Source organism: Peribacillus phoenicis (genome assembly GCF_047238085.1).
Lineage (GTDB): Bacteria > Bacillota > Bacilli > Bacillales > DSM-1321 > Peribacillus.
On sequence record NZ_JBDFMF010000001.1, the window covers coordinates 2,777,907 to 3,239,279 of the forward strand.

General features: G+C 40.0%; 442 protein-coding genes, 1 other RNA gene, 12 pseudogenes and 5 riboswitches (2 of these 460 running past the window's edge). Of the genes and pseudogenes, 84 read left to right on the forward strand and 371 right to left on the reverse strand.

Going from position 1 to position 461,373, the window contains the following annotated elements; genetic code table 11:
* Positions 1-422, reverse strand: the 5' end (the start) of a protein-coding gene (locus ABC374_RS13560; RefSeq protein ID WP_098187397.1) for an SDR family oxidoreductase. It extends 442 nt beyond the left edge of the window; 422 of the gene's 864 nt are visible here — the first part of the coding sequence; the start codon lies at positions 420-422; the stop codon falls past the left edge of the window.
* A gap of 226 nt (positions 423-648) precedes the next feature.
* Here ABC374_RS13560 and ABC374_RS13565 point away from each other — a divergent pair, with 226 nt between their 5' ends.
* Both ABC374_RS13565 and ABC374_RS13570 read left to right on the forward strand, forming a co-directional pair.
* Positions 649-1,089, forward strand: coding sequence for an Rrf2 family transcriptional regulator (locus ABC374_RS13565; protein ID WP_048686151.1), 441 nt, complete (start codon positions 649-651; stop codon positions 1,087-1,089).
* Between the two features lie 349 nt (positions 1,090-1,438).
* The gene (locus ABC374_RS13570; protein WP_413018327.1) at positions 1,439-1,573 is read left to right on the forward strand and encodes a hypothetical protein; all 135 of its coding nucleotides are present in this window, start codon (positions 1,439-1,441) and stop codon (positions 1,571-1,573) included.
* Positions 1,574-1,894: 321 nt separating this feature from the next.
* Here ABC374_RS13570 and ABC374_RS13575 read toward each other — a convergent pair whose 3' ends face one another.
* The 9 genes and pseudogenes from ABC374_RS13575 to ABC374_RS13615 all read right to left on the reverse strand — a co-directional run bounded on the left by ABC374_RS13575 (position 1,895) and on the right by ABC374_RS13615 (position 9,211).
* Positions 1,895-2,176 carry a colicin immunity domain-containing protein gene (locus ABC374_RS13575; protein WP_397330042.1) on the reverse strand — a complete coding sequence of 94 codons (282 nt, stop codon included), beginning with the start codon at positions 2,174-2,176 and terminating at the stop codon, positions 1,895-1,897.
* Between the two features lie 217 nt (positions 2,177-2,393).
* Complete coding sequence (locus ABC374_RS13580) at positions 2,394-3,110, reverse strand: SDR family oxidoreductase (protein WP_190269754.1); 717 nt, start codon at positions 3,108-3,110, stop codon at positions 2,394-2,396.
* A gap of 91 nt (positions 3,111-3,201) precedes the next feature.
* A pseudogene (locus tag ABC374_RS13585) lies at positions 3,202-3,713 on the reverse strand (type 1 glutamine amidotransferase domain-containing protein).
* Between the two features lie 141 nt (positions 3,714-3,854).
* The gene (locus ABC374_RS13590) at positions 3,855-4,160 is read right to left on the reverse strand and encodes an iron-sulfur cluster assembly accessory protein (protein WP_413018330.1); all 306 of its coding nucleotides are present in this window, start codon (positions 4,158-4,160) and stop codon (positions 3,855-3,857) included.
* Between the two features lie 139 nt (positions 4,161-4,299).
* Positions 4,300-5,322: an LLM class flavin-dependent oxidoreductase gene (locus ABC374_RS13595; RefSeq protein WP_413018332.1), complete on the reverse strand. Its 1,023-nt coding sequence runs from the start codon at positions 5,320-5,322 to the stop codon at positions 4,300-4,302.
* Between the two features lie 37 nt (positions 5,323-5,359).
* Entirely contained in the window at positions 5,360-6,325 is a 966-nt protein-coding gene (locus ABC374_RS13600) for a TIGR03571 family LLM class oxidoreductase (RefSeq protein ID WP_413018334.1), read from the reverse strand.
* Between the two features lie 11 nt (positions 6,326-6,336).
* Positions 6,337-6,684 (reverse strand): ArsR/SmtB family transcription factor, encoded by a 348-nt coding sequence (locus tag ABC374_RS13605; RefSeq protein ID WP_413020354.1) that lies wholly within the window; start codon positions 6,682-6,684, stop codon positions 6,337-6,339.
* Positions 6,685-6,918: 234 nt separating this feature from the next.
* Positions 6,919-7,203: a putative quinol monooxygenase gene (locus ABC374_RS13610; protein ID WP_413018336.1), complete on the reverse strand. Its 285-nt coding sequence runs from the start codon at positions 7,201-7,203 to the stop codon at positions 6,919-6,921.
* Positions 7,204-8,230: 1,027 nt separating this feature from the next.
* Positions 8,231-9,211 carry an SDR family oxidoreductase gene (locus ABC374_RS13615; RefSeq protein WP_249596218.1) on the reverse strand — a complete coding sequence of 327 codons (981 nt, stop codon included), beginning with the start codon at positions 9,209-9,211 and terminating at the stop codon, positions 8,231-8,233.
* A gap of 357 nt (positions 9,212-9,568) precedes the next feature.
* Here ABC374_RS13615 and ABC374_RS13620 point away from each other — a divergent pair, with 357 nt between their 5' ends.
* Positions 9,569-10,348, forward strand: coding sequence for an SDR family NAD(P)-dependent oxidoreductase (locus tag ABC374_RS13620; RefSeq protein ID WP_413018338.1), 780 nt, complete (start codon positions 9,569-9,571; stop codon positions 10,346-10,348).
* 223 nt (positions 10,349-10,571) lie between these two features.
* Here ABC374_RS13620 and ABC374_RS13625 read toward each other — a convergent pair whose 3' ends face one another.
* From ABC374_RS13625 to ABC374_RS13670, 10 genes and pseudogenes are all read right to left on the reverse strand, one after another.
* Positions 10,572-10,835 carry a hypothetical protein gene (locus ABC374_RS13625; RefSeq protein ID WP_413018340.1) on the reverse strand — a complete coding sequence of 88 codons (264 nt, stop codon included), beginning with the start codon at positions 10,833-10,835 and terminating at the stop codon, positions 10,572-10,574.
* 410 nt (positions 10,836-11,245) lie between these two features.
* Positions 11,246-12,127: a Ger(x)C family spore germination protein gene (locus ABC374_RS13630; protein ID WP_459564387.1), complete on the reverse strand. Its 882-nt coding sequence runs from the start codon at positions 12,125-12,127 to the stop codon at positions 11,246-11,248.
* The gene (locus ABC374_RS13635) at positions 12,100-12,318 is read right to left on the reverse strand and encodes a hypothetical protein (protein ID WP_413018344.1); all 219 of its coding nucleotides are present in this window, start codon (positions 12,316-12,318) and stop codon (positions 12,100-12,102) included. The genes ABC374_RS13630 and ABC374_RS13635 overlap by 28 nt, the downstream gene beginning before the upstream one ends.
* Positions 12,315-13,438 (reverse strand): annotated as a pseudogene (locus ABC374_RS13640) (GerAB/ArcD/ProY family transporter). Before ABC374_RS13640 ends, ABC374_RS13635 begins: the two are co-directional and overlap by 4 nt.
* Positions 13,439-14,932, reverse strand: coding sequence for a spore germination protein (locus tag ABC374_RS13645; protein ID WP_413018346.1), 1,494 nt, complete (start codon positions 14,930-14,932; stop codon positions 13,439-13,441). It lies immediately after the preceding pseudogene.
* 246 nt (positions 14,933-15,178) lie between these two features.
* Positions 15,179-15,307 (reverse strand): annotated as a pseudogene (locus ABC374_RS13650) (L-dopachrome tautomerase-related protein); the annotation flags it as partial.
* 81 nt (positions 15,308-15,388) lie between these two features.
* Positions 15,389-15,556 (reverse strand): hypothetical protein, encoded by a 168-nt coding sequence (locus tag ABC374_RS13655; RefSeq protein WP_413018348.1) that lies wholly within the window; start codon positions 15,554-15,556, stop codon positions 15,389-15,391.
* A 38-nt stretch (positions 15,557-15,594) separates the two neighbouring features.
* Positions 15,595-15,837, reverse strand: coding sequence for a barstar family protein (locus tag ABC374_RS13660; protein ID WP_413018350.1), 243 nt, complete (start codon positions 15,835-15,837; stop codon positions 15,595-15,597).
* Positions 15,838-16,046: 209 nt separating this feature from the next.
* Positions 16,047-16,229 carry a hypothetical protein gene (locus ABC374_RS13665; protein ID WP_413018352.1) on the reverse strand — a complete coding sequence of 61 codons (183 nt, stop codon included), beginning with the start codon at positions 16,227-16,229 and terminating at the stop codon, positions 16,047-16,049.
* 22 nt (positions 16,230-16,251) lie between these two features.
* Positions 16,252-17,109: a hypothetical protein gene (locus ABC374_RS13670; RefSeq protein ID WP_413018354.1), complete on the reverse strand. Its 858-nt coding sequence runs from the start codon at positions 17,107-17,109 to the stop codon at positions 16,252-16,254.
* 574 nt (positions 17,110-17,683) lie between these two features.
* Here ABC374_RS13670 and ABC374_RS13675 point away from each other — a divergent pair.
* The 3 genes from ABC374_RS13675 (at position 17,684) to ABC374_RS13685 (ending at position 19,240) form a co-directional block, all read left to right on the forward strand.
* Positions 17,684-17,992 (forward strand): tyrosine-type recombinase/integrase, encoded by a 309-nt coding sequence (locus ABC374_RS13675; RefSeq protein WP_286177231.1) that lies wholly within the window; start codon positions 17,684-17,686, stop codon positions 17,990-17,992.
* Between the two features lie 53 nt (positions 17,993-18,045).
* Positions 18,046-18,294: a site-specific integrase gene (locus ABC374_RS13680; protein ID WP_255264103.1), complete on the forward strand. Its 249-nt coding sequence runs from the start codon at positions 18,046-18,048 to the stop codon at positions 18,292-18,294.
* 514 nt (positions 18,295-18,808) lie between these two features.
* Positions 18,809-19,240, forward strand: a complete 432-nt coding sequence (locus ABC374_RS13685; protein WP_063577328.1) for an ASCH domain-containing protein — start codon at positions 18,809-18,811, stop codon at positions 19,238-19,240.
* Between the two features lie 373 nt (positions 19,241-19,613).
* On the opposite strand, the gene ABC374_RS13690 is transcribed toward ABC374_RS13685, so the two are convergent.
* From ABC374_RS13690 to ABC374_RS13710, 5 genes and pseudogenes are all read right to left on the reverse strand, one after another.
* Entirely contained in the window at positions 19,614-19,958 is a 345-nt protein-coding gene (locus ABC374_RS13690) for a YolD-like family protein (protein ID WP_413018357.1), read from the reverse strand.
* 497 nt (positions 19,959-20,455) lie between these two features.
* A complete protein-coding gene (locus tag ABC374_RS13695; protein WP_413018359.1) occupies positions 20,456-21,658 on the reverse strand; it encodes an IS110 family RNA-guided transposase in 1,203 nt (400 codons plus the stop codon).
* A 418-nt stretch (positions 21,659-22,076) separates the two neighbouring features.
* Positions 22,077-22,229, reverse strand: coding sequence for a hypothetical protein (locus ABC374_RS13700; protein WP_413020446.1), 153 nt, complete (start codon positions 22,227-22,229; stop codon positions 22,077-22,079).
* An 828-nt stretch (positions 22,230-23,057) separates the two neighbouring features.
* Positions 23,058-23,384: a DUF5661 family protein gene (locus tag ABC374_RS13705; protein ID WP_413020357.1), complete on the reverse strand. Its 327-nt coding sequence runs from the start codon at positions 23,382-23,384 to the stop codon at positions 23,058-23,060.
* Between the two features lie 18 nt (positions 23,385-23,402).
* A pseudogene (locus tag ABC374_RS13710) lies at positions 23,403-23,963 on the reverse strand (cupin domain-containing protein); the annotation flags it as partial.
* Between the two features lie 379 nt (positions 23,964-24,342).
* Here ABC374_RS13710 and ABC374_RS13715 point away from each other — a divergent pair.
* Positions 24,343-25,164: an STAS domain-containing protein gene (locus tag ABC374_RS13715; RefSeq protein WP_413018361.1), complete on the forward strand. Its 822-nt coding sequence runs from the start codon at positions 24,343-24,345 to the stop codon at positions 25,162-25,164.
* A gap of 1,097 nt (positions 25,165-26,261) precedes the next feature.
* Here ABC374_RS13715 and ABC374_RS13720 read toward each other — a convergent pair.
* From ABC374_RS13720 to ABC374_RS13740, 5 genes are all read right to left on the reverse strand, one after another.
* Positions 26,262-27,350 (reverse strand): GerAB/ArcD/ProY family transporter, encoded by a 1,089-nt coding sequence (locus tag ABC374_RS13720; protein WP_413018363.1) that lies wholly within the window; start codon positions 27,348-27,350, stop codon positions 26,262-26,264.
* Positions 27,351-27,376: 26 nt separating this feature from the next.
* The gene (locus tag ABC374_RS13725) at positions 27,377-28,456 is read right to left on the reverse strand and encodes a Ger(x)C family spore germination protein (RefSeq protein WP_413018366.1); all 1,080 of its coding nucleotides are present in this window, start codon (positions 28,454-28,456) and stop codon (positions 27,377-27,379) included.
* Positions 28,457-28,484: 28 nt separating this feature from the next.
* On the reverse strand, positions 28,485-30,020 hold the full coding sequence (locus ABC374_RS13730) for a spore germination protein (protein ID WP_413018368.1): 1,536 nt from the start codon (positions 30,018-30,020) through the stop codon (positions 28,485-28,487).
* Between the two features lie 2,171 nt (positions 30,021-32,191).
* Positions 32,192-33,724 carry a flotillin lipid rafts scaffold protein FloT gene (gene floT, locus ABC374_RS13735; protein WP_413018370.1) on the reverse strand — a complete coding sequence of 511 codons (1,533 nt, stop codon included), beginning with the start codon at positions 33,722-33,724 and terminating at the stop codon, positions 32,192-32,194.
* 10 nt (positions 33,725-33,734) lie between these two features.
* Positions 33,735-34,265, reverse strand: coding sequence for an NfeD family protein (locus ABC374_RS13740; RefSeq protein WP_413018372.1), 531 nt, complete (start codon positions 34,263-34,265; stop codon positions 33,735-33,737).
* 315 nt (positions 34,266-34,580) lie between these two features.
* Between ABC374_RS13740 and ABC374_RS13745 the strand changes: the two genes are divergently transcribed.
* Positions 34,581-35,153: a biotin transporter BioY gene (locus ABC374_RS13745; protein WP_413018374.1), complete on the forward strand. Its 573-nt coding sequence runs from the start codon at positions 34,581-34,583 to the stop codon at positions 35,151-35,153.
* A gap of 281 nt (positions 35,154-35,434) precedes the next feature.
* On the opposite strand, the gene ABC374_RS13750 is transcribed toward ABC374_RS13745, so the two are convergent.
* Together ABC374_RS13750 and trhA are read right to left on the reverse strand one after the other, a co-directional pair.
* A complete protein-coding gene (locus ABC374_RS13750) occupies positions 35,435-35,920 on the reverse strand; it encodes a YusW family protein (protein WP_413018376.1) in 486 nt (161 codons plus the stop codon).
* Positions 35,921-36,019: 99 nt separating this feature from the next.
* Complete coding sequence (trhA, locus tag ABC374_RS13755; protein WP_101225198.1) at positions 36,020-36,664, reverse strand: PAQR family membrane homeostasis protein TrhA; 645 nt, start codon at positions 36,662-36,664, stop codon at positions 36,020-36,022.
* Between the two features lie 161 nt (positions 36,665-36,825).
* Here trhA and ABC374_RS13760 point away from each other — a divergent pair, with 161 nt between their 5' ends.
* Entirely contained in the window at positions 36,826-37,413 is a 588-nt protein-coding gene (locus ABC374_RS13760) for a DUF2087 domain-containing protein (protein WP_413018379.1), read from the forward strand.
* Positions 37,414-37,476: 63 nt separating this feature from the next.
* Here the strand turns inward: ABC374_RS13760 and ABC374_RS13765 are convergent, their stop codons facing one another.
* The 3 genes from ABC374_RS13765 to ABC374_RS13775 form a co-directional block, all read right to left on the reverse strand.
* Positions 37,477-38,076 carry a cell wall hydrolase gene (locus ABC374_RS13765; protein ID WP_350299109.1) on the reverse strand — a complete coding sequence of 200 codons (600 nt, stop codon included), beginning with the start codon at positions 38,074-38,076 and terminating at the stop codon, positions 37,477-37,479.
* A 105-nt stretch (positions 38,077-38,181) separates the two neighbouring features.
* A complete protein-coding gene (locus tag ABC374_RS13770) occupies positions 38,182-38,757 on the reverse strand; it encodes a GNAT family N-acetyltransferase (RefSeq protein WP_413018381.1) in 576 nt (191 codons plus the stop codon).
* A gap of 39 nt (positions 38,758-38,796) precedes the next feature.
* Positions 38,797-39,201 carry a secondary thiamine-phosphate synthase enzyme YjbQ gene (locus tag ABC374_RS13775; RefSeq protein ID WP_350299111.1) on the reverse strand — a complete coding sequence of 135 codons (405 nt, stop codon included), beginning with the start codon at positions 39,199-39,201 and terminating at the stop codon, positions 38,797-38,799.
* A gap of 187 nt (positions 39,202-39,388) precedes the next feature.
* Between ABC374_RS13775 and ABC374_RS13780 the strand changes: the two genes are divergently transcribed.
* Positions 39,389-39,757 (forward strand): VOC family protein, encoded by a 369-nt coding sequence (locus ABC374_RS13780; protein ID WP_413018384.1) that lies wholly within the window; start codon positions 39,389-39,391, stop codon positions 39,755-39,757.
* A gap of 44 nt (positions 39,758-39,801) precedes the next feature.
* Here the strand turns inward: ABC374_RS13780 and ABC374_RS13785 are convergent, their stop codons facing one another.
* The 11 genes from ABC374_RS13785 to ku all read right to left on the reverse strand — a co-directional run bounded on the left by ABC374_RS13785 (position 39,802) and on the right by ku (position 57,404).
* Entirely contained in the window at positions 39,802-41,685 is a 1,884-nt protein-coding gene (locus ABC374_RS13785; RefSeq protein WP_413018386.1) for a PTS fructose transporter subunit IIABC, read from the reverse strand.
* A 4-nt stretch (positions 41,686-41,689) separates the two neighbouring features.
* The gene (pfkB, locus tag ABC374_RS13790) at positions 41,690-42,610 is read right to left on the reverse strand and encodes a 1-phosphofructokinase (protein WP_413018388.1); all 921 of its coding nucleotides are present in this window, start codon (positions 42,608-42,610) and stop codon (positions 41,690-41,692) included.
* Positions 42,610-43,362: a DeoR/GlpR family DNA-binding transcription regulator gene (locus tag ABC374_RS13795; RefSeq protein WP_402905028.1), complete on the reverse strand. Its 753-nt coding sequence runs from the start codon at positions 43,360-43,362 to the stop codon at positions 42,610-42,612. Before ABC374_RS13795 ends, pfkB begins: the two co-directional genes overlap by 1 nt.
* 229 nt (positions 43,363-43,591) lie before the next feature.
* Positions 43,592-44,869: a 2-oxoglutarate dehydrogenase complex dihydrolipoyllysine-residue succinyltransferase gene (gene odhB, locus ABC374_RS13800; RefSeq protein ID WP_054400414.1), complete on the reverse strand. Its 1,278-nt coding sequence runs from the start codon at positions 44,867-44,869 to the stop codon at positions 43,592-43,594.
* Position 44,870: 1 nt separating this feature from the next.
* On the reverse strand, positions 44,871-47,723 hold the full coding sequence (locus ABC374_RS13805) for a 2-oxoglutarate dehydrogenase E1 component (RefSeq protein WP_350299117.1): 2,853 nt from the start codon (positions 47,721-47,723) through the stop codon (positions 44,871-44,873).
* A 376-nt stretch (positions 47,724-48,099) separates the two neighbouring features.
* A complete protein-coding gene (locus ABC374_RS13810) occupies positions 48,100-48,891 on the reverse strand; it encodes a dioxygenase family protein (protein ID WP_413018391.1) in 792 nt (263 codons plus the stop codon).
* Positions 48,892-48,944: 53 nt separating this feature from the next.
* A complete protein-coding gene (locus ABC374_RS13815; RefSeq protein ID WP_413018393.1) occupies positions 48,945-49,712 on the reverse strand; it encodes a polysaccharide deacetylase family protein in 768 nt (255 codons plus the stop codon).
* A 102-nt stretch (positions 49,713-49,814) separates the two neighbouring features.
* Positions 49,815-53,264, reverse strand: a complete 3,450-nt coding sequence (gene metH / locus ABC374_RS13820; RefSeq protein ID WP_413018395.1) for a methionine synthase — start codon at positions 53,262-53,264, stop codon at positions 49,815-49,817.
* The gene (locus tag ABC374_RS13825) at positions 53,257-55,104 is read right to left on the reverse strand and encodes a bifunctional homocysteine S-methyltransferase/methylenetetrahydrofolate reductase (protein WP_413020359.1); all 1,848 of its coding nucleotides are present in this window, start codon (positions 55,102-55,104) and stop codon (positions 53,257-53,259) included. Before ABC374_RS13825 ends, metH begins: the two co-directional genes overlap by 8 nt.
* A 103-nt stretch (positions 55,105-55,207) precedes the next feature.
* Positions 55,208-55,306: riboswitch (SAM riboswitch) on the reverse strand.
* Positions 55,307-55,417: 111 nt separating this feature from the next.
* The gene (locus tag ABC374_RS13830) at positions 55,418-56,068 is read right to left on the reverse strand and encodes an MOSC domain-containing protein (RefSeq protein WP_413018397.1); all 651 of its coding nucleotides are present in this window, start codon (positions 56,066-56,068) and stop codon (positions 55,418-55,420) included.
* A 493-nt stretch (positions 56,069-56,561) separates the two neighbouring features.
* On the reverse strand, positions 56,562-57,404 hold the full coding sequence (gene ku / locus ABC374_RS13835) for a non-homologous end joining protein Ku (RefSeq protein ID WP_309077882.1): 843 nt from the start codon (positions 57,402-57,404) through the stop codon (positions 56,562-56,564).
* A gap of 150 nt (positions 57,405-57,554) precedes the next feature.
* On the opposite strand from ku, the gene ligD reads away from it, so the two are divergent.
* Complete coding sequence (ligD, locus tag ABC374_RS13840) at positions 57,555-59,414, forward strand: DNA ligase D (protein WP_413018400.1); 1,860 nt, start codon at positions 57,555-57,557, stop codon at positions 59,412-59,414.
* A gap of 466 nt (positions 59,415-59,880) precedes the next feature.
* Here the strand turns inward: ligD and dapF are convergent, their stop codons facing one another.
* The 4 genes from dapF to ABC374_RS13860 all read right to left on the reverse strand — a co-directional run bounded on the left by dapF (position 59,881) and on the right by ABC374_RS13860 (position 63,965).
* Complete coding sequence (gene dapF, locus ABC374_RS13845; RefSeq protein ID WP_413018402.1) at positions 59,881-60,867, reverse strand: diaminopimelate epimerase; 987 nt, start codon at positions 60,865-60,867, stop codon at positions 59,881-59,883.
* A 183-nt stretch (positions 60,868-61,050) separates the two neighbouring features.
* Positions 61,051-62,352 carry an NCS2 family permease gene (locus ABC374_RS13850; RefSeq protein ID WP_413018404.1) on the reverse strand — a complete coding sequence of 434 codons (1,302 nt, stop codon included), beginning with the start codon at positions 62,350-62,352 and terminating at the stop codon, positions 61,051-61,053.
* A 156-nt stretch (positions 62,353-62,508) separates the two neighbouring features.
* Positions 62,509-63,081 carry a beta-class carbonic anhydrase gene (locus ABC374_RS13855; protein ID WP_350299125.1) on the reverse strand — a complete coding sequence of 191 codons (573 nt, stop codon included), beginning with the start codon at positions 63,079-63,081 and terminating at the stop codon, positions 62,509-62,511.
* An 89-nt stretch (positions 63,082-63,170) separates the two neighbouring features.
* Complete coding sequence (locus tag ABC374_RS13860; protein ID WP_413018406.1) at positions 63,171-63,965, reverse strand: hypothetical protein; 795 nt, start codon at positions 63,963-63,965, stop codon at positions 63,171-63,173.
* A 274-nt stretch (positions 63,966-64,239) separates the two neighbouring features.
* Between ABC374_RS13860 and ABC374_RS13865 the strand changes: the two genes are divergently transcribed.
* A complete protein-coding gene (locus ABC374_RS13865) occupies positions 64,240-64,374 on the forward strand; it encodes a hypothetical protein (RefSeq protein WP_413018408.1) in 135 nt (44 codons plus the stop codon).
* A 103-nt stretch (positions 64,375-64,477) separates the two neighbouring features.
* On the opposite strand, the gene ABC374_RS13870 is transcribed toward ABC374_RS13865, so the two are convergent.
* Positions 64,478-64,798 carry a DUF4870 domain-containing protein gene (locus tag ABC374_RS13870; RefSeq protein ID WP_034311189.1) on the reverse strand — a complete coding sequence of 107 codons (321 nt, stop codon included), beginning with the start codon at positions 64,796-64,798 and terminating at the stop codon, positions 64,478-64,480.
* A gap of 208 nt (positions 64,799-65,006) precedes the next feature.
* Between ABC374_RS13870 and ABC374_RS13875 the strand changes: the two genes are divergently transcribed.
* The 4 genes from ABC374_RS13875 to ABC374_RS13890 all read left to right on the forward strand — a co-directional run bounded on the left by ABC374_RS13875 (position 65,007) and on the right by ABC374_RS13890 (position 67,930).
* Positions 65,007-65,786, forward strand: coding sequence for an undecaprenyl-diphosphate phosphatase (locus ABC374_RS13875; RefSeq protein ID WP_352920876.1), 780 nt, complete (start codon positions 65,007-65,009; stop codon positions 65,784-65,786).
* A gap of 333 nt (positions 65,787-66,119) precedes the next feature.
* Positions 66,120-66,674, forward strand: a complete 555-nt coding sequence (locus ABC374_RS13880) for a GNAT family N-acetyltransferase (RefSeq protein WP_034307447.1) — start codon at positions 66,120-66,122, stop codon at positions 66,672-66,674.
* Between the two features lie 205 nt (positions 66,675-66,879).
* A complete protein-coding gene (locus ABC374_RS13885) occupies positions 66,880-67,272 on the forward strand; it encodes a CidA/LrgA family protein (RefSeq protein ID WP_101225222.1) in 393 nt (130 codons plus the stop codon).
* A complete protein-coding gene (locus tag ABC374_RS13890) occupies positions 67,247-67,930 on the forward strand; it encodes an LrgB family protein (protein WP_413018411.1) in 684 nt (227 codons plus the stop codon). The genes ABC374_RS13885 and ABC374_RS13890 overlap by 26 nt, the downstream gene beginning before the upstream one ends.
* 44 nt (positions 67,931-67,974) lie before the next feature.
* On the opposite strand, the gene ABC374_RS13895 is transcribed toward ABC374_RS13890, so the two are convergent.
* The gene (locus tag ABC374_RS13895; protein ID WP_101225224.1) at positions 67,975-68,118 is read right to left on the reverse strand and encodes a DUF2639 domain-containing protein; all 144 of its coding nucleotides are present in this window, start codon (positions 68,116-68,118) and stop codon (positions 67,975-67,977) included.
* Between the two features lie 52 nt (positions 68,119-68,170).
* Positions 68,171-69,259, reverse strand: a complete 1,089-nt coding sequence (gene murG / locus ABC374_RS13900) for an undecaprenyldiphospho-muramoylpentapeptide beta-N-acetylglucosaminyltransferase (protein WP_413018413.1) — start codon at positions 69,257-69,259, stop codon at positions 68,171-68,173.
* A 193-nt stretch (positions 69,260-69,452) separates the two neighbouring features.
* Between murG and ABC374_RS13905 the strand changes: the two genes are divergently transcribed.
* Positions 69,453-70,565 (forward strand): mechanosensitive ion channel family protein, encoded by a 1,113-nt coding sequence (locus ABC374_RS13905; RefSeq protein ID WP_350299129.1) that lies wholly within the window; start codon positions 69,453-69,455, stop codon positions 70,563-70,565.
* 129 nt (positions 70,566-70,694) lie between these two features.
* Complete coding sequence (locus ABC374_RS13910) at positions 70,695-72,050, forward strand: MATE family efflux transporter (protein WP_413018415.1); 1,356 nt, start codon at positions 70,695-70,697, stop codon at positions 72,048-72,050.
* Positions 72,051-72,113: 63 nt separating this feature from the next.
* Here ABC374_RS13910 and ABC374_RS13915 read toward each other — a convergent pair whose 3' ends face one another.
* Positions 72,114-72,887 carry an SDR family oxidoreductase gene (locus ABC374_RS13915; RefSeq protein ID WP_413018417.1) on the reverse strand — a complete coding sequence of 258 codons (774 nt, stop codon included), beginning with the start codon at positions 72,885-72,887 and terminating at the stop codon, positions 72,114-72,116.
* Positions 72,888-73,045: 158 nt separating this feature from the next.
* Here ABC374_RS13915 and ABC374_RS13920 point away from each other — a divergent pair, with 158 nt between their 5' ends.
* Positions 73,046-73,513: an Hsp20/alpha crystallin family protein gene (locus ABC374_RS13920; protein ID WP_413018419.1), complete on the forward strand. Its 468-nt coding sequence runs from the start codon at positions 73,046-73,048 to the stop codon at positions 73,511-73,513.
* Positions 73,514-73,705: 192 nt separating this feature from the next.
* Here ABC374_RS13920 and ABC374_RS13925 read toward each other — a convergent pair whose 3' ends face one another.
* The 6 genes from ABC374_RS13925 to ABC374_RS13950 form a co-directional block, all read right to left on the reverse strand.
* Complete coding sequence (locus ABC374_RS13925; RefSeq protein ID WP_350299133.1) at positions 73,706-74,443, reverse strand: CAP domain-containing protein; 738 nt, start codon at positions 74,441-74,443, stop codon at positions 73,706-73,708.
* 474 nt (positions 74,444-74,917) lie between these two features.
* Positions 74,918-75,355, reverse strand: a complete 438-nt coding sequence (locus tag ABC374_RS13930) for a FixH family protein (RefSeq protein ID WP_413018421.1) — start codon at positions 75,353-75,355, stop codon at positions 74,918-74,920.
* Positions 75,356-75,374: 19 nt separating this feature from the next.
* Positions 75,375-76,790 (reverse strand): sensor histidine kinase, encoded by a 1,416-nt coding sequence (locus ABC374_RS13935; RefSeq protein WP_413018423.1) that lies wholly within the window; start codon positions 76,788-76,790, stop codon positions 75,375-75,377.
* Positions 76,787-77,473 (reverse strand): response regulator transcription factor, encoded by a 687-nt coding sequence (locus tag ABC374_RS13940; protein ID WP_350299136.1) that lies wholly within the window; start codon positions 77,471-77,473, stop codon positions 76,787-76,789. Before ABC374_RS13940 ends, ABC374_RS13935 begins: the two co-directional genes overlap by 4 nt.
* A 5-nt stretch (positions 77,474-77,478) precedes the next feature.
* The gene (locus ABC374_RS13945; RefSeq protein WP_350299137.1) at positions 77,479-78,441 is read right to left on the reverse strand and encodes a YncE family protein; all 963 of its coding nucleotides are present in this window, start codon (positions 78,439-78,441) and stop codon (positions 77,479-77,481) included.
* 118 nt (positions 78,442-78,559) lie between these two features.
* A complete protein-coding gene (locus ABC374_RS13950; protein ID WP_413018426.1) occupies positions 78,560-78,826 on the reverse strand; it encodes a hypothetical protein in 267 nt (88 codons plus the stop codon).
* Between the two features lie 110 nt (positions 78,827-78,936).
* Between ABC374_RS13950 and ABC374_RS13955 the strand changes: the two genes are divergently transcribed.
* Positions 78,937-79,179, forward strand: a complete 243-nt coding sequence (locus ABC374_RS13955; RefSeq protein ID WP_101225235.1) for a DNA alkylation repair protein — start codon at positions 78,937-78,939, stop codon at positions 79,177-79,179.
* 57 nt (positions 79,180-79,236) lie between these two features.
* Here ABC374_RS13955 and ABC374_RS13960 read toward each other — a convergent pair.
* From ABC374_RS13960 to ABC374_RS13990, 7 genes and pseudogenes are all read right to left on the reverse strand, one after another.
* Positions 79,237-79,383 (reverse strand): annotated as a pseudogene (locus tag ABC374_RS13960) (DUF2188 domain-containing protein); the annotation flags it as partial.
* Positions 79,384-79,448: 65 nt separating this feature from the next.
* The gene (locus ABC374_RS13965) at positions 79,449-80,375 is read right to left on the reverse strand and encodes a CobW family GTP-binding protein (protein WP_413018428.1); all 927 of its coding nucleotides are present in this window, start codon (positions 80,373-80,375) and stop codon (positions 79,449-79,451) included.
* Between the two features lie 1,059 nt (positions 80,376-81,434).
* Positions 81,435-81,968, reverse strand: coding sequence for a cupin domain-containing protein (locus ABC374_RS13970; RefSeq protein ID WP_137023436.1), 534 nt, complete (start codon positions 81,966-81,968; stop codon positions 81,435-81,437).
* Positions 81,969-81,992: 24 nt separating this feature from the next.
* The gene (locus ABC374_RS13975) at positions 81,993-82,622 is read right to left on the reverse strand and encodes a methylthioribulose 1-phosphate dehydratase (protein WP_413018430.1); all 630 of its coding nucleotides are present in this window, start codon (positions 82,620-82,622) and stop codon (positions 81,993-81,995) included.
* Positions 82,619-83,278, reverse strand: coding sequence for a 2-hydroxy-3-keto-5-methylthiopentenyl-1-phosphate phosphatase (locus ABC374_RS13980; RefSeq protein ID WP_413018432.1), 660 nt, complete (start codon positions 83,276-83,278; stop codon positions 82,619-82,621). The genes ABC374_RS13975 and ABC374_RS13980 overlap by 4 nt, the downstream gene beginning before the upstream one ends.
* A gap of 6 nt (positions 83,279-83,284) precedes the next feature.
* Positions 83,285-84,517: a 2,3-diketo-5-methylthiopentyl-1-phosphate enolase gene (gene mtnW / locus ABC374_RS13985; protein ID WP_413018434.1), complete on the reverse strand. Its 1,233-nt coding sequence runs from the start codon at positions 84,515-84,517 to the stop codon at positions 83,285-83,287.
* 105 nt (positions 84,518-84,622) lie between these two features.
* Positions 84,623-84,776: riboswitch (SAM riboswitch) on the reverse strand.
* Between the two features lie 131 nt (positions 84,777-84,907).
* Positions 84,908-86,080: a pyridoxal phosphate-dependent aminotransferase gene (locus tag ABC374_RS13990; protein WP_413018436.1), complete on the reverse strand. Its 1,173-nt coding sequence runs from the start codon at positions 86,078-86,080 to the stop codon at positions 84,908-84,910.
* A 99-nt stretch (positions 86,081-86,179) separates the two neighbouring features.
* On the opposite strand from ABC374_RS13990, the gene ABC374_RS13995 reads away from it, so the two are divergent.
* From ABC374_RS13995 to mtnA, 3 genes are all read left to right on the forward strand, one after another.
* Positions 86,180-86,962, forward strand: a complete 783-nt coding sequence (locus tag ABC374_RS13995) for a carbon-nitrogen family hydrolase (RefSeq protein WP_413018438.1) — start codon at positions 86,180-86,182, stop codon at positions 86,960-86,962.
* 71 nt (positions 86,963-87,033) lie between these two features.
* Positions 87,034-87,187: riboswitch (SAM riboswitch) on the forward strand.
* Positions 87,188-87,265: 78 nt separating this feature from the next.
* Positions 87,266-88,468 carry an S-methyl-5-thioribose kinase gene (gene mtnK, locus ABC374_RS14000; RefSeq protein WP_413018440.1) on the forward strand — a complete coding sequence of 401 codons (1,203 nt, stop codon included), beginning with the start codon at positions 87,266-87,268 and terminating at the stop codon, positions 88,466-88,468.
* Between the two features lie 14 nt (positions 88,469-88,482).
* A complete protein-coding gene (gene mtnA, locus ABC374_RS14005; protein WP_413018442.1) occupies positions 88,483-89,529 on the forward strand; it encodes an S-methyl-5-thioribose-1-phosphate isomerase in 1,047 nt (348 codons plus the stop codon).
* A 91-nt stretch (positions 89,530-89,620) separates the two neighbouring features.
* Here mtnA and ABC374_RS14010 read toward each other — a convergent pair whose 3' ends face one another.
* The 18 genes from ABC374_RS14010 to ABC374_RS14095 all read right to left on the reverse strand — a co-directional run bounded on the left by ABC374_RS14010 (position 89,621) and on the right by ABC374_RS14095 (position 107,292).
* Complete coding sequence (locus ABC374_RS14010; protein WP_413018444.1) at positions 89,621-90,511, reverse strand: LCP family protein; 891 nt, start codon at positions 90,509-90,511, stop codon at positions 89,621-89,623.
* Between the two features lie 114 nt (positions 90,512-90,625).
* Positions 90,626-92,086 (reverse strand): lmo1851 family serine protease, encoded by a 1,461-nt coding sequence (locus tag ABC374_RS14015; protein WP_459564386.1) that lies wholly within the window; start codon positions 92,084-92,086, stop codon positions 90,626-90,628.
* A 286-nt stretch (positions 92,087-92,372) separates the two neighbouring features.
* Positions 92,373-93,077 (reverse strand): purine-nucleoside phosphorylase, encoded by a 705-nt coding sequence (gene deoD / locus ABC374_RS14020; RefSeq protein ID WP_230175687.1) that lies wholly within the window; start codon positions 93,075-93,077, stop codon positions 92,373-92,375.
* 240 nt (positions 93,078-93,317) lie between these two features.
* On the reverse strand, positions 93,318-93,488 hold the full coding sequence (locus ABC374_RS14025; RefSeq protein ID WP_064505166.1) for a YozD family protein: 171 nt from the start codon (positions 93,486-93,488) through the stop codon (positions 93,318-93,320).
* A 180-nt stretch (positions 93,489-93,668) separates the two neighbouring features.
* The gene (locus tag ABC374_RS14030; protein WP_214750321.1) at positions 93,669-94,376 is read right to left on the reverse strand and encodes a hypothetical protein; all 708 of its coding nucleotides are present in this window, start codon (positions 94,374-94,376) and stop codon (positions 93,669-93,671) included.
* Between the two features lie 145 nt (positions 94,377-94,521).
* Positions 94,522-96,288 (reverse strand): ATP-binding protein, encoded by a 1,767-nt coding sequence (locus ABC374_RS14035; RefSeq protein ID WP_413018449.1) that lies wholly within the window; start codon positions 96,286-96,288, stop codon positions 94,522-94,524.
* Between the two features lie 14 nt (positions 96,289-96,302).
* A complete protein-coding gene (locus tag ABC374_RS14040) occupies positions 96,303-96,545 on the reverse strand; it encodes a YozE family protein (RefSeq protein WP_101225334.1) in 243 nt (80 codons plus the stop codon).
* Between the two features lie 422 nt (positions 96,546-96,967).
* Positions 96,968-97,243, reverse strand: a complete 276-nt coding sequence (locus ABC374_RS14045) for a YokU family protein (RefSeq protein WP_350299151.1) — start codon at positions 97,241-97,243, stop codon at positions 96,968-96,970.
* A gap of 1 nt (position 97,244) precedes the next feature.
* Positions 97,245-98,648 (reverse strand): lysine 2,3-aminomutase, encoded by a 1,404-nt coding sequence (kamA, locus tag ABC374_RS14050; RefSeq protein ID WP_350299152.1) that lies wholly within the window; start codon positions 98,646-98,648, stop codon positions 97,245-97,247.
* 119 nt (positions 98,649-98,767) lie between these two features.
* A complete protein-coding gene (locus ABC374_RS14055; protein WP_413018452.1) occupies positions 98,768-100,147 on the reverse strand; it encodes a sigma-54 interaction domain-containing protein in 1,380 nt (459 codons plus the stop codon).
* 82 nt (positions 100,148-100,229) lie between these two features.
* Positions 100,230-101,078 (reverse strand): putative beta-lysine N-acetyltransferase, encoded by an 849-nt coding sequence (gene ablB, locus ABC374_RS14060; protein WP_413018454.1) that lies wholly within the window; start codon positions 101,076-101,078, stop codon positions 100,230-100,232.
* 78 nt (positions 101,079-101,156) lie between these two features.
* Entirely contained in the window at positions 101,157-102,428 is a 1,272-nt protein-coding gene (locus tag ABC374_RS14065) for a peptidase (protein WP_413018456.1), read from the reverse strand.
* 9 nt (positions 102,429-102,437) lie between these two features.
* Positions 102,438-103,103: a 3-oxoacid CoA-transferase subunit B gene (locus ABC374_RS14070; RefSeq protein WP_413018458.1), complete on the reverse strand. Its 666-nt coding sequence runs from the start codon at positions 103,101-103,103 to the stop codon at positions 102,438-102,440.
* The gene (locus ABC374_RS14075; protein ID WP_413020361.1) at positions 103,070-103,708 is read right to left on the reverse strand and encodes a CoA transferase subunit A; all 639 of its coding nucleotides are present in this window, start codon (positions 103,706-103,708) and stop codon (positions 103,070-103,072) included. The genes ABC374_RS14070 and ABC374_RS14075 overlap by 34 nt, the downstream gene beginning before the upstream one ends.
* Before the next feature lie 74 nt (positions 103,709-103,782).
* Positions 103,783-105,147 carry an aspartate aminotransferase family protein gene (locus ABC374_RS14080; RefSeq protein ID WP_413018460.1) on the reverse strand — a complete coding sequence of 455 codons (1,365 nt, stop codon included), beginning with the start codon at positions 105,145-105,147 and terminating at the stop codon, positions 103,783-103,785.
* Between the two features lie 181 nt (positions 105,148-105,328).
* The gene (locus ABC374_RS14085) at positions 105,329-105,658 is read right to left on the reverse strand and encodes a hypothetical protein (RefSeq protein WP_413018462.1); all 330 of its coding nucleotides are present in this window, start codon (positions 105,656-105,658) and stop codon (positions 105,329-105,331) included.
* Between the two features lie 221 nt (positions 105,659-105,879).
* On the reverse strand, positions 105,880-106,854 hold the full coding sequence (locus ABC374_RS14090) for a S66 family peptidase (RefSeq protein WP_350299158.1): 975 nt from the start codon (positions 106,852-106,854) through the stop codon (positions 105,880-105,882).
* A gap of 282 nt (positions 106,855-107,136) precedes the next feature.
* A complete protein-coding gene (locus ABC374_RS14095) occupies positions 107,137-107,292 on the reverse strand; it encodes a YjcZ family sporulation protein (protein ID WP_137017678.1) in 156 nt (51 codons plus the stop codon).
* A gap of 305 nt (positions 107,293-107,597) precedes the next feature.
* Between ABC374_RS14095 and ABC374_RS14100 the strand changes: the two genes are divergently transcribed.
* Positions 107,598-108,686 carry an SGNH/GDSL hydrolase family protein gene (locus ABC374_RS14100; RefSeq protein WP_413018465.1) on the forward strand — a complete coding sequence of 363 codons (1,089 nt, stop codon included), beginning with the start codon at positions 107,598-107,600 and terminating at the stop codon, positions 108,684-108,686.
* A 51-nt stretch (positions 108,687-108,737) separates the two neighbouring features.
* Here ABC374_RS14100 and msrB read toward each other — a convergent pair whose 3' ends face one another.
* A complete protein-coding gene (gene msrB, locus ABC374_RS14105) occupies positions 108,738-109,166 on the reverse strand; it encodes a peptide-methionine (R)-S-oxide reductase MsrB (protein ID WP_101225279.1) in 429 nt (142 codons plus the stop codon).
* Positions 109,156-109,698 (reverse strand): peptide-methionine (S)-S-oxide reductase MsrA, encoded by a 543-nt coding sequence (msrA, locus tag ABC374_RS14110; protein ID WP_350299160.1) that lies wholly within the window; start codon positions 109,696-109,698, stop codon positions 109,156-109,158. The genes msrB and msrA overlap by 11 nt, the downstream gene beginning before the upstream one ends.
* A 183-nt stretch (positions 109,699-109,881) precedes the next feature.
* Here msrA and ABC374_RS14115 point away from each other — a divergent pair, with 183 nt between their 5' ends.
* Entirely contained in the window at positions 109,882-110,631 is a 750-nt protein-coding gene (locus tag ABC374_RS14115) for a DUF4397 domain-containing protein (RefSeq protein WP_413018468.1), read from the forward strand.
* Between the two features lie 54 nt (positions 110,632-110,685).
* Here ABC374_RS14115 and ABC374_RS14120 read toward each other — a convergent pair whose 3' ends face one another.
* From ABC374_RS14120 to ABC374_RS14170, 11 genes are all read right to left on the reverse strand, one after another.
* The gene (locus ABC374_RS14120) at positions 110,686-111,270 is read right to left on the reverse strand and encodes a YpmS family protein (protein WP_350299162.1); all 585 of its coding nucleotides are present in this window, start codon (positions 111,268-111,270) and stop codon (positions 110,686-110,688) included.
* A complete protein-coding gene (locus tag ABC374_RS14125) occupies positions 111,267-112,109 on the reverse strand; it encodes an SGNH/GDSL hydrolase family protein (RefSeq protein ID WP_413018470.1) in 843 nt (280 codons plus the stop codon). The genes ABC374_RS14120 and ABC374_RS14125 overlap by 4 nt, the downstream gene beginning before the upstream one ends.
* A gap of 278 nt (positions 112,110-112,387) precedes the next feature.
* Positions 112,388-112,978, reverse strand: a complete 591-nt coding sequence (locus ABC374_RS14130; RefSeq protein WP_413018472.1) for an SCO family protein — start codon at positions 112,976-112,978, stop codon at positions 112,388-112,390.
* Between the two features lie 143 nt (positions 112,979-113,121).
* Positions 113,122-113,964, reverse strand: a complete 843-nt coding sequence (locus ABC374_RS14135) for a DegV family protein (protein ID WP_413020362.1) — start codon at positions 113,962-113,964, stop codon at positions 113,122-113,124.
* Between the two features lie 229 nt (positions 113,965-114,193).
* The gene (locus ABC374_RS14140) at positions 114,194-114,457 is read right to left on the reverse strand and encodes a DUF2535 family protein (RefSeq protein WP_306804680.1); all 264 of its coding nucleotides are present in this window, start codon (positions 114,455-114,457) and stop codon (positions 114,194-114,196) included.
* Positions 114,458-114,594: 137 nt separating this feature from the next.
* Positions 114,595-115,341 carry a twin-arginine translocase subunit TatC gene (gene tatC, locus ABC374_RS14145; protein ID WP_101225286.1) on the reverse strand — a complete coding sequence of 249 codons (747 nt, stop codon included), beginning with the start codon at positions 115,339-115,341 and terminating at the stop codon, positions 114,595-114,597.
* An 84-nt stretch (positions 115,342-115,425) separates the two neighbouring features.
* On the reverse strand, positions 115,426-115,617 hold the full coding sequence (gene tatA / locus ABC374_RS14150; RefSeq protein WP_034307557.1) for a twin-arginine translocase TatA/TatE family subunit: 192 nt from the start codon (positions 115,615-115,617) through the stop codon (positions 115,426-115,428).
* A gap of 194 nt (positions 115,618-115,811) precedes the next feature.
* Positions 115,812-117,080, reverse strand: coding sequence for a threonine ammonia-lyase IlvA (gene ilvA, locus ABC374_RS14155; protein ID WP_413018475.1), 1,269 nt, complete (start codon positions 117,078-117,080; stop codon positions 115,812-115,814).
* Positions 117,081-117,229: 149 nt separating this feature from the next.
* Positions 117,230-117,715, reverse strand: a complete 486-nt coding sequence (locus ABC374_RS14160) for a dihydrofolate reductase (RefSeq protein WP_413018477.1) — start codon at positions 117,713-117,715, stop codon at positions 117,230-117,232.
* Positions 117,712-118,506 (reverse strand): thymidylate synthase, encoded by a 795-nt coding sequence (locus ABC374_RS14165; protein ID WP_413018479.1) that lies wholly within the window; start codon positions 118,504-118,506, stop codon positions 117,712-117,714. The genes ABC374_RS14160 and ABC374_RS14165 overlap by 4 nt, the downstream gene beginning before the upstream one ends.
* Positions 118,507-118,563: 57 nt before the next feature.
* Positions 118,564-119,274 (reverse strand): anthrax toxin lethal factor-related metalloendopeptidase, encoded by a 711-nt coding sequence (locus tag ABC374_RS14170; RefSeq protein WP_350299168.1) that lies wholly within the window; start codon positions 119,272-119,274, stop codon positions 118,564-118,566.
* Positions 119,275-119,501: 227 nt separating this feature from the next.
* On the opposite strand from ABC374_RS14170, the gene ABC374_RS14175 reads away from it, so the two are divergent.
* Positions 119,502-119,744: a hypothetical protein gene (locus tag ABC374_RS14175; RefSeq protein ID WP_413018481.1), complete on the forward strand. Its 243-nt coding sequence runs from the start codon at positions 119,502-119,504 to the stop codon at positions 119,742-119,744.
* Positions 119,745-120,134: 390 nt separating this feature from the next.
* Here the strand turns inward: ABC374_RS14175 and ABC374_RS14180 are convergent, their stop codons facing one another.
* Together ABC374_RS14180 and ABC374_RS14185 are read right to left on the reverse strand one after the other, a co-directional pair.
* On the reverse strand, positions 120,135-120,899 hold the full coding sequence (locus ABC374_RS14180) for a TerC family protein (RefSeq protein ID WP_413018483.1): 765 nt from the start codon (positions 120,897-120,899) through the stop codon (positions 120,135-120,137).
* Between the two features lie 201 nt (positions 120,900-121,100).
* Complete coding sequence (locus ABC374_RS14185; protein ID WP_413018485.1) at positions 121,101-121,718, reverse strand: YpjP family protein; 618 nt, start codon at positions 121,716-121,718, stop codon at positions 121,101-121,103.
* 447 nt (positions 121,719-122,165) lie between these two features.
* Here ABC374_RS14185 and ggt point away from each other — a divergent pair, with 447 nt between their 5' ends.
* On the forward strand, positions 122,166-123,854 hold the full coding sequence (gene ggt, locus ABC374_RS14190) for a gamma-glutamyltransferase (protein WP_413018487.1): 1,689 nt from the start codon (positions 122,166-122,168) through the stop codon (positions 123,852-123,854).
* On the opposite strand, the gene ABC374_RS14195 is transcribed toward ggt, so the two are convergent.
* The 9 genes from ABC374_RS14195 to ABC374_RS14235 all read right to left on the reverse strand — a co-directional run bounded on the left by ABC374_RS14195 (position 123,855) and on the right by ABC374_RS14235 (position 133,197).
* Positions 123,855-124,634: a class I SAM-dependent methyltransferase gene (locus ABC374_RS14195; RefSeq protein ID WP_413018489.1), complete on the reverse strand. Its 780-nt coding sequence runs from the start codon at positions 124,632-124,634 to the stop codon at positions 123,855-123,857.
* 71 nt (positions 124,635-124,705) lie between these two features.
* Positions 124,706-125,140 carry a BrxA/BrxB family bacilliredoxin gene (locus ABC374_RS14200; RefSeq protein WP_350299174.1) on the reverse strand — a complete coding sequence of 145 codons (435 nt, stop codon included), beginning with the start codon at positions 125,138-125,140 and terminating at the stop codon, positions 124,706-124,708.
* Between the two features lie 170 nt (positions 125,141-125,310).
* The gene (gene ilvD / locus ABC374_RS14205) at positions 125,311-126,981 is read right to left on the reverse strand and encodes a dihydroxy-acid dehydratase (protein WP_034311212.1); all 1,671 of its coding nucleotides are present in this window, start codon (positions 126,979-126,981) and stop codon (positions 125,311-125,313) included.
* 303 nt (positions 126,982-127,284) lie between these two features.
* The gene (locus tag ABC374_RS14210) at positions 127,285-128,421 is read right to left on the reverse strand and encodes a conserved virulence factor C family protein (RefSeq protein WP_350299175.1); all 1,137 of its coding nucleotides are present in this window, start codon (positions 128,419-128,421) and stop codon (positions 127,285-127,287) included.
* 130 nt (positions 128,422-128,551) lie between these two features.
* Positions 128,552-130,429 carry an ABC-F family ATP-binding cassette domain-containing protein gene (locus ABC374_RS14215; protein ID WP_350299176.1) on the reverse strand — a complete coding sequence of 626 codons (1,878 nt, stop codon included), beginning with the start codon at positions 130,427-130,429 and terminating at the stop codon, positions 128,552-128,554.
* Positions 130,426-131,070, reverse strand: coding sequence for an HD domain-containing protein (locus tag ABC374_RS14220; protein ID WP_413018492.1), 645 nt, complete (start codon positions 131,068-131,070; stop codon positions 130,426-130,428). The genes ABC374_RS14215 and ABC374_RS14220 overlap by 4 nt, the downstream gene beginning before the upstream one ends.
* A 53-nt stretch (positions 131,071-131,123) precedes the next feature.
* Positions 131,124-131,969, reverse strand: coding sequence for a DegV family protein (locus ABC374_RS14225; protein ID WP_350299178.1), 846 nt, complete (start codon positions 131,967-131,969; stop codon positions 131,124-131,126).
* 139 nt (positions 131,970-132,108) lie between these two features.
* The gene (locus ABC374_RS14230; RefSeq protein ID WP_350299179.1) at positions 132,109-132,585 is read right to left on the reverse strand and encodes a glutathione peroxidase; all 477 of its coding nucleotides are present in this window, start codon (positions 132,583-132,585) and stop codon (positions 132,109-132,111) included.
* A gap of 78 nt (positions 132,586-132,663) precedes the next feature.
* The gene (locus ABC374_RS14235; protein ID WP_350299180.1) at positions 132,664-133,197 is read right to left on the reverse strand and encodes a hypothetical protein; all 534 of its coding nucleotides are present in this window, start codon (positions 133,195-133,197) and stop codon (positions 132,664-132,666) included.
* Positions 133,198-133,365: 168 nt separating this feature from the next.
* Here ABC374_RS14235 and metA point away from each other — a divergent pair, with 168 nt between their 5' ends.
* Positions 133,366-134,274, forward strand: coding sequence for a homoserine O-acetyltransferase MetA (gene metA, locus ABC374_RS14240; RefSeq protein WP_137017655.1), 909 nt, complete (start codon positions 133,366-133,368; stop codon positions 134,272-134,274).
* Positions 134,275-134,381: 107 nt separating this feature from the next.
* Here the strand turns inward: metA and ABC374_RS14245 are convergent, their stop codons facing one another.
* From ABC374_RS14245 to ABC374_RS14265, 5 genes and pseudogenes are all read right to left on the reverse strand, one after another.
* A complete protein-coding gene (locus ABC374_RS14245) occupies positions 134,382-135,077 on the reverse strand; it encodes an AIM24 family protein (protein WP_350299181.1) in 696 nt (231 codons plus the stop codon).
* Positions 135,077-135,772, reverse strand: coding sequence for a class I SAM-dependent methyltransferase (locus tag ABC374_RS14250; protein WP_413018496.1), 696 nt, complete (start codon positions 135,770-135,772; stop codon positions 135,077-135,079). The genes ABC374_RS14245 and ABC374_RS14250 overlap by 1 nt, the downstream gene beginning before the upstream one ends.
* Positions 135,773-135,946: 174 nt before the next feature.
* Entirely contained in the window at positions 135,947-136,375 is a 429-nt protein-coding gene (gene mntR / locus ABC374_RS14255; protein WP_063234342.1) for a transcriptional regulator MntR, read from the reverse strand.
* A gap of 100 nt (positions 136,376-136,475) precedes the next feature.
* The gene (locus ABC374_RS14260; protein WP_413018498.1) at positions 136,476-138,650 is read right to left on the reverse strand and encodes a DNA topoisomerase III; all 2,175 of its coding nucleotides are present in this window, start codon (positions 138,648-138,650) and stop codon (positions 136,476-136,478) included.
* Between the two features lie 1,170 nt (positions 138,651-139,820).
* Positions 139,821-140,658: pseudogene (locus ABC374_RS14265) on the reverse strand (IS110 family RNA-guided transposase); the annotation flags it as partial.
* Between the two features lie 309 nt (positions 140,659-140,967).
* On the opposite strand from ABC374_RS14265, the gene ABC374_RS14270 reads away from it, so the two are divergent.
* Positions 140,968-142,401 carry a flavin monoamine oxidase family protein gene (locus ABC374_RS14270; protein WP_413020364.1) on the forward strand — a complete coding sequence of 478 codons (1,434 nt, stop codon included), beginning with the start codon at positions 140,968-140,970 and terminating at the stop codon, positions 142,399-142,401.
* 242 nt (positions 142,402-142,643) lie between these two features.
* On the opposite strand, the pseudogene ABC374_RS14275 reads toward ABC374_RS14270, so the two are convergent.
* The 4 genes and pseudogenes from ABC374_RS14275 to yeiL all read right to left on the reverse strand — a co-directional run bounded on the left by ABC374_RS14275 (position 142,644) and on the right by yeiL (position 146,451).
* A pseudogene (locus tag ABC374_RS14275) lies at positions 142,644-143,846 on the reverse strand (IS110 family RNA-guided transposase).
* A gap of 367 nt (positions 143,847-144,213) precedes the next feature.
* The gene (locus ABC374_RS14280; protein ID WP_413018500.1) at positions 144,214-144,699 is read right to left on the reverse strand and encodes an HIT family protein; all 486 of its coding nucleotides are present in this window, start codon (positions 144,697-144,699) and stop codon (positions 144,214-144,216) included.
* A gap of 96 nt (positions 144,700-144,795) precedes the next feature.
* A complete protein-coding gene (locus ABC374_RS14285) occupies positions 144,796-145,365 on the reverse strand; it encodes a nucleotidyltransferase domain-containing protein (RefSeq protein ID WP_413018502.1) in 570 nt (189 codons plus the stop codon).
* Positions 145,366-145,779: 414 nt separating this feature from the next.
* Positions 145,780-146,451 carry a transcriptional regulator YeiL gene (yeiL, locus tag ABC374_RS14290; protein ID WP_318292986.1) on the reverse strand — a complete coding sequence of 224 codons (672 nt, stop codon included), beginning with the start codon at positions 146,449-146,451 and terminating at the stop codon, positions 145,780-145,782.
* Between the two features lie 77 nt (positions 146,452-146,528).
* On the opposite strand from yeiL, the gene ABC374_RS14295 reads away from it, so the two are divergent.
* The gene (locus tag ABC374_RS14295) at positions 146,529-147,224 is read left to right on the forward strand and encodes a YjjG family noncanonical pyrimidine nucleotidase (protein WP_413018504.1); all 696 of its coding nucleotides are present in this window, start codon (positions 146,529-146,531) and stop codon (positions 147,222-147,224) included.
* A 2-nt stretch (positions 147,225-147,226) separates the two neighbouring features.
* Complete coding sequence (locus ABC374_RS14300) at positions 147,227-147,856, forward strand: YczE/YyaS/YitT family protein (RefSeq protein ID WP_095679950.1); 630 nt, start codon at positions 147,227-147,229, stop codon at positions 147,854-147,856.
* An 836-nt stretch (positions 147,857-148,692) separates the two neighbouring features.
* On the opposite strand, the gene ABC374_RS14305 is transcribed toward ABC374_RS14300, so the two are convergent.
* The 6 genes from ABC374_RS14305 to ABC374_RS14330 all read right to left on the reverse strand — a co-directional run bounded on the left by ABC374_RS14305 (position 148,693) and on the right by ABC374_RS14330 (position 154,692).
* Positions 148,693-149,973 (reverse strand): M20 family metallopeptidase, encoded by a 1,281-nt coding sequence (locus ABC374_RS14305; RefSeq protein WP_413018506.1) that lies wholly within the window; start codon positions 149,971-149,973, stop codon positions 148,693-148,695.
* A 277-nt stretch (positions 149,974-150,250) separates the two neighbouring features.
* Positions 150,251-150,712: an NUDIX domain-containing protein gene (locus ABC374_RS14310; RefSeq protein WP_413018508.1), complete on the reverse strand. Its 462-nt coding sequence runs from the start codon at positions 150,710-150,712 to the stop codon at positions 150,251-150,253.
* A gap of 211 nt (positions 150,713-150,923) precedes the next feature.
* Positions 150,924-151,340, reverse strand: a complete 417-nt coding sequence (locus tag ABC374_RS14315; protein WP_413018510.1) for an NUDIX hydrolase — start codon at positions 151,338-151,340, stop codon at positions 150,924-150,926.
* Positions 151,341-151,643: 303 nt separating this feature from the next.
* Positions 151,644-152,141, reverse strand: coding sequence for an LURP-one-related/scramblase family protein (locus ABC374_RS14320; RefSeq protein WP_305160887.1), 498 nt, complete (start codon positions 152,139-152,141; stop codon positions 151,644-151,646).
* A gap of 317 nt (positions 152,142-152,458) precedes the next feature.
* Positions 152,459-152,911: a GrpB family protein gene (locus ABC374_RS14325; RefSeq protein ID WP_413018513.1), complete on the reverse strand. Its 453-nt coding sequence runs from the start codon at positions 152,909-152,911 to the stop codon at positions 152,459-152,461.
* Positions 152,912-153,303: 392 nt separating this feature from the next.
* On the reverse strand, positions 153,304-154,692 hold the full coding sequence (locus ABC374_RS14330; protein WP_350299197.1) for a M28 family peptidase: 1,389 nt from the start codon (positions 154,690-154,692) through the stop codon (positions 153,304-153,306).
* A gap of 530 nt (positions 154,693-155,222) precedes the next feature.
* Between ABC374_RS14330 and ABC374_RS14335 the strand changes: the two genes are divergently transcribed.
* Positions 155,223-155,840: a cell wall hydrolase gene (locus ABC374_RS14335; RefSeq protein ID WP_350299198.1), complete on the forward strand. Its 618-nt coding sequence runs from the start codon at positions 155,223-155,225 to the stop codon at positions 155,838-155,840.
* A 572-nt stretch (positions 155,841-156,412) separates the two neighbouring features.
* Here the strand turns inward: ABC374_RS14335 and ABC374_RS14340 are convergent.
* The 6 genes from ABC374_RS14340 to ABC374_RS14365 form a co-directional block, all read right to left on the reverse strand.
* Entirely contained in the window at positions 156,413-156,718 is a 306-nt protein-coding gene (locus ABC374_RS14340) for a YczI family protein (protein WP_413018514.1), read from the reverse strand.
* A gap of 274 nt (positions 156,719-156,992) precedes the next feature.
* Entirely contained in the window at positions 156,993-157,730 is a 738-nt protein-coding gene (locus tag ABC374_RS14345; protein ID WP_350299200.1) for a polysaccharide deacetylase family protein, read from the reverse strand.
* 146 nt (positions 157,731-157,876) lie between these two features.
* Positions 157,877-158,227 (reverse strand): hypothetical protein, encoded by a 351-nt coding sequence (locus ABC374_RS14350; RefSeq protein ID WP_413018515.1) that lies wholly within the window; start codon positions 158,225-158,227, stop codon positions 157,877-157,879.
* Positions 158,228-158,631: 404 nt separating this feature from the next.
* Positions 158,632-159,024 carry a sigma-70 family RNA polymerase sigma factor gene (locus tag ABC374_RS14355; RefSeq protein WP_350299202.1) on the reverse strand — a complete coding sequence of 131 codons (393 nt, stop codon included), beginning with the start codon at positions 159,022-159,024 and terminating at the stop codon, positions 158,632-158,634.
* 342 nt (positions 159,025-159,366) lie between these two features.
* Entirely contained in the window at positions 159,367-159,645 is a 279-nt protein-coding gene (locus ABC374_RS14360; RefSeq protein WP_350299203.1) for a YesK family protein, read from the reverse strand.
* 436 nt (positions 159,646-160,081) lie between these two features.
* Positions 160,082-160,516 carry an SMI1/KNR4 family protein gene (locus ABC374_RS14365; RefSeq protein WP_350299204.1) on the reverse strand — a complete coding sequence of 145 codons (435 nt, stop codon included), beginning with the start codon at positions 160,514-160,516 and terminating at the stop codon, positions 160,082-160,084.
* 208 nt (positions 160,517-160,724) lie between these two features.
* Here ABC374_RS14365 and ABC374_RS14370 point away from each other — a divergent pair, with 208 nt between their 5' ends.
* Positions 160,725-162,182, forward strand: coding sequence for a S8 family serine peptidase (locus tag ABC374_RS14370; RefSeq protein WP_413018517.1), 1,458 nt, complete (start codon positions 160,725-160,727; stop codon positions 162,180-162,182).
* A 364-nt stretch (positions 162,183-162,546) separates the two neighbouring features.
* On the opposite strand, the gene ABC374_RS14375 is transcribed toward ABC374_RS14370, so the two are convergent.
* The 3 genes from ABC374_RS14375 to ABC374_RS14385 all read right to left on the reverse strand — a co-directional run bounded on the left by ABC374_RS14375 (position 162,547) and on the right by ABC374_RS14385 (position 164,437).
* A complete protein-coding gene (locus ABC374_RS14375) occupies positions 162,547-163,032 on the reverse strand; it encodes a hypothetical protein (protein ID WP_413018519.1) in 486 nt (161 codons plus the stop codon).
* 201 nt (positions 163,033-163,233) lie between these two features.
* On the reverse strand, positions 163,234-163,674 hold the full coding sequence (locus tag ABC374_RS14380) for an SRPBCC family protein (RefSeq protein ID WP_413018521.1): 441 nt from the start codon (positions 163,672-163,674) through the stop codon (positions 163,234-163,236).
* A gap of 217 nt (positions 163,675-163,891) precedes the next feature.
* The gene (locus ABC374_RS14385; protein ID WP_413018523.1) at positions 163,892-164,437 is read right to left on the reverse strand and encodes a TetR/AcrR family transcriptional regulator C-terminal domain-containing protein; all 546 of its coding nucleotides are present in this window, start codon (positions 164,435-164,437) and stop codon (positions 163,892-163,894) included.
* Between the two features lie 188 nt (positions 164,438-164,625).
* On the opposite strand from ABC374_RS14385, the gene ABC374_RS14390 reads away from it, so the two are divergent.
* From ABC374_RS14390 to ABC374_RS14400, 3 genes are all read left to right on the forward strand, one after another.
* The gene (locus tag ABC374_RS14390) at positions 164,626-165,372 is read left to right on the forward strand and encodes an SDR family oxidoreductase (RefSeq protein WP_413018525.1); all 747 of its coding nucleotides are present in this window, start codon (positions 164,626-164,628) and stop codon (positions 165,370-165,372) included.
* Positions 165,373-165,666: 294 nt separating this feature from the next.
* Entirely contained in the window at positions 165,667-166,839 is a 1,173-nt protein-coding gene (locus ABC374_RS14395) for an MFS transporter (protein ID WP_413018527.1), read from the forward strand.
* 44 nt (positions 166,840-166,883) lie between these two features.
* Positions 166,884-167,354, forward strand: a complete 471-nt coding sequence (locus ABC374_RS14400; protein WP_413020365.1) for an SDR family NAD(P)-dependent oxidoreductase — start codon at positions 166,884-166,886, stop codon at positions 167,352-167,354.
* 394 nt (positions 167,355-167,748) lie between these two features.
* Here the strand turns inward: ABC374_RS14400 and ABC374_RS14405 are convergent, their stop codons facing one another.
* The 5 genes from ABC374_RS14405 to ABC374_RS14425 all read right to left on the reverse strand — a co-directional run bounded on the left by ABC374_RS14405 (position 167,749) and on the right by ABC374_RS14425 (position 173,788).
* Complete coding sequence (locus ABC374_RS14405; protein WP_413018529.1) at positions 167,749-167,976, reverse strand: hypothetical protein; 228 nt, start codon at positions 167,974-167,976, stop codon at positions 167,749-167,751.
* A gap of 238 nt (positions 167,977-168,214) precedes the next feature.
* A complete protein-coding gene (locus tag ABC374_RS14410; protein ID WP_413018531.1) occupies positions 168,215-169,633 on the reverse strand; it encodes an aspartate ammonia-lyase in 1,419 nt (472 codons plus the stop codon).
* 107 nt (positions 169,634-169,740) lie between these two features.
* A complete protein-coding gene (locus tag ABC374_RS14415) occupies positions 169,741-170,943 on the reverse strand; it encodes a Zn-dependent alcohol dehydrogenase (protein WP_413018533.1) in 1,203 nt (400 codons plus the stop codon).
* Positions 170,885-172,405 carry an aldehyde dehydrogenase family protein gene (locus ABC374_RS14420; protein ID WP_350299218.1) on the reverse strand — a complete coding sequence of 507 codons (1,521 nt, stop codon included), beginning with the start codon at positions 172,403-172,405 and terminating at the stop codon, positions 170,885-170,887. Before ABC374_RS14420 ends, ABC374_RS14415 begins: the two co-directional genes overlap by 59 nt.
* Positions 172,406-172,420: 15 nt before the next feature.
* Positions 172,421-173,788, reverse strand: a complete 1,368-nt coding sequence (locus ABC374_RS14425) for a lyase family protein (RefSeq protein ID WP_413020366.1) — start codon at positions 173,786-173,788, stop codon at positions 172,421-172,423.
* A 223-nt stretch (positions 173,789-174,011) separates the two neighbouring features.
* Between ABC374_RS14425 and ABC374_RS14430 the strand changes: the two genes are divergently transcribed.
* Both ABC374_RS14430 and ABC374_RS14435 read left to right on the forward strand, forming a co-directional pair.
* Positions 174,012-174,806, forward strand: coding sequence for an IclR family transcriptional regulator (locus ABC374_RS14430; protein ID WP_101222278.1), 795 nt, complete (start codon positions 174,012-174,014; stop codon positions 174,804-174,806).
* 333 nt (positions 174,807-175,139) lie between these two features.
* On the forward strand, positions 175,140-176,489 hold the full coding sequence (locus ABC374_RS14435; RefSeq protein ID WP_350299220.1) for an MFS transporter: 1,350 nt from the start codon (positions 175,140-175,142) through the stop codon (positions 176,487-176,489).
* Positions 176,490-176,851: 362 nt separating this feature from the next.
* Here ABC374_RS14435 and ABC374_RS14440 read toward each other — a convergent pair whose 3' ends face one another.
* From ABC374_RS14440 to ABC374_RS14460, 5 genes and pseudogenes are all read right to left on the reverse strand, one after another.
* Complete coding sequence (locus ABC374_RS14440) at positions 176,852-177,280, reverse strand: MarR family winged helix-turn-helix transcriptional regulator (protein WP_413018536.1); 429 nt, start codon at positions 177,278-177,280, stop codon at positions 176,852-176,854.
* Positions 177,281-177,577: 297 nt separating this feature from the next.
* Positions 177,578-178,595, reverse strand: a pseudogene (locus ABC374_RS14445) (IS1182 family transposase); the annotation flags it as partial.
* Positions 178,596-178,863: 268 nt separating this feature from the next.
* Complete coding sequence (locus tag ABC374_RS14450) at positions 178,864-179,490, reverse strand: fumarylacetoacetate hydrolase family protein (RefSeq protein WP_413020367.1); 627 nt, start codon at positions 179,488-179,490, stop codon at positions 178,864-178,866.
* A 174-nt stretch (positions 179,491-179,664) separates the two neighbouring features.
* Positions 179,665-179,768: pseudogene (locus ABC374_RS14455) on the reverse strand (Lrp/AsnC family transcriptional regulator); the annotation flags it as partial.
* 141 nt (positions 179,769-179,909) lie between these two features.
* Positions 179,910-180,545 (reverse strand): FMN-dependent NADH-azoreductase, encoded by a 636-nt coding sequence (locus ABC374_RS14460; protein ID WP_413018538.1) that lies wholly within the window; start codon positions 180,543-180,545, stop codon positions 179,910-179,912.
* A 259-nt stretch (positions 180,546-180,804) separates the two neighbouring features.
* On the opposite strand from ABC374_RS14460, the gene ABC374_RS14465 reads away from it, so the two are divergent.
* The 4 genes from ABC374_RS14465 to ABC374_RS14480 all read left to right on the forward strand — a co-directional run bounded on the left by ABC374_RS14465 (position 180,805) and on the right by ABC374_RS14480 (position 183,846).
* Positions 180,805-181,623 (forward strand): histidinol-phosphatase, encoded by an 819-nt coding sequence (locus ABC374_RS14465; protein WP_413018540.1) that lies wholly within the window; start codon positions 180,805-180,807, stop codon positions 181,621-181,623.
* Positions 181,624-182,001: 378 nt separating this feature from the next.
* Entirely contained in the window at positions 182,002-182,169 is a 168-nt protein-coding gene (locus tag ABC374_RS14470; RefSeq protein WP_413018542.1) for a hypothetical protein, read from the forward strand.
* 661 nt (positions 182,170-182,830) lie between these two features.
* Positions 182,831-182,995, forward strand: coding sequence for a hypothetical protein (locus tag ABC374_RS14475; protein WP_413018544.1), 165 nt, complete (start codon positions 182,831-182,833; stop codon positions 182,993-182,995).
* A 230-nt stretch (positions 182,996-183,225) separates the two neighbouring features.
* On the forward strand, positions 183,226-183,846 hold the full coding sequence (locus ABC374_RS14480) for an NAD(P)-dependent oxidoreductase (protein WP_413018546.1): 621 nt from the start codon (positions 183,226-183,228) through the stop codon (positions 183,844-183,846).
* Between the two features lie 154 nt (positions 183,847-184,000).
* Here the strand turns inward: ABC374_RS14480 and ABC374_RS14485 are convergent, their stop codons facing one another.
* A complete protein-coding gene (locus ABC374_RS14485; RefSeq protein WP_413020369.1) occupies positions 184,001-184,768 on the reverse strand; it encodes a VCBS repeat-containing protein in 768 nt (255 codons plus the stop codon).
* Between the two features lie 399 nt (positions 184,769-185,167).
* Here ABC374_RS14485 and ABC374_RS14490 point away from each other — a divergent pair, with 399 nt between their 5' ends.
* On the forward strand, positions 185,168-185,758 hold the full coding sequence (locus ABC374_RS14490; RefSeq protein WP_413018548.1) for a TetR/AcrR family transcriptional regulator: 591 nt from the start codon (positions 185,168-185,170) through the stop codon (positions 185,756-185,758).
* A gap of 25 nt (positions 185,759-185,783) precedes the next feature.
* Positions 185,784-186,986 (forward strand): MFS transporter, encoded by a 1,203-nt coding sequence (locus tag ABC374_RS14495; protein WP_413018550.1) that lies wholly within the window; start codon positions 185,784-185,786, stop codon positions 186,984-186,986.
* 185 nt (positions 186,987-187,171) lie between these two features.
* Here the strand turns inward: ABC374_RS14495 and ABC374_RS14500 are convergent.
* From ABC374_RS14500 to ABC374_RS14550, 11 genes and pseudogenes are all read right to left on the reverse strand, one after another.
* A pseudogene (locus ABC374_RS14500) lies at positions 187,172-187,560 on the reverse strand (GntR family transcriptional regulator).
* A 113-nt stretch (positions 187,561-187,673) separates the two neighbouring features.
* Positions 187,674-189,113 carry an NAD-dependent succinate-semialdehyde dehydrogenase gene (locus tag ABC374_RS14505; protein WP_413018552.1) on the reverse strand — a complete coding sequence of 480 codons (1,440 nt, stop codon included), beginning with the start codon at positions 189,111-189,113 and terminating at the stop codon, positions 187,674-187,676.
* Positions 189,110-190,498 carry a hypothetical protein gene (locus ABC374_RS14510; protein ID WP_413018554.1) on the reverse strand — a complete coding sequence of 463 codons (1,389 nt, stop codon included), beginning with the start codon at positions 190,496-190,498 and terminating at the stop codon, positions 189,110-189,112. Before ABC374_RS14510 ends, ABC374_RS14505 begins: the two co-directional genes overlap by 4 nt.
* Positions 190,499-190,512: 14 nt before the next feature.
* Entirely contained in the window at positions 190,513-191,664 is a 1,152-nt protein-coding gene (locus ABC374_RS14515; RefSeq protein WP_413018556.1) for an iron-containing alcohol dehydrogenase, read from the reverse strand.
* A 133-nt stretch (positions 191,665-191,797) separates the two neighbouring features.
* Positions 191,798-193,402, reverse strand: a complete 1,605-nt coding sequence (locus tag ABC374_RS14520; RefSeq protein WP_413018558.1) for a sigma-54 interaction domain-containing protein — start codon at positions 193,400-193,402, stop codon at positions 191,798-191,800.
* 1,209 nt (positions 193,403-194,611) lie between these two features.
* Positions 194,612-196,105 (reverse strand): aldehyde dehydrogenase family protein, encoded by a 1,494-nt coding sequence (locus ABC374_RS14525; RefSeq protein ID WP_413018560.1) that lies wholly within the window; start codon positions 196,103-196,105, stop codon positions 194,612-194,614.
* 51 nt (positions 196,106-196,156) lie between these two features.
* Positions 196,157-197,122 (reverse strand): PDR/VanB family oxidoreductase, encoded by a 966-nt coding sequence (locus ABC374_RS14530; RefSeq protein ID WP_413018562.1) that lies wholly within the window; start codon positions 197,120-197,122, stop codon positions 196,157-196,159.
* 5 nt (positions 197,123-197,127) lie between these two features.
* On the reverse strand, positions 197,128-197,646 hold the full coding sequence (locus ABC374_RS14535) for a hypothetical protein (protein WP_413018564.1): 519 nt from the start codon (positions 197,644-197,646) through the stop codon (positions 197,128-197,130).
* Positions 197,647-197,662: 16 nt separating this feature from the next.
* Entirely contained in the window at positions 197,663-198,649 is a 987-nt protein-coding gene (locus tag ABC374_RS14540) for a heme-dependent oxidative N-demethylase family protein (protein WP_413018566.1), read from the reverse strand.
* Positions 198,650-198,696: 47 nt separating this feature from the next.
* A complete protein-coding gene (locus ABC374_RS14545; protein ID WP_350299261.1) occupies positions 198,697-200,109 on the reverse strand; it encodes a purine-cytosine permease family protein in 1,413 nt (470 codons plus the stop codon).
* Positions 200,110-200,191: 82 nt separating this feature from the next.
* Positions 200,192-200,422 carry a hypothetical protein gene (locus tag ABC374_RS14550; protein ID WP_413018568.1) on the reverse strand — a complete coding sequence of 77 codons (231 nt, stop codon included), beginning with the start codon at positions 200,420-200,422 and terminating at the stop codon, positions 200,192-200,194.
* A 168-nt stretch (positions 200,423-200,590) separates the two neighbouring features.
* Between ABC374_RS14550 and ABC374_RS14555 the strand changes: the two genes are divergently transcribed.
* The gene (locus ABC374_RS14555) at positions 200,591-202,426 is read left to right on the forward strand and encodes a sigma-54 interaction domain-containing protein (RefSeq protein WP_350299263.1); all 1,836 of its coding nucleotides are present in this window, start codon (positions 200,591-200,593) and stop codon (positions 202,424-202,426) included.
* A gap of 383 nt (positions 202,427-202,809) precedes the next feature.
* Here the strand turns inward: ABC374_RS14555 and ABC374_RS14560 are convergent, their stop codons facing one another.
* From ABC374_RS14560 to ABC374_RS14600, 9 genes are all read right to left on the reverse strand, one after another.
* The gene (locus ABC374_RS14560) at positions 202,810-203,586 is read right to left on the reverse strand and encodes a YibE/F family protein (RefSeq protein ID WP_413018570.1); all 777 of its coding nucleotides are present in this window, start codon (positions 203,584-203,586) and stop codon (positions 202,810-202,812) included.
* Positions 203,586-204,722 carry a YibE/F family protein gene (locus tag ABC374_RS14565; RefSeq protein ID WP_413018572.1) on the reverse strand — a complete coding sequence of 379 codons (1,137 nt, stop codon included), beginning with the start codon at positions 204,720-204,722 and terminating at the stop codon, positions 203,586-203,588. The genes ABC374_RS14560 and ABC374_RS14565 overlap by 1 nt, the downstream gene beginning before the upstream one ends.
* Before the next feature lie 608 nt (positions 204,723-205,330).
* Positions 205,331-205,669, reverse strand: a complete 339-nt coding sequence (locus ABC374_RS14570; RefSeq protein ID WP_350299265.1) for a VOC family protein — start codon at positions 205,667-205,669, stop codon at positions 205,331-205,333.
* 255 nt (positions 205,670-205,924) lie between these two features.
* The gene (locus ABC374_RS14575; RefSeq protein WP_413018575.1) at positions 205,925-207,340 is read right to left on the reverse strand and encodes an amino acid permease; all 1,416 of its coding nucleotides are present in this window, start codon (positions 207,338-207,340) and stop codon (positions 205,925-205,927) included.
* Between the two features lie 51 nt (positions 207,341-207,391).
* Entirely contained in the window at positions 207,392-208,153 is a 762-nt protein-coding gene (locus ABC374_RS14580) for a dimethylarginine dimethylaminohydrolase family protein (protein WP_413018577.1), read from the reverse strand.
* A 194-nt stretch (positions 208,154-208,347) separates the two neighbouring features.
* On the reverse strand, positions 208,348-209,535 hold the full coding sequence (locus tag ABC374_RS14585) for an amidohydrolase (protein WP_413020370.1): 1,188 nt from the start codon (positions 209,533-209,535) through the stop codon (positions 208,348-208,350).
* Positions 209,536-209,580: 45 nt separating this feature from the next.
* On the reverse strand, positions 209,581-210,924 hold the full coding sequence (locus ABC374_RS14590) for a YfcC family protein (RefSeq protein ID WP_413020371.1): 1,344 nt from the start codon (positions 210,922-210,924) through the stop codon (positions 209,581-209,583).
* A gap of 163 nt (positions 210,925-211,087) precedes the next feature.
* Positions 211,088-212,704 carry a M20/M25/M40 family metallo-hydrolase gene (locus ABC374_RS14595; protein ID WP_413018579.1) on the reverse strand — a complete coding sequence of 539 codons (1,617 nt, stop codon included), beginning with the start codon at positions 212,702-212,704 and terminating at the stop codon, positions 211,088-211,090.
* 332 nt (positions 212,705-213,036) lie between these two features.
* The gene (locus ABC374_RS14600; protein ID WP_413020372.1) at positions 213,037-213,900 is read right to left on the reverse strand and encodes a dimethylarginine dimethylaminohydrolase family protein; all 864 of its coding nucleotides are present in this window, start codon (positions 213,898-213,900) and stop codon (positions 213,037-213,039) included.
* Between the two features lie 175 nt (positions 213,901-214,075).
* Here ABC374_RS14600 and ABC374_RS14605 point away from each other — a divergent pair, with 175 nt between their 5' ends.
* On the forward strand, positions 214,076-214,816 hold the full coding sequence (locus tag ABC374_RS14605) for an IclR family transcriptional regulator (RefSeq protein WP_413018581.1): 741 nt from the start codon (positions 214,076-214,078) through the stop codon (positions 214,814-214,816).
* A gap of 75 nt (positions 214,817-214,891) precedes the next feature.
* On the opposite strand, the gene ABC374_RS14610 is transcribed toward ABC374_RS14605, so the two are convergent.
* The 4 genes from ABC374_RS14610 to ABC374_RS14625 form a co-directional block, all read right to left on the reverse strand.
* Entirely contained in the window at positions 214,892-215,140 is a 249-nt protein-coding gene (locus ABC374_RS14610) for a biotin/lipoyl attachment domain-containing protein (protein WP_413018583.1), read from the reverse strand.
* A 17-nt stretch (positions 215,141-215,157) separates the two neighbouring features.
* Positions 215,158-215,448 carry an SAV0927 family protein gene (locus ABC374_RS14615; RefSeq protein WP_413018585.1) on the reverse strand — a complete coding sequence of 97 codons (291 nt, stop codon included), beginning with the start codon at positions 215,446-215,448 and terminating at the stop codon, positions 215,158-215,160.
* Between the two features lie 34 nt (positions 215,449-215,482).
* The gene (locus ABC374_RS14620) at positions 215,483-216,760 is read right to left on the reverse strand and encodes a Glu/Leu/Phe/Val family dehydrogenase (RefSeq protein ID WP_413018587.1); all 1,278 of its coding nucleotides are present in this window, start codon (positions 216,758-216,760) and stop codon (positions 215,483-215,485) included.
* A 712-nt stretch (positions 216,761-217,472) separates the two neighbouring features.
* On the reverse strand, positions 217,473-218,819 hold the full coding sequence (locus ABC374_RS14625) for an APC family permease (protein WP_350299273.1): 1,347 nt from the start codon (positions 218,817-218,819) through the stop codon (positions 217,473-217,475).
* 432 nt (positions 218,820-219,251) lie between these two features.
* On the opposite strand from ABC374_RS14625, the gene speB reads away from it, so the two are divergent.
* On the forward strand, positions 219,252-220,220 hold the full coding sequence (gene speB / locus ABC374_RS14630; protein ID WP_413018589.1) for an agmatinase: 969 nt from the start codon (positions 219,252-219,254) through the stop codon (positions 220,218-220,220).
* Between the two features lie 688 nt (positions 220,221-220,908).
* Here speB and ABC374_RS14635 read toward each other — a convergent pair.
* Both ABC374_RS14635 and ABC374_RS14640 read right to left on the reverse strand, forming a co-directional pair.
* Complete coding sequence (locus ABC374_RS14635; protein WP_413018591.1) at positions 220,909-221,973, reverse strand: M14 family zinc carboxypeptidase; 1,065 nt, start codon at positions 221,971-221,973, stop codon at positions 220,909-220,911.
* Positions 221,974-222,223: 250 nt separating this feature from the next.
* Complete coding sequence (locus ABC374_RS14640) at positions 222,224-223,363, reverse strand: M14 family zinc carboxypeptidase (RefSeq protein WP_413020373.1); 1,140 nt, start codon at positions 223,361-223,363, stop codon at positions 222,224-222,226.
* 294 nt (positions 223,364-223,657) lie between these two features.
* Between ABC374_RS14640 and ABC374_RS14645 the strand changes: the two genes are divergently transcribed.
* On the forward strand, positions 223,658-224,416 hold the full coding sequence (locus ABC374_RS14645; protein ID WP_413018593.1) for a GntR family transcriptional regulator: 759 nt from the start codon (positions 223,658-223,660) through the stop codon (positions 224,414-224,416).
* A gap of 38 nt (positions 224,417-224,454) precedes the next feature.
* Here ABC374_RS14645 and ABC374_RS14650 read toward each other — a convergent pair whose 3' ends face one another.
* The 10 genes from ABC374_RS14650 to ABC374_RS14695 all read right to left on the reverse strand — a co-directional run bounded on the left by ABC374_RS14650 (position 224,455) and on the right by ABC374_RS14695 (position 235,049).
* Positions 224,455-225,291: a PfkB family carbohydrate kinase gene (locus ABC374_RS14650; RefSeq protein WP_413018595.1), complete on the reverse strand. Its 837-nt coding sequence runs from the start codon at positions 225,289-225,291 to the stop codon at positions 224,455-224,457.
* 17 nt (positions 225,292-225,308) lie between these two features.
* Positions 225,309-226,115, reverse strand: coding sequence for a carbohydrate ABC transporter permease (locus ABC374_RS14655; protein WP_241590391.1), 807 nt, complete (start codon positions 226,113-226,115; stop codon positions 225,309-225,311).
* Between the two features lie 86 nt (positions 226,116-226,201).
* A complete protein-coding gene (locus ABC374_RS14660) occupies positions 226,202-227,080 on the reverse strand; it encodes a carbohydrate ABC transporter permease (protein ID WP_350299279.1) in 879 nt (292 codons plus the stop codon).
* A gap of 41 nt (positions 227,081-227,121) precedes the next feature.
* Positions 227,122-228,408: an ABC transporter substrate-binding protein gene (locus ABC374_RS14665; protein ID WP_350299280.1), complete on the reverse strand. Its 1,287-nt coding sequence runs from the start codon at positions 228,406-228,408 to the stop codon at positions 227,122-227,124.
* Positions 228,409-228,522: 114 nt separating this feature from the next.
* Entirely contained in the window at positions 228,523-229,509 is a 987-nt protein-coding gene (locus ABC374_RS14670; protein WP_413018598.1) for an SIS domain-containing protein, read from the reverse strand.
* A gap of 221 nt (positions 229,510-229,730) precedes the next feature.
* The gene (locus tag ABC374_RS14675) at positions 229,731-230,816 is read right to left on the reverse strand and encodes a GerAB/ArcD/ProY family transporter (RefSeq protein WP_413018600.1); all 1,086 of its coding nucleotides are present in this window, start codon (positions 230,814-230,816) and stop codon (positions 229,731-229,733) included.
* Between the two features lie 13 nt (positions 230,817-230,829).
* Positions 230,830-231,063 carry a hypothetical protein gene (locus ABC374_RS14680; RefSeq protein WP_053535516.1) on the reverse strand — a complete coding sequence of 78 codons (234 nt, stop codon included), beginning with the start codon at positions 231,061-231,063 and terminating at the stop codon, positions 230,830-230,832.
* Between the two features lie 6 nt (positions 231,064-231,069).
* The gene (locus tag ABC374_RS14685; protein WP_413018602.1) at positions 231,070-232,257 is read right to left on the reverse strand and encodes a Ger(x)C family spore germination protein; all 1,188 of its coding nucleotides are present in this window, start codon (positions 232,255-232,257) and stop codon (positions 231,070-231,072) included.
* 25 nt (positions 232,258-232,282) lie between these two features.
* Positions 232,283-233,773, reverse strand: a complete 1,491-nt coding sequence (locus tag ABC374_RS14690; RefSeq protein WP_413020375.1) for a spore germination protein — start codon at positions 233,771-233,773, stop codon at positions 232,283-232,285.
* Positions 233,774-234,695: 922 nt separating this feature from the next.
* Positions 234,696-235,049, reverse strand: coding sequence for a GNAT family N-acetyltransferase (locus tag ABC374_RS14695; RefSeq protein WP_413018604.1), 354 nt, complete (start codon positions 235,047-235,049; stop codon positions 234,696-234,698).
* 799 nt (positions 235,050-235,848) lie between these two features.
* Here ABC374_RS14695 and ABC374_RS14700 point away from each other — a divergent pair.
* From ABC374_RS14700 to ABC374_RS14715, 4 genes are all read left to right on the forward strand, one after another.
* The gene (locus ABC374_RS14700) at positions 235,849-236,256 is read left to right on the forward strand and encodes a GerAB/ArcD/ProY family transporter (protein WP_413018606.1); all 408 of its coding nucleotides are present in this window, start codon (positions 235,849-235,851) and stop codon (positions 236,254-236,256) included.
* 17 nt (positions 236,257-236,273) lie between these two features.
* Entirely contained in the window at positions 236,274-236,651 is a 378-nt protein-coding gene (locus ABC374_RS14705) for a GerAB/ArcD/ProY family transporter (RefSeq protein ID WP_413018608.1), read from the forward strand.
* Between the two features lie 332 nt (positions 236,652-236,983).
* A complete protein-coding gene (locus ABC374_RS14710; RefSeq protein ID WP_413018610.1) occupies positions 236,984-237,559 on the forward strand; it encodes a DUF2238 domain-containing protein in 576 nt (191 codons plus the stop codon).
* Between the two features lie 17 nt (positions 237,560-237,576).
* Positions 237,577-238,152 (forward strand): DUF2238 domain-containing protein, encoded by a 576-nt coding sequence (locus ABC374_RS14715; RefSeq protein ID WP_413018612.1) that lies wholly within the window; start codon positions 237,577-237,579, stop codon positions 238,150-238,152.
* Between the two features lie 464 nt (positions 238,153-238,616).
* Here ABC374_RS14715 and ABC374_RS14720 read toward each other — a convergent pair whose 3' ends face one another.
* Together ABC374_RS14720 and ABC374_RS14725 are read right to left on the reverse strand one after the other, a co-directional pair.
* Entirely contained in the window at positions 238,617-239,087 is a 471-nt protein-coding gene (locus ABC374_RS14720; protein ID WP_350299288.1) for a hypothetical protein, read from the reverse strand.
* Positions 239,077-239,457, reverse strand: coding sequence for a hypothetical protein (locus tag ABC374_RS14725; RefSeq protein WP_350299289.1), 381 nt, complete (start codon positions 239,455-239,457; stop codon positions 239,077-239,079). The genes ABC374_RS14720 and ABC374_RS14725 overlap by 11 nt, the downstream gene beginning before the upstream one ends.
* A gap of 460 nt (positions 239,458-239,917) precedes the next feature.
* Between ABC374_RS14725 and ABC374_RS14730 the strand changes: the two genes are divergently transcribed.
* Positions 239,918-240,364, forward strand: a complete 447-nt coding sequence (locus tag ABC374_RS14730; RefSeq protein ID WP_413018615.1) for a DUF5392 family protein — start codon at positions 239,918-239,920, stop codon at positions 240,362-240,364.
* A 164-nt stretch (positions 240,365-240,528) separates the two neighbouring features.
* On the opposite strand, the gene ABC374_RS14735 is transcribed toward ABC374_RS14730, so the two are convergent.
* The 13 genes from ABC374_RS14735 to hmpA form a co-directional block, all read right to left on the reverse strand.
* Positions 240,529-241,560 (reverse strand): aromatic ring-hydroxylating oxygenase subunit alpha, encoded by a 1,032-nt coding sequence (locus tag ABC374_RS14735; RefSeq protein WP_350299291.1) that lies wholly within the window; start codon positions 241,558-241,560, stop codon positions 240,529-240,531.
* Positions 241,561-241,624: 64 nt separating this feature from the next.
* Complete coding sequence (locus ABC374_RS14740; RefSeq protein WP_413018617.1) at positions 241,625-243,067, reverse strand: aldehyde dehydrogenase family protein; 1,443 nt, start codon at positions 243,065-243,067, stop codon at positions 241,625-241,627.
* 134 nt (positions 243,068-243,201) lie between these two features.
* A complete protein-coding gene (locus tag ABC374_RS14745) occupies positions 243,202-244,632 on the reverse strand; it encodes an amino acid permease (protein ID WP_350299293.1) in 1,431 nt (476 codons plus the stop codon).
* 70 nt (positions 244,633-244,702) lie between these two features.
* Positions 244,703-245,872: a Glu/Leu/Phe/Val family dehydrogenase gene (locus tag ABC374_RS14750; protein ID WP_413018620.1), complete on the reverse strand. Its 1,170-nt coding sequence runs from the start codon at positions 245,870-245,872 to the stop codon at positions 244,703-244,705.
* A gap of 55 nt (positions 245,873-245,927) precedes the next feature.
* A complete protein-coding gene (locus ABC374_RS14755) occupies positions 245,928-247,592 on the reverse strand; it encodes a thiamine pyrophosphate-dependent enzyme (RefSeq protein WP_413018622.1) in 1,665 nt (554 codons plus the stop codon).
* Between the two features lie 79 nt (positions 247,593-247,671).
* Positions 247,672-249,165: a sodium:solute symporter family protein gene (locus ABC374_RS14760; RefSeq protein ID WP_413018624.1), complete on the reverse strand. Its 1,494-nt coding sequence runs from the start codon at positions 249,163-249,165 to the stop codon at positions 247,672-247,674.
* Positions 249,165-249,356, reverse strand: a complete 192-nt coding sequence (locus tag ABC374_RS14765) for a DUF3311 domain-containing protein (protein ID WP_034307824.1) — start codon at positions 249,354-249,356, stop codon at positions 249,165-249,167. The genes ABC374_RS14760 and ABC374_RS14765 overlap by 1 nt, the downstream gene beginning before the upstream one ends.
* A gap of 86 nt (positions 249,357-249,442) precedes the next feature.
* Positions 249,443-250,417, reverse strand: coding sequence for a hydroxyacid dehydrogenase (locus tag ABC374_RS14770; protein WP_413018626.1), 975 nt, complete (start codon positions 250,415-250,417; stop codon positions 249,443-249,445).
* A 186-nt stretch (positions 250,418-250,603) separates the two neighbouring features.
* Positions 250,604-252,538: a sigma 54-interacting transcriptional regulator gene (locus tag ABC374_RS14775; protein ID WP_413018630.1), complete on the reverse strand. Its 1,935-nt coding sequence runs from the start codon at positions 252,536-252,538 to the stop codon at positions 250,604-250,606.
* Positions 252,539-253,208: 670 nt separating this feature from the next.
* Complete coding sequence (locus tag ABC374_RS14780) at positions 253,209-253,643, reverse strand: general stress protein (protein WP_350299299.1); 435 nt, start codon at positions 253,641-253,643, stop codon at positions 253,209-253,211.
* A gap of 80 nt (positions 253,644-253,723) precedes the next feature.
* On the reverse strand, positions 253,724-254,971 hold the full coding sequence (locus ABC374_RS14785; protein ID WP_413018632.1) for a glutamate-5-semialdehyde dehydrogenase: 1,248 nt from the start codon (positions 254,969-254,971) through the stop codon (positions 253,724-253,726).
* Positions 254,972-255,006: 35 nt separating this feature from the next.
* Positions 255,007-256,095: a glutamate 5-kinase gene (gene proB / locus ABC374_RS14790; protein WP_413018634.1), complete on the reverse strand. Its 1,089-nt coding sequence runs from the start codon at positions 256,093-256,095 to the stop codon at positions 255,007-255,009.
* Between the two features lie 334 nt (positions 256,096-256,429).
* Positions 256,430-257,638 carry an NO-inducible flavohemoprotein gene (gene hmpA / locus ABC374_RS14795; RefSeq protein WP_413018636.1) on the reverse strand — a complete coding sequence of 403 codons (1,209 nt, stop codon included), beginning with the start codon at positions 257,636-257,638 and terminating at the stop codon, positions 256,430-256,432.
* A gap of 170 nt (positions 257,639-257,808) precedes the next feature.
* Between hmpA and ABC374_RS14800 the strand changes: the two genes are divergently transcribed.
* Positions 257,809-258,273 (forward strand): RrF2 family transcriptional regulator, encoded by a 465-nt coding sequence (locus ABC374_RS14800; RefSeq protein WP_350299303.1) that lies wholly within the window; start codon positions 257,809-257,811, stop codon positions 258,271-258,273.
* A 12-nt stretch (positions 258,274-258,285) separates the two neighbouring features.
* Here the strand turns inward: ABC374_RS14800 and ABC374_RS14805 are convergent, their stop codons facing one another.
* From ABC374_RS14805 to ABC374_RS14815, 3 genes are all read right to left on the reverse strand, one after another.
* Positions 258,286-259,263: an HD-GYP domain-containing protein gene (locus ABC374_RS14805; RefSeq protein WP_413018638.1), complete on the reverse strand. Its 978-nt coding sequence runs from the start codon at positions 259,261-259,263 to the stop codon at positions 258,286-258,288.
* Between the two features lie 83 nt (positions 259,264-259,346).
* The gene (locus ABC374_RS14810; RefSeq protein ID WP_101222353.1) at positions 259,347-259,532 is read right to left on the reverse strand and encodes a zinc-finger domain-containing protein; all 186 of its coding nucleotides are present in this window, start codon (positions 259,530-259,532) and stop codon (positions 259,347-259,349) included.
* A 5-nt stretch (positions 259,533-259,537) separates the two neighbouring features.
* Entirely contained in the window at positions 259,538-260,209 is a 672-nt protein-coding gene (locus ABC374_RS14815; RefSeq protein ID WP_350299305.1) for a ribonuclease H family protein, read from the reverse strand.
* A 220-nt stretch (positions 260,210-260,429) separates the two neighbouring features.
* Between ABC374_RS14815 and ABC374_RS14820 the strand changes: the two genes are divergently transcribed.
* Together ABC374_RS14820 and ABC374_RS14825 are read left to right on the forward strand one after the other, a co-directional pair.
* Positions 260,430-260,843 carry a reverse transcriptase-like protein gene (locus tag ABC374_RS14820; protein WP_413018641.1) on the forward strand — a complete coding sequence of 138 codons (414 nt, stop codon included), beginning with the start codon at positions 260,430-260,432 and terminating at the stop codon, positions 260,841-260,843.
* On the forward strand, positions 260,827-261,735 hold the full coding sequence (locus ABC374_RS14825; protein ID WP_413018643.1) for a DMT family transporter: 909 nt from the start codon (positions 260,827-260,829) through the stop codon (positions 261,733-261,735). The genes ABC374_RS14820 and ABC374_RS14825 overlap by 17 nt, the downstream gene beginning before the upstream one ends.
* A 46-nt stretch (positions 261,736-261,781) precedes the next feature.
* On the opposite strand, the gene ABC374_RS14830 is transcribed toward ABC374_RS14825, so the two are convergent.
* Positions 261,782-262,075: a DUF6123 family protein gene (locus ABC374_RS14830; protein WP_048688421.1), complete on the reverse strand. Its 294-nt coding sequence runs from the start codon at positions 262,073-262,075 to the stop codon at positions 261,782-261,784.
* Between the two features lie 363 nt (positions 262,076-262,438).
* Between ABC374_RS14830 and ABC374_RS14835 the strand changes: the two are divergent.
* Positions 262,439-262,629, forward strand: a pseudogene (locus tag ABC374_RS14835) (transposase); the annotation flags it as partial.
* Between the two features lie 98 nt (positions 262,630-262,727).
* On the opposite strand, the gene ABC374_RS14840 reads toward ABC374_RS14835, so the two are convergent.
* The 7 genes from ABC374_RS14840 to ABC374_RS14870 form a co-directional block, all read right to left on the reverse strand.
* Entirely contained in the window at positions 262,728-263,603 is an 876-nt protein-coding gene (locus ABC374_RS14840) for a 5'-3' exonuclease (protein ID WP_350302903.1), read from the reverse strand.
* Between the two features lie 85 nt (positions 263,604-263,688).
* Positions 263,689-264,516, reverse strand: a complete 828-nt coding sequence (locus tag ABC374_RS14845) for a sulfurtransferase (protein ID WP_413018645.1) — start codon at positions 264,514-264,516, stop codon at positions 263,689-263,691.
* 12 nt (positions 264,517-264,528) lie between these two features.
* On the reverse strand, positions 264,529-265,290 hold the full coding sequence (locus ABC374_RS14850) for a nucleotidyltransferase domain-containing protein (RefSeq protein ID WP_413018647.1): 762 nt from the start codon (positions 265,288-265,290) through the stop codon (positions 264,529-264,531).
* Positions 265,291-265,305: 15 nt separating this feature from the next.
* Positions 265,306-269,019, reverse strand: coding sequence for a dynamin family protein (locus ABC374_RS14855; RefSeq protein ID WP_413018649.1), 3,714 nt, complete (start codon positions 269,017-269,019; stop codon positions 265,306-265,308).
* A gap of 191 nt (positions 269,020-269,210) precedes the next feature.
* A complete protein-coding gene (locus tag ABC374_RS14860; protein WP_413018651.1) occupies positions 269,211-269,369 on the reverse strand; it encodes a hypothetical protein in 159 nt (52 codons plus the stop codon).
* Positions 269,370-269,534: 165 nt separating this feature from the next.
* The gene (locus tag ABC374_RS14865; RefSeq protein WP_413018653.1) at positions 269,535-270,065 is read right to left on the reverse strand and encodes an isoprenylcysteine carboxyl methyltransferase family protein; all 531 of its coding nucleotides are present in this window, start codon (positions 270,063-270,065) and stop codon (positions 269,535-269,537) included.
* Positions 270,065-271,153: a type III polyketide synthase gene (locus ABC374_RS14870; RefSeq protein ID WP_350299313.1), complete on the reverse strand. Its 1,089-nt coding sequence runs from the start codon at positions 271,151-271,153 to the stop codon at positions 270,065-270,067. Before ABC374_RS14870 ends, ABC374_RS14865 begins: the two co-directional genes overlap by 1 nt.
* A gap of 396 nt (positions 271,154-271,549) precedes the next feature.
* Here ABC374_RS14870 and ABC374_RS14875 point away from each other — a divergent pair.
* Together ABC374_RS14875 and ABC374_RS14880 are read left to right on the forward strand one after the other, a co-directional pair.
* Positions 271,550-272,061, forward strand: a pseudogene (locus tag ABC374_RS14875) (transposase); the annotation flags it as partial.
* A gap of 131 nt (positions 272,062-272,192) precedes the next feature.
* The gene (locus tag ABC374_RS14880) at positions 272,193-272,645 is read left to right on the forward strand and encodes a chemotaxis protein CheX (RefSeq protein WP_413018655.1); all 453 of its coding nucleotides are present in this window, start codon (positions 272,193-272,195) and stop codon (positions 272,643-272,645) included.
* Between the two features lie 374 nt (positions 272,646-273,019).
* Here the strand turns inward: ABC374_RS14880 and ABC374_RS14885 are convergent, their stop codons facing one another.
* The 13 genes from ABC374_RS14885 to ABC374_RS14945 form a co-directional block, all read right to left on the reverse strand.
* Positions 273,020-274,333 (reverse strand): nucleobase:cation symporter-2 family protein, encoded by a 1,314-nt coding sequence (locus ABC374_RS14885; RefSeq protein ID WP_350299315.1) that lies wholly within the window; start codon positions 274,331-274,333, stop codon positions 273,020-273,022.
* Positions 274,326-274,925: a xanthine phosphoribosyltransferase gene (locus ABC374_RS14890; protein WP_413018657.1), complete on the reverse strand. Its 600-nt coding sequence runs from the start codon at positions 274,923-274,925 to the stop codon at positions 274,326-274,328. The genes ABC374_RS14885 and ABC374_RS14890 overlap by 8 nt, the downstream gene beginning before the upstream one ends.
* A gap of 162 nt (positions 274,926-275,087) precedes the next feature.
* Positions 275,088-275,189, reverse strand: a riboswitch (purine riboswitch).
* A gap of 248 nt (positions 275,190-275,437) precedes the next feature.
* The gene (locus ABC374_RS14895) at positions 275,438-276,955 is read right to left on the reverse strand and encodes a carboxypeptidase M32 (protein ID WP_413018659.1); all 1,518 of its coding nucleotides are present in this window, start codon (positions 276,953-276,955) and stop codon (positions 275,438-275,440) included.
* A 132-nt stretch (positions 276,956-277,087) separates the two neighbouring features.
* Complete coding sequence (locus ABC374_RS14900; protein ID WP_413018661.1) at positions 277,088-279,004, reverse strand: ATP-dependent DNA helicase; 1,917 nt, start codon at positions 279,002-279,004, stop codon at positions 277,088-277,090.
* A gap of 215 nt (positions 279,005-279,219) precedes the next feature.
* Positions 279,220-279,420 (reverse strand): cold-shock protein, encoded by a 201-nt coding sequence (locus ABC374_RS14905; protein WP_034307871.1) that lies wholly within the window; start codon positions 279,418-279,420, stop codon positions 279,220-279,222.
* 194 nt (positions 279,421-279,614) lie between these two features.
* The gene (locus ABC374_RS14910; protein ID WP_350299318.1) at positions 279,615-280,763 is read right to left on the reverse strand and encodes a THUMP domain-containing class I SAM-dependent RNA methyltransferase; all 1,149 of its coding nucleotides are present in this window, start codon (positions 280,761-280,763) and stop codon (positions 279,615-279,617) included.
* 589 nt (positions 280,764-281,352) lie between these two features.
* Positions 281,353-281,742: RNase P RNA component class B (gene rnpB / locus ABC374_RS14915), an RNA gene on the reverse strand.
* An 80-nt stretch (positions 281,743-281,822) separates the two neighbouring features.
* Positions 281,823-282,134 (reverse strand): cell division regulator GpsB, encoded by a 312-nt coding sequence (gene gpsB / locus ABC374_RS14920; RefSeq protein ID WP_061463822.1) that lies wholly within the window; start codon positions 282,132-282,134, stop codon positions 281,823-281,825.
* A 203-nt stretch (positions 282,135-282,337) separates the two neighbouring features.
* Positions 282,338-282,889 (reverse strand): SLOG family protein, encoded by a 552-nt coding sequence (locus ABC374_RS14925; RefSeq protein ID WP_101222367.1) that lies wholly within the window; start codon positions 282,887-282,889, stop codon positions 282,338-282,340.
* 65 nt (positions 282,890-282,954) lie between these two features.
* The gene (locus tag ABC374_RS14930) at positions 282,955-283,515 is read right to left on the reverse strand and encodes a CotD family spore coat protein (RefSeq protein WP_350299319.1); all 561 of its coding nucleotides are present in this window, start codon (positions 283,513-283,515) and stop codon (positions 282,955-282,957) included.
* A 456-nt stretch (positions 283,516-283,971) separates the two neighbouring features.
* Positions 283,972-285,228, reverse strand: coding sequence for a ribonuclease H-like domain-containing protein (locus ABC374_RS14935; RefSeq protein WP_413018665.1), 1,257 nt, complete (start codon positions 285,226-285,228; stop codon positions 283,972-283,974).
* 36 nt (positions 285,229-285,264) lie between these two features.
* Positions 285,265-287,541, reverse strand: a complete 2,277-nt coding sequence (locus tag ABC374_RS14940) for a DEAD/DEAH box helicase (protein WP_350299321.1) — start codon at positions 287,539-287,541, stop codon at positions 285,265-285,267.
* Positions 287,542-287,665: 124 nt separating this feature from the next.
* A complete protein-coding gene (locus ABC374_RS14945) occupies positions 287,666-288,430 on the reverse strand; it encodes an alpha/beta fold hydrolase (RefSeq protein ID WP_350299322.1) in 765 nt (254 codons plus the stop codon).
* A gap of 141 nt (positions 288,431-288,571) precedes the next feature.
* On the opposite strand from ABC374_RS14945, the gene ABC374_RS14950 reads away from it, so the two are divergent.
* Positions 288,572-289,021, forward strand: coding sequence for an Hsp20/alpha crystallin family protein (locus ABC374_RS14950; protein ID WP_413018667.1), 450 nt, complete (start codon positions 288,572-288,574; stop codon positions 289,019-289,021).
* A 69-nt stretch (positions 289,022-289,090) separates the two neighbouring features.
* On the opposite strand, the gene ABC374_RS14955 is transcribed toward ABC374_RS14950, so the two are convergent.
* From ABC374_RS14955 to ABC374_RS14970, 4 genes are all read right to left on the reverse strand, one after another.
* Positions 289,091-289,693 (reverse strand): YppG family protein, encoded by a 603-nt coding sequence (locus tag ABC374_RS14955; protein ID WP_413018669.1) that lies wholly within the window; start codon positions 289,691-289,693, stop codon positions 289,091-289,093.
* Positions 289,694-289,770: 77 nt separating this feature from the next.
* Positions 289,771-290,139, reverse strand: coding sequence for a YppE family protein (locus ABC374_RS14960; RefSeq protein WP_350299325.1), 369 nt, complete (start codon positions 290,137-290,139; stop codon positions 289,771-289,773).
* Positions 290,140-290,208: 69 nt separating this feature from the next.
* Positions 290,209-290,484 (reverse strand): hypothetical protein, encoded by a 276-nt coding sequence (locus ABC374_RS14965; RefSeq protein ID WP_350299326.1) that lies wholly within the window; start codon positions 290,482-290,484, stop codon positions 290,209-290,211.
* Between the two features lie 355 nt (positions 290,485-290,839).
* A complete protein-coding gene (locus tag ABC374_RS14970) occupies positions 290,840-291,787 on the reverse strand; it encodes a DUF2515 family protein (RefSeq protein WP_413018672.1) in 948 nt (315 codons plus the stop codon).
* A 142-nt stretch (positions 291,788-291,929) separates the two neighbouring features.
* Between ABC374_RS14970 and recU the strand changes: the two genes are divergently transcribed.
* Positions 291,930-292,541, forward strand: coding sequence for a Holliday junction resolvase RecU (gene recU / locus ABC374_RS14975; protein WP_350299328.1), 612 nt, complete (start codon positions 291,930-291,932; stop codon positions 292,539-292,541).
* 27 nt (positions 292,542-292,568) lie between these two features.
* The gene (locus ABC374_RS14980) at positions 292,569-295,301 is read left to right on the forward strand and encodes a PBP1A family penicillin-binding protein (protein ID WP_413018674.1); all 2,733 of its coding nucleotides are present in this window, start codon (positions 292,569-292,571) and stop codon (positions 295,299-295,301) included.
* Between the two features lie 42 nt (positions 295,302-295,343).
* Here the strand turns inward: ABC374_RS14980 and ABC374_RS14985 are convergent, their stop codons facing one another.
* The 4 genes from ABC374_RS14985 to asnS form a co-directional block, all read right to left on the reverse strand.
* Positions 295,344-295,883, reverse strand: a complete 540-nt coding sequence (locus ABC374_RS14985) for a YpoC family protein (RefSeq protein WP_413018676.1) — start codon at positions 295,881-295,883, stop codon at positions 295,344-295,346.
* On the reverse strand, positions 295,880-296,536 hold the full coding sequence (nth, locus tag ABC374_RS14990; RefSeq protein WP_350299331.1) for an endonuclease III: 657 nt from the start codon (positions 296,534-296,536) through the stop codon (positions 295,880-295,882). Before nth ends, ABC374_RS14985 begins: the two co-directional genes overlap by 4 nt.
* A 22-nt stretch (positions 296,537-296,558) precedes the next feature.
* Entirely contained in the window at positions 296,559-297,254 is a 696-nt protein-coding gene (locus tag ABC374_RS14995) for a DnaD domain-containing protein (RefSeq protein ID WP_350299332.1), read from the reverse strand.
* Positions 297,255-297,370: 116 nt separating this feature from the next.
* Positions 297,371-298,663 (reverse strand): asparagine--tRNA ligase, encoded by a 1,293-nt coding sequence (asnS, locus tag ABC374_RS15000; protein ID WP_350299333.1) that lies wholly within the window; start codon positions 298,661-298,663, stop codon positions 297,371-297,373.
* A 435-nt stretch (positions 298,664-299,098) separates the two neighbouring features.
* Here asnS and ABC374_RS15005 point away from each other — a divergent pair, with 435 nt between their 5' ends.
* From ABC374_RS15005 to ABC374_RS15015, 3 genes are read left to right on the forward strand one after another with little or no spacing between them, the layout of a single operon-like run.
* Positions 299,099-299,887: a fumarylacetoacetate hydrolase family protein gene (locus tag ABC374_RS15005; protein ID WP_413018679.1), complete on the forward strand. Its 789-nt coding sequence runs from the start codon at positions 299,099-299,101 to the stop codon at positions 299,885-299,887.
* A complete protein-coding gene (locus ABC374_RS15010) occupies positions 299,884-300,672 on the forward strand; it encodes a fumarylacetoacetate hydrolase family protein (protein ID WP_413018681.1) in 789 nt (262 codons plus the stop codon). The genes ABC374_RS15005 and ABC374_RS15010 overlap by 4 nt, the downstream gene beginning before the upstream one ends.
* Before the next feature lie 17 nt (positions 300,673-300,689).
* Positions 300,690-301,076: a 5-carboxymethyl-2-hydroxymuconate Delta-isomerase gene (locus ABC374_RS15015; protein ID WP_350299336.1), complete on the forward strand. Its 387-nt coding sequence runs from the start codon at positions 300,690-300,692 to the stop codon at positions 301,074-301,076.
* 78 nt (positions 301,077-301,154) lie between these two features.
* Here the strand turns inward: ABC374_RS15015 and hpaB are convergent, their stop codons facing one another.
* Positions 301,155-302,627: a 4-hydroxyphenylacetate 3-monooxygenase, oxygenase component gene (hpaB, locus tag ABC374_RS15020; RefSeq protein ID WP_413018683.1), complete on the reverse strand. Its 1,473-nt coding sequence runs from the start codon at positions 302,625-302,627 to the stop codon at positions 301,155-301,157.
* A 165-nt stretch (positions 302,628-302,792) separates the two neighbouring features.
* On the opposite strand from hpaB, the gene ABC374_RS15025 reads away from it, so the two are divergent.
* Entirely contained in the window at positions 302,793-303,662 is an 870-nt protein-coding gene (locus ABC374_RS15025; RefSeq protein ID WP_413018685.1) for a LysR family transcriptional regulator, read from the forward strand.
* Between the two features lie 167 nt (positions 303,663-303,829).
* On the opposite strand, the gene ABC374_RS15030 is transcribed toward ABC374_RS15025, so the two are convergent.
* The 20 genes from ABC374_RS15030 to ABC374_RS15125 all read right to left on the reverse strand — a co-directional run bounded on the left by ABC374_RS15030 (position 303,830) and on the right by ABC374_RS15125 (position 323,753).
* Complete coding sequence (locus tag ABC374_RS15030) at positions 303,830-305,395, reverse strand: solute symporter family protein (RefSeq protein WP_413018687.1); 1,566 nt, start codon at positions 305,393-305,395, stop codon at positions 303,830-303,832.
* A gap of 3 nt (positions 305,396-305,398) precedes the next feature.
* Entirely contained in the window at positions 305,399-305,737 is a 339-nt protein-coding gene (locus tag ABC374_RS15035) for a DUF485 domain-containing protein (protein ID WP_413018689.1), read from the reverse strand.
* A 426-nt stretch (positions 305,738-306,163) separates the two neighbouring features.
* A complete protein-coding gene (hpaD, locus tag ABC374_RS15040; RefSeq protein ID WP_350299341.1) occupies positions 306,164-307,147 on the reverse strand; it encodes a 3,4-dihydroxyphenylacetate 2,3-dioxygenase in 984 nt (327 codons plus the stop codon).
* 29 nt (positions 307,148-307,176) lie between these two features.
* Positions 307,177-308,691 (reverse strand): 5-carboxymethyl-2-hydroxymuconate semialdehyde dehydrogenase, encoded by a 1,515-nt coding sequence (gene hpaE, locus ABC374_RS15045; RefSeq protein WP_413018692.1) that lies wholly within the window; start codon positions 308,689-308,691, stop codon positions 307,177-307,179.
* 78 nt (positions 308,692-308,769) lie between these two features.
* Positions 308,770-309,690, reverse strand: coding sequence for a 2,4-dihydroxyhept-2-ene-1,7-dioic acid aldolase (gene hpaI / locus ABC374_RS15050; protein WP_413020376.1), 921 nt, complete (start codon positions 309,688-309,690; stop codon positions 308,770-308,772).
* Between the two features lie 106 nt (positions 309,691-309,796).
* Positions 309,797-310,474, reverse strand: a complete 678-nt coding sequence (locus tag ABC374_RS15055; protein WP_350299343.1) for a GntR family transcriptional regulator — start codon at positions 310,472-310,474, stop codon at positions 309,797-309,799.
* A gap of 283 nt (positions 310,475-310,757) precedes the next feature.
* Entirely contained in the window at positions 310,758-311,942 is a 1,185-nt protein-coding gene (locus ABC374_RS15060; RefSeq protein ID WP_350299344.1) for a pyridoxal phosphate-dependent aminotransferase, read from the reverse strand.
* Positions 311,943-311,961: 19 nt separating this feature from the next.
* Complete coding sequence (locus ABC374_RS15065) at positions 311,962-312,438, reverse strand: cell wall elongation regulator TseB-like domain-containing protein (RefSeq protein ID WP_413018694.1); 477 nt, start codon at positions 312,436-312,438, stop codon at positions 311,962-311,964.
* 18 nt (positions 312,439-312,456) lie between these two features.
* Entirely contained in the window at positions 312,457-312,627 is a 171-nt protein-coding gene (locus ABC374_RS15070) for a YpmA family protein (protein ID WP_064505144.1), read from the reverse strand.
* Between the two features lie 151 nt (positions 312,628-312,778).
* A complete protein-coding gene (gene dinG, locus ABC374_RS15075; RefSeq protein ID WP_413018696.1) occupies positions 312,779-315,559 on the reverse strand; it encodes an ATP-dependent DNA helicase DinG in 2,781 nt (926 codons plus the stop codon).
* 160 nt (positions 315,560-315,719) lie between these two features.
* A complete protein-coding gene (panD, locus tag ABC374_RS15080; RefSeq protein ID WP_413018698.1) occupies positions 315,720-316,103 on the reverse strand; it encodes an aspartate 1-decarboxylase in 384 nt (127 codons plus the stop codon).
* A gap of 25 nt (positions 316,104-316,128) precedes the next feature.
* A complete protein-coding gene (gene panC / locus ABC374_RS15085; protein ID WP_350299346.1) occupies positions 316,129-316,977 on the reverse strand; it encodes a pantoate--beta-alanine ligase in 849 nt (282 codons plus the stop codon).
* Positions 316,974-317,810: a 3-methyl-2-oxobutanoate hydroxymethyltransferase gene (panB, locus tag ABC374_RS15090; protein ID WP_350299347.1), complete on the reverse strand. Its 837-nt coding sequence runs from the start codon at positions 317,808-317,810 to the stop codon at positions 316,974-316,976. Before panB ends, panC begins: the two co-directional genes overlap by 4 nt.
* Before the next feature lie 342 nt (positions 317,811-318,152).
* On the reverse strand, positions 318,153-319,133 hold the full coding sequence (locus tag ABC374_RS15095) for a biotin--[acetyl-CoA-carboxylase] ligase (RefSeq protein ID WP_413018701.1): 981 nt from the start codon (positions 319,131-319,133) through the stop codon (positions 318,153-318,155).
* Positions 319,118-320,302: a CCA tRNA nucleotidyltransferase gene (locus ABC374_RS15100; protein WP_413018703.1), complete on the reverse strand. Its 1,185-nt coding sequence runs from the start codon at positions 320,300-320,302 to the stop codon at positions 319,118-319,120. Before ABC374_RS15100 ends, ABC374_RS15095 begins: the two co-directional genes overlap by 16 nt.
* A 13-nt stretch (positions 320,303-320,315) precedes the next feature.
* A complete protein-coding gene (gene bshA, locus ABC374_RS15105) occupies positions 320,316-321,455 on the reverse strand; it encodes an N-acetyl-alpha-D-glucosaminyl L-malate synthase BshA (RefSeq protein ID WP_137015988.1) in 1,140 nt (379 codons plus the stop codon).
* A 4-nt stretch (positions 321,456-321,459) separates the two neighbouring features.
* Positions 321,460-322,173: a bacillithiol biosynthesis deacetylase BshB1 gene (bshB1, locus tag ABC374_RS15110; RefSeq protein ID WP_413018705.1), complete on the reverse strand. Its 714-nt coding sequence runs from the start codon at positions 322,171-322,173 to the stop codon at positions 321,460-321,462.
* On the reverse strand, positions 322,157-322,582 hold the full coding sequence (locus ABC374_RS15115; RefSeq protein WP_137015992.1) for a methylglyoxal synthase: 426 nt from the start codon (positions 322,580-322,582) through the stop codon (positions 322,157-322,159). The genes bshB1 and ABC374_RS15115 overlap by 17 nt, the downstream gene beginning before the upstream one ends.
* 18 nt (positions 322,583-322,600) lie before the next feature.
* Entirely contained in the window at positions 322,601-323,401 is an 801-nt protein-coding gene (gene dapB, locus ABC374_RS15120; protein ID WP_137015994.1) for a 4-hydroxy-tetrahydrodipicolinate reductase, read from the reverse strand.
* Positions 323,394-323,753 carry a nucleotide pyrophosphohydrolase gene (locus tag ABC374_RS15125; protein WP_413018707.1) on the reverse strand — a complete coding sequence of 120 codons (360 nt, stop codon included), beginning with the start codon at positions 323,751-323,753 and terminating at the stop codon, positions 323,394-323,396. Before ABC374_RS15125 ends, dapB begins: the two co-directional genes overlap by 8 nt.
* 166 nt (positions 323,754-323,919) lie before the next feature.
* On the opposite strand from ABC374_RS15125, the gene ABC374_RS15130 reads away from it, so the two are divergent.
* Positions 323,920-324,792: a YitT family protein gene (locus ABC374_RS15130; RefSeq protein ID WP_413018709.1), complete on the forward strand. Its 873-nt coding sequence runs from the start codon at positions 323,920-323,922 to the stop codon at positions 324,790-324,792.
* 107 nt (positions 324,793-324,899) lie between these two features.
* Here the strand turns inward: ABC374_RS15130 and ABC374_RS15135 are convergent, their stop codons facing one another.
* The 32 genes from ABC374_RS15135 to ABC374_RS15290 form a co-directional block, all read right to left on the reverse strand.
* Entirely contained in the window at positions 324,900-325,574 is a 675-nt protein-coding gene (locus ABC374_RS15135; RefSeq protein ID WP_413018711.1) for a zinc metallopeptidase, read from the reverse strand.
* 85 nt (positions 325,575-325,659) lie between these two features.
* Entirely contained in the window at positions 325,660-326,445 is a 786-nt protein-coding gene (gene ypjB / locus ABC374_RS15140) for a sporulation protein YpjB (protein ID WP_101222408.1), read from the reverse strand.
* A gap of 119 nt (positions 326,446-326,564) precedes the next feature.
* On the reverse strand, positions 326,565-327,161 hold the full coding sequence (gene lhaT / locus ABC374_RS15145; RefSeq protein ID WP_350299354.1) for a lipoprotein heptaprenylglyceryl N-acetyltransferase LhaT: 597 nt from the start codon (positions 327,159-327,161) through the stop codon (positions 326,565-326,567).
* A 177-nt stretch (positions 327,162-327,338) separates the two neighbouring features.
* Positions 327,339-328,106, reverse strand: coding sequence for a menaquinol-cytochrome c reductase cytochrome b/c subunit (locus tag ABC374_RS15150; protein ID WP_137016001.1), 768 nt, complete (start codon positions 328,104-328,106; stop codon positions 327,339-327,341).
* 56 nt (positions 328,107-328,162) lie between these two features.
* The gene (qcrB, locus tag ABC374_RS15155) at positions 328,163-328,837 is read right to left on the reverse strand and encodes a menaquinol-cytochrome c reductase cytochrome b subunit (protein ID WP_034307974.1); all 675 of its coding nucleotides are present in this window, start codon (positions 328,835-328,837) and stop codon (positions 328,163-328,165) included.
* Between the two features lie 3 nt (positions 328,838-328,840).
* Positions 328,841-329,347 carry a Rieske (2Fe-2S) protein gene (locus tag ABC374_RS15160; RefSeq protein WP_034307977.1) on the reverse strand — a complete coding sequence of 169 codons (507 nt, stop codon included), beginning with the start codon at positions 329,345-329,347 and terminating at the stop codon, positions 328,841-328,843.
* Between the two features lie 160 nt (positions 329,348-329,507).
* Positions 329,508-329,969 (reverse strand): YpiF family protein, encoded by a 462-nt coding sequence (locus tag ABC374_RS15165; protein ID WP_413018714.1) that lies wholly within the window; start codon positions 329,967-329,969, stop codon positions 329,508-329,510.
* A gap of 162 nt (positions 329,970-330,131) precedes the next feature.
* The gene (locus ABC374_RS15170) at positions 330,132-330,683 is read right to left on the reverse strand and encodes a ReoY family proteolytic degradation factor (protein ID WP_241590168.1); all 552 of its coding nucleotides are present in this window, start codon (positions 330,681-330,683) and stop codon (positions 330,132-330,134) included.
* Positions 330,684-330,724: 41 nt separating this feature from the next.
* On the reverse strand, positions 330,725-331,996 hold the full coding sequence (locus tag ABC374_RS15175; protein WP_413018717.1) for a tetratricopeptide repeat protein: 1,272 nt from the start codon (positions 331,994-331,996) through the stop codon (positions 330,725-330,727).
* A 368-nt stretch (positions 331,997-332,364) separates the two neighbouring features.
* Positions 332,365-333,651: a 3-phosphoshikimate 1-carboxyvinyltransferase gene (gene aroA, locus ABC374_RS15180; RefSeq protein WP_413018719.1), complete on the reverse strand. Its 1,287-nt coding sequence runs from the start codon at positions 333,649-333,651 to the stop codon at positions 332,365-332,367.
* Positions 333,652-333,674: 23 nt separating this feature from the next.
* Positions 333,675-334,778 (reverse strand): prephenate dehydrogenase, encoded by a 1,104-nt coding sequence (locus tag ABC374_RS15185; RefSeq protein ID WP_402897402.1) that lies wholly within the window; start codon positions 334,776-334,778, stop codon positions 333,675-333,677.
* A gap of 47 nt (positions 334,779-334,825) precedes the next feature.
* Positions 334,826-335,938: a histidinol-phosphate transaminase gene (hisC, locus tag ABC374_RS15190; protein WP_413018721.1), complete on the reverse strand. Its 1,113-nt coding sequence runs from the start codon at positions 335,936-335,938 to the stop codon at positions 334,826-334,828.
* A gap of 81 nt (positions 335,939-336,019) precedes the next feature.
* Positions 336,020-336,388, reverse strand: a complete 369-nt coding sequence (aroH, locus tag ABC374_RS15195; RefSeq protein ID WP_101222417.1) for a chorismate mutase — start codon at positions 336,386-336,388, stop codon at positions 336,020-336,022.
* Between the two features lie 25 nt (positions 336,389-336,413).
* Positions 336,414-337,493 carry a 3-dehydroquinate synthase gene (aroB, locus tag ABC374_RS15200; RefSeq protein ID WP_350299361.1) on the reverse strand — a complete coding sequence of 360 codons (1,080 nt, stop codon included), beginning with the start codon at positions 337,491-337,493 and terminating at the stop codon, positions 336,414-336,416.
* A gap of 3 nt (positions 337,494-337,496) precedes the next feature.
* The gene (gene aroC, locus ABC374_RS15205; protein ID WP_350299362.1) at positions 337,497-338,669 is read right to left on the reverse strand and encodes a chorismate synthase; all 1,173 of its coding nucleotides are present in this window, start codon (positions 338,667-338,669) and stop codon (positions 337,497-337,499) included.
* Positions 338,670-338,923: 254 nt separating this feature from the next.
* The gene (locus ABC374_RS15210) at positions 338,924-339,697 is read right to left on the reverse strand and encodes a CheR family methyltransferase (RefSeq protein ID WP_350299363.1); all 774 of its coding nucleotides are present in this window, start codon (positions 339,695-339,697) and stop codon (positions 338,924-338,926) included.
* A gap of 190 nt (positions 339,698-339,887) precedes the next feature.
* Positions 339,888-340,334: a nucleoside-diphosphate kinase gene (gene ndk / locus ABC374_RS15215; protein WP_034308008.1), complete on the reverse strand. Its 447-nt coding sequence runs from the start codon at positions 340,332-340,334 to the stop codon at positions 339,888-339,890.
* 96 nt (positions 340,335-340,430) lie between these two features.
* Positions 340,431-341,393, reverse strand: coding sequence for a heptaprenyl diphosphate synthase component II (gene hepT / locus ABC374_RS15220; RefSeq protein ID WP_350299364.1), 963 nt, complete (start codon positions 341,391-341,393; stop codon positions 340,431-340,433).
* 34 nt (positions 341,394-341,427) lie between these two features.
* Complete coding sequence (locus ABC374_RS15225) at positions 341,428-342,138, reverse strand: demethylmenaquinone methyltransferase (protein ID WP_350299365.1); 711 nt, start codon at positions 342,136-342,138, stop codon at positions 341,428-341,430.
* 3 nt (positions 342,139-342,141) lie between these two features.
* On the reverse strand, positions 342,142-342,972 hold the full coding sequence (locus ABC374_RS15230) for a heptaprenyl diphosphate synthase component 1 (RefSeq protein WP_350299366.1): 831 nt from the start codon (positions 342,970-342,972) through the stop codon (positions 342,142-342,144).
* A gap of 247 nt (positions 342,973-343,219) precedes the next feature.
* Positions 343,220-343,468, reverse strand: a complete 249-nt coding sequence (gene mtrB / locus ABC374_RS15235) for a trp RNA-binding attenuation protein MtrB (RefSeq protein ID WP_137016024.1) — start codon at positions 343,466-343,468, stop codon at positions 343,220-343,222.
* A 20-nt stretch (positions 343,469-343,488) separates the two neighbouring features.
* Positions 343,489-344,055 (reverse strand): GTP cyclohydrolase I FolE, encoded by a 567-nt coding sequence (gene folE / locus ABC374_RS15240; protein ID WP_063233209.1) that lies wholly within the window; start codon positions 344,053-344,055, stop codon positions 343,489-343,491.
* A gap of 299 nt (positions 344,056-344,354) precedes the next feature.
* Entirely contained in the window at positions 344,355-344,627 is a 273-nt protein-coding gene (locus ABC374_RS15245; protein ID WP_034308023.1) for an HU family DNA-binding protein, read from the reverse strand.
* 503 nt (positions 344,628-345,130) lie between these two features.
* Positions 345,131-346,609, reverse strand: coding sequence for a stage IV sporulation protein A (gene spoIVA, locus ABC374_RS15250; RefSeq protein ID WP_101222423.1), 1,479 nt, complete (start codon positions 346,607-346,609; stop codon positions 345,131-345,133).
* Between the two features lie 232 nt (positions 346,610-346,841).
* On the reverse strand, positions 346,842-347,564 hold the full coding sequence (locus ABC374_RS15255; protein ID WP_413020377.1) for a hypothetical protein: 723 nt from the start codon (positions 347,562-347,564) through the stop codon (positions 346,842-346,844).
* A gap of 16 nt (positions 347,565-347,580) precedes the next feature.
* The gene (locus ABC374_RS15260) at positions 347,581-347,778 is read right to left on the reverse strand and encodes a DUF2768 domain-containing protein (RefSeq protein ID WP_101222425.1); all 198 of its coding nucleotides are present in this window, start codon (positions 347,776-347,778) and stop codon (positions 347,581-347,583) included.
* A 212-nt stretch (positions 347,779-347,990) separates the two neighbouring features.
* Positions 347,991-349,364 (reverse strand): putrescine aminotransferase, encoded by a 1,374-nt coding sequence (locus ABC374_RS15265; RefSeq protein ID WP_350299368.1) that lies wholly within the window; start codon positions 349,362-349,364, stop codon positions 347,991-347,993.
* Positions 349,365-349,668: 304 nt separating this feature from the next.
* Positions 349,669-351,774 (reverse strand): sigma 54-interacting transcriptional regulator, encoded by a 2,106-nt coding sequence (locus tag ABC374_RS15270; protein ID WP_350299369.1) that lies wholly within the window; start codon positions 351,772-351,774, stop codon positions 349,669-349,671.
* A 711-nt stretch (positions 351,775-352,485) separates the two neighbouring features.
* Positions 352,486-353,823, reverse strand: coding sequence for an APC family permease (locus ABC374_RS15275; protein WP_413018728.1), 1,338 nt, complete (start codon positions 353,821-353,823; stop codon positions 352,486-352,488).
* 379 nt (positions 353,824-354,202) lie between these two features.
* Positions 354,203-355,255, reverse strand: a complete 1,053-nt coding sequence (locus ABC374_RS15280; protein ID WP_413018730.1) for an NAD(P)H-dependent glycerol-3-phosphate dehydrogenase — start codon at positions 355,253-355,255, stop codon at positions 354,203-354,205.
* Between the two features lie 16 nt (positions 355,256-355,271).
* Complete coding sequence (gene der, locus ABC374_RS15285) at positions 355,272-356,582, reverse strand: ribosome biogenesis GTPase Der (RefSeq protein WP_137016033.1); 1,311 nt, start codon at positions 356,580-356,582, stop codon at positions 355,272-355,274.
* Between the two features lie 464 nt (positions 356,583-357,046).
* Complete coding sequence (locus ABC374_RS15290; RefSeq protein ID WP_350299372.1) at positions 357,047-357,667, reverse strand: YphA family membrane protein; 621 nt, start codon at positions 357,665-357,667, stop codon at positions 357,047-357,049.
* 112 nt (positions 357,668-357,779) lie between these two features.
* Between ABC374_RS15290 and ABC374_RS15295 the strand changes: the two genes are divergently transcribed.
* On the forward strand, positions 357,780-357,911 hold the full coding sequence (locus tag ABC374_RS15295; RefSeq protein ID WP_101222431.1) for a YpzI family protein: 132 nt from the start codon (positions 357,780-357,782) through the stop codon (positions 357,909-357,911).
* Between the two features lie 66 nt (positions 357,912-357,977).
* Here ABC374_RS15295 and fni read toward each other — a convergent pair whose 3' ends face one another.
* The 20 genes from fni to ABC374_RS15395 all read right to left on the reverse strand — a co-directional run bounded on the left by fni (position 357,978) and on the right by ABC374_RS15395 (position 376,974).
* On the reverse strand, positions 357,978-359,024 hold the full coding sequence (fni, locus tag ABC374_RS15300; protein ID WP_413018733.1) for a type 2 isopentenyl-diphosphate Delta-isomerase: 1,047 nt from the start codon (positions 359,022-359,024) through the stop codon (positions 357,978-357,980).
* Between the two features lie 19 nt (positions 359,025-359,043).
* Positions 359,044-360,183, reverse strand: a complete 1,140-nt coding sequence (rpsA, locus tag ABC374_RS15305; RefSeq protein WP_413018735.1) for a 30S ribosomal protein S1 — start codon at positions 360,181-360,183, stop codon at positions 359,044-359,046.
* Between the two features lie 214 nt (positions 360,184-360,397).
* Positions 360,398-360,985 (reverse strand): lysophospholipid acyltransferase family protein, encoded by a 588-nt coding sequence (locus ABC374_RS15310; RefSeq protein WP_350299375.1) that lies wholly within the window; start codon positions 360,983-360,985, stop codon positions 360,398-360,400.
* Positions 360,982-361,656: a (d)CMP kinase gene (gene cmk / locus ABC374_RS15315; RefSeq protein WP_350299376.1), complete on the reverse strand. Its 675-nt coding sequence runs from the start codon at positions 361,654-361,656 to the stop codon at positions 360,982-360,984. Before cmk ends, ABC374_RS15310 begins: the two co-directional genes overlap by 4 nt.
* A gap of 362 nt (positions 361,657-362,018) precedes the next feature.
* On the reverse strand, positions 362,019-362,204 hold the full coding sequence (locus tag ABC374_RS15320; protein WP_133347608.1) for a YpfB family protein: 186 nt from the start codon (positions 362,202-362,204) through the stop codon (positions 362,019-362,021).
* Positions 362,205-362,270: 66 nt separating this feature from the next.
* Positions 362,271-362,930 carry a flagellar brake protein gene (locus tag ABC374_RS15325; protein ID WP_413018738.1) on the reverse strand — a complete coding sequence of 220 codons (660 nt, stop codon included), beginning with the start codon at positions 362,928-362,930 and terminating at the stop codon, positions 362,271-362,273.
* A gap of 163 nt (positions 362,931-363,093) precedes the next feature.
* Positions 363,094-364,449, reverse strand: a complete 1,356-nt coding sequence (ypeB, locus tag ABC374_RS15330) for a germination protein YpeB (protein WP_413018740.1) — start codon at positions 364,447-364,449, stop codon at positions 363,094-363,096.
* A 14-nt stretch (positions 364,450-364,463) separates the two neighbouring features.
* On the reverse strand, positions 364,464-365,303 hold the full coding sequence (gene sleB, locus ABC374_RS15335) for a spore cortex-lytic enzyme (RefSeq protein WP_413018742.1): 840 nt from the start codon (positions 365,301-365,303) through the stop codon (positions 364,464-364,466).
* A 126-nt stretch (positions 365,304-365,429) separates the two neighbouring features.
* Positions 365,430-366,116 carry a glutamic-type intramembrane protease PrsW gene (prsW, locus tag ABC374_RS15340; RefSeq protein WP_350299380.1) on the reverse strand — a complete coding sequence of 229 codons (687 nt, stop codon included), beginning with the start codon at positions 366,114-366,116 and terminating at the stop codon, positions 365,430-365,432.
* A 97-nt stretch (positions 366,117-366,213) separates the two neighbouring features.
* Positions 366,214-367,179, reverse strand: a complete 966-nt coding sequence (locus ABC374_RS15345) for an asparaginase (RefSeq protein ID WP_413018745.1) — start codon at positions 367,177-367,179, stop codon at positions 366,214-366,216.
* Between the two features lie 27 nt (positions 367,180-367,206).
* Complete coding sequence (locus ABC374_RS15350) at positions 367,207-368,175, reverse strand: YpdA family putative bacillithiol disulfide reductase (protein ID WP_350299382.1); 969 nt, start codon at positions 368,173-368,175, stop codon at positions 367,207-367,209.
* Positions 368,176-368,327: 152 nt separating this feature from the next.
* Entirely contained in the window at positions 368,328-369,605 is a 1,278-nt protein-coding gene (locus ABC374_RS15355) for a Glu/Leu/Phe/Val family dehydrogenase (RefSeq protein ID WP_048681753.1), read from the reverse strand.
* Positions 369,606-369,874: 269 nt separating this feature from the next.
* On the reverse strand, positions 369,875-370,450 hold the full coding sequence (locus ABC374_RS15360) for a genetic competence negative regulator (protein ID WP_101222440.1): 576 nt from the start codon (positions 370,448-370,450) through the stop codon (positions 369,875-369,877).
* Between the two features lie 67 nt (positions 370,451-370,517).
* Entirely contained in the window at positions 370,518-371,411 is an 894-nt protein-coding gene (locus ABC374_RS15365) for a MerR family transcriptional regulator (RefSeq protein WP_350299383.1), read from the reverse strand.
* Positions 371,412-371,509: 98 nt separating this feature from the next.
* Positions 371,510-372,325 (reverse strand): metallophosphoesterase, encoded by an 816-nt coding sequence (locus ABC374_RS15370; RefSeq protein ID WP_350299384.1) that lies wholly within the window; start codon positions 372,323-372,325, stop codon positions 371,510-371,512.
* A gap of 95 nt (positions 372,326-372,420) precedes the next feature.
* Positions 372,421-372,879: a YpbF family protein gene (locus tag ABC374_RS15375; protein ID WP_350299385.1), complete on the reverse strand. Its 459-nt coding sequence runs from the start codon at positions 372,877-372,879 to the stop codon at positions 372,421-372,423.
* 143 nt (positions 372,880-373,022) lie between these two features.
* Complete coding sequence (locus ABC374_RS15380) at positions 373,023-373,811, reverse strand: LysM peptidoglycan-binding domain-containing protein (RefSeq protein WP_413018749.1); 789 nt, start codon at positions 373,809-373,811, stop codon at positions 373,023-373,025.
* Entirely contained in the window at positions 373,789-374,415 is a 627-nt protein-coding gene (locus ABC374_RS15385; protein ID WP_413018751.1) for a CPBP family glutamic-type intramembrane protease, read from the reverse strand. Before ABC374_RS15385 ends, ABC374_RS15380 begins: the two co-directional genes overlap by 23 nt.
* Positions 374,405-375,910, reverse strand: coding sequence for a RecQ family ATP-dependent DNA helicase (locus ABC374_RS15390; RefSeq protein ID WP_413018753.1), 1,506 nt, complete (start codon positions 375,908-375,910; stop codon positions 374,405-374,407). Before ABC374_RS15390 ends, ABC374_RS15385 begins: the two co-directional genes overlap by 11 nt.
* Positions 375,911-375,912: 2 nt before the next feature.
* On the reverse strand, positions 375,913-376,974 hold the full coding sequence (locus tag ABC374_RS15395) for a YpbB family protein (RefSeq protein ID WP_413018755.1): 1,062 nt from the start codon (positions 376,972-376,974) through the stop codon (positions 375,913-375,915).
* A 290-nt stretch (positions 376,975-377,264) separates the two neighbouring features.
* On the opposite strand from ABC374_RS15395, the gene ABC374_RS15400 reads away from it, so the two are divergent.
* Entirely contained in the window at positions 377,265-377,513 is a 249-nt protein-coding gene (locus tag ABC374_RS15400) for a ferredoxin (RefSeq protein ID WP_034308087.1), read from the forward strand.
* A 126-nt stretch (positions 377,514-377,639) separates the two neighbouring features.
* Here ABC374_RS15400 and ABC374_RS15405 read toward each other — a convergent pair whose 3' ends face one another.
* Positions 377,640-378,221, reverse strand: a complete 582-nt coding sequence (locus ABC374_RS15405) for an ECF transporter S component (RefSeq protein ID WP_101222448.1) — start codon at positions 378,219-378,221, stop codon at positions 377,640-377,642.
* 165 nt (positions 378,222-378,386) lie between these two features.
* A riboswitch (FMN riboswitch) is annotated at positions 378,387-378,523 on the reverse strand.
* A gap of 340 nt (positions 378,524-378,863) precedes the next feature.
* On the opposite strand from ABC374_RS15405, the gene serA reads away from it, so the two are divergent.
* On the forward strand, positions 378,864-380,438 hold the full coding sequence (serA, locus tag ABC374_RS15410; protein ID WP_413018757.1) for a phosphoglycerate dehydrogenase: 1,575 nt from the start codon (positions 378,864-378,866) through the stop codon (positions 380,436-380,438).
* Between the two features lie 107 nt (positions 380,439-380,545).
* Here the strand turns inward: serA and ABC374_RS15415 are convergent, their stop codons facing one another.
* The 18 genes from ABC374_RS15415 to ABC374_RS15500 form a co-directional block, all read right to left on the reverse strand.
* The gene (locus tag ABC374_RS15415) at positions 380,546-381,769 is read right to left on the reverse strand and encodes a hypothetical protein (RefSeq protein ID WP_413018759.1); all 1,224 of its coding nucleotides are present in this window, start codon (positions 381,767-381,769) and stop codon (positions 380,546-380,548) included.
* Positions 381,735-382,295, reverse strand: a complete 561-nt coding sequence (sigX, locus tag ABC374_RS15420) for an RNA polymerase sigma factor SigX (RefSeq protein ID WP_098370848.1) — start codon at positions 382,293-382,295, stop codon at positions 381,735-381,737. The genes ABC374_RS15415 and sigX overlap by 35 nt, the downstream gene beginning before the upstream one ends.
* A gap of 214 nt (positions 382,296-382,509) precedes the next feature.
* Positions 382,510-384,303, reverse strand: a complete 1,794-nt coding sequence (locus ABC374_RS15425) for an ATP-binding protein (RefSeq protein ID WP_350302907.1) — start codon at positions 384,301-384,303, stop codon at positions 382,510-382,512.
* Positions 384,300-385,016 carry a response regulator gene (locus ABC374_RS15430; RefSeq protein WP_101222452.1) on the reverse strand — a complete coding sequence of 239 codons (717 nt, stop codon included), beginning with the start codon at positions 385,014-385,016 and terminating at the stop codon, positions 384,300-384,302. Before ABC374_RS15430 ends, ABC374_RS15425 begins: the two co-directional genes overlap by 4 nt.
* A gap of 297 nt (positions 385,017-385,313) precedes the next feature.
* A complete protein-coding gene (gene ccsB, locus ABC374_RS15435; protein WP_413018761.1) occupies positions 385,314-386,492 on the reverse strand; it encodes a c-type cytochrome biogenesis protein CcsB in 1,179 nt (392 codons plus the stop codon).
* Positions 386,485-388,134, reverse strand: a complete 1,650-nt coding sequence (gene resB / locus ABC374_RS15440) for a cytochrome c biogenesis protein ResB (protein WP_413018763.1) — start codon at positions 388,132-388,134, stop codon at positions 386,485-386,487. Before resB ends, ccsB begins: the two co-directional genes overlap by 8 nt.
* 18 nt (positions 388,135-388,152) lie before the next feature.
* Complete coding sequence (gene resA / locus ABC374_RS15445) at positions 388,153-388,683, reverse strand: thiol-disulfide oxidoreductase ResA (RefSeq protein ID WP_144478468.1); 531 nt, start codon at positions 388,681-388,683, stop codon at positions 388,153-388,155.
* A gap of 208 nt (positions 388,684-388,891) precedes the next feature.
* Positions 388,892-389,632 carry a 23S rRNA pseudouridine(2605) synthase RluB gene (rluB, locus tag ABC374_RS15450; protein WP_034308106.1) on the reverse strand — a complete coding sequence of 247 codons (741 nt, stop codon included), beginning with the start codon at positions 389,630-389,632 and terminating at the stop codon, positions 388,892-388,894.
* A gap of 301 nt (positions 389,633-389,933) precedes the next feature.
* Positions 389,934-390,461 carry a spore maturation protein gene (locus tag ABC374_RS15455; protein ID WP_396020129.1) on the reverse strand — a complete coding sequence of 176 codons (528 nt, stop codon included), beginning with the start codon at positions 390,459-390,461 and terminating at the stop codon, positions 389,934-389,936.
* Between the two features lie 13 nt (positions 390,462-390,474).
* Positions 390,475-391,068 carry a nucleoside recognition domain-containing protein gene (locus tag ABC374_RS15460; protein WP_101222457.1) on the reverse strand — a complete coding sequence of 198 codons (594 nt, stop codon included), beginning with the start codon at positions 391,066-391,068 and terminating at the stop codon, positions 390,475-390,477.
* A complete protein-coding gene (locus tag ABC374_RS15465) occupies positions 391,061-392,221 on the reverse strand; it encodes a D-alanyl-D-alanine carboxypeptidase family protein (RefSeq protein ID WP_350299394.1) in 1,161 nt (386 codons plus the stop codon). The genes ABC374_RS15460 and ABC374_RS15465 overlap by 8 nt, the downstream gene beginning before the upstream one ends.
* A gap of 158 nt (positions 392,222-392,379) precedes the next feature.
* The gene (locus ABC374_RS15470; protein WP_413018766.1) at positions 392,380-394,026 is read right to left on the reverse strand and encodes an FAD-dependent oxidoreductase; all 1,647 of its coding nucleotides are present in this window, start codon (positions 394,024-394,026) and stop codon (positions 392,380-392,382) included.
* A gap of 179 nt (positions 394,027-394,205) precedes the next feature.
* A complete protein-coding gene (ahpC, locus tag ABC374_RS15475) occupies positions 394,206-394,769 on the reverse strand; it encodes an alkyl hydroperoxide reductase subunit C (protein ID WP_034308115.1) in 564 nt (187 codons plus the stop codon).
* A 1,094-nt stretch (positions 394,770-395,863) separates the two neighbouring features.
* Entirely contained in the window at positions 395,864-396,739 is an 876-nt protein-coding gene (locus tag ABC374_RS15480) for a superoxide dismutase (protein ID WP_413018768.1), read from the reverse strand.
* Positions 396,740-396,860: 121 nt separating this feature from the next.
* Positions 396,861-397,349 carry a YpuI family protein gene (locus tag ABC374_RS15485; protein ID WP_137016092.1) on the reverse strand — a complete coding sequence of 163 codons (489 nt, stop codon included), beginning with the start codon at positions 397,347-397,349 and terminating at the stop codon, positions 396,861-396,863.
* Positions 397,350-397,371: 22 nt separating this feature from the next.
* Positions 397,372-397,788, reverse strand: coding sequence for a hypothetical protein (locus tag ABC374_RS15490; RefSeq protein ID WP_413018770.1), 417 nt, complete (start codon positions 397,786-397,788; stop codon positions 397,372-397,374).
* A gap of 55 nt (positions 397,789-397,843) precedes the next feature.
* Positions 397,844-398,425, reverse strand: a complete 582-nt coding sequence (gene scpB / locus ABC374_RS15495) for an SMC-Scp complex subunit ScpB (RefSeq protein WP_076365560.1) — start codon at positions 398,423-398,425, stop codon at positions 397,844-397,846.
* Positions 398,412-399,179 (reverse strand): segregation/condensation protein A, encoded by a 768-nt coding sequence (locus ABC374_RS15500; protein WP_101222464.1) that lies wholly within the window; start codon positions 399,177-399,179, stop codon positions 398,412-398,414. The genes scpB and ABC374_RS15500 overlap by 14 nt, the downstream gene beginning before the upstream one ends.
* A 215-nt stretch (positions 399,180-399,394) precedes the next feature.
* Here ABC374_RS15500 and ABC374_RS15505 point away from each other — a divergent pair, with 215 nt between their 5' ends.
* Together ABC374_RS15505 and ABC374_RS15510 are read left to right on the forward strand one after the other, a co-directional pair.
* Positions 399,395-399,487, forward strand: a complete 93-nt coding sequence (locus tag ABC374_RS15505) for a YjcZ family sporulation protein (protein ID WP_283915101.1) — start codon at positions 399,395-399,397, stop codon at positions 399,485-399,487.
* Between the two features lie 166 nt (positions 399,488-399,653).
* Entirely contained in the window at positions 399,654-400,190 is a 537-nt protein-coding gene (locus ABC374_RS15510) for a DUF309 domain-containing protein (protein ID WP_350299398.1), read from the forward strand.
* Between the two features lie 28 nt (positions 400,191-400,218).
* On the opposite strand, the gene ABC374_RS15515 is transcribed toward ABC374_RS15510, so the two are convergent.
* Positions 400,219-400,563 carry a GNAT family N-acetyltransferase gene (locus tag ABC374_RS15515; RefSeq protein WP_101222466.1) on the reverse strand — a complete coding sequence of 115 codons (345 nt, stop codon included), beginning with the start codon at positions 400,561-400,563 and terminating at the stop codon, positions 400,219-400,221.
* A gap of 581 nt (positions 400,564-401,144) precedes the next feature.
* Between ABC374_RS15515 and ABC374_RS15520 the strand changes: the two genes are divergently transcribed.
* The gene (locus tag ABC374_RS15520; RefSeq protein WP_230176973.1) at positions 401,145-402,014 is read left to right on the forward strand and encodes a DUF1002 domain-containing protein; all 870 of its coding nucleotides are present in this window, start codon (positions 401,145-401,147) and stop codon (positions 402,012-402,014) included.
* A gap of 380 nt (positions 402,015-402,394) precedes the next feature.
* Here the strand turns inward: ABC374_RS15520 and lysA are convergent, their stop codons facing one another.
* The 17 genes from lysA to spoIIM all read right to left on the reverse strand — a co-directional run bounded on the left by lysA (position 402,395) and on the right by spoIIM (position 418,137).
* Entirely contained in the window at positions 402,395-403,723 is a 1,329-nt protein-coding gene (gene lysA / locus ABC374_RS15525; RefSeq protein WP_350299399.1) for a diaminopimelate decarboxylase, read from the reverse strand.
* Positions 403,724-403,998: 275 nt separating this feature from the next.
* Positions 403,999-405,465, reverse strand: a complete 1,467-nt coding sequence (locus ABC374_RS15530; RefSeq protein WP_413020378.1) for a spore germination protein — start codon at positions 405,463-405,465, stop codon at positions 403,999-404,001.
* A complete protein-coding gene (gene spoVAEA, locus ABC374_RS15535) occupies positions 405,446-406,051 on the reverse strand; it encodes a stage V sporulation protein SpoVABEA (protein WP_350299401.1) in 606 nt (201 codons plus the stop codon). Before spoVAEA ends, ABC374_RS15530 begins: the two co-directional genes overlap by 20 nt.
* Positions 406,052-406,094: 43 nt before the next feature.
* On the reverse strand, positions 406,095-406,517 hold the full coding sequence (locus ABC374_RS15540; protein WP_034308131.1) for a stage V sporulation protein AB: 423 nt from the start codon (positions 406,515-406,517) through the stop codon (positions 406,095-406,097).
* Positions 406,507-407,127, reverse strand: coding sequence for a stage V sporulation protein AA (locus ABC374_RS15545; RefSeq protein ID WP_241592409.1), 621 nt, complete (start codon positions 407,125-407,127; stop codon positions 406,507-406,509). The genes ABC374_RS15540 and ABC374_RS15545 overlap by 11 nt, the downstream gene beginning before the upstream one ends.
* Positions 407,128-407,282: 155 nt before the next feature.
* Positions 407,283-408,572: an NCS2 family permease gene (locus tag ABC374_RS15550; RefSeq protein WP_048680228.1), complete on the reverse strand. Its 1,290-nt coding sequence runs from the start codon at positions 408,570-408,572 to the stop codon at positions 407,283-407,285.
* A 291-nt stretch (positions 408,573-408,863) separates the two neighbouring features.
* A complete protein-coding gene (gene sigF, locus ABC374_RS15555) occupies positions 408,864-409,631 on the reverse strand; it encodes an RNA polymerase sporulation sigma factor SigF (protein WP_137016104.1) in 768 nt (255 codons plus the stop codon).
* A gap of 13 nt (positions 409,632-409,644) precedes the next feature.
* Positions 409,645-410,085 carry an anti-sigma F factor gene (gene spoIIAB / locus ABC374_RS15560; RefSeq protein WP_053346844.1) on the reverse strand — a complete coding sequence of 147 codons (441 nt, stop codon included), beginning with the start codon at positions 410,083-410,085 and terminating at the stop codon, positions 409,645-409,647.
* Between the two features lies 1 nt (position 410,086).
* Entirely contained in the window at positions 410,087-410,437 is a 351-nt protein-coding gene (gene spoIIAA, locus ABC374_RS15565; protein ID WP_034308142.1) for an anti-sigma F factor antagonist, read from the reverse strand.
* 131 nt (positions 410,438-410,568) lie between these two features.
* Entirely contained in the window at positions 410,569-411,735 is a 1,167-nt protein-coding gene (locus ABC374_RS15570; RefSeq protein WP_350299402.1) for a D-alanyl-D-alanine carboxypeptidase family protein, read from the reverse strand.
* A 206-nt stretch (positions 411,736-411,941) separates the two neighbouring features.
* Positions 411,942-413,246, reverse strand: coding sequence for a pyrimidine-nucleoside phosphorylase (locus tag ABC374_RS15575; RefSeq protein ID WP_413018776.1), 1,305 nt, complete (start codon positions 413,244-413,246; stop codon positions 411,942-411,944).
* A gap of 68 nt (positions 413,247-413,314) precedes the next feature.
* Positions 413,315-414,127: a purine-nucleoside phosphorylase gene (locus ABC374_RS15580; RefSeq protein ID WP_350299404.1), complete on the reverse strand. Its 813-nt coding sequence runs from the start codon at positions 414,125-414,127 to the stop codon at positions 413,315-413,317.
* Positions 414,128-415,330: a phosphopentomutase gene (gene deoB / locus ABC374_RS15585; protein WP_413018778.1), complete on the reverse strand. Its 1,203-nt coding sequence runs from the start codon at positions 415,328-415,330 to the stop codon at positions 414,128-414,130.
* 302 nt (positions 415,331-415,632) lie between these two features.
* On the reverse strand, positions 415,633-416,526 hold the full coding sequence (gene xerD, locus ABC374_RS15590) for a site-specific tyrosine recombinase XerD (RefSeq protein WP_413018780.1): 894 nt from the start codon (positions 416,524-416,526) through the stop codon (positions 415,633-415,635).
* Between the two features lie 5 nt (positions 416,527-416,531).
* Positions 416,532-416,759 (reverse strand): YqzK family protein, encoded by a 228-nt coding sequence (locus tag ABC374_RS15595; protein ID WP_101223458.1) that lies wholly within the window; start codon positions 416,757-416,759, stop codon positions 416,532-416,534.
* Between the two features lie 152 nt (positions 416,760-416,911).
* On the reverse strand, positions 416,912-417,370 hold the full coding sequence (fur, locus tag ABC374_RS15600) for a ferric iron uptake transcriptional regulator (RefSeq protein ID WP_413020379.1): 459 nt from the start codon (positions 417,368-417,370) through the stop codon (positions 416,912-416,914).
* Between the two features lie 119 nt (positions 417,371-417,489).
* Complete coding sequence (gene spoIIM / locus ABC374_RS15605; RefSeq protein ID WP_241592299.1) at positions 417,490-418,137, reverse strand: stage II sporulation protein M; 648 nt, start codon at positions 418,135-418,137, stop codon at positions 417,490-417,492.
* A 138-nt stretch (positions 418,138-418,275) separates the two neighbouring features.
* Between spoIIM and ABC374_RS15610 the strand changes: the two genes are divergently transcribed.
* Positions 418,276-418,839 (forward strand): GNAT family N-acetyltransferase, encoded by a 564-nt coding sequence (locus ABC374_RS15610; RefSeq protein WP_413018783.1) that lies wholly within the window; start codon positions 418,276-418,278, stop codon positions 418,837-418,839.
* Positions 418,840-418,877: 38 nt separating this feature from the next.
* Here ABC374_RS15610 and ABC374_RS15615 read toward each other — a convergent pair whose 3' ends face one another.
* On the reverse strand, positions 418,878-420,059 hold the full coding sequence (locus ABC374_RS15615) for an endonuclease Q family protein (protein WP_413018785.1): 1,182 nt from the start codon (positions 420,057-420,059) through the stop codon (positions 418,878-418,880).
* Positions 420,060-420,611 (reverse strand): NUDIX hydrolase, encoded by a 552-nt coding sequence (locus ABC374_RS15620; protein ID WP_413018787.1) that lies wholly within the window; start codon positions 420,609-420,611, stop codon positions 420,060-420,062.
* A 75-nt stretch (positions 420,612-420,686) separates the two neighbouring features.
* Here ABC374_RS15620 and mciZ point away from each other — a divergent pair, with 75 nt between their 5' ends.
* The 3 genes from mciZ to ABC374_RS15635 all read left to right on the forward strand — a co-directional run bounded on the left by mciZ (position 420,687) and on the right by ABC374_RS15635 (position 422,501).
* Entirely contained in the window at positions 420,687-420,848 is a 162-nt protein-coding gene (gene mciZ, locus ABC374_RS15625) for a Z-ring formation inhibitor MciZ (RefSeq protein ID WP_207439406.1), read from the forward strand.
* A 56-nt stretch (positions 420,849-420,904) separates the two neighbouring features.
* Positions 420,905-421,813, forward strand: coding sequence for an aldo/keto reductase (locus ABC374_RS15630; RefSeq protein ID WP_413018790.1), 909 nt, complete (start codon positions 420,905-420,907; stop codon positions 421,811-421,813).
* A 262-nt stretch (positions 421,814-422,075) separates the two neighbouring features.
* Complete coding sequence (locus ABC374_RS15635; RefSeq protein ID WP_098373678.1) at positions 422,076-422,501, forward strand: Ohr family peroxiredoxin; 426 nt, start codon at positions 422,076-422,078, stop codon at positions 422,499-422,501.
* A gap of 44 nt (positions 422,502-422,545) precedes the next feature.
* Here ABC374_RS15635 and ABC374_RS15640 read toward each other — a convergent pair whose 3' ends face one another.
* Both ABC374_RS15640 and ABC374_RS15645 read right to left on the reverse strand, forming a co-directional pair.
* Positions 422,546-422,983 (reverse strand): MarR family winged helix-turn-helix transcriptional regulator, encoded by a 438-nt coding sequence (locus tag ABC374_RS15640; RefSeq protein WP_350302908.1) that lies wholly within the window; start codon positions 422,981-422,983, stop codon positions 422,546-422,548.
* A gap of 163 nt (positions 422,984-423,146) precedes the next feature.
* Complete coding sequence (locus ABC374_RS15645) at positions 423,147-423,407, reverse strand: YqkE family protein (protein WP_413018792.1); 261 nt, start codon at positions 423,405-423,407, stop codon at positions 423,147-423,149.
* Positions 423,408-423,537: 130 nt separating this feature from the next.
* Between ABC374_RS15645 and ABC374_RS15650 the strand changes: the two genes are divergently transcribed.
* Positions 423,538-424,437: an alpha/beta hydrolase gene (locus tag ABC374_RS15650; RefSeq protein WP_350299410.1), complete on the forward strand. Its 900-nt coding sequence runs from the start codon at positions 423,538-423,540 to the stop codon at positions 424,435-424,437.
* A gap of 42 nt (positions 424,438-424,479) precedes the next feature.
* Here ABC374_RS15650 and ABC374_RS15655 read toward each other — a convergent pair whose 3' ends face one another.
* The 3 genes from ABC374_RS15655 to ABC374_RS15665 all read right to left on the reverse strand — a co-directional run bounded on the left by ABC374_RS15655 (position 424,480) and on the right by ABC374_RS15665 (position 426,635).
* Positions 424,480-424,803 carry an iron-sulfur cluster biosynthesis family protein gene (locus tag ABC374_RS15655; protein ID WP_350299411.1) on the reverse strand — a complete coding sequence of 108 codons (324 nt, stop codon included), beginning with the start codon at positions 424,801-424,803 and terminating at the stop codon, positions 424,480-424,482.
* A gap of 216 nt (positions 424,804-425,019) precedes the next feature.
* Complete coding sequence (locus ABC374_RS15660) at positions 425,020-425,352, reverse strand: YolD-like family protein (protein WP_101222486.1); 333 nt, start codon at positions 425,350-425,352, stop codon at positions 425,020-425,022.
* Between the two features lie 26 nt (positions 425,353-425,378).
* Complete coding sequence (locus tag ABC374_RS15665; protein WP_413018795.1) at positions 425,379-426,635, reverse strand: Y-family DNA polymerase; 1,257 nt, start codon at positions 426,633-426,635, stop codon at positions 425,379-425,381.
* A 416-nt stretch (positions 426,636-427,051) separates the two neighbouring features.
* Here ABC374_RS15665 and ABC374_RS15670 point away from each other — a divergent pair, with 416 nt between their 5' ends.
* Positions 427,052-427,711 carry a C40 family peptidase gene (locus ABC374_RS15670; RefSeq protein ID WP_350299413.1) on the forward strand — a complete coding sequence of 220 codons (660 nt, stop codon included), beginning with the start codon at positions 427,052-427,054 and terminating at the stop codon, positions 427,709-427,711.
* Positions 427,712-427,761: 50 nt separating this feature from the next.
* On the opposite strand, the gene ABC374_RS15675 is transcribed toward ABC374_RS15670, so the two are convergent.
* The 3 genes from ABC374_RS15675 to ABC374_RS15685 all read right to left on the reverse strand — a co-directional run bounded on the left by ABC374_RS15675 (position 427,762) and on the right by ABC374_RS15685 (position 430,221).
* The gene (locus ABC374_RS15675; protein ID WP_350299414.1) at positions 427,762-428,289 is read right to left on the reverse strand and encodes a DUF3221 domain-containing protein; all 528 of its coding nucleotides are present in this window, start codon (positions 428,287-428,289) and stop codon (positions 427,762-427,764) included.
* Positions 428,290-428,437: 148 nt separating this feature from the next.
* Complete coding sequence (locus ABC374_RS15680) at positions 428,438-429,229, reverse strand: SDR family NAD(P)-dependent oxidoreductase (protein WP_413018798.1); 792 nt, start codon at positions 429,227-429,229, stop codon at positions 428,438-428,440.
* Between the two features lie 23 nt (positions 429,230-429,252).
* Positions 429,253-430,221, reverse strand: coding sequence for an MBL fold metallo-hydrolase (locus tag ABC374_RS15685; RefSeq protein ID WP_350299416.1), 969 nt, complete (start codon positions 430,219-430,221; stop codon positions 429,253-429,255).
* Positions 430,222-430,734: 513 nt separating this feature from the next.
* Between ABC374_RS15685 and proC the strand changes: the two genes are divergently transcribed.
* Positions 430,735-431,580: a pyrroline-5-carboxylate reductase gene (gene proC, locus ABC374_RS15690; protein ID WP_133347699.1), complete on the forward strand. Its 846-nt coding sequence runs from the start codon at positions 430,735-430,737 to the stop codon at positions 431,578-431,580.
* A gap of 74 nt (positions 431,581-431,654) precedes the next feature.
* Here proC and ABC374_RS15695 read toward each other — a convergent pair whose 3' ends face one another.
* Positions 431,655-432,086 (reverse strand): VOC family protein, encoded by a 432-nt coding sequence (locus ABC374_RS15695; RefSeq protein ID WP_413018801.1) that lies wholly within the window; start codon positions 432,084-432,086, stop codon positions 431,655-431,657.
* A 287-nt stretch (positions 432,087-432,373) separates the two neighbouring features.
* On the opposite strand from ABC374_RS15695, the gene ABC374_RS15700 reads away from it, so the two are divergent.
* Complete coding sequence (locus tag ABC374_RS15700) at positions 432,374-432,925, forward strand: MerR family transcriptional regulator (RefSeq protein WP_350299418.1); 552 nt, start codon at positions 432,374-432,376, stop codon at positions 432,923-432,925.
* A gap of 153 nt (positions 432,926-433,078) precedes the next feature.
* Here the strand turns inward: ABC374_RS15700 and ABC374_RS15705 are convergent, their stop codons facing one another.
* The 5 genes from ABC374_RS15705 to rnz form a co-directional block, all read right to left on the reverse strand.
* Positions 433,079-433,873 (reverse strand): ABC transporter ATP-binding protein, encoded by a 795-nt coding sequence (locus ABC374_RS15705; RefSeq protein ID WP_413018803.1) that lies wholly within the window; start codon positions 433,871-433,873, stop codon positions 433,079-433,081.
* On the reverse strand, positions 433,848-434,879 hold the full coding sequence (locus tag ABC374_RS15710) for an ABC transporter permease (RefSeq protein ID WP_350299419.1): 1,032 nt from the start codon (positions 434,877-434,879) through the stop codon (positions 433,848-433,850). Before ABC374_RS15710 ends, ABC374_RS15705 begins: the two co-directional genes overlap by 26 nt.
* Before the next feature lie 32 nt (positions 434,880-434,911).
* Positions 434,912-435,907, reverse strand: a complete 996-nt coding sequence (locus ABC374_RS15715; RefSeq protein WP_413018806.1) for an ABC transporter substrate-binding protein — start codon at positions 435,905-435,907, stop codon at positions 434,912-434,914.
* 207 nt (positions 435,908-436,114) lie between these two features.
* Positions 436,115-436,930 (reverse strand): squalene/phytoene synthase family protein, encoded by an 816-nt coding sequence (locus ABC374_RS15720; protein ID WP_350299420.1) that lies wholly within the window; start codon positions 436,928-436,930, stop codon positions 436,115-436,117.
* Positions 436,931-436,993: 63 nt separating this feature from the next.
* Positions 436,994-437,935 (reverse strand): ribonuclease Z, encoded by a 942-nt coding sequence (gene rnz, locus ABC374_RS15725; protein WP_350299421.1) that lies wholly within the window; start codon positions 437,933-437,935, stop codon positions 436,994-436,996.
* Positions 437,936-438,166: 231 nt separating this feature from the next.
* On the opposite strand from rnz, the gene zwf reads away from it, so the two are divergent.
* Positions 438,167-439,657, forward strand: a complete 1,491-nt coding sequence (gene zwf / locus ABC374_RS15730) for a glucose-6-phosphate dehydrogenase (RefSeq protein ID WP_350299422.1) — start codon at positions 438,167-438,169, stop codon at positions 439,655-439,657.
* A 54-nt stretch (positions 439,658-439,711) separates the two neighbouring features.
* Here zwf and ABC374_RS15735 read toward each other — a convergent pair whose 3' ends face one another.
* Positions 439,712-439,873, reverse strand: a complete 162-nt coding sequence (locus tag ABC374_RS15735; protein WP_350299423.1) for a hypothetical protein — start codon at positions 439,871-439,873, stop codon at positions 439,712-439,714.
* Positions 439,874-440,178: 305 nt separating this feature from the next.
* Between ABC374_RS15735 and ABC374_RS15740 the strand changes: the two genes are divergently transcribed.
* The gene (locus ABC374_RS15740; RefSeq protein WP_034308217.1) at positions 440,179-440,352 is read left to right on the forward strand and encodes a hypothetical protein; all 174 of its coding nucleotides are present in this window, start codon (positions 440,179-440,181) and stop codon (positions 440,350-440,352) included.
* Between the two features lie 93 nt (positions 440,353-440,445).
* Here ABC374_RS15740 and gndA read toward each other — a convergent pair whose 3' ends face one another.
* From gndA to mce, 5 genes are all read right to left on the reverse strand, one after another.
* Positions 440,446-441,858 (reverse strand): NADP-dependent phosphogluconate dehydrogenase, encoded by a 1,413-nt coding sequence (gndA, locus tag ABC374_RS15745; protein ID WP_350299424.1) that lies wholly within the window; start codon positions 441,856-441,858, stop codon positions 440,446-440,448.
* Between the two features lie 42 nt (positions 441,859-441,900).
* Positions 441,901-443,175 carry a DNA polymerase IV gene (locus tag ABC374_RS15750; protein ID WP_413018809.1) on the reverse strand — a complete coding sequence of 425 codons (1,275 nt, stop codon included), beginning with the start codon at positions 443,173-443,175 and terminating at the stop codon, positions 441,901-441,903.
* 380 nt (positions 443,176-443,555) lie between these two features.
* Positions 443,556-444,677: a tripeptidase T gene (locus tag ABC374_RS15755; protein WP_101222503.1), complete on the reverse strand. Its 1,122-nt coding sequence runs from the start codon at positions 444,675-444,677 to the stop codon at positions 443,556-443,558.
* A 231-nt stretch (positions 444,678-444,908) separates the two neighbouring features.
* Positions 444,909-446,459, reverse strand: a complete 1,551-nt coding sequence (locus ABC374_RS15760) for an acyl-CoA carboxylase subunit beta (protein WP_413018811.1) — start codon at positions 446,457-446,459, stop codon at positions 444,909-444,911.
* Complete coding sequence (gene mce / locus ABC374_RS15765; RefSeq protein ID WP_034308227.1) at positions 446,456-446,881, reverse strand: methylmalonyl-CoA epimerase; 426 nt, start codon at positions 446,879-446,881, stop codon at positions 446,456-446,458. Before mce ends, ABC374_RS15760 begins: the two co-directional genes overlap by 4 nt.
* A 167-nt stretch (positions 446,882-447,048) precedes the next feature.
* Here mce and prli42 point away from each other — a divergent pair, with 167 nt between their 5' ends.
* On the forward strand, positions 447,049-447,144 hold the full coding sequence (gene prli42 / locus ABC374_RS15770) for a stressosome-associated protein Prli42 (protein WP_155726463.1): 96 nt from the start codon (positions 447,049-447,051) through the stop codon (positions 447,142-447,144).
* Positions 447,145-447,186: 42 nt separating this feature from the next.
* Here the strand turns inward: prli42 and ABC374_RS15775 are convergent, their stop codons facing one another.
* The 12 genes from ABC374_RS15775 to ABC374_RS15830 all read right to left on the reverse strand — a co-directional run.
* Positions 447,187-447,702, reverse strand: coding sequence for a L,D-transpeptidase (locus ABC374_RS15775; RefSeq protein WP_350299426.1), 516 nt, complete (start codon positions 447,700-447,702; stop codon positions 447,187-447,189).
* A 30-nt stretch (positions 447,703-447,732) separates the two neighbouring features.
* Positions 447,733-448,722, reverse strand: a complete 990-nt coding sequence (locus ABC374_RS15780) for an aromatic acid exporter family protein (RefSeq protein ID WP_413018814.1) — start codon at positions 448,720-448,722, stop codon at positions 447,733-447,735.
* Between the two features lie 190 nt (positions 448,723-448,912).
* The gene (locus ABC374_RS15785) at positions 448,913-449,635 is read right to left on the reverse strand and encodes an amino acid ABC transporter ATP-binding protein (RefSeq protein ID WP_350299428.1); all 723 of its coding nucleotides are present in this window, start codon (positions 449,633-449,635) and stop codon (positions 448,913-448,915) included.
* Positions 449,628-450,287 carry an amino acid ABC transporter permease gene (locus ABC374_RS15790; protein WP_034311315.1) on the reverse strand — a complete coding sequence of 220 codons (660 nt, stop codon included), beginning with the start codon at positions 450,285-450,287 and terminating at the stop codon, positions 449,628-449,630. The genes ABC374_RS15785 and ABC374_RS15790 overlap by 8 nt, the downstream gene beginning before the upstream one ends.
* Positions 450,288-450,407: 120 nt before the next feature.
* On the reverse strand, positions 450,408-451,211 hold the full coding sequence (locus ABC374_RS15795; RefSeq protein WP_413020380.1) for a transporter substrate-binding domain-containing protein: 804 nt from the start codon (positions 451,209-451,211) through the stop codon (positions 450,408-450,410).
* 834 nt (positions 451,212-452,045) lie between these two features.
* Entirely contained in the window at positions 452,046-452,483 is a 438-nt protein-coding gene (locus ABC374_RS15800; protein WP_034308239.1) for a BrxA/BrxB family bacilliredoxin, read from the reverse strand.
* A gap of 211 nt (positions 452,484-452,694) precedes the next feature.
* On the reverse strand, positions 452,695-453,822 hold the full coding sequence (gene meaB, locus ABC374_RS15805) for a methylmalonyl Co-A mutase-associated GTPase MeaB (RefSeq protein WP_413018816.1): 1,128 nt from the start codon (positions 453,820-453,822) through the stop codon (positions 452,695-452,697).
* On the reverse strand, positions 453,822-456,014 hold the full coding sequence (scpA, locus tag ABC374_RS15810; protein WP_413018818.1) for a methylmalonyl-CoA mutase: 2,193 nt from the start codon (positions 456,012-456,014) through the stop codon (positions 453,822-453,824). The genes meaB and scpA overlap by 1 nt, the downstream gene beginning before the upstream one ends.
* Before the next feature lies 1 nt (position 456,015).
* The gene (locus ABC374_RS15815; protein WP_413018820.1) at positions 456,016-457,926 is read right to left on the reverse strand and encodes a methylmalonyl-CoA mutase family protein; all 1,911 of its coding nucleotides are present in this window, start codon (positions 457,924-457,926) and stop codon (positions 456,016-456,018) included.
* 319 nt (positions 457,927-458,245) lie between these two features.
* On the reverse strand, positions 458,246-459,532 hold the full coding sequence (locus ABC374_RS15820; RefSeq protein WP_413018822.1) for a dihydrolipoamide acetyltransferase family protein: 1,287 nt from the start codon (positions 459,530-459,532) through the stop codon (positions 458,246-458,248).
* A gap of 26 nt (positions 459,533-459,558) precedes the next feature.
* Positions 459,559-460,542 carry an alpha-ketoacid dehydrogenase subunit beta gene (locus ABC374_RS15825; RefSeq protein WP_350299435.1) on the reverse strand — a complete coding sequence of 328 codons (984 nt, stop codon included), beginning with the start codon at positions 460,540-460,542 and terminating at the stop codon, positions 459,559-459,561.
* 12 nt (positions 460,543-460,554) lie between these two features.
* Positions 460,555-461,373, reverse strand: partial view of a thiamine pyrophosphate-dependent dehydrogenase E1 component subunit alpha gene (locus ABC374_RS15830; RefSeq protein ID WP_413020381.1) — the 3' portion only. Its footprint extends 177 nt past the window's final position; only the last 819 of its 996 coding nucleotides appear in the window; the start codon falls outside the window, past its right edge; the stop codon is at positions 460,555-460,557.

Genomic DNA, 461,373 nt, shown 5'->3' on the forward strand with positions numbered 1-461,373 from the left:
CAGTTGTTGCGTAAGAAGGAGTATGGAATGCCTGTTTTCAGAATGGATTCTTCTGTTGCCTGATGCGTTGGAGCAAGAAAATTTTTACTTTCCTTTGCATTGGCCAAGCTAGTATAAGCAATAAATTTAACTCCAGCACGCTCTGCCGCAACTACCGCATTTGAATGCTGACGTATCCTTGTTTCATTGTCTCCATCCGCAGAAATAATTAACAAGCGATCAATTCCTGCAAAAGCTGTATCCAATGTTTCTGGACGATCAAAATCTCCTTGACGTACGTCTACTCCGCGAGTTCTTAATTCTTCAGCTTTCTCTGGATTTCGCACACTTACAGCCAGTTGATTAGCTGGTACAGTTTTCAATAAGGTTTCTACAACTTTCGTTCCCAACTTTCCTGTTGCTCCTGTTACTAATATTTTCATTTGGTATTCCTCCAATAATTTTTTATATTCAAATTAAACATCCATTAACCTGTATCTATATCTAATACATGTATTTATAATAGATACATGCAGTTGTCTTGTCAACCAATTTATAAACCTTTTATATTTTCTTCAAATTTTAAGGTATAATACGTTGTAATCAAATTAAATACATGATTAATCTGTGTAATAAACTTTGCGATGAAGTAAAAGGTAGGTGAATGATATGTCCATCAGCAGCCGATTTACCGTTGGTGTTCATATATTAGCTCTTATTGAATTAAATAAAGAGGGAATAAGCTCATCAGAGTTCTTAGCGGGGAGCGTAAACACGAACCCAACCTTGATAAGAAAAATTATGGGTATGTTAAAAAAGGCAGGGTTAATTGAAGTACAACCTGGTATTGCAGGGGCAAAACTAGCCAAGGAACCTTCTTATATAACATTACTTAACGTTTATAAGGCGGTCGATGTTGTGCAGGAAAAAGAATTGTTTAGTGTGCATGAAAATCCGCACCCTGATTGCCTTGTGGGCAGGAACATTCAAGATTCGATCACTCCTGTGTTGTCAGCAGCTCAATTTGCTATGGAAAAGGTACTGGGAAATGTAACCATTGAAGATATTGCTAAGGATATTGTTGAAAAAGAAAAACTTAAAATACAATAATAAATTAATAAAAGACATTCTTGAAAACAGAATGTCTTTTATTCGTAGTCCAAATCCCTTCTTTAACCTGCCCTGCACCGTTTGTTGCATAACAAAAGGAGCTACTGATTCGCTTGGTAATGAAGTAAAGCACCCGTTAGTTTAAGTACAACATTTCACAATATCAATACAATTTAAAGAGGGGAAAGTTTATACATTGAATTGTATATCAACATTAGCTGACATCATTTACATATTAAACCCTATATGGATGTATTCACATCAAAAAAGGCCCTTCTCGTTTGGTGAATAAGTCGCCATCTATTAGTCCATCTTAACAAATGAAGCTACATGGAGGGAGGTTCTAAACATGAGCCAAAAGCGTGATAAAGACTATAGTCAGAAGGGAAAAGCTAATAGCAATACAGTAGATCCAGTGATCGCAGCAGAAGACTTGGAAAAAGCAATTTATCCAACTAATAAGCCCCCGCGCAATGCCAAATAAGTACAAACTCGTGATTTCTTTGCTTTTCCGAAAAGAAACTTGCAGGTGAACGAAAATGAAGAGTAAAGCAATCCACTAACATGAAGAATTACTTGACTCTTCATAGGTATAATAGACTTTTTTTAGTCCTGAAATTTCTTCTTTACATACTCCATAGCTTTGCAAGTACAGTCTTTTTTAGAAACATACTTATGTGGTAAAATCCCAATGTCTATCTTCATTAATCCCCCCAATTTAGTATAGCAATTCTTATTGGATTAACCTGCCCCTTTAGTTGCATAACAAAAAGAGCTGCCAAAGCACCCGTTAGTTGAAGAAGAGCTAACGACTATCTAACAATATATTTAATTTAATTAATGCTTCATTTATTTCATTTCTTAGTTGTTGTTCAGAAATTTCAGATGAAGTTTCTTGTCCAGGAAGACATTCGTGCCAGTAACAATCTGCCGACTCAAACACCCCATTCAGTATTTCAAAATGCGCCTCATCCAACTTATCATTCGCTTTTAAAAACTTTTCCATATAACGGGTTTGAAATTCATCTGCCGACATATTCCCCTCTAAAAAATCTACCATTATTTGCTTATATTTGTTTATGAACATTTTATCCCCTCTCACTAGAGAATCCAAAGATAAAATTAGTGATATTATAGCATTTCTTATGCAACTAACCTGCCCCGTTAGTTCCATAGGAAAAAGCTGCCTTAAAGACAGCTCCGATCTTCAGCTAACGCACCCGTTAGTTTAATTCTTAACTTATTTCTATTTTAGTTAGAACCCGCTGCTTGGTAGGGTGATAAGCTTCCGTTCCACAAGGCCATTATACTAAGTGGGCTCCACCATCAATAAGAACAGCCGTACCAGTAGTAAAACCATTTTTAGCAAGGTATACATAGGTTTCAGCTATGTCTTCCGGCTTTGCAATCCGTCCAACAGGGAGCTGTTGTGCAATACCGTTGAACAGTGCTTGCCTCTGATCATCTGGCATTCCAGCATAGATTGGAGTGTCTACAATTCCAGGTGAAACCACGTTTACCCTAATAGGGGCTAAGTCTACGGAAAGTCCTCGAACCAATCCTTCAATGGCTGAATTGATTGCCGCTAACGTAGTAGCGCCTTGAGGAGGACGAACGCCATATACACCAGAGGTTAAGGTGATTGAGCTCTCATTGTTTAAATATGGAAGTGCTGAACGGACTGTAATATATTGCCCCCAGAACTTACTATCAAACGCCTCTTTAGCACTTGCCACAGGCAATTCACTAAAGTGCCCCATTGCTCCTTCTCCTGCTGTTACCACAAGGTGGTCAAATTTTCCAACCTTGCTGAAAAATTCTGCTACTTTTTCTTCGCTTCGAAAATCGATTTCATTTCCTTCTACATAGCCACCAAGAACTTGTTTTGCTTCATTTAATTTGGAAACAGAACGGCTGGCAATGATCACTTGAGCTGATTGATCGAGAAACGCTTTGGCAGTTGCTAAACCAATACCAGAAGTACCCCCTAAAACAACTACTCGTTTACCATTTAATGACATAGTAAAAACCCTTCCTTCTTAAAACTTTTTTGTATTGAAATTCATTGTGAAATATTAATTCCTAAAACGATACTATTGAGTACTTACGCTATTATTCAGCTAATAATTTTAAGGATTCACGATTAAAGGCAGGAATGTCATTCGGAAAACGGCTTGTTACAATATTTTTGCTTACCACAACTTCTTCATCTTTGTAGTTAGCACCTGCATTTTTGAGATCGTTCCTTATTGATTTAAAACCTGTTATGTCCACGCCTTTTAATAGGTCTGTATCAATAAATACTTGAGGGCCATGGCAAATGGAAAAAACAGGTTTACCTTCTTGTATAAATGCTTTTGCGAATTCACCAAAACCTGTCGTCTTCACGTAATAAATCAGGAGAGAAGCCGCCAGGGATGAGTAAAGCATCAAAGTCTTGAGGATTAACTTCCCCAATTCCTTTATCTATTTTTACTGCTTCACCTTTTTTACCAGTAATATCTTTTCCAGCCTGTATGTCGATTATGATCCTTGATGACCGCATCTTTAAATGCTTGTGCTGGTTCTGTGAATTCTAGATCTTCAAATAAGTCTGTTATTAGTGAAGCGATTTTTTTGCTCATTATGATAAGCCTCCTTAAAATTGTATAAGCATCGTTGGTATTATTCTCATTTAACACAATAAATACAAGTAATCTACCGTGCTTAGTATACTGCTAGATATATGAGGGTATAAAAACATTTAGTATCGCTCTGTCACGTGTTTAATGATGGGGATGCCCTTTAGAAGAATTCGTGATGTCAAATCCTGCTTGTGCTTGAGGCACATAGAAATACCTGATCCAAACCCCATCTAAAAACGGTTCCCTTTTATCAAGCAAAACATCAATGCCTTTGTCTGTTTTCACAATTTCATCATGGTCCGTGGGCGTATCAAGTTTTACTTCATAATGGGCATGGTCCCCATGGTCCAATGTAACGTAGACACGAACCATTTTCCCTTCAGCCTCTTCAATTTCCAACATTTGTTTCAGCACTTTAGCAGCATTTCGGTTAATTTTGCAGTTCATATCATTGTCTCCTATTCTAACAACTTTTAACTTTTTAATTAAGGAATCCTAAACAAGCTCATAACATGATCTCACGGTTTCATCCATATTCAATGCCTTAGGAAAAATCAAAAAGGATTCCTTGCTGATGTCCTCCTTTTTACCTTTCACTTTTTGTGATTTCTGCCAGAAGCTCGTATGAATGCAGGCGAGCTTTGTGGTCGTAAACTTGGGCAATGGCCATGATTTCATCAGCCTGGCTCTCCTCCAAAAATATATGCAGCTTGTCCTTTACCGTCTGCTGGCTGCCAACGATTGATGAGCCTAATTGCTGCTCGAGAGCCTTTAATTGGTAGCTGCTGGCCACTTCGGATATGTCATCTACCGGTGGTTGAAGCGGTTTAAGGTTGCCACTCATCAGATTCAAAAATTGCTGCTGTATTGTTGTAAAAAGGCGCTTTGCCTCTTTATCCGTTTCTGCTGTAATGATATTCAATGCCAACATCGCATACGGCTTATCGAGAACATTCGAAGGCTTAAACGCCTTGCGATAGATCTGTAGAGCACCCAGAGTGTTAAGTGGCGAGAAATGGGCGGCAAACGCGAATGGCAAACCCAGTTCTCCGGCCAGCTTTGCACTGAAGCCGCTTGAACCCAGCAGCCAGATTGGAATATTCAAACCTTCACCTGGAATGGCTTTTATAGGGTTCCCTTGTGCCAGGGATGGATCAAAGTAACCGCGGAGTTCCGCTAATTGCTCAGGAAAGTCATCTCCGGTACTTCCCAAGTCGCGTCTCAATGCACGAGCGGTCCCCTGATCTGTACCGGGTGCCCGCCCCAGACCAAGGTCAATTCGCCCAGGATATAATGATTCAAGAGTGCCAAACTGCTCAGCGATGACGAGCGGTGCGTGGTTCGGCAGCATGATTCCTCCTGAACCAATCCTGATTTTTGATGTACCGGCTGCCACATGGGACATCACCACAGAAGTGGCGGAACTGGCGATAAACGGCATATTATGATGTTCAGCGAGCCAAAAACGGTTGTAACCAAGTTTTTCAGCAAGCTGTGCGAGTTCCAATGTATGGCGGAAAGAGTCAGCAGGAGTACTTCCGGCTGTTATCGGTGAAAGATCAAGCACCGAGAATGGAATTTCGTTTAGTTTATTTGCATGTTTAGACATAAATTCATCTTCTTCCCTTATCTAATTTTTTTAAAAACTAATCTAATACTGGAATTTCATGAGTCGGAAAGTAAGGCAACACAAACTCTCCAAGCTCCTGGATGACTTCCTCGGGAGGGCGCTTTGAAAAATACAATACAAATGCCAGGTGATTGACACCAATGGATTGAAATTGATATAGAATTTCTAATAACTGTTTGCGCCCTACACGAAATCCTAACGGAATCGGAACAGGAAACGAATCGGGATTTTCCGATAAATCGATAAATAAAGTCTGAGTGAAAGGTTTAAACACTCCTGGTGCGTGAATTTCCGACAACTCGCGATACTCGTTAATCAATTGAGTTTGTTGTGGGATAATCCTCGGGTACTGGATCCAGCCGTCCCCATTCTGGGCGATCCATTCAATCGATTGATTGCTGAATCCTGTCATCATGGTTGGAATCGAAGAATAAGGTTTGGGGATCATTCTCATATCCGTTCCATCGATGATGCCTAAATCGCTGTTGATTGTCGGATTGTCCTCCTTTAACAGCATTTCAAGGAATGCATAATTCTTTTTAAACAGCCTTCCACTTTCGAGCTTGGATATTCCCAAAGCTGTGAAATCTTTATCCCGGTCTCCTGAAGCCACTCCCATGATCAGGCGTTCGGGAAACAACCGGTCAATAGATGATGCTTCCTTTGCCACTCGGACAGGATGGCGCAGCGGGAGGACCACACTCGCCGTCCCAAGTGCAATATCCTTGGTATGGGCCGCAAGATAGGTCAAATAAATCCATACATCATACATTTGACCATTATCATCAATATTCAAATTCTGAATCATAACGTCCCGAAGCCACAATGCCGCGAAACCATGGTCTTCAATTTTGCGGGCAAGCGACAGCTGATTTTCCATAATCGGATATTTGGACATCCTTGCCGTCGGAATCGTGAAACCAAGCGTCATTTTATCCTTTTGGTACAACCTGTTAAATGCTCGATGCTGTAATAAACTCACTTCAATTCTCCTTAAATTTTTGTACCAATGTATTTTTCGAACTTTTTAATCGTCTCCTCATTACGGCGATAATACGTCCATTGTCCGATTCGCTTCATTTCAACCAGTCCGCTTTGCAGCAGAATCGATAAATACTGTGAAGTAGTGGATTGCGAAATCCCGGCCTTGCTTCGGATATCCCCTACGCAAACCCCGCCTTTAAATCCTTCATCAGTAATAATATGGGCTTGCGGTGAAAAATGACTGTCGGGATCTTTTAACATTTGAAGAATGCTCACCCTCGTCTGGTTCGACAATGCCTTAAAAATTTCAACGGCTTGTTCATCATTTAAGCGTTCCAATTCCTGCTTCAATGTCATTTGCCTCTTTCTATATCGATTATCACTATCCCAATGGAAGCTGGATAGATGATCTGAAAGCATCACGCCAAATCGGTAATTAGCGATATTAATATAATAGCCATCTGGTCCGTCCAAATCAAAAGATTTGTTTCGAAGGAGATACGGCGAAAAGCTCCCATCTTAAAAAAGACGACTAAAAAACCTGCATATAACAGGTTTTTCCGACGTTTCCGCCACTCCATCTTTGTGAACTTATTCCATTATTTTCAGCTTATACACTTCTCTAGTTGATACAAGGTCTGCAATATAGTTCCTGTATTCCTGATAATGAGCCGACTGAATATGGTGTTCCAGCGCTTCCTCATCCTTCCACATTTCATATAAAACAAAAGTTTGATCTTCAGATTGGTGCAAGTCATACTTTATACAACCCGCCTCTTCCCTTGATGCCGCTTGTACCTTTTTGAGTTCTGATAATAGTTGCCCCTGCAGGCCTTCTTTTGGTTTTAATACAGCAGTAATTACAATATGCTCCATTTTCATCCCCCTTAATAATGAGTAGTTTGTCTTTCTTTTAAAAGTTGGTGGCAGTGGAGTTTATGTCCCTCCCAGCATCGTGTAAAAAATATACCCTTTTTAATCTCTTATCCGCTTCAGTTATGTAAGCTTTTAATTTTTTCTCTTAACTTTTTTAGTTAGGCTTAAATTAGTAAAGGACTTGATACACATTGATAAAACCTCATAAGCAGCAACCCAATCTGTGCCTTAATAAATTATAAAAATAAGGACATACCAGGGGCTTCAGATTCTGAGGCTTCAAAACCTAATTTCTTATAAAAATCTTGTTTTCCTTTTGCGCTAAATAATTGAACCCACTTAATATCTTCTTCCTCATATTTTTTGTAATGATTTCATTACTTTTTTTCCAATGCCTTGTTTTTTGGTATTCGGCATCGACCATCACATCACAAATTAAAGTTTGATAAATCCCATCTGATATAATCCTGCCAAATCCTATTAAATTTTTATTATGATAAATAGAAATGGAATACCAGCTGTTACAAATTGCGGTATATAGCTGGTCATATGAATACAGCCTTTAGCATTCCATCCTGTTGTTTAATGTAATCTTATAAAGTCTTCCTTGGGGATTCAATTCACTAAATTCAACTTCCATATAGTTCTCCCCTCTTGGACTATATCTCTGGTGCTCCTCATTACAATGTATCCAATTAACTTTCCAACCCATAAACTTAATACCAATTCGTTTCCTAAAAACTATACTCTACTTATCAATATACAAAAAAAATATTTATATACACTTGACACTTACATTTTTTAATATCACCTCTAAAAAAATGCAAGTGTCAAGTGTTATTATTTAGATTATTGGATAATTCAGCTCGTAACTTGGGTAGCAATAGTATGGTGGTCTAAGTGCAATTTTAGACATTGGCCAGGAATCCTCCATATAGACCATCTTTACTTTTTCATTTGATTGGTTTACTAGCAATAGCTTTACTTCTGGATTAAATTCATATCTCAAAATGGTAACCCCCTTCCATTAGGAATGTGTGGATTCTCCCCCATCAACATGAAGAACTTGACCAGTAACAAAACGAGAATCATCAGAAGCAAGATAGACAAAGGTTGGTGCGAGTTCAAATGGATGGGCAACTCGTTCCATTGGATTAAATGCTCCATATACTGCGACTTGATCTGACGAGAAACTTGCTGAAATAAGCGGGGTCCAAATTCGGCCGGGGGCGACGGCATTGACACGGATCCCTTGTTTCACGACATTTTTAGCCAAGGCACGTGTCCAACCAACTATGGCGCCTTTTGTGGCCGTATAATCAATCATTTGCTGTTCACCTACATACGTCACCACTGAAGATGTGCCAATGATTGAGCTGCCCGGTTTTAAATGAGGAAGCGCTGCTCTTGTTGTGTAAAAATGAGAGTAAATATTAACTTTGAAGGTGTCATCGAATTGCTCATCTGTAATGTCAAGCAGACTTAGTTGTTGGAATTGGATACCAACGTGGTTACAAAGAATATCGAGACGTCCAAACGTATTTACTGTTTGTTCTACAATGGAGACACACTGTTGTTTGTCCCGCAAGTCACCAGGCATTAGAAAACAACGTTGTCCGAGTTGTTCAATCCTCGTTTTTGTTCTATTTGCATCCTCATGTTCATCTAAGTATGAAATAGCAACATCTGCGCCTTCTTTAGCAAACGCAATTGCTACTGCTGCACCAATACCACTGTCACCCCCTGTAATAAGTGCAACTTTTCCTGATAACTTTCCACTCCCTTTATAGTTCGGATTTTCGATAATTGGAAGGGGTACCATTAATTTTTCCACTCCGGGATGGCGCAGCTGGCGCTGTTCAGGTAAACTTATCGGAATTTCTTGGTAACGTGTGATTTTCCCATAGTTAGGGTACATGGGATAAGGTTGAGTTTTCATGTTCGCTTTAAACATTTGTTGCATTTGCTTTATTTGGTCTAATTGACGACTTTGATCCTTTTGATCCATGGAAACCTCCTATAGAAATAATTTTCTTCTTAAGAATGTATATGTAGTTCACTACAAATAAAGTAAAAAAGTGTGAAAAAATTTGTTTACTTTCAACACAGAAGCGTATTCTTCTTCAAAAGAGACACCTTTTTTCTTTATTGAACTGACCTTTAGGCGCCACCAGATAGTTAATTGTTCAGTGGTTGCTCGAAATCGTGATCCGCCTCGCTTAAAAATGGATTTTTTCCTACTCTGCCCCTTTGTTTCTGCGTCCGAAAACCCCCTAGCTTACTTTTTTGGCAAAGTATAAAAATGATGATTAGACAGAATACTGTATTAGTCAGTGGTCTAATAACATTTCGGAGGAAAAATGCAATGAATACAAAAGAGTTAAGAAATATCCATGCCCTCGTAACAGGTGCTTCAAGCGGCCTAGGATTTTCCATGGCGGAGGCGTTGCTTCACGCTGGAGCCACGGTGGCGTTAGCTTCTAGAGGCGGAATTAAATTGGATCAAGCAGTAGAGAAGTTAAAGAGCGAGGGTTATCCTGCTGTTGGAATTCCTTTGGATGTTCGATCAGAACAATCCGTCAATCAGGCGGTCGAATGGGTGAAAAGAGAATGGGGGAAGCTGGATGTTTTCGTCAATAATGCGGGAATTGGGATGAGGACAGTAAACCCCCGTTTTTTTGTCGAGCCTCAGCCATTTTTCAAAGTAACACCAGAGGGGTTTCGAGATTTAATTGATACCAATCTCACAGGATATTTTTTAGTAGCTCGAGGGTTTGCTCCTTTAATGATCGAACAAGGTCATGGGCGAATCATTAATATTTCTATGAATCATGAGACTATGAAAAGAAAGGGTTTTGTACCTTATGGACCATCGAGGGCAGCCACTGAATCACTCTCATATATAATGGCAGAAGATTTAAAGGAATATGGAATTATGATGAATATGCTTTTACCGGGTGGTGCCACTACTACCGGAATGATTCCGGACGAAATTCGAGAAGAGATTGAATCAAAATTTCAGCTATTAGATCCAAGGGTTATGGCCGAGCCGATCGTTTTTTTAGCCTCGGCTGCTGCAGAGGGAATCACAGGTGAAAGAATAGTTGCCACCGATTTTCAAGACTGGCTTCTCAAAAGAAAATAAGTTTTTAATCACAAGGACGGATTCTTTCCTCTTTGAAGAAGTAGAGCTGTCCCTGTGATTATTTAGGTGGATTTGGCAACCGAAAATTACTTTTATGAATGTAAAAAAGACCAAAAATATGCAATAATACATTATATATATTCATAGGTATGTTTGCTAAGTCTAGAATCTTCGTTGGTAAATGCCATAGTCTCCTCTTTATAAAAATCTGCTGCCACTAAATTCAAGACGGAGGAACAATTCCCATATTCCCTGCTTTTTCCGCATTTTTCACAAACTCATAACCATCTTTAGATTGCCTTCGAACCCTGCTTTCCCAAAGTTCTCCTGGTAAATCTTGATCTAGAAAATAATCATCATTTTCTAAACACTCGTAATTTACGTCCAAAGCACCATTAGCGATTTTTCCTCTACAATCTTGGCAATACATTCCTTCTTTGTATTCATATTTCATATAAACCAGAAAATCTTTTTCTTCGTCAACCATTTACAGTCATTCCTCATAATGATTCCTCCCCTCGAGATATTTTTTACTACTGAGTGGTGCAAAAACAATAACTACATAAACGCCAGCCCTTTTATTGTAAGTTGATATGTATAACATAAGATGATTATATATAGCGGAATTAATTTACAATATTTTGTCCTAAAGTAAATACGTTTCCCCTTTAAAGGATTTGCTACCCCCTTAGCCCCTGAACCCGGTGATGTCAATCGTTTAAAGGCCTCAGTACTTCCTGCTTCATACCATTTTTTGACCCAAGCTTTTACTTGTGAGGAATTTATAATACCGTAGGTATCCGCAATAGCTTGTTACTACCTTCACCGACAGCAGAATGATTGTCAAGGTATAAAAAAACAGGCTGCGAAATGTATCACAGCTACTTGTACTCTATATTAAATGGATAAAGGTTCAAGTTCGAAATAACAGTCAACTTTTATTTTTGCACTTTGCCAGAACTTTATCCAGTCTTCTTCTGACATGGGTTTTGAAGCGGGTCCCATCGTCTGTCCGCCAATTTCAAGGGGATCCACTTTCAATTCCTGAAATTTTTTTAGCAGTGAAACGGTGCCCTCTTCCATATATCCCTCGAGCTCGTCGACTAATTCGTAAATGCTGGCCTGCCTGTCCAGGTCTTTGTTGCCTCGATATTCATCGATTCTGCCTCTATAATGAATCTTAAATGAAACGGTATGGTCATGTAAATTTACATGTGTCGTAACACGTGAACGGACTTCCCCCAGAGAGACGTCCAATGGTGTAATGCTCATGTTATTAAGAAAATGATATTTGTTAAGAAGCTGAAAAAATTGGTCTTGATTCTTATCAGAACCACCTTTTAACTTTCCATTCCCAAAAAATCCAGTGCCCTCATAGCTAAAATTGTCTTTATCCACCTTAAATACCGGAATGAACGGATCTGAATAAGGAGAATACACTTTTTCCATAAACTCATGAATATTTGTAACTGTAATTTCTCCCTGTTTCCCCTTTTCGTAATGCTTAAACATCCTGTATAGATAGTAATCAATATCTTTTTGCTGCTCCATACGATTCTTGATAAATGTTTCGAAATCACCTTTCAATACAACGAGATAAAGCCGCGGAGATACATCTGGATCGGTTAATAGCGTGTTAATCAATGATACAATTCCATTTCTGGCAACCTTTTCATCAATAAACAGCATACGGAGCTGCCCGAGCTTAATTTCCCGGTAATATTTCAGATTAAAGCTCCTCCTTCCCTGATCTAATAATGTGACATTGGTGGAAAAAATTGTTTATCTTCCTGCATGACAGGAGGAACCAATGTAGAGACTTTTAATTTACCTTTTTCTCCTCCCGCTTCAACGGACAAAAAGGTAACAGGCGCAATTTCTTCAACTGTATTGTCATTTGTAAAAGGAGAACAGCCAGTTAAAAGACCTATACTGCTTAATATAAGCATATATGAAGTGAGTGCCCTCATAGACTGGAACGCCTCCCCTTTATTTTAGTGGCAGCCAGGAGGAGAGATGGAATTAGTAAATAAGTAAAGGCACCAGACCATAATTGCACGTTTGCCCAGCGGCTTAGTTCTTTTCCTTCTCTCCAATAGAACTGCTGAATTAAAAACGCACCTGCCAGGACAAGTAAGCACACAGCATAAAAACCTTTACGTGTAGTTTCTTTATACTGAGTTCCTGCAGAAATGCGTATGGCACCATATAAACAAAGCAGCAAAACGGATATAAAGAAAACATAGTGAAACATTTGCAGGGAAATCATGATAATTTCCACTCTCTCAAAAACAGGAGACTGAAGGTACCTGATCATATTTACTGCCGGAAAACCTATTTTCCCCAGGTAAGTGGTTCCGAAAAAGAACAGACATGCCATGAAAAGCAGCAAATACTCTAAAATAGAAATCGCATTTGCAACGATAAATATCTCAGCATCTTTTGCTTGGAATTTATCCAAGGCAGCACCAGAATTAAGTATTCGGGTCCTGATAAAGAGGACCAGACCATTAATATGCCTTTCCAGGGTTTATGTGACCAATCTGTTGGGATCAAAGGATATAGATCATGCAGCTCAGCTGCAGGAGGAAAGAAATACGGAATATAAAGCAGGATGATCCAAAAGGTACATAGAAAAGCAATAATGCCAAAGCGCAGTGTTTTTTCCATCCCCTGACTGGCAATATAGGTGCTTATCAGCAAAATAAACAGGATAATCCACGGTCGCTGCATAGCAGGAAAAATAAATTGATGGACGATTTCAGCATACCCCAGAATAATTTTACTCATCTTTATAAAAATGAACGCAATCCCGGCAAAGGCTATTATACGAAGCGTCCTCCGGCCTAAAAGATCAACGAATCCATGATACCCCTGCTGCGTATATTTAGAAGACAGGCACTTTGATAAAATAAACAGGTTAATCTGAGATAGGATTCCTACTGCCAGTATCCCTAATAATAAATCCGGCATCTCTAAAAACTTTGGCAAAAATAATATAAAATAAAGCATTTGTGAACGGTTTGCGAATGCAATAATATATCCTTTTCCAAGTTGAGCAGTCTTATCAAATAATATAAAATCCCCCATCTAGTGATCATCTCCTCGGTTATATCTCCATTTAAAGAGAGGATGTAAATGTGCTGGACGCTTTTTCATCCATGGAATAGGAGCCCGAATGAAGAAATCCATCCAATCTCTCCAATAGAAGGGCGCAACCGGGGCAAAATATGGCTGCTTCAAGCTTGTAAGTCCATTAAGGTGTGCGAGCATATAGATCATTCCAAACACAATTCCCGGAATGCCCAGTAACGATGCTAAAATTAAAAATACAAATTGAATGAGTGTGTTAGTCTTACTTAACAGATAATTCGGAACTAAAAAAGACGCAATTGCGGCTACACCCACTAAAACAATTAGCACCTTGCTTACAAACCCTGCTTCCACTGCTGCCTGGCCAATAACAATACCACCGATTGTACCCAGAGTTGTGCTTGTTTTTGATGGCATCCTCAAACTGGCTTCTTTAATAATTTCCAGAATCAAAAGCATGAATAGCGCTTCCCAGAAGGGGCTAAATGGCAGTTTACTCCTGGATTCTAATAAAACAAACATAATCTGCAGCGGAATGACCTGATAGTGATGGGTGGTTAACGCAACGTAAAAAGGGATTAATGTAATAGACGCCAAGTAGCTTACATACCGAAGACATCTCAGGAAACTGGCAACCATCCATTTGTGGATATAGTCCTCTGATGATTGAAAGAGATGAAAAAAGGTGATAGGAGCAATTAACGCAAACGGTGTATTTGCCACTAGAATGACGATTTTTCCAAGTCCAAGTGAATAGGCGCATTGATCGGGACGATCTGTCTGCTGAAACTGTGGAAAGACCGAATGGATGTGATCCTCCATAAACGCTGCCAGATTCGACTGTTCAATCACCATATCAAAATTTACTTTGGAAATTTTTTTGCGGGCGATATCTACAATATCTGGATTGGCAATTCCCTCTAAATACAGTAATACAACCTTCGCTTTAGTCAGGTACCCGGCAGAAAACTTCTCCGTTTTAAGTTCAGTCACCGGAAGCCTTCTTCGAAGCAAAGTGATATTTTGGTCAATCTGTTCGGTAAAGCTGTCCTTAGGACCGTATAAAATGGTTTCTGTTTCCGATGGTTCAATGCTTCTACCTAATGGATTTTCAAATGGAACAGCCCACAAGCGTCCCTTGCCGTCATCAAGGAGCACATGTCCCAACATCATCAGCTGCTGTGCTTCATCAAGGCTGGTCAGAGCAGCCGCTTTTACTGAGGCAATGCAGGTATGTATCATATCTTCAGAACAATTTTTTAACGGCTGAATGATGGATTCATTTAACCTCTCAACGTCAATCAATGTTCGGATGAAAATAAGAGTTATATTCCGGTCTTTATTAATCCTGTGTTCTATCAATTCTCCATCATCCATATTTGAAATCAGGTCCTTGACAGCAGCTATAGATAAATCATTATTCTTTTGAAAAAGCTGGTTGCCGTCCTTATTTTCATGACGGATTTGTTTGCTTTTCTTTTTCCCAAACATATATTTTCTCACCTGAAATCCTTAATAAGTTCTGTAAAAACTCCCGTTCTTTCCAGGATTATTATGCTCATTCCGCCTTTTCTTATCCATTTCCACATCGAAAAGCCGCCTCTGTCAATGCGGAGACGACCAGTGTCATTCATGCTATTTGTAAAGAATAAAAACTCATTTAAGAAAGAGAGTTAAACCTGGGTTTATGATCTTTCAGGGAAGCCGCAATCTATCCATGAATAAGGCTAGAAGTAGCACGACGATAATAGCTCCTGGTCCTCTTGAAGAAGAATCCGTTATATAGGCATAACCTTCTTTTCCAACACGAAAATCAAAACGGACATCATTCAGATAAGTGGTAGGCAGGACAACATCCAGTGAATAAGCTACCAATATATTAACGATTGTACGCTTATTTTTTAAAAAACCCTCCAATTATGGGAGGTATCTTATCTAGTATTCTTCTTAAAAATCTTCATCTTCGTTCATAAAAATAATATAACAATCTTCACAAACATTATCCTCGTTTAAAGTTGCTTCATCACCACAGGCTTCACATTCACCTTTATGATCGTCTTTAAATTCATACTCTTCTTTACCTGTCCACCAATAAACGATTTTCTTTGGATCCATTTTAAAATCTCTCCTTTTCTCTAAACCTCATAGAAAACTCAATAACCATAGAATCTACGTAGAATCTGATCCACCAACTGCAATATTCCTAAGTCTTTTCTTGATTTAGCAGTGTTTTTCCAAATAATTGCAAATTCTTCTTGACTATCTATATCTCCGAATCCCCCATCAAGGTTCCCATTCCATTGGTATTTCCCTGAAAGCACTTGATTTGAAAATGCCTTACAAAAACCTTTAAAATCGGAAAAGTTATTTCCATCCATAACGAAAAACATCTCCATAACAGCACTCCTAATACAAACTTTTATGCTAATTTTATCAAATGGTCTTATGAACTAAACTGCCCCGTTAGTTGAACATGTAAAAATGCACACTAGAGTCATTTAATGCTTTCATAACACAAAACCACAATTACACAATTGAAAGGTGAATAAAAAAAGAACCTCTAAAGAGATTCATTAAGGTGTATCTACTAATTTATCTATTTGAATTAAGGAAAAAAATCTGCCAAATTAATTGGAGGATGTTTAGGTATATCTTCTAATTTATCCACTAATATTCCATTTTCATCGAAAAGGTAAAGGGATGGTTTCCAAGTCATCCAATCTTCGGATGCCGGAATCAAAAAATAGGCACAGGCAAGAATCAAAGATAATTTAAGTAAATTTTTCATTTACATCCTCCCGGTTAGTGTATTAATAAAAATCCTTTATTTTATATTTCTTTTCCACGTTTTTCAGGTATTGAGTGGTATTCTTATTAAATACTTTTATAATCTTGTTACAATAACTCATCTGATTAACAAGAGTTTCATATCTATCAGGATCGCCGGGTTCCTCGATGAGCTGATCATATGCAACAGTGACCGAATGGATGGCACTTACGATTGTGAAGTATCTGGTTGTAAGGTCATAAGGAATATTTGCTCGCTCTTTTTCTAATAATGTATGTTGTTCTTCGAAAAAACCTTTGCTGTTTTTAAGAATTTTTAAAAGTCCTTCGTTTCTATAACCTTCTTTATCTATCATTTCTCTTAATACTTTCAATGTCAATTGTTCCCATTGAGATAGATAAACCAAATGATCATTAATAACTTTCATTGTGCCATAGCAACGAAAATTAAATTCCTTGTTCTTTTGCCAGTTGTTGTAAATCAATATGCCTACTGCTACCGAACCTGATATAAATGAACCGATTAATGAACCATAAAAACTGAATAAAAAAAAGCCCTCTAAATTCTTTGGTTTAAGGGTTGTCCAATCCAAAATATTAGTTGATTTTTTTAAAAAAGGTAAATCATCTTTTATTATAGGGCGTACTTTTCTTACTAAATCTGTAATGTCATTTTCTCCGTTGTAAACAACTCTAACAAGTTGAAAGTCGTCTGGATAGCGAACAGTGGTGTTTTTTATCTTTTGTATCCACTCATATGCTGATACAGCAGCAGTCCATTCCGGTTCTTTTCTAAAGTCAGTTGTTATTACTGAACAACTACCAGACTGTAAGAAATTAGCACCGTCCGCAAACAATTGAACCTCAATTTGAATCTTCATTTGTTACTCCTAAATCTCTGTGCCTTTTTTTGTGTATTCTTCATCCTTAAGTTCAATAATGTTATTTGAAACAGTTAAAGTTATATCAGCTAAATGAACTTTTGAGCCCTCAGGCATTTTATGAAGCCAACTAGAAAGATCTTCAAATTTTTCTAATTTAGCCAGTGTAGGTGCTTCAAATTTGGTGTCCTCATGATCATATCCAAAGAAATCAACATCAGTCTTTGTAGATGCAGGATGAATATATATAAATAGGTTGTCTTTATTCGTTACTCTTCTTCCTCCTTCTCATTGAACCCGAGTTCTTTAATTTCTTCCTCAGTTAATTCTACACTTACTACAAAATTACCTGTCTCATAGAAGGTGTAATGGTAAAAAATTCAAATTAAATCCCTTTTATTCCAGTATATCCTTTTTTTCTTATCTAATTCTCGAACCATTGAATCGAAGCGACATTCGTTATATGAAAAGCAAGAATTGTAAGACCGTAACTATTAACACGCGTTTAAGGGAGATAAGAGCTTTCTTTAATTTCCTCGTTAGAGAACGGCTAATAACGAAGAAACAAAATCCAATGAGTGAAATAAAGCTGTTAAAAGATAGGAAGTGCGCTGTTCCAACATATACAAATGATGAACTTGACCTTCTCTTTAAACAACCTAATCACAGGAAATTTACAGGCATCAGAGACTTAACAATTATGATGCTGCTTGAAACAGGTATAAGGGCATCTGAATGTATAGGAATCAATATAAAAGACATTGATTACTCGCGCTCAAGAATACTGATTCAAAACACAAAGGGTTACAAACAACGCTTCGTACCGATTCAAGACAGGATGAAAGAACAACTCCAACGATACCTCTCGATTAGAGAGTATTAGAACATGATTTTCTATTTGTAAATATCGACAATGATCCATTAACTAAAAGACAGATGCAATCGCAAATATCCAGATACGGTAAAGCGATAAATATCCAAGCTACTTGTCATAAATTCAGACATACTTTTGCTCGATTATCTGTAGAAGCATCTGCTGGTATCTTTGAACTTCAAGCAATTTTAGGACATACATCAATGGAAATGGTAAAGCACTATGTAAATTTGTTTTCTGATGACGTTATCAGAAAGCACAAAGAGTTTTCACCGATTGAAAATATAAATAAAAAAAGGGTACGAAATTAAGTCGAATGAAAAAAAGAGACAAGGTACTCGCAATACCCTGCCTCCAAACATTTTAAATCAATAATCCTATAAAACTAAATATCGAATTTCCTTACCCTTATAGTATGGAAAAAAATTCGATGTTGCAAGGTGTCTTTAGTATTGCCTTTTTTAGGGTATTCCCTTGTGAGCTGCCGTTAAGCACAAGTTAATAGACAAAACAAAGGAAAAAATAGCTGATTTTAAGCAGGAGAAAACTGTTCTACAATTCGATTTTTCTAGCTTTATCGACAGTGAAAAGTTAGAACCGTTTACTGTAGAACTGCCAAAATAATGCACTAGCATCTATTATGTCCACATGCACTTAGTGTTGCAACAAAATATAGTTAGGACCACGAGGACAGCGTACATTTTGGTTAGCTGTCTTTTTTATGGCAAAAGAGAACATTAATTCTAGATACAGTCTATATTATCCTTATTCAAGGGAACTATATAACCAATTAACTTAATGATGTCAGGAGCAGGGGGATTAATAATGAAAGTACTGTCGATGATTCAGCCTTGGGCAAGCTTATTTGTCCTTAGGGAAGCAGAATATGAAACAAGGACTTGGAGAACGCATTATCGGGGTCCTCTTGCTATTCATACGAGCAAAAAAGTAGATAAGCCCGCCTGTAGACTGGATGGAGTTGCCGAGCTGCTGGCTAAGCATGGGTATACAGAAGATAATCTGCCGACCGGAATGATAATTGGAGTCTGCAAGCTGAAAAACTGTTTGAAAATAGAAGAAAACAATGGAAACTGGGCGGTCTTAGAAGATAGTCGGGTTATTTCAGGGAACGACTTGTTTTTAGGGGATTACAGAGTTGGCGGCTATGCCTGGGAAATTGAGGACATGCGGATGCTCGATGAATATATTCCTGCAAAAGGGCAGCTTGGGCTGTGGGAGTTTAGCGGAAAGATATAAGTATCAAACCATAGTGGCACTGAATCTGGAAATTCTATGCTTGTGGTTCTCTTTGGGGTTGCATATTGATTAGGAATTTACTGTTTTTTTGGTGGTTTTTCATAGTTCTGAGACTAATTTTTGCTTGTTTCCCCATTGCGCGGTTCAAAAAGATGGAGAAATATGATGGTTTTTAAGGGATATCGGTTTCCGCAAATGGGGAATTTAACATTTTTTAGCCCGACTCAAAATCGTGTTCCTCTGGATTGCCGGTTCGACCCCGGCCACCGGTATCACCAATAGCGAAGAATCGCTATTACATCAAGCTTCACACTTAATTGTGTGAAGTTTTTTTGTGTTCATGACGCACTACAGAATATGTACAAATAATGTTCTAATCCTCAACAATTACATTAATAATTTCATTAAATTTAATTCTCTCAAAGAAACTATCTTTCTTCTGAATACTTAACTCTTTCGTGACAGGATCAATATACACACAGTATCCATGCAGTTCAATTGGATTTCCATCGTTATGCAATCTAAAACTTATCGGTAAATGATATTCCATCGCATAATGAATGTTGTTTTCAAATTCTTCAACCTGGTATTCATCTAGGACAGGTTTTTTATTTAGGAAGTAATCAACCTCACCCATTTTTTTATTTAAAGCTTTATGTTCTGGCATAATCAGCGCTGCTTGCCATTTAACGAGCCCTCTATCACGAATTGTACTCATCAGAAAGATCCCTCCTTTTTATTTATCATATACGAACTAACGTTCTTATGGAAGGCAGAAAACAATGCCTGTTCCAGAGAAGGGCTTTTCCAATTGTACGAAGACACAAAGATAATTACATTGGGGACATGAATTTGAGTACATAGAGTTATTAATCCACTCAAAACCGCACCAATTCAATCTCTAAACTGTTTTGAGATACAAAATCGAGTACATTATAAACAATACAGTCATACAAATTTATCTGTATACACAAAGGGGAAGGCAATATCTATACCCTCCCCTTTTTCGAACAACATATATTTTTAATCTTCTTGATTATTTTATAAAAAAGATAGATTATTTTTGTGATCCTTAATCAACTAAATCAGCTAATAGGATGTCAATATCTTTCTCTAAAATTTTCATTTCCCTTATGATATACTATTTTTGTTCATGACAAATAACCCTCCAAAACCCTTTTGGAAGGATTTTTCTCTGTTTCACAAAATCGTTAATCAGGCTAAATCTAGGAATGCTTCTTTTCTCTTTAATAAAGCGTAAATCCAATGAAGCAACTTATTCATACAGGCAACGATTGACACTTTGGCCGGTTTTCCTTCTGATTTTTTCTTATCATAGAAGGCTTTAAGCTTTTTGTTCCTTGAACTTCTTATGCCACATAGTACGGCAAGATACAGAGAATGACGTAGTCTGCTCGAACCTCTTTTAGTAATACGATTAATGGTTGCCGTAAACTTACCTGATGAGTGAACACTTGGATCTACTCCAGCGAAGGCAACTAGTTTTTTCGGGTGATTAAACCGATCGATTTCACCAATTTCAGAGATAATCGTGGCTGCGATTTTTTCTCCGATACCGGGAATCGATTGGATGATCTTATATTCTTCCAGTTCATTTGCCAGGGCCACTATACGATCTTCCAACTCAGAGAGGTGTCCCTGGTAATGAAAAAGCAACTCAATATACATACGAAGATTGATTACGTGACTTTGATACACGTTTATTTGAAATGGATTTCGAGACGCGGAGTCCATTATTTTTTTTGCTTTTTCCCATGCCCATTGACCCGATCGGCTAGGACAGAACTCTATAACACTCTCTGCTAGTTTACTTTCCCCGGCTGCTAATACCGCCTCTGAAGTGGGATATTCCTTTAATATCAATAAAGAAACCCTTGAATATAGATCCCCAAAAACCTTTCGGTATTCAGGAAACACTTGATCTAAAATGGTGTGAAACTGAAGTTTAGCTTCCACATACATATTCGTTACGATTTCCTGTTGTCTGGACAAATTCCGAAGGTCTAATAGCTGAATTCCTCTAATTTTATGAGGTTCTAAATCCTCTTTGTAATACAGCACACACAACTGGTACGCATCGATAGCGTCCGTTTTCACCTTCCGTAAGCTGGACTTCTTTGCCTGATAAGAAATAATCGGATTTAGTAAGATATATGGAATCCCTTGTTCCTCCAGGTATTGAATAACAGGAGAATGGTAATGCCCTGTAGATTCTAAAATGACCATAGGCATTTTCCCTGTCACCTCTTCAATTTCTTTTAGAAATTCTAAAAAATGATCTAACTCCTCTTTGATATGCTTCATTGAAAAGCTCTTCCCATACGGTTTAGATTGATCTAAAAATGCCTGAACTTGGCTCTCTCCTTTTGCCACATCCAGACCAACAACTGGATTCATTGTTTTTTCCTCCTCTACTTACTAACCAGTACCCCTAGTCCTCCATGTAGTGTCATAGCTTCGCTTGTTATTCGAGATCTGCGTCCCAACCAGCCTCAAACATGTTTCTACAAGTAGGGGGCGGACAGTTTAGTTCACGGGATCAAGTCCCACGCACCCGTACGTCCTACCCTGTCTACTGATATAATAGATTCTATTAAAAAAAGGTCAACCAGTAAAAACTGGCTAACCTTATAATACGAACGCACCCGTTAGTTTAAGTACAAACCTTCACAATCTGCTTCTTTTATCAACCCAAAAACATTGAAAAATTAGTGAAATCCTAATTTCTTAATAGTTAGATAAGTTTTCCAAAATTTCAACACTCATTGAAGTTGTAAAAATCTATTTTTCCAAATGAAAACAACAACAACCATCTTTATGGCTTAAGGACCACTTTAATACATCCATCTGTCCTTGTATCAAATACTTCATACCCATGCTTTGCTTGGTCAATTGGAAGTACATGGGTTACTATTTTTTCTCGTTTAATATCATTATCCCAGGTATAACAAACAATAAATTTCTTCAAATTAAATCCCCCGTTCGAGAACAACTTCTGATTTGTCTTAAGTAGGGAAACACGTCTACTTATTTGAAGCGAATAGTAAAATTTATATCCTGAATAAGAATGCAATTATCGACCAGCTTTGTCTTTCAAAGACGTTATACATGAAGCAAATACCCATGTTGATAAAATGATGGATGGCATTCCTACTATTTTTAAAAAATACCGTTGTGTATCATCTATAAATATTTCATGAATACCATAGATACAGCCTAAAAAGATCAAAGCGTGTATAGAAAATTTCATTTTTTTCAGTCCATTACACAGACCATTTATATTAATTCGAAAGGAACCTTAGTATTAAGGGGGCAAAAATATTTAATCCTCGATTCCCCCCTCTATATAAAGACCAAATCTGAACTTTATTCAATAAAAAAGCTGCCAAAAACGGCAGCTGGATTTTGTTCCCGTTTATAAGCACATACTCTTTTTCTATATATTATGTTTTTACGTAATAACCCGGATAACTTACCTATCTATATACCATAATAAGAATTATCCAAGAGACACCCTAAGGATCTTGGTGTTTGTCTGAATCCATCCTTGAAGCTTTTCAGGGATGGATTTTTTTTTTACTTTTCTAGCTGAATAATATGTCCCAAGAGCGCCTTAAAAGAGAGCTAGATTTTCAACCCGTCTTATTGCACTAACCTGCCCCGTTAGTGCCATAAGAAAAAGCTGCCCTAAAGACAGCTCTGATCTTCAGCTAACGCACCCGTTAGTTTAAGTAAAATATTTCACAAACTCGCTAAAAATATGAGTTGTTCTTAATCATTTAGACATTCTATTAATTCATATGTTCCAATAGGCTCTTGCTTCTTTCTCAAGCACCTTTAGTCTTTTGTAGTAATCAGGAAACTCGTGAAGATGAGCTAGGGCAATTTTCCCCGTTATAATAGGATCATCATCAGTTACATTTGTTTGGCTGGATATTTTCCCATGTTCCAGCTCAGTATTTACACCTATCCAAAACTCATCTAAATCAAACTTACTTTTATTAAAATCAATGCCTAAAAGTAAAGCTATAGCTGCTGCTTCCTCTTTAGAAAAGCTTGTTTTTACGTTGTTAAAATTATTTGTTTGAATCTTATTTGGATGCTTTGTTAAAGAATGGCGCATATCGCAGTCAGAACGGTGTTCTGCAGCCAAAGCATCTGCTTTAGTTATATGAACCGTGCCAAATGGATGTTGTGGAGGTGCGTATATAGAATAAATTTTCAACGGGATATTACCTGTATTGGTTACATTATGCCATGTTCCAGCAGGTATCATAATGGCAGAATCATTATAAACATTCCGTACAAAGTTTAAATTATCTTTTCTCTTGCCCATTTGAACAATCCCTTGACCTTGTTCAATGCGTAAAAATTGGTCAACGTTAGGGTGAATTTCTAACCCGATATCTTCTCCAGCTTTAAGACTCATCAATGTAACTTGAAAATGATTTCCTGTCCATAATGCGGTACGGTAGTTATTGTTTTGTTTCGTAGCTTCATTAATATTGATTACAAATGGTTTACGTCCATAATCTTTTAGTCCGATTTCATTCCTTCCAATTGATGATTGAAAAAGATCCAATCGGTTAGCAACATCATGTGTAGTCCAGTATTGGGGCTGTATTATATTGTTATTTATTGGTACGTTATAATAATAAGGATTTGGATATTGGTGGGGATACGAAAAAGGAGCATCGTACATTTTTCTCAACGCCTTCAAAGATTTTTTAAACTATCCTATTCACTATGTTAAGGATATGTTCTAATACTCAGGGTTACCGAATTTTAGGAATTGATTATCCGTTAACATTTGCTCAATCTAATGGAACAATTCAAAGAAGGAAATTCGCTTCTGCAAATATCCTGCCTCTTTAGTTGCATAAAGAAAAAGCTGCCTTAAAGACACCTCTGATCTACAGCTAACGACCGTTAGTTTAAGTAAAAAGCTTAACAAGATTAATTAACATAAATACATCCATTTTTCCTTTAAAGTAGAAGCTTATTATAGTGTAAACGGGTTTAGTAATTATAATTACAGGGTAATTAAAGTTTTGGTATATAAAAAATAGGGGGATTATATTATGAAGGAGTCACTAGATACATATAAATTACTGGAATTCATCCAAGAAAATAAAACGGATTTTGAAAATTCATTATTAAACGAAGCATCTAATGTGAAAGAAAAAATTGAAGAAATTTTAACGGTTGGTAATATTGACCTGATAAATAATGCCCATAGGCTGATTCAATACATTATTGAGGCTAAAGAACAGGAGCTTCAATCATTTGCTACCCAAGAAGGTATAGCTTGGGCGACACACGCAATTCCATTAACTTTCAAATTAGAGTGGGTGCAAGCAATTCGAAGGACCTTGTGGAGGTTCCTACAAGAATATAACAAGGTAAATAATAAGGTTATTACTGAAGAATTTTTTTCGGTAGAAAAACAATTTAATAATCAGGTAGACAGATTTTTAAATGTTTTTTTTATCACATATTCTCAATACAAAGATTCGTTGATAATGGCTCAAAAAGAATTGGTTGAAAATCTTTCGGTGCCTATAATCCCAATAACACCCACTATATGTATTTTACCTCTTATTGGTGCGGTTGATCTTTACCGAACGAATATTCTCGAGGAAAAAGTTTTAATGGAGATTGGAAAATTACGTATTCAAACATTGATTATGGACTTATCTGGAATTATGGAAATCGAAGCCGAAGTAATTGATCATTTAATGAAGATTATAGACGGCACTTCATTAATGGGATGTACCACTGTGATTACCGGGTTAAGAGCTGAAGTGGTTAGAAGTATGATAAACTTAGGAATAAGATTAAATGAAAAAGCACAAACATTAGGAACTTTACAACAAGCATTGAATAAATTCTTATTAAGTTAAACACGGAGAATTTTAGAGGAGAGTCGCTTTGCCGACTCTTTTTTCTTATTCAATATATTCTGACCAACTGGCTAAATATTTGTTCCTGCCCGGCAGTTACGCCTTGGTATAAGCTATAATTAGGGTATTTAGTAATTAATTCAACACTAATCAAATCATTTTTTTCTTCAACCAAAATGCCCGGTATACAAAGAATGTGCTGCCTTAAAAACAGCTCCTGTTTTCAGCTAACGACCCGTTACCATCTATGAAGCGCAAAAATCAGCGTTTCACCACAGAGAATGAAAATTGGTCTCTATGTCGATAATGTTTTAATGGCTGGCGAAGAAGGTCGTTGAACTATGGTGCCTTTGATCCCATAAGTTAGTCTGACTCCGACGACCACGGTGTACCATCGACTTTCGCGCCCTTTATGGGTAATACTTTTGGGAGATTAATCCTTTTTTGATCGTCGCGCTAGCCTTTACTTAATTTCCAATGATTGGAGGTTTTGTTTAACGATTTACCAAACTCAATCAGATCACTCATAAGGCTCAGCCTTTTTTTAAAAAGCGTTTTACTGGGTCTATTTTGTTGTGGTTTTTTCTGGATTTTGAGCTTTTTTAATTTTCATGGGAGCTCAATAAGAAAAACGATACCTCTTATTGAAGTATCGCACTCGTTAGTTTAAGAAGTACATCATTAATCAATCAAATGGTTAACTTCAATTTTCTTTTCTTATTTTAATCTGTAATTAATATTAAAACTAAGATTCTTAGGCTTATTCCAAGTATAATTGCACCTACCCTACTTACTCCCATTCCTACAAACCCCCTAATTAACTTCAAACCAACAAAATGCGTTATGATACCTAAATTTACAAGAACCAATGGAGAAATATATATAATGGTAAGCTTGATTTGTGTTAGAACATCAGTGTGACAAATCCCTGACGCAATAAGGCGAACTAAAAACCTCACTTAGTTTAGGATCATCCATTGTAATTTCTGTGATTTGGAATGGTTCACCTTGCCAAATGTAACTGCATACCCTTTCTGTTGAATCCTTACAAAACGATCTGCCCAGATTGTATTATAAGTTTCTAGAAGCTTTCTATCCTACTTAGTTATTTTATGCTTAATATGAATGTACAAAAAGAGAAAAGGGATATATAGATACACAAAGTAAAAAGCAATGTTTGAATACATTTCATTCAATCGCTCTATTTGACTCTTCTCTTTGAGCACATTAGCTAAAATAAAGAATAGGACCAGTACAATGAACAGACTTATACGTTGTTTCACATTTATTACTTTCTTAATAGCACGACAACCTGCCCATATTTTCACACTGATATTGGGTAATATGAGAAGTAACCAAATCGAAACAACGATAAATTCGACTCTTTCTATTAGAGGGAATTTCGCAATTTTCATTTGAGATAATGTTGGCCATATTGTATGGTTTAATTGTCCTTCACTAAAGAAAACAAATGTGATGAGTGCTACTATTAGATAAAGTAAGCTTGAGAACAAAAGTCCAAAATGGGCCCATTTTTGTGATCTGTTTGGATTTTTTATGAATGGGTAGAACATGAATAAGGTCTCAAAGCCAACATACTGAAACAACATAGCTTTAGAGGATGATACGATTTCCTTCAGAGAGTGGTTAAAGACGGGTAATAAATTGTGAAAATTGGCAAATTCCAACGAAAAAAAATTAAGGGGAAACAGGATAAAAAAAGGTATGATAGTTCCCCAGAAACACATTCCAGTAATCACGCGGAATCCACCGGATACAACGTAATAAATGAGGACTAGAAGAATGAGGCTTATTTGCCAGGTCTTCATTAAGGGAAACAGCCAAACTTGAACAACTTCAATATAAACACGGAAAACAATTAGCGCTAATATAAGAAAGTAGAAAATCAAGAAAATGTTGAACAGTCCGCCAATCCATTTTCCAAAGCAAAATTTGTGAACATGTATGACATCATTTTTAGCAATTCCAAGAATACGATAGATCATCCAAACTAGTACATGAATGCTTATACTTGATAAAATGATGGATATCCATGCATCATAACCTGCGTCCTTCGTTATATCTCGTTGAAAACTCATGATTCCTATGCCAATAATATTCGTGTAGATCAGAAAGAAAACGTAAAAGGAAGATACTAAATGTCGTTCGTCTAGTAATGATTTCACGTGGCTCCTCCTCTTATCATGCAGACTTACTCTTCAATACCTGTATTTAGGATGTCAATATTTGTGTGTACAGTGGTTTTTACTTCTGGGTATATGTCCATAAACCGTTGATAGTCCCAATTTCTTGTGTTGGCCCTAACCTTTTCTCCCAACCCAATGGGATCTACATTGTATCCTTGTGCCAGTGAAATTAAATGTTGGACCTCTTCCTTAAAGTGTTCATTTAAATTTCGTTCCAATTTTACAATATCTTTTTCTTTTTTCAAATCAAACCAGGATGATGCTTTTTCAATCTCTGCATGGATGGTTAAATCGATGAATATACTCGGAATGCCTTCACTTTTCTCAACCGTATATGTAGTTTTTGCATCCAGGTTTTTCAAGAGAATAAAACCTTCCTTTTTATTTTGCGTGATTTTGGTTTTATATTGTCCATTTTGAGACCCATCAATTAATGTTTTTAGAATTAAGGACTGTCTTAAATTAATATGATTTATGTACTTCCCGTTTTTTAATAAAGCTAACCCGTCAATTTTAATTTGATTATCCTCTAGGATAAGGTAAGGTAAAATTTGATCCCTCCCTTCTTGATGAAAATTATTCAAAAACATGTGCAGATTCATTTTTGGCAAATTACCACTTTCAATGTTTTGATTGATTTTTTCACTTAAATGGAATGAAAGATTCACATGTTTACTGGATTGAAGTATGTCTTCGGCTGTGTTTTCAGCAATGCCCAACTGCATTCGACTCGCCGTTCTTGGATTTCGGGCAAAATTAGTGATAACATCTTCTATCCCTTGTGTGGCGTATTCCTTGCCGAACAATAAAAAATCTAATTTTCCTGTCTCAATAGGATAGGCTGATTTTGCATTCATTCTCGGGAGTATGTCTTCATATGAATTTGACACCGTTTTATAAATCTTCAATTTGACATTTCCCTGCTCTGCGAAAGTAGGATAAATAGCAATTCCTTTAACTTTTCCTTCTTCCCGATCATATCCTAGAGCTTCAATTATCTGAACTTCATCAATGATCCTCTCATGTTTACCACACCCTGATAAAAAGAAAGTTAAGCTAAAAGTTAACAGAAAACATAATTTCATTTAATTCACCTTTATTATCCTTTCCTGATTATTCATCAAAATCACTTTTCTTTTTTTTGTGATTATGTGGGTGGTATCTCCAAATTGATTTAGGACGTAAATAATTTGGCCTTTTGGATGTTTTACTATAAGAGGAACGGATCAGGCTGTCCGTTAAATCCTCAGGCCTAAAAGGATAAAATGGAACGGTATAGGGCGTTCCTAAAGATTCTAACCGTGTAAGGTGAATGATTAAAAAGGCAATCCCGATAACGATGCCTAGTCCCCCCCAAATAGATGCGAAGAGAATTAAAGGAAAACGTAAAAAACGTATAGTGTTCGACATTTTATAAATTGGGGTAGTAAAGGAAGCTAAGGCAGATAAGGCGACTATAATGAGTAAGACATTACTTGTAAGGGACGCCTCAACTGACGCTTGGCCGATAACAATACCGCCCACTATTCCCAATGTTTGTCCTACCTTTGTAGGTAACCGGACTCCCGCTTCACGTAATAGTTCAATCGTGAATTCCAGAAAAATCACCTCTAATACCGGCGGAAACGGGACATTATAACGAGAAATACTAAGTGAACCGAATAAATCGTTTGGAATCATCTCGTAATGGTAAGTGATAACAGCTATATAAATAGATGTTCCAAAAATGGAGAAAAGGACACTGCATACCCGTATTAAACGAAAAAAAGATCCAAGAATCCATGGGAGAAAGTAATCTTCAGGTGACATAAAATAATCAATGATCGTAGAAGGACCTGTAATGACATATGGCGACCCACTACTTAAAACAGCTACTTGTCCGTTAATAAGAGCTTGAACCGCCCTATCCACACGTTCAGTTGGCAGAAGCAAAGGAAACGGTGTAAGGGAATTATCTTCTATAAATTGATGCAGCTGAGAAGTATCAAAAATGACATCAAAATCAATATCTTGAAGCCGTTGGGTCATAGTATTAACATGCTGCTCACTCGTAATCCCATCAATATGAGCAATAATAACTCGAGTATTTGAAGTAGAACCAATGTTTACTTCCTTCGTAATTAGATCAGTTGTATTTATTTGTTGTCTTAATAAATGTATATTTACATCAATATTCTCAAGAAACCCAATTTGTGGCCCCACCACACTAAACTCATTTTCAACGTTATTTTGTTCACGCAATCCAGCTTTATCATTAGATAAGAGAATTAAAGCAACCCTTTGATCATTTTCCTTCATTTGAAGTATTGCATACCCTTTAAGTAACTTTGATTCAGCTTCGTTCCGATTATCCGTTATTACAATATCTTCTATTGCGATGATTTTCTTTATGTCATCAATTTTCTCTAGCCTGTCTAGTTCAAAAGGGGTCTCTCGGAAAATCATTAAAATTTTCAGTTGCAGTTGTTGTTGATCGACCAGTGTATTGTAGTAAGAAATGATTAAATGTCCCGATTCATCCGTAAGTGGAAATTGTTTAAAATCACTGGATTTTTTAACCTTAGCAAACAGCTGGCCAATATCTTGTGAATTCTCAGTCACGGCCTGTTTGTCTTTATTATTTCTAATCTTTCGTTTTTTGAAGAACATCTAATCACCTCCCTATTACAAAAGAATTCATATCCTTCTATATTATGTAAAGGCATCCCCATATTTATGTAAATCCGTTTTATAATAAGCGAAAACTCATAATATAAATATTGCTTAGAGTAAGCAAAGGACTATGATCCTAATAGAAATAATCCCTGTAGGGGTAGGGTAGGACAGCAAAACACAAATTTACAAAGTTAAAACTTTTTCAAAATAAAAAGAGCCAAAAGGCTCTCTTTAATCATCGAATGGAGTTTAAACTCTAATGCTCCCCTCAATTTTATACCTAATTCAGGATACTCATTTAAACCGGTCCATACATTAACCAACCCTCATTTTGTTCAAACAGTTTGCTTATTAGTGTATCATCATTTTCTTTCAAACCTTTTTTAAACTTCATTGATTTATGCCCTCATTATCTACTATTTCAGTATAATCTTAATATCAGTTTCTTGATCATCCTATCTAAGCTGAATTAAATATGGAAATATTAATGTCATAAATTTTATACGAAGATCAAATTTGCTTTTTATTTACCTCAAGTGTACAACATTCAAAGTTCTTTAAAAAAACAATAAACTTGCCATTAGATTAGAGGTCACTTTGGAAATCTTAAAAATTTCTATTAAAAAAATTTTAATACAAACAAATATAGGAAATAATCTAAACATAATATAGGCTGATGAAATTTATGGAATTGTTGGTATGTTAAAGTTCAATGATGTTTCAAATCTAAAAAAAATTTATAATAATGGATTAATTACATTCCCTTTACAAAATAAGTAATAAATTCTTTTTTAAACTTATTAAAAAATGATTTATTTTTTATATGATAATATTTATCATTTATAGATGGAATTACGTTAACGTCAATTGACTAGTGCTGTAGTTGTAGCCCTTTTAGGGTTTAACTACTATTATATTTAGCCAATATAATGAAAGACAAATTATTAAATCAAATGATATATCAAGACAAATTAAAGAAGCAATAAAAGAAGTTACCACATCAGAACTAGCTATTCAAGAGTTGGTTAACCAACTGATTTACGTCCTTTCAAATCAAAATTTTTATAAAATGACATTAAGTTCTTTTTATAATATCTTATTTATCTGGTTTAACATGTCTATTGTCAGTAATTGGTTACATTTTATTATAAGATAAACTTAGTTCAGGTGATTTAATGTTATTTTGTTATCTCTAATAACTATAGTAATTACATTTTTTATTTTACCTATAATTTTGATTAAATTTAATAATAAACCCCCTATCGATATCGATACTTAAAACAAGGTTTCTATGGTGCGCTTATAAGTTATTTTAAATCTATCACTTCTATTTCTGCGGATCAATTAATTAAAAAATATATCAATTTAACTATAGAATTATCATTTAGTTACTCAAATAATTTAACGATAGCTTAAAACAACAATTCCCTCTTAATAATATTTACTATCTATTTAAATTTGTAGGTGTAGATAATCAAGCTCAAATTATATGTATTAACAACTTAACAAATGATGATTATGTTGAGTATTCAATATTTTCTAAGGATAAGAATGAAAATAGGTTTTATTGACTTTTAAATATGATTGGATACAGTACACACCAACAATTATTTGTTTTTTCAAATGATAAAGACTTTGATTGTAACAAATAAGGTGACATTGTCAAAATTTAAGTAAAAGCTTTTTTCTTTTAAAATTTATAACTCAATGCAATTAAGTTCAGGTGATCAAATAGATAAAGTTTTAAGTGCATCCAAATATAGGTTTCAAACATTTAGTAATAGCGAAACTAAAAACCAATTTATGCTTTATTAAAAAGCAAAAAATAAACAACCAATCATCCTTGGTTGTTTATTTTTATTTATGCTAACAAAGAATCCTATGGTTTTTGATACTCTAACATTCTCTACTTAACTCTCCAGCACTACTCTATTCGCTAATAAACCCATCAATTAAAGAGCCGTATTGTTATTCCAAATTTATTTAATAACTATACTTTCAAATCTTTGGTTCTATTTCAACTTGTCATTTCAGTATTACTGAATGAAAATGGCTCCTTGTTATTTTATTCTCTATAAGTAAGTCAAATAACCTATCTGTATTGGTAATACATCAGCTTTAATTTCGTGTTGAACAGTATGATTTACCATGTATTTTCTTAATCGTTACTCTTCCTTGCCTGCTGCCATATTCATGTTCGCTTCAATATTCTCCTGGCTGATGGTGGTGAATGGTAAATTTCGTTTTCCTGAGAAATTCTCAAGTAAGTCTTTGACATCAATTCCCGAAGATGCCTTTAATGACTCCTGCAAGGATGCCATTAAATCCGTAGCATACCCGGTCACTTTATTGGCCCCGCCATTCGCACCGCTACCGCCTGTATCCACTACAGTGATCTTGTCTATATTACTAAGCGGACTTGCCACTTGTTTGGCATACTCCGGCAGCATTTTCAAGATCATATCCATGACGGCTGCCTGACCGAACTGTTCAAAAGCTTCAGCGATCTTCTGCTTGGCTTCTGCCTCCGCTACCCCTTTTAACCGAATGATTTCCGCTTCAGTCGTACCTTGTGCCCTTTGTGCGTCCGCTTTAGCAAGACCGTCCATACGAACACGTTCCGCTTCCGCTTTCGCCATGGCTTCAATTTTATACTTATCGGCATCCGCTTCTGTAATCTGTTTCATTTTGTTTGCGGAGGCTGCCTGTTCAACCGCATAACGGTCGGCATCGGCCTTTTTCTTCACTTCTGAATCATATTGCTTTTCACGGCGAAGGATTTCTTTTTCCTCCAGCTCAATTTGCTTCTGACGTTCAATGATCCTGATTTGCATTTCCTGTTCTGTTACATCCTGTTTGGATCTGGCCGTTTCAAGATCGTAAGCTTGGTCAGCTCGTGCTTTGGCAATATCCTGCTCACGACGGAATTCCGCAACCTTTAGTTTGTTGATTTTTTCGGCTTCTGCTATTTCGGTTGCCCTTTCAAGTTCGGCACGCTGGGCTTCCTTCGAAGCTTCGGCTCGCTTGATTCGCGTTTCTTTCTCTGCATCGGCGGTAGCTATATCGGCATCCCTTTTCACCTGGGCAATCCTCGGCTTTCCGAGCGATTCAAGATATCCATTTTTATCACGAACATCTTTAATGGTGAACGATACGATAATGAGTCCCATTTTAGCTAGATCCTGCGAGGCTACCCTCTGTACTTCCTGGGAAAACTTTTCACGGTTTTTATAAATTTCCTCGACTGTCATCGAACCAAGGATGGAACGAAGATGTCCTTCCAAGACTTCCCGCGCTTCCTGTTCACGGTCATCTTTTGATTTACCAAGGAATTGCTCTGCCGCTGTGGCGATATCGGTGATTGAACTGCCGATCTTGATTATCGATACACCATCTGCCATGACAGGAACTCCCTGTTCCGTATATACTTCAGGAGTTGAGACCTCAAGCTTGCTTGATAACAAGCTTAGCGGTTCCGCTTGCTGGAACACCGGGAGAACGAATGCACCACCGCCGCGGACGATTTTAATTTTATTTCCTGATTCGTCGATGTGAACATTTTTGCTTCCTAAGTAGCTTCCGGTCACGATCAATGCCTCATCAGGCCCAGCCGTGCGGTATTTCGTAATAAAGACAGCAATAAGTGCGATTAGTAAAAATGCAACAATGGCGACAACAATCCAAATCAAATCAAACATAACTTACCTCCTACCCTTTTTTTAAATCCTGGTGGGGTATAACATAGACAACCCCATTTTTAACTTCGATGATCAAGACCTTTGTATCCGAAACAATACCTTCATTCTTATAACCTGTCGCAGTTTTCGCGATGCTTCCGCTGATGCTTTCAATCAGGACTTCCCCAAACCCGTCAACCGGGATTGATGTCAGAACCCTGCCGACCCTCCCTCTCAGGTCATTATCATGAAATGTCAAACTTTCTTCCGCTGATGAGATGGGAATCAAAACAAATACATTCAGTAAAGTGACGATAATAAATGAAATGATCAGGGAAATGCCGGCACTCAATCCAGAATTAAGTCCTGATAGCGATTCAAGCAAAAACCCACTAGCAAAAAACACGGTGAAAAAGCTAAAAATGAGAGTTGGATTAAATATATCCGGTAATTCAAGGCCGGAAAATATATCATTAAACAAGATAAATAAGAATGTTAGCCCCCCGAATATAATTAATCCATATAAATAGACTGTTTCTAACGGAACCCCAAATAACTCCATCTCTTTCATCCTTTAAATTCGATTTTTCCAAGCCGCTTACTACTTTAAGGACCTGGGATAAGCGTTTCTCCAACATTGGTAATCTATGGTTATAATCCCCTCCATTTACTTTGCTTACCATTCATACGAATGACGCATTCAAAAAGTTTCATTTATTTTCCAAGTTTTAAATTTTCTCCTCGGACAACCCCTGTCTTCTAAAAGTACATTATTGAAATAAAATTCATATTATCATTGACAGTGTTTACTTAACATATTAAAATTCTTTATATGTTAACTCTTTACATAACTAGGTTTACATTAGGGGGAAGCACGATGAAGGAACGTCATGAGAAGTTAAGAATGATGATGGTTACAGCTTTATTTGCAGCACTTATAGGAATACTTGCCCAAATTACAATTCCACTGCCCATAGTACCGATTACAGGACAGACTCTAGCTGTTGGATTGGCAGCTACGATACTGGGTTCACGTTATGGAACCTCTTCCGTTTTATTATACTTGTTCATAGGAGCAGCGGGAGTACCAGTATTCGCTGAAATGTCAGGAGGGCTAGCTAAGATATTCGGTCCGACTGGCGGTTATTTATTATCCTATATCCCGACAGTGTATATAACGGGTTTGATATTGGAAAAAACGCGTTTCTCAGTTGCGATGGCTTTCCTTGCAAATACAATCGGGATGATAATTACTTTGGTCATCGGTACGGTTTGGTTAAAATATATGAGTTCATTATCTTGGCCAGTGGCATTTGCCAGCGGTTTTGCTCCATTTATAATCGTAGGCGTTTTAAAGGCATTCCTTGCATCTTGGCTTGGCATTACAATCCGTTCAAGGTTAGCGTCGGCTAATATGCTGCCAAAAAAAAATGCACCACTTTCCCAATGATGGGTATATGAAAGAGAGGGTACCGCTTGTGGTACCCTCTCTTTCATATATATTCAAATTCCGGAACACTGCATAAAAAAAAGACTCTTAAAAAGAATCTTTTTTACAAGTATTTATTGCGGTCCTATCCCCATAAGTCCGAATATGAATAGCAAATGTATATTATCCCCTTTGCTAACCGTAATCATTTTACTATAGTAACAGTAATTTGACAACTATTGAGGACACAATGAACATGCTACCATTTTATTACATAAGGAAGAATATAGTAACGGATTTGGTTACTTATTATTCACTTGATATTCTTTTTTCGTACCATCATCGAAAACGACCTCTAGATCGAATTCTTGATAGTCATCTTTCAAATTAAAAGCTTTTGTCACTTCTTGAATGACTTCCTCATCTGACGAATCTTTGGTGAATGTCAATTTTTCTAAAATCGGGGTCAATTCTTTCATTGCCTCATCACCGTGAACTTCATGTTTGTTAAGTTTGTCCTCGATCGAAGCTTCTGTTTGAGCTCCCATGGTATCATATTCAGCTTCGTATTCGTTATCATTGCCTGTATAATCCACTTCTAATTGAAAATCCTTATAAGTGAAAGGCAGTTTTTCATTATTATCCGTTCCTGTTTGAGGATTATTTTCCGCTTGATTTTCATTTTCCTGAACCGGCGGGTTTTTCACTTCATCGTTTTCTTCGCCGCATCCAGCCAAAACAAGCATAGCCGCAAACGGAACCGATAATATTTTGATTAATCTTCTCATTAGTTTTTTCCTCCTTTAGTTTGTATACGTTATTTATTTCCTAATAGGGGACATTTAAAACCTCAAGAATCTCTCAGATATATCATATCAACCAAGTGATCATAGTGGAAGGATATAAAACAATACCGCAAAAAAGTGTGTGACAGACCCCCCAAGCACGAATACATGCCAAACCGCGTGATGAAACGGAAAACCGCGCCAAACATAAAAGATGGCTCCAAACGTATAAAGCAACCCCCCTGCAATCAATAACTGGATACCGGCTGAAGGCATCGTTGCTGTAAGCGGTCCCCAAACGATAACGATCATCCACCCCATTGCAATATAGAGAATCGTCGAAAGGAAGAGGAATCTTTTCACATAGAAAGCTTTGAAGACGACGCCAATGATTGCAACTCCCCAAATTATCCCTAGCAGTGTCCAGCCGAGTGACCCTTGGATCACAAGAAGCATGATGGGCGTGTATGTCCCTGCTATGAATATATATATGGCTGAATGATCAAAGATTTCAAATATATCCTTCGTTTTGCCCTCTGGAAAACTATGCACTAAAGTGGAAGAAACATATAAAAGTAGCATGGAAACACCATAAATGACTGAAATGACTACATGCCAAGGCGATCCTGTTTGGGCTGAGAATATGATTAAAAACACAAGGGCGGCAATACTTAACAAAACGCCGATACCATGGGTTATCGCATTGACCACTTCTTCTTTTTTTGTATAAACATGTGTATTAGCCATGTTACAGCTCCTTAATTCCGGCTTAATTTTTTTGTATTCACCTAAAGTATACACCAGATCTTCCAAGCAATATAGAAAAGTGAATATTAACTTGATTCATACCCACTAATTAGATTATCATCTAATTAGATGATAATCTAATTAAAGAATGGGGGATAAAAGTGCAATTAGAAAAATTGGTCGCTTTCCATAAAACGATTGGTGATGTAACCAGGATTAGGATTATATCCATCCTGGCAAATGGCCCAAAACACGGACAGGCACTTGCGGGAATATTAAAATTGACGGCCCCGACCATTTCACACCATTTAACGAAATTGAAGGACATTAATTTAGTGAAGGATCGCAGGGAAAAAAATACGGTATATTATTTTTTGAATGAAGATGTACTGAAGCATTATTCGTCAGCATTACCTAAAATGATTTCAACTAAGGGGGACTCTAATAAAATGGATAATCAAAAGCTGAATTTAGAACACAAAAAGATCCTTGAAAACTTCTATACGCCAGATGGCCGACTAAAAACAATACCAGCACAAAGGAAAAAGAAAATGATCATCCTTCATCATATTGGCAGCCTTCTGGAAAAGGGACGTAAATATCCAGAAAAAGAACTGAATGAATTCATCCAGTCATTCCATGATGATTATGCAACGATAAGGCGTGAACTCATTATCGGAAGCATCATGTACCGTGAAAACAGCATTTATGAACTGAATCCCCGCGAGATGTGGGCTGACATCGTTTAACGGAAGGATTCTAAAAATAAAAAACCGGCCTCCCATTTGGAAAGCCGGTTCTTGAGATGCAGTTTATATGGCAAAATGGTGACCGCCGATGATTTTGATTACCTCTAATTGTTTCATCCATTCGCTGTCCGAAATGCTAGGATTCCAAAAATACAATGCATCATTTGTGTAGCCATGAATCGCCAATGCTTCATTGACAGCTTTCTTGGCATCATCTCCTGCTGGTTTATTTATACTGCCATCACCAACAGGCGAGAATTGGTTTTTTTGATAGATGACTTCCCGTACAGTATCAGGAAATTCATCGCTATCAAGGCGATTCAAAACAACTCCTGCCACCTCGACCTTTCCTCTGTATGGCTCCCCTTTAGCTTCTGCATGCACAAGCCTTGCTAATAATTCTTTATCTTTTTCATTCATTGCATGTGGAATAATCAATGTTTTACCAGGCTCGGCAACATTATTTACATTATGATTGACTTCTTTCAACTTACCGATTGGAACACCGTGCTGCTTCGCAATATCCCATATCGATTCACCTTGTTTAATGACATGTTTGGTTGCTCCATCCGAAGCTTTACTGGTCGTTCCCTTAGGAAAAGCTATCCCAAGTATGATGACACTTAGAGTCATTATCACGGTTATTATAACTGATAATTTCATCTTGTAACCTCCTCGTTAAGCATCTTCCTAGGATAACAGACCATATGGGAGAAAACAGTGCTAAATTTTTTCCAAGGAAATGAAGGAAAATTTTTCACGGGTCTATTAACTTCGAAATTTTAATGATTCCCATTCTTCCCGTAGCATTCCCATTCTGATTGAATCATAATAATAACCTTCATGATAACGGCATTTTCTCATCCTTCCCTCCACTTGCATGCCTACCTTTTCTCCAACTGCGATCATACGTTCATTACCTGACCATGTCGTCAGCCCAACGCGCTCAATCTCCATTTTTTCGAATAAATAGCCTATGAACAACATTAACGCTTCTGTTCCGTAACCGCCGTTCCAATACTTGGGCTCAAAAATCGTAATTCCGATTTCAAGCCAGCGTGAAGGTTCATGTTCCCAGTAATATACAACAGAGCCTATTATTTGATCGTTTTTTTCCATTAATAACTCGGAGTAAGCCCCCATTTTCTCATCATAGGTTTTATGCTTCAGTTCTTTATCGATATACGTATGGAAATCAATGAGTTCTAGAGGATAATAAGGTGCATCCCATTTTTTCCATTCTGGATCGGCTTCTCCATATTTCAGGCTCCATAAACGTTTTAAATCGGCTTGTTTAACATTCCTCAATATTACTTTGCTTCCTTCAATCCAAACATCGTCCAATCCGCTTCCTCCCACTTCATCCTTGCTTTACCTTCCATTTTACCGGTCGACACATAATTTTATAAAATATTGCCTTTCTCTGGGACCATCGAATTCACAAAAATATATACCCTGCCATGTACCAAGGATTAAGCTCCCTTTATGGATGATCACCTGTTGTGAAGAACCAACCGTACTAGATTTCAAATGGGCTGCCGTGTTTCCCTCCATATGTAAATCCAATGTATGGTTCCATGGGTATTGCTCATCCAGTCTTCTTAGCATATCCTTTTTGACATCGGGATCTGCATTTTCATTAATCGTGATTCCTGCAGTCGTATGTGGACAATATATAAGAGCTATCCCCTCTTGAATCCCATTTTCATTAATGAAGGTCTGCACTTCTGTCGTAACATCAATCATATCATCCCTTTTCGTCGTTTTTAAGGTGTTTTTCTTCAGCATGTAAGTTCACTCCTTTGTCATTTTAATACTCCTTTACCCATAAACATTACATTCATGCTTTGCTTTTTAAACAATTCAAAATTAAAACATAAGAAAATCTTATCAATAGCAATTAAAAAAATAACCTATTCTTATTGCTCTTTTTATTTTAAAATTGGATATATAAGGAATTAGGAGGAGTGGTAAGATGAGTTTCATTTTTAAGTCAATCGACCATTACCAATTAGCACCTCCCAAAAATACCGAGGACCAATCAAGGAAGTTTTTCACTGAGATATTAATGTTTAAGGAAGTGAATAAGCCTCGATCATTAAGGTCCAATGGCGGGTTATGGTTTGAATCGGGATCGATCAAAATTCATATCGGAACGGAGGATAATTTCATCCCCGCGAGAAAAGCCCATCCAGCACTTGAAGTTGAAAATCTTAATGACTTTAAACAACATCTAATTACTAAGCATATTTCTTTTACAGTAGATGAGAGGTTGCCCGGGGCGAACCGCATATATTTAGCCGATCCCTTCGGCAACCGGATCGAAATTTTGGAATGGATATAATAAAAAGCGGGTCCATTTATCTCGGACCCGCTTTTGTAGTAAATTTATTTTTGTTTCTTTTTCCAGAATCCCAATATTAAAGCGGTAATGAGGGCTCCTATTAAAATCGCCAGCAAATAGCGGAAAGGATGGTTGACTAGAGGGATGACAAATATTCCCCCATGTGGCGCTGGCAAAGTTACACTAAAAGCCATTGACAGGGCTCCTGCCGTCGCTGCACCAACAACACTGCTGACGATAACGCGCAATGGATCGGCCGCCGCAAAAGGAATGGCACCCTCTGTGATGAATGAAGCACCCATGAAGTAATTAGTGAATCCGGACTTCCTTTCCATTTCACTGAATTTACTTTTAAAGAATGTAGTTGCAAATGCGATTCCCAGGGGGGGAACCATTCCGCCAGCCATTACTGCAGCATGCGGTCCGAAACTTGATGCCTCAATGGCTGCAATCCCAAAAGTGAATGCTGCTTTATTTAAAGGTCCGCCCATATCCACAGCCATCATACCCCCAAGAATCAAGCCTAGGAATATTGCGTTCGTTCCGGATAAGCCCTGCAGCCAATTGGTCAATCCCGTGTTAATTGCTGTTACTGGTTCATTTATAAGAAATATCATGATAAACCCTGTAATTAACATTCCGAATACAGGATAGAGTAAAACCGGTTTAATGCCATCGAGTGTTTGCGGTAACTTGGAAAACAATTTTCTTAAAAGTAAGACTACATAACCTGCAAGGAAACCGGCGATCAGTCCGCCAAGAAAACCGGCATTAGCCTGTGCTGCCAATAATCCCCCTACCATACCAGGAGCAAAACCTGGACGGTCGGCAATACTTGAAGCAATGAATCCAGCCAGGACAGGGATAAGTAAGAAGAAGGCACCATTTCCCCCTCCAATATCACTTAATGCTTTGGCAATGGGATTATACTCCGGATTTGCCGGATCTGCTGCCTCGATCCCGAAAAAGAAAGAAAGCGCAATCAGGATTCCGCCCCCGACGACAAATGGAAGCATATTACTTACGCCATTCATTAAGTGCTTGTAAATCCCCAATCCTCCTTTAGCTGAATCACCTTCATCACTTTTATCATTTCCAGTTCCTTTGTAAACAGGTGCATCCTGATTCACGGCTCTGGTTAACAGCTCCTCGGTCTTCCGGATTCCATGGGCAACAGGGACAATAATGACATGTTTTCCATTAAAACGATCCATTTCCACCTGCTTATCCGCTGCGACGATTATTGCATCCGCTTCATCAATCTCTGCGGCGGTTAAACCATTTTTGATTCCCGTGGAACCATTTGTTTCCACTTTGAAATCGATTCCCATTTCCTTCGCTTTGGCCTTTAACGCATCGGCAGCCATATAAGTATGGGCAATTCCTGTTGGACAAGCTGTAACGGCAAGGATTTTACCTCCTTTATTGTTACCACTGTCTCCATTACTTGATTGCTCCTCTTCTTCATAAGCCTCCATTTCTTTTTGATTGATTATCTCCAACACTTCCTCACCAGAAGAAGCAGAAATCAAGCGGGCTCTGAATTTATCATCCATCAGTAACGAAGAAAGCCGGGAAAGGGTTTCCAAGTGATCTGCATTCGCTCCCTCACTTGCTGCAATCATAAAGAACAAATGAGCTGGCTGCCCATCAAGCGATTCATAATCCACACCACTGACCGATTTGCCGAAACAGATGGCTGGTATCCTTACAGCATCTGTTTTTGCGTGCGGTATGGCTATCCCTTCACCAATCCCTGTTGTGCTTTGCTCTTCACGTTTTAAGATGGCAGCTTTGAAACCCTCCACATCGTTTAACCTGTCTGCCTCTGCTAACTTTCCTGATAGTTCATCAATGACTGCTTGCTTTGTAACACTTTGCAAATCTATTATGATTGTATCCAATTTTAACAAGTCTGTAATTTTCATAGAGTCAGCCTCCTGTTAGTTGATTGATGGCAATTTGCGGTAATAACTCTTCAATTTTATCCAGTGTACCTAGATCGGCTGAAAAGGCTGTGGCACTTCCAGCGGCAAGACTGAAGCGGAAAGCCGATAAAATATCCCCTGTCCTTTCATATGTCCCGATGAAACCTGCGACCATGGAATCACCGGCACCCACTGAGTTGATGACGTTCCCTTTTGGAACATTTGCGGAATATGAATTTCCACTGGTGCAAAGCACGGCCCCCTGTCCAGCCATTGAAACAATAACGTTTTGTGCTCCTTCTTCTACCAATTTAGTGCCATATTCTCTAGCATCATCAACCGTTCTTATTTCGGTGGAAAAAAGCTCACCCAGTTCATGGTGATTGGGCTTTATTAAAAATGGCCGGTGTGGAAGGACATTCAGTAATCCCTTGCCACTTGTATCCACCACCACTTTAATGCCGTTATCGGAACATGACCTTGCCATGGCTTCGTATACATCCGATGGAACGCTTGGAGGGATGCTTCCTGACAAAATGAGGATATCATTATTATTCAACTGTTCAATCTGACTAAATAATTGTTGATAATTCCCTTTTGAAATGACTGGCCCTTGGCTATTAATTTCGGTCTCCAGCCCTGTCTTCAATTTGATGTTTATTCTTGTATCTCCAGCTATCTCTGTAAAGTCCGTGAAAATCTCTTCCTGTCTTAAAAACCTTTTTACAAATTCACCTGTTTGTCCACCGATGAATCCTAAAGCTGTCGTATTATTTCCCAGCCTTTTAAGCACTCGGGAAACATTGATCCCTTTCCCTCCAGGGAATTTTGCATCATAACTGGTTCGATTCACCTTGCCCATTTGAAAACTTTCCACCTCGACAAGGTAATCGATGGATGGGTTGAGTGTCACTGTATAAATCATTAAATGGTCACGACCTTTACCTTTGGATTTTTATCGAGTTGTGCAACAGCCTCTTCATCATTGCTGTCAGTAAGAATTATGGCATCGCTTACATCTGCCACCTTAGCGAAAGTAGCTTCATTCAGTTTTGAACTGTCAGCAAGCACATAAGTTTCGTTAGAGAGGCGTAATGCCATCTTCTTCAGTAGAGCTTCTTCCGGGTCGGGTGTTGTGAAGCCCAGATCTTGATGGATGCCGTTCATTCCCAAAAAACATTTATCAAAACGGTATTCATTCAAAAACTGTACAGCATTACTTCCTATAACAGCATTTGTCGAAAATTTAATCGTTCCGCCAACTAACACTGTTTTAATTTCCAATTCGATGAGTTTTGGAATATGCATAAGACCATTTGTCAGCACCGTTATATTTTTATCCTTTAAATAAGGAATCATTTCCGCAGTTGTCGTGCCTGCATCAAGATATATACAATCATTTTTCTCTATGAATGAAGCCGCCAGCTTTGCTATAAGTTGCTTTTCAGCTCTTGCTTTGTTTTGCTTTTCCATAGTTGTTGGTTCAAGGCCTTTTCTTTGAAGTAAAGAGGCCCCTCCATGCACACGTTTCAAGAGCTTCATTTCTTCGAGTTGCACCAAATCTCTCCGAATGGTCGACTCCGAGGCTTGTAGCTGATCTACAAGCTCCTGCAGCTTTACCGTACCTTGTTCTTTAAGGATCGATAAAATGAACTGGTGCCTTTCAGTTGTCAACAATTCGCCCACCTCACTTTAATATCATCATCATATATGAAAATGAAGGAATAATCAATCACAAACGTTTAAAAATACTCAAATTCATTCAAAAACACCTTCAAAAACATTCAATTTTAATTGAGATAACCTTTCTTGAACACCATTATCTCTTTTTCTATGAAAATATCCTTTCAGTTCTTCACACAAAAAACCCCCATGTCATGATGACAGGGGGGGTGTTATTATTTTATTAGCCTTGAAGTAAAAGTTGTTCTGGATCTTCCAGCATATCTTTGATAGCAACTAAGAAACCAACAGCTTCTTTTCCGTCTACGATACGGTGATCATAAGATAATGCCAGGTACATCATTGGTCTGTTTTCGATTTGATCTCCAACAGCGATTGGACGAGTCTTGATTGTATGCATGCCCAAGATCCCAACTTGAGGGGCATTCAAGATTGGTGTTGATAATAGGGAACCGAAAGTCCCTCCATTTGTTATGGTAAAAGTACCACCTGATAAATCTGAAAGTCCCAATTTGTTGTTACGCGCTTTAACAGCTAAATCCGAAATGTTCTTCTCGATTTCAGCAAAGCTTTTGCGGTCAGCATCCCTTACTACCGGAACAACAAGACCTTCATCAGTGGATACAGCTACACCGATATCATAAAAGTTCTTTTTCAGGATATGGTCGCCTTGGATTTCAGCATTCAATAACGGATATTTTTTCAATGCGCCAATGACCGCTTTAGTGAAGAATGACATGAAACCAAGTTTAACGTCATTTGTTTTCACGAAAGAATCCTTATGGCGGTTACGCAATTCCATGACTGCAGAAAGATCGACTTCGTTAAAAGTAGTAAGCATGGCTGCTTCGGATTGTACTTGAACTAGACGTTTGGCAATGGTTTGACGACGGCGTGTCATCTTAACCACTTCAATGCGGTCATCATTCACTTCAACAGGAGCGGCTGCTTGTTTAGCTGCAGGAGCTTGTTTTGGAGCTGCCGCAGGTGCTGCAGGTGCTGCAGGAGCATTACTTGCTGCTTCTACATCTTGTACACGTACACGACCAAGTGGGTCGGCTACAGGCACTTGAGTCAAGTCAATTCCTTTTTCACGAGCCAATTTCCTTGCAGCTGGTGAAGCAATAACTTGTTGAGTGGATGATGCTTCTTTCGCTTCTGCTTTAGGAGCCTCTTTAGCAGGAGCCGCTTGTTCAGCCTTAACTGGTTCTGCTTTAGCTTCTTCAACCTTAGGAGCTTCCGCTTTTGGAGCTGCTGCAGCTGATCCATTTTCATCAACGATGGCGATAGCCTGTCCAACTTGGACAGTATCGCCTTCTTCCGCTAAATGTTCCGAAAGTGTACCAGTATAATCTGAAATGATTTCCACGTTCACTTTATCCGTTTCAAGTTCAAGGACATATTCTCCTTTTTCAACGTGATCACCAGGTTGTTTTAACCATTGCGCAATAGATCCTTCAGAAATTGATTCTGCTAATTCAGGTACTTTTACTTCAGCCATTTTATTTCTCCCCCTCATTATTGCGTGTAATTGCTTGAGTCATAATCCGTTGTTGTTCATTTTTATGGACAAGTGGATCTCCCTCAGCCGGGCTTGATCTGCGCTTCCTTCCTATATATGTTACTGAAAGATTGCCAGGAGCCGCTGCATTTAAGCGAGGTTCAACAAATGTCCAAGCACCCATGTTTTTAGGTTCTTCTTGAGCCCAGAAGATTTCTTTAAGATTTGTATATTTTTTAAGGGCTTCCTGAACTCCAGTGAATGGGAATGGATAAATTTCTTCGATACTGATGATTTGCAACCAATCCGTATTTTTTTCAGTTGCCGCTTTTTCACGAAGTTCAACCGCCAATTTACCTGTTGCAAAAACAATGCGTTCAACCGATTTAGGTTTTTTGCCCAAAGCTTTGGTTTCTACGAATGATTCAAATGCGCCTTCACTGAATTCTTCTGTTGTAGAAGCCATCACTTGATTACGAAGCATACTCTTCGGTGTCATGATGACAAGCGGACGTACTTGTTCTTGATCCAAAATCTTAGCTTGTCTTCTAAGGATATGGAAGTATTGAGCTGCCGAACTTAAGTTAGCAACTGTCCAGTTGTTTTCAGCTGCTAATTGAAGGAAGCGTTCCAGTCGTGCACTTGAGTGCTCTGGCCCTTGTCCTTCATAACCGTGTGGAAGCAGCATGACAAGACCTGATTTTTGACCCCATTTTGCACGGCCAGCCGCGATGAATTGGTCAAAGATCACTTGTGCTGTATTAGCGAAGTCACCGAATTGGCCTTCCCATAATACAAGTGTCTCAGGTGCAAAAACATTATAACCATATTCATAAGCCAGAACTGCCGTTTCCGTAAGCGGGCTGTTATGAACAGCGAATGAAGCTTTGGCAGTTTCAAGTGTGTGAAGTGGTGAATATGTTTTTCCATTAACACTATCATGTAACATGATATTACGTTGTGCGAATGTTCCACGCTCTGAATCTTGTCCTGTTAAACGGATTGGCGTGCCGTCACTTAAAATCGATGCAAAAGCCAATGTCTCGGCATGTGCCCAATCGATTTTTCCGTCAGGACCAAAGGAATCCAAGCGACGTGATAAAATCTTTCCTAATTTTTTATTAGGGGTGAATCCTTCCGGCCACTTAACAAGCTCTTCGTTAATTGTAACAAGTTCTTGTTTCGGAACTGCCGTTTCAATGGCTGGAAGTCCTTTTTCAATAATCCCAGGAGGATTACACTCTTTGGAAGCTTCCGGTTTATTTCCGGAAATTTTCGCATATGCATCTGCAAGCCTTGTATCCACTTGCTCAGCAATCGCTTTAACTTCAGCTTCAGTGAACTCGCCGGATTCAATAAGTTGTTTCCCATAAAGCTCTTTTACGGTTGGATGCTTATGGATTAATGCATACATTTCAGGTTGAGTCACCAATGGCTCATCCATTTCGTTATGGCCGAAACGTCTGTAACCGATCAGGTCAATCAAGAAATCCTTGTTGTATTTTTCACGATATAGGTTTGCAAGGTTCACAGCAGCCATACATGCTTCTGGATCATCTGCATTTACATGCACGATCGGCACTTCAAAGCCTTTTGCCAAATCACTAGCATATAAGGTTGAACGTGAATCTTCACTTTCCGTTGTAAAACCGATCATGTTATTGGCGATGATATGGATTGCGCCGCCAACTTGATAACCGCGTAAACGGCTTAAGTTAAACGTTTCAGGTACAATTCCTTCACCTGGGAATGCAGCATCACCATGAATGAGGATTGCAAGGGATTTGGAAATGTCCTGAACAGGGAATCCTTTTTCTGTACGGTCTTCTTGAGCCGCACGAGAATACCCTTCCACGATTGGACCGACTACTTCCAAGTGACTTGGGTTATTGGCAAGTGTAATCCTTGCTTTTTGTATATTAGCTTTAGTAATCTGTTTGTCCAGACCTAAATGATATTTAACATCACCCGTCCATCCATTGTTAATTCCTGTCGAACCTTCGGAAGGAACCAAATCTTTATTCGGTGAATGTTGGAATTCAGAGAAAATGACCTCATAAGGCTTTCCTAATACATGTGCAAGCACATTCAAACGTCCACGGTGAGCCATGGCAATATTCACATTACCCGTTCCGTTTTGGACAGTTTGTGAAATCATTTCATCTAAAATCGGAACCATAGCATCCAGTCCTTCAATTGAGAAACGTTTTTGCCCTACATATGTGCGGTGAAGGAATTTCTCGAAACCTTCTACTTCATTCAATCGTTTAAGTAATAGTTCTCTTTTCTCTTTTCCCACTTCCGGGAACATGTTTCCAGATTCGACCATATCAGTAAGCCATTGCTTTTCATCCAAGTCATTAACATGATGAAATTCAAAGGCTATCGTTTTTGTATAGAGTTGTTTTAGGTATTGTACGGCTTCGTATCCGTCTTTCACGTCTTCAGGTGATTCCGGACAAATAAAGTCAGCCGGTATTTTCCTTAAATCATCTGCAGTCAAGCCATATTTTTCAAAGTGAATTTGTTCAGTGTCCAGAGCTTCTTCTTTTAAAGGATAAATATTTGCAGCAAGATGCCCGTATGCACGGATATTTTCAGCTAACTTCACTGCAGACATAATTTTCTTCATTGGAAGAACTTCTCCAGTTTGTACAGTTGATGCACTTACAGTCGTTGTTTCTGCCGATACATCGAATGAAGGAGGACCTGCTACTTCAAAAAAGTTTTTCAGTTCCGGATCCACTTCTTCCGGGTTGGCTAGAAATAAATCGTATTGCTCCATGACATACCCAAGGTTTGGACCCGAAAAAGCTTTCCAGTGGTCTAATACCTTAGAATCATTGATGGTCATTTTGTAAACCCCCAAATTTTTCTCATAATTTTTTTCATTACGTTTTATCCATCCCCAAATTTCTTTCTTCTAAATTTTCCCCAAATATATGATATATATAAGATATATAATAAATAACTTTGGTTATTGAATAATAAAATTTTAAAGGATAAAACGTTTTCAGATGTTATATTAACATGTTTTTGTCGAAATATCCAAAGGATAAACCACTTTATACAACCTTTTTTCAACTATATTTCTGCTTAATTCGTCAAAAATCGCTTTTAACTGTCTTTTTTGCTCATTTAAGTCTTTTTTTCGCTAAAAAAAGATTTTTGTATTTTTGTATAATGATTATTTTTCAGGTAAATTTAACTAGTTTGAAAACCCTTTCACCTCAATCAAACTTCCAAGCTGTTAAACTCAGATTGCCATATTGAAAGCTTCTGTGCAGGAGAGCCGCTTTTTTATTGTCATCCCCTGTGCCCATTGCGATGACCAATGGAATGAAATGCTCTTTGGATGGCACAGCCTCTGTACTATAAGGGGCGATTTTTTCATAATTGAACAAAGATTGCAAATCCCATTTCATGATTTTCTCTTCGACCCAATTCTCAAACTCGATTGCCCATCCTTCTGCAACATGCATATCTTTCTGAATTTGGGTGAAATTATGGACAATTCCACCGCTTCCTATGATCAGGACATTACTTTCCTTTAATTTCCTCAATGCCTTCCCAATTTCATACTGCTTGTCCAATGGCAGCGCAGGACTGATGGACATGGATACGGTCGGGATGTCAGCTTCGGGATACATGATATGCAAAAGCCCCCATGCTCCATGATCCAGGGGGCGCCTTTCATCAAGTTCTCCCAATACACCTATCCTGGACAATAAGGTTAAAATTCGATCTGACAGCTCAAGGCAACCCCTTGCAGGATAAGTTATCTGAAATATTTCTTCAGGATATCCTACAAAATCATAAATGACTTCATGCTTCCCTACTGCAGAAATCATTTGATCTTCATTTTCCCAATGTGCTGACAAAATAACGATGGCAGCAGGTTTCTTCATAGCTTGCATATAATCCTTCAAAAAAGAAGTGTAACTATTCTTTTCCAAAGCTAATAGCGGTGTTCCATGTGATAAAAACAATGATGGCATCATAGAAACGATAAATCCTTTCACAATGTAATCTCTATACCTATACCTTAATTTACTATAGATAAACAATGTGTTCATCAATTAAATTGCATTTTGGGGGTTGTCTCATCAATAGTATCAAAGGTATACCCCTCTTTTTTTAGGAATTCAATTATATCAGGCAATGCTTTCACTGTATTTTTCATACTATTGATATCATGCAATAAGATATTAACATGCTTTTGATTTTTCGTCCCTTTTTGTACAGCAGAAATGATTTGTCGTTCACTTATTGACGGACTGAAGCCATCTGTCGAGTCAATGGACCAATCAAAATAAATATACCCTTTTTCCTTTAGTTGTTGAAGGATTCCATTGATGATTGGTTTCGTTGACGCCTGATGCCGCAGACGATTATTCGAGCCGCCAGGAAGGCGCACAATACGGCTTTTTATCCTATACTCCTCTTGCAGCATGGTTTCAAGCCTATTCAAATCTTGAAAGAAACTCTCAGTCGATCGATAAACGATGGAATAATCATGTGTATATGAATGAAGGGCAATCGAATGACCGCGGGAAATCATTTGCTGATAGCATTCCTTTGCGTATGGCTCTTCGTTGCCTTTAACGAAAAATGTGGCTTTAACCTGATAGCGGTCCAAAATATCCAATATATCCATGGTATTCAAAGATGGACCGTCATCGAATGTCAAATAGGCGATTTTCTGATTTTCCTTACTTTTTAGGAGCGGTGTCATCTCTTCAGGAACCATTGCATGAGCTTGAATGTTTTGCACAGCCACAAGAAACAAAATAATAATGAAAGAACCCGCCATGGAAAGAAATAATTTAAGCTTATTCTTCATAGGTGTTGCATCCCCTTCCTTTTGACCATTAAGATGTACCAATATAGCGGTTTAATGCGCAATAAGGCAGCGGTAAAAAATACCGCTGCCTTATAATATGAATTATCGATCGACATTAAAGTAACGAGCTTCAGGATGTGCAAAAACAATGGCCGAAACGGAAGCCTCTGGTTCCATCATGCATCCTTCAGTCAATTCCACGCCAATATCTTGAGGTTGTAACAGGCGGAATAGCTTCTCCTGGTCTTCCAGATTAGGACAGGCAGGATAACCAAAAGAAAACCTTTGTCCGGTGTACTTAGCGGCAAATCGCTCTTTCATGGACATTTCAATCGGATCGCTTATACCTAAATCATCCCGCATTAATTGATGAATTCTTTCCGCGAACCCTTCAGCTGTTTCGAGAGCAAGTGATTGAAGGGCGTGATTTTTCAAGAAATCACCTTCAAGCTTAAGTTTTTCTGCCCATTTTCTGATTCCTTTTCCGGCAGTGACCAGGAAGAATCCTACATAATCCATTTGCCCGGAGGAGACCGGTTTTGCGAAGTCCGCTAAACAAAGATGCGGATTCGTATCTTGCCTTGGGAATTCGAAAGTTTCCAAAACCTCTTGATGATTGTCCGGGTTGTAAACCAATAGCTTATCTCCTTCGCTCTGAGCAGGGAAAAATTGATAAACTGCATGCAAGCCATAATCCGGTTCCGTCTTTAGGAATTCGATCAATTCATCAACGAGATCATTGAGCTGCACTGCTTTTTCATTCCCTTGCTTAAGCAATTCGGAAACTTTCCCTTTTAACCCCAAATGATGACCAATCAGCATTTGCCTATTTATATATGGCTGGACGACATCCAATGGATAGTTCTTCAGGACGTGACGTTTGATGTCCCGCGGTTTTTGAACGGGAACATCGCTTAAAGGGGCAGCTGTTGACTGCTTACGAACAGGTTTTTCCAGCGTGGCGGCAATGGCGGCATTCGCTTTCGACCTTTCTCGTTTCTCGACTAACTCTTCCAAGTACACCACTTTTTTGTCAGAGTCATGTAAAATATTCGTTACAGCCAAACCATCCATCGCATCTTTGGAATATAAAACCGGTCCTTCATATTCAGGTGATATTTTAAAATCGGTGAATTTACGCGATAATGCTGCCCCTCCCACTAATATTGGGGTATTTATTCCCGCTTGCCTTAAATCCTGTGCGGTTAAAACCATTTGCTGTGCAGATTTGACAAGTAACCCAGATAGGCCAATGATGGTTGGCTCATGTTTTCGAACCTCTTCAATGATTTGTTGCGGTGCAACCTTGATCCCTAAATCAATGACTTCATAGCCATTATTGGATAGGATGATATCCACTAGGTTTTTCCCGATATCATGCACATCTCCCTTGACAGTCGCCAACAGGATTTTCCCTTTTTTAGCGCTATCTTCAGAGTTTTCCATAAGTGGTTCAAGGTGAGATACAGCCGCCTTCATCGCTTCAGCACTCTGAAGCACCTCTGCGACAATAAGTTGGTTGTCATTAAACAACCGACCCACCTCACTCATGCCATCCATCAACGGTCCATTGATGATTTCCAATGGGGTATCACCGCGCTCAATCGCTTCATTTAAATCATCAACCAATCCTTCTTTCGTTCCTTCGATAATATAGTTACCTAGACGTTCGTCCAATGGCAGGATCACACCATTATCCTTCTTCTCCGCTTTTTTTCCACGATAAAATTCGGTAAAAATCGCTAAGGTTTCCGTTGAAGTCTCAAACAGGAGTGCCTCAGCCAGTTTCACTTCCTCTTCCGGAATCAGAGCGAAACGTTCAAGTTTTTCTGTATTCACGATGGCATAATCGAGTCCCGCTTTTGTACAATGGTAAAGGAAAACTGCATTTAATATTTCCCTTCCCCTCGCTGGCAGACCGAAAGAAACGTTAGAAATGCCAAGTATCGTCAGGCATTCTGGAAACTTTTCTTTAATAGCCTTTATTCCATTCACCGTCTCTAAAGCAGATCCGATATATTGTTCATCACCTGTGCCTACAGGAAATACAAGCGGATCAAAGATGATGTCACTTTTGTTTAGACCGTATTTATTGACAAGCAGATCCACAGACCGTGTTGCCACTTCCAATTTCCGTTCAGCATCGACGGCCATCCCGATTTCATCAATGGTTCCTACGACAACGGCAGCACCATATTGATGGACTAAGGGTACTATTTTTTCAAAGCGCTCTTCACCATCTTCAAGGTTTATGGAATTAATGATCGATTTTCCTTGTGAATGTTTTAATGCTTGTTCAAGTACAACTTCATCTGTAGTATCGATGACCAATGGGACCTTCACTTTTTTGACGACCTCTTCTACGAATTCCTTCATATCGCCAAGCTCATCCCCATCAGGATCAGCAAGACAAATATCAATGACATGGGCGCCTTTTTTCACCTGGTTACGTGCAATTTCGGCTGCTGGCTCGTAATGCTTGCTGCGTATCAGCTCCTTGAATTTTCGGGAACCGATAACATTCGTCCTTTCACCTACGAATAAAGGACGCATTGAATCATCATAAATGAGCGGTTCTATGCCTGATACGGCATGACCATGGGCAGTTTCCGTAATTGTACGGGGCTTCATGCCTTCGAGGACCCTGGAAAGTTCTTTAATATGCTCTGGTGTCGTACCACAACATCCGCCAATGATATTGATCCATCCCTTTTCGGCAAATTGCTTCATTTTCTCTGCCAGGGAAGTAGGTGACTCATGATAGTGGCCTTCTTCATCAGGGAGCCCGGCATTCGGATAACAACTGATGGCACTATTCGATATATCTGCAAGTGTCCTGATATGGTCTATCATGAATTCCGGTCCTGTTGCACAATTAAGGCCGACAGCTACGGGCTTCATATGTTCAACAGATAAATAAAAAGCTTCTATGGACTGGCCGGCAAGTGTCGTGCCCATCGGTTCGATTGTTCCTGATATGATGACAGGCACATCTTTTCCCGTTTTTGCGAATGCTGCTTTGATTCCAGAAAAGGCAGCCTTGACATTAAGCATATCCTGACAGGTTTCCACCAACAGCAAATCTACACCGCCATCCAAGAGACCCAGTGCCTGTTCTTCATAAGAATCGGTTAAAATGTCAAAAGTCGTTCCGCCCGTTACGGATAGCGTTTTTGTAGTGGGGCCCATCGAGCCAGCTACATACCTTGGCCACTCCTCATTGGAATACTTTTCACAAGCTTTAACGGCAAGCTCAGCTGAAATTTTATTTAGCTTGTAGGCAATCGTGCTTATTTGGTATTCCTCAAGAACGATGCTGGTCGCTCCAAAGGTATTTGTTTCAATGATATCTGCGCCCGCTGCTAAATATTTTTCATGAATGGTTTGGATGATTTCCGGTTGCGTCAGTGATAAATATTCATTACAGCCCTCGAATTGTTCCCCGCCAAAATCGTCTGCTGTCAAATTCTCCGCTTGAAGCATGGTTCCCATCGCCCCATCAAGTAGGAGAATCTTAGAATTTAACTGATCTTGAATCGCTTTTTTATTCATGTACTGCCACCTCTGATGTCTGTTTACTATCGACTTTTCTAATATATTTCGTAAGTTCCGCCGTCATTTCATAGCGAAGGAACGGAGTGATTAAATATATGCCCTTGAATTTTTCCCTTGCCGCGTCCACCAGTTCCCGCGCGATATTAACCCCTTCCATCCTAGACTTTACAGGGTCATCCCCCGCTAAAGCCATGGCCCTTCTTACGTTATCGGGCAATTTAATGCCTGGGATCTCATTATGGATGAATTCTGCGTTCCGGGTGCTTGTCAAAGGCATGATACCGATGAAAATCGGGGTTTCTAAATGTTTTGTAGCTTCATGTACTTCTTCGATTTGCTCCACCGAATAAATTGGCTGTGTCAAAAAGGATTGAGCACCGCAGGAAATCTTCTTTTCCATTCTCAGTACGGCTTTATCCAGATATTTCACATTGGGATTAAACGCTGCCGCAATTTTAAAATTCGCCCGTTGACCCAAACTTTGACCGGAATAGGAAAGACCTTCATTAAATTGTTTGACCATGCTTATAAGGTCAAAGGAAGATAAATCATAAACCGAAGTGGCACCAGGGAAGTCCCCTATTTTTGAAGGATCTCCGGTGATGATCAATAATTCATTCAGCCCCACCGTCTGCAGACCCATTAAATGTGACTGCAGGCCAATCAAATTTCGATCACGGCATGTTATATGCACCATCGGATTAATATTCAATTGGTTCTTTAGTAAGTTAGCCAGTGCATCATTCGATATCCTTGGTGAGGCAAGTGAATTATCCGCTAATGTAATGGAATCGACCCCTGCTTTTTTCAAAACCTCAGCACCGGTCATGAAGCTCTCTATTCCCAGCTTTTTCGGTGGATCAAGTTCAACTAGGATCGTCCTTTCCGTCTTGGCCTTTTCGTACAGTGGAAGTTCCAATTCTCTTTCGTTCACTTCAATTATTTCTATTTCACGGGGTTTCGTAATTTTCTCTTTTACAGGAGCAAAACTTCCAATTGCATTCTTTACAGCTTGAATATGCAGTGGAGTCGTTCCACAGCACCCGCCTATGATAGCGGCACCTTGCTCACGAAGTTCCAGGGCACTTGAACCGAAATATTCCGGCACAGCTTTATAGACGAGCCTTCCATCCACATAATCCGGGAGGCTGGCATTAGGGTATATGGCAATCGATGCATCCTTCGGCAAGCTCACTTCTTCCAAGGCCCGGATCATATGATGTGGACCGAGACGGCAATTCACCCCAACAACATCGGCACCCAATTGCTCGAGTTTTTGAAAGGCTTCATTTAAATGGATTCCATTTTGAAGATTACCCAGTTCATGCATCGAAACATTTGCGATGATCGGCAATCCGGTTTCATTTTTTACGATTTGCAGGACGGTTTCCAGCTCTTCCAGGTCATAAAATGTTTCCAAGAGAATCCCATCAGGGTTTTCCATCAACAGACTGTATAGCTGTTCACGAAACCCCCGTTTAATCTCTTCCATGCTTAAATCCGATTTCCTGATACTCCGCTGTGCCCCTATGGTACCGAAGACATACGCATTTCCTTTTGCCGCTTTTTTAGCAAGAATGACTCCCTGGCGGTTGATTCTGCTAACTTCATCTTCAAGTCCATACCGTTTCAATTTGTTGAAATTGGCTCCGTATGTATTTGATTGAAGGATATCTGCACCAGCTTCGAGATAGGCACGGTGGATGGACTCTATTTGATTTGGATTCGTGCAGTTTAATTCCTCATAACATTGATCGATGCCATATGAGTACAATAAGGTCCCCATTGCCCCTTCCCCAACCAACATTCTTTCTTTCACTTCTTTACGAAAATTCATCATTACACCCTCTCTCAAAAACAGTCCTGTTTTTGTCGTATTTTATGAGTATGAGAGAAAAGGAAAAAAACCTTCTCAAAGAAGAAGGTTTTTTGAAACATTCTCCTCATCTATCAAGCTCTGCTTGCTGGATTTAGCACCTTTGCCTAAGCTGGTTGCTGAGGTTTCTTCGGGCCAGTCCCTCCACCTCTCTCGATAAGATCCATTTATATAATTTTCACAAGATTTCAAAATTAGATTATATTTAATTTACATTAATAATCTGTCAATTTCAATACCTGATCGACATTTTTTTCACTTTTGCAAAAATGATTCAATCTTTTGCGGCTTTAACCCTCTTCAATATTCTTTGTTTCCAGTCTTCCGCTAACGAGTCTAGAGTAAGTAAAGCCTTAGCGCCTTCCAGGCCATCTCGTTTATGAAGGATTACCTCTGCTGCATAATGAACTGAAATTTTTTCTTGCAAACGATCTATTAGCACGATTTCGTTTTGCTTATTTATCGTTCCTTCTTGAAGTACTCTTGCAAAATATCCAGTGAAACTCGTTTTCAGCACGAGTTCCAAAAACTTAGGTTCTTGATTGAAGTGGGAAATGGTCGAACAAGGTATCCTTCCCTGGTTAATTTGAACAATCACTTCGCCTATTTGATAAATATCGCCGATATACGTGGCTTCTTCCCTCATCCCCGCTACAGTTAAATTTTCACCGAATGCTGGGATATCCAGCTTTTTAGAGAATTTTTCATTCCATAATGAATAATGCTCAAAGGGGTAAAAGCACAAAGCCCGATCAGGACCTCCATGGAACTTTACATTACCTACCCCATCACCAATTATGCCTGATTTAGTCACTGTCACATTATCATGTGCTTGTTTATCCATGGCAGAAAAGATATCGACATTCGAAAAAATTTCCTGTTTCGGCTTTCCGGCATGAAGTGATTTGATTTTTCCATTTTCCATTTTGCATCTTCCATTCATATTTAATTTATATCATCCTATATGTATAAATTATACTAAAAATCCATTTATTCTGTAGCTTTTTATAAGTATATGAAGTGAAAAAGCCACATGAGCCGTTAAATGGGCGAAATATCATTGATTTCCAGAAAAATTCATAGGATAGTTTCAGTAATTTTGTTGCTATTTCAGAATTAAATATGGTAGAATATGAACACAATATATAGTCGAAAACTACAACCGTTCGCCTATATGTTGATTTTCACGATTGAATTCCTCATTGTCGCTCTTTAGGGAGCGAATTTTTTTTGCTTTCATTAATATCCACTAATTCCCTGTAATTCCATTCATTTTCTTGCATCGTGATCGACTTACCTATTTGTACTTTCCTTCCCTCCTTATCAAGTCCCTTTCATTTCCTTATTAGAAGCCTGATTCCTTGCAAAAACAAGCAGAAAGCCGAGCGACATCATGCGTCTTCCGCTCAGCTTCCTGTTTACGCTTGTTTCTTTTTTTTCGGTGCCGCTTTCTTTCGGGTCGTCTTTTTCTTTTCCGGTTCATCATGTTTTGTACGGTCTATGGATGCCTGTAATGCCTCCATTAAATCGGTTACATTGTTGGAAACTGGTTCTTTTGTTTTCGCTGTAATCGTCGTCTGTCCCGTTTTCTTTGATTCAATTAATTCTAGTAACGCGGTTCGATAGTCATCGGTGTATTTTGTCGGATCGAAAGTAGTCGTTAATTGATCTATCAATAATACGGCAGTATCGATTTCTTTTTTTACAATGGTATCATTGGCAGGGATATTCGGAACATCCGCTGTGGAGCGGACTTCATCCGGATAATGAATCGTTTCCATCACCAAGGTATTATCAACGACTCGGATAACCGCCATTTGTTCTTTAGAGCGAATGATGATTTTTGCCAACCCCACCTTATTCGATTCCTTGAGGGCCTGCCTCAAAAGGGAATAAGCTTTTATCCCCCCGTCATTAGGGGACATGTAATAACTCCGGTTAAAATAAATGGGATCTATTTCTTCAATTTTAACGAAATCCACGATTTCCACGGCTTTTTCTTCGTTTTGTTTTTTCAGTTGCTCCAGTTCATTGTCTTCCAATACAACAAACTTTCCCTTTGTATACTCAAAAGCGCGGACTATATCATCCTTCCCCACTTCTTTCTCGCATACCGGACAAACCTTTTCGTATTTAATCGGTGAATGACATTCCTTATGCAACGTCCTTAAAGATATATCCTTATCCTCCGTTGCAGCATGAAGTTTAATCGGAATGTTCACCAAACCGAATGATATGCTCCCCTTCCACATCGTATGCATATTCGTCACCTCATAACTTATTTTTAATGAGAAGAACAATTTTATTATTCCCCTTTGTTCAAAAAAAACCGAAAAAACAATTGCCAACTCTAACACTTCGTTTTTTTGGCAAAATAATGGTATCAATTATTTGCGGAGGTAAATACAAAAATGAAACCGATGCTGCCTACCTATTACCCTGAAGCCCCCAACTCCAAGGATTGGCGTTATGAAGTCAAATATGACGGCTTTAGGGCTATATTAACGATAGACTCCGATACCATAAGCATTTCGAGTCGGAATGAGAAGGAATTATCACCACAATTTCCAGAAATCATTGCTTACATCAAAGACCTGGGCCTGGAAGATTATCTCCCGCTTCAGTTAGATGGAGAATTGGTCTGGCTTACCAATCAGGCGAAAGCAGACTTTTTTCAAATACAGTGGCGAGGACGCCTTGGGAAACAATCCTTAATTTCAGAAAATGCCCGCTTTTCCCCATGTCGGTTTATAGCGTTTGACCTGCTTCGCATCAGCGGAAAAGACGTAGCAGCTAAACCTATGGTGGAACGAAGGGAATTGATGTTGAATATGGGGGGAAAACTCGGTCTTCCCATGCCTCCTAATCCCAACGATAAGGCTTTGATACAATTAATAGAGAGTTTTGACGTTTTGGATAATGCCTTGAATAAGGTCACCCTGTTAGATGGCGAAGGGGTTGTCGCCAAGGAAATTCGGGGTGCTTGGCAAGAAGGAAGACGTACAACAGCTTGGATTAAGGTGAAAAATTGGAAGACCGTTTCTTGTTTCATTACAGCATTGCACAAAGAAAATGGTTACGTTTCCCTCGCAGTTTTCAAAGAAGGTGCCGTAACGAAAATCGGAAGTGTCAAAAATGGACTGAGTGCTCGAGATAAAAGTATATTGCATCAATTGATCAAGCAAAATGCATCAGATGAAGATGCACAATTTTTTTATATCCATCCATCCATTTGCATCGAAGTTCAATTCTTACACGTATATGAGGAAAATGAACTGCGTGAACCTCAGTTTTCGCAATGGCTTTTGCAAACGACTCCCGATGAATGTACCTGGGAGAAATTTGTGCTAGGCCAATACACATTTCCAGATACGGTACAAATAACTTCCAGAGATAAACCGCTTTGGATAACAGAAGGTAAACAGGTGGTGAAAGTTGAATACCTTCATTATTTACGGGAGGTTTCAGCTTTCTTCTTACCATTCTTGAAGGATAAACTGCTTACGACGATCCGCTATCCACATGGCACTTTGGATAAAGAAAGATTTTTCCAGAAAAACAAACCTGATTATGCGCCGGCCTTTATTAAAACGTTCATGGATGAGGATATCGAATACATGCTGTGTAACGATATTGAAACGCTTCTTTGGTTTGGTAATCAGCTTGCATTGGAATTCCATGCCCCCTTTCAGAAAGCGGGTAAAACAAGACCCGACGAAATCGTCCTGGACTTAGATCCCCCTTCCATCGAATTTTTCTCCTTTGCGATAAAGGCCGCACAGGAAATTAAAAAAGTGATGGAATCATTAAGGATTAAAGCTTTTGTAAAAACTTCAGGTAACAAAGGACTGCAAATTCACATTCCATTGCCTGAAGACAGATTTACTTATCAGGAGACACGCATATTCACCGACTTTCTTGGTGACTACTTAACAAGTTCCAACCCAAATGATTTTACAACGGAAAGAATGAAAATAAATCGGCACAATCGACTTTACTTGGACTTTGTGCAGCATAGTGAAGGAAAAACCATCATCCAGCCTTATTCCCCACGGGGAAATTCTTTCGCGGGTGTGGCTACACCTTTGTTTTGGGAGGAAGTCGACGAAAATCTCCAGTTAAAGAACTATACGATTGAAACCATCCCAAACAGAATAAAAAGGGATGGATGTGCTTTTATGGATTACAGACTTGTCGATAATGGACCAGCCTTTTTGGAAGTTTTATCGTTCCTAAAACAAAAAAGACCAACAACTGAAGTAAACCCATAAATCGAATAAATTTGTGAACGGTCGAATAAAGTGCGGTGTAGGTCGAATGAAATCACGAACGGTCGAATAATTTGCGGTGAAGGTCGAATAAAATCGTCAACGGCCTGATAAAGTGCAGTGAAGGTCCTGATAATTTGCGGTGAAGGTCGGATAAAATCGTCATCGGCCTGATAAATGGCGGTGAAGGTCGAATGAAATCGTCAACGGCCTGATAAATGGCGGTGAAGGTCGAATAAAATCGTCAACGGCCTAATAAAATGCGGCGAAGGTCGGATAAAATCGTCAACGGCCTGATTATTTGCGGTGAAGGTAAAAATAACTGGGTGGATTATCGAGAAAAAGCTCCGGAAAGGTACGGCGAAGGACGAAAAAAGTGCTCCGGCTGAAATCAACTGCAACTTATTTAATAAGAAAACTGCAGGCAAACTCGCTTTTTTTCAAGTTCGCCTGCAGTTTAAAAATTTCATTATAATTTTGTATTCAAATAACTTTGCACTTCATCCTGAAGCTTGGCATATAAGCTTGTTTCCAATTCAAAATCCTCTTTTTCAAGCATTTCAAATTTTTCAGGCTGATCTAAGTCTATTTCAATCGATACCTTGAATTCATAGGTTGCATTCCCGATTAAATCAATTGAATACTTTTGGCTTTCTTCATCATGATGGACAACGCATTTAACTTTTCCGCCGTTATTGTAGACAGATATTTCACTTTCCAATGCGTTTAAACCAACAGAGCATGTTACAAGGCTTGAAGCAGACATCGCCGTTCCACATGCATTCGTGAAGCCTACTCCCCGTTCGAATGTCCGCACATAAATGCTCCCTGGTTCCAGCTCTTTCACAAAGCTGACATTGACACCATCAGGGAAAAGTTCATTCGGTTGATTGACCTTTGTTGAAAGTTCTTCCTGCAAATCACTTTGTAAAACGTCACTATCGACGAGAGTGATCAAATGTGGATTAGGAACCGCCAATGCCGAAAATAGCAGGGTATCATGAAGTTCCGGCATTGGTTCGTTTTGCAGCTGTTCTTTAGCCAATACAAGAGGTAGATCCTTCACATTAAAACTTACTGGTGAAATTTCCACCTTGAAAGTCGGAATGCCCTCATAAATATCTTCCGTTTTTTCCACGAGTAGATCCGCCTTCATGGTTTCCACGATCATTTTATCTAGCCCTAAAACGTCGTTCGCGTAACGTGCAACACAACGAAGTCCATTGCCGCACATCGAGGCTTCCGAACCATCCGCATTAAAGACACGCATCCGGCAATCAGCATGTTCACTTTTCATTACAAACAAAATACCATCCGCTCCAAGCTTCTCCCTATTGCATAGGGCCTTCGCGAAATTTTTCCGCTGTTCTTCAGTAAACGTCAGGGTTGTAGTCAATTCATCAATGATCAAGAAATCATTTCCTGAACCATGGCTTTTTAAACCTTCAATAATCATCCTGTCACATCCTCTAATATGCTGCTTGTCATTTATCATTTTTTTAATATTCTATATCATAGCATTTTAAAGATGGATGTGTCATCGCGTAAATCACAATAAATCCTTTTTTCGACGAAAAACCCAATAAGAAAAGCGGTTGGAATAAGAATTAACTCATACTCCAACCGCTCTTTTGAATTATTAACCGATCATACCGATGATGAAATAGACGATAAACATTCCGGCACTCACATACATCGGGGCTGACACTTCTCTCGCTTTTCCGGTTACAAGCTTCAAGAACGGGTACAGGATGAAACCGAATGCCATTCCATCGGCAATACTGTAAGTGAAAGGAATGATCGTGATGATCATGATTGCAGGTATGCTCTCGGTTAAATCGCTGAAATCCAGCTTTTTTATATTTCCGAGCATCAAAATGCCAATGATAATCAAGATGGGGGCAATGGCGCTATCAGGGATTACTTTAATCACCGGTATAAATAACAGTGATAAAATGAATAGCACGCCTGTCACCACTGAAGTAAAACCAGTCCTGCCTCCTGATGCGATTCCAGCTGCCGTTTCTACTGTTGCAACGGTAGGACTCGAACCGAATAAGCCTGATAATAGAACGGACACACTTGTCGCCTGGAGCGACTTTTTATAGGCATCCTGGCGGTTGATACTGTCTACATGCCCGTGTACAAGACCAATATTCTCAAAAACAAGAACCATCGTCATCGCAAATACACTTATCCAGAATTCAATCCGGTTTGCTTCCAGGAACGATAATGAAAAGAAAAGATCGCCGTAGGAAGCTGTGTCTATGCCTGAAAAATGGATATCCGATAGTTGAACCGTCCCGAAGCAATAGGCAATGAGGCTGCCTGCCAGGATGGTAATCATGAAATTACCGGGGACATTCTTGATGAACAGCGTGATTGCCAGTAAAAAGGTCAACACCGTTGCACACACCGCTGGATCGCTTAAATCTCCGAGTGCGACGATTGATGATGAACCTCCTGTGATTATCCCGCCCTTTTCAAGACCGATTAGCATCAAGAATAAGCCAAGACCGACAGATATGGCTTCTTTTATCGAACTTGGAATCGAATCACTGATTAACTTAGAGTATTTTGTAAAAGCGATGATTACAAAAATTACCCCTGAGATAAACACAGCACCAAGAGCCGATTGCCAAGATAGACCCATTCCTTGAACCATGGTATAAGCAAATAGGGCATTTACGCCCATTCCTGGAACGAGGAGGATTGGGACATTCGCCCAAAGTCCAATCATGACACAGCTTAAAGCAGATAAAAGAATCGTGGCAATCACTGCACCATTAATCGGTATGCCCGCTTCCGATAATATCAGGGAATTCACGATGAGAATATAGACTATCGTAAAATAGCCGACCACTCCAGCAAGGATTTCACGTTTTCCATTCGTTCCATAATCGGAAAAATGAAAAAACGTTTCCAAGTTTAATTTCTTCATGTTGTATCCTTATTAAATTTATCCCTCGCCCACCCGTTTGTATTAGTGACAAACTACACTTGGCGATTTTAACAAATAAAAGGATAAAAATAAATAGTAATGATAAAAATTTGAAAAAAACTGTCGGAAATGATCCCGACAGCCTCGATGAATATATTATTTTTGTTCTTGTGAATACCCATCGACTACCAATTCCAGCTTTCCTGTATCAGGCGAAATGATTAGACCATGTACAGGAATATTTTTAGGGATCAAAGGATGTCCTTTAATCACTTCGACGCTGTTCTTACAACTTTCATAAACATCATCAAATCCGCGAAGCCAACTGCGGATATCGATTCCTGCAGCTCCCAGTGTATCGATGGTGCTCTTTGGTATATCACGTTCGATCATCTTGTCCATTACAGACTCGGCATCGACTGATGCCATCCCGCAGTCATGGTGAGGTATGACCAATACTTCATCTGCCTTTAGCTCATAAATAGCAACAAGGATACTCCGCATGACACTTCCGAATGGATGGGAGACGATTGCCCCGGCAGTCTTCAGGATTTTGACATCGCCATTTTTGACATTCAAGGATTTTGGCAATAGTTCAACGAGCCGAGTGTCCATACAGCTTATGATGACCATACGTTTCTCAGGAAACTTATCCGTTCTATACTTAACATATTCACCTTTTTCTACAAACTGTTCATTATAATCCAGAATCTCATTAAGTAAACTCATAATTTACCACCTTTTTATTATGTATTTAATCTATGTATTCCCTATTATTATATCAAATATTTAAAAGATTTGCTAAAGGGTAACCATAGTCAATTTGAACGATGATTCAGTGTGGCTGCACAGAACCCAAAGACAATGATTTTAGGAATTTCAGCAACATTTGATGAAAAAGAAAGTATGGGTGTATTTGTCTTGAATCGTTTACCCCACTCCAAAGGCATCCAGCCTTCTTGGTATGAAGCGATCTTTTCCCCGTCTTTTGTGGCAATCTCGAAAGATTTCACACTTCCCGTCGTTTCAATTGGCATCCATTCCGTACCGTCTTCCTTATAGATCATTCCATTGATCTTCACGAATGACCGATTTTCTTGATACGATCCAATAATGCCGCCCTGATCATCCATGATCGTCATTTTATTGAAAAGGCCCCTTTTGATATGGTACTTAGCCAGCAAACGCCCCTCATGGTCCACCAGTTCATATCGCTTGGTCATGAGTATCGACAAGAAATTGGGAATCATCCACATGAACCACTTCATATTCAAATCCCGTATCTCGCCCATTTGTGACCCATCCGGCGCAAAGAGAAGCAAGCGCAATGTCGGTGCTGGCATAAAAGTCAATAAAACATGTTCATTTTTTAATAACCCGGCATTCGTCCCGATGTGTTCATCAGGCAATTCCTTCATTCTATTTTCATATATACGATGACTGACAAATTGGGCAATGCTAAAGAAAATAAAAGGAGACGTTATCAATAATATATTGCCCGGTATCATCGCAAAAATATGGCAAATGAAAAAGACGACGGCCAAAAGAAGAGATATCCAAGATGCATGAAAATTTGAATTGCTCGTTTTCTGATAATATTCACGTATATTCATATCCCGCTCTGCTCCTCACTCCTTACAAGAAAGATTACCGCCTTAAGGGCGGCCATTGATTAGCAGTACCACAATCCGCCCGGCATCCGCTTCCTAAAAGTGCATGGAAGTAGTTATCATAATACTTTATTCGCTTTAATGTGATCTATTCCCTTTTTAATGAAAGGCAATTCCCAACACGGTCCAAATAAAAAAGGCCTCCGAATTGAACGGAATCTTATTGTAGACAAAATGGGTTCCTACCCAATTTTAGAACAAGACTAGATTATTCTTAATGTTTTTCACTGTATTCCTTATTGGATTGAAGAAATTTGCGACACTCCTGCCGAATTACTGGCTAGCCGAGACACCGCAGCCGCTAGGCGAGGAGGCTTGGCAGGCAGTCGGTGGAAAGGGAGCGGATTTCTGAAATACGTCTTCTAAATAAAAAAACTGCAGTCAAACTCGCTTTTCTTCGAGTTTGTCTACAGTCTCAAAGGACTCCGAATTGAACGGAATCCTTTTACATCATTCTATAATATCCTGAAGATCAACGGGAACCTGTAATCCGTTCCTTCATAAGCCCTAACAGCAGCAATGATGGTGAATACGACTAAAGCTATCCCGATAACCGGCAATAGCAAGAATCCAACCAATACTATAGTGAGTATCCCTGCGACTATTGAATATACGGTGTAGGAAATGAAAAAATTCAAGTATTCCCTTCCGTGATAATCCACAAATTGTGACGAGTCCTTCTTCAATAACCAAATCACCAAAGGACCGATAAATGCTGTAAAAAAGCTGATCACATAAATAAGGGCAGCAAACACTCTTTCATCTTTAGTAGGCATAGTGTCTTCTCCTCCTTTCTCATATGAATAATTACGAATCAAATGAAAAATAGTTTCATTTTTCCTTTCATTTTATTCGAAACCAGGTAAAATTGGACTGCTTTTTCTTGATAAAGACAATAAAATCCGGACATGTTCATCCGTCTTGTGCATACAGTTTAAAAAATGGATTGTCCTATACCTTCTAGAATGGAGTGATGTTTTTTTGCTGAATGAATTTCAAGCCTTCATCCTTGGGATCATTCAAGGCTTGACTGAGTTTTTACCTATTTCAAGTACTGGACATTTATATTTAGGACGGCATATTTTCCATCTTGACGAGGCCGGCATTTTTCTGGATACCATGCTCCACATCGGAACATTGCTTGCGTTATTGGTCGTCTATAAGAATGACATCATCGCCATTTTGAAAAATCCTTTCTCCAAAATGACTCTGCTTCTCATTGCTGGGACGATTCCTGCAGTGATTGCCGGCATTTTACTCGGAGATTGGTTTGATGGCCTTTCAAAAACAGGTGTCACCATAGGCTGGGAATTTTTAGCGACCGGACTGATTTTATGGGTAGCGGACGGAGTGAAAAAAGGGGCCAAATCACTTAATGAAATTTCCATTAAAGATGCCCTGATTATCGGTACCTTCCAAGCTGCTGCCATCATGCCTGCTCTTTCGCGCTCCGGCTTAACGATAGCCGCCGGCCTCTTCTGCAGATTGGATAGGGCCACTGCAGCCTATTTTTCCTTTTTGCTTTCAATTCCTGCCATTACGGGGGGGATCGTATTTCAGATGAAACCGATTTTTACTGGAGATGTTGAACGGCTTCCACTCACTGCGCTTTTCGTCGGAACCCTGGCCGCAGCAATCTTTGGTTATATAGCCGTAGTATGGATGATCGATTTCTTAAAAAAGCGTTCACTGAAAATATTCTCCATTTATGTGTGGGCCCTCGGCGCAATCATTTTATTCATGCAATTCACAGGTAAATTTTAAAGAAAAAAGCGGGCGGAAAAACCAGTTTTTCAAGGAAAAATGCAGGCGTTTGCATTACGATTTCACCCTTCGAAAAAAAGTTGAAATTTGACGAAAAAAAAAGGCAAAAAACCTATTCCCAAACCGTTTTTTTTTTAGTATTATACCTTCGTAAGGTTCTTTAGATTTGCATATTTTCTGACAATAAAAATAGGGAAGGCAAATGGTGCGCCACCGGTTTCCGGTTCTAGTGGGTTCGATTCCCACCCCGAAATTTTTTGATGAACGACTTAAAAAATTTCGAGGGTGGGCAGCGACTACGCATAAGAACTGCCCTCAAACGGAGGGACGGAAATGTTAAAAAAGAGAGATTTCACAGATTGTTTTTCTCTTTATGAACAAATGACGCATCCAGATGTCTTCCCTTTCGTGCGCCATAAGGTAGATTCATATGAAGAATATGTTTTCATCACTAAGCAAACGATCGAAGCCGAAGATGCTGGGCAACTCATTTCACGAACAATCTTGGATGAATGGGAAAATCCCATCGGTTGTATTTCTTTATATGATATTGAAAATGGTGCAGGTTTCTTAGGCACATGGCTTGGCAAGCCTTATCATGGAAAAGGGTATAATGCCATTGCAAAAGACGCTTTCTTCAAAGAGCTTTTTTTCGAGCTCGGTTTGGAAACGGTCTTCATGCGTATTCGCAAAAAAAATATCCGCTCTATAAAAGCCGCAGAAAAGCTTCCTTATGCCGTCAATGCCAACGAAACAAGAAAATCCCTTTATGATCAGATCAATCATGAAGGAGATATCTACGATTTGTATGAAATTCCTAAAGATTTATACACGTTTCATATCCTTAGACAGCATGATGATGACGAACAGCAGTTACTTGAAGCATAAAGCGAAGAACATTTCAACATGGCTTTGTTTATCTTTTCATATAATGGCCGGAGCTTCCAAACCTGGAAAGCTCTTTTTTCCATTTACATAGGATGTTTAAGATAGATTGCTGCAAATCCCTATTCTTTTTAGGGATATTTTTTTATAATGAATATAATTGACCAATTCATCAATATATTCAAAGCGTCATTGAAAGGACTTAATCATGAAAAAAACATTTGCTTTTATCGTGCAGCTTATCTTCCTGCTCATCATTTGCAAGCTCGGCTATTATTTAGCCAATTTACTTCAATTACCCATACCAGGCAACGTCATCGGCATGATCCTGTTATTCGGTTTATTACAGACGAAGGTCATAAAAGTCGAATGGATTGAACTTACTTCAGGATTTTTGGTAAAGCACCTAGCCTTTTTCTTCATCCCCATTTCAATCAGTTTAATGACAATGGGATGGCTTTTCATTAAATTCGGTTTGCCATTGGCACTTACATTGGGAGTCAGCCTGATATTTGGATTCATCGTATCAGCTTGGACCGTTCAGAAACTATCCCATAGAGGAGAGGTTAAGCAGCATGACAGCGCTCATCACAACATATAGCATCTTGATAACCATCCTTGCCTATTTCATTGGAAGGAAAATATATGCTAAACATCCATCACCTTTTACGACGCCCGTATTTTTCAGTACGGTTACAATAATTCTCGTACTGCTGATCAGCGGTTTGGACTTCGAAGATTATTCACCGGGAAAAGACATCATCACCTATTTCCTGGGACCGGCTACCGTTGCCTTGGCCGTACCACTTTATAAAAATAGAAAGATAATCGTTAAATATGCAATGCCGGCAATTAGCGGCATGATATTTGGTCTTATGGTCACATTGATCATTGCCTTCGCCATCGCTAAAGCATTTTCTCTTCCGCAATTCATATTCCAAGGATTGGCGGTTAAATCCATTACAGTGCCCATCGCTGTTGAAATCACGGAACTTTATGGCGGAAATTCCAATATATCAGCAGCCTTCGTCATTTTGACTGGAGTGCTGGGTACGATGATCGCTCCAAAAATGATGGATAAACTAAACATCACGATGCCCTTCGCTCGCGGTATCGCTTATGGTACGATCGCTCATGGTCTCGGAACTGCTCAAGCTGCCCAGGAAAGTGAGTTCACCGGGGCTGTCGCAGGTGCGGCTATGGCTATCGCAGGTATCCTAATTTCCTGTTTTTTTCCTTTTATAAGTAATTTCCTATAAAAAGAACCGCAACGTCAACGACGTTGCGGTTTCTTTTTTATGATTTATCTTTTTTGCAGATCGTCGTATAAACGCCTAAGAATATAGGTTTTATACAGCTCCAACTTTTTTTTCTCAATTGGATGATAGCTTATCCCAGCAGCTTTTAACTGCTGAATGAACCATCCTTTGGAATATTCATAAGCCATTCTACCCCCTCCTCTGTTCGAAAAAGATATGCTGCATAGAGGGGATTGATACTTATTTTTTTGCAGCCATTACTTGAAGTAATAATTCATACATTTCAGCTGCCGTTTTAAATGGGCGTTTTTGACGCATTTTTTCCTGATATTCATTCGATTGTTCCAATAAATCCGCTAATGTAGCATTAAAAATCCGGTCATTTAACTCTTCTTCCTGAATGACTTTACAAAAGCCCTGTTTTTCAAAGCTTGACGCATTCAGGATTTGATCTCCGCGAGATGCATTGGCACTTAGAGGGATAAGCAGCATCGGCTTTTGCAAACCAAGGAATTCAAAGATTGAATTTGAACCTGCCCTTGACACAACGACATCAGCAGCCGCCAAAAGATCGAATAATTCTTCATGTACGAATTCAAAAGGAGCATATCCCCTTTGTTTCAATTCCAGTTTCACATTTCCCTTCCCGCAAATGTGTATAATCTGGTAATCCTTTAATAAAGCATCTAGGTTATCTGTAATCATATTATTGATTTTAACGGCCCCAAGGCTCCCGCCCATAACGAGTAACACCGGTTTGTTATTCGTGAATCCACAGAATGCCTTACCAGCAGAAGCGTTTCCCTTAAAAATCCCATCGCGCAATACAGCGCCTAGATACATGGCCTTTTCTTTCGGAAGATCTTTTTCCGTTTCCTGGAAAGTAGTGAAAATTTTCGATGCAAGTGGCATGGCAATCTTATTAGCCAGACCAGGCGTATAATCCGATTCATGTATTGCAATTGGTATTCTCAGCATCCTGCCTGCCAAAACGACTGGAACCGAAACGAATCCACCTTTAGAAAAAATGAAATCCGGCTTGGTCTTTTTTAATATTTTTCGTGCATCAAAAATCCCTTTTATGACCCGGAAAGGGTCTTTCATATTTTCAACAGATAGATAACGTCGGAATTTACCAACGGAAATCGTTTCATAACGGACCTCGGGAAATTCCGTTTCGATGATATTTTTTTCAATGCCTTTTTTTGAACCAATATAAGTAACATCCCAATCATGCTTTAAAAATTCCGGGATGATTGCTGCATTAACAGATACATGACCGGCAGAACCGCCTCCGGTAAATACTATTTTCTTAGTCAATATTTCCACCTTCCAAACTTAAAAAATCACTTTGCATCCATATTACCATATATCCTTGCCATTAATAACTTGAAAAAGTATTCAGTGAACCGCAAAATCCCCGTGAGGAAAGTAATCATCGATTATTTTTCCTTTTTCAGCATGAATATATTATAATCTTAGTATTCTACAATACTACAAGATACATTGGAGGAGTAATACATTGCAAGAAGTTTCTGAATCACTCAATCAATTTGATGGGATCGAAGCCTGGACCAAATTAGGAATTTCCATTGGCATTTTTCTAATCTTCCTTTTGCTTCGGAAAGTATTTACTACATATATATTCAAGTTCTTTCTACGAATTGCAGAAAAACGCAAAGTAGAATTTGCAGCCAACTTAATGCTCGCAATAGAACAGCCGGTAAGATGGCTTATCGTTTTAATTGGTGTTATCATTTCACTGCACTATTTTCCGATCGACTCACCTTTGGTTGAATTAAGATCGAAAATATACAGATCGTTTTTTGTCTTCTTATTCTTTTGGACGATTTTCAATATCAGTTCAATCTTAACCATTTTATTTCCGAAATTAGTAGGTAAATTCGGGCTTGAAGTCGATCAAATCGTCATGCCGTTCTTTACGAAAATCATAAACATAATCATCATTGCTTTTGGTGCCTCCATCATTGCGGAAGAATGGGGATTTAATGTCGATGGATTCGTTGCAGGGCTTGGTTTGGGTGGGTTGGCTTTCGCTCTTGCCGCTAAAGATACAGTCAGCAATTTCTTTGGAGGAATCGTCATCGTTACCGAAAAACCTTTTACCATAGGAGATTGGATCAAAACTCCAAGCGTGGAGGGAACCATTGAAGACATCACATTCAGAAGCACCAAAGTTCGGACTTTTGCCCAAGCTTTAGTTACAGTCCCAAATGCGACCCTTTCGAATGAACCGATCATCAACTGGTCCAAGATGGGAAAAAGACAGATTGCCTTCCATCTAGGTGTGAATGTCACGACACCAAAAGAAAAATTGGAAAATGTCATTAAAGACATAGAAAGAATGCTGATTGATCATCCTGAAGTCCATCCGGAAACAATTTTGGTTAAATTTGATGAGTTCAGTCATTCCGGTTTCAATCTTTACCTTTATTTCTTCACGAAAGCGACGGACTTTGGAGGATATTTATCAATCAAAGAAGATGTGAACTTTAAAATAATGGAGATATTGGAACAGGAAGATGTACAAATTGCCATTCCGTCCCAAGCCTTCATTCTTCAAAAAGACTCAAATATGGAAGCCATGAATGATTTTGAATCCATGCGCGACTGACAAAAGGACTTGCCCTAAACGGCAAGTCTTTTTTAGCTTCAAATAAAAACTCTTAAAACATCACATGCTTATGTGATATAATGCTTTCATTGTGTTGAAAATTCCAAATATTGATATTGAGGTACTTTAATGAATCAGACTTATACTAAATCACAAAAGATCCGCCTGTTATTTTATATATTGATACCTATCCTGATAACCCAAATCAGCATGTATGCCATGACCTTTTTTGATGTGATGATGTCGGGACAATACAGCACCCAGGACGTTGCTGGCGTCTCCATCGGCAGTTCGCTATGGACACCCGTGTACACGGGGCTGAGCGGGATATTGATTGCCTTAACGCCGGTGGTTTCACAGCTGGTCGGTTCCAGGCAGTCTAAATCCGTTTCCTATTCCGTGATGCAGGCCATTTATTTAGCTATCACTTTAGCCTTGTTCATATTAATCATTGGGGCGTTTTCTTTGAACCCCGTATTGAATGCCATGGACCTTGAAGATAGTGTCCACATGGTTGCTCATGATTATTTGATTGCACTTTCACTCGGTATCATTCCTTTATTCGTTTATAATGCGTTAAGGGCCTTCATTGATGCTCTGGGGCAGACCAGAATCTCCATGATCATCACCTTATGTGCACTTCCGGTAAATGTCCTTTTTAATTACCTGTTAATCTACGGGAAGTTTGGATTCCCCGAACTTGGCGGTGTCGGTTCCGGGTACGCCACTGCCATTACTTATTGGTTAATTGCCCTGGTGGCCATCCTTGTTGTAATAAAAATCAACCCGTTTTCGACATATAAGGTTTTCAATGAATTTTTCCGGGTTTCCTGGAAAGAATGGCGGGCTTTATTATTGATTGGGGTACCCATCGGGCTGGCTATCTTTTTTGAAACAAGCATTTTCTCGGCCGTCACCCTTTTGATGAGTAAGTATGATACCGTGACAATTGCATCGCATCAGATTGCCATGAATTTTGCGTCCCTGCTTTATATGATACCGCTAAGTATATCCATGGCTTTGACGATCGTCATTGGATTTGAAATTGGGGCAACCCGTTATAAAGATGCAAAAATGTATAGCTGGATTGGCATATCGATGGCCTTGACGATGTCGCTCGTTTTGTCGACCATCCTATTCCTCTTCCGTGAACCTGTGGCTTCTTTATACACTAAAGATCATGAGGTAATGATGCTGACATCACATTTTTTAATATATGCCATCTTCTTTCAGATATCGGATGCCCTCCAGGCACCCATTCAGGGTATATTGCGTGGATATAAAGATGTTAATGTCACATTTGCGATGTCACTGGTCTCCTACTGGATTCTCGGGCTTCCCATTGGCTATTTTTTTGCAAAGTATACCGATATGGGAGCCTTTGGGTATTGGATCGGCTTAATAACCGGCTTGGCTCTCGGAGCTATAGGCTTGGCGGCTCGCTTACGGTTCATACAGCAAGTGAAATATAAAAAAATGGCGTAAAAAAAGTGGGGCTGGATTACACCGGCCTCACTTTTTTTCATTCTGAATTCAAATTCTAAACCACTAGGCTTTATATATTTTCCCAAGAACATCCTTACCGCCTGTTACCGGTATGATGCTCCCGGTAATGAAATCTGATTTTTCATCACAAAGGAACGTGATGACCCTCGCTATATCTTCCCCCGTACCCGGTCTGCCAACTGGAACCGTATCATCCTTTTCTGCTCTCGCGACCCTAATTTCCTCCTCTTTCCAATCCCCTATGATATCACCAGGACAAACCATATTCACGGTGATTCCATGTGTAGCTTCTTCAGCAGCTAAAGTTCTTGTCAAGGAAGTCAAGCCGCTCTTTGCAGCGGCAAAAGCAGAACGATAGATCCAACCTGGTGCAGTTTCACACCGTTCAAACCCTAATGTAATGACTCTACCCCAGTTTCTACTGCGCATTTGTGGAATAAGTTCCTTCGCAAAAAAGAAAAAACCATTTAAATTCCCGTCCATGATGTACTTCCATTCATCGCTGCCATATTCAGTCATGGGTTTACGATCATGCATATATGGCCCTGCGTTATGAATGAATATATCAACATGGCCAAATGCCTCCAAAATCTTTTGCAAAATATTCCGGCAATCTTCCTCACTTGACGAGTCACCTTGAATCGCAATTGCCTTAACATGATACATTTCCTGTAATTCATCCACTAATGCTAAAGCTGCCTTTTTACTTTTTCGATAAGTAATGATAATGGACATTCCATTATCCGCGAGTGAAAATGCCATCCTTTTGCCGATACCCGTTGCTCCACCAGTAATAAAAGCTACTTTTTCATCCACAGGCTTACCCTCTTTATCTAATGGATTTTACTTAATTATACATAAGTTTATTCCATTTTCTATAATTTAGTAATTATAAAAAAGAACCTCTGGGCTTTAGCTGCATAAAATATAACAAATAAACCTGTCAGACCAAAAGCAGGAGAGAGGAATTCAATATGTTTCCCTGGAATTCACTTTTTTCTTTTAAGAATAACCCGAACCAAAAGGAATTCATGAAAAATATGCAGCAAAGTGACGTTCAATCGTTCATTGAAAAGGTATTTTCACAAGTGATCCCTGACAATATGCAAGGTATGATGAACCAAAATGATGGCGGCTCACAAAAAGAAAATGCCAGATCTGAACATCCATTACATGCTGAAGTATTTGAAACCCACTTATATGTCTTCGTAAGAATTCCAATAGACGATGAATCTTGGCTAAAGAAAATGAAACTTTACCATACATCTAACCAATCCATCATCGAGGGGATTCCTGAAGAGTCAGATCGGCATGTCATAACACTCCCCGCACCTGTAAAGAAAAAAGGGGCATCGGCCCAATATAAAGAATCAACATTGGAAATACGTCTTCAAAAAAGTTTCAATACACAGTATTCAGAAATCGATGTATCCGAGATTTAAGCGGTTTCACCGGGACCTCACTGATGTTAAGGTGCGGTTCCATTTATTTCTTGGTTCAATTCTTTTTAGATTTGGGTACATTATAGAGAACCAATCGATGTCACCATTGATTTTTTCCATGGAATGGAATGATCTATTCTCGCAAAAAAAAGCGCACCCCATGTAAATGGGATGCACTTTTCTATTAATCTATTATTTTCCGATGAATTGTTGAGTCCAGTAGTTACCAGATTCTACGTAACCTACTCCAATATGAGTAAAGCTAGAATTCATGATGTTTTCACGGTGTCCTTGGCTATTCATCCAAGCTTGTACCACTTCTTCAGGTGTTTGTTGACCTTGTGCGATGTTTTCGCCAGCTGTTTTATAGCTGATTCCGAATTGTTTCATCATATCGAATGGTGAGCCGTAAGTTGGGCTATTGTGATCAAAGTAGTTTTTATCTTTCATGTCCTGAGACTTGATACGTGCAACTTTGCTCAACTCAGTGTCGATTTTAAGAGCTGACAAACCTTGTTTTTCACGTTCTGCATTAGTTAATTTAACAACTTCTTGTTCAAAAGCACTTAATTCAGAGCTTGTCTCTTGTTTTTCATCAGTTGATTTATCAGGTGTCACTTCCGGTGCTTCAGGTTTTGCTTCAGCTTCAGGTTTTGCTTCAGGTTTTGCTTGGTTCGCTGCTCCAGCTTCTTGACCTGGTGTTTGAACTGGTTTTTGAACCGGTTTTTGTTGTGCCTGCGCTGCAGGTAAAGTGATATTGTATTTAGCTAGGTATTGGTCAAGGACTTTTTGCATATCCTCTTTATTCATAGATTTGTAAGTTACTTGTTTAACAGTATCACAGTTGGCTGCTTCAGCTTGGTTAGCTCCTACTCCTGTGAATATAATAGCTGCAGCCGCTGCTGCTGACATAAACATTTTCTTTTTCATTCGTATTTCCTCCTGTGATGTTCGTTTTGTGTTGTGCTTTGCTTCTGGAATTATCATAACATGCACTTTTTGTAATAAATGCACCATCAATTTCCATCGAATTTAACAGGATACGAAAGAGAAAATATTATTATCCTAGTTTCAGAGAAAGCTTGCAAGAATCCTTTACCTATCTATGTTTCTTTTAGTGGTATATATACTCATATTTTTCCAGCCCTTACTTGTCAATGGTAGTTACATAGAACCATTTCCATTGAATACTAATAACTTTTTGTTGACATATCGTATTTAACCAACATAATATGACTTTCTTTACTTTTATGTTACAAATTTTTCGATTCAACTTCAACACGCCGTCTTTTGTCCTGATTATTTCTACCCTATTGCCTTGACCATTTTTCAAATAAAAAAACAATCCGGATTCACTCCCGAATTGTTTTGGTTTTGATAGTCATTCATCATTTCATTTCTTCATCATTTTATTTCTTCATCATCCATTTCGTCCATTTCCTTTTTCCCACCATTTTGTTCAGGAGTGCTTGGTTTCCCTATGACGAATTCTTTCTTTGGCATGTTGTGCATATCCCTTGCCGTTACATGGGCGTATACATAATAGGTTCCTTCTTCATCAAAAGTCTTTTCCAATTCATATATGCCGTTTCTTTTATGTTTTACTGCAATTTTGTCATGGTCATCGCTATTCGCAAGCCAAATTTCAAAACTGACATCATCTGCATCTGTCACAACTTCGTCCCCATAAGTCACTTTTGCCTGAAATTTCACAGGCTCATTCACTTTACCCTGAATTGGATCGACAGCTAAATCGACATTTAACATTTTCGGAATTTCCTCTTCCTTGCCGCATCCGGCCAAAAAAATTAACGTCATGCAAAATAACACGATTTTTTTCATTTTTGAACGTATCCCCTTTTTATGAATTCCATTCTTCTTTTATAACCGGTAGGATGACCCTGACTTTTGTTCCCCTTTTTTCCTTGCTTTCTATTTCGATTTTACCATTTTGCAATTCCACCAATTTTTTGACAATGGACAGTCCAAGCCCTGAACCGCCATCAAAACGGCTTCGTGCTTTGTTCACTCGGTAAAAACGATTCATGATATGTGGCAGATCCGCTTCCGGGATCCCGTTACCCGTGTCAGTAATCAGCAGTTCGCAATCATCTTTATGCTGAATTAGGGTAATATGGATCGACCCTCCAGGATCAGTGTACTGAATGGCATTATCAAAAATGTTATGCAGGATCTGTTCCATCCTTCCTTCATCCCCAAAAATAATCGGATCTGGATCCAGATCCAGCTGCAAGTCCAATTGCTTTTCTTTTATTATCGGTTCATATTTCACAAGTACGTCTTCAATGAATTGGGCAAAGGCAATCGGGATTTTATTTAACAAGAATGGATCACTATCCATTTTTGTTAAGTCCATCAGATCTCCCACAAGCCGCTGCAGCCTAAGTGCCTCCCTTGAAATGAGATGAAGGTGTTTCCGTTGTTCTTCATCATTTTTCACGACACCATCCAATATGGCCTGTGTGTATCCCTTTACGTAACTAAGCGGGGTTCTGAGCTCGTGTGCTACATTTTCTAGAAATTCTTTTTTTCTTTCTTCTTCCAAATGGATGGAATTGGCCATATCATTAAAGGCTATTGCCAATTTACCTATTTCATCATGGCTCCTTACATGGACCTGTATGTCATAATTCCCCTCTGAAACACGATGGGCTGCAGTCTCTATTTCCTTAATCGGACTGATTAGCCTTTTCAACCATTTTGTAGTAAAAAATATCGCGACTATCAAGAATAATAGGACCGCTGCCAACCATTTTGCAGCAAATTCCTTAAGTAAGACCGTAATGGAATCTACTGGAATATATGTATAGATGATACCTTCGAGGCGATCTTCGTCAATCAGGGGTATGATCGCCGCTACAATGTTCTTTTCAAACCTTTTCTCATATCCCTCTTTTTCAACGGCTTTCCCATCTAAAAGCATTTGCCGTTCTTCTTCAGAAATAAGGGTATCATAATTGATTTCAAAAGGCAGACAGGCACTCAATTCCCTGGGATTGTTGACGACAAAGACCTCGCTGTCATTCTTACTGTTAAACCATTCAACTTTTTCCTTAAAGTCATCACTGATTTCACCGCCGGTATAATCCGCCCCTAGCAATGACGCTTCATTGACTAAATCTGTTTTTAGCTTCTCCACATATAGATTTTTATAATAATATTGAGAAAGTGAGTAAGCGAACAGTACGGAAAGGATGATGGCGGTGATGATGGTGAGCCATAATTTAAATGAGAGGGTTCGCCATTTATTGATCATTTCTTTTCCTCTATCTTATAACCGATTCCCCAGACGGTTTGAATGTAATCGGCCGCTCTTAATTTCATTCGTAACGTTTTGATATGGGTATCCACGGTACGTAAAGATCCTCCATATTCCCCGCTCCATACATTTTCAAGCAGTTGTTCACGGCTGAGTGCCTGGCTTTTATGCCGCATGAGAAATAACAGCAATTCGAATTCTTTCAAGGTTAAATTGATTGCCTTCCCTTCAACCAAAACCGTTCTGGATTGTAAGTTCAAGCTAATTTTACCGAATCGGACATGGTTTTGATTCTCTTCATTCAATGATAATTTCCCTGTCCTTCGCAATACAGCTTCCACTCTTGCGACCAATTCTCCTGGATTGAACGGCTTGACGATATAATCGTCGCCGCCAAGCTTCAGCCCTTTCACCTTATCCCATTCTTCACCTTTCGCACTGACAAAGATCACAGGGATCTCCCAATTTTCACGAATTTCTTCACAAACGGAGAAACCGTCCATACCTGGCATCATGATATCCAATAGGATTAAATCCACTTCCTCTGTTTCAACCATCCTTATAGCTTCTCTTCCATTCGCAGCTTGAAGGCATCGATAACCTGAGTTCAGCAAATACATTTCAACTAGATTTCGCATATCTTCTTCATCATCCACGACTAAAATGGTGTAAGCATGCATGTCATCTACTCCCTCAACATCAATTGGAACGGACCTTCGCCGACTTTTATCGTTTTTTTAACATCGACTGTTTCAGCATCCATTACATACACTTCATCACTATCATATCCCGCCACGACCACATCTTCATTGAAGTTCGCCATTTCAAAGGGGTTGACGCCGACCACTTTGCTTTTCACTTCCTCATATTGATCATTCAATTTATATAAGGAGCTTGTACCATGACTAAGGACAAATATGCCTTCAGCATTCTCCAGGAACTTTATCGGCATGGTGGGGGCCTTCAGCTTCTTCTTCAACTCTCCTGTTTTTGCCGAATAAATATATAGATCTTCTTCCACTTGGTCCCCATCACCGTGTCCTCCGATCCATATTTCATCCTTTTCTTCCCTTAATAATGTGCCAGTGCTGGAACTATGTACGGGAAATTCGAAATCGACCTTTTTCGTTTCAAGATTTATAACTGAACATTTGGTATCACCAAAATTAATAACATACAAACGATTCGCTTGCTCTCCTTGAAGAACGGTCAAGGGGCTTTTACCAACCTTGACAATATCCTGTTCCTCCCCATCAGCATTTAAAAAATAAATGGAATGATTCGCTTGATTGACCGCCACGATGCTTTTTCCATCACGTAACAACTGCATATTGACGATTCCTTTCCCAATTTCCCAACTGTTTATCAGTTTTCCTGCTGATAATGAGTAAACTTGGACTTTTTTCATCTCTTTTCCATAAAGCAGGATAGTATCTTTGTCTGCCAGGAGCAGGGCTCCGGTAAATGGTTCTGAAATATCCCATTTTGCAAATGGATGATAGTTTTCATCTATAAAAGTCAGAGAAGTATCCTTGATATTGACAGTTGCCAGGAAAGGTTCACTTTTATTGATTTTAGTAAATGCATTACCGCTATTACACCCAGTAAGCAGTACGATGGCAAGAAAAAGCCCAATGCCCCACTTCATATTTTAAGCTCCTTATTCATTAAATATCTATTTTTTAAAAATTTTAACAATGATTTGTGAAAAAAGTATGAAGCGGATAAGAATATTTGCTTACAAGCATCCGTATCACACTCGGAAATCATAATCTTTCCAATTCAGTGATATAGAGCATGACGATCGCATTTTTCCTATCTTCTGCAAGCGTAGATTCCATCACGCGTTTAATGCAGAGGTAAAATTTCTCCAATACTGGTTTTCGGGCACGGGGATGGGCATTTTCATCCAAAAGCTCACGGCGGATGAGTTCCGACAAAACTTCCCTTCCACCTCCATCGGTCACCTTACGATTGTTCCATATGCTTAAATAAGCCACCAGTAATTCTTCTTGCCTGATATTTTCTTTCATAGTATCCCTTCCATCCATTACTAATTCATACATATTATTGATCAAGTTCGTAAAGACTATCTTAATAATACGATCACGCTTTTTAAAATTCAAAAAAAGGAGTGAGTACAGTGTCTCAAGTATACCGCTGTCCGAATTGCCGGACAAATAAATCTCGCTTCAATCTCATTCAGCAAGTAGCAACCCCCGTTAAAAAGGATCCGCAATCCGGTGAGATTGTTGAACAATATTCGAACGATTCCCTTCAGCCGTTCCATCTAGCATATAATGGTCCTGAAGTTCGGGTGCAATGTGCTGCGTGCGGATTAATAGAAGACGAAAAGACATTTGCCGCCTTTGGAATGCAAGAATAAAAATGGTCAGACCCACATATGGGTCTGACCATTTTTTCAATCTTTTCCCACCGACATCTTAGCCCGGTCTATGGCAATTGGAATGGCTTTTCCATCCTCATATCCTTCATCCAATAATGCATTCGCGATTTCTATAGCCTTTTCCCTTACATCTTTATCTAGATTCTTCATCGAATTTGGGTAATCGTTCTTATTCCATGGCATTAATACCGCCTCCTTGATAAGAAAGTCTTCTTATATGTTTCCCTTCTTTTATGGGCGGTAAACGTTTATCGGGCCGCTCTCGCTTCCAAAGCTTGCAACTGACCGATCAACATTTCCTTATCCAACTTTTCCCCGATTATGACGATATTCAATGGCATTTTCATCATTTCATTCATATACATCGGCATTCCGTAGGAGTATTGAAATAAATGGGGGTATTGTGAATGTGTAAAGGAAATGTATCCTTTCATTCTATATACCGTTTCCGGCAGGGACCTAAGCCACTCTTCAAAGTCGGTTTGTGCCACGGCACCTTCAAATGTATGAACGATTGCAGTTAAATGCAAATGGTCATGTACATCAAGCTTTTGATGGCCATTTTGCCGATTTCTTTGCATCCCTTGCAATGATTTCAAGGAAACGTCCGCATACTCCGTCAATAAACATACAGCATCCCTATTCAGCGCCTGTATCGTATATATCAGCTGTGCGGCCTCCATCTCACTTACTAAATCCGCTTTATTCAATAATATGAAATCGGCATGGTGGATTTGCTCGGCAAGCAGCTGTCGAAGCTGCGGAGACAGTTCCTCGCGATCGCGCCACCTTAATAAATCGACCACAGTGATAATCCCTTTATACTCCAGCCTTTTGGCGAAAATCGGTGACATGATGCCGTCCAATACTTCAACTGGATGAGCAGCGCCCGTCGTTTCAATATAAACCGCATCCAGGTCATTTTCGGTTAGCAATTCATGAAGCTGAACCTCCAGTTTATCTTGAATTGTGCAGCAGATGCACCCGTCAAACAACTCCTTCAGAGGCACCCCATCACCAATGAGTCCGCTGTCAACCGATACACTGCCGAGCTCATTTAAAAGCACGGCCACTTTTCTGCCCGCGTCACTTTCCTGCTTTAATATATTTCGAAGAAGCGTCGTTTTCCCGCTGCCGAGAAAGCCGCCCAATATGTACACTTCGGTTGTTTTCATTCTTATCTGCTCCTATGATCCGGTTAAATTCGATTCGGTTAAATTTTATCATACTTATCTTACTAAAGCACTTGCCGGATTCACAAAAAAAAACAGCCCGTAAGCTGGTTTCAGACATAGACAAAGTCGAAGAAAAGCGAGTTCGACTGGGGTTTTTTATTTAAAAACGTCCAGTCGATTTCAGAAATCAGCTCCCTTTCCGCCGACTGTCTGCCGAGCCTCCTCGACGCAAGCGTCTGTGGGGTCTCGGCTAGCCAGTTATTCGGCAGGAGTGTCGCAAATTTCTTCAATCCAATGAGGATTAGAGTATAAAACTATTAAGACCGGAGTACTATATTCGAGCGTTCGCGAGATTTTTTGACCTTCATCTCACTATTCGGACTCCGAACACCATTTTGTTGCCAAACTGAAATCACGGAGTCCATCTTCGTGGTTACAGACTGTAGGCAAACTCTATGAAAACTCAGTTTGCCTACAGTGTTTTATTTAAAAAGTTCAGTTGATTTCAGAAATCTGCTCTCTTTCCGCCGACTGTCTGACACGCCTCATCGGCGCAAGCTCCTATGGTGTCTCGGCTAGCCAGTTATTCGGCAGGAGTGTCGCAAATTTCTTCAATCCAATGAAGATTAGAGGAAAAAACCATTAAGGATAATCTGGTCTTGTTTTAAAATCATGGTTCGAGATGAGACCATTCCGAACGCTTTTGACTGCAAAATGAAACAAGCCGGATGGCTTGTTTCAGAATGAAGATAAACTCGAAGAAAAGCGAGTTCGACTGCAGTTTTTTATTTAATAATGTCCAGTCGATTTCAGAAATCCGCTCCCTTTCCGCCGACTGTCTGCCAAGCCTCTTCGGCGCAAGCGCCTGTGGTGTCTCGGCTAGCCAGTTATTCGGCAGGAGTGTCGCAAATTTCTTCAATCCAATGAGGATTAGAGTATAAAACTATTAAGGATAATCTGGTCTTGTTTTTTAAAATCCTGGTTAGGGATGAGACCATTCCGACTTCCCTTTTGTCGACAAATTGAACCAAGCCCTTAAGCTGGTTTTTCAACATTGATTCATGCTTGAACTTCGTCTTTTTCGTAAATCGGCACCCATCCTGCCGCTGTAACGAAAATGCGGACAGCAACAGTTTTCCTATCTTCTGCAAGCGTAAAATAATGTCTTGTTGATTCTGGAACACTAATAAGATCACCTGGATTAAGGCGCACATCAAACCACTGTTTATCCTTGCCTTCGATGGCAAAGATACTCGTTCCGCCTGCTATGAAACGCACTTCATCATCTTCATGGTGATGTTCCTGCTTAAAGTTTTCAAGCATTTGATCCAAGTTCGGATTCGCATCGGATAATGTGATGATATCATGCGCTTTATAGCCTCTTCTTTCGGAGATTTCCGCTATCTCTGATTGGAATGCTACTAGGATTTCCTCCTTGTCAGCATCTGTTAGATCGTATTTTTCCACGAGATGGGCCGGTAATTTAGAAATGTCCCACTGCTCATAAATAACCCCTTGTGTTTCTAAAAATCCTTTTACCTGTTCACCGTTTTCAATAACCTCGTTTGTTTCATGGAATCTGATCGTCGCCATCATTCATTCCTCCTCTATGAGTGTTTATCTTAAAGAACCCGCAAACGCCTTTTGTTGATTAAGCAACAGTTGATATTGAAATAAAAATTCGCAAGCTTCAAGTATTCTCTTTGCTTCGAGTCCGCTTTTACCCCAAACCGTAATACCATGATTGCGGATCAGCACGGCGCCAGAGTCTTCTTCGACATGTGGCTCGAACTTATCTGATAACAGCGGAATGTCAGCATGATTATATATGATTGGAATCCGAAGTTCCGAATCTTCATCCCACCGACCGGTTGCTTTAATGATTTCATGATTACGAAAAGAAACTTGGCCTTCATCTCCGTACAATTCGGATATCACATTATTTTCAACTGTATGGACATGGAGTACACAGTTCGCATTCGTTTTCCGGTAAATGACTGTATGAAGTAAAGTTTCGGCCGATGGTCTTAGGTTCGTTTCTTCAACTGGCTTTCCATTTAAATCCACCAGTAAAAAGTCCGAATCCGATTGCTTCCTTTTATCCTTACCGCTTGCCGTAATATAAAAGAAAGGGCTTTTGGGCTCCCGAATAGACAAGTTCCCGCTAGTTCCCATAAACCAATCCCTTTCGGCCAGTTCAGCTTTAATGTCTGCCAGCTCCTGCCATTCTTTAGAATGATTGTTCACGCTTTAACCACCTTCTGCTGCTTTAAAATATCAATTACATCAAAAAACGTTTCAAATCCTTGATGTGGAATCCCTTCCCTATCGCATTTTTCAAGCAATATGTCACGGGCTATGACAAAATCGGCCTGTTTTGCAGCTTCAAAATCCGTTACCGAATCTCCAATAACGAATTTAAAATCTTCCGCACCCGTAATTTCCCTCATAATGGATGGCTTGCAGCAACCGCAATCATTATTACATTGATCATCACAAGCATGTGGCCACTCAATATAAATCTTTTCCTTATCAAAAAATGCATGGTTGCAATAAACGGACCCTGTTGGCAAGATATCATTTAAAAGCGGTGCAATGAAAAAATCCATGCCCCCGCTTACGATATATAAAGGGATGTTGGCTTGTTTCGTATACTCAACGAATTCATAAAACCCTGGACGAATGCCGGCCGTCTTTCTTACATATTGGATGATGTCATCCTTCAAGCCGCTATCAAGCAGGGAAAACATATCCCCTACTCCTGAAGATATACTGATTTTTTGCTGAAGGACACCGTCTTTCAACGCTTCCCATTCCGGAGGCGCAAATTTCTTCATGATGGAAATGATATTATCCGTGTTGGTGATCGTTCCGTCAAAATCACAAAAGATGATCGGTTTCATTATTTCTTATAGGCCTCCCCATAACACAAGAGCTTTTTTTAGTGTTTCATTCTCAAGCGCCGATTCAGATAGGTCCTTTCCTGCCAGTACGGCTTCTACAGCAGAACGGAAAGCCTTTGCCCCGCCCTCTGCTCCATCAGGATGCCCGTGAATTCCACCTCCGGCATTAATCACACTATCGATTCCAAAATCCTTGATTAGGTCCGGAACCATGCCCGGATGAATGCCAGCAGAAGGAACAGGGAAAGCTTTTTTCCATGAAAGTTCATCTTTTGTCAGAGCTTCAGCAATCGCCAAGGTTTCCTTTTTTTCAAGTGCGACACTTCCATAAGGGGATGGGAACAAGGATAAATCCGCACCTGATAACCTTACTAATTTACCAAGCAATAATGGATAGCCGACCCCATAAAATGATGAAGCTGCCAATGCCCCGCTATATGCGGGGTGCGCCATGATCGGCAGCTTGATACGATCATGTTCACTCAAGGCCTGCAATACATCCAAACCATATGTATGAACGTTGAACAACAAGGCATCTGCCCCTGCATCAGCCGCTTGCTCTGCTTTATCCAATAATTCAAATGTTTTCCCTGATAGATTGACAGCATATAAAGTTCGGTGGCCAGTGGTTTCATAAACTTCATTCAATATTCTTTTTCCCGTTTTTATTCTATCGAAAAATGGAGTCAGGTCCTGGTCGAAGAGGATCTCATCATCTTTAACTAGATCGACACCTCCTAATGCTTGTTGCCTCAGTTGCTCATTATGGAATGTTAGGTCTCTTCCTAATACACCTTTAAAGATGCTCATCACCAGGGGCCGGTTATAAACGCCAACCTTTTCCCTAATGCCTTCAATGCCAAATTCCGGCCCTGGAAAGGCTTTTTGAATATCACCGACAAAATCCAAGTCGATAAGTTTTATTTCTCCATCCAATGAAAGTTTGCCGAAGACCGTCGTGAGGATTGCAGGTAAATCATTGGTGAAATTCCTTGCCGGATAGGCAATTTTAATAAGCGAACGGTATACTTTACGATTAAAGTAGCTGTTTGCCCTCTCTTCTTCAGAAAGTGGTGTCACCGATACGACGCGTCCCTTATGTTTTTCCAGTTGTTTCTGGACCAAATGGGGCAGGTCCGTCCATGTTCCGACAGTCAATCCCAAGGCAATGCTCTCTGCTTTTTTCTCATGATTCCCCTTAGAATCATGAATTAAATAAGTAGCGACTAACTCGCTCATTTGATCACTCCTATATCACGTTAGTAAACTCTGGATGTCATTAACCTGAACTGGTCTCAAAATGGCAAAAGCCCCTTCATAAAGAAGAGGCTTTAAAAAGCCATCTTCTTATCTCCCAGCCATTGGCTGCAAGAATTAGCACCGTGCCTTGTGGATTTCAAGAAAAATCCGGCGAAGAATTCCGCCCCATTTTACAATGGAATTACGGTCGGTTGCTGGGCTTCATAGGGCTAGTCCCTCCACCTGCTCAAAATAAGAAAACGCTGATATATAAATTTGCATCCAAGTATCGAAAGATTAAGAATTTATTTTGTATTCTGACAGGTAATCCCTACTTTGTCAATAAGTTTTAACTATTTAAGGGTGAATTAATCGGATATATCATTGTGGTTAAAATAATTTTAATCTACTTATCCGTTCCACAGCCTCTTTCAGCCGATCTTCCGAAGTCAGCAGCCCTACCCTGACGTATCCTTCGCCAAATTCACCGAATCCATTTCCTGCGGCAACAGCAACGTGGGCATGCGTTAATAAATAGTCTGCAAAACGCTCGGACGTAAAACCTTTAGGTACTTTGAGCCAGGCAAAAAATGATGCCGCAGGAGCTTTGACATCCCAGCCGATTGCCCTCAATCCCTCAATGAAAACATTCCTTCGGCCCTCGTACATCTGCACTAACTGCTCTACACAGCTCTGCGAGTCAAGCAAAGCGCTTGCCGCAGCTTCTTGTATCGCCGGGAATAGACTCACATAAAGATGGTCTTGTAATAGTTCAAGAGCTTCTATGACACTCTTATTCCCCACTGCGAAGCCGACTCTCCACCCTGCCATATTGTATGTTTTCGATAGTGTGTATATTTCTATTCCTATTTCCTTCGCTCCCTCTGACTGGAGAAAGCTTACCGGTTTTTTACCGTCGAATCCTATCGCTCCATAAGCGAAGTCGTGGACCACACAAATTGAATGCTCTTTTGCAAAAGAGACGGTCTCATCAAAGAAACTTTCAGTTGCAGAAGCACCTGTGGGATTGTTCGGATAGTTCAAGAACATCATTTTCGCTTTATCAAGTACTTCTTTATGTATGTCACTGTATTTTGGAAGAAAATCATTTTCTTCTGTCAAGGGCATGAACTCGGTCTTTGCCTGGGCTAAAACAACACCGGAAAGATAATCCGGATAGCCGGGATCCGGAACAAGAATCGTATCACCCGGATTCAATAAACACTGCGGCAGTTCGACAAGACCTGCCTTTCCCCCGAAGAGAATCGCCACTTCACTTTTCGGATCCAGCTTGACACCGTATTCACGTTCATAAAAGACGGCAGCAGCATCTTTTAAATATTGATGCCCCCGGAATGGCGAATATTTATGATTAATCGTTTTTTCAGCGGCAGACTGCAAGCTTTTCACGATATGGTCTGGTGTTGGCTGATCAGGGTTTCCCTGACCTAAATTTATGACATCATGTCCTTGCTCCGTGATGGCATTGACTTTTGCGACTAGTGAGGCAAAAAACTGCTTAGGCAGGTCCTGAAGCTGTCTGGATTTTTCGAATTGCACCATTTATACACCTTCTCTGAAATTTCTTGAAATTCTAGTCACAAATGATATATGTTTATCATAGTCTTGTAAAGCATTTTTTACATATGGGGGTTTTAAACGATGAAGTGGAAAATAGCTTGTATTCAAATGGATATAGCATTCGGGCAACCGGATATCAATTTTCAGGTTGCGGAACAATGGTTGGAAAAAGCAGCACGGTCGGAACCCGATATCGTCATTTTACCAGAGCTTTGGACAACCGGATACGACTTAAGCAGGTTAAATGAGATTGCAGATCAAGAGGCCGAAAAAACGATTGAATTTCTTAAAACACAGGCAAGGAAACACGAGATTCACATCGTAGGCGGTTCCATTGCGAAAAAAACGAGCAAGGGAATCTATAACACCATGATCATCATCGATAAACAGGGAAATCTCATAAAAGAATATGATAAGCTTCACTTATTTCAGTTAATGGATGAACATCATTTCCTGAAGCCAGGAGAAAAGGATGGTTTATTTACTCTTGATGAAAAAATATGTGCTGGTTTCATTTGTTATGACATCCGTTTCCCTGAATGGCAGCGAGCCCATACCGCTAAAGGCGCCGAAGTTCTATTCGTTACGGCTGAATGGCCAAAGCCGAGACTCGATCACTGGAGAGCCTTATTGATTAGCCGTGCCATCGAGAACCAAGCCTATGTTGTAGCCGTTAATCGCTCAGGCTCTGATGTCAATAATATATTTGCCGGTCATTCCTTGATTATTGATCCTTGGGGAAATATCATAAGTGAAGCCGGAGAAGGAAACGAACTCCTGACAGGCACCTTGGACTTCAATAAAGTTTCGGATGCACGTAACAAAATACCTGTATTCGAAGATCGACGTCCTGATTTTTATTAATTTACCCATTGACAAACTATTTAAAAAGTTGATATTATTTTCCCGAAGATTAAAATTTCAGAAAACATTTACTCTTATCAAGAGCAGGCTGAGGGATAAAGGCCCTATGAAGCCCAGCAACCGACTGTAATACCATTGTGAAATGGGGCGGATTCACCGCCGGATTATAAAATCCACAGAGCACGGTGCTAATTCCACCAGAATTCATATTCTGGAAGATAAGAGGTCCGAAGCCAAAACTTCTGCCTCTTTCTATATGAAAGAGGCTTTTTTATTCTTATTTTGAATCCGGAGGGGAAAAGAATGACTCAAAACCATTCAAATTTTAAGAGATTGACAAACGAAACAGCTATAACCCTTGCAAAAAAACTTGGGTTGGTCAATGCGGATGCAAGTTTAACATGTAAAGAAATCGGCGATGGAAACTTAAATTATGTTTTTCATATTACAGACACAGTCACAAATAAAGGAATTATAATTAAACAAGCGGTCCCTTATGCCAAGGTACTTGGCGAAAGCTGGCCGCTGACATTGAAAAGAGCTGCGATTGAGGCGAATGCGTTGATTCATTTCAGAAGTTATTGCCCAGAATTCGTACCGCAAGTCTATTATTCTGATGAACAGCTTGCCATCACGGTCATGGAGGATTTATCGCACTTGAAAATCGTTAGAACAGGATTGATCGAAGGAGATTCATATCCATTGCTTTCTCAGCATATTGGTGAATATGTTGCGAAAACGGCATTTTATACATCCGATTATCATTTAGAACCCTCTGCGAAAAAGGAAGTGGCCCGACATTTCACGAATCCCGAACTCTGCAAAATCACTGAGGTCTTTATTTTCACGGATCCATTTTTTGAGGAACTCCCGGGAGATTTCGAGGTGGAATTGACAGATGCCGCCAAAAATATATGGAATGATAAAGAAGTGATCCTTGAGGTCGCTAAGCTGAAACAAAGCTTTGAAACCGAGCAGGAAGCCTTGCTTCATGGTGATTTACATACTGGAAGTATATTTGCAAGTAAAACTGAAACAAAGGTTATCGATCCGGAATTCGCTTTTTATGGTCCAGTTGGTTTTGACCTTGGTCAATACACCGCCAACCTTCTCTTTCAGGCAGTCACACGTAATAGCGCTGGAAAGGAAGAGATTTTCACACACCTTAATGAATTTTGGAATGCCTTTGAAGAAACTTATTCCGAATTATGGGAAGGCCAAAATAAAAGCCCATTTCGCCATGTGAAAGGTTATCTGCCTTATTTACTGACAAAATTTAAAAAAGATGCATTCGGCTTTGCCGGCTGTGAAATGATTCGGCGAACCATCGGACTTTCCCATGTTGCCGATTTAAATGTCATTGAAGATAAAGAAACAAGGATCGCTGCCAAAACGGCTACATTGGAAATTGGTGCTTTTTTAATTAAAAAACGAGAAGAATTGGATGTTCCAGCTGTAATTGAAGCGTTGAAGCAACGTACACTGCCATCTTATTCAACCATTTAAAAGGAGACCTGCACATGACAAAACTAGCACCATTACCTTATTCGGTACAATGGGCTGATTCCCATATTACATTATTAAATCAACAAGCCCTGCCTTCCATAACTGAATTTATTGAACTTCATTCTGTTGATGATGTATATGACAGCATTTTGACATTAAAAGTTCGCGGTGCCCCAGCAATTGGACTGACAGCAGCATTTGGTGTTGCACTTGGTGCCAAACAGGAAACAACCACTGAATTAGCCGAATTCAAGAAAAATGTAGCAAGGCATATTGAAAAACTCGCCTCGTCACGGCCAACTGCTGTCAACCTTTTTTGGGCGTTAAGGAGGATGGAAATTACCCTGCAAGCTGCGCAAAGCATTTCAACTGCCAAGGAAGCACTTGTATCGGAGGCTAAAGCCATCTTTGCTGAAGATGAAGAAATGTGCAGGAAAATCGGGGAACATGGTTTATCCTTATTCACTAGAGGAGATTCCATTCTAACGCATTGTAATGCTGGGGGAATTGCCACGGCTCGGTATGGCACAGCCTTGGCTCCCTTCCACCTGGCTAAAGAAAAGGACTTTCCGCTAAAAGTGTATGCATGTGAAACAAGGCCTGTCCTGCAAGGGGCGCGTTTGACTGCTTGGGAATTGATGCAAGCGGGGGTGGATGTCACATTAATTTCTGATAATATGGCTGCCCATACGATTCACCAGAAAGCAATAAATGGCATTATCGTCGGTGCCGACAGAATTGCGGCTAATGGAGATACAGCCAATAAAATCGGGACATTGGGATTGGCCATATTAGCCAAGCACTTTGGTATCCCTTTTTACGTGGCCGCTCCATCAACCACATTCGACCTTACTCTCGAGTCCGGCACTTCCATCCCGATCGAAGAACGGAATGAAGCGGAAATCACCTTCATTCAAGGTGTTAGGATCGCTCCCGAAAACGTGAAGACTTTCAATCCTGCCTTTGACGTTACACCGAATCATCTAATTACAAGCATCATTACCGAAAATGGCATCATAACACCGGATTTCATTAAAAACATCCCGCTTTTTGTTAAATGATCCAGGTTGCTTTATTGATGATAAAAAACGAGAAGGATTTCGTATCCCTCTCGTTTTTGTGATTATTCTTGCGAGGTCCACAATACAATTTTTATTTTTTGGAAAAGAACTCCTGAAGTGCCTTCTTATTTTTAGTGTAGTCCATCTCCAAAACGGCTCCGGACTGGGGATATATTTCATCTTTAAAGCTTCCTTCCACTGGAACCCTTAAGGTTTCGACGGTGTCCGGTGTATGGAAGACGGCTTTTGGACCCATTTCCATTATTGTTTTCAGTCCAATATCTGTATCCAAGTACGAGAGTCCTTGTTCGATTATACTAGGAAGGGCTGCCATCCCTTCGAAGGACGAGATTTGATTTATAAACGCTGTTTTTAATTGAACCATTACTTCTTGTTGACGCTCAACCCTTCCAAAATCACTTTCATCGTCATGTCTAAAACGGACATATTTCAATATTTCCTCCCCATGTAAAACATTTTTACCGACGCTTGCTTGAATGCTCATATCATCAATGATTTCCTGGTCCACATTCACCGCTACCCCCTCAGGTGCAAGTAAATCGACCATCTTCACGAATCCCTGAAAGTCAATTACCGCTACATGATCGACCTTGACACCAAAGTTTTCCTGTATGGTTTTCTTGAGAAGTTCCCTTCCACCATAATAATAAGCTGCATTTATTTTGTTATATCCTGATTTATTCCCGGGGATTTTCACATAACTATCACGCATAATCGAAGCCAGCTTCAGTTTTTCCTGCTCAGGAAAATATTTTGCCAGTATAATCGCATCTGATCGAGAATTTTCCTCTCCCCTTGTATCAACACCAATTAACAGAAATGTTTTCACGCTTTCCTGGTTCTCTTCTTTGGTTAGTTTTTTTTCCGTACCTGCATTTCCATTTTGTTTGGGTAAAGGGGCATAAGTGCAGCCTGCCAGAATCAAGATCAATAGATATATGAACAATACCTTTTCTTTCATTACCTCACCTCATCGGAAAATTACCCCTATTCTCTGCCTAATATTGGAATCCTATGCATTAAACGACAAAAATAGCCTGCCAACGATAATCGCTGACAGGCTATTCGGGCAAAATCATTTATTGATTTCTTTCTTTAATACTTCTACCGCCTTTTTCACTTGTGTGTCATTCTTAAGGATTTTCTCCTGGATGACCTGCATCAATTTCATGGTAGTATCATCTTTAATGGTGCCAGTTTCTTTAATTTTTTGTTCCCTTTGGAATGCTGTGACCGCATTCGTTGTTGCTTCATCAAAGAATCCATCTACCTTACCCGGATCATGTCCCGCTTCCTTCAGCATCTCTTCAGCAGCTTTCACTTCACTCGAAGAATCAGATGCTTTCAATTCCTTATCGGGCGAAATGTACGGAAGGCTGGCATAACCAGGAAGCTTCACAGTAATATCCGGCTTGATCCCTTTTTTATGAATCCAATTGCCTTCAGGAGTCAACCATTTAGCTGCCGTATATTTGAAGTTAGATCCATCTTCAAAGTCTTCGGCAGTCTGCACTGTCCCTTTCCCAAATGACTTGACACCAATCAATGGAATGTCCGCAGATTCACTGACAGCCGCTGCAACGATTTCAGAAGCACTGGCACTTCCGTCATCAATCAACACGACTACCGGGATTTTCAGTTCTCCATCATTCTCCGATTTATAGACTTGTTTTTTCCCGCTGCGCTCCTCAACTTGAAGGACCACTTCCCCATTAGGTATGAACAGGCTTGCCATTTCTATTGCTTGATCAAGCAGTCCCCCCGGGTTTCCCCGCAAATCCAATACGAGACCCTTCATATCCTTCTTGGACATTTCTTCAAGCGCCGTTTTCAGCTCTTGGACTGTATGTTCGGAAAAACTGGTGACTTGAATCTTGGCAACTCCATCATCAAGCATTTCCGCATAAACCGTCTCAATCGGAATTGTGTCCCGTTTAATGGTGAGCTCAATCGGTTCCGACTCACCAGCTCTTGAGATGGATAGATCCACTTTCGTACCCTTCTCGCCCCTGATTTTCAGGACAGCTTCAGAAGAGCTTAGCCCTTCAACGCTTTTACCGTCCACACTTAAAATGATATCATTCGGCTTTACCCCCGCTTTTTCTGCTGGGGACCCTTTTATAGGTGAGACGACCATGATTTGTCCATCCTGCTCCTGAATCTCGGCACCGATTCCTTCAAAAGATGAAGAGATGCTTTCATGGAAACTAGATGCTTCCTTTTTATCCATATAAGCAGAGTAGGGATCATCCAATGATTTGATCATTCCATTAATTGCGCCGTCAACCAGCTTTTCTTCATCAACCTCTTCATAATAGTTATCTTTTATCTTATCGTATGTAGTATACAGCTTTTCAAATTCCGCATGCTTATCCGGTGCTAATGACTCTACTTTTTCATCTCCAAAGGTCAAGGCTATTGTAGTAATCCCTGCAGTTAGAAATATGACTAAGAAAATCCCCATAATGAACGTAAACTTCTTTATTTTAATGAATTTCCCTGCCTCTTTTGGCTGTTCTTGATTTTCTTCTTCCACTGAAGCCTCACCACTTTCATTCTTCATGACGATATAAACGATTTCTTTCTATTTTAACAGCTTTCATGACAATCGAAAAATAATTGTTATCAAAAATAACAACTTATGACCATATGTATTTTTTTACGCTTCGCAAACGTTAAAGCATAGAGAAAACTCCCTGGACTACAGGCATCTATTGACATTACAAAAATGGGGCTACCAAGGAATAACTGAGCCTGTATCCAACTGTCATTATACAGCTTCACTTATTCCTGGTCACCCGCCTGTCATTTACATCCAATTATCAGTCCTGGATCGCTGCTTCCAATGCCACTTCAACCATTTCGTTAAAGGTTGACTGGCGCTCATCCGCCGACGTTTCCTCACCGGTTAAAATGTGATCGGAAATGGTTAATACAGATAATGCTTGGCGGCCAAATTTAGCAGCAAGCGTGTATAGCGCTGCTGATTCCATTTCGATTGCAAGGATTTGGTATTTTGCCCATTTTTCCAAATCACTATTATCGTTATAAAACTGATCGGCCGTAAAAACATTACCGACCTTCAATTGCAAGCCCTTAGCTGTGCCAGCGTCATAAGCTTTTCTTAGTAATTCGAAATCCGCCGTTGGGGCAAAGTCCACCCCGCCGAAAGTCATGCGGTTCATTTGGGAATCGGTGGAAGCACTCATTGCAAGGATCACATCCCTGACTTTTACATCCTTCTGAATCGCTCCTGCAGTTCCCACACGAATCAGCTTCTGGACATTATAGCTATTCATCAATTCATTCACGTAAATCGAAATGGATGGGACACCCATGCCTGTACCTTGTACAGAAATTCGTTTCCCTTTATATGTCCCTGTATATCCAAACATGTTACGAACTTCATTATAAAGTTTAGCATCCTCTAAAAATGTTTCAGCAATATATTTTGCACGCAACGGGTCCCCAGGAAGTAAGACCGTTTCCGCAATTTCATTTTCTTTTGCACCAATATGTACGCTCATACGACTATGTCCTCCTTAACTTGTGATTGAAATGATATTCAAAAACTACTATACCATATCAACCACAAGTTAGGAAAATCGAACCTTATCCTAGAACTTGAAAAAGATAAGGAAACTGGAAGTCATGAAAAGACTTTGACACCCTTCCTTTAAACCGCAACAAAACGGCGGAGGTCCGCCGTCTTTTTTTAAGGTTAATAAAATTAAGGGATAGGAAGCTGTTAACCGTCTTATGACAGGTTACTCATCGACTTCTTCATCAATTATGCACTTTTCAAGAAGATATTCGAATGTGATGTCAGCAAGATCTTCAACTTCAGCTTCTGTTGGAAGATAGCCCCGTCTTATCAATTCTTGAAAAAAGAATTCCGCTATCTCTTCTGTATCAATAAAAACCTCAATTTCTCGCAAATCATCGCCCCCTTATTTAAAGGTCTATGAATGTGTAGAGACAAATATACCAGTAAGGCATCCCATTATGGAAAATCATTTGAAGGGCTTATATTTATCATGATCCATCCATGTTCAATTTGAATGGAAGCTTCTATAGGGAATTTTGAAATTGCCCCTTTTAAAAATTCAGGATACCTTTCACTTCGTTTGCTTCTTTTTATGATCTGGATAAATTTCCTCTGCCGCCTTTTCAATTTTAGCAAGGGCGATCTTCATGATGTGACGATATTCATCATCGCCAAAATGTTCGTAGAGCTTACAATAATCATTATATAAATCCAACAGTCCATCAATCATTTCCTTTTTTTCATTTTTTGTCATTGTCATTTCTCGCTCACCTTTACCAGGGTTGTTTTGTTTAGCAATGATAGCAAGCTCATTTTTCTTTTTAGGAAGTAGCAGACCCAACTTTTTAATGATTCCATCTGCACGTTTAGCATCGGCTATCAAAGTCAGTTCTTCCTCATGCGCTTCAAGCCATTCACCATCAGAGATTCTGGATAACTCATAGATTACATCCTCCCAGGCATTTTCCTTATAGCGCCAAATTTCCGTTCGATAGCCGATAATCTTGAAATAATCCTGTTCATACCCATCCACCTGGACCAAGTCACCTAATAAATATTTATATTCAATATCGATTTGTTCTTTTTGATAAAGGATTTCACCTTCATATTCATTTATCGATTGCAATGTTTTTTCGATATAAAGACCTTCACTATAGTTCACTTCATACACATAAGCACCATCGAGAAATTTTACATCGGTTATATTCCCGACTGTCCCATACATTGTTATTACGACTGTATCGCCTAATTTAAATTTCGGCTGTTTTTTTTTGCCCATAAGAGACATCCCCCAATATGGTCCTTATCGTTTGATTAGTAAATTATATGCACAAACAAACATGGAGGTTAATGGAAAAGAGAGGGCATTTTGCTCATTTAGCTAAGTAACCGGCCCATTTACGGCACTACAACCAAAAACCGCCTCATTTAATGAGACGGTTCGTAGTGGGAATGATGAGCGTCACTTTCGTTCCTTCGTCGCGGACGCTTTCAATTTGGAATTTCCCTTTTAATTCCTCCATTATCTGAATGCACGTCGCCACACCTAATCCGTTTCCATCCGGTTTGGTGGTATAAAAGGGCATGCCGATATTTTTTAAATTCTCGGGACTGATGCCTTTCCCATCATCGCTGATCACTAATCTTACATAATGGGACTCGGAAGTATGATGCAATTCAATCTGCCCCCTTGCTTCGATGGCTTCACAAGAATTATTCAAGACATTCAAGAGAACCTGCCTTAACCGGTTCCTGTCTGAATAAACAACGACAGAGTGTGTCACTTCATTTATTAGTCTTACATGAGAACTCGGAATTGAAGGGATATAGGTATCTATTATTTCTTCAAGGAAATCCTTTAAATCGATTTTCTCCCATTCCAGTTGATGCGGTTTTGCCAAATCAAGAAGTTGTGTCACGAATACATTAACCCGATCCACTTCATGAAGCATGACATCACTATATTTTTCTATTAATGTTTTATCATGATCCTGGCTCTTCAATAATTGGAAAAAGCCCTTTATTGTCGTCAGCGGGTTCCTGATTTCATGTGCGACACCGGCAGCAAGCTGGCCGACATATTTCAATTTTTCCGTACGGACGATTTCCTTCTCACGATCTTCTATCGTTTCCATCATTCTTAGAAAGGCTAGGTTCAATTTTTCCATTTCCTCGAAGCTTCTTTTATCGGAAATGATGAATTCCTTTCCTCCAATGAAATCCTCTGTCGCTTCGACAAGTTCTTGAACTGGCCGCACAAGGGTCTTTGTTAGTAAATAGACAGCCAGAATGATAGAAACAAAAACGATGCTGTAGATTGTCAAATACCGTGTTAAAAGGTCATTCAAAGGCTGAAACACTTGTTTCTTATCTGCACCCACAACAACAAACCATTTATTCTCCGTTTTTGCAATCGTATGAACAGGCTGGATGGAATATATTTTTTCCCCGTTCTCTGCGCTGTACAATTCATCCGATAACGAAGCTTCCATCAGCTTACCTTTCGTTAATCCCATTTCTTTCAATGCAGATTCCTGCATGACTCCATGCGGGTCTTTTTTCGAAATCATGATGCCTTCTTGATTGATCATGAAAAAGTTCACTGGGTATTTATCGCTAATTTCATTAGCCTTTTTCTCCATCAGCTCCCAAAGTCCTTCCAATCGGAAAGCTGGAGATACGACACCGATCATTTTCCCTGCATTATCATAAACCGGCGCACTCAGAGCAATTATGGGTTCTGGGAAAGCACGGGTTTTATAAACGTCAGAAAGGAATTCACGACCTTCTATGGCCTCTTTGAACCATATTCTCTGCGCGAGGTTGTCCCCGATCATTTTATTGGATGTATCTGCAATGACATTGCCTTCCATATCCAAATGCAAGACACCGTAATAATATCCTTTTGCATCGATAAACTTTTTTAGTTCCTCTGACTTCTCTTCTTTTGAATGGCCAGGATTGATGATTACCGAATTTGCACTCATTAACCTCACATCACTGATCCGTTCGTTCAAATAGCTATATGTTTCATTTACAATATTCAGTGAACCTGCATTCAGGGCATTTTTTGCTTCCTTCTCAAGCAGGGACCGTTGTGATCCATAGGATATGATCCCCAATATCAGAAGAGGAACACTTGCAATAAGTAATGAATAAAGCAAAATTCGGGTTTGAAGGCTTTTAAGCATCCTTCCGATCCTCCCTATTCCTGATCTCCTAATAAGAGCCCTTCTTCTATTTGGACATACTGCTCCCATGCTTGATCGAATAGTGACATACTATCGAGATAGTCTGCATTCAATTCCAAATAACTGCTCAGTTCATTATAATCAGTCGATTGTTTTGGGAAGCCATGATCCTCATAGGCATGATTGGCAAATTTAGTGATTGCATCAATTTCCTTTGGTTGTCGAAATTTCATTAAATATAAATAAAATGGTCTCATGATGTTGAGCCCCCCCTAAAATAACTATGATTTCTGCTTTAATATATCGGAAACTTTCGCTTCCGTCCACTTTTTTAAAGATGAATTTGGTCTATTCTTCCTCACTTTATAGATTTCCACGATTTTTCATCAAAAAATGCTTTCATTTTCTTACGGAATTACACTTAAATATCGTACTCCCATCCTTTTAAGACGGAAAAACTTTTTTTATACGACTTGGTTCATGAATCGATAAAGGAATGAAGTGCTTCATTCTTGCTTAGCCCAATCTTTCAATCAAATGCACTTCAAAAACCTTATTATTTTCATTATCTGAAAAGGAAAATCCCCTACATCTAAGATGGAAATAGTGGTTTGCACTAATTCTGTCCAAATGGGGGGATTTATTCATTCATATATGGAAATGTAAATGCATCATGCAGCTAAAAGTCAAAGTAATTACGTTTCAACAGCCTTTTCATGTTCATTAGCTCACTGTACGTCGTTTGTTTTTCAAGCTGTTTCGTATCAATTAAAAACAGTTGATTTTCGATTTCCTTCACTATTTCATCACTTTGAAAAAGAGCATCGCAGCTCTCACATCGAGATGAAGGGGTCTCCGTAATTTCAACTGCCCTCGTACCATCCGGCAGTTCCCAATACACAGTCCCATTTACTGATGCAAGCTTCCCTTTCTCACACCATGGACACGTCTCCATGCTATTCATCTCCCTTAGGTGTGCTCTTTTTTTGCTGTGCCTGGAATTTCTTTTCTTTTAACAAATCCCGCTTTTCACGTTGGTTTTTCAATGAAGCATGCTCTGGGTTGGTCACGTAATTTTCCCGTCGATTCATTCGCTTCAGTCCTTCAGGCACTAAATTGAATTGCTTGTCGTTCATTAAACCAGATACACCTATATCTGATTGTCTTTCTTCCATATCAGGATATACCCCTTTGAAGTAATCATCTGCAAGTCCTGGTGTATATTGCTCAGGTTCCGGATATGTGGTTATCACACCTTCAAAATTGCGCAGCACCGTTTTTGTTGGAGATTGTGAAAGGATATAATTCGGCTGCAGCGTGATTTTCCCTCCCCCTCCAGGAGCATCGACGACAAAGGTAGGTACAGCATACCCGGATGTATGGCCTCGGAGCCCCTCAATGATTTCAATGCCTTTTGAAATGGGAGCCCTGAAGTGACCGATGCCTTCCGACAGATCGCACTGATAAATATAGTAAGGGCGGACACGAATCTTAACAAGGTCATGCATCAGCTTTTTCATGATTGCGACACTGTCATTGATCCCTGCTAAAATAACTGCCTGGTTGCCCACAGGTACACCTGCATCGGCAAGCATCTCACATGCTTTCTTTGATTCCTCGGTAATTTCTATCGAGGTATTGAAATGAGTATTCAGCCAAACCGGATGATATTTTTTTAAAATGGTGCATAAATTTTCAGTGATTCTTTGAGGAAAAACAACCGGAGCCCGCGTTCCTATCCTGATTATCTCAACATGAGGAATTTCCCTTAAGTTCTTGAGGATATATTCAAGGATCGTATCATTGATCAATAATCCGTCCCCACCTGAAATAAGGACATCCCGAACTGCCGGTGTGTCACGTATATAACCGATTGCAGCGTCCAATTGTTTTTTGGGCACGCCCATGCCAATTTGTCCTGAAAAGCGTCTTCTCGTACAATAACGGCAGTACATGGAGCACTGATTCGTCACCAAAAAAAGAACGCGATCCGGATATCTATGGGTCAGTCCCGGCACTGGGGAGTCCTCATCCTCATGAAGAGGGTCTTCCATGTCATATTTGGTTTTATGCATTTCTTCCGAGATTGGGACCGATTGCATTCTGATTGGACACCTTGGGTCATCTTTATTCATTAACGAAGCATAGTATGGGGTGATATTCAATGGAATGGTTTTTGTGGAAATCCTCACACCTTCCTCTTCATCCGGAGTCAGGTTTATCACTTTCTTCAAATCATCGACAGTTCGGATCGTATTCGTAAGCTGCCACAGCCAGTTGTTCCATTGTTCTTCGGTTACATCTTTCCATAGCTCTATATCTTTCCAATTGCGATCTGGCTTATATAAGTCAAATAACATGGTTATACCTCCTGAATTATGATAGTAGTATTAAATGCAAGAAGGGTGCCAAAATGACCCAATAATTCGAAGGCCCATAAAAAAAACCGGACTGCAGGCTGCATCCGGATTTTTTCCATTCAAATATGCTTTTTAATTTTATATTGCAAGGTCTGCCTTGGAATCTGCAATAGCTTCGATGCCTGGAAAACGTTACCGTTCGTTTGAAGAAGGGCCTCGGTAATCAATTTTGTTTCCATTTCAATCATGGCCTCACGAAGCGGAAGTATTTTTTCAGATGGGGTGCGCTTTTTTAAAGACTGGGGCAAATCTGCAAGGTTTAAAACATCATTCTCCGTATGGTTCATCATGAATTCTACGGTATGTTTAAGCTGCCTTACATTTCCAGGCCAATGATATTCCCGAAAAAAAACCTTTGTCTGCTCATCCATGCCTTTAATGGACAATCCTAATTTACTGTTAAATATTGATATGAAATGTTCAGTAAGAAGCTCTATATCATCAATCCGCTCCCTTAGCGGAGGCAGCTCGTAGCTCAATACGTTCAATCGGTAAAATAAATCGGGCCTTAGCCTGTTATCCGATACCGCCTTTTCCGGATCTATATTCATCGCTGCCATGATCCTCACATCCACCTGTACACTCTTTGTACCTCCTATCCTCCTTATGAACCCATCTTCGAGCACACGCAGAAGCTTTGCCTGCAAGTCAATCGGCATCGATTGCAATTCATCCAAAAACAAGGTTCCGCCATTGGCCAATTCAAACAGTCCCTGGCGTTCCACAGCACCAGTGTAGCTTCCTTTAGCCGTACCGAATAGAAGCGATTCCAATAAATTTTCCGGTAAGGCCGCACAATTTTGCGCGATGAATGGTTCTTTACTGCGGCTCGAACCCTGGTGTATGCTTTGAACAAAAAGCTCTTTTCCTACACCGCTTTCCCCATAAACCAACACCGATGAGGAGGAGCGGGCAGCCTTTTTCCCTTGTGAGATCAGACCTTTAAATCCAGCATCAATAGTCAGGATTTCAGTGAAAGAATATAATCCATCGGTTCCGGGCGTTTTCCTTTCAGGACTTTTGATCGTCTTGAGCGAGCTTTCCAGGTCTGCTAACCTTTCAGATAATTGCTTCAAGCTTGAATAATCCTTGGCAATCTCTATAGCGCCTATCATAAACCCATCTACATATATGGGGAGCGTCGTGTTTAACGTCTCAATGATTCGCCCATGTGCATTTACATACGATTGGCTATAGTTGTAGATTGGTTTTTCAGATTTAATGACCCGCAGCAATGTCGATGATTTGTGATTCAAAGAAGGGAAGGCTTCAAGCAACGGTTTCCCAAGCACCTCACTTCTTTTCATCCCATCATGATTGGCCGCCACTTCGTTATAAAAGATGGTCTGTCCTTTTGGATCTATCACATGAATGCCTTCATCAATGGTTTGTAATATTGCTTCCAATACTTCACTTGTATTAAAAAATTCACTTGGCAAGATATCCCTCCTCAAGACCTTCTTGCTAGATGTATATGAGGAAATGCCAAAAACTTGTCATGTACCGCCTAAAATTGAGCATTCAAGTGAAATTTTTCACCCAAAGGTTCATGTCTTCCAGTTTATCGAAAATGTAACAGTTATTGGCCAAACGTCCGCGGTACGAGTATCCATGCTGATGCAATGCAGCATTCATGCCGAATGAGAGCGACCTGGCAATCGAATAAATACAATAAATTCCATGTGAAATAAGATATTCTTCAAGCGCGGAAATCAAGTGTTTCATCAAGCCGTACTGCCGATGTTCCGGCAATGTCGCACAATCGGTGATTTCTGCGTTATGGTAAAAGGAATCAATTTCTGCTGAAGCAGCACTGACAATCCTGTCTTCATGGACATAAATATAAAAAACCGTTCCCTTTTCCATGCACTTTTTCACATATACCGGATCATTCATCGGTGTGGGATACACTTCGAAAACCTCCCCATACAATTGGGCCAGCTGAGGTGCATCGGTAACTTCCGCTTTACGGCCTTGATAGGCTGAAGGCGGATTATCTAATCCGGATTTTATCGGCAGCCTCTGTACATCGGTAAGGATTTGATCTTCAGTTTCCCATTCTGCACTGTTGCGCCTTGCATTCCGGTTATATTTAACAAGGAAGAAACAATCGCTTCCCAAAAAGAATTTATCGATGCTTCCTTCATATAGAAAACCCTGAGCAAGCAATGCCAGAACGTTTTCCTTGCGTGACTTGAAGATGATTTTTTCTGCTGAAATGTCTTTAGCCACCTTTAAAGATTCCTCCACGCATTCTTGAAAATGACCTAAATAATCATCAATCCTGATTCGCTTATTAAAATGGTCAATCGTAATATGTATGGTGCACCTTGGCTTTTGAATCCTTTTTCCAATGATTCCAGCCTCCATTTGTCCCGCTCCCTTCAAAACTTTGAAATTGTTGCGAAAGGCCTGACCCTTCCTGGAATCAGACCTCCGGAAAAATGATTATTCCTGGTCCACCCCACACCATTCTATCATGGTCAATGCAATGATTTCCGCAGCCTCCATCATTTTATCCACCTCTATATATTCGTTCGAATCATGGGCCATCTTCGTTTCCCCTGGTCCAAACACAACTACGGGGGTAGAGCCCACCGATGAAAGATACCCTCCGTCCGTCGCCCAAGGTGACGCTTCGACAAGCGGTTCCTCCCCTACCACTTTTTCATAATATGTGCCAATTGTCTTCATGAGCGGATGATCTATTTCGAGATTGCCAGGCATCCATCTGGCCCCAAACCATTCTAATTCAATCGGTTTTTCTTTAAACCATGCATCACTCTTATTTAAAGCATCTATTCGCTCCATCAGCGATTTTTGTGCTTCTTCCATGGTTTCTGTCGGGGCGATGCCGAATCTACCTTCCAGAACGGCTGTATCCGGCACGGAGGAAGGCCAATTCCCGCTTTGAATGCTACCTATGTTGATTGGAATGGGGATAGGGACATTTTTATAGAGTGAATGACGGAGTGACTCATTCCGTTCTTGTTCGAGCAACTTGATTTCTTTCATTACACTAACCGCTTTATCTATTGCACTGACCCCTTCATACCTCGTGCCCCCATGTGCAGACTTGCCTTTTATTTTCAGTCGAAACCACATCGAACCTTGCTGTAAAGGGAATAGTTTCATATTTGTAGGCTCCGGAATGATTGCACCATCAGCTTTGTACCCCCGTATGACTGCCGCAAGTGTGCCGGCACCACCGCTTTCCTCTTCAATCACACTCTGGAATATCACATCCCCCTTCAATTTGATTCCGGATTCGACGATCGCTTGAATGGCCAGCAATAAAGATACATTGCCGCCCTTCATGTCCGTCGTTCCCCGCCCGAAAACTTTCCCGTCCATTAGCTTGCCGCTATACGGTTCATCGTGCCATGCTGCAAGATCTCCTTCAGGAACTACATCAATATGTCCATTTAAAATAAGGGATTTCCCCTGCCCCGTTCCTCTTTTAATAGCCACAAGATTCGGATTTCCTTTAAAATCCCGGCGGTCACAATAAAAATGGGGATGTTTTCTTAATTGTTCATCCCCGATTTCCCAAAGATCTATTTCTAGACCAAGTTGTCTGCACTTCTCGACCACTATGGCTTGTGCACTTCCTTCTTGCCCCCTTTTGCTCGGTTCCTGAACCAGTTTTTGCAAAAGCTGAACCCCATTCATCCGATGTTCATTCAACCATGTTTTTATTTTTTCCTCATACATATCCATTCTCCTCTCTCATTCTTTTAAAATATGGATGTTTTCAGAGACGGTAAACGAGGCTTCGGTCCGATTCCTGATTTCCTGAATGCTGGACGTATCAAATACATCAGTTAATAGGAGGCCCTCCGAAGTTACGGAAAACACGCCTAATTCAGTGATGATCATATGTACGCATTTCTTGGCAGTTAACGGCAACGTACATTTTTTGACTAATTTAGACATGCCCGCTTTATCATTATGTTCCATCAAGACAATGACCTTTTTAGCTTTTGCCGCCAGCTCCATGGCACCGCCCATGCCTGGCACCCGCTTTCCCGGGACAATCCAATTAGCGAGATCCCCCGCTTGACTTACTTGAAGGGCTCCCAGAATCGTGATATCCACCCTGCCACGCCGTATCATCCCAAATGCAACAGTACTGTCGCAGTAGGAAGCCCCGGCTCTAATGGTGATCGGCAGTCCGCCTGCATTGCAAAGATGCGCATCTTCCTTCCCCGTTTCAGGAGTACTGCCAATTCCCACAAGGCCATTTTCCGCATGAAACATAACTTTATGGTCATTCAAAAGATGATTCGGTACAAGTGATGGAATGCCGATTCCCAAATTGACCAGCATCCCATCACTTATTTCTGCTGCTGCCCGTTTCGCTATTCTATTTCTATCTTCTGTTCCCAAACCCATTTCCAATCGACTCCTTTTGATGGAATGATATAATCCACAAAGGCACCCGGAACAATGATGTCCTCTGGATCCAAAGAGCCAAGCGGAACGATTTGCATGGCTTCGACTATAGTGATTTGTCCAGCGGCAGCAACGATTGGATTCGTGTTCCGGGCGCTTTTATCAAATATAAGATTTCCATAAGGATCTGCCATTTCTGCGTAAACAATGGCGATATCTGCAGTTAAAGCCGGTTCCACCAGATAATTTTTCTTCCCTAGCTTTACGGTTTGCTTGCCGTCCCGGACGATATCGGCCTCAATTCCAATATCAGTCAATATACCGCCTAGCCCCATTCCTCCGGCCCGGATGCGTTCGACAAGTGTCCCTTGCGGAGAGAACTCCACTTCGAGTTCTCCATTGTTCATTAATAGTCCTGCATTAGGATTGGAACCGATATGGGAAACGATGATCTTTTTCGCCCGGCGTTGCGTGACCAGTTTTCCGATTCCGATTTCGGGGAAACCTGTATCGTTCCCAATCAAGGTTAAATCCTTAATGCCTGATTCCAAAATCAGATTGATCAATCCCGGTGGCGTCCCTATGCCACCGAATCCCCCATACATGATGGACTGATGATCTTTAAAGTGATGGCGCACATCCTCCAAACGACAAATCTTCCGAAATGTATTTTCCACCACTATGACTCACTTCCTTGTTGTGATGAACGTTTACCTATCGATTCATTGAATTGCCTAAAAGTTATATCGACCCTCATTAACAATTCAGCACACTCCTCTTCCGATATCGTTAACGGCGGGGAGATGATGATGGCTGCCCCGGTTACACCGTCAAGGCCTGCGGCTGCGGGATAAAGAAGTATTCCATTTCTCATTCCCAATTCAATGATTTCATTGGTCACGTCTGCCTCCTTCGGAAATGGGGCCGATGTTGCTTTATCTTGGACAAACTCGATGCCAATCAATAAACCTTTCCCGCGTATATCACCGATAAAGGAATACTTCCCTGCCAAATTTTTCAGGCCCCTAATCAGGTAATTCCCTCTGTCGGCTGATTTTTCGACAAGTTCATTCCTTTCGACATATTCCAAAACGGCCAAAGATACCGCACACGATAACGGATTAGCACTAAGCGTATGACCTCCTATAATTGATTTCGAGCCTTTCATTATGGGCTCCATCACGTTTTTGGTCATTACTGCGGCTGCTATCGGGGTATACCCTCCACTCATGCCTTTACCAAATGTTACAATATCAGGTTCCACATCCCAATATTCGGAAGCAAGCATCTTTCCGGTACGTCCAAATCCGGTCATTACTTCATCCGCAATGAATAAAATATCATTCTCTTCGCATATTTTCTTGAGTTTTCGAAAATAACCATCAGGAGGAACGATGGCCCCTCCTGCAGCGCCGATAACAGGTTCAGCAATGAATGCAGCTATATTTTCACTGCCAATACGACGAATTGATGCTTCCAATTCCAAAGCGCAGGCCATTCCGCACGAATGTGAATCAAGTTGAAGTGGACATCGGTAACAATATGGAGGAGATACAGAAGGATATGATTCAAGCATAGGAGTAAATCGTTCCCGACGAATCGGATGTCCGGACATTGAAAGTGCTCCCATCGTGATGCCATGGTAGCTCATCCATCTCGATATGATTTTCTGTTTCTTTGGCTTCCCTTTTTCCTGCCAATGCTGAATGGCAATTTTCAATGCCGTTTCAGTCGCTTCGGAGCCGCTGTTTACAAAAAAGCTGTAGGTCAGTTCCCCTTTGGTCAATTCTGCAATTTTTCCGGCAAGTTTCTCTGCAGCATCGCTGGTAAATTGGGAACGATACACGAATGAAACCTGTTTAGCCTGTTTGACCATCGCCTCAATGACTTCCTGGACTCCATGGCCAATATTGGCTGTAACAGCACCGGAAGAAGCATCTAGGTAATCCTTTCCATCTTTATCGTACAAAAAAACTCCCTGACCATGACTGATAGTCGGGTAGGCTCCTCCCAGGACCGGTTTGATCAATGAAGACTGCTCCATAAGCCTGCACACTCCTTCTCTTTAAAAACAAAGCAATATAATAAAGTGTATGTCCAGGTGAAGGCAATCTTGCTAAGGAAATTGGCCTAGGCATGTAATCGGATAAGTTTCTTGGTTTCATGAGAGATTGTCAAAAAAATGGCGACAAAAAAAGTGTATCCGCAAGAGATACACTTTTTTCTTACAATACGGTATTTAGTTTTTCTTCACGAATTGACTCCAAAAAACTTTCATCCTTTAAAACAGCCAGCACATTTTTATAAAAAGCAGTTTTATCGATAACTGAAGTATGTACATATTCATACTCTTTTAAAGACGGATGACGCAAAACATTTTTCATGCAGGAATGACAAACTTTTTTAGTTCCTAACTTATAGTAGTTCAAGTTACTTGCATCCCCATTAGAAGTGTCTTCGTTACATACGAAACATGTATGGCTCACTCGGCCTTTTTTATTATACTCGGCCAAAGCCCCTTCTAAACGAATGGATGCTGGAATTGTTAATAACACATAATCACCTTTTCTATTTTAAATCTCTTAGTATTATATCAGAAAAATAAAGAATTTGAACTATTAGACTCATATTCCCTAATAATGCTTGTAAAATAGGACAATTTCCAGGGCTTACAAGAGGAAAGATTCCTAAAATACACCAGAATGCAAAATATATTCATACATATCCGAACAGATTAAGACACCGTCCACTTTTTGAACGGCGTCTTCATAATATGTCATGAAAGGATCTGGATCGTCGCTTTTCCGTTCTTCACCTTCATTACTGCTTTTGAACCAACCGGCACCGTTACAAATGGATGGACATGACCGAAGTTGGCATTTGCGATCACAGGTATGCCATTTATCTCCTTTTTGGAGGTGATGATTTCCTGCAAGGCATATTCAGTCATTCCTGAATCCTTTTGGAAACGGCCGATGACGATTCCTTTAATCCCACTTGCACCTGGCTGATGGAGCAAGGATTGTAAATCCCGGTCAAAACTGAATGGGTGGCTTTCTTCGTCATCTTCTATGAAAAGGATACTGTCCTTTAAAGATGGCATGAACTCTGTCCCTTGTAATAGATTGAGTGTACAAAGATTACCTCCAATGATTGTCCCAGCCGCTTCACCTTCCTGAATGACCATATATCCACCATTCGGGTGGAAAGTTCGGTCATCCTGTTCTAAATGCCAGGAATCATCACTCCACGTTTCACTTGGCTCAAGATAAAAGCCTGCACTTTCAATTACAGCCTTTTTAAAATATTCCATCGTATATTCCAGACCAGCCTTCATCCCGAACGTCGAGAAATGAGGACCTGAATATGTAGTTAAACCTGTTTTATTATAAATGGCCAATAAAATTGCGGTTATATCACTATAACCCATCAACACTTTTGGATTTTCCTTAATCAAATCATAGTCGATATACCGTAACAATTGGTTAGCGTTATACCCCCCGATGGCTGTAAAAATCCCCTTCACATTTGGATCCCTGAACGCCTCATGCAAATCCTCGATCCGGTCTTCGATCGAATTCGAGAAAAAGTCATCATGGAACAAAGCCGTTTCACCATATGTCACTTTAAAACCAAGGTCAGTCAACCTTTCTTCTGCCAATCTGCGTTGTTCCCCTTTGACAATCGCCAAGCTTCTTGAAGGAGCAATTACGCGAATTTCATCCCCTGCTTGTAAACGGGAAGGTTTCATATCTTTATCCCCCTAAATTAATTACATTCTGTCGTTATTTTAGCAGAAATGGTGAACAAAGAAAAACCCAGAACCTTTATGGTATGTCCTTCACACAAGTTATTTTCTTGCAAATTGGCCATGCCGGTATCAGGATTGGAAATAAGATTGGTTATGTATCGCCTGTCCAACTTGGATTTAACCTGCCTTTTCAGTCGACAACCATGGAATCTAAAAAGGTCCACCCACATTCCTTACATAAAGAAAAAACCAGCTTTATCAGCTGGTCTTTAGGTTATTGTATTAGCAGCAGAATGAAGCGCCGATGATAATCAAAAGAATGAACAAGACAACGATTAATGCGAAGCCTGATCCAAATCCGCAGCAACCGCCGCCGCCGTATCCACCGCCACCATAACCGAATCCTGGTCCTGCAACATTTCCACCATATCCGTACATTAAGTTTCACTCCTTTTAGAATTCTTATTTCTCTTTACACCTTACCATATGTCAATACGCCCGCCTTGGTCTGTGCATTTGCCTATTTTTCTGAATTTAAGAAAAAACTTCAAGCAACACCATCTTCACCGTTATTCATTCAATGGCTGTAATACCGCAAGTAACCATGAAAAATGTCAAAAAAAACGTTTCATATTTATTGTGTTACGTTAAAATTGGGATATAATAAGGAAAAACAATTCTTAGCCTCTTTAAGCTATCTCATACCTACATGGATACATAAAAGGCAATACGGGGGAACATAATTGAAAACGAACGCAAAATCCTTCATCCCTTTCGCTGCAATCGCCACGATCCTTCTAATCAGCTATATCCTTCAAAAAGTCCCTAAAACATATGGATCAGATGATTCGATAAATGTTTATCAAAAATTCCAATCAGGCCAGCCCATTCAATATCTCGTCATTGGTGACAGTATCGGAAGAGGGTCGGGAGCTGAAAAGCCTGATCTAACATGGTTCAACCAGTTAGAAAATAAGATGAATGAAGCCAATGATATTTCTTTACACGGTGACTACGTGGTCCAAAGCGGAGCCACTGCTTTTGAAGGCCTATTCAAGCTTTCCCAAAAAAGGGAGCATGATCACAAAGATCTGATTTTCTTCGTTTTTGGTGAGAATGATCGCAAATATATGAATGTCGATGATTTTACCATGACATATGAAGCATTAATGAGAAAGGCGAAACGGCTCCACCCTAATGCTGAATTATTCACAATAACAGAGAGTTCCTTGAAATATGATGAATTTGCGTCAGCCATCGGACTTTTATCCAAACATTACGGTGCAACCAATGTGGATATGCGACCTATATTCAAGGATTCAGGATATACGGAAAAACAGCTGACAAGAGATTTGATTCATCCAAATGGGCTGGGTTATAAATTATATGCTGATGCAATTTATGAACGGTTCCTGGATAACATCAAACGGGAAAAGACTGTAGCCGGCCTTCCATCTAAGCTGCATGCCCGTTCTGGATTTGAATTATCTGAAATTGACCACTATGGAAAAATGAGCGGTTTCCGTCCAAGGGGTGGCTATTTCACTAGCAGTGAAAAGGGCAGTGTGATTGAATATACCTTCAAAGGAAGTATGCTTGGTGTGAAACTGCTTAGAAGTCCTGATGGCGGGGAAGTGAATGTATGGATTGACGGAAATGAAATCACGACTTTGAATACGTGGTGGCCATTTGCCCGTGAAAGATATTTATTTATCACAAATGGGCTCCGTCCCGGTTCACATACTGTCCGTTTTGAGGTGACTGGCAGGACTAAAGCAATGGAACTTACCACCATTCCATATGTCCGGATCGCGTCCATCATCACAGATTGAATATTACCCAATAAATAACCCCCTATCATTAGCTGATAGGGGGTTTTGCATTCAATCAAACAGCTTTTTGTATTCTCCGTATCCTTCTTTTTCAAGATCTTGGAGCGGGATGAACCTTAATGATGCAGAATTGATGCAATAGCGTAATCCCGACGGTCCCGGCCCATCATTAAAAACATGACCCAGATGAGAATCGGCAGTTTTTGAGCGAACCTCTATCCTTCTCATACCATAACTCGTATCGAGGTTTTCCACTACTTCCTCTTCTTTAAGCGGTTTAGTGAAGCTTGGCCAACCGCAGCCTGAATCGAACTTTTCCTTTGAAGTGAAAAGAGGATTTCCTGAAACGATATCCACATATAATCCTTCCTCCTTCAAGTTCCAATATTCATTGTTAAAGGCTGGTTCCGTTCCATTATTTTGTGTGACTTCATATTGAATCGGAGTGAGTTTCTGTTTTAATTCTTCTTTACTTTTCATTTTTTTCCCCCCAGTGATGTTGTATAAATGCTTTCCTTCCTGAACCAATCGAATATCTTTCATAATGCTCAGGTTGCTTTTTATAATAATGCTGGTGGTATGTCTCGGCTGGATAAAACGTTTTGGCCGGTATAATCGGCGTTACGATCGGTCTTGAAAATTTCCCGCTTGCCTGCAGCTTAGCTTTGGATGCTTCTGCAATTTCACGTTGGTTTTCGTCATGATAAAAAATGGCCGTTTGATAAGAACTTCCCCGGTCATAAAATTGCCCGCCAGCATCTGTCGGGTCAATTTGCTGCCAGAATAACTCGATTATCTCCTCATATGGATATACGCTTGGATCAAAGGTTATTTGAACTGCTTCATAATGGCCCGTGGTTTCGGAGCAAACTTCTTTGTACGTAGGGTTTTCCGTAGTCCCGCCCGTATAGCCGGAGATAACGGATTCGATGCCAGGCTGTTCATCGAACGGTTTCACCATGCACCAGAAACATCCGCCTGCGAATGTTGCCTTCTCTAACTGCTTTGTCAAATGAAAATCCTCCTTTTTTACAAACAATCCATTGAATGAATTTTAACGCTTTTATATGACCCTGTAAAATAATATGCCGATCGACCCTTTTTACGAAAAATCGTCTCACCTCTTTTGGGAGACACACGCCCAAGCATGACAACATATAATAAGAACATACTGGAAAAATGAGAGGTGTCGGAAATGAGCGATAAACAATCATATTCACAAAAATCTCTAAGATATGATTTACTATCGTCTTATTACAAAAACAGCGATCCGCAAATGCATGATTATTATTACCATAAACATTTGAAAAGTCTCGAAAAATCAACACAACAATTGGAATATGAACAAATGAATGTCCTGCTGCCTGCACAAGTACGCTTTTTACATGCAGCTCCAACAGCTCCCTCATTTGATGTTTATGTAAATGAAATGCGTATTCTTAAAAATTTCTCATATAAAGAGAACAATGGTTATTTACCACTCCCGCCTGGCAAGTACCCATTGGAAATATACCACAGCGGACAAAGCGCCTTACCCCTTTTAAGCTGTAAAGTGACACTCGAAAGCGGGACTTTCTATACCATTGCTCTTGCATCTGCCCTGGCTAATGAATCATTGAACATGTTATCTTTCAAAGATGATCCATTTGTTCCTCCAAATGAAGCAAAGGTACGATTCATCCAGCTGTCACATGATTTACTCTCGGTGGATATTGCCGTCAAAGATGGAGATGTCGTTTTTGATCAACTCCATTTCAGGAAAGCAAGCGAATATCTTAATATACATCCCATGATAGTAGACTTCGAAGTGAGGATAGCTGGGACAAAAGAGATCGCACTCCCTTTGCCAAACAAAGCCTTCCAAGTAAATACTCCCACAACCATTTATTTAATTGGTTCGAATCGGCAGTCATCCTCACTAGAAACCTTAACGCTATCTCCATAAAGGGATAAAAAACCAGGATGCATCGATCCTGGTTTTTTATCCATCTATTCACTATCACTGTAATGATGATGGGATGGTCAATAAAAATGAAATATCATCATTTTTTAGATCGAATTCATTCGCCTTAACCCTAATATCGCTTTTCAGTTCCATATCCTGTAATGACACATAAATACTTTCGTCATTGGGACTGATGCTAACCCAATCCGGCATATTATAACGCTCATTAATTAAATTCATTACATATGAAACAGGAAGGTTCATTTTACCGACTTCAATTGATTTTTGCTTAAGAATCAAATCCCCATTCTTTTGGGCAATTGGTTCAAAAGTCAATTTCATTTCCACTTCACGGTTGAAAAATGGCATTGTTCCGTATAGCTCCACCTCATCCGTTAAATACACTTCGTAGTGAATGGATCCCGTCAACCCCTCTTTATCCAGATACTGGTTGATTAATCTTGTCAAATCTTCCCGATTCGTGTGAATTTGAAATTGGATATCTTCTTCATGGCTTACTTTGGGTATCAGATCTTTATCTTTAGTCGGCAGATTAACTAAAATCGTTACAAACAAGATGACCAGGATGTTTAGGGCTAATAGGGAAATAAACAAAGTCTTCCATTTGACATTTGTCATTCTTGGTCACCATCTCCTTTGGCACTCGCTTCCAATGTGTCCTTTCCGATAGTGGTAATATCCATATCATTATAGATTCTTGTCGCGATTAATTCATATCCGCGGTCATTTGGGTGAAAATAATCCTCGGCATACAGCAAATCTTCTTCGGAATTCTCGAAAATGTCTGCTATTTCAATAAAATAGGCTGAATCATATTCTTCAATGATCTCTTTTCCACTTTCATTCCAATCATTCATGATCATATCAAGTTCATAAAAATCTCCGAACCATTTGGAAAATGGATTATAGACGCCTACAAGGTAAATTTGCGCAGAATCATTTTCGGAACGAACCTTATCAAGTATCTGCCTTAATCTTTTTTCATACCCTATTTTTGCCGATTCAAACTGATTCAGCTCCAAGTTGGAGAAATTCTGTTTAAAGACCTTCATGATATCATTTCCACCGATTGTGACGACAATCGAGTCAGCTTGCTTTATGTCTTCTTTAATCCTAGTCTTATCCAGTCTTTTCAATAGTTGGTCGGTCCTATTTCCACGTATGCCATGATTAATCATCTCAACTGAAGTAATCGATGGTTCTTTTTCCAGCTTATTTTGTAAATAAGGCAGATACCCGCCATTATCTTTACTATCACCGACACCTTGAGTCAAGGAGTCGCCAATCGATACGATTTTCACTGGGTCCGGAAAAAAGCTGGCAGGAATGGTTTCCTTTTTACTCAGCTCAACTATGCTTTTCTGCTGAACAGATGGCTGATTTGAGGCTGTTTCACTTTGGCTGCAGCCTGAAATCCAAACTAGGCATATGAAAAGACAGGTGATTTTGTACCTCATGACCCTCACCTTCCTACCCATATATTATATCATGCAGAAAACGAAAGATTGCAAACAATATACCTTCATTGTACTTCCAGAATTGAGCATTCCTTACTATACAATATGAAAAATGCAGTGAATTAAAGCTAGTCCTATAAAAATTAGCATGTACTGAGCATGTAAAATCATTCTTCACTACCGCTGTTTCTTCAAAAACTTATTGCTCATTTTCATTAACGTTAAAGCTCTATAATAAAGGATGGATGAAAACAGAAAGAACAGGTCATTTAACCTGTTCAATAATTCTGTAAAATTTTAATATGCTTAATGATTTCATCAAACGGAATATCCTGCAGACCTGTATAATCCATGATGATCTTTCCTTCTTGATCAATCAGAAAAAAACTGGTCCCATGAATCACCTGATCTTCTGCTTCTGGTTTTTTGACGATTGTTTTAAAGTTATCCAATGCAAACTTCTCGATTTCTTCCTGTCCATAACCGGTCAGAAAGTGCCAGTTGCCGTAATCCACATTAAATTGGTCACCAAACTTTTTTAAAACATCAGGTTTGTCAATTTCCGGGTCCACTGAAAATGAAACGAACTCTACATCTTTAATACCTTCATCTTTCAATTGCTGCTGCAGCTTCGTCATATTCGAAGTCATTGGGAGACAGACCGTCTCACAGCTTGTGAATATAAAATCAGCTACCCAAACCTTTCCTTTTAGATCGCTTTTTGAGAAAGGTTTCCCCTCCTGATCGATATAACTGAAATCTTCAAGGTCCCAATTTTTGGCATCAGGTACTCCATTGGAACCGCATGCTGTCAACAGCAATAAAATCGATGCTCCCATAGCTGCCATAAGCAATTGCAGCTTTCTCATCTCTACCCCGTCCTTTATGTATAAAATATTCTGTTACTTCATTTATTCTAACAGACCATTCGAAATGAGAACAGCAACTATTTCTACGAATTAAAGACAATTGTAAAAGTGACAAAACCGCAGTTTCATATGGTATATCCTTATCAGTCCCAATAATACATGATCGCCATGGCGCCTTCACCTGTATGGGTACTGACAACGGCAGTCGTTGCTTCTATCTTTATGTCTTGATATCCTGTTAAGTCTGCAATGGCGTGGCGGACTTTATCCGCTATTTCAAGGCCATTCGCATGTACAAAACCAATGCCTCTAATCTTTTTGCCCTGAGTATCTTCTTTGAATTTCTTGATGATGAACTTCACGACCTGTGACTGGCTCCTAGCTTTGGATACAGGATTCAGTACACCATCATCAAGAAGTGCAATCGGCTTTATGTGCAGCAATGAACCGATAAAAGCAGAAACTTTGCCAATCCTTCCACCCTTAACGAGGTTATCAAGTGTTTCTATGACAATGATTAAACTTGACTGCTTTTTAATATGTTCCAGTCGATCAATTATTTCAGCTACGGATTTCCCTTCCTTCGCCATCTTCGCTGCCTCGATCACCTGGAATGACATCGCTTTTGAAATGAATTTCGAATCAAGAACGGTAACCTTCGTTTCGGACATGGTTGCTGCGCTTTCCGCTGAGCGAACTGTGCCGCTCATGCCACCTGTCATATGTATGGATATAATCTCGCTGCCGTCTTTTCCTAGTTCATCATATACCTCCACAAAGGTACCTACGGCTGGTTGTGAGCTTTTTGGCAGTTCTTTTGACTGGTTCATTCTTTTCAGGAATTCTTCTTGTTCGATTTCAACCTTATCCAAAAAAGTCTCCCCATCTATAAAAATCGATAAAGGGACCATTGTAATATCATAAAATCCCAGTTCCTCAGGTGTCATATCTACTGTCGAGTCTGTTACTATCTTTACTTTATTCATCATTACACATCCCTAAATTAACATATCTATTGTATTATACCTATTCAAGGTACGCATTCAAACCAAAGGTTTTCTTTTTTTTCAAGTGAAGTGATACTATTCTTTTGAAATGATCGCAAAAAAAAGAACCGTCCCATGAGCTAACTTGAACACATGCCGATTTATTCGATATTACATGGCATTCGTGTCATCTCTTTTAACGGAGAAGTTAGCTATGGAACAATCCGCATTAAGCATTATTTAGTAAACTTCCAAAAAAAAGCTTGTTATAAACGGGCCATTTGAGTACGGATGCTAAATAATGCTTAAATGAGTAATTTTCTTTATGATCTTTATTGGCAAAAACCTTCTTTACAAATACTTCCAAACGCACGGTCAACATAAAAAAATTCGGATCACTAGGCAATAAGACAGGTATTTCTGAAATTGTGACCTTATGTCCAAAACAATCTTTGAATTCCAAGCATTTGAACATCAAAATATCAATCCTCATTTTTCACCGATTGCTTACATTATACACAATAAATCCAAAAGTATAAATATTCAAATGTGTAAAAAAACAGACAAATCAGATTGACTTTCACAAAAAAAAAGACCCATAAAGGGCAAAATGCCTTTATGGACCTCTTTTTATAAACCTTCCTCGTAGGTGCCTTCCCGCAAGCTTTCACGTTTCACCCTTCGTTTATAGACGACTTTAGATAAAGAAATACTGATTTCATATAATAACAGCAGCGGAACCATCACCATAAAGTCTGACATAAAGTCAGGCGGCGTAATCGATATCGCTATGACAACCAGTACAAAGTATGCATACTTCCTTAACTTTTGAAGCACATAAGGATTAATTATGCCAAGGGAGGTCAAAAACATGGTAACGACGGGAAGCTCGAATAAAACAGCAAAAGGTATCGTCATATTAAATACGAATGAAAAGTACTTATCCGCTGTAAAACTGGTTATGAACATCCCATCGCCCAATTCAATCAAAAATTGAAGAATGGTCGGGAAGATGACAAAATAACCGAAAGCAAGCCCTCCGATAAAAAGCAGGAAAAGTGCCGGAATATAGGCAAGGGTCGCCCTTACTTCATTTGGCATCAAAGCGGGTTTAACGAATAACCAGATTTGCAGGGCAATTACCGGTATCGTTGCCGCAATGGCTACGACACCTGCAAGCATAAAGTAAATCCAGATTATATCGCTCGGTCCCAATACCATCAGTTCAAAATCGAGATCCTTCACGAACCAATTATAAATCTCCTCAACATAAATAAAACTGGCGATAAAAAAGATGACAAAAGCAACAGCTGTAATGATGAGCCGTTTTCTCAATTCATCGAGATGATCGATGATATTTAATTCTTTATCTTCCAAAGTTGATCACGCCTTCATCTGAAAATCCGTATCTTGTTCCAGCATAAAGGCGCAAGACGATTCCATCTTACGCCCAGCATTCAATCATTCATGATTTTTTTGTTGCAGCTTCTTATCTTCTTCATAATCACCTTTTGTTAAATCACTAGTGGATTTTTTAAACTCACGAAGCGTTTGTCCAAAAGCACGGCCAATTTCTGGAAGTTTCTTAGGACCAAAGATAATTAATGCCAATATTAAGATGAGAATTAGACCAGGTACTCCAATGTTCGACATGGATACATCCCCTTTGGTGTTGTAATTAGACCTACTCCGATTATAATACCATTTCCAACCAATTGAAAGGGAACTGGCAATTCGTCATAGAATGGTAACAATTATCGACAGTATGCCCATATACGACTGGGCCGGCAGAATAAAATGTAAAAACATAGGTATTATTCTATCCTAATTTAACATTTTGTCCATGATTAAATCAATAAGTGAAATAAATTACTGTCTTTATTGACCTCTACAAAAGAGAATCCTTTCTTGTTCATCCTTTGAATGAGCCCTTCATAATCATTTTTATCTTTTAGCTCAATACCAACCAGTGCCGGCCCGCTTTCTTTATTATTTTTCTTCGTATATTCAAAACGGCTTATATCGTCATTCGGTCCTAACACCTCATCAAGGAATTCCCTTAAAGCTCCAGCACGTTGCGGAAAATTCACGATGAAGTAATAAAGCAGCCCTTCATATAATAAGGATTTCTCCTTAATTTCCTGCATACGCCCAATGTCGTTATTTCCTCCACTGACCATGCAAACAACCGTTTTGCCTTTGATTTGTTCTTTATATAAATCCAACGCGGCTACAGATATAGCTCCTGCCGGTTCAGCTACGATCGCATGCTGATTATATAAATCGAGAATCGTCGTACAGATTTGGCCTGGAGGGACGACAATGATATCTTCCAGGTTTTCCTTACAAAGCTGATATGTCAACTGTCCCACACACTTGACAGCTGCTCCGTCAACGAATGTATCTATGTTTTCAAGTTCAGAAACTTTTCCTTCCTTGAAGGAGTATTCCATCGAAGCAGCACCTTGCGGCTCCACTCCAATGCATTTCGTATTTGGGGAAACCGATTTGAAATAACTTGATACTCCAGCCATTAAACCGCCACCGCCCATAGCAGCAAATACATAATCGATTCCATCTTCACAATCATTCAGGATTTCTACAGCCGTTGTACCCTGCCCGGCGATTACCTTTTCATCGTCAAATGGATGGATAAAGGAACGGCCTTCTTTTTCACAGCATTCCATCGCCATGGCAAATGCATCATCGAATGTATCCCCGATAAGGATGATTTCCACATTATCCCTGCCGAATAGCTGAACTTGATCGACTTTTTGCCTTGGAGTTGTAGCAGGCATATAAATTTTCCCGTGGATACCCAATTGGCTGCAGGAAAACGCCACTCCCTGTGCATGGTTTCCTGCACTGGCACAAACCACTCCATTCTTCGTCTCTTCAGCGGTCAGGCTTTTCATTTTATAGTAAGCCCCTCTTAATTTAAAGGAACGTACGTGTTGTAAGTCCTCACGTTTTAAATAAACATTACAATCATATTTTTCAGAGAGTCTCTGATTTTTTTGTAAAGGAGTATGCAAAACGATTTCTTTCAGTTCTCTATAGGCAATTAGAATATCTTCCAATTGAATCCCCCTATTCTTAGATGCAGTCTGATTCATAACAATCCCTCATTCCTTCCTAATGAATTCAATCATTATAGCACTTTACTGTTATTAATGTAATTGATTTTTCTAAAAATTCTTTCTTTTGTTTGTTTCATACCAAAAAAAAACCGATTATGGTCATTTCCCATAATCGGATTAGCACTTTATTTTTTTTGTAGAATAATAAAATCATGTGCATATCGATTTTTTTCATCGATGCTGCCTGGGTTTGAAGAGATTTTATCCCATTCATTTTCATCATTCACAGGAAAGAAAGTATCACCTTCAAAGGTTTCATGGATTTCCGTTATATACAAGCGGTCGGTAAAAGGAAGGATTTCCTTGAAGATTTCAGCTCCGCCAATCACGAAGACTTCCTCATCTCGGGTATCTGCAAACATTTTGATTTCTGCTATATCATGTAAAACTACGCAGCCTTCCGCTTTAAAATCCTGATTGCGGGTAACGATGACATTTTCGCGGCCAGGCAGGACCCTGCCAATCGATTCAAATGTTTTTCGGCCCATGACGATCGGATGGCCCATCGTCACTTTTTTAAAATACTGCAAATCTGCCGGTAAATGCCACGGCAGTTTATTGTTATTACCTATCACACGATTTTGATCCATAGCCACTATCAATGATATCATATGCTAACCTCACCTTTTATATGGGGATGGGCTTCGTAATTTTCCAAAACGAAGTCCTCGAATCTAAAATCAAAGATATTTTTCACATCCGGATTGATTTTCATGATTGGCAATGGTTTGGGATCACGAGTCAACTGCAGTTCCACTTGTTCAAGGTGGTTAGAGTAGATGTGGACATCCCCGAAAGTATGTACAAATTCGCCAACTTCCAAATCACACACTTGGGCGATCATCATCGTTAAGAGCGCATATGAAGCTATATTAAAAGGAACACCTAAAAAGACGTCCGCTGAACGTTGGTATAGCTGGCATGAAAGCTTGCCATCAGCGACATAGAATTGAAAGAAAGCATGGCAAGGCGGCAAGGCCATTTCGTCCAGTTCACCAACATTCCAAGCACTGACTATCAGCCTTCTTGAATTTGGATTCGTTTTGATTTGTTCAATCAATTCACTGATTTGATCGATTTGCCTTCCATCAGCCGTTCCCCAAGAACGCCATTGATGACCATAAATCGGACCTAATTCTCCCTTTTCATCAGCCCATTCATTCCAGATGCGCACGCTATTTTCCTGAAGGTAGCCAACGTTCGTATCACCCTTCAAAAACCACAATAGTTCATGGATAATCGCTTTTAAACTAACCTTTTTCGTTGTTAGTACAGGGAATCCATCTTTTAAATTGAATCTCATTTGATATCCAAAGGTACTGATCGTTCCTGTTCCCGTACGATCACCCTTTTGCGTTCCATTTTCGAGTACATGCTTACATAAATCTAAATATTGCTTCATGATAAACCACCTTTTCTACTTTCATTCTCCTTATTTTAACGTATTATTGCCCAATGTTTAATCTAATTGTTTAATAAAATTATAAGTCTTGGGTGCTTTTTGTCTAAGCAATTGATTTTGTTCATCGTTCACATAAAACATGGCAAACGTTTCTGCAAAGTATTCCTCAGGGTAATTGGAAAAATACGTAATACCTGGAAACAGCCCATCCACTTCCTTACCCCAAATCTTCAAATAATCCATGTCTTCACGGATTCCATCAAACACTATATTATCAATTGAATGCCCCAGCTCATGCAGTTCCAAATTAACGGAGCCATGCCCGTTGCCCTTGTCACTTGCCCCGATTTTAACCAGTACCGTATGTGATCCGCCCATACCAGGCACATCATCCCAAGTTGTTTCTTTATTCAAATAACCACGCGGGCTTTTCCCCTTTAATTTTGCCGCGGATTGATTTTCTGTTAAATCACCATCGAATAGTTTGATCCTCACACCACTTTCAGCTGTTTTCACCAAAAGGGAATGAGGCAGTTTATTTATGGTACCAGCAATTTTAAGTGCTTCCCTTTCATCGTACTCCTCTTCTGGAAATAAAAATATTCGTTGCAATTCTTTATTGCCCTTAAAAAGTTCAGCTTGTCTTAAAAGATTATCTTTGGGTAAATTCCGCCATTTCACCCCTTCATCCTTCGCTAATGAATAGGAGAGCATTGAGAATGAAAAGACAAATAATGCAAGTATGGATAACCATTTCTTCCTTTTCACACGCTTCTCCCCCTTCTTCATCCATTCCTCATTTATGTTAAGTAAATATATGTTATTTATATTCTCTAAACCTTTGATACTATTATATTAGTATAACATATTGCCCTAATGTAAAAACTCTATGTTTTTTTGGTAATTTGGGTTGCACATTCATCATTAGAAGAACCATTGATCCGCACTTTTCATATATCAACAGTATATAATCGTAAAAGGTTTAAGGTGATCGCATGGAAACCAATAATAAAAAAGCCATCTTGAATGAGCACCGTGAACTTGCTGAAGAAGTGCTTGATATTTACAGTTTAAGAGTGTTCATCATTCTCGACCTTTTTCTGTTCTCCATCTTATTTGGCATACTGCTGCATCCGCTACTGTCTTCACTTTGGCTTAACTTTTTATTGCCATTTCTTTTTTTCACAACATTTACAGCCCTTCTTCAAATACTTGATATTTTCCAAAATAAAAGCTGACATCGTATTTGATGTCAGCTTCAAACGGGTAGGCAACCTCGATGAAAATCGAGTCTACCTACAGTTTTTTTATAGGTGTACAATTTAGACGTTGATTTCCGCTCCAAGCACTCGCTTTCCGCGGGCGGTCCGGGAGCCTCCTCGGCGCCTTTGCGCCTGCGGGGTCTCCCCTGGACTCGCTTTTCCCGCAGGAGTCTCGCACACCCGCACCAATCAACTTTGATTTAAATATGAGCTTTTTTATGGAGAGATCAAGAAATGGTAATATTCGTAATTGGGGAAGTCTAATTAAGAACAAAAAATCTTAAAAGAGCTTCGGGATGATACCATCTGAAACTTTTGCGACAAAAAGCTGCCATCATTTTAGATGACAGCTTTTTTAATTAGTGCTCAACCATGTTCCTTGAGCTTTTTCCCTTTCTTCAAATGGAATATGATCGTGGTGCCGAAAATCAGCAAAATAAAGGCAAAAAAGATCGCCGGCGGAATTTCTATCCTTGCAACGGCCAATAACATTTTTATAGCAATGAATCCGATGAGGACATATGCGGCAGTTTCCAATTCAGGAACCTTATCTATCAATTTTAGAAATAATCCCGCCACTCCCCGCATCATCAAGACACCGATCATTCCGCCTGTCAAAAGCACCCAGACTTTTTCACTCACCCCGAATGCGGCCAAGACACTATCGACGGAAAATGCTATATCCATCAATTCCACTGCCGCAACCGTTCCCCATAAGGTACCAAACATACGGATCAGTATGCTGTTTTTACTCATTCCCTGAATATCTTCATCAGCTTGTTTTTTCCTTTTATCCCTAAAGTATTTAAATGAGAGCCAACCAAGATAGGCGGCTCCAATCACCTTCACCCACCAAAGCTTAATGAGGAAAACACCGATTCCAATCGCTATAAATCTAAAAGCGTAAGCACCTAATAAACCGTAAAAAAGTGCTTTTTTCCGTTGTTTTTCCGGAAGGTGCCTGACCATTACAGCTAATACCAAAGCGTTGTCCGCTGATAGCAACCCTTCCATTAATACGAGCGTTCCAATCAACCCCCAGCTCACCGGGTCGGATAAAACCTCCACCCACATATGCCAGTCAAAAAACTGCGCATACGTTTGCGTGATATTATTTAACAACTCTGACATGATAAAGACTCCTCTGCTACTATAACAGCAAAATTAGAAAACCTTTTAAAATAACATTGTTCCCCGTTATTATAAAAACTCTACTTATATTTCAACACAAAATAAATACGTTGCATGACAACGTATCATTTCGATGCTATTAGAAATTCATTTCATTTTCATCATACTCTTACACTTACATAAAATCAACGAAACCAACCGCTATGAGATCCTTTGTTTACTCGTCCACTCTGGCGGCGTATTTTTATCCCAATATATTTTCCCTATATTATAATGGGTGGCAAATGAATCATGATGGGTATGATAATGAAAATCGAACCAATACCCTTCCAGTGGAGGATTTTCCTGCCTGACATGGAATCTGATGATATCCTTGCCGCTGTTTGAATCATAAATATGAAAGATTTTTTCGGCCCTGCCCGCACTCGGCTGCTCAGTGATGGTTAATTGCTGTAATTTTTCATCTGGAAATTGGGCTGCCATTTCGGTAATGGCTTCTTCGATTTTTGGTAATATGGCCATTTTGAACTCATCACCAATTTTAGGATTGATCTTATCGCCAAATTTCACAAATGCGTTTTCCTCTGCCTTATTCATTATGCCCGATAAAAATTCTTCCCGGTTGAATTCCTCTTCCAGTTCAGTTGAATTTTGCGAAGGAAGATAGGATAATCCCTCTTCTTCCACTAACCCTTTTTTAGTATCCTTTAACGAATCGGCTTCCGCAAGCCACGCCAGATCTGAAGGAGTGACAAGACCAAACGTCAAAACGGATACTAAAATGACGAGACTTTTCCTGAACCAAACCGCCGCTTTCAAATCACACTCCCCCTCCTTTTTTGTATTGTCTTTATATTTAGTATACTTTTATTTTTTGGTAATTACGAATATATAGTTACCCATGTTTTAAAAATCAAAAAAAAGGATAAATACCTATATAAAGTTTATGAACTCGAAATGAACCCGTACTTTTTTATTAAATATCAATAAATTTACATTTAAATGAAGGATTTTGACGATTTTTGGAGAACTTAATTAGATTCAAGTCTTTTTAAGGAGGGGTCTTATATGGCTTCGACTGCCATGGTGGCTTTATGTCTTGTAACATTAGCATTTTTCGTATATTTATCATTTGCTGATTAAGAATAAATGAATACCTACGAAAAATCTCCTTGTCATTCTCCTACAATGACAAGGTTTTCTTTTCATTCAAACATAAGCCTTACCTTTTGGCAGATAAAAGGACTGAATAATGGAGGAATTATTTTGGAAAACAACAATGAGATCATTAAAGATAAGGATTACAAAAGGGAAACAGCTAAAGGTGACGCCGGAATGGTCGTTACAGCTCATCCGGTAGCCACCTCCATAGGGGAAAAAATATTACGTGAAGGTGGAAATGCTGTCGATGCGGCGGTCGCCATCCAATTTGCCCTGAATATTGTGGAACCCATGATGACCGGTATCGGCGGAAGTGGTTTCCTAATGGTATATAACGCTAAAGATAAAGAAACGAAAATATACGATGGCCATGTAAGAGCACCTAAAGCCGCACATCGAGACATGTTTCTTGATGAAAAAGGGGAAGTCATCCCATTTAAAGAAAGATCAATCAAAGCCACAGCGGTAGGCATACCCGGAATACTGAAAGCTATGGATGAAGCACTCGCTGAAAATGGCAGTAAGCCATTAGCGGACCTCATCGAGCCATCCATTGAATTTGCAGAAAAAGGAGTTCCCGTCAATTGGGTTCTTTGCGACGCTCTTAAAAATTTTGAATATCGATTGGGCGATGAAGCGCGTAAGTTCTTCATGCCAAACGGAAAACCCTATCAGGATGGCGATTTGCTAATAAAAGAAAAACTGGCGAATACCTATCGGATCTTACAACGTGAAGGAATTTCCGCTTTTTATGAAGGTGAAATCGGAGAAGGCATCATTTCCTGTATTCAGGAGCTTGGAGGGTTCATGGAGCTTTCTGATTTAAAGGACTATAAAGCTACAATCGATGAACCAATGTATGGGACTTATAAGGATTATCTAATTGCGTCATCAAATGCCCCAAGTGCTGGCGGATTCACGGTCATCCAAATCCTGAAAATATTGGAGAGCTTCCATATAGAACAATATGACGTCCGTTCTTGGGAAAAATATTATTTAATTGCAGAAGCGATGCGTCTGGCATTTACAGACAAAAAGGCATTTCTCGCTGATCCCGAATTTGCCGAATTGCCATTGGCGGGTCTCATGCATGATGAGTATATAGCTAAACGCCGTTCATTCATTAATTTCAAAACAAGAAATAATGCCATTGACTTCGGAAACCCTTGGATTTATGATTCCGTGAAGCAAAGGGAAGTCATTTCTCAGCCTAATGAAGAGGATATCAGTGAAACCACACACTTCACCGTCCGTGACAGATGGGGGAATATCGCAGCATGCACGTCTACAGTGGAACATCCATTCGGTTCAGGCATCATGGTTTCCGACTATGGTTTCATGCTGAATAACGAACTGACTGATTTTGATTCCATTCCAGGCGGCATGAATGAAGTGCAGCCCAATAAACGCCCAGTCAGCTGTAAAAGCCCGACCATCATCTTTAAAGACGGCGAGCCGATCTTGACGCTGGGTTCACCTGGAGGACCAACCATCATCAGTTCAGTCGTGCAAACGATCATCAATGTACTCGATATGAAAATGGATTTGAAAGCAGCCATCGAAGAACCTAGAATTTTCACTCCAATGGGCCCTCATATTGAATGGGAACCAGGAATTGATATGACCAGCAAAGGCCACTTGGAATCAATGGGCTTCGCCTTTAATGAAGTTCCCCACTCCATAGGGAATGTCCAAGCGATTCAAATCAACCCTGATGGCTCTAACTATGGTGCTGCCGATTCAAGCCGAGAAGGCTGTGCCATGGGCCTGGACGAAACAGATTATAAATCCTGATCACTGAATGGAAATGAAGCCAAAATGAAATTTGGATGTTTTTCTCTTTATTACGTCAAATCCAAATTCCTCAAAGCGGGAGCTGCGAAAATGGTCTTTCAACACGACTCTCTTTCGCGCAACCCGCTTGGCTTCTTTCATTATTTCCACAGATAAATCCTTACCTTCCGCAAAATGAGTCAGTCCCCTGATCCCATTCGATTCTTGAATCGTTTCTTCAAACATGGGATCGAAATATACGACATCAAAATGATTATCAGGCAATGTTTTCAAAATTTCGTAATGATCACCTTGCATGACCTCTATTCTTCTCATCGCAGAAATCATCGTTTCTTCTGCATCCTCCCATGTCTTCATCCCATGGTCCACGAGCAAGGCCAAATATTGATTTCCTTCCAGTGCGACAACCTGTCCATGTTCACCCACTTTGAAACTTGCGACAATCGCATCAGAGCCCAAACCCAAGGTACAATCAAGCACAGAGTTCCCTTCATTTATATCTCCGGCAATGAGAAATGGATCACTCTCTCCGCGCATTATTCTTTTTATACGGATCATCGCTAGGTTCGGGTGGAAAAAGAATGGTTCTTTTTCCTGGTATCGATATAACTCCATCCGCTTTTTACCAAAAACAAGGCAATCATCTTCACCCTGTTCCGCTTGGATATCTCTCACCGATCGTTTTCTTCGGGCTATAAAGGGGATATGTAATTCTTCAGCTAACCCTTTTGCTAATATCATCGTTTCTTTATCGGCTCTTCCTACTGTAGTGACAAACATGAATCCTACCCCTTCATACTCTCTTAAATTTGAAAAGAATGCCCTGTTTCCAGGACATTCCGCTTTATCACTTATTTTACTTGATTGAACGCTGCCAATAAATTTTCCATGATAGCTTCCATTGGCTGTCCTTCTATATCATGGCGTGGAATGAAATGTACGACCTCGTTGCCCTTTAAAAGAGCCATTGATGGTGAAGAAGGTTCTATTCCATCGAAGTATTCCCGCATTTTAGCAGTCGCTTCCTTATCTTGGCCGGCAAATACAGTTACTAAATGATCTGGCTTATTGTCTGCTTGCAGTACGGCTTGAGTAGCAGCTGGACGGGCTAACCCGGCAGCACAGCCGCAAACGGAATTCACGACCACTAGTGTCGTACCTTCTACCGATTCCATAAAACTTTCAACCGCTTCAGCGGATTCCAACTCATCAAAACCTGCTTGCACCAGTTCCGCACGCATTGGTTTCACCATTTGTTTCATATATTCATCATATGCCATCGACATAAAAAAAACCCCCTTGGTTACATTTCTTCAATTAGAGTAATCATACTATATTGTTAAGTGCATATGCAAAAAAGACGCTTAAAGAGTTGTGAAATCATTGTTCCTCACAAAGAAACATGGTGACAGAATCCACTTTCATTCTGCCACCATGTTTTAGTCTTCCTTTTAACTTAAACTTTCATCACTCCGCCTGAGCTGGCATTCGTTACAAGTTTGGAATAACGTGCTAAATAGCCTGTCCTGACTTTTGACTCGAAGCCCTTCCAATTCGCTTTGCGTTTTTCGAATTCTTCATCGGAAATTTCCAATTGGATTTTGCGATTATTCAAATCCAATTCGATGATATCACCATCTTCAACAAAGGCAATCGGGCCTCCCTCAGCTGCTTCAGGGGATATATGACCAATGCTGATGCCTCGAGATGCGCCTGAAAAGCGGCCATCAGTGATCAAACCGACTTTCGCTCCAAGTCCCCTCCCGACGATTTGGGAAGTTGGTGCCAACATTTCCGGCATACCCGGCCCACCTTTAGGCCCTTCGTAACGAATGACCACTACATCCCCTTCCTTAACCTTTCCGGTAATGATCCCGGAAAGTGCATCTTCCTGGGAATCGAAACAAATGGCAGGACCCCTGTGGTAGCCACCAACTGATGCGTCAACGGCGCCCACTTTTACGATGGAGCCTTGGGGAGCAAGGTTACCGAACAATACCGCAAGCCCGCCACGCTCAGAATGCGGATTATCCAATGGATGGATTACATCCTTGTCCAATATTTCACAACCTGCAACATTTTCGCGGAGCGTTTTACCTGATACAGAAAGGCAATCTCCATTAAAGGCACCTGGTTTTTTGAGTAACTCATTAATGACGGCACTTACACCACCGGCATTATGTACATCTTCGATATGATAATCGGATGCCGGTGCGATTTTCGCTAGATGCGGTACGCGGTTAGCTATTTCATTTATGCGTTCCATCGGATATTCAAAACCTGCTTCATGTGCCAATGCAAGTGTATGAAGAACGGTGTTGGTCGAACCGCCCATCGCCATATCCAATGCAAATGCGTTATCAATTGCATCAATCGTTACGATATCACGAGGCTTGATATCCTGTTTGATTATCTCCATCAACTGTTTAGCGGATTTCTTAACGAATTCCTTACGTTCTTCGGCTACCGCCAGAATCGTTCCATTTCCCGGAAGCGCAAGTCCCAATCCTTCAGCCAGGCAGTTCATGGAGTTTGCAGTGAACATTCCTGAACAAGAACCGCAAGTAGGGCATGCAACCTGCTCGATTTCCTGCAAATCCTCTTCATTGATATTACCTGCTTGATAAGCACCCACCCCTTCAAAAACGGATGTTAATGAAAGAGATTTACCATTTTTATCTTTACCTGCTTTCATGGGTCCGCCGCTTACGAATATTGTAGGAATATTGACACGAAGTGCTCCCATCATCATTCCCGGCGTTATCTTGTCACAGTTTGGAATGCACACCATACCGTCAAACCAATGTGCCGATACAACAGTTTCCACGGAATCTGCGATGATTTCACGGCTTGGTAAGGAATAGCGCATACCAATATGACCCATTGCAATTCCATCGTCTACCCCGATCGTATTAAATTCGAAAGGAACACCGCCCGCTTCGCGAATCGCTTCCTTCACTATTTTTCCGAATTCCTGAAGGTGGACATGACCTGGAACGATATCGATGTATGAATTACAAACCGCGATGAACGGTTTACCGAAATCTTCTTCTTTAACCCCTGCTGCCCGCAGCAGACTTCTATGTGGAGCTCGATCGACCCCTTTTGTAATCATGTCACTTCTCATATTTGATGTAGACATTTGTTGTACCCCCAATTTCCACTAAATGTTTAATGATTCAGAATAATATAATTTTTAGTATACTCTAAAAATTCTAACATATTTATATACAAATGCAACCATTCAACACTAAATATCTACAAAAATCATTTTACTAAAATAATAGAGATCAATTTTATATCATTAGAAACTAATATTTTGGGATTCGCCCTGAGGGGAACTTATGTCAAACGACTGGAAATGTCCCGCAAAAATAAAAAGGCATGCGGATTAAATCATCCGCATGCCTTTTGCCTGGGTTATTCCAAATCACTTGTCATTCGCTTGCCTTGATTCTGTCATTTGCTTCCAAACCGAACCTTTAGCTTCTTCCCCATTTTCTATACGGTCAATGGCCATCTTGACCTGAAGGGCCACTTCGAATTCAGGATCCTGTTCCGCTTGTTTAAGATAAGGGAGGGTCGTTTCATTTCCCACTTCGTATAAAAACATCGCCGCCCGCCATCTAACCAATTTATTTTTATCCGAAAGTGATTGAGCCATTTCTCCCATCGCTTCTTCAAAGCCAAGATCTGATAAACAATCACCAGCCGTTCGTCTTACGGCCGCACTTTTATCTTTCATTGCTTTATACAAGCTCGGGAGCACTTTTCTATCCTCGATCATACCCAAGTATACGACCGCGAGCCTTCGAATGGAGACCTTACTGTCGGAGAGTGCCATGTCCAATACGGGTATATCATCAACCGTTGGATCTTCCATTTGTTCTAAAGCCTGATAACGCTTTTCCCAGCTTTCGTCATTCAGCATTTCTGCAGTAAGTTTAATTTTTGGCCGTTTCAGAAATGCTTCCTTCGTATCCACCATTTCATTTGCAGCGGCTACTAGCCGATTAATTCGTTCTTCCGGATAAGCTGCAATCAGCTCGTCCGATACTTCCTTCACGATATCTTCCATATCACCATATCTTACGCCATAATCCTTCCATTTTCGAAGCAGGACTACATTGTCATCTTCTTTTTGGGCAGCTGCAATGCCCTTTATGAAATATTCCGGTAAGGCAAAACGTTTTTCGTGTAAGCTATCACTAGCTTTAATTTGCATCGGAATGCCCTTGAATTGTTGAATGGCAACAGTTACTTCTCCGTAATGTTCATTTAATGTTGTTTGTTGATTTTGTTCTTCGGTTTTTTCCCCGAAAACCTGACGGATTTGGACCAAGATATCTTTCCAATCATATTTCGCATTCCGCTCAACGGCTAAGAAATCCGCAACATGATATACCCCTTTCACTCCCTCGATCGTAAATAAATCTTTGATCAGCTGGGGTGCCTGATCAGCTTGATCTTTCTTATAATTATTGCTTTTACCAGCTAATAGCTCTTCAGTTAAATTGATTTTCATTGTATTCGGACTTGGTGTAGGTTCTATCGACTTAATTTTCAATGCATTTCTCTCCTTTTACAAGACGTTTCCATGTACTAGATATTATCACATCGGCAACAGATTCTCATGCAATTGAGATTGGCAAAAAAAAGACCGATCCAAGTTTGCTCCCTTGGACCAGTCTCCACACTCATTCCTCTTCCAATTTTTCCGCTAAATACGTCCATCTTTCCATCAAATGCTCTAATTTATCCGTTAGTTCCTTTTCTTCTTCGAGCAGCAGGCGGACTTTTTCAAAATCGCTTCCCGCCGCTGACATTTCTGATGTTATGTCTTTCAGGCGCAGCTCGGCCCTTTCCATGTTCCCTTCGATTCCTTCCCATTCCTTACTTTCCGCATAGGTCAGTTTTTTCTTTTTCTTTTCGGTCCGGTTCATCTGAGGTTCCGGTGCTTTTACCGGCACGGCCTCTTCCGTCTTTTCTTCCAAGAACTCTGAATAATTGCCGTAATAGAAATCAATTTCACCTTTATTCTTGAAAACAAGAAGCTGATGGCACGTCTTATCCAGGAAATACCTATCATGTGATACGGTAATGACCACACCTGAAAACGTTTCTAAATAATCCTCCAGAACGGTCAAGGTTTGCGTGTCCAAATCATTCGTCGGTTCATCCAAAAGCAGGACATTAGGTGCCGACATCAATATGTTAAGGAGATATAATCGCCTTTTCTCCCCACCGGACAGCTTGCGGATTGGCGTTCCATGCGATCCCATAGGAAACAAGAACCTTTCAAGCATCTGCGCAGCCGATATGAAACTGCCATCTTTAAGGGCGATGGAATCCGCCGTTTCACGAATATACTCTATCATGCGCAAATTCTCATCCATATCGACGCTTTCTTGCGTATAGTAGCCTATTTTCACGGTTTGACCTTTTTCCAGGTTACCTTCATCTATGGATTCCCGTCCGGCCAGGATATTTAACAAGGTTGACTTTCCACTGCCATTATTACCGACGATCCCAATCCGATCACCAGGTTTGAAGAGGAAGGAGAAATGGTTGATGATGGTTCGATCACCGAAGGATTTAGAAACATCCTGCATCTCAAGCACCTTTTTCCCTAGACGGGCACCGCTTAATTCCATTTCCAGGTTCTCGGTTTTCTGCTTATCCTTTACACCTGATTCCAATGTTTCGAAGCGTTGGATCCTGGCCTTTTGTTTCGTTGTACGGGCCTTGGCTCCTTTACGGATCCAAGCCAGTTCTTTTTTGAATAGACTTTCCTTTTTCGTTCTTTCAGCTGACTCGTTCTCTTCACGAATGGCCTTTGATTCTAAATAATCCGCATAGTTTCCTTTGTATTCGAAAAGCTGAGTTTGGGCAATTTCCCAAATCTTATTGGACACACGATCAAGGAAATATCGATCATGGGTTACAAATAAAACGGACTTTTGATATTTCCCCAAATATTCTTCAAGCCAAGTGATGCTTTCGAAATCGAGATGGTTTGTAGGCTCATCCAAAATCAGTAAATCAGGGGTCTCAATCAAGGTTTTTGCCAGGGCCGCACGTTTTTTTTGGCCGCCTGACAGTTCACCCAATTTCCTTGAGTGATCAGGAAGACCAAGCTTGGTCAAAATCGTTCTGGCATTGGCACTTGTATCCCAGGCGCCAAGCGTGTCCATATCCTGCTGTTGTTTTAACAAACGGTCCTGTACTGCGCCATTCTGCGGATCTACCTGGAGTTGAACGAGCGTCTTTTCATATTCTTTAATCAACGAAAATACAGGAGTTGAACTTTCATACATATATTCCATGATCGTCAATTTCTCATCAAAATGCGGGTCTTGGGATAGATAGGAAATCGTGTAATCATTCGGGTGATCCTTCGTTCCTAAATCACTGTCTTCCAACCCTGCGATAATATTCAATAATGTCGATTTACCGGTGCCGTTTATTCCAACGATCCCGATTTTCTCCCCTTCGGTAATGGAAAAAGAGACATCTTTAAAAAGCAGCTTTTCCCCTTGGGTTTTCATTACATGTTCCATGCTAAAAACTTTCATAATCGTACATCCCATTCCTTATTAAATTCCTCTAAAAATCCAATCATATATTCATGCCTTTCACTTGCAATCTTCTTGGCTGTACAAGTATTGAGCATATCTTGCAAACGCAATAACTTTTCATGAAAGTGATGAATGGAAGAGCTTTTGCCATCCCTGTATTCCTTCTTGGTCATGTTTTCCCTTATGGGCAATGAAGGATCATACATAAGTTGTCCCTTTTTTCCGCCAAATGCAAATGTCCTGGCTATACCAATGGCACCAATTGCATCCAAGCGGTCCGCATCCTGAACAATTTCAGCCTCGATCGAGGGAAGCTTCGACTGCCCTGCACTATATGAAATTGTATTGATGATCTGTTTGATGGCATCCACACTATCAATATCCAAATTTATTTCATCAAACCAAGCATCAAGCTTTTTCCAGCCTGCATCGGCTTCCTGGTTTAGTTTATCATCCGGGATATCATGAAGCAGAGCTGCCATTTCAATAATGAACTCATTTCCTTTTAGTTCTTCTTTTGCAATATGTAAAGCCAGCTTACGAACCCGATCGATATGAAACCAATCATGGCCGCTGGCATCAGAATTCAATTGGTCATATACATACTTCTCCGTTAAGTCAATCATCGTTTGTTTCATTTCACCACTCCATGTCCTTTCTATTTTACCATGGTTCTCAATTATGGTGTGCTTTAATCTTCATTGAACCAACTGAGTCCAATCGTCTGTTCGCCGGTATGCACCCCGATGGCACTGCCCAGTGGGGATACATGGGTCAACACATGAGGAAATTCTTCGGAAATCATCTTTTTCCATCTATGTGTCTGCTCCGACACTGCACCATATAATATGGTGCATTCTTTTACTTTGCCCGCTTCGACTGATCTTCGAAAATCAGTGAAGATCTGTTTTTCCGCTTTTTTAAGGTTCCGGGGTTTGGATTTAGTATGAAGCAAACCGTTTTCGATTGAAATGATAGGTTTAAAGCTCAATAGGCTACCTAGAATATACTGGGCGTTTGTTAATCTGCCGCTGCGGTGCAGCTGATCTAAAGAACCTATTAATACATAGGTTTCATGGTTATCCGCATACATTCTCGTTTTGACGAAAGCCTCATTGACGGAATCGCCATTATCCATATGATGCATGAGCCGTTTCAAGATTAATAGCATCGGAAAGGAAATAAGTAAAGTATCAAAAACGTCAACGGGAATCGTAACCATTTGTGCCGCTTGCCTGCTCGCGGAAACGGTGCCGCTCAATTCGCTTGAAAGGTGTACGGCTATGATTCGATCATAGCGTTTTTCAAGCTCCTTATATAACTCTTGGAATTTGCCGACCGACGGCTGTGACGTAGTGGCGGTGATTTTTTCCTCACTCATCCGCCGGTATAATTCCTCAGGTAATAGGTCGATGCCATCTTCGTATTCCTTCCCATCGATGATGACGACCATCGGAACGACGTATACATGTTCATTCAATGATAATTCTTCGTCTAAAGTTCCCGTACTGTCTGTTACCCATGCAATTCGTTCCATGTTTTCCCCCCTCATTTGTGTCTTTTATTATATTCAACATCCCAACCATCTGTCCCCTCAAAAAAACGGATGCATGCATTAAATTTCTTACCTTAAAAAAGAGCCCAACAGAAGCTTCCGTTGGACTCGATATCATTTCTCATAATAATTTTTTTATATCCTCTTCCATTTCCAGAGGTTTTGTTTTAGGCGCATACCGGCTGACGATATTTCCATCTCGGTCAATCAAGAACTTTGTAAAATTCCATTTTATTGATTTGGACCCCATCACTCCAGGAGCATTTTCAGTCAAATAGCTGAATAAGGGATGGGCTTCCTTTCCATTAACATTCACTTTGGCAAACATCGGGAATGTTACTCCATGATTCAATTTGCAGTATGAATCGATTTCCAGATCATCACCAGGCTCCTGATTCAAAAACTGATTACACGGAAAACCAAGTACGACAACCCCATCCTCTTTATATTGCACATACAGGCTTTGCAAATCATCATACTGTGGCGAAAAACCGCATTTGCTTGCGGTATTCACTATGATCATCACTTTCCCTCTATATTCCTCAAGCGAGATGGTTTCGCCATTAATTTTATTGACTTCAAATTCGTAAATGGACATATATGATCTCTCCCTTTAGTATGATGATTCATTTTACCGTATTTAAAGGTACGTTTACCAACTTTTATCCTTTGCCTATCATCCAGGAATCTTCACTGCTTGGATGGATTGAATCAAATACTCTACCATGTCTTCCAAATCATCCATTTGCTCTTCTTTTACAAGCCTTCCAAATGATACTTTACATATAGATGAAGTAACTGGCTGCATTTTTTTACTGACCGTATCGTTGGTCGTCACGGTAATGATTCTTTGATCTCCCCAAATTTTTTCCAGGTCGTTCAACAATTGTTCTGCATTCACTCCATCAAGCTTTTTTGGAAAAGAAATGTAAATATTGACCGTGCAGCCCGTATGCGCATCATCAATATCGGCATCGAGTAATTCCGAACTTAGGTTCTTGAGTGAAGCGTGTAACTCGATGGCACCGCTAATCGAAATAGGCGCGATTGTTTTTTTCAATTCCATCTCAATCTTATATGATCTGGACATGGTTGAGAGATTCACTATATCATCACGGTTTATGACCAATATATCTCCAATGAAGTCACGATCGTAAACCGCTCCTTCCAATACCACCTTCATGTTCTCAAATGCTGTAGGATCAAACAATCTCCAAACACCTCTCCAACTTATAAGTTTATGTATTCATGATCTTCCCATTTTACCATTCCCGGGCCATTTCCTTCGGGATTTACAAGAAATTATTAAAATAGCTTTTCTATTCAATAATTTTCTATATAATTAAAATATTATGATTTTTGAAGAAGGAGGCTAATCATGCCAATCAGAATTCCGGAACAACTGCCAGCAAGGGAAATTTTAGAACAGGAAAATATCTTCGTTATGGATGAGGAAAGAGCTACCAATCAGGAAATCCGTCCATTGAATATATTAATTTTAAACCTAATGCCAGAGAAAGAAAAAACGGAGGCCCAGTTACTGCGCTTTCTTGGCAATACTCCCATTCAAGTAAATATATCATTCCTGCGCTTGAGCACACATGAATCAAAAAACACAAGTAAATTTCATTTAGATCAATTTTACAAATCATTTAATGAAATTCGCACGAAGAAATATGACGGCTTGATCATTACAGGCGCTCCAGTAGAAAAGCTGGAATTTTCAGACGTCAATTATTGGGAAGAGCTGCAGAATATCATGAACTGGTCAAGCGAAAATGTCACATCCACCCTACATATCTGTTGGGGGGCACAAGCTGCCCTGTACCATCATTATGGAATAGGCAAATATGAACTTCCAGAGAAATGCTTCGGGATATACACCCATGAGGTCCTTGAACCGAATGAAAATCTAGTCCGCGGATTCGATGATTATTTTATGGCCCCTCATTCTCGCCATACGGATATTGACTATCAAAAGCTAGTTAACCATCCCGAACTGAAGGTTCTCGCACAGTCCGATCAAGCTGGTGTATTGATCGCTGCTTCAGTAGATGGAAAAAGAATTATGGTAACCGGCCATTTTGAGTATGATGCCGATACCCTCGGTGAAGAATACAAGCGCGATAGGGAGCGTGGAATCAATACGCAGCTCCCTGAAAATTACTTTCCTGATAACGATCCGACCAAGGTGCCTCTTCACCGCTGGAAGAGCCATTGCAGCTTGATGTTCTCGAATTGGCTGAACTATTATGTCTACCAATCAACCCCTTATGAGTGGGATTGAAAGGGTAAGAAAAAAGAAGCTTTCACTCTTAAGTGAATCGTTTTCTTGAGAAGCCACTTCGGATTATCATTGGAAACAACCTGAGTTACTGACTCAGGTTGTTTGTTTCATGATTCTTTATTACCGAAGTACACCTCTTCAAAAGGTTGGACGACCACAAATCCTTGACCTTCGAATTTCATTTGAACGGATTCGCCGCTTCCCCTTCCAAAGAACGACTTCAATGAGACATCCGTTACGAATTCAGGCTGCAATTCCCCTGACCAAGCTACTGTGGCATTCGGGTCCGTATAGACCGGATTCCCAGGTTCCACCATTAAAGTAAGCGGCTCATAATGAGAAGTGAATGCGACCATGCCTCTCCCCTCGAGCCTTACGTTGAACAATCCCCCTGCCAATAACCCGGCAATGCGCCGCATCATTTTTATATCCCATGAAATTCCCGGCTCAAATGCAAGTAAGTCATTTCCGTTAACACAGATCGATTCACCATTTAACTGTAAAATAGAAATCTTCTTCCCTTGATCCGCGACGTATAGCTTGCCGCTTCCGGTCGCTTTCATCAATGATGCACCCTCACCAGTTAAGGCTTTTTTAAAGAGTTTACCAAGACCATGCTCCAAGATGCCTTCCCGCTCGAATTTAATATGGCCGCGATAAGAAACCATCGTCCCCATTTTTGCCCAGATCTGCTTTTCCAAATTAATCTCCAGGATTCGTTCCGTTTCAAGTTCGAATAATCCTTGCCCTTTATCCTGCTGCTTCGTCTTTTCAACGAATTGATCGATTTGATACTTCTCCATCACTGCCCCACCTCTTTTTGCAGGAGGAACAGCCACATGAACGATACAGCTTGCTTTAATTCCTTTGAAAAATGTCCCAGCTTTGTAAAGTCCACCCCTCTCTTTGCAACCCCGGTATCAGCTACTGCCTTCCACCCCGTTTCTAAAGCCATTTTTTCAAATTCCCAAGGCTGCATTGTATTCATGATGACTTGGTCTCCTAATAACCGTTGAAAACTGAATTTTTTTCGTGGTTCAGCTGTTGGACCAAGTATTCCAAAACAGACATAACCTCCAGGCTTTAATACCCGTTGGATTTCCTTCATCACCGTTAATGGTTCACCCGTATATTCCAAAGAATTAATGACCATTGCCGCATCCATTTCTTCATCTTTGAATGGAAGGTTATAAAAATCTCCTTGCAGGAAAGAAAGTCCTGTTTGTTGAGCGGTTTTTCCCTTTGCATATTCAATCATCACATTGGATAAATCAACTCCGGTTACTTCATATCCCGCTTCGGCCAATTTTAAGGAACCAACTCCATCTCCACAGCCTATGTCAGCCACCTTCACTCCCGAAGGTACAAATTCAGAAAAGAAAGGAATAATGTTTTTCCGGCTCCCCGATTCCCACATTTCTTGCGAATTCTTCACCCACATAGGTGCAAAAACATCCCATTCCTTTTTCGACTCTTCATGCCATGTATGTAAATTCATCTCAACATTCATCCTCCCATTTAACCTCTAACTAAATAAGTTCCTGAAAAAAATTTTCCCGAATCAAAATACCGGGGCTTCCTATAGCTATTCTGCTCTTAATTCAAAAATCCTCTTTTAAAACGTCTCCCCCTAGTGATTTTCAAATACATAAAAAAAACTGCCAGCGGCAGCTTATTTTGAATTTTCTTCATTTCTTTTTTGTATCTTTCGTAAATCCTCGACACGGTCAGGAGATTCTTCAAAGAATTCAACCAGGTCTCCAATCCTATCGATGGCATTCCAACTAAGGTGGTGTTCAATCCCCTCTACATCATGATAAATATTTTCTTCCTTGACCCCAATCAACCTTAACATCTGTTCTAAAAGTTCATGACGGTATACGAGCCTTTTACCAACCTTTTTCCCATTTGCAGTTAAAACGAGACCCCGGTACTTTTCATATATCAAATATTTTTCCTGATCCAGTTTTTGAACCATTTTTGTAACAGAAGATGGGTGGACGGAAAGATTTTCGGCAATATCGGAAACTCTTGCATATCCTTTTTCTTCAATAAGTAAATAAATTTGTTCTATGTAATCCTCCATGCTCGGTGTAGGCATTCGGAATCCTCCCATTCAAACGCATATCTAAAAATTTTACTATATAAACGGCCCCGAAACAAGAAGATATAAGTCTCAGGGCGCCTTTAATGATGTTTCTTCAAGATTGCTTGACGTTTTGTTCTGTTGGGAATGTAAAACTGATCTTCTTTTCAGAATCGGACCACGATAAAATGGCATCAAAGGTCTTTTCCCCTTTTTTAAAACCGCTTATCAAATCCGTTTCACCGCTCGCCAACAGCTTTTTTATATTAGCTTGACTGATTTTCTTATTAAGGATTTTTTTGGAGATAGTGAAGTTACACTTTGTTTTTTGATAACTTACACATCCATAGAATTCCCCTTTATCGACAATCTTAGAACCGCATAGTTTACAGCTGCCCACAGATGCCGAGCTTCTCTTTTTAGGGCCGCTCCTTTGAATCGACTCGGTGTCCAGCCCTTGAAAATCCCAGCTTTCCGATGATTCCACGGCATCACTGATGATTTTTGCTGACATCTTTTTAACAGCTTCCATAAAGCCGCCAGCTGAAGCCTTTCCTTCACCGATTTCCCTCAAACGCTGTTCCCATTTGGCTGTCATTTCAGGTGAAGCCAGGATCTTCTCCCCGATGGCAGTAATCAGCACTTTCCCTTTATCTGTCGCAAAAACCTGATTTTTTTTGACATTGATGTATTTACGGTCTTTGAGCATGGTAATGATGCCAGCCCGAGTTGCTTCGGTTCCGAGACCCTCGGTTTTCATCAGCACTTTTTCTAACTCTTCATTATCCAGATGCTTTCCGGCTGTTTTCATCAAAGTGATTAGCTGACCTTCTGTATAGCGCTTAGGAGGCTGGGTTTTTCCTTCTTTCACCTTTATATTGGCGACCTTTCCAGTATCTCCTTTGGTAACGGAAGGCAAAATGATATCATCATCATCCTTGTCATTTTGGAATATCACTTTGCGCCATCCCTCTTGGATCTGCTGCTTGCCTTTAGAAATGAATTCGGCCCGCTTATCGACAAGCGTTTTAATGGTGGTGTAATCGAAAATGGCTTTCTCATAATGGGCCGCAATCAACCGGCGCACCACCAAGTCATAAATATTCCGTTCTTCGGCGGAAAGCCGCTTCGGGTCGGTTACCTGCTCCGTCGGGATAATTGCATAGTGATCAGTCACTTTTTTTTCATTTACAAACCGTTTATTATTCATGATGTTCGGTTGTGGCAAAGGAAACAGGGATTCATATTCTGAAAATCCGCTTAGTTTTTGCAAAATATCAGGAAATGTTTCGGCTTCCCCCTCCGTCACATAATTGGAGTCTGAACGTGGATAAGAAACGATCCCTTTTTGATATAAACTTTGTACTATATCAAGCGTCTGTTTCGGTGAATATTTATAAATCTTGTTTACTGTCGCTTGCAATGACGATAGATTAAATAACAAAGGCGGCTGAAATTCTTTCCTTTCAGTATCCATTTCAGCTATTTCAGCTTCCTTACCCTTGCAAAAGGCGGCAATTTTATCAGCCATTTCTTTTGTCTTTATTCTCGGATCATTGTTCTGCTGCCATTTCCCCTGATATTTCTTTCCATCCATCTTGAAGTCAGCGAACACTTCCCAGAACGGTTCAGACTTGAATTGCTCAATTTCCATTTCCCGCTTCACTATCAAAGCAAGAGTCGGTGTCTGAACCCTACCAGCTGAAAACACATCCGAAACGCCCCTTTGTTTCAATAAAATGCTATACGCTCTCGACGCATTCATTCCCACAACCCAGTCCGCACAAGCTCTCGTATACGCTTCATAATAGAGCGGCCTGGTTTTTTCCTCGCTCTTCAAATTTTGGAATCCCTCATAAATCGCTTTTGGGGTCAAAGAGGAAATCCATAAACGTTTCATCGGTTTATTGACATTGCATAGATTGACGATATTGCGTACAATCAATTCTCCTTCACGCCCGGCATCACCTGCATGAATGATTTCATCGACTTCCGGTTTCCTAAGCAAGATCTTCACAACATTGAATTGCTTTGCCTTTTGTCGGGTCACTTCATATTGAAATTTCTCAGGAATCATCGGCAACGTTTCCATCGACCATTTTTTCCATTTTGAATGATAGGTTTCCGGTGAAACAAGTTGACATAAATGCCCGACAGCCCATGTTACATAAGCTCCATCAGGAAAAAGTTCATTCGGCATGATTTCTATATAGCCTTGCTGTTTCTTCGTTTTAAATTGAGCCGCTAGCGTTGAACCTTGATCTGGTTTCTCCGCAATGATTAGCTTCATGATCATCTTCACCTAATCCGTTACAAAATATCTTTCCCCTATCATTATACCTTAATTATCACAATCGGCTAGATATGACTTCGTTTTTACTGAACTGATAGTAGAAAGCATGAAATGATTGATTATCTTCGGTGAACTAGTGGAGATTTCAGGGAGATGAAAAAATCCGCCCAAATATTAGGAGGTTAATAGGCAAAAACTTCGGATTTGGGTGAATCGGAGTATATACAAAAGAAGTGCGATGTTAAATGTGCCCTTCCAAGCTTTTCACTGTTTAGATGAAGAAATTAGTTCGATTGCATCACAGCTAATTATTGCCCCTAACAGCCCCTTATATAATAAAGGAACGTTAATTGTCAAAAGAACTAAAGAAAATCATATTACTTTACAAAATGTATATAACTTTCTTTTGTTATTAATTAAAAATACAAAGATTGCCGAATTACCTAAGGAAAAAATACTTAATAAATTCTTACTTATTTTAATTGTATAAAGGAGTTGTTACCTGTTGAATGGAGTGATTATAAGCAATATAGACCAACCATATAGTTTATTTAAATGCTTTTGCTATAGCCGGCAATAAAATTATTCCTTCAAATTATAATTTTGTTTCTAACCAGTTAAACATTAAAGAAGTAAATAAAGGAATGAGCAGTATAAAGATATTTGATTGGTCTAGTGAAGGAACATTGAAATATCTAAAGGTGCTAGTGGTTCTAAACTGTTAGCTAAAAGATATCATTGCATCTGTAGAAAAATAATTCTTGAATTCCCCATTTTCAAATATTAAAATGGTCGAATAATCTCTTTGGAGGGAACTTTCCCGCTCAGTTTATGTATGTATTGCGCTAAAGCATCTGTTAAAAAAAGAATCAACTGTACTTTGAAATAAAGATTGATCAAAAGGTCCTCCTGACTCCTCATACTAGCGTAAATAAATACAATCCATTTTGAAAAGAGATTAATCAAAAAGGGTTCTTTTCTTGTGATTTAGTATACAGTTTTTATAAAATAGTTTGATTATTTTTAGTGATCCTTTATGAACTAAACCAGCTAATAGGATGTCAATATCTTTCTCTAAAATTTTCATTTCCCTTGTGATATCGCCATGCCAAATAACCCTCCAAAACCCTTTTGGAAGGATTTTTCTCTGTTTCACAAAATCGTTAATCAGGCTAAATCTAGGCATGCTTCTTTTCTCTTTAATAAAGCGTAAATCCAATGAAGCAACTTATTCATACATGCAACGATCGCCACTTTGGCTGGCTTTCCTTCCGATTTTTTCTTATCCAAAGAAAGCTTTAAGCTTTTTGTTCCTTGAACTCCTTATGCCGCATAGCACGGCAAGATACAGAGAATGACGTAGTCTGCTCGAACCTCTTTTAGTCATACGATTAATGGTTGCCGTAAACTTACCCGATGAGTGAACACTTGGATCTACTCCAGCGAAGCAACCAGTTTTTTCGGGTAATTAAACCGATCGATTTCACCAATTTCAGAGATAATCGTGGCTGCGATTTTTTCTCCGATACCGGGAATCGATTGGATGATCTTATATTCTTCCAGTTCATTTGCCAGGGCCACTATACGATCTTCCAAATCAGAAAGGTGTCCCTGGTATTGAAAAAGCAACTCAATATACATACGAAGATTGATTACGTGACTTTCATACACGCTTTTTTGAAATGGATTTCGAGATGCGGAATCCATTATTTTTTTTGCTTTTTACCTTGCCCATTCACCCGATCGGCTTGAACAGAACTCTATAACACTCTCTGCTAGTCTACTTTCTCCGGCTGTTAATACCGCCTCTGAAGTGGGATATTCCTTTAACATCAATAAACGAAACCTTCGAATATAGATCCCCAAAAACCTTCCGGTATTCAGGAAACACTTGATCTAAAATGGTGTGAAACTGAAGTTTAGCTTCCACATACATATTCGTTACGATTTCCTGTTGTCTGGAAAAATTCCGAAGGTCTAATAGATGAATTCCTCTAATTTTATGGCTAACATGTCTTGCAATGATAAAAAAGATAACAAAAAAACTAAAAAACGTTACAACCATAATATCACCTTGCTTCATTTTTCTTTTATTGTAACATTCATTTTCAACTCCCTCAGTGGGGTCTCCTTTGCTTTATTTTAATAATTTTATTTGTGCCCCAGCTACAAAAGTTGAATTTATCTTTACTTTATTTATCCGTAAATAGAAGGAACACATATTCATCTTTACAAGTGAATAAGATGTAAAAATCTATTCAATGGGGGAGAAGGTTTGCCTAATAACATAAATTATCAATTAACGACTCAACAAATGATTAGCATTATTAGAAATGGTCTTAAAAAGTCGCAAGTTCCCAAACATATTACTATTGTTGGCGCAGGACTAGCAGGACTGGTTGCAGCTTCTCTTTTACAGGAGGCCGGGCACAACGTCACAATCCTTGAAGCAAACAACAGGGTAGGCGGACGTGCCTATACCATACGCTCCCCCTTTAGTAATGGGCTTTATTTTAACCCAGGCCCAATGCGTATTCCTGATGTTCATTTTTTGACCTTAGAGTATATTAAAAAATTCGGGCTAACCCTAAACCTGTTTATTAACCGAACTCCAATGGATATTCTTTATCTCAATGGAATCAAAACACGTCTTAACATTTTTGAACGTTCTCCTGGTATTCTAAACTTCCCCGTTGCCCCAAATGAAAGAGGTAAAAGCGCAGAGAAGCTGGTGAAATTAGCTACACAGCCAATTCTCGATTTTATTAAACAAGACCCAACGAGAAATTGGCATCTCGTAGAAAAAGAATTTAAAAACTACTCACTAGGTACTTTCTTAAACTCTTACCATTATCAATATGGAACGACTTTTTCAGATGGCGCGGTTGATATGATCGGTGTACTCCTTGACTTAGAAGCATATATGGGGATGTCATTTATTGAAGTTTTGCGAGAAGAAGCGTCCTTCAGAGCAAATCGTTTTTATGAGATAACCGGTGGTATGGATCTGCTGCCAAAGGCATTTCTCCCGCAAATAAAAGATGTTATTATGTTCAATCAAAGGATGACGAAAATTGTCCAACATAACAACAGAGTAACCATCCATTCCACCCATCAGCACACCTTAGAGGATTCAACCATAACTGGTGATCTTGCCATCATAACCATCCCCTTTTCAGTGTTACGATTTGTGAAAGTTGTACCGTACCATTCTTTTTCCTATTATAAACGGAGAGCGATTCGTGAACTGAACTATATGAGCGCAACAAAAATCGGAATCGAGTTTAAAAGCAGGTTTTGGGAAAGACACCATCAATATGGTGGTAAATCCATAACTGACCTTCCGATTCGATTCACTTATTATCCAAGTCAGGGGATTGGTACAAAAGGACCTGCTGTGGTTTTGGCAAGCTATACATGGGCGGATGAGGCTTTAACATGGAACGGTCTATCCAACGAAAATCGCATTCAATATGCTTTAAAGAACTTAGCTGAAATTTACGGAGACCAAGTCTATTCTGAGTTTGTGTCAGGAACTTCCTTTAGTTGGGTCGATAATGAATATTCTTCTGGTGCTTTCACTGCTTTTGAACCAGGTCAGGAAACAGATTTGCATCCTTATATCCCTATACCTGAAGGAAGAGTGCACTTTGCCGGTGAACATACTTCGCTTACCCACGCTTGGATGCAAGGGGCGATTGAATCTGGAATACGGGTTGCATATGAAGTGAATGACTTGCCAAAATAAACAGGAAAAATAGATAATTTAGGACTTATAGAAATTTTTTATACAAATAAACTGCCTCTTTAGTTGCATAAAGAAAAAGCTGCCTTAAAGACAGCTCCGATCTTCAGCTAAACCAGCTAATAGGATGTCAATATCTTTCTCTAAAATTTTCATTTCCCTTATGATATACTATTTTTGTTCATGACAAATAACCCTCCAAAACCCTTTTGGAAGGATTTTTCTCTGTTTCACAAAATCGTTAATCAGGCTAAATCTAGGAATGCTTCTTTTCTCTTTAATAAAGCGTAAATCCAATGAAGCAACTTATTCATACAGGCAACGATTGACACTTTGGCCGGTTTTCCTTCTGATTTTTTCTTATCATAGAAGGCTTTAAGCTTTTTGTTCCTTGAACTTCTTATGCCACATAGTAGGGCAAGATACAGAGAATGACGTAGTCTGCTCGAACCTCTTTTAGTCATACGATTAATGGTTGCCGTAAACTTACCTGATGAGTGAACACTTGGATCTACTCCAGCGAAGGCAACTAGTTTTTTCGGGTGATTAAACCGATCGATTTCACCAATTTCAGAGATAATCGTGGCTGCGATTTTTTCTCCGATACCGGGAATCGATTGGATGATCTTATATTCTTCCAGTTCATTTGCCAGGGCCACTATACGATCTTCCAAATCAGAGAGGTGTCCCTGGTAATGAAAAAGCAACTCAATATACATACGAAGATTGATTACGTGACTTTGATACACGCTTTTTTGAAATGGATTTCTAGATGCGGAATCCATTATTTTTTTTGCTTTTCCCCATGCCCATTGACCCGATCGGCTAGGACAGAACTCTATAACACTCTCTGCTAGTTTACTTTCCCCGGCTGCTAATACCGCCTCTGAAGTAGGATATTCCTTTAACATCAATAAAGAAACCCTTGAATATAGATCCCCAAAAACCTTTCGGCATTCAGGAAACACTTGATCTAAAATGGTGTAAAACTGAAGTTTAGCTTCCACATACATATTCGTTACGATTTCCTGTTGTCTGGACAAATTCCGAAGGTCTAATAGCTGAATTCCTCTAATTTTATGAGGTTCTAAATCCTCTTTGTAATACAGCACACACAACTGGTACGCATCGATAGCGTCCGTTTTCACCTTCCGTAAGCTGGACTTCTTTGCCTGATAAGAAATAATCGGATTTAGTAAGATATATGGAATCCCTTGTTCCTCCAGCTATTGAATAACAGGAGAATGGTAATGCCCTGTAGATTCTAAAATAACCATAGGCATTTGCCCTGTCACCTCTTCAATTTCTTTTAGAAATTCTAAAAAATGATCTAACTCCTCTTTGATATGCTTCATTGAAAAGCTCTTCCCATACGGTTTAGATTGATCTAAAAATGCCTGAACTTGACTCTCTCCTTTTGCCACATCCAGACCAACAACTGGATTCATTGTTTTTTCCTCCTCTACATACTTACCAGTACCCCTAGTGCTCCATGTAGTGTCATAGCTTCGCTTGTTATACGAGATCTACGTCCCAACCAGCCTCAAACATGTTTCTACAAGTAGGGGGTGGAATGTTTAGTTCACGGGATCAAGTCCCACGCACCCGTACGTCCTACCCTGGCTACTGATATAATAGATTCTATTAAAAAAAGGTCAACCAGTAAAAACTGGCTAACCTTATAATACGAACGCACCCGTTAGTTTAAGTACAAACCTTCACAATCTAGCTAACCTGCCCCTTTAGTGCCATAAGAAAAAGAGCTACCAAAGCAACTCTCTTATCGAAAGCAACTGTTAGTGGGACAAGGAAGGATTAAGTGTATAGTTCTTTTTTTAAAGCCTTAATTCCATCAATTACACTTTTTACATTTTCATCATTATTCAATTTGTTTCTTGCATGGAGCAAAACTGGTCTAACAGATTCAACCGAACGTCCAAAATCGTACATCCATTCATATCGAGGAACCATCCAAGTATGAAAATGGTAGGTAGTATCTTCATTATAAAAGTAATAAACATGTTCAATCCCTAATACTTCCCTTTGAGCTTTTCTAATCTTAGATAGCAAGTTTATGTAATCAACCTTTTCTAAGTCATTTAACTCGTCAAAGCACTTAATATGGCGTTTAGATGCTAAGATTACTAAACCTTTAATGGGATATGCAACGTCTTGGTGAGCATGAAAATATTCAGTTTCGACTATTACACCACCATCCGGCTCTATTTCCCCGCTTGTTAAAGCACAACTTAAACATTCGACTTCAACTGTTTTTCCATTAGACAAAGTAATTTCCCTCATAATTCCCTCCAATCATAAAATTATCTCTCTTAAAAAGATAAAAATAAACAAACCCTTGTTGAGCAATCTATCCTGCCCCTTTAGTTCTTTATAACATTATGTTAAGAATTGAAGCCATTTGTGTTCTGGTTCGTGCAATTGTATAGCATAATAAAGCCATTTTTTCCTCTGATTATTTAGATTGTCTATTGTCGCCATAAAGTCTTGATGGTCTTTTTCTCTTGTGTTTTTTACTTTATATAAAAGTACAATTTCTGGATTTAGATAAGGAATGCCTGTATCAGAATAACTCCAAACTGACTTAAGTGGGTGAGAAATCGTTAAATCCCTTCTGAATTTCCAATCATTTTTCTTTGTTTCATTTAGAAGAACTTCTAATTTATCTCCATTTGAATCATTCACAGCGTGTATTTCGTGAATAGGTAACTCTAAAAATTCATTTTCCCAAGTGTAAAATTTACCTTTAATAACCTTTTTAAAATCCCATTCTTTAAGATATTCCTTCAGATATAATTGGTCTTCTCGAAATAGTGCAATCTCTATATCGTGATGTTGTCTTGTTTCTCTGCCGATAAAAAGATCAATTGCCCAACCACCGGCAAAGAACCACGTTTTATTAAACCCTGACATTAAAGAAGTAATGCTATGACATTGCTCAAATGACATATGAATCCCCCAGACTAAAAAACTTATATCCTTATCTATTCTTTTTCTATTTTGAAAAACCTCTATACTGAATCCTTATGCAACTAACCTGCCCCGTTAGTTGCATAAGAAAAAGCTGCCTTAAAGACAGATCCGATCTTCAGCTATCGCACTAGTTAGTTAAAGTGAGTGACATCACAAACAGAATATTAATTCATCTTAACAATATTTTATTTTATTAGGCTATGTTAAAAACTTTGGTTGAATGAAAAAACGCAAAAGATTTGGTTAATTTTAAATTTTAATGGTGGTAGTAAATATTCTATTAGCTATTTTTAAATTTGAAAACGTATATTAGCAAAGCAGAATTCGTTTCTGTGATAAGAAAAAAGTGTAACAACTTGTTTATATTTCAAGTTATCAAATCATACAAAATTAATCCTTTTTTGAACTTAATCTTTCTAACTTTTTTTTATTAATGATATAATATTTCCTTCCTTTTTTTTCTAATAATCCTTCTTCATGGAATTGGTTAAGTGTGTATAATAAATGTCGATAGCTTACCCCCACGTATTCTGCTGTTTCGGTATGCTTCTCTTGAAAGCATCCATCGTTTTCTATTTGAAGAATATATTTGGCCAATCGATTTTTGAATTCATAATCCTGCATATCTGTGTAATGATCCGTTCTTTTAAGTAATTTATCACCTAAATATTTTGATAAATTATGGAGGAAACGATTGTCATTTAACAGATGCTCTTTCGATGAAGCCAATGGAACCGCTAAGCAAGTGCAGTCATTTATAGCCACAACATCTTTTAAATTCTTTTCCACCTCAATCAAGGATAATTCACCAATAAAATCATCTTTCTTTAGAAACTGAATCAGCGCACGTTTTCCATTTTCGTGTACTATATATATTTTTGCCCGCCCATCCAATAATAAAAATAAGTACTGAATATCTTCATCAAAGCGCACTATATATTCATTAGAAGAAAACTTACAAATAAAAGCCTGATGTAAAACTGCTTTCGGAAAAGTTTCTTGAATATCATTATATATATCCACAAAATTTTCAGCGTAATCCTTCAAATTGATTTTTTCCATTTTATCACCTCAATATGAGATATCTCCTATTATTATATTGTTCCTTTCGATATATTACTACCAAGAGGTGGATAGGAATGAACAAATACAAACATATTATTTTTGACTTAGATGATACGATACTTGATTTTCAAGATTCAGAAGAAAAGGCTTTAAAACAAATTATTACCCTGTACGAGTTGCCCTATAACAAACAAACAATTGCATGTTATAAGCGCATTAATGATGGATTATGGCATCAATTAGAGGAAGGCTTGATTTCTCGTGAAGAAGTGCTGACAACGCGTTTTTCACTTTTTTTGAAGGAATTTCAAATAGATGAAAACGGAGCAAAAGTTGAAGCTATGTACCGTGAGCATTTAAACCAAGGACATAAGGCCATCACCCATGCACATGAATTATTAAATGCTTTAAGTAAGCAAGATTATAAATTATATATTGGAACAAACGGTGTAGGAAAGACTCAAAGAAAAAGATTAGGAGGTGCCAAGCTACAAGGATATTTTGAACAACTTTTTATCTCCGAAGAAATTGGTTATGAAAAACCGAATCCCCATTTCTTTTACTATATTTTTGATGCCCTGCATACAAGCAGTAAAGAAGAATTTTTAATGATAGGTGATCGTTTAACATCCGATATTCAAGGAGCTATCAATGTCGGAATTGATTGTGTATGGTTTAACCCTAAGAGAAGCATGCCTAAATCATGTTCACCTAAGAGCACTTATACGATACCAAATTTAATGGAAATAATGGACTTATTAAAGGAATAATCATGAAAAAAGTAATTCAATCGATTCTACTCTATATAGTAAGTGCTATTGGCATTAGTCTTACATTAAAAGCTGATGTTGGTGTCAGCAGTTTTAATGCGATGAATTTATCAATATCTGAATGGACTTCCATCAAAGTTGGCACAATTACATTCATTGCAAATCTCATTTTTCTATTCGGTTATATCTGCCTATGCGAAAAAAAGGATTTTAGAAAATTTACTTTGATGTTCATTTCCAGCTTGTTCTTTGGAATGGTTATTAATTTTTTCCTCTATACTATTTTCGGTACGATTTACGTAGAGAATTATTTAGTAAGAATCGGACTATTTATTTTCGGTGCGATACTAGCCGGTGGAACAACAGGCATTATTTTATCATTAGATATTATTCCTTTTCCTATTGAAAGTTTATGTTTACGAATAGCTGAATTAACAAAACGCCCTTTCTCTCAATACAGATATTGTGTCGATTTATTCTCCATTATTCTATCAATAACAATATCACTACTATACAATTTACCAATCAATATTCGTGAAGGAACGATTATCAGCTTCTTCTTATTGTCCGGCATTATTTCATATACACGATTGAAATTTAAAAACTATCAACAGAAACCACAAACTCAATAAATAGCATAACTAAAAAATAACCTCTTACGGTTGAGAATCCAAAGAGGTTATTTTTATCAAACTTTAATATAAATTATCCGAACTTTATTCTAAATGATCAATCCTTTTTGTAACACTACAGTTACACTAACCTGCCCCGTTAGTTTAAGTACATTCTTTCACAATCTCTATAATTTTTTAACATAAATATCAAAAAACCATCTATGAAAAACTAAAGAGGTAATGTGATTTTAATCAAACTTTTTTACAAATTATCAATCTTTTATATATAAATATAATTATCAAACTTTATTACAGAGCAACACCAGTGAATCAAAATCTACTGAAAAGTGGGCTTCAGCTAGTAAGATGCCTAGGATTGGAGAGTATCGAGGGTACTCATTTAACCCTTGGAGGAATATGAATAGGAAAAAAGTAAACAGGTCACTTAGTGGTATTTATCACCATCAAGTGACCTGTTTTTAAACTATGTTGGCTGCACCTCATACTCATCAAGCTAATATTTTGAAGTACACCCAAAATGAAAATTTTATATCTCTACAGTTATTTATGAGAATTCAGCTCATTTATTTCGTTTTGGGGAACAAGGGATTTCTTACCTTGATGGCTATGGGGTAGCATCAGGGGGTTAAGCTGTTCTAGGAAGTGGATATCGTTGGTGTAGCAACGATAAATGTGTTAAGACAAGTTGTACGAGACACTAGTAAGCCTTGTTTCACGTAATATTGACTCCATATCAATAGGCTAGACCCTATTGATACAAGGGGTTCTATCTTAACGTTATAAATTGTCAAAATCCTAACGTGACCCCTACATAAAGTTTAGTGAAAATAGATTTAAAATGACCTAAGATACTTGACTGCCGTCTCAGCATATATCTCGGCAGATTCTACTAAGTTCTCCACTGAAACCCGCTCATCGTACCCATGGATAGTGTGTTCCAGCCCAGGACCGTAAAGGACGGTATCAATGCCATGGCGCCGGAAGTGACTGGCATCACTTGAACCAAGCAAAAGTACGCTGAATACGGGTTCCTCCATTCCTAGGACACGCTGGATTCCCAGTTCTATGGCCCTCACAATTGGACGATTCTCTAAGGTCCAGTTCGGGTTAGTACAGGGTACCATTGGCTCTACAACCGCACCTGGCGCTACAGCACTAACAAGATTCCTAGCGACATCAAGTACAAACTCGGGCTTCATACCGAATGGAACCCGGGTATCCACTTTAATGATACACTTGTCTGCGACGACGTTCACATTTGTTCCGCCCTGGATTACACCTGGATTGTAAGAGGGACGATAAAGTAACTGTGACAGTAAGGGATTTCCTAGACTCTGAGATAGGAGCCACTCAGTATTGTACAAAAGTTGACAAGGCTCTGCCGGAGGCGTTGCCTTAAGTTCCCATAGCTTGGTTAGTGCTTCGACCGCGGCTGCCCCTCTTCGTATGGCGGAGATTCCATAAAGCGGTTGTAGGCTGCCATGATCTGTCTGACCTGGTATGATCACCTGCATCCATGCCTTGCCCTTTTCACCGGCATTCGGATGGTGGGGGTCCGACGGTTCACCAATCAGACAAGCATCACCCTTAATCAATCCTTGATCCAGGAGCGAGGCCACCTCAATTCCGCCAGTCTCTTCATCCGGAGAGGCAATAACTCCTAAGCTACCTTTCAAATTAAGAGTAGGGGCGAACTCCTGAAGTAGTCCAGCCACAAAAATCAGTGATGCCAAGCCTCCTTTCATATCGGAGGCTCCCCTACCCAAAAGCATACCTGCTCTGACTTCTCCTGAGAAAGGATCGAAGGTCCAATGTGAACAATCGCCTGCAGGTACGACATCTGTATGTCCACAAAATAGGAGCCGTGGACCAGGTACCCTGGTTAAGTGAGCATCACAGACCACGGTAACCAGCGCATTTTCGCTACGGCGGTGCTCGGTAATCAAGAACCCTTTTGCTGCTAGGTATCGGCTAATATGGCGTCCCATTTCTGCTGACCGCTTCTTAAACTCGGGCGATGGATTTTCAGATGGAATTCGAATAAATGAAGCAGCAAGTTCGACTAATTCCTGTTGCCTTGACCTTATCAGCTGCCGGATTAATCTGGTACTCATATAAATACATCCCCTCCATGTCCGGCATTAGCCGCATTATTTCTATACTATTCTATGTGCTGTTCCTAGATCATATTTCTGGGGATAAAGGTAGGGAAACATTTGATACGTGTTAATTAAAGTCGCGTTCAATGCTATAGTTAAACTTAATAAGCCAAAGATGCATAAAGAAAAAGCTGCCTTAAAGACAGCTCTGATCTTAAGCTAACACACCTGTTAGTTCATTAAGAAAAGCGATTCTTATTAAAGAATTGCGCCCCGTTTGTTGAACAAGGTTTCAATTAATATCCCCTAAATAAACTGGAGACTTTTGATTATTAAAATGATTTATTATATATTTTCTTAATTCTTTGGGATATATCCTATATTGAAGTAAATCATTAATATGTATCCATTCTATCCCTACTTGGCAGCTATCTGGATTGGTAGGTGTTTTATAATTTTTCTCATTTACTAGGCTGCAAACAAAATAATATTCGACTTCGTGAACATTAAAATCGAATGAAGAATGCTCGTGGTTTTTTCCTATATACTCACGAATATGAAGCAGCTCTCCGATTTCTACTTCTTTTCCAACCTCTTCAATACACTCTCTTAATAATGCGTTATGAATGGTTTCACCGTGTTCTTGTCCACCGCCAGGGAAAAGATAAAAATATCCCTCAACATCTTGATTTTTTGTTAATAAAATCTTATCTCCACTAATTATAATAGCTTTTGCTGAGTTTCTAATACTCATATGTACCCCTTCTATATATCCCTACATTTTACTATATAATAACTTAAAGCTTATTTAATTATCAGGCCCAATTGTTGAACAAAAAGATCAAACAGCACTGTTGAACTAACCTGCCTTTATCTTTACTTCAAAAAGGGAGCTGCCAAAGCAACTCCCTTTTTGAAGTAAAGCACCCGTTAAGGATTAAGATTCTATATTATAAATTTGTTTATTAACATTCACCCTGAAAATTGTAAGGTGACGAGGACTTTAGTAATCTTTCTACTCCATCTCTATGGTAAGGCATTAAGTTATTAGCAGTATTTATGTCCACCCATTTAATCTCAGCAATTTCATTCTTGTCTTTAATTGTAATTTCTCCGCCAATAACTTTTGTTCCAAATGTAATCATTAAACCGTGATGTCCTTGCTTTGAAAAAAATGCCTCATTAACCGCAATAATACTTCCTACTTCAATTACTAAACCTGTTTCTTCTCTTGTTTCCCGAATAACAGCTTGTTCTAAGGTTTCTCCTATTTCAACTGCCCCACCTGGCAGTGACCAAGTTGAATGCTGATTATTAACCATTAATACTTTTTCTGTTATTTCGTCATAAATTAACGCATATACAACATCTACTCTCTTCACACCATACCACCTCTTAATTTTCTAATATATATTTTAACACTTTGCTTCAATACACTGCTTTATTGAACAAACCTGCCCCTTTAGTTGCATAAGAAAAAGCTGCCATAAAGACAGCTCCGATCTTCAGCCTATTAGTTCTATAAGAAAGCGAACCTTATTCAAGAATCGCGCTCGATTACTGAAGAGCGAATATAGAACCTTGGTATCAAATGGCCTTGTCATTTATTTATGATACGGTTCACCGCACCTATTCAAGCAGTGATTTTTTAAAAACTGTCAGCCTTTTAAATTTACACTTCTATTTTAAATCGACGCTGCCGAGGAAGCAGCTGCTTGATCAGCCTTCACACAATCAATTGCAACAACGAGTGCAATAATAATGGTTTCCATCTCTTCATCTATTATTTGAACCTTGTAGCTATCGCCCCAAGTGAACCACTCCTTGCCCACTTTACCTACGATTTTACCATGCTGTAAAACTTGAAAATCCATATCCCACCAATTACCATGTACTTCAATGCCTGCCGCATCAATTGTATATCGTGCTTTAAAGAAGGAAAATTCCTTCTTTATTGTTAATACCTCTCGACCATTCACCTCAACCAAAAACTTTGGTAAAAAGCTGAACACCTTTTTCGTAATGAGTGCTACTTCATCTCTTGCTGTATTCATAATGGAGAAAGTCTTTGGAACTTGCATAAAACTTCCCTCCACGTAATATATATCCTTCTCCTGCTGATCCTTTACTGTAAATTTCCCGCTAAGACTGAATACCTTCTGCTTTATATAAAGCTGTCTCATACTTATGCCTCCCAACCTTAAGTCTTTTATTTACTTACGTTTGAAATGGGCATTGATTCCAATCTTATGCATTAAATTCCAAATAATAGCTCACTCAAAAGCGCGTTCTTTTCGGTTCACCGCTACTTATCCTTAACTAATTTACCTTTTGTAAAGTCAGCAATTCTTCCTTCGCAATCTGGCCCAATTGTTGAACAACTCCTTATTTACTCTTGAACTATCCTGCCCCTTTAGTTCCATAAAGAAAAAGCTGCCTTAAAGACAGCTCCGATCTTCAGCTAACGCACCCGTTAGTTGAAGATGAAAAAAGCAATTTATCACAGATTATTAAATTCAGGAGACTTCATTAATCTTTGGAAAAATTCGTTTTTGGCTTCCCTGTATTCATCCATCTTTTTGCCTTCATACTTCCTCTTTAGCTCATCATATTCCATCCTGTAAGCATCACTTCGTAATAAAACATCTCTGAACTTCCAAATATAATCATATTCAGAATCAATGACACTTAATTGTACTCCTAAAGGAGGAATTTTTGTATCGTCTTTAAATGACCTGAAGAATGAAGTTTTTACACTGCCATCATTAAGTTCATATAATTGTGAAAGTGCTTGTACGGCTTTAGAGAAGTGTTCAGGAATTACACGCACTTGTATATCTAAATCACCCTTTGTAAGGCAATTAGGTATAGCTGTACTTCTTATGTGCTGGATATCAGCTTCTGCCAGAAGTTCTTTAATTATTTTTTTATGCACTAAGAAAGCTTTCTCCACTTCTCTATTACTTGCGACTTAGAAAGCGATATGAATTTAGTTTGTAACCTAAAATTTCAAAAAACAGCTCATCCTTTAAAGTTTGAGCTGTTTTTGGATTTCTATCTATTGATTGTTGAAATTATTTCTGTGAAGTAGTATTGGAGAGGTACACTGATAATATTGAGTATTTATAGTGGGAATGGGAATGGTATTGGAGTTGGATAAGCATGTATGTTTTATTACATATTTCATATAGGATTTTCACTAGACTTAGAGCTTAGAAATAGTGAAAAAATTAAGCACGAGGCGCTGGCCGATAAAAAGAAGAGAGCATCTGTAAACTACACAGCTGCCCTCCTGATTTTCTCCAAGATCCATTATTAATCTCGTAATTCTGTACAATGAAATATTTAATCTACCGGACGGTCATCAAAATCATAGTCTACCGGGCCAGGAGCTACACGTGCATTTGTTAATGCCGGAGTTTCCGGACGGGCAATTTGATACACACTGGCACCGACAATTTCAGCTGCTTGCTGCAATTTTTCTTTCGATATCTTATCCAGTGTATCTGTAGGCTGGTGATACCAAGGCTCTACAGGGGAATGGATAAACAAGGCGGATGGAATGCCAAGCTCATGGAATGGTTGATGGTCACTCCTGCCCAGCTGTCCATAAGGAATCGCAACATCCATCGTTCTGGCCCCTGCTGAGGAACCCAAGTCCGTCACAAGGTTTTTCATTCCATCAATGGTATACATAATCAAACCACCTGCAGGATTATCCTCGCCAGCATCACGTCCGCCTATCATATCCATTTGGAAGTGAGCCACCATGCGGTCTACATCCTCTTTGGGAAGGGAATCTGCATAGAAGGATGATCCAACGAGCCCTCTTTCCTCAGATCCGAACGTGAGGAAGCGAATTTCAGTGTCAATTGGCGTTTTGGCCAGGATCCTTGCCAGTTCCAGGACAGCTGATACACCCGAAGCATCATCGTTTGCACCAGGGCCGCCCGGGACAGAGTCATGATGGGCTCCAACAGTCACGATTTGACCATTATCCTTATTGGCTTTTGGTTTTAGGGAAGCGATGACATTGTAGGATGTCTTTTCGATTCTTTCAGCTTTTCCCACTTCCAGAGTGGACGTGATTTGTTTAGTTTTAAGCTGTTCGACCAACTCTAACCCTTGGGCTTGGGTAATGGCTACAGCAGGTATATTTTGCCCCGCTGATACTTGTCCGAAATTATTTCCTGATGGTGAGTTGTTGTACATTAAAACGCCAACCGCTCCTTTATTTAGGACATTCTGAACCTTTTCAACAAAGGTAATGTCCCCACGTTCAACTAGTGCAATTTTCCCAGATACATTTTCTCCAACTTCCTCTGGCTTTGCTTTTCCAACATTAACAAGTTCGGCCGTTACCTTCCCGCTGATACTGCCGCTAATGGCACGCGGTGTTCCCCCTAAATCACTGTCACCAATTTTCACTTTTACATTTTGCACCGTATCATAGATGGGAAAAGGCTGAATCTTTGTTTCAAAACCAAGACTCTTAAACTGACTTTCTATGTATTTGACTGCACGGAGCTCCCCTTCTGTACCAGCAGCCCTCGGTTGCTCTGATAGATAGGCAATCGTATTATACATTTTGTCCGCACTAATTTTTTTGATAACTTTGTTATCAAAAGCTGTGTCAGACTGGGCATTTGTTGCCCCGTTTGTTTGTGCAAATACTGTACCAGTTGATAGAACCATACCCGCAGCTAATAGTACAGTTAGTGATTTTCTATACATATATTCCCTCCTTATTCATAATATTCCTAATTATGTATTTAACTGAATAGTTTGTAAATGAGTCATTAGTCTTTAAATTCCAACTATCAATCGGTGTCTGACACCCGCTCTCTTTGAATCGAACGATTTTTCTCTTTCCCATTAAAATTCTATATTGATTCATATTTAATCATATCATTTAAAACTTTTCGTTGTCGGAAGAGATTGAAGTTCATCTTAAACTAAACCGCCCCGTTAGTTCCATAAGGGGTCTTGCCACATGCCCATCAAGTTAAAATTTCTTTATAACCCAAAACGAAAAAAGCTATCTTCAGCAGCATTTACAGAAAGAATAGCTTATTTTTTCGTTTTGGGTATAATCCTTTTTCTTAGCTTGATGGCGATAGGCGGTACCCAAATAAACAGACAAATTTATCTGAAAACTTCTTCGTTTTTTGGTTTAAAATAGGAATAATGTAAGATAAATCTATTTTTCTTGTATGATAAAGTAGAATAGTAGGAAAATGAATCGAAGGATGTGGTATTATTTTATGTTAAATGTAAAAAAAATGTCGTTTGTTGTTTTTATTTGTTTCATGTTTTTTATACCAAATTCAATCTTTGCTCAAGAAATTTTACACAATGGAAGTCAAGGACAAGCAGTTTATGACTTACAAGAAAATTTAAAGAAAATGGGTTACTTTAACAGTCAACCAACAGGGTATTATGGTTCAATTACTGATCATGCAGTGAAACAACTTCAACTAGATTCTGGACTATTACCAGATGGAGTTTTTGGATTCCAAACACAACAAAAATTAAATAGTATTGAAATGATGGCCAGGGTTGTTCATGGAGAAGCTCGAGGAGAAACTTATAAAGGAAAAGTAGCTGTCGCTGCAGTAATTTTGAACCGAATGTCAACGCCAGGTTTTCCTAAAAATACTTACGATGTTATTTTCCAGACAAATGCTTTTACAGCTGTACATGATGGGCAATATTATTTGACCCCAAATAGCTATTCTTATCGAGCTGTTATTGATGCATTACAAGGTTGGGATCCTACTCATGGTTCTGTTTATTATTATAATCCGTTCTCGGCAACAGATGAATGGATTTTCACTAGGGAAACAGTCATTAGAATAGGCAACCACTTATTTGCAAAGTAAAACTAATATCATACATATTGAGGAATGATATTTTTATAGTTTCGAATTATAAATATCCCATTAACTATGTAGTGGGGTATAGTCGAAAGGTCGGGCAGTAGTTGCCCGACCTTTTTGGCGGTACCCCCATTAAAAAAAGCTGCCTTAAAGACAGCTCCTATCTTCAGCTAACGCACCCGTTAGTTGAAGATAGGAGCTGACAAAACAAACCGTGAAACAAAAAAAACCTCTATTAATTAGAGGTTTTTTTAGAACTATCTTGCATAACTTTATCAATAGCTGAGATAGCAGATTCTATATCGTCACAGGTTTCGATAATTTTTGTATCCAAATGTGTTAATTCATAACAATTATTGTCATAGCATACAGACATTAACGGTATACCATTTTTGTTTTTGAAAGTTAATGTTATTTCACAGTTATTATACTGGTTTAAGGTTTCTAACATTGTTTTAATGTGGTCTAAGGACATATCGTCTTAGTCTCCCTTCTATTACAGAGGGAAGATGACTAAGAGAAGTCTGGAGGTGCCCCATATAATTCTAATTTTAACTCTAATTAACTATAACATACTAATGATTAAAAGTATTGTTATTCGATGTAGCTATACAGTACGAATACATCACAATTGTAACAAACCTGCCCTTTAAGTGCATTAAGAAATCCTGTATGGAAACAAATAAAACAATTAAAGAGCTAACAATGCTCATATATCCCACAAAGCCTTTTCTGTCTTTTTGAAGTTCTGCTAAACCTATTACCAATATAAGTGTCCCTAAGAAAAACATACAATACGGCATTAAATCGGTTTTAGATTCAGTTATTAGTCTATAACTTGATAGAACAATAACAACTATTGCTAAGATAATTCTAACCATATAATCCCCCAATTATTTTTTTCATTAAAACACCCTTTATTTAATTGTAACATAATGGATAATTCAATTTGCCTCATAATTCGAATAAACTACGCTACTTAAACTACCCTTTCCCCTTTAGTTGCATAACAAAAAGGTTGCTTCAGCAACCTCCCTTATTGAAGTAAAGCACCCGTTAGTTTAAGTACAAAACTTCGCATACTTTTTGCAGTTAAATTACCCTTTGCTTATAAACAATATTAAGTACTTTTCCCTTGGTTCAAAAGAAAAAGCTCTAGGAACCGCCTTCAACTATCTTTGCAAAGTCATCAAGAGTAGTTGAATACTTGATATAAATTCGTGGTAAAAGATAAAGTTCGTCTTTAATGCCCTTCTCAGAAAATAGTTCAGGAGTTGTCGTAAGTCCAAACAAATAATATTTCTTCGTTTCTTCTACGACCTTGCCATTGAAATTTCCGTATGGATACGCAAGAGCATTTACTGGTTTGCCTGTTATTTTTTGAATTTTATCTTTGGACCCTTTCAGTTCATATTCATAATTTTTTATTTCCGTCAAATCAGGATGTGTAGCAGTATGAGACTGGATTGAGATTATACCCGAATCAGCCATCATTTTTAAATCCGATTTCGATAATCGGTTTGAACGACCGATAAAGTCAGAAATAACAAAAATGGTACCACTTGGTTTAAAACGTTCGTTTTCAAGTTTTTGAAAGATAGCAAATGCATTCAGATTGTTTTTGTATCCGTCATCAAAAGTAATGAAAATGGGTTTATTTTCTTTATCAATATCTTGCCAACGATCAAAAGTTAATAATGTGTAGCCATGGTCTTTTAAATAAATCATTTGTTTCTGGAAATTATCAGGAGTTACATATAGCTCCTTAGAACCCTGCCCAGTAAACTCGTCAATCGAATGATAAATTAAAATAGGTACTTTTCGTTGAGCAAAAACTTGTGATGGAAGAATTAAGATAAGAAGACATAGGAAAAACATTACAACCTTTTTCATAAAATTCCTCGCTTTGCATCCTTTTTATATCTTTACAATTTATTGTGCCTCAAAAGCATAATTCTATTATGATTTCTCCCATATTTGATTCTATCTCCCATTGATCATCAATGGTGACTTTCCTTGAAATAAGCTACTTTAATTGTTTATTCATTCCCCACTGGAAGTACAACAGTAAATGGTTTTAATTCCTTAGCTGGGACCAAGCTTGAAAAATCAAATAGCAACATTGTATTTTCCAGCTTAAAATTCTCATTCCTTTCTTCTCCGTTTAAGTTAAAGGTAGATTGGTAGTGTACTGTTGCCTTATCAATCATTTTTACTTTATTAAAGGGAATACCGTGGTTTTTAGGAGGCCATGGATTTTCCGGGTCGATCTTAGTTAAATATTCCTTATCAACCAACCAGAAAAGGTATTTCAAATTTTGGTTAATTATTTCAAGTTTACCTTTACTCAAATTTTTCGGAAGCCCTGTAAGTTGATAATCTATTACCAATTTCCCACCTTTTTGAGTAACATCATTTGCCTGCAGGCCTAAATTGAACCGTGTGCTTTTTAAGGTGAAAGATTTAATATTTTTTCTTGTTGAATTGGAATATCAAAATTCCATTCACCTTTTATCCCGTTGATATTATGAATCGTTATGGGAAGAGTAGAATTCTCCTTAAATGATTTATAAGGATATACCATTTTCCATTGAAAGTTATATCCATTTTCCACTTTCTTAATGTCATTTGACTTTCCATTTAGCCAAGGGGTCATGATCTCCTTTATTGTGTTCAAAGTTTACATCAAAGCTTACTTCTCCTTTTTCGTTATACACCTCTTCAACATCTTCATCTACAAATCCTGTAATTGATACTACATTGCCATCAAAGTAAGCGCTGGTCAGTTTTACAGTTACCCCATTTTTAAATTCTCTCTCAGCTGTTGAATTGCATCAATCAGCAATAATGATTCTTCAATGTTTGGATTTACCTGACCCGGCAGGTTTGACAATATCTCATCACTCAAAGGAACAACATTGCTTTTTCTCTTTAGGACATGCCCCGAACATCGTATGACAATCCTGGTGAGCCAGGTCATAAAATACTCCGGATTTTTTAACGAATGGATAGATGTAAAGGCCTGATAAGTTGCTTCTTGGACAACATCCAACGCATCTTCTTCGTTATGTACATAAAGATAGGCAGTACGGTAGATTCTTTCATAATGTTGTTGAACTAACTTTTCAAAGGCGCTTTTATTACCTTTGATTGCTTTTTTAACTAGCCGGTGGCTTTCTATTTCCATCTTATTTGACCCCCTTTACTAATTAGTGGAATCTATACTCAAAAAAGTTTCAAAAAGTTAAAGTATTTTAAGAAAAAGCATAACATGCAAATAAAAAACTAAGAAAAAAAAATAAACAGAAACCGCTTTGCGATTTCTGCTTTTTTAAACTGTTGCTTTTTTTTGATAGCTTTTGAATTTGTTGAGTGTATTATGCGACTCAAAGGTGTTGTGAGTTTACACTTTATTCTACAAAATCGCTTATTGTAGATATGACACAAACTACATAAAAAAAAACTGATTTACCGTCTAATGAATTGTATAAGATTTTTTTGGTTTCATTACCTGTAGCTATTTTAGGATTTAGGAATTATTTTTTGTCCTGTAAATAATTAGACTGTTTATAAGTTGTGTAATGGCTCCTAACCCTAAATAAACAAAACCTGATATGGAAACAGCCATTCCTTCAAAACCTCCTACAACTAAAGGGCCAGATACGATACTAATAATGCCTAAAAAGATGAAAATAAGTGGACAAACAATTGCTATTCCTTTTTTGTTCTTTCTAAGAGCTATTACAAAAGTAACTAGAAGTATAAAGGTAATCCCGTAGCTTGCATAAGGAGAGAATAAAATATCCATTAAATCACCTCGTTCATAACAACAGTTTAAAAACCTATTTTACCATAAAAATCCAATAATTAGATTTAAATATCATTTTTCTATTCTCATTGTTCAGTATTTATTGCACAGTTTGAATACAATTTGCTTGTTGAACTATCCTGCCGCTTAAGTTCCATAAGAAAAAGCTGCCTTAAAGACAGCTCCATCTTCAGCTAACGCACCCCTTAGTTCATTAAGATTTATTGTAGAGTTGATATAAATAGTGCAGTAAGGATAATGCCAAAAGAGAAAAAGATTAATTTTTCTCATCCTTTTCAAGTAAATCAATAATTCTATTGTAAATTCGTTTTATCGATATTCTTATGGAACTATCCTGACCCGATAATTCCATATGCAAAAGCAACTCCCTTATTCAAGTAAAGCACCTATTAGTTCAACAAGATTAGCTTATTATTTATTCACCCTCATCAATCTCATCTTCAAATTCAGAATTCGATACAATAAATTCTTTTAAGCTAGAAGCTAATTCTTCTAATTCTTCGGTTTCGTGATACCAAATATAAATTTTACCATCCATTACCGTATCAACAATCCGAAAACATAATATGTCCCCTGTACCATCTTCACCAATAGATATTAGGTCATCAGCCATTCTTTCATCTCTCACATCTTGATTTTGTCTTACAATATCATCCCAGGTTCTCTTTAAGTTTTTGGAGTCTTTAATAGGAAACAGAGTCCATACATCAATCTGAGCATTGTTAGATAGTTTAAAAAGTTCTTTGAATTGTTTGGGAAATACAACTCTTAATTGTTCTTCTGCTGATTTTATATCTACATCCGTAACACCAGGTTTTCTTGTGTCAATCAAATCGATTACATCATTCATTTAATACGTACCATCCCTTCAAATTCTTTTACATAAAACTTCTTGATTTTTCTTCAAAAACCTTATTCAGCTATCCTGACCCGATATTCCATAAGAAAATGAGCTGCCAATTTCAAGAATATGAGATTTATTAGGAAAACTTGGAATTTAAGTTGTTGTATATTAAGATAGTATATGATGAATATTTTCCATATATAGGAGGAGACATATGAAAAAGAAAATTCTTCATACGGTACTTTCGATTGCAGTAGGAGCAGGGATACTATCCGTTGGTGGTGTTCCTGCCCAAGCTAAGAGTCAAAATCAGGAGATGAATGACACATACGCAATAGCTTTTAAAAGTGGATTACCAGAGAATTATCAAGAGGTAATACGGAAAGCTGGTGGTAAAGTAACCAAAGTTCTTCCCGAAGTTGGAGGAATAGAAGCTCAATCTGACGAGCCTTCTTTTCTTAAAAACCTAAAAAGTAATTCTTCAATAGAAGCTGCTAACAGAGAAATTCCCCTAACCTTAAACAAAACGGCAGTCAGCCCTTATAACTATGAGTCTAGTATCATCAGCCAGCAAAATTCAGAGAGTTATTGGGACTCCCAATGGGATATTCAAAGGGTGACCAATGACGGGAAATCATATGATTTAGAAACAGGCGGATATAAAAATAAAGATGGTAGCATTACTCATAAAGCAGTGGTGGGAGTGATTGATACTGGAATTGATGAGTCTCATCCTGACTTAAAGAATAATATAATAGGTGGACGTAATCTTGTTCCTGCTGGAATGGATGAATCTGAAACAGGTGATCCCACTGATATAAAAGATCGCAATGGGCACGGTACTCACGTTGCCGGAATCATTGGAGCAAATGGTAAAGTAAACGGTGTAGGACCAGATTTAGGAATCCGATCCTATCGCGTATTATACTCAGAGCAAGCCCTTGGATTACCAACTTGGATTATAGATGGTATTATTGCAGCAACAAATGACAAGGTAGATGTTATTAATATGTCTCTTCGTTTCTATAATAATACCAAAATGACAATTGAGGGAGAAAGTTATAAATCAGTCGCTGAAACGTTACTTTGGAAGAGAGCAATTCAATATGCAGTAAAGAATGGAGTAACTGTAGTAGCCGGTAGTGGTAATGAAAGTTTAAATTTAGATGACAAGAAGGAAGTAAACGAATTTTTAAATAAAATGTATGAACCATATGGAATGAGCGTGAAAGGGCCTGCAACTGTGGTACCAGCACAAATGCCAGGAGTTATTAATGTGTCTGCCTCCACAAAATGGTCCACTCAACAGCTTGCTTTCTACTCTAATTATGGAAACAGTGCTATTGACGTGGCAGCTCCTGGAGGAGATTACGGGCCTAAATATGCAGAAACCAATGATCCTGCGACGGCTGATCCTAGTAACTTAATCCTAAGTACTTGGCCTACCTATTTAGGTACTCCATATGAGTTTAATGCTGGCACTTCTATGGCCACTCCTCAAGTAGCTGGAATTGCAGGAGTTATTAAGTCAGCTCATCCGGAGTATAAACCTGCCCAAGTAACCGCACGTATTAAGCAAACAGCTATTGATTATGGAAAGAATGGACAAGATGCTTTTTTTGGTTCAGGAGAAGCAAATGCTTATAGAGCATTAGAAAATATAAAGAAGTAGCTTATGTTTCTAAATAAGATGAAATATTAAAAGTACAAGGAAAGATTCTTGATCAGAATCTGTAACACGAACAGTAATTAGGGAAAATATATCCATAACAGAAAAAGGCTTCTTTGCTCAACAAAGAAACTATATGCCCGAAAAGCAGAAACACATAAAATGCGTGAAGCCATATTCTAATTAACACAACTCACCAGTTAAAATTCATTCCCAACTTAATTGTTGGGATTTTTTTGTTTTATCTTAATTACAATTTCTAGTCCAAGTAAAAAAACATTTTCCATAAGAAAAAGGCTGCCTTAAAGACAGCTCCGTTCTTCAGCTAACGCACCCGTTACCTGAAGAAATACATTGTATAAAACTATCACATTGCACTTCCCAGCATAATAAGTCCAATAAATCCATATACAACTGTAACTCCCAAACCATACAAAACTAAGTTATCTTTTTTAACTAGTCTGATCAGTTCAAAGAAAGAAATTACAATCCGTATAACCAACAACAGTCCAAATATACATAAAAACGACATCCCGATAGTCATTGGAATCTCTGTCACTAACCTCATACCATCTGACTCATCATTTGAGATTACCCCGATCCCCATTCCAATATAAATCCACAAAAATGATCTCAATATCAATGTAAAGAATAAAATGTAGTAACGCTGAACATTAGGTGCTAAAGAAGAATCCACAGACGTTATCCATTTTATAAAATACTTGATACATAACCTACACGAAATAATAGGATGTAACCACGCAAATATATAACCTGTTTCATCGTCCTTAACATAAGAATTCTTTCCAAATGTCATTTTAATTATATTTGATTCGTTTTTCTTCTTTTTCATCTTCAACAACCAATCTAATAGTCATAGTATAATTCGATATTCTTCAATCGAAATTATAACATAAAAGAGAGTAATACTTTTTCTGTGTTAAAGAGTCATTTATGTATAAACCAACATTAAATCACTTTTTCCTTATCAACTAACCTGCCCGTTAGTTCATTAAGGAAATCCAAGGTATGTGTAAATCATTATAATAGATAATCAGCCAAGATTTTCGGATAAATCCTTAATTATTTTTTTAGAATTAGAAGCAAATTCTACAGATGCATCATAATACATTTTTCCGTCTTTAATCAGTGAGAAATCACCAATCTCGATTCTTAGCAGAGTACTGTCGCCTTTGTCTATTAATTGATAATTATATGCTACATCACCTTCATCCGGTTTTACTACCCAATTTGAAACTTGCAAAGCGATTTTTAATTCTTTCTTTACAACTGCTCTAATGATTTTAGTGATTGACTGACCACCATTAGGAAGATCCCAAATCACCTTACTTCCCTCGGTCATATCCTCATTAGGATAATTTTCTGGGAGTTCATCCCATTCTGCAACGTATTTTGGTTTAGTAAGCACTTCCCAAACTCTCTGAGAATTCGCCTCAATGAGTATCTCATCTCTTACAATTAGCTGTTCAGTCATTTAGTAGAACTCCTTTCAAATAAGCTATTAAACAAATTGTACCATGTAATAACTGCCCCTTTAGTTCCATAAGAAAAAGCTGCCTTAAAGACAGCTCTGATCTAAAGCTAACGAACCCGTTAGTTTAAGTGCAACCATTAACATACAACAATTTTTATTGAAGAGATCATCCTCCTTCTTCCTTAATAAATAAGAGAGATTTTTCATGCGGATAAATCTATAAAATCCTCTCTAATAAATCCCCCACTTTTTCTGCCATTTCCTCTGGTGGATAAGGCATGCCATTTTTTAGCCACCATTCCACTACACCTACATAAGCATTTGCAACAAATTCGACAACTACATCTTCGTTTTGACCAAAATTTTTGCCTTTTGTTATATCCACGTCTTTTTTGAACTCTTCGATATTATGCTGAACAAACCGGCTGCGAAAGTACGGAGCTCCTTCACTCACCAACATCGTCGAAAAAAATAAATAATTGCTTTCAAGATATTCCATGCAGTGTACAGTCGATTCAATCCAATCCATTTCAGCTTCCGACTCACAAAGGTTAACCATGTTATTGATATGTTCTTCTATGATCTTATCCAACAGATCAAATTTATCCAAGTAATGAAGATAAACAGTCGCACGGTTAATATTTGCCCTGTCAGATATATCCTGAATGGTAATGCTATCGAAGTTTTTTTCTGACATCAATTCAAGAAATGCTTTTTTAATTGCATTTTGAGTTCTAACAATTCTTCTATCCACTTTTGCCATGTTATTAACACCATACTTTCCCTGAGATGGTCGACAATTTTTATTGATTTGTTGTTTAAACATCAAAACTGATTAAATTAACGATTTATATGCCTTGTTTTGTTTATATTTATATTTTAAATTATAGACAGATGTCGAGAAAACATCAATTGTAGTTTTATTTTAATTTGAAAGGATGAAAACTCGAAATGACAATTGAAAACAAAGTAATTATAATCACTGGAGCCTCATCTGGAATTGGTGAAGCAACTGCAAAATTATTGGCCAGTAAAGGTGCTAAAGTTGTTTTGGGCGCTCGTCGCGAAGACAAATTAAAAGCATTGACTGAGGAAATTCAAAAAGCTGGTGGACAAGCTGCCTATCGCGTCACAGATGTTGTTAATCCAGATGATAGTCAGCAGCTTGTTCAACAAGCTAAAGAGACTTTTGGTGGTGTCGATGTAATCTTCTTGAACGCTGGAATAATGCCTAATTCACCACTTTCCGACTTAAAAACCAACGAATGGAACAGTATGGTTGACGTTAATATTAAAGGTGTATTGAATGGTATCGCCGCAGTATTGCCAACATTTACATCGCAAAAGTCTGGACATATCATCACTACTTCATCAGTAGCTGGGCTTAAAGCTTACCCAGGCGGTGCGGTTTATGGCGCAACAAAGTGGGCTGTTCGTGATTTAATGGAAGTTTTGCGTATGGAATCTGCCCAAGAAGGTACTAACATCCGCACAGCTACTATTTATCCAGCAGCGATCAACACGGAATTGTTGGATACGATTACTGATAAGAATATTTCAGAAGGTATGACTGATTTGTACGAAAAATATGGTATCGCACCTGATCGAGTTGCAAATATCGTGGCATTCGCGATTGATCAGCCAGAAGATACGAACATTAATGAGTTTACAATTGGACCAACAAGTCAACCTTGGTAAAAATTACAAGATGAGATAAAACTAAGAGCTATTCATTTTCTAAAGCTTAGGCTATCGAGGTCTACTCGACAGCCTAAGCTTTATACTTTGAAATTTATTCAGAGGCAGGAACAAAGAGGAGTTCAAAAAAACTGATATCGTTTAAAAGGTCTGGATATTAATGGAGAAAACAGCCAAATGAAAACTGTAATCACTTATTGAAAAAGTTATCTAAATGATAGGTAAAGGCCTTAAATAACTCCCCTTTTACGCAACTACAAAATGACACTGTACTGAAAGAAGGAGATCCATTTTATGACTAAACGAAATAACTTGCTGATTTTCATATTGACCATAGGAGTTTTCGGCATCATAAATACCGAAATGGGGGTTATTGGGTTAATGCCTTCCATTGCTGATCACTTCAATGTCAGTATATCAAAAGCAGGATTGCTGGTGAGTCTTTTTGCTCTTACTATTGCTGTATCAGGACCAACGATGCCGTTATTGTTTTCCAGAATAAATCGTAAGAAGGTCATGTTACTTGTATTAGGAGTTTTCGTTATAGGAAACATTGTATCCATATTTACATCTAATTTTACCATTCTATTAATTGCTCGTATAATTCCAGCCTTTTTCCATCCAATTTATTGTTCTTTGGCATTTACAGTAGCTGCTTCCTCAGTAAGTAAACAAGAAGCTCCAAAAGCTGTTTCTAAAGTATTTATAGGAGTATCTGCTGGTATGGTAGCCGGCGTACCGATCGCAAGTTTTATTGATAGTGCCGTTTCGTATGAAATGGCGATGGCATTCTTTGCTATTGTTAATGCTATTGTATTCATTGCTACATTGATTTTTGTACCATCTATGCCTGTTGAAGAAAGACTTTCTTATGGTACACAACTTTCCGTATTAAAAATACCTATTATATGGCTTTCCATCGTGACTGTCATTTTATTAAACTCAGCTATATTTGGGGTTTATAGTTATTTTGCTGAATATCTGAAAACAGTAACGAATATGTCCCCGAATACCATAAGTTTAACGTTATTCGTCTTCGGCGGGGCCAGTATTATCGGAAACATTGTCGCAGGAAATTTACTTACTCATAGTGCCATTAAGTCTGTGGTATCTTTTCCTTTGTTATTGGGTGCTGTTTACATCATTTTATTCTTCACAGGACAGTTTACTGTACCTATGGAAATTATCACTTTAATTTGGGGAATATTAGCTGGAGGAATAATGGCAAATATTAATCAATATTTGATTGCGTCATCAGCTCCCGAAGCGCCTGATTTCGCCAATGGCTTATTTATATCATCCTGTAACGTAGGAACAACAATTGGTGCAGCTGCAGGCGGGTTATTAATATCTGAACTGGGTACACAGTACGTCGTCTTAGTAGGAATCCTATCATTGATACTAAGTTTGGTAACTATCTTACTTAGAAACTACATGTTTACTCCTACACAACAACTATCTAGATAAGGAATAACCGAGGAATTGGATATGAACTGGTCAAACAATTGGCTTTGAATAGTTTTAAGGTCATTTTGGCAAGTCGGGATCCAGAAATGGGTCATGAAGGTACGCAAAAACCTAAGGAGTCAAATCTTGACATGTCGTTTATGGTAATGGATGTAAACAATCAAGAAAGCATCCATCAAGCTGCGATTACTGTAAATGAGCAAAATGGAAGATTAGACGTATTGATTAATAATGCTGGCGTGTATTTGGATGAGAATAAAAATTTAGTGACTATGGACAATCCCATTCTGGAGAAAACAATGGCAACCAATTTCTTTGGAGTTTACCATGTGATCCGTTCCTTTATTCCCCTCATGGAAAAGCAAGGCTATGGGAGAATCATTAATTTTTCATCAGAATACGGGGCGATGAGCGAAATGTCATATCCAGGAGTAGGAGCTTATAAAATATCTAAATTTGCCATGAACGGATTAACACGATTGGTAGCTGCAGAAATCAAGGTGATATCAAAATAAATGCGGTCGATCCGGGATGGGTAAGTACGGATATGGGTGGATCATCTGCTCCAAGAACACCCAAGCAAGCAGCTGAGTCTATCCTGTGGTTAGCAACTATTGGACCTGAAGGACCTAATGATGGGTTTTTAGAGATTACCTCATCGACTAATTGATTTTTACTTTATCAATAAATATCATCGATATTTGCTTACCGATATCACACCTGCTTTCTCTTATTTTTTTGTACCAATTTATCTCTAATGTAGGCAATAATTTTGCAATCCCCTTCAGACCATTAAAATCTTCTTTGTTTTTATCATTTTTTCCCACTTCATTATCTTTTATTAATATAAACAAGGCTAAATTTTTCTTCGATTAAGAAAATGACAAAAAAAAGATCTAGTACAAATGACTAGATTCTCTTTTTAATTTCTTCCCTTATTGATTCAATGATAGTACCTGATAAATTTGCTGGAAGAGATGAATTATCCTCAAAAACCCATGTATTAATTACTTCAAGATCTTCTTTTTTAAAAGTAATGCTATAATCTTTATATTTGTGAGTAAAATCAGCTGTAACCGATTCTTCACCATCAAACTCGTCATCAATAATCATATTTTTTATTTCATATGGCCTCACGATGTAATCTCCTTTTTATCATTCTTGTATATAGAATTGGCTTTATATGATTGTTTATTCATTTTTTTCACGCTAAACCAATTCATAAATCAAAAAGTCGATACCATCATTATCTTTGTGGTTATCTATAAGGGAGTTAAGTAGGTATAGTTGAGCATTCTTATTTTCTCTCCCTCACACTTCTTCATTATTCAGATAATAATACTTAAAAGGCGTCGTTTTTTACCCCTAGTTTCAGCTATTTATGTAATCTGGAGTTTAACAAATGTTGCATCTTTACAGAATCAATTAAGTTTGCAGGATTTAGTAACTCAGCCGCTTCCGCTTCACTTAAAAGTCCTTTTTCAACTGCTACTTCTCTTACTGTTAGTTTTCTTTCGTAAGCTGCTAAAGCTACTTCGTTTGCTGCTTGATACCCGAAAAGAGAAGAAATAACCACGGACAAAGATAACGAACTTTCCGCATTATTCAAACAAACCATTTTATTTGCTTCAATACCATTTAGGCACTTTTCAGTAAACAGGGTAATGCATTTGGTCAAAATAGAAAATGAATCAAATATATTTTTTAAAATAATCGGTTCCCAGATGTTCAAATCCAGTTCGCCACGATCTACAGCGAAGGTAATTGCTTGATCATTTCCATAGACATCAAAACAAACTTGCATCATCATTTCAGGTATACATGGATTGATTTTCCCAGGCATAATGGAAGAACCGGGCTGTACCGCCGGCAATATGATTTCAGCGAATCCCGCCCTTGGTCCTGATGAAAGTAACCTTAAATCGCTAGCCATTTTTGATAATCCACTCGATAATCCTTTTAAACAAGAAGATATCTTTATATAAATGTCTGCATTTTGCAGTCCATCGAAAAAATTATCCATTTTGATAACAGCTACCTGTGATATCTCTGGTAAATACTCGTAAATCTTTTCAGTATAGCCAGGCGCTACTCCGATACCTGTCCCCACTGCAGTTGCACCTATTACAATAGACAAACAATCTTTTTGCCGTTTTTTCATTTCAATTATTTGTCTCTTGATAAAAGAATGATACCCGCTAAATTGCTGTCCTAGAGTAATTGGTACGGCATCTTGGAGACAAGTTCTTGCTATTTTTACAACACCTGAAAATTCATCCGTTTTATTCGCCAATGTTCGTTCGATTTTATTCAAACTGATTAATAAATCATCTATATAGAAAAAGCAAGCCATCTTCATTGCACTTGCAAGCACGTCATTCGTAGATTGAGACATGTTAACATGTTCATTTGGATGTATACAATCATATCCTTTATAACCAGTGAGTAATTCATTTGCCCGGTTGGCTATTACTTCGTTTACGTTCATATTTATTGAAATTCCTCCGCCAGCGTGATAAATGTCAACAGGAAATTGATTTTCCATTTCTCCATTCACTATTTCGTCTATCGCTTGGCATATTACATCTTTCTTCTCAGGATCCAGAGCTCCTACACTATGGTTAGACAATGCAGCTGCTTTTTTTATATAGGCCATGCTTTTTATTAAGTGGGGGTATAATTCTATCGTCAATCCGGAAATTGAGAAGTTCTGACAGGCCCGCGCCGTTTGTATTCCATAATAAACGTCTTCATCAATTTCCAATACTCCGATTAGATCTTTTTCAACTCGCATTTTATAATACTCCCTTCATTAACTGTCAGAACAAAAAGAAAGGTGTTTAAATAGATTAATAATAGCAATTTAAACACCTTTCACTTATATGGAATTAAGTATGAAAATTAATCGTTAAACTCAATCACCGCTCTTCCCACGTTGACACAATTGCAGTCTTGGAAAGAGTTAAACGCTTGGTTAATATTTTCTAATTCAATTCGATCTAACACTAGCTCATCTAATTTAAATTTTCCATCTAAATACATTTGAGCAATCATTGGGAAATCGCGGAATGGCTGGGTATCTCCATAAAAACTTCCTTTTAATACCTTACCGACTCTGTGGAATCCTCCAGCTGGAAGGTTCAATGTTTTTTCTGGATTAAATGCGCCAACGACAACCACGGTTCCACCTTTTCTAGTGCTCTTCCATGCACTTTCGGTCGCAACAGTATGACCCGAGCAATCTATAGCAAAATGAACACCTAAACCTCTTGTCAGTTCTTTCAGCGCAGCTTCGACATCCACTTCAGCTGAATTAATCGTATGGGTTGCACCAAACTGTTTGGCAATTTCCAAATTAGCAGATTTCACATCACAGGCAATAATTTTAGATGCACCTGCTATATGCGCTCCTTGAATTGCATTTACACCCACGCCACCAATACCAAATATTGCAACAGTGGAACCAGGTGTGACACCTGCTGCATTCACGGCGGCTCCATAACCAGTTGCCACTCCGCATCCGATTAACGAAGCTTGTGCAAAAGGCATTTCAGCTGGCAACTTTACACATGCCATTTCGGGAACAACCGCAAATTCTGCAAAAGTGGATAATAAAGAGTTGTGGTAAACTTGCTTACCATCTTGACTAAGCCTTGAAGTGCCATCAAGCAGCGTTCCATCAAACATTGGTCCAAATGCAGCCTCACATAAATGCACATCTCCTGTTACACAAAATTCACATTTCCCGCAATATGGAACCCAGCTTAAAGCTACTCTATCACCCGCTTTGACACTTGTAACATTAGAACCTACTGCCTCGACAATTCCTGATCCTTCATGACCAAGAATAGTAGGTATTGGCGTCGATTTATCATTCAAAGCATTTAAATCGCTATGACATACACCTGTTGCTTTGATTTTCACAAGTACTTCATTCGATTTTGGTTCACTAAGATTTACTTGTTGAATGGATAATGGTTTACCTACTTCAGTCATTATAGCTGCATTTATTTTCATTGTACGATTCCCTCTTTTATGTGAATTTTCAATACGCGAACCAAATAGCTTTTGTTTTTGTGAAAGCCTGTAATGAATGAATAGCATATTCTTTGCCCCATCCGCTTTGCTTCAGACCTCCAAATGGGCTAGCAAAGTCATAGCAACCATATTTATTAACGAAAACCATACCCGCCTCGAGCTGGTTTGCTACGCGATGAGCTCGGGATGCATCACCTGTCCAAAGTCCTGCCCCAAGTCCATAAATAGTATCGTTTGCCTTCATGACAACTTCTTCTTCAGTTTCGAATGGGATGATGCAGAGTACGGGTCCGAAAATCTCTTCCTGTGCAATTTTCATTTTATTATCAACATCAGCAAAAATAGTCGGTTGAACAAAATAGCCTTTCCCATTTGTTCCCGTTGTATCTCGTTCCCCTCCAGCTACGATTCGGGCGCCTTGATTTTTACCACTCTCAATGTAATTTAAGATAGACTCCATATGCTCCTTGGACACTTGTGCACCTTGATCGCTCCTAGGATCGAATGGGTCACCACATTTATAATTTTTAGCGTACTCGGCAATTTTCGTGACAACTTCATCATAAATTTCACGTTGGGCAAATAAACGGGTTGGTGCAGAACATTTCTCACCTTTATGTGTAAATAACCCATAAAATGAACGTTCGATTGCTGCATCCAAATCCGGGAAATCACTAAAGATGATGTTAGGTGACTTACCGCCAAGTTCTAACGTTACAGGTTTTAAATTGCTATCAGCTGAGTCGTGGATTAATTTTTTTCCGATATTCGTACTGCCTGTGAACGATAATTTATCTATATCCATGTGACGACTAATATAAGAACCAACCTCACCATCTCCGAGAACTAAATTAATTACACCCTTCGGCAACACTCCTGCTTCATCAATAATTTCAAACAACCGAATAGCAGAATATGAGGTTTTATCCGCTGGTTTTAAAATAACCGTGTTTCCCATCGATAAGGCAGGTGACAGTTTTAAAACAGCCATTTGAATCGGAAAGTTGAAAGGTACAATTTGTCCGCATACACCGATTGGATCTCTTGTGGTGACACTTAAGAAATTACCTTCAACCGGATTGTTTTCACCATAATATTTATCTGTCCACCCAGCGTAATATTCAAATAAATCTGCTGCTTCCTGTACATCATCGTTATAGGCTTCTGTATATAATTTTCCGTTATCAAGCGCTTCCAATGTTGCAAGCTCTGCATGATGATCCTGAATAAGTTCGCTGATTTTCCGTAATGCCTTTCCTCTTTCCTTTCGGCTCATTTCTTTCCATGATCCCTGTTTTAAAGCAGTTTTGGCTGCTTGTATCGCTGTATCGACGTCCTGCACTTCTGCTTGTTGAAAGTCACCTAAAATCTCTCCATTAGCTGGGTTGATTGATTCGATCACTTTATTGCCTGTGCTATCTACCCATTTTCCATTTATATATAGTTTTTTCGTTGTTTTAAGCCATTCATGGGCCCACTCCAGCTTTGGCTGTTCAATTCCTTCAAACGGTTTGTTTTCTAGTGACATGAGTCTATACCTCCATTATTCTAGTAATTTTTTTATAGATTCCCGATCATGTTCAATCATTAATTTGGAAACTGCCGAATAACCCAATCGTTCCTTCAGTTCCGTGATCACTGGAATAAAGGTATTTGAAAGTTCTCTACATCTTTCTTCATTGGATTTAATGTCCTTTAGACATCGCTCCGTAAAAGAATGAGCAGAGTTTGTTAGCATAGTTAGCCCATTCAATATATTGGCTCCAGCCATTCCTTCAAAAACATTTAAGTCTAGTTCACCATGTTCCAATGCAGCTTGAACAACCCGGTCACAACCTAGGACTTGAAAACAACTTTGAATCATCGTTTCAGGAACGACTGGATTCACTTTTCCTGGAAAAAAGGAAGAGCCGGCCTGAACAGATGGCAGGTTTATTTCTGAAAACCCTGCTTCTGGACCAGATGAAAGTAATCTTAAATCTTTAGCAACTTTAATTAGAGATGTTGCTAATAAACTTAATTGCTTTGACATATTGGCCAAGTCATCGATGTTTTGAGCTGCATCAAATAAATTATCACGTAATTCTACATTCATATTGGTTACTTCACGTAATTTCCCAATGACCACTTTTTTATATTTTTCCGGTGCACCCACGCCATTTCCAATGACAGTTGCTCCAAGGTTAACAGTAAGCAATGACTTGATGGATACTTTTAAAGAATGGTGACGTCTTTTAAGTACCGATGCATAACCACTGAAAACCTCACCTAGTTGAACGCGCATTGCATCCTGTAAACAAGTTCGTGAGATTGTCGTGATTTCAATAAACTCTTGTGATTTTTTTTCCATCGTATCGTGCATCTTTGTTAATTCATGATCCAATCTTTCAAAACAGCGTACGATTGCCAGACGAATAGATGTATGACATACATCCGATGTGGACTGTGAAGCGTTTACATGTTCAATGGGATGAACAGGCGTATATGAACCTAAAGCTACTTCTAAAGATTCATTTGCTAAATTGGCTAACACCTCATTTACATTCATATTCGTACCTATCCCACCGCCTCCATGCAAAATATCTACAATAAAGTGGTCTTGATAGTCCCCTTGAATTAATTGATCACAAGCATTTACTATTGCAGTCCCAATAGAAGGGGCTAAAATACCAGCCTCCAGATTAGCTGATGCAGCCGCTTTCTTGACCATGGCTAATGACACGATATATTCCGGAAAATTCTTTAATAATTGACCCGAGAAAGATAGATTTTTTACTGTTCTCAATGTTTGGATACCGTATAAAGCATTTTTGGGGATATCTAACTTGCCAAAGCAATCTCTTTCTATACGTTTGTCAAACTTATCATTCTGACTTATTGAAATCCCTCCTACTATTTTAATAGCTTTTATCCATGTAGCCTCTATTCTACAAAGACGGATGCATATTTGTTCACATAACGAACATTAAGTTCACATAAAGAACATATCGCTATTATAGAACCAAGTACATTATCAGTCAATGATAATTAGTAAATTTTTAGATTTATTTGATTATGGTGAAATCACTGATTTTTTTATTACAACAACCAGAAATGATTGACATTCCATTATTCCGTTGCGCTATAATAAATAAATGGAAAATAATAATCAGAACACAACAAAACAAACCAGTAATAAAGAAAGTTCTTCTGTACAGGCCGTTGAACGCGCTCTATTGCTTTTGAAGTTTATCGGAGAAAGTCCATCACCCATTTCAGTCGGTGATTTGGCCAAAAAGGCAGAGCTGAACCGTACCACGGCCTGGCGTTTGATCGGAACACTTGAATATCAAGGCTTTGTGGAAAAGGATCCTGTATCAAAAGGCTATCAGCTCGGATATGCCCTTTATCAATTAACTTCTCAACATGATCAATATGGAGCTCTCATACGAAGAGCTCGAAGAACGCTAGTAGAATTAAAAGAAGAAGTCGGTGAAACTGTACTACTTAGTGTTCCTAAGCATGATGGAACTCTAACTATTGATCAAATTGATACCGATCATAGTGTTAGGCTGGTTGACTATTCAAATACCACATCACCTTTACACTGCACATCCAACGGAAAGATTTTATTAAGTTTGCTACCTAAAGAGGAGTTGAACATTTTATTAGAGCAGACTCTTAAACCATTTTCCAAATATACAATTACGGATCCAGAAGAACTGCGAAAAGAACTTGAAAAAATTCATATTCAAAAAGTTGGAACATCAATTGGAGAATTTGATGAAAATGAAAATGCAATTTCAGCTCCTATCTTCGACAAAAAAAAGAATCTAGTTGCTTTCATCACACTAGGTGGACCGAGTTTTCGCTTAACAGAGGAAGCTTTATTACAATTAAAGGACCGGATGCTAGACGCAGCTAAAAAAATCGAAGACCAGTTAGAATGAGCTATAATATCTTATAAAATTGCATTTGAAATAAAAAAACGATGCTGTCATTTTACGGATTGTAAATGATGGCATCGTCTTTTTGTGTGTGGGTTCTCTACAACCACCTTATTTAAACGGAAAATTTTAAATATTTTAAAAGAGTTTGACAAAAACTTAAATATACAATTATAATTCAGTTATATTCATATAACGCACCTAAAGTTCATATTATGAACAAATTACAATCCCCTATAATGAAAACGCTTCCCTCTATAAGCCGCTTCATATACCACTTTTAATTCTCAAGTAACCGTCACGGTCTAGCACAATTTTTAATCAGGAGGAGATTCAATGGGAAACAATAATGCAGCACTCAATGATAATGTCGGTGTAATTAAATTAGATGATGCACCATTAAACAAATTTCATATTAAAATTGCAGGTCTTACGTTCGGGGCTCATTTCACTGATGGATATATTTTAGGGATTATTGCATTTGCTCTATCTTTGCTGACACCTCAAATGAATTTAACGCCATTTTGGATCGGGTTAATCGGAAGTTCTGCTTTAATAGGGCTTTTTCTAGGAAGTTTGGTTTTAGGATGGATATCTGATTATGTAGGAAGACAGAAAATATTTGTTTTTAGTTTTATCGTCATTACCGCTGCATCCATTTTACAGTTTTTCGCAGACAGCCCGATGGAACTTGTATTTTATAGAATTTTGCTTGGAATCGGACTTGGAGGCGATTATAGCGTAGGACACACGATGTTAGCTGAATTTTCACCGCGTAAACATCGAGGTGTGTTATTAGGATCTTTTAGTGTAGTCTGGACATTTGGATACGTAGCGGCAAACTTGATTGGCATACTCGCTGTAGACTCCGCACCAGATGCTTGGCGATGGATGCTTGCTTCGTCTGCGATTCCAGCTGTAATCATTTTGATTTTGCGAATGGGTACGCCTGAGTCACCAAGGTGGCTTATTAGTAAAGGACGGATTGATGAAGCCCGAGAAATTGTCAAGAAGCATGTCGGCCCCAATATTGTACTTGATGATGAAAGACCAGTACAAACGAATAGCAGTATTGCAACTTTATTCCGAAAAGATATAAGAAAACGCACTGCTTTCAATTGTATATTTTTCGTTTGTCTCGTTATCCCATACTTCGCCATTTACACATTTTTACCAAGTATTCTCGATGCAATCGGACTGAGTGAAGGCTATGGCACAGATTTCCTATTAAATGGTCTACTTATAGTAGGTGCAATTTTAGGTATTTGGTTAACGGTTAAATTTTCCCGTAGAGGATTCTTAATTTCCTCTTTTATTGTTTTGATCGTCACTCTTTCTCTATTAAGTGTTTTACCTAGCAGTGCAACAGTACTGATGATAATTTCTTTTGCCGTCTTTACCTTGATTATGTCTGCTGTCAGCAACTTGGTTGGGGTATTTCCAGCCGAGAGCTTTCCAACAGAAATCAGATCTACTGGTGTTGGACTTGCAACATCAATAAGTAGATTAGGATCAGCAATCGGTACATTCCTACTGCCAATGGGGATAGCAAATTTCGGAATCCAATTTACAATGTTTTGTCTCACAGCTGTACTTATTATTGGAGCAGTTGTATCAATAGCTTGGGCTCCCGAAACTAAATCCCTTACACTTAGTGATGCAAGCAATACCGGAAAGAAAGTTTAAAGGAATGACGCATTTTTAAAAAACAACAGCAAGTGCCAGCTAGAGGAACAGATTGTGACTGTTTCTAGCTGGCTATTATGCTGCAGTACCTTTCCTCTATCATGCTTTCATGTACAAATGGGATACATATACATAGCAACTGTTTAACTACTCTTAAATGTCCTAACTCTTAAACAAATTCACCCTTTATATGCATGCGCTTACATTTAACCACCAAAATGCATGCGAGTGCATTTAAATAAGCTTAAACAACTTCTCAACCGATCAGATCTTATTTACCTTACTGGGCTAAAGGTATATTCCTATCTAAGATATATAGAAATAACCGCCTTCACTTATCACTTAAAATTATAAGAACCATATTATAATTTCTGGATTAAGGATTGTAATTCATCTTGAAGATTTCCTTTTGAAAGAGCAGAGTGCAGAATTTCATGAACAGTATTTAAGGAAATTTGTAGTTTTTCTTCACCTAATGTGGTTAAACGTGTGTAGATGCCTCGTCGATCATCTTCGCATATTTGCCTTTGTAATACGCCGCAGCTTTTTGCTTCTAGCCTGACTACCAGCCTGGATATAGCACTTTGACTTAATCCTACCATCTCCTGTAATTGTTGTAGCCTCAATTGTTTATCGCTTGTTTTCGATAAAAAGTAAAGAACGTAAAACTCTTTTAACGACAGGTTATGCTTTTTTTGCAAAGCACTTTCCAGCTCATTCGTAATGCTCATTTGAATACTAGTAAGAGATAGCCAATTATCTAAATACTTCTTTTCTTGGTTGTTTTTCATGCACATTCCACCCTGTTCTATCCTATATAATTAAAATATGGCACTTTAATTGATTTTCATAAGGCATATAAATAGTTCTAAAATACTCCAAAGCCAGAATTTAATGGTCAAACTTATTTGAAAAAGTGCGTGCCATATTGGCCGTTTCCATGTATGTTATATGGTTCTTCTCATTTTAGACGAGTTTCTTCTTTTTGTCTAAGATTGAGTTATTCCATAAAAAAAAGCAGTCAAAATGACTGCTTCAGTTTGTAGACAAAAGGGGTTCGGAATAAAAAATTCCGAACCCCTTTTGAAATAGCCCTCTTTATTTGTTGTTGAGTACTTTAAAGTTTCGCCCGAAGGGCAAAGGTAACAATCAAAGTGTTCATCGTAAACATAGTCATGTTTGCGAAAGAACCTTTCTTTTGTACGAGGACGTGTATAGGGTAAAGCAGGTGTGATTTCTTTGTTAAATAGGTAGCTTGTAATCGCTGGTGTTTTATAAGCTGCATCTGCAGCAACTGCTTCTGGTTTTCCAACTTTCTCAATCACTTGCTCAACCAGTGGCTCCAAAATATGACTGTCATGTGTATTACCAGGTGTTACAATCGTTCCCAATACAAAACCGTTGCGGTCTGCGGCCGCGTGGAATGAATAGGTAAACTGTTTTGTTCGTTCATCTTTCACATAGTAGCCACTCTCAGGATCCGTAGTACTTTCTTTAATTGCTTTGGTTTGTTCCTTATCAAATTTATCTGGTGGAAAAGGCTTCTTACCATGGTTTTCACGATCTTGATTTATTTCATCTTGAAGACGTTCTTGATATGCTCGTGTTTCTTTGCGTACGATTTTCTTTTCAAATTTGCGCTTATTAGCATTGGCTTTCACATGTGTGGAATCGACGAATACGTGTTCAGCACTTATTAACTTTCTATAGCAGCTGTCATTAAGATGCAATAGAAAATCTGTTCAAACAGGTCTGTATCTTTAAAGCGTCGCTCATAATTTTTCCCGAACGTTGAGAAATGAGGTACTTTATCATGGAAACCATAGCCTAAGAACCAACGGTAAGCCATATTTGTTTCAGCTTCTTCAATCGTTTTACGCATGGAACGAATACCGAAGGTATATTGAATGAATGTCAGTTTAACTAAAATAACTGGATCAATACTTGGGCGTCCTACCTCTGAATACATATCTTTCACCAAGTCATAAATGAAAGTGAAGTCAATGGCAGCCTCCATTTTACGAACCAAATGGTTCGGTGGAACCAGTTGACTAAAGTAATCAATTCAAGTTGATCTCGCTGAATAGAATCATGTTTAGAAAGCATCCTCATCACCTCAAGTTTTAATACTTCTATTTTAAAACAAAAATGACTCTAGGCAAAAGTGTTCTATCTAAAAGGTAAGACAAAGTTGATTGGAACGGAAGGTGCGAGACTCCTGCGGGAATAGCGAGTCCAAGGGAGACCCCACAGGCGCAAGTGCGCCGAGGAGGCTCCCGGACCGCCCGCGGAAAGCGAGTGCCTGAAGTGGAAATCAACGTCCAAATTTGTACAAGCCAAAAAAGACTGTAGACAAAATGACTGCTTTTTTTCATTAACGCATTGTAACTGAACAGGATCCTATTTCATTTCCACCCCAGTTAAGTGAAAGCTTGTCTTGATCTGAAAGAGGACCGACGCCACTTGGAGTACCGGTAAAAATTATATCTCCCTTCCCGAGCCCAAAATGCTCTGCTGTAAATTCTATGATGGTTTGCAAATCAAAAAGTAATTCTTTAATATTTCCGACTTGTACACGCTCTCCATTTTTTAAAAGGGAAAAGTCGGATTGTTCACAAGCTTCGACACCTGGAAACGGAATAAAATCACTAACAACTGCCGAATTTTTGAATCCTTTAGCCAAAAGCCAAGGATGCTGTTTTTGTTTTAACTGTGATTGAACATCTCTAAGTGTTAAATCCAACCCAATGGCCATGGAATCTACTATTTCATCTACTTTCATTCCTGAGTCGAACTGTTTTGCGATATGTATGACAAGTTCAGTTTCAAAATGAACGGAACCCTGATTACCCGGCAACGTAATAGACTGACCGTTTGCTTCCACGAGCGAATGAGTCGGTTTTGAAAATAAAAAAGGGGAAGTTGGTATTTCATTATTCAATTCTTTTGCATGTAAGGCATAGTTTCGACCTACACAATAGATATTTTTAATGTCTTTCATCATAAAACTCACTCTTTTCTTAATAATTTAATGATTCGAAAGGTAGTTGTTTTATAGTCTCCAAAATTACAATTTTATGATTGTTTCAGTAAATGAAAAAAAACTCTTATTTAAATACATTTTATATTTCACTGATTTTTTATACAACCGTTATACTTATTATAAAGAAATCCAAATTGAAATGGTATACCCCTCAATCACTGCATTATCCTCTAATTTGGCAACTCCAGATGCACTGCTTGACCAGTCAAATGGACTTTCTCCCCCAATTCTTTCATCGTGATTCGAAATTTTTGGATAGTTAATGCAAGATACTCCTTTTTTAGAGAAATGCGCCATGATTGGTGAAGTAGAATAAATCCACATAATTATATTTAATTATGACAAAAAAAGAGCCAACAAATTGTTGACTCTTTGATTTAAAAAGTAGAAGCTAAATCTTTTGAACGTGCTATAGCATTTTCTTTAATTTCTTGTGCTTTATCAGGCATTGCTGCATGTCCTTCAACGAATACACCTTCAAAGGAAGGCACTCCGAAGAATTGCATTATGATATTTAGATATCGGTGACCCATTTCCATTTCAGCTGCCGGTCCTTCTGAATAAATACCACCACGAGCTTGAATATGCAAGGCTTTTTTATCCGTTAAAAGTCCAACTGGACCTTGTTCGGTGTATTTAAATGATTTACCTGCAACTGCAACGGAATCAATATATGCTTTCAATACTGGCGGGAATGAAAAATTCCATAAAGGCGTTACAAATATATATTTATCGGCAGCTATGAATTGCTCACATAACTCTGAGAGCCGACTTACTTTCGCTTTCTCTTCCGTCGAGAGTTCTTCAAAACCCTTGCCAGATTGAAGTTTCCCCCAACCACTGAAAACATCTACATCAATTTCAGGAATATTTTCTTTATAAAGGTCAATATTCACAATTTCATGGTTAGGATTTACTTCTTTATAAGTGTCAATAAATGCTTTTCCGACGGCCATACTGTAAGATTGCTTGTCATCATGAGGATGAGCCGTGATGTACAATACCTTTGTCATTTTGTATCCTTCCTTTCCTTTTACATATTTGATCATTTAAGTTTGCCTAGGAAATTCAACATTTATACAATCACTCGAACTAAAATATTTTTAATTGGTATGTATAAGATTAAATTGTTAAAAAGAAATTTGTTTGGAGGGGTCTTACAAAACTTTTTTCATATTTCCTAGGCAATTGAAATTCAATTCGTGGGAAAGAGTGTGATTTTTGGATATGATAAAACAAAACAATCTGGTTCATTTTAGGAGGCTTAAGGAAATGACGAATTCAATAAAATTTGATCTGCACACTCACCATCAACGCTGTGGACATGCTATCGGTACAATTGAGGATTATGTAAAGAAGGCCATTGAATACGGCTTGCAATATATTGGGATTTCCGATCATTCTCCATATTTTCACAGCGAGGACGATCATCTCTATCCGACGATTGCAATGGCAAAAAGTGAACTTGTCCCTTATATTGAAGAAGTACTTCGCTTAAAAGAAAAATATGAAGGCAAAATTCACGTGTTATTAGGAATGGAAAGTGATTTCTTCCCTGATCACATTGAGGTCTACCGTAATCAATATCTTTTACACCCTTTTGACTACATAATTGGATCTGTTCATTATGTTCAAGATATTAGCATTTTTAAAAGAGGTCGTTGGAATGGTTTAACCTCTAAAGAACAGTCAAGAATAAAGGATGAATACTATGAATTAATACAGAAATCTGCAAAAAGCGGAGTGTTTCAAATCTTAGGCCATATTGATGCAATGAAAGGGTTTTATCCAGCCTTTTCTTCCATTGAGACAGACAGTATTGAAAAAACGTTAAAAATCATTAGTTCAGAAGATATCGCCATTGAGATCAATACCTCTGGTAAAACAAAAGATTGTGGTGGATGGTATCCAGCAGATGACATTTTAGAACGAGCTCTTTTCTATAATGTGAAGGTAACATTCGGATCAGATTCGCATACACCTGAACGTATTGGCGATGAATTTGAACTTGTTAAAAAAAGACTAAAGGAAATCGGCTTTTCTGAGTGGGCTTACTTTGTTAACAAGCAAAGGATTCTCACTCCACTTTGATCTTCTTAAGAACTTGTCCAATCGCTTAAGCGTCCAGTAACAATGTGTATCGGAGGGATGGAATGATGTTTTTCACCCCTTTTGCTACTAAGAAGGGCGATGCACAAAAAAATTCGTGTACAGGTATCGATAATGATCCTGCTAGGAATTTCATTACACCCATCATCTGATCGAAGAATCGGTACCAATCTTTTTTATGAACATAAAATAATCATTATGCAAGCTGTAATAAAAATTTTAGCACGATTGGTTTCAAGTTTTTACCCGTTCATTTCAATGAATCCCAGTCATCGCCATATTTTTTAGCATAAAATCAAAATATTTAGGGAATTAATAACTTACCATTCGTTAATCTTATTAAAAGGAGTTGATTTGGGTATGATTGATAACCCATTGTATAAAAAGAATGACGAAAACTCTGTAGTGTCAGGTGAAGGTAATCCTGTTTTCAACTCTTCAATAGGGCGTTCCGAAGCACCTCCAATAACTCCGTCAAAAGATCCTGAATTCGATCTTTTTGGCACAGTATTAAATGGCTATCTTTAATTTATACTTCCTTATTCAATATACCTTCAGAACATGTGAATGGTATTAGAGCATTAGATTTTAAGACCTACAACATTATAAATTCCTATAAAGAAGAGCACATATTAGTCACGTATAATATGTGCTCTCCTTTTATTAAAATAAATCGCCCTTATCGTTAATAATAATTCCTTTGGCTCTTCAGGTTAGTCTATCTCACCTGGTTCTTCACCTGGAATTAACACTTATCCAATTTAATCAATTGAAACAACTATCGGCACTATTTTAAACTGCCCGCCCCTTAGTAACATAAGAAAAAAGGTTGCATCAGCAACCTCCCTTTGAAATAAGCCCTCTCTTTCATGAAATAGCTGAAGCTGGTCTGTTTTAGTTCCTCGGGTACGCCTCGTTTCCTGGCTGCTGTACTTGTACCTTGTTCCTTATTTAAATGGACAACAAATCCTCACCTACTAAAACAGTTCCTCCATATGTTTTTTTAGTTCTTCGACCAAATTAGCTTTTTCTTGTGAGTACACAGCAAGTTTTGGTTGGATTTGGCTAAAGACTTTATCTGCTTCCTCCGGTGTAGTGTGAAGATGTAGTATATTGGCGATTGAATCTGATTCATATTCGATCAATTGTTCATACTAAATAAAAAATAACTGTTCAAGAAGGAGTTTATATGCTAAACGAAAAAAATAATCCAGCTCAACAAAAAAGTGAGGTTAGTCGATTAAACGAAGTGATGGAAGTGGATACAGATGTCAATGAAGATCCTAATCGGGAGAAATTATTAGATGACTCAGTTGATTCTTTTCTAAAATCGAAAAAAGAACAGGAATATTAGAGGAGGAATTGTGGTCGTTAATGTCTTGTTTAAGAAATGTTGTTATTTTAATACAAATGGGCCCCCATTAAGCTTTTGAGCGGCCCATTTTGTATTTTCATCAACGAATATTTTCCTTAACGGCAAGACTCTGAATTATGATATCTTAATGCATTAAAGCTTTCATTAGTTGAAAATGACTATATAATGTTAGAGGAATGATTGTATTCGCAAAAAGGAGGTTCGTTTCTATGAATATTTTAATTTTGGGTGCAACTGGACGGGTTGGGGGTCAATTAGTTACTTATAGTCTGCATGATAAGCATCAAGTTACAGTTTTAGTTCGCACTCCAGAGAAGATTGGAATAAACAATGCCAATATAACCATTATTCAAGGTAATGTTTTAAATAAAACTGATATCGTTCGTGCCATGCATGGGATTGATGTTGTTATTAGTGCGCTTAATACTGATGGGACAACCACTTTATCAGCAAGTATGCCCCTGATTATCGAAGCAATGGAAAACGAAGGAATACAACGAATTATAACCATTGGAACAGCAGGAATCCTGCAAAGCAGGAGAACCCCCAATTCACTGCGTTATCAGTCTAGTGAATCAAAGCAAAAGTCTACCCGCGCAGCGAAAGAACATCATAAGGTTTACGATATGCTCAAACAATCAACACTTCAATGGACGATTGTCTGTCCTACGTATCTGCCCGATGGAGAAAGTGTTGGTACATATCGTGTAGAAGGTGACTTTTTGCCTGAGGATGGGGTTGAAATATCCGTGCCGGATACAGCAGAATTTGCATTCAGCCAAATAAAAAGTAGCGATTATTTAAAATCGCGTGTAGGCATTGCCTACTAATAATTCCAATTAGAGATAATCCCCTTTGCAAAAATTTGTTTAATCTTAGATGAAGTAAAGAAACCATCACGTCCGTAAATGCACACGGTCAGCTAAACCATTGCCAAGAATATTTTCCGGTTTCATTAGGGCGAAGATTTCGCCCGTACCTTGTTCATGAACCTTCTATTATTCCATTATGCTTTATTTCCCCTCCAAAAATAGCCACATTCTGCCGCTCAGGAGCAAAAGCCAGCCCTTTCCATTTTAAAACGGTCTGTACAAATCCCAGTGAGTCGGCATTGTATCTCCCTGCGATCCTCTGATACGCTTCGAGCTCATATATGCCATCCCTATTGTAATCAACCGGATATAAACCGGATAAAGGATTGACCCATCCTTCTATTGGCGCCTTCAATACACCATCCTTGTTATATATTTCAGCTAAATAGTCCTTATCCTTATAAGTAAGGTCAAGAATGTACCTTTCTTTTAAGTAAGTACTGTTCACCTTTGCTTTGTAATTGTTTTCAAAATTCACATCGTATTTAAAGGTTTCATTGAATGTATCTGAATTAAAAATGGTCATGAGTTGACCGTTAAGGTAGGAAAGAACATACGCATAAATGGAACCGCCGCTTCCTCCAGTATCAATGACCACTAAAATGTCATCCCCCTTATTACCTGTAAAATCACCAAGAAAAAGGGTCGGATTATATCCTGCGTTATTCTTCATCGGAACTTGTTGATATTGATTAGTCCTCCCATTTTGGATAACCAAAGTTATATTCCTCCAAAAGGGACTATCAGGGGTTTTGTTTGCGGTAAGAAAAACATTGTCCTTTATCCCGTCCCCATCAATATCGCCTTGCTTTGAGGTCACTATGACTGATCTGTTGGAGTTCATTTGTCTTGAAAGTACGGTTTCGAGGTTCAATTGCATGTCTAGCAGTTCCTGCTTTGAAGGATAAGGATTCGGAAACGACAAGGCGTTATCAATCGTTTGCAGTGCTTCATTTGTTAATCCGGCCCTACTTTGGGTCTCAGCCAAACAGTACCAATAAAAAGGATGATTCGTTTCTTGTATTTTTGTGTAATAGTAATGAATCGCATTTCTGATGTCATATGGTTCCAACTTCATCCCACCTGTCTCTTTATTATCCATATGGAATTATATGCGGGAATTTTGTGAATAGCCTTGAGTGCGTATCTATTGTCCTTTTCAAATATAGCTTCATAATTATGAATGATTTCGGGCATAATACCTTTTTATGAACATACTCGCTTGCATATATTTATTTAATTTGCTATTATAACTGACGAACGTTCGTTAAATTATGAGGTGATATTATTGAAAAGTAATGAAATTAAGGACGCCGCTCTAAAATATTTCACGATTCATGGTTATGAAGGAGCGTCGCTTTCTCAAATAGCTGAAGAAGTCGGCATGAAAAAGCAATCCATTTACGCTCATTTTATAGGCAAGGATGATCTTTTTCTGCAAGTTTTACTTGATGCGAAAGAGACGGAGCTATCTTCGAAACTCCAATATTTCAGTAAAGTTGATTCAAAAAATCCTGAAAAAGATTTATATGGATTCCTACAATTGGTCATCGATCTTTTCCAAGAAAATGAGCATATAAAGTTTTGGCTGCGTATGTCCTTCTTTCCGCCAGCGCATCTTGAGAAAGAAATCGGGCAGGAAGTGATAGATATCGAGGAAAAAGTGCAGGCGATCCTTGAATGTAAATTCCTTGATTGGATCAATGCCAAATTAATCGTCGAAGATGAAGCCATAACACCGACCTATGCTTTTTTGGGAGTTGTGGATTCCATTTTGCTTGAGCTTGTATACGGTAATGATGAGAAACGGCTGAAGGATAAATTAGCAGCCTCTTGGAAAGTGTTTTGGAGAGGTATTTCACAAGAATGATTCACAAAGAAAGTGGTGTTAAAACATGAATAAACCAATTAAAGAACAAAAGGCGGTATTAATTATTCTTCTAAGCAATATATTCATTGCTTTTCTGGGAATTGGGCTCATCATCCCCGTTATGCCGTCATTTATGAATATCATGCATTTATCAGGAAGTACGATGGGCTATCTGGTTGCCGTATTTGCGGTTTCACAGCTTGTTATGTCTCCATTCGCAGGTCGTTGGGTTGACCGTTACGGCAGAAAGAAAATCATCATCATCGGCTTATTCCTTTTTGGTGTTTCAGAACTTATCTTCGGTGTAGGGACAAACGTGTCGGTGTTTTATTTATCAAGGATCCTAGGAGGAATCAGTGCTGCCTTCATCATGCCAGGTGTAACTGCATATGTTGCGGACATTACATCCGTTCAAGAAAGGCCAAAAGCAATGGGCTATATTTCAGCCGCAATTAGCTTGGGCTTTATAATAGGACCCGGGATCGGTGGCTTTGTTGCAGAATATGGTATACGCTTGCCCTTCTTCCTTGCGGCGGCCATTGCTTTTATAGCATGCCTTTCATCAATATTCATTTTAAAAGAGCCGATGACTAAGGAACAGCTTGAAAAGGTTTCTGCCAATACAAAACAAACAAACTTTATTGGCGATTTAAAAAAATCACTAAATCCGCTTTACTTTATTGCGTTCATCATTGTATTTGTACTCGCTTTTGGTTTATCAGCCTATGAAACTGTTTTTAGCCTATTTTCTGATCATAAATTCGGCTTCACGCCGAAGGATATTGCAATTATCATTACAATAAGCTCTATTTTCGGAGTTGTTGTGCAAGTATTCATGTTTGGAAAACTGGTAGATATTCTCGGCGAAAAGAAGCTTATCCAATTATGTTTAATCGTCGGTGCCATTTTTGCGGTAGCGTCCACTATGATTTCTAGCTTTTTGGCAGTACTAGTGGTAACTTGCTTCATATTCCTTGCATTTGACCTGCTTCGTCCGGCATTGACGACATTTTTATCAAAAGCTGCCGGGAAAGAACAAGGATTCGTTGCTGGAATGAACTCCACCTATACGAGCTTAGGGAATATCGCCGGGCCATCTATGGGAGGATTGCTTTTTGATGTAAACATCCACTACCCTTATCTTTTCGCGGCTGTCATTATCGTCATTGGCCTTGGCATTACAGTCATTTGGAAAGAAAATCGATTGACAGAAAGCTTAGCGAAATAATTAAAGTCCCGGATTGTTATTTGTATCTTTCCTTTTCGAGCTGAAAAACTCCCAAACTTGAAAAATGATATTCTACTCAAAAACCCCCTTGCCCATATTGAGCAAGGGGGTTAAATTTTCCAGATAAATTAGATTTGCTTTTATTAATCTTTTAAGAACGGGATTCTTACTACTACTTTTTTTGCTCAGGATAACCGCTCCAAATTGATTTTGAATTTATATCGATCTGCCCGGTAGACAGATCTGACAAGCCAAAGTGGTTGATTGGTATCCAGGGTACTTCTTCGTTCAATCAGCAAGACAGGGGCACCTTCGACTACTTCGAGCATTTCCGCCTCTTTTTTTGAGCAATGGCGGCTTCAATTACCTGGTCATGCTGAATTTTTAAGCCAAACGTTTTTTCTACATAGTCATGAATGGAATTTACGGCTATTTCTTCCGTTAAATCCAGGGCAAGATCTTTAGAGATAAATAGCCTTTCATATGCCATCGGCAACCGATCAGCAAGCCTAACGCGTTTCAGCTCGAAAATAGGAGCTCCTGCTTCAACCTCAAGCTTTGCAGCAAGATCCATGATTTGCCTTGACCTCCGTAAAACTGATAACTCGTGTAAAGGGTACAGTTTATATTAGATGTGCCTTCCACTCTTTTTTTACCTAAAGAATCATGGCCGACTCTTCTGTTTTTTTACTGGCCAAGCTGCATGGATACATACTTCACTTCTAAATATTCATCCATGCCATAGTGTCCCCCTTCCCTGCCTAAACCGCTTTCCTTCATGCCTCCAAATGGTGCTTGGGCAGTGGATGGGGCACTGTCATTAATACCGACAATCCCATATTCAAGAGCATCCGAATAGGCAACTGCCTTATTTAGTGACTCGGTATACACATAAGCTGCCAAGCCAAAATTCGTGTTATTGGCTCGATCTATCGCTTCTTGATCGGTTTTGAATGTACTGACTGGCGCAATTGGCCCAAACGTTTCTTCCTGCATGCACAGCATATCATCCGTTACATTGGAAAGTATGGCTGGTGCGATAAAATGGCCTTGTTTTCCATCGACTTTTGAGGTGTTATGGATGATGGCCCCTTTACTTGCAGCATCCTCCAATTGAAGCTGAACCTTTTTAACTGCGGCTCCATCTATCAATGGACCAAGATCATTTCCTTCCATTCCATTTCCAACCTTCAAAGTTAAAACGGCTTCTTCAAATGCTTGTAAAAATGGCTGTTCGATTGTCTCATGGACGAATATTCGATTCGCACAAATACATGTTTGTCCAGCATTCCTAAATTTCGATTGAATTACACCATTTACAGCTTCTTCGATATTCGCATCCTCAGCAATGATGAACGGAGCCAATCCACCGAGTTCAAGCGAGACTTTTTTTACTGTTTCTGCGGCTTTTTTCATTAGATGTTTCCCTACAGGAGTGGAGCCGGTAAATGTGATCTTTTTAACACGTGAATCATTCATCCACACGTCGGATACATCTCCCGGTTTCTGTGTAGTTACAATATTTATCACACCTGCCGGAATGCCTGCTTCATGGGCACTTTCAACCAATAGCAAAGCGGTCAAAGGCGTTTGTTCCGCGGGTTTGATGACCACGGTACATCCTGCGGCAAGGGCTGGCGCCACTTTCCTCGTGATCATGGCAGCAGGAAAATTCCACGGGGTAATGGCAGCAACGACACCGACTGCCTGCTTTTGCACTAAAATACGCTTTGATGCAACGGAGGCTGGTATGATTTCCCCGTAGTTGCGCTTTGCTTCTTCAGCGTACCATTTCACGAAACTTGAAGCATATTTCATTTCACCTTTTGCCTCTGCCAATGGCTTTCCTTGTTCCAGTGTCATGATCGTTGCGATTTCATCCAGCCTGTCCTCAATGATCGTGTACCACTTCTCAAGTAATTCCGCCCTCTGGTATGCACTTGTTTTCGACCAAGTCAGAAAAGCAGCTTGAGCTGCATCCACTGCAGCCTTTGCCTCTTTTTCGTTAGCGTCCGGAACATAGCCCACAGGCTCCAATGTTGCTGGATTTTCCACTACAAAATGACTTTCTGTATGAATAGGTGCGCCGTTTATATAAATTGGCCATTTTTCCACTACTTTTTTCATCCTGCTTTAATCTCCTCTTCTTCTTCATGATCTGTAAATGTCTTATCATTCTCTCCTTTGAAAAAGTCCTTGCCATATAAAAGGGCACATAATAAAATTCCTGCTGCAAACGCCATTCCAGCACCTTTTATAACAAGGATGGCAGCCACGACCCCTGCAATTCCCAGGTCGCGTTGGCTCTTCGCCTGCATCACGCCTACGCGTACGCTGACATATCCTTGAACCAAAAGCGTCAAGGCCAAGGCGACACCGAGAATTGGTTCCACCAGGCTGACTACCGGCAATAAGAATAATCCTGTATTCGTACCCCAACGGAACGAGCCGGCACCGCCGAAGAAAGAATTCATGGCTTTCTTGCCATTCTTGAACCGTTCCACAACCACGACCTGCATGGCTGCCCACAACGGACCGCACATTGTTATATCGGGTCCGATAAAACTCATGATCACATTTCGGCCACCAAAAATTAAATGAGCTCTGTTTGGATTATAGTCCACTTTTTCATCTTCCCTGACCTTATCGGATTCAGAAAGCAGCGCTTTCGTTTTGAGCACATCCCCGAATACGACTAAATAAGTAGCAAAAACAGCTGGGATCGCACTTAAAAAGAAGGTCAAGGCAGGAAAACCTAAACCGAAAACAGTATAGTCTGACCAAAGCGTAGCAAAATCAGGACTGCTGAATCCCCATTGGATATCAGGCCATTTTGCTTCTCCAAAAATTGGGGCTACTAAGACCGCAAGCAAGATTGCTGGCAATATCCCTAAATTGCCTATGAATATCCAAACTTTATTTCGCATTTTCAATTTTCCGAAACTTTTCGAAAAAAGTAGATAAAAGGCAAAGCCGATACAAATGCTTATTGTATAAGGAAATAAATCAAACTTTCCACCCACTTCAAAAATGGAAACGACAGCACCAATACCCGCCCCTAAAATAATGCCTGATTTGATTGCGTTCGGCACTAATCGCACGACCTTACTGGCAAGTCCGGTCATTCCTAGCAATATCGATAAAATACCTAAGGTTAGTTGAAATGCAACGAGTGCATAGACCCGATCAGGTCCTTCGGGAAATTGCCCTACGAACAATACAAGCAATGGAACCGCAGGTGTAATCCAACCTGGTATAACCGGGTCCCCGAGTAAATGATGTGCCAAGTATAATAATCCATTCAAGATAACGACGGCTAGAGCCACATCAAAAGGCATACCGAGATGGTCTGCAAGCAGTGTAATCGCTCCAAGATCAACTGCACACATCAATAAGCCTTGAACATAGTCAGGCCACTCAAAACGATAATGGACAAATGGCAGTCTAATTTTAAAAGGTCCCGCAGGTATATACGATGTCTCTTCTCCATAGCGACGGTTTTTCCATTTCATATTGTTTCCTCCACTTAAAAGCCATAGGCTGAACGGTAAATTTTTTCGATATCCCGGACGCTTAATGCACGGGGATTATTGCGAAGTAAACGGACTTGTTTGATGGCCTCGGCAGCCATTTCACTTATAGCCGATTCAGGAATGTCAAATTCACTTAGTGACTGTGGTATATCAACATAACGGCATATTCTGGTCATCGCTTCTATAGCCTTTTCCGCTGCCGCATCATCATTTAAATGATTGACTTTCTCTCCAAGTGCTTCAGCAATCTCGCGGAACCTTTCCAAACATGCAATTTTATTCCACTTCATGACAAATGGCAGTAATAATGAATTGCTGACTCCATGTGATAAATGGAAGCGGCCTCCAAGAGGATAAGCTAAGGCATGAACAGCTCCAACACCAGCATTGCCAAAGGCTAACCCTGCCATTAGGCTTCCAGTGATCATCGCTTCCCGTGCTTCCAGATTATCTGGCGCAGCATAAGCCTTTGGTAAATTTTTTGCGATTAACTTAATGGCCCCAATTGCCAAAGCATCCGTAACTGGCGAAGCAAATTTGGAAATATAAGCCTCGACCGCATGAACAAGTGCATCCACTCCACTCGCAGCAGTCACACTTGGCGGGCAAGTCAGCGTCATGACGGGCGATACTATCGCTACATCCGGTAAAAGATACGGACTTACAATTCCCTTCTTAACCTGTTCTTTTTTGTCCGATAAAATCGAAATATTCGTCACTTCTGACCCGGTCCCTGCCGTCGTCGGTATGGCTATTAAAGGTAGACCAGGAACTTCAATCAAGTTCGTACCGAAATAGGTCTCGATGCTGCCCGAATTCGTAGCCATGACGGAAGAGGCTTTCGCAATATCCATCGCACTTCCTCCGCCTACCGCAATCAGTCCATCATGTTTTCCATCATTGATTGACCGTACACATTGCTCAACGATTTCAATTTCCGGCTCTGGATTCACATCCGAAAAAATACCGTATGCTGATGAAAGTAAATCCTCAACCATTTGCACAACCCCAGCACCCACTAAAACTTTATCTGTAACTATCAACGGATTCTTCATCCCTAATCGCGTAACCTCATCAGTCAGCTGCTGTAAAGAATCTGCTCCTGTCACCAATTTGTTAGCCATAGAAAAAATAGAAATATTCATGGTTATCTCCCCTTTCATGTATTTAATAATGCAGGAATCATGCCAAAGTGTGAAAACGCTTAATTCATAAGGGGGATAACCTTTTTTTCATGTGTAACAGTATAAATAATGAGTAGAAATCAAATCAAAAAAACTAATTCGATTCGTTTTCTAATCGCATGTGAAATTTTTTCATTTTTTGCACCAGAGCGCTTTGACTGATATCCAAAGAGATGGCAGCGGCCCTTGTAGTCCCATATTTTTTCATCGCATTCAGGATCAGGGAACGCTCCAGCTCGGAAACGGCTTCCTTCAAAGAATGTGTTGTCGTTTTTTTGGATAAGACCGGCTGGATGAAAGATGGTAAATTAGGCAAATCAATCGTATCATCATATGTCGTAACGACCAGCCGCTCTGCAAGACTCGCAAGCTCACGTATATTGCCAGGCCACGAATAGTTCGTCAGCCATTCATAGCATTCCGGTGTCATCTTTTTCTTTTCATCATATTTTTCATTGAATTTTTTCAAATACATTTCTAAAAGCGGGATCGTTTCTTCCTTTCGCTGGCGTAAAGGCGGGACTTCAAAGGAAACGATATTAAGCCGGTAATAAAGATCTTCACGGAAAGATCCTTCTTGCACGAGGGAGGCCAGATCGCGATGGGTGGCTGTAATTAACCTGACATCCACTTCTTTCATTTCGGTAGAACCAACTCTCATAAACTTGTTTTCTTCTACCACTTTCAAAAGTTTTACCTGTAGCTCTAAAGGTAAATCCCCAATTTCATCCAAAAATAACGTGCCACCATTCACTTTCTCAAAAATCCCCATTTTCCCATTCTTAAGGGATCCGGTAAATGCCCCGGGTTCATATCCAAAAAGTTCAGATTCCACCAAGTTCGCTGGGATGGCTCCGCAATTTAATTCAAGGAAAATTTTTTCCTTCCTGGAGCTTTTGGCATGTATGTACTTGGCGATTAAACTTTTCCCTACTCCCGTTTCCCCCTGTAACAAGATCTTCGCATCCGTTTTAGCTACTTTATCAGCCAATTTGAATAAAGGAGTTGTAGAGGGACCAATGATTATTTCCTGTAAATTCACCTGTTCCGAGCCCGGCAATAATTGAGAAATAGGCTGGAAAGATAACTTTTGGCTGTCAATCGTATACTTCATCCGGATTAATTCAGTAATATCCCTAACACTATTAATGACAAATATGACTTCATTCTGTGGCGATAGAATAGGTGTGGCCGATACGATAATCTTTCTTCCATTTCGAATTCTCTGTGTCAGGGTAACTTGATTCTTCGTTCGAATGGAATCCAATGAAGCTGAAACGGATATCATGCCTTGCTCAATTAAATAACTCATCGGTTTTCCGATGATTTCCTCTTCTCTTATTCCAGTAATACGCTGATAAGCTTGATTGATAAATAATGTCGTTCCATCACCATCCGTGATATACACGCCATCATACAGGGCATTAAATACAACCCTGCATAAATCACTCTCGAAGAATGCTTGAAATTGTTCATAAGGTATTGAGTAATTCCGTAAATTTTGCAGCGGTGCATTAACGGTAATGAAATGAGAAATTGGCTTCGTCAAATCACTCTGCTGCACTGCTGCAGATAACGCCTCTATAGTCAAAAATCCGATGAAATCCTCTGAATCATCCAAAACTTCCACTTCAGTGCTTCCTATCGGGAAACATGATATCGCTTCCTCCACTGTCATATCCGAATAAAACTTAGTCATCAATATCCACTCCCTGACTGGTCTTTAATATTTGATAGAGCACTTCCTCCTTGATTGAAGACTTTTTGAAAGTTCTGGCGGCTTCCTAGTCTTTTCAAATTAAAGAAGGCAATAAACTTATTAACTTATATTGTGTGAGCATTATGTAATGTCCATTTCTTTTTAATGATACTATGTACGACAATCAACGACACCAAGAATAAATGCTACACCGGTAAAAACGTTTCAATCTCAATATCCTATTTCTGTTTAAAACGATAAATAGCATTGGTATGTTACTTTTATCATATCAATGGTGTTTTTTATGCTCAAATCCATTTTCACTCATCACAGGAAATCTTGTCCTTTTGTTGTATAATAAACCCTGCGAAATGGCTCATTCCTTGAGATTTTTTAATTCTCAGTTACTTTAAGCTTAATAACAATTTGTTAAGTGCTTTAAAAAGTTTCTCGTCAGTTTGAAAAAACCTAATCCGTATTTGGATTAGGTTTCAGACTGTAGACAAATTGAACGTTGATTTCCTCTCCAGGCACTCGCTTTCCGCGGGCGGTCCGGGAGCCTCCTCGGCGCCTTTGCGCCTGCGGGGTCTCCCTTGGACGCGCTTTTCCCGCAGGAGTCTCGTACCTTCCGTTCCAATCAACTGGAATGTTTTTTAGGAAAAATCTAAGTGAACTGACTTTTCTTCGAATTAGTTTATTGTCTGGCAGGGCCGAATGCTCTCACTCTGACCCATGGTTTTAAAAGAAAATTTGGTTATACTACATGATTTTTTACTTTTTTATAAGTAATGAAACCTTACTGGATTTCTGAAATCATCTGGAACTTTTTTGAGGGTTTGTAAAATCTGATCTGATTTCCGCTCCAGGCACTCGCTTTCCGCGGGCGGTCCGGGAGCCTCTTCGGCGCTCTTTGCGCCTGCATTGTCTCTCTTGGACACGCTTTTCCCGCAGGAGACTCGTACATTTCCTCTCCAAACAACTTTGATAGAACTCTTTTAGTAGGATTAAAGCTTAAGGTGATGAGTATGCTTTTTAAACATGATTCTATTCCGAGATCAACTTAAAATGATTACTTTAGCCAGCGAACCTGCCATTGATTAACCTTGGACAAAATTTCAAAGGAAATTTCATAAGGGTGCGAAATTTTCCACTTCCGCACCCCTTTGGTTTAATTATGGTAAGTAGTTTGTCTCCTCTCTAATCATATGATTATTTTGGAAACCAGCCGACCGGTTTTACATCGAGATTAATGTTGATTTGTTTAATTTCCTGGTATTCATCCAAGCCGTATTTTCCTAAACTGCGTCCAATCCCGCTCTGTTTGTAACCGCCCCATGGAGCTTCGACATATGTTGGATGATAATCATTTACCCATGTGATGCCTGCCCGTACCTTCTTGATCACTCGCAATCCTTTCGCCCCATCGTTAGTAAAGACGCCGCCTGCAAGGCCGTAGTCTGTATCATTTGCAAGTTTAATAGCTTCTTCTTCATCTTTAAACTTTTGAATGACAACGACCGGTCCGAAAATTTCCTCTTGTACGATGCGCATGTCAGGTGTTACATCGGTGAATACAGTCGGTGCAATGAAGTATCCTTTGTCAAGGTCTTCATCTACAAGACGGTAACCGCCAGCTGCAAGTGTCGCGCCTTCCTGTTTGCCGATTTCAATATAGTTCAAAATGCTATTCATTTGCGCTTCGCTGACAATCGCCCCCATGTTGCTGTCTTCCGCAAGGCCAGGTCCTACTTTGATTTTATTTGCGCGTTCCACAAAGCGTTTTACATATTCATCATAAATACTTTCCTCAACCAGGATGCGGCTGCCTGATGAACATACTTGGCCGGCACCGAAAAAGATGCCGAATAATCCGTAATCCACGGCCGTCTCCAAATCTGCATCTGCAAAAACGATGTTAGGTGATTTACCGCCAAGCTCAAGGGAAATTTTCTTTAAGTTGCCCGCGGCTGCCTTCATGATTGTTCGACCAACATCCGTACTTCCTGTAAATGAAACAATGTCAACATCCTTGCTTTCTGCAATGGTTTGACCGACAACAGTGCCGCGGCCCATCACCATATTAGCCACACCTTTAGGGATGCCTACTTCCTCCAGGATTTCAAATAATTTCATTGCTGTAACAGGTGTCACTTCAGCCGGTTTATATACTATTGTGTTACCTGCCGCAAGGGCCGGTGCGATTTTCCAGACACTCATTAGAAGAGGGAAATTCCAAGGTACAATCAAACCGGCTACACCTACTGGCTCACGAACAACCATCGCTTGTACGGGAGCGGGAACTTGATAAGTTTCCCCGTCTGGATGAAGGACCAAACCAGCGTAGTAACGGAAACACGCGGCGGCATCGGCAATATCGAAACCTGCCTCTGCTTTAAGTTTCCCATTGTCCATTGTTTCAAGAATCGTTAACTCTTCAGCACGTTCATCAATTTTATCAGCGATTTTATATAGGTAGGAAGCACGCTCCTGTGCTGTCAGGCCTGACCAGATTCCACTTTCAAAAGCTGCCTTCGCAACTGAGATTGCCCTTTCTGTATCTTCCTTGGTGGCACGCGGAGCCCTTGCAATGACTTCCTGTGTTGCAGGATTGATTACCGGGATTACTTCATTTGAAGATGAGGTCTGCCACTTACCGTCGATGTAATTTTTAAGTTCCAAAACTGCCGTTTCTAAAATTGTCATGTTTCATTCCTCCGGTTTTCATTATTTTTATAATTTCACCTTACGAAATCGTTAAAGTTTTATAACAAGTCTGTCGTCCTTCGCACGTGAGCAGCATGTCAGGATTGACTTGCGTGTTTGACGGTTTTCTTCGCTAAGGAAGAAATCACGGTGATCCACTTCGCCTTCTGCAACATCTACCTCACAACTTCCGCACCCGCCCACTTTACAAGAATAAGGTGCATCAATGCCTTCCCTTAATAGCGCATCAAGCAGTGTTTCACCTTCATGAACGTGGATGGACAGATCGCTGTCTGTAAGGTTGACAATAAAAGGTTCTTGCGGCCCGCCATGTTTTGTCGCAAATAATTCAAAGTGAATCGCATGTTCCGGATAACCATATGAACTGGCGGCTTTTCGGTACTCTTGTACCATCTCGATTGGTCCGCAAAAATATACATGCGTGCCAATGCGATGATCCATCATCGTCTCAGGCATCATTCTGCGTTTGTCTTCTGCCTGCGAAAAATAAAAGGTGCATTGATCAGGGTATTTGGCTTTCAACAGATCATAAAAAGCACATAATTCCGGTGTTCGTGCTGCATAATGAAGTTCGAAGGTTTGGCCTTCGGCAGCCATGTCTTCCATCATTGCCAGAAATGGGGTGATGCCTATTCCAGCTGCATAAAATGCATGATGCTTAGCTCGAAAGCTGAGAGGGAAGTTGTTTTTAGGGAAGCTGACTTCCAATCTGGAATCTACCGTTACATGATCATGCCAGAAAGCGGAACCTCCGCGTGACGCTTCATCACGCCGAATGGAAATTGCATATTTTTTACGGTCCCTTGGGTTGCTGATAAGGGAGTATTCTCTCTCGATTATCGTATCCCCGGCCGGCATGAAAGTAGTCAAATGAGAACCGCCAGTAAAAGCAGGCAATGGTTTTCCATCAACTGGAATCAATTCGAACTGTTTTACGAATGGAGTTTCTTGAATGATCTTGTTTACTTTCATTTGAATATTTCCTACTACCCGCATGATGATCAGCTCCCTACTTCTTCTTTTCCGATTGGGATGAATGGGTAACCAATATAACCTTCCCGTACGATTGAATAAAAAGGTCCTATTTCAAGACTGGCCCTGCAATGGTCACATTCTGCAATATCGGCTTCTTCTGGGATTTCCGACACTTCGAAACATTTCATGCAATATACGTACCGCCGTTTAGGGCCGATAATCACCGTCTGGATCTCAGCTTCTGATAGACCGGCTTCCACCCCGAGCGAGAAGATCATTACGGCATTGTTCCAAGCAGCCGCAATATAAAATTGGGTGCCCATCTTTTGTGACAAGATGACTCTCTTAATCTCCTCTTTATCTTCCATTCCATTAATGGAAAGACATTCAACAGGCACTGTTCCTGCGATTTCAGAAGTGAAACTTTTCGCCTTTTCATATCCGGCTAGATCAGAAATGACGACGAACTTTCTTCGTTCATTCCGAGGAGTAAATTTATTTACGATCGTAATGGATTTATCAAACAATACTGGACTATTGTACAAGGCCCTATCCTCCTACTTATTGTTTATCTTCGCTTTTTTGTTTTTCATCAATGCTCCTCAAATATTCGACCGATTGCGAAAGAAACGGGGCAATTCCTTTGTATTCAGCCATAGGTTCCGGAATATCCTGCAGTACACTATATGTCAGATCAAACCACTCCTGGCGCAATGTCAAATCCTCCAGCGGCAGGAACTGAGTATTTAATACGAATAGAATGGCGTTGCTTCGTGGCATGCGATAAAATTTTTGTTCTTCAACACGCAAACGAACAAGTTTACCTGCATTTTCCGGTGTTATTTCAGAACGCTGCGGTCCCCAGACATCCATCGTTTCATAGTTGACATCCCAACGGTCCGCCATCAGGTTCCAGTTAATGCGTGTCCATGGCTTTCCTGGCTCGATGGATAATAAAAACTTACGAACGCGATCTGCCAGTTCATCACCTTTCCGTGATACGAATGGAACAGGTGCATGGATTTCATCAAAGGACATGCCTTTATTCCAGTTAGCCGAGAAGAGTGCGGCGTATGAAACTTGCCCCACTTCCAAATAGAAATTACTATCGCGATGAACCATTAAAACAAAATCATTATGGAAATGGCGGCCTATATAATCAAGCGGCTCATTTGGAAGCGTGCTGGCATCGCCATACACGAATGAATCGGATTCCCCGAATATGTGGTTCTTGAAAGTCCAGTTGTCACCATCTTTAATGACCTCGAAATGCTCCGGATAGCGATCAGCAGCCATGTCGATGAGCATTTCCAACACTTCCCATTGCATTTCCATTGTGTGTGAAAAAGATTGAAACCTTATATGCGGCTGTTCTTGAAGGAGACGACGCTTCGTTTCCACTTGGAGTCTGTATTCTGGTGTAACTTCAATACAGTTAACGTTTGAGAGTTTTTTCAAGTCGTTTGAATAACGATAGTTACCTGAAGTGAATGGAAATGGGAATGTATCTAAATCTGTTGTTTTGAAATCTAAACTTTGTGTAAACATTGAACAATCTCCTCTCGTTCCCTAGATTCTTTAAAGTGAGTTTTTTTCTATTTAGCTTCCTTTAATTCAACGGATGGACGCTCCTTGTCAACTTCAAAACGGAAAATGTATTTAGATGAAACATAGTAGGTGACTAAAGCGACAAAGTATGTTGGAATTCCGGCAGCTGTATAAAGGAAAAAGTCACTTGCTTCAAAAGTCAATGGATTATAGAGTGCCCAGTAAACGATAGTTCCGATAACCACCGTGAGAACGGCCGACGGGTTAATGCCTTTCCAATAGGTATAAGAGCCTTGCGTGTCATACAAATCCCTTATTGAAATGCGTTGGCGCTTTACAAAAAAGTAATCTGCAACGACAATCCCGCCAAGAACAGCCATAATAAAAGAAATGACAGCAATGAATGAACCAAAGGCATCGTAGAACGTTGAGCTTAGAAGTAAGAATATAGTCGGTACGGTTGTTCCCATCGCAATCATCCATGACTTTTTCGGGAATACAGTTTTAAAGCTGACAGCTTGTGAGTACATAAGGAATATGGCTGCACCGACATTCCCTACCGAAAGTAAAATCAAGCCAATGAAGCCGCCCCAACTTCCTGCGATGGAAAACATCCAGTCAGAAGGATTAAGAGATCCAGTTACTAATGCAGCAAGGGCCCCAACTAACGCGGCGATACAGACGATGATTCCATAGCTGTAGAAGCCTGCTTTAAATGCTCCTCCTTCTGTTTTAGATAAACGGCTGTATTGGCCAAGGTACGGAAGCCATGAAAAGCCGAGACCGATGTTTAACTCCAGGGCTGTCGCGAATGAACGAGAACTCGTTTCAAATGGCTCAGAAGGAAGTATATGAGCAACTTCCTTGAACCCCTGTCCAAACAAGACTATTGCGAGCAGGCCAAACATGAGAACCATAAAAACCGGAACGGCTACTGCGGTATATTTTTGAATCGCTACCGGTCCCCTCACCGTTACAAGAAATGCACAGATGAAGAGCAAAATCGAGAAAAACGGCGCTCCCGTTGCTTGGCTTGAGAAAATCGCGGGCATCCCCATCCAATTAGCCGCCTCTGCTAACGCCTGGCCGGACATAAATAGCGCAATGGAAATATAGCCGAGAGTTAAAATAAGAAAAACAAAGAAAAAGATATTCGATCCTAAATACCCAAGTGAACTTCGAAACCCTACAAAGGTGTCTATGCCATAACGCGCAAAATAAAGGGTAATGGGAACTATCAGCAGCATCGGGAAGGCGTTACCGAATAAAATCGCTGCAAGTGACTGCTTCGCGTCAAGCATTGTACCTGTGTATCCACCAGTTAACAGCCCAAAAGATGAGAGGCCAATAACAACTTGAACTAAAATTAAATCCCGAAGGTTAAAAATCCGGTCATTTTTACTTGCCGGTAAAAACCCAAAGGCCACATCCTTTGAAATGGAGGAATTCTCTTTGCTCACACGCTTCTCTCCCAACTATAGAATAATGATTGTATTGCTTGGTATAAGGCTGATATAGTTCTGGGTGATCGAAACAACTAAATTAGACAAGTGAATAGATTAGGTAGGCGATGATTAAAATCATGAAAAGAATAGAACCTGTCGCATCACTCCATTTCATTTTGTCGATTTTCACGGCTTCTTCCTGCTCATACGCATTAATCCGCTCATTCAAATCTGAATATAGATTTTTAATAAAGGGGTCTTCTGAATTGATATTCTGTTGAAACTGATTCTCTTTATTCAAAATCGCTTCTCCCTCCTTTGCAATCATGCTTTCTAGTCCCTTCTCTTTACTTATTGCAAAAACCATGCCAATCAGAAAACACTATGCTAAAAGGGTTTTCAATAGGAAGAATATTCATTTTTGAAACTATTGAACAATTGTGAAATTTCTGTAATATGAAAACTAGGAAGTTAAATGAAAGGCAGGTAGACATAAATGGATCACTTCACCTCTGCACTCTTGTCTATTTACGATCAGCTTATTGTGACAGATAAAAATGGCACCATCCTGAATTCGACCGGAACAGGGAATTCCTTATTCCATACAGTCAAATCCGCCAATGTCGGTGGTTCCATCAAGGATGTTGAACAAGATTTATTTTCTACAAGCTTGGCAGAAGAGATAATGGGCAAAAATGAGAAAAGATCTTTCATGCAGTCCTCATGGCAGGGGCATGAGCTGCTGGTGACGGCATACCCGATTGAATCCGGGGCATGGGTCTGGGCTTACAAAGAAATTAAAGACTCTTATCCAGATACATCAAGGGGGCAATCGGGGCCTTTATTGGAATCGAAGAAGCCATCTTTTCCATTTGTGATCCGCAGTAAACCGATGCTTGATGTTCTGCATAAAATGCAAATGGTTTGTGATGTCAGTGCAACCGTCCTGTTATTGGGGGAATCCGGGGTAGGAAAGGAAATAGCCGCCAGGGCCATACATAATATGGGTAATAGAAGCGACGGTCCATTTATACCTGTCAATTGCGGCGCCATCCCGGAAAACCTGATTGAAAGCGAACTATTTGGCTATGTAGAAGGGGCTTTTACCAGCGCACGGAAAGATGGCGCCAAGGGAAAATTCACACTGGCCCATAAAGGAATCTTATTCTTGGATGAAGTGGGCGAGTTACCGCTTAACGTTCAGGTAAAACTGCTTCGCGTCCTTCAAGAGCGCATTGTCACACCAATTGGCAGCACGGCCTCACACCCTGTTGATATTCAAGTGATTGCCGCAACAAATAAATCGCTCGAGAAAATGGTGAAAAAAGGTGAATTCCGAGAAGACTTATATTATCGTCTTCATGTCGTGCCTATCCATCTTCCGCCGCTTAGGAATCGTGTAGATGAGATCCCCTACCTGGTTCAGTTTTTTTTACAAAAGTACAATACACTATACAATCGAAAGGTCGCTTTCACACCGGATGCAATCGACTTGCTTTGTATCTATCAATGGCCCGGCAACGTGCGCGAACTTGAAAACACAGTTGAAAGGCTTGTGATTACTAGTGGAATACCGGAAGTGGGTGTTGCATTGGTTAGAGAGGTGCTTCCTTTTAAAGGGCCCAACAAACCCCCTTCACTACCTGTCATCGATTTCCTAATGCCTTTGCAGGAAGCAGTCGACCTTGTGGAGGAACAGCTGATCAACATGGCGATGGAACAATACAAATCATTAAAACTAGCGGCAAAGGTATTGGAAGTCAGCCAGCCGACGATGAGCAGGAAATATAAAAAATTACGAAATAAATTTGAAGAGGCAAGCTTTTCACCAGTGGATAAACGGGCCATTTTAGAAGAACAAATAAACCAACGGCTACGATCCATTGCCGTTGTAACCGCAGCTATCATTCCAGCTGAGGAGGTTATCAGTCTACAAAAAAATATGAACCGGCAAACTTCCTATTCCCAGAAATTAAAACAAAAACTTACCATGATTCAAGAAAAGGAAGGCGTAATTGAATGGGTCTTTATATTTATCATGACGGATGATGGACGCCTGATTCACCTCGTTGCAGACAAGGGCTTTGTAATTGAACCGGGGGAAGAATATATGGGCCCCCCGGAAATGGTTAATGTCGCTTACCAGGCGTTTAATGGTAAAGCGGGTGTTACTCCCATATACGAAGACAGGTACGGTGAGTGGAAAACAAGTTTTGCGCCAATCATTGATGATGACGGCAATATTGTTGCTATTGTCGGATGTGATTACAGCAAAGCCTATTTCAATTCGGAAATGCAACGTCTCCGTAAGCAACTCAATATACATGTTTGATTTCGGAATGCAGTCATGCAGTGAGTCTATTAAACCGACTGAATACTAGAGTAAATAAAGAAAAGCTGATTACAAGAGCCGTCTTGAACGGTCTTTTGCATTCAGCTTTTTCGTTATTATCTTTACCATATACATCATGAACGTTATGAAGAAATTAAAATGACATTAACGCCACCATTTTTTGATCTAACTATTTTTTCATATGACCACACTTATATAGGCAATATTATATCTTGTTCCTCCACTAACCTGCCTCAAATATGAAAATGTTTAAGAGGATTTAGCAGACCATATGGATACTCGTTGCAATGATTTTAGGTAACAACCCGAAGACACATTCCTATTATACAAATGAGTGCACATAAGCCTTTTTGCCATGAAACCTATATAACTTTCTCTTTATTTTCTCTTTTTTTCACCAAAAAATAAGCAGTAATCAAGGCTGTAATAGGAATTATCAGGGCTACTCCTGTTCCAGCACAAAATATAGTGATCATTTCAGCACTAAATATTTTTGAGTTTACAATTTCTCCAACAGAATAGGATAAATCCTTAAACCATATAAGCAATGCCAAATAGCCTCCAAAGAAGGCAAAAAATAATGTATTCGTAGATGTTCCTAAGATATCCCTCCCAATACTTAATCCAAATGTGAATAATTCTTTCTTGCTAATGGATGGATGGTGATGATACATTTCTCGCATGGGAGATGCAATGGCCATGGCTGTATCGATAATCGCGCCAATAGTACTCATAATAATCACTGAAGCTCCAATTTTAACAAAATCTACTCCAATATAAAGGGAAAAAACGCTAAGCTCTTCTATTTCTTCTTCACCAAAACCTTGTATCATCGCATTTTCCGTCACAATGACAATAAAAAAGAGTACAATAACAATCGTGATAATAGTAGAAATGAAGGCCGTTTTTGTTGTACTGTTCACCTCGTTAATAAAAAATAAATTAATATAACTAATCACCGTACATGCAATCAATGTTACGATATACGGATCATTATTTGGATTTGTCATAAAAATGATGGTGAAAAGTAACACCCCAAAGTTTAGGAATAAAGCAAAAAATGAACGTGCCCCTTTTTTTCCGCCAATCAAGATCATCAATATTAATAGTATAAACGCTAGCAACACTAATACATTCATTATCTTTCCCTCTTTCGATTAATGAAAAAAATGGAGACATATAGACCTATTGGAATAGTTAACACGATTCCAATACCACCAGCTAGGGCACGGGCCAATTCCAATGTGAGGTTCATGGAAAGGGTAAATCCCAATGCAGAATCATTATTCAAATACAAAATAATCATAGGTATGGAGCCACTTATATAGGCAAAAAACAAAATATTTGTCATGGTTCCCATTATGTCTTTTCCAATCTCTAATCCTGAAGTTTTAAGTGCTTTTACTGATATTTGGTTATTCTTTTCATACAACCCAAAAATCGAAGAAGACATGGTAATGGCTATATCCATTACGGCTCCTAAAGAACCGATAAATAACCCTGCCATAAACACCATTTTATAAGGACGAGTGATAAATTGCATCTCTTCATATCGAAGGCCATTTTCGGAAGTCAACCACATAACAAGATAAGTAATGAACAGCGATAAAAAAGTCCCTAACAGTGTCGCAATGACCGCTGCATAGGTTTTTTCATTAAAACCGTTAACGAGTAAAAGGGAAAGGACCGTAAATAGTATGATACTTATACTGCATATCAATACCAAACCAATGTCTGATGTATTCAAATAAAAATCTAATGCATATGACAATAATATGGCATTGACTGCCAAACTTATAATTGAAAACAGGCCTTGCTTTTTTCCAACGATAAGTAATGTCAAGATAAAAACCCATGCTACAATCAACACAAATTTATCCCGTTTTACGTCTTTTATGGTTCCAGTCAACTCTGAATTTCCTTCTGTCTTCGTATCAATCGAAACAAATAAATCATTTCCAACTCGATATTCTTGATCAAAAGCTCGGGATGAGGAATATTCATTCTTTAAATGAATAAGTTTTCCTTTTTCTTCTCCATTCTGTAATTCGGCTATTATACTCTGGGTAAATAGTCGATCTTCATTTTGATACATATCATCCAATTCAGTTGTATTTTCAAGATTTGTTTTAATGACTTTGGCTATTGGAAGTTCATAGAATGAATAATTGTGATGAACAAAGAAAACAGAAGCGAAAAAACAAAGTGCTATAACGGCGTACAAAGAAACATGCTTGTAACCCATTTTTTTAAATTTATTTACGATAACATTCAAAATAAAACCTCCAAATATCGGGTGGGCAAAAAAGGCAGGGAGGAGCCAGAATTGACTGACTCCACCCCGCCTTACTAGTATTTGATTGATTGATTTATCTTATCATGAATGGATTTAGTTTGCGAAAACAAAGTCCGATTTACCTCCTTTACGTCTCCCCCGGTAAAACGGGAAAAGAGATTGAGGTGACATCTGAGGAAAAACAAGCAGAGATTACAATGCAGATAATGAAGACAATCTTACCAGTAACAATCCGCTGACCCAATACTCATTCACGCATAAATGGACATAGAATTTTACCAGATGTTTTGTCTTAACTCTTCTGTTGTCTAGACTTAGCACTCCGTACATATTTAAATACCACCACTTTGAGTATAATTGAATTAAAATATTCTAGCGAGGTCTATATCTAAATACTATTAGGGATAGCTTCAGGGCCGTTAAGAAAAAGCCCAATTTAAAAAGCCCAATTTCCCACCAAATAAATGAGGAATTGGGCTTCTTATAAAGCGCCTGATACTGAAAAACTTGGAAATATATAAGTTGTTAAATGCTTAACTTGTGATACGGTTCACCGTACCTCACTGAACTGCGTTTTTCACTCCAATTTAACACAGTACTTCAACATTAAATCCTCCGGGCGCTTCTACGTAGAAAGTATATCTGTGTAAATGTTTTGGAGGTTTTACCATGAAACCATCATCCTTCAACTTCTGATTGATCCTGTTAACTTGTTCTTCATTTTCTTGTATGAATCCAACATGAAAAGTCTTGGGGTAATGTACATCGCTTCCTTTCATTAGTGTCAATATGGAACCATCATCATCTTTCATTGCGGCGAACCCATCTCCTCGACTTCCTGCACATGATAAACCAAAGTATGTTTCTAAAAACTCACGTGAGGCTGTAACATCATTAACAGTTAAATTTATGTGATTGATCTTCATTACTTCCCCCAATTTTGGTATTATTGTTTTCTCTCGGTAAAAAAGTTAATTTTCCACAGGCTCGTTGTGATGTTGTTAGTCACTTTGTAATCGGACTTGTTATTTCTCCCTCCCTATTTTGTAAGGTATTCCTTCTTTTTAGTGAAAATGACAGTATCATCTTTCCGATTCAGTAAATAATCATCCTAGTTACCGCAATTACAAGATTTAAAAAGGCCAACCAGTAAAAACTGGCTAGCCTTCGGTGCAACTCAATTACAATATTTTTTCATTTTCAAAGCTAGTGTTTGACTCCACTTTCTTCGCCAATTTAAATTTATAGAATAATATACAGGCTACCAAAAATCCTATTCCATAAAACAGTCCAACTCGTTGAGTAGGGTCAAAGGCAAGGAATACTAGAATCAGCAAACAAAACCCTAAACAGAATAACGGGACAAATGGGTAAAATGGTACTATGTATTGTAAATCTTCCGTTTTACCACCCGCTTTTAAAAACTTCCTTCTAAACATATATTGCGATAAAGCAATTCCCATCCAAGAGATCGTGACGGAGATACCCGCTATGGACATAAGTATCACGAACACAGTATCCGCCGCAATGAAGCTGGTCAATAACGATAGAAGCGAAAAGCATATCGTAAAAAGAAGGGCATTCAATGGCACTTTCCTTTTGGACAATAGACCAAACACCTTAGGTGCCATTCCATCATGGGCCATCGACCAAAGCAAACGCGTGGAAGCATACAGACATGAATTCCCTACAGAAAGAATGGCTGTCAAAATAATGAAATTCATGATACTTGCTGCATAAGGTATCCCCGCTATCTTCATTAAAGTTACAAAAGGACTTTCCAATAAGCCTAATTCCGAAGCAGGGAATATGGCGGAAAGGATGATAATGGACGAAATGTAAAAAACAATGATTCTAAATAGTACGTTTCGAATGGCTTTAGGGATGTTCTCTTCAGGTTTTTCACTTTCCCCTGCCGCAATTCCTATTAGTTCTGAGCCTTGGTAAGAAAATATTACATTCATCATTGTCACAAAGATAATTGTAATCCCGCCTGCTGGAAAAAGACCAGAAGGAGCCAAATTCTCAAAGAATGGGGTTGGACGATCAGATAAAGAGACAAAACCAAAGATGCCAGCGATTCCAATCAATATAAACAAAATCACTGCAACGATTTTTATTCCAGCAAACCAATATTCCGCCTCTGCAAAACCTCTTGTCGTTAATGCATTCAATGTAAATAAAAGCACTATGAACAAAGCACACCAAATCCAGGTAGGACTATGGGGGAACCATTGTTTCATCAATATTCCTGCTGCCGTAAACTCAACTCCTGCAGTTGCGGCTGAACCTACGAAATACATCCATCCTAGAGAGAAACCAGCGGAAGGCCCAATATATTCGGCAGCATATTTTTGGAATGATCCAGTAACCGGCATATGAACGGCTAGCTCGCCAAGGCAGACCATGACCATATACAAAATAAGACCGCCGGCTAGATAACCGATCAGGGCTCCTCCTGCCCCCGCTTGGTTAATTGTATAGCCTGCATTTAAAAAAAGGCCTGTACCAATTACGCCGCCAAGTGAAAGCATAAATAAATGGCGTCTTTTCATTGAGCGTTGCAGCTGATCATTATTCTCCAGTCCATACCCCATATAATCACGTCCTTATTTTATCTATTAGCCTATGCCTTCTCCCAAACCATCTTAGAACCTCAATGAGAGACAACTAAGGCCGCCATCTTGTTTTTGAAATTCCGACATTTCCACTTCAATTACTGTGTATCCCAAATCTTCAATTTTTTTCTTTGTACCATCAAACCCTTTTGGGACAATAACGCAGTCGTTCATTCTGACGCAGTTACCCGAATATTCTTCTTCCTCTTTTACGGTGATTTGATTAAAGCTAGAAAAAGCTTCGTGATTAATGAATTCCCCGGCCACTAATAAATTATTGTCTCCCAGGTAATTGACACCCGTTTTTAAATGAAAGAATTTCTTAAGGGGAATGATGGTCGTATCATAACCATACTTACCCATGATATCTTTGAACTGCAGAGCACCTGCTTCATTCGTTCTGGTTGAAAGGCCAACATAGAAGTGATCTTCAACTTGCATTACATCTCCGCCATCCAACATACCCGGTGATTGAATATATTCGATTGTTTCATAAAAGTCCTTTAAAACTTCTTTCATTTCAATAATTTCACCATTACGGCTTTCTGCACCAGGATTGGTTACAAGTGCACATTTTGGGGTCAACACTGCAGTATCTTCTACAAACGTAGAATCAGGGTATCTTTCATCCGATTCGAGAACGGTCACTTTCACACCGCAGCGTTTTAATGCTTCTACATAAGCTTCGTGTTGTACAAGCGCTTTTTCATAATCCGGGTTTCCTAAATCCGATGTTGTTAAGCCATTTACAAAACTCTTTCCGATCTTTCTTACAATCGCGTGATTAAACATATATATTCCTCCTAAATAGGTAGTTTATCTTTTTAAAATGTGGAAAATTAACTTTTTTGCTCCTGCCGTACTTTAAATGAAGTTTCTTGTATTCCAGAAGCGGAAATTATAGATATATAGGCATGATAGAGAGAAGAGACAACCGAATTCCTCTCTTAAACTATAACGGGTGCCTCTTCTTAGCCCATGCTTTCTCAATTATTTGAATGACTGCACAATTTATCCGCTATTCCTACAAAATATCTTACTCCATACCCTAAAGCCCTCTCATCGATTTTAAATTTAGGATGGTGTAGAGGATAAGCTTTTCCAAACTCATTATTATGGACGCCTAGAAATTGCATGGAAGAGGGAACGATTTCGGAAAAAGCCGAAAAATCTTCTGTTCCAAACATGGGATCATCAACCTTGATGATGTTATTCTCTTCAAAAATACCTTCCATGACCGTTCTTGAAATATCAACAGCAGCTTTATCATTTACCACTGCTGGATACCCTAAATACCAAGTAATTTCACATTTTGCCCCATGCGCTTCCGAAATTCCCTTAACGATTTGCTCAAGATGCTCCCTTGCTTTCACTCGGCTATCAGAGTCCAAGGAACGAATGGTACCACCGATTTCCGCATATTCTGGTATGACATTGAGCGCACTTCCGGAATGGAACTGAGTGACTGAAATGACTGGTGTCCTAAGTGCTGAAATTTTTCTGGAAACGATATGTTGAATATTCGTCGTTATTTCTGCACCAATGATCAGCGGATCTACCGTTAATTCAGGAGTCGACGCATGACCGCCCTGACCAATAATTTTAATTTCAAAATCATCGGCGGCAGCACAGAATACCCCTTCCCTTACACATATTGTTCCTGTTCGTTCATAAGGGGTAACATGCAGTGCAAATGCATAATCCACTCCTTCCATGACCCCTTTTTTCACCAATTCCTGAGCTCCCCCAGGAAGTACCTCTTCTGCGTGTTGGAAAATAAACCTGATTTCTCCATCAATTGCATCTTTTTTCCCGGAGAGGACTCTAGCAGCACCTAATAACATCGCAGCATGTGCATCATGTCCGCATGCATGCATAACCCCAGGATTTTTTGATTTGAATTCAATTTCTGCTTCCTCTTCAATCGGGAGAGCATCAATATCTGCACGAAAAGATATGGTATTCGATTTTCGGGCAGATTTTTTTGTTCCTTTAAGAACCGCTAAAACACTCGTTTCGGTTGGTCTCGTCACTTCCAATCCTGAAAAGGTTTTTAATTTCCTGTAGATAAATTCAGAAGTCTGGTGCTCCTGATATGAAAGCTCCGGATTTTCGTGAAAATGACGTCTCCATGAAATCACTTCATCTACAACCGTCTCCTGTATTGTCTTCATCATAAACGCCTCCCTGTAGTGCCAATATTCAGATTTTTCAGATCCTTAAAAAGGGCCATACTGTATGCTTTGAGCAATGATCAAAAAGATAATCGCTATCGCAAACTGAATCAGAAGATATGGAAACACCCATTTTACCCATTTCGTAAATGATATGCCTGCCACTGCCAATCCAGCCAATAGCACTCCAGAAGTCGGAAATATCATATTCGAAATCCCATCCCCTAATTGGAAAGCTAATACTGCTGTTTGTCTTGTCACACCCATTAAATCCGCTAATGGAGCCATGATCGGCATCGTCAATGCAGCTTGCCCACTTCCGGATGGAACAATGAAGTTAAGAAATAATTGGACAGTGAACATTCCGATTGCATTTATGGCAGGAGGAAGTTGTTCAACCAATCCTGCAGCATAATATAAAATGGTATCCAGCAATCCGCCACTTGTAATGATGACTAGGATTGTCTGTGCAACTCCTATTATCAATGCCCCGGAAACCATATCGCCTGCTCCTGAAATAAAACCATTAGCCATCTTGGATGGAGTTAAGCCTCCAATTATGCCCATAATGATCCCGCTTAATAAAAACAAGCCTCCAATTTCACTTATATACCATCCTAATTTAATAACTCCATATACTAATAGGATGAAATTCACCAATAAAATAATTAAAGCGGCGCTATGTCTTTTACTTATCCTAAAGTTTTTATCAAAATGTGCATGATCTTCACGCCTGAATTTCCCATACTCCCCCAGTTCAGGGTTTCTTTTAACCTTCATTGCATGGAAATAGATGTACAATACTGTAACGACATAAAACACTGCAAGAAGAGCGATTCGCAACCCCATTCCCGAATACATGGGCAGTTCTGCAATGCTTTGGGCAACTCCTACATTAAAAGGGTTCGTAATGCCCGAAATGAATCCAGTCGCCAATGTCCCAAGCATGACGATCGCAAAACCCGTAAGTGCATCAAAGCCTAATGCAATCGTCATCGGAACAATGATTGCGATATAAACTAATGCATCTTCAGCAGATCCGATCAGTGTCCCTAATGAAGCGAAGATCAATACCATCAACGGAATAAGCAATTTCTCTTTTGTTCCGAATCGGACAGCCACAAACTTAATGAAAGCATCCAGTGCTCCTGTTGCCTGCATGATTCCCAATGCTCCGCCAAACAAAAAGACGAACAAGATAATTGATGCTCCTTCAATCATCCCTGCGTGAATACTGCTGAACATTTCCAATAATCCCACTGGTGTTGATTCAACGAATTCAAAGGAAGTTGGATCGACTACACTTCGGCCATCCTTTTCAATTCTTTCATATTGTCCTGCAGGTAAGATATAGGTTAAAACCGTCACTATTACAATTACGATAAACATTAAGACAAAAGGATTAATCCCTTTTTCCGGTAACTCCGTTAGTTGGTTAAGTGGCTTATTATTCTGATTAAGCGGCTCGGAAGTGATTTGACCATTAGGCAGGTCATTCATATAAATACCCCCAGTTAAAGTTTTATATTTATCCAGTTTCCCTGTCGGACCATCACTTCTCAACCAAACACTTAAACATACTCTTTACTAACTTCTCCAGCATAACGGGCGTATGGACGAAGGCACTATCGATGTGAAGGCGCTCAGTACGCTGGTGGGCATCCTTGCCGAATGGACCCACATTAAGCACGGGTGCCTGAAGTTTTTGCATATCAGCAAAAGGAATGCTGTAAGTATCGCCCCAGACCGGTGTATTTTTTTCAAAAGCCGTCCAGCCATCAGATTCATCAGTATATTGAACATAGCTTAAATCGCAAAGGCCATTAAAATAATGAATTTGGCTGACTTCTTCATCAAGCATGTTGGCAGTTTCCTTCATTAAATTCACAGATTCGATGATAAGCGGATCATCGGACGTATTGACGGCTGGATAATATGGCGGTGCGAACAGCAATACAATGGCGGGTGAAAGCTCCTGACATTGTATCATCAATTTTTCAGCAATCCTAAATGATTTTTCCCGCTCATCCAAATCCATGTTTCCTTTAACTTCACTCTTTATTTGCTCAACAAAACTGCCGCCAAATTTGCCCTCCGCATATGAAAGTAACTTTTCGTAGCGCAATACTTGTACGTCACCTACACCTTCAATATGTTCACGCAGACAAAGAGCTTTATAAGATTCATTGCATTTCATCGCTGCTTCGTTTGCAACCTGCTCGAATAAATCCATTATTTCTGCAGCTGTCCTTTTCATAATGAACACATTATAAAGCGCTGCTGCACGATAAGGTGTCTGTGTTGAATATTGTAGTTTCAGATCTTTTTGCTGTAGCGATACTGGTAAAGGTGTTTCCTCGCCAAGGTCACTTTCCAGAAAAAGAGTGTTCCACTCCATGAGCTGCGTGAGAAACGAGGCTATATAGTTAGCCGTTATGCCCTTTAATGGCTCACCCACATGAGTTTCTTTCCCATAAAAAAGGGCAGCGGGCATGATTTTCCCCAAGGTTCCGGAATAAATATAATGGCTATTATCGCCCGGCTTCTGTGAAAAGGAAGGTTCACTATTAAAAAACATTTTATAGGAAAGGTCATATTTATCACGTAAAGACACAAGTTCTTTAACTGCAGCCCTCATTCCCGCAGAATTCACTTCCTCATCAGGAACGGTTAACAGCAGGAGATTGATCGGCCATTTTTCAATGCTTGCCTTTTCGATGATAGCCATATGAAGGGCAAGCCCCATTTTCATATCCATTGTTCCTCTACCAAACAAGTACTTTCCTGATTCAAGATCAATGCGCGCTTCCTCCGGCAGATCATCTTTTCGGTCATGAAGTTTTTTTGTGAGCTCCTCCGGCTGAAATGCAAGAGTCTCAAGATCACCGTATTCTTCAGTATGAACCGTATCAAAATGGCTGATTAATACAACGGTCTCCTTGCTATCGGGATGTTTATAAAAGGCATTGACAAAATTCCTCCCTAAATCAGCCTCGTGAAGCGATAAGTACGCCGGATTCCTTTTAAAATATTCAAGCTCCCTCAATTTCTCTTGAACCTTATAAGGAAACGTGCGTTCCCCCAATGTAAGAGTACGGCTTTCCCAGCTAACAAGTTCACATAACAAAGCACGGAGCGTTTCTGGAGTACCCCATAGTAATTGACTCATTGAAATCCCCTTTCCGATTTTCATCAAATATTAGAGTAATAGCAGGAAGAAACACTTAACGGAAATTCCCGATATATAAAACCGCAGTGACAAACAGCTCAATCCACCGTCCTGATTTTGTAAATACGGCATTTTCAGCTCAATCGTTTTTTTATCCAGCTTCATTCAATTGACGGGCCGTCTCTTCATATCCCTTCGGAACGATCACAAAGTCATATTTCCAAAGCTTTCACGTAGACGCATCTATTTCATTACTTTTCCATAATCAGGCGTGCAAAGGTCGGATGCCGTTAATCCATTTACATAGCTTTTTCCTGGTGTTTTTACAATTATCAATCCCCCTTTGTACGCACCACCGGGCAGGTTAAACAAGTTGGACCGCCAGTGCCTTTGTAACTGATTTCAGTTCCTTTGTATTCATAAACCGTTGCCCCGGCATCAAGAAGCTGTTGCTTCGTGTAAGCGTTACCAGAAGATATAACGCAAACCCGCGGAGCGATGGCAAGCACATTACAGCCCAAGTTCAAGTACTCATCAACCGGCACTTCGATAAGCTGAATGCCTCGTTCAATAAGCAGTTTTCTGAAAAAGACAGGCATAAGGCGGGAATGAACTACGGCTAAATCATGGTCGACTAGGCTGATGAAAGACATAAGATGGAGACACTCTGCCTCTCCTTGATCATGCGGCAGCTGAACTACGATGAAATCATCCACAAGATGTGCGGTCATTTCCTTTAATTGCCGAATGGCTTCTGCGTTTGTACGATAACCATGTCCGACAACCAGGGTTTTATCATCAAGCCAAATGATATCACCGCCATCCGCGACCGCATCACCCGTTAAATACCCTATAATCGGGATGTTCTTTTCCTTACAAAATTCCTTGTATACATTAGCTTCAGGCTGCCTCAATTCTTTCCCTGACTTTAAAATAATTGCCCCTTGGCTTGTGAATTTGACCGGGTCATGCGCATATAAGGAGTCAATCCCGACTACCGAAGATGCTGGCAAATAATCGATGTTTGGAACATATTTCTCCAAAATGGAAATAAAGTCACCATACTCTGTTAGCGCTTCGTTGAAATCTGGCTCTTCCGCAAAGTTGAAGTTCCGCCATGCTTGGCTTAAATGCTCTTGACTAATAAAAGCTTCTTTCGGATGTTTTACAATGACACGTTCCAATGGTTTGTACATGGACGAACAATATGTCACTGCCTCCCCCTCCTTTTCCGCATAACGGAAAACGTTTCCGCCAATAGGAATTTTTCTTTTATTATAAAATTAGTTTTGGTATAATGTCAATATGTTTTAAATATTCAAATAAATCAGCGTTATATACAACTTGGAATGAAAGATAGGTGGTTTGTTTATGCAATCGATCGACCGTGCCATGAACGTTATAAAGGTGCTGGTTTCCAATTCATCGGAAAACTGGCTGTCAATTACGGAACTTTCTCAAGAGTGTGATCTTCCTGTCAGCTCCATGCATCGTTTGTTAAAAGCGATGTCCTCGCATGGATTAATCCAACAGGACGGGCAATCCAAACAATATGGTTTGGGGAATATTTGGCTCGAATACGGTTTACGTATGTATGACAAAATGGATTACATCAGCCAAATAAGGCCTGAACTGGAAAGACTGATGAACAAAGTGGAGGAAAGCGTCTATCTTAGCCAGCCAATCGGAATGGAATCACTCGTTATCGAACGAATCGACAGTGAAAAAAGCCAAATCCGGGTTTATGACCAGCTTGGCTCACGAGTTCCTATGCATATTGGAGCCGCCAATAAAGCGATGCTAGCCTATATGCCATATAAACTAGCGAAAAAAATTGTAGATGCTCTTCTGCCAACTCAAGAAAGAGCAGCTTTTTGGGATATATTGCAAGAGACTAAAATGAAGGGACATGGAATCAGTCACAGTGAACGAACAGAAGGAACATGTTCTGTTGCCGTGCCGATATTGAACCATTTTGGGGAAGTTCACGGTGCGGTGAGCATAGGTTTTGTCAGCTTTAACCTGACAGAAGAAAGACTTGATTTCCTCATTAAGAATGTGATGGAAACTGGCAATCGGGTTTCTGCAAAATTAGGGTATAGGGGATCATGAATAAGCGAGCAGTGGTGGATTATCGGATAAGCCGAAAAAGAAGATGAATCATTTCATCTTCTTTTCGTTTTTATATTAATCGCTGCCGGTCACGAATAAATCTTCCCTGAAATAGGCGAGGACCTCGCCGGCCACCACAGGTTCGCCCTCCAATACCTCCAATGATTCTATCTTTCCGCTGACACCAATATCAATGATTTCCACACATCCATCTGCCTTCTTAATCTGAAATAATTGTTCCCATTCGTAAAATCTGGAATCTTTGGATATTGAAATTTTTTCAATCCTGCCATCACAAGGGCTTAGAATCACATCTACGTACATTTACATCATTCCTTCCTTCAGTATTCTTCAAAATGAAATGGGGATTGTAACACTAGCTTGAGAAAGTTTTGAAACTCAGGTATATCCTCTTGTTCAATGCCCAGGGTCGGAGCCCAGTATTGATCTAAATTAATATCATTGGCACAAAGCAGGATCATTCTTCCGCTTTGCATGGAAGTCACCATTGCTTTACCGAAAAACTGGCCCGAATATACAATGGTCACATCATATCTATAATCTTGTGACAATAAGCAATAATGATGAATAGCCTGGTTTTCTTTATTTTCGGAAAGAATATCAAAATTCAACGGATTGCCTCCTTTCTTGTAATCCCTAATTCGTTCAGAACCTGACCCAACCTCGAAGCTGGGATGCTTCAGCTATTTTGCGAATCCCTTCAATATAAGCCGCCACTTTCATGTTCACGGAATATTTTTGTGAAGTATGGTAGACATTCAAAAAGCTGGCCGTTATCTTTTCCTTCAATCGTTCATCCACAAGCTCTTCCGTCCAGTAATAGCCTTGGTTGTTCTGGCACCATTCAAAATACGAGACTATCACCCCTCCTGAATTCGCCAAAATATCCGGGACTAGCACTATACCTTTATCATCAAGAATCTTGATTGCTTCCTTTGTGGTCGGACCATTTGCTGCTTCAATCAGGATTTCACATTTTAATCGTGTTGCATTATCTTTATTCACCACTCCGCTGATGGCTGCGGGAATCAGCACATCACACTCTTTTTCCAATAATTCTTGATTGGATAACGAATCTTTGTATAAGTTCGAAACGACCCCAAACGAGTCCCTGTTCTCCAATAGGTAAGGAATGTCCAAGCCATTCGGATCATATAAACCTCCAAGCTCATCCGCTATTCCGACAACCTTAGCGCCCATTTCATGTAAATACATGGCCAAATGACTGCCTACATTCCCGAATCCCTGAATGATCACACGCATGCCTTCAATAGGAATCCCCTTTAAATCACATATCATTTGAAGTGTATATAATACTCCTTTGGAAGTGGCCTTTTCCCTGCCCTTCGATCCCCCTAATCTCAGAGGCTTTCCTGTAATGAAGCCGGGTGAATCGAATTCCCTGATATGATCGTATTCATCCAGCATCCAGGCCATGATTTGTGAATTCGTATACATATCAGGTGCCGGGATATCTTTTGTAGGTCCCACTATTTGACTTACTGCCCTGACATACCCTCTGCTTAATCGTTCAAGCTCAAATGAACTCATCTGTCTGGGATCACACACAATGCCGCCTTTCGCCCCTCCATATGGAAGATCGGTTATTCCGCATTTCAAGCTCATCCACCCGGCCAATGCTTTAACTTCTTCGGGAGTGACATCCGGGTGAAACCGAATCCCCCCTTTAGTTGGACCAGCTGCATCATTATGTTGAGCCCGATACCCTTGAAACATCCTTGTCTCCCCATTATCCATTTGAACAGGAATACAGACTTCCAGAAAACGCATTGGCGCTTTCAGAAAATCAAAAACCTGATCTGGATAGTTCAAAACATGAATCGCTTCTTTTAAGATATCCTGGAATTCTTGCAGTGGATTATCCAATTGACGTTTTTCTATTACCTTAATTTTCTCTGGCATTTTAGCACCTCACTTATATTCTTATAACTTATTAAGCAACTTTCGTGCCAGCTTTGAGGATATTATGTGGATGGCAATATACCGCCATTTCCCAATCATCAACATCATCATGCAATCATCAGGAAATATGTATTAATTCATAAGCAATTCAGATTTGCATATATAACAGTGATGATTAAATACATAAAAAAACGCATCCTAATCGGATGCGTCAGTCGGTGACAAACTAGATGAAAATAGAGTTTGTCTACAGTCATTTAAGGGGTTGCACTAAGTTCATCGCACATTCAACAATATTTTAAGTCCCTCGTTGTCCGGGGTGAGAGTAACCTCCTTTGCCGACTGTCTGCCAATCCGCATCAAAACAAGTGTCTCCGGGGTCTCGGCTAGCCAGTAATTCGGCAGGAGTCTCGCAAATTTATTCAATCCAGCGAGTTTTCATCATATAAAACAGTAAAAATACATAAAGGATAACCAATGATTTTGTTTTAAAAATGCGGTAAAAATCCATTTGCTATTAGTTTGTAACAAAAGGAGTTCTATCCAAATTTTTAAACATATTTGATTGGAGCGGGTGTGCGAGACTCCTGCGGGAATAGCGAGTCCAAGGGAGACCCCACAGGCGCAAATGCGCCGAGGAGGCTCCCGGACCGCCCGCGGAAAGCGAGTGCCCTCCGTTCCAATCAACGTCCAAATTTGTACAAGTAAAAACTCATAGCTGAATTTCTTCAACTTGGTATTGGGGCGGTGCCTTCCTGAATGCCTTTGTGATATATAATAGATAACAAAAACCAATAATGAACCAGCTTGTCCCCATTATTAGGGAACTTGTCTCAAGGTTGACCCAAAGAATTCCAATTGCGATAGCTCCAATTAAAGGCATAATTAAGTATTTAATACACCCCTTTATCGTTCGATGCTTCTTTTCCCGAATGATAAAATGGCTGATCACTGACAGATTTACAAAGGTAAATGCCATTAATGCACCAAAGTTGATCAGTGACGTTGCTGTCACTAAATCAAAGAATAAAGCCGACAATGAAATGACTCCGACTATGAGTACATTAATGGCTGGTGTTTTCCACTTAGGGTGAATAAATCCAATCCATTTTTCCGGAAATACTTTATCACGTCCCATAACATACAAAAGACGGGAAACACTGGCATGCGATGCTAGTCCCGAGGCTAGCGTATTGACGAAAGTAGTACAAAGAAAAATGGATTGAAATAGCTTCCCGCCTACATAAAGGGCGATTTCCGGTAATGCAGCATCCGGTTCCTTAAAACGGGATATATCCGGAAAAAAGAGCTGAATAAAGAATGATGCGGTAATGAAGATGATTCCACCCCAAAGTGCAGTTAAAAATATCGCTTTTGGTATTGTTTTTTTCGGATCCGGCGTTTCCTCAGATAGTGTCGTTACCGCATCAAATCCCAAAAAGGAAAAACAAAGGATCGTAGCCCCGGTTATTATTGCCGAAAAGTCCATTCCTTCTTTTACGAAAGGCATTAATGTAAACACTTCTCCTGTACCTTCTCCATTATTCAAACCTTTGACAACAAGAATGATGAACACTGCCATGATGGCAATCTGAATTAAAACAAAAAGCGCATTAAAGTTAGCAAGTACATTGACGCTCCTGAGATTGAGAATGGTGACGATTGCCACGAACACTACTACCCAAATCCATGTAGGAACTCCTGGAAATAATGCTGTCAGATAAATTTTGGTTAACAATGCATTGACCATAGGTAAAAACAAATAGTCTAACAACGAAGACCATCCTACCAGGAATCCTAAATGCGGGTTTATGGCCTTTTGCGTATAAGTGTAGGCAGAACCTGCAGCAGGAAAAACCTTTACAAGTTTTCCATAGCTGGCAGCTGTAAAAAGCATCCCCACCAATGCAACGATATAGGCAGTCGGCACATGGCCTCCCGTAATCCCAGATACAATGCCGAATGTATCAAATACGACCATGGGGGTCATATATGCTAACCCCATCATAACGATTTGCCATAATTTCAGTGATCTTTTCAATGTAACCTCATTTTCCACCTATCATTCCTCCTTGAAACCGCTTTCAAACTTGTTGGTTCAATTTCTTTACTAGATTAATCTCATGCCTCCCTCTTTTATAAAAGTTTTACCTGTATACCTTAATGCAATTTATGTGCCACATGATTTCGGTTTACTTTGACAAACGAAAAACGCCAAAAATGCTACTTAATTCCTGTATTCTTACCGGCAAATGATTGATTTATAGAAATGAATCTTTCAGCATCTCTTCCATCGGCGATTCAATTTCCCATAAATTATTCGCCTTTGCATACACAAAGCCAATGTTATCTGGTAAAACCCCTCATTAAATCACTTACCGTGACTTGGCATGATAATTGCATGATTAATCATATATAGGAATTCATTTATATGAGTTTCAAAATGAGTTTCACAACTATTATAGTTATAAGAAAATGGAGGAATAGAAAAATGAAATATCCTTTATCACCTGATGTTAAACCAGAGTTTTGTACCACAGGGTCATTTATGCGCTTACCTTCTACAAGAGAAAATGCCAAATTGGCAGTGGTAGGTATGCCTTTTGATACAGCTGCTTCATTCAGGGTAGGAGCCCGGTTTGCTCCACAGGCAGTCCGCCAAGCATCCATGACGTTGTTTCCTTATCATCCCATTCACAAGGTATTTCCGTTTGACGAATGTAATGCAATTGATATTGGGGATGTTTCGGTGATTCCCCATAATATACATCGAAGCTATGAGTTAATTGAAAAGGCTATGTCAGACTTGATGAAAAACGGGATCATTCCAATAGGCATCGGAGGAGATCATTCAGTAACATTGGCCAATCTAAGGGCAGCCGCAAAAATACACGGTCCTGTTGCACTTCTTCATTTTGATTCACATACAGATACCTGGGATACTTATTATGAAGAAAAATACTGGCATGGTTCGCCGTTTATCCGTGCATATGAGGAAGGTTTGCTCCAAACGGATAAAGTTTTCCAGATTGGCATCAGAGGTACGCTCAATCATCCAGGAGATTTAGATTCCAGTACAGATCTAGGCTACAATGTGATAACAACGCCCGAGTTGAAGAAGAGAGGAATCAAAGATGTCGTGAAGGAAGTCAAGAAAACCATTGGGGATACACCATGTTTCTTGACCTTTGATATTGATTTTGTTGATCCATCCTGCGCTCCTGGAACTGGCACATTGGAGGTCGGCGGTCTAAATAGCTTTGAAACCCTAGAGATGATACGCTCTCTACAAGGATTCAACTTTATTGGGTTCGACCTGGTGGAAGTCCTCCCGCCGTATGATCCAACACAAATTACATCACTATTGGCAGCCACCATCATTCATGACTTTGCCAGTTTAGTAGCCTTACAACTAAAAGAAGAACAAAAAAAGGAGGACTCAACCGAAAAAAGCTTATAGGACAAACACTGGCCATACAGGCCGATACTGTTAGGCAGTCAGAAAGATCCAAGCTAAAGATATAAATGTCTAAGTACAAAATAAAAAAGTCCTGAAAATCAAAAAGCACCTGTTTATGAAAACAGATGCTCAGACTGTAGACAAATTCGAAGAAAGCGAATTTGCCTACAGTTTTTTTCTTTAAAAATGTTCCAGCTGATTTCAGAAATCCGCTCCCTTTCCGCCGACTGTCTGCCAAGCCTCCTCGACGCAAGCGTCTGTGGGGTCTCGGCTAGCCAGCTATTCGGCAGGAGTGTCGCAAATTTCTTCAATACATTGAGGGTTTCATAAAACAGAAAAAAACATTAAGGTCATCTAATCTTCCTTTAAAATCATGGTTCGATGTGAAATCATTCCGCCCCCCTCTGCCTACAGTTTTTTTCTTCAAAAAATGTTTCAGCTGATTTCAAAAATCCACTCCCTTTCCGCCGACTGTCTGCATTCCGAACCCACTTTTGTCGACAAACTGAGCATCTTCTTAGGTGAAAGCAGATGTTTTTTTCCTATGTCATCTTTTACTATAGTACTGCTATTTTCACTGTAAATAATGTCATATCGGGTTGGAAAAATTGTCTCCTCATCCTGTTTCCGATGGCATAAGGAATCAAAAAAACACATCCCATCTGAAAAAATGGAATGTGTCTTCATTTTATTCGTCCGATTCTATCCCGGGACGATTGGATTGTGTTGGCAGGGTGTCCCAAAAGCTTGCATCAACCGTTTCAATTGAATCATCGGCAATAGCTCTGACAGCTGCATCCAAAGTGGTTACCGTTTGCTTTATTAGATAGCCATTACTTTTTTGTCCAAGCGCTACTGACTCGACATTGTGGTCCGACATACCTCGCATCTCAAAAAGAAGTGTAGCAATATCATAGCGAACGGCTGCACCATTACGGCCTATATTTTCTCCAGAACCGCCATCATACCTACCAATATGCCCCCAACCAGTTGGTTCAATGGAGTTATATACAACAGCACCCAGTTTTTTTGAGGCTTCTAACACTTCAGGCTTTACGTTTGCGTTTGTAGGATAAAGAATTGAACCTGAAACAAGTTCACCGTCCGTTTCGCTTAGCGTCCCTTGATGATGTAAATCTATCATGTAGTCTATATCGTATTTCGCAAATACATTTTCATGTAAAGCCTTTACCTCTACTTGCATGGAATCAGTTTTTTTATCATGCTCACGGTTTAAGTCGATCCCATTTGCATTTGCCCGTGTTAGATGCCGATCACCTTTTGCTAAATAGTCATCAAGAGGGAAATTAACATCTCCCATGGCCCCATCTGCGTTTAACATGGGAATGATCAGTATATTAACATTTTCCAAAATACCTTTAGTCTTGTTCGTGCCTAGATGTTTAATGAATTCGAGTGCACCCTCAGTAGTCAGTTGTTCATTTCCATGCTGTTGAGTTAAAAATAGTATAGTAGGATTCTTAGGATCTGAGATGTACTTCGCTAGGTAAATATCCCTCCCTTTTACCGTTTCCCCGATTACTTCCAATGCCAGCCTTTCTTGTTTTGCATCCTGCGTTTCAAGATAGCTTACCAGGCTTTCATATGTATGAAGATTTGAAGTTGTCACTTGTCCATTTCCAGCACTGGGGCCATTTCCAACCGCTCCGACTGGTAGCGCAACAGCTGTTACTGCGCTTAAGGTCATTAAACTAGATAATGAAACTGATAGAACTTTCTTTTTAAAATTCAATAAAAACCCTCCTTATCAAATATAATAATCAGAAAAATAACTATTAATAATATTCTGACATTTTTACTACTTTATGTTAATAGTGAAAAATAACTATGTTTCCAAATAGTTTTCTTCTACACAATATAACTTGAAAGGAATTACTTCTACAAAGGCGATATTCAAATGTTCCCGATGAAGAAAAACCAGGCGGACACCCGTCTGGTTACTTCAATCTAGGCAGGAAGTTGATACACTCACCAAATATTTATTATTGCCTGCCCTCCGTCAATGGAATTGACTCGTATTGTTCCGGATTGATTTTATATACAGAGCCATCAGTAACTCCATCAATTATTCCATATAATCCTCTTTCAACTGCTTTAATGAGCATGCCTTTTTTCTTTTGGCCAAAGGACTGTGTTTGGCCTCTAACTTCAAAGAGCACTGTCCCGCTTCCGTTCAAAGCAAAGGCTCCTAAAGCCGTTCCGGGAAGGTTTTGGTTTTGCGGATATAAGGATATATTTCCATATGGAGAATTACCTTGTTCTTTCATTGCATTATATACCGCTACATTCAATTGTCTGGAAAAATCATAATTATAGTTTTTTGCATATTTGGCATAATCTTGTCCTGAAGGCGAGCTTGGATCTGGAACAAATTGAGCGGAAAGCGAGTATGTGACTAAATCATCCGTTCCATCAACTTCATAATAGGGAGCTTGGTGATGCAAGTCCACAAAAATCTCCACCTTTCCGTATTGCTTCAATAGAGACTTGTAAACATCACGTGTTGTTTGTGATTCGGGTGTTATGAACCAGCCAGGGGTGGATGATTTTCCAGGGAAGTCTTTAGCTTGGGGAATATAATTTAAATCAGGATTAAAGTCACGATTCACATCGAAACCAGGTTTGGACTCATAATCGAATGATTCATTTTTGTATGTATAATAGTTCCAAGATGGACTCGCTCCTCCTAACTGTGGAAACTGTTTCACGACCTCTGCCCAGGTCATATCATTTCCCCGACGGTTCAATTCAGCAGCATCCGGATTCATTTTAGGCAAAGCGACAAGGGTAATTTCCTTACGAATTTTCTCCGCTTCAGGAGAGTTGGTCCCCAAAAACTTCAAGATATTCAAGATGGCATCCGTACCGGTTTTCTCATTTCCATGGATCTCACTTTGAATGAAAACGACTTTGTCGCCTGTTCCCACGGTTGCTTTATAGATTTCTCTATTTCTATTTGAATATCCGGCTACATCCACTTTTACTTTACCTTGGCTATCACTCGCAATTTGTTCTAGCTTTTTCCCTAGTTCAGCATGATCTGTAAAACCTGAAACCGAATAAGTTTGTTGAATGGGTGTTCCCGGTGATGTTTCATTAGCTGCAAATGTTGGTGCAGCAATGCTCGCCGATAAAACGGCAACTCAATAATTTTCCTGTTTTTCATAATACAACAATCACTCCCTTAAAATATTTTTCTATCTCATTATACAAAATGGAAAAGTGGAAATATGTTGGAATTTGATGTCGTATTATGGCTATTTTATGATTCGGGCATCAACTTTAAGTTCCATACAAAAAGATCCGTGACATTTTTATCGAGGATTGTAGTCGCTCGCGGTCTGTCGAGTTGATGATTTGTACTATAACATCACATTACGTTATAATTAAAGGAAAAATACGAGAAAGGGGAAAATATGAAACTCAACACTAATAGTTCTACGCCATTATACATGCAATTAAAGCAATCTATCATCGAAGATATAAACAAAGGGATTTACTCTTCTGGCGAAAGATTACCAACCGAAACAGAATTATGTGACATATATGGAGTAAGTCGCATTACTGTTAGAAAAGCGGTTTTGGACTTGGTGGAAGACGGGCTGCTAATACGCCAACAGGGAAAGGGAACATTTGTCCAATATCCTAAAGTAAAAAGAGAATTATTTGCTGTTAATGGTCATGCTGAATATATGTCAGAATTAGGGAAGATACCTCAAACTAAAATCCTTTCATTTGGGATACTGCCTGCACCGGCTAATATTTCCAAATCCTTGGAGATTACTCCTGAAAGTGATGTTCTTGAATTACAACGAATCTTATACTATGATAATCAACCTCTCACCTTAGAAATTTCTCATTATTCCTTAAAGATTCTGCCAAATTTAAATCAACATGTCCATAACTCTGTTTCCATGTATGACATCATAAAGCATAAATATAATATAACACCTGTTCATAACACGAAACTTTTAAATATGGTATTGGCAAATGCAGATGAAGCAAAATATTTAGAATGCGAAGTGGGAGATCCCCTTTTCAAAGTGGAGAAAGTGGCATATGACGCTAAGAAGCAGCCTATCCATTCATCCTTCCTATATTATCCTGCCAATCGCGTGACCTTTACGATTGATAGTTCAATATCGCAAGAAAAAGGTAACGAATCCCCCTCTTAATCCGGGATCTCGTTACCTTTATTCATCCATGCATCATTTTAAACCATCATATGATCAGGATTATATACTTTGCCATACCCAAAAGCACCATAATCCTGACAGGTTTGGGAGGCGACTAATGCTCCTTTTTGTAAAGCTTTATATACATCTTGTCCTTGGACGTACGATGAGAGAAAACCAGCAATAAAGGAATCTCCCGCCCCCAACGTATCTACAACTTTAGTTTGGATAATAGCTTGTTCATATATTTGATTTTCAGTTGATAAAAGTGATCCCTTTTCCCCACGAGTAACACATATCACCTTTGTGCCGAACGAATGAACCTTTTGAATCAGTGCATTGCACTCTGCCTCGTTTAAATTGCTTCCGGAAAAAAATGCATAATTCACAAATGGACAAACCTTTTGTAAATAGTGATCCTCTTGATTTGTCGAAAAATCAAAAGAAATTTCAATGAATTGGCTTAATATTGGAAGGTTATGCTCTATACGGCTATATACACTTGTATGAAGAAGGTCGTGTTGCCGAATATAATCCAAATCCTTGTCATTCAGTACGATCCCCAATCTGGATTGAATTCCCCCTTTATTCGAACCAATAAAAATTCGGTCCCCGTCCTTATCCAACGCGACGACTGCCATACCATTCTCTCCTACTGCTTGTCTTACTCTACTAATCTCTATCTTTTCCTTTTGCAATGCCTCTAACACATGGTCTGCTGCCCCGTCATTTCCTACAATGCCAATATATGAAGATTGCTCATCATTTAAACGATTGCACAATACTGCCACGTTTAATGAATTGCCGCCAGGATATATCTTTCCTTGATCTTTATAAAAATCTACTACGTTATCGCCAATTCCAATTAATTTCATACCTGTTCCCCCTGTTATCATTTTACACTTCCACTAGCAATTCCACGGATAAAGTACTTCTGCATGAATAAAAATAAAATGACGATAGGTGCCGCTGAAATCGTTAATCCAGAAAGTAACACTCCCCAATCGGTTTGCAGTGCATCTCGAAATTGCATTAAACCGGCAGGTATCGTACGTAAACTATCATCGTCTATAAAGATGATCGCGAACATGAATTCATTCCATGTATAGTAAGCTGTTAAAATTGTCGTCGTTAATAAAATAGGCTTACTCATGGGAATGAAAATTCTAAAAAGGATTCCAAGGTTTGTGCATCCATCCAACCGGGCAGCCTCTTCCAGTTCTTTCGGAATGGACAGGAAGTAGGCCCGAATCAACAAGATGGTTAGCGGAATTCTGTATGCTACATAAGGTAAAATTAACGCCCAATGGGTGTTATATATACCTAGCTTCTGAATTATATTATACAAAGGGATCAGGCTTACTTGGGGAGATAGCATCAACCCCCCTAAGCATATGACCAAAATGAAAGCCTTTCCACGAAAATCAAAGCGAGATAATCCGTAAGCACCTAACGCACTTACTAATACCGTTAGAATACAGGTCAAACCAGTAACCATGACACTATTTAAAAAGTAGGAAGAAATCCCACTATTCCAGGCTGTTACATAATTTTCAAACAACCATGTATGAGGAAGGGACCAACTATGGTTAAAAATTTCCTCTGTGCTTTTAAAAGAACTGATGACCATCCATAATAAGGGATAGGCAACAACAAGAAAGTATGCGATCAAACCTGCATAGACTAGTGCTACTCTCATATTATAGTCTTTTCTTTTCCTTGCATATTTTAGATTTTTCACAACTAATTCCGGTACTCTGATCGTTGATTTAGGCATCTCCATTATTAGTCCTCCTTTCCTGTTTTAAATATTTTCATTTGAACAAGAGAAATAAGTAACGTAATAATTAAGATAACCGTTGCGATGGCTGAAGCATATCCCATCATATCTTTTGAAAAAGCCGTTTTATATAAATAGGTACTTAGGACTTCCGAAGAAGTCCCCGGCCCCCCTCCGGTTAAGATATATGGCTCATTAAACACTGTAAAAGCACCTGTCAGTGTTAAGATTACGGCTACGAATGTCATTTCCTTCGTTTCTGGAACCGTAATGTGAAAAAACGTTTTTATTTTATTCGCACCATCCATTTCAGCTGCTTCATATAGCTCAGGTGAAATTTTTTGAATGGATACGATATATAACATGGCAATATAACCAATCGATTGCCACTGTGAGACAGCAATGACCGCATAGATTGCCGTATCACTATCGCCCAACCATGGCAGTGCTAAATTATTCAATCCAATCATTTTAAGAAACTGATTTAACAACCCCACTTCCGGGTTGTAAAAAAATGAAAACAGCAATGCTATGACTGTCATTGAAACGACGACTGGTAAAAAATAGACTGTACGAAAGATGGGTGAAAATTTACGGATTAATTTATCTTCTAAAACAGCTGCAACAATTAACCCTCCAAATACCTGGAAAACAATTGAAATGACTGCATAAAGAATATTATTTTTTAAAGCTTCATAAAATACGGGATCATTAAACAAAGTAAAGTAGTTGTCCAACCCTACAAATGCTTTATTTGGTGAAAAAGTACTCCAATTATACAGACTGTCGCCAATATTCTGGAAAATGGGGATATAAACTAGCAGTAAAAAAACTAAGGCTGGAAGAAGATATAGATAAGGTACAAATTTATCGAGTTTTATCATTAAAAGATCACTCCCTTAATAAAACGGAAAAATGATTCCCCTTATTTCCCCGCTTCGATTCTAACAGTATCGGCAGCTTTTTGAACATCACGCATGATTTGTTTAGGTGTTTTATCTCCATTTAACATCATTTGTGCTCCTGTTAAATAGGCATCTGCAATACGCGCATCAATGCTCATGTCAAACCATGGGGCCATTTCCTTGGCGTTTAATATGCTTTGAACCGCTTCCAGCTGTTCCGGGGAAGAATTATTTTCATTCACTGTACCTTCAACTGCACTATACTTGCCCACATCAGTGACTAGTTTCTCTCCCATCTGTTTAGTGGTTAAAAACTTTAAAAACTCCATCGCCTCTTTAGGATGCTTTGTCTTGGAAGAAATCATAAAGCCCTCAGGCGAACCCGTTAGATTTGTTTGATTGCCTTTTCCGCCTTCTACTTCGGGAAAGTTAAACATTCCAAGTTCAAACTTAGTGGGTCCAAATAGCTTGATTTCTGCCGTTTCTGCATAAATCATAGGTGCCTTACCATTTGAAAATTGCTGCCTAGCATATTCGTGATCTATTGAATTCGTATTCTCATTAAAATAAGGTAACAACTCTTGGAATTTTTCAAGCGCTTTTATGTAGTCGTCATCCTTGAATTTTCCGGTTTTTCGATTATAATCCATCGTCAGCACTTCCGGTCTAACAAGGCGTTGATTCAATGTGCCCAAATAATGTGAAATTGTCCAAGTGTCTTGACTGCCGAATTGAAGGGCTGTGTAGTTATTCTTTTTTAACACTTTTAACACGTCGATTAATTCATTCCAGGTTTTAGGCGGGTTTATGTTCAATTTTTCGAAGACATCCTTGTTATAGAAAAACATTTTCCCATCCATTGTTACGGGGACACCATACACCTTATTATTAAATGTATACGGTTTGACTTGGGATGGAACGAGTTGAGAAGACCATTCCGGATCGTTTTCATAATAAGAAGTTAAATCCAAAGCTTTATTGCCTCGCACAAACTGACTGGCAAATTCATCACTCCATGAGAAATAAACATCCGGCGGATTATTTGTACCTGTCATTACTTTAATTTTGTCTTTATACGAATCGTTTAGCACTGCTTCGGTTTTAATATTGATATTGGGGTTTTGTTTTTCAAAGTCTTTTACAACTTCATTAAAGTACGTTTTTTCCGGTTCCTTTGGCCACCTATGGAAAAATGTTATGGTTGTTTTTCCAACATCTGATTCTGAAGATGTTTTTTCACCAGAACATCCCCCAAGCATTAAAGATAAACTTAAAAATGATGCGAATATAAGTTTTGTTTTTCTCATGAATACCCTCCTTATTATAAATGCTTTTATCATCAGGAAATTATACTATAATGTTATAAAACATTATAGTATAATTCGTAAAAAATATACAGAATATTAAGTTTTCTCTAACTATTAGTATTCTACTTTCCACATATAACGCCTTTTGCTTAAAGGATGATTACGTGCTTCCGCTAATTCTTCTGCATATTGACGCAATACACGATTTAAGATAAGCGGTGCAATATATCCTTTTACTTCTTCATCGATACCATCAAAATCATACTGTTTTGCATCTAGCACCGTTAGTTTTTTGCCATAACGCTGAGAAAAAGATAACGCTCTTTCTTCTAATGGTCTTGTTTCATCCAATCCCAATAGAATGATAAACGGTACATTTTCATCAATAATTTCGAATGGTCCATGAAAGTACTCGCCAGCATGAATGGCATGTGAGTGTATCCATTGCATTTCCATTAAGATACAAATACTAAAAGAATAGGCTGTCCCATAGTTGGAACCGCTTGCCATTGTATAGATAACAGGTTCTTTTGCATGAGATTGGGCGAATACTCTTGCATTAGAAGCTTCTTTCTCCAGGGCTTTTTCATACACTGGCTGTAAATTCTCTAAACTTGATACTAGTTTTCCAAACTTCTCATTGTTTTCCGCTAAATGAAGTACACCAAAAACTAGTTGATATAAAACACTCAGGTTTGTATCAAAGGCGTTTACACCGTTACCCCATTCATATTTAATGAAAAGGTCCGCATTTTGGGCTAATGGTGATCCTGGTTCGTTCGTTAATGCCACAGTAAACGCACCTTTACTTTTTGCAAACTTAGCCGCTTCTGCCGTTTCGGGAGTTGTTCCGGACATAGAGCATAAAATTACTAAGGATTCCTTCCCTAGTTGTTGTGGATTACGATGTATAAACTCATTTGAACTATATAGATCGGAAGTTATATTTTCAGCTTCACGATCCAGTATATATTTAGCTGAATACATGATGGCAGAAGATCCCCCGCATGCTACCAAATAAATATTGTTAATTTTCCTACCCTTTAATTGATCCAATACTGTTTTTACATCACTTTTTACATTAATAACCGATTTACTCATTTTCCCACTCCTTTAATATTTGATATACAACATTATGTAATGTTATATATTGTTATATTAAAACATGAACCTTCTTTAGTCAATGTATTTGTCAGAATATTTCACTTATTTATTTCCCTTGAATCAGTTAGGTACTATATCTCAGATCTTTTTCCCTTCTAAATTTTCATGATTTACAGACGTAATAAACGTCCACTTGAACATCTAATGTGATACACTTCTTATTTTTTTCTGATTTTCCCAACCAGTAATAATAACAATGGCAGAATAAAACAAATCGTTAAGGATAATGGTGTCCAAGCTGTAGCCATAAAGTTTTGATAATGCACGATATCGGGATGCGAAAAGATGGTAAAAGTGAGAATTAGAAAAGCTAATGGGAATAGAAGAATTTTGTAATTTTTTAATCCTAGCAATTGAGCTATCCCTAAAGCGAGTCCATAAAAGCATATGGTCAACTTAAAATACTCTGTAAAAACCCAAATGAAGGCCACAATGACCTCGACCCTTTCAAAAAAATTACCGATGCTTATCCTCATCCCCAATTTATAAGAAGGATAGGTCAATCTCGCTGTATTATCAGCACCCAATACGAGGATACTGAAAAGGATCACCAAGAAAAGAGCGCCGCCACCTAACAAAGTCCCTAAATAAAAGTTTTTCTTCACTTTAGCCTTTTCGTTTACATATGGAGTGATCATCAAAAAGAAAACGAGCTGAACATAAGGCAGAGCTAAAGAGTGATATGATCCCCTCATTATCGGTTTCATGCCTTCTTCAAATATAGGTTGCAAATTTTCGATTTTGATATCCGGGATAAGAAATACGAATAATATGAAAAGCAGCAGAACAAGCCAAGGAAAAAAGATTAATGCAGTCCGGCAGATAACTTCCAATCCTAGCCGTGCACCAAATAAGCTTGTTACTATAAACAAGATCATAATCATTTCCATAGGTGTCTCAACCAGAACCTGTGATGAAAAAAAATTCCCAATTTCACTAAGTAACGCTGAAGAAAGGTAATATAAATAAAATAAGAATAGCAGTGCCGAGATCTTCCCGATCCATTTTCCAAATATTTTTTCATTAACTTCTATATAAGTCATGGATGGGTAAAGTGATGCGAGCCGGGTAAATAGGAAAACGAAACATAAACCGATGAGAGTAGCTAAGATATAGGCAATCCAGCCATCCTGCTTTGCTAAAGAGACAAGTACGGAAGGTAAAGTAAGTATCGCTCCTCCTATGGTGAATATGATAACCATTATAAGAAAATCACCAGAGCTGATTTTTCCTTTTTCGAGCATATTCGATACCTCCCTAGGATAAAATACGATCCATGAAATGAGCGAGTGGACTATATATTTTCGTTATCCAGTCTATAGGAGTGGGAATGGTAATATCCTTGATAATTAAAATACTCAACGTCATGCCAACTAAAAGCAATAAAATGAAAATGACAATTTCCTTCCAGCATTTCTTTTTAATAAGGGGTGGTATTTCGAAAAATGAAATAATAGCTCCAGTACACACTGTTCCAATAATTGCCCACATTGACCTTTACTCCTCGATTTCTTTTTGAAAGGATTCTGATATGGTGCCTAAATTGCGAATCTTTGCTTTAATGGTTACATTCACGTCCAAATTTGCGAATTCCTGATCCCAATTTCCTTCTAAACGTTTCCATGCTTTAGGATCGGTTCTATGAATTTCTTCACCAAAACCGAAAATGTCACTTTGATACTTCTCTTGAAGCGTTTTTATCGATCCTTCTATTTTATCCTTAATGTCTTTTGCGTATCTTTTATTCAATTCTTCGATTTTTTCAGGTTTAGTTAAATCGATTGTGCATTCTACTTCACCTATACTCCCTTCTGAGGTGACATTTATATCAATTCTCGGATTTCCTTTTTCCATTTTCCCCTTGATTTTCGTTTTTGTACTAGTCGTGTTGACCGTAATTTGCTCACCTTCACATGGAATATTTACCGCAGTGGACTTAACATGATCTGTAATGTAACTAACACCTTTACTGTCGTTCCTGTTTAACCAGCCGACAAGTTTATCCTTCTTGAATACTCCAAGATAATCCAAACGCAAGCCGGATTTCGGGGAGATATTTTGTGCATTCGTAACATTGCTTCCTGATTCGGGATCACCATAAACGAGAATCCCCGTTAGCATGGCCTGTCTCCCTTTGCTGACGATACTGCTGACCAGCTCATCCAAAGTGACCGTCCTTGTCGGTGCCCACCTTCTCTCTGAATTTTCCAAGGCATCAAAAACTTTATTAGCCGGTATTTTTTCAAGGGCCGTTTGCACATTAAGCGTTTCATAAGCAGTTGCCCCCTTTGCAACGGTCATATAGAAATCCGAACGCAACTCCTTTTGCCGGGAAAGGACATCCAGAGGTTTTGCAATTCCTGCCCTGGCCATTTCCTCACCAAAGACGATTTCACGAAGATGTGCGACATATAACCTCCTTGGTACATCAGTTGATAGGCTTCTAATTGCTTCAGCAATGGTTGCACCGCTTTTCCTGAAGGTTACAACTTCCGTGCGGCCAGACCGGGCATCACCTGCCAGCTCACTAGAATTTAGAACTTGGACAGTTACAAGATACCCATCTTCTTTTTTATCAATTCCCATGGCAGTAACGATGGCAAGTTCGTTCAACTCAATGCTGCTCCAACAGCCGGATAAACAAATTATAGGTAACATTAAAAATACCTTTAGCATTTTTTTCATAGTGAACCCTCATAATCTCATTATTTTATCTAGGTGGTTTAGGAGAACTTACCTCTCCTCTGTCTGTATCATTTTTACTGATCAAACGAGGCCGCTTTAATAATGACCAATGCGGCATACGAATGATGTTGTCTTTTTGATCTTGTAAAATGAATGGTGCATTTGGAGCTAAATATGGTATACCAAAAGATCGTATGCTATTTAAATGCAGGACCATCACGATTAGCCCCAAAATGATCCCGTATAACCCAAATGAAGCGGCAAGGATCATAAACAAGAATCGAAGCATCCGAAAAGCCATGGCCATACTATTGGCTGGGAACACAAAGCTGCAGATGGCTGTTAAGGACACGATGATAACCATTGTTGCTGAAACGAACCCTGCTTCGACAGCAGCCTGTCCAATAACTAATGCACCCACGATGGAAATGGATGAACCGATTGCCCTAGGCATCCTCACACCTGCCTCACGCAAGATTTCAAATACTACCTCCATCAGCATCGCCTCTACAAAAGCTGGAAAAGGAACACCCTCTCGCTGTGAGGCTAGACTTATGAGTAAAGGAGTAGGAAGCATTTCTTGATGAAAGGTTGAGACAGCGATATAAAGTGACGGTGTAAGCAAAGCAAGGAAAAAGGATAAATACCGTAATACTCGAATTAATGTTGCAATGTCTGCCCGTTGATAATAGTCTTCACTGGACTGGAAAAAATGCACCATCAATGCTGGAACGATAAGGACAAACGGAGTTCCGTCAATTAGTATCGCAATCCTTCCTTCTAAAATGGCAGCGGCTACAGCATCAGGACGTTCCGTATTATAAACGGTTGGAAAAGGAGTGTATACTTCATCCTGAATAAGCTCTTCAATGTAACCACTCTCAAGAATCGCATCTATATTGATTCGATTTAACCGGCTTTGCAATTCTGAAACCGTTTTATCATTGGCAACACCTTTTAAATACATAATCGCAACGTCTGTTTGCGTTTTTTCTCCAATCTGCTTTGTTTCAAGCCAAAGGTTTGGATCTTTTATTCTCCGTCGTATTAAAGCAGTATTTGTTCGCAGCGTTTCAGTAAACCCATCCTTTGGTCCTCTTACTACTGTTTGGGAGGAAGGTTCTTGAACTCCGCGATCGGCCCAATCTCTTGAGCCGATCGCCATTCCTTTTGGGGAGCCGTCCATCAATAACATCGTGTCTCCCGATAAAACATGGTTAAAAAGCTTTTGAAAATCAGTTATTTCCACTATTCCCCCTACAGGAAGAGTATTTGATTTTATTATTTCAAAACAATCAGGGACCGCTACGTCCAAGTCAGAGTTCCGAATTTCAACCATCAAAGTGTCGAGGATTAAATCTTGGATGGAAGCTGAATCCGTTAATCCATCTGTGTAAACGATACCTAACTTAATTTCCCCATTTTTACCTGCTTGAAAATCCCTTATAACTATGTCTGAACTATTTCCTAACGTTTTCTTAATATGGTCTAAATTATATTGAAGATCAGAGGATATAAGTTTTGTTTGATGATTCTTTGAGTCTTTACTTCGGTTTTGGGCTTGAACCGGATTTTGGTTTTGATTTTTAGTTTTGCTGGAGTTTGGATGTTCGCTTTGCTTTAGGTCTACTTCTTGTTTTTTACTTTTCACTGATTGTTTATCTTCAATTAACTTCCTCAATGGAATAGGAACTCGAGATTTCAATGCTAACCCCCTCATAACCAATAGCCCGTTAAAATTATGTTTTCACCTTGGCTGCAATTATATCCATCTAAGTAAAATAAATTGCAATTAATTTTCAAGAGCAAAATTCAATTAAAAGTTGCTGAAGATGGGTCGGATATTAACATTTTTGGACCTGTTTTTTCCACAAAATTGAATTGCAATTAACCACTTCCTTCAATCACTGTAAACTCGGAAGCAACCTCTCTTTTGGAGTCAGTTCAATAGGTATAATATTAAAAATGGATTTACTAGGCACCTGAAGCACAACTAATCAAATTTATTGGAAGTTATGTTTAAAAGTATCCTATGAGTAACTGCATAGATTGCCAATATTCGCATAATCTATTATCATTTTCGAGAGCAACGACTTTAATGTTTTCTTGTTTGATAAAGTGGAGTGAAGTTGGTCGGTTTAAGGGCACGAAAAAAGATAAATGAAGAAAAACCCTGCAGAGATTTCTCTCCACAGAGTTTCTATAAGCTTTCAACTAATTTTTTGGGTGCAGGGCACCTTGCCTTTGAATATGCGAATCGTTTTTTTTCGTTTGTTTGATCCCAGGTTTATAACCTGGTTTTTCCCACCTTAACTTCTTCATTAAATAATGTTTTTTACCCACTTTTTCCTCACTCTAGAAGTGAAAAAAGGTACTATCAACAGCTAAAAAAATTGTACATGAAACGACGAAAAATATATGGTAACAAGGCGCCGAATTCAAGATTCCAATGTAATATATTCAGCTCCCTGGTCTTTTGCCCAATTATGTATATAACTTAGCAGATTATAACCAAGGCCACTAGGACGATGATTTACATCAGTAACCAAATCTTGCACATAAACATAGCGTTCATTGTATGAATTTTCACGCCAGCTAATACCTGCTAACGCTACGATGCTCGTATCATGATATAAAGCAAATAACTTTTTACCCTCCTTACGCATTTCATTTAATAATTCTAGATATTCCTTAAAAGTCAAATCAGTTCGCAACTGACTTAATATTGGATAAGCCTGTAAGAATTGATGTTCTACAGTTAACTCTACTATATTTTCCACTGGTATTTTCATTCTAATATTCCCCTACCTTTTTTAAGTTTTAGGCTTCGCCTTCCCTTTATGAATCCGGATTAAATTTCTGACATATAACCAAGGGCAAATTAAACATCAAATAAATGTTTTCAATAATTGTGTGTCTAACAGTTTCCCATTCTTCTCCTTTCTCCATATTTATTAGATATACACACATAGATATACACATAAATAATATGCAAGAATCGCGCCAACTCAAATCTAGCAAATAAAAATATTGTTGCATCTTTACCTTAATTGACGTAACGAAGCAGGTTAATCAGAAAATCTCACCAAATGAAATTTGATGAAAAATTAGGTATCAGTTAAATCAAATATTCAGTTCCTAAAACATTATGATGTGGGGGAATTTAAATACTTTCTCTTGGACCATTAGGAGAAGCTACATAATGGAAGTGGGACAAGTAAAATTATTCTTCTATTATCTAAAGTATGTATGGCCGTTTCTCAAATCCGAGACAAAATATTCAATTGTCAAACATATAGGAAGATAATTTATAAACGAGTGATGGGTAAATTCGCACGACAAAACATGGCGTATGATTTCCGAAATAAGAAATAAGAATAATATAAAAAGCAGCAAAATCGAGCCCGAATAATGAAATGGGAATCGACTTTCGAAGAAAAGCCATGACGATTCAAATTAATTTCCGTGTGAATAACTTGAATATGAATAACCAAAACTATGGAGTAAAGAAGGAAGGAACAAACATAAAGGAGAAAAAAATGCCTGGTAGTTTCAAAATTTCATCACATCAAATGATGATTTTTTATACTTTTGTACTCGGTAGGAACGGTTATTTTACATACTCCTTCTCCTTTAGCTGGTTTTGCAAAGCAGGATGCGTGGCTTGCTGCATTATTTAGAACAGGAATCGCATTAATTTTTGTATGGTTCCACATCAGGGTTGGAAATTTATATCCTGAACTCCCTTTAGATCAAATAAATGAAAAGGTTTTCGGTAAGTTAGTCGGAATGATGATCAATTTCACATTTTTTATCTGGTCTTTTTCAACTGCTGCCGAGACAATTTATTATATGGGGAATTTCATTGAAACTTTTTGGATGCCGGATACTCCACTTGCAGCATTAAATATAATGTTAGCTGCAGTTGTGATCTTTACAGTTCGCCTTGGTATTGAAACTTTTACAGTACGTTGGAAATATTCTTCATACCCATATTAATATTACTGACTATTTTTTTGGTATCCATCATTCCTCAAGCCAATATCCAAAACATTCAGCCAGTATTTGAAAATGGAGCCAAACCTGTCATACGTGCGACACTTTTTTTCATCAGCGTGTTCACGCTATCTCCTGTTATGTTTTTAATGATTTTCCCTTCAAAAGTCAATGAAAGTAAAAAAGGGGGTAAAGCTTTTTTTATCGGCACATTGATCGGAGGAATCATTTTAATTCTGGTTATCATGCTGGATATTTTGGTTCTTGGACCCGATACCACAGCAAGAAATATCGCTCCAAGTTATATATACGATGGCAAAAAAATAAATATAGGGAATTTCCTAATGCGGATCGAAGCAATAATGGGCACGATTTGGATTTTTACAACCTATCGGTGATGTATTTTTATGTATCGGTTGTTGTTTTTTCAAACATATTCAATATAAAAGATTATCGTCCATTTACTACGGCTTTAGGGATGATAATGGTTTTGATTGTTTTTCCGACGGTACCATCATCCGGGGAATTTAATAGAAATATATGGTTATTCTATGCACGGACTTATGGTCTGGTCATGCCTTTATTATTGTTTATCACGGCTAAATTTAAAAACGCCATTAATAAGCACCATGGCAGCCAACAATGATAATGACCAAAACGATTAAAAGAACATCATAAAAATATTCCAGAAGTCCGAAATTGTCGGGGTTAATGAATATTTACGAATGAGGTGAGTATATTGAAACATAAAATAATCATCATTTTCAGTCTGGTTTTTATAGCATTCATGACTGGCTTACTCATCTTTTACCTCATAAAAGATGATTCTTCCCGATGGATGGTAGCCCTTGGGGGAATATTGGTAAGTGCCTTGCCCATTTTATTACTGTTTGTAAAAAATAATCCTTTTAATATTCCAATCATAATCGGTTACTATGTTTTTGTTTTCTGTACGACATTTTTAGGGTCCATCGCAAATTTTTATGTGGATTTTAAATGGTGGGACTCTGGCCTTCACTTCTACAAAGGTATTTTCGTGGCTTTTGTTGGAATTGCTCTTTATAAACAATTCATTCCTCCAAAAGCGAGAAAAGATGTTTCAAGGTGGGTCATCTTTCTATTTGTTCTCTCACTTTCAGTCATTGCCACTGTTCTTTGGGAAATATATGAGTTCGTAGGAGATATCACTTTTACTCATACCATGCAGCGAGGCGGTAATAAAGACACCATGTACGATATAATTTACGGTCTTACGGGCGGCCTGCTTATCTCCATTTATTCTATTGTACAAAAATCAAAATTATAATTTATAGAGGTAATCATATGAATCGGAAGCTAGTTATTTCATTAAGTTCAGTGTATGTACTTTTCATGGCAGCTTTATCTATTTTTTACTATACATCCGATGAAATTTTTAAATCACTCGTTTCGATAGGCGGTGTGGTATGTGGAGCAATTCCCCTTTTATTGGCCCTATTTACCAAGCTTCAATTCAATCTGCCAATAATCATTTCCTATTTAATCTTCTTATTCGGTTCACAATATTTAGGATCTATTTTAGGTTGGTATGGACTGGGATGGTGGGACACATTCTTACATTTACTAAGCGGTTCCCTTCTCGCTTTTACGGGAATCGCTTTATATGAACGATTGATATACAGAAATGCAGGCAAAGAAATATCCCCTTGGTTTGTCTTTTTGTTTACTCTCTCCTTCTCAGCACTTGGTGGTGTCATATGGGAGATTTACGAATTTAGTTCTGATCAATTATTCGGAATGACACTTCAAGGCGGGGGAAATAAGGATACAATGATAGATTTAATTGCAGATACTGTTGGAGGTCTTATCATTGCAGTGTGGGCCGGAGTGCGGACAAAGATTAAGTTAAAGAAAACATGAAAAAACCCTTTTCTTTTATCTTATTGTAAAATAACAGCAAACCATATGAAATTTGAGGGTTGACTGCATTAAAAAACGTTCCAGTTGATTTCAGAAGTCCACTCCTTTTCCGCCGACTGTCTGCCGGGCCTCCTCAACGCAAACGTCTCCGGGGTCTCGGCTAGCCAGTTATTCGGCAGGTATGTCGCAAATTCTTCAATTTAAAGAGAATTTCATCCGTATAGATAACCAATTTTTATTTTAAAATCATGGTTCGGAGTGAAAGCATTTCGAACCTTTACCGGGGTTCTATCTAAATTTTAAAACAAAGTGATTGGAGCGGGTGTTCGAGACTCCTGCGGGAAAAGCGAGTGCCTGGAGGCAGCGTTCATTGTACAAACCTTAAAAAAACTGTAGACAAACTCGACTTTAATCGAGTTTGTCTACAGTCTGAAACGACCCTCTTATCGATGGTCGTTTTTAGTTCATTTAAATATGATGGAAATTATTTTTTCCGTCGTCATCGCACTATCCACCACATATGTTCCAGGTCGTAATCCGTTGGCCTTGCCTTTCTTTTCAACCGCGTCGGAAAACTCATTTGCATTTTTAATGACTTTTGCCTTTTGCAGGGTTTTCCCCACATCGATGCTTGTCGAGCCTTTAGACACAGAAAGAACTGTACGGTATATGATTTTTTCTGTTGGTTCTTTTACCGTTTCTTTTTCCGCTTCCGCTTTATCTTTAACCGACTGTGCTTCAGCAATCTGTTCTTCCCATTCTTTTTCGGAATGTATGACATACCCTTCTGAAGCCAGAGACTCTTTCATTTCATCTTCTGATAGTTTCTCCGATGTGCCGGTCGCTTCACCTGGACCAAAGAAGTACACTGCACCGCATAAGCCTGCTGCAACAACAATGCCTCCGGCAAAGCTGCGCATTGATTTAGATGTCATTGGCCACATTTCTCCTTTCATTCTTCGTTATTATGTAAGGAGTAAGCATGCGTTCTATTTCATCTTCCGGCTGTTTTGTCTTCAGTGCGATGCTTTCAAATGAATAGCCTCGCTTATGTAGGTCGAGTACTTCACGCAACAAGACCCGCTTTTCGGAAGACATTGCTAGAATGCCTGCCTCTTGCACCGTAATTTCAGCATCTATCTCGATGTTTCTGATTTTTTCCTGTAATACATTCATTTCATCTCCAAAAGTGATAGCAACCTGTTCCAATTGACTGTCCACTTTTACAGAATCCTTTTTAATAAACGATAAAATGAACAGTAATACTGCTGCAGCAAACAAAATGATCAGAGCCCATTCCATCATTCTATGTCCCTCCTTAATCTTTGAATCTATTATCTCGCTTTCTAATTATATATTGATTTGTTCCAAAACTCGATTTAAAAGAACAAAATACCACAATAGTCACGTATTTATGACAAAAAAAGGCGCGGCAAGGCCATCCATAACTATTAATAATCAAAAAACGAAAAAAACAGCTTCCATTTGAGGACCATTTTACCATAATCCATTCATCATTAATACCATTGTTAGTATATTAAGGCAACATACTGCAAGAAAGCTGTCTAACTGGGTTATCAAACGTATAAATGGCATTCTTATTCACATCACCGCTTGTACTTCTCCCTTTAAAAATCCAAGGGTTATATTAAATGACAAACACGTTTCCAAACGATAAGATATATATTATTAGGTTTCTTTTCCTGTTTCAGTGAATAGGTACGATTTCCCAGTGCCATTTTCGAACAATATTAAGGAGGATACAATGAATATTAAAATAAATAATATACCTAGTTTCATGCAAGCCGAAATCGAACAACTTCAATCAAAATTGTCCCCCTTGTTGAAGAAAAATATGAAATACGGTTTTTTTTCGACTGTGATGATAGGCTTCTCCGTCATTAATCTTTTTTTCCTTTTATTTAAGAACGAATCTTTACCCATCTCGAAAATTGCACTTGGAATCTATGCATTGGTGGGAGCTGTTGGATTTGCCTTATTAAAAGAAAACAAACACAACCAAAAAGAAATAGTGAAAATGAGTCAACAATATATGTTGGATAGAATTAAAAAAAGCAGCTATATAACAGATGCCAGAAAAAGTAATTACTTTAAAAGAGTAAATGAGCATCCGCTTACTGCCATGAATGTTTTTTTTGAGTTTCTTGCTGAAGAACAACAATGGAAGAACAAATCCTCTCACCCTGAATAATTTCAGTCGTTGAAATAAGCAAAAAACTCAGCACTAAAAAACAACTCAACCAGTGTGATCCAGTAAACTGCCGAATCACACTGGTTGGTTGCTTAGCTATTAAATTCAAAAATTCTCTGTATCACGTTTCTTTGTTAAGTGCATTCCAATTGGCAGCTCAGTTGTTAGTTCTGGAGCTTTTTATGAATAAGTTCATGAAAATAGACTGCAGCATGTTCAGTTGGAGAAAAGATACCATTTGTAAATGCCTCGGAACTTAATCCTTTTTGCAGTTTTTCCACCAGTTCAAAATCTTCCTGCCGTACTTGGTCAACAAATTTAAAATATTCTTCTTTTTCTATGGTTGTTTTTTCATCGAGGGAGTAATCACGATAAATACCTAACGACGTCACGGCATCAACAGGAATTACTTGGATAGTATTCACATTCCCGTCTCCAGGATAAACGTTAATCATCATATTTGGCCAAACCCAATAAAAACGCGCTTGATCACCTTCGCCATTCTTACTTGCTGTCATATATTGATAGGTGAATTTGTCGTGTGTCGTTGTGCAAAAGTTTGATAAATCAAAGGATTTTGCAAAGCCAGGATGAGCAATGGAACAATGATCACATTCAAGGTAATTGTCAACAACGGCTTTCCAATTAGCTTTTACTACACGCCTGGTTTCCCTAACTAGTTTCAGTGAATCAAAGAAGGGATACTCTTTCATTTCCTCTAAAAATTCCTGATATGCTTCTGCCATAGAAGGTGCATTTTTATCTAGATTGACAAAAATCATAGCATTCTGAACTTCTAAACGAATGGATTTCATACAGCTGTGTATTCCCAGTTCATTCGTTTTAAAATTAGGAGCTCTATGCACACTTCCATCTAATTTGAACGTCCAGCCATGGTATCCGCATTGTAAAATTTTCTTATTTCCTTTATCGGAGTTTTCTACTTTCATTCCGCGATGAGGGCATATATTGTAGAAAGCACGAAGTTCACCATCAGTACCGTGAGAAACGATAATAGGCTCTCCGGCGATGTCTATTGTCATGAAATCCCCTACTTTTTCAACTTGGCTTGCATGCCCAGCTAATATCCAACTCTTTCTAAAGATTTTTTTTCTTTCTTCATTGAATACCTCTGGTTCGACATACCGTGAATAAGGGAGTGTAGGGCTGAACTGTACATTTTCTTTAATAGACATATTGAAAATCCCTCCTGATTATCATCTAATTTAAAAGTTCAAAAAATGCTTGGTACCATTTTAGTTATACCCGATCCATATAGACTGTCTTGACCTCAGTATAGAATTCAACGGCACTCTTCCCTTGTTCACGGCTGCCTGCACTTGAATTTTTACATCCGCCAAATGGCATTTGCGGTTCGGTTCCTGCTGTTTCCGAATTGACATGTACAAGACCCACCTCCACATCTTCAATAAACCGTTGAGCCAACGTTAAATTGTTTGTACAAATTGATGCGCTCAATCCATACTCTGTATCATTTGCCATCTTAACTGCTTCCTCATAATTTTCTGCCTTAAAAAGGGCGATGACTGGTCCGAAGATTTCTTCACGTGCAATGCGGGCATGTTGTGGAACATTTTCAAAGATAGCCGGCCGGACATAAAAACCGTTCGCCAATTCCTCTTCTGCCGGAATCTCCCCTCCACACAACAGCGTAGCTTCTGATTTCCCAACATCGATCATTTCAAGCACGCCATCGCGTTGTGATCTAGAAACAGCGGGACCGATATATGATTCTTCTTTGAGCGGGTCGCCCACTTTTAATTCTTTCGTACGCGCGACAAGCCGTTCCCGGAATACTTCATAAATTCCTTCTTCGACAATCACCCTGCTAGTGGCTGTGCATTTTTGCCCTGTGGATTTAAAAGCTCCGCCTATAGCTATTTCCACTGCTTTTTCAAGATCAGCATCGGCGAGGACGACGAGCGGGTTTTTCCCTCCCATTTCCGCTTGCACTTTCTTTCCATGTTCAATGGCTTGTTTTTGAATTTGTTGACCTACTTGATTCGAGCCTGTAAAAGATATGGCCTTCACATCCGGATGTTCCACTAATGCAGCACCAATGACGGAACCCCTTCCGAATACACAATTGATGACACCAGGCGGAAGACCCGCCTCATCAAATGCTTTCATCACATGATAGACCGACTTAGGTGTAAAATCAGCCGGCTTAATCACGACTGTATTCCCGTAAATCAGGGCCGGCGCCAATTTCCATACAGGGATGGCGATAGGAAAGTTCCATGGTGTAATCAACCCCACCGGACCTAGCGGGGTGCGGATAGTGTATAAAAATGTATTCGCATTTGATGAAGGAATTACTTCCCCGATTGGCTGCCGGGCTTCAGCAGCATAATATTCAAGTATGCTGGCGGCACGATTGGCTTCCCCCATCCCTTCCAAGAATGTTTTCCCTTCTTCCTTTATCAAATCTTGACCTACTTCCTGAATATTCTTTTTTAAAATATCAGCTGCTTTCTGCAAGTATGAAGCCCGTTGCTGAAACGACAGCTTTTTCCAGTCAGGAAATGAGTTTTTTGCGGCTGCCACTGCATCATGTAAATCAACCACAGCACTTGATGGAAATTCTCCTAAATTTTCTCCATTATGGGGACTAAGATTTTCCTTATACTCCCCTGTAGTGGGTTCTTTCCATTTTCCATTAATATAATTTAAGTAACGCATACGATTTCCTCCGTATTCTATTTTTCTAATTTTAAATAATAGGTTTGCTTATAACCGGAAACTTCTAAATGGATACTTCAGCGATTCCTGCATACCCAAACGTTTTCTTTTGTCGGGCACATTAAGAATAATCACTATTGAACAAAATCATTGGGCTGATCATTTGTTAAGGCTGGCACCTCCACTTTCCTTCTCGCATATCTGAAATAGTAAAATATATAGCAAGCAACGACGAAACCTAACCCCCAATACAACGAAGTGCGCTGTGTCGGATCATAAGCGGTGAACACGAAAATACCAAGACACATAATGATGCAGAGAATCGGAGCAAACGGGAAAAAAGGTACTCTAAACTTCAGATTTTCAACCTTTCCGCCTGCTCTGATATACTGCTTACGGAATCTGTACTGTGCGAACGCAATCGCCATCCAAGTAAGCACCCCTCCAACCCCGCTTATGGAAAGTAGCACAACGAATAACGTTTCTTCCGCTACTACACTAGTAAGTAAAGACAGCAAGGCAAAGACCATGGTGACGAGTAAGGCGTTCATAGGTACACCGCGCCGATTGAGCTTTCCAAATGCAGAATGCGCCATACCGTTTTGAGAAAGGGAGAAAAGGATCCTTGTACAAGCAAACAGACCCGTGTTTCCTACAGAGAGGACCGCCGTCAAAATTACGAAATTCATAATGTCAGCTGCATAAGGAATGCCTACCATTTCAAACACGGTAACAAATGGGCTTTCCAATACCCCAACTTCTTGCCACGGGACGATGGCCGACAGAACAAAGATTGCCAGTACATAGAAAAGCAGCACACGTATTACGATATTTCGAATCGCTCTCGGAATGCTTTTTTGCGGGTTTTCCGTCTCTCCTGCTGCAACACCCATGATTTCCGATCCCTGGAAAGCATATACGACTGTCATCATCGATATAAACACACCCGTGAATCCTGTAGGGAATAGTCCATCTCCTATAAAATTGGAAAAGAATGGGGCAGGTTGTGCATCCTCCATATGAATCAATCCAAACATCGCTGCAGCACCGATAATTATAAATAGAATGACGGCAAGTACTTTAATCCCGGAGAACCAATACTCTGTCTCAGCGAAACTTCTCGTCGTTAATGCATTTATAGTGAATAAAAGTATTGTAAATATCACACACCATATCCATACTGGTATATCGGGAAACCATCTAGTCATGAGCAAACCGGCTGCTACAAATTCCAGGCCTACGTAAAGTGCCCAGCTCAGCCAGTAAATCCAGCCAATGACAAATCCAGTGGCGGGACCGATAAATTTCGTTGCATGGACCTGAAAGGATCCGGATACCGGCATCACTACCGATAATTCACCGAGACAAATCATCGCCAAGTACATTAATAAACCACCGACCAAATAGGCAACGATCGCTCCTAAGGGTCCAGCTTCACCGATTGCATATCCTGAGCCCAGGAAAAGACCTGTTCCAATTACCCCACCTAAGGAGAGCATGAATAAATGTCTACTCTTCATTGAACGCTGTAATTCTTTTGGCTGATTTTCATGTTCTGTTTGCATGAATTCCCCCCCGTTCCTGATCGATAAACTGCCTGAACACTTTTACGATTAACACAAGTTAACGAGAGTTTCACGATAACGCTTCGGAAGGCACTGTATATTCTGGAAGGTCGCTGATTGTCGGTTTAAATATTTCATAAGCTACTTCTCTTTGATATTTTTTTTGTTTTTTTGCTTGTGTAAACAAATGAAACGTATTTTTCCTGCATAGTTTTTCTATATCATCAACGACAGCTTGTGGATTTGGTTTAACTAATCCGAAAATAACCACATCATAAAATCTTATCGCCCCAAGGTTGGCAACGAAATCATTGACAACATCTATTCCTCTCTGTTTTATGATTTCGTCTCCCTCGGGAGAAAGGGGAATGTTCGCCGCCTCAACGATCAAGCTCGCTTTTACGCTTTTGGCATTGGATATGTGGATGACATCCTCCAATGCGGACGGAATTAAAATGTCGCAATCTATGTCGAGCCATTCCGTGTTTGGCCTTACATCATAATGCGGTTCAAAAAAGGCTTTATCCATTTCCCCGTACATATTCTTATGATCAATAAGCTTTTGGACATCTAATCCTTCTTCACATGTAACCAAAAGGGCTGCATCGGAAATTCCCACAACTTTATAACCTAACTGGGACATTTTCAATGCGCAGCTTGCCCCTACACAGCCGAATCCTTGAATGACAACTTTCGCTCCACCTTTTCCGCTTTTAAATTTCCATGCCTCATCTGCGGAAAAAGCCACACCATAGCCTGTTACGACATCGTTTAAAAACAACCCGTCGATTTTTGTCGTCAACAGTTCATCGAAGTCTTTTATCCCTTGCAGAACATTCGGATTCTGCTTCATTGATTTCGTTAGGGGGATATCAATGCCAAATTCATTAAATATTTTGAGCACATCTTCATATTTGGTACCTAAATCACTGCCTAACGATACCCCTATATCTATATAAGGCATCATCGCAATCAGAAATCTTCTTAACACTGCATATGCGTCTGGCGCTTTATAATCATAGGCAATGCCCGCTTTACAACCGCCAGTAGTCCCAGACTCACAGGCTACATACTTATAAGCCATAGCCTCGGCCAACCTCTCGACCTCTTCTTTTGTAACCGTTGGGTGCATTCTAGTACCGCCGCCTGTGTAACCTTTGACAAAGTTATGGACGACCAGCCAGCCTTTAGCATCTGTTTCCGTATCATTCCATTCCACAACTAAATATGGTTTTAACAACTATGAAACCTCCCTTAAATACCTTCTTTTTATTGGTTCCTGCTAACTTCCAATGTTAATTGTTCGACACTAGCTTTTCGTGGACTTCCTTCTTGTCTTGGCCTACAGATAGAATCTTTGGATTGACTGCAACTTCGATTACAGCAGGAAGCCCTGAAGCAATCGCCCTTTGCAGCGCTGGAGCAAAATCACTATTTTTTTCAACCTTTTCACCATGTGCTCCAAATAAGCGCGCCAATTCCGCAAAATCAGGATTAGACAGTTCAGTTCCAACGACCCGATTTGGAAAATGCCTTTCTTGATGTACACGAATTGTTCCGTAAATATTGTTGTTCACAACAATTGATATAGTCGGAATTTTATACCGTACAGCGGTTTCAATCTCTTGGAGAGTCATCATAAAGCCGCCGTCTCCTGAAATAGAAACAACATGTTTGTGAGGCTGCGCCAGCTTTGCCCCAATAGCAGCAGGCAGTCCATATCCCATCGCACCCGACGTTGGCCCCACGTATGTGTTTTCTTGTTCAAAACGATAATATCTGGATAGCCACCCAAAAAAGTTTCCTGCATCATTTGTAATGATGGTATCCTTCGGCAGACCGACGGCCAGATCATGCATCAATCCGTCCATATCCACGAAATCTTCTGTATAGTCGGCCTTTGGTTCAGAAAATTCCATATATTTATCGTGCAATCCCTTCAAATGATCCTCGCATGAAATAAAAGATCCTGATTCTGGTGCTTGTAGTGCTTGTTCCAAGAAGCTCTTGGCATCTGCTTCAATGGCAAGGGAAGGAGCATACACTTTACCAAAAATTTCTGGACAAATATCCACATGGATCAGTTTTGTATTTTTAGAAAGCAAGGTGTAATCTTGGGTTCCTACTTGAGAGAATCGTGTCCCTAATGCCAAAACTACATCTGCATCACGGATTGCATCAAGTAAATATTGAGGTGTCCCAAACCCAAGCCATCCTGCATAGCTAGGGTGTGTGTTCGGAAACGCGTCAAATCGACGGAAAGCTGTAACGACAGGAAGTTTCATTGTCTCCACAAATTGTACAAGCAGCCTGTTGGCCTTAGCATGAATCACACCTCCTCCTGCAATCAATACGGGGCGCTCCGCGTTTCGTATTGTATCCATCGCCTGCTTCACATCTTCCATATGTGGTTGAGGAGGAAGCGGGCGATAAGAAGGATTAATGTTCAACTCTGCCTCATCTTCCAACATGTCATGCGGCAAAGCCACTAATACAGGGCCCGGACGACCCGATCGCGCAATATGGAAAGCCCGTTGCAATAATTCCGGGATTCTTTCCACACGATCGATCTCTACCGTCCATTTACATAAATGACTGAAAAAACCCGTCAAATTCACTTCCTGAAAGGCTTCCTTCTCTTTAAAAGGGCGTTCGACTTGGCCAATAAGCGCAACCAAAGGGGTTGAATCTTGAGCAGCAGTATGAATGCCGATAGCTAAGTTTGTAGCCCCCACTCCACGCGTTGCCATACAAACTCCTACCTCCCCTGAAGCCTTGGCATACCCTTCCGCCATAAAAGAGGCACCTCCTTCATGCCTGGCGGAAATAAGTTCTATTTCAGGATGTTGATATAATGCATCCATTACACTAAGATAACTTTCACCTGGTACACAAAAAGCTTTTTTTACCCCTTCTATAGCCATTACTTCTACGACTGCTCTTCCTCCACTGACTTTCATAATCAAGCCTCCCGCTTTCAAGTACGTGTTTTTGTTCTAGTAATTTATGATTATATTAATATTGAACTCATTCCCACTATCATTTAATAAGTTTTTCCATTCCGGAAATCTGCTTTTTCTCTTCCATCCGAATTGAAGTTTTTCTAGTAACGGCACTCACTCCCAAAGTTACTGCAATGTTGATGAATAATACAGCTAACCCTACATCAAGATCTTGTATTCCTTGCGGTAGAGATGGAAATAAAGTAGCAAGCGTCGTACCTGAAGTAGTCGAGTATATGACAATTAGGATTCCAACGATCATTCCGGCAAAAGCTCCTTGAACGGTAACAGGATTCTTTTTCCACAGACTGAAAAATAATGCTGGAAACAACTGTGCCATGAAGCTATATGCCATAAGATATAACGTGAAAATCGACTCCCCGCCATTGAACGTAAAATATAGAGTCACTATAGAAATGACAGGTACTAACATCCTGCTCAATCTTTGAAGCTGTTCATCTGATGTATTCGGCTTCCACACCTTATATACATTTTTTGAAAGGATCGTGGCCGTAGCCGTCAACACGAGTGAACTGGGTATAAGGGCGGCCATCGCCCCTGATGCTCCAATAACTCCGACAAACCAGGGATCAAATGACATCTTCGCCATTTTAAATAAAGCTAAGTCTGCTTCTGCTCCCTGTAAATTCGGAACTTGGAGAATCGCAGAAAATCCAATAAATAACGAAAAAATGATGATTACTTGATAAATTGGCATAATTCCAGCATTCCAACGGAGTGATTTTGGACTTTTTGCAGAGAACACTCCCGCTAACATATGAGGAAACATATAGAATGCCAGTGCTGTCATGATCGTAGCTGAAATAAACCAAGAGATACTCAAACCTTGTTCCGGGAATATCAATAAACCTTGTTTTGCTGTATTGATTGCTTCAAACATCGGCTGTAAACCACCGTAATAATGAAGTGGAAAATAAATCCCCATAAAGACGACAACAGCCAGAATCATGATATCTTTAATGACCGCGGTCCAGGCTACTCCATGCATCCCAGAAGCAGTTACATAAATTGTGATCGCAATTACACCAACAACTATAGCCACATTTGGAGAGATGGACCCATAGGAGGTTTCCGATACGATAATACCTAACCCTTTCAACTGCATGATCAGATATGGAATAATTGAAATGACGCTAATTACCGCTACAAGAACACCTAGAGCCGGACTGTTGTACTTTTTGTCATAGAAATCAGATTGAGAAATGACATTATTTTTTTTGGCATACCTCCAAATAGGCGGCAACAGCCAATATGCGATTACAAAATAGAAGCAATTGAAAGCGTATAAGGCAGGAGGCATACCAGATCTATAAGCTCCGCCGCTCGCCCCCAAAAACGTATATGTCGTAAACATTTCACCTGCTATCAAGAAGAAGAGCAAAAAGCTGCCGAAGCCTCTTCCGCCTATAGCCCATTGTTCCAAACTCATATTTTTACCTTTTCGAGCTTGAAGCCCTAACCAAATACACAGAACCAGAAAGAAAAGGATAACAAGCAGGGCTTCATTCATCAGTCTTCTTCCTCCTCGGTTGCAGGATCAAGTTTATTAGCAATTATCAAAAAAACTGATGTAAGACAGACCCATAATATGGCCCAAAAAAGAACGAATGGCATCCCTAACACATAAGGTTCAATTCGATTGATAACCACAAGCGAGCCAAGTGCCGGTATTGCACTTATCACATAGATTATTTTCTTCATTTGTTCACCATCCTTATCAACAAATGCCAAACTCGAATCTTCCAAACCCTATTTATCAGAAAAAACAGATAATTATTACGGTATTATTACATTGACACCCTTTTAGTTAAGGGCACATTTACAGCCCAGTTCGGTTTCACGCCAGTAAGAACTTGTTCCACTTGCATTGCTGCATGTACAGCCATGCGTATCGAACCTTCCTTCGTCAATGCCGCATTATGAGGACTGACAATCACATTATCCAATTTAAAAAGGGGATTCCATTTATCAGGAGGTTCAACTTCAAATACGTCTATTCCAGCGCCGGCAATCTCGCCCGCTTTCAAAGCGTTTACTAAATCAATTTCCTTCACCACACCGCCCCTGGAAGCGTTTACAAAAAAGGAGGAAGGTTTCATCCAGGAAAACTCACGGCTTCCTATTATTCCTTTTGTTGTTTTCGTTAACGGCAGATGTAGACTAATAACATCAGAGTTTCTGAATACCCATTCTAAATCTGTTGCTATCTCCAGCTCAGAATTCGGGCTGGCTGTAACATAGGGGTCGTAGCCAATCACTTTCATATCGAAGCCTTCGGAAGCCTTTTTTGCCAATATTCTACCGATTCTCCCTAGTCCAATAATGCCCAAAGTCTTGCCTTCCAAGTCCATGCCAAAAAGTTGATTACGGATAGCAAAATTCCCGCTTCGCAGCTCTTTATCAGCCAAGCTTAAGTTTTTGGACAATGATAAAATTAATGCCATTACATGTTCAGCTACAGAATTCGCATTCGCCTCTGGGGTATTTGTTACATAAATGCCACGCTCTGTAGCGGCTTCGATATCGATATTGTCCAAGCCCACTCCATACTTAGCTATTACTTTGAGGTTTTCAGCTGCTGTAATAACTTCTCTATTTATTACAGCCGTTGATCTCGTTAGTACTGCATCACAACCCTTGATTTCTTCCATAAGGATTTCTTGCGACAGATCAGACCCTACTTTAATCTTAAAGCCTCTTTCTACTAAATAACTTTTCCCCTCTTTCTCAATATCTTGAGGAATATACACTAAATGACTCACATTCCCACCAACCTTTCATGTTAACCTTGAAGGAAAAATCTTTCCTACTCCATTGTTTATATACAATTATTGTGCCAACATAAAAAACATCCGTTTATTCAAGAAATAAGCCAATTAGTTCTCAAATTAAGAAATAGATACAGTAAACAAATTGTTTCATAACGAATTAATTTGTTTCATTACGTTTCAATTTGTTTCAATATTCAAGTTTTTCATCTTTCTCCATAAAGTCGTGCGACTCATGCCTAACTCAAGGGCAGCTTTTCCTTTATTAAAATTCTCCTTTATTAATGTTTGAACAATTCTTTCACGTTCGGATAAATGTATTCCAGGTGACATATCGCTCTCTCCGTCTTGTTGCGACAGCGGTATTTTCTTTTTACTTCTATTCGGAAAATACATTTCGATATCGTACACATCAATTAACTTGTTCTTATAAAGAGCACATAATCGCTCACAAAAATTTTGCAATTGGCGAATATTCCCTTCCCAATTCCCTTCACTCAGCTTTTTCATGGCACTATCCGTAATCTTGATTTGTTTTTGATCCGAATGACCTTTTCGAATAAAAGCATTCACCAATAACGGAATATCTTCTCTTCGTTCCCGAAGCGGAGGCAATACAAGGTCGAGCACACTCAAGCGATAATACAGATCCTCCCGAAAGTCATTACTTTTTACCATTTGCATGAGGTCTTTGTTCGTTGCCGACACAATTCTCACATCAACCGGAATTACTTTATCATCACCGATGCGCATGATTTCCCGCTCCTGCAGGACACGTAGCAGCCGGCTTTGCATTTTTGGGGAGATTTCTCCTATTTCATCTAAAAAAATCGTACCTCTATGGGCCAGTTCAAAAAATCCTTGCTTTCCGCCTTTCATGGCTCCCGTGAAAGCTCCTTCTGCATATCCGAAAAGCTCACTTTCCAATAGATTTTCGGGAAGGGCTGCGCAATTAATGGCTACAAACGGGTTATTTTTTCGGTTGCTATGATTATGTATGCTTTGGGCGAATATTTCCTTGCCCGTTCCAGTTTCTCCAATTATAAGAATGTTTGAATCTACTTCACTATAACGTTGAGCCGTTTCAATCGTCCTCTTGATTTCCGAACTCCGATACAATATATCATCAAATGTGTACTTCGCCACATGTCCGCGTGAATGAAGCTTTCTAAAGAACTTCCCTTCCATCTCCTGAATGCGTGTAACATCTTGAAAGGCGACCATATCCCCCACTTTTTTACCTTTTAAAAATATCCCAACTTTTTTTACAGATAATTGAATGGATTGGTAAGCAACCGTATCTTTTTCGTATTCATCCTTGCTTAAAAGCATATTACGAAATTTCCCGGGCTTTATTATATCGTATATAGAATTTCCAATTAAGCTCCCCTTGGCAATGGACAAAATCTCCTGAGCCGCCGTATTAAATACGGATATTTGTCCCTTTAAATCTATAGCAATAACCCCTTCATAGGCATAATTAAGAATCGTTTGGTAACGCTTGGTCTTCTCCTGTTCCCTTCTGCTGACAAGAGCTACTCGTTTCGCCTCAATCAACGCCTGCCGAAATGATTCCTTTCCAGTATCAACCAGAATGGCTCCCAACCCTATTTCTTCGGCATATTTACAGGTACTTAAACCACTTAACACAACCTCACAGCCATCTCTGGCTGCTAAATCCACTAAACTGACTGAGGACTCGATATCATTTAATATATAGGACTGAATTGGCAAATCAACGATATCCGAAAGGTTTTCCACGCCATAAATCATATTTAACGCACCTATGACGGCCACTTTTTTATTGCCAAAACGAGCCTTGCAATCATACAGGGAACGAATGAGATCAATACCCTGTACTGGTATATCAACGATTGGAATGAATTCATTGCTTTCTTTTAAAAGTTTCGTAATTAATCCCCTTGAGATGATTACATCAGCATCAAGCTTCAGCTTCCCTATCTTATCGGCATCCTCAACTACCTCCTCTAATACAAACTTAACCGACCCGTTATCATTGTTTTCCGATGCTTCCAACTTGTTGAATTCCTCAAATCTTTCAAAAGCGTCCGTAATATACCCTTTTCGAGGAACAACGAGTTTTATTTTTATCAAAACACCCACCTCCAGCAAGAATCATTTCAGTTTATTGGATATAAGCTCAAGGCCCTGGTTATACAAGGTCTTGATAAGTTCGAGTTAGCTAAGAATGCCCCAAAGCATTTCATTCAAAGCAGGAATATGAAAAGTAAATGCCTTAAGTACGCTTGAGATTAATTCCCCGTTTTATTAAGATATTCCATCTTTCACTTTGAAAAATAAAAAACCCTGTTATCGTGGGTTTTTTCATCACAAGGATTTCGATTGGTATTAAATATCACAACAGAAATGGTCATTCAAATCTTCTCAATAAAACTTGCTTTTAATCACTGGAAAACGCTTTTTAACATTATCATCAGTATAATGATTCTCAATGGGAAAATCATCATGAATAAAATCATCTATAATTTCTTAAAGTGGCATCGGCTTCTACTTTTTTACCATAATTCCCCTTCCTTTCACGCTAATAGGACTATATTCCTTTTATTCTTCATACCAATGTGGAATTCCTTTTGTTTTTATCGTGAGTGACAATAAAATTAGCCTACAAACAGATTACCCCGTCCAAGAAATCCTGAACGGGGTTTTTCAATAAATAAGACCTGTTTAATTTTGAGTTTTTATTGAGTTTAGTTGAAATCAAACATCGTAAGTCTGTTCATTCTAGGTGGTTTTACTTGCGAACTTAAAAAGGATCGGCTATCACAAGGATTTTCCCTGCTTTAATATCCTCCATATATTGATCGACTTCGGCTTCCTCCAGTCCAAGATCCAATAATGGCTTCCTCAATCCGCCTGCACCCGATGCGGCCCCGGCTGCGGCCCCGCCAAAAGTGGTGAAAATCGGTCCTGCTGCCAATATCGGACCAATTCCTGGTACGGCCAATGCACTCATTCCAATAAGCAGGCCTGTCAATCCGACAGCTCCGCCGGCTGCTGCCCCAGCTACTAATCCATCAGTTTTTGCCGGGCTGACTTCCTCTGCTTCAGTTGGTAATTTATCGATGTTTTTTGCCACTACTGATATTTGATCGGATGTATATCCTTGTTGCTTTAAATTTTTGACTGCTGAAGTCGCTTCATTTTCATTTTCATATATTGCTATAAACCTCTTGTCCATGGTATCTGCTCCTTTAAAAGTAATGTATTGTACAATACCCTTAATTGAGCTTTAATAACCTTCCATGAAAGAAATGAATTTCATTCCCGGATTTGCCCCTGGCCGTATATGAAGTACTTGCTTGATGTTAAGGCCGGTAACCCCATTGGTCCACGTGCATGCAGCTTTTGCGTGGAAATGCCGATTTCTGCGCCATAACCGAATTCAAAGCCGTCGGTAAAACGGGTGGAAGCATTGTGATAAACTGCTGCGGCATCTACTTTATTCAAAAATGCGTAAGCGTTTTGTTCATCCCTTGTTAGGATTGCTTCAGAATGCTTGGAACCATATTGGTTTATGTGATCAATGGCATCGGATACACCTTTTACAGTTTTCACGCTGAGTTTTAAAGCCAGGTACTCAGTTGACCAATCTTCCTCTGTAGCCGTTTTCGCTCTCGGAAAGGCGCTGCAAACCGCTTCATCTCCATATAATTCAATACCCTTTTCATCCAGGAGTTCCAGAATACGCACTCCATTTTCGTTAAACCATTCTTCATGGATTAGAAGCCCCTCAATAGCATTGCATACGGATGGGCGCTGAGTTTTACCGTTTAAGACAATTTTCTGAACCATCGTGATATCTGCGGTCTGATCGATGAAGATATGGCAATTGCCTGCTCCTGTTTCAAGGACGGGAACAGTTGACTCCTTAATGACCGTTTCAATTAAATTCTTTCCGCCGCGAGGAATCAAAACATCTAAATACTCATTAAGATGAAAAAGTTCCTTAGCGGTTTCTCGACTCGTATCCTCGATCAACTGAACAGCTTCTACAGGGATTTCCGTATTCTCTAATGCTTTATGAATGGAAGAAACTAGTGCCATGTTGGAGTATTTGGCTGACGAGCTGCCTCTTAATAGGACAGCATTCCCCGTTTTCAAGGATAATGTAGCTGCATCGATGGTCACGTTAGGCCTTGCTTCATAAATCATCCCGATTACCCCGATCGGCACCCGTTGCTTTTTAATCAATAAACCATTCTCTTTTTCGATCGTCTCCAATTGTTCCCCAATCGGATCATTTAAACCGATTAAAAGCATAATGGCCGCTGCCATGTCCTCAATACGGTTAACATTCAGCATAATTCGATCTAATATAGACTCGCTTAAGCCTTTTTTCCTGCCATCTTCCAGATCCTTTTGGTTTTCCTTTATCAAAAACTCTTTATCAATAATCAGTTGTTTAGCAATTTTTCCAAGTGCCTCATTCTTCTTTTCCGTACTCAAACCGATTAGCTGATAGCTGGCTTTTTTGGCTGCCTTTCCTTTCGCCGTCACTTCACTCATTTCTAAATTCCCCCTTTTTTCTTGAAATTGAGTTTTTATGCTTTCACCCATTTATCGCGATGGATAACTTCTATGGAGGTGATTATAAGCTCGGATGTCCTCTTTCCCATCGCCTGTTTTAATTCTTCGTCGGAATAAAGGACCTCACCCCGCCCTAATAACCCATTTGCACCAAAGACTTCGACAACATCACCCTTATTGAAGACTCCTTTAATTTCATAAATTCCAGCTGGCAGCAGACTGCTGCCATTTGAAACCAAGGCCCTTTCGGCACCTTCATCAATGAAAATTTTCCCGGATACTTGTGAATGAAGGGATATCCATTGTTTGTTTTTCGTTACCGTCGTCAAGACATCATTCCCAATATACGTGCCATCACCATTGCCTTCAAGGATTTTTAGAAGTTTATCACTTCCCAATCCAGAACCGATGAATACTTTCACCCCTAGAGACAATGCAGTTTGCGCTGCAATCAGCTTCGATTTCATCCCACCGGTTCCGACATTGGATCCTGCACCTTCTGCCATTTGCAATAAATCCTCCGTTATTTCGGATAGCTTTTCAAATCGTTTAGCCCCTGGATTTGTCTGTGGATTGGAATCATAAAGCCCATTAATGTCCGTTAATATGATCAAGTTGGTCGCGTGGACAAGCCCGCTTACTAAGGCGGATAGCATATCATTATCACCAAAAGTCAACTCCTCGACCGATACTGTATCATTTTCATTTATAATCGGAAGGATGCCGCGTTCAAGCAATTCCATCAATGTGGCATATGCATTTTTATATCTATCTTTTTTCGAGAAATCTTTCCTTGTTAATAAAATCTGCGCCGGAACGATTCCAAAATGCCCTAATTGTTCCATATACGATTGAATCAATAGGCTTTGACCTACAGCTGCAGCAGCTTGTTTTCCTTTGAGAGTGACAGGTCTCGTCGGATAGCCAAGCTTGCGAAAACCTGTCGCTACAGCACCTGATGAAACAAGGACAACTTCATGTCCGGCTTTCCTTAATGCTGCCACTGCCTGGATATGATCGGAAAATTTATTCTGGTCGATTTCACCTTGTGTGTTGGTCAAAGAACTACTTCCTATCTTTACAACGATGCGTTTCTTTTCCATCGATTACTTCCTCCAATAAATATCTAAGACATGAAAAAAAGCCCTTTTCATCCTCGAAATAAGGACGAAAAGGGCTGCTCTCCGTGGTACCACCTTCATTGAATGCAAGTTCATGCATTCCACTTTGCCTGATAACGCCAGGATTTGCGCCTATGTTTTGCATAGGACTCAAGAAGCAGGTTCTGCGCTTTCCTGTCGCGGGTCTTCCAGCAATTGACGCCGCTCTCTGTCACAGTGATTCTCGCATACTAATCTTCTCTCAACGTTCATTGTTTTAATATAGTATGCAAAATTATCTACTTGATGTCAATAACATTCCTTCTATGAATGAACCTTATATCGCCATGGATGGGCCGAAGAACTCATAGTGAATTTTATCCATTTCTACCCCAAGCTCTTTAAGGTAAGTGATGATGGACTTCATGAAAGGCACAGGGCCGCACACATAATAATCAGCTTCAGGTTTAACAATACTGCTCAATAATTCCTTATCAACATACCCTTCCTTTGCAAAATTCGGCAGGTTCTTATCATCCTCACTCGGATTTTTAAAGACAAAGGATAAATGATAACTGGCAAGCTTGTGCGTTAGATCTGTCAGTTCCGTTCTGAACGGCTGTAAAGTGCCTTTATCGGATGCGTGAATGAATTGGACATCACGCTCAGGTGTTTGTTCAGCTACTGCATGAACCATACTCATGAAAGGCGTTATGCCAACGCCTCCGCTCAAGAATACTGCCGGAGTCCGTTTTCCCAAATCAATGGTGAAATCACCTGCAGGAGCCGTTACGTCAATACTGTCACCCATCTGAATGGATTCATGCAAGTAGTTAGAGACCCTTCCATCAGGAGAGGTTCCAGGCTTTTCTTTTTTAACGGAAATCCGGAAGTAATCTTTTCCCGGAACATCAGACAAACTATACTGACGGTTGAATAAATAACGTTCACCCGGTATCTCGATGCGAACCGTAATATATTGTCCTGGAAGAAATGCAGGAACCTTGTCTCCATTTGCTGGCTTTAAATAAAAGGAAGTGATTACGTCACTTTCCCGTACTTTTTCCACCACTGTGAATCGTTTGAAATCAGACCATCCGCCGACCTGATTGGAAGCTTCGTCGTACATTTCCTTTTCGATGCTAATGAAGACATCGGCAATGACTCCATAGGCCTCTCCCCAAGCTTGGAGGATCTCTTCTGTAGCCGAATCTTGTAACACTTCCTTGATTGCACCTAATAGATATTCTCCAACAATGGGATAATGTTCAGCTTTAACTGCAAGACTTCTGTGTTTTTGTGCTATTTGCTTCACGGCAGGTAAGATCGTTTCAAGTTGATCTATATGTTTAGCCGCTGCCAAAACCGTGTTGGCAAGTGCAGTTTGCTGGCGCCCCTTTTTTTGATTGGCGTGATTAAAGACATTTAACAATTCAGGATGTGCTTCAAAAAGATTTTTATAGAATACAGTTGTGATAGTTGCACCATGCACTTCTAATACGGGTACGGTTGATTTGATAACATCGATAGTTTTCTGGGATAGCATAGGTAAACCCCTCTTCATAAACAAGTATTTTAAATACATGTTTATATTAGAACTTAAATGCATTAAAAGCAATATATTCTATACATCTTTTTAAATAATAAGTTTTCATGTTTATAAAATGTTCACATTTATGATATAGTCTAATGGGGATAGAATGTGAGGCGATAAACATGAGGTTGACGAGTTATTCCGATTACTCACTTAGAGTGTTGATTTACCTGGCTTCCCACGACCAAAGCAAATTGTCAAATATTAAAGAGATATCTGAAGTTTATCAACTGTCTAAAAATCACTTGATGAAGATTGTTCATAATCTAGGTAAATTAGGCTATATTGAGACGATACGTGGAAGAAATGGCGGTTTCCGGCTTGCAAAATCACCCGCCGAAATAAATGTAGGGGAACTGGTACGGAGAACCGAAGAAGATTTTTATTTAGTGGAATGTTTTAAAGATCACGATAACTGTGTGATTTCTCCCGTTTGTTCATTAAAATTTGTCCTTAATAATGCCTTGGATGCTTTTTTAAAGGTCCTTGATCAATATACGATTGCAGACTTCAGCGAAAATAAAGTGATGCTCAAAACTTATTTCGATTCAGTAAAGCAGAATGACGAAAAGCCCGATTTTTTATAATCGGGCTCCTTTTTATCCGATGATTCGTTCAATCTGCCATTCTTTTTCCATTCGCAAATCCATGATCCCTGAACTGGTTTTCAATAGGACTTTAAGGGGATCGTATGGATTGATCATGATGATCGTCCCGATGCGTCCATTGGTAAGCGCGACTTCTTTTCCGACTAAAGTGGACATTAATCGGTTTACAAACTCCAGCAGTATTTCTGGATTGAATTTACCGAACATATCGCTGTTCATTTGCTCAATCACCTTATAAAACGGCATGGCCTGATGATATACACGATTTGAAGACATCGCATGGAATACATCGGCTATTGCGACGATTTTCGAATGATGATGGATATCATTCCCCATCAGACCAAGTGGATAGCCTTTCCCATCTTCCCGTTCATGGTGCTGAAGGGCTGTTAATGCAATCGATGATGGGATTCCAGGGATATTTTTAAGTAATTCATAACCATAGATGGCATGTCGTTTCATTTCTTCATATTCTGCCGCAGTCAGTCTACCCGGCTTTTCCAATATACTATCCGGAATCCTAGTTTTACCAACGTCATGCAGCGTGGCTGCCAGTGTCAGTGCTGAAAGGTTTTCTTTCGATAATCCAAGCTTCATCCCTAGATAAGTGGCAATGATTCCGACACCGATATTGTGCTTATACGTATAGTCGTTGTTTGCTTGCATCTCTTTGAAAAGGTAATAAACATCAGGGTTCTTTGCAGCTTGTGCAATGACAGGTGCTACCTCAGCTTTAATCACTTCAACCTTTTCAAGCTGTATTTTTCCTTCTTTACGTATATCTTGAAAGATGTTTTTGATTTGAATAGAAGCTTTGTTGATTCTTTCATGAATCTTTACTAAAGGTTGTACATGATCTTCAGTTAAAGTAGATTCACCTTTTTTCAATTCTTCCATTATGAAATCAATTTCAGGTATGGTAAGAGGCGGATTCGCTTTATTAATCAGCTTCCCTCTTCTATTTTTCATTGCTCTCACACTTTTCTCTATTTTTTACCTATAATACCATATCCTTCATGACATTGTGTCTTAATGTAAACAACTTTTGGCACTTAAGTTCGGTCACTAAGTTCATTGCCCAGCCGTTTTAATTTTTCACCAACCGTACATTCTGAAATACAAAACTGATGGGCATATGTACGCCCCTTCTCTTTTCGAAAATGCTTTCGTAAAAAACAATCCTGACAAAATGAAGCGAGAACATCTTCCACTTCTTCATATATTTTTTTCCTGTTCATTGTTGTTATGGCTCCTTTGGCTCAGCAATCTCTATTTTGCTGAAAATGGCTTTTCCCTGCAGTGCAAGTGTTGCCAGGCGATCAGCTTCCTGATTTTCCTTCCGAGAAATTGGCTTACAGACCGGAATGATCTTTAATTTATCCAGTTTCGCTTCAATGCGGTCCAGCCATTTATTTAAGTTTTCTTCCATACAGGGCCATTCACCGGAAAGTTGATTTAAGACAACTAGAGAATCCCCTTTAAAGACACAGCTTTGATGGTGGACCCCAAGTTCTTCCATCTGTTTGACTGCTTCATGAAAGGCTGCATATTCAGCTTCATTATTGGATTCGAATTGGTCCAATTTCACGTTGGTACGTAACCGCCAGAACTTCTTACCTTGACGAAAATAAATCGCTACACCGAGTCCTGCCACCTTTTCACCTTTTTGAAAACCGCCATCAAAAAAAACCGTCACATCCTGCGGCTCTTCCTCAACTTCCGTCAGGAGTTTCTTTAGCTCTTTCTTCGTCCATGTTGTATCGAATTCATCCTTGAATTCCACTTCTTTCAGCCTTCCTGCCTTTTCAAGGTCTTCCGTAATGACCAGTGCAGTCCCGGCATCAAGCCAATCCGAAACGAAATCGGCAGATGGTTTTTTTGAAGCATGATATGTCCATTGCATAATTACCTTCAAAGATTTCCAGCTCCTTATCCATTCACCATTCATGCAGAACAGCTTACAATTTTCATACCTTTTTTTCGTCATACCCTTTATAATATATTGTAAGCATTTGAATCACTCTTTTTAATTATAGTTCCCATATCAGCCTGAAATTCTCATGTTTCAATCTTATTTTATATGAAACGTTTTTTATTAAGGCATATTGACAGTTAAACTCGAGGAGGAGCATATATTGATCGAAGTGTATATTGATGGTGCCAGTGCGGGCAATCCCGGGCCGAGCGGCGCAGGTGTTTTCATAAATAATAACGGTGTGGTCGAGAGGCATTCATTTCCGCTTGGAAATATGGAAAACCATGAAGCGGAGTACCATGCTTTAATCAAAGCATTGGAAATTTGTGTAGCCAATAAGTATCAAATCGTTTCTTTCCGTACTGACTCCCAAGCCATCAACCAGGCCATTGAAAAAAGATTTGCAAAAAATAAGTATGCGATATTGCTGGAACGGGCGCTAAAGCTTTCCGACGAGCTTGAATTATTTTTCATGAAATGGATTCCAAACCTCGAAAACAAGTCCGCGGATGAATTGGCGAAACGGGCCATTCGCATGAATAAGGCTGAGGAAATTCATGAACAAGACAGCTGATTTTTCGTTATTATTCGTTGTATTCATCTGGGGTGTCACTTTTGTCATGGTTCAAAATGCCCTATCATTTCTTGACCCATTCACGTTTAATGCCGTCCGTTTCTTCATGGCCTTCGTTTTCTTGCTCATTCCTTACATATCGACTTTACACAAAAAGGGGAAAACTTGGAATAAGGGCCTCATCATAGCCGGGTTTCATATTGGGGTTTGGCTTTTTCTGGGATATGGGCTTCAAACGATCGGATTGAATTATACGACTCCTGCCAAGACAGGCTTCATAACAGGATTAAGTGTCGTCATGGTACCTGTTTTTTCCTTGCTGCTTTTAAAACATCGGCTTTCCCGCAATACAATGATCGGTGTCGCAGCGGCAACCATTGGGCTTTATCTAATGACTTTCGCTGACCGCTCCAATTTGAATATCGGTGATTTACTGGTATTTTTATGCGCAATCAGTTTTGCCATGCAGATCATTACTACCGCTAGATATGCCAAGACCCTACCCGCCTTACCGTTGACGCTGATTCAGGTTTCGACCGTATCTTTATTATCATTTGTTTCAGCCTTCATTTTCAACGAGAATCATTCCGTCATCTTCAGCCCAGAGGTCATGTTAAAGAAGGATGTATGGACTGCTTTATTGGTTACTGCAGCCCTTGCCACGGCGTTCGCCTTTTTCGCTCAAACCTTCTTCCAAGCCTATACGACACCTACAAGAGTGGCGCTGATCTTTTCAATGGAACCGGTTTTTGCTGCGTTATCCTCATACATATTGATAGGGGAAAAATTGACTACCGCCTCCATCATCGGCTGCGCATTCATTTTCTTGGGAATGATATTCGCTGAACTGCCTGTTAAGAAAAAGAAACCGGTGACACAGGAGCTTTCTTAAAATAGCCCAATAAAACAAATCGGACTTCTAAGTTATGAAGTCCGATTTATTTTAGCAGCCCCTGTTCTTTTGCAAACGATACCGCTGCACTACGCGTTTCAATGCCATTTTGTTTTAAGTTTTCCAAAAAGGAAATATAGAAGCTGCCATCAAAATTCTTTTGTACCTTCAATGTCAATTCTATTGCTGCATTGACTAAAATATCACTTGCATCCGTGTAGCGCTTACCAAAATAAATAAAACCAATAGCGTCATTACCAAAAGTGAAACCCTTACCTTCTAAAAAACTAACATACTCTTCAGTTGATTTCGCCACTTCTGCATCCACTCCATACTTCATGCCTTATTTTCATCTTACCGTATATCAAAGATTTTGACTATCCATTTTTCGACAAAAAATTCATCGTACAAAATAAAGGAGCTCCCATTAGGGAGGTCCCAGACTGTACAATTTGAACGTTGATTATAACGTAGGGCACTCGCTTTCCGCGGGCGGTCCGGGAGCCTCCTCGGCGCAAGCGCCTGCGGGGTCTCCCTTCGACGCGCTTTTCCCGCAGGAGTCTCGTACCTTCCGTTCCAATCAACTTTGTTTCACCTTTTAGATAGAACCCTTTTGCCTAAAGTCTTCATTGTTTTAAAATAGATTTAATAAAACTTAAGGTGATGTGGAAGAAGCAGATCATCTAGTCAACATCAAGCTGTAAAACCTATATATGCGAAAAGCAAAGAAAAGATTGAGCGTGTATTCGCATATGCAAAAGAAAAGCATGATATGCGTTGGACTGCTTTAAGGGGATTCTTAAAAAATTGTCTATTCAGGCGATGCTAACTTTCGCTGGCATTAATTTAAAGAAGGTGGCCAATTGTTTAATGGCAAGGTCCAAAATGGCCTAACATAATGGGCTAGTAGAGCCCCAATCTCTTAAATTCAGGCGAAAATTTAAAGGGAATTTCAAAAGGGGAGCTCCCATTTAGGAGCTCCCCTTTTTTGATTAGATCATTCGCAGTAAAGCCCTGAATTCATGATCCCTAGCCAGATTTTTGACCTTCTCGCGATCATACTGATAGACCGCATCGTCCAAAGAACATGAAATTGGTACATCACATTTTATTTCTGCTAGCTTTCTGGATAAATGAAGCATATCGACGGCGGATTCAATTTTAGCCCTCTGCCCATTCGTCAATGAAGCAACATTTTCAAGAATTCCTTCGATACTTTGATACTGGATCAATAATTTCAACGCTGTCTTTTCCCCAATTCCTTTAACTCCGGGATAGTTATCAGCTGTATCACCCATTAAAGCTTTTAAATCGATCATTTGTCTTGGTGTGATCCCTTTCCATTCAAAAAAGCTATCGGGATTATGCACCTCATAGTTACCATACCCTTTTTTTAACAAAAGCACGGAAATGTTTTCATCTATTAACTGAAGCATATCTTGATCGCCAGTCAATATACCCACCCGGCTATGTTGGGCAGATGCCTTGGCAATTGTCCCGATACAGTCATCAGCCTCATATCCAGAGAGCCCTATGTTAGGGATATCAAATGCTTCAACCGCTTTTTTCGCCAGGTCGAATTGAGGTATCATTTCGACTGGAGCTTCTGATCGATTAGCCTTGTATCCATCAAATAATTCATTTCTGAAAGTCTTGCTGCCCATATCCCAACACACCGCTACATGACTGGGTGAAAAGTGATTCACCGCCGTCAGCATATGCTTCAAAAAACCTTGAACGGCATTGGTTGGTATGCCTTTCGAGTTAATCATAAATTGACCAGTAACAGCCGTTGCATAAAAAGCTCTAAATAAAAGCGCCATCCCATCGACAAGCATAAAGGAAGTATGCTGCTCGTTTTCTTTCATTAACACATTATCACCTCTATCATGATGTACTTCCATTTTAACATAACCGTCCCCTTTTTTAAGGATCGTTTAATTGGAAAAAATATTATTCAATTGGATTATCATCGTAGGAGATCCAGTCACTGAAACTGCCAATATAAATCTTCACATCTTTAAAGCCCGCTTCTTTCAGAGCGATATAATTTGGTGATGCCGTTACGCCTGAACCGCAGTACACAATGATTTCCTTATCATTACCGATGCCTGTGAAATTTGACTGAAGATCTTCCTTCTTTTTAAAATAGCCATTTTCCAGAACGTTCGTCCACACCTTATTTACGGCACCAGGTATATGGCCGGCTTTTTTATCTATCGGCTCTTCAATTCCCTCGTAGCGTTTAGATTCCCTTGAATCGATTAAAATGACATCGTCTGGCCTATTTATTGTGTAATTCTTTACTGTTTGAAAAGAAGCAAAAACGGACTCATTTAAATCGATATGATATTCTGCTGGCACATAATTCGTTTGATTCGAGTCAATGGGATAGCCTGCATCACTCCAGGCGCGATATCCCCCGTTAAGAACAAAAACTTTCCGATGCCCAAGGTAGCTCAGCAGCCAAGCAAACCTGGAAGCAAAAGAACCTTCGCCGCCATCATAAGCAATAAGTACCGTATCGTTGGTGATTCCATTTGATTCCAGTTTACCTTTAATGGTTTCCAGGTCAGGAAGAGGATGTCTTCCGCCATGTTCTTTAACCTGACCCGATAAGTCCTTTTCTAGATCGAAATAAACAGCGCCGGAAATATGGTCTTTTTTGTATGCCTTATACCCTGCATCAGGAGTGCCTAGCTGAAAGCGGCAGTCACAAATTCTGATATCATTGGAATTCAACAACGGCAACAGCTCTTCTTTTTCGATTAATAAACTCATCTGTATAACCCCCTACTTCAAAATGGCCCAAATTAAATCATTAAGCTCCGTTTCCATGCTCTTCCCTTGATGTAGCTTAGTTATCTCATTCTTTAAGGAAATTGATTTCCCTTCTATTAGCGAAAGATTCTTTTCACTTTCATTGTCGCTTATACATTCTTCCATTTGTTTTGCCTTGAATATCCGGGTCATCCCGGTTTTCAATTCTTGATCAATTGAAACCAAATCAAGTAATTCCCACACCGATAAAGGTGGCAGCGAACCCCGTTGGATGATATATTCCAAGATTAAATATGAACGGCATACTTGTACCCATATTTTTAGTTCTTTTCTTTTGGATTCCATTGTTTTTGTCAATTGTTGAAGATTGTCGCTCATCATCCGATAATAGTGATGCCCCAGTGCCTTTTTGGAATAGCAATCCGCTATCAAACCATTCATCTTCCTATAATAATCCGGATGCATAATCAACTTGATTTGCGACTGAAATAATTCAAATAAAGCAGGATTACTCTTTAAGGTAAGACGTGATGATTTAAATAGATCCCAGCCTTCCATGTCAAATTGGCCTTCTTTCATTTGAATGACTTCAACTGGCTGACTTAAGCTTAGGTATGATCGCTTATCATTATGAACATATATAAATCGAACATCATAATCAGATTGGCCTGATGATAAACCAAAAGAATGGCTGCCAGTAACAGCAGCCATCAAAATGGTCATATCCTCATTCTTTTCCAGGTATCTCAATTCTGAAATAAGGTTTTCTTTCATGAATGAACCTCGTTTCTATTTCGAATGCATTTTTGCCAATTCAGCAACAGCATTTTCATAATACGGTAAATCGACCGTTTCCTCCAATGCTGCACGTAAGCCTGCAAAGATATCCGATATTTCCGTCTTAAACTCTTTTTGAATCGCGAGTAACTCTTGATCGAGGACTTCATTATACATTTCGAAAATCCGCTCACCCTGTTCTTTAACATAAATAAGGGCAGGTTCATCCAAACGCTTCTGAAGTCCTTCGCTCATTTTCGCTTTCTCATTTTTTTCAAAGAAAGATTTTGGATTTTTAAATAATGCCAATTCCTTTTTGAATTCCCCCGTATCCAATTGGGCAAAAGCTCCTGTAAATTCAATGGACTCCCTCTCATTAGGTTCATATGGCTGCAATGAAAGGGTTCTTCTTACTTTTTGCATTTGCTGAAGCAAACTGCTTTGTTTCTCATTCAGTAATTTATTTACGAACATTTCCGTCCTTAATGCCGTTGCCCGCATTTCCTGGGCAAGGTCAAAGCCTAGCGCATCCAATAAGTTCTTCATCGATTGCTTGAGGACAATTTTCAGATCGCCTCCATCATCTTTTAAAACAGCCGGATTGAACGATTCTTTAAAGAAATCATTAAACCGGAAGAAGACTCGTTGTTTACTATAGAAAGTCAATTCGTCGACTTCTTTTTTCAAACGTTGCTTTTCTGCATCCCCTTTAATGACTGAGAGGAGTTCCGAAATGGACTGTGCCTCTTGAGAAAGGGTCTCCAGGGCTTTTTGTTTCGCTTTCTCATCTTGCCTGGAAGCTGTAATTACATCTCGTAGCAGTTCTTCCGTTCTTTTTACAGCCGCTTGAGCCGATTCAATTGCAAGTCCAGTTAAATCGTTTTCTATGAAAGAATCGAATTGGCCTTGGAATTCCGAGATTCCGCTATTAGGAAGGAACGAATGCTTAAATGAACCAGGCGTTTGTTTTTCCATCAACGCTCCCTTACTCGTAAGCGGGAACAGTTTTGGAAAACGGATTCCGAATCCATTCAATTGATCTGTGACATAATCCATCACTTCGTCCAATTCGTCAGTGGTTTGTGCCAGATCGACGGCATTGACAATGAAAAACATCTTATCCATAGCGAATGAATCTTTCACACGTCCAAGTTGTATCAAGAACTCCCTGTCTGCCCGTGAGAATGGGTGATTATAATAGGTCACAAAAAGGATGGCATCCGAATTCTTAATATATTCGAAAGCTGCTCCTGTATGTCGTGCATTTATCGAATCCGCCCCAGGCGTGTCAACAAGGACCATCCCCTGCTTAGTCATTTCACAGTCATAACGCAATTCAATCAGATCAACAAGACATGACTTGGACTCTTCTGCAGCAAAACGTTTAAATCCTTCAAGATCTACCGTAACCACATTTCCTAAATCATTTTGGTACTCAGGCAGTCCTTGATGAAACGCCCTTAGAAAGGATAAATGAGTCTTCCCCTTATCAACTTCCCCCGCCTTCGCAATGATTTGCCCTGCTAGTTGGAGGGCTTCATCTAGAGTCTTTGCCGATTTATCAAAAGCTGCCAAGGCCAGGCTTACATCTTCCAACAGCATCGCTTCGGTCTTTAATTTGACGGTTGCCGTTCCATGTGGATGCTCAGCGTCCGAAGACATGATTTTGTTGATTGCCGCAGTTGTCGGATTTGGTGAAACAGGAAGGACGCTTTCTCCCATCAACGCATTGGCGAAGGAAGATTTGCCCGCACTGAATGCACCGAAGAGGGCAACCGTGAACGTCTGCTGTTCCAAGCGATTTGCCTTCTCTTTCAATTCCTTATAAAGTGATTGAAATCCTCTCAAAGGTTGGATCAGCTTGGCCGCCTGATTCAAACTCGCTGCAGTCTCCATCAGCTTTTCTTTTCCGCGTAAATCAGCAGCATCAGATGAAGAAACTGTCACGGAAGGTACAGCTTCCTTGTTTTCTTTATCATGATCACTTTCAGGTTGTTCGTTGACGGACCTTGAATTACTTCCTTTATCGGTTTTCATGATTTTGACCGTAATATTTTTTTCCTCTTCATTCCATTGAGTTAAAAGCATATCAATCTCGCACTCATCGACTAATGATTCAGTTTGATTTGCAATGGCCTCTAAACGCTCCGTTTGGTAAACGATTTCCGCGTTCATCGCAGCAGTAACTTTAAGTGCTTCCGCAAATTCAGAATAACCTTCAAGCTCCTTATCGATGGATATAGACTGCTTTTCCACTATTCCTTCCATAACGGTAACCATTTCATTCAAAAATCCTTCAGATACATCACGTGCTTTCTTTTTGATGGCTGATGCCAAATCATTCGTATAGTTTAAAACGTATTCACCCGTAATATCGACTTGAGGCCTCAAAGAGTTTTTTATGTAAGATTCCGTTACCTCGATCTGAAGTGCCTGAGCCTTACCTTCAAGTGTTGAATCATGGATCTCCGCCTGATTAAGCATTTTAACGGCTAATTCTTTAAGATGCCATTCAAGCTGGGTTTTCACCTTTTCTTGTAGATCGTTCAAGAACGCCTTGATACGTGCCTCACGTTCGGCATCCGTTTTTTTCTTGGCAAATAATAATCCCATTTTAAAGTCGGGCTGAGCGGATTCCAAGAAAGATTTACCTAGGTCCCGTGTTGCCGCGGGCATGATGTACGCACCTTTCAAAATCGTTTCTAATGCATCAGCATATTGGACCTTGATGTCCTCTATGCGTCCCGTTAATGATTTTTTTTCTTTCAATAGGCTGTCCACTTGATTCGTCAGGTGTACTCGTTCTTCATGAGGAAGTTCTGACAATACTTCAAAATCATCGGCATGTTCCTCTTCATACTGCTCCTTCAGCCAATTAAGATGCCTTTCGACAAGGGCATTAGCCGATTGCATGATGGCATCTTTGCCATCATTTAGACCTTTTCCAGCCATTTCATATATGAATTGCTTGACCACTTCTATTTCATTTTCACTATTGTTCAAGTCTCTTACGGAAGTATAAAAAATCCCATCAGGATATACATTCCAGTTCGCAAATGCTTCAGAAACGGAAAGCTTGAAGTCTTGAAAGCTAAGCTCGTTCTCATCATGCTTATCAATCATATTGATAATTAAGTATGTCGGTTTTTCAGCCTCTAACAATTCTTTCGTGAATAGGAAGTTCACCTCTGATTGGACGTGATTGTAGTCCATGACATAGAAGACAACATCAGCTAGATGCAAGGCAGATTCCGTAGAAACTCTATGTGCATCATCGGTTGAATCAATTCCTGGCGTATCCATGATCGCACATGAATCCGGCAGTGAAAAATCATTGGAGCTTATCGTTATTGCCGATACTGAGTCTCCATCCTTGGCAAATTTCTTGACCTCTTTAAAATCATAAGGTGCAGGAAATAATACTGGTGGCTGATGATGGTAAAAGACCTTGGCATAGTCTTCCCCTTTTTGGACTTTTACCGTATTTGCACTCGTTGGAATCGGACTTGAAGGCAGTACTTGATCACCAAGGAAAAAATTGATCATACTGGATTTCCCCGCTGAAAAATGCCCGCAAAAAGCAATGATGAACTCCTCATTATTCACTTTCATGATTAACTGTTTCAGTTTATCGGCATTGCCTGTATCACCTGCCGATTGAAATTTTTCATACATGGCAGTCAAAATCCCCAATTTGGACTGTTGCTTTAATGTTTCTTGAATCATGAATCCATACCCCTTAATCTATCGTCATTTTGATATTCTTATTGTAAACGATTTCGTTTGTTATTCATACCATCAGCTTTATTTTTACTATATGATTCATTACAGTCCATGTTCAAAAAAAAAACCACCGATTGGTGGATTCATGCTGTTTGATTCATATTGACTTGGAATGCAAAAAAAAACCAGGATGTTTACCTGGTTGTAGGGGTGGGGTTAAAAGCAGCTCGGTTTTCAATTGGTGACTCGGTATAAGGTTTTACTGCCTTTGCCGATTTTTGAATATTATTCAATACATGTTTCATCACAAAACCATATGTAGCGACTGTCAATAAAATGAATACCCAAACCATTACCAACACCATCCTCTTATATATTGTTTAGCTTTTAGTTATTAGTTATTAGTTATTAGTTATTTAAAATTAAATTATCGAGATCCGAATGAGAATAATTTTCATCTTCATTTAGAATCTTATCACGAACGATAATCATTTTCAATAAGAAATTAAATTTTTTTATTATTTTCCCTTAAAAACCGTAGAATATTCCGTATGTTTCTTTAATGCCTTCTCTTCCAGCGGGATTCTTACCGTCATCATCCAAACATTCAATAAACTAAAGATGAAAGCAGTATAATATGCATTGAATAATAAGGAAATAACTAAAATCTCAGTTGCGACTATGATATAGTTCGGATGTTTGAAATATTTATAAGGACCTTTAATGACTACATCGGCATCAGGAACCACTATGATTTTTGTATTCCAATGTTTTCCCAATGAACGGATTGCCCAAATCCTGCCCGACTGCGCAATTAGAAAAAGGGTCAGCCAAATTGGCCAAAGTCCAGACATATTCCTTTCAAGTACGATCACTTCAATAATGAGAACAATAAAAAAACTAAGATGCATTAGAACCATCCATCTGTAATGGGACTCACCGTATTCCAATGCTCCTGCAGCTTTCAGCTGTTTTTCGTTTTGTTTGGCGATATATAATTCAACCAGGCGTTGTATTGCAATCAAGATAATGAAAATGGCAAAGATCATCACTTCCACCTCATTAACACAAGTTCAGATGAAAACCCAGGCCCTAATGCAGCAGCCAAGCCCACCTCACCTTTATTCCCGCCCCGCTGCATGAACCTCTCAAGGACGTACAAAATAGTTGCCGAGGACATATTTCCAAATTCCCTCAATACGCTCATTGACTCTGCCGTCATGCTTTCATCGAATCCGAGGGCTTCGTGATAAGCATCGATTACTTTTTTGCCTCCAGGATGAGCGATGAAATCTTTTATGTCACTTAGATCGAATCCATTCTCCATTAAGAACTCTTGAACATTCGGTTTAAGCCAATCCTTGATGATTGTAGGGATATCTTTCGAAAAAATCACGTATAATCCTTGATCTTTAACATCCCACCCCATTACATCCAATGAATTCGGCATAAGCGTAGATTGAGAATCCAAAAATTGCAAATGTCTTACTTTTTTTGAAAACTGTTCATTCGGCACTTCATCACCGCAAACCAAAATACAGCTTACTCCATCAGAAAATAAGGAAGTTCCAATTAAATTACTTTTGGAGATATCGTTCCTTTGAAATGTCAGACTGCATAACTCCACGCTTAAAACAATGACCTTTGCCGTCGGGTATGCTTGGCAATATTCAAAAGCACGTGATAGGCCACTCGCTCCCCCTGCACAGCCAAGCCCCCAAATCGGAATCCTTTTAGTATGCGGGTTAAATGGAAGTTCATTCATTATCCTGGCATCAATGGTCGGGGTAGCAATCCCCGTGCTTGAGATAAAGAAGAAAGCATCTAGCTCGTTTGCCTGCAGTTCTTCTTTTAAAAATTCTCTGTTGGCTAAGCATTTTTCTATAGCTTCTTTCCCAAACTTGACTGCCTGCTCAATATATAAATCATTCCGCTCGGCAAAAGAATGATCCTCTTTAAACCAATCAAGATCATTTGAAAAATACCGATTTTCCACTTGCCCATTCTTAAAAGCTTTTAGTAACCGTTCTATATTTTTAAATGATGCCCCAAATATTTCTCTCGAAAATTCCATGATCTTTTCCTGTGAGAGTAAATGTGGCAGCTTTATATGTGATGCAGATAATAAATATGGCATGATTCCACCCCTGATTATTCATGATATGGTTAATATACCCACCAGGATATCAATTATGCTTTATAGCTATATGGCAGACTGTAGACAAACTCGATCAAAATCGAGTTTGTCTACAGTTTTTTTATGGCTTTTACAAATTTGTTGATTTCCACTCCAGGCACTCGCTTTCCGCGGGCGGTCCGGGAGCCTCCTCGGATCCCTTGCGCCTGTGGGGTCTCCCTTGGACGCGCTTTTCCCGCAGGAGTCTCGCACACCCACTCCAATCAACTATGTTTAAAAAATTTAGATAGAACTCTTTTTGCCTACAGTCTTTTTTGTTTTAAAATAGAATGATTAAAACTTGAGGTGATGAGGATGCTTTCTAAACATGATTTTATTCAGCAAGATCAACTTTAAATGATTACTTTAGATCAACTGGTGCCAGCAAACCATTTGGTGAGTAAAATTGAATATGCCATTGACTTCTATTTCATTGTATTTAGAGGTAGGACGCCCAGGTATTGATCCAGTTATATTAGTTAAACTGACTTTTATTCAATATACCTACGGAAGTCGTTCCATGCGTAAAACAATTGAAGAAGCTGAAACAAATATGGCTACCGTTGGTTCCTAGGCTATGGTTTCCATGATAAAAGTCCCTCATTTCTCAACGTTCGGGAAAATTTTTGAACGACGCTTTAAAGATACAGACCTGTTTGAACAGATTTGCTATCGTACCTTAATGACAAGCTGCTGATAGAAAGTTAATAAGTGCAGAGCATGTATTGGTCGATTCCACACATGTGAAAGCCAGTGCGAATAAGTGGAAATTAGAAAAGAAAATCGTTCACAAAGAAACACGAGATTATCAAGGACTTCTTCAAGATGAAATAAATCAAGATCGTGAAAACCATTACAAACTGTCATTTATGCTTTATAGCTATATGGTTATATTTATTGGGGTTTTAAAATATTTTTTCTTTTTTTCTTAATTAATAGGTAAAAAAGACTATAAATTTGATAAAATAGAGAACATACCCATACAAGCGGAGGAACGAAATTGGAAATCAACACTATAATCACAAAATTGTTAAATGGAACCATCCAGGCCGTTAAGTCCGTTATTCCTTTCACTTTGGACATTCAAAAGCCTTACCTCATAAGACAGCCTTTCGAACAGGAATCCATTAGCGTCCTTATTGGCATGACAGGAGATATCCGTGGGAGAATAATGATTGAGGGGACTAACGGATGCATGAGTAAAATAGGTGAAAGTATGTTTGGCATGCCATTAGAAGGTGAAATGCTTGAATCTTTTGCAGCAGAATTCGGTAACATGCTTGCCGGTAATATTGCCACCTCTTTAGCAGGAGAGAATGCATTGATTGATATTACACCGCCCACCGTCATTGTGGGCGATACCAAAATGTATGGGTTTCATGAAGCAATCCATTTACCCATTTCATTGGAAGGCGTTGGTACTCTTCAGATCATCTTTATGATCGAAATGTAATCACGAAACAATAAAACCCCCTTACCTATAATCGGTAAGGGGGCACTTTCATTCTTCCTTCTTTACTGAAGATTGATTTTGCACTTGTATAATGATATTTTGAAACTCCTCTTTTCCACACACACTGCACCTATATTCCTGGCTTAGAATGGTCCGACAATGAATACAATATTTTTTCTCCATCCCTATCACTACTTTCCTGAACATATACTATCAATATATTCAAAAAGTGAAGAGAGTTTCCTTTTATCTGACAAAACGCCAATTTCATTATCAAAGATATCCTAAATGAAAAAATGCCCAAAATCCTCATCACCTGAGAAATTTGGGCATTTAATGGGTGAATCTATCAAGTTTACCGAAACTATTTTTAATCAGGCTACATTTTGCCCTTCAATACGCGTTTCCTTCATTTTGCCTTTTGTAGGGACGATGTTAAAGACAATATTCAAGAAAATGGCTGTCAAACTTCCGGCTACAATACCGTTTTCCGTTAAGATTTGAAAGCTTTCCGGAATTTGCGCAAATAGCTCAGGAACGACCGTCACTCCAAGTCCCATACCTACTGAACAAGCGATGATCAATAAATTTTCTTGAGAAGCAAAATCCACTTTGCTCAACATCTTAATTCCAGCGGCAATTACCATCCCGAACATCGCAACCATTGCACCGCCAAGCACGGATGAAGGGATAATTGTCGTGAATGCACCAATTTTCGGAACAAAACCTATGAAAATAAGAATGCCGGCTGTTGTGTATATGACATTTCTTGTTTTAATGCCTGACAATTGAATCAAGCCGACATTTTGTGAAAAAGCTGTATACGGAAACGCATTGAACAAACCGCCAATCATGATGGCAAGTCCTTCAGAACGATATCCGCGAGCTAGGTCGTCTTCTGAAATCTCTTTGTCCGTGATTTCACCAAGGGCATAATAAACACCAGTCGATTCCACCAAGCTTACGATCGCCACCAATGTCATTGTAATGATTGCCGTGACGTTAAATGTCGGAGTTCCAAAGTAGAAAAAATGTGGCATATGCAGCCAATTGGCACTGACCACTGAGCTAAAATCCACTTTTCCAAGGAAGAAGGCCGCAAAGGTTCCGACTAACAGCCCCAATAAAATAGAAATGGAGCGTAGGAATCCCGTCGAGAATTTATACATGAATATGATGAATAACAAAGTTCCAAAACCAAGAGCTACATTGTTCAAGTCTCCGAAATCAGCAGCTCCCTGGCCTCCACCAAGGTTGTTGATGGCAACAGGAATGAGCGTAATGCCAATAATCAAAACGACCGATCCAGTGACAATGGGCGGGAAGAACCTTGCCAGTTTTCCGAAGAACTTACTAATGATAATGACAATCAATCCCGACGCCAAAATAGATCCATAAATGGAGTTGATTCCATATTGCGTACCAATTGCAATCATCGGGCTAACTGCTGTAAATGTGCAGCCTAGGACGACCGGAAGCCCTATTCCAAAGAATTTATTTTTCCACACTTGCAATAAAGTTGCTATCCCGCACATCAAAATGTCTATCGAAACTAAATAAGTTAACTGCGCTGCAGTCAATCCCAGCGCCCCACCGACAATCAATGGAATGACGACTGCACCGGCATACATGGCGAGAACATGTTGTAATCCTAAGGAAGCAACTTTTAATGGTGATTGATTAGACATTGACGGCTGCTCCTTCCTTTTCCTCAGCGAACGTTATCTCACCGAATTTCAACTCAGCAATTCGTGCAAGTGATTCCACTTGGAAACCTTGTTCCCTAAGATCCTTACCACCACTTTGAAATGCTTTTTCAATCACGATGCCGATTCCGGCCACTTCTGCTCCAACCTGCTTACAGATTTCCACCAAGCCCCTGGCTGCCTGTCCGACCGCAAGGAAGTCATCGATGATCAAGACCTTATCTCCAGCTTCAATATATTTATTGGAAACCGTAATGGTATTGGTTTCTTTTTTTGTAAAGGAATGAACGGATGCCGTCACTAAATCATTTGTTAAAGTAAGTGATTTACGTTTACGGGCAAAAATGAGCGGAACTTCCAAATCCAAAGCAGCCATCAAACCAGGACCAATGCCTGATGATTCAATTGTCAGCACTTTCGTGATTTCCTTGTGTTCGAAACGTTTAACGAATTCTTTACCAATTTCTTTCATTAGCAAAGGATCCATTTGATGATTTAAGAATGAATCTACTTTTAAAATATCTTCTGATAAAGCTTGACCCTCGGACAAGATTTTTTCCTTTAAAAGTTGCATGAAGGTTCCTCCCAATCTCGGATGTTTATTGACCCAAAAACCATACAATTATTTCCCGGCATATAAAAAAGCCCAAGAAACATTGCGGCACTTTTTTGGAGTGAAGCAATACTTCTTGGGCACGAATGAAAAATGAATCAGCAAAAGCCTTCATTTACGCAACAAGATCTATTACTCACCCATAGTCGAATTATTTACGGTAATCCGGTAGAAACTTGCAGGCCATATCCCTGCTATTATACGAGTGAAACATTATATTTTATTTATATGAATTATACCAACGCTGACCCTATTTGAAAAGTAATTTTTAATAAAAAACCGAACTTTAAATTAAAAAAATAAATCATTATTCGTATTATTAGAAAATTGCGAAATCACCAAACCTAAATAATTTGGATTTCCTATCAAAAAAACATCATATTCCATTTTACTGGTATTATACCATGCGTTTTTGTAGCAACCCATAAAAAAGAAGAAGGGCTTGAGATTAATCCAAGTCCTTCTTCTTTGATTCATTTGATTTTATAAACTTCTTTATATTTATTTTCAAGATACTTTATCAAATACTGAACATTCAGGCCTTCCCCTGTCGTTTCTTTCAAAATCTCCAGAGGCTTTTTTGTTTTTCCGTATTTATGTATTTTTTCATTAAGCCATTTCCTGATTGGTTCAATATCACCCGCTTCCAACAGTTCATCGAAATCAGGCAAATCTTTAAGCATCGATTGCTTGATTTGGGCTGCATACATATATCCCAATGCATAAGAAGGGAAATAACCAAAGCTGCCATCTGCCCAGTGTACATCTTGCAACACGCCCATTGCATCATTTTCAGGCACAATTCCCAAATAATCCTTGTATTTTTCATTCCAGACTTCCGGTAAATCCTTCACTTCAAGTTCCCCATTAAAGAGGGCCTTTTCCAGTTCATACCGAATCATAATATGTAGAGGATACGTCAGTTCATCTGCGTCAATACGGATGAACGATGGTTTTGATTCGTTAATGCCCCGGTAAAATTCATCCAGCGTCACATCTTGGAATTGTTCGGGAGCATATTCTTTTAATAAGGAAAATTTATTTTTCCAAAAGCTATGGTTCCGTCCAATGAAGTTTTCGAAAAACAAAGATTGTGATTCATGGATCCCCATTGATGTCCCGCTATCGAGAAGTGTTCCGGTTAACTCTTCGGCGATATTCTGCTCATAAATGGCATGTCCACATTCATGAATGGTACCAAAGATTGCCCCCCTAAAATCATTTTCATCGTATCGGGTCGTCACCCGGACATCGCCCCTATTTATTCTAATTTCAAAAGGGTGAACTGTTTCATCAAGCCTGCCAGCCTTGAAATCGTATCCTAGCTGATTTAAAATTTCCAAGTTGAGTTGATGCTGTTTTTCTTTTGGAAATTCTTTATATAGGAACGCTGTTTCCGGTCTATGTTCGCTTTTTGCTATCTGTTTTACCAAAGGTACAATCCTCGACCGAAGCTCACTGAATACGCCATCAAGTATATCTACAGTCATGCCTGGTTCATATATGTCTAAAAGGGTATTATATTTCGTCCCTTCATATCCCCAGTACTCTACGAACCTGCGGGTATATGCTACAATTTGCTCCAGATAAGGTTGAAATAAAGAAAAATCAGCTTTTTCCCTTGCCTCTTCCCATGCACTTTCAGAACGCGATTGTAAAATGACGAATTCCTTATATTCGTTCGCAGGAATTTTCTTATTCCTTTCAAACTCTTTTTTACACTCTTGTACCATTTTATTCATCGATTCACTAAGAATGGCTTCATCCATCGAAAGTTCTGCAATGAAGGATTCCATTTCCTTACTTGTGCTCATATTAAACACTTCGGATGAAAGCATACCGATAACTTCGGAACGCTGCTCAACTCCCTTTTTAGGTGCACCTGTACGCAAATCCCAAAAAATTAACGAGAGAGCTTCATTATAAGCCGAGATTTTCTTTACATATTCTTTAAACTCTTTTTCTATCAGTTCTATACCCTTTTTTTTCATATTCACTGCTCCTTCCAACTACACTTTACCATATTATACAAAAGACTTTCATATCAGAACCACTCCGATTAATAAATTCAAATAAAAAGAGCCAAGGGGTTCCCTTGGCTCTCATTATGAATTGGGTTTTATTTAAATCGTTACAGGAAGAATGGATACAATCTTCTCTTTCACATGTTCCGAAAGATCCTTTTCAATCAAAATCTGGACGGTTCCCGAATCATTGCTCGTCCTGATCAAACGCCCTATTCCCTGGCGCAATCGAAGGAGCATGTATGGAAGATCCACTTCTTCGAATGCATCGGTAACCGAGTTACGTTTGGCTTCGAAAACCGGATCGCGAGGCGGGAATGGAAGCGAGTGTATCACTACATTTTGTAATGAAGGTCCTGGTACATCAAGACCTTCCCATAAATGATAGGAGAAAAGGACAGATTGCTCATCCTCTTGGAACTTCTTAACAAGCTCGCTGATTTCCGCTTCCCCTTCAAAATATAATGGATAAGATGATATTGGGCAGTTTTCCTTGAACCATTGCAATTCTTCTTTTGAATGGAATAACACTAGTGTTCGACCTTCATTTTCCTCAATTGTCTTCATTGTATATTGAAGTTTTGCCAATTGATCTCCATTTTCGAAGACCGGCATGTTCATTTTCATGACTTCATCGTAATCAAATGGTGATTCAACGGAAAAGCTGTCATACTTTTCTATCCCTAAACTATCTGCAATATATTGGAAGGATTTATTGTCCGATAATGTTGCCGATGAAAAAATGTAAGGGATTTTTTTCGAGAATACCTGTTCAGACAAGATATCCTGCACAAGCCTTGGCATGATGACCAATGTTTTGGTCATTTCATTTTCTTCAAACCAGGAAACAGCCTGTTCATCCTTCACAAATAGAGAAAGTGAGTAGCCCAGCTGCTCTAAATACTCTTCCGTCACTTTTAAATCATAATCATTGATCGTGTACATTTCCGCTTCAAAAACAAGATTCTCCTCTAACTCTTCAACCTTTTTATGAAGCTTTTGGGCAAAGTTTGTTATTTCTTTTGACATCGGGATTTCATAACGATTAGATCCGCTGACATGTATCGCTTTTTCATCCAACAAATCAAAAAATTCTTCATTGATATCGATTAAGTCCTCGATGATGTATAAGGTTTCTTCACGAACCTGATTGGCTGTAAGCAATTCCAGAACCGAAGCAAGGGTTTGTTCCCCAACTTTATAAGTTAAAGCCTTTTGAGCAGCAAATTCCAAAAGATGACCTTCATCAAAGACAACGCAGCTATGATCAGGCAGTAATGGTAACTGTCCTTCACGCTTACGCTTTTCCTTAGTCCATACATGTTCCATGAAGAAGTCATGTGAACAAATGATCAAATCACTTGATTTTCGATAGTGGTCCCGTGATAGGGTTTGCCCACAACGATGGCGTTTATCACAAGTAAAACAGTTTTGAAGCTGATCCCAGCCAACTTTAGACCAGTCTTCATCATTTAAATATGGATACTGTTTACGGTCTCCATATGCTGTATAGGCGTTCATGGATGAGTTATCATGAACAAACTTGGGAAGTTCATCATAGAGCTGATCTATCCCTTCTGAATCCTCATGATTCACAGCATAATCCAATTTCTTAAGACATACATATTGATCGTGATATTTGGCAAGCCGAACATCCACTTCAATACCTAAAGCATTCTTGATTTTCTGGATGTCGCCTTCCTCTTTGACAAGCTGTTCAATCAACGTTTCATCTGCACATGAAATAATTGCCGGTTTATTCGTATATCTCGCATAACAAATCGCATATAGTAAATAGACCAAAGTCTTACCGGTCCCTACCCCTGCTTCAGCAAAACTTACATTTTTTTCTTTAAAAGCTTTTTCTAACTGAAAAGCCATGAAGATTTGTTCGTCACGCAGCTCAAATCCTTTTTCGGGAAGAATATCGTAAAAAACATCACCGATCCATTCTGAAAGCTTATCGTAAAAAGAATCTTCCTTTGTTACCGAAAAAGGCAGTGTTTTAAGCATCATGGTCTCCCCTTTTATCTATCATCATTATATAGAATCCGAATCATTATTATCTTAGGCAAAAGTATATTATCCTTTATTTCACATTAGTAGTCAAGATATTTACCTATTATCAGAATGAAAGGTAATATGTATGTATGCATGCTGTCTGGTTGCCCGATTCGTAAAATAAAAGACAGGCTCCAAAAGAGCCTGTCTGTAAGTAATATAGGGTTGAATTAAGCTTTGTTTACGTTTGATGCTTGTGGTCCACGTTGACCTTGTTCTACATCAAATGTAACGTCTTGGCCTTCTTCAAGTGTTTTGAAACCTTCGCCTTGGATAGCTGAGAAATGTACGAATACATCGTCTCCACCTTCACGTTCGATGAATCCAAAACCTTTTTCTGCGTTAAACCATTTTACTTTACCTTGTTCCATTTTTGTTGCCTCCTAGTGTGTTCTCCACACATTATATTACTATCCTTGCTCAAAAGAATATTAAGGTATTCCTTAAATCTGAACAAAAATAATTCATTATTAGAATAACAGAAAAGGAAATGATAAGCAAGACTGGAACCTATTATGAATAAATCGTCCTGACTAGCAAAAATCCTCCATTATATTCTACCTACTCATTCACCTTGAGGCTGCCTTGGCGGCCTTTTCCCCCAATATTGATAAAGGTCGGCACGGATGAAACCATTGAACAATTTCCTTTTTTTCGTTGCAGGCTTACCGTAATGCTGTTCGAAGTCAGGATTGGAGGTAATCATGTATACCGACCATGTATCAAGCTTCTTGAAGGCTTGGCCCATTTCCCTATACATCTGCTCTACCGCTTTTTTCTCACCTAGACGTTCTCCATAAGGCGGGTTCCCGACAATGACACCATACTCTTTCCTGGTCGAGATATCCCTTACCTGCATTTGTTTGAATTCAATCAAATCACCCAGACCGGCTTCAAAACTATTCGCTTTAGCTATATCGACCATTCGATGGTCAATATCACAACCGGTTATGTCCAAGTATTGATCATAGTCGGCTAAATCTTCAGCCTCAATCCGCGCTTCATCCCAAACCTTGCTGTCCATCCATGACCAGGTTTCAGAAACGAATTCCCTGTTAAACCCAGGTGCTATATTCTGCCCAATTAAGGCCGCCTCGATGGGAATCGTTCCAGATCCACAAAATGGATCTATGAAAGGTTTATCCGGTTTCCAATTGGTCAGCATGATTAACGCAGCCGCCAATGTTTCTTTTAGGGGCGCCTCTCCCTGCCCTGTGCGATAACCCCGTTTATGCAAACCAGCACCTGAAGTGTCTATGGTAAGTGTCACTACATCTTTTAAAATAGACACTTCAATTTTAAACAAAGGACCTGTCTCTGCAAACCAAGATACTTGCTTATATTTACTTTTCAATCTATCAACAATCGCCTTTTTTACAATAGCCTGACAATCAGGGACACTGTATAGCTTTGACTTAACGGATTTTCCACTCACGGGGAACTCGACATCGGCTGATAAGAAATCTTCCCAATTCAAGGCCTTTGTTTTTTCAAACAACTCATCAAATGAATATGCTTTGAATTCCGCGACTTTAATTTTCACCCTATCGGCACTGCGCAGCCATAAATTAGAGCGGGCAATGGCGGATTGATCCCCTTTATAGGTGATTTTACCATTTTCGACTTGACAATCGTAACCAAGATCCCGCACCTCCTTGGCAACAATTGATTCCAATCCCATTGCTGATGTTGCAATTATATCGAATTGTTTCATTAATCCTGCACCTTCTTTCCATTAATCCAAATCAATGGCACCTTTTCCCGAATTTCTTTCATTTATGTATTTAGAATCAGGCATTGATTTTTTACATGTAAACCTTATGGTCCACCGCGTTTTTATATTTCAGTAAGCCAATGTTTGCCTAGCTTATATCATGATCATGTAGCGTATTAATCACCGTGAAGTAAAGCTTTACTCAATACCTTAGGATACACGCTGCCATCCAACCAATTATGTATGCTTCCCATCCATTGTCCTGAAGTTTGATGTTCTATCTTGATACCTTCATATTAGGGCTAACAGAAGAGTTAAGGAACCTTTATAAATAGGATACCCAGAATCAAAGAAATGCTTAACATTCCAACACTATTTTTAAAAACGTTACCGACAGACTTCATTTAAGCCATTTCCCTAATCATTCGAACGCAATGAAAAACTTGCCAAGTTTTAAGTTTAACACAGCCGTGTTTCAGAAAACGAAAAATAAATGGAAATGCCCAATCTTTTTATAATAGTGCATTCTCCATAAACAAAAACTCCCCTTTTAAAAGGAGAGTTGTGCTTTTGGTGTTATATGATAACGTTCTGTAAGCCATGTTTTGTTCCTCAGTACTGCAAGCGACTCGCGTCTCGTACTTCGGCGGTAATCATCTATCTACAGAAGCAAGTGCTTCTGTCCTTCTCCTCGTTCAATTCCAAGGAAGAAAGCGCCCCTACCATTAATTTGGGTTTCTCGCTCGTGGGGTTTACCTCGTTCCACCCTTTACATTTCTGTAAAGGCTCCGTCACTGTGGCACTTTTATAGGTATTCATGCCATATCCAAAAGGACTTAGGCATTTTCCCAGCCGTCAGCAATCCAAGATTGCTGCCCAAGCTTATTTTTTCGCCAGGCACGAACACTACGGACATCGCAGTCCGTGCGAGCATGGACTTTCCTCTACTGCATAAATGCAGCAGCAATTACCCAAACGTTAACATAACATAATTGATTATACTCCATTATTCACGAAAACACAATACCAAAATCATTTTCACTTTTACAATGCAAAATCTCAGTCAAAAAGCTTGTTACCAAAAACGTGCTTTTCCAAGTTGGATAACCGTTTAAGGATATCAAAGTTAGTGGTTCCCGGAGTGGCACTTGGAGCAGGTTGATTTGGACGTTTTGTACTCTCTTCGGCTTGTTTTTTCAATTTAAGATTTTCTTGTTTTAGATCTTCAATTTCCTGATGGAACACTTCATAATCTTTAATGATAAGATCCAGGAATTGATCCACATCTTCAGGTTTATAACCGCGCATGGCTGTTTTAAAATCTTTTTCAAGAATATCTTTAGCCGTTAATTTTATCTTATCGGATAGCATAAGACTTCACCTCAATACTTTCGCCAATACAATCGACTTTTTATTATTTTTTCAAATCTGCTTGGGTTTGTCAACGAAACACCATTTTGTAAGCTTACTGTTTCAGAGAACGATATGTAATCCCATTAAATCTGTATCTAAATTTCATCATAATATGATTATGCTTTAGAAACAACTTTTAATCCATAATTATTTTCACTCCATCATTCTTCGGACCAGCTGGCTTCTTCCGCAGCCAGTTGCAGATCATCAAAGTTTATCTGAAAGATGGGGTATGGCTGTGTTTCCGCCTTTTTCATTGCTTCGAAATAAGGATATCGGGCTGATCCTTCTTTTTCAGCTTCGAAAATGATGAGCATGGCATCGCTTTTATGGACCATATACCTATTTTTGGTTTTCAACTGTTGTGGCCCTTCATATGGTTTGTTGAAAATGGACTCAACAAAATCGGCACGGGCCAATATGGATCGGTAGTAATCTTGATTCGTCTCGTTCCATGACTCTTCCTGTTTCAGGAAAGGAGTAAGCACCCCTAATTTAAGCTGATGATATTCTTCCTGTAATTCGAACACCACTTCGGCACCCCATAGTTCCGTACCCAACTGCCCTGAGATGATCACCCATTCCAGCCCGTCTTCCACCAATGGCAGGAGACGCTCCTTCATCGCTTTCTTTATATATTTTACGGCTTCATGGTCATTTTTGAATATCCCGAATTCAAAAGCTTTGTAGCCCGTCATATACAAAACCTTCATCGCTAGACTAATCTCCTTTTAACATGATTATGTATGAAAACAAGGGCTTAATAAGCCCTTATTTTTTAGTATCCGAAATGCTTAGGTGGACAGCATGGGTTTTGCGGCGGCCTTCCACAAATCAAGTGTTGATTATAGCACTCGTTCACCACGGATTGAGTATGCGGGAAATAATGCTTAAACGTGTTCACATGTTTATTGACATTTGTAGTATGTGATGGATGAACGACAGGGATCACTGTGTTCGATACATTCGTATTGACATATTGCTGTGTTGGAGAGACTTGCGCTGGGGCAACTTGAGATGGAGATGTTTGTGTTGGACCATATTGCGCTGGAGATACAGCAGATGGACTATAGGCTCCCATTACGTTAGAGTTTTTACCAGCTGACGCTCCCATTACGTTGGAGTGTTTACCGGTTGATGCGCCCATTACTCCAGGTGCGTTCCCGTATGCTCCCATTACATTGGATGCTCCCATTACGTTGTTGGATGCTCCCATTACGTTGTTGGATGCTCCCATTACATTGTTGGATGCTCCCATTACATTGTTGGATGCACCCATTACATTGTTGGATGCTCCCATTACATTGGGGTTATTTCCTCCACAATTACGAAAATACATTTATAATACGTCCCCTTTCATCATGATAAGTTTAGTCTTACCATTACAGACTATGAAAAAAAGGGGATACGTGTACTGATGAAATGACCTATTTATACAGAATAAGTATAAAACGATGTATGGCTGTCAATAAGTACACTATCATTATTATATCTGGCTAACCTTCAAATGAAATGAGGAATATTCTATAAAAAGGAATAGAGACTGTCTTTTAATGAAGTAAACAAAACTATCGTTAAACAAAGGACTACAAAAAATAGAAATAAAGTCGTTTTATACATTTCTCCGCTCCGCTTTCACCTTAATTTTATATGATGTAAAGGCATGAAATGAACGCTTCGGAATTTCACCCTCAACTCTTTCCATTTTACACACAATAGTTGAAGGCTACAATAATTGTATACATATTTTTTATTTTCGGCCTTTTGCACTAAAAGAAGATTCTCGGTCCTTATCTTATACAGAAATATCCTTTGATTCCTCTTTCTTTTCGAGCCGCCGGATCCTCTTTTCCAATTCCAACTGTTTTTTCCCCAGTGCGGTCCCTTCCCTAACCATCTCTTGATGTGCGATTATTGAACATTTTAGAGCATGACCGACGTCCTTAAATTGATGTTCGTATAATTTTGCACATTCAATCTGTGCCTGTATCCTTATTTGCACATTCCCTTTTAAGGCGACTTCCTTCCAAATTTCCAAAGCTTCAGCGAATTGTTTTTGCTTCTTTTTCTGGAAGGCCAATGCATGGCCAGCTAATATCCGATCTTCCTCATTACCCGATTCCAATATTTTTTGATATGTCTCAACTGACTCCTCTTTTTTCCCCAAATAAGCAAGCCATCGTGCAATTTCCATTGACTCTTCCGTATATCCATCGATTTGGAGGATTTTTCGGGACAAATGAATATACAAAGTGATCAATGATAAGATATCCAATTCATTATGCTTCATGATTCCAAACAGTATTTCTGGATTCTTCCTCTCAACAAAATCAAAATAAATCATCGGTGCCAAATATCCAGGAATATCATCCTCCCTATGTACACCTAGAATATCTGTTTCGACAGCTGATAATTTCACTCGTTCCAATTTGTTTCTCCATAGGCGTCTTGAAGCATGATACAAATCGAAATGTCCGAATTCCGGTAGTTTCGGTACATGTTCCTTTACCAAGGTATGTCTCGTTTTTAGCTGGGGCCAATCAAAGGATTTACCATTATATGTGACAAGCGTTTCGTAATTGATGTTTTCCAGAAAGCTTTGATAAAGCGGTATTTCACTTCCAGGCTGCGGAAGGATATGTTGCTTCACGACTACTTCTTCACCTTCTAAATAGGCATACCCTAGTAAAAAAATGGTATTGCCGGCTCCGCCTCCTAGCCCTGTCGTTTCCGTATCGAAGAAAAACAGATCTTCACTTTTAACGCCCCTGGCGGAAAGTGGATGCTCCAATGAAGTTTGATTCCACTCTTTTACGACCTTTTTCAGCTCGGAAAATTCATATAACCCGTGTTTGTGATTTATAGGGTAACGGACTTCCCTAATGAAACAATAGTCATCGTCGAAATGAAAGGAAACGGTATCGTTCTCCAGCCACTTTTCAAAGTAAGGAATTTCTTCATTCAATGTCTGGTCATATTCTTCTACAGGAGAAGGATGTTTTCCTAGGTTCATATGCGTTTTCATACGGTTCAATTTATTTTTTAAAGACATGAAATTACACCTCTTTTCACCTATCACTGCAATCTATTAATGTTTTTGCTTACAAAATTGACCTAATAATTGTTTGGCATCACTCTTGGCTGTTTTCGTTGCGGATTCCGTACCGATACAAGAAGGACAGCCGCTTTCACACGTGCAATTTTCGATCATTGATATTGTTTCCAGCAGAATGACTTCAGAGTTTTCATATACTTTATCACTTAACCCTATGCCTCCCGGATAACTATCATAGATAAAAATGGTCGGTTTTTCATTATGTGCTGCCTTAACCTGCGGATAAACATGAATATCATGCGGATCGCACATAACGTATAGCGGAATCATGTAATTCAGCGCATGCGACGCACCTATCATTCCTTGTTCTATTCGATTTTCGTCCCACTTGAATATATCAGGATCCATGGAAAGCATGGCCGAACTAGTGTGCAGTTCCATCTCAGGGAGACTGATTGGACCTGAACCAATATTTTCATGAGTTTCGAATTTGATTTTTTTGAAGATCGTGGGCATCGCCCTGATTGCGACATCACCAAAAGCAGCTGTTGTGGAAGCGAAAGTTCGCTGTTTATCGACTTCCAATACAGACAATTGGACAGCAAGGTTAGCATCCGTATAATAGTCCACATTGACTTCACGTACATAAGCCTTCTTTTCATCCCAATCAAGTTCTTCCACCTGAAATTGAATTCCCTGGTGTAAATAAATGGCTTCATCGTGAAGAAGGGTCATTGCACTGAACGTATCCATTTCCCCTATGACCCGATTAACCGGTGCATTCGTTTGGTCGATGATCACGACATTTTCCTGTGCCGCTGAGCGCAGGCTGATATTGCTTGCGGGAAAAGCATCATTCATCCAATGCCATTTGTCCCCATTCAGGTGTAAGACCCTTTCTTCCGTAAGGAATTCAAGAACGTCCATTATCTCTGTTTTCCCAAAAGTATCGCCTTTTTTAAAAGGCAGCTCATATGCTGCACATTTTACATGATCAACCAAGATCAAAAGATTATCCGGATTGATTCTTGCAGTTTCTGGATTTCTGGTAAAGAAATAATCGGGATGCTGTACGATATATTGATCAAGGGCACTGGAACTGCCGACCATGATGATCAAAGCTTCACCATGCCTTCTGCCTGCTCGCCCAGCCTGTTGCCAGGCACTCGATATGGATCCAGGGTAACCGGTCATTATGCAAACCTGGAGCTGGCCGATATCGACACCCAACTCAAGTGCATTTGTGGAAACTACCCCATAAATGGAACCATCCCTAAGGCCTTGTTCAATTTCCCTACGCTGTGTTGGCAGATATCCGCCGCGATAGCCCCTGATCGATTTTGGCCCCAATTGCTTTGACACAAGTTCCTGTAAATAAGTCAATAGAATTTCCACTCGAACCCTGCTTCGCGCAAAAACGATCGTTTGTATTTTATTTTTCAAAAATTCATTTGCCAGCTTCCTGACTTCCAAAACCGCACTCCTTCGTATGTTGAGCGGTTTATTGACTATTGGGGGATTATAAAATACAAAATGCTTTTTCCCACTGGGTGCTCCGTTATTATCGATAAGGACCATTTGTTTTTCCGTAAGCTCTTCTGCTAACTCTTTTGGGTTATTAATCGTAGCGGAAGTACAGATGAATACAGGGTCGCTTCCATAAAACTTGCAGATCCTTTTTAACCTTCTTATGACGTTTGCTGTATGACTTCCGAAAACGCCTCGGTAAATATGAAGTTCATCGATGACCACATACTTCAAGTTTTCAAACAAAGAGACCCATTTCGTGTGATGGGGCAGGATTCCGGAATGGAGCATATCAGGATTTGTGATCACGATATGCCCGGCCTGGCGGATTTTTTGCCTGATGTTTGAAGGTGTGTCCCCGTCGTATGTATAACTATTTATCTTAGCATCCATTTCATCAATCATTTCATTCAATTCGCTTTTTTGATCATAGCTCAGCGCTTTTGTCGGAAATATATAAAGCGCCCTGGTTTTTTCATTTTCCAGTATTTTTTGAAGGACCGGCAAATTATAGCATAATGTTTTACCAGAAGCTGTTGGTGTGACCGCCACAAGGCTATTGCCACTGACAGCAGTATCAAATGCAGTTGCCTGATGGGTGTACAACCCATTTATCCCCCGTATTTCAAGAGCATGCTTGATCTTATCATTCATTGCAGCGGGAAAAGGGACATGTTTCGCCTCTTTCGCTTCAATTACTTGCCAATGTACGATGTTATCTTTAAAATCCTCATTTGTTTTTAAATCCTTAATAACTTCCTGTAAATTTTTTCGCAGTTTCATATAACCACCTCATACTCCTATTCTACCGAATGAACGTTCTATGCAAAAGGGAAACTATTTCCTATTCAAAAAAAAAGCTGGAAACGGCAACATCCCGTCTCCAGCTCGGTCTTTTATCATTTAATTAATTCTCTTCAACAAAGCGAATGATTTCTTCGAGTAGTCTGCTTGGAGCTTCCAGCATTCCCATATGGCCGCTGCCCTTAAGTATAACTTCATGGATATGGCTCCCTTTTACAGAAAAGGTTTTTTCAACGGGAATTAGCTTATCCTCTTCACCTGCAACCAATAAAACAGGCAACTTTGTATCTTTGAGTACATGATTTCTGTCTATTCTGTTCCTCATGGCATGTAAAGACCCTATCGCACCGCTTTCACTGGTTTTATATCCGATTTCCTTAGTTTGTTCAATATTGGAATCTTCGGGATTAGCGAAAAGCTTTGGTATAAGTCCGTCAATGAAAGCTGGAATTCCATCACTTTTGATTTTCTCGACAGATTTTAAGCGCCCAGCCTTTCCAGTTTCATCGTCCGGCAAAGCCGTAGAATGTACCAATGAAAAACCAGACAATTTCCCAGGAAACCTTTCTGCGAACGCCAAGGTGATATATCCCCCAAGCGAATGACCAAACATATATACCTTTCCGATTTCCAGTTCGTCCAGTAATGACGCAATATCAGCAGCCATATCTTCAATCGAGAACGATTCCCCTATTACCTCACTTGCACCATGCCCCCGTAAATCAACGGCAATAACCCGGTATTCATCCTTTAATTCAGCAATGATGTCACTCCAATATTCATGGCTTCCGCAAAATCCATGAATAAACAACAATGTTTCATTTCCTTTCCCGGTATCTATGTAGGAAAGCTTGCCATTATCTGTCATATAAATCCCTCATTTCCTTTTCTAATCATTCAGTAACGGTATTCCCTATAGTCCTTTATCTGAAACCCAACAGTGCATTCACATTTCTTAATTCCTCACATAGCCTATAGGCAAAGGAATTTTTTAGAAAGGAGCACCGCGATGACCTCTTCTGAAAAAAATAATAATCGGAGAATAGAACCCTTTACCCATTTCATTAACAAAATGGATCGGCTGTTTTCCGAAAGGCCTCCTAAAGGCATGCTGCAATCTCTTGACGATTTCTTCGGTCCGGCGAAAGAACGCAGCTTTCCGGTTGATGTTCACGAAACGCATTCAGAATATACCCTTACCGCCACTTTGCCTGGAATTGCACGCAGCCAAATATCAATTGATGTACTGGCCCATGCCGTAACCATAACTGCAAAGCAAGTAGATAGAAGACATAAAAATCAAGGAATGTTTCAAAAAGAAGTTTCAGCAGGTACTCTTTCAAGAACCATTTCCTTTCCAAAACCCATTGATGAAGCAAAAGTCACCGCTCGACATCGCGATGGCATCCTCACGCTTCATCTACCCAAAATCAGGGGGAATCGGATTGAAATCCATTAGACATGAATAAAAGCAGACTTAAAAAAGTGGCTGGGTCACTTGTAAGTCTGCTTTTCCTTTATTCACCATCTAAGCTTTGAAGAAGCCCCCTACTCCTTTGACCATTGAAGATACTTGAGAAACTGTATTCATCATTTGTCCAGCTGTATTCATCATCTTCGTTATATCCATCGAGCCATCTTGTGTTTTGAATTGATTCATGACCGATTTGAAACCCGATGGCTGGGGTTTTTGCATGAACTGCTGCTTAGGATATGGATTATGAGCCTGCTGCTGACCTTGCGGAGGTCTTTTAGCTGGCTGTAACGGATTGGCGAACGGGCTAAAAGCTTGCGGCTGCTGATTGGACTGGATTGGCTGCATTTGTGCCATTGGCTGCATTTGTGCCATTGGCTGCATTACACTGCTGGCCGGATAAGCTCCCACAGGCATCGCCTGCTGCTGGACTGATTGGAATGGATGATAGGCCGCTTGCTGATAAGGATCATGATATGGTGTCATATAGCCCCCTGTATCCTGGAGATGATATGGATACATAAATGGTTGTTCATGATTATGATTATTGGGCGGAGGATACGGCATTGGCTGCTGGTACCCTCCCCAATATTCCGTCATTGATTGAGGAAACTGTCCTTGATTTGGGGAGATTTGGTTAAAACCGGATCTCATCATGTCAATGAGCCCTCCTCTTTTTTCATTACATGGTTCTGATAATATATGAAAAAAGGGGTAATATAGTGTAGGTATTTTTATGATAAAATCCGATTGATTTCCGTTCTTACATTATTAAGGATGAATTCCACCGATTGAACATGGCTTTTAAATCGCTTATAACTTGTTTTAGGGAAAAATGCCTGTACGGCCACATCAGAAAGGTTATGGGCGGTTTGTTCGATTTGCTCGGGGAAAAGATGCCTAAATTCGGATTCTTTCATCCACTCCTTCATTCCGGTTTCCCATTCGATGCATGCGGTCCTTACCTGGTCTGCAAACGGCTTGACATCCGAAAAAAAATCCTTTTCCTTTCCTTCCTTCCGTACACCCTCATAGATATCATCCGCTTGGTCCGTGAATTTTATTAATTGTTCTGTTAATAGCTGCAGTTTTTCTTTTTGCACAATATATTCCTCCGCACAATTGTTTCCCTTATTATAATCCAGTTCATTATAAAATGATATTCTTCTGGCTTATACGTGCAATTCAGTGAGAACATTGTTCTTTATTATTGATTTTTTCGGGACAATGGAAAAGGAATGGTTTACACCTTCAGCATTTACCCAATAATCCTCGGCTTTCTCAATGGCTTCCTGGGCTTCGTTAACTAATGTATATTGCTCCGCCCATAGTTTACACCGCACTGTATTTACAGTTTCCCCATATGAAATTTCCAAACGATCCAGGCTGGTACTGATCTCAGCTATCATCCTTAATATCTCCTCTGTTGCGACACTTTTATTGACCATGCTGATCCCTCCCATTCTTTACCTGTACTATTCTTTTTTTTATCAGAAAGCCCTTCATGACTGACAAAACTAGAAGGGAATCGGCAAAGAAAGTGCAATTCACTTAATTTATTATGCCCTTCGACAACAATGGCAGAATGAAGAATGAAGTTTTAAACAAGAATACAGACAGGAGGTGATTTTATGCAGTCGAATGAAAGCAGACAGCAAAAAAACGAAAAACGACAAAAGCCGCCCACTAAAAAGGCAGGAACGGGAAACCCGAAGCTTAGCGGAGAAAACCGCCCCTCTACGTAAGACATAAATACTGACCGAAAAACTGGGAAGGCTTACACGACGCCTTCCCTGTTTGCTTTTAAAATATCCAATTTTTGAGCATTGCTGCTGTATGCAGCTGCTTTTGTTTATGGTCATACCAATCAGTCAAATGCGGGTCTTCTTCCCATTTGGATTCAATGAACCATTTTTTTTTAACCTTTTTTTTCATATCCCATTGCTCTGTCATCCTTGCTTGATGATGAATCAATGGATATACTCCCCTCAGCATCGGGGTTTCATGGTACCTAGGATTTTTTCGATATTGTTCATAATCATATCTGGCCCCCGTTGGTTCTGTCCTGCAGGAAAATTCATAGAATAGCGGAAACAAATCTTCAGAAAATAAAAGGCCGGCCAACCTTTTCCCCAATTCAATCCTTTTATCGATATTTCTAAAATGAGAAACGGACGAGCCATACAGTTCTCCATTGCAAGTAGGAAATAAAACGGTGCTAAAATGCATCCAGTCCTGCAGGAAAAATAATAGAGAATGAAATACGAAAGATTGTTTTTTAATAACCGGTTCTTCTATGATGTTTTGTTCATTTATGATAAGCGCAGTGACTAATTTTTCCCGATTTCCATGTTTCCAAAAGGAATACCATTCGTTCGTCATGAATTTGGTAATAAAAAAATAATGACATAAGTGAAACAAAGGACGTCCAAACTTCGTCGAATAATGATAGAGAAGTAATTGCGGATAAGCATCTTGGAATATTCTCCAGTTGGCTTCTTCATACGTCAGGAATAAGAGATGCCTGTATTTTTGGCCAAGCAAACGGGAAAACCAAATCCCTTCAAGATCACACATATTCCAGCCTGCATTTCTGGAAACCATCCCCGCTAAAAAAGACCATTGTATTTCGGGATGCATTTTGAAAAATCGTTCATATGCCTTTGTCCTTGATATATTATCTCTATTCCCTTTAGCGGTTTGGGCTTTTATGGAATGTAGCAATTGCTTTTCCGTCTTTAATAATCGCATCTATGTGTCCGCCTTTCTATAGCGATGAATTGTGACATATAGTTGTACATAAATCCTATCGTTCTAAGAAACAATTCTTTTTATTCACATTTTGGATTCTTTTTTTGCTAATATAGATAAGTGAAAAAAAGGAGGGGTAAAAGTGGCATTTCATTATCCCAACGGACGAAGATTTGTACCGCAGGCTATGGAAGAAAAGAAAAGCCCACTTAAAAAAATCAGTTACAGCAACCGGGGAAAAACATTGGAAGACGATTTGAACGAAACCAATCAGTATTATTTAGCACACGGCATTGCCGTCATCCATAAAAAACCGACACCCATTCAAATTGTCGATGTCCACTATCCGAAAAGAAGTGCTGCAGTCATTAAAGAAGCTTATTTTAAACAAGCATCGACCACCGATTACAATGGTGTTTATAAAGGAAAGTACATTGATTTTGAGGCGAAGGAAACGAAAAGCAGCAGTTCGTTCCCTCTGAAGAATTTTCATGACCATCAAATTGAACATATGAAACAAATCGTTCAGCATGACGGAATTGCATTTGTGATCATTCGGTTTTCCGCAATGGATGATATATATGTAATGAGTTCTGAACAACTGAGTTTTTATTGGAAGAGAATGAAAGAAGGCGGGCGCAAATCTATAACTCTTCAAGAGGTTGAAAGCAGTTCACGAAAGATTACTCTTGGCTTTCAACCGAGAATTGACTATATTAAAGTAGTAGATTCGCTCATCGCAGAAAATTTTTAGTTTTTTTAGAAAGGCAGGTTAGCTGTAATGGCTGAAAAATATAATACTAGAGAAGAACGCCGAAAGCAGGGGCAGACTCAAAAAAAGGGACAGAAAACAGGTCCTAAAAAGCCAACAAATATGCTTAAGCGAATTTTCCTTATACTTGTTACAATCGGAATAATAGGCCTTGTTGCCGGAGGAGCTGCAATGGCTTACTTTATCAGCGACGCTCCAAAGCTTGACCAAAAGCTTTTGAAAGATCCGGTCACATCCAAGATTCTCGATGAAAATGGTAAATTGCTAGCTGAAATCGGAAAGGAAAACCGGGATTATGTAAATTATGAAGACATACCCGACCTTGTCGAAGAGGCTTTCCTGGCAACGGAAGATTCACGATTTTATGAACACCACGGTGTCGATTTCTTACGTCTGGGCAGTGCCGTCATAGCCAACTTCAAAAACGGATTCGGCTCAGAGGGTGCAAGTACATTGACCCAGCAGGTTATCAAGCGTTCTTATTTAACACCTGATAAGACCATCAAAAGGAAAGTCCAGGAAATGTGGCTATCCATACAGCTTGAAAGGAAGTATACAAAAGAAGAAATTTTTGAAATGTATGTGAATAAGATTTTCTTTGCAAACCGTGCAAACGGGATCTTAACTGCATCGCAAACTTATTATGGAAAAGATCTAAACGAATTAAAATTGAACGAAGCGGCCATGCTTGTAGGATTACCGCAAAGTCCAAGCAGGTATGACCCGTATAAATACCCTGAACGTGCGAAAGAACGCCGTGATATTGTCCTGCACTTAATGAATAAACATGGATATATCACCGAAACGGAAATGAAAAATGCGCAAAGCATAGATATAACAGAGGGGCTTCAAGAAATCGATAAGAGTCAAATCGATACGACGGCATACGATGCCTTCATCGATTTGGTAATTGAGGAAGTCGGGGATATGGGTGACTATAACGTCTTTACCGATGGTTTGGAAATCCAAACGACAATTGATAAAGATGCCCAAGAATATGTCTATAACATGTTGAATAGTGATGAAATCATTAATTATCCAAGTAAAGATCTCCAAGCAGGAGTCACATTACTCGATACAGAAACTGGTGAAATCAAAGCAGTGGGCGGCGGCAGGAACACGACGGTTAAACGCGGCTGGAATTATGCAACGGATGCCAAGCGATCACCTGGTTCGACCATTAAGCCTATTCTGGATTATGGTCCTGCCGTAGAATATTTAAATTGGTCCACCTACCATCAAATCAAGGATGAGGAATACACTTACAGTGATGGAACACCGCTTAAAAATGCTTCCGGACGACATTATGGTACTGTAACCACTCGTGAAGCACTTGCTCGGTCATTAAATATCCCTGCCTTAAAAACACTACAAGCAGTCGGCTTGGAGCGGGCACGTGATTTTGCCGTTGACCTTGGCATACCTTTTAAAGAGAAGATAAATGAATCTGCTTCACTTGGGAGTGGTCAGGATGTTTCCACACTCGAACTTGCCGGAGCCTACAGCTCATTCGGAAACAACGGTATTTATAATGAACCCCATAGTGTGAAAAAGATTGTATTACGTGATAAAACAACCATTAAAAACAAGACGGAATCAAAACCGGTCATGAAAGATTCCACAGCTTTCATCGTGACGGATATGTTGAAAAGCGTCATGAAAGAACCTTATGGAACAGGAAGGTTAGCCAATATACCTAGTCTCCCTGTAGCCGGTAAAACGGGTTCAACCAATTTCACGCCTGAACAGCGAGCAGCGAACAACATCCCATCTTCCGGTGTAAAAGATAGCTGGATGGCAGGTTATACAACCAATTATACAGTCGCGGTTTGGGCTGGTTATGATAATGCATCTGGTGAGAAAATGGAATATCTGGGTGAATCATCTCAAAGGATCCCTAAATACATCTTTAAGAATTTAATGGAACATATGGCTCAATCAAAAGAAACGAAAGACTTTGATCAACCTGACAGTGTTGTGAAGGTTGGAGTCATCAAAGGTTCGAATCCAGCTGTTAAAGCCAATGAATACACACCAAGCAGTAAAATCACTTATGAATATTATGTTAAAGGTCACGAACCAACACAAGTGACGACAGAATATGAAAAAATCGACTCACCTGGCATTAACGCTTCTTACAATCAGGAAAGCAATGAAATCAATCTATCCTGGTCATATCCTAAAGGAAATGGGGATACCCAATTCGAGGTTAAGATGTCCGTTGATGGCGGAGCAAAGAGCGTATTGAAAAAATCGAAGGATACTAGTTTAACGATCCCGAATCCTACCCCTGGTAGTAAATATACTTTCTCAGTGGTAGCTTTAGTGGATAACCAACAAAGTGATCCTGCGAGTACATCAGTCAAAATACCTGCTGAAGCGGAAGCTCCTGAGGATACTGAGGACGAGGAGATTGAAGATCCGGCCGAAGGTGAAGATCCGGAACAAGAAACGCCTGCAGAAGGCGAAGAAGATCAGCAAGATGAAGACAAAAATAACAATGGCGAAAACGGCAATAATGGCAATGGCGAAAATAACGGCAATAACGGTAATAATGGTAATGGCAACAATGGTAATAATGGTAATGGCAATGGCAACAACACTGATGATGGCAATAATGGTGGTGATGAGGACGTCGAAGGCGGGGATGATGCCACTGACCCTGGAACGGGAGAAGAGGAAAAACCAGTCGAGACCCCTGACCCTAACCCTGACCCAGATCCAAACAAAGATACGGAATAAATATCTATAAAGATTGACTTAAAAAACGTCTAAGCTAAAAGCTTAGACGTTTTTTGGGCTGTTCTTATTTTTGATCATGAACTTCACATATTGCTTTTCAAATTCTCGGAACAACTCACTAAGCTGTCTATATGAATGAAAAAAAGCGGGTCTAGCAAGGATGAAAGAAAGCCTTTCAGCAAGGTTCACCGGAATATTGGGAAAGGATTCTATTTTTGCCCGGAAATCTCTCAATACCACTGGCTTTCCATGCATCCAGAAGACTGCGGTTAAAAATAAACCGATCCCCTGCTTCATGAGTCCCAAAGTCTGTCCCACTTTTCGCTCGGAAAATAGCAAACTGCATTCTGAATCAATTCCCTTCCATTTTTCCAGAAGTTCCTTTATATGCAATGCCTCCTTAGTCCAAGGAGCATACGTCTCAACGTTATTGTAATAAAGTAACTCATACGGGAAAGCTTCGAATGGGATCGTTCCACTCCAACCTGCAAAACGCTCTTTTTCCAAGATGGTTTCCTTTTCAGGAAAAAACAAAGGGTGGTCCAATTCTTCAGGGACTTTCAATGATATGGACTGCGTCAATTGGCTTCTTTCCTTTTCATTCTTTTTTTTCCTTCACGGCATAATTCAAGAAGCGGGCAGGTTTCACATCTTGGTGACTGGGCCTTGCAATGATAGCGTCCAAAGAATATCAGGCGGTGATGCGTAACGGACCATTCATCCTCTGGTATCTTAGCCATCAACGTTTTCTCAACATCGAGGACACTATCCTTCCAACGGCATAATCCCAGTCGCTTGGAAACACGCTCTACATGGGTATCCACAGCAATTGCAGGCACATCAAAAGCAACGGAAACGACTACATTCGCCGTCTTTCTGCCAACGCCAGGCAATTTAACAAGCTCATCACGATCTCTGGGAACTTCCTTACCGAATTCTTCGATCAGCATGCGCGACAACTTTTGTATATTCTTAGCCTTGTTACGAAACAAACCGATTGAGCGAATATCATTTTCCAGCTCTTCTATCGGAACGCTTATGTAATCCTCAGGCGTTTTATATTTTTGAAATAAATCCTTCGTTACTTTATTGACTAATACATCCGTACACTGAGCTGACAGGGCAACAGCAATCACCAATTCAAATGGATTGGAGTGATTCAGCTCACAATGGGCATCCGGAAACATTTCACCCATCGTATCCAGACAATATCGAATCTGAGCTTTATTCAACATATTGGTTCTCCTTCAATTTACATTACTGCTCGAGCCAGTTATAGAAAGGCACATCTTTCAATGGTCGTGCATTTTCCGTCTTTCGGTCCCTCTTTTGGTGAACTCTAAATTTTTGTCCTTGCTCCCTTGCCTGTTCCAAGGTTTTAATTCCATTCTTTTTCCACTCGAATAAAATTCGATCAATATATCGGAAATTCAATTTTCCGGAAATGACAGACTCCCTCAGAGCTGACTTAATGATTTCGGGTTGATGGTCATCCTCCATCCACATTGCCAATGTCTCACATTCATATGGAGATAAAGGGCGGCCGAACTCCTGTTCAAAAATCGTATAAAGGCTCTCCCCCGCTTTTTGGATTTCAGCAGACTCTGTCTGTTTCAAAGTTTTCAAGAAACAGTCCATCATTTTTTCATAAAGTGGAGACAACGAGTATTTTTCCTGTCCGATTTCTTGGCTCTCCTCAACCATCATTTCAATAAATCCCCTTTGGACCAAACGCTGGATCAAGAATAGACATTCCGTTTCCTGCAATGTCATTCGGTCAGAAAGTTGGGATGGTGCAGGGAAATGGTTACCTTTATCTATGAAGCTTTGCAATTGTAATAAAAGGACCATTTCTTGTTCATTTAGTCCCATTGTTCTATAGTTAGTCAACAAAAAGGATGGAATCGTTATCGTTCCTTCCTTAAACCACGCATATAAATGTTCTTTATTCATGTTTTTGGACACCTCTGGTTAAGTATAACATGAATACGGCTCCCCGAATAAGTTTATAATTTTAACAAAAAACGGTTATCTGCCAAATTTGGCAAGATAACCGCTTCATTACGGAATCAAGGATATAATCGATTTAATAGGCGTGGGAACGGGATGGTTTCACGGACATGCTCGACTCCACTGATCCATGCAACGGTGCGTTCTAATCCCAAACCGAAGCCTGAATGCGGTACAGAGCCATATTTTCTTAATTCCATATACCATTTGTAAGCATCCTCGCTCAAGCCATGCTCATTGATTCTCTGCTCAAGCAATTCCTGATCATGAATCCGCTCTGAACCGCCAATTATTTCTCCATATCCTTCTGGAGCGATCAAATCGGCACAAAGAACGACTTCTTCCCTGTCAGGGTCTGGCTGCATATAAAAAGGTTTGATTTTGGTTGGGTAATGGGTTATGAAAACGGGCTTATCATAACTTTCCGCTATCGCAGTTTCGTGCGGAGCCCCAAAATCATCACCCCATTGGATATCATCAAATCCTTGTTCATGAAGGAACTTAATGGCTTCATCATATGTAATACGCGGGAAAGGAGCTTGAATTTGTTCAAGCTTCGCTATGTCACGGCCCAGTGTATTCAACTCAAGCTGACAGTTTTTCAATACGGATTGGACGATCGAAGAAACGAATTGCTCCTGAACCTCCAGGTTTTCTTTAAATTCGATAAAAGCCATTTCTGGTTCAATCATCCAGAACTCGATTAAATGTCGTCTTGTTTTGGATTTTTCTGCCCTGAAGGTAGGGCCAAATGAAAATACCTTACCAAGTGCCATGGCAGCCGCTTCCATATAGAGCTGACCACTTTGTGAAAGGTATGCATCCTCATCAAAGTACTTGGTCGCGAACAATTCACTCGTTCCCTCTGGCGCGCTTCCAGTTAAAATCGGGGGATCCACTTTAACGAAACCTTCTTCATTAAAGAATTCATATGTAGCTCGGATTATTTCATTCCGGATCTTCATGACTGCATGCTGCCGTTTTGAACGCAGCCACAAATGGCGGTTATCCATTAAGAATTCAGGACCATGCGCTTTTGGTGTAATGGGATAATCCAATGATTCATGAATGATTTCAATATCTTTCACCTGTAGCTCAAAACCGAACGGCGAGCGTTCATCCTTTTGAATGACACCTGTTACATACAAGGATGACTCTTGCGAAACCGATTTCGCGCGAGCGAAAATTTCTTCACCCACATCAGCTTTCACGACCACACCTTGAATGAAACCAGAGCCATCACGGATTTGAAGGAAAGCAATTTTCCCACTGGAACGTTTACTGGCAAGCCAGCCTCCAATGGTTACTTCTTGATCGACGAATTTGCTAGCATCTTTTATTGTAATTTTCACGGAATTTACCTCCAAAAATAACTTAACTTACTAATGAATTTACTCTACTTATTATACCTATAGCCCTGCTTACAAGCAAATAAATCAATTGAAGCGGAGGTTCCATGCCTTTTATATCATTCTTATTATGTTTTTTAGTGTATTCGCTAGATTGCATGGTGGTTTACTATTCACGAACGCCCATGTGCTCTTACAGTAAAATCATCGTATATGTTATCGATTGACTTTTCCATTTCCTAAACAAATTAACGAATGGTAATCATGAAATCCTAGCTTCATACTAACTATATGTTCAAGGCATTTTTCAATTGAAACACCTCTTTTTTCTAACATTTTTTGTCTAATTATACTGAATAATCTAAATATGTTGAACTTAAGCAAAAAATCATATACGATATCATATATGATTAATAAAAAATCAAGGGGTGAGTGTCCATGACAAAAGCAAGAGTGAAGCTCATTGAGTCAGATTATTCAGAAGAAATCGAAATACTGTCGAACCGCTACATATTAATGAATGGTGATAAGTATGAGGTATCACAAATCAAGTTGGATAACCCTATTTCAGGAACGGTATATGGAACATTATTAAACTATAAAGGATCATTGGAAGCATTGAAGGGAAAGATCGACCATCCTCCCTATAATGAACCTCCTAAAGGGCCGATCCTTTATATTAAACCTAGAAACACATTTTCTTCTTTTTCAAATCCAGTTCCCCTTCCAAACAGCATACCTGAATTGGAAATCGGGGCAGCACTTGGAATTGTAATTGGTAAAACGGCCACAAGAGTCAAGAAAGAACATGCATTGGATTATATAGAAGGATTTACGATTGCCAATGATATCAGCATTCCTCATGAAAGCTTTTTCCGCCCAGCGATCCGCCATAAAGCGCGTGATGGATTTTGCCCGATCGGTCCCTGGGTCGTATCCAAGGAATCGATATCCAACCCCGATTCTTTAGGAATCCGTGTATATATAAATGGAGAGCTAAAGCAAGAAAATTCAACTTCAAATTTAATTCGCTCCATATCCCGCCTTATTGAGGATGTAACAGACTTCATGACTTTGAGTACAGGTGACGTCCTTCTAGTTGGAGTTCCAGAGAATGCACCGCTGGCAAAAGCCAATGATCATGTCAGAATAGAAATTGATGAAATCGGATATTTGGAAAATACAATCATTTCCGAGGAAAAACTATCACTGGAGGGGATTTTATGAAGAGAGCACGTGTAGCCTATGCAGGTGCCATACATCCAGCAATTGAATATCATGGCCAGCTCCAATTGGCGGATGGCCGGATTGTCAATGAGCAGGATGTTGTCTGGCTTCCCCCAGTGGAACCACGAACTGTCTTCGCGCTTGGCTTGAATTATGCAGACCATGCGAAGGAGCTTGCTTTTAAAGCCCCGGAAGAACCCCTTGCGTTCTTAAAAGGCCCCAATACCTTTATCGGCCACCGGGGACAGACAAAGCGGCCTGCTGATGCAGCTTTTATGCATTATGAATGTGAACTGGCAGTCGTCATCGGGAAAAAGGCGAAGAACATAAAAAAGGAAGAAGCCTTTATGTATGTAAGTGGATATACGGTTGCAAATGATTATGCAATACGGGATTATTTGGAGAATTACTACCGGCCAAACTTAAAGGTCAAAAATCGCGATACCTGCACGCCCATTGGACCTTGGCTAGTCGATGCCGAAGATATTCCAGATCCTTCGAATCTTGCCATCAAAACTTACGTCAACGGAAAATTGACTCAGCAAGGCAACACGAAAGACATGATTTTCGGCATTGCTGATTTAATTGAATATTTCAGCAGCTTCATGACATTGAGTCCAGGTGATATCATTTTGACAGGCACACCTGAAGGATTGGCGGATACTGCTGTAGGCGATGAAATCATCACTGAAATTGAAGGAATCGGGAAACTCGTCAGCACAATAGTCGGTGACGATGCATTTACTGAAGGCGGGGATCGGCCGCATCTAAAAATCCATAATTAACAGAAGGGACTAATCACATGCCTCATATTATTATTGAATATACGGATAATATCAAAGATGAAATCCAGATTGATGGCTTATTAAGGAAGGTGAATGATGTACTGATATCTTATCCTTCCATCTTTCCAATTGGCGGCATTCGATCCCGGGCCATTGAATTGAAGCATTATCGTGTTGCCGATGGTACAGAGGATGATGCCTTTGTTCATGCCATCCTAAAAATTGGTGCTGGACGCCAGGACAGTGATAAAACCAAAGTATGTGACCAACTATTCAAAACGATGGAATCCCATTTGGCATCCCTCTTTTCAAAAAGATATCTTGCACTCTCCATGGAACTTACGGAATTCAGTGATTTTGGCACATATAAAAAGAATAATATCCATGATCGATACAATAAATGAACAAGATTCCATATTTAAAGGCCTTCCACATCATTGGGGAGGCCTTTAAATTATAATGTTTTGCCACTGCTGCCGCGCTCAGTTGATTTCTGCAAGGTTTTCAGTACGGTTCAAGAACTCCTTGACACGATCCACATATTCCTGTTTATCATAGCCGTTATATAAAGCACTCGCCATACGGACCGGATCTCCAAAAAAGAATCTTTCGTACAGCGTTTGCCTGGATCCAAATGAACTCATGCATACATCCCATGCGAGACGATACAATTTGACCCTGTCATATGCTCCACCATTCGCAGCTTGAAGATATTTATCCAAATCCGGTCGAAGCTCCGAATTGAAATCGGCTTCATTTGGAATCGCCATTAAGCCGCTAGCTCCAAGAAGCTGCATTATTTCACTGAATCTAGGGTAAATCTTCGGATAATAATTACGGGCAATGTTTAATGGTGTAAAATCAGGTGTCATCATTCCCCATTTATCCAATTTCGCGTTTGCCTCCGAAGCTGTTATGAAAGCCTTTAGCGTTTCAAGCGCCATGATGACTTCCGAGATTTTCTCCTGAACATGCTGGTATTGCCCGATATTGATGGTTTCCGCCATAAGTTGCAAAATCCCCAGAATGAACTCGGTTTTGGCGATATTCTTCGATACCACCTGATGGGTCATATGAACAACTGCATTGCTTTCATTATAAGCCTGGTTGCAAATTCCGACATCCCCATATGCAAATACCCGATTCCAAGGAACGACTACATCATCAAAAACGATAATCGTATCCATCTCCTCAAATCGTGAACCAAGTGGATGATCAAAATGTGATTTGCCATAGTCGAATGATTCACGACAGATGAATTTCAACCCCGGTGTATTATTTGGTATGGAGAATGCGAATGCATAAGGGTTTTCTTCTTCTGATTGTTTTAGCAATGTCGAAGGGAAAACCATGATTTCATCCGTTATTCCTCCTTGTGTAGCTAATAATCTGGCTCCCTTTATAATAAGCCCTTCTGAATTCTTGCCAGCAATCCGTGCAGCGATGTAAGGGTCCGGAAGCTTTGCGGCACTAACTCCCCTATTAACCTGTGGTTGAATCAAGGTATGTGTCAACGACAAATCCTTTTCCCGGCAGAGCTCATAATAATCCTTCATATTTTTTGCAAATGCCGAATCCTGAGTGCCGAACATATCCGCTGCAGTACCGTACGCCATCATCCCACTGTTGATATAATCAGGGGAACGTCCCATCATTCCATTATTATGCCTTGCCCATTCTTGAATCATCATCCTCCTTTTTTCAAGGTCTTCCTTAGTCCGCGGCTGCATGAATGAGGTCCCTACTCTTTCGTTTGAAGTTGGTGAAATATAAGTCATGATGTCATTTTTCGCGGAATCATGCTGCAAATCATATAATTCAGCCTGTGTTTTCATGACCCCTTTAAAAGCTGGGTGTTGACTGATCTTATCTTTTACTTGCTCTCCATTGATCCATACATTCGCCTTTGCTTTGTCTACCCTATCGATATATTCTTTACCTGTTTTAGCCGGCATGCTTGCATCCCCCTTAAAAATCGATATAAATGAAGCGCTTACAATTAAATAAATTCCAAATATTGAATTAATTCCTATAACAAAATATACCATGTGTTATGATATATATAAAATACTTTAAAAATTCAAAATGTATATGTAAATCATATGTATGAGGTGTATATAATGGACATCCGGCAGTTAAAATATTTTGTGACAATCGTTCAGGAAGAACAAGTAACCAAAGCCGCAAAAAAATTACATATGGCTCAACCGCCTCTTAGCCAGCAACTTAAATTAATGGAAATGGAAATCGGTGAAAAACTTTTCGATCGGAATGGAAAGAAACTTGAACTCACAGAAACTGGCAAGGTCCTTTATAAAAAAGCTGAAGCTCTATTGAATCAGTTTGAAGAAACACTTCTGGAAGTGAAGGAAGTCAGTAAAGGGGTAAAGGGCACTCTTTCCATAGGCTCTGTAAAAACTTGCTTTTCTTACATTCCGCAAAGGATGAGAACCTTTAGAGTTAAATACCCTGACATACGTTTCAAGTTAATGGAAGGTGATACGTTCCGTTTGACAGAAGGCTTATTAAACAGGGAAATCGAGTTGGCCATTGTACGGCTTCCTATTAACGGTAAGCAATTCTCATCAATTAACCTTCCGCCGGAAGATTTTGTGCTTGTCACCCCAAAAGATTGGGATATACCAGACTCCATCGAATTCAAACAAATCAAAGAATATCCCCTCTTATTGCTGCATAGGGTAAGCGGTCAAGGTACTTACGAACTTATAGTGAATGAATGCTTCAGACATGGATTTGATCCTACGATTGTATGTGAATGTCCTGATGCTGCAATGATATTATCTTTAGTGAAGGAAGGAATAGGCGCTACCATCATGCCACGTACCACATCCAAATCGTTTTCAACCCAAGGGATAAAAATAGTCGAATTGATAGATTGTGAAGTACAATCGGAAGCCGCCCTTATTTGGCTAGAAGAACGCTATCTTTCCAAAGGCGCCGTCAAATTTCTAGAAACTTTTTCTGAATGAATGGCCAGTTATCCTTAAATCTTCATTTCATTTGCACCTTTTCTAATAATCTATGGTGTTGGTTTGAATTTCTATTTCAATGAAAAGATAAAAAGCAACCTGGATGGCTGCTTTTTAAAATCGATTCACAAGTTCGATGACCTGCCCTTTATTTATAGGCATATCATTCAATGTCGCAAAACACCCTTAACATCATGACCGGTATTGGACTTTACGAGGATTTCATTATAATTGTCTTTTGTAACCGTTTTAAAACCAGTCCTGCGATTACCGATCAGGGCACCTAAATAGCATGCGAGGAATCCAAGCGGAATGGAAACGATTCCTGGTGAATTCAAAGGGAAAATCGGGTCACCTCTCATAATGGTTGCTCCGGGGACCGGGTTCCAGACATTTGGACTGAGGGCCACGAGCAAAAGTGTACCAAAAAGACCTGTCATCATACCGACTATTGCTCCGGTTTTATTAAATTTTTTCCAATAAACAGTAAGAAGGATTACTGGCAAATTCGAACTGGCGGCCAATGTAAAGGCAATCGATGCCAGAAACGCTACATTGAATTCCTGCAGACCTAATGATAAAACAATCGCAAGTGCAGTCACACCAATGGAAGCCCATCTAGCCATCGTCATTTGCTGTTTTTCCGTCGCTTTTCCATCTTTTAATATTTCATTATAAAAATCATGTGAAAATGCCGTAGCACCTGTTAAAACGATTCCCGCAACAACTGCGAGTATAGTAGCAAAGGAAACGGCCGCAATAAAGGCGAATAAGATGTCCCCGCCCACAAGTTGGGCCAATAAAGGTGCAGCCATGTTACCCGCTGGATTAGCGTTCATGATATTCGATGTTCCGACCAACTTCGCAGCACCGAATCCGAGAAAAATGACCATGATATGAAAAGCACCCATAATCCACATCACCCAAACCACAGACTTCCTTGCCACTTGTGCATTCGGGACAGTCAAAAAACGTATTAAAATGTGCGGTAGACCTGCCGTTCCCAGAATTAAGCCCAGGGACAAGGAAGCTGCATCCCACCCACTGGCATATTTAATACCTGCCTTCAGGTAATCTGCACCCATAGGTGTCGCTGTTTTCATTTCCGTGAAAATTCCAATGAAACTAAAATTCAACTTCCACATGACGATCATGAATAATATAAACACGCCGCCAATCAGCAGGATGGCTTTAATGATCTGCACCCAGCTCGTCGCCGTCATCCCCCCAAATAGTACAAATACCAACATTACAATACCTACGATGATGACAGAGATATTATACGGGATGTCTAAAAGCAATTTAAACAAAGCACCTGCCGCAACAAGTTGACCCAGCATGTACATGACTGATATCACCAAGGTATTAAAAGCGGTCACTCCCCGGACCTGTTTATATTTAAACCTTGTAGTCACCATATCAGCCAATGTGTATTTCCCTAAGTTCCTTAAAGGTTCAGCCACCAGGAATAACACGACCAGGAATGAAACAAGTGCTCCGTACATCAGGAAAAATCCATCATACCCCGTTAAGGAAAATGCTCCAATCAACCCTAAAAATGTGGAAGCCGACATAAAATCCCCGGCCAATGCAAGTCCATTTTGCCTAGCGGTCAAACCGCCCCCAGCCGTATAAAAAGAGCCTGCCGTTTTAGTTTTTTTGGAAGCGAAATACGTGATGAAAAGCGTACCTATCGACATTAGTGCAAAGAGAATAATAACTGTCCAATTCATGAATCAAAGCCCTTCTTTCTCGATGATTTCTTTTATTTGTTCATCGATTCTTTCGGATTTCCTTACATATACGCTGCAAACCCATACAGACATAACCGTGATGGAAACACCGTACACCCACGCCCATGTTATGTCTCCAATGAAAGGGTGATCCAGGATATCAGTGTAAAAAACTAAGAAGGGCAAAAGCAGGGAATATCCCATAAAGAATATCGTATAAGGGATGACGAATTTCTTTTTATCGGAAAGCATATTCTGAAACTCTTTGGAAGCAACAATCTTTTCATAATCCACTAGATTAGTTTGTTCCGGATCTTGAAGGTTTTTTTCCAACCGAACCATCTCTTCACACCTCTACTGATATTTATTTTTCAAAGGACGGTAGTATTGAGCCTCTCCATTGTCAGAAATCCAAAAAAAATCCAAACAACTCATCTGCACAAGAAGGTCTAAGCCCATCCCTAAGCTTTCCGTACGCATTTTATCTACCCGGTGACACTTACAGACAGGGCAGCAGTTAGTTCCCACTGCTGCCCTGTCCCAGACCATATCTTTTAGAAGGCTTGCACTTTCGCAATAGACTTGGCTCGCATATCCCTCATCCGTTTCGGCTTATTTATACTTTCACGTTTCAAATGATATCCATATCCATCTACCAGTTTTCCATCAACTATTCACCAATTGCACTAGCACCCTTTCGAAAAGACCAAGAGAGTCAATGTATGTTTTGCCGAAACACTCGATCATTCATCCTGAATCCCGCTTTTTTCAGATGATGAATTCAGGCTTGCTTTTTGCCAGGATCGGTTCTTTAAGAGGAACTTCTTCTCCTGATATTATATCAAGTACAGAAGATGCCTCATCAAACCATGAATCCGGGGCTTTGGCTCCCCAGAATGTCTGGCGTCTTGGATCATTCAAATCCCAATGAATCGGTTCGATATCCGGGTCAGATGTTAAGTAATCCCCATTGTATAATTCGATTCTGTGACCGTCCGGGTCTCTTAAATATAGGAAGAATGCATTGGATAGGCCATGCCTTCCGGGTCCGCGTTCGATGGACTGTGCATATCCAAGTGATGCCAGTACATCACAGGCATGGATAATTGCAAGGGGGTCAGGCAGAAAGAAGCCTACATGATGAAGTCTTGGGCCGATTCCGTTCATGAATGCCTGGTCATGGACCGTTTGCTTTCTATGTAGCCACGTTGCCCATAATTGGCCCGACTCATCCACTGTATCTTCTGAGCAGGCAAAACCCAATTCCTTCACATAAAAATCATAGGCTTTTTGCACATTTGTTACATTACAATTCACATGATCGATCCTTTGGACCCTTGAACCCCTATGCATATCGAATCGTTGCAGCAATCTCTCTGCTTTATCCATTTTGCTGAAAAATTCGATTGGCAATCCGGAAATATCCTGAACTCGGAGCGATTTGCCTAGTGCATGCTGTGTTCCTTCCTTCATCCACTTCATTTTCATTCCCTTGGACAGCAAGAAAGATTCCAATTCTTCAAGGTCTTCCTCTTTTTCAACCTTGTATCCTATCGCTTCAACACTTGGCTTTTCTGCCTTTTGCAAGACAAGCGAGTGATGATGCGCTTCCTCTAAACCACGTAAATATATGTGATCATTCGTTCTTTCCGTTTCAATAAAACCTAAAGCATCCACATAAAAGGCTCTTGATTTATCTAAATCTGTTACATTAAGTATCGTTCTCGCAACACGAATAATAGAAAAATTCATAGTATTCTCCCTTTCTTTTGACACCCGGATTATTTTTCAGCAGAAGAAACGGCATTTTGTTTTACGTCCCCAAATTTCGGAATGTGATGTTCTCCAATTGCTACGTGGATAACTTGTGTTTCCGTATAGAATTCAAAGCTATAATGGCCACCTTCACGTCCTACCCCACTATATTTCGATCCTCCAAACGGTATCCGCAAATCCCTTACGTTTTGGGAATTCACCCATACCATCCCACTATCGACAGCTTGAGCAAACCTATGTCCCCGTTTCATATCATTTGTCCATACATAAGCAGCAAGCCCATACTTTACATCATTAGCCATTCTCAGTACTTCCTCTTCAGTCTTGAAAGGAATGACTGCCATGACTGGTCCAAAAATCTCTTCTTGTGCCACCGTCATATCATTTGTACAGTTCAAAAGAAGCGTCGGGGCAATATAATTCCCTTCCTTGAACCCACTAGGTATGGCACCGCTTACAATTTCCGCCCCTTCATCTTTTGCTATATCCAGATAACGGGAGACATTATTAAAATGGCTACGATGGATCAGCGGTCCGATTTCCGTGTCTGGATCCATTGGGTTTCCAATTTTGATATTATGAACACGTTCCTTCAATTCTGCAACGAACTGGTCTATTATCGATTCATGGACAAATAATCTGGAATTAGCTGTGCAGCGCTCCCCATTGAATGAATAAATTCCCCATACCACTGAATCCAGGGCCTTCTCTAGATCGGCATCTTCAAAAATGACGGCTGGTGATTTACCTCCAAGTTCCATGGAAAAACGTTTCATCGTATCCGCACCATTTTTAATGATTTCAGCACCGGTTGTCGTTTCTCCGGTAAAGGATATCAATTGGACTTCAGGATGGGCAACCAAGGACGCCCCCGCTGTCTCCCCAAAACCGTGAACGATATTGAATACGCCTTTTGGCAGACCTGATTGATCAATGATTTGTGCTAATTTATTGGCAGTCAATGGAGACCACTCCGCCGGTTTAAGGACACATGTATTACCTGTAGCCAGGGCCGGGGCGATCTTCCAGGTTTCTAACATGAAAGGCGCATTCCAAGGAGTGATTAATCCTGCCACTCCTATCGGTTTATGAATCGTATAATTGATGAAAGTGTCATCCACTTGATATGACTCCCCTATTAGCCTGCTTTTCACCATTTCAGAATAAAAACGGAAATTCTCCGCTCCCCTTGCCGCTTGTTTTTTTGTCTGGCTAATCGGCAACCCTGTATCAAGGGATTCCAAAAAGGAAATTTCTTCGGCATTCTCTTCAATTAAATCAGCAATCCTATTAATGTACTTCAATCTTTCTTCCACTTTCATCGTTCTCCATGGACCATTACTGAATGCATCTCTTGCGGCAGCGACCGCTTGATCAATATCCTCTTTAAACCCTTCTGCCACATTATTGATTGCTTGATTATTAAAAGGGCTTAGATTTTCAAATGTTTTTCCTGAGATACCATCGACAAATTGACCATTGATGTAATGCTTCACATCTTGCACGGGAAAAGTTTGCATGATAAATCCTCCTTTAAAAATTAATTCGGGAAGATGACAATAACCGTTTGGATTTGTGCAATCTTCCCAATTTAGCAATTATGACTGGATTTTTTGGTCAATCAACCCGTATGATTGAAGGGTTTCACGCAGTTCTTTTTCCAACGGCTCCGAAGGCGGCCCCATTGGCGGCCGTAATGCAGGATTGATTTTCCCCATCATCCCCATCGCAGCTTTTAATGGTCCTGGATTGGTTTCTTTAAACAAAACATCATTCAATGGCATTAATTTGTAATGGAGGTCAAGTGCCTTATCCACATCACCCTCCACCCAATGGTTATAAATTTCTGCCACTTCTTTAGGAGTGATATTGGCTGTAGCACTTATATGTCCTGCCCCTCCAATAGCCAACATCGGATAGCATAATAATTCGATGCCCGAATATAAGAGAAAATCCCTTCCACAATTCAATAAGACACGGTTCACATGTTCAAAATCCTTATTTGATTCCTTCACACCAATAATATTTTCACAGTCTTCAGCAAGACGTGCCAATGTCTTCACTTCCAAATTCGTCGCCGTTCTTCCGGGAATGTTATAAACGATAAGCGGGATATCAACGGAATCGGCCACCGTCTTAAAATGATTGTAAAGTGCCTGTTGATTCGGTTTATTGTAATAAGGAACGATGACTAATGCAGCATCCGCGCCCATTTCCTGTGCCCTTTTTGTCAAATGCAACGTTTCTTTCTGATTGGCAGATCCAGTACCTGGTGCAACCGGAACACGGGCTTTTGCTGCTTTAATTGCCGTCTCCATCACTAATTCCCGTTCCTCAATCGTTAGTGAACTCGGCTCGCCGGTAGTCCCGCATACCGAGACACCATGGGAACCGCTTTCAATATGCCAGTTTACTAGATTTTCAATTGCCTTTACATCCACTTCCATCTTGTCATCAAACGGAGTGATAATGGGAGCGATGGATCCTCTTAAACGACTTTTGATTTCCTCGTACATTATTTCTACCACCTTTTCATTATTTGAATATTCCGAATAATTCAAGTGAAAAAATCGGCTTTGATTTTATGAATAATCGTTCGACTATTATAAAATAAAGCCTGGGTCATCAAAGTGCCTGATCGTGATTAGTTTCCGCCCTCTGCTTGAATGTACTGATGGCATTCAGTTTATGCTTTCTCACCAGAGATTCAATTTCTTCAAAAGATGCTTTTTCCTTTAAAAGCTTTATGATGCTTTCATGTTCGCGAATCGATTGGACTGCGCGTTGCGGTACCATGGTGAACATGGACTTTCTGACTCTATTCATTCTTTGTTGCGCCTGTTTAATTTCCTCCTTTAAAAAGGAATTTCCGCACTTTTCATAAATTTCCTCATGGAAACATTCGTTTAACTTACCAAACAGCTCTAATTCAAAGTTATGGAGGGCTTTTTCCATTTCTTTGTTTAAATTAATCAGATTTTCAAAATCATCATCTTTCATCGTCAAAGAACTAAGGGCAGCTGCATATCCTTCAAGCAAAGATAGAACAGAAAGAGTTTCAATGTATTCGCTCTCATTAATGCTTGTAACCACTGCTCCACTATAAGGCTTATATTGAATAAGGCCGTCGGATTCCAGTTGTCTGATCGCTTCCCTGACAGGAATCGGACTTAGACTAAGTTCTTTTGCCGTTTGATCGATAATGATCCGCTGTCCAGAACCATATGTTCCATCCAAAATTAATTTACGAAGGTGCTCATATGCTATTTGTTTTTTGCTGGGTGTTTTGTTTTTCTCTTCCATATTTTCATCATATATGAAATCATATATGATTGCAATCGGTTTTAATTAAAAATCATATATGATTTTCTTATTTCTTTATATACTGTTTCTCTGCAGGACTTAATGGGACAAAAAACTCCATTGTTAAAAAGGGAGATCAGTAATCCACCTTTTCCTATGCCATAGAGAAGTGAGCCAAATGCTTATCATGTCTACTTCCCGAATGTATCATATCAAAATAAAATTCAACTAAAATAACCTGCAGACCCTGTTGTAGCCAGGTAGTCTGCAGGTTATTAAAAAATTATGCCATTTTTGATTTAACGAATGAATGTATTCTTTCAACTGCTGCTTCCAACAGCTCCAGTGAAGTTGCATAAGAGAGTCTGATGTTATCAGGTGCACCGAACCCTGAACCTGGAATAACAGCCACTTGAGCTTCTTCCAGCAACGCAGTCGTAAAATCTTCGACATTGCTGTACCCTGTTAATTCAACTGCACGTTTAACGTTCGGGAATAAATAAAATGCCCCTTGTGGTTTAATGCAGCTAATGCCTGGAATTTCAACCAATTTATCATATATCTTATTCAAACGGCCTTCAAATGCCTGACGCATTTCTTCAACAGGTTCTTGTGTACCTTCATAAGCGGCAATCGCACCATATTGAGCAGTTGTGGTAGGATTTGATGTGCTATGGCTGGCAAGGTTCGTCATTGCTTTAATGATGGACTCTTCACCGACTGCATAACCAATTCTCCAGCCAGTCATCGAATGCGATTTAGATACACCATTGATGATGATCGTTTGCTTTTTCAATTCAGGTGAAATCTCTGCAATGGATGTATGTTTAGCATTTCCATAAACCAATTTTTCGTAAATTTCGTCGGAAACGATCAAGATATCATGAGCCAGGCAAACTTCCCCGATAGCAGCCAATTCTTCCCTGGAATAAAGCATGCCCGTTGGATTGCTTGGCGAGTTTATGATAACCGCTTTCGTTTTTTCGGTAATTGCTTGTTCTAATTGTTCTTTAGTGATTTTATATTGATTTTCTTCCGTACCGACTACATAAACTGGCTTTCCGTCAGCAAGTTTGATTTGCTCAGGATAGCTTACCCAATATGGTATCGGAACAATGACTTCATCTTCTTCATCCAGGATAGCTTGAAACAATGTATAAAGCGCGTGCTTTGCACCTGAGCCAACTACAATTTCAGACGGTTTGTATTCCAAGCCTTGATCACGCTTCAATTTAGCCGCAATTGCTTCTTTTAGCTTCGGCAGACCAGCGGATGGCGTGTATTTAGTTTGACCTTCATTCATGGATAGAAGTGCTGCATCTATGATATGTTGGGGTGTATTATAGTCTGGTTCACCAGCACCCAAACCAATTATATCCAGACCTTGTGCCTTAAGCTCCTTTGCTTTTGCCGTAATGGCCAATGTTGTTGATGGCGTTAATGACTGAACGCGGTTCGCTAATTTCATTTTAAATTAATCCTCCATTCTAAATGCTTCGATAATACTTTAGCCATTCCCCAGTTTTAAAATCATAATAGTCATAGTTAAAACGCTCGGATTCATCAAGATACGTTACTTCCCAAAGCGGAACGTTCTTTTCCATGCCTAGCTTAACCGAAATGATTTTTTGGGGATTAAGCTTTTCTTTGACAATGTTCATGATCTCTTTTTTTGATTTACCATCTTTATAGTTTTCCACTACTATTTCTTTCTTCTTGTCCTCAGGAAGCCAGACTATTTTCTTAGTCCCCTTTTCACCTTCACCAATGATGACGGAGTATGAATCCTGCCCATTATAAAGGTAGAATTCTTCCATGGTCACAAGGCCGCCCTCTTCCTTTGCCTTTTTAAAAGCCTCATTACCAGCCTCTTTTTTAGGCTGCAACGCTTTAATATATGCCCCGCTGACAAATCCGATAAAACAAAGGAGTAGGATAGAAGCAATAATCAACCATTTTTTCAAAGCTGCTTTTCCCTCTTTCTATGTACGATAAATTGTAAATATCGCTTTTTCTTGATCTTCGGAATCCAATGCGAGACCGAACATCAAGTCATCTTTTTTCAATGTTCGGTTCAAGGAATCCACAATTTTATACAGATCAGGAGAATGTTGCAACCTGACTGTTGAAATTACTTCGATTTTACTTTCCATGAAAATGCCCCTCCATTTTAATAAATTGTCAACAACCACTGGTATGAATAGGATTTGAAGGCTTTACCACCTATCACATTATACCAGTTCAAAGGTTATTTTTCTTTATAAATTCATAAAAATTCCTGGATTAATGAATTATCAAGATCCTTTAAATCCACTTCTCTATCATTTCAGCCATTTCTGAAATAGTGCCTTGGTGCCAGTCCACTTCCGGAATGGCCTTTTGAAATTCAGGGCCGTATTTAGCAGTGATGATGCGGCGATCAAGTATAACCAAAATCCCTTTATCTTCTGGAGTGCGTATAAGCCTGCCGAAACCTTGTCGGAACCTTAATAGGGCTTCAGGTAATGAATACTCAGAGAATGGATTGCGCCCCTGCTTCTCGAGAAGTTGGCATTTTGCAGCTGTCACTGGTTCATCCGGCGGCGAAAAAGGCAGCCTGACAATGATTAAACAAGATAAATCCTCGCCAGGGATATCGACGCCCTCCCATAGGCTGGTTGTCCCAAACAGGACCGCTTTCTCGAAGTTTTGGAAATTCCTGAGCAGCCTCATCCGGCTTCCGCCAGAAATCCCTTGTGCAAACAGGGTGAACTCATCCAGGACCCCACTATCTTTGATGGAATGATAGGTCGCCCGCAGCATTTCATGCGAGGTGAATAATACCATCATCCTCCCTTTCGCTGCTTGAGCGGCAGCAATAATATGGTTTGCCGCTGTTTCGGAGAATTCCTCCACCGATAAGCAATTGATATCTGGTAGATCATTTGGAACCAGTACCTTTACGAGTTCCTTATAAGGAAAGGGTGAAGGAAAACTTGCTGTCTGCATTGGCTCATTCTCCAAACCGAGTTGTTCTTTAAAATACTTGAAAGAATCCTTCACCACGAGGGTTGCCGATGTCATGACCACACTTTTTTGGCGCCCGAAATAGGAATCCCATAGCCGTTTGCTTCCTGCAATCGGCTGAACCGTCAATGTCACCCCATGCTGGGGTGCTGCATTCGTATAATCAAGCCAATAAATATTTTCTTCGTGCGGCTTGATGAAGAATTCATGCAAGGAGTCCCTGGTATCTTGTAAATGTCCAAGCAGCACCTCGATATCATTCAAATGAAATAATGAATTTTTTCCTAAAGGGGACTCATTATTCAATAAAAGAGCCAATCTTTTCTCTAACTCCGTGATGATGTATCCTAATAAATCCACCAATCGCTCAGCGACCAGAATCGCTTTACCCCATCTTCCATCATCTATTTTGAATGAAAGCCGTTTCGGACTCATGGAACGTGAAAGTTTTTCCGCCTGATTGGAAATGTAATAAAAAAGCTGTTCGAATTCATAGGAAAAATCACTAAGCTTTTGATCTAATTCATGTGAAGACTTTCCATCCGTCAGTCGGTTATTTAAGAGCATCCTGTCCAATTTATATAATAATTGCTTTTGATCTGATGTCCCTAGTCTGTTCAAAATCGTCTTCACCGAAATGTAATTAAGCCTGCTCCCAAGCTGTTTGGATGCAGCCTGTTCCAAATGATGTGCTTCATCGAGTATCAAATACCCTTTTTTTGGAATCAAGGCATCTTCTGTAAGCAAATCCGTCATTAAAAATGAATGGTTAGTAATGATGATATCCGCCTTGGCAGCTGTTCTTTTTGCCCGTTCAAAAAAATCCAATTCAAGCCAGGGCTGTTTTAATCCGGCGTATGTAAGACCATCACTTTGAAGCCTATTCCAAAATAGCTGACCGCCGCTTGTAAGATTCAATTCATCTTTATCGCCTGTTACGGTTTCAGTAAGCCAAACCAATATCTGCATTTTCGTTAATGCCGTTTCATAATTATCTTCCTTCTCACGCAATGCCCTTTCGAACTTTGCCAAGCTCAAATAATTACTTCTCCCCTTTAGCAAAACAGCTTGAAAGGTAAAGGGAAGTATTTTTTTAAGCTTGGGAACCTCGTTTTGAAGTAGTTGATCCTGTAGCTGAAGCGTGTATGTCGAAACGACGACAGGTTTATGATGTTTTTTTGAAAAATAGACGGCCGGAAGCAGATAGCCTATGGATTTCCCAATCCCAGTCCCAGCTTCAATGATTGCATCCTGGCTCGATTCGAAGGAGTGGTGAATCATGTTCATCATATCAAGTTGTCCGCTTCTTGCTTCAAAGGCAGGGTATGCACTTTGAAGCATGGCTATTTTTTTCTCATCATCGAGCGGAAATTCCGCCCCCATATCTTTTTGATCACTTTCGTCTTCGGCCTTTTTAAATGCAAGGCCCCTATAAGTGATAAGATCAGGGGAATGGACTTCTGTTTTAGCAAGTTTGCTTGCAATGCAAGCATCTAGCAATTCGGAAATCTCACTTTGTAAGGAATATGATAATCGATATAACTGTTTAAGTGTCATCACTGGAAGATTCATCAGCTTTTTTTTCAATTCCAACAATAATAAAGCGGTCGCATATGCATCACTATCCGCTTGATGGGGCCTGGAATGATCCAGGTTTTCTTCTTTAGCCAGCTGGTGCAGCTTATATCCATCGGATGTTGGTTTTAATATTTTCGCTAATTCCACTGTATCAAGGGTGGAACCATAAAACGGCTCAAACCCGCATCGTACTAGTTCTTCCTGTAGAAAAGATAAATCAAATAAAACATTATGGGCAACAAAACAAGCCCCCTCTATAAGCCGGGCAATATTTTCTGCAACATCTTCAAAGTCAGGTGCATTTTTTACCGTCTCGTTGCTTATTCCGGTCAATTCTTCAATAAACAAGGAAATTTCCTGTCCAGGGTGGATATATGTGGAGTATTCATCCACAATTTGGTCATTTTCGATGACCACGCCAGCAAATTGAATAATCCTATCCCCTTTTTTCGGAGAATTCCCTGTTGTTTCCAAATCGACCACTACATATCGTTGCATCATGAATTGTACACCTCAAACTTCACTTTCTCCACTTCCTGATGGAATTCTCTTATCTTTTTTATACCATAATAATCGTAATAAAGGAAACAAGCGGTTCATCGACGGACGAAAAGGGCCGGCACCTGTATGCATGATCCTGCATATTGTGCCGGCCCTCCGCTTACATGATTGTAGCTGCAGGTTCGTTTGAAATCAGTTCAATGATTTTATTATTTTCATCCATGATCGCAACTTTTGGTTTATGATCCCCCAGTTTTTCCTCTGAAACCATCACATAAGAAATGATTATCACGATATCATCCGGCTGCACCAGTCTTGCTGCCGCTCCGTTCAAACACACGACACCGCTGCCCCGTTCACCCGCAATCACATACGTTTCAAGTCGTGCACCATTATTATTATTCACGATGGCGACTTTTTCATTAGGCAGAATACCAACCGCATCAATTATGTCTTCATCAATCGTAATGCTGCCTACATAGTTCAAATTAGCCTCAGTTACCCTTGCACGGTGGATTTTTCCATTCATCATCGTTCGAAACATCTCAATTCCCCCTGATCTTCATGAATTATTCTACATATAAAGTGATATTATCAATTAGTCTTGCATGCTTGAACTTTACAGCCATTGCAATGATGATGTTTCCAGCCAGCGATTCAAGCGGTTTAAGTTCCGGGTATTGATAGACTTCAATATAGTCGATCACGCCACTTGTGTGGGCACCAATATGTTCACTTACTAGAGCCGTGACGGTTGCTGCATTTCTTTCACCTGATTCAACCGCCTTTTTGGCCTTCAATAAACTTTGATACAGCTCTTTAGCCTCCAAGCGCTCCTGATCTGATAGGTTCACATTTCGCGAGCTCTTCGCTAACCCATCTTCTTCACGTACGGTATCTACAGCGATAAGCTGGATAGGGAAATTAAAGTCTTTGATCAGTCCATCTATCACGGCGACTTGCTGGGCATCCTTCTTACCAAAGTAAGCTCTATCAGGAAGAATGATATTGAAGAATTTCGTTAAGACTGTCGCAACACCATCAAAGTGTCCAGGCCTTTGTCTGCCGCATAAAACATCCGTCCTGCTTTGGACAGCAACTTTTACAGATGGTTCTTCACCGTACATTTCGTGGACTGTTGGATAGAAGAGATAATCAACTCCGCCATTGGCTGCGACTTTTTCATCCCGTTCCAAATCCCGCGGATATGTTTCAAAATCCTCATTGGGTCCAAATTGCGTCGGATTGACAAAAATACTCAATACCACAATGTCATTTTCTTTGCGCGCCTTTTCCAAAAGGGTTGCATGCCCCTCATGTAAAAACCCCATTGTCGCTACATAGCCAATGCTTTTGTTATTGTTTTTTTCCTCTCTAAGTGCCAATTGCAATTCAGCTGCTGATGTAAATGTTTTCATCTTTTCCCTCCGTAAAGTTCAGAAAGCTGCTCTTCCTTCATCGTGAATGTATGTTTCTCCGACGGAAAAACTTTAGATTTCACTTCATTCACGAAGCTTGTAATCGATTGGCCAATCAGTTCATTTGCATCTCCATAAACTTTTACGAATTTCGCCAGCCGGTCTACGCCATACTTGATGACATCATGGTAAACGAGGACTTGACCATCCGTTTCAGCACCTGCCCCAATTCCAATGGTTGGAATGTCAAGGTTCCGTGTGACGAGTTCTCCCACTTGATATGGAACACATTCTAAGACTACTAGCATCGCCCCCGCAGCTTCACACTTTTTCGCATCTTCCAAGAGCTGTGCTGCACTTTCGGCATCTTTTCCTTGCACTTTATATCCGCCCAGAACGCCGACTGATTGAGGAGTCAAGCCAAGATGGGCTACAACCGGGATGCCCGCCTTGGTCAATGCTGATATTTTTTCAACAACATCATCCGCTCCCTCAAGCTTCACGGCATCCGCATGACCTTCCTGCATGATCCGGGCTGCATTCTTGAGTGTTTCATCCATAGAAAGGTGATAGCTCATAAATGGCATATCCGTCACGACAAATGTATTTGGTGCCCCGCGTTTTACTGCCTTTGTATGATGGATCATGTCATTCACCGTAACTGGAATCGTTGACTCATATCCCAATACGACCATTCCTAAAGAATCTCCGACTAAAATCATGTCTACACCTGATTGTTCGGCTAACTTTGCTGACGGGTAATCATAAGCCGTCAGCATGACAATTTTCTCTTGATTTTGTTTCATTTTCAAAAAATCTCCGGACAATTTCATTACGTTTCCTCCTTTTAATGGAGGAGATGAAAACATCAGCGAAAACTGGTGTCTATACATTCATGCGCAAAAAAAGGACTGACTAAAAAAGTATCTGTTTCGCTACGAAAAATGGCTGAAAAAGCCACAATTCGATCAATAAACAGCACTTAGCTTTTTAGTCAATCCCTTTGTTTCATCAGAAGTTTCATCCCTCCGTCCCAGTCCAGTTCTCTGGATCAAGGCAGATTTTCAAATAATTTGGTATTTATGGGGGTGCAGTTCACATGAGATACTGCCCACTTGCATTATATCAAGCCAAATTGAATATTTCTATTTAATTTTCACGAATTTGACAAAAATCTACTGAATTTCAATATCTGCAGAATATATCGAATGTACGGTTCCTTTGCCGTCTTCAAGAAGTAAGACGCCTGAATCCGTTATGCCCAATGCTTTTCCGACAATCGTGTCATTAACGGTACTGGCTTTGATTACCTGTCCAAGACTGATCGCATAACTCTCCCATAAATCCTTTATTGGCATGAACCCTTGATTTAAATAGAGTTCGTACAAATTTTCCAGACGAAATAATGCTCGTTGAATGACCTTGGACCTTGAAACCGTCCCTCCACTTTCTATGAGAAGGGAAGACGCTTTTTCCTGCAGTTCTTCAGGAAAATCCTCCAATTGCTGATTGATATTCATTCCAATTCCGATAATGACAGAATGGATTCTATCTGACTCCGCCTGCATCTCCGTCAGGATGCCCACCACTTTCTTTCGATTCACCAAAATATCATTCGGCCACTTTATCTGCGGCTTCAAATCAGTGGTATCCTCTATAGCCTGAGCTACAGCGACCGCGGCCAATAATGTAAGTTGTGGAGCCTCATGAATCGGGATTTTCGGCCTTAGGATGAGACTCATCCATATGCCGCTGAATTTTGGGGAATGCCAAGATCTCATTAGCCTTCCTTTTCCGGATATCTGCTCCTCGGCAACGACGAGGGTCCCCTCCTGAACGCCTTCATTTGCGAGTTGATGCGCAATTTTTTGCGTGGATTCTACAGTTTCCTGATAGTGGATCATCTTGCCGATCGTTTTTGTTTCCAAGCCAAGCTGTATTTCGCTCTCGGACACTTTTTCCGGCGCTGATATGATCCGGTAGCCTTTTTTCCTTACGGCTTCAACATTATACCCTTCACTGCGCAAGTCTTCTATATGCTTCCAGACCGCTGTGCGCGAACAGCCAATGTATTCAGCAATTTCCTGACCGGATATAAACGCACCATCCGCTTTTGAGAGGGCTTCCATCAGCTTTGTTCTTAACTCAGATTGCATTTCACCAGCCACCTCTTTATTTCTTCTTTATCATTTTTTAATTCTTCATTCAAGACAGCTTTCAATATTTTTTCCAAGTATTCCTTGACCCATGGACCTGGCTTTTCTTGTTGCCAATTCAATAAATCCGTACCCGTGACGGCAAGATCCGACATTTGTTTTATAATAAGTTCATTGTAGCGTTGGTGTGCATTCTCTTCAGCATCCGATACGTTCCCGGCATTCAGTGCAGCTCTGACTTTAGCAGCTTGTACCGTTATGCCATGACCTGCCTGAAATACATCGATGGTTGCTGGTTCCTTACTCTTCACCAGCTTTATCGTACGTTGAACGTTTCTTATAGTTTTCAATGGCAGCTTCCATGCCCTCAAAGCCTCTTCGATTTCTTGATCCTTTGTGTGAATCATGATGATAGACCATATTTCTGCCGCATTCAGTTGATGAAGTGGCAGGTTCAGTAAGTCAATTAGATGATCTTTTTTACTGGAGAATAGAGGCAGGTATTGATATAATCCGCTTTCCAGCAAGAGTGAAAAAGCCCTTATCTTATTGGAGCCTGCCAATAGCTTCTCAAATTCAACCAGGATTCTTTCGACAGCAATTTCACTGATGATCTGGGCGTTCTCTTTAAGGGAATCAAAGGTTTTCTGATCCAGTTCAAAATCAAGTTGACTGACGAATCTTAAGGCACGCATCATTCTCAATGCATCCTCATGAAATCTTTCATGTGGGTTGCCAACCGTAATGATCCTTTTTTCAGCCAAATCTCGCTTACCATTAAATGGATCGATGATCTTACCGGTCTTATCCATTGCCATTGCATTCATCGTAAAATCTCTTCTTTGCAAATCTTCAGTCAAAGAACGGACAAATTGTACAGCATCGGGTCTGCGAAAGTCCGAATACCCGCTTTCCGTTCTAAACGTCGTAATTTCGTATGTTCCCGTATCCGTAATGACGAGCACTGTTCCGTGGTCAATCCCGATATCAGCCGTATTAGGGAAAATCCTTTTGATTTCCTGGGGTGTTGCGGAAGTGGCGATGTCCACATCGTTAATGGGCCTGCCAAGGATATAATCCCTTACAGAGCCGCCAACGAAATAAGCCTCGTATCCTGCTTCTTCAATCAATTCCAGAATGGGTATTGATTTTAAGAATAACCGATCCATCAGCATACCCTCCCTATTCCATGGATTTACCTTCAAGTGCTTGAATGTAGATTGCTTCATACTCAGCCATAATCGTATCACTGTGAAATTCAGTATTGGCCCTTTCCAGCGCAGCTTCAGAAAAACGTTTATGTAAAACCGGGTCGCTTAAAAGTCCAATCGCTTTTTCAGCAACCATTTTGACATCTCCCAATTCACAAATATAACCAGTCTCCCCGTCAACGATGACTTCAGGAATTCCCCCGATATTTGTCCCTATACAAGGAACTCCACATGCCATCGCCTCGAGCAGCACAAGTCCGAAACTCTCTTTTTCCGATAAAAGGAATATCAAATCACTGATTGAATATAATTCGGCAAGGTTATCCTGCTTACCAAGAAACAAGACCGAATCATCGATTCCAAGATCATTAGCCAATTTCAAAACGGTTGTCACTTCCGGCCCGTCCCCTACGAGGAGAAGCTTTGCAGGCATTTTCTTTTGAGTTAGATAAAACGCTTGGATGACGTCTTTCACTCGCTTGACCGAACGGAAATTCGAAACATGTATGATCACTTTTTCATCTTCACTGATTCCGTATTCATCCTTAAGGTAATCGGAATTGGATTTATGGTAATCTCTTTCATCAATGAAATTATAAACGGTTTTGATTTCCTTATCCGGTGCGATTAATTCATGCGTCTGCTGAACAAGGGAATTAGATACTCCTGTAACGACATCCGATTGCTCTATCCCGAATTTTATCAAATTGGTCAATGAGGGATCATGGCCTAATACGGTTATGTCCGTACCATGCAGTGTAGTAACGATCTTTACTTCATTACCTGACATCTGCTTTGCAAGGATTGCACAAACAGCATGGGGAATTGCATAATGAACGTGGAGAATATCTAATTTCTCCCGTTTTACGACATCCGCTATCTTGCTCGCAAGCGCCAGGTCATATGGTGGATATTGAAAGACTGAATACGAGTTCACTTCAACTTGGTGATAAAAAATATTACAGTACATCTTATTCAAGCGAAAAGGGAGGCTTGAAGAAATGAAATGTATTTCATGTCCTTTTTCTGCAAGCATCTTTCCTAATTCAGTTGCTACGACACCAGAACCCCCAACTGTAGGGTAACAGGTAATTCCAATTTTTAATTTCATAAGATTATTTTTCTCCTAACAAGTCGGCATCGATCAGTAACGGTTTTTTAGTCATGAATCCCTCCGCATAGGCGACACCCACTTCTTTACCGAACATCCGCTCCCGTGCCTCGACAGTCTCGATATAGCCATTAACCAGCGGTGTTTCTACAGATACTTGACTTTCTTCGAATTGGCTGCGATATGCCCTAAGGCTATCCAACTTTTTCGATATTGTGGAACTGATGTCCACGACGAAGTCCGGTTTGTGAAACCCATTGATCATATAATAGTACATATTTTGGACACGATGATAATCCATGCCTGCTTCTTCCATATACTTTCTTACTCCTGCCGAAAAAACTGCTTCCTCCACTAATTTTGCACAGTTACCATGATCGGGATGGCGATCTTCCAAAAATGGTGCAAATACAAGTGCAGGCTTATATTGGCGAATGACCGTAATGATTTGATTTATGTATTCCGCTTTCATGTATAGGCCCCGGTCGGGTAAATCAAGGGAAATCCTCTTCACCCCAAGGATTTCAGCAGCCTTATGCGCTTCCTCTTGCCGCAATGGAACGGTTCCATTGGAAGACATTTCAGCTTTTGTCAAATCACAAATGACAATTTTCCTGCCTTGTTGCGCATATTTGGCGATCGTGCCACCCATACCGATTTCAACATCATCCGCATGTGCGCCGAAAGCCAGAATATCTATGTTACTTTTGTTTATCATTTATCTCACCTTGTTTTTGCCGTAGTTTTAGCCAGTCCATATACCCATGTTTCAAACCTTGTATCAGCACTTCTGCCGTGCCCATATTTGTCGCCAAGGGAATTTCATAAACATCTGATAGGCGTATAAGCGCCGATACATCAGGTTCATGTGGCTGTGATGTCAATGGATCGCGGAAAAATAGGACCATGTCCATTTCTCCGCGCGCGATCATTGCACCTATTTCCTGATCCCCGCCAAGAGGTCCTGAATGAAAACGATGGACAGGCAGCGATACTTCTTCCATGATTCTTTTCCCGGTCGTTCCTGTAGCATATAATTCATGCTGCTCAAATACATCTTTATAGGCTGTTACAAATTGAATGATATCTTCTTTTTTCATATCATGGGCAATTAAGGCAATTTTCATCGTAAATCCTCCTGATCCCTATTCAATAATATTTTCCAGGCCGTATACAAGAACATCCAATTTCATGACGGTATCGACAGCAAGTTTGACTCCTGACATGAAGGAAGCTCGATTAAAGGAATCATGCCGAACCGTCAATAACTCTCCATCACTTCCGAAAAGCACCTGTTGATGGGCAACCAATCCAGGTAGCCGGACACTGTGGATATGCATGCCATCTACATTTGCGCCTCTTGCCCCCTGGATGGTTTCTTTTTCATTAGGGTGCCCCTGTTGTTTCGTTTCACGGACTGCTGCAATCATGTCTGCCGTTTTGGAAGCAGTTCCAGAAGGTGCATCCAGTTTTTGATCATGGTGCATTTCTATGATTTCCACATCCGGGAAGTACTTTGCGGCCATTTGGGAAAACTTCATCATCAAAATGGCTCCAATTGCAAAGTTTGGCGCGATGATGCAACCAATGCCCTTTTCTTTTGTTAATGAATCCAGCTTTGCTAAATCTTCCTTAGTAAAACCAGTCGTTCCCACTACAGGGCGGATGCCATGATTAAGTGCCGTTTCGGTATGTAGCATCCCTACTTCCGGTGTGGTCAAATCGATCAATACGTCCGCTTTTACGGAAGAAAAGCATTCATTTATATCCGAAAAAACCGGTGCTTCAATCCCGTGAAAACCTTCTATTGCGGAGAGGCTTTCCCCGTTATGCTTACGATCTATGACAGCTGCCAATTCAAACCCTTCTGTCCTATGTACAAGCTTCACCGCTTCATTTCCCATTCTGCCTCGTGGACCTGCTACAATCACTTTGACTTTACTCATCTTTACCTTCCTCCTCCATTTTTTCTTCTATTCTTGTCCATCTATCTTTATCACGGGTTGTGAACTTTTCCATGACCAAATCATGCGAGTTTTGAAGGTCAATCCCTAAAGAATTGGCAAAACAAATCAACACAAAAAGCATGTCCCCCAATTCCGCTTCAATCGTATTCTCTTCTTCTGTTGCCTTCTTTGGTTTTTCACCATGGTAATGATTGACTTCCCTAGCCAACTCCCCAAGTTCTTCAGACAAACGGGCCAGCATGGCCAGAGGGCTGAAATATCCTTCTTTAAATTGTCCTATGTATTGGTCGACTTCCGCTTGCATTTGTTGGATCGTCTTATGCTTTTCCATATAGTCACCCATTCTTGATTTTCGTTTTCAACATCATACCTTCTCCATGTTAGCTAAAAGTGAAACAGATGACAACAGATACGTTTGCGAATCAAAATTGCCCATAGTTGGTTAATTAGTTATAATAAGTAAATTAATGCTATGCAAACCTTTGGAGGTATGGGACATGCTTTTGGGCTTAAAATTGAAAAATATCATCTTCATCCTTTTTGGGGCTGGAATATTCGCCTTTGGCCTCGTGCATTTTAACATGCAGAACAACTTGGCCGAAGGCGGATTCACCGGTCTCACCTTGATTATATATCAACTTATCGGGATAAATCCTTCTTATTCTAATTTGATTTTGAATATTCCCTTATTTTTAATAGGGTGGAAATATTTAGGGCGCACATCTTTCTTATATACCATTATCGGAACGGTTGGCCTCTCCGTTTGGCTATGGGTTTTCGAGAGATACGAAATCGAAATCGATCTCGGAAACGATTTGATGCTGGTGGCATTGTTTGCCGGGGTCTCTGTTGGTGTCGGGCTGGGCATCATCTTTCGTTACGGCGGGACAACAGGCGGAGTGGATATCATTGCCCGTTTTGCCCATCGTTACTTAGGAGTGGGCATGGGACGGACGATGTTCATCTTTGATGCCGTCGTCATTGGCCTGTCCATCCTTACCTACCTGGATTACCGTGAAGCGATGTATACCCTCGTTGCCGTATTTATAGGTGCCAGAGTAATCGACTTTATGCAAGAAGGAGCCTATGCTGCTAGAGGTGCAATGATCATTAGTGATAAAAACATGGAAATTGCAGAAAAAATCATGAATGATATGGAGCGGGGCGTAACTGTATTAAGGGGATATGGATCCTTTACACGCAATGACCGGGAAGTACTCTATTGTGTTGTCGGGAAAAATGAGTTAGTCCGCTTAAAAAATGCCATAACATTGGTGGACCCTCATGCATTTGTATCAGTAAGTGAAGTTCATGATGTATTGGGTGAGGGCTTTACCCTTGATGAGAACAAGAATCCCATTGAAAGGTAATCCATTGATTAATGTTGCCCCGTCTAACTGCATTTTATTAGCAATGTGCAGCAAAAACTCTTTAAAATGAAAAGGACCCCATCCCAAGATGGAGTCCTTTTTTCAAATTAATCTTCTTCCCTCATTCCTGTATACATAAGCAGAAGACGAGCTAATTCCAGTACGGCTACAAGAGCGGCAGCAACATAAGTCATTGCAGCAGCACTTAATACTTTTTTCGTTTCCCGTTCTTCATCATTCCGGATGACCCCAGCGGAAATGAGTTGATCCATAGCCCTAGAAGAAGCATTGAATTCAACCGGCAGTGTTATCACTTGGAACAATACAGCGGCTGCCATAAATACGATACCCGCCAAAAGCAAATTAGGAAGTGAAGCTAGCATCCCGATTAAAATCAAAATCCAAGATATGTTAGAGCCAAAATTAGCTACCGGTACTAATGCATGGCGGAAACGCAAGAATGCATATGCTTCTTTATCTTGAATCGCATGTCCAACTTCATGGGCTGCAACAGCTACGCCGGCAACTGAATGGCCGTGATAGTTATCCGTTGATAAACGCACCGTTTTATCCCTTGGGTCATAATGGTCCGAAAGCATTCCAGGTGTCTCTTCGACCCTGACATTGAACAGTCCATTTTGATCCAAAATGGCACGAGCCGTCTCAGCACCATTCATTCCGGAAGAGGCCGATACCTTTGAATATTTTTTATACGTGCTTTTCACTTTCATTTGTGCAAAAATCGGGATTATAATAATAATCGCCAAATAAATGAAATACATGGTATCCTCCTATAACTCTTATTACCCTTAATTCTATGGATTGAAGGCACCCCTGTCAAATATAGTGTTCTCTACCCGTGTCTTTTTAATCATTATGCTCTTTCCTTGGTTTTTCCCTATCACCTTTATATTTTCTCCAGCCTACATAAGAAAGCGTCATGATTATGATTGAGCCTGTCGAAATGATGACCCACCAAAGGGAAGGATCTGCATCATCTTCACCCATATCATCAAAAATCGAGGTTAGTTCGTTTTGCAACGCATCCAGTTCCTCTTGATTATCTCCATCACTGATTACCTCCGGGCGGTATTGGTTGATGTATTGAATCCTCGTGTCCAGTTGCTGCATCGTTTCTTTGGAAAGGTCGACTTTCAAGCTTGGATATATCATTTCATATTGTGATAGGAATAAGTTCAATTGGCTATTGAATGTAATGGTGTCTTGTTTGATGGCGGCATTCTTTGTCTGCTGGAAAGAATTCATCATTTGATCCTCCATCTCTGTCCAAAGTGGCTGATGAGTAGACTTGACCGCATCAACAACAAGCCGGAACTTTGTAACAGAATTAACCTTTTCGGAATCTCCCTTGTTCATATCCTTTATTGTCATTAACGCTTCATTATGAGCTACAGTGATAATTCGAAGTTCGTCCATGTCAAGGATCTGCTCTTTCGCTGTATCTTTTAAAAACCGGTCAGAAAAAAACGTCAGCATCTTTTCCGAATCTCCATATCGCTTCAACTTGGTCATTTCCAAGGCTCTATCGGAAATGTCATCTAATTGCTCCAAACTTGAAGAGGATTCTGCATAGACAGGGAAATGTAAGACGACAAATAAAACAGCAATGGTTAATATGAATTTTTTCAACATGCTACTCGTCCCTCCTCATATCTCTACTAAAACGATATGAAAGAAAAAACATGAGTAGACCTCGTTCAACATAAAAAAGTTAACCATGCTTTTACAAAGCTGTATTTAGAGTTAACTTTTTAAGAAATGAAGGACAGAGTGAACCGCTTTTTTCTATATCCAAAGTACCAGCCGACAAAAATGGAAAGTATGCTGAGCCAAAAAGTGAAATAACCTATCGAGTCCATATACACCAATAAATCACGGTATATTGGCATCATTTCAAAAACATAGTCGATTATGTCATTATGTATGGTCCAAATCCCTGCCGCTATCAAGTGCCAAGGTTTTATTCGATAAAATGGTGCATATAATATTCCTTGAATCGCCATCCCCAAATGAGAAGCCATTAACATATAACCTTCCCAAGGCAGTGAGCCTGTAGTCACGAAGGTCATCAAATTCATTACAACTGCCCATATGCCATATTTGAATAGTGTCATTATCGCCAACGCTTCCATAAGTCCGAAATTCCTTCTTAACAGGAACCCCAATAAAACAAAAACAAAAAACAGGCTAGCTGTCGGGCTGTCCGGTACAAATGCCAAAAAAATAGTAGGAGTGTTTTCCAATTGACTTCCATACCAATAATATCCATAGGCAGTTCCGAATATATTTATCATTAATAACAAAACGAGCATTTGCCGATTTGCAAGCCAACTGTAGATAACATTCATTCTTTTACCCTCACTTACATTCTCATGTATACTCATTTTACAGGCCATCAACCAGAAAACCAAGCATTCATTTCAATTTCTTCTCATTTACGCTTCAATTTACCAATAAAAAAGCCGACAACCGTAGTCGTCAGCTTCATTTGCAGCATATGAAAGAAAATGCTGTGGATGGCTATTTTATTTTGCCGATAAACCAGATACAAATTCAGCTAATGTTGCCAATTCTTCATCTGTACCTTTGAACATGCCAGCTGGCATTGCGCCCTGGCCTTTGACTGCGATTTTAGAGATTTCTTCTGGGCTCAAGCCAGTGTCAATTAAGCTTGGCGCTCCTGCTCCACCAGTTAACTCTGCTCCGTGACAGCTAATACAGCCACTGGAATCCATCAGTTTGTACCCATCACTCTCTTTATCAATGTCTGCACCTTCCACGATCGCTCCTTGTTTCTTGGAAGCTTCCCAATCGTGGTGGGCTGCTGACTCCCATGTTAAATAGAAAACGCCAGCAATTGCCAAGAGCATGAAACCTACAGCAAAAGGACGTTTTGCCGGGCTCCGCTCTGGACCACGATCTAAAAAAGGCGCCAAGAGCAAAGCTCCAAAAGCCAAACCAGGTATTACTAAAGCCCCGATTGCATTATAAGGGCCTGAAGCATAGGTATACTTAAGTAATTGGTAAAGGAATAGGAAATACCAGTCTGGCAGCGGAATATACGCTGTATCTGTAGGATCTGCTATCCTTTCCAATGGTGATGGATGTGCGATTGTCAGGCATAGATAACCTACAAGAAATACAGCTCCTACCATCCATTCTTTTAAAAGGAAATTAGGCCAAAATGCTTCAGTTTTCCCAGGATATTCTGAATAATCTTTCGGAATATTCGGTTTACGGTCCGCGGAGATACGCGAGTCACCTACGAATTTCATACCTTTCCCACGATGCATTGAACAATTCCCCTCCTTTATGAAAAGGTTTATTTGGTTCTTGGTTCACCATTCTTTTAAAGTGGACCTGAAATACCTTGTTTTCGGATCATCAGGAAATGAGCCGCTAGTAAAGCAAATAATGCTGCAGGCAGGAAGAATACATGAATTGCAAAGAATCGTGTCAATGTCTGTGCTCCAACGATCGTTGGATCTCCTGCTATCAATGTCTTGAGTGCCGGTCCCATTAACGGTACCGATTCGACAATTGTCAAAGTAACTTTCGTTGCGAATAGCGCTTTCATATCCCATGGCAATAAATAACCAGTCAAGCCTAATGCCAGCATGATGAAGAAAATCAATACGCCGACCATCCAGTTCAATTCACGCGGTTTTTTGTAAGCTCCCTGGAAGAAGACACGAAGAGTATGTAAAAACATCATAACTATAACTAGACTTGCTCCCCAGTGATGCATACCACGGACAATTTGACCGAAGGCAACTTCATTTTGTAAATAATAAACAGATTCCCAAGCGTTTTTAATGTCTGGGACATAGTACATCGTCAAGAACATGCCTGACAAGATTTGGATGACCGTAATAAAGAAAGTTAACCCACCAAAACAATATACGAATGCAGAAAAATGATGTGCGGGGTTAACATGTTCAGGAACCTCATGGTCAGCAATATCCCGCCATAACGGCGTAATATCTAAACGCTCGTCCACCCAGTCATATAACTTTGTTAGCAATGTTTACGCCTCCCCATGCGGTTTTAGTTGACCCAAATAAAGTATTCCATCTTTTTCTTTCGTGTCAAAGACATCCAATGGTGAAACCGGCGGTGTCCCTTTCACATTCATCCCATCTTTCGTATACCTGCCATAATGGCAAGGACAGAAAAATTGATTCGGATTAGTCTTATCCGTATTCCAGCCTACCGTACAGCCTAAATGTTTACAGATTGGAGATAAAGCAACGATCTTACCATCATCCGTTTTGTAAACCCAAGCCGTATTTGTTTCTTCAGATTCATACCACCCATCGACCTGTTTAAAACTAAAGTCGACACGGGTTGGTTCGGTAGTCAGTTCACCTACCTTCTGCTTAGTTGCAACGTAATCCCCGCCTTTATCTGCTGATAATACAGGATCAATTGCAAACCTAACCATAGGCATCAACATACCGGCCGCCATAAATCCACCAACGCCAGTAAGTGTGTAATTAAGGAATTGACGTCGTGAAACATTATGCTTGCTCATGCGTTTTCCCCCCCTCTATTACTATACTGAGAGCCCAAAGGACCAATAAATAGCGACACTATAAAACTAGGACATTTCCATGATATCTCAATAATTTACCAAGGTCAATATTTGTAAAACCCAAAAGGTGGCAACTATGTGTCAAATAATGCGAAAAATCCTACTTTTTTTCATTTTTCCAATTATAAGAGAAAATATCAAGGATTTGGATAACTTGCTGGTGAATCATTTCCCTTGCTTGTTCGATTTCAAGCGCTTCCAGCGGGATGGCAGGAATCCATACTAAATTATTTTCTAATTCCCGCTCCTCCTTTTTCCACTCAAAATCCGATGTAAGAAAAAAAACATGCTTGAAATTATTTTCTTTCACTTCATTGGCCCAACGTTTTAACCGCTCAACCTTATCCAATTCATCACTTAAATAATGAAATGTTGGCAATAAAAGAATTCTTCCTTTCATCTGCTTTTCAATTTCCAAGCTTAAAATGGTAAGAAATTCATTCATTGAGCCCGTTTGCTTCATTTGTCCTCGAAAAGATAGGGGAACCAAAGGAATCAAAACGGTATCCACATACTCTTTTGACTGCATATACATGTCAAGATCTTTTGCTGTCCACTTCATGTTTTTTCTTCACTCCCGATTTTTTAAATCAACTCCTTATCATTTTACCATTATTTTTATAACATCTTTACCATATACCCATAGTCTTTACAAAAATGTGGATTTTATCAATGTTTTATAAAAAATAAAAACCTTTCCTGATTACGGAAAGGTCAATTTATTTCATCCAAGTACTTTTAATTGATTCAATTGTTCGGTCAAGTTCTTAAATGCTAGTTCATCATGCTTATCAAGGGCTTCATCGATTTCCTTAAGCAAACGGTCCCTTTGGAAATACAACATGCTTCTTTCCAAAAATTGTTCAGCCAGCAGCTGGTCTTTTTCATTCGACGCCGTTGATTTCGGCATGAAGGGGTTGTTCTCGAGTACCGCTGCATATTGATAGGAAGAATAAGACGATTTAAAATTAAGCTGAATATAAATGTCTTCATCCCGATTTAAACGGATATCATGAAAAGATTTCTCTGCATCGGTCGTCATGATGTTGGACTTATAGAACCTGAAAGGGACCTCATCCACACAATGTGTCGACATAATCAGTCCACGTGGGCAATATTGTGCATTTTCTACAAAATGAACCTTTTTCATTAGTTGATCATGACTCATTAAGTAATTCAAAATCCACACACATTCTCTTCGTTTCAGTTGATAATGATTTAAAAACCACCGAATAAAATCCTTCTTCTCATTCACAGAAACAGGGGCAGCCACCATGAATTCCCTCCTCTGTCTAGATTTAGTTTCGTTTCACTTATCTACATTTCATCTGTGCTTTCACCTAGCCGCTCCAATATCATCGCATACTCATCATTCGCCGGGTTCATCTCAAGGAGCTTATTAAATACTTCTCTAGATGTGGCTCTGTCTCCTTCTTCAATTAAAAAGAAACCATAATCTTCAAGGAAATCTTGATTGTTCTTGAATGAATTATATGCTTTATGATAGCTGGTTAATGACTCTTTAAATTGTTCAGTATTCTGATATGATACAGCAGCTATCCATTCAAACTGCGGATCATCCTCACCATATCGCCTTACTTCACCAATACACTCCAATACATCTTCATACCTTTCGTGGTGCATATACAATTTCAAGAGGGTGAGTGCAGCTTCCAGGTATCCCGGATCAATGGCCAGTGCTTCTTTAAATAGATTTTCCGCCTCTTCATCAAGCCCGCTTTTCAAGGCAATTTTTCCACCGAAGAAGTAAAGTTCCTTATTGAATTCATCAGCCTTGATTCCTTCTTTGACTGTTTTCAAGGCATTTTCCAGATCTTCAAGATGTTCATAACTCTTTGCCAGGTACAAATATAATGAATGGTATTCATGATCTAATTCTTTCAGTTCAATGAACTTTCGTACGGCTGTGTCATAAAGACCTGCCTGAAAAGCTGTAAATGCATATTCAAATAGGGTATTGATTTCAATTCCATCCTTTAAGGCCTTTTCAAAGTGCGGAAGGGCCTCCTCGAACTTCCCCGAACTGCTTAATGCTTCAGCAAGCCTCTGATTGACATTAACACCAGCGATTTCTTGTTCCTGTTCCAAAACCTTTATGTAATTTGCAATGGCTTCCTGATCCCTTCCTTGATGAAAGAACAGTTCAGCTAGTGCAAAATCAATGATGATCTCATCTGGAAGCATTTCCTTGGCCTGCAGTAATTTCCTTTCGCTGACCTCGTCCATCCCCTGTAATTGATAGAGGTCCGCTTCCAAAAGCAAAGCACTTGGATATACTTCATCATCTGCACTTACTTTTTCAAGCATTAGCATCGCTTCATCTTCCTGGTCCATGTCAATCAGGATTTCCGCCAACGAAACAATTAATTCTCCTTCATCGGGATAGAGTTGCAGCAGATGTTCATAAAGATCCTTTGCCTCCTCCGCAAAACCAAGCTGGAGCATTTCTTCGGCCAGCAACAATATGTCCTCTGCTGACTCTGATGATTTAATTCGATTTATATGTTTAAGAGCTTCTGTTAATTCCCCTTTTTTTAAATGCTTTATAACTTGTTCCACTGTGTTCATTGTTGAATCCTTCCTTTTGCATGATAGACTTGGTCCCTAGTCATACACACTCACGCCATAATGTAGCATAATCTGCCATTAAGAAAAAATACCATATAATCGCGAAATGCATAGTAAACAGTATTCATTAGTTTACCATACTGTAGCCCTGTATTCCATTGATGAAGTCCCCTCCCATTCTCATTAAAAAAAGGTTACTAGTTAATTCTCCACGCTATGGTAAATCTCCTTTTTGATCATGAACCCCATTTTCATTATTTTCATGATCAATACAGGTACAAAAAAGCCCGAATGTTAGCGCTTTCAACACTTTTCAGCATTTAAAAAAAGTTTACAGACCAAATAAGGTATGTAAACTTTTTTTATATTCACTTTATCAATTGCGTCAAATGCCCAAAAAATTGTGGATATGATACATCTATGGCATCAGGGTCAGCGAGTTCCACTTCCCCATCCGTTATCAAAGCCGCTACAGCAAGCATCATCCCGATACGATGGTCCCCATGGCTTGTAACCTTACCACCATTCAAGGCTCTACGCCCTTTGATGATCAATCCGTCTGCTGTCGGGGTTATATCTGCGCCCAGGACGGAAAGCTCATTTGCAACGGTATCAATTCGATTCGTCTCTTTCACTTTAAGTTCTGCTGCATCCTTGATTGTCGTTATCCCTTCAGCCTGTGTCGCCAAAAGTGCAATTACCGGTATTTCATCGATGAGACGGGGAATTAAATCACCGCTGATGGTCGTTCCCTTTAGCCGGGAGCTTCTGACAGTGATGTCTCCTGCAGGTTCACCCTCGCTCGTCTTCTTCTCTATCGTAATATCCGCCCCCATCGATTTCATGACTTCGATAATTCCAGTCCTTGTCGAATTAAGGCCGACATTCTTTAATACCACTTCACTATTTTCCGTAATCGCTGCAGCCACCATGAAGAAAGCTGCTGAAGAAATATCACCCGGCACATGGATGGTAGTCCCTTTGAAGACTTGATTTCCGCTTACTTTAATCGTTTGTCCGTCTTTTTCGATTTTTCCGCCAAACTCTTGGATCATTCGTTCTGTATGATCCCGGGTCTCTTCCGGTTCGATAATGATCGTTTCACCTTCTGCCTGTAAACCGGCCAAGATTATCGCTGATTTCACCTGCGCACTTGCCACAGGCAATTCATAGCGAAACCCTTGTAACTTTCCTCCTCTTATGGCGAGGGGGGTGTATTCGGCTCCTTTTCGGCCATCAATGACCGCTCCCATTTGACGAAGAGGGTTGACTACCCTGGTCATTGGACGTTTAGCTATCGATTCGTCACCTGCCAAAACGGCCGAAAATTCCTGTCCTGCCAAAATGCCCATCATTAACCTGATCGTGGTACCAGAGTTTCCGACATCCAGTACTGATTCTGGTTCCTTTAATCCATTAAAACCATTGCCTGCAATTTTGACATGCTGGCCATCTTGTTCAATATGAACTCCAAGCTGCTTAAAACAGGAAATCGTACTTAAACAATCTGCTCCTGGAAGAAAATTAGTGACTGTCGTTTCCCCCTCGGCAAGGGCTCCGAACATTATCGAACGATGGGAGATCGACTTATCTCCAGGTATGGCAATCGAACCACGTAATGATTGGATGTTCGTTTGTAATTTTTTTGTATTCATAAAACCATCCTTCCCTATAAATGTTATGCCAGGATCGTTTCATAATCTGTATGTCTTGAAATACACTCTGCAGCTTTTATGCGGTCAACATCTGTTTGGAAGCTGATGACCAGCACACCGTATATCTCTTCCCTGGTTTCAATGATCCTTATGTTTGTAATGCTGATACCTTCTTGTGCCAAATATCCGGTAATCTCAGAAATTATTCCGGCATAATCCGGTATATCGATATATAAATCATAAAACGCTGGTATGGCGCCTTTCGCATGCGTTGGCAAATCATCCCTGAAAATCTTGGCATCGGTAAAGAATCGAAGGATTTCTTCACTATCTTCATTCGCAACCAAGCCTTTTATATGCTCCATTTCATTCAGCCAATCATTCATTAATTCAAGTAACACATCCCGGTTATGTAACAAAATGTCACGCCACATTTCCGGACTGCTTGAAGCAATTCTTGTAATATCTCGAAATCCACCTGCTGCAAGCCTTGAAATCAATTTATTTTCCTTACTGTAATTTTCTGCCTGCTTAACGAGCCCCGATGCGACAATATGCGGGAAATGACTAATGACCCCAGTCAGCTTATCATGTGTGGCAGGACTCACAACCAGAAAGTTCGCTCTTGTTCCTTGCAGCCACCCTTTCAGCTGCTCGACTTTTTCTTCTTCAATGGAATCTCCTGGAGTAAGCAAATAAAATGCATGTTCGAATAAATGCAATTTGGCTGCCGCAGCACCGCTTTTATGGGAACCAGCCATAGGGTGTCCCCCGATGAAGGCCACCCCTTTATCTATCAATGGTTTTGCTGCCTTAACGACTGTATCCTTCGTACTTCCTGCATCCGATATGAGGACATCACTCTTCAAATCCATCTCAGCCAATTGAGCTAAAATTTTCACGGTTTCATTGACAGGCACAGCAAGTAGAATCAAATCAGCATCACATGCTCCCGCTTCCAATGATGATACAGAATCATCAATGATCCCCAATAGCATCGATAGTTGAATATTCTTTTCACTTAGGTCCGTACCAACAATCACGGCTTCAGGATGTGCATGGCGTACAGCCATGGCCAGTGATCCGCCAATTAGACCTAGACCTATTACAAAAACCTTACCCTTCACTCTTCTCTCCCCCGCATCTTTTATGCTCCTCTAGGTTTGATGAAACGTTAAAGCAGCGAATCAGAAGGTGCCTCAACTTCATTCAAAAAAGCTTTAATAGCGTTAATCATTCCTTCATTTTCTTCCGTAGAACCAACCGTGACCCTTAGGCTGTTAGGAAAACCGAAGGATTTCCCCGACCTTGCAATGTATCCGCGCTCAAGCAAATATTGAAACACCACATCGGCATCCTGTTTAAAATGGATAAAGATGAAATTACCTTGTGACGGGTAATAAGCTAAATTTTCCTTATTGCAAAATTCATAGTACTGCTTGAGCCCTTTTTGATTTTCATCCTTGCATTTTTCAATGAAGGCTTGATCTTCCAAAGCGACGATAGCAATATTCTGTGCGAATGTGTTGACATTGAATGGTTCCCGGGATGGATCTAGTTTCTGGATGATATCATCATCCGCCAATCCGTACCCTACCCTAAAACTGGCAAGTCCATAGATTTTTGAGAATGTCCGGAGTATGATCAAATTTTTATATTTATTGACCCATTGATTCGTTCTCGGGTAATCCTCAGCCGTTGCATATTCACAGTACGCTTCATCCAAAACGATAAGTACATCTTCCGGCACTCTTTCAATGAATGATAATAAGTCCTGTTCCGAAATGTATTTACCTGTTGGATTATTTGGTGTACAAAGCCAGACAACTGCTGTTTTTTCATCTATAACTTTAAGCATTCCTTCTAGATCATGAGCACCATCAATATGAGGAACTTCCCTGATTTCCGCACCTTCTAGCGTGGCATTATGGCGATACTGTGAAAAAGTGCCTGTTGCCATGACCGTATTCTTTCCAGCTCCCAATAGGCTTCGGGAGATGATTTGAATGTTCTCATCAGATCCATTTCCAAAAATAAGCTGAGTTTCTTTCACACCTGTATGTTTTGCAACAGCTTCCCTTAGCATCGTTGCATACCCATCTGGGTAGATGGCAAACGAATGGGTTGAATTCCTAACGGACTCCTTTACTTTTTCCGAACAGCCGAAAGGATTTTCATTTGAAGCTAATTTCGTGATTTTTTCCAACCCGTATAATTTTTTCACTTCATCAGTGGATTTTCCCGGTTGATAAGACTTCAAGGAAAGGACCGCTTCATTCCATTTCATGTCAATCACCTCTATATTTTTATCACTTTAAAGTAAGAAAGTGTGAGAATAGTATATCATATTCATAGATTTAAAATCATCTTATATCTGCTTTGTCAAATCTGGCCGTAATACCGTAGCCCCTGCCTGGTATACATGCTGTATCTCTTTTTGAGATTTCGTCGTATTTACATGGATCATGACCCGAATGCAAAATGGCAAGGAATTGCTGACCGGTATTTCTTTCATGCATGTAACCGGTACATAAGTCCAGCCTTCGAATTTCCTCAAGGCTTTGGCAGGGAAGACAGAACGAATCTCTTCCGTAGCAGAAAAAAACACAGAAGCTACCATTTCGGGATCAATCTCGTTGACCTGAATGATCTCTGCCATCAACTTTTCGGCAGCGGAAATCACTTCCATTTCCGTGTCTCTTTCTACAGTAGTGGCACCCCTTATTCCTCTTATCACACATAGTCCCCCCTTCTCCTGAACTCTATATCATATCCGCCATTTCCTCCATCAGCTCAGAGTCGGCTATATCCATTAATAGCGGTGACCCCACTTCGTTTAGCAGGACAAAAGTAGCTGAATCATTGACCGATTTTTTGTCTGTTTTCATTAATTCAAGCAGCATTGCATGTTCAAGCCTGGTTGGGATCGTTATTTGATAACCTAAAGAAGATACCCAGCTAATAAACTCATCCAGTTTAAAATCGAGATCTACTTTCTTTCTGCTTAATTTAAGGGCATAAACCATCCCGATTAAAATGGATTCCCCATGCGTAAAGTTTCCGTACCCCATTGAACCTTCCACTGCATGTCCGAGCGTATGACCAAAATTCAAAAAGGCACGAATGCCGTTTTCCTTCTCATCCTCTTCGACAATTTTAGCTTTAATTCCAATCCCTTTTGTAATCATTGTCAGGAATTGCTCATCCGTTATATCATTCAAATCAACAATATTCGACTTTAACCATAGATAAAACTCATTATCGGCTATCAATGAATGTTTAATGACTTCTGCAAAACCTGACCTTAATTCTTTAAGAGGCAGAGTTTTTAAAAATTCAAGATCATAAATGACCGCTTCAGGCTGATGAAAGGCTCCAATCATATTTTTCCCTAACGGGTGATTGATGGCAACCTTGCCGCCCACTGCACTATCGTGGGCGAGTAAAGTCGTCGGAACCTGTATAAATGGAATCCCTCTCATAAAAGTAGCCGCAACGAATCCAGCCAAATCACCTACTGCACCACCGCCAAGGGCGATAATCAATGATTTGCGATTAATCTGTTGAGTTAAGCAGAAGCTTTGGCATTCATAAAACACATCGAATGTTTTAGCATGCTCCCCTTCTGGCACTACATGATGCAGGACAGGTTTCCCCGTCTTGATCAGGGCGTTTTTCACGGTCTGCAAATGAAGTGCCGCCACTTTCTCATCAGTTATGATCAGAATCTTGTTTAGATGATTTAATTCATGTGATATTAATTCGGGCAATTCATTTATTGCCTTCTTGCCAATTAAAACCGGATATTGCTTGGAAGCCGTTTTTATTTGGATGGATTCCATGATTTAAAACCCCTTTACTTCTTCCCGATATGATCTTACGTATTCCGCTAATTGCTCATAACGATCTGAAGGGAATTGATCAACGATGGCAGCCGCCAGTTCCCATGCTACTACCGCCTCAGCAACCACTGCTGCAGCAGGAACCGCACAACTATCGGAACGTTCGACACTTGCTTCAAACACTTCCTTCGTATCAATATCAACGCTTTTCAAAGGTTTATATAAAGTGGGGATCGGCTTCATCACACCGCGTACAACTATCGGCATTCCAGTTGTCATACCGCCTTCAAAACCGCCAAGGCGATTGGTTTTCCGGTAATAGCCCTGTTCTTCGTCCCATGCGATTTCATCATGGACATCACTGCCAAATAGATGGGCAGCTTCAAAACCAAGACCTATTTCCACCCCTTTAAATGCATTGATGCTCATTATCGCTGCGGCTAGTTTTGCATCAAGCTTACGGTCATAATGCACATAACTTCCTACACCCACCGGCATTCCTTCTACAATGACTTCAACGATGCCGCCGATGGAATCTCCTTTTTGTTTCGCTTCATCAATTGCATCCTTCATCTGCTGTTCTACGTTTTTGTCAAAACATCTAACAGAAGATTCTTCTGTTACTTGTTGCAATTGCTGAATACTTTCGTATTTTGGCGGTTCTGCCTTGACTCCGCCAATTTCCAAAACATGAGATGCCACTTCTATCCCCAATAAAGACAATAGCTTTTTAGCGACAGCTCCTGCTGCCACCCTTACTGTCGTTTCACGGGCTGAAGAGCGTTCCAGAACATTTCGCAAATCGCGGTGCCCATATTTAATCCCGCCGTTCAAGTCGGCATGACCAGGACGTGGCCGGGTGATTTTACGTTTAATTTCTTCAGCTTCCTCTTCTGAAAGCCCTTCGCTTCCCATAATCTTTGTCCAATGCTTCCAGTCATCGTTCTCAACCACCAAAGCAACCGGTGAACCGAGTGTGTAGCCATGTCTGATTCCAGAAGAAATAAAAGCCTGATCTTTCTCGATCTGCATCCTTCTTCCACGTCCATGCCCTTTTTGCCGGCGCCCTAATTCTTGATTGATATCCTCTTTCGAAATCGGCATTCCTGCCGGTAATCCTTCAATGATAGTAGTCAGTTGCGGACCATGTGATTCTCCCGCTGTTAAATATCTCATCTTCCAGCCCCCTTTTAGCACTTTAAAGTGTATATGTATCAATATACCACAATTTTATGAAATGTGGGTATATGTAAAACGTAAAAACCATATTGTTTGAATTTAATCACTTTTCTTTCTATTTTACAAGTACTTAAACATTTTCGATATAGTTTATTCTTTCAAATTAGAGTTCTACTGGAATTGCTATTACACGGCAAACGAAAAGGGACTGAATGCGCACGTGCAGGATCAGTCCCTTTTTTCTAAAGTATTTACTTTTTCTTATAAAAAAATGTGTCGATCGTTTCAAATTGATATTTCCCTGGGGTGAATATTTGTTCTGTACTCCCTACAAAAAATACCCCGTCGCTTTTTAGCGATGCACTGAATTTTTCATATAATAAATTCTTGGCTTCTTCAGTGAAATAAATTAAAACATTGCGGCAAACGATTAAATCGAACCCTTGGTCGAATCGGTCAGCAAGAAGGTTTTGCTTTTTAAATGTCACCCTTCTCTTGATTTCATCATCGACACGATAAAAATCCGCTTTTTTTTCAAAGTATTTCCTTTTAATTTCCTCAGGCACTTCATTTAAGGAACGTTCAGGATACATCCCCAATCTCGCTCGCGCCAATACATTTTCATCGAGATCCGTCGCCAATATCTCTATTTGGCTGAGTGGGACCAGATTGGATAATATCATGGCAATCGTATATGGTTCCTCGCCAGTTGAGCAGGCAGCACTCCAAATTTTCAACTTTTTTTTGCTTTCTAATAACCCAGGCAGGATTTTCCGTTCCAACACTTCCCATCTTTTCGCATTTCTATAAAATTCGGAAACGTTGATTGTCATTCTATCCAAAAACTCATTTAAAACACCGGGATTGGTTTGAATGTCTTTGTAGTATTCACGAAATGAATGATATCCTCTTTTTTCATATAGAGATGTTAGTCGCCTTTTCATTTGCCCTTCCTTATATAATGCCAAATCAATGCCTGTCAGCATTTTGATATTACGAATAAACTCTTCATATTCTTGAGGCATTCCCACGACTCCCCTGCACATAATTATTTTAAGCGGTTCTTCCCTTTATATATATCGGAGAGTGCCATATTTTCTTTAAACTAAAATAATCCCTTACGTTGCTGCTTGAAACTAAAAAAGCAATTAAAAAAAGCGGGTTCCATCGCATAATGACGATGGAACCCGCTTTTTTTTAAAGAGATCGTATTAATTAATAAACCCACTCGTTAACAAGTTTAGAGTACTCAACAAGTTCTTCTTCTTTGAAGAATAAACCGATTTCGCGTACAGCGCTTTCAGCCGAATCAGATCCGTGAATGATGTTTTTGCCGACAGTTACGGCAAAATCGCCACGAATTGTTGCTGCTGCTGCATCTTTAGGGTTAGTGGCACCCATCATTTGACGTGCAGTAGCGATTACGTTTTCACCTTCCCAAACCATTGCGAAGACAGGACCTGAAGTAATGAAGTCCACTAGTTCGCCAAAGAAAGGACGTTCTTTGTGCTCGCCATAATGCTGCTCAGCCAATTCTTGAGAAATGACCATTAATTTTGCTCCTGCAAGAAGGAAGCCTTTCTTTTCAAAACGGGAAACGATTTCACCGATTAAATTGCGTTGAACGCCGTCAGGCTTAACCATTAAAAATGTTCTTTCCATGAATGTCACTCCTAATATGTATCATTGTTATTTGCCTATATAAGGCAATACTTTTAGAATATTACCATTGTTTGATGAGTTTCGCAACTCCCATTATCAAAACTTTCTTTTTCCGATATTTTTCGCGATATCGGATAAAGTTTTTCTAGCTTTAATGGCAGGAAGACCTTTCAACTCGGTAAATGCCTTTTCTAAATACATATCACTGATCCTCGCTGCCTTTTCAATGGCACCGGAAGTTTTTATCGCATGAATTATATGGGACATTTCCTCTTTTGGCGTATCTTCCCGAACTGTTTCGATAAGCTTTTTTAACTTTGGATCTTCCATAGCAATCAATACGGGTAAAGTGATATTACCTTGAATCAAATCACTGCCGGCCGGTTTCCCAAGCTCTTCTTCCGAAGCAGTAAAATCCAATATATCATCAGTGATTTGATAAGACATACCGACATAATATCCGAATTTAAATAGCTTTTGGTGAATTCTCTCTTCAACACCCGCTGAAATGGCTCCCAACTGGCAGCTGGATGCAATGAGCAGTGCCGTTTTCCGTTTGATCCTTCTAAAGTATATCCGCCAATTCTGTTCGAAATTGTATTTATCTTTTATTTGTTCAATCTCCCCAAGACATAGTTCAACCATAGTATCAGCGAGAATTTGATGCGCCAGCGGAGACTCGATAACCGCCATCATTTCCAGTGCACGAGCAAAAATGAAGTCGCCTGTGTACATGGCGACACGATTATCCCATTTTGATTTAATGGTAGCAGATCCCCTGCGTAAATCCGCATCATCCACAACATCATCATGCACAAGGGAAGCTGTATGAATCAGTTCCAAAGTCGCTGCGACATGCTTTACGACATGAATATCATAGTTGCCAAACTTCGCACCCAATAGGACGAATACCGGACGGATCCGTTTTCCACCGGATTGCAGCAAATGCAGGGAAGCTTCCCTTAAAACCGTGGAATCCGCTTCGATTGCGGCTTCCAGTTCTTTTTCTATTAATTGCAAATCTGCATTCAAAAATGAATACATCATTTTAAATTTCATACATTCCACCCAGCTTTGTCCATTGCTATTATGCTTATTTTGAAGGCTTGTACCCGAAATGTGTTGCTGCTACCCCACCGAAATGGGCCTTATAACTGACATTTTCCATTCCCGCCTGCTTGAACATGTTTTCAAGCTTTTTCATGCCAGGGAAATCCCGAGCCGATTCCTGCAGCCATGAGTATTCGCTATAGCTTTTTGCGAATAATTTGCCAAACATGGGCATGATGAAACGGAAATAAAAATAATAGCCCTGTTTAAAGCCAAGCATCGTAGGCTGTGAAGTATCCAGGCAAACGATCATTCCACCCGGCTTGGCTACCCGGTTTAACTCTTTAAGCACTTTCATGTAATCGGGGACATTCCGCAGCCCGAAACCGATCGTGACATAGTCAAAGCTATCGTCCTCAAAAGGAAGCTCCATTGCATTCCCATGCATCAGGGACACTTGCTCCAGATTGAGTTCATTTACCTTTTGTTCGCCGATTTTCAGCATGTTCTTACTAAAATCCAGACCAACAACCTTTCCTTCTGGTCCTACTTCATTAGCAAGGGCAATGGTCCAGTCCGCTGTTCCACAGCATACATCCAGTGCATGGGCGCCTTTTGGGACATTCATGATGGCCATTGTAGCCTTCCGCCATTTAAGATGCTGTTTAAAGCTGATGAGGGAATTCATCTTGTCATAATTTCCGTAGATCTTTTCAAAGACATGATGAACTTTTTGCTCTTTAGACTGCTCCATGATTCACCCTTCTTTCACATATGAATTTGCTATACTCTCTGTTTGTTCCAAGATGGCCTTCACTCTTTCCAGAAGTTCATCATCCAACTTTGCCAGCTTCCGCATCGAGCACTGTACGGATTGCCTGGTATCCCTCAGGCACTTGTCGAATTGGGTGCGTACCTGTTCTTCTTTTTCCGAAATGGTAACTTCCCCGCCAATCGAGTCATCGAGAGGCATTTCCCTTAGGACATCAAAAACTATCGATTGCCCCGACTCCATATAACTGTTCTTCTCGGCATGCAACCGTTTTAAAAGCAGCAGATCTTCCGCTATTTCTATCCAGGCAGGCTCATTATAGTAATCCGCCAGTTTATGAATCAGCGAAGCCTCGATCGCTTTGATCGTCATTAAAAGCGTTGGGACATCATTAATGGACCCTTGTTGGTAAAGAATGATTTTATTGTCATTTATTTTTTTTATCGCGCTCGAAAGTATACGGATCATATCAACATTACCTACACTGGCAAGCACTTGATAATATAAGCCACTATAGTAATCACCGGCAAGCACTTGTAATTGACGATTTTTCAATACCTCGGGCAACTCGGTTCCTTCTCCTGAATTCGAGACGATTTCATGGGTATCCAGAGCTATTTGCACTAACATGGTTGAAATGATGTATTGATTTCGTTTTTCGCTTAAAACGTCCAAATCGTTAAACAATCCCCAAAGCAATATCAGTTTATCTTCGTCCAAGCTTGGCTTTTGTATATACTTCAATAAATATGGATGTTGAGCTTTCGTTTCTATTAATCGCTTTAATTGCCTTATGTCGTCCGTTATGTTTAACAATTGAGATCACCCTTGCATCCCCGAAAGATAATTTTTTTCATACATATTGGTTTCTGTCTGTGTAAAATACACATTATTATACCATAAAAACAATCAGATGAAATGGTCAACGTTTATAAAATGAAACTTCCAAAGGTAAGGAAACCATCGACTTTTGCTCTTCAAAAAATGGATGCGGGAAATTTACAGCTTGTTAAACGTGATATCAGATGATTGATTTACTAATTAACCAAGTATTGAGAAGCTATCATTTCTCAGGTGAATTCTTTTTGGAATCACTTTCTATCTCTCCGAATGGAGTATAGACTTTTGCATGGCCCCTGATTTTAATTGCCGAGGTATGTTCCGTGAATTGTGCGATCATCACCTCTCCTGAGTCTAGTTTTTCGGAGTGATGAAACTTGGTGTCCGTTCCCCTTGTCAACCCGATGACGTTCACACTATCCTCAATGGCTTTGATTACGACAAAATCATTCAAGATCTTTTTTTCATTCATTTTTTCCTGCCCCCATGTCCTTAGTCTTTAATGAATGCCAGCACTTCAGCTCTAGTACGATGATCCTTCGCAAACGTTCCCCTTACAGCTGAAGTCACTGTTTTAGATCCAGGTTTTTTTACACCTCGCATGGTCATGCACATATGTTCAGCCTCTACTACAACCATTACACCATGAGGCTCGAGCTTTTCCATTATCGAGTCAGCAACTGTGGAAGTGATGCGCTCTTGAAGTTGCGGACGCTTCGATACAGCCTCTACTGCCCGTGCCAATTTACTTAAGCCAGTCACTTTTCCGTTTTTCGGAATATATGCTACATGGGCTTTCCCATAAAAAGGGACTAAATGATGTTCACATACTGAGTAAAATGGAATATCCTTTACAAGTACGAGTTCTTCATGGTCCTCCCCAAAAACAGTATCGAAATATTCCTTTGGATCCTGATTAAGTCCAGAGAAAATTTCTTCATACATTCTGGCTACACGGCCAGGAGTATCCAGCAGTCCTTCCCTCGTTGGGTCTTCCCCTACAGCCTCAAGAAGCATTTTAACCGCTTCTTCCAATTTGGCATGATCAACATTAGCCATTTTTGTACCTCCTAAAAAATCAATAATATTATGTATTCAGATAAAAAATCCAAAGCGCGTTGCACCCGGATATCCATAATTGCAATTATTAAAGAAGACCCATACATTGAGCCCTTGAACGGCAGTTTCGCCGGAAGCTGTTTTTGGATGGGCATTTCCCTGTGACGGATTAACCATCTGCAGCGTTTCTAAAATATTCACTGTCTTTTATATTATCACAGATGGAAATTAAGAAGCAAAAAAAGGGCCGCGTTTTCACGCGGCCCTTTTCGGTTAAGCACCCGTATGTAATGGTAGAATTACTTCACTGCATCTTTCAGCGCTTTACCGGGTTTGAAAGCTGGCACTTTGCTAGCTGCAATTTCGATTTCGTCACCAGTTTGTGGGTTACGGCCTTTACGAGCCGCACGTTCACGAACTTCAAAGTTACCAAAACCAATCAATTGGACTTTATCACCGTTTTTTAGAGCTTCTAAGATTGTATCAAAAACAGCATCAACAGCTTTTGTAGCGTCTTTCTTAGAAATTTCAGTTGCTGTAACAACTTCATTAATTAATTCTGTTTTGTTCATGCCATTCACCTCCTCCCAAAAAGGAATCTTTATAAAAAATCATTATTACAACACTATAATAGTGATTTGATATTAGCTTCGGTCCAAAAATTTTCATTCCCTGGCAATCAAGGATTACCAAGCCGAATTAATTTCCAAATAATTCATCCGGAAATTTATAAATAGGTTGAAATCGCTGTTATAACGCGTTTTCTGTATGTAGATTATCACAAATCCTATTAGCTTAGCAAGGGAATTCAAAAAATAATGGGAATCTTTTCATTAATAATTGTATATATTATAAATTTTGTCTTTCGCTATTCATCATTTCCCTTTTTTATAGAAATTAAACTTATTATATTGCTGAAAATCGCTTAACCACAGGGTTTTTTCAAGATTATACTAAAAAACAGCAGATTATTTCAAATTTTAGCGTTCAAAATGAAAATTTTATTGTGATCCTGAGTATTTCGCATGCAAAAAAACCAATCCATAAATGGAGTTGGTCCAGCTTTTAAACGTTTTTATAAGATGATGGCAATCAATCCCCCACTGCCCTCATTAATAATCCTTTCCAGTGTTTCTTTCAATTTGTAACGGGCATTGTCAGGCATCATCGCTAATTTCACCTGTATGCCTTCCCTTACATAGGAACTTAGGCTTCTGCCAAAAATATCTGAGTTCCAAATGGAAAGTGGATTGTCTTCGAAATCCTGCATCAGATACCGGACTAATTCTTCACTTTGTTTTTCAGTACCGATGATTGGCGAGAATTCTGATTCGACATCGACCTTGATCATATGGATGGAAGGAGCTACGGCTTTTAGCCTGACACCGAACCTGGCTCCCTGACGGATGATTTCCGGTTCATCAAGACTCATATCGTTAAGGGAAGGGGCTGCGACACCATATCCTGTTTGTTTGACCATTCTCAATGCATCGGCCACCTGATCATACTCTGCTTTGGCATACGCAAAGTCCTGCATTAAAGATAATAGATGATCCTTGCCCCGAATCTCCACACCGACAATTTCCTTCAGAATATCATCATAGAGTTCATCAGGGGCGTATAGGTCGATCTCTGCAACACCCTGCCCCATCTCAATGCCTGCAAGCGCTGCACGGTCAATGAACTCGAATTCATTGAAATGACCGACTACACGATCTACATCCCTCAGGCGTTTAATGTCCTTGACGGTCTCTTTAACCGCTTCCTGGTAACTTTCCCTTAACCAATGATCCTCGCGCAGAACCATTACCCAGCTCGGAAGATTTACATTGACCTCGAGAACTGGGAATTCGTACAGGGCCTCGCGGAGTACGCTGTAAACATCCGATTCCCGCATTCCTTCGACACTCATCGCCAATACAGGGATATCATACTTTTCCTGCAGGGATTCCTTCAGGGCTATCGTATTCGGGTGGTGAGGCTGAACGGAATTGACAATCATGATAAATGGCTTGCCCACCTCCTTCAATTCTTCGACAACCCTTTCCTCGGCCTCTAAATAATCACTTCGCGGAATTTCTCCTATCGACCCATCCGTCGTAACGACCACGCCTAATGTGGAATGATCCTGAATTACTTTGCGAGTACCGATCTCAGCCGCTTCATTGAACGGAATCGGCTCTTCATACCAAGGCGTGTGAATCATGCGGGGACCATTTTCATCTTCATACCCTTTAGCCCCAGGTATTGTATAACCGACACAATCAACTAAACGAATATTCACGTCGAGACCTTCAGCCACTTGAATCGATGCTGCCTGGTTCGGTACGAATTTGGGTTCCGTCGTCATGATCGTCTTTCCAGCAGCACTTTGAGGCAATTCATCCTGTGCCCTTGCGCGGTCCGCCTCTGACGGAATATTCGGAATGACGACTAGCTCCATGAATTTTTTAATAAATGTGGATTTTCCCGTCCTGACGGCACCGACCACCCCCAAATATATGTCGCCACCGGTCCGTTCAGCTATATCTTTAAAAATATCTACCTTTTCCAAGGTATCCCCTCCCGAATTAGAGTTTTGGGATTTCGTTTATCCATTTGCATTTATTTAGGACATTATATATCTATGATGTTGTCCTAAAAATTTATTCCAATTATTTCCCTGGTTCAATCCCTTCCTCCACCAGAAATTTTATATAAGGGTTGTTATTTTAAAAGTAAGATGAAATAAAGATAAAAGAAATAACCCTTCCCCTACAATATATTTTGCAGAAGAAGGGTTATGCCTATTTTGTAAGGAATATTGGTTTTTTTGTTTTTTCATCAATTGTATATGGCAAGGAATAGGCAGGGACGAACTCCGAACTCTGCACCAGCAGTTCCCGGATATCTTCACCTGGCTTCATTTCCCCCTCATGCTTCTTCAATGCCTCAATTAAATCCGGGGTATAATCAACAAAAATACTGCCTTGACCATCAACTACGAGATATAAGTCTTTTTGTGAAAATGGACTCGTGACCGTCGGAGCTTCCTTCAGGCCCATTTTTTCATAATCAAGCGTGAAGACATTATCGGATAACCTTTCCTTAAATGGCGGGTATCCGTTGCTTTGCTGATAGGCAGTCAATCTCAAGGAAACATCCTGAATCCTCTGCGCCATCCTGACATCCAACAGCTTTACGGTCGGATCATTTTCAACATTAACGAGGATGTATTGAAAGACGCCTCCGGATTCAAATGCATTGTCCGGAGGTTCAGCCATATACCTCGGTGAAATCTTTGAAAATTTTATGACATATTTTTGATAAATCGGTGTACCTGCATCTTTTGTAACGATGGGCAGTATGCCCCCTTCATCTTTCTGAAATTGATCCACTGCACTTTGGACGGATTGTATTTGCTCTTTATAAGGCAATTGGTTTTGCATTTTTTGCTTCTCCGGATATAAGCAGCCAGATAATGATACAGAGATGCAAAATAAACATAATATTTTGAAAAAATTTCTCATCATTTCTCCTCACCTATCAAGTGGTTGGCCCGCTAAGAACAACGATAAGGATGATCAAGCCGGCCAGAATCATAAGTATGTATGCGATAATTGCTGTCAAGACTCTCCAAAAGCCTTTTAATTTATAGCGGCTTAAGTAGATTAGAAATATAGAGATAATCATAAAGCCCATTGCTATAAAGGATATCCACATTTTTTGCAGAGCTGGTGTCATATCTTCATCACTCCTTTTTCCAGAAATTATTATAACATACCAAATTACGTTAAAGGAATTAAATCCTTGTCCAATCTGTATAATTCCCGTTTTCATGACTCATTTTCATGAAAAAATATAAAACGAGAATTAAGTATTGTAAGTTATTAACATACCGCCTACCTCCAAGCAACAAAAAAACAGCCCAAAGGCTGTTTTTCTGCTTTTTTAAATTAAGATTGAAGCGTCGGCAAGACCTCTTTAAACGCTTTAATGACTGTATCGACTTCATCCAACTGAATAGTCAATGACGGCTCAATCCTGATTGTTTTGGAATTGATAAGCGTACCTGCCACCAAGATGCCTTTATCAAAGAGGGCTTTTGAGAATTCATAACCCACTTCATCTTTATGGAACTCAATGCCAATCATCAATCCTTGGCCGCGGATTTCCAAAACCTTATCTTTGTGCTCAGCAGCCACTTCCCTTAACCCATTTAAGAAGTATTCACCAACTTCTGCAGCACGCTGCGGTAAGTTTTCTTCCAAAAGTACGTCGATCGTAGCAATGGCCGCAGCACAAGCTAGTGGATTTCCACCAAATGTCGTAGTGTGCATGAACGGATTGTCGAACCAGCTTTTAAACACTTTCTCATTGGCTACGACAGCCCCTGCAGGCATTACTCCGCCGCCAAATGCTTTCGCTAAACAAATAATGTCCGGAACAACATCATATAGCTCAGAAGCGAACATTTTACCTGTCCGTCCCATTCCTGTTTGCACTTCATCCAAGATCAATAACGCATCATATTCGTCACACAATGCCCGAACCTGCTTTAAATAATCTTGCGGAGGAAGAATGACCCCTCCTTCACCTTGAATAGGCTCTAACAGCACAGCAGCAACATCTTCACCGACCAATGCACAACTTTCAAACGTTTTTCTCATCATATCCACATCACCGAATGGTACATGACGCACACCTGGTACCAACGGGATGAACGGTTTTCTGAACATGCCCTTTGCCGTTGCCGATAGGGAACCAAGGCTTTTCCCATGAAATGATTTTGTCGTGGAAATGATCGTGTATTTGTCACTGTACATTTTAGCCAGCTTAAGTGCAGCCTCCACGCTCTCGGTACCGCTGTTCGTAAAGAACGAGTATTTTAGATCTCCCGGCGTGATTTCGGCAAGGATCTTGGCAAGCATTGCACGTAATGGGTCAAGTAAGTCCTGGCTATGAAGGGCTTGTCTTTGTAACTGATCGGTTACTGCCTTTACTACTTTAGGGTTACGATGGCCAACATTATAAATACCAAACCCGCCTAAACAATCAATATATTTTTTTCCATTTACATCCGTAAAACAGGAATCTTGATCAGACCACTCCACCGAAGCAAATTGCGTATCTTTAGTGACCGTCTTCCGATATTCCAAAAATCCAGGGTTTACATGGTTACGGAAATTCTCGACCGTTTCTTTTGTTACCCACTGCGCATCTTCTTTTGAAATTTCTTTTTGCTCGATTAATTGAAGCACTTTTTTAATATAATCTTGGGTTGCTGATTGGTTAGCTTGAGTGTTTTTACTTTCTACGTTAATTGACATTTTATAAGCTCCTTTTTTTTATAACTTTAGTGGATGGTTAACTGAGATTGCTTATTTTATAAAACTTTGATGCTTACCTCCCTTTTTTCTTATACTTACTAATCAAGCAAGAACCATGCCAAGTTAATAACCCAATAAAACCGCATTCTTTTTGATAAATTACGCTAAAATTATGCAAATTTGCATATCGATATTTCACTTTGCATAATCAACCTTGCGAAATCATTAGAAAGCTTCGAAAATGCTCTTATAAAAATAAAAGCCGTTGACAAGTGATTTTTCATCACTCGGCAACGGCTTTTATTCAATATGCATTTTTTTCGATTTTCTTACTCTGTTCAGCTAACACTTTTTGATACTTCCTGCTCACTGACGATTGACTTATCCCGAGCGCTTTTGCCGCTTTGGTCGTGGTTTTATACTGTTTCATGGCAAGCATGATCAATTGCTCTTCGACATGATCCATTGCTTCCTGCAGCGGAAGGATTCTCGTAATGATGGGTTTCGATTGTTTAAAGTCACTGCCCACAGGTATGAACCTTTGAATGAAATCAGCATCGATCATCTCTTCATCTGCAGAAACAACCAATCTTTCAATCATGTTCTGCAATTCACGGATGTTCCCCGGCCATGTATAGACTTCCAGTATATTTAATGCATCGGGGGAAAAGTGGTAATTCCGCTGATACCTTTCATTCAGTTTTTGCAGGAAATGAAAGGCTAGCGGCGGTATATCCTCCGGCCTTTCCCTTAAAGGGGGCACATGTATGGGAATGACGTTTAATCTATAGAATAAATCTTCTCTGAACGTCCCCATCTCAACCATTTTTTCCAGACTCTTATTCGTGGCCGCAACAATTTGAACATCAATGGAAATGGGTGTAGTGCTGCCAATCGGAATCACTTCCTGTTCCTGGAGGACCCGCAGCAGCTTAACTTGCAGGTGTATGGGCATGTCACCCACTTCATCAAGGAATAAAACACCTTTATTGGCCTGTTGAAAGTATCCTACCTTCCCATTTTTATCCGCTCCTGTAAAGGATCCCTTCGTATAACCAAACAATTCACTTTCGAGGAGGTTTTCCGGAATCGCCCCGCAATTTATCTTAAGGAAAGGCTGCTTGGACCGCCTGCCCATTTTATGAATGGCTTCGGCTATCACTTCTTTACCTACTCCCGACTCCCCGTTGATCAATACAGTTGATGAGAAATGAGCGATTTTCTTAACTTGGCTGATGATCTGCTCCATTTTAGGACTTGCAAAAACCAACTCTTTATAAAATTGATCCTGTTTTTTGAATGAATCCAGTTCTTTCCTCATTTCATTTAATTCCGATTTCAATTGTGTCGTTTCCGTTATATCCCTTGATGCAATGACGATTCGATCTATATCCCCTTTTTCATTGAATACAGGGGTGCCGACGGAAAGGACTTTTTTATTCATTTTAGTATCTTGGACAATCGATACTTTCTTTTTTTGTTCAAGGACTAACCGGGTGACCGAAGGATTAAAAATCCCTTCATCTTCTAATTGCAAAAGATTCTTCCCGATATAATCTTTTAAATTCTTCCCCCAGAATCCTGAGATGATGCTGTCACTATAACGCAGCAGCTCTCCTTTTTGATTGACTACAAGTATTTCATCATAGATATTCGCTAAAATGGCATTCAAGTCTTTATTCGAGCTTTTAATCAATTCTATTTCCATGGCCATTTCCTCAACCATCGGTAAATCCTGAACGATGATGATCAGGCCTTCGACTTCTTTTTCATGGTTCAGAATCGGGCTATAGTCGACAAGCACACTCATGACATCAGTAATCTCCAACTGATTCAGAATACTGCTCCCGCTGGCAAACACGCTATGTATATGCTGCTTATTGAAGATGTCCGCAGCAGGTTCATTTAGGACTTGTTCAGAAGGCTTTTTTATCATCTTCAAGCCTGATTCATTGAAGTTCACGATATTTTTTTCTTTATCAGCTACAAAAATCCCCATAGGAATGGAGGTTAAAATAACATTTAGCAGGTCTAAATTTTGTTTGCTGTCCTGCTTGAATAATTCTGCTAACACATCTTCCCTTTTTACATAACCGGTAAGCAGGCCATCATCCGTTTTTATCAGCACGATAGGTTCACCGATAATTTGAAACAGAAGCGGCAAGGATATGTTAGGGGTTAATTTACAGACATTATCAATCGAAAAAGCATACTGTAAAAGCTGATCGACTGTCGTTATTTTTTCATTTAACGGGAGGTCATCCATGCGGATATACGCAAACACTTGATTTTCCTTCATAAGAAAGAAGAAAGGTTCCTGTATCTCATGAATTTTTTGGTCTGATAATGTAGGCTGATCAATTGTTATAGTTATGAATGGTCTTATTTTATCATCCGGAATAGATAACACAGTTTCACTCTCCTTTTGTAACCTAACCTATATTTTATCACAATTCTGAATTGCTAGATAAAAAATTACATGTACGATTACTCATATCCAGCATTTACCTTTATCCATTCCACAACAAAAGGGTCCTTTAACGGACCCTTTTGACCTAAAAACCTGCTATGCACCCTAGACTTATTTTATAAGGACCGTTCACCTTTTCTTATTATTCCTGAACAGGATAGATAAAACGATGAATATGGCTATGAAAAAGCAGCCTTAGTACAGAACGCAGCCGGTTTCACCCCCATGATATCGATAACCGTCACAATAATCAGTAAATTCAGTACCCATGCAAAAGCCGGTACAAAAGGAAAAGCTGCAGAGAAGAAAAAATGCCGAAAACAAGTAATTGACCATTTAAATGGATAAAAAATCGATCTAAGAAAACCGGCATATGTATTGATAGAACTTTGCGCGTACGCATATACCGAACCTGCCGAAGGAATGACCTTTGCCATCTGTCCATAATATATGCTGTGAAAAGCATCATCATTAAAGCGAACAAGCAGGCCTCCGGAACCATTCCACGTGACATCTCTGCAGCAATTCCATAAGCGCTAAATCACTGTTGCTAATTCCATGGACAAAAAACCGAATAGAAAGAGCGTTAAAGACCTTTTCATTTTCTCATCAGCCATATAACAGACTCCTTCGTTCATGAAGTGAGTAAATTCACTGTGCCTCTTCAAAACGGAATAGCGGGGGGGATTCCGTAAACCATTTTGTCCGATACAGAAGATAACCAATCCCAATTACCGCCCATACAATTCCTAGGATCAATGAACTCGTCTCGAGATTAAGCCAAAGGATGAAGACCGATGCAGCACCTAAAACCGGGGACAGAATAGTTGAAAGAAATCCTTTAATCGTTCTGAAGCTTTTGTTTCTTATTGAATGGACGATTACACAAATATTCACGAAAGTAAAAGCAATTAATGCTCCAAAGTTTATGAGGGAAGTGGCGGTAACCAAATCAAGGAATAAGGCAACCAATGATATGGACCCAACAAATATGACATTAAAAAATGGCGTGTTGTATTTTGGGTGGACGAACCCAAATAGTTTTTTCGGGATCATTTGGTCACGTCCCATGACATATAGCAACCTAGAAACACTAGCATGGGATGCAAGCCCGGAGGCAAGTGTACCGCATAAAGTTCCTGCAAGAAAGAAGGCTTGAAATAACTTCCCGCCCACAAAAAGGGCAATTTCCGGAGAAGCTGCTTCTGGATCGTCAAAACGGGAAACATCCGGGAAAAATAACTGTGTAAAGAATGATGCCGTCACAAATAAAACCCCTCCGATAAGGGCGGTCAAAAAGATGGCCCGGGGAACCGTTTTAGCTGGATTCGGTGTTTCTTCCGATAAAGTAGTGACAGCGTCAAACCCCAAGAAAGAAAAACAAAGGATTGTAGCACCAGTTATGAGCGTCGACATTTCCATATGATGCCCGAAGAATGGCTGAACCGATAAGACCTCTCCAGTCCCTTCTCCACCCATGACCCCTTTAACGACAAGCGCCACAAATATAAGAATCACCAACATTTGAAAAAAAACAAGGAAGCTATTAAAGTTGGCGGCAAAATTAACATTGAATAAGTTAATGCCTGTCATTAAAAGGACAAATGCCACCACCCATATCCACGGGTACACCTCCGGAAAAAGAGCTGTTAAGTATATTTTTGTTAATATGCCATTCACCATCGGTAAAAATAAATAATCAAGTAACGAAGACCACCCGACAAGGAAGCCTAAATGTGGATTGATCGTTTTTTGTGTGTAAGTATAGGATGAACCTGCCTGCGGATAAATTTTTACCATTTTCCCATAACTGGCGGCAGTAAACAACATCGCTAAAAGAGCAATGACATAAGCGGTTGGCACATGTCCCCCCGTTTTTTCGGAAACTATCCCAAATGTATCAAAAACAACCATCGGCGTCATATATCCAACACCAAGCAATACGATATGCCACAAGTTTAAAGACCTTTTCAGATTACCTGTTTGCATGTATCATTCCCCTTCCTTTTTTAGCGAGAAAAGTTAACCAACTTTTCTGGCCTCCCTTATAATTCTTTGGTCATATTACACCTCGCAATTTTCATACCAAAAAAAATAGTCGATTTATAACAAAAAACAAGGAAATATGTAGAATGCTTTATGCAAATTTGAATAACTTATTCAATTATTCATAAGAGAACAGGTGATTTTTTGCCCATAAAAAAAAGCAGAAGATATTAGATATCTTCTGCTCATTTGACTAAATCCCCCGTGCCGAGGTCAAATTACTAGTTTACTTTCGTTGCATTGTATGCTGATACACGGCAAGGCGCATCATCAAATGCCTAATTTAATGAAATTCTTTTATGAAAATCAACAGTTTCGGATTTCAATCCTGCTGTCTGCTATCCAAAATGTTATAAAGTTCTTCCATCTCATTCGTTTTTGAACGATTCATCAAGAGGTCAACTGCCTTTTTCACTTCTTCCCCATTGAATAAAACATCGTACAGGGCTTCAGTGATCGGCATGTTCACTTCGTACTTTTGAGCTAGTTGATAGGCGGCTTTAGTGGTTCTGACACCTTCAACGACCATACCCATGTTTTCCAAAACTTCTTCAAGCTTTTGCCCTTTTCCAAGCATATTTCCAGCTCTCCAATTACGGGAATGTACGCTCGTACAAGTGACGATCAAGTCGCCAATCCCAGCTAAACCTGAAAACGTAAGCGGGTTAGCCCCCATGGCCACCCCTAGACGGGATATTTCAGCCAATCCTCGTGTCATTAATGCTGCCTTGGCATTATCCCCATAGCCTAAACCATCCGTAATTCCGGCAGCCAATGCAATGATGTTCTTTAATGCCCCTCCGATTTCAACACCAATCAAGTCCGGATTTGTATACACACGGAAATTATTATTGATGAAGATGTCCTGAACCCTTTCGGCAGCCTTCATATTCTTTGAAGAAACGGCAACTGTTGTCGGGTGACGTAGACTGACTTCTTCAGCATGACTCGGTCCTGAAAGAACCACTATATCTTTAAGCCAATCCGCCGAAGAGACTTCCTCAATCATTTCCGATATACGAAGCAGGGAATCAGGTTCAATCCCCTTACTCACATGAACGATTGTCAATGGCTTATCATGAGCCTCTTCAATCTGACCAAGCACTTCCCGGTAAGCTTTGGTCGGCACAGCCAAAATTATTATTTCAATCCCGGCCAATGCTTCCTTAATCGAAGAATAACCTTTAATCCCCAAAGGCAATTCAATCCCAGGCAAGTATTTGTCATTCGTATGATTTTGATTTATTTCATTGATTTGATTCTGATTATGTCCCCACAATCTCACTTCATGCTGGTTATCAGCGATCACGAGCGCTAAAGCAGTTCCCCAGCTCCCTGCTCCGATAACTGCGATACTTTCTTTATCTTTCACCATGGTATAACCACCTTTACTATTTTCTCTGGCGTCCAAAAATTCGTATTGGTGTACCTTCAAAACCAAAGGCATCCCTAATTCTATTTTCTAAAAATCTCTCATATGAGAAATGCAATAACTCCGGATCGTTAACGAATACAACGAAAGTTGGCGGCTTGATCGCTACCTGAGTCGTATAATAAATTTTCAAACGGTTGCCATTATGTGTCGGTGTCGGATTCATCGCCACGGCGTCCATGACCACTTCATTCAATACATTTGTCTGAACCCGGATAGCATGATTCTCACTAGCCTGATCAATGACCGGTATTAAGGTATGTGTACGTTTTTTCGTTAAGGCAGAAAGATAAATGATTGGCGCATAATCCAAGAATAGGAAATGGGCACGGATTTTTTCTTCAAAATCCTTCATCGTTTTTTCATCTTTTTCAATGGCATCCCACTTATTGACGACGATGATGACCGCCCTACCCGCTTCATGGGCATATCCGGCAATTTTTTTATCCTGCTCACGAATACCTTCTTCAGCGTTCAGGACCACAAGAACAACGTCAGAACGTTCGATTGCCCTTAATGCACGAAGTACGCTATATTTTTCCGTGCTTTCATACACTTTACCTTTTTTCCTCATCCCTGCAGTATCAATAATGACATATTCTTTGCCATTGTACTTATACGGAGAGTCAATCGCGTCGCGAGTCGTACCTTCAATATCGCTTACAATGACACGTTCTTCACCTAACAATGCATTGACCAGAGATGATTTACCTACGTTCGGTCTCCCAATCAAACTGAATTTAATGACATCATCATCATAATCCTGGCCAGTGAATTTAGGGAAATGTTTGGCCGCTTCATCCAGAAGGTCACCAAGACCAAGCCCATGAGACCCGGAGATCGGGAATGGATCGCCAAAACCTAACGCATAGAAATCATAAATTTGATCCTTCATTTCTGGGTTATCTACTTTATTTACTGCAAGGACAACCGGCTTTCTCGATTTATAGAGAATCTTAGCGACTTCTTCATCAGCAGCCGTTACCCCTTCACGACCATTCGTCATAAAAATTATCACATCGGCTTCGTCGATGGCAATTTCAGCCTGCTGGCGAATTTGTTCCAGGAACGGCTCGTCACCGATATCAATTCCACCTGTATCAATAATGTTAAAATCATGTGTCAACCATTCACCAGAACTATAAATCCTGTCCCGGGTCACTCCAGGAACGTCTTCGACAATCGAAACCCGTTCTCCAACTATTCTATTAAAGATTGTCGATTTTCCCACGTTCGGACGACCGACTATCGCAATTACCGGTTTTGGCATTGCTATTCACCCTTTCTGCTACTATATCTCTGTCAAAGTCACGAAATTCATGAATGCATTTATACGGTTGCTTTGCATTATTGATTTTCATTATTTCCTTTTAAAGGAAAGAGCTGTATCCATCATCATTTAAAGGAATCTTTCATCAGTAAGAGAACTCGCAACTGATGTTCAGTTAAATGTATCAAGTATTCACGGGCAGTTTGTCCACTTAACGCCCCAGTTCCTGAGGTGACGTGAAGCTGACCCCTCTGCATGCTCAAACTTGATTATAAACAGCCCAAAAAAATGAAGAAAGCTTCGGCATACGGCTTCCTTTTTAATTGTTTAGAGCATTTTACGATTATCTACAGACCCCTAACTATCCTATAGTAACAAATTTCTCGCCAATCAACAATGATTGTATGAATAAAAGCCTTCTAATTCCAGTTTGCACCATTTTGATATCTTTTTCACCATACTCTTCATTGATTAAAATTCTCTTTTCCTTGTTTTGATAAAAATCTCGATTGAGATATTGAATAAATGTATTGGCCAGCCAGTTCCAACATTCTCCACAGTATGTTTGCGCCCAAAACCAGCACTGCATTATCATGCCATGCGTAAGCAAGGGCCACATAAGGTAAAGAGTGGTAAGCAAGCAATCCAGAATATATGATATCTCCCATCATCATCCCAATTAAAAGGACGAACAATCGATGTTTCCAATTTTTAAAAAGTAATAGGATAAGATAATTCAGGAAAATACACAAAAGATAAGTCGGTTTCATGATGAGCCATATCGGATCAAGCAAAGAAAAAAGTTGAAAACTGGCATAACCGAGAGTGATAATAAGACTTCCGCTGATCAGTTCCATCATCTTGATGATGGATTTCTTCCTAATATACACACACAGTATAAAGAAAAGATACGGCCCGCTCAAATGCACGGAAACCAAGGGAGCATCCAGTTTATAGCCAGCTAAAACCATAACGGCCAATAGATGAAATAAAAAATCAAAACGAAAGGGAACCGTTTTCGGAATAAAATACATGACAATGACCCAAACTATCCATGAAATCCAATAAAATATTATTCCATCCATGCAGCGCCCCCCCTTTTAGGAACATTATGGCTTGTTTATTCAAAGTATAAACGTATAGCACGGCATTTAATGAGGAAACCTTCCTCCTATCATTAGAAAAGGAGGTGTAAACATGGGAAAAGATCGGCAAGAGAAGAAATTGAAAGAAAGTAAACGGGTGGAGTCCGACAGGGACCAATCACTGGAGCATAAAGGGGCAACTAGAATGGAAAGCCCTGAAGAGGCCCGAAAAAGGAATAGTTAAGTCTACCCCTGAACAAAAAGAAGCATCTCAATCCGTTTCAATTGAGATGCTTCTTTTACTGGTCATTCATTTAGCATATGCCGAACAATCAATGCCTCTTTGAGATAACCAATGATAGGTATTGCCCTTGATGACTAATTTCGATTTCCTTAGCTCTGAAATATTACCGCACCCTAGTGCAGTCATGATGATCTTTAAATCTTCATGTATGTAATTTATTTCTTTAATCAGTTGTTCCAAGCCCAACTCTTTATAGAGCTTGAGGAAATGTCCGGCCAATCCGACACCTTTCGCTCCTAATGCCAGGCTTTTTGAAATTTCCAGAGGACTTTGAATGCCGCCTGATCCAATGACTGATAGCTGTGGTGAAACATTAACTGCTTCGACAATCGAAGCGGCTGTCGGTATGCCCCATTCGTTGAAATAACCGAGTATTTTTGCGCGTCTCTCATTCTCGATTTTAGCAAAATTCGTTCCGCCAAACCCGCCTACATCAATGATCGAAATACCAATAGAATGTAATTGCTGCACCGTTTCCATACTCATCCCAAATCCAACCTCTTTTACGATGATAGGGATTCCGATCGTTCTATTGATTTTTTCAATTCTCGAAAGGGTACCGGCAAAATCCTTGTCCCCTTCAGGCATCGTCAATTCTTGAATTACATTGATATGAATCTGAAGGGCATTTGCCCCGATCATATCGCTGGCCCGCTTAGCCTGTTCGACTGTTGCTTCGCCACCGAGATTACCAATCAACACACCATTAGGATTTTCCTGCCTTACAACTTTAAAAGAAGCCTGCTGGCTAGAATCCTTGATGGCTGCCATTTGAGATCCGACCGCCATGGCGATTCCTGTTTCCCGAGCAGCAATGGCTAGGTCACCATTCATTTTTTCGGTTTCAGGGCCTCCGCCTCCGGTCATGGCATTTATGAAAATTGGCGAACTTAATTCAAGTCCGCCAACTTCTGCTGTGAGGTTCACATTATTCAAGGAAATACCTGGTAAGCTTTGGTGAATAAACGAAATATCTTCTAGTCCGGTTTTATGCTGCTGCCCTGTCTTTAGCGCAAATTCTATATGATCTAATTTTCGTTGTTTTCTCTCCAAGGCCATCACCATTATTATCTTATTTTAGTTTTTTCAATTGATCACCGATCATTTCACCTAGCTGAAAGCCCTTCGATTCTTCAGGGATCTCATAATCCGATGTATTGTAATTGGCTTGAGGTTCTTCAAGTTCCTTAATGCTCAATGATAGACGTTGATCCGTTTCATTGACTTCCAGCACCTTCACTTCGACAGACTGACCTTCTTTAAGCACTTCTTGCGGTGTGGCAATATGCTTGTGGGAAATCTGGGAAATATGAACAAGCCCTTCCACCCCTGGAAAAATCTCCACAAATGCACCGAAAGAAACAAGTCGTTTGACGATACCTTCCAGTGTAGAGCCTTTGGCCGCTTTTTCTGCAATGCCTGCCCACGGTCCCGGAAGGGTATCTTTAATGGAAAGAGAGATCCTTTCATTATCACGATCGATGGATAGTACTTTAACTTGCACTTTATCCCCTTCGGAAACGACATCGGATGCCTTTTCGACATGCTGATGGGAAAGCTGGGAAATGTGGACAAGACCGTCTACGCCCCCAATATCCACGAATGCACCAAAATCGGTAATCCTTTGGACCACGCCCTCAAGCACTTGCCCGCTTTCAATCATATCCAAAACGTTTGCTTTTTGCTTTTCCTTTTGTTCTTGGACGACTGCCCGATGTGAGAGGATTAAGCGATTCTTGTCTTTCTCAAGCTCAACGATCTTGAATGTTAAAGTTTTGTTTTTGTAATCAGAAAAATCTTCAACGAAATAGTCTTCTACTAGAGAAGCCGGAACAAAACCACGTACGCCTAGATCTACAACAAGCCCGCCTTTGACGACATCTTTAACTTCAGCCTCAAACACGTCTCCATTTTCAAATTTCAATTCCAGGTCATCCCATGCTTTAAGAGCGTCAATTTTACGTTTTGATAGAATGAGAGCTTCTTCTTCGACCTTAATGACTTCCAGCTCCAATGCATCACCTTCCGAAACGGCATCTGACGCCTTTTCGACATGAAGGCTTGAAAGCTCACTTATTGGTATGATTCCATCAGTCTTGCTGTTTTCCACATCGACAATGACCTGTTTTTCTTCTACCTTTGAAACGGTTGCTTTAACTTGATCCCCAACTTTGTAATTGTTCACTTCTACCTGGTTCATATCTTCTGTCATTACTAACTCCTCCTTAACCCATGACTGATCAGCAAATTTCCTCTTCATCGGCCACATATTTTATTTAAAGTGGTTCAATAAAAACACTTTCCCAATAAAGATAAAAACAGTTTTTTTAGAGTAATAGGGTTATATTCCTTTTTATCGGCAATAAGGAATAATACCCTTATTTTATAAATTCTAACAAAATCAGAAAATTGTCAAGTATGAAGGACTATTTATGCTCGGAAATCAATTTACCAATTTGGTCCATGATGATTTTGGTAGCCTCATCGGCTGATATTTTCTGTTCGCGATATTGAGTAAAATTTATTGGAGGACCGTAAACGACCTTCAACGGGCGCAAAAATTTATATGGGCCGATGATTGCACACGGTATGATAACGGCATCAGACCGCAAAGCGAAAAATCCAGCACCCGCCAAACCTTCTCCCAATTCACCAGTCTTGCTTCTTGTTCCTTCGGGAAACAGACCGATCGCCTTGCCCTCCTTCAAAAGCTTTAAACCTTTTCTCAGGGATTCCCGATCGCTATTGCCCCGCTTCACGGGAAATGCATTTACTCTGGGTAATATACCCTTTAAAACAGGTGCTTGAAACAACTCTTCTTTCGCCATGAAATGAATATCCCTTGGAGATGTCATTCCAACTATGGGCGGATCCAAATTATCAATGTGATTGGCACAGATCAATACTCCGCCCTCTTTAGGGATATGTTCCTTTCCGAGCGCTTTAACCCTAAACGAAGGCGTTAAAACGCCTTTTACGATGTTCTTGGCAAATGTGTAAAAATCCAATGTCATCTTTTCCTCTCTTCTATTAAAGACATGATACTTTCTGCAACTTCCTGAATCGATAATGAAGTCGTATCGATTTCGATAGCATCCGCAGCCTTTTTCAGTGGCGATACCTCGCGTTCCGAGTCCAGCTTGTCCCTTGTTGCAATTTCCTCCCTTAACTTTTCGATATCTGAAGGAAAACCTTTCAATATATTTTCCTGATGCCTCCGCTGTGCCCTTTCATCCACAGATGCGATTAGAAATACCTTTACTTCGGCGTTGGGTAAAACATGCGTACCAATATCCCTGCCATCCATGACGACACCGCCATTTTCAGCAAAGATTTGCTGCCTGCGAACCAATTCTTCCCGGATGCTTCGGTGCTTTGCCACTTCCGAAACGGAACCAGTCACTTCATTATTCCTGATTTGGGCTGTCACGTCCTCATTATCCAAGAACACCAACTGTCCATTTTCACTTGGTCTTAATTCGATTTCCGTATTGATGAGAACTTCTGATAATGCTGGTTCATCATCAAGAAGAATCTTTTGGTTAAGGGCCTTATAGGTAAGGGCCCTATACATTGCACCTGTATCCACATATATGTAATTGAACTTTTCTGCAACAATTTTAGCAACCGTGCTTTTTCCAGCAGCAGCTGGTCCATCGATTGCGACTGATAATTTTTTTTCCATAAATCCTCCCAAGAATCATACAATCATGCTGATTATTTAGTACCCTTTCATTTTATCACAACTAGCGGGAAAATCATTAATAAAAGGGATGTGAGGTTCAAAATCACCTTTGTTCTTTTTTATCATTACAGCTATCAATAGTTATCCCTTTTTGAAAATCTTCATACAAAAAAGCGGATCACCGCTTCAGACTGTAGACAATTCATAGAAAAACGAGTTTGCCTGCAGTATTTTCATTAAATTCTTCAATCTAGGTAGGGTTTTTTCCATATAAAAAGGAAAATATATTTTACATTTAAATCACGGTTCGGAGGAGCATTCCTAATTTCATTTTGTCGACAAAATGAAATTAATCACCGCTTTTACTTATCGGTCCCATTGAATGTTTCAATGATTTTCGTATAATTATTGCTGGTGACACCTTCATACCTCGAGAGCTTGGTCAAATCAAAGATTTGATCCTCCCTGCTCAAAAGGAACTGGAAAAAAAATAAGCAGGCCAATTGAATGATGATTACTTTAATTAATAGTCTTTCAAATGTTTTCATAAGCCGCACCCTCCATCTGTTTATATTAGCAGTATGGATGGAATCGCTGTTTTTCATTCAATCATGTTAAACATGCAAACCTTTTTTCTTTAATTCGACCTGCTTTTCAAATATAAATCTCAATAATGTCTGTACATCATTTTTTGTAGGTTCAAGAAATTGAACGTGCAGCAGCATATTTCCATGCTCTTTCTCCGTTACGCGAATGACTTTGCTTTTTAACCTCAAATAATGAATCTCACCTGATTTAAGCGTGAGCGCCATCCACAGGTATAAGTGGGGAACCGATTGTATATCAGTGCCATTTAAAAGCCTTATGGAAGCTCCGCCTGCACTTATATCCTCTGTTAATGCGCAAAAAGGGGGAAACTCGGAATGTTCTGGATGAATGGCTGTATCCAGGGTTACATCCAGGCGCACGTATTGCCTCCGTTGGATTTTCACAAACGTTTCTGCTTCGGGCAGCAATATTTGCATCATTGGTATCCTGCCTTTCACTTTTCCAAGTACTTCAGAATCAAATACATAAACAGCCTGCTCTTCATTGGAAAATGTGACGTTCAACTGTGTCCCATCCATAAGGAATGCAGTTTTACCAGTCTCTAAATTGATGGGAAAGTCGGTATAGACACAACCCTGTCCCATTTCGACAACCATACATTTGAACTTTTCCTTCTGTGATGAGTATTTCGGTTCGAGCATTAATATATCACCAATTTTAAACATCGTTATCCACGTCCTTTTGACAGAAAGGAAACTACATAATATTACCCATTAATTTCCCCATATTATCCAATAATCATTTACGTTATTATGTCATGAAATAAGAAAAAGGGAAAGTGACTAAGCACATTTCCCTACAACTAATGATTCACGATAACAGTTAACATTAAATTAAATTCTCGTATATCGGTTCGGAATTCTTTAATTTTTCCACCTTTTCTTCTTGACCGGTATCTGCATTAATGAAAATACGGTAGGTATCATCTTTAATCGTACCGAGAAATTCATAACATAGAACTTCTTCACCAATATCATTGGTGATTAACGCCTTTCCTTCTTCCATTATTTTTACATTACTGTTGATTTTGTCCTTAGCTTCTTTCTCGGATATGTTCGGATTCGCTAATTCCCTGGTTTTATGTGATTTTAAATACTCGTCCGCTGAAAATCCTATAATGGAACCATCATCCAATGCGACTTTGACCTTGACTGAATCCGGATAAATCTTGACGCCATTTTCTGATGTCACGAAATTCAATAATGCGATATTATCGTACTGAGCACTTTCAAATAATTCAAGTGAACTGAAATCATGTTCCTTTAAAAATTCTTCGGCTTTTGTATAGGCTTGATTCAAATCAATATTTGTTTTGTTCACGTCCCTATTATTGATATACCAAATAGGGTAACCGCCTTTTTTTGTCAAATCCATATTCAATTCGGTATCGGAATCTTTATCGAGAATGCTCACACTATAAAATCCAAAATCGGAACCTTTTCCGTTTTCCTCCACATTCACCTGCATATTTCCGCTTTTTGAGTGTGCATAGTTTTTTGCTGTCGCAATGGCTTCTTTTTTTGTTATGGTTTCACCTTGCAAATTTTTAAAGTTTTCATCCCTCTGTTGTGCAGATGTAAAAGTCGGATTCATCTCATTCGTTTCGCCGTACCCAGATACTTTTTTCTCCACCGTCTTTAATCCGTCGATGATCGTGTTATCCGAATTTTCTTTCCCTGATGCAAGAGCCATTTCGACATCCATCCATCTTAAATTGTTTTTCAGGACTAGATACTGCACTTTTCTTAACTCGCCCTGGATGTCCCCAGCCTGTGTGTACAAGGATTGTAGAGTCGCATATTCCTTATCATTCAATGGTTCTTTTTCAAGGTCACGTACCGCTGTTTTATAACTGAAGTCTGCAATTTTCGATAAAAATTCCTCTGTCTTATTAAAAGGAAGCAAGGTCAATGGCAACTGCCCGACATCACTTTGGGCTTCGGAAGTGATACGCCAAACATCCGTTAAAGCCGGACTTAATGAATAACGTGAATTCATGGCCAAAGTACTGCCGACCTTATCATGCAATAAATCCACTTGATAGCTTAAATCATGAAAGGCTCGCTGATACGTATTTTCCGCGTTGATTAATACAGCATTTTTTTCCTTATGTTCTTGATAGCCCCAGAATGCAGTTCCCGCAACAACTACAACAAGCAGGGCAATCACTATATTCCTGATCATTTTCCTTCACCTCTTTACTTACAAAAGATATGTTTTCCGATTCTTTTAATTTGTTCCCTTGACCAGATCCATTTGCTTGTTGCCGTATCAGGGTTAAAATAATATTCTGCATTACCGCTTGGATCCCATCCATTGATAGCATCCACCACGGCTTCTTTCGCCCTTTCGTTCGGTGTCAGCCAAATCTGTCCATCCGCAACAGCCGTAAAGGCCCCAGGTTCAAAAATCACTCCTGAAATGGTATTAGGAAAAGCAGCACTTTCCACTCTATTCAGTATTACTGCCGCAACGGCAACCTGACCTGTATATGGCTCCCCTCGTGCTTCTCCATAAACGGCATTGGCCATCAGCTGTATATCGTTTTGAGAATATCCTCCTGGAAGATTGGCTGATGTCGTTGTTTTGGAAGGAGCTTTTCCGGAAGCGGCCCCTCCAGACGTAGTGCCTTTTCCTTTCGCTTTTACCTGTTTTTCAATGGGGACTCCCCCATAATAGGTGAACTCGTTCCCTTTATTGATCTGTTCGTGAACAAATTCTTTATTGAAATTAGAGGCATTCGTCAACTTCTGTTTTGTTGTAGTCCCTGCCAAACCATCTATTGGAAGCCCGAAATCTTGTTGAAAATTTCGAAGTGCCCAATAAGTGCCCCATCCATAGGCTCCATCAATCTTTCCATTATAGTAACCGATGTTTTGTAGGCGTGCCTGCAGTTCAATTACATCGTCTCCAACCGCACCTTTTTGAATGATTTGGCTCGAAAAGGCATTTGTTCTTGTTTCCGGGTAAATTCCGAAACAAATAGTAATACACGAAAACAGCAAAAGCCATTTCCATTTTGACGAAATTCCTTTCATCAAAAACACTCCTCTTTTTCTTGAATTAATGTAATTCTATTTTCTTCTTTACTGGCTTTTTTATTCCAAACATCAAAAAAACGGAGCGGGCAAAATATGCCAGCACTCCGTTTTTGATAGTATTCTTCATTTACTAAGGTATTGATTTTGAGAAAGTTTTTCTGCATGAAAGTCAGACAACAAACGTGCTTTTTTTACTTTTTTCATGCCTAGCCACCATAAATAAATCATGAATGGCATGATAAAGTACACCCAAAATTTTTGGGAAACTAAAATATAATCGTAAACCCCATGTAACGAAATTGGTATGATCAATGCCAATGATAAATAGACCCTATTATTCGATGCTGAAAATTTAGCCTTGCCCAAATAATATCCCATGATCACACCGAACAAAGCGTGACTGGATACAGGGAGAACGGCCCTGAGAAAAGCATGTTCCACCCCGTTGGCCAACAAGTACAAAATATTCTCCATTGTTGCGAATCCAAGGGAGACTGCAGCTCCGTAAACTATCCCATCATACGGCTCATCGAATGCTACATGCTGATAAATGACATAAATGAGTATGAACCACTTGAAGAATTCCTCAAGCAGTGCAGCCCATAAAAAAGCATTTGCTAAATCGGTATTCAAGATATGTTCCGTTTCGAGCACATACTGTATGAACATAATCGGCAATACAAGAAAGACACCGAATAAAAATGTTTTGACCACAACCGATATCGGTTCGGTTTCATATTGATCTTTCAAATAGAAATAGCTCAGTAGCGCCAATCCTGGCGCAATGGCCGCTGACAACATGACCAGCATTAGCTGACCCTCTTTTCATCTTCGTTTCCTTAATCGTACCATGGAATGAAGAAAAACTGAATCCAAGAATCAAGTCTTCCAAATTTTATTTAATCCTTCAGTACTTAAAGAAGGTCTCATCTATAGTGTTTTCGCTTGCCAGCATGACAGCTAACTTAATCCGGGCCTTCTTGCTGTCATAGTCAGCGCCTAATATCACACCGCGTTGTTTTAGATCAAATGCGCTGCCTTCATAATCATAAGCTGGGTAAACTTTTCCTTCTTCCGAACTTGTAGTCATGATGATCGTTATGCCTTTATCGATTGCAGCCTGTATGGAAGTCACCATTACAGGGGTAACCTGTCCCCTTCCTACACCCTCGAGCACGATGCCTTTCGCACCTTTTGTAACCGCAGCATCAATAAAGAGGCCATCAGAGCCTGTATGGCACTTGATGATATCCACCCTTGGAATGCGATCCCGAATATCATAACACTCCCTATGTAATGGTTTTTGATAGATGCTGACGACATCATTATCAATTATCCCCAAATATCCATAGCCAAAAGATACGAAACCCTGCAAATTGGAAGCATGAACTTTTTTGACATACTTGGCTGAATAGATCCGCTCATTAAAAACGACTACTACGCCGACGTCCCTTATAAGATCACTCGCAGCGCATAATATCGAATTCCTTAGATTGGAATACACATCGGTGCCCACCTCTTGAGGAGAACGTTGTGAGCCGGTTATTACGATCGGACGTTGATCCTTAGTCGTGACATCAAGGAAATAAGCCGTTTCCTCAAGTGTATCCGTACCGTGGGTCACGACGATTCCCGTAACATCAGGATCCTCCAATTCCTTTTGAATGGCTGATTTAAGCTGCTGCATTTTCTCGAAGGACATGGACATGCTTGAAATCTGGAAAAGATCAACCACTTTAACCTCGATATCGTTGGGCAATTCGCAAAGTGATGCCAACTCATGGCCAGTCAATGCACCAGAGGCCAACATACCATTTGCAGTTGCTTTACTGGCAATAGTCCCACCAGTCGTTATTAATGATATTTTTTCCATACGGTCCCAGCTCCTTATTTATATAATTCACTTTTCTTTAACAGCCAAGTGATAAGCAATCAATCCACCATGGAACCTGCCGTTCTCGATGAAGATTTCGTTCGCATTATTTCCGGCCGCCAGAACTCCTGCAATATAAAGACCTTTAACGTTCGTCTCCATCGTTTCTTCGTTATATGCGGGCCTTCCAGTTTCCTTATCAATAGTAATGCCCATTGAAGCTAAAAATGAGTGGTCAGGATGGTATCCAGTCATAGCAAATACAAAATCATTTTTAATGACTTTTTCCTCATCACCTACATGATAGATGACGCTGTCTTCCGTTATACTGTCAACATTCGCATTAAACTCCATCTTGATCGTTCCATTGCGGACCAATGATTCGAATTCGGGAAGGATCCAAGGTTTGATACTTGAAGAGTAATCCGATCCTCTATAAAGGACTGAAACCCTTGCTCCTGATTTGACCAATTCCAGAGCTGCATCCACACTTGAGTTTTTGCCACCGATGACGGCTACATCACAATTAAAGTAGGGGTGGCCCTCCTTGAAGTAATGAAACACTTTAGGAAGCTGTTCACCCGGTATGCACATATAGTTCGGATGATCATAGTATCCGGTCGATACGATGACATGCAGAGCTGTATAGTCACTCTTCGATGTCTTGACTAAAAACTTCCCATCTTCACGCTTTTCCACTTTTTCCACTTTTTCGAATTTATTAACCCGCAATTCTTTCCTTCTGACTACCTCCCTATAATAGGCTAGCGCCTGGTTGCGGACCGGTTTACGGTTTTCGATTATAAAAGCGATATCACCAATCTCCAGTTTTTCACTCGAACTGAAAAATGTTTGATGTGTCGGATAACGGTATATGGAATCTACCACATTGCCTTTTTCAATGATCAGGGACTGTATTCCCACTTCTTTAAGAGCGATTGCAGCAGCCAATCCACAAGGGCCCCCACCTATGATAATGACTTCTTCAACATTCATCTTTATTCCACTGCCTTTCCATGCACTATGTAATTCGTTCGTCTAAATAATAAAAACTCCTATCAATACATGATAGGAGTTTTTACAAATCATTTCAATGATAAAGCAATGAACATGATTTTAACTATAAATTAATACATGAATTGAATCTTTTAGATCCAACCACGGAAGCGAGAAGCTTCAGCCATTTTTCTTACGCCAATCATATAGGCAGCAAGGCGCATATCTACACGTCTTGATTGTGCAAGTTCATAAATGTTATTAAAGGATTTCACAAGGATTTTTTCCAGCTTTTCGTCCACTTCTTCTTCAGACCAGTAATATCCTTGGTTATTTTGTACCCATTCGAAGTAAGAAACCGTTACACCACCAGCAGAAGCAAGGACATCAGGAACAAGAAGGATTCCGCGATCCGTCAGGATTTGTGTCGCTTCTATTGTTGTTGGTCCGTTAGCTGCCTCGACAACGATCGAAGCTTTGATATCAGCAGCATTTTCTTCAGTGATTTGGTTTTCAATTGCGGCCGGAACTAGAATATCACATTCCAATTCAAGCAGTTCTTTATTTGAAATTGTGCTTTTAAACAATTTCGTTACGGTTCCGAAACTATCTCTCCGATCGAGAAGATAATCGATATCCAAGCCTTCAGGATCATGAAGAGCACCATATGCATCCGAAATCCCAATAACTTTAGCACCTGCATCATGCATGAATTTAGCTAAGAAACTACCGGCGTTACCAAAACCTTGAATGACGACCCGTGCCCCTTTAATATCGATGCCGCGTTTCTTGGCAGCTTCATTGATACAAATCGTTACACCCTTGGCAGTGGCTGATTCACGACCATGGGAACCACCAAGCACTAGCGGTTTACCCGTAATGAATCCTGGCGAGTTGAATTCATCCATACGGCTGTATTCGTCCATCATCCAAGCCATGATTTGAGAGTTTGTGAACACATCAGGTGCCGGGATATCTTTAGTCGGCCCAACGATTTGGCTAATTGCGCGAACATAGCCCCGGCTCAGCCTTTCAAGCTCACGGAATGACATATTACGAGGATCACATACGATACCGCCTTTACCCCCGCCGTATGGCAAATCAACGATGCCGCATTTCAAACTCATCCAAATGGATAATGCCTTCACTTCACGTTCCGTTACATTAGGGTGAAAACGGATACCACCTTTTGTAGGCCCAACAGCATCGTTATGCTGTGCACGGTAACCCGTGAAAATCTTAACCGAGCCATCATCCATGCGGACTGGTATCTTCACCGTTAATAAGCGCAATGGTTCCTTCAACAGCTCAAAAACTTCTTCCGGGTAACCCAGCTTATCCAAAGCTTTATGTATTACAGTTTGGGTAGACCTCAGTACGTCGTGTTTTTCTTCTTCATTTACATGGCTATTGCCTTTTGCCGATTCCATTAAAGTACCTCCTAGAAAATCTCATCCATATATAAAATCTATAATGTACAAATAGTCCTCTTCATGTGCTAGTATACACCTTCGTTACAGATATGCAAGAGTAAAAATGGGAATTTAAAAGTTAGAAATATTCTAAAAATGAAAACGTTATCATATCAACTGTTTTCATACACTTTAACCGTATATCTTCTTCGGCCGAGAGTTGAGACAAATAAGGCAAACCGCATTGTTTTTTCCTAATGTGGCCGCCTTGTCTCATTCGTTTTACATCAACTGAAGTGTGTGAGCAAAACATGTATCGCTTCATTTTCGATTATACATGTTCCGTATTCATTGATGCGGCAGAGTGTCAATGTAGATGCATGGCCATACTCAGCCGCTAAAGATATGACCGTGTCATAGGTGGTGTCTTTAACATTTTCGATAAGTAAATAGTATCTTCCCTCAAAATGATAAAGAGTACTTTTAAGCAAACCTTGAAAAGATAATCTATGAGATAATTGGACGATATCTTCAAAGTCATTGAAAACATACAGAATATGGGGGAAGTCATCAATTTTCACTTGTAAATCCAAGTACTCCTCTTCATCTGTCAATAATTCCTCTTCGTCCTTTGTCACAATGATTATCAATCCTTGAGCAGGCAAGGAGAAAATTTCAATTGCAATGGAGCCACTCATTTTAAAGCTGAGTTCTTCGCATGCTTCTTCGACCATATCCTGAAATAGCTTGTGGACCTTTAAGGAATTCCCTAAAATATCTTCTTTGGTAATGCCTCTATCAATTAAATCATCAAGGGTCAAAAAAATCTTGATTTTATTATTAGTTAATCGCTCCAGCTTCATAAAAAAATGCCCCCTGGTTACCATCTTCATACATCATATGAAGCCTTGGTCGCAGGGTGCATATCCATTATTTCACCAGCCATTCCTCCCATTTAGATTGCGTGTCCCCCATTAAAACTTCGCTGAAGGCCGTACGGTTTTCTTCGGAAATAAGGCTCAGCGCCGCGCCGCCAAGACCCACCTTCAACTCCGGGAAATCCTTTATTAACGCTTCAACCAGCATGAATGTTCCATCAAGATTCTCTTTCAGTGAACATGACATGAATAGGTATGAGGGCTTTATGATGTTTAAAACGGTGAAAAGGTCCTTATCAGCAATGGATTCACCTAAATAAATGGTTTCATACCCTTTCCGCTTCAAAAAAATGGTGAAGACCAACAGTCCAAATTCATGTTTTTCACCGGGAGCACAAACGGTAAGGGCTTTCGGAAGGAAACCATTAGTCGGAATCGCATGCATGACTGAACTGATCCTGGATTTTAGGATGTTCGACGCAAAGTGTTCATGAGCGGAAGTAATTTCTCCCCTTTCCCACTTATCCCCTATCTGAACCAATATTGAACCGAGTATTTCAACTATGGTTTGTTCGATTGTATACATACTGAATGCTTGGCTTATCAGCATATGGGCTTTATTTTCATTGAAATTTAATAGAGCTTCGATCAATTCATCCGATAACTTAACCGTTTGTTCATCCTTACGGTTCGTTTCAGGAACTCCAATCGCTTTAGTGCCAGTACTTTCGAGAAGTGAAACGGCTTGGCTTATTGTAAAACCTTGCTCTGTTTTATTGATGAGCCACTTAAGGATTTGCAGATGTTTTTCTGTATAAAGCCGGTGCCCTGATTCATTCCTGACAGGCTCGATAAATTTATAGCGCCTTTCCCATGCCCTTAGGGTTCCCGGCTGAATGTCCAGCAGTTTTGAAACTGCCTTTATATTATATTTACCTTCTTGCATGGTTTTACAAGGCCTCCAATAACTGTACGATCATTTGTTGAAATTATAGTGGATTTTTCAAAGTCTGTAAAATCCCGATATGCTCGTCTAAAAGCAGCCTAATAGGTTTTTTCCACCGCTTCGCCTATTTCAGTGTCCGTCCCCCTTTTCAGGGTGAACAGGTGCGTTTCCGGCTTAGCCTCAAGCCTTAAAGGCACTGCGCTTGTCCCATAGCCATTACTCGTCATATATAAGCAATCCCCCTCTTTTTTAATGCTGCCGATCTGATAGGGCCCGAATCCGAATATGCGAATCTGCCCGCCATGGGTGTGACCTGACAGGACAAAACGAATATGGTGTTCCGGAGTCAACTGATTTTTGACCAATGGATTATGGCTCACCAAAATCCGAAAACCTTCATTCCCGCAATCCGACAGTGCAAGGTCAAGCCTATCACGTTCTTCCGATATATCATCAATGCCCAAAAGAGCTATTTTACTGCCATTTTGAGACTCAAAGGAAACAGCTGTATTATCAAGGATTTTCACACCATGTTTCAGAAGAGTCGCATCCAGTTCATGGAAGTCTCCTTCATAATCATTATTTCCCCAAACAAAATAAAGGGGGCCAAGTTCTTTTAGTTTCAATATATTTTTTTCCACACGTTCTAAGGGAACCCCGCTTTCCCTAATGTCACCGCCGATTATCACCAAGTCTGCCTTGTCACGAACTTCCTCAATTAATTTATCCGCAACAATCCGTCGATGAAGATCGGAAATGAAAAAAATCCGAACATCGCCAAAGCCTTCTGGAAAGTCTTTGAAATATAAGTCTTGAAAAATCACCCTATCTTGCATAGCCGTACGCCACATGTAAATGACCGTGGCAAATGACAGCAGAATGATGACTAAAAATAATCCAGATAACCAATACATCTTAGTTAAACCTTCTTTCCATCCTTATCCCAAACGTACTTTCATATAACCATAAAACCAAATTACCCGCAATTAAATATGATTTAACGCGCCCATCATTTATTTTCATGATATAAGTTAATATCATAATTCTTCTTCATCATTTCAAAAACCTTATGGCGATTTTTCCATTCTTCCTCTTTTTCCCATAATTGCTTACTTTTATTAATGATTTCACAGCGTAGCAGTTGAAACTCCTTCTCAGCTTTATCAAGCTTTTTTTTAATTAAAACCATATATCCGTATAGGCCAATTGCTGCCGCCAAAAAAAGGAAATGGCTAAAATGATCGACGAAAACACTAAACATACTGAAAAAGGAATAGGAATAAGGTACAACGATATATAAATAAAGATAAATCATAAAAAGGGCAGCAACAATCATGGTTGCCCATAAGCTTTGCAGGTGCTTCTTTTTAAGTGCCTCGAATTTTTTCTTTCGATCCACGACATTCTGCAGCATTTGTTTTGTTGCTTGATCCGTTTTCTCATCCAATAAAATGATTGTCGATTCCATCGCATTTCCCCCTCTACTCTTTTCAAATCATGATATGAAAGAATAGAGGAAAAAATGATTAAGTACCTGTCACGTTTGGCTTCATACCGGGCCAAGTCAAGCAATTTTAAAAACACCCTGCCTATAAAGACAGAGTGCCATCGTTATTTCTTGATCGGAATTTTCAATACTTGCCCTTTGGAAATTTCATTGCCATTCAGCCCATTCCACTCCTTGATCAGAGCAATCCCTTCCTGGGATTTGTAGTAGTTCATGGAAATGCGAAATAATGTTTCTTGACCTTGAACAGTATGTAAGACAACTTTGTATCCCTCTTTATCCGTTTTCGCGGCTTGAACATTTTCGGCAGATTTTTTCTTATCTGCTGCTTCCTTCTTTGCTTTTTCGTCAGCTATTTGCTGTGCTTTGGCTTTTTCTTCAGCCTCTTGCTCCCCTTTGGCCTTTTCCTCAGCTTCTTGCTTCGCTTTGGCTTTAGCCTCTTGCTCCGCTTTGGCCTTTTCCTCAGCTTCTTGCTCCGCTTTGGCCTTTTCTTCAGCTTCTTGCTTCGCTTTGGCTTTAGCCTCTGCTTCTTCTTTTTCCTTCTCCTCGTCAGCCTTTGCCGACTCTTTTCCCTTTAAATCTTCTGCCGTTGCTGTAGTAGGAATCGATTCTTTATCTTCCTCTTTTAAGACGACTTGGTCATTTTTCGTAACAGGTACAGGCCTATCCTGCAGATATGTATAAAGGGTATAAAATCCAATTGGAAGCAAAATAAAAAATAACGCTAATAATTGTATCATTGGGAACTTAATCTTCGCTTTACTTTTTTTCTTTTTATTCTGGTGGACTTTGCTGCGCTTGGGCAATGATGATTTAGCCTTCTGACGTTCAATTCGCGAACGAAGTTCACCAGCCTGATCATTTTCTTTTTCATTCTTTTGTACCCGGCTCATTCAAGTCACCCCCTTTCTTGCTCAACCCTCTTTGCTTTTTGTTCCTGATTAAAATACCAAGGATAAAGTCAATCAAAAAGTGGGCCGTAATCGTCACGATGATATTATTAGTCATTTCAAATAGAAAACCGATAAAGAAGCTCAAAACCAAAACATTTAAAAATAAAAACCAATTAAAAAGGTAACGATAATGAACGGCTGCAAAAATGAGGCTCGTAAGAAGCAAACCAAAATGTGTTTGCAGCACTCCACGGAATAATAATTCTTCGCATATCGCTACCACTAAAGCTACGACAAAAATCATCGGGTATGACAAATTACTGAAAATGCGTTCGTTAATACCACCATCATCCTGATAGGAAGAGGGTGTCACTTTCATAAGCAATAAGTCTAATAGCACGACAATGACTCCTGCGGGAATTCCAATCAGCAAAATGTTCAGGTCATCATAGATAAATAAGTCGAAAAAGGCAGAACGGTCTTTAAATAAAATAATACCTAAAAAGATGGCTAACGTTAAGAGAATAATTTGTGTAAGAAACAAATTATATAGCAACTGTTTATCTGTAAGTTGTTTAATCATTTCAGCTTGCTTATTTTTCATTGCCATTTTCCTTCTTTAATAAGATATAAGCCAATTCCTTTTTCCACGAGGAAAAGGAATTAACCGGATCCACCTTGACTTCCGGCCATACATCAACCATTTTTTCGGTATCCATCCCACAAATATCACAGCAGATAGGATTCACTTCCCGATGCTCTTCTCCAAAGTAGTCCAGTATTCCTAAACGTCGACATTCCGGTGCATAGATCCAGTGCAGGAATTTATGCAGTTTTTCTTGATTCCTGGATTTCCTCTTTTGACAATACTCTTTCATCTCAGCCACTTGATTCTGGTTATTGCCCGTAATAAACTGGGTAAAAAAACGCAGCTGGACTTCGTTTAACGAAAAGGATTGAGATAGCTGTTCTTTTTCTGAGAGGGTCAAATTCCCCGGCATCTTTTGTGATGCATTAAGGAATGAACATACACCATCGATTTGCGAATCCGAAGGCAACTGTTGCTCCATCAAATGCAGCGGAAGCCCTTCATCCCCTTCGCTATATAATAAGACAGCCACACTTTGCTTCCGATCCCGTCCCGCCCTGCCTATCTCTTGAAGATATGATTCCATCGTCGATGGGATATGAAAATGGATAACATATCTGACATCGGATTTATTCACACCCATTCCAAAAGCACTTGTTGCACATATAATCTTTAACTGGCCGGAAATGAATTGCTGCTGAATGAGCAACCTTTGTTCCTGTTCCATTCCACCGTGATAATAATTGACACTATCGATCCCGTTTTCCTGTAAAAACCCTGTGACATATTCTGCCACCTTTTTAGAGGAAAAATAAATAATCCCGCTTCCGGTAAATTTCCTGACAAGCTCCAGCACACGTGCTAGCTTCTCATCGTAGCTGAACATTCGCTCGACAATAATTGAAATATTTTCCCGATCAACAGAAGAGACCGTTTCATTGACCGGCTCAATATTGAGTTTACCAACGATGTCCCTCCGGACCTCATCGGTTGCAGTTGCTGTCAGGGCAAGAGTCAACGGATTGCTCAATTCACGCCTCACTTCTCCTAAATTCAAATAATCCGGACGGAAATCATACCCCCATTGTGAGATGCAGTGTGCTTCATCTATGACGAACAAGCCTATATCTATGGATTTCAAGGATTTTATCACACCATCCAAGCTTAGCATTTCAGGAGATAAAAAGATAAAACGATAACTATGCAACCGGTCGAAAGCTTTCCTTTTTTGATTTAATGTCAAAAAAGAGTTGAGGGTCAATACACTTTTTTCGCCACTCATCTTCAGTTGATCTGCCTGATCCTGCATTAATGATAATAACGGGGAGACAATTAGGACAGTCTTATTAAAAAGATAAGCCGGCAGCTGGTAACATAATGATTTACCTGATCCGGTCGGTAGCATCGCTAAGGTATGATTGCCGGACATCAATGATTCAACCACTTCCTTTTGTCCAGGACGGAATTCATCAAAACCGAATTTTTCTTTGAGGACTCGTTCTATATTCATCATCACTCACCTATTTTCGCAAGTACAAGTCTTATTTGGAAAAAGCTTATCTGTTTATTATCGACCATCTGCTTGATTGCTTTAAGCTTTTTCGTTCCAAGTTCCTTAATTGCTTCAGCAATTTTCCGCTCATCCTCGATAGTCACATAATCTGAAATCGGAAAACTCTTGTCCGATAAGACAATTTCTACGAGGTGATCTTCGATGGTGTTGACTTTCAATCTGCGGATTTCAGCTATTTCACCCAGACTTTTCCCTTCCTGGATGTATCGTAAAGTAGTCTTTGTAGATTGTGTCAAATGAGGATTCCCACTACTTTTCCAATCATTTGTTAATGTGGACAAGAGAGGGTAATCCTTTCCCGTTTCCATTTCAGCAAGCATTTGATGCAATGAGTCAAGGAAAGTAAAGCGAACATACTCTTCTTCTACGTCTTTCCTTTTTGCAATCTGTTCAAAGGTAAGTCCAATCCTGTTAATCCCGGTTATTTTCAAAATGAAAATGTCTCGTTTCATATCACTTTGACTTTCTAAAAGGGCTATCAATTCATCATATAGGTGTTGGGCAATCAACGCTCGATCCTGACGATTGGCATGTAAAAATTCCTTTACGAAGAATTGGATTTTAGGATTTCTTTGTATCGGATAAAAACGTCTTTCATTGTGGACAATATGGGATATGGTTTGAATGAGTAAGTTTAACCTTCCCCAGAAAACCGGGGTGATATTGTGATACTTCCAACCATTTATATACGCCGGAAAAGGATTATTTTTAAAGTAATCGACTAATATTCCCTCTCCTTGCATACTAATTTCATATGCATCTGGTTTATCTGTTAAATTAATCAAGTCATGCTTAAGTAAATGTTCAATGTTTTGATTTAATTGCTGACGGGTAAATCGAGGTATTGTCCCAAAAATATCCGTTAGCCCGAATAAATGGGCATCCTGGATTGTTTGTGACGATTTCTTCCCCTGCAGCATATGGTATATAGCATAAATGGAGCGTTCGCCTTGAAATTTTTTTATCGCATATAGAATGATGGCCTGTAGATAATTATTCATGGGACTCACATCCTTGTTTCATTTAACCAATAAACCCATTGTAACAAATAACTGCAAAAATCGCCGTTATTATTAATGAATACAAGGGAAATTATGTGACTAAATGACGAATCATGGAAAGAACCAAGTTAATTGTATCGATGTTTTCCGTTGACATTGTGCTACATGATAGTTATTATCAATACAATTTCTATTGAAAAGTTTGGCATTGGGTCTTACAATAAGAAAGAGATAATAATCTGAAATAAAAAGATTATCAGTTGTCAATCAACTTAGGAGGGGTTATATTCATGGCTAAATTTACTATTGTGGATAAAGAAACATGCATAGCTTGTGGGGCTTGCGGAGCAGCGGCACCAGATATATATGATTACGATGACGAAGGGATTGCATTTGTTACCCTTGACGATAACGAGGGAATCGTTGAAATTCCTGATGTACTTATAGATGACATGATGGATGCATTTGAAGGATGCCCAACGGATTCTATTAAAGTTGCTGATGAGGCATTTGACGGAGATGCACTTAAATTCGAATAACGTACAAGCCATTTTCAATCGAAAATGGCTTTTCTTTTGCCATCTCCCCATACCAAAATTAATCAGGCATAAAAAAACAACCGAATACGAATATCGGTTGTTTTTTTATTTCTATCGTCAATGCCATTAAGCATTTTTATATAATGTTTGCTTATTGATCCATGTCTGTAATTTAATGAACAGCAACATGAATACAGATGTGATGAGTACGCCTTTTATCACATTGAAAGGCAAGATTGCCGTCGTAACGAGCTTTCTTGACTCTGGTGCCGACATTGCATCCCATCCCATAAAGAAAGTATAAGCCGGTAAAAAGACATAATAGTTTAAAACACTCATGAATACTGCCATGGAAACTGTCCCCGCAAGTAAAGCGAATGTCATCCCTTTTTTTGAATTGATTTTCTGAAATACATAATAAGTCGGCAAGACAAACAGTATTCCGGCTATAAAGTTAGCGATATGCCCCACAGGTACAGCAGTCAAGGTCCCTGTCATGACTAAATCCAATAGGTTCTTAATGAACTCGACTAGAATTCCAGCCATCGGTCCGAAAATTAATGCCGCCATCAGTGCTGGTATGTCGCTAAAATCAACATTGAGAAAAGGCGGGAATCCCGGAAACGGGAAATTTAAAAGCATCAATAAATAAGAAATGCTTCCCATCATGGCAAGTGTGACCGTTTTTTTCACTTTGTTCTTTTTCATAGGTCTCTCTCCTTCTTTTCCGATCTACCTGAAAAAGAGGTTAGGGTTCCAAAATATGTTGATGCTCAATAAAAAAACCTTTAATTCCAATAGAATTAAAGGGATAAATTAAAGGTTACATCAAACAAACGTTCAGCAAATAACTGTTGAAACGCACTCAGGAACCTCCATCTTCTCCCATCCAGACTATACTGTCGGCTTTGGAATCGCACCAAATCCTGCCTTGTAAGGCTCGCGGGCTTAGAAGAGGAATTTCCTTCATCACCGCCGGTGGGGAATTTCGCCCCGCCCCGAAGATAGATCTATAAAATTTTTTATACTTCCCATTATATCTGAATTACCTGTTTTTTGATAGCACTTTTTTTCTCAGTTGATTCATTCAGGATGAATATCGATCGTCACAGTGAATGGCTTAAAACAAATAGTGGAGGCACAAAATTAAAATTCATAATATTGAAAATTATTTTTTATATTATTCAATCCTTGATGAAGCCATTTATATCGCGACATTAAACAGATGATCAGAAGATAACCATCCTATTAAGCGCTTACATCCAGTTAAGCCAAATTGACATATTCAGCATTTCAATTGTAAAATTAACTGAAATTTAAGATAATTTTTTCCTAGGAAGGTGTTTAGACGTGTATCGGATTTTAGTAGCAGACGCCATTAAACCAGAAGGACTCGGACCGCTATCTGAGGCATCCAATATTCATCTCATTCAAAAGACCGTAGAGGAAGCTGCAAACGAACTTGATCAGATTGATGCAATTCTTGTAAGAAGTGCTACGAAGGTTTCGGAGGATTTAATGAACCGTATGCCGCAGCTAAAAATTATAGCACGCGCTGGTGTCGGTGTTGATAACATAGATATCCCCTCGGCGACAAAACGCGGGATTGTCGTGGTTAATGCACCTGACGGCAACACCATTTCAACAGCGGAACATACATTCGCCATGATGGCTTCATTAATGCGCCACATTCCGCAAGCTTATGCTTCACTGAAGAATGGGGAGTGGAAACGTTCTTCATATACGGGTACTGAACTGCGTGGTAAAACATTAGGAATAGTTGGCTTTGGACGTATCGGAGGGGAAATTGCCAAACGCGCTAAGGTATTCGGCATGGATGTCATTGTCTATGATCCGTTCCTTACTGTCGATCGTGCAAAGAAAATGTCCGTAACGGCCCTGCCGTTAGATGAATTGCTTCCTAAAGCAGACATCATTACTGTTCATACACCACTTACGAATGAAACAAGAGGATTAATCAATAAAGAAAAACTGCTTACCTGTAAAAAAGGGGTTTATGTACTGAACTGCGCCCGGGGCGGTATTCTGGACGAAGATGATTTATATGAAATGTTAGTTCAAGGACATGTTGGAGGGGCTGCACTGGACGTTTTCGTCGAAGAACCTCCACTTGGCCATAAACTGCTTGAATTGGATAGCGTCATTGCTACACCGCATCTGGGTGCTTCCACTAAAGAAGCCCAATTAAATGTTGCCGTACAGGTTGCCCAAGAAGTATTGACCTTTTTCGAAGGAAATCCAGTCTCAAGTTCGATCAACCTTCCAGCCATATCTAAAGAAGTGTTTGAAAAGGTACAGCCATTCTATCAACTTGTTCAGCAAATGGGATCCATTGCTTCTCAGTGCATGAATGAAGGAATTCAGGAAATCTCCGTTACGTATGCAGGTGAATCATTGGATTTCGATACAGCGATTCTTACAAAAAGTCTAATCTCTGGATTTTTCAGATCAAGAGTCGATGCATCAGTCAATGAAGTGAATGCCTTGTTGATCGCAAAAGAGCGTGGCATAACCGTTGGTGAAAAAATCTCTACAGACTCTTTAGGTTACTCGAATTTGATCAGCCTTAAAGTAAAAGGTGACCACCGTGAATTAACAATCAGTGGGACGTATATCGAAAATTACGGTTCTCGAATTGTAAGTTTGAATGGTTTCAAAATCGACTTTCATCCAGAACCGAATTTACTTTATATCCAGCATACCGATAAACCTGGTGTAATCGGTAACGTAGGTAAGGTCCTGGGTGATCACGGAGTGAATATCGCCACCATGCAGGTTGGCCGAAAAGAAGCTGGCGGGGAAGCCATCATGGTTTTGAGCTTCGATTTACCATTGGAAGATAACATGAAACAATTTTTAATGGAAACAGAAGAAATTACGTTTATGGCCCGTATTTCATTATAAGAAAAAAAGTGCCCGTCAGCGCGGGCACTTTTTTCTTAATGCAAGGGGCTTTTGCCAAATAGTCAGGGTGTTGATAACGTACCATCATTTAGTCTTGGCTTCCTGCATCAATTCACCTGGTTCGGTGCTTCGGGCACCAATATGTCTTCAGTTAAATTCAGCTGGCCCACCTCTTCAATAGGAGCATTTTCAAATTTCACTTTTTCAAAGCCAAAATCCTTAGCTATGAAGAGTATGGCTTCTAAAGCTTGAAGGGATTCCTCACTATTTTCAATAGCAGCTTGATCTGATAATTGAATGATCACAAGATTTCCATTAGAGCTTATCCTTTCCCAGTTCAGGTCAGGCGGGATTGCAGGTGAAATTCCCTCGATGTCTGCCTCCCCTTTTCCAGCTTGCAGCGCCTCCTCAAAGTCCTGATATCCCATATTGCTTGGAACAAGAAACCTTGGGGAGGACTCATCCTTTTGGTAAAGCAGGTATGTGCGATTTTTTTGATGAGGTATATCCACCTCCTTTAAATATCCCGCATGCGCAAACATCGCACCTTGCTTACCATCTGTAGAAAATGTCATTTTCTCTATATTATTATAGGAAAGCGTTACCTCCATCGAATGGAGAAAAAGTGTATCTTCATCCAATAGTTGGCTTTTTTCTTGAAAATCAATATGAGCAGTTGCCGTATCGTTTCCTTGGCTTATCTTTATATCAAGTGGAAAATAGTCAGATAGCCCATATCGCTCTTCATTAATATCGGACATTTGATTAACTAACTGTTTCAATGTATCATTTTGATCATAATGTTTGAGTTTCATTGAAACGGGAACGATGAAATTCATTTGATCATCTGGGATACCCATCGTAATGATCGATGCATTGTTTAGGTCATCTTGATAGATCGCTTGTGCAAAGTTTTTTTCCTTTTTCCCTTTTCCGGGTTCCATTTCTGAAACCTCGTCTTTGGATTCGATTTTTGCTTGCTTACTCGAAAACTCTTGATAATCCTGTTTATCTTCTGGAGGATTTTCTTTGTTGCTTGCATCCTGCCGTTCATGATCTGCCGTTTCCTTATTTTCAGATAGAGATAATTTCCCACTACTGCCGCTGCCTTCTTGACTTGTCGTTCCTTTTTTTTCAATAATTAACGATGATGCCAAAACAACCATTAAGCATAAGGAGGCAACACCCGCAATTAGAGGTATCCAGTGTTTCTTTCTCTTTTTATCATGTATTCTCGCAAACACCTCTGACTTGGTTCGGTCATCTTTAAATTTCGGAAGCTCTCGGAGCAAGTCTTCAATTTCGCTTTCTTTCCAACGGGATCTTCTCAATGCGGTGGCCCTCCTTTCCTGATAAATCCTCCATCAACTTTTTAATAGCCTTCAAAGCACGGTGCTGGGTTGTTTTTACCTTACTTTCACTCCAATTCAATACTTCAGCAGTTTCCGTAATGGACAATCCCTGAATATATCGTAAAATGATGACGGATCTTTGATTCGTGGTACACCGGTTTAAGCATTGATAAATATCTTGGATTTCATCGTTCATGATAGCCACTTCTTCGGGAATGGGTTCTTTATCTTTTATCAATTGCCTATCCCAATCAAAGTTAGGAAAGATTTTGTCTTTCCACCCTTTTTGTTTCCGAAAGTAATCAATCGTCACATTTCTAGCAATCGAATACATCCACGTTTTTTCACTGCTCTTTCCTTCGAAGCGTTCATACGCCTTCATCACCCGGATATAGACCTCCTGAACAAGGTCCTCAGCCGTTTCTCGATTCTTTGTCATATAAAAAATGAATTGATAAATTTCCTGATGATATTTCTCATAAAGATCGTGGAAAACGGAATCCATCATTTCCCCACATCCGTTCATAAATATAGTCGTCAAACCTAAACAAAAGTTACATACTTCGGCTTTTATCTTATTATAAAATTCCGTTAATTTCCACAGATTCGGGACTTATCTGTTTCCTAAAAAAAAACAAAGACAAGTTGGAAAGAAATCCAATTGCCTTTGTCTTCTCAGTTCCTTATGAAACAAGATTTTTTGGCAAGCCACCCGTCATTCATTCAGCATTCTCCATAATTCGAGGCAGGATAAAACTGAACGTTGTCCCTTTATTAGGTAAACTGTTTACCGATATGAAGCCATCATGGGCATTGATTATATTTTTTACGATTGCCAAACCCAATCCGGTGCCCGAACGCCCGCGGGTCCTTGCTTTATCCGCTTTATAAAACCTCTCGAAAACAAAAGGCAGATCTTCTTCGGGAATTCCAGATCCAGAGTCCCTCACATCAATGATCAGACCCCTTCGATCACTTGTCCTCTGAATGACATCAATGTTACCTCCTGGAGGAGTATGACGAATCGCATTATCAATTAAATTGGTCAAAACCTGTTCAATACGGTCCGGATCGAAATGCCATTGAATTTGATCATCTTCAAGACTGGCTGATATTGTGATCCCTTTTTCTTTAGCCAGCCCGGAAAACTTACTTGTAATCCTCTTTAAATAAGGAGAAATAGGTACACATTCATAGCTAAGGTTCATTTTACCCGATTCCAATTTAGCAAGATCGAGCAGATCATTGACTAAACGTCCCATTCTCAAAGACTCATCATAGATGATGCGGGCCATTTCCACCTTTTCCTCTTCACTGCTCGCAATGTCATCTACAATCGCTTCACTATACCCCTGCAACATTGAAATCGGCGTTCTTAACTCATGGGAGACATTCGCTATGAAATCAGTCCTAAGTTTGTCCATACGTCTTTCATCACTCATATCCCGTATGATGGCCACCGCTCCCCGAATATTGTCGGCATTTGTATATAGCGGACTGACGATCAATCCCCAATCACGGCCCTGCAAGGTGATTTCACCGACCTTCTCCTTATCGAAGGATTCTGATTCATCAAAAAGATTCATTAAAACCAAGGGGACATTCACATTATCTTCCCGATTATAGCCCTTTTCAAAGTACCAGGATTGCAGAAACCTTTCCGCGGGCGGATTCGTTTCAAGAATTGTTCCATCTTTATTGAAGGTAATGACCCCATCTGCCATACTGCTAAGAATGCTTGAGAGATGTTCCTTTTCCTGACTAAGTGCATTCATATTGAATTTCAGCTGCTTCCTCATCTGATTAAACGCTATGGCCAGCTCACCGATTTCATCTTGAGTCAGAATTGGAACCTTTGTATCAAATTTCCCTCGGGCAATCGCTAGGGCGGCTTCCCTCATCTTCACCAATGGGGCATTGATTCTTGTGGATAAAAAGAAAGCAAAAATCGTTGTCAAAATAATGGCGATGCCCGCTGCCAATAAAATGAACTGTGTAGTGGATTTTGTGGTTTCTTCCATGGACTCCAACGATTGAAATAGAAAAACTTCATCCTGTTCCCCATTCAATTCAAGTGGAATGCCTACTACGATTGCTGACAATCCCTCGTTACCCGCATCATCGGAAAGCGCCATCTCCTTTTTCACAGTCTTTCTTTCCGTAAAAACCTTGAGTAATTCAGAATCTTTTTTTATGAGTTCCGGTGTGATTTCGAACTCATTATCTCCTCCGGTGGATGAGAATATCATTTTGTCATCATTAAGAATGATCATTTTCGCTTCGTTGCCTATTAGTTCCGAAGCTATTTGTAAAACCTCATTGCTGGATCCCTGATGTTCATTGGTAACCTTAATGATTTGTTCAGCGGTTTTGGTTAAATCATTTTCAATATTTTCAATTTGGAAATTCTCAAAGAATTCGACCAGCAGAACGGTTAAAACTATTAATACAAACGAAACGAGCAATAGGATCGTTGCCCATAGCTTCCCTACAACACTGCCCCATAGCATCAGTCATTTACGACTTCGAACTTGTAACCTACACCCCAAACGGTGACAATCATCTTGGCTGCGTTTTCGGATATGCGGTTTAATTTTTCACGTAAGCGTTTAACATGCGTGTCTACAGTTCGAAGATCTCCAAAGAATTCATAGTGCCACACTTCTTTTAACAATTGCTCCCGATCGAAAACCTTATCTGGGGATTTCGCCAAGAAATATAATAATTCATATTCTTTTGGTGTTAATGAAACCTCTTTGTTATCCGCAAGTACACGGTGGGCATCATTATCAATGGTTAGATGCGGGAAGACGATCACATCTTTTGCCGTCGTTTCCGTCTGCATGTAACTTGTGCTTGATGAGCGACGTAATAAAGCCTTAACCCTTAACACGACTTCACGGGGACTGAAAGGCTTTACGATATAATCATCGGTCCCCACTTCGAACCCTTGAACGCGGTTCACTTCTTCACCTTTAGCAGTCAGCATGATAATCGGTGTCGTTTTCTTTTCCCTTAACTCACGGCAAACTTCGATTCCATCTTTACCAGGCATCATAATATCCAATAAAATTAAATCATAATCATTTTCAAGGGCTTTTGTTAAAGCAACATCTCCATTTTCAGCTTCATCGATCATGTATTCTTCTCTTTCCAAATACATCTTTAGCAGCCGACGGATTCTTTCCTCATCATCCACCACGAGAATTTTAATAGCATTATACATTATGTATCAGCCTCCTATTCATATATTCTACAAAATGAAAACTTCCATGACTAATACTTTTTCCTCACAAAGTACGATAAAAAGCGTATTTCGCATGGCTTCCATGAACCTTTCACCATTTTGTCACAAAAAAAGACTTCGACCGCTACTAAGAGTTCATAAATGCTATTTCAACGAAATATTGTTTTATTAAAGGGAGTGACGAAAAAAAGGGATCATTTTCCAGAAAAACCGATAAACCAACTCATCGACGTTTCTATCAAAAGACCCCCTTCATCTAAATATTACAATACAGAATCAAGCATATGAATGCAAACCAGCAATAACTAGATTTACGAATATCAGGTTAAACATTATGATGGCAAAACCGATTACGGCAAGCCAAGCTGATTTTTCCCCTTGCCACCCCTTTGACATGCGCAGATGCAAGAAAGCCGCATAAAACAACCAAGTAACCAGTGCCCAGACCTCTTTCGGATCCCAGCCCCAGAATCGTGTCCAGGCCACTTGAGCCCAGATCATTGCAAAAATGAGGGCACCGAGTGTAAAGATCGGAAAACCGATAAGGACCGAACGATAACTAATCTCGTCCAATAAATTCAAATTCACATTTTTAACGATCGGTTTAATCAATGCTGCCACTCTTTTGCGAGCAATCAACCTTATTAAACCATACAGGACGAGTCCCGCACCGATTGACCAAATTACAGTATTCAGTTTCTTGGCATTGATCAGTGCAGGCATGTCCACCAGTGGTTCAAACCGATCCGTCTCGATGAGTTTCCCTTCATTTGGACCTACCAATGCCGGCAGGTTGAATTCCTGTTTGACCTCGGCACCATGTTTATCGACCCAATCAAAATTCGCCTTATAATCCATGGCAGCAAAAGAAGAAGTGATGATGACGAAACCGAGGGTGCAGACTAATGTAAACATGATGGTTTCAAGCCAGAACGTTCTTTTGCTTGATTGTGTCTGATCGACGAATTTGATTAAATAAATGATGGCAGTAATGAAACTTATGGCAAGGATTGACTGTCCTGCCGCTGCAGTCGTTACATGAATATGAAGCCAATCACTCTGCAGGGCAGGGATGAGTGGCGAAATCTCTGTAGGGAACATACTTGCATATGCGATTATCAATAACGCAATCGGCAAAGCGAATAGCCCAAGGGCAGGTGTTTTATAAAGAAAATAAATTAGTATGAAAGCACCGACCAGCATCATTCCGAAAAAGGTCGTAAATTCAAACAGGTTACTTACCGGGGCATGGCCGGCAGCAATCCATCTTGTGATGAAATACCCGATTTGCGCTGCAAATCCGATAATGGTGATGAAAATGCCCAGCTTAGCCCATTTGTTTTGTTTCTTTTCCTCCGCTCCCCGTTTATCCTTGATCGATCCCCCAAATAAAAAGGTAGCGATCAGATATAAAATGAAAGCCGCATATAAAAGGTTACTGCTTAGTTCAGCCATTTAAAACTTCCCCCTTACTAGAAGATTTCTCCTCTTCAAGTTGATCCATTGGTTCGGAAAGTGATGTTGATTCTATCGCTTGTTTTATATCTCTTTTAATGCCGTGCCAGTTTTTGTTTGTATGGCCGGCCAAAAGTATCTCATCATCTTTCCTCTTAATCCATATACGCCGGTGATTCCAATAAGACCCTTGGATAACGCCGATCATGAAGATGATTCCACCCGTGAATAGGATCCAAAGCGTTAAATCCTTCCTGACGGTCAAAGCCGTGACATCTTGGGTTTCCACACCATTAAAAGCCATTTTATAAGTGTTTTCCCCTAAAGGCTCCACAGTCTCCTTAATTGCCACGAAACTGACTTCACCCTCTGGCTTATCCGGAGTATGCATTTTAAAGATAAATGCTGGATTATTCGGAATCTTCGATATCGTTCTAGGCTCGCCTTTTTCATCGAACTCGAAATCGGGGAAGTAACTGATCAAGTCAACGGAATATCCTTCTTTCAACTCGTATTTCTTTTGAGGGTTGTTCAAATCAACCTTTAAGCTGCCATATTTCTCTTCAGTTTTTTTATTTATCAAATTAAAAGCCATCGTGCTGAGCTCATCCAGTTTATAGTCTACTTGGTAGAGAGCATAATGATCATGTTTCAAAGGTTCGTTGACTTTGATTTTATAATCTTTAAGCTTTTCAAGGTCCACTTTTTCCCCTGGTAAGGTTTCTCCCTTGCGCTCATAGAGCGTAACATCGGATTGATAGGTTTTTGCGATCGTACCGGTTTTATCAATTGCAGCACTGTACTGCTCATCTTCTTCATTCTCTTTGTCATACACCTCTAAGGTAAATTCATTATTCTGGAGGTAGTATTCACCATTTGTACCCGGGATTTCTTTTCTCTCGCCTTCACGCAGCCAAAGTACTTTGTCGATATACATCCCAGGGACGGAACGCAATAATGCTCCAATTAAAAAAATGATAAGTCCAATATGATTTACATAGGGTCCCCAACGTGAAAAACGACCCTTTTCGGCAAGTATATGACCGTTTTCCTCACGTATATGATAACGCTGCCTTTTTAGTCTATCCTTTACTTCTTCAAGGTTTATATCTTGGTCTTCCAGCTTTGTCACCCCATAAATCCGCTGACGTTTCATGAACCCGTCATGGCGTGTGACCCCTTGTTTTTTTAACGATCGATATAACGGAAAGAACCGGTCGATACTGGCAATCAATAGTGATATGCCCAGCATGCCTATGATAATCAAATACCACCATGAACTATACAAGTTATGAAACCCGAGTTCATAATACACCATTCCGAACCAGCCGTATTCCAGTTCATAATGCTCTGCAGGCGTAGCTGTTGAAGGGATGTACATTTCCTGGGGTAAAATCGTCCCGATAGCTGAAGCGATCAAGGCAATGACAATGAGCGTCACCCCGACCTTAACGGAAGAAAAGAAGTTCCATATTTTATCGATGATCGTTTTTTTATATGTTTGTGAACGCCTGGCACTTCCTTCATATCTCATATCAATAAGCTTGTTTTCTTTTTCGTTATCAAGCACCATACCGCATTTCCCACAAATGTTTGTGCCAAACGGATTTACATGACCACAATCGCACTTTACTTCTTTCATGTCAAAAACTCCCCAATATTATGGTTTAATTCTCTCCATATGCTTTTGGATGCTCTCTTCTGTCAAAGCTCCGGTGATGATATCTATCACTTTCCCCTCTTTATCAACCAAAAAGGTGACAGGCAATATATCCACGCGATAAGCATTTTCCACTTCCCTACCTTTATCGATCATGACAGGAAAGGTAAGATCATGCTTTGTAATGAAATTATTGACAGCATAGTCAGATTCCCCGACATTAACCGCCAATATCTCAACGCCCTGGTCTTTAAAGTTTTTATATTGATTTTCCATATAAGGCATTTCATATTCACACGGCTTGCAATATGTACCCCAAAAGTTCAGGAAGACGCCTTTTCCCTTGTAATCGGAAAGTTTATGCTCTTTGCCTTCCATATCAGTCAAGACGAAATTGGGTGCATCGGATCCTTTTCTCAGACTCTCATTCTTATCTTTAGTGAAGTTCGTATAAAGGGCAAACACTAAAGCTGCACCTAAAAGCAGGAGAATGATGGTTCTGCTAATTAGGCGTCGCTTCTTTTTATCCATAGAGATCCTCCTAAGGCCACACTAAATTTAACCATACCATTATACCATTTAACGCCATGTCCTTTTTATTTACATTTCTGAAGGTTTTGTGACATTCTTTCCCGATTCATGAAGGAAAAGGTATTTACAGGTTGTTTTCCACCACCCATTCTTCCAGGAGAAGAATGAGGTAGTGGTTTCAACCTATCAATACAGGAAAAATCCTTATCTACATTCTCCGCTGTTTAGGCTCGGTCGTTGCTAATGTCCGCATTAATTTAACTTCATGTGGAGTCAGCTCCCGGGAATCTCCTGCTGTTAAACCGTCCAAGGTCAAGAAACCATATTGTTCCCTCTTCAATTTAATGACGGGATGGCCAATTGCTTCGAACATCCGGCGGACTTGCCTGTTCCTGCCTTCATGTATTGTGATTTCAACGATGGCCGTTTCCTTTTTCTTGTCGGTAGACAATACCCTTGTCTTGGCTGGAGCAGTCTTGCCGTCCTCCAACTTGATACCTTTATCCAGCTTTTTCAAGCTTTCACGCAAAGGCATACCTTTCACTTTTGCCACATACACTTTGTCCACTTCATGCTTCGGATGCATTAATGTGTTTGCAAATTCTCCGTCATTCGTTAAAATCAATAAGCCCGAAGTATCGTAATCCAAGCGGCCAACTGGATAAATCCGTTCATTGATGTAAGGGAAAAAGTCCGTTACTACTTTTCTGTTCTTATCATCAGAAACTGCCGAAATGACGCCGCGCGGTTTATAGAATAGGAAATAAACCGGGGCTTCTTTTTCAAGCGGGACTTCATTAACCTCAACCTTATCATTAGGCCCCACCTTCACACCTAATTCCTTCACTACTTTGCCGTTCACTTTTACCTTACCTTCTAAAATCAACTCTTCTGCTTTACGGCGGGAAGCCAGTCCAGCATGTGCTATCACCTTTTGTAATCGTTCCATCTATCTTCACCCCATAGTATAATCATTCGTTTGTTATTGTCTATACATACACAATCATACAATTATTACATATTGAAAGGCAAAAACAAAAGGTTTTTCGCGATTAAGAGCTTTTCTTTTATTATTACACCAATAATGGGACGGTTAAATGGGTTGGTTTCCATAATGAGTGTAACATAGCTTATTTTTCCATACAAAAAAATGTTTCTTTTGATGAAAGTTTGAATGCACCTTATTAATGGAGGGCTAATTTTAAGAAAAAAGACAAAAAAAAGAAATGGAATCGCCCATTTCCCTACCTTTAATTCATACCGAAAACCAGTGTGACGACAATAACGGCAGCTATGATTCCGATCAAGTCTGCCAAAAGGCCGACCTTAAGGGCATCACCCATTTTTTTGATTCCGACGGCTCCAAAATAAACGGTCAATACATAGAAGGTGGTATCTGTACTTCCCTGAATCGTGGCAGCCAAGCGCCCAACAAAGGAATCCGGTCCATAAACCGATATCAGGTCGCTGGTGATTCCTAAAGCGGCTGTTCCGGATATTGGTCTAATTATCGCAAGAGGTAAAACCTCAGACGGAAAATGAAGAAAGGAAAGCAATGGGTGCAGTGATTGTACAATGAAATCCAAGGCCCCTGATGCCCTAAATACTGAAATCGCCACAAGCATCCCTACCAGGAAAGGGATGAGGGAAAAGGACATGCTGATTCCTTCTTTCCCCCCCTCAACGAAGGTCTCATAGGTGGGAACTCTTTTCAATGTGCCGTAGAGTAATATACAGAGAATCAAAATCGGTATCATCCAAATTGAAATGGTGGTCATCCAGTGCAACATCTTATTCCCTCCCGTTCCTCTTTCTCCTGTAATAAAAATATCGATCTATCGCGATTCCTCCAACGGCAGAAATGGCCGTTGCTATTATGGTCGGAAAAACGATGTCCGTCGGGGAGTGGGCATCGTAATTCATGCGGATCGCAATGACAGTAGTTGGAATCAACGTTACGCTTGAGGTATTGATTGCTAAAAAAGTGACCATCGAGCGGCTGACCGTTGCTTTTCCTCCATTTAGTTTCTTTAGCTGTTCCATGGCTTTTATACCAAGAGGCGTAGCTGCATTCCCCAATCCGAATGTGTTTGCCATCATATTGGAAAGTATATACCCCATAGCGGGATGATTAGGAGGAACTTCAGGGAACAGCCATCTCATGAATGGCTTGAACAAGTTGGATAGTTTATCTAACAGCCCCGATTCCTCTGCTATTTTCATCAGACCGAGCCAAAAAACAAGTATGCTCATCAATCCCAGACAAAGGGTGACCGCTTCCTTTGCGCTGACAAAAAGAGCTTCATTCACCTGTTCCATCGTCCCATTAACCATACCAAAGACAATACCGATCACAAACATCCCGAACCAAATGTAATTAACCATTTCGTCCGATTCCCAATACCGCTTCAAATACCTCAGCCCAAGAAGATTGGAATGATTGTTGCTTGAAGCTTTCTTTTGCTTCCCCATAAAAAATCGAACGAGTGCCTATTTTCTTTCCATCGAGATAGATGGATGCTCTGCCGACCACTTCCGGGATTTTCCTTTTATCTTTCCAAGCCTTCTGAGGCTTCAGCAATTTCATTTTCACATTGACCAATTCTCTCTCTTCTTTTGTCAGTGGGTACGAAAAATCATTTTTAATGTAGACATGCCCTTTATATATTTCATTTTCCATATTTTTTACCATGCCTTCGGGTAAAATTTCTGTCGGCTTATAATCCTTAAAGGCGGATTCGTACATTTGAATATGATCATTCCAATCATCCGGACCATTCAATGTCACAGCAATCAGGTCATGTTCGTTTTTTGTTGCCGTCGTGACCAAAGTACGTTTTGCTAGTTTGGTATACCCTGTTTTCCCTCCTGTGCAATACTCATATAGTTGTGTAAGCAAACGGTTTTTGTTCTTCCATACATAATCCCATTGTTCAGTGGAATTAGGTGCTCTGTGTTCCTTTGTGCCGGCAATCTTTGCATACGTTTTATTTTGCATGGCATAACGAGTGAGTATGGCCATATCATATGCGGTTGAATAATGGTTCTTCGTATTATCCAAACCATGTGGGTTTGAAAAATGGGTATTTTTCATACCGATTTCTTCAGCTTTTTGATTCATCATCCAGACGAATCCATCCAGGCTTCCGCCAACCTTTTCGCTGATTGCGACTGCTGCATCATTACCTGAACGAAGCATCAAACCATAAACCAAATCTTCGAGCTTAATTTTTTCTCCTACTTTTAAATAAAGTGAAGAGCCCTCCGTCCCGAAGGCATTGCTGCTTACCTTCACCGTTTCATCCATTTGTCCCGATTCAATAGCCAAGATAGCCGTCATTATTTTCGTAATGCTTGCAATACGGTTCTTTTCATGGGCATTCACTTCATAAATGACCCTTCCGCTATCCTCATCCATTAAAATCGCACTATGGGCACTTACGGATACATTTGCTTTGGCGCTTTGTACAGGAGCCATAAAAGACAACAGGAGAATGACGATACACAAACTTGATAACCCTTTATATGGAAAACGCATGAGTGCCCCCTCGTCTCTTTACTTGTTTTTGTACAAGTTTATGCAAAGGGACAAGGGTTATGAATAAAAGAATGTAACCCTTCATGTTATCTACCGATTTTCTCAGTGATTTCCCATAAAAAAAATCGATAGGGGGCCCCTATCGATTTAGTGTTCTATCATACTAATAATGCAGCGATTTCATCAATTTTCTTAGCTCCGAATACCACTTCTTCATCATTGATAATCATGGCCGGCACGCTCATGACTTTATATTTCTTCTTGATTTCCTGGAAATTGCTTATATCGACCATTTCAGCTTCAACGTTAGGGTTTTCAATCGCTATGCGCTGAGCGCCCACTACAACGTCAGGACAGTAGTGACATGCCAATGAAACCATAACCTTAATGTTCGCTTTTTTACTGATACCCTTGATTGAATTCAATACGGCTGAATCCAATGCTTGACCAGGTCCGGCCAGGTTATAGATAGCCAAAATGAAGGAATTCAACTCATGGCCGCCAGGTACACCGTGGTATTTGACGCCACTGTATTCACCATTCGAATTTAAGAGGGAAACGACAGGGAACTTATCTGCATTGATTTTTTCTTCAATTTCCACATTTTCCCCTTTGTTGTATAACTCAAGATGAAGCTTATCTCCTAATTCCGCAACATCCAACAAGAAGTCTCGCAATTCAACTGATTTTGGCAAACTTTCATCGACGATGGACACTAATGTAACGTCACTCTCCATCTTGCCGAAGATTCCCTTTAATTGGCCACGTAACGCATCACTCAATAAAGCGCTTTTGCCTGCCGGGACTGCTGCCTGTTCTTTTTTCGCCGGTTTCTCAACTTCAGGTTCATCTTTGATTCCCAGGCGATCTTTTTCTTCTGCAATATATTTACCGGCATCCGTTGCTGCAATCGCTCCGTCGGATACAGCTGTGATAATCTGGCGCAAGGATTTTGGCCTTAGATCGCCCGCGGCATAAACACCCTTCACATTAGTCTTCATATCATCATCGGTTAAAATGTAACCAGCATCATCCATTTCGATATGGCCATTGAAAACCTCTGTTTTCGGCTCGTAACCTATGAAAACGAATACGCCAAACGTACTGTCTTCTTCCTTCGCCTTATATTCAAATTCTTCTTTAGTCGCATTATTGATGAAACGGGCACTTTGAATCATCCCGTCTCCATATACCCCAAGGATTTCAGTATTGAATTTCACTTCAATCTTATCATTTGCCATTACTTTATCAACAATGGACGGGGCACACGAGAAGCTTGATTCCCGGGCGATGATTGTAACTTTTGTTGCAAAGCGTGTCAGGAAAATAGCTTCTTCAGCAGCTGCATATCCTGCCCCGATAACGAAAACTTCCAATCCTTCAAAGAATTCACCATCACATGTTGAACAATAAGCTACACCGCGGCCGGTAAATTCCTCTTCACCTGGAAATCCTAGTGTCCTTGGAGAAGCACCCGTTGCAATGATGACGGCGCGTGCATGGTAGTCCCCGCCAAGTGTTTTTACGACTTTCACCTCACCGGAGAAATCCACGCCCGTTACATCGGCTTTGGCGAACTCAACGCCGAAATCTTCGTTTTGAAGCTTCATTTCTTCAACTAACCTAGGGCCCGATATATGACGGATACCAGGATAATTGGCTATTTCCGACGTAGTTGCAGCTTGTCCGCCGCCAGTTCCTTTTTCTAGGATTATTGTTTTTAACTTAGCTCTTCCTGCATAAACACCGGCTGAGAGGCCTGCAGGACCGCCACCAATAATTAATAAATCATATATTTTTTTCATCTTTTGTGCTCCTTGCTGAATGATTATACGTGCTAAACTGATTATTTTGAAAAACAAAAGGCACTTATTTTAGGTAAGTGCCTTTTGTCATTAGATCATGTCGGACGATTTGTCCAGTAATCGTAATCAATGCTGGGTATGTCCATTACCTGTAGAAATGGACCCTCCCATATTAAAAATTAAAGTTTACCTACAAGGTCTAGGCTTGGTTCAAGAGTATCTTCACCTGGAGTCCATTTTGCAGGGCAAACTTTATCTCCATGTTCCGCTACGAATTGTGCAGCTTGAACTTTTCTTACAAGTTCTTCTGCATTACGGCCAATTCCTAAATCATTGACTTCGTATGCTTTAATTTGTCCTTCTGGATTTACGATGAAAGTTCCACGAAGAGCCAAACCATCTTCTTCAATCAATACACCGAATTGACGGGATAAAACGTTTGCTGGGTCAGCTAGCATTGGATATTGGATTTTACCGATTGTATCAGTAGCATCAGCCCATCCTTTGTGGCTGAAATGAGTATCTGTTGAAACTGAGTAAACTTCACAACCGATTTCCTTGAATGTTTCATAGTTATCTTGAAGATCAGCTAATTCAGTTGGACATACGAAAGAGAAGTCAGCTGGGTAGAAAAAGAATACTGCCCATTTTCCTTTAACATCTTCAAGTGTTACTTCTTTGAACTCTCCTGCATGGTAAGCTTGTACTTTAAAATCTTCAACTTGTTTATTGATCAATGACATAATAAATTCCTCCAATAGCTATTTTTTTATCTGCTCCTATTTATAATAATTATTAAATAGAAACTAGTCAATAAATATACCTTAATAATTTTTAAGTTCACAAATTGGTCACAGTTTTTATATTGATATAAATTAATTATTTTTAAAAACCCATAGTACTTCAAATTAGCATTATTAACACATTTCCAATGTTATTTCAAGGATTTAAATAAGACATATGCTCATTATTTCGTGAGATGATATCATCTCCCTTTCAATCTAATTATATTTTCCAAATGAGAATCATAAGTCGCTTTAAAATTAAATTAGCAGGTTCTCCTTCATATCCTTGCCATAATTTCCCTAAAAAATTCTTGATACAAAATTTCAGGCAAAAAAAAACGAACCTTTACGGCTCGTGTCAGTTTGACGGCAAAATGTTGTTCGGATTCCGAATAGTAAGGTGAAGGTCGAAAAAAATTTGTGAACGGTCGAATATAGTGCCTCAACGGTCGAATACTGTGCTGGGTAGGTTGAATAAAGTGTGGTTTAGGTCGATAAACTGCGTTAACATCCCAAGACAGTGCTGCGGGTCGAATAAAGCGCTCTGGTCTTTATGTTTTTTTAAAGCTGTTTTCGCATACTTTGTTGCTATTTACTAAGTAGTGCGGTGTGGTTGATTTCCCCTCCAGATGCTCGCTTTCCGCGGGGCGGGCGGTGAGCCTCCTCGGCGTAAACGCCTGTGGGGTCTCACCTGTCCCGCTGCTCCCGCAGGAGTCTCGCACTTCCGCTCCAATCAACCTTAAATAGTTTCGTTTTAAAAACAACGATCTTTACGAAAAGAGCCTTTTTTTACTGTAACCTTCATTGAATTGAGAAACTTGCGACACTACTGCCGAAAATCCGGCTACCCGAGACACCAAAGGTGCTTACTTTGATTTGGCTTGGCAGACAGTCGGCGGAAAGGGAGCTGATTTCTGAAATCTACTGAACTTTTCAAATAAAAAACTGCAGGCAAACTGAGTATTCATCGAGTTTGTCTACAGTCTGGAACGTACCTTTACAGCTCATGTATTTGTATTTGTTTCTCCAAAAACTTTACTATATTTTATCTGTTATTGCTTTTTCCAAATTAGCTTTTTCGCTTCGGTGAACCTTACGGCTGTTTTCGGCCAGTTTACAACGTCCCACCATTTGTCCACATAGGCTGCCCGATTATTTTTATATTGCAGGTAATAAGCATGTTCCCATACATCAAGAACAAGGATTGGGATTGTATCCCACTGGGTCAAAACCATATGCAATTCCGATTGAAGTATTTCTAGTCGCCGCGCACGCGGAACCCAGACTAAAATTGCCCAGCCAACACCTTCTACTTGTTTGGCAGCTTCACTAAAATGACTTTTAAAAGCGGCAAAGCTTCCAAAATCCTTCTCAATCTGGTTAAGTAAATCCCCCCTTGGCTGTCCGCCCCCTCCCGGAATCATCTCTTCCCAGAACAGCGTATGGAGATAATGGCCTGACCCATGAAAGGCTGCTTCCTTTTCCCAATGTTTCAACAAGGAAAAATCTTTCGTTTCCCTCGCTTTTTTCATCATCAATTCCGCTTTATTCAGACCATCGACATATGCTTGATGATGCTTATCATGGTGCAGATACATGATTTCCCTCGAAATCGTCGGCTCCAACGCATCATAGGCATAAGGTAACGGCGGTAGCGTATGCTTCCCAATCGGTACCGATTGCCTTTCCTGTATATTGAATTCCCTAGCGAGCTCTTCAATTTCCTCGTAGACCCGAGCCATCTCTTCTTCAATCAGGACCATATCCTCATAATCCATTTCTTCCTCATCCATATCTTTTGTCATCTCGGAAAGCCGTTCAATATTTGACAGCACTGGCGAATCGGTGATATCGATCTTCTCAAGGTATTCCATCACTTCATCAACCCAATCACTTACCTCTTTAGCATAATCTCTTTCATCAGACATCTTGCAACCTCCTCTTAGCCTTTATGCACATAAATCATCAAAGTATTTTATGTTTCGAATAAGCGGAGATTCCATTTATAGATAAAAAAAACAGCAAGGCCTATTAAGCCTAGCTGTTTCATTATCTTGACTGTAACATTTTCGTCCGGTAATCCGTTTCATAAAACTCCAATTCTTCACGCATGGTCTGGAATCCACTTTCCACGGCCTTCAGAATGGATATTATGCTGTCAGGTACACTTTGGTGAAATTTAATCGAGTTTTTCCCTGTATAGGCAGATCTGCTGTCCTCAAACCACCGATCTGATTTTGGGGAAAAGTATTCTTCGATACATTGATGATATATTCTATAAAGCGTCTTTTCAGCTGCGGCTTTATTGAAAACATCATTTTTCAGAACGATTTGGCAAGCCTCCAAGCCCTCTTCACAACTTACAAGCATTCTTCTTAAACTGGAAAGGATCCCTTTATAATAGGTTTCATCCCCGCTTTTTTCTTCTTGCAGCTTAGAATAGGTCGTCTCATTTATAAATTCCTCTAGCTGAGCCACTGTCGTTTCTAAAAAGCCTTTTACATCCTCAAGCTGAGATTTTACCAATGTATTCCCCAACCGTGAACCCTCCTCAAAATGATTAAGATTGAAAATAATAGTCAACATGTGATTCTATATCATATGGTTTAGCTTGGTCAATAGATATAAACACTTTCTCCAATTTTTCAAAATCCATATTTTCGAAATAACCAGCCAGCTCTTTTTCTGCATTTATATATATACGTTTTCGGTTAACCAGGCTCGGGTCCTTGAGTAGACAAACCATGGCAATGATATCAGCCATATAAATATCCCTGTTAGGGCTTTTGAATATGGGATTGGCGGGATATGGGGTCCAACGAGTGACCATCTCATCAAAATAGCGAAGATACAGTACATTCAGCGTCTTTTCTTCTCCATCCTTTATGTATTGTATAACGGATCGATTAAAGAAGTCCTCAGGTGAATTTGACTTTGACTTTTCAAGCCCAAATCCATTGCATGCTACAATTTGCACCCGCAATCCCCCCGCATTCATTTTTTTCTATATTATCACAATTTAAAGAAAAATGTTATTCGATTGTTTGCTGAAATTTTTCAAAAAACAGATCGGCTTCACCATTTTCAAAGCTATCATCCGAATTATCGGCGAGAGGCGGTAATTCATCTATGGAATTCAGGCCGAAGTAATCCAAAAACTCTTTTGTTGTCCCATATAAATAAGCCCGGCCGGAGCCTTCAGCACGTCCGACCTCTTTTATTAAGACTTTAGTGACAAGTGTATGAATGGGGCGTTCCGTTTTCACTCCGCGAATTTCATCAATTTCCGCTCTGGTAATCGGCTGCTTATAGGCAATGATTGCGAGTGTTTCCAAGGCCGCCTGGGACAAGCCTTGAGTGCTTGATGTTTCCACTAGCCTTTTCAAGTAATCCGAGTGCTCTTTCTTTGTCGTCATTTGATAAACACCCGCTATTTCGATCACCTGAATCCCACGTACATCCGATATATATTCTTCCTTCAAACTTTCAACGATGTCAGTTGCTTGATATTCCGTAATTTCCAGGACAGAGGCAATTTGTTTGACGGAGAGCCCTTCATCTCCGGCAGCAAACAATAATGCCTCAAGAATCCCTTTCCAATTAATAACTTCCAACTGGTTCTACACCTTCCTTAGCAGCAATCATGATTTCCGAAAAATTATCTTCCTGTTCAACGATGATTTCATTTAGTTTCATCAGTTCCAGCACCGCCATGAAAGTGATGACGATATGCTCCTTAACCGGGAGCGAAAACAGTTCAAAAAAACTTTTCTTCCCTTTTATTGATTGTAACTCAATCATGATTTCATCCATTCGTTTCTCTATCGATATCTCTTGTTTCGTTACTTTCGTGTATAGCGGCTTTTGAATTTTTTGCCTTCGCAGCAGTTTTTGCAGAGCACCCAACATATCATATAGACTTATATTCAACTCTTGTTTATCACTTTCCGCTTCTTTAACATAAACAGATAAATCACTTGGGGGTTTAGTGAACAGCAAGCTGCGTTCTTCTTCCATCCCTTTAAATTCTTCGGCTGCATATTTATACTTTTTATATTCTAATAGTTTTTCCACAAGCTCGTCCCGTGGATCTTCCTCAAATATTTCCCCATCTTCATCAATCAATTGTTCATCTTCATGCTTTGGAAGCAACATTTTACTCTTGATGGCAAGCAGTGTTGCAGCCATCACCAGATATTCGCTGGCCACATCCAATTCCAGATGCTGCATTGTATGGATGTACCCTAGGTATTGATCTGTAATATCAGCCATCGGAATATCGTAGATGTCTATTTCCAGGCGATTAATCAAATGCAGGAGTAAATCCATCGGACCTTCGAAAGCGTCAATTTTTATATTATAACCCATTAAATTACCTCATTTAAATCTAATTGGCCAAAAAAGGCCTATTTCTTTTACTAATCAAGTATAGTGGATTGCCGCCCTTTATCCAAATAATAATTTACTGTCCCTAGAAAAGTTTTTATTAGGGATTTCCGACAAATGGGTCGTTGCCCAATCACATTACGAAATCCAACATAACCTAGAAATGTAAGAATAGCAGAACAAAGGAGGTACTCATTATGGGTTCAGGTGGTTTTGGAAACGGCGGCGGATTCGCGTTTATTGTAGTATTGTTCATTTTATTAGTTATCGTCGGTGCTTCTTGGTGTTAATTGAAGACTGACGAATCAAGCTGATTGCCTTGCAATCGGCTTTCTTTATTTTCCAAGAAAAAATTCTATGCTAAACTTGGTGAGTATACATAGCGGGTGTTAGGCTATAAGAAAATGTTTTTTGCCTTACCTTAGATAATTCCATAAAACAAAAGGGGTGCTCCTATTGAATTACGCGGAAGACTACCTTTCTTTCCTTGTCCATTTCCATGGGACTAGGGATTACTTCGAATGTCATGAAATTCTTGAAGAATATTGGAAAGAAACCGCACCAAAAGAGCGTGACTCTCATTGGGTCGGGCTCATTCAAATTGCGGTTGCCCTGTATCATGATCGCAGGGGAAACAAAAAAGGGGCTGCAAGGACCCTGTCTAAAGCCCTGTCAAATCTCCACCATAAAAAGGCCGAGCTCCTGGAGTTGGGACTCGATCCAGAACGACTGTTCAAATTGCTCGAGGACACCCATGAGCGAATGTTATCTCAAAAGCCATATGAAAGCATTAATCTGCCGATTGCGGATCAAGGCTTGATCGAAATATGCCAGACGATGTGTTTGCAAGAAGGGTACAAATGGGGTGCAGACAGCGACATGGCTAATTCTTCCATAGTCGATAAGCATCTAATGCGTGACCGTTCGGATGTCATTTCTGAAAGGGCTCGGCAACTATCCCTTCGAAAAACAAGAAAGGAGGACCGCCCTTAAAGGTGGTCCTCCTTTCCAGCTTTCATATTCAGAATTCTTCACATCTGTCAAGAAAGCTTTCGGTAAACTCATTTGCTTTTAATTCTTTGTCAGGATATTGCTCCTTGATGGCCCTGACCATCGTTTTACCGATACCTTGCTTCCGGAAGGATGGATTTACAGATATATGTTGTATCTCAATGTGGTTTGGAGAGACTTCTATCCCGATCAAGCCCGTAATCTCTTCATCTTTCCATAAGAACAGCTGTAGATTTTCATCCGTTTCATAATTCTTCATCGTATTCCGAAGCGTTTTTATCTCTTTTTCATTTGGCATGAAAGATAATAATCCCATGGCAAACTTCTCATAACTTTTCTTATACTTAATCAACATAATATCCCTCGTTACTAAATAACGTTTTTATTATCTTCCTGTTTCCAATTAATTTGCTTTGAATAATAATCCTCACATATAACATTTACATCATACATAAAAACCTCGTTCGTTTCAACATCACTTTCAGCACTTGATTTATCGATGTGCTATGTGCTAAGCGATAAACAGCCAGTATACGATTCCCCACATCAAAGCGATAATAAGCATCATAAGTAAAAGAGTCTTATTACTTTTCCTCATCCCATACTCCCTTTATGAATGGTCCAAATATTTAAATAACGAATTCATTCTACTATAACTTAACACAATCTGACAAATATCCTTGCAATCTTGCTTCGATTTTACTACATTGGTAAAGTGATCTAGGTTCATAGAATGCCCTCTTAGGTATAAAAGACAAAGATACACCAAACTTTTTCGTTTAAAAAACGTAGCTATCTTAGGCTATATAAATTTTTTTCAGGAAAATATGTATCTTTTTTATCCTTTGTTTCGTCAAATACTATGAATCTGATTTAAAGTGCCGCCCTTTTATTGAAAGATTCCCAATTCAGCAGGAAAAGTTAAGGAGGATTATCATGAAAAAAATGAATAAATGGGTCATTGTAACCATTTTATTATGCCTATTATTGCCATATAAGGCTTTTGCAGATGCAGCTGTTGGTGAAATGATCGTCACACTTGGTGAGAATTTGACGAATGAACAAAAAAATATGATTTTATCAGAAATGAAAGCACCTAATGATGTTGAGGTGCTGACGGTTACAAATGCGGAGGAACATGAATACTTAGGTGACTATATTGCTAGCCGTCTGATCGGTACAAAAGCGATTTCATCTTCTGCGATTACTTTGGAGGAAAAAGGGACCGGACTTAAATTGGAGTCGAAAAACATTAATTGGGTTTCCGATGAAATGTATATCAATGCACTGGCAACTGCTGGAGTAAAGGATGCTACAGTTTATGTCACCGCGCCAATACCAGTCTCCGGTACAGCGGCTTTGACAGGGGTCATTAAAGCCTATGAAATTTCTGCCGACAAGAAGATTCCTGAAGATGTGAAACAGGCAGCGAATGAAGAAATGGTGAAAACAGCAAAATTGGGTGACGAAATCGGTACAGAAGAAGCCTCTGCACTCGTTACGAAAATCAAAGAGGAAATGGCTGCAAATCCACCAGCCAATACTGAGGAGGTCCGCGAGGTGGTCGAGTCTTCAGCAAAAGACCTTGGAATCACCTTAAATGATGCTCAAGTCCAAAGTTTAATTGATTTATTCAATAAGCTAAAAGAATTGGATATTGATTGGAACGCTGTCGGTGATCAGCTTACTGCAGCTAAAGATAAGCTTTCCAATTTTCTTGAATCCGAAGAGGGTCAATCATTTCTGGATAAATTGAAAGAAGTCTTCAGTAGTTTAATAGACGCGATCAAGTCACTTTTCAGCTGAATCCAATAAAAAGGGATGGCCAATGCCATCCCTTTCAGAATGTAGGTAAACTCGATGAAAATCGAGTTTGCCCACAGTTTTTTTATAACAGTACAATTTGACCGTTGATTTCCACTACAGGCACTCGCTTTCCGCGGGCGGTCCGGGAGCCTCCTCGGCGCTATTGCGCCTGCGGGGTCTCCCTTTGACGCGCTTTCCCCGCAGGAGTCTCGTCCCTTCCGTTCCAATCAACTTTGATATAAAATTTAGATAGAAACAATTCCTGAGGTCTTGAAGGTATTGCTTTGGCTTATTTGGTTCGGGAACAACATTTAGCAAAGTTACGTTTTCCAAGCCCTTTTATTTACAAACTGAAAGGATGGCCAATGCCATCCTTTTTTCTATTCTTTATTGACGACTGCCGCTTCATGAAGGGCCAAATCCAAATGGATAAGATCTTCGTACGTCTCGCGTTTGATGACCAACCGGGCTTCTCCATTTTCGGCAAAGACGACTGCCGGTCTCGGAATCCGATTGTAATTATTCGACATGGAATATCCATATGCCCCTGTACAAAATACCGCCAAAACATCACCGCGGCCGGCTTTTGGCAATGGTAAATCCCAAATCAGCATATCTCCGCTTTCACAGCATTTCCCGGCAATGGACACTGTCTCTTCGACAGGGTCAAGCGGCCGGTTTGCCAGAATTGCATCATACTTCGCCTCATAAAGAGCTGGACGTATATTATCACTCATGCCCCCATCAACGGCAATATATTTACGGACATTAGGAACTTCCTTTTCAGAACCGACCTTGTATAACGTCACACCGGCGTCTCCGACTAAAGAACGGCCAGGTTCGATCCAGATTTCAGGCATCACTAAATCGGAATCAGCAATCAGGTCCTGCACTTCCCTAACGATTTCCTCAACGTATTGAGACGCCGGTAGCGGGTCGTCCTCTTGTGTATATCGAATCCCGAATCCCCCTCCGAGATTCAATACCTTTGGTTGAAACCCTACAGAATCGTGCCAATCATTCAGCTTGCCAATAATTTTTTGGGCCGCGAGAAGGAAACCTGTCGTTTGAAAGATCTGCGAACCTATATGGCAGTGCAGCCCCAGAACTTCCAGGAATCCACTTTTCAACGCTTGCCTAAGGGCTGCTTCGGCCTGGCCGTTAATAAGATCAAAACCAAATTTCGAATCTTCTTGCCCTGTCAAAATATAATCATGCGTATGGGCTTCAATACCTGGCGTTACACGAAGAAGGATTTTCACCTTTTGTTCACGGTTTGTACAAATTTCTTCCAACAGTGTCAACTCTGAAAAATTATCGACTACTATACAGCCAATGTCATAATCCAAAGCCATATGTAGCTCTTCTTCACTTTTGTTATTTCCATGAAAGTGAATCCGTTCTGTTGGGAAATTTGCCTTAATTGCCGTATACAATTCCCCCGCTGAGACAACATCGAGAGAAAGTCCTTCTTGCTCAGCCAACTGGATCATGGCAATCGAAGAAAAAGCCTTACTTGCGTAAGCAACTTGAGCTGAAATTCCCAATTCCTCAAAAGTTCTCTTAAACCCTCTTGCCCGTTCGCGAATTAGCTCTACATCATAAACATATAATGGTGTGCCAAATTGTTCGATCAATTCGATCGTGTCCACTCCGCCAATCTCCAGATGTCCACGTTCATTGACACCACCGGTTCCGTACAAATGCATGATAGCCTCACCTTCCTGACTTAAAACTAAAGATTAATAAGAAATGAGGCAGCCTCAAATAAAGAAACCCTGCTGTAAAAGGTTCTCTATATGAACAAGCCTCATCCGAATCGATTATCCCATGTAAATAATGTTCTCTATGACTGCTTAGTAGTTCGAAGGGAAAGACAGATTGGTTTAAACTCCAAAGAGTCATAGTAGCTTTATCTCTTTGTGAAGCTTAACTTTACCGCTTTATCCGAATAAAATTAAATTACCACAACTTTTCGACAACATCAACCTTTAGATTTTCTCGGCTGCCTGTATAAATCCTGGGGATGTACAATACTCGGACGTTCTATAGAACCTGGATAAGGTCTTCTAAATATTATATGTGACAAGGCTTTCGGCTGAAACGGTAGAAGCGGCCATAAATAAGGTGTATTTAACGTTTTTATGCTAGTAAGCATGATAATGTATAGCGTGATGCCTATGACTAGGCCAGGCACTTTAAATAAAGCGACCAAAACTAGCAGGGCCAAACGGGAAATTTTATTCGCAACCCCTAGTTCTAAACTTGGAGTGACAAATGTACCGATTGTAGCAACCGAAGCGTAGAGAACCACTTCAGGAACAAAGAGGCCAACATCTATCGCTATCTGCCCTATCAAAACTGCCGCAACCAAGCCCATCGCCGTAGAAAGCGGGGTCGGAGTATGAACGGCTGCCATCCTTAGAAATTCTATCCCAATATCGGATATGAAGATTTGGACTACAATGGGTATATGCGTTTTTTCATTCGGTCCGATATACTCGAACTTTTCCGGCAGGAGGGAAGGCTCTAAACAAAACAATAACCAAATCGGCAGCAAGAATAACGAAACGAAAATCCCGAGAAACCGGCCCCAGCGCACCAAGGTTCCCACGGCAGGTGCCTGTCGATACTCCTCAGCGTGTTGCATATGATGGAAAAGAGTGGACGGGGTAATGATGACACTCGGTGAAGTATCCACATAAATAAGGACATGCCCCTCAAGCAAATGCGTTGCCGCCACATCAGCCCGTTCCGTGTATCTGACAAGCGGGTATGGATTATACTTTTGATTGACGATGAACTCTTCGATCGTTTTATCAGACATCGTTATGCCATCAACCTCAATACTATTCAATTCCTTACGAACGATTTCTATTAAATCGGGATCGGCAATATCTTTAATGTAGCCGATGGATATATCCGATTTCGATCGTTCCCCTACATGCAGCATTTCGAAACGTAATCTTTCATCCCGGATTCTCCGTCTGGTTATCGCTGTGTTAATGATGATATTCTCGACAAAACCATCCCTTGATCCACGGACGACTTTTTCCGTATCGGGTTCTACTGGCTGTCTCCCGGGATAACTCCTGACATCCACAACCAATCCTATTGGTTTACCATCAACAACAACGACTATTAAACCGGATAATACCTGATCAACAAGCTCATCCATCGTCTTTATTTCCTGAACGGATTGGTGTACGAGCAAGTCTTTGACTACATCAAAAACTTTAGTAGACACGATATCGGCATTTTTGTTATGAATAAGAGAATCGAGGATATCAATGATGTACTCTGTATCCGTCAGCCCGTTTATATAGTAAATATGCACATCTTTTCTATAGACCTTTATCTTTCTTACTCCTAAGTCGAAGCTGACGCCTAGACCTACTTTCTCTTCCATGTACGCGTCAACTTCCGCTACCCTACTCGGAATCGGCATCATGTTTTGAGGTTTTTCTGAAGTCATTATGACCACTCCTTTCCAATATGATTTCCACCGCTAGCTTCGTTATCGGTGCTCCTCTTTTAAAATCGTCCTGATGGGACATTTTCCCTATATCTCCTATCCCCACTACGATGGGAACATGTAATTGATCGATGCAATACACCGTATCTCCTGTTATCTTGCCCAGTTCAAATTCCTCGGCGCCGTATTTATCAACCCCGTTCGGTGTCAAATTACCATCACGGTCAATACAGATATCCACCTTGGTCCATTCTTCCCTTCTAGTCCTTGAAGCGACCGCTATTACGCCAAGGACATTAATATCAGGGTGTCCGGCAACTACCTTCATTGCCTGTTCGCCTGATCCTTCTCCTATAAAACCGCTATCATCAAACATGACCAATACAGGATCATACTTCGCCTTTTTTATTAATTCAACTAACTCCAAGCCCGTATATCGTGATGGATTACCTTGGGACATGGAGATACATCTTCCCCCAATTTCCTTGGCTACATGCTCGACAGCCCGTTTCGCATACTCATCTCCATCCGTAATCAATATCACTTTTCGTTTGGTCACCATCTTGGGCCTACCTTTCATCATCAGGAATAGTTACCTCATAAACTTATAAATCAACAAAATAAATCCATTGGAATAATGATCCGGCTATTTTTCCCAATACGAGTGCCATCAACAGATAAATGATCTTCTCTTGAATTCCGATTCGTTTTGAAAGAACCGGAAATACATTCAGGACTTCAGTTAAGGCAGCAGCGAGCATCCCATTAAATATCCCGTCAGCCAAACCGATCGGAATTAATAAAAAATGCGGGAGGGAAAGTTCCGTTTCCTGTAATCCTAACCATGTTCCTGCGACAACCCCGGCTATGATGGCTCCTTCGTAGTAATGTATCATTTTCATTGTTTTTGTCAGCTGAGTCAGCCTCGGAATCACCCCAAGTACAGTTAAAAACGCTACAAAACCGGCACCTGTCGCAAAACCCCCGGCTAAACCGACAAAGATTCCGAAGATGATTTTACCGGTCATCAAGGTGGCGCACGTTCTCCTTATTTTCATTCATGATTACATAACGGTCCAAATCCTGCTGATAGTTGAACATTTCAACCTCGAGCGGACTAGGTTCCTCATTGAAGCGTTTTTTAAAGAAGTGATTAAAAAATAAAATCATGCCCATACCAAGGCCGAAGCTATATGGGATTTGGATCAATAACGGCTTATCTTCCACTTTTCCCGTTATTATAGTAAAGATTTTTTGATGCACTTCCCCCATGCTGACATCCACATGAAAATTCATGATCGTCATTCCACCGCCGACAAATAACAAAAACCAAACTAAGGCGAATGTCAGGTATGACATTTTCTTTTTCGAGAGGATGATTTCGATGATCGTTTGGGAGGGCCCGAATGTCTCCACTTCAATAGTCGGATCCACCTTGCGGATGGCCATAATAACTTGAGCCAAATCAATGACAATAATATTCCTATCTTCCTTCTTGACCGTTAATAATATGATTTCTTCAATTAAGGCAATCACTTCTTCAGGTCCGATTATCCTTGCAATATCTTTTATCCTCACCGTTTGATTTCCCTTTACTTGTACACGGTTCCTCATCCTGATATATACAACTGCCACTATCATCACATCCCGACCTTTTATTTCCTTATGCTAGTAGTATGGATTGGAAACAGTTTGAAAATGCAGGAAGTGAACCATGTCCAAATATTACTAATTTGAAAACAAAAAAAGACACGCTGCAATGACAGCATGTCTTTTTGATTTAGATTCATACTTTAATGAGTGGGGAAGAAAATCAGCTGAACCAAAAATATCAATCCAAAAATATAAATGAGCGGATGTACGGATTTTCCTTTTCCACTGAATACCTTCATAAGGGGATACGTAATGAACCCGATTGCAATCCCTGTAGATATACTTGAAGTAAGCGGCATCGTTAAAATGATGGCAAATGCCGGAAATGCCTCATCGAAAATTTTCCAATTGACTTTAGCTAGCCCTTCCATCATGAAACATCCCACGATGATCAAAACAGGAGCTGTGATTGCTTGAACTGAAGAAATTGCCGATATCAATGGAGAAAAGAAAATCGATGCAGCAAACAAGATTGCCACGACTGTAGCGGTTAATCCCGTACGTCCGCCAGCGGCCACTCCCGTACTTGATTCAACATAGGCAGTCGAAGGGCTTGTACCAAACATCGAGCCGACTGTCGTCGCAATCGCATCACCTAAAAAGGCTTTCTTGGCACGGGGGATTTTCCCATCCTTCGTTAGTCCTGCCTGTTCCGTCACGCCAATCAAGGTTCCTGTCGTATCAAAAATCGTCACAAGTAAAAAGGCGAAAACAATTGAATATAAAGAATTCGTGAAGACCCCGGCAATATCGATATCGAAAAATACCGGTGTTGGAGGTACAGATAAGACCCCATCGAAGTTGAGCAAACCGATAAAGTAGCCGATGATTGCCGTAACGATCATACCAATGAAAATTGCCCCTTTAATATTACGGGCCATAAAAATCAAGGTAATGAATAAGCCTGCTAATGCTAAAACGGTTCCAGGCTGATGCAAATCGCCAAGTGTCACCATCGTTGATTCATTAGGAACTACGATTCCAGCATTTTTTAATCCGATAAACGCAATGAATAAACCAATTCCTGATGTAATGCCATACTTTAATGAGTTAGGAATCGCATCAATTATCATTTTACGCAAGCTTGTCACGCTAATTAGCAGAAATAGCAAACCAGCAATGAAAACCGTACCGAATACGGTCTGGTATGAAAGGCCCTGTGCCCCCACTACGCTGGCAAAATACGCATTCAAACCCATCCCTGGTGCTATCGCAATCGGGTATTTTGCAACGAGTCCCATGATAAGGGTACCAATCACCGCTGATATGACCGTTGCCATGAAAACTTGTTCAAATGGTATTCCGATTGAAGACAATAAAGCCGGATTCACGATTAGGATATAAACCATAGTCAAAAATGTCGTAACACCCGCCATGACTTCTGTACGGACATCCGTCCCATTTTCTTTCAGGGAGAAAAACTTTTCCATAAACATATTTTAGACCTCCAGATCTAAAGGAAACACCGACAACCGTTTGCACGAAAAGACAAGGTGTCCTAATATTGTACTGCATCAACGTTTTCCCTAATCATTATTGATTAAAAGAAAGCTAAAAAAACGAATGAAAAACGCGACCTTTACTATAATATTCGTTTTTAATCCTAAATTCAACTAAAAAATTCGACCCCGCTCATATTTTCATTCCACTTGATAAGAACCACTTTTACTTTTTCCTAAAATCAATCATTTATTTTCAAGCTCAATGAAAAACCACATGAATCATTGATTCATGTGGTTTTTCATTTGCTGAAGAATCTTCTTTTCCAGCCTTGACACCTGGACTTGGGAGATACCAAGCCTTGCCGCCACTTCCGATTGCGTCTGATCTTTATAATACCTCAGGAAAACAATCAGCCTTTCACGTTCATTCAATTCTTGTATGGCTTCTTTCAAAGCGATTTGATCGAACCAGGAGGTTTCATTATTGTCGGCAATCTGGTCAAGAAGAGTAATCGGATCTCCATCATTTTCGTAAACCGTTTCATGGATGGATGAAGGGCTCCTGCTAGCTTCTTGGGCCATGATGATTTCCTCTGGCGACAGCTCTAGATGTTCCGCCAATTCATTGACAGTCGGAACACGGCCGTACGTCTTTGAAAGCTCCTCTTTGGCCCGGCGAATTTTATTCGCCATTTCCTTTAATGACCGGCTTACTTTAACCGTTCCGTCATCACGGATAAAACGTTGGATTTCACCAATGATCATAGGCACAGCATACGTTGAGAATTTCACTTCAAACGATAAGTCAAATTTATCCACGGACTTTAACAGACCAATACAGCCTATTTGATAAAGGTCATCCGGTTCGTAACCTCGATTGAGGAATCTTTGCACTACTGACCATACAAGCCTCAGATTGCTGTTGACAATCAGATTTCTCGCATCTTGGTCACCGCTCTGGCTGCGTTGGATTAAATTCCGCAATTCCTCATCTTTTAAATGGGGCTGGCCTTTCTTGCTCTTCTCGTTTTTAACCTCCACATCCATATGCAAGTCTCCCTTAATTGCACAAAGCTCTGCTTGTAGTTAAGTGCTTTTTTAATCGAATGATCGTGCCTTCGCCCTTATGGGAAATAATATTGATTTCATCCATGAAGTTTTCCATGATGGTGAATCCCATACCGGAACGTTCAAGTTCGGGTTTTGTCGTAAATAACGGCTGTTTAGCCTCCTCGACGTCTTCAATGCCCAGTCCTTCATCCCGGATGGTCAATTCCACAGTATCGCCTTCTATGATCACTGAAATGTATACCCAACCTTCCGGGTCACTCTCATACCCATGGATAATCGAATTCGTAACGGCTTCTGACACGACAGTCTTGATCTCTGTCAATTCATCCATCGTCGGGTCCAATTGGGCAATGAAAGCCGCAACAGTTACCCTGGCAAAAGATTCATTTTGGCTAAGTGCAGAAAATTTCGTTTCCATTTTATTTTTCATTTTAGGCAACCCCCAGTCTTTGCAAAGCGTTTTTTTCGGATAGTTCCATTTTAACAATTTTAAACAACCCTGACATCTCAAATAACCGCTTTACTGCTGGAGAAATTGCACAGACCACCATTTCACCTTGCTTTTTATTCACCTGCTTATAGCGCCCTAAAATAACTCCGAGCCCTGAACTGTCCATAAAATCCAATTCTTCCATGTTGAGGATGATATGTTTGATATTATGCTTTTGAATGGCTGCCTCTGCCTGGTTTTTCAATTTTTCTGCTGTATGATGATCTAAATCACCTTTGAGACGAATGCACAATACACGATTTTTCGCCTCCATATTAATCGTAAGACTCATTATATACAGCCTCCTTCACTGTCTTATAAAGAGTCAAATTCTCTTTTTCACCTGCCTATTCCTCCTTACTAGCAAAACTAGTGGAGATTCGCCTAAATTAGTACGATTAACAGGCATTGCGACAATTTATTCTATTTCGCTTGGGTAAACATGCCGAAAGCCCGTTTATACAATTGCCACCAGCTGGCATTTTCAACAGTTTCCTTCGCAACAATCGGAGATTCGACATACACCTTGCCGTTTTTCTTCAATTCAAGCGTACCAATTTCATCACCTTTTTTAATCGGGGCATCCAAATCTTTATCAAGCGTGATTTTTTTTGTAAAGTCCTTTGCCGTTCCGTTTTTGGCTGTCAAAACTGAAATAGGTTCACTTGTCACACCCACGACCGATTTCTTGTCTCCTTTACTTACCTTTGCTTCACCTAACACCTCGCCTCGTTTATAAATAGGGTATGTGATATATTGTGAAAATGCATAATCTAACATCTTGGTGACCTGAGCGTTTCGTTCCTTAGGGGAAACGGCTCCGAAAACGACCGCAATGACACGCATATTCCCTTTTTTGGCGGTCGCTGTCAAACAATACTTCGCTTCATTTGTAAATCCTGTCTTCAGTCCATCGACCCCAGGGTAAAATTTCACCAATCTGTTCGTGTTGACAAGCCAGAATTTCTTTTCGGTATTTTCACGGAGATAATCTTCATATGTACCCGTGAACCTTGTAATCGTATCGTATTTCAATAATTCCTTCGCCATGATCGACATATCATTTGCCGAACTGTAATGATCTTTAACAGGAAGGCCTGTTGCGTTTTGGAACTTTGTATTTTTCAACCCGAGGTCTTTCGCCCTTTTGTTCATTTTCCTGACAAACTCTTCTTCCGATCCAGCTAGACGTTCAGCCATCGCCACCGATGCATCATTCGCCGAACCAATCGAGATGCCCTTGAGCATTTGTTCTGTGGTCATTTCTTCACCTGGCTCGAGGAAGATCTGGGAACCGCCCATCGATGCTGCATACTCACTAGTCCTTATTTTCTCCTTCATGCTAAGTTCGCCTTTATCAATCGCTTCCATGATCAGCAGCATTGTCATGATTTTCGTCATGCTTGCCGGCGAAAGACGAACGTCTGCATTTTTATCATAGAGAACAGTACCTGTATCCCGTTCAATCAAAATAGCCGATTTAGCATTTGCCGCCAATTCGACTCCTTTTTCCTCAGCTGCTTTTGTATGTGGGATGCTAAAACCCATTGCTACCAATACGGTTAAAAATAGAGAAAGAATCCGCTTCATCTCCATACCCTCCAATCTTTATAGAATTTATTTTTTCCATTAAACCCATTTTTATACAAATAAAGATGAATTTTGAACATATACTGGATATAGGGTAACAAAGTGAACCAAATTAAAAGAGGATGCGCATGGGCATCCTCTTTTAAACATTCAATGAAATAAACGTAAAAAGGCCGCTCAAAAGCGCGGCCCTTTTTGGAAAATATTTATTCCATGATCTCTTTATAGATCAAAGTAGGTTTTTCTACTTTCTCTTTTGAAATCGCAATGCTTTCATACAATTTTTCTTTTACCTTTGAAACATCTTCGAAGTTGCTGTAAATCGTCACAAGGGATTCACCTTTTGCCACGGGTTCCCCGATTTTTTTACGAAGTACCAGTCCGACTGCCAAATCAATCTCTGATTCCTTAGTCGCCCGCCCGGCACCTAACAGCATGGCTGCCGTTCCTACTTCATCAGCGATGATTTCCGATACATATCCGTCCTCTTTCGCTTCCAGCTCGAAAGTATGAGCAGCCTGCGGCAGTTTTTCCGGCTGATCTACAACCGAACCGTCGCCTCCCTGCGCTTCCAAGAAAATCTTGAATGAGTTAAGTGCAGAACCATCCTTTATCGCATTTTCCAGCAAGGTTCTTGCTTCTTCCAGCGAACTTGCCTTTTTGGCAAGGTATACCATATGGCTTCCTAGTGTTAAAGAAAGTTCCGTTAAATCTTCCGGTCCCTCTCCTTTAAGCGTATCGATGGCTTCCTTCACTTCTAGAGCATTTCCGATTGCGTAACCCAACGGTTGGCTCATATCGGAAATGACAGCCATCGTGTTTCGTCCCACATTGTTTCCAATGCTTACCATTGCATGCGCCAACTCTTCGGAATCTTCGAGAGTTTTCATGAAAGCGCCCGCTCCCGTTTTAACATCAAGTACGATTGCATCAGCACCAGCGGCGATTTTCTTACTCATGATCGATCCAGCAATCAAACCGATACTGTTAACGGTACCCGTAACATCGCGCAATGCATATAGCTTTTTGTCGGCGGGAGTCAGGTTACCACTTTGCCCAATGACAGCTATCTTATTTTTATTGACAAGTCGGATGAACTCGTCATTTTCTATTTCGACATGAAATCCTTTTACAGACTCCAACTTATCGATCGTTCCGCCTGTATGGCCAAGACCCCGTCCTGACATCTTTGCCACTGGAACACCTACAGCAGCAACCAATGGTCCAAGCACTAGAGTTGTGGTATCACCAACACCGCCTGTTGAATGTTTATCGACCTTAATTCCTTCAATCATCGATAAATCAATTTGATCTCCTGATTCGACCATTGCCATGGTTAGATCAGCACGTTCCTGCTCATTCATGCCTTTAAAATAAACAGCCATTGACCAAGCGCTCATTTGGTAATCCGGAATCGATCCATCGGTAAACCCTTTGATGATGAACTGTATTTCTTCTGTAGTAAGAGCCTTTCCATCGCGCTTTTTCTCGATTAAATCTACCATTCTCATATTAGAATCCCCACTTTTTCAAGGACACCGCTTCTCTTTAGGTGTACTTGTATTTTTTTTGGTCCGTTTTATATGTCTTTAACAATTTGCTTAACAAATTCAAGAAAACTGCTTTTCACTTTTTCAGTCGTTTCGATTACCTCTTCATGCGACAAAGGCTGATCCAGAATGCCCGCGGCCATATTGGTAAGGCATGAGATTCCGAGCACCCTCATTCCGCTATGCCTTGCTACGATAACTTCCGGAACTGTCGACATACCAACTGCATCCCCGCCAAGGATCCTTGCCATTTTCACTTCTGCCGGTGTCTCATAGGTCGGTCCTGTATTCCCGATATAGACACCTTCTTTAATATCCAATCCTAGTGAAGCTGCTATTTTTTTCGCTTGTGTCCGAAGGTCTTTATTATAAGCTTCCGACATATCAGGGAATCTAGGGCCGAAACGCTCTTCATTAGGACCAATCAATGGGTTTGCCCCCATTAAATTAATATGATCCGTAATGAGCATCAAGTCACCTGGTTCATAGCTTTCATTAACGCTTCCGGCAGCATTCGTTACGATTAACTGCTCAACACCAAGAAGTTTCATTACACGTACAGGAAAAGTGACCTTCTCCATGGAGTAACCCTCATAAAAGTGGAAACGTCCTTGCATCGCTACAACTTTTTTGCCACTTAAATGTCCTATGACAAGCTGTCCAGCGTGTCCTTCAACAGTCGATACCGGGAATTCCGGGATTTCGTGGTAAGGAATCGTTATCGGATTTTCAATTTCATCCGCCAATACTCCAAGTCCGGAACCAAGAATCAGTCCTATTTCCGGAGTGCCTTCAATTTTACTTTTTATGAATGACGCAGCAGTCTCTATTTTATTAAACATCTATTTATTCTCCCCTAAATTTAGATCGCCCAATATATTTTTTCCGAAGGCAGGCATTTTCACATCAAAATTAGCAGCGACCGTCGCCCCAATATCAGCAAATGTATCTCTTATCGGGAGTCCGGCACCTTCTGTAAATCGTTTGGAATAGACTAATAATGGTACATATTCACGTGTGTGATCGGTTCCTTCATGGACCGGATCATTCCCGTGATCGGCAGTGATGATCAATAAATCATCCTCTTTCAGTTTATCAAGGACTTCAGGCATCCGAGCATCGAATTCTTCCAATGCCTTTCCGTATCCCTCTGGATCGCGGCGGTGACCGTATAAAGCATCGAAGTCGACTAGATTAAGGAAACTTAACCCTTTGAAATCCTGTTCTACCGTTTGGATTAATTTATCCATTCCATCCATATTGGATACGGTCCTTAATGATTCAGTGACACCTTCCCCATCAAAGATATCCGAGATCTTCCCGATTGCAAGCACATCATATCCAGAATCTTTCAATTCATCCATTACTGTCCGGTCAAACGGCTTCAACGCATAATCATGACGGTTAGGCGTTCTTTTGAAGTTGCCCGGTTCACCTGTGAACGGTCTGGCAATAACGCGTCCAACCTTGAACTCATCAGCCATTGTCACTTCACGGGCAATTTCACAAATCTTGTACAATTCGTCTATCGGGACGATATCTTCATGTGCAGCAATCTGTAATACGGAATCAGCCGATGTATATACAATCAGGGCACCCGTTTTCATATGTTCCTCGCCAAGCCTCTCAATGATTTCCGTGCCGCTTGCCGGGACGTTCCCAATAATTCCCCGACCCATCTTCGCCTCGAGTTCATTGACTAATAATTCCGGGAAACCATCTGGAAATACACGGAATGGAGTCGATATATTCAACCCCATTATTTCCCAATGTCCAGTCATCGTATCTTTTCCTGTAGAGGCTTCCTTCATTTTCGTATAATATGCGAGAGGTTGCTGAGCTTTTTCAATCCCCTTGATTTCACGGATATTGCCTAAACCCAATTTTGCGAGAGTCGGCATGTTCAATCCATTCATTCTTTCTGCGATATGGCCGAGTGTATCCGCCCCTTTATCACCGAATAAATCTGCATCAGGTGCTTCGCCAATTCCAACTGAATCCATAACTATTACAAATATTCGATTAAATGCTGAATTCCCTTTCATGAGTCATTCCTCCTAAAATAGTAAATCACTTTTTATACTCTCTATAATACCCTTATTCTGCTCAGTTACTCTTCATTTTAAATGAAACCGCGAGAACGTCAGAAGTCTGACCTCTCTACATTGTAAACGATTACCATGATGGAGACAAATAATATATTTCGGAATAAAACAAAGTTCCACTAGAGCGTGTTTTAGAATCATCAGCAGCCCTTTACCAGTCAAGTCCACACTGAAATAAAAAGGCTGCTCCTTCAACCGCTTCGCAGTTAAATTCACAACCTTTCTATCATTCTACTATTCTTTTAAGCTCGCGGATGGAATTTTGAATATACATCCTTGATCCGTACGTTCGTAATATGTGTATAAATTTGAGTTGTCGAAATATCCGCATGACCAAGCATTTCTTGGACGGCACGTAAATCAGCCCCGTTCATCAATAGATGTGTCGCGAAAGAATGTCTTAGTGTATGCGGTGTAATTTCTTTTTCAATTTGTGCCGATTTTACAAGTTTTTTTAGAATCTTCCAAAATCCCTGCCTTGTCAGCCTGTTTCCATGATGATTCAGAAAAAGTGAATCTGTCCTGTGCTTGGGGCTGGCCATTTTCCCCCGGGAACTTTCCATATAATGCTCAATCGCACCCAATGCAGTTTGGCCAATCGGAATGATCCTCTCTTTATTTCCTTTCCCTACACAACGGACAAAGCCCATCGATGCATGGACATCACTCACATCCATGGATATCAACTCACTGACACGCATACCCGTCGCATACATCAATTCTAGCATCGCCTTATCGCGTAAACCGAATTCATCCATTTTCTTTGGGGCTTCCAATAGTGCTTCAACCTCTTCCATGCTTAATACCTTCGGAAGACTTCGTTCCGGTTTTGGCGTTTCTATATGTATGGACGGATCCTGATCGGTTACTTTTTCCCTTAGAAGAAATTGATGAAAAGACCGAATGGAGGCTATATGACGCGCCACCGTCTTCGATGATTTCCCTTGATCCTTCAAATGCACGAGAAAGTGCAGGATGTTGACCCGCCGTGAATCATTCCAATCTTTGATGGCTTCAGCCTCTTTCAGAAAGCTCCAATATGATCTTAAGTCACGCTCATAGGAAACGAGCGTATTCTTGGCAAGCCCTTTTTCAATGGTTAAAAAATGAATGAAATCCCTAATTTGATTCTCCATATTCATTACTCCCCGTTTAAATAAAACAACATTAAGCGTTCAAGCCATGCATCATCACCCGTATCCACTGCCTTCGATACTTTTACAGCCATGCCTTTCGGTTCATCATAACGATGATAATCTTGATATTCCTGATTTAACCATACCATTCCTATATAAAAAAGAACAGTGAAGCTAACAAAGAGAATCATCACTTTAGCCGTATGCAAAACAAGCGATAATGATGTTTTCATCATCTTTCCCCTCCCATTCGATCCTTTGTATCAATCTATGCCCAACAGGACAAGTTTTATACGTGTTTCGGAATGGAGAAAAAACAAAAACTGAGAAAATAGGCTTTTAAAAATGCAGAAAACCTTCTCCAATAAATGGAAAAGGTCCGACTTCATTCACCTTTATTTTCTTCTTTGTCATGACATCGATGACAAATGCCATGAAAGGTTAATCTATGGTTTTTTATCTTGAAGTTCCAGTCGCGTTCCACAATGTCTTCTACGTCTTCAAGTAGGTCTTCCTGAATCTCATCTACCGCACCACATTCCACACAAACAAGATGATGATGGAAATGCGCAGCTCCTTCTTGTCTTAAATCATAACGGGAAACCCCGTCTCCAAAGTTAATTTTATCTACTATCTTCAATTCAGTCAGCAACTCTAGCGTACGGTAAACTGTTGCCAATCCAATTTCCGGCGACTTTTCTTTGACAAGGAGGTAAACGTCTTCTGCGCTTAAATGATCCTCTTCATGCTCAAGTAAAACGCGGACGGTCGCTTCTCGCTGAGGCGTTAATTTGTAGCTGGACGAGTGTAACTGCTTTTTTATCCTATCAATTCTGTTTTCTATTTCCATACCTAATATTCCCTCCCGCGCCGCTATCCTATCCATTATATCAAAAGAGGGAAAACTGTCAAAATAGATTTCTTGTTAATGATAAAAAAATTTGCGGGAACGGCAAATTTCAATCAATGACCCAATAAACTTACGACATTTTTCATTAAAGAAGGGGATAGGTACGCTTCAAATGCAGCAGCTGTAATCAAAAATAATCCCGACAAAATCAATGAGAAAATATACCGTGAAATTATCGGCTTCAGCGGTTCACGAACCTGCTTTAGGAAAATCCGGCTGATCATCTTCATTGATAGCGAGACGGCAAGAACGGTTATCACGATGAATATCGGGACGATGAATATATTTTGGGGCAAAATAGCGACAAACGATAATAAAAAACCGCTCCATCCCATTTGATTGACTAAAAAGCCGACTGTGAATCCAACAACCATCCCTTTTATAAATAACAAAACCAGGATGACTGGCAAACCGATGACCGATATTCCGAGAATCCAGATGACCCCGATATATTTTATATTATGCATAATACTTTGGCTGAACATATCATGCGAAGAGGCAAATTCACCTTTGGATACTTGTCCGAAAAATTGCGATAAATAATAGAACAAGTCTTCCTTTTGGGTAAAGCTCAAACTATTCACCAATATTGCCCCGAAAATGACACCCATCAAAAAAAGCACAGTGATAAAGACATATAATGAGGAATGTTCGTTAATATGTTTCATTACGGCATTTTGTACGACAGATTTTTTTTTCATCTTTCATCCTCCCAACTCCGCTTACTAGAATCTATGTTTACACTCTCTCATTTATGCTAAGAAAACTTTCTCCATCACCGAACACCATGAGCTCAATCCGTGTTATAATTTTCCATATTAACGATATGGAGGCAGGATATGAAAGCTATATTAATGGATTTTCCCGAAAAAATTGAAACCCCACGATTATATCTAAGGCCCTGTCAGCCTGGCGATGGCCTGGACGTTCACGAGGCCATTGTCCATTCCAAACCTGAATTGAAACAATGGCTGCCGTTTGCCCATCAAGATGTTTCTTTGGAAACTTCTGAACAGAATGTCCTTAAGTCCTTTTCCGATTTCATTTTAAAAGAGGATATCAGACTCCATGTTTATAGGAAAGAAGACGATCAATTCATCGGCTCCACCGGTCTGCACCGAATTAACTGGGATATCCCTAAATTCGAAATTGGCTATTGGATTGATACGAGATACAGTAAACAAGGCTACATAACGGAGGCGGTAGAAAAGTTAACCAAATTCGCCTTTTACCATTATGGCGCAAAGCGGGTCGAGATCCGCTGTGATCCTAATAATATCGCCAGCAAACGGATTCCCGAAAAGCTGGGGTATACCCTTGAAGGAATTTTGCGTAATGACTGCCTTAGTGCAGATGGCAAGGAAGTGCGGGACACCTCCATTTATGCAAAAACAACAAACTAAAAAATCCCTGACAGATCTCCATCTGTCAGGGATTTTTTTCAGGTTAATTCCTTTTTGACCTTTCCGTACTTTCCTCCGCCCCCCACTTCAAAAGATAGCGTCCCTTTTCTGGCAGAATCGATGTAGCCCGCCAATTTTTCAGGGACGATTTCCCTGAGCTGGCCAAGCGTAACTTCATGTAGGATATTCATCTCTGTTCCAAATGCCACCAGCAGTTTTTCCATGGATTTAGGACCGAGTCCCGGGATGAAATCAAGTGGGACTTGATGGATATACGGCGGCCTTTCCCTACCATTTCTTCCGTCCATCCCGGAAATGGAGAGCTCTTCAATCCTGGACGATACCCCTTTTATAATGGATTTATTACCGCATTCGGGACATTGTTCACTATCCCTTAATACCTGGTGTAAACACCCCGAACATACAGTTTGGTGATACTTTCCCAATAAGGGGTTCAATCCATAATTAACGGTCACCTTACGATTCCCTTTTTCTTTAAGAGCTTTTGCCAACTCATTGAAACTTGGTTCTTTGAGCAGGACTTTTTGATATTCACGAGCGATTTTCCCAACCGAATGCGCATCGGAATTTGTTACGAATACATAGGAGTCCAACTCCTCGATATCCTTGACCATATCTGTATCAGAACTTAAACCAAGTTCGATGGCATCAATTAGCTTCGGATCGAATACTTCTGTCAGACTGGATCGCACCCCTTTTCCATATAAGCTTTTAAATGGGGTGAAAACATGTGCCGGGATAAACAGGCCGCCCAGTGATTTCACGATCTTTTGCAGCGTTCTTCCATCACAATAAATCCTTTGGGAGCTCAAGGTAATATTTTTAACATGTCCGCTCATCCATGAGGAGAATTCCTTCATCGCTTTTATAGTGGGAAAATAAGCGAGGACATGGATCGGTCCATTACAATTCTGATCATAAATTTCAATCTCCGAGCCTGGAATGATGGTTGTATTCTTGTATTGAAGTCCGCCTTCAATCTTCTCCGTGATTTCGCCGTCCAGCATCCCCGCTTCGATTTCTTCGATAATTTCAGGAGAATGGCAATCGATTATCCCGATTAGATCAAGGCCCTTCCTTTCACTTGCCACTTGCAGCACATTGCTGAAGGTTAACGTTTTAGCACCTGTTATTTTCACGGCCCTTCCGCTTCTCGTTCTGCCTATATGGATATGCAGGTCAGCGTAAAACTCTTTCATTTACGATTTCATCGCCTTTTTCAACTGCAGATACTGAACTGCATATGCCGTTTTGGCATCTTTGATCTTCCCTTCATCCATATAAGTTTGAGCTTCCTCCAGCGTGAGTTCAATCATCTCGACGAATTCATCTTCATCCAGCGAGGCCGCATTTTCTTTCTTTTTCAAATTGTGGGCCACATACAGGTGGACCAATTCATCGGCGAAACCTGGGGATGTATAGAAGGATATGATGTGCTCCATTTTTTCACATTCATAACCTGTCTCCTCTTCCAGCTCCCGTTTAGCCGAAAGAACCGGTTCTTCGCCTTTTTCCAGCTTTCCTGCAGGAATTTCCACCAAGCTTCTCTCCAGCGCTTTACGGTACTGTTCAACCATGATGATTTTATTTTCTGCCGTGAGAGCTATGATGGCAACCGCTCCCGGATGCTTGATTATTTCACGTTTACCCGTTTTCCCATCTGGAAGCTCTACATCATCCACTTGCAGGCTGATTACCTTTCCTGTGAAGATTTTTTCCGAAGACAGCGTTTTTTCTTCAAATTTTTTCATCCTGACCACTCCTCTGTTCTAATTGCAGCATGATTTCTCATACATTTTACCATAATAGAGATGGAGGGCGATTTAATGAAAGTTTACGTACTGGAAAAAAGCGTTACTTTATCCGGAAAGAGTTGGGAAATCCTTCAAAAACTAAAACAATTGCAAAATCAATATGTCTATATCAATGATTGGATAGCCGACATACACGATCAGGTGCCGTCCACTCCTTTAAAACGGATCAAGTGAATTCTTTGAGTGAAATGGATTTCTCCTTTACAATGAATGTAAAGGGAGTGGATAACATGAAAAAACGCAGACTAGGAAATTCAGACTTGCTAGTTTCTGAAATCGGGCTCGGGTGCATGTCATTGGGGACTGTTGAAAATCAGGCATCCGAAATCATACAGGCCGCTTTAGATGAAGGAATCAATTATTTTGATACTGCTGACTTATATGATTTCGGCATGAATGAAGAAATCGTCGGAAAGAATTTAAAATCGGTCCGCGATAAGGTATACATAGCCACCAAGGTCGGAAACCGCTGGAATGAAAATAAAGATTCCTGGAGCTGGGATCCATCTCGCGCTCATATTAAAACGGCAGTAAAAGATAGCTTAAAGCGATTGGGGACTGATTATATTGATCTTTATCAGTTACATGGCGGCACCATTTCAGACAATATCGAAGAAACGGTAGAAGCATTTGAAGATTTGAAAAAAGAAGGCTATATCCGATATTATGGAATTTCCTCGATTCGTCCGAATGTAATCAAGGAATTCACTGAAAAGTCTGAGCTTGATTCCGTGATGATGCAGTTTAATCTACTCGACCGTTGCCCAGAAGAGTGGATGTCCCTTTTGGCCAACAAACAGATCAGCATTATCGCCCGTGGCCCGCTTGCCAAAGGGCTGCTCAGTGAAAAAATGCTTGAAAAGGCAAATGAGGATGGATACCTTGACTATGGCTATCACGAACTTAAAAATTTGCTTCCGCAAATAAAGGACAAACTTTCCGATAGGAATTTGAATGAAACGGCACTTCAATATGTATTGTCCCATCCAAGCGTCGCTACCGTTATTCCAGGAGCAAGCTCAGTACAGCAGCTTCGTGAGAACTGCCAGGCCGCTAACAGTCCTTCACTGTCCAAAACCGAGTTGGATATCTTAAAGCAGTTGACCAAAGCGAACAAATATGAAAGTCACCGGGATTAAAAAGAATAGAACTAAACTAAATGTTTCAAATAAATTAGCTGCACTATTTCCGTTTAACCAACGGGATAGGCAGCCTTTTTCCGTTCCAACGTTTTTTTCGCCATACTGCTTCTGTACGACCTTCAAGTTTCCCATCATTTTAATCCCTTTCCAAACCAATTTTATTTCATACCAATTGAAATTTTTCATTGGACAACACAAACTAAGTGTTATACAATTCAATTGTGCGCAATTAAAATAAGAAGGTAAGGGAGAAAAAATGATGACAAAAACATTATTTACAACGTCTGTAACAGTTGATGGCGGAAGAGAAGGAACGGCTATTTCTGCTGACGGCAACTTCACGGTTGATATTGCGATGCCTGGAACACCAAGGGCTAAACAGATGCCTGAAGCATCTAATCCGGAACAGCTTTTTGCAGCTGGATATGCTGCATGTTTTGATAGTGCTTTGCAATCAGTTGGTAAAATTGAGCGCGTTTCCTTCGATTCCAAAGTCACCGCAAGCGTCAGCCTATTGATGGGTGAGATGCATCAGTACAGCTTGGCTGTAACTTTGGCTGTGAAGGGATCCGGGGTCGATAAGGAGACATTCAAAACCCTTGTTCATAAAGCACATCAAATGTGTCCTTATTCAAAAGCAATCAACGGCAATGTGGACGTCGCCTTTGAAATAGATGTAGATTAAATCCGACAAAAAGACGCTTGGGGAACCCCAAGCGTTTTTCTTTGCTAAAATTGCTGTAAAGTTTTCAGTAGTTGGATCAGGGAAACTTTTAAATCCTCAACCACCTTCTTATCATCACCCGACATAGCCGAAATGCGATCGGGAATGAAGCAGGCCTCTTCCTGTAAACCAAGTCCCTTTTCCGTCAACTTAATCATGACAGACCGTTCATCTTCAGTCGAACGTTCACGGACAATCAAGCCATTCTGCTCCATTCGTTTCAACATGGGGGTAAGCGTTCCTGAGTCGAGGGCAAGGAGCTCCCCTAGTTTTTTTACTGTAAGTGTATCCTGTTCCCATAATAGAAGAAGGACCAGATATTGAGGATATGTCACTTCGAGTTTATCAAGCAGCGGTTTATATTTCTTCGTCATTTCCCTTGAACTTGCATAAAGCAGGAAACATAATTGGTCTTCCAGCACTTTTTCTATTTTACTTTGCATCATATCACCAGCTAATAGTAGTCCATCCGATATGAAATCATATCGAACTTATCTTTAATATAATCGTTATACTTTATAAAATAAAGAAGTATCATCAAGGAATGGTTTTCCTGAACAGAAAAAGGGAGCCAGCCCACTTAAAACTTAAACTGCTCCCTGTCCTTCATTTATAGTTCTTCCAGTTCAGATTGCTTTCACCCAATAGTTCTTCAAATGATTTATTCTTCTCCCGCCGCTTTCTTTCTTCGCGTTTCTTTTCTTCTTCCGCTGCCCTTTTTTCTTGTTCAGCCTCATTAAGTTCCTTTTGCTTTTGACGAAGCTGGGACATGATATCTTGATTGATCATATCACCAAGTTTCAATGAAGATGAATCTTTATCTTGGTTTTTGCTTTGATTTTGATGTCGCGGCTGTTTCTTTTTCATCCTTAAAACCTCCTGGCCATTTATGAAATTATTATATCACGACTGCCGTTTTCCTCGTCATGGTTTTCAAACAGTGTTTTCCCATTTCCCACATGGTAAAATAAAGAAAATTAATCGAGGAGGACCTTTCATGAAAAAATGGTGGTTTACACTCGCCGGAATCCTATCGTATATCATCGGCGTCGGCATTTATTTTTCCAATCGGATCATGTACATGAAAAAGAAGGAAGATGATTTTATCCAGAATCGTGAAATCATGGCTAAACGCCTGATCACGGAGGATTTTGATAATCTGCCTAAAACGGAAATTTGGGTATCGTCACCATCCGGATATTCCTTGAAATGCTTGTTTATCGAACCGCATGACACCAATAAGTGGGTGATCATTTCTCATGGTGTGACGGAAAACAAAGTCAATTCGATCAAGTACATGAATATTTTTCTTAAGCGGGGCTTCAATGCGATCATTTATGACCACCGCCGGCATGGGGATTCCGGTGGCAAGACGAGCAGTTACGGACATTATGAAAAATTCGACCTGAAGGCCGTAATCGATGAATTGAAAAGACGTAAAGGTCCCGACCTTCATATTGGCATTCATGGTGAATCCATGGGGGCCGTAACCCTGCTTTTATATGCCGGAATGCTTGAAGATGGTGCTGATTTTTACATTGCCGACTGTCCATTTTCAAATTTCGAGGATCAAATCAAACACCAGCTCAAGCATGAAGTCCCATTTCCTTCCTGGACCGTGTTTCCGCTTGGGCGTACGTTCATCAAACTCCGTGACGGATATTGGACCAATGAAGTGTCCCCAATCGATTATATAAAAAATATCCGAAACCCGGTGCTCTTCATCCATAGTGAAAATGACAGTTTCATTCCCGCTTCCATGACAGCGGAATTATATGCAGCAAAAGAGGGCCCAAAGCAGCTTTACATCGCTAAAAAAGGGGCCCACGCTCAATCTTATAATGAAAATCCAAAAGAATATGAAGATCAAATCGATCAGTTTCTAAAACTTGTCTGAGAAGAAAAAAGAGGGTATCCAAGATCCCCTCTTTGCTTTTAATCAGATTTTATTAAAAAAGCTCATCCTCGGATTCAAGATTTGATTCGGACTTTTTAATTGAAAGCTGTTCGCTTCCGGAACAAAGTCTATTTTCATGACTTCATCAAGAAAAATCATTTTTGATTTCTCCACATATAGCGGAATCCCGTTTGTTTCCACTTTTTCGGTACCTTCTTCAGGTTCGTTGACCCACCATAGCGCGGTCACACCGCTTACCACGCAGCCACAGCCATCAGTATCATATTTCAACTGTAAATATCCTTCTTGTCCCTGTACCTTATCGGCCATTTTCTCAGCCGCTGTTTCCGTCCATTCAATATACATGATTGCACGCCTCCCGATGTCTTTCCTTTCCCCCATTATAAACGATAAAAACGCTTCTGTTAAAGAAACTGCCTTCCTTTGCAAGCGTCAGCCGACACGAAAGTCACTTTCTTCATTGACCGTGCTAACAAATGCCGATTCTCTTACGCTCCCGTGATCCCTTTCATCACGATGCCGTTTTGAAAGGCTGTCCCTTGGGAACAGCCCTTCCGCTCATCATTCCATTATTCTTACATCCGCTATATCGGAAAGCCTGATATAGTGAGCCTGCTGAAACCGATCGACGATATGAAGCTTTTGGGTGAGCTCATTATAATAATGGATCCTGCCGATTAACAGCTGATACCGGTTTCCTTCATAATGAGCAATCGTGACATCCTTTCTTTCCTCCATCGCTTCCCCCATTACCGCATTCATTTCTTCCAGTTGCTGCTCATCCAGGATGCGCTTCGTTTCATAGCCATCCTCCACCACCCAATCCCGAAGCATCTTCACATGCTCCGGCAACATCATCGATGTCCATTTGATACGGCCGCGATCACGTATCATTCTTTTCCCTCCCTTCAAAGCCACCCTTACGCCTTATGCCCACCAAGCAGCTTGCTTCGGTAAACGGCTGTACCCGCTTCTGTATACGAAACGGCACGCAATAACGATTTGGCTCCATATTTATGGCGGATTCGATCAACCGTGTAACTCAATTCCCGCTTCTTCCAGCGCGAAGCATCAAATAAAGTCAGCTGCATTTCGTTGTCATCCACAATATTCGAGAGCCTGACCTCTATGCTCCGAACCGTTTTTTGCTTATAGTTTTCATAAAAAAGCTCCAGGCACACTTTATATAACTCCATCGTAATGTTGGTCGGTTCGCTAATTGAACGCGAACGATGGAAACCTCCGCCGAACTCATCCTTGCTGTAACCAATGCTGAGGCTCACCGTCCTTCCTGCCTTGCGATGGGTGCGTGCCCTTCTTCCAACTTCTTCGCAAATTTCCAGCATGACCTGCTTTACCTCATGCTCCTCCTTATAATCCCGCAGCAGGATTTGACTTTTGCCGAAGCTGACCTGCCCTTCGATGATCGCTGCCCCCATATCAGATAAATCTATTCCCCACGCATGGTGGTAAAGCTGATTGCCCATAATTCCAAACTTTGCTTCAAGTAATTCAAGATCATAATTGGCAAGCTGCCCAACCGTAAATATTCCCATTCCATGAAGGGTTTCTTCTACACGCCTGCCGATCCCCCACATTTCACGAAGCGGTGAAATCGGCCAAAGTTTGCTTGGCACATCCTCATACTTCCATTCTGCAATCCCTTTATGTTTGGCTTCCAAATCAAGGCAAAGTTTTGCCATAAGCATGTTCGGTCCAATTCCAATGGCACAGGGGAGCTGTAATTCCCGTTCGATTTCATCTTTTATCTTTTCAGCTATCATCCGGGCATCTCCCCATAAAGAAGCGGCACCATCGACTTTCACAAAACTTTCGTCCACACTATATACGTGAATCGCTTCTTTGGGCACATAACGGTTGAACAAGCGGGTTATTTCCGTCGAGACCCTTAAATAGGTCGCCATTTTAGGTTCAACGACCACAATCCTTGGATCATTCGGGATCTCAAACATCCGCGAACCTGTCTTGATGCCAAATTCCTTCTTCATCTTTGGAGAAGCCGCAAGCACAATGCTCCCTGTCCTCTTCAAATCACCAACCACCGCCAGATAACAATCAAGCGGGTCCAGACCAAGCATGACCGCTGAACAACTTGCATAAAAACTTTTCATATCGATACACATAATTGATTGTTTCGGCATCGTCCCATAATCCATCGTTTCTTCACCCTAACAAGAATATACGTTCGCTTTTATTATATTCATAACTTTAACCGAATATACGTTCTTATTCAATGGAAGTTTTCATACAAATTTCTACTTTTTATTGTAATTTCCTCGAAAAATATAATAGATACTAAAAATGGGTAAAATGACAAATTTAAACTGCATATCCAAATAGTTTTTTTAAAAAGAATCATTTAGTAGCTTGAATAATTTTTAATGGATCCTTATGCTTAGATTTTTTAATTTTTTCACCCTTATCAACAGACTTTAGTCTATTTAAACTTAAGTCTTATTACTCATTTTTTGTAATGTAAATGTAACCAAAATTATGTCTAATTGTCATAATGGTATTGTAGGATAATATTGTTAACAATACTAGAGAGATAGATAGAGAGGAAATGAAAATTATGAAGAAATGGATCGCTTCAGCTGCTGTTGCATCTGCCATGATGCTAACCCCACTGCAAGCCTTTGCAAATATTGGAGACCAAACCCTCAGACCCGGAATGACACATAGCGATGTCAAACAACTACAACAACTTTTAAAAACCAAAGGTTATTTCACATATTCAGGTTCACTGACTACATATTACGGCACCTATTCTGTATCAGCAGTGAAAAAATTCCAAAAAGCCAAAGGGTTAACTGCCGATGGTATTGCCGGCCGTGGCACATTTAATGCGCTTGGTGTTTATAATGTCAATAATACAAGCTTGATCAGCTATGCAAAAACCTTAATAGGCAAACCCTACAAATGGGGCGGAACAACACCGACTGGATTCGACTGCTCAGGCTTCGTCTATTACGTATTCCAAAAATCACAAGGAATTACCTTACCGCGTACAACATCCTTGCTATATTCCAATACGGGTTTAAAAGTATCTTCACCAGCTAAAGGTGATCTTGTATTCTTTGATACTTCTTCTGGAAGAACAGGAGTATCCCATGTTGGGATCTATATCGGAAATGGTCAATTCATCAGTGCTACGTCTTCTAAAGGAATAACCATCACGGATATGGATAATTCTTATTGGAAACCAAAATATTTAGGTGCGAAAACTTTATAAAATCCCATAAAACAACCGGACAGAATTCATAGTGATTCAGTCCGGTTGTTTTATTTTATATATAATATTTCATCCGTTAAATCCTCTACTGTCACCATGAATGAAGAGTCCAAGTTGGAACGGTTCATCATTTCGATATTATAAACATGCTCTGAGGGTAAATGGACGACTTCGAGAACCATGAATCGCTGACTTTCCGCTTTGCTGACATGATCGAGGGCAGCAGTGACCGCCCTTTGTTCGGCCAAGCTTTTTTCATCCGTCAAAACAAGAATCAGTTCCGCTTCCGCTTTCCCAGGAAATGATTTCTTCACCCCGCCCCGGTGCCATGGTTTCACTTTCATCCCGATTTCCAGGTCGGAATAATCGAGAGCGTTACCATGTTGATCTTGAATGGATGTATCAGTGGTCACCTTATAATACGTCTCTTTAATCAAAATCCTTTTATCGTCAAGATCCGTAATGAAACCTTCTTCCCCCTTATCGATGGCTTCATCCATGTTCCAATCAGGGGATTGACAGCTACCCAGAATAAAGGCAACGAAAATGGATATATAAAGGTTTACAATCCTCTTCATACAAATCCCTCCTACTAGAAATAGACGGATTCCCCATGAAATAGTTACCAATTCATATGAAAACTTCGTTATTTTTCAAAAAAAGGGGAATGTCATCGACATTCCCCTTTAGACCATCTTTCGCCTTGTCCGGCAGCAAAAGTCTAGCTTACTTTTTAAAAAATGCTTTTTTTCCTAATGTTTCGGTGATCTTTGGAAACATGTTATACCATTTCCCAGCTAAATTCATCCAGCCAGGGAGATTGATTTCCCTCTTATTGGTCAGCATCGCCGCTACGATTTTAGCAGCGACATCTTCAGGCTTAAGCATGAATTTTTCAACATTCTTTAAGTATGTACCTGATTCATCCGCAATGTTAAAGAAATTCGTTTCTATGGGGCCAGGATTGACGGTGGTCACAAAAACATGATCTTCCATCAGCTCGAGCCGAAGTGCGTTTGAATAGCCAAGAACCGCGAACTTGGTCGAAGAGTACAATGTTGATTTAGGAGTGGCGATTTTACCGGCCTGTGAAGCGATATTGATGATATGTCCCGATTTTCTCTGCTTCATATACGGAAGAACCAGCTTTGTGCAGGCCATCAATCCAATGACGTTGACAGCAAACATTGCTTTCGTTTCATTTAATTCCGTATCCTGCGCTTCTTTAAACGTGCCGAAACCGGCATTGTTGACCAACACATCCACTTCACCTATTTGCGCATGGATGTCATTAAAAACATTTGTCACCTGATCAGTGTCTGCCACATCAAGCTTATAGGCATATACATCAATCCCATATTGGGTGATCAGTTCATTCCTTAGCTGTAGTAATTTATCCATGCTTCTGGCCAAGAGGACGAGACGGCCCTCCTGCTTTGCACTTTGAATGGCAACTTCCTTGCCAATCCCTCCGGAAGCTCCGGTAATAACAATAACTTTGCCTTGCAACTTATTCAAAAAAGTGAGCCTCCTTGCGAACATTAAGCGATTGAATACAGAATGACCCCAGATTGGATTTCTGTTTCGACTTCACCCAAGTCTTCTAAATAGTCCAGCTGACCGACCGTTTCCGAAAGTGTCAGGCCCACTTCCTGAAGGTATACTTTCGGAAACAGCTGCTGACATACTTCAAAGACCGATAAAGGCTTATCTTGAAGCATGCTTTTCACCTGCATGGCACGGTTATGCTGCCGCTCAAATCTATAGTGAATCAAGTCGGCAACCGCATCTCCATCCACTTCAGATCCATGTCCGGAGTAAACGGTGGATATGGAAAAATCCAATAATTTTTGAAGTGATGCATTATACTGCAGTAACGGACGAGGCCTCATGCCTCCGGGAAGTAAAGGTGGTTCCATTAATGGATTAGGTGAAATCTTGGCAAGCAAATGATCGCCAACGATCATGACCCCGTCACTTTCCCGGTAAAAGGATAAATGGCTTTGCGCATGCCCTGGAGTCTCGATCACTTTCCAGCCTGGAAGACCAGGGAGCTCATCTCCCTCAGCCAAATATCCATGCAGCTTCCGTTCACTAAGGAAACTGATTTCGTCACGGTTATGGATCAGTTTATTTTTCAGCTCTTCTGCCACTCCGAACTTAGTGGCATAATCAAGGAAAAAACGATTATGGGTTTCAAGGAATTCATCACTGATAGTCAGCCAGCGCTGATTGTTTTTGTGTCCATAAACCGGGATCTCTTTTTCAAAAAAATCGAGTGCACCAGCATGATCAGGATGATGATGGGTTAAAATGATTTGTTCGATATCAGTCAGTTTCAGACCCAAATCCCCAAGCCCATTAGTCAGGGCTTCCTTTGATCGTTTTGTTTTCACTCCAGTATCGATTAGCGTTAAAGCATCCCCTTTAACTACATAAACATTCACATCACCCACTGCAAACGGCGTGGGCAAAGAAATTTTTGCAATATCTCCATTCCAATTCGCCATAATCTTTTCCACCTTAGAAAATTATATTTATATAAATCTTTTTATACGCTAAACAGGATTCTTAGTATACTTATCATGTATAATTACCATTTTACATGTATTTTTAATTACTGTCATTATTTTCACATAATTCATGTCTATTTTTTATCGTCCATGCATATATTATCATTGACAGAGTGCCAATATATCCTTCATAATCACAAGTAATTAAAGACGGCATGGCTTTGATTAAGGCCAAGTAAATTATTGATGGCGTAAAGAGAGTGAAGCTCGGAATGTGCTGAAAGGCTTCATCGCCCCCTCATTATTGAACCTACCTTATGAGCCTTCAGGAAAACCTGACGTAATTCCCGCGTTAGAGGATTCAAGTGCAGCTTTTCTGTTTATTTATTATGGGAAGGTTGAACAAAGGTGGTACCACGGAAGCTAGACCTTTCGTCCTTTATTGGATGAGGGGTCTTTTTGTTTTTCAAATACAGGCCGAAAACTTCAAAAGAAAAAGGAGCGGGAACTATGAAAAAAATCGCGTTTATCGGAGCTGGATCGATGGCAGAAGCAATCATTTCGGGGCTGGTGACCCAACAGGTAATTGAGCCAGCAAATATTTTTGTAACAAATAAATCAAATGATGATCGGTTCGATTATTTAAAGAACCAATATGGTGTAACTGCCACAAGATCGCTGCAGCTATTAGTACAGGATGCAAACCTTGTCGTACTGGCGGTGAAACCGAAAGATATTTTAGAAACGATGCAATCAATAAAAGAATATATTCGTGAAGAAATGCTGTTCATTTCCGTTGTTGCCGGGGTTCATACAACAAGCTTGGAAGGTATCGCCAACAAGCGGTTCTCGATCGTCCGTGCAATGCCTAATACATCGGCAGCTGTAGGAAAATCAGCAACGGCCCTTGCGGCTAACTGTCATACGAAAGAAGCACAATTACAAACGGCGATTACCCTTTTTGAAACGGTAGGTACAGTGGCAGTTGTCGACGAAACCCAGCTAGATGCGGTAACAGGCTTATCAGGCAGCGGTCCGGCTTATATTTATTACTTGGTCGAGGCATTGGAAAAATCAGCAGAAAAAATAGGTCTCGATTCCGAAACCGCTAAGCAATTGATTCTCCAGACACTGATGGGTGCAGCCGATATGTTACAGAAATCACCTAAAACGCCTGCTGTACTAAGAAAGGAAGTAACTTCACCAGGCGGAACGACAGAAGCAGGTCTGAAAGCACTTCAGGCTCATCAAGTGGAAGAAGCATTCATTGCCTGTGTACAAGAAGCGACTGAGCAATCGAAGCGAATGGGCAATCAAATAAGTAAAGAACTAGCCAAATATGTAGTTTCGCAGTAAGGTGCATGATGATGATCGGCTGTTGCCAGGCAACAGCCCTTTTTTTCTAAGGGGTAGTCCTTCCGAAGTGTCCGTTACTTTATAATCAGCATATCATTTTCATCAAAACTCCAATCCTTCGAATAGGCAACCTCCCAATAGTAACCATCGGGGTCTGAAAAATATCCGCTGTACCCTCCCCAAAAAACATCCTGAGGTGATTTCTCGATTGTTCCCCCTGCCTTTTCAACTTTGTTGATCATATCATCCACTTCTTCAATTGATTTAGCATTATAAGCAAGCGTAAGACCCGGGAAACCATTTTTCTTAGGCGGTTCTTTCTCATTGATGTCTTTTGCTAGCTCCTCTAAAGGATACAAAGCAAGTTTCGTTCCGGCATTATTAAAAAAAACGATTGCGGGTTCGTCCTCTTTAACCGTTGTATGAAATCCCAACCCGTCCCGGTAAAACCTTAATGATTCAGCAATATCCCTGACACCTAAAGTTATAATGTTGATCCTGTTCATACTAGTCCTCCTTTTTCCATGTTTTAAAGATAAATTCGACATCTGCATCACTTTTCCCTTTTTAGCTTGATTACCATCAGCCACACCATCACAAGTGCTTCTAAAAGTTCCTAACAACGCTACCATTTGCAAAAAACTGTCCACGGGGAATTAATTCCACCTTGGATTGCCCCTCATGCAAATTACGTAGGAATTCCACTTTCTTTGCCGAATGAATACATGTTTTGTCAACAGTAAAGGAATTTCCCCATACTTATCGAATTCAACAACCAAAAGGGGGAATCTCGATGAATACAAGTGCAGTTGCCCGGTTACTGAATGTTTCCCATAGTACGATTCAACGCTGGGTCACCCAATTGAACATGGAAGTAGAACGGAATCAGCTTGGCCACTACCAGTTTTCGGATGAAGACATTGCATTATTGAGAAAAATCCAAGATCAGCTGAACGAGGGCATCATTCTCCAAAAGGTCAGCATCTCAGAGAAGAAGCTTAGAAAAGCAACCATCCAGAAACACTCCGAACCGAATAAAGAACATGATCAACTGCTAGAACGCATCATCCGGCTTGAAAATGGACTGAAAACAAAAGCGGACGATGTTGTATCCTATCAGCTTTTACAGCACAGAAGTGAAATGGAAGAAATGCATAAACTCGTTAAGAGGCTCGAAGCCCGTATCGAAGCGTTAGAAAAACCAATAGGTCAAAACTTTGATTATTTCCTCGCGGCTGAAGAAGCTGCTGCCACTAAAAAGACGAAGAAAAGGCCATTCATAAAAATGATTTTTGGAAACAGAAAGAACGATAGTTCATCATGGAGCACAGCCGACAGCGATTGACATCGATTTTCAAGATGCTCATGAGCACCCACGATAGCCATTTTTCTTAAGCAAAACATTTCTTCAGTAATAGGACCTGACCTTATTAATTACCCCAAAATAAAAAGGCCCTGACCCAAGATTACTCTACCCGGGTCGGGCCTTTTCATCATCTTAAATCAATACTGCACGGTCATTGAGCATTTTTTCGCCTTTGATGCGCTGGAATTCGTTAAGCAGTTTTTCGACGGTTAGCTTCTGCTTTTCAGCGCCTCTGGCTTCAAAAATGATTTGTCCCTTATCCATCATAATCAAGGAATTTCCAAGATCGATTGCCTGCTGCATATTATGAGTCACCATCAACGTCGTTAACTGGTTCTTTTCGACGATTTCCTTCGTAAGGTTTGTAACGAGCTCTGCCCGTGAAGGATCAAGTGCTGCTGTATGTTCATCAAGAAGCAGGATTTTAGGATCGGTGAAGGTCGCCATCAGCAATGATAGTGCCTGGCGCTCCCCTCCTGACAATAATCCCACTTTTGCAGTCATCCGATTTTCCAAGCCTAAATGAAGGGTGCACAAACACTCTTTAAAAAGTTCTTTCCGTTTTTTTGTCACCCCAAAGCCTAAACCTCTTTTATTGGTTCTGCCATAGGCAATTGCCATATTTTCTTCAATCGTCATATGCGGTGCCGTACCCAGCATGGGATCCTGAAAAACGCGGCCAATCATTTTTGCACGGGCATGTTCTTCAATGGCCGATACGTTTTCACCATCAATGATGACTTCACCGGCATCAGGGAGAATCTTACCGGAAATCATATTCATCAACGTCGATTTACCTGCTCCATTACTTCCGATGACTGTTACAAATTCACCTTTTGTCATCTGCAGTTCCAGATTTCCAAGGGCTAGCTTTTCATCTGGTGTTCCCTCATTGAACACTTTATAAATCTGATTTAACCGAAGCATATTCTTCCCTCCCTTTCGGTAAAGTGCCATCATGACGCATCTGTATTTCTTTAAGCCGCCTTTTCTTCCGGGTTTTTTCCTTTTGTTTATCGGAAATTTTTGGAATGACAAGTGCCCCGACCACAATAAGTGCCGTAATTAATTTAACATCTCCCGTTTCAAGGAATTCAACGCGAAGTGCCAAAGTTACGACGATTCGGTAAATGATCGCCCCTCCAATGACCGCCAGCGTAGCACGTGCAATCGTTTTTGCACCAAATAGAGCCTCACCGATTATGACGGATGCCAATCCGATGACAATGATTCCAATCCCCATGCCTATATCGCTAAAACCGTTATATTGGGCAACCAAGGAGCCCGAAAAAGCCACAAATGCATTTCCGATTGCAAGTCCAAGGATCTTCATGTTGCCGGTATGGGCGGAAAAACTCTTGACCATGGCTTCATTATCACCAGTCGCCCGTAAGGCAAGACCAATTTCCGTTTTTAAAAAAGCTGACATTGCCGCCTGGATGACTACAGCCACAATCAGCATAACGATTAATATGGCCCACGTTTTTGGCAGACTGTCACCGAGACCCACGAATGATAAAAGACCATTCAACAAATTGTCCAGCCCGGTGCCAGCCCAGGCATCCTGGATATTCGTGATAATGGTTGTTTGGGAAAGCAACGGAATGTTGGATGCACCCATGATCCGCAAATTGATCGAGTAAAGCGCAATCATCATTAAGATACCTGCCAAGAGAGGATTGATTTTCCCTTTCGTATGCAGGAACCCCGTTATCGTCCCAGCGATGAACCCTGCCACCATGGCACTCAACGTGGCAACGATCGGCGAGTAACCGTTAACGATCATAATCGCGGCAACAGAGGCCCCTGTCACAAAACTGCCTTCCACAGTCATATCCGGGAAGTCGAGAATCCTGAATGTTAAATAGACACCAAGTGCCATGATTGCATAAATCATTCCCGACTCAAAAGAGTTGAATAAGGCTGAGAACATTTTTTTCTTCCTTCCCCGAACAAAAGCAGAGTTTATTTTACAAACTCAGCATCTGCTTTCCATTCTTCTTTTATTTCAACACCCATATCTTTTGCTGCTTTTTCATTGATGGCCAATTTCAGTTTTTGTGGATATTGAACCGGGATATCTCCTGGTTTTTTACCATCCTTCAGGATTTCAACCGCTTTTTGCCCCGCTTCATAACCAATATCATAGTAACTGAAGCCATATGCTGCAAAACCGCCAGCATTCACGGAATCAAGCTCGCCGACAAACAATGGGATATCTTGATCATTTGCCACGGAAATGACCGATTCCAGTGCCGAGACAACTGTATTATCAGTAATGATATAGAAAGCATCCGCTTTTCCGATTAATGATTCCGTTGCCTGTTTAACATCCGCTGAAGTCGAGACGGATGCTTCCACGACTTTCAATCCAGCTTTTTTCGCTTCCGCCTTCACATTTTTTATTTGGACGACTGAATTTTGCTCCCCTGTGTTATAAACCGTTCCAATCGTTTTGGCGCCAAGCTCTTCCGCTAGGAATTTCATTGACTTGGCAATGGCTTCAGGATGGGAATCCGTCGTACCCGTCACATTTCCGCCTGGTTTTTCCAAAGAAGTGACTAGCTCCCCCGCTACAGGATCGGTAACCGATGTAAAGACGATTGGAATATCCTTGGTCGCATTTAAAGCACTTAGAGCACTAGGAGTCGAATTCGCAAATATCAGATCCACTTTATCCCCAACTAAGTTATTGGCAATCGTTTGACTGTTGTTTTGGTCACCCTGTGCATTTTGAAGATCATATTTCACATTGATGTCACTATCCTTCAATGCCGCCTGGAAGCCTTCATATGCTTGATCCAGGGAATCATGCTGAACGAATTGTGTTACCCCAATGTTGAAGGTATCCTTTCCGCTTTCATCCTTTGCCGCATCTTTTTCCTTGTCATTTCCACACCCAGCCAATAATAAACCTGCGACCAATGTCATGGCTGCAGTTGAATATAATTTCTTTTTCATATTTTCCCCCCGCTTTTTCCTTATTTAAAATAATGTTTTTCTAACGACGCCAGCTTTTTTCGCTTTTATGTCCTAAATTATAATCGTTTAGTCCCAATTATTCCAATATATTTTTTAACTTTTTAGAATTTTTTGAGTTCTAAATATAAAACATGAAAAAAGCTGCTGGGAAAGGTATGGTAACTTTCACAGCAGCTTTTTGAAAAATCAGTGTTCGACGACCTGGCTGACAATTTCGGTAACTGTAGCACGATCAATTTTTTCTTTGCCTTCTTTTAGGGCTTTCAATGTGGCTTTTGCCAATTCCAAGGGTATTTTACAGAATTGGATGATCTCTTTCGTTTCAATCTCTCCAATGTACGCATCGGCTAATGCAAGATTACGCTCCGTATGCGCAAGCATCTCATCGAAACCCCAGCCATCCGGATAAAAGTTCACACCACGTTCTGCATCTTCCTCGCGGTTACGCAGGATATTGACCGTTTGGAGTCCACGGCCAAATGCGATGGCAAGTTCACGGTCGGTTTTGGTTCCATCGTACCAGTTCCACATATCGGACAGCATGACCCCCACTAAACCTGCAACATAATATGTGTAATCATCGAGTTCCTCTTCATTATGGATTTGCCAGTCCTTAGTAACCCATTTTGCCATGCCTTCGGCCATTTCCTTTGTCGACTCCAAGACTTTGGATTTTGCACCGGGAGGACAAAATTCAATCCAGTCCGAAAGAAACAGGGTCACCTCGGGCAGATCATCCTTATATGGTTCAAATAATGATTGAAGATCTTCTTCCCTGAAATCCGCATCAAGCTCACTAAGAGCCTGTAACAGGGAAACCTTACTATCTGCTGGAAGACCTGGGTGGTCCTCGATCTCATCGATTGCGCGCATGCAAAGGTATGCAGCTCCAATGGCCTCTTGTAATCCCTTTGGAAGATAGCTGATCGGAATGAAAAAAGTCCGGCTTGTTTTTAGGAGAAAATCCATTGCTTTAGTATGTAGGGCACTTTTGTCAGTCATATTTACACTCCTTTAAATATCCAATGAACAATTGATTAATTATATCAAACATTGGTTTTGATTTCAGCTGCCTGATTCCTCTGAATACAAAGGAATTTTAATGGCCATAAGATCTTCACCCATAATCGTGTTTGCAAAGATCGCTTTGCTTTCCTCTTTTAGCCTCTCAGCATCCTCCGGAGTATACCGTGAGCTGATATGCGTAAGGATTAGATGCTTAGCTCCCGCTTTCAAAGCCGTTTCTGCAGCCTGAACGGTGGTCGAATGATAATAGGCTGATGCCATTTCCGCTTCTTCCGCTGAAAATGTAGCTTCATGAACAAGGTAATCCGCCGATTCAGCAAGAATGAGCGCATTGCTGCACATTCTTGTATCACCAAGAATCGTGATGATCCGGCCTTTTTGCGGAGCACTGATATAGTCCTTCCCATTTAAGACACGGCCATCATCGAGACAGACCGTTTGTCCATTTTTCAATGCTTTAAAAAGAGGCCCCGGCTTCACACCTTCAGACCGCAGCCGGTCGACCAGTAAGCTTCCCGGACGATCTTTTTCCACAATCCGGTAACCGATGCTGTAAATGCCATGATCAAGCGACATTGCCGTCACTGTGAATTGTTCGTCCTCAAACACTTCGCCTTCTTCTATTTCGATGATTTCCAAGGGATATTTTAAATGAGTTCCACTCACCTGTAAGCTCGTCATAATAAATGCATCTATGCCTTGTGGACCATATACGGTCAATTTATCCACTCCGCCCTGAAAAGATCTGCTGCTTAAAAATCCAGGTAGTCCGAAGATGTGGTCACCATGTAAATGGGTGATGAAGATCTTTTCAACCTTTCGCGGTTTGACCGCCGTTTTTAATATTTGATGCTGTGTTGCTTCCCCACAATCGAATAACCAAACCGTCCCACGTTCTTCCAATAATTGAAGGGCGATTGATGTCACATTACGCGCTTTAGCCGGAACGCCAGCGCCTGTACCCAATAAAACGAAATCCACTCATACTACCTCCGTTGCAAATACTTTATGACTTAACTATAGCATAACCAAGGTGCTCTTTCATTTATGACCCATTAAAACCGAAACCAAATTAAACTTTTAATGAAATATAGAGAAAAAATGCGCAAATTGATTGCTTTGAGGGAAAGCTAAACGTAAAATTAGAAATTGGTACACATACGGGAATTCCAACTTTATAGACAGATTTAACGGAAAGTTGAGGTTTTAAACATGACAGAAAACAATAAACCCACAGCATTGATCATGATTTTTGGTGCTACCGGAGATTTAGCGAAAAGAAAATTGTTCCCTTCCATATATCGACTATTTCAAAAAGAGAAAATCAATAAGTTCGCCGTTGTTGGAGTGGCAAGGAGACCATTGACGAACGAGGAGTTTCAAACAAGTGTCAAGGACTCGATACTTACGTTCGGACATGCGGAAGAAAAGGTCGACGAATTCATTTCCCATTTCCATTATCACTCCCACGACGTTTCCAGCTCGGAATCATACCTGCAGTTAAAAGACATTGCCGAACAATTAAACGGACAATATCAATTAGAAGGAAACCGGATCTTCTATTTGGCGATGGCGCCTGAGTTTTTCGGAACGATTGCCGAACAGATTAAAGCACAAGGCCTGAGTGACACGGATGGATATAAGCGTCTGGTCATAGAAAAGCCATTTGGACACAGTTTCGAAACAGCACAAAAATTGAATGAGCAGATTCGAACTGCATTCGCTGAAGATGAAATCTACCGTATCGATCATTATTTAGGTAAGGAAATGGTACAAAATATTGAGGTCATCCGTTTTTCCAATGCCCTATTCGAGCCGCTTTGGAATAACAGATATATATCCAACATTCAGGTTACTTCAAGCGAAACACTTGGCGTTGAAGAACGCGGGCGTTATTATGAAACCAGCGGTGCCCTAAGGGATATGGTCCAAAACCATCTGCTGCAAATGGTGGCCTTGCTTGCCATGGAACCCCCGATCGCTTTGACGACAGAAGAGATTCGAAGCGAAAAAGTGCGGGCATTGCGTTCACTTCGACCAATGAAAGTGGACGAAGTCAATCAATACTTCGTCCGTGGCCAGTATGGTGAAGGAACGATAGACGGTCAAACACTTCCGGCCTACCGCAATGAACATAACGTAAATCCGGAATCCAACACAGAGACCTATGTTGCGGGTAAATTGATGATTGATAACTTCCGATGGGCCGGTGTTCCTTTTTATATCCGCACCGGTAAGAGAATGGATGTCAAATCAACGAATATCGTTGTTCAATTCAAAGATATCCCAATGAACCTGTATTATAAAACGGAAGAAACACTGAACCCGAATCTTCTCGTTATCAATATCCAGCCTGACGAAGGTATCACATTGTACCTAAATGTGAAGAAATCCGGGACGACATCCAATACAAAGCCAATGAAGCTGACCGTCTCGAACAAAGGGATCGAACACATCAATTCTCCCGAGGCATATGAAAAGCTATTGTTTGACAGCATGCGCGGGGATGCTACAAACTTTACGCACTGGGACGAGGTTGCCCTCTCATGGAAGTTCGTCGATACCATTTCCAATGCATGGGAAAACAATAAAGACGAGTCTTTCCCTAACTATGAAGCTGGATCCACAGGTCCACTTGCATCCGATGAACTCCTGGAAGAAGATGGACATATTTGGTGGCAAGTCAAGAAAAACGAAAAATAATAATGATTGAAATGAAAAAGGGACGCAGTTTTGAATCTGCATCCCTTTTTTCATTCATGAAACACTCTTCCTCAGTAATTTATCACGGATAATATGATACATTTCCTTGGGCTTAGACATTTCTTCCTTCACTTCCGAATTGAGCCAAAATGAAACACCGAATTCTAAGGCGATGAAAAATAAAAATATGGCTACAGCCCACCAGATGATGAACATAAAGTCACCCGCTCCTTCTCTCTTCTATCTGCCTACTGTATCCTACGGTCCGTCCATCTCTTTCAATGTTTATATTCCTTTTTCCGCAGGTGTTTAAACCTAAAAAGCAAGGATGAATGACATACATCATACTATGTTTTCCCTAAAAAAGGTAAATTAATTGGAACTATTTAAAACTAGTTCATCATTACCATTTTTACCCTTCCAACCTCTTTGTAGAAATAGAATGGTAAGTCCTTGCTAAGGTTACACTAGAAAAGGCGCCAGTGACGGCACCACTAACTTCGATGTGGAGGGATTAAACGATGGACATTCGTGAAGGATTAATTCCAACTGCGTTGGGCACAGCCGTGACAGCTGCGGGTTATGCAATGAAGCAGACCCGGGGCTCAAACAAAATGGTAGCTAATACGGTTTTTGGTTTCGGTTTGGCACATGTTGTATTAGGGGTCATTGACCTTGTAGAGCATCGGAGATAGTAAAAAAAGGGGCGCCAAGCGCCCTCTTTTTTACATGATGAAACAAAAAAGCCGGTTTAAAAGGGATTCCCCTTTTAAACCGGCTTGAACTTTTTATTTTTCCATCCATTCGGTATGAAACGTTCCTTCTTTATCAATGCGTTGGTAAGTATGAGCTCCAAAATAGTCACGCTGAGCTTGAATCAGGTTAGCTGGCAGCGTTTCTGTACGATAGCTGTCGAAATAGGCAAGTGCCGATGACAAGCAAGGAACCGGGATTCCATTCATCACTGCCGTTGATACCACCTCACGCAAAGCTCCTTGATAGCTTTCGACGATTCCTTGGAAGTAAGGATCTAGAAGAAGGTTGTTCAAGTTCGCTTCACGATCGTACGCTTCCTTGATTTTTTGGAGGAATTGTGCACGGATGATACAGCCGCCACGGAAAATCATCGCGATTTCCCCATATTGCAAGTTCCAGTCATTTTCTTCTGATGCTGCTTTCATTTGTGCAAATCCTTGTGCATAAGAACAGATTTTGCTCATATAAAGTGCTTTACGGATACTTTCGATCAAAGCTTTTTTGTCGCCTGTAAATGATTCGGCTTTTGGCCCACGAAGGATTTTACTCGCTTCAACACGCTCGTCCTTAATTGCTGAAATAAACCGCGCGAATACGGATTCCGTAATGATTGGAAGCGGAACACCAAGATCAAGCGCACTTTGACTTGTCCACTTCCCAGTACCTTTTTGGCCAGCTTTATCTAAAATGACATCGACCATAGGCTTGCCGGTTTCTTCATCATATTTTTTGAAAATATCTGCAGTAATTTCAATTAAATAGCTATCAAGTTCCCCTTCATTCCATTCAGAGAAGACTTCATGGAATTCTTCTGCAGATAATCCAAGAAGATTTTTTAGAAGGAAATAAGATTCGGAAATCAATTGCATGTCTCCGTATTCAATACCATTATGTACCATTTTAACATAATGACCTGCCCCATCCGGTCCGATATACGTGCAGCAAGCATCCCCGTCGACCTTAGCTGAAATGTCCTTCAAGATCGGTGCAACCAGTTCATATGCTTCTTTTTGACCTCCAGGCATGATGGATGGACCTGTCAGAGCTCCTTCTTCCCCTCCTGACACGCCTGTACCGATGAAATGGATGCCAAGCTTGCTTAACTCCTCATTGCGGCGCTGAGTGTCCTTGAAGAAGGTATTCCCTCCATCAATAACGATATCACCTTTTTCAAGTAACGGTTTTAATTGCTCGATTGTTGCATCCGTTGCCGCTCCGGCTTTAACCATCAATAAAATTTTGCGGGGGGTTTCCAAAGAATTAACGAATTCTTCAAGCGTATAAGCGGCGGTTACGTTTTTGCCTTCCGCTTCCTTCATCATTTCGTCCGTTTTTGATCCTGAGCGATTATACACGGAAATTGAATATCCCCTGCTTTCAATATTAAAAGCAAGGTTCTTGCCCATTACGGCTAGTCCGATAACGCCAATCTGCTGTTTTGTCATAATTCATCTTTCCCTTCTCTATATCTTTACACAGCTTGTACGCTAATCTTTGTCAAAAGAAGGATCATTCCTCCTGGATGGCTCAAAGAAATCTTTACTGAAGCTAGTGTCTGTTCCAATTGAACGATTTTTCAAGGGTAATCCCTTTTTAATAATATTTTCTCCGTACTTATTTTGCAAGTGTTCCATCGCTTCATACAGAGGTTCTTTTTCTGCATCCTCTTGAAAGGAGAAAATATCCAGTTGCTTGAAGGCCGACTCTTTTTCGATGACATCATAGGCAGTGACACCAAGAAGCCTGATTCCTTCCCCATTCCAATTTTTCATGAATAGATCGATAGCTCCATCCAAAATATCCTTTTTTTCAAAAACTGGATTAGGAACCGTTCTGCTTCTCGTTATAGTGCGGCGGTCTTTGTAACGGATCGTCACACCTATTTTTTGACCAAGCAGGCGTTTATTTCTCAAACGGACGGCTACCTTACCGGAAAGCTTTTCCAATACACCAATCAGTTCTTTTTGATTGGCAGAGTCATGCGGAAGAGTTGTCGAGTTCCCAATGCTCTTATGCTCAAAAATCGCTTCAGGATCCACTACCCTTGGGTCGATTCCATTAGCCCTATCCTTCAAACGGATGCCATTAATCCCAAGTAGCTGTTTAAGTTGACTATCATTGGCGTGTGCAAGGTCCCTGATCGTCTTTATCCCGATAGTTTGAAGCTTTTCCGAGGTCTTATCCCCGATGCCGTGCATTTCGCCAACTTGTAAAAGCCAGAGCTTTTCCGGAATGTCCCGTTTCCTTAACACGGTGATTCCCATTGGCTTCTTCATATCAGAAGCAGTTTTGGCCAAAAATTTATTAGGGGCAATCCCGATGCTGCAAGGGAGATCCATCGTATTAAAAATTCTTTCCTGAATGCTATTGGCTATATCTAAAGGCGAACCCAATTCGGCGCATTCACTAATATCCAGATACCCCTCATCTATCGAAACCGGTTCAACCATCTCTGTATATTGCCTCAATACATCGAAAATAGCCAGTGATGCCTTTCGATAGCGCTCGAAATTCGGTTTCTGAATGACTAATTGAGGACATAGTTTTTTTGCCTGCCAAATCGGCATGGTCGTTTTAACCCCGAACTTCCTCGCCTCATAGCTGCAGGTGACGATTATCCCCCTTCTCTCTTCAACATTGCCCGCAATGGCCAGCGGTTTGCCTTTCAATGAAACATCATATGACATTTCCACTGAGGCATAGAAACTATTCATGTCTACATGGAGAATGACCCTGCCATTTTTGGGATACATGTCCTTCATGTTTGACCGTCACATCCTTGTAAAAATAAAAAACACCGGATAATAGGGGCAATAAAAAACCATTTCTATTAAGGTACCCCTATTTATCTTTGGTAACCTCGGTGAAAGATGCTCCACTCCAAGAAAAACAGCCATCATGTCATTGATGACTGTATTCCTTCAATACTTTGAACGCCTTCCAAATATATACGAGTTCTTGCTGATCAATGTCGTAATCAAACGGCAACACCGATTGCTTAATAAGGCACCGTTCAAAGGGTATAACTCAAGGATTTCACGGGTTCAATCGACAAGGCATCTTCCTTATCCTTCTCAAGAAATGCAACCACCTTTATCGATACTCAGAAAACTCCTACATTCCCCCGTCATATTACAGGTGGTTATTCCCCTGATACTTCTTTGATGATAGCGACGACCATTTCAGCTAGCTTCGTTAATTCCTCAACTGGAATTCTTTCATTCGTAGTATGGATATCTTCATAGCCCACTGCTAGATTGACAGTAGGGATGCCAAAGCCTGCAATGACATTCGCATCGCTTCCTCCGCCGCTTTTAACCAGCTCGCATGGACGGCCGATTTTCTCTGCTGCCTTTCTTGCGATTTCGACTACATGATCACCAGCACCATATTTAAAACCAGGATACATGACGTTAACTTCAACTTCAGCACGTCCGCCCATTTCAATGGCTGCAGTCTCGAATGCCTCTTTCATTTTCGCTACCTGTATTTCCATTTTTTCAGGAATCAAGGATCTTGCTTCTGCAAGGATTTCCACATGGTCACAAACAATATTGGTTTGCTGTCCCCCCTGGAAACGTCCGATATTGGCTGTCGTTTCCTCGTCGATTCTGCCTAATGGCATTCTAGAGATTGCTTTGGCAGCGATCGTAATGGCTGAAACGCCTTTCTCAGGCGCGACACCAGCGTGAGCAGTCTTGCCTAAAATGGTTGCAGACACTTTCGCCTGAGTAGGTGCTGCAACAACCACGTTGCCCACTTTTCCATCACTATCAAGTGCAAAACCGAATTTAGCCGTTACAAGGGAGCGATCCAATGCCTTTGCACCAACCAAGCCAGATTCTTCACCGACTGTTATGATGAATTCGATTGTTCCATGTTCGATATTCTGTTCTTTCAACACTTTAAGCGTTTCTAACATGACCGCTAATCCAGCTTTGTCATCCGCCCCTAAAATGGTCGTTCCGTCTGACACTATGTATCCATCTTTGATGGAAGGCTTGATTCCGTTCCCTGGAACAACCGTATCCATATGGGAGGTGAAATAAATGGTATCTACGCCTTCTTTCATTCCTTTTAAAGTACATACTAAATTCCCTGCACCATGACCGGTAACTGCTGTTGTATCATCTTCAAAAACTTCTACACCCAGTGCCCCGAATTTTTCTTTCAGCACTTTGGCGATGGCTGCTTCATTTTTCGTTTCGGAATCAATCTGCACCAATTCCATAAATTCATTAACTAAACGTTCTTCATTAATCATAAAATAAAACCTCCAAAAAAGTTTTCCTCTTCAATTATACTTCTAAAAGCCGCGCCCCGGCAAATAATGTGAAAGGAAGAACCCAGCCTGAAAAAGCATGCTGGTCATTTCCCTGCCAGAAGGCCTTGTTAAAAAGGTGAATAATGACTTATTATGGTTTTCTTTAAAATGATATCTTGCCAGTATGGAAAAGAGCCCAAAACAAATAGTTTGGGCTCCTTCCAATGTTGATCACAACGGGATATTTCCGTGTTTTTTCCATGGTCGAGTTTCTTTTTTGTTGCGTAGCATTTCTAAAGATTGAATGATCTTAATCCTGGTTTCACGGGGATCAATAACATCATCCACCATTCCAAGACTTGCGGCAACATAAGGATTGGCGAACTTCTCACGGTATTCTTCAATTTTAGCTGCACGTGTCACCTCCGGATCTTCGCTATTTTGTATTTCACGGGCAAAAATGATATTTGCCGCTCCAGCAGAACCCATTACCGCGATTTCAGCATTCGGCCATGCAAACGTAAGATCCGCACCGATGGATTTACTATTAAGAGCAACGTAAGCTCCTCCGTAAGCTTTACGCAGAATGATCGTCAATTTTGGTACTGTTGCTTCCGAATAAGCATATAGCAGCTTTGCACCGTGGCGAATGATCCCACCATGTTCTTGTTTAACGCCGGGGAAAAACCCTGAAACGTCTTCAAACGTAATCAGCGGAATGTTAAACGAGTCACAGAAACGAATAAAACGGGCAGCCTTATCTGATGAATCTATATCAAGTCCCCCTGCCAACACCTTTGGCTGGTTACAGACAAGCCCCACTGATTTCCCTTTGATCCGCGCCAAGCCGACCACTATGTTTTTCGCAAAGCCCTCTTGAACTTCCATAAAGGAATCCTCATCGACAACCTGCTCCAACACTTTCCGAACATCATATGGACGGATCCCTTCATAAGGGACTACATCCGTTAAGTCCGGCCGGTAGTCATCTCCATCATCCGCTTCCAAAACTGGCGGCTTCTCTTCATTATTTTGTGGAAGATAGCTCAGGAGACGTCTAACGTCCGCCAAAACTTGCTCCTCAGATGCTCCTTTGAAATGAGCATTACCGCTTATGGTATTATGTACAGTCGCTCCGCCCAATCCTTCGGATGAAATCTTTTCACCTGTAACCGTTTCAATGACTTTAGGACCTGTTATGAACATTTGGCTCGTTTTTTCAACCATGAAGACAAAGTCGGTTATGGCTGGGGAATATACGGCTCCGCCAGCACAAGGTCCCATAATAACCGAAATCTGTGGAATGACCCCTGAATAAATGGAATTCCGGTAAAATATTTGGCCATATCCGTCAAGCGAAACTACGCCTTCTTGAATACGCGCCCCGCCAGAATCGTTCAAACCTATGAAAGGGGCTCCATTTTCCGCTGCCAAATCCATAACATTGGCAATTTTCAGAGCATGCATTTCACCGAGTGCACCGCCAAAAACAGTAAAATCCTGTGAAAACAGATAAATGTCGCGGCCGTTGACCTTTCCGTAACCGGTGACAACCCCTTCTCCCGGCCCTTCTTCCTTTTCCATGCCGAAATTGGTATTACGGTGTTTGATGAAAGGATTAAGCTCGATGAAAGTACCTGGATCAACTAGAAGTTCAATTCTTTCCCTTGCAGTAAGTTTGCCCTTTTCATGCTGCTTATTGATTCTTTCTTCACCGCCGCCCATTTCCACTTTGCGGCGTCTGTCATATAGGTCATTGATCGTATCATAAATGTCTGTCATTTCTGCTCCTCCTTTGATAATGCTTGTTCACATAGCTCATATAATACTCCCGCGGTAGACTTCGGATGAACGAAAGCAACATCCGCATTGTGCGCTCCCTTTCTTGATGAATCATCAATCATGCGCAATCCAGCTTCTTTGATTTCTTTTATTCTATCTTCGATGTCATCGACGCCAAGTGCCACATGATGAATCCCTTCACCGCGTTTTTCGATGAATTTGGCGATTGGGCTTGCAGGTGACAACGCTTCCAACAATTCCAAACGGGTATTGCCTGCCAGGATGAAGGCCACTTTCACTCCTTGGCTCTCCACTGTCTCGATTCCTTCAAGTTTCAATTTCAGCGTTTCCGTATAAAGCGGCAAGGCTTCATCAAGTGACTTGACGGCAATACCGATATGATCGATATTTTTAATCATCATAAAAACCCCCATGCTATGTATTATTGGATGACTCCATTAAAATACTACTAATCTTGCATTAAAGCCTTTTAAGATTCGGAATAATATGAACATTATACTTTTACTTGTTTCTACTAAATGTTCAAGTTAAAATAAAATCAATCAAACTGTATTAAGGGAGAGAGCATATGGGAAACAAGAAAATCAGAAAGATCGTCGTGTATTTGATGCTTATCTCAATGTTATTAACGAGCTTATTATCAGGTATCGCATTTCTTTTGTAATAGACACCGTATCGGGGAGGGGAGCAAAAAGCTTCCCTCTCTTTATTTTATCGCTCCGTTTTTCTTTGCCAGCGTTTTGAAATCCTCGTTCGATAGGGTGATCAACACCTTAGTGCCGATGGGGACTTTTTCGTACAAACGCTCCACATCGGATTTAAGCATCCGGACACAGCCATTTGAAATATATTTACCAATCGATGATGGCTGATTCGTACCATGTATGCCGTATATCCTCCCATCGGTATTTCGCGCATCGAATCCAATCCACCGCGACCCCAAAGGGTTCCTGGGATCGCCGCCAGGAATATTCTTTTTCCGGTAATATGGATTGACCGCTTTTACTTTGACCGTGAAAATCCCTTCAGGTGTCAGTTCCTGACTCTTTCCCGTACCGACCGGCAGAATCTCCTTGACCTCGTTATCATCTATGAAAGCCAATTTATTGTTGGCTTTATTGATGATGATAAACGGATCGCCAGGTTTGACCGATTGAGGCTGGGCCTGTACCTGTAACGGCCACAAAGATAGCATAAGCAACAAAGAAAGGATCCATTTCATTTGTATCATCCCTTTACTTTTTTGCTTAGTTTAAGCCAAGTGCCTCTTTTTCATTCGGTTGCCGGTCAGCTTGGGTAATCCCTTGAAGGAATGCTTCAACAATAAATAGCGCTCCATTTCCTTCATGAGCTGCAGTAATGCAGCCCTGGATTCGAACTCTTCACGTGTCTGCGGCAGTGCCATTCCCCTAAAATGAATCTCCATTTCCTCAAGCTTCTTCAGATAAAGGATGGCCGTATTTTGTGGGTGGACGTTTTCTGCCAAATCTTCTATAAAATCAGCCACTATCCCGCTTTGCTTGACGACCAACGGAATATTCGTGACCAGGGGAAGAATTCGTTCAATTATTTCAAATTGCTTTTCACGCATTTTGAAATAATGGTAATACAGGTCTTCTTCCCTTAAAAAATGATTTTCCACGTCCCTGAAGGCAAGGCTCTTGGCTTGATTAAGAAGATTGGCTGTTTCGGTGATTTCCTTACCATCCCATGTGTGATCATTATCCCTCAAATAGCGGACAATTCCCATCAAGATTGCACTGAAGTTCGTTTCGATACTTTCCTGATAGGCCAGCAGTTTGTCATCGACACTGGGCATGTACAGGTTCATGACAAGTGCCACTCCAACTCCAACTGCAATTAATATCGTTTCATTGATCAGCAGGGAAAAAGTGATGTCACCGGACCCATATAGGTGCATGATGATGACGCTGCTCGTCACGATCCCCTCATTAATCTTCAAGGCAACTGTCGTTGGAATGAAAATCAAGAGGATCAAACCTATTATCAGCGGATGAAATGCGATGAACTGAAATAATAGGGATGCATAGGCCATTGCGATCAAACAAGCTAAAAACCGGTGCCAGGAGGCATACACCGACTTCTTTTTTGTAACTTGGATGCATAAGATCGCAATGATTCCCGCGGCAGAGAAATATTCGAGATTAAGCATTTGTGCAATAATAATTGCCAGGATGGCCCCCAAAGCAGTTTTAATCGTCCTGTATCCGATTTTAAACATTGTTATGTATCACCTGGCTCTTTCTCTATCTATTATAATACTATCAGGAAATCAGATATTTTCACAGTCCTTTGTGCGTTAATTTTCCAATTTTTCTAAATACATGCACACAAAAATACATTATAGGAAAAAAATAAAAAAGGTAACTAAACGTTACCTTTTTTCACAATTATATACTATTTGCTTTAGCTTATAAAACTTTTTCCAAGAAGTCTTTTGCACGCTGGCTTTTCGGATTGGAAAAGAATTCTTCCGGAGCACTTTCCTCAACGAGCAGACCCCCGTCCAGGAATAGTACTCGATCGGCCACTTCTTTGGCGAATCCCATTTCATGCGTTACGATCAGCATGGTCATCCCCGTATGTGCCAGTGACTTCATAACCTCGAGCACTTCTTTTACCATCTCGGGATCAAGCGCTGAAGTCGGCTCATCGAAAAGCATTACTTCCGGGTTCATTGCCAATGCCCGTGCAATCGCGACCCTTTGTTTTTGTCCGCCTGACAGACGATTCGGATAAGTCGATTCTTTATCGGCCAAACCGACTTTAGTCAAGAGCTCACGAGCTTGTTTTACAGCCTCGGCCTTTGATAATTTTTTCACCTTCATAGGTGCATATATCAGATTCTCCAGTACGGTTTTATGTGGAAATAAATGAAAATGTTGAAATACCATTCCGACATTTTCACGCACTTTCATGATATTGGTCTTTTTTTCAGTGATGATTTGATCTTTGAACCTGATTTGACCATCAGTTGGAGTTTCCAGCATATTGATGCAGCGCAAGAAAGTTGATTTTCCCGAACCTGATGGACCGATGATCGCTAACACTTCACCCTGTCCTATCTCGGTGCTGATTCCTTTTAAAACCTCGAGCTTACCATAATTTTTTTTGAGTCCATCAATTTTAATCACTGCGTCTCATTCTCCTTTCAATCACTTTGCCTAAGATGGTGAGAATCATGACCATCACATAATAAATGAGACCGGCAAATAAAATCGGCTCGAAGAATTTATATGTCTCACCGCCGACAATATAAGCACGGCGCATGATATCCCCTAATCCAATAATTGTGACAACGGCTGATTCCTTCGTTAAGGAAATCAATTCGTTTACAAGGGATGGCAGGATATTCTTGATGGCCTGCGGAAGGATAATATTAAGCATCATCCCTGAATAGGGAACCCCAAGTGCAAGTGCAGCCTCTCGTTGGCCTTTATCGACCGCTAAAATGCCTCCCCTGATAATTTCAGAGATATAGGCCGCTGAATTTAGCCCGAATGCTAAAAATGCTGCTTGGAACGCTTCGATTTGAATCCCTAATATTTGTGGTGAACCAAAATAAATCAGCATTAATTGCAGCACCAAAGGGGTACCGCGAAAAATGGATGTATAAAAGTCAGCAATCCAATTCAATGGCTTGATTCTGCTGATTTTAAGTATAGATAATAATATTCCCAAAACAAATCCGATTACTGCCGCTACCGCTACAACCTTTAATGTAGTCGGTATTCCCTCCAGGATATATGGAAGGGAAGGCATAATCCTTTCAAATTCCAGATTCACTCCATTCATCCTCTCTTATGAAGGCCGTTATCTTAGGGCCTTCCTCCTGCTTCATTTTATTAACAATAAAGCGCGGAAAAACGTTCAGAAGGCATTCTGAACGCTTTTCATCTCTCTGTTTTATTCAGTTTCACTGCCACCGAACCATTTTAATATTAATTTTTCCATTTCACCATTCTCTAACATTTTTTTCAACTCGGCATTGAATTCTTCAGTTAACTTGCTTCCTTTTTGGAAAGCGATTGCCGAACCGGCATCTTGTTCACCGGACTCGATCAAATGCCCCACCAATTCTTTATTATCTTTCAAGTAGCCTTTTGCCACAGTATCTTCCATGATCACGGCGTCAAAACGCCCTGTTGACATTTCTTGAACAACCTCAGGAATACGATTCCTTTTTTCAACTTTCATCCCGATATCTTGGGATTTATTCAAGTCATTTGCCAATGTCTCCTGAATGGATGCAAGCTGTACGCCTACCGTTTTCCCTTTTAAATCTTCAACAGTTTTAATTTTACTGTCCTTTGTCGTGATGATCATGTTTTTAGCTGTATAGTAAATATCACTGAAATCGACTGATTGCTCACGTTTTTCTGTTGGAGTCATTCCAGAGATAACGAAATCGACCGATTTATTTTCCAGAGCAGGCACAAGACTATTAAAGTCAATGTCCTTCACTTGGACCTCATAACCTAATTTTTTTCCGATTGCTTTAGCGATATCAATGTCAAATCCTTGGATTTCATCACTTTTAGATGTTTCAACAAATTCAAATGGCGGGTAATCCGCAGATGTTCCCATTACCAGGACCTTTTTGTCTTCTTTGTCAGCTGTGTTCTTATCTTCTTTCTCTGATGTTCCGCATGCCGCTAAAATACCTACTAATAAAACAGAAGTAAGCAACAATGCTAACTGCTTTTTCAACTTCATTATTATTCCTCCAAAATGATATTTTCAATTCTCTTGTTATTAAATTAGGTTAGTTAAATTTCGAATAACTAATATTCATACACTAATGTGTATTTTAACACACTCTAATAATTATTCAATAACGTAAACAATAGATTCATTTTTCAGAATATTATTATAATTTCACATCTAGGCTTGGCGCTTTCTCACCAAAGGTAATATATCTGCTTCCATATCTATCTTCTTTCCCAAAAGTTCCTGACTTATGCAATTTCATGAATAAAAAAAGCCGCTGATTGGGCGGGTTAAGACTGTAGACAAATTCGAACAAAAGCCAGTTTTCATATAGTTTTTTTCTAAAAAAGGATTTCTGTTGATTCCAGAAATCCGCTCCCTTTCCGCCGACTGTCTGCCAAGCCTCCTCAGCGCAAGCGACTGTGGGGTCTCGGCTAGCCAGTTACTCGGCAGGAGTGTCGCAAATTTCTTCCATCCATTAAGGATTACTGTAAAAAAACAATCAAGGATCACCAGTTCTTAAATTTGGTTCGGGATGTCCAGCCTACAGTTTTTTTCTTAAAATTACATTCCAGTTGATTTCAGAGATCCCGCTCCCTTTCCGCCGACTGTCTGCCAAAGCCCCATTAAAGCAAGCACCTATAGGGGCTTAAAAGCCAATTATCCGGGAGGAGTGTCGTAATCTCTGCAATCCAATATGGATTAAAGTAATAACCACCTATGATAATCTAGCCTTGTTTTAAGATCATGTTCAGGATGAGACCATTCCGAACCTCTTTTTGTCGACAAACTAAAACCCGCCGATTGGGCGGGTTTTTAGGTTATCGCTATGGTTTACACTTCTTCGCAATATTGATCGAAGTAGTCTTGTAATTTTTCTACTACAGACATCGGGTGGTGTCCTTCAATTTCATGGCGCTCTATCATCGTGATGATTTTTCCATCCTTCAGCAATGCAAATGATGGGGATGACGGCGGATATCCTTCGAAATAATCACGGGCTTTCTCCGTCGCTTCTTTATCTTGCCCAGCAAAAACGGTTACAAGCTGATCTGGGCGTTTATCATTATGGATTGCATGTGCCGCTGCAGGTCTAGCTATTCCCCCGGCGCAGCCACAAACGGAGTTGACCATAACAAGTGTCGTTCCTTTTTGTGCAAATACTTCCTCTACTTCCTCGGGAGTAGTCAATTCTGTATATCCAGCAGTCTTTATCTCATCGCGAGCCTGTTTGACTACGTCGTTCATTAAAAAATTAAAATCCATATTCATGGCATGTGCTCCTTCCAAGTTTTCTCTTCAATTCTATCATAACAATTGCCACTTCGTGATTCAATATATTTACCTGTCAAAACTGCATAAACCATTTTCCGAACACGTTTAAAACGAAAGGTAAGCGGGAATCATGTGTGTAACAACAAGACTTACAAAAGGATGGGGCAGGCGTGGGAGACAATCCACGCCTGCCCCATCCCATTTCTTTTTAATTTGACTTAAATGTATCGGTAAAAGATTGAAAGGCCTGCTTAACAGCAGCAGTGACCGTTTTATTCCCTGACATCACTTGATTCTCGAGGATTGGGAGAAGACTTTTGACGGTTTCATTTTTATAAAACATCGTTTTAAGTTGGTGATCCATCAATGAATAAAGCCATTCCTTGGATTGCATTCTTCTCCGTTCTTGAAAAACACCCGATTCCTTGGTCAAATCGGTAAATTCATTCATTACACCCCAAAGCTCAGGAATTCCTTTACCGGTTATGGCTGAACAAGTATATGCCTTTCCTGCCCATCCCTTTGTTGCTGGCTGAAGGAAGTGCAAGATTCTGCTATATTCTGACTTCGTCCTAATTGCCAGCGGAATGTTCTCTCCGTCGGCTTTATTGACCACAATTCCGTCCACAAGTTCCAGAATCCCTTTTTTCATCCCTTGTAACTCATCTCCGGCACCTGTAAGGACAAGGAGCATGAAGAAGTCGACCATACTTCGAACTATAGCTTCACTCTGACCGACACCGACAGTTTCAATCAGTATCACATCAAATCCTGCTGCTTCACAAAGCAACATCGTTTCCCTCGTTTTGCGGTGAACTCCTCCTAGAGTGCCTTCGGATGGAGAGGGTCTTATGAAGGCATGAGGGTTTCTTGCCAGCTCCTCCATCCTTGTCTTATCGCCTAGTATACTTCCGCCATTGATCGAAGAGCTTGGATCGACGGCTAGAACGGCAACCTTATGGCCCCTGTCACATAAGTAGGTTCCGAACGTCTCGATGAAGGTACTTTTCCCGGCACCGGGCACTCCGGAAATCCCGATGCGCATCGAGTTCCCTGTATGAGGAAGGATGCTATGCAATAATTCCTGTGCATGATCCAAATGGTGGGATGCATTGCTTTCAACCAATGTAATCCCTTTAGCTAGCTTGGCCCTGTCCCCTTTTATGATTCCCTCTTTAAGTTCATGGACCGGTATGTTTACATTATGTTTTTTGACGAATTTGCTTTTTGAAGGTTTGTTTTGGCTTGCTGCTAATTCCACACCTGGCTTTAAAGAAGTAGCAAAACCTTCCTGATTGTTATGATCGACCCATTCGGGCTTCTTGTCTTCACTCATTATTGAGCCACTTCCTCATATCCGAGGCGATTGTATATTTCCTGAAGCACTTTCTTTGCTGCCTGCGGAATGACCGTACCAGGTCCAAAAATGGCTGTAGCGCCATTTTCCATTAGGTAATCATAATCCTGCGCAGGGATGACGCCGCCTACGATCACTATGATGTCATCTCGGCCCAAGTTCTTCAGTTCCGTCATAAGCTGCGGCAACAATGTTTTATGGCCGGCAGCAAGCGAACTCATTCCGACTACATGCACATCATTTTCCACGGCCTGGATGGCGGTTTCTTTCGGCGTTTGGAATAATGGACCGATATCGACATCATAGCCCAAATCCGCAAACCCCGTTCCGACTACTTTAGCTCCGCGATCATGACCGTCCTGGCCCATTTTAGCCATTAACAAACGCGGTCTTCTTCCTTCATTTTCAAGGAACTCTTCCGTCATGCGGACGACTTCCTCAATTTCCGCTTCTTTTGAGTATGCCGAGCTGTATACACCGCTGATAGAACGAATTGTTGCTTTGTGACGTCCAGCAACCTCTTCGATCGCATCGGAGATTTCACCTAATGAAGCCCGTACTCTTGCAGCTTGCACAGCCAGTTCAAGAAGGTTACCTTCGCCAGTTCTGGCAGCCATGGATAGCGCTTGAAGAGCTTCATCCACCTTTTCCTGATCACGTTTCGCTTTTAATTCGCTCAAACGCTTAAGCTGACTTTCGCGAACTGCTGTATTATCAATCTCCAGTATTTCAATCGGATCTTCTTTTTTCAAACGATACTTATTTACGCCTACGATCGTTTCATCTTGAGAATCGATTTTAGCCTGACGCTTTGCAGCTGCTTCCTCGATCCTCATTTTTGGAAGGCCGGTTTCAATAGCCTTCGCCATTCCGCCAAGGCCTTCGATTTCTTCTATGTGAGCCCAAGCCCGTTCGATTAATTCATTTGTGAGTGATTCTACATAGTATGAACCAGCCCATGGATCGATTACTTTTGTGATCCCCGTTTCCTCCTGCAGATATAGCTGTGTGTTACGTGCAATGCGTGCCGAGAAATCCGTTGGCAGGGCAATGGCCTCATCCAATGCGTTCGTATGCAGGGATTGTGTATGTCCAAGTGCAGCGGCATGCGCTTCAATAAGGGTCCTTGCGACATTGTTAAACGGATCCTGCTCGGAGAGGCTCCAGCCGGAGGTTTGGGAATGGGTTCTCAATGCCATCGCTTTATTATTTTTCGGCTCGAATTGTTTCATCAGTTTTGACCAAATGAAACGAGCCGCCCGCATTTTCGACACTTCCATGAAATAGTTCATTCCTACAGCCCAGAAGAATGACAGGCGCGGTGCGAATTTATCGATATCAATACCTGCTTTCATTCCGGTACGTGCATACTCAAGCCCATCCGCCAACGTATAGGCAAGTTCGATATCAGCCGGCGCCCCCGCTTCTTGCAGATGATAACCGGAGATGGAAATGGAATTGAACTTGGGCATATATTTGGATGTATACTCAAATATATCAGCTATGATTTTCATGGACATTTCAGGTGGGTAGATATACGTATTCCGAACCATGTATTCCTTTAAGATGTCATTTTGAATCGTTCCTGAAAGCATATCCTGTGTTACGCCTTGTTCTTCAGCTGTCACGATATAAAATGCAAGGATGGGTAATACTGCGCCGTTCATCGTCATTGACACGGACATTTGATCAAGCGGAATGCCGTCGAACAGGATTTTCATGTCAAGAATGGAATCAATGGCAACTCCCGCCTTCCCCACATCACCGACAACGCGTGGATGATCGGAGTCATAACCGCGGTGTGTAGCTAAATCAAAGGCAACTGAGAGCCCTTTTTGCCCCATAGCCAGGTTACGTCTGTAAAACGCATTGGATTCCTCAGCAGTCGAAAAACCTGCATACTGACGTACCGTCCAAGGACGATTGACATACATCGAAGGATAGGGCCCTCTTGTAAAAGGAGCGATGCCTGGCACACTTTCCATATGCTCCAAGTCACGATTATCTTCCTCAATATAAAGCGGTTTGATTTTTATTTGTTCATTGGTTTCAAACAAAAGATCCTCAATGTTTTTCCCAACGGCTTTTTCGGCTTCCTTTTTCCATGCTTCCACCGTACCTTTAATCTCAGACTTAGCATGATTTATAGCAGAAAAATTCGGTTTTTTCATTTCAGTTCACCCCCAGCTTCTGCAATAATTCCGATAAAATGGTTATTGCATTCGTTTTGACATGGATAAAATCTTTGACTCCGGCTTCACTTAGTGTAATCTCAAATTCTTCTGGCTGCTTGCCTGCACTATAAATAGTGATTTCAGGGAATTGCTTTTTAATTTCTTTAATGGTGATTGGCGCTAATTCCGAATAGTCACCGTCACTGCCGCAAACACAATAGATAGGGAGCTTGGTCGCAGCTACATAATCGACTGCTTCCTCGACGGTTTGACACCCCTTGCTTCCGGTTGTTTCAATACCACCTGCTGCAGCAAGGCTTGTAACGAAATCTGCACGAGGTTTATAGGATTTAAGATTTTTCAAATTAATTAAACCAATAGTTGGAGCCGTTCCACTTATTTCTTTATACTTTTCACTGCGTAGTCTTAACTGTTCGAATTGAATGGATACCCGATCCAAGTCAAGTGGGGCAATGCCAACCGGCTTCTCAACTTTCATATAAGACACATGGATATCCTGTGTCGTGGTTTTAATCTTATCAGCCGGATTCGGATATACATTAGTTCCGATGATACTTTCTTTTCTGAAAGCCGCATTTTGAACTTTTTCTTGGTAAACTTCAGCTATTTCCTTCTGAAGGGTGCCTTGTTTAATTAGCTCAAGAATCCCTCCAGCTGCATCGATTTCAAGGAATTTCGCCCAAGCATTTTCAGCCAATTCATCCGTTAGTTGCTCAACATACCATGAACCGCCAGCAGGATCGACCACTGTTGTGATATTTGTTTCTTCTTTTAAAATCAAGTGAGTATTACGGGCAATTCTTTCTGAAAAATCATCGGTTTCACCAGTTGCGTGTGTGAATGGATGAATTTGAAGATATTGAATGCCTCCAATAGCAGCAGCGAAAGCTTGGTTTGTTGTCCGAAGAATATTGACGTGCTGATCATATAGCGTTTCTGTCAACTCGGAAGTAACGGCATGTATCGCCATTCTAAAATGGTCTGATGCTGTATCGAAAGCTTCTGCAAGACCTGCCCAAAGCCTTCTTGCAGCCCGTAGCTTAGCGATGGACATGAAGTAATTTGAATCCACAGCAAAAGAGAATACTATTTTTTCGGAAACCGAAGCAATAGAAAGCCCTTGCTTTTGCCCTTCCAATAGATATTGGACGGCTGCCGCTAATCCGTAAGCTATTTCTTGTACGGCATTGGCTCCTCCATTATGGTAGACTGCCGTATTAATCAAAACTGTTTTTAAATCCCTTCCTACCTTCTGATAATCTTGGATCGTCTTCAGCCAGTCTGCAAAATAGATATCCGTATCTTCTGGCAGCTGACCGCAAATGAGCCATTCTGCAATGGGATCTTCAGCAATAACGCCTGTCAATTGGGTATTTTGTGCTTCGGCAACCGCTTTGAATTGAGGGAATAATCCTTTTTGTTTCCCCTTAAGGTCAATGAAAACCGGGATTTCCTTTAATGGGATATCCTTAAACAATTTTTCAGCCCTTGCTCCCTCGGCAAGCAATCGTGCAGGGTATGCCACGACATTTTGACCGCGCTTGAATGAAGCCTTCATCTTTTCATTTGCTTCTTCAGCCGTGATACCGCTTACAGGTTGAACGACAAGCCAAGGTTTTTCATGATAGCCCGTTGGGGACGTTCCTCGGGTGAAAGGGAAGAATCCTGGCAATTCAGCTACTTTTTCCGTTGATTCCGCCTTTTCTGTATAGAGCGGATATAAAGTGATGCCCTCATATGTATTCGTTTTTAGCTTTTCTACACTTTTCCCTTTTAAACTTGCTTCTGCAGCTTCTTTCCACTCTTCAAAAGAAGGCTTAGGAAAGGTTATGTTTTTTACATCTTTCAGTTCCATCTGTAATCGCTTTCTTATCTTTTGCCGCCTCATACGCCCTGTCCCTTCATTGGGAGAACGAACGCTCAGTCAGTTTTGGATAAGAAAACCACCCTCCCGTCAATTTAATCTGGATTATACTAACATTCTACCATATTTTTCTTGAAATTTAAGACAATAGAAATTAGCAAATCTGTTATATGGGAAAACACTAGCCTATTTCGCCTCTTTATAAATCAAGTACAGCCCCTGATCTGTATTAGAACAGCTCTTAATAAAATAATAGCAAAAATAAATTTTTTGTCGATGTTTTTCTACGGAAAAGTGAAGTACAAAAAAAAGGAAGGACCTTCCGGCCTTCCTTTTCTTCACTTTAGTATATGGGAGTGTTATCTTTGGAAATCTTTTCGATGATTTCTTTAACCCTCGCGAGGAATCGTCCGCATACCAGTCCATCCAAAACACGATGATCAAGTGATAAACAGAGATTCACCATATCTCGTACTGCAATCATGTCATTTATGACCACTGGGCGTTTTACAATCGTTTCAACTTGTAAAATGGCCGCCTGTGGATAATTGATGATTCCCATGGACTGGACAGAGCCGAATGAGCCAGTGTTATTAACAGTGAACGTACCACCTTGCATATCCTCTGCTTTTAACTTACCCGACTTCACTTTGGATGCAAGTTCCTGTATCTCCCTTGCTATACCTTTGATTGATTTTTCATCTGCATTTTTAATGACCGGTACAAATAGGGCATCTTCAGTTGCAACGGCTATCGATATATTGATTTCTTTCTTTTGTATGATTTTTTCGCCAGCCCACATCGAATTGAGCTCTGGAAATTCCGTAAGGGCTTGAGCAACCGCTTTTACGAAAAAGGCAAAGTACGTTAAATTATAGCCTTCTTTTTGTTTAAAGTCGGATTTTAGATTATCACGTAACTTCACCATATTGCTTGCGTCAACTTCCACCATCGTCCAAGCATGCGGGATTTCGTGCTTACTTTTCAACATATTGGACGCAATTGCCTTACGGATTCCGGTAACAGGTATTTCCTTGTCACCAGCAGCAGTCGGCACGTTTGTTACTGGACTCGTTTGACGACTAACTTGAGGTTTGGTCTCTTTTGGAGCCGAATCGGATATCACGGAAGGCTCATCCGCCTTAGGAAGATTTCCTGATTCAACAAGTTTCAGTAAATCCTTGCGAGTGATCCGTCCCTCATTCCCCGTTCCTTTAACTTTTGAAAGATCGATTCCATGCTCCTGAGAAAGTTTTAACACGGCAGGCGAATAGCGAGCTTTCCTTGATGGTTCGGCAGCTTGCTGCACTTCTCTTGTAACAGGTGCATCAACATTTTCCTCACTATGTGAAACAGCCTGCCCAGCATTTTCGTTATCCGTCTTTGCCGTTTCAACTTCAATCGAGCAAATAACTTCCCCGACTGCCAATGTTTGATTTTCATCCGCTTTCAATTCCTTGATGATGCCGGTGAAGGAAGAAGGAACCTCAGCATTTACTTTATCCGTCATCACTTCAGCTAGCGGGTCGTATTTCGTGACATGATCCCCAGGCTTCACTAGCCATTTACTGATGGTTCCCTCTGTGACACTTTCGCCTAGTTGAGGCATCTTCATTAATTCCATAGCCATTATTCGTTCCTCCTTCTTAACAGTCATTAATACTCGGCCAATTCCCTCATTGCTCTTTCCACTTTATCAGGATTCACCATAAAATGTTTTTCCATCGTAGGCGCATATGGCATGGCAGGTACATCCGGGCCGGCCAATCGTTTTACAGGGGCATCCAAATCAAAAAGGCAATGCTCGGCAATGATGGCTGCGACCTCACTCATGATGCTTCCTTCTTTATTATCTTCCGTAACCAGTAGTACTTTCCCCGTTTTAGATGCTGCTTCTATGATAGCATCCTTATCCAAAGGATAGACTGTACGCAAGTCAAGAACATGTGCAGAAATTCCATCTGCAGCTAATTTTTCTGCTGCCTGAAGGGCAAAATGCACACAAAGGCCATAGGAGATGACAGTAATGTCTTCCCCTTCCCTTTTCACATCCGCCTTACCGATGGGAAGTACATAATCTTCAGTAGGTACCTCACCCTTGATCAAGCGGTATGCCCGTTTATGTTCAAAGAAAAGCACTGGGTCTTCATCGCGAATGGCAGCTTTAAGCAAACCCTTTACATCATATGGAGTGGAAGGCATCACAATTTTCAAGCCCGGCTGATTGGCAAAGATTGCTTCAACCGATTGTGAATGATAAAGAGCTCCATGAATCCCTCCGCCATATGGTGCACGGATTACCATAGGACAGCTCCAGTCATTATTGGAACGGTATCTAATTTTAGCTGCCTCTGAAACGATTTGGTTAATGGCAGGCATGATGAAATCAGCGAATTGCATCTCAGCAATCGGCCGAAGCCCATACATGGCGGCTCCAATTCCCACTCCTGCAATTGCAGATTCAGCGAGCGGGGTATCGATGACCCTGGCTTCACCGAATTGGTCGTATAAACCATTAGTGGCTTTAAAGACCCCACCTTTTTTTCCTACGTCCTCACCCAATACGAATACACGGGAATCGCGTTCCATCTCTTCCCTCATTGCCATTGTCACGGCATCTATATATGAAATCACTGGCATTCTATTACCCCCTTACTTTTGTGCATACACATGATTCATAGCACTTTCAGCCTTCGGATATGGAGCATTTTCAGCATAATCGGTTGCTTCGTTGACTATCTTCATGACTTCATCATTCATTTGTTTCTCAAGGTCATCATCCAAGATTCCCACTTCTTTTAAATACGCTCCAAATGTCATTATCGAGTCCTTCGTTTTGGCTTCGGCCACTTCGTCCGCAGTCCGGTAGCTTCGGTCATCATCATCACTTGAATGAGGCGTGAGCCTGTATGAAACGGTTTCCACCAGTGTAGGGCCTTCTCCCCTTCGTGCACGGTCAGCCGCTTCTTTCACCGCTGCATACACTTCCAATGGATCATTGCCATCCACCGTTATTCCAGGCATCCCATAGCCAATCGCCCTGTCGGAAACATTTTCACACGATAGCTGTTTCTCAATAGGAACTGAAATCGCATATTTATTATTTTCACACATGAAAATGACCGGTAGCTTGTGCACACCTGCAAAGTTGGCCCCTTCATGAAAATCGCCCTGATTGGATGAACCTTCCCCAAACGTTACGAATGTTACCAAATCCTTACCTTCCATCTTCCCTGCAAGGGCAATTCCAACAGCATGCGGGACCTGTGTCGTTACAGGCGATGATCCAGTGACAATCCTATTTTTCTTTTGACCGAAATGACCAGGCATTTGGCGCCCGCCGGAATTGGGATCTTCCTCTTTTGCGAAACCGGAAAGCATCAAGTCTTTTGCGGTCATTCCGAAGGTAAGTACCACACCTACATCCCGATAATAAGGCAGTACATAATCATTTTGCCGATCAAGCGCAAA

Excerpts from the sequence above, each read along its gene's own strand:
- ABC374_RS13565 (WP_048686151.1), top strand. The coding sequence starts at position 649 with ATGTCCATCAGCAGCCGATTTACCGTTGGTGTTCATATATTAGCTCTT.
- ABC374_RS13570 (WP_413018327.1), top strand. The coding sequence starts at position 1,439 with ATGAGCCAAAAGCGTGATAAAGACTATAGTCAGAAGGGAAAAGCTAAT.
- ABC374_RS13575 (WP_397330042.1), bottom strand. The coding sequence starts at position 2,176 with ATGTTCATAAACAAATATAAGCAAATAATGGTAGATTTTTTAGAGGGG.
- ABC374_RS13580 (WP_190269754.1), bottom strand. The coding sequence starts at position 3,110 with ATGTCATTAAATGGTAAACGAGTAGTTGTTTTAGGGGGTACTTCTGGT.
- ABC374_RS13590 (WP_413018330.1), bottom strand. The coding sequence starts at position 4,160 with ATGAACTGCAAAATTAACCGAAATGCTGCTAAAGTGCTGAAACAAATG.
- ABC374_RS13595 (WP_413018332.1), bottom strand. The coding sequence starts at position 5,322 with ATGTCTAAACATGCAAATAAACTAAACGAAATTCCATTCTCGGTGCTT.
- ABC374_RS13605 (WP_413020354.1), bottom strand. The coding sequence starts at position 6,684 with ATGACATTGAAGCAGGAATTGGAACGCTTAAATGATGAACAAGCCGTT.
- ABC374_RS13610 (WP_413018336.1), bottom strand. The coding sequence starts at position 7,203 with ATGGAGCATATTGTAATTACTGCTGTATTAAAACCAAAAGAAGGCCTG.
- ABC374_RS13615 (WP_249596218.1), bottom strand. The coding sequence starts at position 9,211 with ATGGATCAAAAGGATCAAAGTCGTCAATTAGACCAAATAAAGCAAATG.
- ABC374_RS13620 (WP_413018338.1), top strand. The coding sequence starts at position 9,569 with ATGAATACAAAAGAGTTAAGAAATATCCATGCCCTCGTAACAGGTGCT.
- ABC374_RS13625 (WP_413018340.1), bottom strand. The coding sequence starts at position 10,835 with ATGGTTGACGAAGAAAAAGATTTTCTGGTTTATATGAAATATGAATAC.
- ABC374_RS13635 (WP_413018344.1), bottom strand. The coding sequence starts at position 12,318 with ATGAGGGCACTCACTTCATATATGCTTATATTAAGCAGTATAGGTCTT.
- ABC374_RS13645 (WP_413018346.1), bottom strand. The coding sequence starts at position 14,932 with ATGTTTGGGAAAAAGAAAAGCAAACAAATCCGTCATGAAAATAAGGAC.
- ABC374_RS13655 (WP_413018348.1), bottom strand. The coding sequence starts at position 15,556 with ATGGATCCAAAGAAAATCGTTTATTGGTGGACAGGTAAAGAAGAGTAT.
- ABC374_RS13660 (WP_413018350.1), bottom strand. The coding sequence starts at position 15,837 with ATGGAGATGTTTTTCGTTATGGATGGAAATAACTTTTCCGATTTTAAA.
- ABC374_RS13665 (WP_413018352.1), bottom strand. The coding sequence starts at position 16,229 with ATGAAAAATTTACTTAAATTATCTTTGATTCTTGCCTGTGCCTATTTT.
- ABC374_RS13670 (WP_413018354.1), bottom strand. The coding sequence starts at position 17,109 with ATGAAGATTCAAATTGAGGTTCAATTGTTTGCGGACGGTGCTAATTTC.
- ABC374_RS13675 (WP_286177231.1), top strand. The coding sequence starts at position 17,684 with ATGAGTGAAATAAAGCTGTTAAAAGATAGGAAGTGCGCTGTTCCAACA.
- ABC374_RS13680 (WP_255264103.1), top strand. The coding sequence starts at position 18,046 with ATGCAATCGCAAATATCCAGATACGGTAAAGCGATAAATATCCAAGCT.
- ABC374_RS13685 (WP_063577328.1), top strand. The coding sequence starts at position 18,809 with ATGAAAGTACTGTCGATGATTCAGCCTTGGGCAAGCTTATTTGTCCTT.
- ABC374_RS13690 (WP_413018357.1), bottom strand. The coding sequence starts at position 19,958 with ATGAGTACAATTCGTGATAGAGGGCTCGTTAAATGGCAAGCAGCGCTG.
- ABC374_RS13695 (WP_413018359.1), bottom strand. The coding sequence starts at position 21,658 with ATGAATCCAGTTGTTGGTCTGGATGTGGCAAAAGGAGAGAGCCAAGTT.
- ABC374_RS13705 (WP_413020357.1), bottom strand. The coding sequence starts at position 23,384 with ATGCGCCATTCTTTAACAAAGCATCCAAATAAGATTCAAACAAATAAT.
- ABC374_RS13715 (WP_413018361.1), top strand. The coding sequence starts at position 24,343 with ATGAAGGAGTCACTAGATACATATAAATTACTGGAATTCATCCAAGAA.
- ABC374_RS13725 (WP_413018366.1), bottom strand. The coding sequence starts at position 28,456 with ATGAAATTATGTTTTCTGTTAACTTTTAGCTTAACTTTCTTTTTATCA.
- ABC374_RS13730 (WP_413018368.1), bottom strand. The coding sequence starts at position 30,020 with ATGTTCTTCAAAAAACGAAAGATTAGAAATAATAAAGACAAACAGGCC.
- floT (WP_413018370.1), bottom strand. The coding sequence starts at position 33,724 with ATGTTTGATTTGATTTGGATTGTTGTCGCCATTGTTGCATTTTTACTA.
- ABC374_RS13740 (WP_413018372.1), bottom strand. The coding sequence starts at position 34,265 with ATGGAGTTATTTGGGGTTCCGTTAGAAACAGTCTATTTATATGGATTA.
- ABC374_RS13745 (WP_413018374.1), top strand. The coding sequence starts at position 34,581 with ATGAAGGAACGTCATGAGAAGTTAAGAATGATGATGGTTACAGCTTTA.
- ABC374_RS13750 (WP_413018376.1), bottom strand. The coding sequence starts at position 35,920 with ATGAGAAGATTAATCAAAATATTATCGGTTCCGTTTGCGGCTATGCTT.
- trhA (WP_101225198.1), bottom strand. The coding sequence starts at position 36,664 with ATGGCTAATACACATGTTTATACAAAAAAAGAAGAAGTGGTCAATGCG.
- ABC374_RS13765 (WP_350299109.1), bottom strand. The coding sequence starts at position 38,076 with ATGAAATTATCAGTTATAATAACCGTGATAATGACTCTAAGTGTCATC.
- ABC374_RS13775 (WP_350299111.1), bottom strand. The coding sequence starts at position 39,201 with ATGCTGAAGAAAAACACCTTAAAAACGACGAAAAGGGATGATATGATT.
- ABC374_RS13780 (WP_413018384.1), top strand. The coding sequence starts at position 39,389 with ATGAGTTTCATTTTTAAGTCAATCGACCATTACCAATTAGCACCTCCC.
- ABC374_RS13785 (WP_413018386.1), bottom strand. The coding sequence starts at position 41,685 with ATGAAAATTACAGACTTGTTAAAATTGGATACAATCATAATAGATTTG.
- pfkB (WP_413018388.1), bottom strand. The coding sequence starts at position 42,610 with ATGATTTATACAGTGACACTCAACCCATCCATCGATTACCTTGTCGAG.
- odhB (WP_054400414.1), bottom strand. The coding sequence starts at position 44,869 with ATGGCTGAAGTAAAAGTACCTGAATTAGCAGAATCAATTTCTGAAGGA.
- ABC374_RS13805 (WP_350299117.1), bottom strand. The coding sequence starts at position 47,723 with ATGACCATCAATGATTCTAAGGTATTAGACCACTGGAAAGCTTTTTCG.
- ABC374_RS13815 (WP_413018393.1), bottom strand. The coding sequence starts at position 49,712 with ATGAAGAATAAGCTTAAATTATTTCTTTCCATGGCGGGTTCTTTCATT.
- metH (WP_413018395.1), bottom strand. The coding sequence starts at position 53,264 with ATGAATAAAAAAGCGATTCAAGATCAGTTAAATTCTAAGATTCTCCTA.
- ABC374_RS13825 (WP_413020359.1), bottom strand. The coding sequence starts at position 55,104 with ATGAATTTTCGTAAAGAAGTGAAAGAAAGAATGTTGGTTGGGGAAGGG.
- ABC374_RS13830 (WP_413018397.1), bottom strand. The coding sequence starts at position 56,068 with ATGGAAAATGGAAAAATCAAATCACTTCATGCCGGAAAGCCGAAACAG.
- ku (WP_309077882.1), bottom strand. The coding sequence starts at position 57,404 with ATGCATACGATGTGGAAGGGGAGCATATCATTCGGTTTGGTGAACATT.
- ligD (WP_413018400.1), top strand. The coding sequence starts at position 57,555 with ATGAAACCGATGCTGCCTACCTATTACCCTGAAGCCCCCAACTCCAAG.
- dapF (WP_413018402.1), bottom strand. The coding sequence starts at position 60,867 with ATGATTATTGAAGGTTTAAAAAGCCATGGTTCAGGAAATGATTTCTTG.
- ABC374_RS13850 (WP_413018404.1), bottom strand. The coding sequence starts at position 62,352 with ATGAAGAAATTAAACTTGGAAACGTTTTTTCATTTTTCCGATTATGGA.
- ABC374_RS13855 (WP_350299125.1), bottom strand. The coding sequence starts at position 63,081 with ATGAGTTTACTTAATGAGATTCTGGATTATAATGAACAGTTTGTAGAA.
- ABC374_RS13860 (WP_413018406.1), bottom strand. The coding sequence starts at position 63,965 with ATGAATATACGTGAATATTATCAGAAAACGAGCAATTCAAATTTTCAT.
- ABC374_RS13865 (WP_413018408.1), top strand. The coding sequence starts at position 64,240 with ATGTTTTTCACTGTATTCCTTATTGGATTGAAGAAATTTGCGACACTC.
- ABC374_RS13870 (WP_034311189.1), bottom strand. The coding sequence starts at position 64,798 with ATGCCTACTAAAGATGAAAGAGTGTTTGCTGCCCTTATTTATGTGATC.
- ABC374_RS13880 (WP_034307447.1), top strand. The coding sequence starts at position 66,120 with ATGTTAAAAAAGAGAGATTTCACAGATTGTTTTTCTCTTTATGAACAA.
- ABC374_RS13885 (WP_101225222.1), top strand. The coding sequence starts at position 66,880 with ATGAAAAAAACATTTGCTTTTATCGTGCAGCTTATCTTCCTGCTCATC.
- ABC374_RS13890 (WP_413018411.1), top strand. The coding sequence starts at position 67,247 with ATGACAGCGCTCATCACAACATATAGCATCTTGATAACCATCCTTGCC.
- ABC374_RS13895 (WP_101225224.1), bottom strand. The coding sequence starts at position 68,118 with ATGGCTTATGAATATTCCAAAGGATGGTTCATTCAGCAGTTAAAAGCT.
- ABC374_RS13910 (WP_413018415.1), top strand. The coding sequence starts at position 70,695 with ATGAATCAGACTTATACTAAATCACAAAAGATCCGCCTGTTATTTTAT.
- ABC374_RS13920 (WP_413018419.1), top strand. The coding sequence starts at position 73,046 with ATGTTTCCCTGGAATTCACTTTTTTCTTTTAAGAATAACCCGAACCAA.
- ABC374_RS13925 (WP_350299133.1), bottom strand. The coding sequence starts at position 74,443 with ATGAAAAAGAAAATGTTTATGTCAGCAGCAGCGGCTGCAGCTATTATA.
- ABC374_RS13930 (WP_413018421.1), bottom strand. The coding sequence starts at position 75,355 with ATGAAAAAAATCGTGTTATTTTGCATGACGTTAATTTTTTTGGCCGGA.
- ABC374_RS13935 (WP_413018423.1), bottom strand. The coding sequence starts at position 76,790 with ATGATCAATAAATGGCGAACCCTCTCATTTAAATTATGGCTCACCATC.
- ABC374_RS13940 (WP_350299136.1), bottom strand. The coding sequence starts at position 77,473 with ATGCATGCTTACACCATTTTAGTCGTGGATGATGAAGAAGATATGCGA.
- ABC374_RS13945 (WP_350299137.1), bottom strand. The coding sequence starts at position 78,441 with ATGAAGTGGGGCATTGGGCTTTTTCTTGCCATCGTACTGCTTACTGGG.
- ABC374_RS13950 (WP_413018426.1), bottom strand. The coding sequence starts at position 78,826 with ATGAAAGAAAATATCAGGCAAGAAGAATTACTGGTGGCTTATTTAAGC.
- ABC374_RS13965 (WP_413018428.1), bottom strand. The coding sequence starts at position 80,375 with ATGAAAACAACCGAAGTGTACATATTGGGCGGCTTTCTCGGCAGCGGG.
- ABC374_RS13970 (WP_137023436.1), bottom strand. The coding sequence starts at position 81,968 with ATGGCGACGATCAGATTCCATGAAACAAACGAGGTTATTGAAAACGGT.
- ABC374_RS13980 (WP_413018432.1), bottom strand. The coding sequence starts at position 83,278 with ATGAAACCGATCATCTTTTGTGATTTTGACGGAACGATCACCAACACG.
- mtnW (WP_413018434.1), bottom strand. The coding sequence starts at position 84,517 with ATGAGCGAGTTAGTCGCTACTTATTTAATTCATGATTCTAAGGGGAAT.
- ABC374_RS13990 (WP_413018436.1), bottom strand. The coding sequence starts at position 86,080 with ATGGTGCAATTCGAAAAATCCAGACAGCTTCAGGACCTGCCTAAGCAG.
- ABC374_RS13995 (WP_413018438.1), top strand. The coding sequence starts at position 86,180 with ATGAAGTGGAAAATAGCTTGTATTCAAATGGATATAGCATTCGGGCAA.
- mtnK (WP_413018440.1), top strand. The coding sequence starts at position 87,266 with ATGACTCAAAACCATTCAAATTTTAAGAGATTGACAAACGAAACAGCT.
- mtnA (WP_413018442.1), top strand. The coding sequence starts at position 88,483 with ATGACAAAACTAGCACCATTACCTTATTCGGTACAATGGGCTGATTCC.
- ABC374_RS14010 (WP_413018444.1), bottom strand. The coding sequence starts at position 90,511 with ATGAAAGAAAAGGTATTGTTCATATATCTATTGATCTTGATTCTGGCA.
- deoD (WP_230175687.1), bottom strand. The coding sequence starts at position 93,077 with ATGAGCGTACATATTGGTGCAAAAGAAAATGAAATTGCGGAAACGGTC.
- ABC374_RS14030 (WP_214750321.1), bottom strand. The coding sequence starts at position 94,376 with ATGGGCAAAAAAAAACAGCCGAAATTTAAATTAGGCGATACAGTCGTA.
- ABC374_RS14035 (WP_413018449.1), bottom strand. The coding sequence starts at position 96,288 with ATGCTTAAAAGCCTTCAAACCCGAATTTTGCTTTATTCATTACTTATT.
- ABC374_RS14040 (WP_101225334.1), bottom strand. The coding sequence starts at position 96,545 with ATGAGACCATTTTATTTATATTTAATGAAATTTCGACAACCAAAGGAA.
- ABC374_RS14045 (WP_350299151.1), bottom strand. The coding sequence starts at position 97,243 with ATGGAGACGTGTCCATGGTGTGAGAAAGGGAAGCTTGCATCAGTAAAT.
- kamA (WP_350299152.1), bottom strand. The coding sequence starts at position 98,648 with ATGTTATTTGACTTATATAAGCCAGATCGCAATTGGAAAGATATAGAG.
- ablB (WP_413018454.1), bottom strand. The coding sequence starts at position 101,078 with ATGGAGGCTGGAATCATTGGAAAAAGGATTCAAAAGCCAAGGTGCACC.
- ABC374_RS14065 (WP_413018456.1), bottom strand. The coding sequence starts at position 102,428 with ATGGATATGTATGAGGAAAAAATAAAAACATGGTTGAATGAACATCGG.
- ABC374_RS14070 (WP_413018458.1), bottom strand. The coding sequence starts at position 103,103 with ATGGGTTTGGGAACAGAAGATAGAAATAGAATAGCGAAACGGGCAGCA.
- ABC374_RS14075 (WP_413020361.1), bottom strand. The coding sequence starts at position 103,708 with ATGTATGGGGGATTCGGTGGCATAGGGACGCCACCGGGATTGATCAAT.
- ABC374_RS14080 (WP_413018460.1), bottom strand. The coding sequence starts at position 105,147 with ATGGAGCAGTCTTCATTGATCAAACCGGTCCTGGGAGGAGCCTACCCG.
- ABC374_RS14090 (WP_350299158.1), bottom strand. The coding sequence starts at position 106,854 with ATGAAACCTTCCCGTTTACAAGCAGGGGATGAAATTCGCGTAATTGCT.
- ABC374_RS14095 (WP_137017678.1), bottom strand. The coding sequence starts at position 107,292 with ATGTACGGATATGGTGGAAATGTTGCAGGACCAGGATTCGGTTATGGT.
- msrB (WP_101225279.1), bottom strand. The coding sequence starts at position 109,166 with ATGAAAAGTAAAGAAGAATTAAAACAGAAACTCACTCCGATTCAATAT.
- ABC374_RS14115 (WP_413018468.1), top strand. The coding sequence starts at position 109,882 with ATGAGCGATAAACAATCATATTCACAAAAATCTCTAAGATATGATTTA.
- ABC374_RS14120 (WP_350299162.1), bottom strand. The coding sequence starts at position 111,270 with ATGACAAATGTCAAATGGAAGACTTTGTTTATTTCCCTATTAGCCCTA.
- ABC374_RS14125 (WP_413018470.1), bottom strand. The coding sequence starts at position 112,109 with ATGAGGTACAAAATCACCTGTCTTTTCATATGCCTAGTTTGGATTTCA.
- ABC374_RS14130 (WP_413018472.1), bottom strand. The coding sequence starts at position 112,978 with ATGAGAAAGCTGCAATTGCTTATGGCAGCTATGGGAGCATCGATTTTA.
- ABC374_RS14135 (WP_413020362.1), bottom strand. The coding sequence starts at position 113,964 with ATGAATAAAGTAAAGATAGTAACAGACTCGACAGTAGATATGACACCT.
- ABC374_RS14140 (WP_306804680.1), bottom strand. The coding sequence starts at position 114,457 with ATGAGGATTGATATTTTGATGTTCAAATGCTTGGAATTCAAAGATTGT.
- tatA (WP_034307557.1), bottom strand. The coding sequence starts at position 115,617 with ATGTCGAACATTGGAGTACCTGGTCTAATTCTCATCTTAATATTGGCA.
- ilvA (WP_413018475.1), bottom strand. The coding sequence starts at position 117,080 with ATGAATCAGACTGCATCTAAGAATAGGGGGATTCAATTGGAAGATATT.
- ABC374_RS14160 (WP_413018477.1), bottom strand. The coding sequence starts at position 117,715 with ATGATATCATTGATAGTGGCTATGGATCAAAATCGTGTGATAGGTAAT.
- ABC374_RS14165 (WP_413018479.1), bottom strand. The coding sequence starts at position 118,506 with ATGAAGCAATATTTAGATTTATGTAAGCATGTACTCGAAAATGGAACG.
- ABC374_RS14175 (WP_413018481.1), top strand. The coding sequence starts at position 119,502 with ATGGAAACCAATAATAAAAAAGCCATCTTGAATGAGCACCGTGAACTT.
- ABC374_RS14180 (WP_413018483.1), bottom strand. The coding sequence starts at position 120,899 with ATGTCAGAGTTGTTAAATAATATCACGCAAACGTATGCGCAGTTTTTT.
- ABC374_RS14195 (WP_413018489.1), bottom strand. The coding sequence starts at position 124,634 with ATGTTTGTCACTACAGTAGGAAGAGCCGATAAAGAAACGATGATATTA.
- ABC374_RS14200 (WP_350299174.1), bottom strand. The coding sequence starts at position 125,140 with ATGTCGATGGCATATGATGAATATATGAAACAAATGGTGAAACCAATG.
- ilvD (WP_034311212.1), bottom strand. The coding sequence starts at position 126,981 with ATGAGAAGTGACATGATTACAAAAGGGGTCGATCGAGCTCCACATAGA.
- ABC374_RS14215 (WP_350299176.1), bottom strand. The coding sequence starts at position 130,429 with ATGAAAGTTTTTAGCATGGAACATGTAATGAAAACCCAAGGGGAAAAG.
- ABC374_RS14220 (WP_413018492.1), bottom strand. The coding sequence starts at position 131,070 with ATGAAACAAACGATGATTGACTTAACGGAGAAGTATGTATATGACCAA.
- ABC374_RS14225 (WP_350299178.1), bottom strand. The coding sequence starts at position 131,969 with ATGGAACGAATTGCATGGGTAACAGACAGTACGGGAACTTTAGACGAA.
- ABC374_RS14230 (WP_350299179.1), bottom strand. The coding sequence starts at position 132,585 with ATGTCCATTTACGAATTTGAAGTCAATAAAATTAATGGCGAAACCATC.
- metA (WP_137017655.1), top strand. The coding sequence starts at position 133,366 with ATGCCAATCAGAATTCCGGAACAACTGCCAGCAAGGGAAATTTTAGAA.
- ABC374_RS14245 (WP_350299181.1), bottom strand. The coding sequence starts at position 135,077 with ATGGAGAAGTATCAAATCGATCAATTCGTTGAAAAGACGAAGCAGCAG.
- ABC374_RS14250 (WP_413018496.1), bottom strand. The coding sequence starts at position 135,772 with ATGAATTTACATACATGGCATGAAGAGTCGAAAAAGGAATGGGATGTT.
- mntR (WP_063234342.1), bottom strand. The coding sequence starts at position 136,375 with ATGCCTACACCGAGCATGGAGGATTACATAGAACAAATTTATTTACTT.
- ABC374_RS14260 (WP_413018498.1), bottom strand. The coding sequence starts at position 138,650 with ATGAAGCTAATCATTGCGGAGAAACCAGATCAAGGTTCAACGCTAGCG.
- ABC374_RS14270 (WP_413020364.1), top strand. The coding sequence starts at position 140,968 with ATGATTAGCATTATTAGAAATGGTCTTAAAAAGTCGCAAGTTCCCAAA.
- ABC374_RS14280 (WP_413018500.1), bottom strand. The coding sequence starts at position 144,699 with ATGAGGGAAATTACTTTGTCTAATGGAAAAACAGTTGAAGTCGAATGT.
- ABC374_RS14285 (WP_413018502.1), bottom strand. The coding sequence starts at position 145,365 with ATGTCATTTGAGCAATGTCATAGCATTACTTCTTTAATGTCAGGGTTT.
- yeiL (WP_318292986.1), bottom strand. The coding sequence starts at position 146,451 with ATGGAAAAAATCAATTTGAAGGATTACGCTGAAAATTTTGTGGATATA.
- ABC374_RS14295 (WP_413018504.1), top strand. The coding sequence starts at position 146,529 with ATGAACAAATACAAACATATTATTTTTGACTTAGATGATACGATACTT.
- ABC374_RS14300 (WP_095679950.1), top strand. The coding sequence starts at position 147,227 with ATGAAAAAAGTAATTCAATCGATTCTACTCTATATAGTAAGTGCTATT.
- ABC374_RS14305 (WP_413018506.1), bottom strand. The coding sequence starts at position 149,973 with ATGAGTACCAGATTAATCCGGCAGCTGATAAGGTCAAGGCAACAGGAA.
- ABC374_RS14310 (WP_413018508.1), bottom strand. The coding sequence starts at position 150,712 with ATGAGTATTAGAAACTCAGCAAAAGCTATTATAATTAGTGGAGATAAG.
- ABC374_RS14320 (WP_305160887.1), bottom strand. The coding sequence starts at position 152,141 with ATGAGACAGCTTTATATAAAGCAGAAGGTATTCAGTCTTAGCGGGAAA.
- ABC374_RS14330 (WP_350299197.1), bottom strand. The coding sequence starts at position 154,692 with ATGTATAGAAAATCACTAACTGTACTATTAGCTGCGGGTATGGTTCTA.
- ABC374_RS14335 (WP_350299198.1), top strand. The coding sequence starts at position 155,223 with ATGTTAAATGTAAAAAAAATGTCGTTTGTTGTTTTTATTTGTTTCATG.
- ABC374_RS14340 (WP_413018514.1), bottom strand. The coding sequence starts at position 156,718 with ATGGTTAGAATTATCTTAGCAATAGTTGTTATTGTTCTATCAAGTTAT.
- ABC374_RS14345 (WP_350299200.1), bottom strand. The coding sequence starts at position 157,730 with ATGAAAAAGGTTGTAATGTTTTTCCTATGTCTTCTTATCTTAATTCTT.
- ABC374_RS14355 (WP_350299202.1), bottom strand. The coding sequence starts at position 159,024 with ATGGAAATAGAAAGCCACCGGCTAGTTAAAAAAGCAATCAAAGGTAAT.
- ABC374_RS14360 (WP_350299203.1), bottom strand. The coding sequence starts at position 159,645 with ATGGATATTTTATTCTCTCCTTATGCAAGCTACGGGATTACCTTTATA.
- ABC374_RS14365 (WP_350299204.1), bottom strand. The coding sequence starts at position 160,516 with ATGAATGATGTAATCGATTTGATTGACACAAGAAAACCTGGTGTTACG.
- ABC374_RS14370 (WP_413018517.1), top strand. The coding sequence starts at position 160,725 with ATGAAAAAGAAAATTCTTCATACGGTACTTTCGATTGCAGTAGGAGCA.
- ABC374_RS14375 (WP_413018519.1), bottom strand. The coding sequence starts at position 163,032 with ATGAAAAAGAAGAAAAACGAATCAAATATAATTAAAATGACATTTGGA.
- ABC374_RS14380 (WP_413018521.1), bottom strand. The coding sequence starts at position 163,674 with ATGACTGAACAGCTAATTGTAAGAGATGAGATACTCATTGAGGCGAAT.
- ABC374_RS14385 (WP_413018523.1), bottom strand. The coding sequence starts at position 164,437 with ATGGCAAAAGTGGATAGAAGAATTGTTAGAACTCAAAATGCAATTAAA.
- ABC374_RS14390 (WP_413018525.1), top strand. The coding sequence starts at position 164,626 with ATGACAATTGAAAACAAAGTAATTATAATCACTGGAGCCTCATCTGGA.
- ABC374_RS14395 (WP_413018527.1), top strand. The coding sequence starts at position 165,667 with ATGACTAAACGAAATAACTTGCTGATTTTCATATTGACCATAGGAGTT.
- ABC374_RS14410 (WP_413018531.1), bottom strand. The coding sequence starts at position 169,633 with ATGCGAGTTGAAAAAGATCTAATCGGAGTATTGGAAATTGATGAAGAC.
- ABC374_RS14415 (WP_413018533.1), bottom strand. The coding sequence starts at position 170,943 with ATGCTATTCATTCATTACAGGCTTTCACAAAAACAAAAGCTATTTGGT.
- ABC374_RS14420 (WP_350299218.1), bottom strand. The coding sequence starts at position 172,405 with ATGTCACTAGAAAACAAACCGTTTGAAGGAATTGAACAGCCAAAGCTG.
- ABC374_RS14430 (WP_101222278.1), top strand. The coding sequence starts at position 174,012 with ATGGAAAATAATAATCAGAACACAACAAAACAAACCAGTAATAAAGAA.
- ABC374_RS14435 (WP_350299220.1), top strand. The coding sequence starts at position 175,140 with ATGGGAAACAATAATGCAGCACTCAATGATAATGTCGGTGTAATTAAA.
- ABC374_RS14440 (WP_413018536.1), bottom strand. The coding sequence starts at position 177,280 with ATGAAAAACAACCAAGAAAAGAAGTATTTAGATAATTGGCTATCTCTT.
- ABC374_RS14450 (WP_413020367.1), bottom strand. The coding sequence starts at position 179,490 with ATGAAAGACATTAAAAATATCTATTGTGTAGGTCGAAACTATGCCTTA.
- ABC374_RS14460 (WP_413018538.1), bottom strand. The coding sequence starts at position 180,545 with ATGACAAAGGTATTGTACATCACGGCTCATCCTCATGATGACAAGCAA.
- ABC374_RS14465 (WP_413018540.1), top strand. The coding sequence starts at position 180,805 with ATGACGAATTCAATAAAATTTGATCTGCACACTCACCATCAACGCTGT.
- ABC374_RS14470 (WP_413018542.1), top strand. The coding sequence starts at position 182,002 with ATGATTGATAACCCATTGTATAAAAAGAATGACGAAAACTCTGTAGTG.
- ABC374_RS14475 (WP_413018544.1), top strand. The coding sequence starts at position 182,831 with ATGCTAAACGAAAAAAATAATCCAGCTCAACAAAAAAGTGAGGTTAGT.
- ABC374_RS14480 (WP_413018546.1), top strand. The coding sequence starts at position 183,226 with ATGAATATTTTAATTTTGGGTGCAACTGGACGGGTTGGGGGTCAATTA.
- ABC374_RS14485 (WP_413020369.1), bottom strand. The coding sequence starts at position 184,768 with ATGCAATTGAACCTCGAAACCGTACTTTCAAGACAAATGAACTCCAAC.
- ABC374_RS14495 (WP_413018550.1), top strand. The coding sequence starts at position 185,784 with ATGAATAAACCAATTAAAGAACAAAAGGCGGTATTAATTATTCTTCTA.
- ABC374_RS14505 (WP_413018552.1), bottom strand. The coding sequence starts at position 189,113 with ATGAAAAAAGTAGTGGAAAAATGGCCAATTTATATAAACGGCGCACCT.
- ABC374_RS14510 (WP_413018554.1), bottom strand. The coding sequence starts at position 190,498 with ATGAAATGGAAAAACCGTCGCTATGGAGAAGAGACATCGTATATACCT.
- ABC374_RS14515 (WP_413018556.1), bottom strand. The coding sequence starts at position 191,664 with ATGAATATTTCTATTTTTTCTATGGCTAACAAATTGGTGACAGGAGCA.
- ABC374_RS14520 (WP_413018558.1), bottom strand. The coding sequence starts at position 193,402 with ATGACTAAGTTTTATTCGGATATGACAGTGGAGGAAGCGATATCATGT.
- ABC374_RS14525 (WP_413018560.1), bottom strand. The coding sequence starts at position 196,105 with ATGACAATTTTAGAAACGGCAGTTTTGGAACTTAAAAATTACATCGAC.
- ABC374_RS14530 (WP_413018562.1), bottom strand. The coding sequence starts at position 197,122 with ATGCGGGTAGTAGGAAATATTCAAATGAAAGTAAACAAGATCATTCAA.
- ABC374_RS14540 (WP_413018566.1), bottom strand. The coding sequence starts at position 198,649 with ATGTTTACACAAAGTTTAGATTTCAAAACAACAGATTTAGATACATTC.
- ABC374_RS14550 (WP_413018568.1), bottom strand. The coding sequence starts at position 200,422 with ATGATTGCAAAGGAGGGAGAAGCGATTTTGAATAAAGAGAATCAGTTT.
- ABC374_RS14555 (WP_350299263.1), top strand. The coding sequence starts at position 200,591 with ATGGATCACTTCACCTCTGCACTCTTGTCTATTTACGATCAGCTTATT.
- ABC374_RS14560 (WP_413018570.1), bottom strand. The coding sequence starts at position 203,586 with ATGAATGTATTAGTGTTGCTAGCGTTTATACTATTAATATTGATGATC.
- ABC374_RS14570 (WP_350299265.1), bottom strand. The coding sequence starts at position 205,669 with ATGAAGATCAATCACATAAATTTAACTGTTAATGATGTTACAGCCTCA.
- ABC374_RS14575 (WP_413018575.1), bottom strand. The coding sequence starts at position 207,340 with ATGGGGTATGGACTGGAGAATAATGATCAGCTGCAACGCTCAATGAAA.
- ABC374_RS14580 (WP_413018577.1), bottom strand. The coding sequence starts at position 208,153 with ATGTTTAATCACGCGATTGTAAGAAAGATCGGAAAGAGTTTTGTAAAT.
- ABC374_RS14585 (WP_413020370.1), bottom strand. The coding sequence starts at position 209,535 with ATGAAGACAATACAGGAGACGGTTGTAGATGAAGTGATTTCATGGAGA.
- ABC374_RS14590 (WP_413020371.1), bottom strand. The coding sequence starts at position 210,924 with ATGTTTATCGTAATTGTAATAGTGACGGTTTTAACCTATATCTTACCT.
- ABC374_RS14595 (WP_413018579.1), bottom strand. The coding sequence starts at position 212,704 with ATGAGTCAATTACTATGGGGTACTCCAGAAACGCTCCGTGCTTTGTTA.
- ABC374_RS14600 (WP_413020372.1), bottom strand. The coding sequence starts at position 213,900 with ATGTACAAACCATTGGAACGTGTCATTGTAAAACATCCGAAAGAAGCT.
- ABC374_RS14605 (WP_413018581.1), top strand. The coding sequence starts at position 214,076 with ATGCAATCGATCGACCGTGCCATGAACGTTATAAAGGTGCTGGTTTCC.
- ABC374_RS14610 (WP_413018583.1), bottom strand. The coding sequence starts at position 215,140 with ATGTACGTAGATGTGATTCTAAGCCCTTGTGATGGCAGGATTGAAAAA.
- ABC374_RS14620 (WP_413018587.1), bottom strand. The coding sequence starts at position 216,760 with ATGCCAGAGAAAATTAAGGTAATAGAAAAACGTCAATTGGATAATCCA.
- speB (WP_413018589.1), top strand. The coding sequence starts at position 219,252 with ATGAAATATCCTTTATCACCTGATGTTAAACCAGAGTTTTGTACCACA.
- ABC374_RS14645 (WP_413018593.1), top strand. The coding sequence starts at position 223,658 with ATGAAACTCAACACTAATAGTTCTACGCCATTATACATGCAATTAAAG.
- ABC374_RS14650 (WP_413018595.1), bottom strand. The coding sequence starts at position 225,291 with ATGAAATTAATTGGAATTGGCGATAACGTAGTAGATTTTTATAAAGAT.
- ABC374_RS14655 (WP_241590391.1), bottom strand. The coding sequence starts at position 226,115 with ATGAGAGTAGCACTAGTCTATGCAGGTTTGATCGCATACTTTCTTGTT.
- ABC374_RS14660 (WP_350299279.1), bottom strand. The coding sequence starts at position 227,080 with ATGATAAAACTCGATAAATTTGTACCTTATCTATATCTTCTTCCAGCC.
- ABC374_RS14665 (WP_350299280.1), bottom strand. The coding sequence starts at position 228,408 with ATGAGAAAAACAAAACTTATATTCGCATCATTTTTAAGTTTATCTTTA.
- ABC374_RS14670 (WP_413018598.1), bottom strand. The coding sequence starts at position 229,509 with ATGAGTAAATCGGTTATTAATGTAAAAAGTGATGTAAAAACAGTATTG.
- ABC374_RS14675 (WP_413018600.1), bottom strand. The coding sequence starts at position 230,816 with ATGCTCGAAAAAGGAAAAATCAGCTCTGGTGATTTTCTTATAATGGTT.
- ABC374_RS14680 (WP_053535516.1), bottom strand. The coding sequence starts at position 231,063 with ATGTGGGCAATTATTGGAACAGTGTGTACTGGAGCTATTATTTCATTT.
- ABC374_RS14685 (WP_413018602.1), bottom strand. The coding sequence starts at position 232,257 with ATGAAAAAAATGCTAAAGGTATTTTTAATGTTACCTATAATTTGTTTA.
- ABC374_RS14695 (WP_413018604.1), bottom strand. The coding sequence starts at position 235,049 with ATGAAAATACCAGTGGAAAATATAGTAGAGTTAACTGTAGAACATCAA.
- ABC374_RS14715 (WP_413018612.1), top strand. The coding sequence starts at position 237,577 with ATGAATCGGAAGCTAGTTATTTCATTAAGTTCAGTGTATGTACTTTTC.
- ABC374_RS14720 (WP_350299288.1), bottom strand. The coding sequence starts at position 239,087 with ATGACATCTAAATCAATGCGCAGCTTTGCCGGAGGCATTGTTGTTGCA.
- ABC374_RS14725 (WP_350299289.1), bottom strand. The coding sequence starts at position 239,457 with ATGATGGAATGGGCTCTGATCATTTTGTTTGCTGCAGCAGTATTACTG.
- ABC374_RS14730 (WP_413018615.1), top strand. The coding sequence starts at position 239,918 with ATGAATATTAAAATAAATAATATACCTAGTTTCATGCAAGCCGAAATC.
- ABC374_RS14735 (WP_350299291.1), bottom strand. The coding sequence starts at position 241,560 with ATGTCTATTAAAGAAAATGTACAGTTCAGCCCTACACTCCCTTATTCA.
- ABC374_RS14740 (WP_413018617.1), bottom strand. The coding sequence starts at position 243,067 with ATGCGTTACTTAAATTATATTAATGGAAAATGGAAAGAACCCACTACA.
- ABC374_RS14745 (WP_350299293.1), bottom strand. The coding sequence starts at position 244,632 with ATGCAAACAGAACATGAAAATCAGCCAAAAGAATTACAGCGTTCAATG.
- ABC374_RS14755 (WP_413018622.1), bottom strand. The coding sequence starts at position 247,592 with ATGAAAGTCAGTGGAGGAAGAGCAGTCGTAGAAGTAATGGCTATAGAA.
- ABC374_RS14760 (WP_413018624.1), bottom strand. The coding sequence starts at position 249,165 with ATGAATGAAGCCCTGCTTGTTATCCTTTTCTTTCTGGTTCTGTGTATT.
- ABC374_RS14765 (WP_034307824.1), bottom strand. The coding sequence starts at position 249,356 with ATGAAGAAAATAATCTATGTGATAAGTGCAATACCGGCACTTGGCTCG.
- ABC374_RS14780 (WP_350299299.1), bottom strand. The coding sequence starts at position 253,643 with ATGGACAAGAGGTTTATAGCAATATATGAAAATGAAAATGAAGCGACT.
- ABC374_RS14785 (WP_413018632.1), bottom strand. The coding sequence starts at position 254,971 with ATGAGTGAAGTGACGGCGAAAGGAAAGGCAGCCAAAAAAGCCAGCTAT.
- proB (WP_413018634.1), bottom strand. The coding sequence starts at position 256,095 with ATGGAAAAGAAACGCATCGTTGTAAAGATAGGAAGTAGTTCTTTGACC.
- hmpA (WP_413018636.1), bottom strand. The coding sequence starts at position 257,638 with ATGCTATCCCAGAAAACTATCGATGTTATCAAATCAACCGTACCCGTA.
- ABC374_RS14800 (WP_350299303.1), top strand. The coding sequence starts at position 257,809 with ATGAGGTTGACGAGTTATTCCGATTACTCACTTAGAGTGTTGATTTAC.
- ABC374_RS14805 (WP_413018638.1), bottom strand. The coding sequence starts at position 259,263 with ATGAAAAATAGAAGAGGGAAGCTGATTAATAAAGCGAATCCGCCTCTT.
- ABC374_RS14810 (WP_101222353.1), bottom strand. The coding sequence starts at position 259,532 with ATGAACAGGAAAAAAATATATGAAGAAGTGGAAGATGTTCTCGCTTCA.
- ABC374_RS14825 (WP_413018643.1), top strand. The coding sequence starts at position 260,827 with ATGAACAAGACAGCTGATTTTTCGTTATTATTCGTTGTATTCATCTGG.
- ABC374_RS14830 (WP_048688421.1), bottom strand. The coding sequence starts at position 262,075 with ATGAAGTATGGAGTGGATGCAGAAGTGGCGAAATCAACTGAAGAGTAT.
- ABC374_RS14840 (WP_350302903.1), bottom strand. The coding sequence starts at position 263,603 with ATGAAAGAAAACGAGCAGCATACTTCCTTTATGCTTGTCGATGGGATG.
- ABC374_RS14845 (WP_413018645.1), bottom strand. The coding sequence starts at position 264,516 with ATGAGTTTATTAATCGAAAAAGAAGAGCTGTTGCCGTTGTTGAATTCC.
- ABC374_RS14850 (WP_413018647.1), bottom strand. The coding sequence starts at position 265,290 with ATGAAAGAAAACCTTATTTCAGAATTGAGATACCTGGAAAAGAATGAG.
- ABC374_RS14855 (WP_413018649.1), bottom strand. The coding sequence starts at position 269,019 with ATGATTCAAGAAACATTAAAGCAACAGTCCAAATTGGGGATTTTGACT.
- ABC374_RS14860 (WP_413018651.1), bottom strand. The coding sequence starts at position 269,369 with ATGGTTTGGGTATTCATTTTATTGACAGTCGCTACATATGGTTTTGTG.
- ABC374_RS14865 (WP_413018653.1), bottom strand. The coding sequence starts at position 270,065 with ATGATCTTTGCCATTTTCATTATCTTGATTGCAATACAACGCCTGGTT.
- ABC374_RS14870 (WP_350299313.1), bottom strand. The coding sequence starts at position 271,153 with ATGCCATATTTATTATCTGCATCACATATAAAGCTGCCACATTTACTC.
- ABC374_RS14885 (WP_350299315.1), bottom strand. The coding sequence starts at position 274,333 with ATGTCTAATCAATCACCATTAAAAGTTGCTTCCTTAGGATTACAACAT.
- ABC374_RS14890 (WP_413018657.1), bottom strand. The coding sequence starts at position 274,925 with ATGCAACTTTTAAAGGAAAAAATCTTGTCCGAGGGTCAAGCTTTATCA.
- ABC374_RS14895 (WP_413018659.1), bottom strand. The coding sequence starts at position 276,955 with ATGAAAAAAAAGGGTATAGAACTGATAGAAAAAGAGTTTAAAGAATAT.
- ABC374_RS14900 (WP_413018661.1), bottom strand. The coding sequence starts at position 279,004 with ATGATGCTTAAAACACTGCCTTTTTCGGTAACAAAGGAAGATTCTTTT.
- ABC374_RS14905 (WP_034307871.1), bottom strand. The coding sequence starts at position 279,420 with ATGGAACAAGGTAAAGTAAAATGGTTTAACGCAGAAAAAGGTTTTGGA.
- ABC374_RS14910 (WP_350299318.1), bottom strand. The coding sequence starts at position 280,763 with ATGAAACAATTCGATATAATTGCAACATCAGCAATGGGATTGGAATCA.
- gpsB (WP_061463822.1), bottom strand. The coding sequence starts at position 282,134 with ATGCTATCCGATAAGATAAAATTAACGGCTAAAGATATTCTTGAAAAA.
- ABC374_RS14925 (WP_101222367.1), bottom strand. The coding sequence starts at position 282,889 with ATGAAGGTTTTGTATATGACGGGCTACAAAGCTTTTGAATTCGGGATA.
- ABC374_RS14930 (WP_350299319.1), bottom strand. The coding sequence starts at position 283,515 with ATGTATTTTCGTAATTGTGGAGGAAATAACCCCAATGTAATGGGAGCA.
- ABC374_RS14935 (WP_413018665.1), bottom strand. The coding sequence starts at position 285,228 with ATGTCTTTAAAAAATAAATTGAACCGTATGAAAACGCATATGAACCTA.
- ABC374_RS14940 (WP_350299321.1), bottom strand. The coding sequence starts at position 287,541 with ATGAAACTGCGAAAAAATTTACAGGAAGTTATTAAGGATTTAAAAACA.
- ABC374_RS14945 (WP_350299322.1), bottom strand. The coding sequence starts at position 288,430 with ATGACAGATAATGGCAAGCTTTCCTACATAGATACCGGGAAAGGAAAT.
- ABC374_RS14950 (WP_413018667.1), top strand. The coding sequence starts at position 288,572 with ATGACCTCTTCTGAAAAAAATAATAATCGGAGAATAGAACCCTTTACC.
- ABC374_RS14955 (WP_413018669.1), bottom strand. The coding sequence starts at position 289,693 with ATGATGAGATCCGGTTTTAACCAAATCTCCCCAAATCAAGGACAGTTT.
- ABC374_RS14965 (WP_350299326.1), bottom strand. The coding sequence starts at position 290,484 with ATGGTCAATAAAAGTGTCGCAACAGAGGAGATATTAAGGATGATAGCT.
- ABC374_RS14970 (WP_413018672.1), bottom strand. The coding sequence starts at position 291,787 with ATGCGATTATTAAAGACGGAAAAGCAATTGCTACATTCCATAAAAGCC.
- ABC374_RS14980 (WP_413018674.1), top strand. The coding sequence starts at position 292,569 with ATGGCTGAAAAATATAATACTAGAGAAGAACGCCGAAAGCAGGGGCAG.
- nth (WP_350299331.1), bottom strand. The coding sequence starts at position 296,536 with ATGTTGAATAAAGCTCAGATTCGATATTGTCTGGATACGATGGGTGAA.
- ABC374_RS14995 (WP_350299332.1), bottom strand. The coding sequence starts at position 297,254 with ATGAATAAAGAACATTTATATGCGTGGTTTAAGGAAGGAACGATAACG.
- ABC374_RS15005 (WP_413018679.1), top strand. The coding sequence starts at position 299,099 with ATGACAAAAGCAAGAGTGAAGCTCATTGAGTCAGATTATTCAGAAGAA.
- ABC374_RS15010 (WP_413018681.1), top strand. The coding sequence starts at position 299,884 with ATGAAGAGAGCACGTGTAGCCTATGCAGGTGCCATACATCCAGCAATT.
- ABC374_RS15015 (WP_350299336.1), top strand. The coding sequence starts at position 300,690 with ATGCCTCATATTATTATTGAATATACGGATAATATCAAAGATGAAATC.
- hpaB (WP_413018683.1), bottom strand. The coding sequence starts at position 302,627 with ATGCCGGCTAAAACAGGTAAAGAATATATCGATAGGGTAGACAAAGCA.
- ABC374_RS15025 (WP_413018685.1), top strand. The coding sequence starts at position 302,793 with ATGGACATCCGGCAGTTAAAATATTTTGTGACAATCGTTCAGGAAGAA.
- ABC374_RS15030 (WP_413018687.1), bottom strand. The coding sequence starts at position 305,395 with ATGAATTGGACAGTTATTATTCTCTTTGCACTAATGTCGATAGGTACG.
- ABC374_RS15035 (WP_413018689.1), bottom strand. The coding sequence starts at position 305,737 with ATGGTTCGGTTGGAAAAAAACCTTCAAGATCCGGAACAAACTAATCTA.
- hpaD (WP_350299341.1), bottom strand. The coding sequence starts at position 307,147 with ATGAATTTTTCTATTATTCGTGTTGCGAGAACGATACTTAATGTAACA.
- hpaE (WP_413018692.1), bottom strand. The coding sequence starts at position 308,691 with ATGCAAACTTTTCCCGTGCAAGATGTGAAGCATTACATCAATGGTCAA.
- ABC374_RS15055 (WP_350299343.1), bottom strand. The coding sequence starts at position 310,474 with ATGGAAGAGAAAAACAAAACACCCAGCAAAAAACAAATAGCATATGAG.
- ABC374_RS15060 (WP_350299344.1), bottom strand. The coding sequence starts at position 311,942 with ATGAAATTAGCGAACCGCGTTCAGTCATTAACGCCATCAACAACATTG.
- ABC374_RS15070 (WP_064505144.1), bottom strand. The coding sequence starts at position 312,627 with ATGGAAAGTAAAATCGAAGTAATTTCAACAGTCAGGTTGCAACATTCT.
- dinG (WP_413018696.1), bottom strand. The coding sequence starts at position 315,559 with ATGATGCAACGATATGTAGTGGTCGATTTGGAAACAACAGGGAATTCT.
- panD (WP_413018698.1), bottom strand. The coding sequence starts at position 316,103 with ATGTTTCGAACGATGATGAATGGAAAAATCCACCGTGCAAGGGTAACT.
- panC (WP_350299346.1), bottom strand. The coding sequence starts at position 316,977 with ATGAAAACATTTACATCAGCAGCTGAATTGCAATTGGCACTTAGAGAG.
- panB (WP_350299347.1), bottom strand. The coding sequence starts at position 317,810 with ATGAAATTGTCCGGAGATTTTTTGAAAATGAAACAAAATCAAGAGAAA.
- ABC374_RS15095 (WP_413018701.1), bottom strand. The coding sequence starts at position 319,133 with ATGCAATCTGAGTTAAGAACAAAGCTGATGGAAGCCCTCTCAAAAGCG.
- ABC374_RS15100 (WP_413018703.1), bottom strand. The coding sequence starts at position 320,302 with ATGGATCGGTTATTCTTAAAATCAATACCCATTCTGGAATTGATTGAA.
- bshA (WP_137015988.1), bottom strand. The coding sequence starts at position 321,455 with ATGAAATTAAAAATTGGAATTACCTGTTACCCTACAGTTGGGGGTTCT.
- bshB1 (WP_413018705.1), bottom strand. The coding sequence starts at position 322,173 with ATGATAAACAAAAGTAACATAGATATTCTGGCTTTCGGCGCACATGCG.
- ABC374_RS15115 (WP_137015992.1), bottom strand. The coding sequence starts at position 322,582 with ATGAAAATTGCCTTAATTGCCCATGATATGAAAAAAGAAGATATCATT.
- dapB (WP_137015994.1), bottom strand. The coding sequence starts at position 323,401 with ATGAGTAAAGTCAAAGTGATTGTAGCAGGTCCACGAGGCAGAATGGGA.
- ABC374_RS15125 (WP_413018707.1), bottom strand. The coding sequence starts at position 323,753 with ATGGAAAAGCATAAGACGATCCAACAAATGCAAGCGGAAGTCGACCAA.
- ABC374_RS15130 (WP_413018709.1), top strand. The coding sequence starts at position 323,920 with ATGCTTTTGGGCTTAAAATTGAAAAATATCATCTTCATCCTTTTTGGG.
- ABC374_RS15135 (WP_413018711.1), bottom strand. The coding sequence starts at position 325,574 with ATGTATTTCATTTATTTGGCGATTATTATTATAATCCCGATTTTTGCA.
- ypjB (WP_101222408.1), bottom strand. The coding sequence starts at position 326,445 with ATGTTGAAAAAATTCATATTAACCATTGCTGTTTTATTTGTCGTCTTA.
- lhaT (WP_350299354.1), bottom strand. The coding sequence starts at position 327,161 with ATGAATGTTATCTACAGTTGGCTTGCAAATCGGCAAATGCTCGTTTTG.
- ABC374_RS15150 (WP_137016001.1), bottom strand. The coding sequence starts at position 328,106 with ATGCATCGTGGGAAAGGTATGAAATTCGTAGGTGACTCGCGTATCTCC.
- ABC374_RS15160 (WP_034307977.1), bottom strand. The coding sequence starts at position 329,347 with ATGAGCAAGCATAATGTTTCACGACGTCAATTCCTTAATTACACACTT.
- ABC374_RS15165 (WP_413018714.1), bottom strand. The coding sequence starts at position 329,969 with ATGAAGTGGACAGCAAAAGATCTTGACATGTATATGCAGTCAAAAGAG.
- ABC374_RS15170 (WP_241590168.1), bottom strand. The coding sequence starts at position 330,683 with ATGGTGGCTGCCCCTGTTTCTGTGAATGAGAAGAAGGATTTTATTCGG.
- ABC374_RS15175 (WP_413018717.1), bottom strand. The coding sequence starts at position 331,996 with ATGAACACAGTGGAACAAGTTATAAAGCATTTAAAAAAAGGGGAATTA.
- aroA (WP_413018719.1), bottom strand. The coding sequence starts at position 333,651 with ATGAATACAAAAAAATTACAAACGAACATCCAATCATTACGTGGTTCG.
- hisC (WP_413018721.1), bottom strand. The coding sequence starts at position 335,938 with ATGAAATGGAATGAAGCGGTCCTTTCCTTGAAGTCTTATCAACCGGGA.
- aroB (WP_350299361.1), bottom strand. The coding sequence starts at position 337,493 with ATGGAATCCATCCAAATAAAAACGGCTTCCAAGCAATATCCGGTTTTA.
- aroC (WP_350299362.1), bottom strand. The coding sequence starts at position 338,669 with ATGAGATATTTAACAGCGGGAGAATCACATGGTCCGCAACTGACTACT.
- ABC374_RS15210 (WP_350299363.1), bottom strand. The coding sequence starts at position 339,697 with ATGCCTCAAGAATATGAAGAGTTTATTCGTAATATCAAAATGCTGACA.
- ndk (WP_034308008.1), bottom strand. The coding sequence starts at position 340,334 with ATGGAAAGAACATTTTTAATGGTTAAGCCTGACGGCGTTCAACGCAAT.
- hepT (WP_350299364.1), bottom strand. The coding sequence starts at position 341,393 with ATGAAATTTAAAATGATGTATTCATTTTTGAATGCAGATTTGCAATTA.
- ABC374_RS15225 (WP_350299365.1), bottom strand. The coding sequence starts at position 342,138 with ATGGAGCAGTCTAAAGAGCAAAAAGTTCATCATGTCTTTGAAAAGATC.
- mtrB (WP_137016024.1), bottom strand. The coding sequence starts at position 343,468 with ATGAATGAAAAAAAGATCTTGAATGATTTTGTCGTAATCAAAGCCATT.
- folE (WP_063233209.1), bottom strand. The coding sequence starts at position 344,055 with ATGGCTAATGTTGATCATGCCAAATTGGAAGAAGCGGTTAAAATGCTT.
- ABC374_RS15245 (WP_034308023.1), bottom strand. The coding sequence starts at position 344,627 with ATGAACAAAACAGAATTAATTAATGAAGTTGTTACAGCAACTGAAATT.
- ABC374_RS15255 (WP_413020377.1), bottom strand. The coding sequence starts at position 347,564 with ATGAGAAATTTTTTCAAAATATTATGTTTATTTTGCATCTCTGTATCA.
- ABC374_RS15260 (WP_101222425.1), bottom strand. The coding sequence starts at position 347,778 with ATGACACCAGCTCTGCAAAAAATGTGGATATCCTTTATAGCAATGGGC.
- ABC374_RS15265 (WP_350299368.1), bottom strand. The coding sequence starts at position 349,364 with ATGTCAATTAACGTAGAAAGTAAAAACACTCAAGCTAACCAATCAGCA.
- ABC374_RS15275 (WP_413018728.1), bottom strand. The coding sequence starts at position 353,823 with ATGCAAACAGGTAATCTGAAAAGGTCTTTAAACTTGTGGCATATCGTA.
- ABC374_RS15280 (WP_413018730.1), bottom strand. The coding sequence starts at position 355,255 with ATGGTGAAAGATAAAGAAAGTATCGCAGTTATCGGAGCAGGGAGCTGG.
- der (WP_137016033.1), bottom strand. The coding sequence starts at position 356,582 with ATGCCAAAACCGGTAATTGCGATAGTCGGTCGTCCGAACGTGGGAAAA.
- ABC374_RS15290 (WP_350299372.1), bottom strand. The coding sequence starts at position 357,667 with ATGGATGGAATAATATTTTATTGGATTTCATGGATAGTTTGGGTCATT.
- ABC374_RS15295 (WP_101222431.1), top strand. The coding sequence starts at position 357,780 with ATGGGAAAAGATCGGCAAGAGAAGAAATTGAAAGAAAGTAAACGGGTG.
- rpsA (WP_413018735.1), bottom strand. The coding sequence starts at position 360,183 with ATGACAGAAGATATGAACCAGGTAGAAGTGAACAATTACAAAGTTGGG.
- ABC374_RS15310 (WP_350299375.1), bottom strand. The coding sequence starts at position 360,985 with ATGACATTGGATTTTTACACATTTGCCAAGAACATCGTAAAAGGCGTT.
- cmk (WP_350299376.1), bottom strand. The coding sequence starts at position 361,656 with ATGGAAAAAAAATTATCAGTCGCAATCGATGGACCAGCTGCTGCTGGA.
- ABC374_RS15320 (WP_133347608.1), bottom strand. The coding sequence starts at position 362,204 with ATGAAAACATTTGAAAGACTATTAATTAAAGTAATCATCATTCAATTG.
- ABC374_RS15325 (WP_413018738.1), bottom strand. The coding sequence starts at position 362,930 with ATGTTTAAAATTGGTGATATATTAATGCTCGAACCGAAATACTCATCA.
- ypeB (WP_413018740.1), bottom strand. The coding sequence starts at position 364,449 with ATGATCAGGAATATAGTGATTGCCCTGCTTGTTGTAGTTGTTGCGGGA.
- sleB (WP_413018742.1), bottom strand. The coding sequence starts at position 365,303 with ATGAAAGGAATTTCGTCAAAATGGAAATGGCTTTTGCTGTTTTCGTGT.
- prsW (WP_350299380.1), bottom strand. The coding sequence starts at position 366,116 with ATGCTGGTCATGTTGTCAGCGGCCATTGCGCCAGGATTGGCGCTACTG.
- ABC374_RS15345 (WP_413018745.1), bottom strand. The coding sequence starts at position 367,179 with ATGGAAAAAATATCATTAATAACGACTGGTGGGACTATTGCCAGTAAA.
- ABC374_RS15350 (WP_350299382.1), bottom strand. The coding sequence starts at position 368,175 with ATGAATGTTGAAGAAGTCATTATCATAGGTGGGGGCCCTTGTGGATTG.
- ABC374_RS15355 (WP_048681753.1), bottom strand. The coding sequence starts at position 369,605 with ATGGAATCGGCAAAAGGCAATAGCCATGTAAATGAAGAAGAAAAACAC.
- ABC374_RS15360 (WP_101222440.1), bottom strand. The coding sequence starts at position 370,450 with ATGAAGCTGGAGCGATTAACTAATAATAAAATCAAGATTTTTTTGACC.
- ABC374_RS15365 (WP_350299383.1), bottom strand. The coding sequence starts at position 371,411 with ATGCAAGAAGGTAAATATAATATAAAGGCAGTTTCAAAACTGCTGGAC.
- ABC374_RS15370 (WP_350299384.1), bottom strand. The coding sequence starts at position 372,325 with ATGTATTGGTTATCTGGATTATTTTTAGTCATCATTCTGCTGTCATTT.
- ABC374_RS15375 (WP_350299385.1), bottom strand. The coding sequence starts at position 372,879 with ATGGAATCGACAATCATTTTATTGGATGAGAAAACGGATCAAGCAACA.
- ABC374_RS15380 (WP_413018749.1), bottom strand. The coding sequence starts at position 373,811 with ATGAGCCGGGTACAAAAGAATGAAAAAGAAAATGATCAGGCTGGTGAA.
- ABC374_RS15385 (WP_413018751.1), bottom strand. The coding sequence starts at position 374,415 with ATGAAAAATAAGCAAGCTGAAATGATTAAACAACTTACAGATAAACAG.
- ABC374_RS15390 (WP_413018753.1), bottom strand. The coding sequence starts at position 375,910 with ATGAATATAGAACGAGTCCTCAAAGAAAAATTCGGTTTTGATGAATTC.
- ABC374_RS15395 (WP_413018755.1), bottom strand. The coding sequence starts at position 376,974 with ATGAATAATTATCTACAGGCCATCATTCTATATGCGATAAAAAAATTT.
- ABC374_RS15400 (WP_034308087.1), top strand. The coding sequence starts at position 377,265 with ATGGCTAAATTTACTATTGTGGATAAAGAAACATGCATAGCTTGTGGG.
- ABC374_RS15405 (WP_101222448.1), bottom strand. The coding sequence starts at position 378,221 with ATGAAAAAGAACAAAGTGAAAAAAACGGTCACACTTGCCATGATGGGA.
- sigX (WP_098370848.1), bottom strand. The coding sequence starts at position 382,295 with ATGGATTCCGTTTTCCACGATCTTTATGAGAAATATCATCAGGAAATT.
- ABC374_RS15430 (WP_101222452.1), bottom strand. The coding sequence starts at position 385,016 with ATGTATAATGCTATTAAAATTCTCGTGGTGGATGATGAGGAAAGAATC.
- ccsB (WP_413018761.1), bottom strand. The coding sequence starts at position 386,492 with ATGGCTGAACTAAGCAGTAACCTTTTATATGCGGCTTTCATTTTATAT.
- resB (WP_413018763.1), bottom strand. The coding sequence starts at position 388,134 with ATGAAAGAAGTAAAGTGCGATTGTGGTCATGTAAATCCGTTTGGCACA.
- resA (WP_144478468.1), bottom strand. The coding sequence starts at position 388,683 with ATGGATAAAAAGAAGCGACGCCTAATTAGCAGAACCATCATTCTCCTG.
- rluB (WP_034308106.1), bottom strand. The coding sequence starts at position 389,632 with ATGGAACGATTACAAAAGGTGATAGCACATGCTGGACTGGCTTCCCGC.
- ABC374_RS15455 (WP_396020129.1), bottom strand. The coding sequence starts at position 390,461 with ATGACCACCATTTCAATTTGGATGATACCGATTTTGATTCTCTGTATA.
- ABC374_RS15460 (WP_101222457.1), bottom strand. The coding sequence starts at position 391,068 with ATGGTTAATTACATTTGGTTCGGGATGTTTGTGATCGGTATTGTCTTT.
- ABC374_RS15465 (WP_350299394.1), bottom strand. The coding sequence starts at position 392,221 with ATGCGTTTTCCATATAAAGGGTTATCAAGTTTGTGTATCGTCATTCTC.
- ABC374_RS15470 (WP_413018766.1), bottom strand. The coding sequence starts at position 394,026 with ATGAAAAAAATATATGATTTATTAATTATTGGTGGCGGTCCTGCAGGC.
- ahpC (WP_034308115.1), bottom strand. The coding sequence starts at position 394,769 with ATGTCATTGATCAATAAACAAGTTGAAGATTTTAAAGTACAAGCTTAC.
- ABC374_RS15480 (WP_413018768.1), bottom strand. The coding sequence starts at position 396,739 with ATGTCTGATGAAAGAGATTATGCTAAAGAGGTAAGTGATTGGGTTGAT.
- ABC374_RS15500 (WP_101222464.1), bottom strand. The coding sequence starts at position 399,179 with ATGGGTTATAATATAAAAATTGACGCTTTCGAAGGTCCGATGGATTTA.
- ABC374_RS15505 (WP_283915101.1), top strand. The coding sequence starts at position 399,395 with ATGGGTTCAGGTGGTTTTGGAAACGGCGGCGGATTCGCGTTTATTGTA.
- ABC374_RS15515 (WP_101222466.1), bottom strand. The coding sequence starts at position 400,563 with ATGTTGATTAAGTATAAGAAAAGTTATGAGAAGTTTGCCATGGGATTA.
- ABC374_RS15520 (WP_230176973.1), top strand. The coding sequence starts at position 401,145 with ATGAAAAAAATGAATAAATGGGTCATTGTAACCATTTTATTATGCCTA.
- lysA (WP_350299399.1), bottom strand. The coding sequence starts at position 403,723 with ATGCATTTGTACGGAACCGGTGGTGTCAATGAACGTGGACATCTGGAG.
- ABC374_RS15530 (WP_413020378.1), bottom strand. The coding sequence starts at position 405,465 with ATGATGCCGATTCCGAGTAGGGTAGCGGAAGTTGACGCGTACATGGAA.
- spoVAEA (WP_350299401.1), bottom strand. The coding sequence starts at position 406,051 with ATGGTGACCAAACGAAAAGTGATATTGATTACGGATGGAGATGAGTAT.
- ABC374_RS15540 (WP_034308131.1), bottom strand. The coding sequence starts at position 406,517 with ATGACCGGTAAAATCATCTTCGGAATCTTTGTCGGTTTAGCCGGGGGT.
- ABC374_RS15550 (WP_048680228.1), bottom strand. The coding sequence starts at position 408,572 with ATGGAAAAGTTTTTCTCCCTGAAAGAAAATGGGACGGATGTCCGTACA.
- sigF (WP_137016104.1), bottom strand. The coding sequence starts at position 409,631 with ATGGATGTGGAGGTTAAAAACGAGAAGAGCAAGAAAGGCCAGCCCCAT.
- spoIIAB (WP_053346844.1), bottom strand. The coding sequence starts at position 410,085 with ATGAAAAATAAAATGGAAACGAAATTTTCTGCACTTAGCCAAAATGAA.
- spoIIAA (WP_034308142.1), bottom strand. The coding sequence starts at position 410,437 with ATGAGTCTTACGATTAATATGGAGGCGAAAAATCGTGTATTGTGCATT.
- ABC374_RS15570 (WP_350299402.1), bottom strand. The coding sequence starts at position 411,735 with ATGAAGCGGATTCTTTCTCTATTTTTAACCGTATTGGTAGCAATGGGT.
- ABC374_RS15575 (WP_413018776.1), bottom strand. The coding sequence starts at position 413,246 with ATGAGAATGGTAGATTTAATCGAGAAAAAGCGCGATGGAAAGGCTCTT.
- ABC374_RS15580 (WP_350299404.1), bottom strand. The coding sequence starts at position 414,127 with ATGTTTAATAAAATAGAGACTGCTGCGTCATTCATAAAAAGTAAAATT.
- deoB (WP_413018778.1), bottom strand. The coding sequence starts at position 415,330 with ATGAAAGGGAATTCAGCATTTAATCGAATATTTGTAATAGTTATGGAT.
- xerD (WP_413018780.1), bottom strand. The coding sequence starts at position 416,526 with ATGGAGAATCAAATTAGGGATTTCATTCATTTTTTAACCATTGAAAAA.
- ABC374_RS15595 (WP_101223458.1), bottom strand. The coding sequence starts at position 416,759 with ATGAAAACATCATTATCGCTTGTTTTGCATACGGCTAAAGTGATGATT.
- spoIIM (WP_241592299.1), bottom strand. The coding sequence starts at position 418,137 with ATGAAAAAAAAATCTGTCGTACAAAATGCCGTAATGAAACATATTAAC.
- ABC374_RS15610 (WP_413018783.1), top strand. The coding sequence starts at position 418,276 with ATGAAAGCTATATTAATGGATTTTCCCGAAAAAATTGAAACCCCACGA.
- ABC374_RS15615 (WP_413018785.1), bottom strand. The coding sequence starts at position 420,059 with ATGAAAGAGTTTTACGCTGACCTGCATATCCATATAGGCAGAACGAGA.
- ABC374_RS15620 (WP_413018787.1), bottom strand. The coding sequence starts at position 420,611 with ATGAAAAAATTTGAAGAAAAAACGCTGTCTTCGGAAAAAATCTTCACA.
- mciZ (WP_207439406.1), top strand. The coding sequence starts at position 420,687 with ATGAAAGTTTACGTACTGGAAAAAAGCGTTACTTTATCCGGAAAGAGT.
- ABC374_RS15630 (WP_413018790.1), top strand. The coding sequence starts at position 420,905 with ATGAAAAAACGCAGACTAGGAAATTCAGACTTGCTAGTTTCTGAAATC.
- ABC374_RS15635 (WP_098373678.1), top strand. The coding sequence starts at position 422,076 with ATGACAAAAACATTATTTACAACGTCTGTAACAGTTGATGGCGGAAGA.
- ABC374_RS15640 (WP_350302908.1), bottom strand. The coding sequence starts at position 422,983 with ATGCAAAGTAAAATAGAAAAAGTGCTGGAAGACCAATTATGTTTCCTG.
- ABC374_RS15645 (WP_413018792.1), bottom strand. The coding sequence starts at position 423,407 with ATGAAAAAGAAACAGCCGCGACATCAAAATCAAAGCAAAAACCAAGAT.
- ABC374_RS15650 (WP_350299410.1), top strand. The coding sequence starts at position 423,538 with ATGAAAAAATGGTGGTTTACACTCGCCGGAATCCTATCGTATATCATC.
- ABC374_RS15655 (WP_350299411.1), bottom strand. The coding sequence starts at position 424,803 with ATGTATATTGAATGGACGGAAACAGCGGCTGAGAAAATGGCCGATAAG.
- ABC374_RS15660 (WP_101222486.1), bottom strand. The coding sequence starts at position 425,352 with ATGATACGTGATCGCGGCCGTATCAAATGGACATCGATGATGTTGCCG.
- ABC374_RS15665 (WP_413018795.1), bottom strand. The coding sequence starts at position 426,635 with ATGGATTATGGGACGATGCCGAAACAATCAATTATGTGTATCGATATG.
- ABC374_RS15670 (WP_350299413.1), top strand. The coding sequence starts at position 427,052 with ATGAAGAAATGGATCGCTTCAGCTGCTGTTGCATCTGCCATGATGCTA.
- ABC374_RS15675 (WP_350299414.1), bottom strand. The coding sequence starts at position 428,289 with ATGAAGAGGATTGTAAACCTTTATATATCCATTTTCGTTGCCTTTATT.
- ABC374_RS15685 (WP_350299416.1), bottom strand. The coding sequence starts at position 430,221 with ATGGCGAATTGGAATGGAGATATTGCAAAAATTTCTTTGCCCACGCCG.
- proC (WP_133347699.1), top strand. The coding sequence starts at position 430,735 with ATGAAAAAAATCGCGTTTATCGGAGCTGGATCGATGGCAGAAGCAATC.
- ABC374_RS15695 (WP_413018801.1), bottom strand. The coding sequence starts at position 432,086 with ATGAACAGGATCAACATTATAACTTTAGGTGTCAGGGATATTGCTGAA.
- ABC374_RS15700 (WP_350299418.1), top strand. The coding sequence starts at position 432,374 with ATGAATACAAGTGCAGTTGCCCGGTTACTGAATGTTTCCCATAGTACG.
- ABC374_RS15705 (WP_413018803.1), bottom strand. The coding sequence starts at position 433,873 with ATGCTTCGGTTAAATCAGATTTATAAAGTGTTCAATGAGGGAACACCA.
- ABC374_RS15710 (WP_350299419.1), bottom strand. The coding sequence starts at position 434,879 with ATGTTCTCAGCCTTATTCAACTCTTTTGAGTCGGGAATGATTTATGCA.
- ABC374_RS15715 (WP_413018806.1), bottom strand. The coding sequence starts at position 435,907 with ATGAAAAAGAAATTATATTCAACTGCAGCCATGACATTGGTCGCAGGT.
- ABC374_RS15720 (WP_350299420.1), bottom strand. The coding sequence starts at position 436,930 with ATGACTGACAAAAGTGCCCTACATACTAAAGCAATGGATTTTCTCCTA.
- zwf (WP_350299422.1), top strand. The coding sequence starts at position 438,167 with ATGACAGAAAACAATAAACCCACAGCATTGATCATGATTTTTGGTGCT.
- ABC374_RS15735 (WP_350299423.1), bottom strand. The coding sequence starts at position 439,873 with ATGTTCATCATCTGGTGGGCTGTAGCCATATTTTTATTTTTCATCGCC.
- ABC374_RS15740 (WP_034308217.1), top strand. The coding sequence starts at position 440,179 with ATGGACATTCGTGAAGGATTAATTCCAACTGCGTTGGGCACAGCCGTG.
- gndA (WP_350299424.1), bottom strand. The coding sequence starts at position 441,858 with ATGACAAAACAGCAGATTGGCGTTATCGGACTAGCCGTAATGGGCAAG.
- ABC374_RS15750 (WP_413018809.1), bottom strand. The coding sequence starts at position 443,175 with ATGAAGGACATGTATCCCAAAAATGGCAGGGTCATTCTCCATGTAGAC.
- ABC374_RS15755 (WP_101222503.1), bottom strand. The coding sequence starts at position 444,677 with ATGATTAATGAAGAACGTTTAGTTAATGAATTTATGGAATTGGTGCAG.
- ABC374_RS15760 (WP_413018811.1), bottom strand. The coding sequence starts at position 446,459 with ATGACAGACATTTATGATACGATCAATGACCTATATGACAGACGCCGC.
- mce (WP_034308227.1), bottom strand. The coding sequence starts at position 446,881 with ATGATGATTAAAAATATCGATCATATCGGTATTGCCGTCAAGTCACTT.
- prli42 (WP_155726463.1), top strand. The coding sequence starts at position 447,049 with ATGGGAAACAAGAAAATCAGAAAGATCGTCGTGTATTTGATGCTTATC.
- ABC374_RS15775 (WP_350299426.1), bottom strand. The coding sequence starts at position 447,702 with ATGAAATGGATCCTTTCTTTGTTGCTTATGCTATCTTTGTGGCCGTTA.
- ABC374_RS15780 (WP_413018814.1), bottom strand. The coding sequence starts at position 448,722 with ATGTTTAAAATCGGATACAGGACGATTAAAACTGCTTTGGGGGCCATC.
- ABC374_RS15800 (WP_034308239.1), bottom strand. The coding sequence starts at position 452,483 with ATGAATATGGATTTTAATTTTTTAATGAACGACGTAGTCAAACAGGCT.
- meaB (WP_413018816.1), bottom strand. The coding sequence starts at position 453,822 with ATGAGTGAAGACAAGAAGCCCGAATGGGTCGATCATAACAATCAGGAA.
- scpA (WP_413018818.1), bottom strand. The coding sequence starts at position 456,014 with ATGAAAAAACCGAATTTTTCTGCTATAAATCATGCTAAGTCTGAGATT.
- ABC374_RS15815 (WP_413018820.1), bottom strand. The coding sequence starts at position 457,926 with ATGAGGCGGCAAAAGATAAGAAAGCGATTACAGATGGAACTGAAAGAT.
- ABC374_RS15820 (WP_413018822.1), bottom strand. The coding sequence starts at position 459,532 with ATGGCTATGGAATTAATGAAGATGCCTCAACTAGGCGAAAGTGTCACA.
- ABC374_RS15825 (WP_350299435.1), bottom strand. The coding sequence starts at position 460,542 with ATGCCAGTGATTTCATATATAGATGCCGTGACAATGGCAATGAGGGAA.